This is a genomic window from Pseudomonas sp. ASL4, from assembly GCF_056680395.1.
Genome location: NZ_CM155280.1, coordinates 6,662,563 through 7,115,157, shown reverse-complemented (window position 1 = coordinate 7,115,157; position 452,595 = coordinate 6,662,563). Strand labels below are relative to the sequence as shown.

419 protein-coding genes, 2 tRNA genes and 8 pseudogenes (1 of these 429 only partly in view) are annotated in these 452,595 nt (G+C 59.4%); 247 read left to right on the top strand and 182 right to left on the bottom strand.

Annotated features, from left to right (window positions below; genetic code table 11):
* Positions 1-274, top strand: partial view of a histidinol-phosphate transaminase gene (hisC, locus tag AC1MEW_RS32595; RefSeq protein ID WP_201256724.1) — the end only. It extends 779 nt beyond the left edge of the window; only the last 274 of its 1,053 coding nucleotides appear in the window; its start codon lies beyond the left edge, outside the window; its stop codon occupies positions 272-274.
* Positions 275-414: 140 nt separating this feature from the next.
* Here the strand turns inward: hisC and algW are convergent, their stop codons facing one another.
* On the bottom strand, positions 415-1,569 hold the full coding sequence (algW, locus tag AC1MEW_RS32590; RefSeq protein WP_201200607.1) for a Do family serine endopeptidase AlgW: 1,155 nt from the start codon (positions 1,567-1,569) through the stop codon (positions 415-417).
* 102 nt (positions 1,570-1,671) lie between these two features.
* Between algW and AC1MEW_RS32585 the strand changes: the two genes are divergently transcribed.
* From AC1MEW_RS32585 to cysN, 3 genes are all read left to right on the top strand, one after another.
* Positions 1,672-2,430 carry a Nif3-like dinuclear metal center hexameric protein gene (locus AC1MEW_RS32585; RefSeq protein WP_480424909.1) on the top strand — a complete coding sequence of 253 codons (759 nt, stop codon included), beginning with the start codon at positions 1,672-1,674 and terminating at the stop codon, positions 2,428-2,430.
* 256 nt (positions 2,431-2,686) lie between these two features.
* Positions 2,687-3,604: a sulfate adenylyltransferase subunit CysD gene (gene cysD, locus AC1MEW_RS32580; protein WP_201114859.1), complete on the top strand. Its 918-nt coding sequence runs from the start codon at positions 2,687-2,689 to the stop codon at positions 3,602-3,604.
* A gap of 9 nt (positions 3,605-3,613) precedes the next feature.
* A complete protein-coding gene (cysN, locus tag AC1MEW_RS32575) occupies positions 3,614-5,512 on the top strand; it encodes a sulfate adenylyltransferase subunit CysN (RefSeq protein WP_480424907.1) in 1,899 nt (632 codons plus the stop codon).
* Between the two features lie 168 nt (positions 5,513-5,680).
* Here the strand turns inward: cysN and AC1MEW_RS32570 are convergent, their stop codons facing one another.
* The 3 genes from AC1MEW_RS32570 to AC1MEW_RS32560 are packed head-to-tail and all read right to left on the bottom strand — an operon-like array spanning position 5,681 to position 9,085.
* Positions 5,681-6,586: an acyltransferase gene (locus tag AC1MEW_RS32570; RefSeq protein ID WP_201255360.1), complete on the bottom strand. Its 906-nt coding sequence runs from the start codon at positions 6,584-6,586 to the stop codon at positions 5,681-5,683.
* A complete protein-coding gene (pta, locus tag AC1MEW_RS32565) occupies positions 6,587-8,686 on the bottom strand; it encodes a phosphate acetyltransferase (protein WP_201200613.1) in 2,100 nt (699 codons plus the stop codon).
* A gap of 60 nt (positions 8,687-8,746) precedes the next feature.
* Positions 8,747-9,085, bottom strand: a complete 339-nt coding sequence (locus AC1MEW_RS32560; RefSeq protein ID WP_480424904.1) for a DUF3565 domain-containing protein — start codon at positions 9,083-9,085, stop codon at positions 8,747-8,749.
* Here AC1MEW_RS32560 and AC1MEW_RS32555 point away from each other — a divergent pair.
* From AC1MEW_RS32555 to AC1MEW_RS32545, 3 genes are all read left to right on the top strand, one after another.
* The gene (locus AC1MEW_RS32555) at positions 9,054-9,539 is read left to right on the top strand and encodes an FKBP-type peptidyl-prolyl cis-trans isomerase (RefSeq protein ID WP_201195774.1); all 486 of its coding nucleotides are present in this window, start codon (positions 9,054-9,056) and stop codon (positions 9,537-9,539) included. The two genes, AC1MEW_RS32560 and AC1MEW_RS32555, sit on opposite strands and share 32 nt — an antisense overlap.
* 123 nt (positions 9,540-9,662) lie before the next feature.
* A complete protein-coding gene (locus AC1MEW_RS32550; RefSeq protein ID WP_201200615.1) occupies positions 9,663-10,145 on the top strand; it encodes a glutathione peroxidase in 483 nt (160 codons plus the stop codon).
* A gap of 188 nt (positions 10,146-10,333) precedes the next feature.
* Entirely contained in the window at positions 10,334-11,437 is a 1,104-nt protein-coding gene (locus tag AC1MEW_RS32545; RefSeq protein ID WP_201200616.1) for an NADH:flavin oxidoreductase, read from the top strand.
* A 104-nt stretch (positions 11,438-11,541) separates the two neighbouring features.
* Here the strand turns inward: AC1MEW_RS32545 and AC1MEW_RS32540 are convergent, their stop codons facing one another.
* Both AC1MEW_RS32540 and cysZ read right to left on the bottom strand, forming a co-directional pair.
* A complete protein-coding gene (locus tag AC1MEW_RS32540) occupies positions 11,542-12,741 on the bottom strand; it encodes a glycosyltransferase family 4 protein (protein ID WP_201255359.1) in 1,200 nt (399 codons plus the stop codon).
* 40 nt (positions 12,742-12,781) lie between these two features.
* Positions 12,782-13,534, bottom strand: a complete 753-nt coding sequence (cysZ, locus tag AC1MEW_RS32535) for a sulfate transporter CysZ (protein ID WP_201200618.1) — start codon at positions 13,532-13,534, stop codon at positions 12,782-12,784.
* 314 nt (positions 13,535-13,848) lie between these two features.
* Here cysZ and trxB point away from each other — a divergent pair, with 314 nt between their 5' ends.
* A complete protein-coding gene (gene trxB, locus AC1MEW_RS32530; RefSeq protein ID WP_201200649.1) occupies positions 13,849-14,811 on the top strand; it encodes a thioredoxin-disulfide reductase in 963 nt (320 codons plus the stop codon).
* Positions 14,812-15,008: 197 nt separating this feature from the next.
* Here the strand turns inward: trxB and AC1MEW_RS32525 are convergent, their stop codons facing one another.
* From AC1MEW_RS32525 to AC1MEW_RS32495, 7 genes are all read right to left on the bottom strand, one after another.
* Positions 15,009-16,259, bottom strand: a complete 1,251-nt coding sequence (locus AC1MEW_RS32525; RefSeq protein WP_480424901.1) for a 2-aminoadipate transaminase — start codon at positions 16,257-16,259, stop codon at positions 15,009-15,011.
* A 214-nt stretch (positions 16,260-16,473) separates the two neighbouring features.
* Positions 16,474-16,812: a HopJ type III effector protein gene (locus AC1MEW_RS32520; protein ID WP_201195763.1), complete on the bottom strand. Its 339-nt coding sequence runs from the start codon at positions 16,810-16,812 to the stop codon at positions 16,474-16,476.
* Positions 16,805-17,101, bottom strand: coding sequence for a DUF1244 domain-containing protein (locus tag AC1MEW_RS32515; RefSeq protein WP_017336573.1), 297 nt, complete (start codon positions 17,099-17,101; stop codon positions 16,805-16,807). Before AC1MEW_RS32515 ends, AC1MEW_RS32520 begins: the two co-directional genes overlap by 8 nt.
* 68 nt (positions 17,102-17,169) lie before the next feature.
* Positions 17,170-17,541 (bottom strand): dihydroneopterin triphosphate 2'-epimerase, encoded by a 372-nt coding sequence (folX, locus tag AC1MEW_RS32510; protein WP_201195761.1) that lies wholly within the window; start codon positions 17,539-17,541, stop codon positions 17,170-17,172.
* Between the two features lie 2 nt (positions 17,542-17,543).
* The gene (gene folE / locus AC1MEW_RS32505; protein ID WP_201200651.1) at positions 17,544-18,119 is read right to left on the bottom strand and encodes a GTP cyclohydrolase I FolE; all 576 of its coding nucleotides are present in this window, start codon (positions 18,117-18,119) and stop codon (positions 17,544-17,546) included.
* A gap of 21 nt (positions 18,120-18,140) precedes the next feature.
* Positions 18,141-18,851, bottom strand: coding sequence for a dihydromonapterin reductase (gene folM, locus AC1MEW_RS32500; protein ID WP_201200653.1), 711 nt, complete (start codon positions 18,849-18,851; stop codon positions 18,141-18,143).
* A gap of 156 nt (positions 18,852-19,007) precedes the next feature.
* Positions 19,008-19,577, bottom strand: coding sequence for an antibiotic biosynthesis monooxygenase (locus tag AC1MEW_RS32495; RefSeq protein WP_201200655.1), 570 nt, complete (start codon positions 19,575-19,577; stop codon positions 19,008-19,010).
* A 234-nt stretch (positions 19,578-19,811) separates the two neighbouring features.
* Between AC1MEW_RS32495 and AC1MEW_RS32490 the strand changes: the two genes are divergently transcribed.
* Entirely contained in the window at positions 19,812-20,771 is a 960-nt protein-coding gene (locus AC1MEW_RS32490; RefSeq protein ID WP_322270563.1) for a MerR family transcriptional regulator, read from the top strand.
* Positions 20,772-20,774: 3 nt separating this feature from the next.
* Here AC1MEW_RS32490 and AC1MEW_RS32485 read toward each other — a convergent pair whose 3' ends face one another.
* Both AC1MEW_RS32485 and AC1MEW_RS32480 read right to left on the bottom strand, forming a co-directional pair.
* Positions 20,775-21,380, bottom strand: coding sequence for a hypothetical protein (locus tag AC1MEW_RS32485; RefSeq protein WP_054616118.1), 606 nt, complete (start codon positions 21,378-21,380; stop codon positions 20,775-20,777).
* 54 nt (positions 21,381-21,434) lie between these two features.
* The gene (locus AC1MEW_RS32480) at positions 21,435-21,911 is read right to left on the bottom strand and encodes a PAS domain-containing protein (RefSeq protein WP_201200659.1); all 477 of its coding nucleotides are present in this window, start codon (positions 21,909-21,911) and stop codon (positions 21,435-21,437) included.
* 152 nt (positions 21,912-22,063) lie between these two features.
* On the opposite strand from AC1MEW_RS32480, the gene AC1MEW_RS32475 reads away from it, so the two are divergent.
* Entirely contained in the window at positions 22,064-22,519 is a 456-nt protein-coding gene (locus AC1MEW_RS32475) for a flavodoxin (RefSeq protein ID WP_201200661.1), read from the top strand.
* Here the strand turns inward: AC1MEW_RS32475 and AC1MEW_RS32470 are convergent.
* On the bottom strand, positions 22,500-23,396 hold the full coding sequence (locus AC1MEW_RS32470; protein ID WP_480424896.1) for a LysR family transcriptional regulator: 897 nt from the start codon (positions 23,394-23,396) through the stop codon (positions 22,500-22,502). The genes AC1MEW_RS32475 and AC1MEW_RS32470 overlap by 20 nt on opposite strands.
* Positions 23,397-23,492: 96 nt before the next feature.
* Between AC1MEW_RS32470 and AC1MEW_RS32465 the strand changes: the two genes are divergently transcribed.
* The 5 genes from AC1MEW_RS32465 to AC1MEW_RS32445 all read left to right on the top strand — a co-directional run bounded on the left by AC1MEW_RS32465 (position 23,493) and on the right by AC1MEW_RS32445 (position 27,486).
* Positions 23,493-23,894, top strand: a complete 402-nt coding sequence (locus AC1MEW_RS32465; RefSeq protein WP_416195308.1) for a CidA/LrgA family protein — start codon at positions 23,493-23,495, stop codon at positions 23,892-23,894.
* Complete coding sequence (locus tag AC1MEW_RS32460) at positions 23,884-24,570, top strand: LrgB family protein (protein ID WP_201200663.1); 687 nt, start codon at positions 23,884-23,886, stop codon at positions 24,568-24,570. The genes AC1MEW_RS32465 and AC1MEW_RS32460 overlap by 11 nt, the downstream gene beginning before the upstream one ends.
* 139 nt (positions 24,571-24,709) lie before the next feature.
* Positions 24,710-25,486 carry a class II aldolase/adducin family protein gene (locus tag AC1MEW_RS32455; protein ID WP_480427377.1) on the top strand — a complete coding sequence of 259 codons (777 nt, stop codon included), beginning with the start codon at positions 24,710-24,712 and terminating at the stop codon, positions 25,484-25,486.
* Positions 25,486-26,388, top strand: a complete 903-nt coding sequence (locus AC1MEW_RS32450; protein ID WP_201200666.1) for an alpha/beta fold hydrolase — start codon at positions 25,486-25,488, stop codon at positions 26,386-26,388. Before AC1MEW_RS32455 ends, AC1MEW_RS32450 begins: the two co-directional genes overlap by 1 nt.
* 186 nt (positions 26,389-26,574) lie before the next feature.
* Positions 26,575-27,486 (top strand): SDR family oxidoreductase, encoded by a 912-nt coding sequence (locus AC1MEW_RS32445; RefSeq protein ID WP_201200667.1) that lies wholly within the window; start codon positions 26,575-26,577, stop codon positions 27,484-27,486.
* Positions 27,487-27,888: 402 nt separating this feature from the next.
* Here the strand turns inward: AC1MEW_RS32445 and AC1MEW_RS32440 are convergent, their stop codons facing one another.
* On the bottom strand, positions 27,889-28,683 hold the full coding sequence (locus AC1MEW_RS32440; protein ID WP_201255357.1) for an IclR family transcriptional regulator: 795 nt from the start codon (positions 28,681-28,683) through the stop codon (positions 27,889-27,891).
* A 165-nt stretch (positions 28,684-28,848) separates the two neighbouring features.
* Between AC1MEW_RS32440 and hmgA the strand changes: the two genes are divergently transcribed.
* The 4 genes from hmgA to AC1MEW_RS32420 all read left to right on the top strand — a co-directional run bounded on the left by hmgA (position 28,849) and on the right by AC1MEW_RS32420 (position 33,689).
* A complete protein-coding gene (gene hmgA / locus AC1MEW_RS32435) occupies positions 28,849-30,153 on the top strand; it encodes a homogentisate 1,2-dioxygenase (protein WP_480424893.1) in 1,305 nt (434 codons plus the stop codon).
* A gap of 3 nt (positions 30,154-30,156) precedes the next feature.
* The gene (gene fahA, locus AC1MEW_RS32430) at positions 30,157-31,461 is read left to right on the top strand and encodes a fumarylacetoacetase (protein ID WP_480424891.1); all 1,305 of its coding nucleotides are present in this window, start codon (positions 30,157-30,159) and stop codon (positions 31,459-31,461) included.
* Positions 31,462-31,473: 12 nt separating this feature from the next.
* Positions 31,474-32,109, top strand: a complete 636-nt coding sequence (maiA, locus tag AC1MEW_RS32425) for a maleylacetoacetate isomerase (protein WP_322270566.1) — start codon at positions 31,474-31,476, stop codon at positions 32,107-32,109.
* 224 nt (positions 32,110-32,333) lie between these two features.
* The gene (locus AC1MEW_RS32420; RefSeq protein WP_480424889.1) at positions 32,334-33,689 is read left to right on the top strand and encodes an MFS transporter; all 1,356 of its coding nucleotides are present in this window, start codon (positions 32,334-32,336) and stop codon (positions 33,687-33,689) included.
* 87 nt (positions 33,690-33,776) lie between these two features.
* On the opposite strand, the gene AC1MEW_RS32415 is transcribed toward AC1MEW_RS32420, so the two are convergent.
* Positions 33,777-34,580: a SirB1 family protein gene (locus AC1MEW_RS32415; RefSeq protein WP_480424887.1), complete on the bottom strand. Its 804-nt coding sequence runs from the start codon at positions 34,578-34,580 to the stop codon at positions 33,777-33,779.
* Between the two features lie 183 nt (positions 34,581-34,763).
* On the opposite strand from AC1MEW_RS32415, the gene AC1MEW_RS32410 reads away from it, so the two are divergent.
* Positions 34,764-35,783 (top strand): Glu/Leu/Phe/Val dehydrogenase family protein, encoded by a 1,020-nt coding sequence (locus AC1MEW_RS32410; protein WP_201200684.1) that lies wholly within the window; start codon positions 34,764-34,766, stop codon positions 35,781-35,783.
* A gap of 249 nt (positions 35,784-36,032) precedes the next feature.
* On the opposite strand, the pseudogene AC1MEW_RS32405 reads toward AC1MEW_RS32410, so the two are convergent.
* Positions 36,033-36,287 (bottom strand): annotated as a pseudogene (locus AC1MEW_RS32405) (YebG family protein); the annotation flags it as partial.
* A 356-nt stretch (positions 36,288-36,643) separates the two neighbouring features.
* On the opposite strand from AC1MEW_RS32405, the gene AC1MEW_RS32400 reads away from it, so the two are divergent.
* Positions 36,644-37,144: a phosphate-starvation-inducible protein PsiE gene (locus tag AC1MEW_RS32400; protein ID WP_201195733.1), complete on the top strand. Its 501-nt coding sequence runs from the start codon at positions 36,644-36,646 to the stop codon at positions 37,142-37,144.
* On the opposite strand, the gene AC1MEW_RS32395 is transcribed toward AC1MEW_RS32400, so the two are convergent.
* The 3 genes from AC1MEW_RS32395 to AC1MEW_RS32385 all read right to left on the bottom strand — a co-directional run bounded on the left by AC1MEW_RS32395 (position 37,141) and on the right by AC1MEW_RS32385 (position 40,410).
* A complete protein-coding gene (locus tag AC1MEW_RS32395; protein WP_201200688.1) occupies positions 37,141-37,458 on the bottom strand; it encodes a DUF3509 domain-containing protein in 318 nt (105 codons plus the stop codon). The genes AC1MEW_RS32400 and AC1MEW_RS32395 overlap by 4 nt on opposite strands.
* 211 nt (positions 37,459-37,669) lie before the next feature.
* The gene (locus AC1MEW_RS32390; protein ID WP_201200689.1) at positions 37,670-38,971 is read right to left on the bottom strand and encodes a serine/threonine transporter; all 1,302 of its coding nucleotides are present in this window, start codon (positions 38,969-38,971) and stop codon (positions 37,670-37,672) included.
* A gap of 62 nt (positions 38,972-39,033) precedes the next feature.
* A complete protein-coding gene (locus tag AC1MEW_RS32385) occupies positions 39,034-40,410 on the bottom strand; it encodes an L-serine ammonia-lyase (protein WP_201200693.1) in 1,377 nt (458 codons plus the stop codon).
* A gap of 135 nt (positions 40,411-40,545) precedes the next feature.
* Here AC1MEW_RS32385 and AC1MEW_RS32380 point away from each other — a divergent pair, with 135 nt between their 5' ends.
* The 6 genes and pseudogenes from AC1MEW_RS32380 (at position 40,546) to AC1MEW_RS32355 (ending at position 46,611) form a co-directional block, all read left to right on the top strand.
* Positions 40,546-41,493, top strand: a complete 948-nt coding sequence (locus AC1MEW_RS32380; protein ID WP_480424880.1) for a LysR substrate-binding domain-containing protein — start codon at positions 40,546-40,548, stop codon at positions 41,491-41,493.
* Between the two features lie 213 nt (positions 41,494-41,706).
* On the top strand, positions 41,707-42,117 hold the full coding sequence (locus AC1MEW_RS32375) for an HPF/RaiA family ribosome-associated protein (RefSeq protein WP_149418217.1): 411 nt from the start codon (positions 41,707-41,709) through the stop codon (positions 42,115-42,117).
* A gap of 199 nt (positions 42,118-42,316) precedes the next feature.
* Positions 42,317-42,418, top strand: a pseudogene (locus AC1MEW_RS32370) (DUF3649 domain-containing protein); the annotation flags it as partial.
* Positions 42,419-42,431: 13 nt separating this feature from the next.
* On the top strand, positions 42,432-42,995 hold the full coding sequence (locus AC1MEW_RS32365; RefSeq protein ID WP_201255863.1) for an RNA polymerase sigma factor: 564 nt from the start codon (positions 42,432-42,434) through the stop codon (positions 42,993-42,995).
* Positions 42,992-43,981, top strand: a complete 990-nt coding sequence (locus AC1MEW_RS32360) for a FecR family protein (protein ID WP_480424878.1) — start codon at positions 42,992-42,994, stop codon at positions 43,979-43,981. The genes AC1MEW_RS32365 and AC1MEW_RS32360 overlap by 4 nt, the downstream gene beginning before the upstream one ends.
* A gap of 200 nt (positions 43,982-44,181) precedes the next feature.
* A complete protein-coding gene (locus tag AC1MEW_RS32355; RefSeq protein ID WP_201200723.1) occupies positions 44,182-46,611 on the top strand; it encodes a TonB-dependent siderophore receptor in 2,430 nt (809 codons plus the stop codon).
* A gap of 135 nt (positions 46,612-46,746) precedes the next feature.
* On the opposite strand, the gene AC1MEW_RS32350 is transcribed toward AC1MEW_RS32355, so the two are convergent.
* A complete protein-coding gene (locus AC1MEW_RS32350; RefSeq protein ID WP_480424875.1) occupies positions 46,747-47,622 on the bottom strand; it encodes a helix-turn-helix transcriptional regulator in 876 nt (291 codons plus the stop codon).
* A 369-nt stretch (positions 47,623-47,991) separates the two neighbouring features.
* Between AC1MEW_RS32350 and AC1MEW_RS32345 the strand changes: the two genes are divergently transcribed.
* Positions 47,992-48,894 (top strand): DMT family transporter, encoded by a 903-nt coding sequence (locus tag AC1MEW_RS32345; RefSeq protein ID WP_201255861.1) that lies wholly within the window; start codon positions 47,992-47,994, stop codon positions 48,892-48,894.
* Positions 48,895-48,923: 29 nt separating this feature from the next.
* Here AC1MEW_RS32345 and AC1MEW_RS32340 read toward each other — a convergent pair whose 3' ends face one another.
* The 4 genes from AC1MEW_RS32340 to AC1MEW_RS32325 form a co-directional block, all read right to left on the bottom strand.
* On the bottom strand, positions 48,924-49,433 hold the full coding sequence (locus AC1MEW_RS32340) for a DUF2165 domain-containing protein (RefSeq protein WP_322270572.1): 510 nt from the start codon (positions 49,431-49,433) through the stop codon (positions 48,924-48,926).
* A gap of 164 nt (positions 49,434-49,597) precedes the next feature.
* Positions 49,598-50,572: a 2-hydroxyacid dehydrogenase gene (locus AC1MEW_RS32335; protein WP_480424873.1), complete on the bottom strand. Its 975-nt coding sequence runs from the start codon at positions 50,570-50,572 to the stop codon at positions 49,598-49,600.
* Between the two features lie 193 nt (positions 50,573-50,765).
* The gene (locus AC1MEW_RS32330; RefSeq protein WP_201255859.1) at positions 50,766-51,014 is read right to left on the bottom strand and encodes a DUF6124 family protein; all 249 of its coding nucleotides are present in this window, start codon (positions 51,012-51,014) and stop codon (positions 50,766-50,768) included.
* 332 nt (positions 51,015-51,346) lie between these two features.
* Complete coding sequence (locus tag AC1MEW_RS32325; RefSeq protein ID WP_201200738.1) at positions 51,347-52,315, bottom strand: LysR family transcriptional regulator; 969 nt, start codon at positions 52,313-52,315, stop codon at positions 51,347-51,349.
* A 321-nt stretch (positions 52,316-52,636) separates the two neighbouring features.
* On the opposite strand from AC1MEW_RS32325, the gene AC1MEW_RS32320 reads away from it, so the two are divergent.
* The 4 genes from AC1MEW_RS32320 to AC1MEW_RS32305 all read left to right on the top strand — a co-directional run bounded on the left by AC1MEW_RS32320 (position 52,637) and on the right by AC1MEW_RS32305 (position 57,663).
* A complete protein-coding gene (locus AC1MEW_RS32320) occupies positions 52,637-54,148 on the top strand; it encodes an efflux transporter outer membrane subunit (RefSeq protein ID WP_480424871.1) in 1,512 nt (503 codons plus the stop codon).
* A 243-nt stretch (positions 54,149-54,391) separates the two neighbouring features.
* On the top strand, positions 54,392-56,596 hold the full coding sequence (locus tag AC1MEW_RS32315) for an FUSC family protein (protein WP_201200742.1): 2,205 nt from the start codon (positions 54,392-54,394) through the stop codon (positions 56,594-56,596).
* Complete coding sequence (locus AC1MEW_RS32310) at positions 56,586-56,786, top strand: DUF1656 domain-containing protein (protein ID WP_201200743.1); 201 nt, start codon at positions 56,586-56,588, stop codon at positions 56,784-56,786. The genes AC1MEW_RS32315 and AC1MEW_RS32310 overlap by 11 nt, the downstream gene beginning before the upstream one ends.
* A gap of 10 nt (positions 56,787-56,796) precedes the next feature.
* Entirely contained in the window at positions 56,797-57,663 is an 867-nt protein-coding gene (locus tag AC1MEW_RS32305) for an efflux RND transporter periplasmic adaptor subunit (protein ID WP_201200745.1), read from the top strand.
* 105 nt (positions 57,664-57,768) lie between these two features.
* On the opposite strand, the gene AC1MEW_RS32300 is transcribed toward AC1MEW_RS32305, so the two are convergent.
* Both AC1MEW_RS32300 and AC1MEW_RS32295 read right to left on the bottom strand, forming a co-directional pair.
* Positions 57,769-58,764, bottom strand: coding sequence for an SEL1-like repeat protein (locus tag AC1MEW_RS32300; RefSeq protein WP_480424868.1), 996 nt, complete (start codon positions 58,762-58,764; stop codon positions 57,769-57,771).
* A gap of 78 nt (positions 58,765-58,842) precedes the next feature.
* Positions 58,843-59,865 (bottom strand): SEL1-like repeat protein, encoded by a 1,023-nt coding sequence (locus AC1MEW_RS32295; RefSeq protein ID WP_201255856.1) that lies wholly within the window; start codon positions 59,863-59,865, stop codon positions 58,843-58,845.
* Positions 59,866-60,140: 275 nt separating this feature from the next.
* Between AC1MEW_RS32295 and AC1MEW_RS32290 the strand changes: the two genes are divergently transcribed.
* Positions 60,141-60,542: a DUF3592 domain-containing protein gene (locus AC1MEW_RS32290; protein WP_201255855.1), complete on the top strand. Its 402-nt coding sequence runs from the start codon at positions 60,141-60,143 to the stop codon at positions 60,540-60,542.
* A 15-nt stretch (positions 60,543-60,557) separates the two neighbouring features.
* Here AC1MEW_RS32290 and AC1MEW_RS32285 read toward each other — a convergent pair whose 3' ends face one another.
* Positions 60,558-61,382, bottom strand: a complete 825-nt coding sequence (locus AC1MEW_RS32285) for an SDR family oxidoreductase (RefSeq protein ID WP_480424866.1) — start codon at positions 61,380-61,382, stop codon at positions 60,558-60,560.
* A gap of 33 nt (positions 61,383-61,415) precedes the next feature.
* A complete protein-coding gene (locus AC1MEW_RS32280) occupies positions 61,416-61,880 on the bottom strand; it encodes a multidrug transporter (protein ID WP_201200753.1) in 465 nt (154 codons plus the stop codon).
* Positions 61,881-62,013: 133 nt separating this feature from the next.
* Between AC1MEW_RS32280 and AC1MEW_RS32275 the strand changes: the two genes are divergently transcribed.
* Both AC1MEW_RS32275 and AC1MEW_RS32270 read left to right on the top strand, forming a co-directional pair.
* Complete coding sequence (locus AC1MEW_RS32275; RefSeq protein WP_480424864.1) at positions 62,014-64,698, top strand: RHS repeat domain-containing protein; 2,685 nt, start codon at positions 62,014-62,016, stop codon at positions 64,696-64,698.
* A gap of 133 nt (positions 64,699-64,831) precedes the next feature.
* Entirely contained in the window at positions 64,832-67,513 is a 2,682-nt protein-coding gene (locus AC1MEW_RS32270) for an RHS repeat domain-containing protein (RefSeq protein WP_480424862.1), read from the top strand.
* A 74-nt stretch (positions 67,514-67,587) separates the two neighbouring features.
* Here AC1MEW_RS32270 and AC1MEW_RS32265 read toward each other — a convergent pair whose 3' ends face one another.
* From AC1MEW_RS32265 to yaaA, 13 genes are all read right to left on the bottom strand, one after another.
* Positions 67,588-69,039, bottom strand: coding sequence for a mannose-1-phosphate guanylyltransferase/mannose-6-phosphate isomerase (locus AC1MEW_RS32265; protein WP_201200763.1), 1,452 nt, complete (start codon positions 69,037-69,039; stop codon positions 67,588-67,590).
* Positions 69,040-69,249: 210 nt separating this feature from the next.
* Entirely contained in the window at positions 69,250-69,903 is a 654-nt protein-coding gene (locus AC1MEW_RS32260; RefSeq protein WP_322270582.1) for an alginate O-acetyltransferase AlgF, read from the bottom strand.
* Between the two features lie 15 nt (positions 69,904-69,918).
* Entirely contained in the window at positions 69,919-71,094 is a 1,176-nt protein-coding gene (locus AC1MEW_RS32255) for an alginate O-acetyltransferase (protein ID WP_322270583.1), read from the bottom strand.
* 11 nt (positions 71,095-71,105) lie between these two features.
* On the bottom strand, positions 71,106-72,671 hold the full coding sequence (locus AC1MEW_RS32250) for an MBOAT family O-acyltransferase (protein WP_201200769.1): 1,566 nt from the start codon (positions 72,669-72,671) through the stop codon (positions 71,106-71,108).
* A 257-nt stretch (positions 72,672-72,928) separates the two neighbouring features.
* Positions 72,929-74,062 carry a mannuronate-specific alginate lyase gene (locus AC1MEW_RS32245; RefSeq protein WP_480424858.1) on the bottom strand — a complete coding sequence of 378 codons (1,134 nt, stop codon included), beginning with the start codon at positions 74,060-74,062 and terminating at the stop codon, positions 72,929-72,931.
* A gap of 11 nt (positions 74,063-74,073) precedes the next feature.
* Entirely contained in the window at positions 74,074-75,537 is a 1,464-nt protein-coding gene (locus AC1MEW_RS32240; protein ID WP_322270584.1) for an alginate O-acetyltransferase, read from the bottom strand.
* Positions 75,538-75,547: 10 nt separating this feature from the next.
* Positions 75,548-77,134: a mannuronan 5-epimerase AlgG gene (gene algG, locus AC1MEW_RS32235; protein WP_480424856.1), complete on the bottom strand. Its 1,587-nt coding sequence runs from the start codon at positions 77,132-77,134 to the stop codon at positions 75,548-75,550.
* Between the two features lie 26 nt (positions 77,135-77,160).
* Positions 77,161-78,645, bottom strand: a complete 1,485-nt coding sequence (locus tag AC1MEW_RS32230; protein WP_201200777.1) for an alginate export family protein — start codon at positions 78,643-78,645, stop codon at positions 77,161-77,163.
* Positions 78,642-80,144: an alginate biosynthesis TPR repeat lipoprotein AlgK gene (algK, locus tag AC1MEW_RS32225; RefSeq protein ID WP_201200784.1), complete on the bottom strand. Its 1,503-nt coding sequence runs from the start codon at positions 80,142-80,144 to the stop codon at positions 78,642-78,644. The genes AC1MEW_RS32230 and algK overlap by 4 nt, the downstream gene beginning before the upstream one ends.
* A gap of 15 nt (positions 80,145-80,159) precedes the next feature.
* Positions 80,160-81,332: a PilZ domain-containing protein gene (locus AC1MEW_RS32220; RefSeq protein ID WP_480424853.1), complete on the bottom strand. Its 1,173-nt coding sequence runs from the start codon at positions 81,330-81,332 to the stop codon at positions 80,160-80,162.
* A gap of 36 nt (positions 81,333-81,368) precedes the next feature.
* On the bottom strand, positions 81,369-82,850 hold the full coding sequence (gene alg8 / locus AC1MEW_RS32215; protein ID WP_416350750.1) for a mannuronan synthase: 1,482 nt from the start codon (positions 82,848-82,850) through the stop codon (positions 81,369-81,371).
* A gap of 183 nt (positions 82,851-83,033) precedes the next feature.
* On the bottom strand, positions 83,034-84,350 hold the full coding sequence (locus AC1MEW_RS32210) for a nucleotide sugar dehydrogenase (protein ID WP_201255853.1): 1,317 nt from the start codon (positions 84,348-84,350) through the stop codon (positions 83,034-83,036).
* Positions 84,351-85,167: 817 nt separating this feature from the next.
* Positions 85,168-85,947: a peroxide stress protein YaaA gene (yaaA, locus tag AC1MEW_RS32205; RefSeq protein WP_322270587.1), complete on the bottom strand. Its 780-nt coding sequence runs from the start codon at positions 85,945-85,947 to the stop codon at positions 85,168-85,170.
* A 312-nt stretch (positions 85,948-86,259) separates the two neighbouring features.
* On the opposite strand from yaaA, the gene AC1MEW_RS32200 reads away from it, so the two are divergent.
* From AC1MEW_RS32200 to AC1MEW_RS32175, 6 genes are all read left to right on the top strand, one after another.
* Positions 86,260-87,384 (top strand): polysaccharide deacetylase family protein, encoded by a 1,125-nt coding sequence (locus AC1MEW_RS32200; protein ID WP_480424849.1) that lies wholly within the window; start codon positions 86,260-86,262, stop codon positions 87,382-87,384.
* Positions 87,385-87,731: 347 nt separating this feature from the next.
* The gene (locus AC1MEW_RS32195) at positions 87,732-89,126 is read left to right on the top strand and encodes a PhoH family protein (protein ID WP_054049712.1); all 1,395 of its coding nucleotides are present in this window, start codon (positions 87,732-87,734) and stop codon (positions 89,124-89,126) included.
* Between the two features lie 240 nt (positions 89,127-89,366).
* Positions 89,367-89,840, top strand: a complete 474-nt coding sequence (moaC, locus tag AC1MEW_RS32190; protein WP_077430837.1) for a cyclic pyranopterin monophosphate synthase MoaC — start codon at positions 89,367-89,369, stop codon at positions 89,838-89,840.
* On the top strand, positions 89,837-90,079 hold the full coding sequence (locus AC1MEW_RS32185) for a MoaD/ThiS family protein (RefSeq protein ID WP_201200801.1): 243 nt from the start codon (positions 89,837-89,839) through the stop codon (positions 90,077-90,079). Before moaC ends, AC1MEW_RS32185 begins: the two co-directional genes overlap by 4 nt.
* A 2-nt stretch (positions 90,080-90,081) precedes the next feature.
* Positions 90,082-90,534, top strand: coding sequence for a molybdopterin synthase catalytic subunit MoaE (gene moaE, locus AC1MEW_RS32180; protein WP_201200803.1), 453 nt, complete (start codon positions 90,082-90,084; stop codon positions 90,532-90,534).
* 292 nt (positions 90,535-90,826) lie between these two features.
* The gene (locus AC1MEW_RS32175; RefSeq protein WP_201200804.1) at positions 90,827-91,603 is read left to right on the top strand and encodes an ABC transporter substrate-binding protein; all 777 of its coding nucleotides are present in this window, start codon (positions 90,827-90,829) and stop codon (positions 91,601-91,603) included.
* Between the two features lie 105 nt (positions 91,604-91,708).
* On the opposite strand, the gene AC1MEW_RS32170 is transcribed toward AC1MEW_RS32175, so the two are convergent.
* The 5 genes from AC1MEW_RS32170 to AC1MEW_RS32150 form a co-directional block, all read right to left on the bottom strand.
* Positions 91,709-92,335: a helix-turn-helix transcriptional regulator gene (locus AC1MEW_RS32170; protein WP_201200805.1), complete on the bottom strand. Its 627-nt coding sequence runs from the start codon at positions 92,333-92,335 to the stop codon at positions 91,709-91,711.
* 90 nt (positions 92,336-92,425) lie between these two features.
* Positions 92,426-93,553: an NAD(P)/FAD-dependent oxidoreductase gene (locus AC1MEW_RS32165; RefSeq protein ID WP_201200807.1), complete on the bottom strand. Its 1,128-nt coding sequence runs from the start codon at positions 93,551-93,553 to the stop codon at positions 92,426-92,428.
* A gap of 96 nt (positions 93,554-93,649) precedes the next feature.
* The gene (locus AC1MEW_RS32160) at positions 93,650-94,597 is read right to left on the bottom strand and encodes an ornithine cyclodeaminase family protein (RefSeq protein ID WP_480424845.1); all 948 of its coding nucleotides are present in this window, start codon (positions 94,595-94,597) and stop codon (positions 93,650-93,652) included.
* Positions 94,598-94,737: 140 nt separating this feature from the next.
* Positions 94,738-96,225, bottom strand: a complete 1,488-nt coding sequence (rhlB, locus tag AC1MEW_RS32155) for an ATP-dependent RNA helicase RhlB (RefSeq protein WP_201200811.1) — start codon at positions 96,223-96,225, stop codon at positions 94,738-94,740.
* Positions 96,226-96,333: 108 nt separating this feature from the next.
* Complete coding sequence (locus tag AC1MEW_RS32150; protein ID WP_201200813.1) at positions 96,334-96,990, bottom strand: alpha/beta hydrolase; 657 nt, start codon at positions 96,988-96,990, stop codon at positions 96,334-96,336.
* Between the two features lie 468 nt (positions 96,991-97,458).
* Between AC1MEW_RS32150 and AC1MEW_RS32145 the strand changes: the two genes are divergently transcribed.
* The 4 genes from AC1MEW_RS32145 (at position 97,459) to AC1MEW_RS32130 (ending at position 101,621) form a co-directional block, all read left to right on the top strand.
* Complete coding sequence (locus AC1MEW_RS32145; RefSeq protein WP_201200815.1) at positions 97,459-98,490, top strand: amino acid ABC transporter substrate-binding protein; 1,032 nt, start codon at positions 97,459-97,461, stop codon at positions 98,488-98,490.
* Positions 98,491-98,555: 65 nt separating this feature from the next.
* Positions 98,556-99,737 carry an amino acid ABC transporter permease gene (locus tag AC1MEW_RS32140; RefSeq protein WP_201200817.1) on the top strand — a complete coding sequence of 394 codons (1,182 nt, stop codon included), beginning with the start codon at positions 98,556-98,558 and terminating at the stop codon, positions 99,735-99,737.
* A 10-nt stretch (positions 99,738-99,747) separates the two neighbouring features.
* A complete protein-coding gene (locus AC1MEW_RS32135) occupies positions 99,748-100,845 on the top strand; it encodes an amino acid ABC transporter permease (protein ID WP_201200819.1) in 1,098 nt (365 codons plus the stop codon).
* An 11-nt stretch (positions 100,846-100,856) separates the two neighbouring features.
* A complete protein-coding gene (locus AC1MEW_RS32130) occupies positions 100,857-101,621 on the top strand; it encodes an amino acid ABC transporter ATP-binding protein (RefSeq protein ID WP_003171943.1) in 765 nt (254 codons plus the stop codon).
* A gap of 78 nt (positions 101,622-101,699) precedes the next feature.
* Here AC1MEW_RS32130 and AC1MEW_RS32125 read toward each other — a convergent pair whose 3' ends face one another.
* Entirely contained in the window at positions 101,700-102,170 is a 471-nt protein-coding gene (locus AC1MEW_RS32125) for a type II toxin-antitoxin system MqsA family antitoxin (protein ID WP_322270592.1), read from the bottom strand.
* Complete coding sequence (locus AC1MEW_RS32120; RefSeq protein WP_201255851.1) at positions 102,167-102,478, bottom strand: type II toxin-antitoxin system MqsR family toxin; 312 nt, start codon at positions 102,476-102,478, stop codon at positions 102,167-102,169. The genes AC1MEW_RS32125 and AC1MEW_RS32120 overlap by 4 nt, the downstream gene beginning before the upstream one ends.
* A 165-nt stretch (positions 102,479-102,643) precedes the next feature.
* Between AC1MEW_RS32120 and AC1MEW_RS32115 the strand changes: the two genes are divergently transcribed.
* The 5 genes from AC1MEW_RS32115 to AC1MEW_RS32095 all read left to right on the top strand — a co-directional run bounded on the left by AC1MEW_RS32115 (position 102,644) and on the right by AC1MEW_RS32095 (position 106,536).
* Positions 102,644-103,303 carry a FadR/GntR family transcriptional regulator gene (locus AC1MEW_RS32115; RefSeq protein ID WP_322270593.1) on the top strand — a complete coding sequence of 220 codons (660 nt, stop codon included), beginning with the start codon at positions 102,644-102,646 and terminating at the stop codon, positions 103,301-103,303.
* Positions 103,293-104,600: a CynX/NimT family MFS transporter gene (locus AC1MEW_RS32110; protein WP_480424843.1), complete on the top strand. Its 1,308-nt coding sequence runs from the start codon at positions 103,293-103,295 to the stop codon at positions 104,598-104,600. The genes AC1MEW_RS32115 and AC1MEW_RS32110 overlap by 11 nt, the downstream gene beginning before the upstream one ends.
* Before the next feature lie 108 nt (positions 104,601-104,708).
* On the top strand, positions 104,709-105,179 hold the full coding sequence (locus tag AC1MEW_RS32105; RefSeq protein WP_322270594.1) for a nuclear transport factor 2 family protein: 471 nt from the start codon (positions 104,709-104,711) through the stop codon (positions 105,177-105,179).
* Between the two features lie 40 nt (positions 105,180-105,219).
* Entirely contained in the window at positions 105,220-105,516 is a 297-nt protein-coding gene (locus AC1MEW_RS32100; RefSeq protein ID WP_322270595.1) for a GIY-YIG nuclease family protein, read from the top strand.
* A gap of 84 nt (positions 105,517-105,600) precedes the next feature.
* Positions 105,601-106,536, top strand: a complete 936-nt coding sequence (locus AC1MEW_RS32095; RefSeq protein ID WP_480424842.1) for a glutathione S-transferase family protein — start codon at positions 105,601-105,603, stop codon at positions 106,534-106,536.
* A gap of 99 nt (positions 106,537-106,635) precedes the next feature.
* Here the strand turns inward: AC1MEW_RS32095 and AC1MEW_RS32090 are convergent, their stop codons facing one another.
* Both AC1MEW_RS32090 and yejK read right to left on the bottom strand, forming a co-directional pair.
* Positions 106,636-106,986, bottom strand: coding sequence for a glutaredoxin family protein (locus tag AC1MEW_RS32090; protein ID WP_201200831.1), 351 nt, complete (start codon positions 106,984-106,986; stop codon positions 106,636-106,638).
* Entirely contained in the window at positions 106,986-107,990 is a 1,005-nt protein-coding gene (gene yejK, locus AC1MEW_RS32085) for a nucleoid-associated protein YejK (RefSeq protein ID WP_201200832.1), read from the bottom strand. Before yejK ends, AC1MEW_RS32090 begins: the two co-directional genes overlap by 1 nt.
* 486 nt (positions 107,991-108,476) lie before the next feature.
* Between yejK and AC1MEW_RS32080 the strand changes: the two genes are divergently transcribed.
* A complete protein-coding gene (locus tag AC1MEW_RS32080; protein ID WP_007905514.1) occupies positions 108,477-108,758 on the top strand; it encodes an HU family DNA-binding protein in 282 nt (93 codons plus the stop codon).
* Positions 108,759-108,958: 200 nt separating this feature from the next.
* Here the strand turns inward: AC1MEW_RS32080 and rlmF are convergent, their stop codons facing one another.
* The 5 genes from rlmF to AC1MEW_RS32055 all read right to left on the bottom strand — a co-directional run bounded on the left by rlmF (position 108,959) and on the right by AC1MEW_RS32055 (position 115,648).
* Positions 108,959-109,981, bottom strand: coding sequence for a 23S rRNA (adenine(1618)-N(6))-methyltransferase RlmF (gene rlmF / locus AC1MEW_RS32075; RefSeq protein WP_322270596.1), 1,023 nt, complete (start codon positions 109,979-109,981; stop codon positions 108,959-108,961).
* A gap of 235 nt (positions 109,982-110,216) precedes the next feature.
* Positions 110,217-113,063, bottom strand: coding sequence for a valine--tRNA ligase (locus tag AC1MEW_RS32070; RefSeq protein WP_201200839.1), 2,847 nt, complete (start codon positions 113,061-113,063; stop codon positions 110,217-110,219).
* A 213-nt stretch (positions 113,064-113,276) separates the two neighbouring features.
* Positions 113,277-113,660 carry a DNA polymerase III subunit chi gene (locus tag AC1MEW_RS32065; RefSeq protein WP_322270598.1) on the bottom strand — a complete coding sequence of 128 codons (384 nt, stop codon included), beginning with the start codon at positions 113,658-113,660 and terminating at the stop codon, positions 113,277-113,279.
* 8 nt (positions 113,661-113,668) lie between these two features.
* Positions 113,669-114,097 (bottom strand): DNA polymerase III subunit chi, encoded by a 429-nt coding sequence (locus tag AC1MEW_RS32060; RefSeq protein WP_201200843.1) that lies wholly within the window; start codon positions 114,095-114,097, stop codon positions 113,669-113,671.
* 60 nt (positions 114,098-114,157) lie between these two features.
* On the bottom strand, positions 114,158-115,648 hold the full coding sequence (locus AC1MEW_RS32055) for a leucyl aminopeptidase (protein ID WP_480424839.1): 1,491 nt from the start codon (positions 115,646-115,648) through the stop codon (positions 114,158-114,160).
* A 307-nt stretch (positions 115,649-115,955) separates the two neighbouring features.
* On the opposite strand from AC1MEW_RS32055, the gene lptF (AC1MEW_RS32050) reads away from it, so the two are divergent.
* From lptF (AC1MEW_RS32050) to pdxJ, 8 genes are all read left to right on the top strand, one after another.
* Positions 115,956-117,074, top strand: a complete 1,119-nt coding sequence (gene lptF, locus AC1MEW_RS32050; RefSeq protein ID WP_201200847.1) for an LPS export ABC transporter permease LptF — start codon at positions 115,956-115,958, stop codon at positions 117,072-117,074.
* The gene (lptG, locus tag AC1MEW_RS32045) at positions 117,067-118,134 is read left to right on the top strand and encodes an LPS export ABC transporter permease LptG (protein ID WP_201200849.1); all 1,068 of its coding nucleotides are present in this window, start codon (positions 117,067-117,069) and stop codon (positions 118,132-118,134) included. Before lptF (AC1MEW_RS32050) ends, lptG begins: the two co-directional genes overlap by 8 nt.
* Positions 118,135-118,305: 171 nt before the next feature.
* Positions 118,306-120,105: a translation elongation factor 4 gene (gene lepA / locus AC1MEW_RS32040; protein WP_201200850.1), complete on the top strand. Its 1,800-nt coding sequence runs from the start codon at positions 118,306-118,308 to the stop codon at positions 120,103-120,105.
* Between the two features lie 5 nt (positions 120,106-120,110).
* Positions 120,111-120,965, top strand: a complete 855-nt coding sequence (lepB, locus tag AC1MEW_RS32035; protein ID WP_480424836.1) for a signal peptidase I — start codon at positions 120,111-120,113, stop codon at positions 120,963-120,965.
* Positions 120,966-121,149: 184 nt separating this feature from the next.
* Positions 121,150-121,839 (top strand): ribonuclease III, encoded by a 690-nt coding sequence (rnc, locus tag AC1MEW_RS32030; RefSeq protein WP_201200852.1) that lies wholly within the window; start codon positions 121,150-121,152, stop codon positions 121,837-121,839.
* Positions 121,832-122,734, top strand: a complete 903-nt coding sequence (era, locus tag AC1MEW_RS32025; protein WP_123405550.1) for a GTPase Era — start codon at positions 121,832-121,834, stop codon at positions 122,732-122,734. Before rnc ends, era begins: the two co-directional genes overlap by 8 nt.
* A gap of 175 nt (positions 122,735-122,909) precedes the next feature.
* Complete coding sequence (gene recO / locus AC1MEW_RS32020; RefSeq protein ID WP_322270600.1) at positions 122,910-123,599, top strand: DNA repair protein RecO; 690 nt, start codon at positions 122,910-122,912, stop codon at positions 123,597-123,599.
* A 49-nt stretch (positions 123,600-123,648) separates the two neighbouring features.
* A complete protein-coding gene (pdxJ, locus tag AC1MEW_RS32015) occupies positions 123,649-124,395 on the top strand; it encodes a pyridoxine 5'-phosphate synthase (protein WP_201200854.1) in 747 nt (248 codons plus the stop codon).
* Between the two features lie 357 nt (positions 124,396-124,752).
* On the opposite strand, the gene AC1MEW_RS32010 is transcribed toward pdxJ, so the two are convergent.
* Both AC1MEW_RS32010 and mltF read right to left on the bottom strand, forming a co-directional pair.
* Complete coding sequence (locus AC1MEW_RS32010) at positions 124,753-125,778, bottom strand: IS110 family RNA-guided transposase (RefSeq protein WP_322267881.1); 1,026 nt, start codon at positions 125,776-125,778, stop codon at positions 124,753-124,755.
* Between the two features lie 95 nt (positions 125,779-125,873).
* Entirely contained in the window at positions 125,874-127,334 is a 1,461-nt protein-coding gene (gene mltF / locus AC1MEW_RS32005) for a membrane-bound lytic murein transglycosylase MltF (protein ID WP_201200855.1), read from the bottom strand.
* A gap of 274 nt (positions 127,335-127,608) precedes the next feature.
* Between mltF and purL the strand changes: the two genes are divergently transcribed.
* Together purL and AC1MEW_RS31995 are read left to right on the top strand one after the other, a co-directional pair.
* Entirely contained in the window at positions 127,609-131,505 is a 3,897-nt protein-coding gene (purL, locus tag AC1MEW_RS32000) for a phosphoribosylformylglycinamidine synthase (protein ID WP_480424831.1), read from the top strand.
* A 5-nt stretch (positions 131,506-131,510) separates the two neighbouring features.
* Positions 131,511-131,822: a YqfO family protein gene (locus tag AC1MEW_RS31995; protein WP_201200858.1), complete on the top strand. Its 312-nt coding sequence runs from the start codon at positions 131,511-131,513 to the stop codon at positions 131,820-131,822.
* A 103-nt stretch (positions 131,823-131,925) separates the two neighbouring features.
* Here the strand turns inward: AC1MEW_RS31995 and AC1MEW_RS31990 are convergent, their stop codons facing one another.
* The 8 genes from AC1MEW_RS31990 to AC1MEW_RS31955 form a co-directional block, all read right to left on the bottom strand.
* A complete protein-coding gene (locus AC1MEW_RS31990) occupies positions 131,926-137,679 on the bottom strand; it encodes a membrane-targeted effector domain-containing toxin (RefSeq protein WP_480424828.1) in 5,754 nt (1,917 codons plus the stop codon).
* A 654-nt stretch (positions 137,680-138,333) separates the two neighbouring features.
* Positions 138,334-140,043, bottom strand: coding sequence for an N-acetylglucosamine-specific PTS transporter subunit IIBC (gene nagE, locus AC1MEW_RS31985; protein ID WP_201200861.1), 1,710 nt, complete (start codon positions 140,041-140,043; stop codon positions 138,334-138,336).
* Between the two features lie 43 nt (positions 140,044-140,086).
* Positions 140,087-142,603: a phosphoenolpyruvate--protein phosphotransferase gene (gene ptsP / locus AC1MEW_RS31980; protein ID WP_480424826.1), complete on the bottom strand. Its 2,517-nt coding sequence runs from the start codon at positions 142,601-142,603 to the stop codon at positions 140,087-140,089.
* Between the two features lie 38 nt (positions 142,604-142,641).
* Positions 142,642-143,664, bottom strand: coding sequence for an SIS domain-containing protein (locus tag AC1MEW_RS31975; RefSeq protein ID WP_201200863.1), 1,023 nt, complete (start codon positions 143,662-143,664; stop codon positions 142,642-142,644).
* The gene (gene nagA / locus AC1MEW_RS31970) at positions 143,645-144,751 is read right to left on the bottom strand and encodes an N-acetylglucosamine-6-phosphate deacetylase (protein ID WP_201200866.1); all 1,107 of its coding nucleotides are present in this window, start codon (positions 144,749-144,751) and stop codon (positions 143,645-143,647) included. The genes AC1MEW_RS31975 and nagA overlap by 20 nt, the downstream gene beginning before the upstream one ends.
* Before the next feature lie 37 nt (positions 144,752-144,788).
* The gene (locus tag AC1MEW_RS31965; RefSeq protein ID WP_092272830.1) at positions 144,789-145,520 is read right to left on the bottom strand and encodes a GntR family transcriptional regulator; all 732 of its coding nucleotides are present in this window, start codon (positions 145,518-145,520) and stop codon (positions 144,789-144,791) included.
* A 404-nt stretch (positions 145,521-145,924) separates the two neighbouring features.
* Entirely contained in the window at positions 145,925-146,428 is a 504-nt protein-coding gene (locus AC1MEW_RS31960) for a L,D-transpeptidase family protein (protein ID WP_201200870.1), read from the bottom strand.
* A 52-nt stretch (positions 146,429-146,480) separates the two neighbouring features.
* A complete protein-coding gene (locus tag AC1MEW_RS31955) occupies positions 146,481-147,032 on the bottom strand; it encodes an NUDIX hydrolase (RefSeq protein ID WP_201200872.1) in 552 nt (183 codons plus the stop codon).
* A 303-nt stretch (positions 147,033-147,335) separates the two neighbouring features.
* Here AC1MEW_RS31955 and AC1MEW_RS31950 point away from each other — a divergent pair, with 303 nt between their 5' ends.
* The 5 genes from AC1MEW_RS31950 to purT all read left to right on the top strand — a co-directional run bounded on the left by AC1MEW_RS31950 (position 147,336) and on the right by purT (position 150,653).
* Positions 147,336-147,935: a CoA pyrophosphatase gene (locus AC1MEW_RS31950; protein WP_201195620.1), complete on the top strand. Its 600-nt coding sequence runs from the start codon at positions 147,336-147,338 to the stop codon at positions 147,933-147,935.
* Positions 147,936-147,990: 55 nt separating this feature from the next.
* Positions 147,991-148,515, top strand: coding sequence for a gamma carbonic anhydrase family protein (locus tag AC1MEW_RS31945; RefSeq protein WP_201200874.1), 525 nt, complete (start codon positions 147,991-147,993; stop codon positions 148,513-148,515).
* On the top strand, positions 148,512-148,727 hold the full coding sequence (locus AC1MEW_RS31940) for a DUF1289 domain-containing protein (RefSeq protein ID WP_201200876.1): 216 nt from the start codon (positions 148,512-148,514) through the stop codon (positions 148,725-148,727). The genes AC1MEW_RS31945 and AC1MEW_RS31940 overlap by 4 nt, the downstream gene beginning before the upstream one ends.
* Before the next feature lie 177 nt (positions 148,728-148,904).
* A complete protein-coding gene (locus tag AC1MEW_RS31935; protein WP_201200880.1) occupies positions 148,905-149,372 on the top strand; it encodes a VUT family protein in 468 nt (155 codons plus the stop codon).
* 99 nt (positions 149,373-149,471) lie between these two features.
* A complete protein-coding gene (purT, locus tag AC1MEW_RS31930; protein WP_201195614.1) occupies positions 149,472-150,653 on the top strand; it encodes a formate-dependent phosphoribosylglycinamide formyltransferase in 1,182 nt (393 codons plus the stop codon).
* Positions 150,654-150,769: 116 nt separating this feature from the next.
* Here the strand turns inward: purT and AC1MEW_RS31925 are convergent, their stop codons facing one another.
* From AC1MEW_RS31925 to AC1MEW_RS31915, 3 genes are all read right to left on the bottom strand, one after another.
* Positions 150,770-152,086 (bottom strand): MFS transporter, encoded by a 1,317-nt coding sequence (locus AC1MEW_RS31925; protein WP_201256226.1) that lies wholly within the window; start codon positions 152,084-152,086, stop codon positions 150,770-150,772.
* A 344-nt stretch (positions 152,087-152,430) separates the two neighbouring features.
* On the bottom strand, positions 152,431-153,672 hold the full coding sequence (locus AC1MEW_RS31920; RefSeq protein WP_201256225.1) for a transporter associated domain-containing protein: 1,242 nt from the start codon (positions 153,670-153,672) through the stop codon (positions 152,431-152,433).
* A gap of 12 nt (positions 153,673-153,684) precedes the next feature.
* On the bottom strand, positions 153,685-154,497 hold the full coding sequence (locus AC1MEW_RS31915) for a cytochrome C assembly family protein (protein WP_201200891.1): 813 nt from the start codon (positions 154,495-154,497) through the stop codon (positions 153,685-153,687).
* 210 nt (positions 154,498-154,707) lie between these two features.
* On the opposite strand from AC1MEW_RS31915, the gene ffh reads away from it, so the two are divergent.
* The 12 genes from ffh to AC1MEW_RS31855 all read left to right on the top strand — a co-directional run bounded on the left by ffh (position 154,708) and on the right by AC1MEW_RS31855 (position 165,812).
* Positions 154,708-156,084, top strand: a complete 1,377-nt coding sequence (gene ffh, locus AC1MEW_RS31910) for a signal recognition particle protein (protein WP_201195608.1) — start codon at positions 154,708-154,710, stop codon at positions 156,082-156,084.
* 250 nt (positions 156,085-156,334) lie between these two features.
* The gene (rpsP, locus tag AC1MEW_RS31905) at positions 156,335-156,586 is read left to right on the top strand and encodes a 30S ribosomal protein S16 (protein WP_201195607.1); all 252 of its coding nucleotides are present in this window, start codon (positions 156,335-156,337) and stop codon (positions 156,584-156,586) included.
* Between the two features lie 5 nt (positions 156,587-156,591).
* Positions 156,592-157,128 (top strand): ribosome maturation factor RimM, encoded by a 537-nt coding sequence (gene rimM, locus AC1MEW_RS31900; RefSeq protein WP_201195606.1) that lies wholly within the window; start codon positions 156,592-156,594, stop codon positions 157,126-157,128.
* A complete protein-coding gene (gene trmD, locus AC1MEW_RS31895; protein WP_201200902.1) occupies positions 157,110-157,883 on the top strand; it encodes a tRNA (guanosine(37)-N1)-methyltransferase TrmD in 774 nt (257 codons plus the stop codon). The genes rimM and trmD overlap by 19 nt, the downstream gene beginning before the upstream one ends.
* A 45-nt stretch (positions 157,884-157,928) precedes the next feature.
* Positions 157,929-158,279, top strand: a complete 351-nt coding sequence (gene rplS / locus AC1MEW_RS31890; RefSeq protein ID WP_003175895.1) for a 50S ribosomal protein L19 — start codon at positions 157,929-157,931, stop codon at positions 158,277-158,279.
* A gap of 193 nt (positions 158,280-158,472) precedes the next feature.
* The gene (gene xerD, locus AC1MEW_RS31885; protein WP_323570311.1) at positions 158,473-159,369 is read left to right on the top strand and encodes a site-specific tyrosine recombinase XerD; all 897 of its coding nucleotides are present in this window, start codon (positions 158,473-158,475) and stop codon (positions 159,367-159,369) included.
* Positions 159,370-159,694: 325 nt separating this feature from the next.
* On the top strand, positions 159,695-160,426 hold the full coding sequence (gene dsbC / locus AC1MEW_RS31880; protein WP_480424820.1) for a bifunctional protein-disulfide isomerase/oxidoreductase DsbC: 732 nt from the start codon (positions 159,695-159,697) through the stop codon (positions 160,424-160,426).
* A 131-nt stretch (positions 160,427-160,557) separates the two neighbouring features.
* A complete protein-coding gene (locus AC1MEW_RS31875) occupies positions 160,558-161,862 on the top strand; it encodes a homoserine dehydrogenase (RefSeq protein ID WP_092281511.1) in 1,305 nt (434 codons plus the stop codon).
* A gap of 66 nt (positions 161,863-161,928) precedes the next feature.
* Positions 161,929-163,338 (top strand): threonine synthase, encoded by a 1,410-nt coding sequence (gene thrC / locus AC1MEW_RS31870; RefSeq protein WP_480424819.1) that lies wholly within the window; start codon positions 161,929-161,931, stop codon positions 163,336-163,338.
* A 120-nt stretch (positions 163,339-163,458) separates the two neighbouring features.
* Positions 163,459-164,838 (top strand): transporter substrate-binding domain-containing protein, encoded by a 1,380-nt coding sequence (locus AC1MEW_RS31865; protein ID WP_480424817.1) that lies wholly within the window; start codon positions 163,459-163,461, stop codon positions 164,836-164,838.
* A 111-nt stretch (positions 164,839-164,949) separates the two neighbouring features.
* Positions 164,950-165,357: a response regulator gene (locus AC1MEW_RS31860; protein ID WP_201256223.1), complete on the top strand. Its 408-nt coding sequence runs from the start codon at positions 164,950-164,952 to the stop codon at positions 165,355-165,357.
* 167 nt (positions 165,358-165,524) lie between these two features.
* On the top strand, positions 165,525-165,812 hold the full coding sequence (locus AC1MEW_RS31855) for a DUF3509 domain-containing protein (RefSeq protein ID WP_480424815.1): 288 nt from the start codon (positions 165,525-165,527) through the stop codon (positions 165,810-165,812).
* 170 nt (positions 165,813-165,982) lie between these two features.
* On the opposite strand, the gene AC1MEW_RS31850 is transcribed toward AC1MEW_RS31855, so the two are convergent.
* Together AC1MEW_RS31850 and AC1MEW_RS31845 are read right to left on the bottom strand one after the other, a co-directional pair.
* Positions 165,983-166,936 carry a TIGR02285 family protein gene (locus tag AC1MEW_RS31850; protein ID WP_480427375.1) on the bottom strand — a complete coding sequence of 318 codons (954 nt, stop codon included), beginning with the start codon at positions 166,934-166,936 and terminating at the stop codon, positions 165,983-165,985.
* Positions 166,890-168,089 (bottom strand): CaiB/BaiF CoA transferase family protein, encoded by a 1,200-nt coding sequence (locus tag AC1MEW_RS31845; protein WP_201200928.1) that lies wholly within the window; start codon positions 168,087-168,089, stop codon positions 166,890-166,892. Before AC1MEW_RS31845 ends, AC1MEW_RS31850 begins: the two co-directional genes overlap by 47 nt.
* Before the next feature lie 146 nt (positions 168,090-168,235).
* Here AC1MEW_RS31845 and AC1MEW_RS31840 point away from each other — a divergent pair, with 146 nt between their 5' ends.
* From AC1MEW_RS31840 to AC1MEW_RS31830, 3 genes are all read left to right on the top strand, one after another.
* The gene (locus tag AC1MEW_RS31840; RefSeq protein ID WP_008151638.1) at positions 168,236-168,778 is read left to right on the top strand and encodes a YaeQ family protein; all 543 of its coding nucleotides are present in this window, start codon (positions 168,236-168,238) and stop codon (positions 168,776-168,778) included.
* A gap of 66 nt (positions 168,779-168,844) precedes the next feature.
* Entirely contained in the window at positions 168,845-170,554 is a 1,710-nt protein-coding gene (gene recJ / locus AC1MEW_RS31835; protein ID WP_201256221.1) for a single-stranded-DNA-specific exonuclease RecJ, read from the top strand.
* 356 nt (positions 170,555-170,910) lie between these two features.
* Positions 170,911-172,017, top strand: a complete 1,107-nt coding sequence (locus AC1MEW_RS31830; protein ID WP_322270604.1) for an NADH:flavin oxidoreductase/NADH oxidase — start codon at positions 170,911-170,913, stop codon at positions 172,015-172,017.
* Positions 172,018-172,210: 193 nt separating this feature from the next.
* Here AC1MEW_RS31830 and AC1MEW_RS31825 read toward each other — a convergent pair whose 3' ends face one another.
* Positions 172,211-173,836, bottom strand: coding sequence for a glucan biosynthesis protein D (locus AC1MEW_RS31825; protein WP_201200934.1), 1,626 nt, complete (start codon positions 173,834-173,836; stop codon positions 172,211-172,213).
* Between the two features lie 412 nt (positions 173,837-174,248).
* Between AC1MEW_RS31825 and AC1MEW_RS31820 the strand changes: the two genes are divergently transcribed.
* Entirely contained in the window at positions 174,249-174,434 is a 186-nt protein-coding gene (locus tag AC1MEW_RS31820; protein ID WP_154850916.1) for a hypothetical protein, read from the top strand.
* 178 nt (positions 174,435-174,612) lie between these two features.
* Here AC1MEW_RS31820 and AC1MEW_RS31815 read toward each other — a convergent pair.
* Positions 174,613-175,115 (bottom strand): annotated as a pseudogene (locus AC1MEW_RS31815) (BRO-N domain-containing protein).
* Between the two features lie 439 nt (positions 175,116-175,554).
* On the opposite strand from AC1MEW_RS31815, the gene AC1MEW_RS31810 reads away from it, so the two are divergent.
* On the top strand, positions 175,555-176,808 hold the full coding sequence (locus AC1MEW_RS31810) for an AAA family ATPase (protein WP_322270607.1): 1,254 nt from the start codon (positions 175,555-175,557) through the stop codon (positions 176,806-176,808).
* A 2-nt stretch (positions 176,809-176,810) separates the two neighbouring features.
* Positions 176,811-177,437 carry an RloB family protein gene (locus AC1MEW_RS31805; protein ID WP_480424813.1) on the top strand — a complete coding sequence of 209 codons (627 nt, stop codon included), beginning with the start codon at positions 176,811-176,813 and terminating at the stop codon, positions 177,435-177,437.
* A gap of 37 nt (positions 177,438-177,474) precedes the next feature.
* On the opposite strand, the gene AC1MEW_RS31800 is transcribed toward AC1MEW_RS31805, so the two are convergent.
* From AC1MEW_RS31800 to AC1MEW_RS31765, 8 genes are all read right to left on the bottom strand, one after another.
* On the bottom strand, positions 177,475-178,959 hold the full coding sequence (locus AC1MEW_RS31800) for an APC family permease (RefSeq protein WP_201200939.1): 1,485 nt from the start codon (positions 178,957-178,959) through the stop codon (positions 177,475-177,477).
* Between the two features lie 235 nt (positions 178,960-179,194).
* Entirely contained in the window at positions 179,195-180,619 is a 1,425-nt protein-coding gene (locus AC1MEW_RS31795) for a gamma-aminobutyraldehyde dehydrogenase (protein WP_201200940.1), read from the bottom strand.
* 174 nt (positions 180,620-180,793) lie between these two features.
* A complete protein-coding gene (locus AC1MEW_RS31790; protein ID WP_108574865.1) occupies positions 180,794-181,621 on the bottom strand; it encodes an ABC transporter permease in 828 nt (275 codons plus the stop codon).
* A complete protein-coding gene (locus tag AC1MEW_RS31785) occupies positions 181,611-182,558 on the bottom strand; it encodes an ABC transporter permease (RefSeq protein WP_480424811.1) in 948 nt (315 codons plus the stop codon). Before AC1MEW_RS31785 ends, AC1MEW_RS31790 begins: the two co-directional genes overlap by 11 nt.
* A 1-nt stretch (position 182,559) precedes the next feature.
* Positions 182,560-183,597 (bottom strand): ABC transporter ATP-binding protein, encoded by a 1,038-nt coding sequence (locus tag AC1MEW_RS31780; RefSeq protein WP_201200942.1) that lies wholly within the window; start codon positions 183,595-183,597, stop codon positions 182,560-182,562.
* Positions 183,598-183,841: 244 nt separating this feature from the next.
* The gene (ydcS, locus tag AC1MEW_RS31775) at positions 183,842-184,993 is read right to left on the bottom strand and encodes a putative ABC transporter substrate-binding protein YdcS (RefSeq protein WP_201200944.1); all 1,152 of its coding nucleotides are present in this window, start codon (positions 184,991-184,993) and stop codon (positions 183,842-183,844) included.
* 82 nt (positions 184,994-185,075) lie between these two features.
* Positions 185,076-186,533 carry a gamma-aminobutyraldehyde dehydrogenase gene (locus tag AC1MEW_RS31770; protein WP_201205146.1) on the bottom strand — a complete coding sequence of 486 codons (1,458 nt, stop codon included), beginning with the start codon at positions 186,531-186,533 and terminating at the stop codon, positions 185,076-185,078.
* Positions 186,534-186,665: 132 nt separating this feature from the next.
* Positions 186,666-187,580 (bottom strand): LysR family transcriptional regulator, encoded by a 915-nt coding sequence (locus tag AC1MEW_RS31765; protein ID WP_201195580.1) that lies wholly within the window; start codon positions 187,578-187,580, stop codon positions 186,666-186,668.
* 198 nt (positions 187,581-187,778) lie between these two features.
* On the opposite strand from AC1MEW_RS31765, the gene AC1MEW_RS31760 reads away from it, so the two are divergent.
* From AC1MEW_RS31760 to AC1MEW_RS31690, 15 genes are all read left to right on the top strand, one after another.
* Positions 187,779-188,501, top strand: coding sequence for a tellurite resistance TerB family protein (locus AC1MEW_RS31760; RefSeq protein WP_201256217.1), 723 nt, complete (start codon positions 187,779-187,781; stop codon positions 188,499-188,501).
* A gap of 316 nt (positions 188,502-188,817) precedes the next feature.
* Entirely contained in the window at positions 188,818-190,440 is a 1,623-nt protein-coding gene (locus AC1MEW_RS31755) for a methyl-accepting chemotaxis protein (protein WP_480424808.1), read from the top strand.
* Complete coding sequence (locus AC1MEW_RS31750; RefSeq protein ID WP_201200963.1) at positions 190,440-190,970, top strand: chemotaxis protein CheW; 531 nt, start codon at positions 190,440-190,442, stop codon at positions 190,968-190,970. Before AC1MEW_RS31755 ends, AC1MEW_RS31750 begins: the two co-directional genes overlap by 1 nt.
* Complete coding sequence (locus AC1MEW_RS31745; RefSeq protein WP_201200964.1) at positions 190,967-192,238, top strand: CheR family methyltransferase; 1,272 nt, start codon at positions 190,967-190,969, stop codon at positions 192,236-192,238. The genes AC1MEW_RS31750 and AC1MEW_RS31745 overlap by 4 nt, the downstream gene beginning before the upstream one ends.
* On the top strand, positions 192,235-192,918 hold the full coding sequence (locus tag AC1MEW_RS31740) for a chemotaxis protein CheW (protein WP_322270612.1): 684 nt from the start codon (positions 192,235-192,237) through the stop codon (positions 192,916-192,918). The genes AC1MEW_RS31745 and AC1MEW_RS31740 overlap by 4 nt, the downstream gene beginning before the upstream one ends.
* Positions 192,915-195,206: a hybrid sensor histidine kinase/response regulator gene (locus AC1MEW_RS31735; RefSeq protein WP_201200966.1), complete on the top strand. Its 2,292-nt coding sequence runs from the start codon at positions 192,915-192,917 to the stop codon at positions 195,204-195,206. Before AC1MEW_RS31740 ends, AC1MEW_RS31735 begins: the two co-directional genes overlap by 4 nt.
* Entirely contained in the window at positions 195,203-196,213 is a 1,011-nt protein-coding gene (gene cheB / locus AC1MEW_RS31730) for a chemotaxis-specific protein-glutamate methyltransferase CheB (RefSeq protein WP_480424805.1), read from the top strand. The genes AC1MEW_RS31735 and cheB overlap by 4 nt, the downstream gene beginning before the upstream one ends.
* 48 nt (positions 196,214-196,261) lie before the next feature.
* Entirely contained in the window at positions 196,262-197,263 is a 1,002-nt protein-coding gene (locus AC1MEW_RS31725; protein WP_480424804.1) for a diguanylate cyclase domain-containing protein, read from the top strand.
* Positions 197,264-197,559: 296 nt separating this feature from the next.
* A protein-coding gene (gene prfB, locus AC1MEW_RS31720; RefSeq protein WP_201195569.1) for a peptide chain release factor 2 occupies positions 197,560-198,655 on the top strand; the annotation gives its coding sequence in 2 pieces (ribosomal slippage) (positions 197,560-197,631 and positions 197,633-198,655; 1,095 coding nt in all).
* 103 nt (positions 198,656-198,758) lie between these two features.
* Entirely contained in the window at positions 198,759-200,261 is a 1,503-nt protein-coding gene (gene lysS / locus AC1MEW_RS31715; RefSeq protein WP_201200969.1) for a lysine--tRNA ligase, read from the top strand.
* 102 nt (positions 200,262-200,363) lie between these two features.
* The gene (locus tag AC1MEW_RS31710; RefSeq protein WP_480424802.1) at positions 200,364-201,080 is read left to right on the top strand and encodes a TetR/AcrR family transcriptional regulator; all 717 of its coding nucleotides are present in this window, start codon (positions 200,364-200,366) and stop codon (positions 201,078-201,080) included.
* A 161-nt stretch (positions 201,081-201,241) separates the two neighbouring features.
* Positions 201,242-201,802: a hypothetical protein gene (locus AC1MEW_RS31705; protein WP_201200972.1), complete on the top strand. Its 561-nt coding sequence runs from the start codon at positions 201,242-201,244 to the stop codon at positions 201,800-201,802.
* Between the two features lie 36 nt (positions 201,803-201,838).
* Positions 201,839-203,116 (top strand): flavohemoglobin expression-modulating QEGLA motif protein, encoded by a 1,278-nt coding sequence (locus tag AC1MEW_RS31700; protein ID WP_201195562.1) that lies wholly within the window; start codon positions 201,839-201,841, stop codon positions 203,114-203,116.
* Positions 203,117-203,328: 212 nt separating this feature from the next.
* Entirely contained in the window at positions 203,329-204,243 is a 915-nt protein-coding gene (locus AC1MEW_RS31695; RefSeq protein ID WP_201200973.1) for an alpha/beta hydrolase, read from the top strand.
* Complete coding sequence (locus AC1MEW_RS31690; RefSeq protein WP_201200974.1) at positions 204,240-204,569, top strand: PA3694 family proteiin; 330 nt, start codon at positions 204,240-204,242, stop codon at positions 204,567-204,569. Before AC1MEW_RS31695 ends, AC1MEW_RS31690 begins: the two co-directional genes overlap by 4 nt.
* Positions 204,570-204,815: 246 nt before the next feature.
* Here AC1MEW_RS31690 and lptF (AC1MEW_RS31685) read toward each other — a convergent pair whose 3' ends face one another.
* The 3 genes from lptF (AC1MEW_RS31685) to AC1MEW_RS31675 all read right to left on the bottom strand — a co-directional run bounded on the left by lptF (AC1MEW_RS31685) (position 204,816) and on the right by AC1MEW_RS31675 (position 206,794).
* Entirely contained in the window at positions 204,816-205,604 is a 789-nt protein-coding gene (gene lptF / locus AC1MEW_RS31685; protein WP_201200976.1) for a lipotoxin F family OmpA-related lipoprotein LptF, read from the bottom strand.
* Positions 205,605-205,659: 55 nt separating this feature from the next.
* Positions 205,660-206,073 (bottom strand): DUF4398 domain-containing protein, encoded by a 414-nt coding sequence (locus AC1MEW_RS31680; RefSeq protein WP_201200977.1) that lies wholly within the window; start codon positions 206,071-206,073, stop codon positions 205,660-205,662.
* Positions 206,074-206,449: 376 nt separating this feature from the next.
* Positions 206,450-206,794 (bottom strand): pilin assembly protein, encoded by a 345-nt coding sequence (locus AC1MEW_RS31675; RefSeq protein ID WP_201195553.1) that lies wholly within the window; start codon positions 206,792-206,794, stop codon positions 206,450-206,452.
* Between the two features lie 200 nt (positions 206,795-206,994).
* Between AC1MEW_RS31675 and ppc the strand changes: the two genes are divergently transcribed.
* The 7 genes from ppc (at position 206,995) to AC1MEW_RS31640 (ending at position 214,328) form a co-directional block, all read left to right on the top strand.
* Positions 206,995-209,625, top strand: a complete 2,631-nt coding sequence (gene ppc / locus AC1MEW_RS31670; protein WP_322270615.1) for a phosphoenolpyruvate carboxylase — start codon at positions 206,995-206,997, stop codon at positions 209,623-209,625.
* Between the two features lie 288 nt (positions 209,626-209,913).
* A complete protein-coding gene (adk, locus tag AC1MEW_RS31665) occupies positions 209,914-210,561 on the top strand; it encodes an adenylate kinase (protein WP_054047246.1) in 648 nt (215 codons plus the stop codon).
* 93 nt (positions 210,562-210,654) lie between these two features.
* Positions 210,655-211,329, top strand: coding sequence for a tRNA (adenosine(37)-N6)-threonylcarbamoyltransferase complex dimerization subunit type 1 TsaB (gene tsaB, locus AC1MEW_RS31660; RefSeq protein WP_201200984.1), 675 nt, complete (start codon positions 210,655-210,657; stop codon positions 211,327-211,329).
* 278 nt (positions 211,330-211,607) lie between these two features.
* A complete protein-coding gene (locus tag AC1MEW_RS31655; protein ID WP_201200986.1) occupies positions 211,608-211,916 on the top strand; it encodes a hypothetical protein in 309 nt (102 codons plus the stop codon).
* The gene (locus tag AC1MEW_RS31650; protein ID WP_322270617.1) at positions 211,916-212,776 is read left to right on the top strand and encodes a DUF72 domain-containing protein; all 861 of its coding nucleotides are present in this window, start codon (positions 211,916-211,918) and stop codon (positions 212,774-212,776) included. The genes AC1MEW_RS31655 and AC1MEW_RS31650 overlap by 1 nt, the downstream gene beginning before the upstream one ends.
* Positions 212,777-212,808: 32 nt before the next feature.
* The gene (locus AC1MEW_RS31645) at positions 212,809-213,630 is read left to right on the top strand and encodes an isocitrate lyase/PEP mutase family protein (RefSeq protein WP_323570500.1); all 822 of its coding nucleotides are present in this window, start codon (positions 212,809-212,811) and stop codon (positions 213,628-213,630) included.
* A 2-nt stretch (positions 213,631-213,632) separates the two neighbouring features.
* A complete protein-coding gene (locus AC1MEW_RS31640; RefSeq protein ID WP_201256214.1) occupies positions 213,633-214,328 on the top strand; it encodes an extensin-like domain-containing protein in 696 nt (231 codons plus the stop codon).
* A gap of 4 nt (positions 214,329-214,332) precedes the next feature.
* Here the strand turns inward: AC1MEW_RS31640 and AC1MEW_RS31635 are convergent, their stop codons facing one another.
* Entirely contained in the window at positions 214,333-214,953 is a 621-nt protein-coding gene (locus tag AC1MEW_RS31635) for an energy transducer TonB (RefSeq protein WP_201256213.1), read from the bottom strand.
* A 93-nt stretch (positions 214,954-215,046) separates the two neighbouring features.
* Here AC1MEW_RS31635 and AC1MEW_RS31630 point away from each other — a divergent pair, with 93 nt between their 5' ends.
* A complete protein-coding gene (locus AC1MEW_RS31630; RefSeq protein WP_207200186.1) occupies positions 215,047-215,829 on the top strand; it encodes a class I SAM-dependent methyltransferase in 783 nt (260 codons plus the stop codon).
* Between the two features lie 118 nt (positions 215,830-215,947).
* Here AC1MEW_RS31630 and AC1MEW_RS31625 read toward each other — a convergent pair whose 3' ends face one another.
* Positions 215,948-216,592 carry a TetR/AcrR family transcriptional regulator gene (locus AC1MEW_RS31625; protein WP_480424798.1) on the bottom strand — a complete coding sequence of 215 codons (645 nt, stop codon included), beginning with the start codon at positions 216,590-216,592 and terminating at the stop codon, positions 215,948-215,950.
* A gap of 94 nt (positions 216,593-216,686) precedes the next feature.
* On the opposite strand from AC1MEW_RS31625, the gene AC1MEW_RS31620 reads away from it, so the two are divergent.
* Together AC1MEW_RS31620 and AC1MEW_RS31615 are read left to right on the top strand one after the other, a co-directional pair.
* Positions 216,687-217,787, top strand: a complete 1,101-nt coding sequence (locus AC1MEW_RS31620; protein ID WP_201201005.1) for an efflux RND transporter periplasmic adaptor subunit — start codon at positions 216,687-216,689, stop codon at positions 217,785-217,787.
* Positions 217,788-217,793: 6 nt separating this feature from the next.
* A complete protein-coding gene (locus AC1MEW_RS31615) occupies positions 217,794-220,865 on the top strand; it encodes an efflux RND transporter permease subunit (RefSeq protein WP_201256212.1) in 3,072 nt (1,023 codons plus the stop codon).
* A 48-nt stretch (positions 220,866-220,913) separates the two neighbouring features.
* Here the strand turns inward: AC1MEW_RS31615 and AC1MEW_RS31610 are convergent, their stop codons facing one another.
* The 3 genes from AC1MEW_RS31610 to plsB all read right to left on the bottom strand — a co-directional run bounded on the left by AC1MEW_RS31610 (position 220,914) and on the right by plsB (position 224,647).
* On the bottom strand, positions 220,914-221,603 hold the full coding sequence (locus tag AC1MEW_RS31610) for a DUF4197 domain-containing protein (protein WP_201256211.1): 690 nt from the start codon (positions 221,601-221,603) through the stop codon (positions 220,914-220,916).
* Between the two features lie 27 nt (positions 221,604-221,630).
* Entirely contained in the window at positions 221,631-222,029 is a 399-nt protein-coding gene (locus AC1MEW_RS31605; RefSeq protein ID WP_480424796.1) for a YbaY family lipoprotein, read from the bottom strand.
* A gap of 116 nt (positions 222,030-222,145) precedes the next feature.
* Positions 222,146-224,647 carry a glycerol-3-phosphate 1-O-acyltransferase PlsB gene (gene plsB / locus AC1MEW_RS31600; RefSeq protein ID WP_201201022.1) on the bottom strand — a complete coding sequence of 834 codons (2,502 nt, stop codon included), beginning with the start codon at positions 224,645-224,647 and terminating at the stop codon, positions 222,146-222,148.
* A gap of 166 nt (positions 224,648-224,813) precedes the next feature.
* Here plsB and AC1MEW_RS31595 point away from each other — a divergent pair, with 166 nt between their 5' ends.
* Positions 224,814-225,023: a cold-shock protein gene (locus AC1MEW_RS31595; protein WP_010462862.1), complete on the top strand. Its 210-nt coding sequence runs from the start codon at positions 224,814-224,816 to the stop codon at positions 225,021-225,023.
* 92 nt (positions 225,024-225,115) lie between these two features.
* On the opposite strand, the gene AC1MEW_RS31590 is transcribed toward AC1MEW_RS31595, so the two are convergent.
* The 4 genes from AC1MEW_RS31590 to AC1MEW_RS31575 form a co-directional block, all read right to left on the bottom strand.
* The gene (locus AC1MEW_RS31590; protein WP_201201024.1) at positions 225,116-225,493 is read right to left on the bottom strand and encodes a hypothetical protein; all 378 of its coding nucleotides are present in this window, start codon (positions 225,491-225,493) and stop codon (positions 225,116-225,118) included.
* Positions 225,494-225,577: 84 nt separating this feature from the next.
* On the bottom strand, positions 225,578-226,387 hold the full coding sequence (locus AC1MEW_RS31585; protein ID WP_201201025.1) for a putative RNA methyltransferase: 810 nt from the start codon (positions 226,385-226,387) through the stop codon (positions 225,578-225,580).
* Positions 226,387-227,538, bottom strand: a complete 1,152-nt coding sequence (dapE, locus tag AC1MEW_RS31580; RefSeq protein WP_480424794.1) for a succinyl-diaminopimelate desuccinylase — start codon at positions 227,536-227,538, stop codon at positions 226,387-226,389. Before dapE ends, AC1MEW_RS31585 begins: the two co-directional genes overlap by 1 nt.
* Positions 227,539-227,758: 220 nt before the next feature.
* Positions 227,759-230,350, bottom strand: a complete 2,592-nt coding sequence (locus AC1MEW_RS31575) for a glycosyltransferase (protein ID WP_201201037.1) — start codon at positions 230,348-230,350, stop codon at positions 227,759-227,761.
* 228 nt (positions 230,351-230,578) lie between these two features.
* On the opposite strand from AC1MEW_RS31575, the gene tcdA reads away from it, so the two are divergent.
* Positions 230,579-231,391, top strand: coding sequence for a tRNA cyclic N6-threonylcarbamoyladenosine(37) synthase TcdA (gene tcdA, locus AC1MEW_RS31570; RefSeq protein ID WP_201256210.1), 813 nt, complete (start codon positions 230,579-230,581; stop codon positions 231,389-231,391).
* Between the two features lie 127 nt (positions 231,392-231,518).
* On the opposite strand, the gene AC1MEW_RS31565 is transcribed toward tcdA, so the two are convergent.
* From AC1MEW_RS31565 to AC1MEW_RS31545, 5 genes are all read right to left on the bottom strand, one after another.
* A complete protein-coding gene (locus AC1MEW_RS31565) occupies positions 231,519-231,929 on the bottom strand; it encodes a SufE family protein (protein ID WP_201256209.1) in 411 nt (136 codons plus the stop codon).
* Positions 231,926-233,131, bottom strand: a complete 1,206-nt coding sequence (locus AC1MEW_RS31560; protein ID WP_201201040.1) for an aminotransferase class V-fold PLP-dependent enzyme — start codon at positions 233,129-233,131, stop codon at positions 231,926-231,928. The genes AC1MEW_RS31565 and AC1MEW_RS31560 overlap by 4 nt, the downstream gene beginning before the upstream one ends.
* A 154-nt stretch (positions 233,132-233,285) precedes the next feature.
* The gene (dapD, locus tag AC1MEW_RS31555) at positions 233,286-234,320 is read right to left on the bottom strand and encodes a 2,3,4,5-tetrahydropyridine-2,6-dicarboxylate N-succinyltransferase (RefSeq protein ID WP_201201041.1); all 1,035 of its coding nucleotides are present in this window, start codon (positions 234,318-234,320) and stop codon (positions 233,286-233,288) included.
* Positions 234,321-234,353: 33 nt separating this feature from the next.
* Positions 234,354-234,662: an arsenate reductase gene (locus AC1MEW_RS31550; RefSeq protein ID WP_242486321.1), complete on the bottom strand. Its 309-nt coding sequence runs from the start codon at positions 234,660-234,662 to the stop codon at positions 234,354-234,356.
* A gap of 430 nt (positions 234,663-235,092) precedes the next feature.
* On the bottom strand, positions 235,093-235,287 hold the full coding sequence (locus AC1MEW_RS31545; protein WP_322270621.1) for a hypothetical protein: 195 nt from the start codon (positions 235,285-235,287) through the stop codon (positions 235,093-235,095).
* Between the two features lie 293 nt (positions 235,288-235,580).
* Here AC1MEW_RS31545 and AC1MEW_RS31540 point away from each other — a divergent pair, with 293 nt between their 5' ends.
* Entirely contained in the window at positions 235,581-237,212 is a 1,632-nt protein-coding gene (locus tag AC1MEW_RS31540) for a Na+/H+ antiporter (protein WP_201201043.1), read from the top strand.
* On the opposite strand, the gene AC1MEW_RS31535 is transcribed toward AC1MEW_RS31540, so the two are convergent.
* The 4 genes from AC1MEW_RS31535 to map form a co-directional block, all read right to left on the bottom strand.
* Positions 237,205-237,963: a zinc metalloprotease gene (locus AC1MEW_RS31535; protein WP_480424792.1), complete on the bottom strand. Its 759-nt coding sequence runs from the start codon at positions 237,961-237,963 to the stop codon at positions 237,205-237,207. The genes AC1MEW_RS31540 and AC1MEW_RS31535 overlap by 8 nt on opposite strands.
* 175 nt (positions 237,964-238,138) lie before the next feature.
* Positions 238,139-239,338 (bottom strand): succinyldiaminopimelate transaminase, encoded by a 1,200-nt coding sequence (dapC, locus tag AC1MEW_RS31530; RefSeq protein ID WP_480424790.1) that lies wholly within the window; start codon positions 239,336-239,338, stop codon positions 238,139-238,141.
* Between the two features lie 196 nt (positions 239,339-239,534).
* Entirely contained in the window at positions 239,535-242,237 is a 2,703-nt protein-coding gene (locus AC1MEW_RS31525; RefSeq protein WP_201201053.1) for a [protein-PII] uridylyltransferase, read from the bottom strand.
* 44 nt (positions 242,238-242,281) lie between these two features.
* A complete protein-coding gene (gene map, locus AC1MEW_RS31520) occupies positions 242,282-243,064 on the bottom strand; it encodes a type I methionyl aminopeptidase (protein WP_201201055.1) in 783 nt (260 codons plus the stop codon).
* 373 nt (positions 243,065-243,437) lie between these two features.
* On the opposite strand from map, the gene rpsB reads away from it, so the two are divergent.
* From rpsB to ispD, 23 genes are all read left to right on the top strand, one after another.
* A complete protein-coding gene (gene rpsB, locus AC1MEW_RS31515; protein ID WP_003219330.1) occupies positions 243,438-244,175 on the top strand; it encodes a 30S ribosomal protein S2 in 738 nt (245 codons plus the stop codon).
* 189 nt (positions 244,176-244,364) lie between these two features.
* Positions 244,365-245,228: a translation elongation factor Ts gene (gene tsf / locus AC1MEW_RS31510; RefSeq protein ID WP_201201057.1), complete on the top strand. Its 864-nt coding sequence runs from the start codon at positions 244,365-244,367 to the stop codon at positions 245,226-245,228.
* A 212-nt stretch (positions 245,229-245,440) separates the two neighbouring features.
* Complete coding sequence (gene pyrH, locus AC1MEW_RS31505) at positions 245,441-246,184, top strand: UMP kinase (protein WP_003172271.1); 744 nt, start codon at positions 245,441-245,443, stop codon at positions 246,182-246,184.
* Positions 246,181-246,738, top strand: coding sequence for a ribosome recycling factor (gene frr, locus AC1MEW_RS31500; RefSeq protein ID WP_201201059.1), 558 nt, complete (start codon positions 246,181-246,183; stop codon positions 246,736-246,738). The genes pyrH and frr overlap by 4 nt, the downstream gene beginning before the upstream one ends.
* 13 nt (positions 246,739-246,751) lie before the next feature.
* Positions 246,752-247,507 carry a polyprenyl diphosphate synthase gene (gene uppS / locus AC1MEW_RS31495; protein WP_201201068.1) on the top strand — a complete coding sequence of 252 codons (756 nt, stop codon included), beginning with the start codon at positions 246,752-246,754 and terminating at the stop codon, positions 247,505-247,507.
* Positions 247,507-248,313 (top strand): phosphatidate cytidylyltransferase, encoded by an 807-nt coding sequence (locus AC1MEW_RS31490; RefSeq protein ID WP_201201070.1) that lies wholly within the window; start codon positions 247,507-247,509, stop codon positions 248,311-248,313. Before uppS ends, AC1MEW_RS31490 begins: the two co-directional genes overlap by 1 nt.
* Positions 248,310-249,500 carry a 1-deoxy-D-xylulose-5-phosphate reductoisomerase gene (gene ispC / locus AC1MEW_RS31485; RefSeq protein WP_201201072.1) on the top strand — a complete coding sequence of 397 codons (1,191 nt, stop codon included), beginning with the start codon at positions 248,310-248,312 and terminating at the stop codon, positions 249,498-249,500. The genes AC1MEW_RS31490 and ispC overlap by 4 nt, the downstream gene beginning before the upstream one ends.
* A 54-nt stretch (positions 249,501-249,554) precedes the next feature.
* Complete coding sequence (rseP, locus tag AC1MEW_RS31480; RefSeq protein WP_201201074.1) at positions 249,555-250,907, top strand: sigma E protease regulator RseP; 1,353 nt, start codon at positions 249,555-249,557, stop codon at positions 250,905-250,907.
* 74 nt (positions 250,908-250,981) lie between these two features.
* Complete coding sequence (gene bamA / locus AC1MEW_RS31475) at positions 250,982-253,372, top strand: outer membrane protein assembly factor BamA (RefSeq protein WP_201201075.1); 2,391 nt, start codon at positions 250,982-250,984, stop codon at positions 253,370-253,372.
* A gap of 45 nt (positions 253,373-253,417) precedes the next feature.
* Positions 253,418-253,921 carry an OmpH/Skp family outer membrane protein gene (locus AC1MEW_RS31470; RefSeq protein ID WP_054047181.1) on the top strand — a complete coding sequence of 168 codons (504 nt, stop codon included), beginning with the start codon at positions 253,418-253,420 and terminating at the stop codon, positions 253,919-253,921.
* Between the two features lie 3 nt (positions 253,922-253,924).
* On the top strand, positions 253,925-254,980 hold the full coding sequence (gene lpxD, locus AC1MEW_RS31465; RefSeq protein ID WP_201201077.1) for a UDP-3-O-(3-hydroxymyristoyl)glucosamine N-acyltransferase: 1,056 nt from the start codon (positions 253,925-253,927) through the stop codon (positions 254,978-254,980).
* Between the two features lie 109 nt (positions 254,981-255,089).
* A complete protein-coding gene (gene fabZ, locus AC1MEW_RS31460; RefSeq protein WP_201195505.1) occupies positions 255,090-255,530 on the top strand; it encodes a 3-hydroxyacyl-ACP dehydratase FabZ in 441 nt (146 codons plus the stop codon).
* Positions 255,527-256,303: an acyl-ACP--UDP-N-acetylglucosamine O-acyltransferase gene (lpxA, locus tag AC1MEW_RS31455; protein WP_201201079.1), complete on the top strand. Its 777-nt coding sequence runs from the start codon at positions 255,527-255,529 to the stop codon at positions 256,301-256,303. Before fabZ ends, lpxA begins: the two co-directional genes overlap by 4 nt.
* A gap of 2 nt (positions 256,304-256,305) precedes the next feature.
* Positions 256,306-257,436: a lipid-A-disaccharide synthase gene (lpxB, locus tag AC1MEW_RS31450; protein ID WP_322270624.1), complete on the top strand. Its 1,131-nt coding sequence runs from the start codon at positions 256,306-256,308 to the stop codon at positions 257,434-257,436.
* A gap of 8 nt (positions 257,437-257,444) precedes the next feature.
* On the top strand, positions 257,445-258,071 hold the full coding sequence (rnhB, locus tag AC1MEW_RS31445) for a ribonuclease HII (RefSeq protein ID WP_201205153.1): 627 nt from the start codon (positions 257,445-257,447) through the stop codon (positions 258,069-258,071).
* Positions 258,072-258,287: 216 nt separating this feature from the next.
* Positions 258,288-261,809 carry a DNA polymerase III subunit alpha gene (gene dnaE / locus AC1MEW_RS31440; RefSeq protein WP_201201083.1) on the top strand — a complete coding sequence of 1,174 codons (3,522 nt, stop codon included), beginning with the start codon at positions 258,288-258,290 and terminating at the stop codon, positions 261,807-261,809.
* A 152-nt stretch (positions 261,810-261,961) separates the two neighbouring features.
* The gene (locus AC1MEW_RS31435) at positions 261,962-262,909 is read left to right on the top strand and encodes an acetyl-CoA carboxylase carboxyltransferase subunit alpha (protein WP_201201085.1); all 948 of its coding nucleotides are present in this window, start codon (positions 261,962-261,964) and stop codon (positions 262,907-262,909) included.
* A gap of 131 nt (positions 262,910-263,040) precedes the next feature.
* Entirely contained in the window at positions 263,041-264,369 is a 1,329-nt protein-coding gene (gene tilS / locus AC1MEW_RS31430; RefSeq protein ID WP_480424784.1) for a tRNA lysidine(34) synthetase TilS, read from the top strand.
* Positions 264,370-264,643: 274 nt separating this feature from the next.
* Complete coding sequence (locus tag AC1MEW_RS31425; protein ID WP_201201093.1) at positions 264,644-266,275, top strand: CTP synthase; 1,632 nt, start codon at positions 264,644-264,646, stop codon at positions 266,273-266,275.
* A 5-nt stretch (positions 266,276-266,280) separates the two neighbouring features.
* Positions 266,281-267,126 carry a 3-deoxy-8-phosphooctulonate synthase gene (gene kdsA, locus AC1MEW_RS31420; RefSeq protein ID WP_092272409.1) on the top strand — a complete coding sequence of 282 codons (846 nt, stop codon included), beginning with the start codon at positions 266,281-266,283 and terminating at the stop codon, positions 267,124-267,126.
* A 156-nt stretch (positions 267,127-267,282) separates the two neighbouring features.
* Positions 267,283-268,572, top strand: coding sequence for a phosphopyruvate hydratase (eno, locus tag AC1MEW_RS31415; protein ID WP_201201094.1), 1,290 nt, complete (start codon positions 267,283-267,285; stop codon positions 268,570-268,572).
* Positions 268,573-268,742: 170 nt separating this feature from the next.
* Complete coding sequence (gene ftsB / locus AC1MEW_RS31410) at positions 268,743-269,021, top strand: cell division protein FtsB (RefSeq protein WP_201195494.1); 279 nt, start codon at positions 268,743-268,745, stop codon at positions 269,019-269,021.
* Complete coding sequence (gene ispD, locus AC1MEW_RS31405) at positions 269,018-269,725, top strand: 2-C-methyl-D-erythritol 4-phosphate cytidylyltransferase (protein WP_322270626.1); 708 nt, start codon at positions 269,018-269,020, stop codon at positions 269,723-269,725. The genes ftsB and ispD overlap by 4 nt, the downstream gene beginning before the upstream one ends.
* A gap of 166 nt (positions 269,726-269,891) precedes the next feature.
* Here the strand turns inward: ispD and AC1MEW_RS31400 are convergent, their stop codons facing one another.
* A complete protein-coding gene (locus tag AC1MEW_RS31400; RefSeq protein WP_201201103.1) occupies positions 269,892-270,788 on the bottom strand; it encodes a LysR family transcriptional regulator in 897 nt (298 codons plus the stop codon).
* Positions 270,789-270,895: 107 nt separating this feature from the next.
* Between AC1MEW_RS31400 and AC1MEW_RS31395 the strand changes: the two genes are divergently transcribed.
* The 8 genes from AC1MEW_RS31395 (at position 270,896) to rpoS (ending at position 278,040) form a co-directional block, all read left to right on the top strand.
* On the top strand, positions 270,896-272,008 hold the full coding sequence (locus tag AC1MEW_RS31395; RefSeq protein ID WP_201256060.1) for an S-(hydroxymethyl)glutathione dehydrogenase/class III alcohol dehydrogenase: 1,113 nt from the start codon (positions 270,896-270,898) through the stop codon (positions 272,006-272,008).
* An 8-nt stretch (positions 272,009-272,016) separates the two neighbouring features.
* Complete coding sequence (gene fghA, locus AC1MEW_RS31390; RefSeq protein WP_201201107.1) at positions 272,017-272,862, top strand: S-formylglutathione hydrolase; 846 nt, start codon at positions 272,017-272,019, stop codon at positions 272,860-272,862.
* A 53-nt stretch (positions 272,863-272,915) separates the two neighbouring features.
* Positions 272,916-273,389 carry a 2-C-methyl-D-erythritol 2,4-cyclodiphosphate synthase gene (gene ispF / locus AC1MEW_RS31385; protein WP_480424782.1) on the top strand — a complete coding sequence of 158 codons (474 nt, stop codon included), beginning with the start codon at positions 272,916-272,918 and terminating at the stop codon, positions 273,387-273,389.
* Entirely contained in the window at positions 273,386-274,444 is a 1,059-nt protein-coding gene (truD, locus tag AC1MEW_RS31380) for a tRNA pseudouridine(13) synthase TruD (RefSeq protein ID WP_201201109.1), read from the top strand. Before ispF ends, truD begins: the two co-directional genes overlap by 4 nt.
* A complete protein-coding gene (gene surE, locus AC1MEW_RS31375; RefSeq protein ID WP_201201111.1) occupies positions 274,432-275,181 on the top strand; it encodes a 5'/3'-nucleotidase SurE in 750 nt (249 codons plus the stop codon). Before truD ends, surE begins: the two co-directional genes overlap by 13 nt.
* A gap of 41 nt (positions 275,182-275,222) precedes the next feature.
* The gene (locus AC1MEW_RS31370; RefSeq protein WP_201195881.1) at positions 275,223-275,858 is read left to right on the top strand and encodes a protein-L-isoaspartate(D-aspartate) O-methyltransferase; all 636 of its coding nucleotides are present in this window, start codon (positions 275,223-275,225) and stop codon (positions 275,856-275,858) included.
* Between the two features lie 211 nt (positions 275,859-276,069).
* Complete coding sequence (locus AC1MEW_RS31365) at positions 276,070-276,927, top strand: peptidoglycan DD-metalloendopeptidase family protein (RefSeq protein WP_201201113.1); 858 nt, start codon at positions 276,070-276,072, stop codon at positions 276,925-276,927.
* Positions 276,928-277,032: 105 nt separating this feature from the next.
* A complete protein-coding gene (gene rpoS, locus AC1MEW_RS31360) occupies positions 277,033-278,040 on the top strand; it encodes an RNA polymerase sigma factor RpoS (RefSeq protein WP_201201115.1) in 1,008 nt (335 codons plus the stop codon).
* A 563-nt stretch (positions 278,041-278,603) separates the two neighbouring features.
* Here the strand turns inward: rpoS and fdxA are convergent.
* Both fdxA and mutS read right to left on the bottom strand, forming a co-directional pair.
* Positions 278,604-278,942, bottom strand: coding sequence for a ferredoxin FdxA (gene fdxA, locus AC1MEW_RS31355; protein ID WP_201201117.1), 339 nt, complete (start codon positions 278,940-278,942; stop codon positions 278,604-278,606).
* A 142-nt stretch (positions 278,943-279,084) separates the two neighbouring features.
* Positions 279,085-281,652 carry a DNA mismatch repair protein MutS gene (mutS, locus tag AC1MEW_RS31350; RefSeq protein ID WP_201205155.1) on the bottom strand — a complete coding sequence of 856 codons (2,568 nt, stop codon included), beginning with the start codon at positions 281,650-281,652 and terminating at the stop codon, positions 279,085-279,087.
* Between the two features lie 220 nt (positions 281,653-281,872).
* On the opposite strand from mutS, the gene AC1MEW_RS31345 reads away from it, so the two are divergent.
* The 40 genes from AC1MEW_RS31345 (at position 281,873) to recX (ending at position 312,647) form a co-directional block, all read left to right on the top strand.
* Positions 281,873-282,607 carry a LexA family transcriptional regulator gene (locus AC1MEW_RS31345; RefSeq protein WP_480424780.1) on the top strand — a complete coding sequence of 245 codons (735 nt, stop codon included), beginning with the start codon at positions 281,873-281,875 and terminating at the stop codon, positions 282,605-282,607.
* Between the two features lie 522 nt (positions 282,608-283,129).
* Positions 283,130-283,471, top strand: coding sequence for a phage holin family protein (locus AC1MEW_RS31340; protein WP_201195483.1), 342 nt, complete (start codon positions 283,130-283,132; stop codon positions 283,469-283,471).
* Between the two features lie 23 nt (positions 283,472-283,494).
* Complete coding sequence (locus AC1MEW_RS31335) at positions 283,495-284,007, top strand: hypothetical protein (RefSeq protein WP_322270671.1); 513 nt, start codon at positions 283,495-283,497, stop codon at positions 284,005-284,007.
* Between the two features lie 2 nt (positions 284,008-284,009).
* Positions 284,010-284,621, top strand: a complete 612-nt coding sequence (locus AC1MEW_RS31330; RefSeq protein ID WP_480424778.1) for a phage baseplate assembly protein V — start codon at positions 284,010-284,012, stop codon at positions 284,619-284,621.
* 11 nt (positions 284,622-284,632) lie between these two features.
* A complete protein-coding gene (locus AC1MEW_RS31325) occupies positions 284,633-284,965 on the top strand; it encodes a phage baseplate protein (RefSeq protein ID WP_480424777.1) in 333 nt (110 codons plus the stop codon).
* Positions 284,962-285,957, top strand: coding sequence for a baseplate J/gp47 family protein (locus AC1MEW_RS31320; protein WP_480424775.1), 996 nt, complete (start codon positions 284,962-284,964; stop codon positions 285,955-285,957). The genes AC1MEW_RS31325 and AC1MEW_RS31320 overlap by 4 nt, the downstream gene beginning before the upstream one ends.
* The gene (locus AC1MEW_RS31315; protein ID WP_322270675.1) at positions 285,954-286,589 is read left to right on the top strand and encodes a phage tail protein I; all 636 of its coding nucleotides are present in this window, start codon (positions 285,954-285,956) and stop codon (positions 286,587-286,589) included. The genes AC1MEW_RS31320 and AC1MEW_RS31315 overlap by 4 nt, the downstream gene beginning before the upstream one ends.
* Positions 286,590-288,116, top strand: coding sequence for a phage tail protein (locus AC1MEW_RS31310; RefSeq protein WP_480424773.1), 1,527 nt, complete (start codon positions 286,590-286,592; stop codon positions 288,114-288,116).
* A 10-nt stretch (positions 288,117-288,126) separates the two neighbouring features.
* Positions 288,127-288,552 (top strand): tail fiber assembly protein, encoded by a 426-nt coding sequence (locus tag AC1MEW_RS31305; protein WP_480424771.1) that lies wholly within the window; start codon positions 288,127-288,129, stop codon positions 288,550-288,552.
* Positions 288,553-288,649: 97 nt separating this feature from the next.
* Positions 288,650-288,835: a hypothetical protein gene (locus AC1MEW_RS31300; protein ID WP_322270680.1), complete on the top strand. Its 186-nt coding sequence runs from the start codon at positions 288,650-288,652 to the stop codon at positions 288,833-288,835.
* Between the two features lies 1 nt (position 288,836).
* Positions 288,837-290,003: a phage tail sheath protein gene (locus tag AC1MEW_RS31295; protein ID WP_322270681.1), complete on the top strand. Its 1,167-nt coding sequence runs from the start codon at positions 288,837-288,839 to the stop codon at positions 290,001-290,003.
* Positions 290,003-290,509, top strand: a complete 507-nt coding sequence (locus AC1MEW_RS31290) for a phage major tail tube protein (protein ID WP_480424769.1) — start codon at positions 290,003-290,005, stop codon at positions 290,507-290,509. The genes AC1MEW_RS31295 and AC1MEW_RS31290 overlap by 1 nt, the downstream gene beginning before the upstream one ends.
* Positions 290,510-290,717: 208 nt before the next feature.
* Positions 290,718-291,299, top strand: coding sequence for a phage tail assembly protein (locus AC1MEW_RS31285; protein ID WP_322270683.1), 582 nt, complete (start codon positions 290,718-290,720; stop codon positions 291,297-291,299).
* Between the two features lie 128 nt (positions 291,300-291,427).
* Positions 291,428-293,578, top strand: a complete 2,151-nt coding sequence (locus tag AC1MEW_RS31280) for a phage tail tape measure protein (RefSeq protein WP_322270684.1) — start codon at positions 291,428-291,430, stop codon at positions 293,576-293,578.
* Positions 293,578-293,961: a phage tail protein gene (locus AC1MEW_RS31275; RefSeq protein ID WP_480424767.1), complete on the top strand. Its 384-nt coding sequence runs from the start codon at positions 293,578-293,580 to the stop codon at positions 293,959-293,961. Before AC1MEW_RS31280 ends, AC1MEW_RS31275 begins: the two co-directional genes overlap by 1 nt.
* Positions 293,954-294,166: a tail protein X gene (locus AC1MEW_RS31270; protein ID WP_480424765.1), complete on the top strand. Its 213-nt coding sequence runs from the start codon at positions 293,954-293,956 to the stop codon at positions 294,164-294,166. Before AC1MEW_RS31275 ends, AC1MEW_RS31270 begins: the two co-directional genes overlap by 8 nt.
* Positions 294,167-294,175: 9 nt before the next feature.
* Positions 294,176-295,204 carry a phage late control D family protein gene (locus tag AC1MEW_RS31265; protein WP_480424763.1) on the top strand — a complete coding sequence of 343 codons (1,029 nt, stop codon included), beginning with the start codon at positions 294,176-294,178 and terminating at the stop codon, positions 295,202-295,204.
* Between the two features lie 156 nt (positions 295,205-295,360).
* A complete protein-coding gene (locus AC1MEW_RS31260) occupies positions 295,361-295,945 on the top strand; it encodes a phage tail terminator protein (RefSeq protein ID WP_322270688.1) in 585 nt (194 codons plus the stop codon).
* A complete protein-coding gene (locus AC1MEW_RS31255; protein WP_201201140.1) occupies positions 295,942-296,124 on the top strand; it encodes a DUF2635 domain-containing protein in 183 nt (60 codons plus the stop codon). Before AC1MEW_RS31260 ends, AC1MEW_RS31255 begins: the two co-directional genes overlap by 4 nt.
* Complete coding sequence (locus tag AC1MEW_RS31250) at positions 296,124-297,620, top strand: phage tail sheath subtilisin-like domain-containing protein (protein WP_480424762.1); 1,497 nt, start codon at positions 296,124-296,126, stop codon at positions 297,618-297,620. Before AC1MEW_RS31255 ends, AC1MEW_RS31250 begins: the two co-directional genes overlap by 1 nt.
* 67 nt (positions 297,621-297,687) lie before the next feature.
* Entirely contained in the window at positions 297,688-298,035 is a 348-nt protein-coding gene (locus AC1MEW_RS31245; protein ID WP_201195460.1) for a phage tail tube protein, read from the top strand.
* Positions 298,032-298,328: a phage tail assembly protein gene (locus AC1MEW_RS31240; RefSeq protein ID WP_054047093.1), complete on the top strand. Its 297-nt coding sequence runs from the start codon at positions 298,032-298,034 to the stop codon at positions 298,326-298,328. The genes AC1MEW_RS31245 and AC1MEW_RS31240 overlap by 4 nt, the downstream gene beginning before the upstream one ends.
* Before the next feature lie 130 nt (positions 298,329-298,458).
* Positions 298,459-300,231, top strand: a complete 1,773-nt coding sequence (locus AC1MEW_RS31235; RefSeq protein WP_480424761.1) for a phage tail protein — start codon at positions 298,459-298,461, stop codon at positions 300,229-300,231.
* Positions 300,218-301,453 carry a DNA circularization protein gene (locus AC1MEW_RS31230; protein ID WP_201256042.1) on the top strand — a complete coding sequence of 412 codons (1,236 nt, stop codon included), beginning with the start codon at positions 300,218-300,220 and terminating at the stop codon, positions 301,451-301,453. The genes AC1MEW_RS31235 and AC1MEW_RS31230 overlap by 14 nt, the downstream gene beginning before the upstream one ends.
* Before the next feature lie 3 nt (positions 301,454-301,456).
* Positions 301,457-302,500 carry a phage baseplate assembly protein gene (locus tag AC1MEW_RS31225; protein ID WP_480424760.1) on the top strand — a complete coding sequence of 348 codons (1,044 nt, stop codon included), beginning with the start codon at positions 301,457-301,459 and terminating at the stop codon, positions 302,498-302,500.
* Between the two features lie 318 nt (positions 302,501-302,818).
* Positions 302,819-303,328, top strand: a complete 510-nt coding sequence (locus AC1MEW_RS31220; RefSeq protein WP_201201151.1) for a phage baseplate assembly protein V — start codon at positions 302,819-302,821, stop codon at positions 303,326-303,328.
* Positions 303,328-303,726 carry a phage GP46 family protein gene (locus tag AC1MEW_RS31215; RefSeq protein ID WP_201201153.1) on the top strand — a complete coding sequence of 133 codons (399 nt, stop codon included), beginning with the start codon at positions 303,328-303,330 and terminating at the stop codon, positions 303,724-303,726. The genes AC1MEW_RS31220 and AC1MEW_RS31215 overlap by 1 nt, the downstream gene beginning before the upstream one ends.
* On the top strand, positions 303,716-304,759 hold the full coding sequence (locus AC1MEW_RS31210; protein ID WP_480424759.1) for a baseplate J/gp47 family protein: 1,044 nt from the start codon (positions 303,716-303,718) through the stop codon (positions 304,757-304,759). Before AC1MEW_RS31215 ends, AC1MEW_RS31210 begins: the two co-directional genes overlap by 11 nt.
* Positions 304,747-305,346, top strand: coding sequence for a YmfQ family protein (locus tag AC1MEW_RS31205; RefSeq protein WP_480424757.1), 600 nt, complete (start codon positions 304,747-304,749; stop codon positions 305,344-305,346). Before AC1MEW_RS31210 ends, AC1MEW_RS31205 begins: the two co-directional genes overlap by 13 nt.
* A gap of 11 nt (positions 305,347-305,357) precedes the next feature.
* Positions 305,358-306,089 (top strand): hypothetical protein, encoded by a 732-nt coding sequence (locus tag AC1MEW_RS31200; RefSeq protein ID WP_480424756.1) that lies wholly within the window; start codon positions 305,358-305,360, stop codon positions 306,087-306,089.
* Between the two features lies 1 nt (position 306,090).
* Positions 306,091-306,516: a phage tail assembly chaperone gene (locus AC1MEW_RS31195; protein WP_201256037.1), complete on the top strand. Its 426-nt coding sequence runs from the start codon at positions 306,091-306,093 to the stop codon at positions 306,514-306,516.
* Between the two features lie 78 nt (positions 306,517-306,594).
* Positions 306,595-307,488, top strand: a complete 894-nt coding sequence (locus AC1MEW_RS31190; protein WP_480424755.1) for a gp53-like domain-containing protein — start codon at positions 306,595-306,597, stop codon at positions 307,486-307,488.
* Entirely contained in the window at positions 307,489-307,935 is a 447-nt protein-coding gene (locus AC1MEW_RS31185; RefSeq protein WP_201256035.1) for a tail fiber assembly protein, read from the top strand.
* 19 nt (positions 307,936-307,954) lie between these two features.
* Positions 307,955-309,163: a carbohydrate-binding protein CenC gene (locus tag AC1MEW_RS31180; RefSeq protein WP_480424753.1), complete on the top strand. Its 1,209-nt coding sequence runs from the start codon at positions 307,955-307,957 to the stop codon at positions 309,161-309,163.
* Between the two features lie 12 nt (positions 309,164-309,175).
* A complete protein-coding gene (locus tag AC1MEW_RS31175; RefSeq protein WP_201256033.1) occupies positions 309,176-309,373 on the top strand; it encodes a hypothetical protein in 198 nt (65 codons plus the stop codon).
* Between the two features lie 19 nt (positions 309,374-309,392).
* Positions 309,393-309,956, top strand: coding sequence for a glycoside hydrolase family 19 protein (locus AC1MEW_RS31170; protein ID WP_480424752.1), 564 nt, complete (start codon positions 309,393-309,395; stop codon positions 309,954-309,956).
* Positions 309,938-310,456 (top strand): lysis system i-spanin subunit Rz, encoded by a 519-nt coding sequence (locus tag AC1MEW_RS31165; RefSeq protein ID WP_480424751.1) that lies wholly within the window; start codon positions 309,938-309,940, stop codon positions 310,454-310,456. Before AC1MEW_RS31170 ends, AC1MEW_RS31165 begins: the two co-directional genes overlap by 19 nt.
* Before the next feature lie 78 nt (positions 310,457-310,534).
* Positions 310,535-311,035: a CinA family protein gene (locus tag AC1MEW_RS31160; RefSeq protein ID WP_201201181.1), complete on the top strand. Its 501-nt coding sequence runs from the start codon at positions 310,535-310,537 to the stop codon at positions 311,033-311,035.
* Positions 311,036-311,118: 83 nt separating this feature from the next.
* On the top strand, positions 311,119-312,171 hold the full coding sequence (gene recA / locus AC1MEW_RS31155) for a recombinase RecA (RefSeq protein ID WP_007907270.1): 1,053 nt from the start codon (positions 311,119-311,121) through the stop codon (positions 312,169-312,171).
* A gap of 8 nt (positions 312,172-312,179) precedes the next feature.
* Entirely contained in the window at positions 312,180-312,647 is a 468-nt protein-coding gene (recX, locus tag AC1MEW_RS31150) for a recombination regulator RecX (protein WP_480424749.1), read from the top strand.
* 50 nt (positions 312,648-312,697) lie between these two features.
* Here the strand turns inward: recX and AC1MEW_RS31145 are convergent, their stop codons facing one another.
* Complete coding sequence (locus AC1MEW_RS31145; protein ID WP_480424748.1) at positions 312,698-313,816, bottom strand: LOG family protein; 1,119 nt, start codon at positions 313,814-313,816, stop codon at positions 312,698-312,700.
* A gap of 464 nt (positions 313,817-314,280) precedes the next feature.
* Between AC1MEW_RS31145 and AC1MEW_RS31140 the strand changes: the two genes are divergently transcribed.
* On the top strand, positions 314,281-314,475 hold the full coding sequence (locus AC1MEW_RS31140; protein ID WP_480424746.1) for a hypothetical protein: 195 nt from the start codon (positions 314,281-314,283) through the stop codon (positions 314,473-314,475).
* Here the strand turns inward: AC1MEW_RS31140 and AC1MEW_RS31135 are convergent, their stop codons facing one another.
* Positions 314,476-314,901, bottom strand: a complete 426-nt coding sequence (locus tag AC1MEW_RS31135; protein WP_201201189.1) for a PA3611 family quorum-sensing-regulated virulence factor — start codon at positions 314,899-314,901, stop codon at positions 314,476-314,478.
* 191 nt (positions 314,902-315,092) lie between these two features.
* On the opposite strand from AC1MEW_RS31135, the gene AC1MEW_RS31130 reads away from it, so the two are divergent.
* From AC1MEW_RS31130 to AC1MEW_RS31120, 3 genes are all read left to right on the top strand, one after another.
* Positions 315,093-315,851: a tRNA-uridine aminocarboxypropyltransferase gene (locus AC1MEW_RS31130; protein ID WP_322270699.1), complete on the top strand. Its 759-nt coding sequence runs from the start codon at positions 315,093-315,095 to the stop codon at positions 315,849-315,851.
* Between the two features lie 240 nt (positions 315,852-316,091).
* Positions 316,092-316,742: a response regulator transcription factor ErdR gene (gene erdR / locus AC1MEW_RS31125; protein ID WP_201201191.1), complete on the top strand. Its 651-nt coding sequence runs from the start codon at positions 316,092-316,094 to the stop codon at positions 316,740-316,742.
* A 76-nt stretch (positions 316,743-316,818) separates the two neighbouring features.
* Positions 316,819-317,181 (top strand): diacylglycerol kinase, encoded by a 363-nt coding sequence (locus AC1MEW_RS31120; protein ID WP_046029258.1) that lies wholly within the window; start codon positions 316,819-316,821, stop codon positions 317,179-317,181.
* Here AC1MEW_RS31120 and AC1MEW_RS31115 read toward each other — a convergent pair.
* Complete coding sequence (locus AC1MEW_RS31115) at positions 317,178-318,104, bottom strand: LysR family transcriptional regulator (protein ID WP_201195435.1); 927 nt, start codon at positions 318,102-318,104, stop codon at positions 317,178-317,180. The two genes, AC1MEW_RS31120 and AC1MEW_RS31115, sit on opposite strands and share 4 nt — an antisense overlap.
* Before the next feature lie 148 nt (positions 318,105-318,252).
* Between AC1MEW_RS31115 and fpr the strand changes: the two genes are divergently transcribed.
* A complete protein-coding gene (gene fpr, locus AC1MEW_RS31110) occupies positions 318,253-319,032 on the top strand; it encodes a ferredoxin-NADP reductase (RefSeq protein ID WP_003443014.1) in 780 nt (259 codons plus the stop codon).
* A gap of 106 nt (positions 319,033-319,138) precedes the next feature.
* Here the strand turns inward: fpr and tsaA are convergent, their stop codons facing one another.
* The 6 genes from tsaA to rimO all read right to left on the bottom strand — a co-directional run bounded on the left by tsaA (position 319,139) and on the right by rimO (position 324,393).
* Complete coding sequence (tsaA, locus tag AC1MEW_RS31105; RefSeq protein WP_201201192.1) at positions 319,139-319,840, bottom strand: tRNA (N6-threonylcarbamoyladenosine(37)-N6)-methyltransferase TrmO; 702 nt, start codon at positions 319,838-319,840, stop codon at positions 319,139-319,141.
* Positions 319,841-320,027: 187 nt separating this feature from the next.
* Entirely contained in the window at positions 320,028-320,798 is a 771-nt protein-coding gene (locus AC1MEW_RS31100) for an SDR family oxidoreductase (RefSeq protein ID WP_201201193.1), read from the bottom strand.
* A gap of 215 nt (positions 320,799-321,013) precedes the next feature.
* The gene (locus AC1MEW_RS31095) at positions 321,014-321,484 is read right to left on the bottom strand and encodes a YehS family protein (protein ID WP_201256031.1); all 471 of its coding nucleotides are present in this window, start codon (positions 321,482-321,484) and stop codon (positions 321,014-321,016) included.
* A gap of 75 nt (positions 321,485-321,559) precedes the next feature.
* On the bottom strand, positions 321,560-322,270 hold the full coding sequence (locus AC1MEW_RS31090) for an rRNA pseudouridine synthase (RefSeq protein WP_201201197.1): 711 nt from the start codon (positions 322,268-322,270) through the stop codon (positions 321,560-321,562).
* A gap of 199 nt (positions 322,271-322,469) precedes the next feature.
* Positions 322,470-322,943: an acetyltransferase gene (locus AC1MEW_RS31085; RefSeq protein ID WP_201256030.1), complete on the bottom strand. Its 474-nt coding sequence runs from the start codon at positions 322,941-322,943 to the stop codon at positions 322,470-322,472.
* A 112-nt stretch (positions 322,944-323,055) separates the two neighbouring features.
* Positions 323,056-324,393: a 30S ribosomal protein S12 methylthiotransferase RimO gene (gene rimO / locus AC1MEW_RS31080; protein ID WP_201201202.1), complete on the bottom strand. Its 1,338-nt coding sequence runs from the start codon at positions 324,391-324,393 to the stop codon at positions 323,056-323,058.
* Between the two features lie 359 nt (positions 324,394-324,752).
* On the opposite strand from rimO, the gene AC1MEW_RS31075 reads away from it, so the two are divergent.
* Positions 324,753-326,654 carry a potassium transporter Kup gene (locus AC1MEW_RS31075; protein WP_201201203.1) on the top strand — a complete coding sequence of 634 codons (1,902 nt, stop codon included), beginning with the start codon at positions 324,753-324,755 and terminating at the stop codon, positions 326,652-326,654.
* A 205-nt stretch (positions 326,655-326,859) separates the two neighbouring features.
* On the opposite strand, the pseudogene AC1MEW_RS31070 reads toward AC1MEW_RS31075, so the two are convergent.
* A pseudogene (locus AC1MEW_RS31070) lies at positions 326,860-327,184 on the bottom strand (DUF3077 domain-containing protein).
* Between the two features lie 705 nt (positions 327,185-327,889).
* On the opposite strand from AC1MEW_RS31070, the gene AC1MEW_RS31065 reads away from it, so the two are divergent.
* Positions 327,890-328,180: a type II toxin-antitoxin system Phd/YefM family antitoxin gene (locus AC1MEW_RS31065; protein ID WP_201256029.1), complete on the top strand. Its 291-nt coding sequence runs from the start codon at positions 327,890-327,892 to the stop codon at positions 328,178-328,180.
* Positions 328,181-328,191: 11 nt separating this feature from the next.
* Entirely contained in the window at positions 328,192-328,479 is a 288-nt protein-coding gene (locus tag AC1MEW_RS31060) for a type II toxin-antitoxin system RelE family toxin (protein WP_201256028.1), read from the top strand.
* A gap of 151 nt (positions 328,480-328,630) precedes the next feature.
* Here the strand turns inward: AC1MEW_RS31060 and AC1MEW_RS31055 are convergent, their stop codons facing one another.
* The 4 genes from AC1MEW_RS31055 to AC1MEW_RS31040 form a co-directional block, all read right to left on the bottom strand.
* The gene (locus AC1MEW_RS31055) at positions 328,631-329,944 is read right to left on the bottom strand and encodes a virulence factor family protein (RefSeq protein ID WP_201256027.1); all 1,314 of its coding nucleotides are present in this window, start codon (positions 329,942-329,944) and stop codon (positions 328,631-328,633) included.
* Positions 329,944-332,586: a bifunctional lysylphosphatidylglycerol flippase/synthetase MprF gene (gene mprF, locus AC1MEW_RS31050; RefSeq protein WP_201201206.1), complete on the bottom strand. Its 2,643-nt coding sequence runs from the start codon at positions 332,584-332,586 to the stop codon at positions 329,944-329,946. The genes AC1MEW_RS31055 and mprF overlap by 1 nt, the downstream gene beginning before the upstream one ends.
* Positions 332,587-332,863: 277 nt before the next feature.
* A tRNA-Met gene (locus AC1MEW_RS31045) sits at positions 332,864-332,940 on the bottom strand.
* Between the two features lie 233 nt (positions 332,941-333,173).
* A tRNA-Met gene (locus tag AC1MEW_RS31040) sits at positions 333,174-333,250 on the bottom strand.
* Between the two features lie 300 nt (positions 333,251-333,550).
* Here AC1MEW_RS31040 and dinB point away from each other — a divergent pair.
* Positions 333,551-334,612, top strand: a complete 1,062-nt coding sequence (gene dinB / locus AC1MEW_RS31035) for a DNA polymerase IV (RefSeq protein WP_201256026.1) — start codon at positions 333,551-333,553, stop codon at positions 334,610-334,612.
* 105 nt (positions 334,613-334,717) lie between these two features.
* Here dinB and AC1MEW_RS31030 read toward each other — a convergent pair whose 3' ends face one another.
* From AC1MEW_RS31030 to AC1MEW_RS31015, 4 genes are all read right to left on the bottom strand, one after another.
* Positions 334,718-335,671 (bottom strand): hypothetical protein, encoded by a 954-nt coding sequence (locus tag AC1MEW_RS31030; RefSeq protein ID WP_201201211.1) that lies wholly within the window; start codon positions 335,669-335,671, stop codon positions 334,718-334,720.
* A 17-nt stretch (positions 335,672-335,688) separates the two neighbouring features.
* Positions 335,689-337,404, bottom strand: coding sequence for a proline--tRNA ligase (locus AC1MEW_RS31025; RefSeq protein ID WP_323570572.1), 1,716 nt, complete (start codon positions 337,402-337,404; stop codon positions 335,689-335,691).
* Between the two features lie 130 nt (positions 337,405-337,534).
* Complete coding sequence (locus AC1MEW_RS31020; RefSeq protein WP_201201213.1) at positions 337,535-339,094, bottom strand: AmpG family muropeptide MFS transporter; 1,560 nt, start codon at positions 339,092-339,094, stop codon at positions 337,535-337,537.
* Between the two features lie 43 nt (positions 339,095-339,137).
* The gene (locus AC1MEW_RS31015) at positions 339,138-339,491 is read right to left on the bottom strand and encodes an MGMT family protein (protein WP_201201215.1); all 354 of its coding nucleotides are present in this window, start codon (positions 339,489-339,491) and stop codon (positions 339,138-339,140) included.
* Positions 339,492-339,655: 164 nt separating this feature from the next.
* Here AC1MEW_RS31015 and AC1MEW_RS31010 point away from each other — a divergent pair, with 164 nt between their 5' ends.
* The gene (locus AC1MEW_RS31010) at positions 339,656-340,663 is read left to right on the top strand and encodes a DUF481 domain-containing protein (RefSeq protein WP_201201217.1); all 1,008 of its coding nucleotides are present in this window, start codon (positions 339,656-339,658) and stop codon (positions 340,661-340,663) included.
* A 67-nt stretch (positions 340,664-340,730) separates the two neighbouring features.
* Here AC1MEW_RS31010 and AC1MEW_RS31005 read toward each other — a convergent pair whose 3' ends face one another.
* Together AC1MEW_RS31005 and AC1MEW_RS31000 are read right to left on the bottom strand one after the other, a co-directional pair.
* The gene (locus AC1MEW_RS31005) at positions 340,731-342,191 is read right to left on the bottom strand and encodes a toxin-antitoxin system YwqK family antitoxin (RefSeq protein WP_201255551.1); all 1,461 of its coding nucleotides are present in this window, start codon (positions 342,189-342,191) and stop codon (positions 340,731-340,733) included.
* A gap of 132 nt (positions 342,192-342,323) precedes the next feature.
* Complete coding sequence (locus AC1MEW_RS31000; RefSeq protein ID WP_002554837.1) at positions 342,324-342,533, bottom strand: cold-shock protein; 210 nt, start codon at positions 342,531-342,533, stop codon at positions 342,324-342,326.
* 355 nt (positions 342,534-342,888) lie between these two features.
* Between AC1MEW_RS31000 and dcd the strand changes: the two genes are divergently transcribed.
* Together dcd and AC1MEW_RS30990 are read left to right on the top strand one after the other, a co-directional pair.
* Positions 342,889-343,455, top strand: a complete 567-nt coding sequence (gene dcd, locus AC1MEW_RS30995) for a dCTP deaminase (protein ID WP_054047011.1) — start codon at positions 342,889-342,891, stop codon at positions 343,453-343,455.
* A 106-nt stretch (positions 343,456-343,561) separates the two neighbouring features.
* Positions 343,562-343,771 (top strand): hypothetical protein, encoded by a 210-nt coding sequence (locus AC1MEW_RS30990; protein ID WP_201201219.1) that lies wholly within the window; start codon positions 343,562-343,564, stop codon positions 343,769-343,771.
* Between the two features lie 248 nt (positions 343,772-344,019).
* Here AC1MEW_RS30990 and AC1MEW_RS30985 read toward each other — a convergent pair.
* Positions 344,020-344,223: pseudogene (locus AC1MEW_RS30985) on the bottom strand (hypothetical protein); the annotation flags it as partial.
* A 373-nt stretch (positions 344,224-344,596) separates the two neighbouring features.
* Between AC1MEW_RS30985 and AC1MEW_RS30980 the strand changes: the two are divergent.
* Positions 344,597-345,007: a hypothetical protein gene (locus AC1MEW_RS30980; protein WP_201255550.1), complete on the top strand. Its 411-nt coding sequence runs from the start codon at positions 344,597-344,599 to the stop codon at positions 345,005-345,007.
* Between the two features lie 61 nt (positions 345,008-345,068).
* Here AC1MEW_RS30980 and AC1MEW_RS30975 read toward each other — a convergent pair whose 3' ends face one another.
* From AC1MEW_RS30975 to AC1MEW_RS30935, 9 genes are all read right to left on the bottom strand, one after another.
* Positions 345,069-345,833: an ABC transporter ATP-binding protein gene (locus tag AC1MEW_RS30975; protein WP_201201224.1), complete on the bottom strand. Its 765-nt coding sequence runs from the start codon at positions 345,831-345,833 to the stop codon at positions 345,069-345,071.
* A 13-nt stretch (positions 345,834-345,846) separates the two neighbouring features.
* Positions 345,847-346,965, bottom strand: a complete 1,119-nt coding sequence (locus AC1MEW_RS30970) for a succinylglutamate desuccinylase/aspartoacylase family protein (protein WP_201201226.1) — start codon at positions 346,963-346,965, stop codon at positions 345,847-345,849.
* An 11-nt stretch (positions 346,966-346,976) separates the two neighbouring features.
* Positions 346,977-347,687, bottom strand: coding sequence for an ABC transporter permease (locus AC1MEW_RS30965; RefSeq protein ID WP_480424740.1), 711 nt, complete (start codon positions 347,685-347,687; stop codon positions 346,977-346,979).
* A complete protein-coding gene (locus tag AC1MEW_RS30960; protein ID WP_201201230.1) occupies positions 347,684-348,412 on the bottom strand; it encodes an ABC transporter permease in 729 nt (242 codons plus the stop codon). The genes AC1MEW_RS30965 and AC1MEW_RS30960 overlap by 4 nt, the downstream gene beginning before the upstream one ends.
* 56 nt (positions 348,413-348,468) lie before the next feature.
* Positions 348,469-349,251, bottom strand: coding sequence for a transporter substrate-binding domain-containing protein (locus AC1MEW_RS30955; protein WP_201201232.1), 783 nt, complete (start codon positions 349,249-349,251; stop codon positions 348,469-348,471).
* Positions 349,252-349,564: 313 nt separating this feature from the next.
* Positions 349,565-351,253 carry an ATP-dependent DNA ligase gene (locus tag AC1MEW_RS30950; RefSeq protein ID WP_201255549.1) on the bottom strand — a complete coding sequence of 563 codons (1,689 nt, stop codon included), beginning with the start codon at positions 351,251-351,253 and terminating at the stop codon, positions 349,565-349,567.
* Positions 351,250-352,272, bottom strand: a complete 1,023-nt coding sequence (locus AC1MEW_RS30945; RefSeq protein ID WP_480424738.1) for a ligase-associated DNA damage response exonuclease — start codon at positions 352,270-352,272, stop codon at positions 351,250-351,252. Before AC1MEW_RS30945 ends, AC1MEW_RS30950 begins: the two co-directional genes overlap by 4 nt.
* Before the next feature lie 197 nt (positions 352,273-352,469).
* Positions 352,470-354,920 (bottom strand): penicillin acylase family protein, encoded by a 2,451-nt coding sequence (locus AC1MEW_RS30940; RefSeq protein ID WP_201201236.1) that lies wholly within the window; start codon positions 354,918-354,920, stop codon positions 352,470-352,472.
* Between the two features lie 297 nt (positions 354,921-355,217).
* Positions 355,218-355,862, bottom strand: a complete 645-nt coding sequence (locus AC1MEW_RS30935; protein ID WP_201255547.1) for a glutathione S-transferase N-terminal domain-containing protein — start codon at positions 355,860-355,862, stop codon at positions 355,218-355,220.
* 145 nt (positions 355,863-356,007) lie between these two features.
* On the opposite strand from AC1MEW_RS30935, the gene AC1MEW_RS30930 reads away from it, so the two are divergent.
* The gene (locus tag AC1MEW_RS30930; protein WP_480424736.1) at positions 356,008-356,565 is read left to right on the top strand and encodes a cysteine hydrolase family protein; all 558 of its coding nucleotides are present in this window, start codon (positions 356,008-356,010) and stop codon (positions 356,563-356,565) included.
* A 209-nt stretch (positions 356,566-356,774) separates the two neighbouring features.
* Here the strand turns inward: AC1MEW_RS30930 and AC1MEW_RS30925 are convergent, their stop codons facing one another.
* The 4 genes from AC1MEW_RS30925 to AC1MEW_RS30910 all read right to left on the bottom strand — a co-directional run bounded on the left by AC1MEW_RS30925 (position 356,775) and on the right by AC1MEW_RS30910 (position 358,657).
* A complete protein-coding gene (locus tag AC1MEW_RS30925; RefSeq protein WP_201195404.1) occupies positions 356,775-356,990 on the bottom strand; it encodes an SEC-C metal-binding domain-containing protein in 216 nt (71 codons plus the stop codon).
* Positions 356,991-356,995: 5 nt separating this feature from the next.
* Positions 356,996-357,481 carry an LEA/WHy family protein gene (locus AC1MEW_RS30920; protein ID WP_322270706.1) on the bottom strand — a complete coding sequence of 162 codons (486 nt, stop codon included), beginning with the start codon at positions 357,479-357,481 and terminating at the stop codon, positions 356,996-356,998.
* A 197-nt stretch (positions 357,482-357,678) separates the two neighbouring features.
* Positions 357,679-358,155: a YchJ family protein gene (locus AC1MEW_RS30915; protein WP_201201245.1), complete on the bottom strand. Its 477-nt coding sequence runs from the start codon at positions 358,153-358,155 to the stop codon at positions 357,679-357,681.
* A 4-nt stretch (positions 358,156-358,159) separates the two neighbouring features.
* On the bottom strand, positions 358,160-358,657 hold the full coding sequence (locus tag AC1MEW_RS30910; RefSeq protein ID WP_201201247.1) for a DUF6231 family protein: 498 nt from the start codon (positions 358,655-358,657) through the stop codon (positions 358,160-358,162).
* 191 nt (positions 358,658-358,848) lie between these two features.
* Between AC1MEW_RS30910 and AC1MEW_RS30905 the strand changes: the two genes are divergently transcribed.
* The 4 genes and pseudogenes from AC1MEW_RS30905 (at position 358,849) to AC1MEW_RS30890 (ending at position 361,057) form a co-directional block, all read left to right on the top strand.
* Positions 358,849-359,517, top strand: coding sequence for a PA1041 family peptidoglycan-binding anchor lipoprotein (locus tag AC1MEW_RS30905; protein WP_201201249.1), 669 nt, complete (start codon positions 358,849-358,851; stop codon positions 359,515-359,517).
* Between the two features lie 91 nt (positions 359,518-359,608).
* Positions 359,609-359,776, top strand: a pseudogene (locus tag AC1MEW_RS30900) (OmpA family protein); the annotation flags it as partial.
* Positions 359,777-360,027: 251 nt separating this feature from the next.
* Positions 360,028-360,306, top strand: coding sequence for a DUF1145 domain-containing protein (locus tag AC1MEW_RS30895; protein WP_201255546.1), 279 nt, complete (start codon positions 360,028-360,030; stop codon positions 360,304-360,306).
* Positions 360,299-361,057, top strand: a complete 759-nt coding sequence (locus tag AC1MEW_RS30890) for a collagen-like protein (RefSeq protein ID WP_201255545.1) — start codon at positions 360,299-360,301, stop codon at positions 361,055-361,057. Before AC1MEW_RS30895 ends, AC1MEW_RS30890 begins: the two co-directional genes overlap by 8 nt.
* Positions 361,058-361,219: 162 nt before the next feature.
* On the opposite strand, the gene AC1MEW_RS30885 is transcribed toward AC1MEW_RS30890, so the two are convergent.
* Positions 361,220-361,684 carry a CopD family protein gene (locus tag AC1MEW_RS30885; RefSeq protein ID WP_201255544.1) on the bottom strand — a complete coding sequence of 155 codons (465 nt, stop codon included), beginning with the start codon at positions 361,682-361,684 and terminating at the stop codon, positions 361,220-361,222.
* A gap of 99 nt (positions 361,685-361,783) precedes the next feature.
* On the opposite strand from AC1MEW_RS30885, the gene dinG reads away from it, so the two are divergent.
* From dinG to pdxH, 5 genes are all read left to right on the top strand, one after another.
* Positions 361,784-363,928, top strand: a complete 2,145-nt coding sequence (gene dinG / locus AC1MEW_RS30880) for an ATP-dependent DNA helicase DinG (RefSeq protein WP_201201257.1) — start codon at positions 361,784-361,786, stop codon at positions 363,926-363,928.
* A 95-nt stretch (positions 363,929-364,023) separates the two neighbouring features.
* Positions 364,024-366,537 carry a beta-agarase gene (locus AC1MEW_RS30875; protein ID WP_480424734.1) on the top strand — a complete coding sequence of 838 codons (2,514 nt, stop codon included), beginning with the start codon at positions 364,024-364,026 and terminating at the stop codon, positions 366,535-366,537.
* Positions 366,538-366,825: 288 nt separating this feature from the next.
* Positions 366,826-367,971 (top strand): serine hydrolase domain-containing protein, encoded by a 1,146-nt coding sequence (locus tag AC1MEW_RS30870; protein WP_201201261.1) that lies wholly within the window; start codon positions 366,826-366,828, stop codon positions 367,969-367,971.
* A gap of 112 nt (positions 367,972-368,083) precedes the next feature.
* On the top strand, positions 368,084-369,235 hold the full coding sequence (locus AC1MEW_RS30865; protein WP_201201263.1) for an OmpA family protein: 1,152 nt from the start codon (positions 368,084-368,086) through the stop codon (positions 369,233-369,235).
* 24 nt (positions 369,236-369,259) lie between these two features.
* Positions 369,260-369,907, top strand: a complete 648-nt coding sequence (gene pdxH / locus AC1MEW_RS30860) for a pyridoxamine 5'-phosphate oxidase (protein WP_201201265.1) — start codon at positions 369,260-369,262, stop codon at positions 369,905-369,907.
* Between the two features lie 5 nt (positions 369,908-369,912).
* On the opposite strand, the gene AC1MEW_RS30855 is transcribed toward pdxH, so the two are convergent.
* Positions 369,913-370,149, bottom strand: coding sequence for a hypothetical protein (locus AC1MEW_RS30855; RefSeq protein ID WP_201201266.1), 237 nt, complete (start codon positions 370,147-370,149; stop codon positions 369,913-369,915).
* A gap of 166 nt (positions 370,150-370,315) precedes the next feature.
* On the opposite strand from AC1MEW_RS30855, the gene AC1MEW_RS30850 reads away from it, so the two are divergent.
* Positions 370,316-370,780: an outer membrane lipoprotein gene (locus tag AC1MEW_RS30850; protein WP_201195394.1), complete on the top strand. Its 465-nt coding sequence runs from the start codon at positions 370,316-370,318 to the stop codon at positions 370,778-370,780.
* Here the strand turns inward: AC1MEW_RS30850 and AC1MEW_RS30845 are convergent.
* Together AC1MEW_RS30845 and AC1MEW_RS30840 are read right to left on the bottom strand one after the other, a co-directional pair.
* Positions 370,777-371,082, bottom strand: a complete 306-nt coding sequence (locus AC1MEW_RS30845; protein WP_480424732.1) for a DUF7683 domain-containing protein — start codon at positions 371,080-371,082, stop codon at positions 370,777-370,779. The two genes, AC1MEW_RS30850 and AC1MEW_RS30845, sit on opposite strands and share 4 nt — an antisense overlap.
* An 87-nt stretch (positions 371,083-371,169) precedes the next feature.
* Positions 371,170-371,394 (bottom strand): hypothetical protein, encoded by a 225-nt coding sequence (locus AC1MEW_RS30840; protein ID WP_201255542.1) that lies wholly within the window; start codon positions 371,392-371,394, stop codon positions 371,170-371,172.
* Between the two features lie 65 nt (positions 371,395-371,459).
* Between AC1MEW_RS30840 and AC1MEW_RS30835 the strand changes: the two are divergent.
* Positions 371,460-371,588, top strand: a pseudogene (locus AC1MEW_RS30835) (hypothetical protein); the annotation flags it as partial.
* A 67-nt stretch (positions 371,589-371,655) separates the two neighbouring features.
* Here the strand turns inward: AC1MEW_RS30835 and AC1MEW_RS30830 are convergent.
* The 4 genes from AC1MEW_RS30830 to nhaA form a co-directional block, all read right to left on the bottom strand.
* Positions 371,656-371,913 (bottom strand): DUF7683 domain-containing protein, encoded by a 258-nt coding sequence (locus AC1MEW_RS30830; protein WP_201255541.1) that lies wholly within the window; start codon positions 371,911-371,913, stop codon positions 371,656-371,658.
* Positions 371,910-372,140, bottom strand: coding sequence for a DUF7683 domain-containing protein (locus tag AC1MEW_RS30825; RefSeq protein ID WP_201255540.1), 231 nt, complete (start codon positions 372,138-372,140; stop codon positions 371,910-371,912). Before AC1MEW_RS30825 ends, AC1MEW_RS30830 begins: the two co-directional genes overlap by 4 nt.
* The gene (locus tag AC1MEW_RS30820) at positions 372,137-373,321 is read right to left on the bottom strand and encodes a colicin E3/pyocin S6 family cytotoxin (protein ID WP_480424730.1); all 1,185 of its coding nucleotides are present in this window, start codon (positions 373,319-373,321) and stop codon (positions 372,137-372,139) included. Before AC1MEW_RS30820 ends, AC1MEW_RS30825 begins: the two co-directional genes overlap by 4 nt.
* A gap of 120 nt (positions 373,322-373,441) precedes the next feature.
* A complete protein-coding gene (gene nhaA / locus AC1MEW_RS30815; RefSeq protein WP_322270709.1) occupies positions 373,442-374,629 on the bottom strand; it encodes a Na+/H+ antiporter NhaA in 1,188 nt (395 codons plus the stop codon).
* A 250-nt stretch (positions 374,630-374,879) separates the two neighbouring features.
* Here nhaA and AC1MEW_RS30810 point away from each other — a divergent pair, with 250 nt between their 5' ends.
* Positions 374,880-375,974: a PLP-dependent cysteine synthase family protein gene (locus AC1MEW_RS30810; RefSeq protein WP_201201271.1), complete on the top strand. Its 1,095-nt coding sequence runs from the start codon at positions 374,880-374,882 to the stop codon at positions 375,972-375,974.
* A gap of 253 nt (positions 375,975-376,227) precedes the next feature.
* Here the strand turns inward: AC1MEW_RS30810 and AC1MEW_RS30805 are convergent, their stop codons facing one another.
* The 3 genes from AC1MEW_RS30805 to AC1MEW_RS30795 all read right to left on the bottom strand — a co-directional run bounded on the left by AC1MEW_RS30805 (position 376,228) and on the right by AC1MEW_RS30795 (position 379,393).
* Positions 376,228-377,841 (bottom strand): NAD(P)/FAD-dependent oxidoreductase, encoded by a 1,614-nt coding sequence (locus AC1MEW_RS30805; protein WP_201255538.1) that lies wholly within the window; start codon positions 377,839-377,841, stop codon positions 376,228-376,230.
* Between the two features lie 94 nt (positions 377,842-377,935).
* Positions 377,936-378,589, bottom strand: a complete 654-nt coding sequence (locus tag AC1MEW_RS30800; RefSeq protein WP_201201275.1) for a COG3650 family protein — start codon at positions 378,587-378,589, stop codon at positions 377,936-377,938.
* A 204-nt stretch (positions 378,590-378,793) separates the two neighbouring features.
* On the bottom strand, positions 378,794-379,393 hold the full coding sequence (locus AC1MEW_RS30795; RefSeq protein WP_201201277.1) for a short chain dehydrogenase: 600 nt from the start codon (positions 379,391-379,393) through the stop codon (positions 378,794-378,796).
* 105 nt (positions 379,394-379,498) lie between these two features.
* Between AC1MEW_RS30795 and AC1MEW_RS30790 the strand changes: the two genes are divergently transcribed.
* The 3 genes from AC1MEW_RS30790 to acpP all read left to right on the top strand — a co-directional run bounded on the left by AC1MEW_RS30790 (position 379,499) and on the right by acpP (position 381,189).
* Positions 379,499-380,413, top strand: a complete 915-nt coding sequence (locus tag AC1MEW_RS30790; protein ID WP_201201279.1) for a LysR family transcriptional regulator — start codon at positions 379,499-379,501, stop codon at positions 380,411-380,413.
* Between the two features lie 266 nt (positions 380,414-380,679).
* Positions 380,680-380,931 carry a hypothetical protein gene (locus AC1MEW_RS30785; protein ID WP_201255536.1) on the top strand — a complete coding sequence of 84 codons (252 nt, stop codon included), beginning with the start codon at positions 380,680-380,682 and terminating at the stop codon, positions 380,929-380,931.
* Positions 380,932-380,949: 18 nt separating this feature from the next.
* Positions 380,950-381,189, top strand: coding sequence for an acyl carrier protein (acpP, locus tag AC1MEW_RS30780; protein WP_201255535.1), 240 nt, complete (start codon positions 380,950-380,952; stop codon positions 381,187-381,189).
* 82 nt (positions 381,190-381,271) lie between these two features.
* Here the strand turns inward: acpP and AC1MEW_RS30775 are convergent, their stop codons facing one another.
* From AC1MEW_RS30775 to AC1MEW_RS30755, 5 genes are all read right to left on the bottom strand, one after another.
* Positions 381,272-381,973 carry an ABC transporter ATP-binding protein gene (locus AC1MEW_RS30775; RefSeq protein WP_201201292.1) on the bottom strand — a complete coding sequence of 234 codons (702 nt, stop codon included), beginning with the start codon at positions 381,971-381,973 and terminating at the stop codon, positions 381,272-381,274.
* The gene (gene livG, locus AC1MEW_RS30770) at positions 381,974-382,741 is read right to left on the bottom strand and encodes a high-affinity branched-chain amino acid ABC transporter ATP-binding protein LivG (protein ID WP_201201295.1); all 768 of its coding nucleotides are present in this window, start codon (positions 382,739-382,741) and stop codon (positions 381,974-381,976) included.
* Positions 382,738-383,994: a high-affinity branched-chain amino acid ABC transporter permease LivM gene (locus tag AC1MEW_RS30765; RefSeq protein ID WP_201201296.1), complete on the bottom strand. Its 1,257-nt coding sequence runs from the start codon at positions 383,992-383,994 to the stop codon at positions 382,738-382,740. Before AC1MEW_RS30765 ends, livG begins: the two co-directional genes overlap by 4 nt.
* On the bottom strand, positions 383,991-384,914 hold the full coding sequence (gene livH, locus AC1MEW_RS30760) for a high-affinity branched-chain amino acid ABC transporter permease LivH (protein ID WP_201201299.1): 924 nt from the start codon (positions 384,912-384,914) through the stop codon (positions 383,991-383,993). Before livH ends, AC1MEW_RS30765 begins: the two co-directional genes overlap by 4 nt.
* Before the next feature lie 231 nt (positions 384,915-385,145).
* Complete coding sequence (locus tag AC1MEW_RS30755; protein WP_201195380.1) at positions 385,146-386,273, bottom strand: branched-chain amino acid ABC transporter substrate-binding protein; 1,128 nt, start codon at positions 386,271-386,273, stop codon at positions 385,146-385,148.
* Positions 386,274-386,623: 350 nt separating this feature from the next.
* Here AC1MEW_RS30755 and AC1MEW_RS30750 point away from each other — a divergent pair, with 350 nt between their 5' ends.
* Entirely contained in the window at positions 386,624-386,929 is a 306-nt protein-coding gene (locus AC1MEW_RS30750; RefSeq protein ID WP_201201301.1) for a DUF2288 domain-containing protein, read from the top strand.
* A 307-nt stretch (positions 386,930-387,236) separates the two neighbouring features.
* Here AC1MEW_RS30750 and AC1MEW_RS30745 read toward each other — a convergent pair whose 3' ends face one another.
* The gene (locus AC1MEW_RS30745; RefSeq protein ID WP_201201302.1) at positions 387,237-389,438 is read right to left on the bottom strand and encodes a hypothetical protein; all 2,202 of its coding nucleotides are present in this window, start codon (positions 389,436-389,438) and stop codon (positions 387,237-387,239) included.
* Positions 389,439-389,633: 195 nt separating this feature from the next.
* Here AC1MEW_RS30745 and AC1MEW_RS30740 point away from each other — a divergent pair, with 195 nt between their 5' ends.
* The gene (locus AC1MEW_RS30740) at positions 389,634-390,530 is read left to right on the top strand and encodes an NAD(P)-dependent oxidoreductase (protein ID WP_201201303.1); all 897 of its coding nucleotides are present in this window, start codon (positions 389,634-389,636) and stop codon (positions 390,528-390,530) included.
* Here the strand turns inward: AC1MEW_RS30740 and AC1MEW_RS30735 are convergent.
* Both AC1MEW_RS30735 and AC1MEW_RS30730 read right to left on the bottom strand, forming a co-directional pair.
* Entirely contained in the window at positions 390,421-392,703 is a 2,283-nt protein-coding gene (locus AC1MEW_RS30735) for a putative bifunctional diguanylate cyclase/phosphodiesterase (RefSeq protein WP_201201304.1), read from the bottom strand. The genes AC1MEW_RS30740 and AC1MEW_RS30735 overlap by 110 nt on opposite strands.
* 147 nt (positions 392,704-392,850) lie before the next feature.
* Positions 392,851-393,204, bottom strand: coding sequence for a YkgJ family cysteine cluster protein (locus AC1MEW_RS30730; RefSeq protein ID WP_201255534.1), 354 nt, complete (start codon positions 393,202-393,204; stop codon positions 392,851-392,853).
* Positions 393,205-393,573: 369 nt separating this feature from the next.
* Between AC1MEW_RS30730 and AC1MEW_RS30725 the strand changes: the two genes are divergently transcribed.
* Positions 393,574-394,923 (top strand): spinster family MFS transporter, encoded by a 1,350-nt coding sequence (locus tag AC1MEW_RS30725; RefSeq protein ID WP_480424724.1) that lies wholly within the window; start codon positions 393,574-393,576, stop codon positions 394,921-394,923.
* A gap of 107 nt (positions 394,924-395,030) precedes the next feature.
* Here the strand turns inward: AC1MEW_RS30725 and rapA are convergent, their stop codons facing one another.
* Entirely contained in the window at positions 395,031-397,877 is a 2,847-nt protein-coding gene (gene rapA, locus AC1MEW_RS30720) for an RNA polymerase-associated protein RapA (RefSeq protein WP_323570378.1), read from the bottom strand.
* A 240-nt stretch (positions 397,878-398,117) separates the two neighbouring features.
* Between rapA and AC1MEW_RS30715 the strand changes: the two genes are divergently transcribed.
* Entirely contained in the window at positions 398,118-398,459 is a 342-nt protein-coding gene (locus tag AC1MEW_RS30715; RefSeq protein ID WP_201201309.1) for an aspartate-semialdehyde dehydrogenase, read from the top strand.
* 46 nt (positions 398,460-398,505) lie between these two features.
* Here AC1MEW_RS30715 and AC1MEW_RS30710 read toward each other — a convergent pair whose 3' ends face one another.
* The 3 genes from AC1MEW_RS30710 to AC1MEW_RS30700 form a co-directional block, all read right to left on the bottom strand.
* Positions 398,506-399,696: an aminotransferase class V-fold PLP-dependent enzyme gene (locus AC1MEW_RS30710; RefSeq protein ID WP_480424722.1), complete on the bottom strand. Its 1,191-nt coding sequence runs from the start codon at positions 399,694-399,696 to the stop codon at positions 398,506-398,508.
* A complete protein-coding gene (locus AC1MEW_RS30705) occupies positions 399,693-400,163 on the bottom strand; it encodes a RidA family protein (RefSeq protein WP_201255530.1) in 471 nt (156 codons plus the stop codon). Before AC1MEW_RS30705 ends, AC1MEW_RS30710 begins: the two co-directional genes overlap by 4 nt.
* A gap of 88 nt (positions 400,164-400,251) precedes the next feature.
* A complete protein-coding gene (locus tag AC1MEW_RS30700) occupies positions 400,252-401,124 on the bottom strand; it encodes a LysR substrate-binding domain-containing protein (protein WP_322270716.1) in 873 nt (290 codons plus the stop codon).
* An 89-nt stretch (positions 401,125-401,213) separates the two neighbouring features.
* Between AC1MEW_RS30700 and AC1MEW_RS30695 the strand changes: the two genes are divergently transcribed.
* Both AC1MEW_RS30695 and ccoM read left to right on the top strand, forming a co-directional pair.
* The gene (locus AC1MEW_RS30695) at positions 401,214-401,456 is read left to right on the top strand and encodes a hypothetical protein (RefSeq protein ID WP_201255552.1); all 243 of its coding nucleotides are present in this window, start codon (positions 401,214-401,216) and stop codon (positions 401,454-401,456) included.
* A 144-nt stretch (positions 401,457-401,600) separates the two neighbouring features.
* Positions 401,601-401,714: a cytochrome c oxidase subunit CcoM gene (gene ccoM, locus AC1MEW_RS30690; RefSeq protein ID WP_054046898.1), complete on the top strand. Its 114-nt coding sequence runs from the start codon at positions 401,601-401,603 to the stop codon at positions 401,712-401,714.
* Positions 401,715-401,983: 269 nt separating this feature from the next.
* On the opposite strand, the gene AC1MEW_RS30685 is transcribed toward ccoM, so the two are convergent.
* Both AC1MEW_RS30685 and AC1MEW_RS30680 read right to left on the bottom strand, forming a co-directional pair.
* Entirely contained in the window at positions 401,984-403,459 is a 1,476-nt protein-coding gene (locus tag AC1MEW_RS30685) for an inorganic phosphate transporter (protein ID WP_201201311.1), read from the bottom strand.
* 376 nt (positions 403,460-403,835) lie between these two features.
* Positions 403,836-404,036, bottom strand: coding sequence for a hypothetical protein (locus AC1MEW_RS30680; RefSeq protein WP_007935837.1), 201 nt, complete (start codon positions 404,034-404,036; stop codon positions 403,836-403,838).
* A gap of 684 nt (positions 404,037-404,720) precedes the next feature.
* Between AC1MEW_RS30680 and pcaR the strand changes: the two genes are divergently transcribed.
* From pcaR to pcaC, 11 genes are all read left to right on the top strand, one after another.
* The gene (pcaR, locus tag AC1MEW_RS30675; protein WP_201201313.1) at positions 404,721-405,563 is read left to right on the top strand and encodes a pca regulon transcriptional regulator PcaR; all 843 of its coding nucleotides are present in this window, start codon (positions 404,721-404,723) and stop codon (positions 405,561-405,563) included.
* Positions 405,564-405,871: 308 nt separating this feature from the next.
* Positions 405,872-407,218 carry a 4-hydroxybenzoate transporter PcaK gene (pcaK, locus tag AC1MEW_RS30670; RefSeq protein WP_480424720.1) on the top strand — a complete coding sequence of 449 codons (1,347 nt, stop codon included), beginning with the start codon at positions 405,872-405,874 and terminating at the stop codon, positions 407,216-407,218.
* Between the two features lie 274 nt (positions 407,219-407,492).
* A complete protein-coding gene (locus AC1MEW_RS30665) occupies positions 407,493-408,350 on the top strand; it encodes a CoA transferase subunit A (protein WP_054046891.1) in 858 nt (285 codons plus the stop codon).
* Positions 408,350-409,129, top strand: coding sequence for a CoA-transferase subunit beta (locus tag AC1MEW_RS30660; RefSeq protein ID WP_480424718.1), 780 nt, complete (start codon positions 408,350-408,352; stop codon positions 409,127-409,129). The genes AC1MEW_RS30665 and AC1MEW_RS30660 overlap by 1 nt, the downstream gene beginning before the upstream one ends.
* Positions 409,126-410,331, top strand: a complete 1,206-nt coding sequence (pcaF, locus tag AC1MEW_RS30655) for a 3-oxoadipyl-CoA thiolase (protein WP_480427371.1) — start codon at positions 409,126-409,128, stop codon at positions 410,329-410,331. The genes AC1MEW_RS30660 and pcaF overlap by 4 nt, the downstream gene beginning before the upstream one ends.
* Before the next feature lie 36 nt (positions 410,332-410,367).
* Entirely contained in the window at positions 410,368-411,072 is a 705-nt protein-coding gene (pcaH, locus tag AC1MEW_RS30650; protein WP_201201318.1) for a protocatechuate 3,4-dioxygenase subunit beta, read from the top strand.
* A gap of 1 nt (position 411,073) precedes the next feature.
* Positions 411,074-411,640, top strand: a complete 567-nt coding sequence (gene pcaG, locus AC1MEW_RS30645; RefSeq protein WP_201201319.1) for a protocatechuate 3,4-dioxygenase subunit alpha — start codon at positions 411,074-411,076, stop codon at positions 411,638-411,640.
* A gap of 193 nt (positions 411,641-411,833) precedes the next feature.
* The gene (locus tag AC1MEW_RS30640) at positions 411,834-413,138 is read left to right on the top strand and encodes an MFS family transporter (RefSeq protein WP_480424717.1); all 1,305 of its coding nucleotides are present in this window, start codon (positions 411,834-411,836) and stop codon (positions 413,136-413,138) included.
* Between the two features lie 45 nt (positions 413,139-413,183).
* A complete protein-coding gene (locus AC1MEW_RS30635) occupies positions 413,184-414,548 on the top strand; it encodes a 3-carboxy-cis,cis-muconate cycloisomerase (protein ID WP_201201323.1) in 1,365 nt (454 codons plus the stop codon).
* Between the two features lie 11 nt (positions 414,549-414,559).
* Positions 414,560-415,366, top strand: a complete 807-nt coding sequence (gene pcaD / locus AC1MEW_RS30630) for a 3-oxoadipate enol-lactonase (RefSeq protein WP_480424715.1) — start codon at positions 414,560-414,562, stop codon at positions 415,364-415,366.
* Between the two features lie 10 nt (positions 415,367-415,376).
* Entirely contained in the window at positions 415,377-415,769 is a 393-nt protein-coding gene (gene pcaC / locus AC1MEW_RS30625; RefSeq protein WP_201195354.1) for a 4-carboxymuconolactone decarboxylase, read from the top strand.
* Positions 415,770-415,945: 176 nt separating this feature from the next.
* On the opposite strand, the gene AC1MEW_RS30620 is transcribed toward pcaC, so the two are convergent.
* The 4 genes from AC1MEW_RS30620 to emhA all read right to left on the bottom strand — a co-directional run bounded on the left by AC1MEW_RS30620 (position 415,946) and on the right by emhA (position 423,406).
* Entirely contained in the window at positions 415,946-417,205 is a 1,260-nt protein-coding gene (locus tag AC1MEW_RS30620) for an OprD family porin (RefSeq protein WP_201255962.1), read from the bottom strand.
* A gap of 433 nt (positions 417,206-417,638) precedes the next feature.
* Positions 417,639-419,099, bottom strand: a complete 1,461-nt coding sequence (emhC, locus tag AC1MEW_RS30615; RefSeq protein WP_201201328.1) for an efflux RND transporter outer membrane subunit EmhC — start codon at positions 419,097-419,099, stop codon at positions 417,639-417,641.
* On the bottom strand, positions 419,096-422,245 hold the full coding sequence (gene emhB, locus AC1MEW_RS30610) for an efflux RND transporter permease subunit EmhB (protein ID WP_201201336.1): 3,150 nt from the start codon (positions 422,243-422,245) through the stop codon (positions 419,096-419,098). Before emhB ends, emhC begins: the two co-directional genes overlap by 4 nt.
* Before the next feature lie 3 nt (positions 422,246-422,248).
* Positions 422,249-423,406, bottom strand: a complete 1,158-nt coding sequence (emhA, locus tag AC1MEW_RS30605) for an efflux RND transporter periplasmic adaptor subunit EmhA (RefSeq protein ID WP_201201337.1) — start codon at positions 423,404-423,406, stop codon at positions 422,249-422,251.
* 266 nt (positions 423,407-423,672) lie between these two features.
* Here emhA and emhR point away from each other — a divergent pair, with 266 nt between their 5' ends.
* Positions 423,673-424,305: an efflux system transcriptional repressor EmhR gene (emhR, locus tag AC1MEW_RS30600; RefSeq protein WP_201201340.1), complete on the top strand. Its 633-nt coding sequence runs from the start codon at positions 423,673-423,675 to the stop codon at positions 424,303-424,305.
* A 282-nt stretch (positions 424,306-424,587) separates the two neighbouring features.
* On the opposite strand, the gene AC1MEW_RS30595 is transcribed toward emhR, so the two are convergent.
* The 3 genes from AC1MEW_RS30595 to AC1MEW_RS30585 are packed head-to-tail and all read right to left on the bottom strand — an operon-like array spanning position 424,588 to position 427,156.
* On the bottom strand, positions 424,588-425,637 hold the full coding sequence (locus AC1MEW_RS30595; protein WP_201201342.1) for an alkene reductase: 1,050 nt from the start codon (positions 425,635-425,637) through the stop codon (positions 424,588-424,590).
* Positions 425,638-425,666: 29 nt separating this feature from the next.
* Entirely contained in the window at positions 425,667-426,833 is a 1,167-nt protein-coding gene (locus tag AC1MEW_RS30590; RefSeq protein ID WP_201201344.1) for an MFS transporter, read from the bottom strand.
* A 2-nt stretch (positions 426,834-426,835) separates the two neighbouring features.
* Positions 426,836-427,156 (bottom strand): ArsR/SmtB family transcription factor, encoded by a 321-nt coding sequence (locus AC1MEW_RS30585; RefSeq protein WP_201195345.1) that lies wholly within the window; start codon positions 427,154-427,156, stop codon positions 426,836-426,838.
* Between the two features lie 170 nt (positions 427,157-427,326).
* Here AC1MEW_RS30585 and AC1MEW_RS30580 point away from each other — a divergent pair, with 170 nt between their 5' ends.
* Positions 427,327-427,905, top strand: coding sequence for an acyl carrier protein phosphodiesterase (locus AC1MEW_RS30580; RefSeq protein ID WP_201255963.1), 579 nt, complete (start codon positions 427,327-427,329; stop codon positions 427,903-427,905).
* Positions 427,906-428,031: 126 nt separating this feature from the next.
* On the opposite strand, the gene AC1MEW_RS30575 is transcribed toward AC1MEW_RS30580, so the two are convergent.
* Both AC1MEW_RS30575 and olsB read right to left on the bottom strand, forming a co-directional pair.
* Complete coding sequence (locus tag AC1MEW_RS30575) at positions 428,032-428,823, bottom strand: lysophospholipid acyltransferase family protein (protein WP_201255964.1); 792 nt, start codon at positions 428,821-428,823, stop codon at positions 428,032-428,034.
* Positions 428,823-429,578 (bottom strand): L-ornithine N(alpha)-acyltransferase, encoded by a 756-nt coding sequence (gene olsB / locus AC1MEW_RS30570; protein WP_201201352.1) that lies wholly within the window; start codon positions 429,576-429,578, stop codon positions 428,823-428,825. The genes AC1MEW_RS30575 and olsB overlap by 1 nt, the downstream gene beginning before the upstream one ends.
* A 154-nt stretch (positions 429,579-429,732) precedes the next feature.
* On the opposite strand from olsB, the gene AC1MEW_RS30565 reads away from it, so the two are divergent.
* From AC1MEW_RS30565 to AC1MEW_RS30545, 5 genes are all read left to right on the top strand, one after another.
* Complete coding sequence (locus tag AC1MEW_RS30565) at positions 429,733-430,620, top strand: acyl-CoA dehydrogenase middle domain-containing protein (protein ID WP_480424711.1); 888 nt, start codon at positions 429,733-429,735, stop codon at positions 430,618-430,620.
* A 185-nt stretch (positions 430,621-430,805) separates the two neighbouring features.
* Entirely contained in the window at positions 430,806-431,900 is a 1,095-nt protein-coding gene (locus AC1MEW_RS30560) for a serine hydrolase domain-containing protein (protein WP_480424709.1), read from the top strand.
* Positions 431,897-432,217: an amidase gene (locus AC1MEW_RS30555; protein WP_201255966.1), complete on the top strand. Its 321-nt coding sequence runs from the start codon at positions 431,897-431,899 to the stop codon at positions 432,215-432,217. The genes AC1MEW_RS30560 and AC1MEW_RS30555 overlap by 4 nt, the downstream gene beginning before the upstream one ends.
* A 233-nt stretch (positions 432,218-432,450) precedes the next feature.
* Positions 432,451-433,041, top strand: coding sequence for a YceI family protein (locus tag AC1MEW_RS30550; RefSeq protein WP_201201356.1), 591 nt, complete (start codon positions 432,451-432,453; stop codon positions 433,039-433,041).
* Position 433,042: 1 nt separating this feature from the next.
* The gene (locus tag AC1MEW_RS30545; protein ID WP_480424707.1) at positions 433,043-434,200 is read left to right on the top strand and encodes a phospholipase D-like domain-containing protein; all 1,158 of its coding nucleotides are present in this window, start codon (positions 433,043-433,045) and stop codon (positions 434,198-434,200) included.
* 266 nt (positions 434,201-434,466) lie between these two features.
* Here AC1MEW_RS30545 and bglX read toward each other — a convergent pair whose 3' ends face one another.
* Positions 434,467-436,758 carry a beta-glucosidase BglX gene (gene bglX, locus AC1MEW_RS30540; RefSeq protein WP_201201359.1) on the bottom strand — a complete coding sequence of 764 codons (2,292 nt, stop codon included), beginning with the start codon at positions 436,756-436,758 and terminating at the stop codon, positions 434,467-434,469.
* A gap of 238 nt (positions 436,759-436,996) precedes the next feature.
* On the opposite strand from bglX, the gene AC1MEW_RS30535 reads away from it, so the two are divergent.
* The 5 genes and pseudogenes from AC1MEW_RS30535 to AC1MEW_RS30515 form a co-directional block, all read left to right on the top strand.
* On the top strand, positions 436,997-437,605 hold the full coding sequence (locus tag AC1MEW_RS30535; RefSeq protein ID WP_201255968.1) for a LemA family protein: 609 nt from the start codon (positions 436,997-436,999) through the stop codon (positions 437,603-437,605).
* Positions 437,605-438,552 carry a TPM domain-containing protein gene (locus AC1MEW_RS30530; protein ID WP_480424705.1) on the top strand — a complete coding sequence of 316 codons (948 nt, stop codon included), beginning with the start codon at positions 437,605-437,607 and terminating at the stop codon, positions 438,550-438,552. Before AC1MEW_RS30535 ends, AC1MEW_RS30530 begins: the two co-directional genes overlap by 1 nt.
* A 64-nt stretch (positions 438,553-438,616) precedes the next feature.
* Positions 438,617-439,372 carry a TPM domain-containing protein gene (locus AC1MEW_RS30525; protein ID WP_201255970.1) on the top strand — a complete coding sequence of 252 codons (756 nt, stop codon included), beginning with the start codon at positions 438,617-438,619 and terminating at the stop codon, positions 439,370-439,372.
* A gap of 43 nt (positions 439,373-439,415) precedes the next feature.
* The gene (locus AC1MEW_RS30520) at positions 439,416-440,033 is read left to right on the top strand and encodes a TPM domain-containing protein (protein ID WP_322270721.1); all 618 of its coding nucleotides are present in this window, start codon (positions 439,416-439,418) and stop codon (positions 440,031-440,033) included.
* 266 nt (positions 440,034-440,299) lie between these two features.
* Positions 440,300-441,505, top strand: a pseudogene (locus AC1MEW_RS30515) (class I SAM-dependent methyltransferase); the annotation flags it as partial.
* A gap of 19 nt (positions 441,506-441,524) precedes the next feature.
* Here the strand turns inward: AC1MEW_RS30515 and AC1MEW_RS30510 are convergent.
* The gene (locus AC1MEW_RS30510; protein ID WP_480424703.1) at positions 441,525-442,703 is read right to left on the bottom strand and encodes an integrase core domain-containing protein; all 1,179 of its coding nucleotides are present in this window, start codon (positions 442,701-442,703) and stop codon (positions 441,525-441,527) included.
* 156 nt (positions 442,704-442,859) lie between these two features.
* Positions 442,860-443,765 carry a DMT family transporter gene (locus tag AC1MEW_RS30505; protein WP_201201373.1) on the bottom strand — a complete coding sequence of 302 codons (906 nt, stop codon included), beginning with the start codon at positions 443,763-443,765 and terminating at the stop codon, positions 442,860-442,862.
* A 335-nt stretch (positions 443,766-444,100) separates the two neighbouring features.
* Here AC1MEW_RS30505 and AC1MEW_RS30500 point away from each other — a divergent pair, with 335 nt between their 5' ends.
* From AC1MEW_RS30500 to AC1MEW_RS30490, 3 genes are all read left to right on the top strand, one after another.
* On the top strand, positions 444,101-444,682 hold the full coding sequence (locus AC1MEW_RS30500; protein WP_201255973.1) for a DJ-1/PfpI family protein: 582 nt from the start codon (positions 444,101-444,103) through the stop codon (positions 444,680-444,682).
* Positions 444,683-444,697: 15 nt separating this feature from the next.
* On the top strand, positions 444,698-445,003 hold the full coding sequence (locus AC1MEW_RS30495) for a ribbon-helix-helix domain-containing protein (RefSeq protein ID WP_201195320.1): 306 nt from the start codon (positions 444,698-444,700) through the stop codon (positions 445,001-445,003).
* Between the two features lie 167 nt (positions 445,004-445,170).
* The gene (locus tag AC1MEW_RS30490; RefSeq protein WP_201201375.1) at positions 445,171-445,515 is read left to right on the top strand and encodes a YegP family protein; all 345 of its coding nucleotides are present in this window, start codon (positions 445,171-445,173) and stop codon (positions 445,513-445,515) included.
* A gap of 132 nt (positions 445,516-445,647) precedes the next feature.
* On the opposite strand, the gene AC1MEW_RS30485 is transcribed toward AC1MEW_RS30490, so the two are convergent.
* Both AC1MEW_RS30485 and AC1MEW_RS30480 read right to left on the bottom strand, forming a co-directional pair.
* Complete coding sequence (locus AC1MEW_RS30485; protein ID WP_201255974.1) at positions 445,648-446,535, bottom strand: dihydrodipicolinate synthase family protein; 888 nt, start codon at positions 446,533-446,535, stop codon at positions 445,648-445,650.
* 29 nt (positions 446,536-446,564) lie between these two features.
* Positions 446,565-447,347, bottom strand: a complete 783-nt coding sequence (locus AC1MEW_RS30480) for an aldolase (RefSeq protein ID WP_480424701.1) — start codon at positions 447,345-447,347, stop codon at positions 446,565-446,567.
* Between the two features lie 159 nt (positions 447,348-447,506).
* On the opposite strand from AC1MEW_RS30480, the gene AC1MEW_RS30475 reads away from it, so the two are divergent.
* The gene (locus AC1MEW_RS30475; protein WP_201201381.1) at positions 447,507-448,049 is read left to right on the top strand and encodes a helix-turn-helix domain-containing protein; all 543 of its coding nucleotides are present in this window, start codon (positions 447,507-447,509) and stop codon (positions 448,047-448,049) included.
* Positions 448,050-448,158: 109 nt separating this feature from the next.
* Here AC1MEW_RS30475 and AC1MEW_RS30470 read toward each other — a convergent pair whose 3' ends face one another.
* The gene (locus tag AC1MEW_RS30470; RefSeq protein WP_201201383.1) at positions 448,159-449,178 is read right to left on the bottom strand and encodes a DUF4917 family protein; all 1,020 of its coding nucleotides are present in this window, start codon (positions 449,176-449,178) and stop codon (positions 448,159-448,161) included.
* A 159-nt stretch (positions 449,179-449,337) separates the two neighbouring features.
* On the opposite strand from AC1MEW_RS30470, the gene yiaY reads away from it, so the two are divergent.
* Positions 449,338-450,486, top strand: coding sequence for an L-threonine dehydrogenase (gene yiaY / locus AC1MEW_RS30465; RefSeq protein WP_201201385.1), 1,149 nt, complete (start codon positions 449,338-449,340; stop codon positions 450,484-450,486).
* Between the two features lie 144 nt (positions 450,487-450,630).
* Here the strand turns inward: yiaY and AC1MEW_RS30460 are convergent, their stop codons facing one another.
* Positions 450,631-451,119, bottom strand: coding sequence for a DMT family transporter (locus AC1MEW_RS30460; RefSeq protein ID WP_322270724.1), 489 nt, complete (start codon positions 451,117-451,119; stop codon positions 450,631-450,633).
* Between the two features lie 78 nt (positions 451,120-451,197).
* Here AC1MEW_RS30460 and AC1MEW_RS30455 point away from each other — a divergent pair, with 78 nt between their 5' ends.
* A complete protein-coding gene (locus AC1MEW_RS30455; RefSeq protein ID WP_201255977.1) occupies positions 451,198-452,109 on the top strand; it encodes a LysR family transcriptional regulator in 912 nt (303 codons plus the stop codon).
* The last annotated feature ends 486 nt before the right edge of the window (positions 452,110-452,595 follow it).

The following is a 452,595-nucleotide window of genomic DNA, read 5'->3' as shown; positions in this document are numbered from 1 at the left end:
GTACTTCGACAAGACTTGCCGGTTGGTCATCGACAATCGCGAGAAGGTTGTCGCGCAGTTGGAGGCCAAGGGCTTTGAAGTACTGCCGTCGGCGGCCAACTTCATCTTCGCCCGGCACCCGCAGCACGATGCGGCGGCTCTGGCAGCGAAGTTGCGTGAGCAGGGCGTGATCGTTCGGCACTTCAAGCAGGAACGGATTGCCCAGTTCCTGCGGATCTCCATCGGCACGCCGGAGCAGAATCAGGCGTTGATCGACGGCCTCGGCGATCTGTAATCACCGCTGACCCTTGTAGGAGCGAGCGGTGCGGCGATCCGACTTGCCCGCGAAGGCGGTCGGTCAGTCGACATCATCGCTGACTGACCTGATGCCTTCGCGGGCAAGCCTCGCTCCCACAGTAGTTTTGTGGTGTCTGTTTACTCTTCTTCTTTGACCGGTGCCGGCGGCGGACGCAAACCAATCTCCGCGCTCAGCTTCAATTCCTTGCCGTTACGCATCACCTGAATCGAGACCTTGTCGGTCGGTTTGATCCGCGCCACCTGGTTCATCGAGCGGCGACCATCGCCGGCCGGTTCGCCGTCGATGCTGAGGATCACGTCACCCAGTTGCAGGCCGGCCTTCTGCGCCGGGCCGTCACGGAAAATCCCCGCCACCACAATCCCCGGACGCCCGGACAGGCCGAACGACTCCGCCAGTTCCTGAGTCAACGGCTGCACTTCAATCCCCAGCCAGCCACGAATTACCTGGCCGTGTTCGATGATCGACTTCATCACTTCCATCGCCAGTTTCACCGGAATCGCAAAACCGATGCCTTGCGAGCCGCCGGACTTGGAGAAAATAGCCGTGTTGATGCCGGTCAGGTTGCCGTTGGCATCCACCAGCGCACCTCCAGAGTTGCCGGGGTTGATCGCGGCGTCGGTCTGGATGAAGTCTTCGTAGTTGTTCAGGCCCAGTTGATTGCGGCCAGTGGCGCTGATGATGCCCATGGTCACGGTCTGGCCGACACCGAACGGGTTGCCGATGGCCAGCGCGACGTCACCGATGCGGATGTTGTCGGAACGCCCGATCGTGATCGACGGCAGGGTTTTCAGGTCGATCTTCAATACCGCGAGATCGGTTTCCGGGTCGCTGCCGATGACCCGGGCCAGGGTCTCACGGCCATCCTTGAGCGCCACGACAATCTGGTCGGCGCCGGTGGTCACGTGGTTATTGGTCAGGATGTAGCCTTCCGGGCTCATGATCACGCCGGAACCCAGGCTTGACTCCATGCGCTTCTGCTTGGGCGAGTTGTCGCCGAAGAAGCGGCGGAACTGCGGATCTTCGAACAGCGGGTGATTGGGTTTGTTGATGACTTTGGTGGTGTACAGGTTGACCACCGCCGGCGCGGCAATGACCACGGCATCGGCATAGGACACGGGCCCCTGTTGCACGCTGGTGGTTTGCGGAGCTTGCTGCAGGTTGACGTCGAGGCTCGGAAGCCCGACCCATTGCGGGTAACGCTGAATGATCAACAGAGCGATAAGCACGCCGGCCAACAACGGCCAGCCGGAAAAACGCAGCGCCTTAAGCATTAAACAAGTCCTACAGAGGTTGCAGGTGGTATGAGACCGCCCATAATGTCGCGCATTATAGAGGTCGCGCGTGCCTCTGAACGGGATATTTAGGAGTCTTTTATGGCCGTCGCCCTGAGCACCCTGGTCGAAGAAGCCGACCGTTACCTGAACAGTTCAAAGATTGCCGACTACTGCCCCAACGGGTTGCAGGTCGAAGGCCGCCCGCAAGTGATGCGCATCGTCAGCGGCGTCACCGCCAGCCAGGCGCTGCTGGACGCTGCGGTGGAAGCCAAGGCCGATCTGGTGTTGGTGCATCACGGCTATTTCTGGAAGGGCGAGAACCCGTGCATCACCGGCATGAAGCAACGCCGGTTGAAAACCCTGCTCAAGCACGACATCAGTTTGCTGTCGTATCACTTGCCTCTGGACCTGCACCCGGACGTCGGCAACAACGTGCAGCTTGCGCGTCAGTTGGACATCACCGTCGAGGGCCCGCTGGACCCCGATAACCTGAACGTCGTCGGTCTGGTCGGCTCGCTGAGCGAACCGATGAGCCCGCGTGACTTCGCCCGTCGTGTGCAGGAAGTCATGGGTCGTGAGCCGTTGCTGATTGAAGGCAGCGAGATGATCCGTCGGGTCGGCTGGTGCACCGGTGGCGGTCAGGGTTACATTGATCAGGCGGTTCTGGCGGGTGTCGATCTGTACCTCAGCGGCGAAGCGTCCGAACAGACCTTCCACAGTGCCCGGGAAAACGACATCAGTTTCATCGCCGCGGGCCACCACGCCACTGAGCGCTATGGCGTTCAGGCGCTGGGGGATTACCTGGCACGCCGGTTTGCCCTGGAACACATCTTCATCGATTGCCCGAACCCGATCTGAGATCGACCACTGATCAAAATGTGGGAGCGGGCTTGCTCGCGAAGGCGGCGTATCAGTCGACATCAATGTTGAATGTGAGTCAGCATTCGCGAGCAAGCCCGCTCCCACATGAGATCTGTGGTGGCCAAACGAGGGGGTATATTCATATACCCTTTCGATCTAGTTGGCGTCCTGATTAGAAGGGGGCCGCTGTGCTAGGATTCCCCGCTCGAACACGGCCCGCTGGCCGTCCATAAGATCGTTTTCGTGAGTAGCCATGGTCGACAAACTGACGCATCTGAAACAGCTGGAGGCCGAAAGCATCCACATCATCCGCGAGGTCGCCGCCGAGTTCGATAACCCGGTGATGCTGTACTCCGTCGGTAAAGACTCCGCCGTGATGCTGCACCTTGCGCGCAAGGCATTCTTCCCGGGCAAGCTGCCGTTCCCGGTAATGCACGTCGACACCCAGTGGAAGTTCAAGGAGATGTACACGTTCCGCGACCGCATGGTCGAAGAACTGGGCCTGGACCTGCTGGTGCACGTCAACCCCGATGGCGTTGCGCAGGGTATCAACCCGCTGACCCACGGCAGTGCCAAACACACTGACATCATGAAAACCGAAGGCCTCAAGCAGGCCCTCGACAAGTACGGCTTCGACGCCGCATTTGGTGGTGCCCGCCGTGACGAAGAGAAATCCCGCGCCAAAGAGCGCGTGTATTCCTTCCGCGATACCAAGCACCGCTGGGACCCGAAGAACCAGCGCCCGGAGCTGTGGAACGTCTACAACGGTAACGTCAACAAGGGCGAATCCATTCGTGTGTTCCCATTGTCGAACTGGACCGAACTGGACATCTGGCAGTACATCTACCTCGAAGGCATCCCGATTGTGCCGCTGTATTTCGCCGCCGAGCGCGACGTTATCGAGATGAACGGCACCTGGATCATGATCGACGACGAACGCCTGCTCAATCACCTGAGCGACGAAGACAAGGCGCGCATCGTCAAGAAAAAGGTCCGTTTCCGTACGCTGGGCGACTACCCGTTGACCGGTGCGGTCGAGTCCGAGGCCACCAGCCTGACCGACATCATTCAGGAAATGCTCCTGACGCGAACTTCCGAACGCCAGGGCCGGGTCATCGATCACGATGGCGCAGGCTCGATGGAAGAAAAGAAACGTCAGGGTTATTTCTAAGGGGTTGTCATGTCGCACGTATCTGATTTGATCAGCGAGGACATCCTCGCCTACCTGGGCCAGCACGAACGCAAGGAAATGCTGCGCTTTCTGACCTGTGGCAACGTCGACGACGGCAAGAGCACCCTGATCGGGCGCCTGCTGCACGACTCCAAAATGATCTACGAAGATCACCTGGAAGCCATCACCCGCGACTCGAAAAAAGTCGGCACCACCGGCGAAGACATCGACCTGGCATTGCTGGTCGACGGCTTGCAGGCTGAGCGTGAGCAGGGAATCACCATCGATGTCGCTTACCGCTACTTCTCCACCGCCAAGCGCAAATTCATCATCGCCGATACCCCTGGCCATGAGCAGTACACCCGCAACATGGCCACCGGTGCGTCCACCTGTGACCTGGCGATCATCCTGGTCGATGCCCGTTACGGCGTGCAGACCCAGACCCGTCGCCACAGCTTCATTGCCTCGTTGCTCGGCATCAAGCACATCGTGGTCGCCATCAACAAGATGGACCTCAATGGCTTCGACGAAAGCGTGTTCGAGTCGATCAAGGCCGATTACCTGAAGTTCGCCGAAGGCATCGCGTTCAAGCCGACCACCATGGCCTTCGTGCCGATGTCCGCTCTGAAGGGCGACAACGTGGTGAACAAGTCCGAGCGCTCGCCGTGGTACACCGGCCAGTCGCTGATGGAAATCCTTGAAACCGTCGAAATCGCCAACGACCGCAACTACACCGACCTGCGTTTCCCGGTGCAGTACGTCAACCGTCCGAACCTGAACTTCCGTGGTTTCGCCGGCACCCTGGCCAGCGGCATCGTGCACAAGGGCGACGAAGTCGTGGTGCTGCCGTCGGGCAAGAGTAGCCGCGTGAAATCCATCGTCACCTTCGAAGGTGAACTGGAGCACGCAGGTCCAGGTCAAGCGGTCACGCTGACCATGGAAGACGAGATCGACATCTCTCGCGGTGACTTGCTGGTGCACGCCGACAACCAGCCGCAAGTGACTGACGCCTTCGACGCCATGCTGGTGTGGATGGCTGAAGAACCGATGCTGCCGGGCAAGAAATACGACATCAAACGCGCCACGTCCTACGTGCCGGGTTCGATCACCAGCATCGTCAACCGCGTTGACGTGAACACCCTGGAAGAAGGTCCGGCCAGTTCGTTGAACCTGAACGAGATCGGTCGGGTCAAGGTCAGCCTCGACGCCGCCATCGCGCTGGACGGTTACTCGAGCAACCGCACCACCGGTTCGTTCATCGTCATCGATCGCTTGACCAACGGCACCGTCGCCGCTGGCATGATCATCGCCCAGCCGTTGAGCCATGAAAGCGGCACTCATCATGGCAAATCGGCCCATGTAGCCACCGAGGAGCGTGCCCAACGCTTCGGCCAGCAACCGACCACCGTGTTGTTCAGCGGCTTGTCGGGCGCAGGCAAAAGCACGCTGGCCTATGCGGTTGAACGCAAGTTGTTCGACTTGGGCCGTGCGGTGTTCGTGCTCGACGGTCAGAACCTGCGTCATGACCTGAACAAAGGTCTGCCACTGGATCGCGCCGGCCGTATCGAGAACTGGCGTCGTGCGGCGCACGTAGCGCGTCAGTTCAACGAAGCCGGTTTGCTGACCCTGGCGGCATTTGTTGCTCCAAGCGCCGAAGGTCGTGAGCAGGCCAAGGACCTGATCGGCAAGGAGCGTTTGCTGACGGTTTACGTCCAGGCCTCGCCGACGGTTTGCGCCGAGCGTGATCCGCAAGGGCTGTATACCGCCGCTGGCGATAACATCCCGGGCGACTCCTTCCCGTACGACGTGCCACTGGACGCTGACCTTGTAGTCGACACCCAGTCGCTGTCGCTGGAAGAAAGCGTCAAGCAAGTGCTGGATCTGCTGCGTAGCCGCGGCGCGATCTAAGCGTTAGCCGCTCATAAAAAACCCGCCGATGAGTGATCATCGGCGGGTTTTTTTGTGTCTTGCGATATCCAAATGTGGGAGCGGGCTTGCTCGCGAAAGCGGACTGACATTCAACATTGATGTCGACTGATACACCGCTTTCGCGAGCAAGCCCGCTCCCACAGGGGATCAGTGTTTGGTTGGATACTCGCGATGCATCTGTGCCAGCTGCGCATCCTTGTCTTCCCACAACTTATTGATCCAACCCTGAAACTCCAGTCGGTATTCCCCATCCTGGTCGTAATTCTTGCCAATGAACTGCGGCGGAATCTTCAACTCTTCAAAATTCACCACTACATCTTTCACGTTCCCGCAGAGCAAATCCCAATAACCCGGACGCCCGCCCGGATAGTGAATGGTCACATTGACGATGGATTCCAGCTGCTCACCCATCGCATCCAGCACAAACGCAATGCCGCCAGCCTTGGGTTTCAGCAGATAGCGAAACGGTGATTTTTGCTGGGCATGCTTGCCCTCGGTGAAGCGTGTGCCTTCGACGAAATTGAAAATCCCCACCGGGCTATTGCGGAACTTGTCGCAGGTCTTGCGGGTGGTTTCCAGGTCTTTGCCTTTCTTCTCCGGGTGTTTTTCCAGGTAGGCCTTGGAGTAGCGCTTCATGAACGGAAAGCCCAGGGTCCACCAGGCCAGACCAATCACTGGCACCCAGATCAGTTCTTGTTTGAGAAAGAACTTCAGCGGCTGGATACGGCGGTTGAGTACGTATTGCAGCACCATGATGTCGACCCAGCTCTGGTGGTTACTGGTGATCAGGTACGAGTGTTCGTAGTCCAGCCCTTCAAGGCCCGTGAGGTGCCAGCGGGTACGGCAGACCAGGTTCATCCAGGCCTTGTTGTTGCTGATCCAGGCTTCATGGGTGTGGCCCATCAACCAACGCGTGAAGCGCTGGGTGAGGGCGAACGGCAACACCTTGAAAATCGCTACGCAGAACAGAAACGAGCACAGCAAAATGGTATTCAGTGCCAACAGCAGCGAGGCGATCACGCCGCGCACGGGTGCAGGTAGGAATTGCAGCATTTAAAGATCCAAAGGTCGGTTGGCAGCTTGAATCGCGGTCAACGCGATGGTGTAGACGATGTCGTCGACTTGCGCGCCGCGCGGCAGGTCGTTCACCGGTTTGCGCAGGCCTTGCAGCATCGGCCCGAGGCTGACGCAGTCGGCGCTGCGTTGCACGGCTTTGTGGGTGGTGTTGCCGGTGTTCAGGTCGGGGAACACGAAGACCGTGGCGCGACCGGCCACCTGACTGTTCGGCGCCAGTTGCCGGGCCACGGTTTCGTTGGCGGCGGCGTCGTACTGCAACGGGCCGTCGATCAGCAACGAGTTTTGTTGTTCGTGGGCGAGCAACGTTGCTTCGCGGACCTTCTCGACTTCTTCACCGCTGGCTGACTCACCGCTGGAATAGCTGATCATCGCCACCCGTGGGGTGATGCCAAACGCGGCGGCCGAGTCGGCGCTTTGCAACGCGATCTCGGCCAATTCGCTGGCGCTCGGGTGTGGGTTCATCACGCAGTCACCGTAAACCAGCACTTCCTCGGGAAACAGCATAAAGAACACCGATGACACCAGCGTGCAGCCCGGCGCGGTCTTGATCAGTTGCAGGGCCGGGCGGATGGTGTTGGCGGTGGAGTGGATGACCCCGGAGACGAGGCCGTCGACTTCATCCAGCGCGAGCATCATGGTGCCGATCACCACGGTGTCTTCCAGTTGCTGCTCGGCCATCGGTGCGTTGAGGCTTTTGGTCTTGCGCAGGGCAACCATCGGTTCGATGTAGTTACCGCGAATCAGGTCCGGATCAAGAATCTCCAGGCCGGGCGGCAACTCGATACCTTGGGCGCGGGCCACGGCTTCGACGTCCGCCGGTTTGGCCAGCAACACGCAACGGGCGATCCCGCGCGCCTGGCAGATCGCGGCGGCTTGCACGGTCAGCGGCTCGCTGCCTTCAGGCAACACAATGCGCTTGTTGGCAGCCTGGGCACGCTGGATCAGTTGATAGCGGAACACTGCGGGCGACAAGCGCATTTCCCGTGGCGTACCGCAACGCTGGTGCAGCCATTTGGCGTCGAGGTGGCTGGCGACGAAATCGGTGATGATCTCCGCGCGCTCGCGGTCGTCGATCGGGATTTCCTTGTTCAGGCCGTTTAACAGGTTGGCGGTTTCGTAGGACCCGGTGCTCACCGACAACACCGGCAGGCCAGCCTGCAAGGCACCACGGCACAGGTCCATGATTCGCGGGTCGGGCAGGGTGTCGCTGGTCAGCAACAGGCCGGCCAGCGGCACGCCGTTCATGGCGGCGAGGCTGACGGCGAGAATGATGTCGTCACGATCGCCGGGGGTCACCACCAGCACGCCGGGCTTGAGTAGCTCCACGGTATTGCGCATGGTGCGGGCGCAGATGATGATTTTGGTCATGCGCCGGGTTTCGTAGTCACCGGCATTGAGAATTTGCGCGCCCATCAGGTCGGCGACGTCACGGGTGCGCGGGGCGTTCAGTTCCGGCTGGAACGGAATGCAGCCGAGCAACCGGAAGTCGCCGCTGCGCAGCAAAGGCGAGTGCTCTTTCAGGCGCGAGGCGAAGGCCTCCATGCTTTCGTCGGTCTTTACCTTGTTCAGGATCACGCCGAGGACCTTCGGGTCTTTCGGGCCGCCGAACAACTGCGCCTGCAATTCCACCCGGCCGGAGAGTTCGGTCAGCACTTCGTTTTCCGGTGCCGAGACCAGAATCACTTCGGCATCGAGGCTCTTGGCCAAGTGCAGATTGACCCGTGCGGCGTAGCTGGCGCTGCGGGTCGGAACCATGCCTTCGACGATCAGCACGTCTTTGCCGATGGCCGCCTGCTGATACAGGGTGATGATTTCTTCGAGTAATTCGTCCAGCTGACCGTCGCCGAGCATGCGCTCGACATGGGCCAGGCCCAGTGGTTGCGGCGGCTTGAGGCCGTGGGTGCGCGCCACCAGTTCAGTGGAGCGCTCAGGGCCGGTGTCACCCGGATGCGGCTGGGCAATCGGTTTGAAAAAGCCGACTTTCAGCCCGGCTCGCTCAAGGGTACGCACCAGCCCGAGGCTGATGGAGGTCAGACCCACACCAAAATCGGTGGGCGCGATAAAAAAAGTTTGCATGCGGATTCCCTGGAGGTGCATGGCAATGGTGAACGCCTATGACTGGCCTTCTACCGAAATTCAGTCGCCAAGGTTATCGCTAACCGAGCCTTGTGCGCACCAACCGCAGTCAAAGGGTTGGCCTATTTTTTCAATACGTTGCGCCGGGTCCAGGACCCAGGCCCGGGATTGCCAGGGCGGCTGGTGGCGCAGGTGCTGGGTATGACCGCAGGAAAGCTCGACCACCCAGTGCCCGTCCTCGTCCTGATGAAAGCCTGTGACCGTCGAGAACTGCGCCGCAATCCGTCTGTCCGGGTTGTGTTCGCTTTCGGGCGATTGCTTCGCTAAACTTGGTCTTTCTATATTCTTCTGCAAAAGGTCTCGCCCCATGCTGATCGCCGCCAATAAGGCTGTCTCCATCGACTATACCCTGACCAACGACGCTGGTGAGGTCATCGACAGCTCCGCCGGCGGCGCGCCGCTGGTCTACCTGCAAGGCGCAGGTAACATCATTCCGGGCCTGGAAAAGGCGCTGGAAGGCAAGAAAGTCGGTGACGAACTGACTGTCGCCGTAGAACCTGAAGATGCTTACGGCGAATACGCTGCCGAACTGGTCAGCACCCTGAGCCGCAGCATGTTCGAAGGCGTCGACGAACTGGAAGTGGGCATGCAGTTCCACGCTTCCGCGCCGGACGGCCAGATGCAAATCGTCACTATCCGTGACCTGGACGGCGACGATGTCACCGTCGACGGCAACCACCCGTTGGCCGGTCAGCGCCTGAATTTCCAGGTCAAGATCATCGACATCCGTGACGCCAGCCAGGAAGAAATCGCTCATGGTCACGTCCATGGCGAAGGTGGCCATCACCACTGATTTCTGCGCTAAGCTCAGAGAACTGGAGAGGCGCCCGAGGGGCGCCTTTTTTAGTCCGCGGCTGTCCCAGGCGGCGCCGCCAAGTGGCTGTTTCGAGAAGAATATGGGAATTTGGAGTTCGTCATGAGTGCTTTCCACGACCTTAAATTGACAGCCCTGGATGGTCAGGAGCTACCTCTGGCGCCCTTCAAAGGGCACGTCGTGCTGGTGGTCAACGTTGCCTCCAAATGTGGTTTGACCCCACAGTACGCGGCGCTGGAAAACCTCTATCAGCAATTCAAGGGCCAGGGCTTCAGCGTGCTGGGTTTGCCGTGCAACCAGTTTGCGGGACAAGAGCCAGGCACCGAGAAAGAGATCCAGGAATTCTGCAGCCTCAACTATGGCGTGACCTTTCCGTTGTCCAGCAAGCTGGAAGTCAACGGTCACGAACGTCATCAGTTGTACCGTTTGCTGGCGGGCGAGGGCGCGGAGTTTCCGGGCGATATCACCTGGAACTTCGAAAAATTCCTGCTGGGTAAAGACGGGCGGGTGCTGGCGCGTTTCTCGCCGCGGACGGCGCCGGATGATCCGACGATTGTTCATGCAATCGAAAAAGCACTGAGCTGATTCCGCAAGATCAAAAGATCGCAGCCTTCGGCAGCTCCTACGGTTGTTCACATTCCCGCGTAGGAGCTGCCGAACGCTGCGATCTTTTCGTTTCTAATCCTTAATCACTTAAATCAATAGTGCTGTTCAAGGCTTACGACTCTCCATATTATCGCCGTCATAAAGTCTATATTCCCGTGGAGCGTCCCATGCCTGTCAAAGCCCTGTTCAAACCGTTCCACCTCGGCACCCTCGAACTGCCGTCCCGCGTCGTCATGGCGCCGATGACCCGCTCCTTTTCCCCAGGCGGCGTGCCTAATTCCAAGGTGATCGAATACTACCGTCGCCGCGCCGCCGCCGGTGTTGGCCTGATCATCACCGAAGGCACCACCGTCGGCCACAAGGCCTCCAACGGCTACCCGAATGTGCCGCATTTCTACGGCGAAGCAGCGCTGGCGGGCTGGAAAAAAGTCGTCGATGCAGTGCACGCCGAGGGCGGCAAGATCGTTCCGCAGCTGTGGCACGTGGGCAGTGTGCGTCGCATTGGCACCGAGCCGGATGCCAGCGTTCCGGGCTATGGCCCGTCTGAAAAATTGAAGGACGGTCAGGTCGTGGTTCACGGCATGACCAAGCAGGATATCCAGGACGTGATTGCTGCGTTTGCCCAGTCTGCCAAGGACGCGCAAAGCATCGGTATGGACGGCGTGGAAATCCACGGTGCTCACGGCTATCTGGTCGACCAGTTCTTCTGGGAAGGCACTAACCAGCGCACCGATGAATACGGCGGCAGCCTGGCCAATCGTTCGCGGTTCGCCATCGAGTTGATTCAGGCGGTACGCGCTGCGGTAGGCGAAGGTTTCCCGATCATCTTCCGTTTCTCCCAGTGGAAGCAGCAGGACTACACCGCGCGCCTGGTGCAAACCCCGGAAGCCTTGGGCGAATTCCTCAAGCCGTTATCCGACGCTGGCGTGGATATTTTCCACTGCTCGACGCGGCGTTTCTGGGAACCAGAGTTCGACGGTTCCGACCTGAACCTGGCCGGCTGGACTCGCAAGCTCACCGGCAAACCGACTATCACCGTGGGCAGCGTCGGCCTGGATGGCGAGTTCCTGCAGTTCATGGTCAACACTGACAAAATCGCCCAACCGGCCAGCCTGGAAAATCTGCTGGAGCGTTTGAATAACGAAGAGTTCGATTTGGTAGCGGTTGGCCGTGCGCTGCTGGTGGACCCGGACTGGGCGCAGAAAGTGCGCGATGGCCGTGAAGAAGACATCCTGCCGTTCAGCCGTGAGGCGTTGATGACGCTGGTTTAAGCGGCGATTGGTAGGGCCTATTCGCGGGCAAGCCTCGCTCCTACAGGTCAGTGGCGATCAAACTGACGCATACCCTGTAGGAGCGAGGCTTGCCCGCGAAGCTTTTAAGGCAACAACGCCGCATCAGGCAGGGCCTGTCCCAGTACGCACGCCCCCCGCAACTGCCCCTCGAACTGTTCGATAATAGCGCCCCAGCCCTGACGACTCGCATGCTGGCGCGCATTGAGCCGCACGCAACGCAAGGTCTCGTCTTCCTCCAGCAACCAGCGCGCCGCCTCGCAGAACGCCGCTTCATCCCCCGGCATTGCCAGTACGCCGTTGTAGCCGTGGCGAATGTGCTGACCGGCAGCCGCCAGATCGTAGGCCACCACGCCCAGCCCCGAGGCCAGCGCTTCAAGCACCACATTGCCAAAGGTCTCGGTCATGCTCGGAAACAGAAACACATCCCCCGACGCATAGTGACTGGCCAGAGCTTCGCCGCGCTGCGAACCGCAGAAAATGGCCTCGGGTAATTCCTTCTCCAAAGCCATGCGCAACGGACCATCGCCAATCACGATCAACTTCAGGTTTCGCTGTGGGAAAGAGCTCTTCAGCGCGTCGAAACTGCGCTTGAGCAACCCCAGGTTTTTCTCGTGAGCCAGGCGTCCTACATGGATAACGGCAATGTCATCTTCGCTCAATCCCCATTGCTCACGCAGCGCGTTCAGACGCTTGCTGGGGTGAAACAACTGGCTGTCGACGCCGCGGGACAGCAGCGCCAAGCGCTCGAAATGCCGACGCTCCAGTTCCAGCCGCTGACTGACGCTGGGCACCAGGGTCAAGGTCGAGCGGTTGTGAAACCAGCGCAGATAGTGGGTCAGCATTCGCGTCAGCAGACCGAGCCCATACTGGCTCGAGTACTGCTGGAAGTTGGTGTGAAAGCCGCTGACCACCGAAATCCCCAGCCGCCGCGCGGCGCGCAACGCCGACAAACCCAGCGGGCCTTCAGTGGCGATGTACAGCACGTCAGGGCGATGGCGTTTCCAGCGCCGCAGCAGTTTGTGCATCGACGACTGACCCCACTGCAATCCGGGATAACCGGGCAACGGCCAGCCGCGACAGAGCAACAACTCATCGTCGCTGCCCAGTTGCCGATCACAACCCTGGCGCGGTCGCACCAGTTCCACTTGATGCCCGCGCGCGCGCAAACCGTCGCACAAGCGGCCAAGGGTATTGGCCACGCCGTTGATTTCCGGGGGGAAGGTTTCGGTGATCAGAGTGATATGCAGAGCTGTCGTCATGACCTCAGTGTCGGCTGAGGCCATGTCGCCATTGTGGCGTTTCGATGATGGATTTGTGACCGACTCAGCGTTGGGGCACCAGGTTCTCTGCGCCTCGTTCGCGCACCCAGAACAAGGTCGCCCCGGCCACGGCCGCCGGCATCATCAAAATGTTGACCACCGGAATCAGCAGTACGAGGTAAACAATCCCGCCAAAACTCATGCTCTGCCAGCGTTTCTGGCGCAGCCAGGCGAGCATCTCGTTCCAGCCGAGTTTGTGGTTGTCGGCCGGGTAGTCGATGTACTGGATTGCCATCATCCACACCCCGAACAGCAGCCACAGCGGCGCGGCGATGATGTTCACCACCGGGATGAACGACAGGATGAACAGGCCAATGGCCCGCGGCAGGAAGTAGCCGAGTTTGCGCATTTCCCGGGCCAGGGTGCGGGGGATCATTTCGATCAGTTCGCCCCAGCTGAAGGACGGGAAGTCGTCGGTGCCACGCACCACCACTTCGACTTTCTCCGCCAGGAAGCCGTTGAACGGCGCGGCGATGACGTTGGCCAGCATGGTGAAGGTGAAAAACACCATCAGCGCCACCAGCACCACAAAAATCGGCCAAAGGATGTAACTGAGGAAACTCAGCCAGTCGGGCAGGGACGGCATCAACGTGTCGACCCACATACTGAATTGATGGCCAGCGAGGTAAATCAATCCGACGAACAGCACGAGGTTGATCGCCAGCGGCAACAACACGAACAAACGCAGGCCCGGGCTCAGGACCAGCTTGAGGCCTTCGCGCAGGTATTGCGGGCCGGACAGAACAGGGGCGGGCATAACGTGCTCCGAGCAGAAGGGAAACGCGCCGACCTTACCGACTTTGCCTCAAGGGTGAAAGCGCGGTCGCAGCATCGACATTCACTGTAACAAAGGCGTCTATAAAATCGCTGCCATGGGATAGAGACCGCCTATGAGCTGGATTGTTAAACCGTATTTCCTTAATCTTCGCCCCCTCGATACGCTGCACCCATTCTTTTACAGGACTGTCGAGCTCAAGCCTTCCCCAAGTGCTTTCAACAGTCCTTTTTTATTCCCGCCGGCAAACCGGCGTTCCGCGCCAGGTGTTTCGGGCCGGTTAACAGGAGCAGGTCATGTCTGAAGTCCGTCATTCGCGAGTGATTATTCTCGGTTCCGGCCCTGCCGGTTACAGCGCCGCGGTCTATGCCGCCCGTGCCAACCTCAAGCCGCTGCTGATCACCGGCATGCAGGCCGGCGGTCAACTGACCACCACTACTGAAGTCGACAACTGGCCGGGCGACGTCCATGGCCTGACCGGCCCGGCGCTGATGGAACGGATGAAAGAGCACGCCGAACGCTTTGAAACCGAGATCGTGTTCGATCACATCAATGCCGTGGACTTCGCTGCCAAGCCGTACACCCTGACTGGCGACAGCGCGACTTACACCTGTGATGCACTGATCATCGCCACCGGCGCTAGCGCTCGCTACCTGGGCCTGCCGTCGGAAGAAGCGTTCATGGGCAAAGGCGTTTCGGCCTGCGCAACCTGCGACGGTTTCTTCTATCGCAACAAGCCAGTGGCTGTGGTCGGTGGCGGTAACACCGCTGTCGAAGAAGCGCTGTACCTGGCCAACATCGCCAGCACGGTGACCCTGATCCACCGTCGCGAAACCTTCCGCGCCGAGAAGATCCTGATCGACAAGCTCAATGCCCGGGTTGCCGAAGGCAAGATCATCCTCAAGCTCAACTCGAACCTGGACGAAGTCCTGGGCGACAAGATGGGCGTGACCGGTGCTCGCCTGAAGAACAACGACGGCAGCTTCGACGAGCTGACAGTCGACGGCGTGTTCATAGCCATCGGCCACACACCGAACACCTCGTTGTTCGAAGGTCAGCTAACGTTGAAGGACGGCTACCTGGTCGTGCACGGCGGCCGTGAAGGCAACGCTACTGCGACCAACCTCGAAGGCATCTTCGCCGCCGGTGACGTCGCTGACCACGTTTACCGCCAAGCCATCACCTCGGCTGGCGCTGGCTGCATGGCGGCACTGGACGCTGAGCGTTACCTCGATGATCTGCAGAACGCCAAGTTCTGAGAACGTTGAAATAAAAAAAAACCGGCCTCGGCCGGTTTTTTTGTGCCCACGATTTCACTGGCGATAAAGCTCAAATGCGGGAGCGGGCTTGCTCGCGAAAGCGGTGTATCAGTGGATAACAATGTTGACTGTTACACCGCTTTCGCGAGCAAGCCCGCTCCCACAGGTTGAATGGTGTTCTGGATTCAGGTTGTTTTTCAGGTCAGCTTTGCGAGGCACACCTCAAGAATATCCAGCCCTTCCTCCAATACCCCTGATTCAGTGGTCAACGGCGCCAGCAGGCGAATGATGTGTCGCGACTTGCCGCTGGGCATCAGCAGCAAACCCGCGTCGCGGGCCAGGGCCAGCAACTGCGTCAACTGCGCCGCTGCCGGTGTGCCGTCGGGATTGCTCAGTTCGATGCCGCGCATGGCGCCGACGCCGGTCAAGCGCCCCAGATACGGTGAAAGCTTGCGAGTACGCCAGGCTTCGTAACGGCTGACAATCGCCTCTTCCTGTTGCGAGCCCCAGGCGTGAAGATTCGCGTCGGTTATCTCATCCAGCGTCGCCAGTGCCGCAGCGCAGGCGATCGGGTTGCCCGAATAGGTGCCGCCCAGTCCGCCCTTGGGCAACGTGTCTAGCAACGCTTTGCGCCCGACGACTGCCCCTAGCGGTACGCCGCCGGCGATGCTTTTACCGAGCAGGATCAGGTCCGGCTCGATGCCCAGTCGCGAGAACGCAAAACGCTGGCCGGTACGACCGAAACCCGACTGGATTTCATCGGCAATCAGCAGGATGTTTTTCTCATCACAGAAGCGCCGCAGTGCTTGGGCGAACTCCATGTCCATTGCGAGGAAACCGGCTTCGCCTTGCACCGGTTCGACGATAAAGCAGGCCACGTCATCGACGTCGATCTCGACGCTGAACAACCGATCCATCGCCTTCAGCGCCTCGGCACAGGTCACGCCGTTGTCCTTGCTCGGGAAGGGCAAGTGAAACACCGGGCCCGGTAGCACGCCGACTTTCTGCTTGTACGGGGCGACTTTGCCGTTGAGGTTGAGGGTGGCGAGCGTGCGACCGTGAAAGGCGCCGTCAAACGCGATGACGGCCGTACGCCCGGTAGCGCCACGGACGATCTTCAAGGCGTTTTCCGCGGCTTCCGCGCCGCTGTTGGTGAGCATGCCGCTGACCGGGTAGTCCACCGGAATAAACGCTGTCAGGCGATCCATCAGTTCGATGTAGGGCGCGTGCGGGGCGGCGTTGAACGCGTAGTGGGTCAGCCGGGTGGCTTGTTCTCGAATGGCGTCGACGATGTGCGGATGGCAATGGCCGAGGTTCAGCACGCCGATGCCACCGACAAAGTCGATGTAGCGTTTGCCATCGGTATCCCAGACCTCGGCATTTTTGCCGTGGCTGAGCGTGACGGGATGAACGATGTTGATCGACCGACTGATGTTTTCGCTGCTCATGGATGCCTGACTCAGAAGAAGGGTTGCTTCTTTTTATCTAAGCCGCGAGCAGCGGTGCCCGGCAAACGAAATAAAGTCGCCGGGTCAATCTTAAAAGTCGGGATGTGCCGTAGAAGCGAAAAGATCGCAGCCTTCGGCAGCTCCTACATGGGAATGGGGACGCCCTGTAGGAGCTGCCGAAGGCTGCGATCTTTTGATTTTGATCTTTCGTGAATCAGCGGCGATTCAGCGGTTGCTGCGAGAACTTCACGCCGGCCAGACCATGGGCAATCAACGCGCGGATATTGCCGTGATCGCTGCCTTCAGGTGTCGCCACTACCGAACGGTAATGTTCGCCAAACGCCAACAGCGCTTCTTCATCGCTCAAGCCTTCCAGCAGCGCCAGGCCCAGGGTCTTGCACGAACCTTCGTTTTGCCCGGCGGCGTTTTCCACGCCACCGTTGTTGAAGGCCTGTGGTTGATAGTCGTAACCGGCGGCAATGAATGCCAGGGTGTCGGCGAAAACGTGTTCGCCGCTGTTGAGGCTGGCGCGCAGGGTGTTCAAATCACTCATTGGGTTTTCCTTTGGCGAACGCCGCTTGTTGTTCGGCGCTGGCTTCTTGCTGGTATTGGGCTTTCCATTCAGCGTACGGCATGCCGTAGACCACTTCGCGGGCGTCGTCGAGGCTGACCTCGATCTGGCGTTCGTCGGCAGCGGCCTTGTACCACTTGGACAGGCAGTTGCGGCAGAAACCCGAGAGGTTCATCAGGTCGATGTTCTGCACGTCTTTGCGGCTGTCCAGGTGGGCGACCAGTCGGCGGAAGGCGGCGGCTTCAAGTTCCAGGCGTTGTTGATCGTTCATGGCGGGCTCTGTGCAATCAAATCGTGGCGCGGATGATAAAAGCCTGACGAACAATGCGCCAGACGCGCTTAGCGGCTCGCCGCGAGGGTGATCGACACCGACTCGGCAAAACGCAGGGCGTGGGGTTTGTCGACTTCGACTTCGGCGTATAGCACTGATTCGTTGGCCATGACCAGGTCCAGCAATTCCTGGGTCAGGCGTTCGAGCAGGGCAAAGCGATTGCCCTCCACGTGGGCGATGATCGCCTTGGTGATGGTGCGGTAGTTCAGCGCGTGATCGATGTCGTTGTCGCGCACGGCTTCTTGCGCCGCGTACAGGATGGTCAGGTTGATCAGCACATCCTGCTTGTTGAGGATTTCGTCCTCGTTGATCCCGATAAAGGTGCGCAGGCACAGGTCCTTGACCCGGATGCGCGCCATTCCTGGTTGAAGTTGTGGCATTGCTACTTGCTCCGTCCAATCAATTGCAGGAACTCCTGGCGGGTGTTGCTCGACTCGCGGAAGGCGCCGAGCATCACCGAGGTGTTCATGGTCGAATTCTGTTTCTCGACACCGCGCATCATCATGCACATGTGCTTGGCCTCGATCACCACGGCGACACCAGCGGCGTCGGTGACTTGCTGTACCGCGTCGGCGATCTGCCGGGTGAGGTTTTCCTGAATTTGCAGGCGCCGGGCGAACATGTCCACCAGGCGTGCAATCTTCGACAGGCCCAACACCTTGCCGGTCGGAATATAAGCTACATGCGCCTTGCCGATGAAGGGCAGCATGTGGTGCTCGCACAACGAATAGAGCTCGATGTCGGCAACGATGATCATCTCGTCGGTGTCCGACGAAAACAACGCACCGTTGACGATCTCTTCGACACTTTGCTCGTAGCCGTGACACAGGTACTGCATGGCCTTGGCCGCACGCACCGGGGTGTCTAGCAGTCCTTCGCGGTCAGGGTTTTCACCGAGACCGATGAGAACCTCGCGATAGCTCTCGGACAGGGCGTTTTGGGGCAGGGATAACGTCATGAAATATCCTCGCGGGGCGGCTTACTTGACGTGCCGTCCGCCGTTGACGGTCAGGGTCGTGCCGGTGACATAAGGGTTGTCGAGCAGATAGCGCAGGCTCTGGTAAATCACTTCGCTGCCGGGTTCGATGCCCAGCGCGGACTTGGCCAGGGCCTTTGCGCGGTACGCCGCGTCGTCGTCGGGATTGAACAATAGCAGGGCTGGCGCGATGCCGTTGACCTTGATCGTTGGCGCATATTTCGCGGCGAACGACAGGGTCAGGCTGTCGAGCCCGGCTTTGCTGGCGCAGTAGCCGATGTGCTGGCTGCTGCCCTTGCGGGTCACGTCGTCGCTGATGTGCACGATGTCGGCGGGGCTCGAGCGTTCGAGCAAGTCGACGCAGTGCAGGTTGATCAGGTAGGGCGCGAGCATGTGCACAGTGAACATTTGGGTAAATGCCTGTGCGTCGGTGTCCGGTGTTTCGGCCAGCCATTCGGAGGCGTTATGGACTATCGCCCGCAGGCTGTCGGTGTGGGTTTTGAGTTCGGTGATGAACGCGAGGATGCCGGCTTCGCTGGAGAAATCCGCGAACACCGCCGTCGCCCCCAGATCGCGCAATGTTTGTACGCCGGGGCGTTCGCTGCGGTAGCTGAAGATCACTCGCTGGCCGTCTTCGAGCAAACGCTGCGCACAGTGCAGGCCGACACGCTGGCCGGCACCGGTGATGAGGATAGGGGCTGCGGAAGAGGTCATGAATGGCTCGCGTCGCGGTTAGAGCAAAACTATACCAGCGACGAAGCGTGAGGTGGTTTTTGTAGGAGCGAGGCTTGCCCGCGAAGGCGGTGTGTCAGGCAACATTGATGTCGACTGTTTCACCGCCTTCGCGGGCAAGCCTCGCTCCTACAGAGATCAGCGGTTTTGGGTGGTGGGGGCGGCGGGCAACGGCCGCGTCGGTGTGGTGTGCAGCCAGTTCGCCAACAGATGGGTCGACAACGGAATAAAGAAATAAACCATCAAGGGCGTCAGGCACAGGGTGCTGATGAACACCCGAGGCAACAGGCTCATTTCGCCGAGCAACGGCCCCAGCACAAAATTGAACAACAGCGAGACCGGGAAGAATGCCAGCCAGATCGCCACAGCCTGTTTCCAGCGTGGCGGGCGTTGGCCAACCGCTCCGAACCAGCCTTCGATGCCACTGACCCGATGTTCTGTCGGGTGGGCGAACAAGTCGCTGCCGCGTCCCAGCCAGGCGGTACGCGAAGCGGAGTGCTCCCAGGCGTGCAGGGTCTGCTCGTCGGCGAAGCGGAAGATAATCTGGAATTCGTTATCATCGGGCGGCGGAGCGAGCACGCCAGACCCGAGATAGCCGGGGAAGTCGGTGGCCAGCTGTTCGCCTTCACGCAACCAGGCGATCAGGTCCTGATAACGTCCATCGGCAACGCGGCGCGCCACCATCAGCGTGACGGGTGAGGTAGACATTGTGTATCTCCGTAAGGCAATCGCGTCGCTCCGGGTAGGAGTTTCGCCAGACGCAACGCCGGGGTGGTGGGCTGCGTCTTTGAACAAGCAAGGATTATTCCCGAATATGAAAATTACGCCAGTGGCATTCGTCGTCCATCAATATCTTGTGTGTTATCCATCAATGTCTTGAATGATTGCGGGAGATAGGCGCTAGAATGGGATCCAACTTGCCCGTGGACGATCACCCCCCAAATGCCTGTCCTGACTGACGTTGTCCACGGCTTGTTGCCAGCTGCCTCCCTCGAGCGGGAAGAACTTTTTCCGATTCGAGAAGTGTCACGCCTGACCGGTATCAACCCGGTCACTTTGCGGGCATGGGAACGTCGTTACGGTCTGATTCAACCCACGCGCACCGAAAGTGGGCATCGACTGTATTCAATGGTCGATATCGAGACGGTTCGCAGCATTCTCGGCTGGATCGAGCGCGGTGTGGCGGTGAGCAAGGTCGGCAAGATCCTGGCAAAGACCGAACCGTTCAAAGCGCTCTCGCACATCATTCCCAATGAACTGGTGCTGGCGGATTATGCTCAATGGCAGCAGCAGGTTCAGACCGCTGTCAGTGCCTTTGACGATCTCCAGCTGGAACGGGTCTATGGGCAGATTTTTTCCAGCTACTCACTGCCTGTGGTGTTCCAGGACATTCTGATGCCGCTCTGGAAGCTGCTGTTGCAGCGACAGGATATGTTCGGCCAGACCAGCGAGTGGTTATTCTTCGATGCATTCTTGCGATCACGGGTGTCGCAGCGCTTGTTGCTGATACGTGATACATCGCCGCGCCGGGTCGTTATCAGCGCCCTGCCCGGTCAGTGCCGTGAATTTGAACTGCTGGTGGCAGCGCTGTTTCTGAGTGGGGCCGATTCAGGCGTGCGTGTGCTCACGATCGGCCAGCCATTCGATGAACTGACGCTGGTCTGCGAAAGAATCAAACCCGAGGCGCTTGTGCTGTTTTCCAATCACGCGCCTTCACCGGAGCTGCCGAGGCGCCTGAACCGCTTGGCCATGAGCCTGGATTGTCAGCTGATGCTTGCCGGTGATGCGTCTGACCTGGCGCAGGAAAGCCTGGCCGGATCATCGATTGGTTGTCTGGGTAACGAGGGTTTGTTGATGCGTCAGCGCCTGAAGCAGTTCCTGGCGGGCAACCTGGATACTTGAAATTCAGACGTGCAGGGCAGGATGGGTCAGACGATGTTGCTGAAGAATGAACTGACGCAGACGTTCGGTTTCGTCCTTGTCGCTCTGGCTGAGCTGATAAGCGAAGAAGCCTTGCTCGGTTTCCCGTTCGAATGTGCCGCGCAACGCGATTCGCTCATAGCCTGACGGGCTGAACCACAACGCGAAATGCTTCGGTGGCTTGGTTTTGTTGCGAACTTCCAGCAAAACCCCTTTGAACGACACTTCGTGGACCCACATCGTGCCGGGCTGCCCCTTGGCATTCTCCAGCGCAACCGGTTCCTCAAGTGTCAGGCGCCACGGTCGCACCATTGGCCCATCTTCAAAAATGCTCGGCACGCCCAGGCGCAAATGCAACGCGTGAAACTCGTCCTCGACCAGGTGCAGCGGGAAGGTCATTTGCTGATTTTCAAAGTTGGCCTGGATGGTGACTTGCTCATGGGCTGCCAGGCGAGTGAGCAGGTCACGGATCTGCGATCCACCGTTGACGAGCAGGCTCGACGTTGCATCCCGCACATTGAGTTGCGGGTTGTGCTGCATGGTCTGGATAAAATCCAGCTCATCCTGGGTCAGGAGTGCGTCGCGTTGCATGGCTTGCTCGAAAGAAATAGTTACAAAGTCATTGGTGATTGTAGTTAATGACACTTAGTTCGCTGGTTTGTTTGCGCCGTTCGTCGCTTTGAGTGCAGCCAGTTCAGTCTGCAATTCAGCCACTTGCGCCTCTAGTTGCGTAACCCGCTGCTGTGCCTTGACCTGAGCGGTCACGTCTTTTTGTACACCGACAAAATACGTTTGTCCGTCGCTTTCGTTTCTAACCGTCGAAAGGGACAGTTCGTTCCAGAACGGCTTGCCGTCCTTGCGGTAGTTACGCAGCACCTCCCGACACGAGCCGCCGCTGTCCAGGGCCTTACGAATCAACCCCAGCGCTTCTTGATCCCGATCCCCGGCTTGCAGGAAGCGGCAGTCCTGATAGAGGATTTCTTCGCTGGTGTAACCGGTCAGGCGTTCGAACGCCGGGTTGACGTAAATCAGGATGTTATCCAGCTCGCCTTCCTTTTCGGCAATCACGATGCCGTCATTGGAAGCATTGATCACCATTTGCAGCAGTTGAGCGTTGATCATCAGAGAATCCTTTCTGAGTTGATTAAGCGCTGCATTCTAGAAGAACAATAAGGGCTGTCTACTGGCCATCAGCACTTATTGAGAGGCAATCGCAGGTTTTTTGCCGGTGCTGTTAATATCGCCAGTCTTTTTCCCGCTTCAGGATCAGATTGATGAAAGTCGCCATCCTTTCCGGCTCGGTGTACGGCACGGCTGAAGAAGTCGCCCGGCACGCTGCGAATATTTTGAAAGCCGCCGGTTTCGAGACCTGGCACAACCCGCGCGCCAGCCTTGCCGATGTTCAGGCGTTCGGCCCTGAAGCCTTTCTGGCCGTGACCTCGACCACGGGCATGGGCGAATTGCCGGACAACCTGCAACCGTTGTACTCGATGATTCGCGACCAGTTGCCTGCCGCCTGGCGTGGTTTGCCGGGGGCCGTGATTGGCCTGGGCGATGCGAGCTATGGCGACACCTTCTGCGGTGGTGGTGAGCAGATGCGCGAATTGTTCGGCGAACTGGGTCTGCGCGAGGTCCTGCCGATGTTGCGCCTGGATGCCAGCGAAAGTGTTACCCCGGAAAGCGACGCCGAGCCTTGGCTGGCCGAGCTGGTCAGTGCTCTGCGGGGCTGACCGGATGCTCGCGCAATAGTGCGAGCCAGGCTTGGGCGGCTTTTGACAGGTACGCGCCCTGGCGCCAGATAAAGGCAATGTCCCAACGCAGATACGCCGGCGCGTTCAAGGTCAGGCGCACCACGCCTGGCCGCACCAGCCCGCGCGCCACCACGCGGGGCAACAGCACTACGCCTTGCCCGGCGGCCACCAGCGCCGCGAGAAAATCCGCCTGACCGCTGCGTCCACCTTCCTTGGGCGTAAATCCCAGCTGTTGGCAGGCCTGAAGCAATCGGTCGTTGAGCACAAAACTGCGCTGGTACAGCAGGAACGGCGTGTCGGCCAATTCCTCCAGACCAATCACTGTCTTCGTCGCCAATGGATGATCGGCCGGCAACAGGGCGTCCAGCGGTTCGTCGCAGAACGGCTGAAAAGCGAATTGAGGATCCTTCGTCAGCAGGCTGCCACCCAGTTCCAGTTCTCCACTTAATACGGCTTGCTCTATGTTCAGGCTGCCGCCTTCGAGCAATTGAATGCTGATGTTCGGGTGGCGCCGCCGGTACTCGGCGAACAGTCCGGCGAACAACGCGTCACTGCCCAGCAGTGGCAAACCCAGACGCAACTCCCCACGGGCCAGTTGGCTCAAATCGTCCAGCTCGCTGAGCAATTCATTGCGCAACCGCAGCATGCCTTCGGCCCGTTGTAACACCACGCTGCCGGCGGCGGTCAGTCGCAACTGCGAGCCCAGGCGTTCGAGCAGCGGGGTACCCAGGCTTTGCTCAAGTTGTGCGACCTGCTTGCTCACCGCCGATTGACTGATGTGCAAGGTCTTGGCGGCTTGGGTGAATCCGCCTTGATGCATCACTTCGATGAAGCTGCGTAGCTGTTTGAATTCCATGGGCCTGATTCCATATTGGAATGGCTTTGAGTCTAACAATTCGCTTCGGGGATAGCAGCCCGCTCCGTAAAATGAGCGCCTGTGAGGACCGAAACCATGAACGCATCAATCCTGAACTCTCCAACGCTGAGAAAGCTTTCCCGACTGGTCGCTGAATTAGCCGTGCTGCTGGCGATCTACCTGCTCGGCTGCCAGTTGGCCGCGTGGTTTGCCTGGCCGATTCCGGGCGGGGTGATCGGCATGGCGTTGTTGTTGCTGGCGTTCGCGTTCGGTTGGGTGAAACCTGCCGCGTTGCAGATGGGGGCCGGGTTGTTGATGGCCGAGATGCTGCTGTTCTTTATTCCTGCGCTGATGAGTCTGCTCGATTACGGCGGCCTGCTGCGCGACGACGGCTGGCGGATTCTGTTGGTGATCGGCGTCAGCACGTTGATGGTGATGCTGGTGACGGCGTTTACCGTGGAATTGGTCGTGCGGTTGAGGAGGTCCCATGAAGCTTGAACTGATGCCGATGTTCTGGCTGGCGTTCACCTTGCTGGCCTATTTGTTCAGCCGCTGGATCTATCGGCGCACCGGTCGATACTTGCTGTCGCCGCTGATTCTGGTCCCGGCCTTGCTGCTGGCGCTCGCCGTGCCGCTGCATACGGCCTACGCTGAATATTCAAGTAACACCCATTGGCTGATGGCGGTGCTGGGGCCGGTCACCGTGGCCTTCGCGGTGCCGATCTGGCAGCAGCGGCAGATGCTGGCGCGGCATTGGTCGGCGTTGCTGCTGGGGATGCTGGCGGGCAGCGCGGCGTCCATCGGCAGTTCATTCGGTCTGGCCAAGGCGTTGGCGCTGGACAGCTCAGTGACGATGTCGCTGGTGCCCCGTTCGATTACCACCCCCTTTGCCATGCCGTTGGCCCACGACCTCGGGGGCGTACCGGAATTGACGGCGGTGTTTGTGATGTTCACTGGTGTGTTCGGGGCGATGCTCGGCGGCATCCTGCTCAAGTGGTTACCGTTGCGCAGTGCCTTGGCGCGAGGCGCATTGTTTGGTGTCGGTGCTCACGGTGCCGGGGTCAGCCGGGCCCATGAAGTGGGCGGTGAAGAAGGCTCGGTGGCGGGTCTGGTCATGGTTCTGACTGGGTTGCTGAATCTGTTCGCAGCACCCTTGTTGGCGTCGGTGCTTTGACATGGATCCAAGCCCGGTGCCGCACTGACTCGCTAGGCCATCAAGCTGGCTGCTAATGCAACTACACGAAGTCCGGGGGCTGACTAGACTGCTGACACGTCAGTAAAACAATAAAAAAAGAGAGGTCCTTGCCGTGAGTGTGACCCACGTTCAATCGCCCCACAGTGTCAAAGACCAGGTCAGTGCCGCCGAGTGGCAGACCCGCGTCGATCTGGCCGCCTGTTATCGCCTGGTAGCCCTGCATGGCTGGGATGATCTGATCTTTACGCACATCTCGGCGAAGGTGCCGGGTACCGAAGACTTCCTGATCAACCCGTTCGGTTTGATGTTTCACGAAATCACCGCGTCAAGCCTGGTCAAGGTCGATCAGGCCGGCAACAAGCTGATGGACAGCCCTTACGAGATCAACCCGGCGGGCTACACCATCCACAGCGCCGTGCATGAAGTGCGTCACGACGTCGTCTGCGTGCTGCATACCCACACCGCTGCGGGTGTTGCGGTATCGGCGCAGAAACAAGGCGTCCTGCCGATCAGCCAGCAATCGTTGTTCGTCCTGTCCAGCCTGGCTTATCACGCCTACGAAGGTGTTGCGCTGAACCACGAAGAGAAGGCGCGGCTGCAAGCCGACCTCGGCGAAAACAATTTCCTGATGCTGCACAACCACGGTCTGCTGACCTGTGGCGGCACCATCGCTGACACCTTCTTGATGATGTTCACCTTCCAGCGTGCCTGCGATATCCAGGTGCTGGCGCAAAACGGTGGCGCCGAGTTGATCGCCATCGAACCGCAGATTCTGGCAGGCGCCAAGGCGATGATCGCTGGCGTCACCAAAAGTGCTCAAGGGATGGGCGGCGCACTGGCCTGGCCAGCGCTGCTGCGCAAACTCGATCAACAAGCCCCGGGTTATAAACTCTAATGCCACTCGCCGAGATTCCCCTGTGTGTCTGGCGCAAACGCGGCCAGACGTTTGTCTTCCGTGGCCAGGCCATCCGCTACTGGACGGCCGGGCAGGGTGAGCCGCTGTTGCTGATCCATGGCTTCCCGACCGCCAGTTGGGACTGGCATTACCTGTGGCAGCCGCTTGCACAGCGCTATCGGGTGATTGCCTGCGACATGCTCGGCTTCGGCGATTCGGCCAAACCGGTGAATCACGACTACAGCCTGCTGGAGCAAGCCGATTTGCAACAGGCCTTGCTGACGCATCTGAACATCGAGCAGCCGGTGCACCTATTGGCCCACGATTACGGCGACAGCGTGGCCCAGGAACTGCTGGCCCGGCATCACGAGGCCCGGGTGAACATCGCCAGTTGCGTGTTCCTCAATGGCGGCCTGTTCCCCGAAACCCATCGCCCGGTATTGATGCAAAAGCTCTTGCTCAGCCCGTTGGGCTGGATGATCGGCCGCGCCTTTACCCGCGACGGCCTGGTGAAAAGTTTCCGGCAGATTTTCGGTCCCCAGACCCGGCCCACTGAAAGCGAAATGGATGATTTCTGGAGCCTGATCGACAGCAATCACGGGCCGCGGGTCATGCATAAACTCATTGGTTACATTCCGCAGCGACGGGTTCAACGGGAACGCTGGGTGAGCGCCATGCAGCGCGGCGACGTGCCGTTGCGGGTGATCGATGGCGAGGTCGATCCGATTTCCGGAGCACACATGGTCGCGCGCTATCGCGAGCTGATCCCCGACCCCGACACGGTGCTGCTGAACGGTATCGGCCACTACCCCCAGACCGAGGCACCGGTGCAGGTGCTCAAGCACTATCTGGCGTTCCGCGACCGGCTGGTTTCAGCGCCGCTGAAGCGGGCGTGTTCCTGAAAAGATCGCAGCCTTCGGCGGCGCCCACAGGCGCGTAGGAGCTGCCGAAGGCTGCGATCTTTTCAACATTCACCTCATCATCCCCCTGCCTTATCGCACACCATTCAGCCCCCTCGTCTTGATTGTGACCCGCCGCCCGGTGCCTGACACTCGAGGTCATCGTCCCCTGGCCTGCTGGAGTTCCCCATGAATGAGTCTGTGCGCTTCGAAGATAAAGTCGTGATCATCACCGGCGCCGGTGGCGGCCTCGGTCGGGCGCATGCGCTGCTGTTCGCCAAACAGGGCGCCAAAGTGCTGGTCAACGACCTCGGCGGCTCGACTCAGGGTGAAGGTGCCAACGCATCGGCAGCGGACCGTGTGGTCGCTGAAATTCGCGAGGCGGGCGGCACGGCCGAGGCCAACCACGACTCCGTCACCGACGGCGACAAACTGGTGCAAAACGCCCTCGACGTGTTTGGCCGCGTCGACGTGGTGGTCAACAACGCTGGCATCCTGCGGGACAAGACCTTCCACAAAATGGACGACGCCGACTGGGACCTGGTTTACCGCGTCCACGTCGAAGGCGCCTACAAAGTCACCCGCGCTGCCTGGCCGCATATGCGTGAGCAAAATTACGGTCGAGTGATTTTCACGGCTTCGACGTCAGGCATCTACGGCAACTTCGGCCAGTCCAACTACGGCATGGCCAAACTCGGCCTCTACGGCCTGACCCGCACCCTGGCCATCGAAGGCCGCAAGAACAACATCCTGGTCAACGCCATCGCGCCAACCGGCGGCACCCGCATGACCGAAGGCCTGATCCCGCCACAAGTGTTCGAACAACTGAAGCCGGAACTGGTCAGCCCGTTGGTGGTGTACCTGGCCAGCGAGAATTGTCAGGAAACATCAGGACTGTTTGAAGTGGGTGGCGGCTGGATGGGCAAGGTGCGTTGGGAGCGCAGCCTCGGTGCCGGGTTTGATCCGCGGGTGGGGTTCTCGCCGGAAGATGTGGCGGCGCATTGGCAGCAGATTTGCGATTTCGAAGGGGCGGCGCATCCGAAGGATAATATTGAGGCGTTGAAGGAAATGATGGGGAATTTGCAAAAATATGCCCTCTGACAATGCTCTTTCGCGGGGCTTGCCTGAGTCCTGCGATCCCCTCCGGGACACCCTCGCTCAAAACCATCGCCCATAAAAAAGGCCGCTGCAAACGCAGCGGCCAAAGTAAGACGTTTGATCAAGGAGCAATAAATCAACGTCAGTGAACACGGAGTGATGAGTCGAAGAACGCTTCAATCCATCTGAGATCTTCGCGAATGACGTGGGCTGATCACAGGCCTTCGCTTCGTGCTTTGCGCCGGTTTCCCGTGAAAGCCCGGCAAGAATAAGGCCTTGAGCCCAAAGGAAAAATAGCGAATCCGGACATGCACTGTTACGGGGCATGTAACAGTCAATATTTGTGGGGTGCTCCTTCTCCCTGTAGCAGCTGCCTTCGCCAGCTGCTACAGATCGCGTGACGGTTTAACTGACGTCGGCTGCCGGGTGATAACCCATCCGCCAGCTCACGGCCCGGGTCGCCGCCAGCAACCGCTGCGCCGCCGGGCCATCTTCATCTGCGTGGAACAGCGAAGTCGGACCAACGATGGTCAATACCGCTGCCACGTTGCCGACTGCATTAAAGACCGGGGCGGACAACGCGTCCACGCCGGGCATCAGCAAGCCATGAACATGGTGCAAGCCGCGTTCGCGGATCTGCTCGCACAAGGTCGCATAGACCTGATCGTCAGCCAAAGCATGCGCCGCGCTGGCCTGGATTTCCCGCTCGCGCAATTCCACGGTTTCCCGATTCGGCAAAAAGGCACTGAACACCAGCCCTGTCGAAGAACTCAGCAGTGGTAGCACCGACCCCAGTTGCGTCACCACCGTCACTGCGCGCACCGCCGGTTCGATGTGCACCACGGTCGCGCCCTGATTGCCCCACACCGCCAGAAAGCAGGTTTCGTTCAAGTCATCGCGCAACTCGGCCAGGGGCAGGGCGGCGACTTTCAGCACGTCCATGCTGTTGAGTGCAGCGAGGCCCACGCGCAGGGCTTCACGGCCGAGGCCGTAGTGGTTGGTGGTGGTGTTCTGTTCGGCAAAGCCGCTGGCGATCAGCGCCTGCAAATAGCGGTGAACCTTGCTCGCCGGCATCTGCACGTGTTCGGCCAGGCGCGACAACGAGGTCGAGGGTGACAGTTCGGCCAAGGCCTTGAGGATGTCGGTGCCGACCTCGGCCGAGCGGACTTTTTGTTTATCGTTGTTGCGCGGCTTTTCCATGGAGGCGGTGTGATCCCGGGACGAATGGGCGTCTTTATAGCTTGACGGTCAATACCAATCAAATTACGTTAAGCGTAATTGGATTACGATAAAAATAACCCGGGCGTGCCAAGACCTCTGCAACAGAGCGACAGGCCATTGCCTACTCCCTGTTCAGGAGGCTCCATGAACCTCGATTCAACGGCGCCGGCGCTGGCTTACCAGTCAGGCTTCGGCAACGAATTCAGCAGCGAAGCGTTGCCCGGCGCACTGCCCGTCGGCCAGAACTCCCCGCAAAAAGTCCCGTACGGCCTCTACACCGAGCTGTTCTCCGGCACCGCGTTCACCATGGTCCGCAGCGAATCACGGCGTACCTGGATGTACCGCATCACGCCGTCGGCCAACCACCCGGCATTCGTCAAACTGGAGCGGCAACTGGCCGGCGGCCCCTTGGGTGACGTGACCCCTAACCGCCTGCGCTGGAACCCGCTGGACATTCCGAGCGAACCGACCGACTTCATCGACGGGCTGGTGAGCATGGCCGCCAACTCCGGCGCGGAAAAACCGTCCGGGATCAGCATCTACAGCTACCGCGCCAACCGCTCCATGGAGCGTGTGTTCTTCAACGCTGACGGCGAACTGCTGTTGGTGCCGGAGTTGGGCCGTCTGCGCATCGCCACAGAGCTCGGTGTGCTGGACCTGGAACCACTGGAAATTGCCGTACTGCCGCGCGGACTGAAATTTCGCGTCGAATTGCTCGACCCGCAAGCCCGCGGCTACATCGCCGAAAACCACGGTGCGCCGCTACGCCTGCCGGACCTCGGGCCGATTGGCAGCAACGGCTTGGCCAACCCACGGGACTTCCTGACCCCGGTGGCGCATTACGAAGACCTCAAGCAACCGACCACCCTGGTGCAGAAATTCCTTGGTCAGTTGTGGGGCTGCGGACTCGATCATTCGCCGTTGAACGTGGTGGCCTGGCACGGCAACAACGTGCCGTACAAATATGACCTGCGCCGTTTCAATACCATAGGCACCGTGAGTTTTGATCACCCGGATCCGTCGATTTTCACCGTCCTGACCTCGCCAACCAGCGTGCAGGGTTTGGCGAATCTGGACTTCGTGATCTTCCCGCCGCGATGGATGGTGGCCGAGAACACCTTCCGTCCGCCGTGGTTCCACCGCAACCTGATGAACGAATTCATGGGCCTGATCAAGGGCGAATACGACGCCAAGGCCGAGGGTTTCGTGCCCGGCGGCGCGTCCTTGCACAGCTGCATGAGCGCTCACGGCCCGGATGGCGAGAGCTGCACCAAGGCGATCAATGCCGAACTGGCCCCGGCGAAAATCGACAACACCATGGCCTTCATGTTCGAGACCAGCCAAGTGTTGCGCCCGAGTCAGTTCGCCCTCGATTGTCCGCAACTGCAAACCAACTACGATGCTTGCTGGGCCACGCTGCCCGTCACCTTCGACCCGACCCGGAGATAACCCATGACTCAGACTTCCATCACTCGTAGCTGGGTTGCCTCCGCCAACGGCCACACGGATTTCCCATTGCAAAACCTGCCTCTGGGTGTGTTCAGCGTGAATGGCTCTGCACCACGTAGTGGCGTGGCCATCGGAGAACATATTTTCGATCTGGAAGCGGCCCTCGACGCCGGCCTGTTTGACGGCGTGGCGCGCACGGCGGTTGAAGCGACCCGTGGCGGTCAGCTCAATGCCTTCTTCGAACTGGGCCGCGAAGCCCGCGTTGCCCTGCGCGAACGCCTGTTGGAGCTGTTCGCCGAAGGCAGCACTCTGCATGGCAAGATCGAAGCCCAAGGCGCCAAACTGCTGCCACTGGCGGTGAATTGCGTGATGCACCTGCCGGCGAAAATCAACGACTACACCGACTTCTACGTCGGCATCGAGCATGCGCAAAACGTCGGCAAACTGTTCCGTCCCGACAACCCGCTGCTGCCGAACTACAAGTACGTGCCCATCGGTTATCACGGTCGCGCCTCGACCATCCGTCCGTCCGGCACTGACGTGCGCCGTCCGAAGGGCCAGACCCTGCCGGCCGGTCAGACCGAACCGACGTTTGGTCCGTGTGCACGCCTGGACTACGAACTGGAACTGGGTATCTGGATCGGCCAGGGCAACGACATGGGCGACTCCATCGCCATTGGCGACGCCGCCGATCACATCGCCGGTTTCTGCCTGCTCAACGACTGGTCCGCGCGGGACATCCAGGCCTGGGAATACCAGCCACTGGGGCCGTTCCTGTCGAAGAGTTTTATCACCAGCATCTCCCCTTGGGTTGTCACCGCCGAAGCGCTGCAGCCATTCCGTCGCGCGCAACCTGCGCGTCCTGAAGGTGATCCGCAACCGCTACCATACCTGTTCGACAAGCGCGATCAGGCGGGCGGTGCTTTCGACATCGAGTTGGAAGTACTGCTGCTCACTGAAACCATGCGCGAGCAAAACCTGCCGGCCCATCGCTTGACCCTGAGCAACACAAAACACATGTACTGGACCGTGGCGCAAATGGTCGCGCACCACAGCGTCAACGGCTGCCAATTGCAAGCGGGTGATCTGTTCGGTTCTGGCACGTTGTCGGGCCCGGAAAACGGTCAGTTCGGCAGCCTGTTGGAAATCACTGAGGGCGGTAAAAAGCCGATCGAACTGGCGTCGGGCGAGGTGCGAAAATTCCTTGAAGATGGCGACGAAATCGTCCTGCGCGCCCGTTGCAGCCGTGACGGGTTTGCCTCCATTGGTTTCGGCGAATGCCGTGGCAAAGTTGTGTCGGCACGTTAAGAGGATTGGGTCATGGAACTCTTTACCTACTACCGTTCGACCTCGTCTTACCGGGTGCGCATCGCGTTGGCGCTGAAGGGGCTGGATTACCAGGCGCTGCCGGTCAACCTGATCGCACCTTCCGGTGGCGAGCACCGACAGCCGGCGTATCTGGCGGTCAACCCGCAAGGTCGGGTGCCGGCCTTGCGTACCGATGAAGGTGAACTGTTGATCCAGTCACCGGCAATCATCGAGTACCTGGAGGAACGTTATCCACAGGTGCCTCTGCTGTCCAAAGACCTCGCTGCCCGCGCTCACGAGCGCGGCGTGGCGGCGGTGATCGGCTGCGATGTGCATCCGCTGCACAACGTCAGCGTGCTCAATAAACTGCGTCAGTTGGGGCACGATGAACCGCAAGTGGTGGAGTGGATCGGTCACTGGATCAGCCAAGGCCTGGCGACGGTGGAGCAGTTGATTGGAGATGCCGGTTACTGCTTCGGCGATCAACCGGGGCTGGCGGATGTTTACCTGATCCCGCAGCTGTACGCGGCTGAGCGTTTCAACATTTCACTTGAGGCCTATCCGCGGATTCGCCGGGTTGCGGCGCTGGCCGCGACACACCCGGCCTTCATCAAGGCCCATCCGGCGAATCAGCCGGACACCCCGTAAATCAGGTACGGACGCAGGCTGCTTTTGTGGCGAGGGGGCTTGCCCCCGTTGGGCTGCGAAGCGGCTCTAATCCCGGCAACCGTATTCGTTCAGGCTCTCCGCGTCAGCCAGTTTTGCGACTGCTGCGCAGCCGAACGGGGGCAAGCCCCCTCGCCACAAGTGATCATTTGAGACACGGGCGCCACGAATTCACAAAACCATAAAAACAAAACAGGTACCTTGCGATGCACAACCAGATTGCCAGCTTCCGGGCGGCACTCGACGCCCGTCCTGTGTCCCGTTATCAATGGTTGCTCCTTTTGCTGTTGGCATTGCTGCTGGTGACCGACGGTTACGACGCGCAAGTCCTCGGTTACGTAGTCCCGGCCCTGGCCCAGGATTGGGGCCTGGAAAAAGCCGCGTTCGGCCCCGTGTTCAGCGCCAACCTGTTGGGCCTGACCCTGGGTTCACTGGCTGTCACTCCGCTGGCGGATCGCTTTGGCGTGCGTCGTATTCTGCTGTGTTGCGTGCTGATCTACGCCACGCTCACGGTGTTGATGGTGTTCGCCAATTCCCTGAATACCCTGATGGCCGCGCGGTTCATTTGCGGGATCGGCATGGGCGGGGCGATGCCGAGCGCGATGGCGCTGATGTCGGAGTATTCGCCACCGCGACTGCGCACCTTGATGGTGACGTTGGCCGCTTGCGGGTTTTCATTCGGCGGTGCGGCGGGTGGGTTTGTCGCGGCGGGTTTCATCGACAGTTTCGGCTGGCAAGCGGTGTTCCTCGCCGGCGGCGTCACGCCCTTGCTGCTGTTTCCGTTCCTGGCCTGGTTCCTTCCTGAATCCCTGCCGCGTTTACTTCGCGATGCACCGCCCTACGCACGCTTGCGCAAAGTCACCGCGCGGATGCTGCCGGACTGGCAACCGCCCGCCGCCTCGGTTGAACAAAACGAGCAAGAGCAGGGCAGCAAACTCACGGTGCTGGAGTTGTTCCGCAACGGTTATGCGCGCCCGACGTTGCTGATCTGGGCAACCTTTTTCGTCAGCCTGATCCTGCTGTACTTCATGATCAGTTGGCTGCCGACGCTGTTGCTGGAAAGTGGCTTGAAACTTAATGAAGCCAACCTGGTGACGTCGATGTTCCTGTTCGCCGGCACCATCGGTGCGATCTGCATGGCCTGGTTTGCCGACCGTCTCAAAAGCAAAGTACGTCTGCTGTCCTGCGTGCTGGCTGCGGCGGCGCTGTGCACGATTTTGCTGGGCCTCAATCACGACAATCCGCGTTATCTGGTGGCCAGCGTATTTGCCGCCGGGTTCTGCATCATCGGCGGGCAACTGACCCTCAACGCCTTCGCGAGTAACTTCTACCCGGCGCAGGTGCGCGCCACCGGCACCGGTTGGGCGCTGGGCGTGGGACGTTTCGGTTCGATCCTCGGGCCGCTGTTTGGCAGCATGCTGCTGGCGATGCACGTTCCGGTGCAGCAGATTTTCTTCTTCTGTGCGATACCGGCGGTGATTGCGGCGTTGTTCATCATCCAGGTGCGCTCACCGGTTGATGCAACATCGGGTGATCCGGCGGGGGTGGTGGTTAAACCTTGAAGATCAAAAGATCGCAGCCTTCGGCAGCACCTACATTGGGACGGCGTACACCCTGTAGGAGCTGCCGAAGGCTGCGATCTTTTGCGTTTAATGAACCACAGAATTTGGTGGCAGGTGGCCCAAACGTTCGGTCAGGCGAATCCGCTGGATCGGGTCATCGCTGAGCAGCAGCGCGTGCTCCAGGTCGAAACGCTCGGCGTTCGGGCAGTCGAGGCGTTGATAGAGGCTGGCCCGGGCCAGGTAGTCGGCGGCGTTGCCATTGCCCAGTTCCAGCACTCGCTCAGCGTCAATCAACGCGCCGATGTAGTCATCGTTGGAAAGGTGCAACTGGCGCAGGTTGCGTGACAGGCGCTGGAGCATGTGCGCCGGCTCCGCCGTCAGTAAATGCTCGGCGCTGAGTTTGATGTTCGGGCCGTACTGACGTTGCAGCAAGTCGCGGCAGTCGTTGGGGTACAACCGGCGCCCACCGCAGGGATCCAGCAGGTGATCGGCGCCTTGCACCCGCAGCAGGAAATGCCCGGGAAAGTTGACCCCGACCAGAGGGATCTCCAGTCTTCTGGCCAGCTCCAGTGCAATCAGCCCCAACGCCAGCGGTTGGCCTCGACGACGTTCCAGCACCTTGTGAATCAACGCCACTTGCGGGCGCAATGGAGTGAAGTCGTCCTGGGCGAACCCCAGGTCATTCATGCGGCGCAACAACGGCTGGGCCAGTTCGCTCACCGGTAGCATCGGCAGGCCTGAGCTGACCCGTTGTTGCAGGTCCTTGAAGTCCGCCAGACCGTCCTCGGGGTTCATCTCGGCATCATGTTCGGCCGCAATCCACAACGCCGCCTCGAACAGGGCGGGCGGTGAGCGTTGCAGGCAGGCGAAAAAACGTTGGCGCGGGGTCATCAAAATCTCCGGGGCATGCCTCGTTTTAGCCCCGCCACAGGTTTTCGTCCAGTGTCGTAAACAGGCGGTTACAGGTTATGTCCTAAAGCCCTGAAAGGCTCGTTGCTTATTCCGGTGCGCTTCAGCAATTTTCAGGCGCAAGCCTATACTGGCGACTACAAGAAGTGATTCGGGAGCCCGACGATGTTCGCTCTCATGCAAAGCACTCGCCTTGAATCGCTGCACCTTAGCGTAGACCCGGTCACCGGGTTGAAGGCGGTGATTGCCATTCATAACAGCCGCCTGGGGCCTGCCCTGGGCGGATGTCGTTACCTTGCCTATCCCAGCGACGAATCCGCAGTCGAGGACGCCATGCGCCTCGCCCAAGGCATGAGCTACAAGGCGGCCTTGGCCGGTCTTGCCCAGGGCGGCGGCGTGGCGGTGATTGTTCGCCCGGTCCATGTCGAAAACCGCGCGGCGTTGTTTGAAGCCTTCGGGCGTTGCATCAATCAGCTCGACGGTCGCTACATCACCGCCATCGACAGCGGCACCTCGGTGGCGGACATGGATTGCATCGCCCAACAGACCCAGCACGTCACCAGCACCACTTCGGCGGGAGACCCGGCACCACACGCCGCAATGGGCGTGTTCACCGGCATTCGCGCCACCGCCATGGCCCGGCTCGGCAGCGATAACCTCGAAGGTTTACGCGTTGCCATCCAGGGCCTGGGCAACGTCGGTTATGCGCTGGCTGAACAACTGCACGCCGCCGGCGCCGAACTGTTGGTCAGCGACATCGATCACGGCAAAGTGCAACTGGCGATGGAGCAGCTCGGCGCGCATCCGATCGCCAACGAAGCATTGCTCAGTACCCCGTGCGACATCCTTGCGCCTTGTGGCCTGGGCGGTGTACTCAACAGTCATAGCGTGACGCAACTGCGCTGCTCGGCGGTGGCCGGGTCGGCGAATAATCAACTGACGCATCTGGATGTCGCCGATCAGCTTGAACGGCGCGGGATTCTGTATGCGCCGGATTACGTGATCAATTCCGGCGGGCTGATCTACGTTTCGCTCAAACACCGCGGCGAAGAGCTGTCGACGATCACCGCCCACCTGTCGAAAATCGCTTCGCGGCTGACTGAAGTGTTTGCCCATGCGCAGGCGGAAAAGCGCTCGCCGGCGAGAGTGGCGGATGAGTTGGCGGAGAAGGTTTTGTATCGGTGATTTGCAGAGCAAGATCAAGATCAAAAGGTCGCAGCCTTCGGCAGCTTCTACGGTGTTTTGTGTACACCTGTAGGAGCTGCCGAAGGCTGCGATCTTTTGATCTTCAGCCATTAAAAAGGCCCGGAGTCCAATGACTCAGAGCCTATTCAATTCGGGCGTTGCTTATTTTGCAGGCTTGGCTGCTTTCGCTGGCTTGACTGGCTCGGCGGCTTCAGCCACCTCGACAGGTTTAGCAACTTCAACGACTTCAGCCGGCGCGCTCAGCAACTCGGACAGTGCGTCCGGCTGGCTCTTGAACGCCTTGGCGAACACATCGCGGTTCTTCGCCATGTAAATCCCGGCTTCTTCGACTTGCTGCTCGCTCAGGGACGGAACGGCTTTTTGCAACACTTCAGCCAGCAATTCGGCCAGTTCGAGCATTTTGTCATGACGGTCAGCTTCGGCTTTATCCATGAACAAGCGCTCCAGATCTCGGCTGCTGCGGTATACCACTTCGACGGCCATTCACCACCTCACATGCCTTCACATTAAGTTGTCTTTGCGACTACTGTATCTATATACAGCGAAAAGGATAAGCGAATCCCTGCGCTTTGGGTAGTGGCTTTTTAATGTAGACCGAATTTGGCGTTTGTCAGGTGGACCGTGTTGTTCCATTCGCGGGTAAGCCTCGCTCCTACAGGTCGGTGTGATCCGTAGGAGCGAGGCTTGCCCGCGAAGGCGTCCGTCCCGACAGCACAAAAGTGTCCAGTGGCAGCCTATCGCCATCTCACTCAACAGCCTCTGGCCTTTTTTCTGCATGCAGAACAACCGTCACGTCCAACCCGCATCATCCGCTCGAACCGAGCTAAGGAAGAACCATCGTGAAAATCAATTGGGCCGAGAACCTGCGGCAGAACGTGCATCAACTCGCCGAGTCCCTGGGCAACCTGTTCGTCGAGACCTTCCATTACGCGGCGTTGTTCGCCATCGGTGCGGTGACCGCGTGGGCGGCGGTGATGGAGTTTTTGCAGATGATCGAGGCGGGGCACATCAAGATCGATGACATCTTGCTGCTGTTCATCTACCTCGAACTGGGGGCGATGGTCGGGATTTACTTCAAGACCAACCACATGCCGGTGCGCTTCCTGATTTACGTGGCGATCACTGCGCTGACGCGGCTGCTGATCTCCAACGTCTCGCACCACAACCCGCCAGACATCGGCATCATCTACCTGTGCGGCGGGATTCTGCTGTTGGCGTTTTCGATTCTGGTGGTGCGATACGCCTCGTCGCAATTTCCCTCGGTGAAGATCGAACACCCGCAGCGCAAGATCGGCGCGGGTTCCGGTGAACATCCCGAAGTGGAGAAGGGCGAGCTTTAAAGCCCGAACGCTACGCGAGGCTGGCCTTTGATTTGTGGCGGCGGGAGGTTGCGATTGTCGCCGTCGGTCATCGCTTCGAGGATCGCCACGGCGCTGTGGCCCTGTTCGATGGCGATGCCGAACTGAATGCTTTGCACCAGGCGCTTCAGGCGCTTGGGATCATTGCGCTGCTCGGCGCTGATCATCCGTTTGGCGACCACGCGGCCGCTGTTGGACAGGGTCAGCATGATGCTGCCGTCCAGACCCTGAATGCTCAGGTTGATCTGATAATCCGGTGCAAAGGCATCGGTAATGAGCTGAAAAGGGTTGTCCATGATGCGTCACCGCCTGATTGAACGTGCAGTTGTTGACCGGCCATGATCGGGTTGGTTCGCAATACCGGACCATCGGCATTCCATGTTCATGTACTTTCATCCGTGTCGTGTAGGAGGGCATAGCAAGGGCCATGCCGGGAAAACTGTCGAACAATGATCACGGCAAAAAGCAGGCGGGCACCATGGCCCGCCTTCTTTTTGCCTGCCCGATTCAGGGCAGGAATGAATAGATGATCGCTGACAGTGCAATCAAACCGATCAACACCACGAACACGTTCGAGGCCTGGCCGCAGTACTGGCGCAAAGCCGGCACGCGGCGGATGGCGTACATCGGCATCAGGAACAACAGGCACGCGATGATCGGCCCACCGAGGGTTTCGATCATGCCGAGGATGCTTGGGTTAAAGGTCGCCACGGCCCAGCAGCAGAGAATCATGAACAGTGCGGTCGCGCGGTTCAGCCAGCTCGATGACATCACTCGGCCACGGCCGCGCAAACTCTTCACGATCAGGCCCTGAAAGCCTTCGCTGGCGCCGATGTAATGGCCGAGGAAGGATTTGGTGATCGCCACCAGCGCGATCAACGGCGCGGCGTAAGCGATGACCGGGGTCTGGAAGTGGTTGGCCAGGTACGACAGGATCGAGATGTTCTGCGCCTTGGCAGCCGCCAAATCCGCTGGGGACAGCGCGAGCACACAGCTGAAGCAGAAGAACATCACCGTCACCACCATCATCCCGTGGGCGATAGCGAGGATGCCGCTGCTTTTGCGCTCGGCCTGCTCGCCGTAACGCTGCTTCTGATCGACGGCGAACGCAGAAATGATCGGCGAATGGTTGAACGAGAACACCATCACCGGGATCGCCAGCCACAGCGTCTTGAAGAACAGCGGCAGCGGCATGCCTTCGCTGGCGCTGGCGAAGAACGCGCCGTTCCAGTTCGGGATCAGGCTGAGACCGAGCAGCAGCAATGCCGCGACGAACGGGTAAACCAGCACGCTCATGCATTTGACGATCACGCCTTGACCGCAACGCACGATGGCCATCAAACCGAGGATCAGCACTAGCGACAGAATCGCCCGGGGCGGCGGCGCGATGTGCAACTGGTGCTCCATGAAGCTGCTCAAGGTGTTGGTCAACGCGACGCTGTACACCAGCAGAATCGGGAAGATCGCGAAGAAATACAGCAGCGTGATCAGTTTGCCGGCACCGATGCCGAAGTGTTCTTCCACCACTTCCGTGATGTCCCCCGAACGGCCGGACAGCACGAAGCGCGTCAGGCCGCGGTGGGCGAAGAAGGTCATCGGGAACGCCAGAACCGCCAACACCAACAGCGGCCAAAAACCACCGACGCCGGCGTTGATCGGCAGGAACAACGTGCCGGCACCAATTGCCGTGCCGTAGAGGCCGAGCATCCAGGTGGTGTCTTGTTTGCTCCAGCCCTTGGTGACTGTCGCGGTGTCGCGTTGCAGGTCTACAGCAGGATTATCGGCAGCAGGTGTACGTACATCGGTCATCGTTTTGGCCTCGTTATTATTGTTGCTCGGGCTCACGTGTTACGGACGGTCGGGAATGCTCCTCAGCACTCCACCCAGCTCACCGCCAGGCCGCCCCGTGAAGTCTCTTTGTATTTGTCATGCATGTCGGCGCCGGTATCGCGCATGGTGCGGATCACCCGGTCCAGGGAAATGAAGTGTTTGCCGTCGCCGCGCAGGGCCATTTGCGTGGCGTTGATCGCCTTCACCGCGGCGATGGCGTTGCGCTCGATGCACGGCACCTGCACCAGGCCGCCGACCGGGTCGCAGGTCAGGCCGAGGTTGTGTTCCAGGCCGATTTCTGCGGCGTTTTCCAGTTGCTCCGGGGTGGCGCCGAGCACATCGGCCAAACCGGCAGCGGCCATCGCGCAAGCCGATCCAACTTCACCCTGACAGCCGACTTCGGCACCGGAGATCGACGCGTTTTTCTTGCAGAGAATGCCGACCGCCGCCGCGCCCAAAAAGAACGCGACCACGTCATCGTCCGACGCGTCCGGGTTGAATTTCATGTAGTAGCTCAGCACTGCGGGAATGATCCCGGCCGCACCGTTTGTAGGTGCGGTGACCATACGTCCGCCGGCGGCGTTTTCTTCGTTCACGGCGAGGGCGAACAGGTTGACCCACTCCATCGCCGACAGCGTCGAGGTGATGACATTCGGTTTGCCGATTTCCAACAGGCTGCGGTGCAATTTCGCCGCGCGACGCGGAACATTCAGACCGCCAGGCAGGATGCCTTCGTGACGCAGGCCTTGCTCGACGCATTCGCGCATCACCGACCAGATATGCAGCAGGCCCTGACGAATCTCGGCGTCGCTGCGCCAGGCCCGTTCGTTGGCCATCATCAGTTCGGAAACCCGCAACCCGTGCTGGTTGCAGAGCTTGAGCAATTCGGCGGCGCTGGAGAAATCGTATGGCAGTACCACGTCGCTGCTCGGCGCAATGCCGGACTCGGCTTCGGCCGCTTCGATGATGAAACCGCCGCCCACCGAGTAGTACGTTTGCTCATACAGTTCGCCGGTTTCGCCGAAGGCTGTCAGAGACATCGCATTGGGGTGGTAGGGCAAGCTCTCGTCGAGCAGCAGGAGATCGCGTTGCCAGTTGAAGGCGATGGTCGATTTGCCTGCCAGCGACAATTCGCCGGTCTCGCGCAGCGTGTGGATTCTGCTTTCGATGGTGGTCGGATCAATGCTGTCCGGCCATTCGCCCATCAGGCCCATGACGCAGGCGCGGTCAGTCGCGTGACCGACGCCGGTCGCCGACAGGGAGCCGTAAAGTCGGATTTCTACTCGCCGTACGTCAGCCAGTAAATGTTGGTCAATCAGGGTTTGGGCGAAGGTCGCGGCGGCGCGCATCGGGCCGACGGTGTGGGAACTGGACGGACCGATGCCGACTTTGAAGAGATCGAAAACACTGATAGCCATGCTAAAGCCTATACAAGCAATGGAAGAGAAATCGCTGCCATTTTTGTAGGACAAGCGCAATGTCGGCGATACTGCCCACCTCGGTCCACCATGACCAACGAAACTTCCTAAGACAGCCTTTAGCAGGACTAAACGATGAGTCGTCAATTGCACGCCCAGACCTACGTCTGGCTGCACGTGTTTTCCTGTGCCGCGCGGCACTTGTCGTTCACCCGTTGTGCCGAAGAACTGCACATCACGCCGGGTGCGGTGAGCCAGCAAATCCGACAGCTGGAAGAGCGCCTCGGCTTTCGTCTGTTTCACCGGCGTGCGCGGGGTGTGGAATTGAGTGCCGAAGGCCAGCGACTGGCCATCACCGTCAACGAGGCGTACGGCAGCATCGATGCCGAATTGCGACGACTGGACGCCGGAATGATCAGTGGGATTCTACGGTTGCGCTCGATTCCGTCGTTCCTGAGCAAGTGGCTGACCCCGCGCCTGCCGCGTTTGCAGCAGCGCTTTCCGGATATTCAGTTGCGGCTGGTGGCTGAGGACAGCAGCGTCCCGCTGCACGAGGGCGACTTCGACCTGGCCATCGACCTGAACGACGGCAGTTACCCCGGATTGTTATCCACAGCCTTGCTCGACGAGCAGATTTTCCCGGTGTGCGCCCCGAGCCTGTTGCGCGGCCGCCCACCGCTGCACGGCCCGGCCGACCTGGTGCATTTTCCGTTGCTGCACGACATCACTGCCTGGCGTGGCAGTTACGAGTACGCGGAGTGGGAGTTCTACCTCAATGCCATCGGCTTCGAAGGCGCCGACGTACGGCGCGGGCACACCTTCAATCGCAATCACCTGACCATTGAGGCGGCGATTGCCGGGATGGGCGTGGCGATTGCGCGGCGAACATTGCTGAACGATGAACTGGAGCGGGGCACGCTGATTGTGCCGTTCGGGTTGGCGGTGCCGAATCACAAACGCTACGTGCTGCTCTATGCGCCGGGGGCGTTGAGCCATCCGGGCGTGCGTGCGGTGCATGATTGGCTGGTAGAAGAGGCGGGGATTTTTCGCAGTCTGCACCCGTCGGCGGAGCAGCAGATGTGAGCAATTGTGACAAAGAAGTGAAGCGACCGAACTCCCGACCTTAACAGCGCTTTTGCTCCTTGTCCGGCTTTTTTTGCGTCTGAAAAATTATCTTTTTTTAGGGGTTGAAATGTTCTGCGCACAGACCGATTGTGTAAGTAAGAGGTCACGGTGATGACGCCCAAGGGCTAGCCGACCGGCCTCTCGCGAGCTAGCTGAAATAAGGGATGAACTATGCAAATCCAAGTCAACAGCGATAACCATATTCAAAGCAGCATCCGACTGGAGGAGTGGGTACGTACTACCATTGAGAGCACGCTCGAACGTTATGAAGAGGACCTGACCCGCGTCGAGGTTCACCTGCGGGACGAAAACGGCGACAAGCCCGGACCGCATGACATGCGCTGCCAGCTGGAAGCGCGGCCTAAAGGCCATCAACCAATTTCTGTGACCCATAAAGCCGATACCCTTGAACAAGCGATCGACGGGGCGGCCACCAAACTGGAACATGCGCTGGATCACCTGTTCGGCAAACTGCGGGGCAAGCCACGTGCCGCTGTAGTCCCATTTGAAAGGGGTGCACATGCTGACGTGCTGCTGGAAGAAGAGTTTCTCGAGAACGAACAGGCTGCTCAAAACGGCTGAGGCCTGATTCACTTTTTACCTTTCCACTGACAAACGGGTCTGCTTATGCAGGCCCGTTTTTGTTTCCGGTGTTCGCCGGTCGCTACGGCGAAGGCGATCTCACCGGGCACCTTTGCGTGTGAGAATTTTTATCATTAGTATTGCGACCTTGTCGGTTCCGTGACGTTCACTGGACCTCACCCGGTTTCAAGGTCGAAACATGAAAGGCAAAATCAGCACGCTCCCCGTTTCCTGCAGGCTGGCGGTCACTTCGTGGGTGCTGGCTGCCGTGCCGGGCGGTTACGTTGCCGCCGCTGTTGCGCAGGGCTGAGCGGATGATCGCCCATCCTCCGGAATCCCATGACGATGAACACCGTGGTGCCCGCGCACATTTTCTTCAGGTGTTCCTATCCCAGCGTTCGCAGATGGAAGCGTTGGTGAATCGTCGTGTCGGCTGCCGGGCGACGGCGGCGGACCTGGTGCAGGATTTGTTCCTGCGGTTCTGGCGCCGGCCACTGGTGCAGGTCGAAGAACTCAGCACCTATCTTCTGCGTTGCGCCGGCAACATCGCCATCGACCACTTGCGCAGCGAAGGCACGCGGGTTCGGGTCAACGAAGGCTGGATGCCGGACGAACCGGACAGCCAGGGCAGTGAACCGCAAGCTGCGCTGGAGGCGGGCAACGATTTGCGCCACGTCGAAGCGGCCCTGCGAGCATTGCCCGAGCGTACGCGGCAGATTTTCCTGCTCAACCGCATTCACGGTCGCAAGTACGCCGAAATCGCCAGGGCCATGGGCTTGTCCCAAAGCGCCGTGGAAAAACATATGATGCGCGCCCTCGACGCCTGCAAGGCCAGCCTGCGAGAGCCCGAACCGCGCACGCCAAGGAAAGCACCGTGAACCACGCCGAACGCGTCATCCCGACGCCCGCCCAGGAACAGGCCGCTTTCGCCTGGCTGAGTTTGCTGCACGATCAGCCCGGCAGTGGCGATCAGCTCACCTTCAGTCATTGGCTGCAGGCCGATCCCGCCCACGCCGAGGCGTATGCCCAGGCGCAAGTGGTGTGGGAATTGAGTGAAGTGCCGGCGCGGACCTTGGCCGACGAACAGGCGTTTGCCCTACAGGGTTACCTCAATGCGATGAACCGTTCGCGGCGCACCAGCGTGCGACGTTGGTCCGGTGCGTTGGTGATGGCTGCGTGCCTGTTGCTGATGGTTGGCCTCGGTGCGGGTTGGCAGCCGTTGCGTTGGGCTGATGATCTGGGCGCGGATTATGTTTCGGCACCGGGGCAAATTCGCACCGTCACCCTGGCCGATCAATCCCAAGTCACCCTCGATGCCGACAGCGCGATTGCCGTGGATTTCAGCCGTGGCGAGCGGCACGTGCAGTTGCGTCGAGGCGCCGGTTTTTTCAGCGTGACCCATACCGGCGAGCCGTTTGTGGTCGAGGCCGAAAAAGGTCAGGCGCGGGTGCTGGGCACGCAGTTTGAAGTACGCCTGCAACCCCGTGGCGCGCAGGTGACGGTGTTGTCCGGGCGGGTTGGCGTGATGGCGGACCGCAATGCCGAGCAGCAAATTCTCACCGCCGGCCAGCAAGTGGCATATGGCGAGGGCTCGGCGGAAAAACTGCATGCCGTGGACAGCGAGGCGCAACTGGCTTGGCGCCAGGGCTGGCTCAATTACTACAAGGCGAGCCTGGCGGATGTGGTGCAAGACCTGCGGCGCTACTACCCGGGGCGGATTCTGCTGCTCAACGATGAACTGGCGGCGCGGCGGGTCAGCGGGAGTTTTCCGAGCAAGGACCCGCAAGCGGTGTTGAATTCGTTGCAAGGGGTGTTGGGGTTTGAGCAGCACAGCGTGATGGGGCATTTGATTATTTTGCGGTGAAGCAAAGTCAAAAGATCGCAGCCTTCGGCAGCTCCTACATGAGTACGCATTCCCCTGTAGGAGCTGCCGAAGGCTGCGATCTTTTGATTTTCTAAAAATATTTTCAAAATATTAGTGAGGTAAACCCAACCCAGATCCGTGTAGTGACTGAAACTGCGAGTCATTCGCATTCCGTAGCGGTTCTACACAGGTCACTAGCAATGAAGTCCAGGGCAAAATCGGGTTCGGTCAAACAGTGGTTCGGCGCATCTGCACTGAGTTTTTCGGCATTGGCGCTGCTGCCGCTCAGCGTGGCATTGGCCGCTGAAGCCAGCAGCACGCAACAGCGCACGCCGTTCAACTTTGCCATGGCCGCCAAACCGCTGCCCCAGGCCCTGAGCGACTTCAGCCGCATCACCGGCACCAGCGTGGTCTATACCGACGAAGCGCCCTACGGCCTCAATGCCCCGGCAATCAGCGGGCAGATGAGCGCCGAACAGGCGATGCAGCGTTTGCTCAGTGGCTCGGGCTTCACCTTCCGTCGCACCGACGCGCACACCCTGGCGCTGGAGCCCATCCCCACTGCCGGCACCCTGAACCTCGGCGCGACCACCATCACCTCGGCGATGGACGAAACCCAGAGCTACCAGCCACCGCCGACCAGCAACGTGATGCGCAGCTCGGCATTGATTCAAGAAATCCCGCAGACCATCAACGTGATCCCGGCCCAGGTCATTCGCGACCAGGCCCCGCGCAATCTCGATGACGCCTTGGCCAACGTCAGCGGCATCACCCAGGGCAACACCCTGGCCAGCACTCAGGATTCGGTGATGACCCGCGGCTTCGGCGATAACCGCAACGGCTCGATCATGCGCGACAGCATGCCGATCGTGCAGGGTCGCGGCATGAACGCCACTGTCGACCGGGTCGAAGTGCTCAAGGGCCCGGCGTCCTTGCTCTACGGCATCCAGGACCCGGGCGGCGTGGTCAATATGGTCAGCAAAAAACCGGAACTGACCCCATACAACGCGCTGACCCTGCGCGGTTCGAGCTACGGCGACGGCAAGAACGGCAGTGGCGGAGGCCTCGACAGTACCGGCGCACTCGGTGATTCCGGGTTGGCCTACCGCATGGTTCTGGACCACGAGGACGAAGACTACTGGCGCAACTTCGGCACCCGCCGCGAAACCCTGGTGGCGCCGTCCCTGGCCTGGTTCGGCGAAAGCACCAAGCTGTTGTTCTCCTACGAACACCGTGAGTTTTTGACCCCGTTCGACCGTGGCACCGTGATCGATCCACGCACCAACCACCCGTTGGACATCTCGCGCAATGAGCGTCTCGACGAGCCGTTCAACAACATGGAAGGACGTTCGGACCTTTACCACTTCGAGGCCGATCACGAGCTCAACGACAACTGGAAGGCCCACTTTGGCTACAGCTGGAACCGCGAAACCTACGACGCCAGCCAGGTGCGCATCACCGCCATCGACACCAAGAATGGCACGCTGACCCGCAGCATGGACGGCACGCAGAACGCCATTAGCACCGACCGTTTCACCACCGCCAGCCTCGAAGGCAAAGTGAACGTGCTGGGCATGCAGCACGACCTGGTGTTCGGCGTCGACGACGAGTACCGCAAGATCTACCGCGAAGACCTGATCCGCCAGAAAAGCCTGAGCACCTTCAGCTACGTCAACCCGGTCTACGGCCGCGAAGTCGCCGGCACCACCGTCAGCCCGGCCGACAGCGCCCAGACCGATTTGCTGCGCAGCGATTCGATCTTCATGCAGGACTCGATTCACCTCACCGACCAGTGGATCCTGGTGGCCGGCGGGCGCTTCCAGGAATACGACCAGTACGCCGGCAAAGGCGTGCCGTTCCACGCCAACACCGACAGCAACGGCCAGAAATTTGTGCCGCGCGCCGGTCTGGTCTATCGCTACACCGATGAACTGTCGTTCTACGGCAGCTACACCGAATCGTTCAAACCCAACTCGACCATCGCACCGTTGAGCGGCAGCAGCGTCGTGCTCGACGGCAGCGTTGCGCCGGAAGAAGCCAAGTCCTGGGAAATCGGCGCCAAGCTCGACATGCCGGGGCGCATCACCGGTAACGTCGCACTGTTCGACATCAAGAAACGCAACGTACTGATCGCCAACTCCGAAGGCCCGACGACCATTTATAGCGCCGCCGGCGAAGTACGTTCCCGGGGGCTGGAAGTGGACCTGACCGGTCAGCTCAGCGACCGCTGGAGCATGATCGGCAGCTACGCCTACACCGATGCCGAAGTCACCGAAGACCCGGACTACAAGGGCAAGAGACTGCAAAACGTCGCCAAGAACACCGGCTCGCTGTCGGCGGTCTACGACTTCGGCACCATCGTTGGCGGCGATCAACTGCGGGTCGGCGCCGGAGCGCGTTATGTCGGTGAGCGGGCGGGTAACGCGGTCAACGATTTCGACCTGCCGGGCTACACCGTGGCCGATGCCTTCGCTACCTACGACACCAAAGTCGAAGGGCAGAAGGTCAAGTTTCAACTCAACGTGAAGAACCTGTTTGACCGCACCTACTACACCTCGGCGGCGAGCCGGTTCTTTGTGTCCATGGGCGATTCGCGGCAGGTGTCGCTCTCCAGCACTCTGGAGTTCTGACAGTAGACCGCGTCATCGTTCTTCGCGAGCAAGCCCGCTCCCACATTTGATCGCATTCGCGTGGACGAACGCGGTCACCTGTGGGAGCGAGCCTGCTCGCGAAGACGGCCTCAAAGCCACCAGCAATCTTCGGGATTACCGCAAAAACGCCTGGCGATATTCGCCAGGCGTTCCACCCAACACCTGCCGAAACCGATTGGTGAAATGACTCGCACTGGCAAACCCACAGGCCAATGCAATTTCCCCCAACGGCTGCGATGTTGAACGCAATAATTCCCGCGCCCGGCTCATGCGTCGTGCCAACACATACTGATGGGGCGGTAAGCCAAAGCTCTCCCGGAACATCCGCGCAAAGTGATATTCCGACAGCGCACACAACCCCGCCAACTGCCCCAGGCTGATCGCTTCGGCCAACTGACTGTCGATGAACTCCACCAACTGCCGCCGCTGATGCGCGGCCAGTCCGCCCTTCAATCGCAAACCCTGTCGCATGCCGACCTGATGGAGCAGCGCATGGCTGAGCATTTCGTGGGCCAGACTGCTGGTGAGCACGCGCTCGCCGGGTTCATCCCAATTGAGCGTGAGCATCTGCCGAAAGCGCCGGGCTTGTTGTGGGTCGTCGAGAAAGGTCGCTTCGCGCAATTGCAGCTCACGCGGTTCGCGGTCCAGCAGCGTGACGCAGCCGAGGGCGAATTGTTCGGGGCTGAAATACAGGTGGGCCAGGCGAATGTCGCCGTTGATCACCCAGCCGGACTGGTGCTCGGCCGGCAGGATGCACAGTTTGTCCGGGCCACCCTTGTTGCCGGGCTGGTCACGGCGAAAGGTCCCGGTGCCGCCGGCGATGTAGCAAGAGAGGGTGTGGTGAGTCGGCGCTTCGTAGTCCTGGGCGTCGTGATGGTTGCTCCACAAGGCTGCAGCCATGCCGTCACCGAGCTCGGCACTGTGCTCGAGGCGAGCATTGGGCGAGCGGTTGAGGGCTTGAAAGACTTGCAGCGTTTCCAGTGCGGGCATGATCGTTTTCTCTCCAACGCCTTGCATCCTACTCCGTAGACCTTGGCCTGCCAGCCTGTCGGCCGACAAAAGCGCAAGTTTATGCAAGTGCGTTCACCCAGGGCGCAGCACACTGGATCCTTAATCAAGCAGTGCTGACGAGCATAGTATTTGTGACAAGTGAGCTTTTGTGGCGAGGGAGCTTGCTCCCGCTTGAGTGCGCAGCGCTCACAAGATTGGCGATAGTTATCGAGATTTTGGGGCCGCTTCGCTGCCCAGCGCGAGCAAGCTCGCTCGCCACAAGAGCCCTTCTTGCCACAAACGTGCCTTTGCCACAAAAGATTGCTCGCCACAAAAGCGCGCCGCGTTGCCCCATCCAGGAGTTTTACCATGAACCTGTCGTTGTATTTGTTGACCGTGCTGATCTGGGGCACCACCTGGATTGCCTTGAAATGGCAACTGGGGGTGGTGGCGATTCCGGTGTCGATTGTCTATCGCTTCGGCCTCGCCGCGCTGGTGTTGTTCGTGATGTTGCTGCTCAGCCGGCGCCTGCAAGTGATGAACCGCCGCGGGCATTTGATCTGCCTGGCGCAAGGGTTGTGCCTGTTCTGCGTCAACTTCATGTGTTTCCTGACGGCCAGCCAATGGATCCCCAGCGGTCTGGTGGCCGTGGTGTTTTCCACGGCTACGTTGTGGAACGCCCTGAATGCGCGGGTGTTCTTCGGCCAGAAAATCGCTCGTAATGTTTTGATGGGCGGCGCACTGGGTTTGTTCGGACTGGGGTTGCTGTTCTGGCCAGAGCTGGCCGGCCACACCGCCAGCCCGCAAACCCTGCTCGGCCTGGGCCTGGCCCTGTGCGGCACGTTGTGTTTCTCGGCCGGCAACATGCTGTCGAGCCTGCAACAGAAGGCCGGGCTCAAACCCCTGACCACCAACGCCTGGGGCATGGCTTATGGTGCGGCGATGCTGTCGGTGTGGTGCCTGGTCAAAGGTATTCCGTTCGACATTGAATGGAATGCGCGCTACATCGGCTCGCTGATGTACCTGGTAATCCCCGGTTCGGTGATCGGCTTCACCGCTTACCTGACACTGGTCGGGCGCATGGGCCCGGAGCGCGCGGCGTATTGCACGGTGTTGTTTCCGGTGGTGGCGCTGAACGTCTCGGCGTATGCCGAAGGCTATCAATGGACCGCGCCGGCGCTGATGGGGTTGGTGCTGGTGATGCTGGGTAACGTGCTGGTGTTTCGCAAGCCCAAGGCGCCGGTGGTGCAGGGCAACGGCAAACTGGCCTGAAGCGATAGAAAGATCGAGCGCCGAGTTTCTTAGCGCTCGATCTTCAGTGTCAGGTAAATCAATAAAGGAAGAATAAAGTCGACAACATGCCGGGCCCAGTCCTTGGCATTCCAGACTTGTGATTCGTCCATGTTGAACCATTCAACGCCGATAACTTGCAGGCACACGTAGTAGACGAAGATGGCAATCAATAAACCGACAATCGATAACTTCTTGGATTCGTGAAAAACGTCAGCGGTTGCATGTCTGTTTTTAAACAGTTGGTAGGTGCCCATCAAGCAGTAGGTGGTGTACATGACTTCCAATGTAATGATGATCCAGTAAATACGGTGATGGAGCATCGGCGAAGTAATCGCCCGGTAGCTGATGTTGGTGTTTTCCCGGGTGGTGTCCATGCTCAGGATATGGCCGACGTACTCATAGTTGGTGCTGTAGTCGATGAAGTTGCTATACATCACCAACAGTCCGAAAAAACTTAAAAATGCCATGAGTATGACTTTGCTGTTTCTGATGAGTTGGTCTGTGGTCAGGTCATTCAATGCAGGGGCTCTCCGTAGCCTGAACTCGTGATAGTCGAGTTAATGGCGCGGAGTTTATAGGGCGAATGGAGGTTCTGGTGGTGGACTGAATTTCAAGGTGTGTATCGAACTTAAAGGTTGGAAGTTAATAAAGCGGGCAGGTGTTTATACACCTGCCCGTTTTTTTAGCCGTTCCAGACCTGCGGGTTAACCAGGTCCTGCGGTCGTTCGCCCAGCAGGGCGCTGCGCAAATTGGTCAAGGCACGATTGGCCATGGCTTCGCGGGTTTCGTGTGTAGCAGAGCCGATGTGCGGCAACGTCACGGCGTTTTTCAATTGGAACAATGGCGACTCGGCCAGCGGTTCTTTCTCGTAGACATCGAGGCCTGCGCCGCGAATCTGGTTGTTCTGCAGCGCTTCGATCAGAGCGGGCTCATCCACCACCGGACCGCGAGCGATGTTCACCAGGATTGCACTTGGCTTCATCAACGCCAGTTCGCGGTGGCTGATCAGGTGTTTGGTTTTCTCGCTGAGCGGCACCACAAGGCAGACGAAATCGGCTTCGGCCAGCAACTGGTCGAGGCTGCGGAACTGCGCGCCGAGTTGCTGTTCCAGTTCAGTCTTGCGGCTATTACCGCTGTAGATAATCGGCATGTTGAAACCCAACCGACCACGACGGGCGATGGCCGCGCCGATGTTGCCCATGCCGACGATGCCCAACGTTTTGCCGTGCACATCGCAGCCAAACAATGGCGCGCCGACGGTCGCTTGCCACTGGCCGGCCTTGGTCCAGGCGTCCAGTTCGGCGACGCGGCGGGCACTGCTCATGAGCAAGGCGAAGGCCAGGTCGGCGGTGCTTTCGGTGAGCACGTCGGGCGTGTTGGTGAGCATGATCCCGCGTTCGTTGAAGTAGGCGACGTCATAGTTGTCGTAGCCGACCGAGACGCTGGAGACCACTTCCAGTTTGGCGGCGTTTTCCAGCTGCGCGCGGCCAAGTTTGCGACCGACGCCGATCAGCCCGTGGGCGTGGGGCAGGGCTTCGTTGAACTGGGCGTTGATGTCACCGTTTTTTGGGTTCGGCACGATCACGTCGAAATCCTGTTTCAGGCGTTCGATCATTTCCGGGGTGACACGGCTGAAGGCGAGGACGGTTTTTTTCATGGTCGCGGGGCTCGGCGAGTCTGGAGAATGCCAAGCACGCTAACATTCTTCCCTGGTTTTGCGCGAGTGCCCGGATGTACACGATCCAACTGTGGGAGCGGGTTTGCTCGCGAAAGCGGTCGGTCATCCAACATCAATATCGCCTGACACACCGCCTTCGCGAGCAAGCCCGCTCCCACAGGGGGATGTTTGGTCAGTTTTGTGGATCGAGGTTGTCCAGTGCGCGATTCACCACCAGTTCACCCAGCATGATGACCTGCTGGATTCCCTGCATTGTGTTGCGGTGGGTGCCTTCGAGAAATCCGGCGAGGTCACTGGCCATGACGCTGGCCGAGGCGAGGGATTCGCAGGCGTAGACCAATAAGGTTTCGGTGGTGGCGTTGGGGGCAACCTGGAACAGGTGGCTGGGGGTGTGAGGGGGATTCGGTGTTGGCTTGAACATAAGGGCGTTACTCCATGCGGGCATAATGGAGCTGCCACTTTCGTTTTCCAGACGAAGGTGGCAGCCGTGCGCGGACTGGAAAAACCGGTAACGCCCAACAAAACCCGGCAGACCCGAAGGTCTCCCGCGCACAGCCGCCATAACATTGCATGCAGAAAAAAGCGCCGCAGTATGCCATGTGCAGAGGTCAAACGTTGATACGGGTTTTCCAGACCCGGTCACTGATGCGTCAGCGACCCCCAAAGCCTACCCATCTCCCGTCCCACACACCAACCGTCAAAACGCGTCGGAAACGTCCTCAAATATTCGAGATTTGTAGGACCGTCTGTAGCTCAATTCGCCACCCGAACCCCACCCAAACTCCCGCTCAATTCATACGCCGCCAATTCCGCCTGATGCGCCGCCAATATCTCCGGCAACGACCCGCGCAAATACTCGACCCAGGTCTTGATCTTCGCATCCAGGTACTGCCGCGACGGGTAGATCGCGTACAGGTTCAATTCCTGCGAGCGGTAGTTCGGCATCACCCGCACCAGCGTGCCATTGCGCAGCCCTTCAATCGCCGCGTACACCGGCAACACGCCAACGCCCATGCCGCTGGTGATCGCGGTTTTCATCGCATCGGCGGAGTTGACCAAAAACGGTGAGCTATTAATGGTGACCATTTCCTGGCCTTCGGGGCCGTCGAAGGTCCATTTCTCCAGCGGGATCACCGGGCTGACCAGGCGCAGGCAGGCGTGGTTGAGCAGGTCGCTGGGTTTGTGCGCGCAGCCGTTGGCTTTTACATAGGCCGGCGAGGCGCAAACGATGCTGTAGGTGATGCCCAAGCGTTGGGAGACGAAGCCCGAGTCCGGCAGTTCGCTGGCGAGCACGATGGACACGTCGTAGCCCTCGTCCAGCAGGTCCGGTACGCGGTTGGCCATGGTCAGGTCGAACGTCACGTCCGGGTGGGTCTTGCGGTAGCGGGCGATCGCGTCGATCACGAAGTGCTGGCCGATGCCGGTCATGGTGTGCACTTTGAGCTGCCCGGCCGGGCGGGCGTGGGCGTCGCTGGCCTCGGCTTCGGCTTCTTCGACGTAGGCCAGGATCTGCTCGCAGCGCAATAGATAGCGCTTGCCGGCCTCGGTCAGGGCGATGCGGCGTGTCGTTCGGTTGAGCAGACGGGTTTGCAGGTGGGCTTCCAGGGTGGAGACCGCGCGCGAGACATTGGCTGTCGTGGTGTCCAGCTGCACGGCGGCGGCGGTGAAGCTGCCGGCCTGGGCCACGTAACTGAAGGCGCGCATGTTTTGCAAAGTGTCCATGGGGTGCTCTCGGGTTCGATGGCAAATTGTGACACGAAGTTTCGTGGTCTGAGACCCCGACCAAGGGATTATCGCGTTAACGGTAACAAAGATTCACAGGAATCCCAGCTTATCGCCGTTCGGGTCGCCCCATAGAATTGCGCCACCGCAGGAACTGGCGTACGGCACAAACCCTGTGGGAGCGAGCTTGCTCGCGAAAGCGGTGGGTCATTCAACAATGATGTCGACTGACAGGGCCTCTTCGCGAGCAAGCCCGCTCCCACAGGGGGCAGTGTCCGTTCCCCAAAATCTCATGCCTCCCTCACTCAGGAATTTGCAGCAGTGCCGCGTCGCATCAACAGAGCGCTCAAGACGTTCAGTGTTTTGGCTTTAACCCTGGCAATCAGCGGCTGCGTCGGTACCGGAGGTATTGCCCCACAGGGCAAGGCGCTGGAGGCCGATTCACTGGCCACCGACGAAGCCATCCAGAACGCTGCACAGGACGCTCACTGGCCCACCGCGCAATGGTGGCAGGCCTATGGCGACCCGCAACTGAATCGCTGGATCGACCTCGCCGTGCAAGGCAGCCCGACCATGGCCATGGCTACCGCCCGGGTGCGTCAGGCCAAGTCCATGGCCGGTATCGCTGAGGCCGCGGAGTCGGTGCAGATCAATGGCGAGGCGACCCTCAAGCGCCACAACTGGGCGACCGATCAGTTCTACGGCCCCGGCGAGTTGGCGAATACGACCACCTGGGACAACAACGCCTCGCTGGGCTTCAGTTATGCCCTGGACCTCTGGGGCCGCGAAAGCAACGCCACCGAACGCGCCGTGGACATGGCACACATGACGGCCGCCGAAGCGCGGCTGGCCCAGCTCGAATTGCAGAACAACATCGTGCGCGCCTACATCGAGCTCTCGCTGCATTACGCGCAGCGGGACATCGTCGCCGCGACGTTGAAGCAGCAACAGCAAATCCTCGATCTGGCGCAAAAGCGCCTGAACGGCGGGATCGGCACCCATTTCGAAGTCAGCCAGGCTGAAACGCCGCTGCCGGAAACCCATCGGCAGATCGATGCCCTGGACGAAGAAATCGCCCTGAGCCGCAATCAACTCGCCGCACTCGCCGGCAAAGGTCCGGGCGAGGGCGCGCAGTTACAGCGGCCGACCCTGGCGTTGGGCGCCGCGCTGAAATTGCCGTCATCGTTGCCCGCGCAATTGCTCGGCCAACGCCCGGATGTGGTCGCCAGTCGCTGGCAAGTCGCGGCTCAGGCCCGAGGCATTGATGTGGCGCACGCCGGTTTCTACCCCAACGTTGACCTGGTCGGCAGCCTCGGCTACATGGCCACCGGCGGCGGGGCGCTGGAGTTTTTGACCGGCAAGAAGCTCAACTACAGTGTCGGCCCGGCGATCTCGCTGCCGATTTTCGACGGCGGCCGTTTGCGCTCGGAGCTGGGCGAAGCCTCAGCCGGGTATGACATCGCGGTGGCCAAGTACAACCAGACGCTGGTCAATGCGCTGAAGAACATCTCCGATCAGTTGATCCGCCGTGAGTCGATGGACAAGCAACAGGTGTTCGCCGCCGAGTCGGTGGCCACGGCGCAGAAGACTTACGACATCGCGATGATTGCCTACCAGCGTGGGCTCACTGATTACCTCAATGTGCTGAATGCCCAGACGTTGTTGTTCAAGCAGCAGCAGGTTCAGCAGCAGGTTCAGGCGGCGCGACTCAGTGCTCATGCTGAGTTGGTAACAGCGCTCGGCGGCGGATTAGGCGCCGGCAACGACGTGCCGACAGCCAGCCAGACCGCCGCACCGCAAACCCCGGCGCTGCTGAAGACCCTCACAAATTGAACACAAATTTTCAGGCTCACACTCATCTGTGGCGAGGGAGCTTGCCTGTGGCGAGGGGGCTTGCCCCCGTTGGGTTGCGAAGCAGCCCCAAGACCTGCCAACGCGGTTTTTCAGGCACACCGCATTTACCGATTTGGCGGCTGCTTCGCAGCCGAACGGGGGCAAGCCCCCTCGCCACAAATTTTCGGGAGTGCCTGAAGTGAGTGTTCATCCTTCAAGCCCTCGACCACTGAGCAGGATTTAATGACTCCCTTGCCCGCACCTCTGCGCTGGCTACATTCCCTTGAATGGCGCCGGGGTTTCTATGACTGGGCGCGCAGCGATGGCGTGACCTGGGTCTACATTTTCAAGGTGCTGATCGCAGCATTCCTGACCCTGTGGCTGGCCATGCGCCTGGAGTTGCCGCAACCGCGCACAGCGATGATCACCGTATTCATCGTCATGCAACCGCAAAGCGGCCACGTGTTGGCCAAGAGTTTCTATCGCTTCCTCGGCACGCTCGCCGGGTCGACGGTGATGGTCGCGCTGATCGCATTGTTTGCGCAAAACACCGAACTGTTCCTCGGCTCGCTGGCGATTTGGGTCGGGATCTGCACGGCCGGTGCCGCCCGTTATCGCAACTTCCGCGCCTACGGTTTTGTGCTCGCCGGCTACACCGCCGCAATGGTCGGTTTGCCGGCATTGGCTCACCCGGACGGCGCGTTTATGGCGGCGGTCTGGCGGGTGCTGGAAATCTCCCTCGGGATTATTTGCTCGACCCTGATCAGCGCCGCGATCCTGCCGCAAACCGCCAGCGCCGCGATGCGCAACGCCTTGTATCAGCGCTTCGGCGTGTTCGCGTTGTTCGTCACCGACGGCTTGCGCGGTCGCAGCCAACGCGAAGCTTTTGAGGCGAGCAACGTGCGTTTCATCGCCGAAGCGGTGGGCATCGAAGGCTTGCGCAGCGTGACGGTGTTCGAAGACCCGCACATGCGTCGACGCAACGGTCGACTCAGTCGCTTGAACAGCGAGTTCATGAGCATCACCACCCGCTTCAACGCCTTGCACCAATTGCTCGAACGCTTGCGCAGCAGCGACGCGGACCACGTGGTGGCAGCGATCAAACCGGGTCTGCAGGACCTCGCCGAATTGCTCGACGGCTTCAGTGGCCGGGCGCTCACCAACGCCGATGCCGCGCGTCTGGTCGCGGCGTTGACCGCTTACAAGGAGGGCTTGCCGGCGCGGGTTCGCGGTCTTCGGACGATCTTCCAGGAGACCGACCCGAGCGACGCCGAGCAGCTGGATTTCCACACCGCATACGAGTTGCTCTATCGCTTCGTCGATGACCTGCACAGTTATGCACAGACCCACGCCTCACTGGCCGATCACACCCACGCCCGTGAGCAATGGGATGAACCGTTCACCCCGCAAACCAACTGGCTGGCGTCGGCAGCGTCGGGGATTCGCGCGACATTCATTCTGGTGGTGCTCGGCAGTTACTGGGTGGCCACTGCATGGCCGAGCGGGGCGACGATGACGATGATTGCTGCCGCCACCGTCGGCCTGTCCGCCGCGACGCCGAACCCGAAACGCATGGCGTTTCAAATGGCTTGCGGCACGTTGCTCGGGGCGTTGATCGGCTTCGTCGAGATGTTTTTCATCTTTCCGTGGATCGATGGTTTTCCGCTGCTCTGCATGATGCTCGCGCCGGTGATCGTGCTCGGCTCATTCCTGACCTCACGCCCGCAATACGCCGGGGTCGGCCTCGGTTTGTTGATCTTTTTCAGCACCGGTTCGGTGCCGGACAACCTGACCATTTACAACCCCTACACCTTTATCAACGACTACATCGCCATGGTGCTCGGCATGTTGGTGTGCGCCGCCGCCGGGGCAATCATCCTGCCGCCCAACAGTCGCTGGTTATGGCGTCGGTTGGAGCAGGATTTGCGCGGGCAAGTGGTCTACGCCATCAGCGGCAAACTCAAGGGCTTGGGTTCGAGTTTCGAAAGCCGCACCCGGGATTTGCTGCACCAGGCTTACGGCTTGGCGGTGGGCCAGCCGCAAGTGCAACGGGACTTGCTGCGCTGGATGTTCGTGGTGCTGGAAGTCGGTCACGCAATCATCGAGTTGCGCAAGGAACAGGCGATTCTGCCGGTGCACCCGGCGTATGCCGAATCCCAACCGTGGCGCCAGGCGATCCGCGTCATGGGCCGTTCGCTGGTGCGGCTGTTCCTGCAACCGAGCCAGAGCAATCTGGAGCGCGGCTTGATCGCCGTCGACCATGCGATCAGCCGCGTACAAGCCACTGACGAACCGTTCGCCCCGCACTTCGACACCTCGGCGTTGCGTCGGGTGAAGAGCTATCTGCACTTCATCCGCACCTCGTTGCTCGACCCGCAATCACCGCTTGCAGGCTTCATAAACGTGGCCGCAAAGACCAAGCCCCAAGGAGTTGAACATGCCGCGTGAAATCGCCTTCCACGGCGTGTACATGCCGACCATGACGCTGATGTTTTTCATCGCCGCAGCGCTGGCCTGGGCGCTGGACCGGTTTTTGTCCGGGTTCGATTTGTACCGCTTCTTCTGGCACCCGGCACTGCTGCGCCTGAGTCTGTTTACCTGTCTGTTCGGCGCCTTGTCGCTGACTGTCTACCGTTGAGAACGTTCTGATGAAAAAGCTCTTCAGCCTGCTCGCCACCCTGTTGGTGCTGGCCCTCGCGATATGGATCGGCCGGACCCTGTGGGTGCATTACATGGACACGCCGTGGACCCGCGACGGCCGCGTGCGCGCCGACATCATCAACGTCGCCGCCGACGTCACCGGCGAAGTGGTGGACGTGCCGGTGCGTGACAACCAACTGGTGAAGAAGGGCGACCTGCTGATGCAGATCGACCCCGAGCACTACCGCATCGCGGTCAAACAGGCGCAATCGATGGTGGCGTCGCGCAAGGCCACATGGGAGATGCGCAAGGTCAACGCCCACCGCCGCGCCGACATGGACGCGCTGGTGATCTCCAAGGAAAACCGCGACGACGCCAGCAACATCGCCGACTCGGCCCTGGCCGACTACCAACACGCCCAGGCGCAACTGGAAGCTGCTGAGCTGAACCTCAAACGCACCGAAGTGCGCGCGGCGGTGGACGGCTACGTCACCAACCTGAACGTCCATCGCGGGGATTACGCACGCATCGGCGAAGCGAAAATGGCCGTGGTCGATATGAACTCGTTCTGGGTCTACGGTTTCTTCGAAGAGACAAAATTGCCCCACGTGCGAGTGGGCGATAAGGCTGACATGCAACTGATGAGCGGCGAAGTGCTGAAGGGGCATGTGGAGAGTATTTCCCGCGGGATCTACGACCGCGACAACCCGGAGAGTCGCGAGCTGATTGCTGACGTGAACCCAACGTTCAACTGGGTGCGGTTGGCTCAGCGGGTGCCGGTGCGGATTCACATTGATGAAGTGCCGGAGGGGGTGCTGTTGGCGGCGGGGATTACGTGTACGGTGGTGGTGAAGCAGGACGTTGTGGATAACTAGGTAGACCGAGTCGCTGCCATCGTAGGCAAGCCCGCTCCCACAGGTTTTGTGTTTGCTGAGAAGAGGCCTGGGCTGCACCCCGGGCCTCTTCGTTGGTAAGGCGCCTTACTGTTGCGCCTGTCTGAGACTGACTTCGGCCTTCTTCACTGCATCAGCCACGTCCAGTTCTTTGTCACTGAGCAGCGCCATGACCTGCGGATTCTGCAGGACGTCGGCATTGGTGCTGTGCAACTGAGCCTGTCGTGAAATGATCACATACGCGTAAAGCTGATCACGGGTGCTGAACTCGGGACGAGCACTCACCGTGGCCACTGCGTTCTCCATAAAGGCATGGCGATCTTTCGGCGACAATCCCTTGAAGGTGTCGGGGAACTGCATATGGATGTTCGCCGAGTACACCGCGATGTTTTCCTCTCGCGCCTCCTTGCGCACCTCGTCCTTGCTGGTCACGTTCTTGCTCAGTTGCTCGTAACCTTTTTCTCCTTCGCTGAGTTGCTGCGGGTTCATTCGTTGTTTCAGCGAGTCGATCTGTGCCGTATCGTCGAGGACTCTGGCCCAACTGTAAGCCACGGGCAGATTGGCTTTGTTGGTATGCATACGAATCAGGGTTTGCTGGGAGTCCGGATCGCCATGGCGTGCCGAGCGTTCCAGCCAACGTAAACCGAGCTCGGTGTCCGGCGTCTGTCCGCGCATGCCATAGGCAAAGTTCTGGAACATGCCGAACTCGGCGCACGAGTCATTTCTGACCGCGGAATACGCCATATAGCTGAAGGCTTCTCGGTCGCGCTGGGCGCTGTCCTTGCTCGTGTCCTGTTCCGCGATGCTTGCCAGATAACACAAGGCCCGGTCATGGGTGGGCGCGGCCATGATCAGGCAACTGCGGGCTTGCTCGGGCTTTTCGTCGTTGTACAACTGGTAGCCGATGCCGTAGAGCAGATCGCTGTCCATGTAGAGGTTGCAATACTCGTTGGCGACGGCTTGCGGTAACAGCTCCCTGAGGCTGAGCTTGGGCAGGGTGGCGTTCAGCGTCTCATCCGGTGAAGCCCCGCAGCCGACCAACAGGCTGGCCATGATCCATGGCAGTACGTTTAGCAATTTCAATGAGAATTTCCTGATCGCAATGATGTAACAGCGAGCATGGAACGAGGGAGCAAACTCCCTCGCCACCGCTGTGTCGGTTTACCTGTAGAACTTGTTGACCACCAGCAGGCCATGCTCGATGGTTTCAGCGACCGACAACTCGTCATCTTCCATGAGGGCGACGATCCGCTGGTCATTCGCGATATTCGCATCAGGTTTTTTCAGCTGAGCGGCGCGATTGATCACGATATAGCTCAGCACGTGACCACGGCTCTTGGTGAACGGCAGGTCAATGGCTTTGTACATCGACTGCTTCACGTAGTCGTAGCGCTCGGCAGACGACAGGCCTTTGAAGGTGTCCGGATAGTCTTGATAGATTTCGGCGGAGTAACGGCCGACGTCTTCTTCCCGCGCTTCGGCGTACATGGCTTTTTTGCTGGTGACCTGGCCAGCGAGCTCGGTATAACGCTTTTCACCGTCGACGATTTGCGCGGCGGTCATCTTCGTTTTCAGGGTATCGGCAGCAGTCGAGTCATCGTCCTTGGCCATGATCTTTGTCCAGGCGTAGGCGGCGACCAGGTTGCCTTGCTCTTCGTACTGCTCGATCAGTTCCTTCTGAGCCTCGGGGTAACCATGCACCGAAGAACGCTCAAGCCAACGGCTGGCCAGCGCAGGATCTTGCCTGGCTCCGCTGCTGCCGTATTGGTAGACCTGATACAGACCGTATTCTGCGCACCAGTCATTCTGCATCGCCGAATAGGCCATGTAATTGAAGGCCTCGCTGTTGCGTTGATCCGGGGTTTTGCTTTCGTCCTGGCCGGCGATCATCGACAGATAGCAGAAGGCGCGAGGGTGTTTCGGCGCGGCCAGTTCCAGGCAGCTTTTGGCGGTGTCCCATTCCTGATCGCCGTACAGTTGAAAACCGAGGCCGAACAGAATGTCGCTGTCCATTTGCGCGTTGCACTGTTCATTACTGGACGGTGACGGCAGCACACTTTGCAAGGTCAGCTTGGGCAGCGTGTCGTTGAGGGAGGACTCTTTGCTGGTGGTCTGTTCAGAGTTGGCGCTGCAGCCGGCCAACAAGGCAACAAAGGCCAGTGGCAGCACGTTGAAAACGTTCAATGGATATTCCCTGATCTGCGATTGAATAAAGGTCGCATGGAACGGGCAGGGAAGAGTTGGAAGGCAAAGCAATCCGTGCTTCAGTTTTAATGCCAGCGATTCCATGCTGCTTGAGTCGGCGTAAACGCGTCGAATGTCTCAAGTGCGCGCATTCTACTGAAAGCACCCGGGCATACAAACCTGTATGGATGGAGCACCGGCGGTGTGATCGAGTTGTTGTTGCGATGTCGGGTCGCTATATTGCCGCCCCTTCCAAACCGGCAAGGAGCGCGTGGATGAAGTACATCGCAGGCTTGTTCTTCGGTCTGATGCTGCTGAGCACGGCCGGTGCCGTTTATCAGGGTTACGATTTCTTTGATCTCAGAATCAGAGGCGTCAAGGTACACGCTGAAGTCGTGAGCACATCAAGCTCTCGAATGATCGGCGTGCAGAGCGGCCACAGCTATACCTCCGTCAGAAAAGTTGCCTTTGTCACGGCCGACGGCACACCGTTCATTCATGAGTTCAGAGACGAGTTTTCCGGCGTTGAGGCTGGGGACAAGGTGACCGTGTTCTACAACCCGGCCGATCCCCGTGAAGTGATACCCGGCACTTTTTTCACTCTGGGCCTGAGCCTCGCCATGGGCACCATGGCGCTGCTCAGTTTGATGATGATCGTGACGGTCTGGCGCGATTAGACCGGTTTGCCACACTCAGAGTTGGCGATTCAAACCGAAGCGCTTCATCAAGGTCGACTCCAGCAACCCCTTGGGCAGCAGCGTCGCCAGCAGTGGCAGCGCCCGGCTGCCATTGCCGATGCGGATCAGCCGTGGCGGTTTTTCCTGCTGCACAGCCTTCAACAACACAGCGGCAAAGCCACGGGTTGGCGTTGGTTTGTCTTGCGAGGCCTTGGCCCGTGCGCGAATGCCCTCACGCAATGGAAACCACGGAGATTGTTCGGTAATCAATTGTTCGGCTTCCTGGCCGGCATTCTTGGCGAAGCTGGACGCGATGGCGCCGGGCTGGACTTCCATCACGCGGATACCGAACGGCGCCAGTTCCATGCGCAACGCATCGCTCAAGGCATGCACCGCCGCTTTCGAGGCGCAATAAGCGCCGGCGAACGGCGTGACCAGAACCCCAGACACGCTTCCGATGTTCACCACCAATCCCTTCGCCCGGCGCAACACCGGGAACAGTGCGCGGGTCACGCCGACCACGGCAAACACGTTGGTTTCAAACTGGCGCTGCATGGCCGGCACGCCGCCATCGAGCAGCGGTCCCATGGCGCCGTAACCGGCATTGTTGATCAGCACGTCGAGGCCACCATGTTGCTGGTTGATCCGCTCGCTCAACGCGTCGAGCGCCGGCCCATCGTTGACGTCGAGTTGTACGGCGATAAACCCGGCGGCCTCCAGCGCTGCCACATCGTCAGCCTTGCGGGCACTGGCCCAGACTTTGTAACCGGCCGCTTTGAACACATCAGCCAGGGCGCGGCCAATGCCGCTGGAACAACCGGTAATCAACGCAACGGGCATGGCGCGGTCCTTGTGCAATGTGAAGAGAGGGGATTAGTCGGAGAAACTACCCTGCAAACGCTCGGCGCGAAACTCCAGGGTTTGCGCGCGGTAACCGGGGCGCAATGGCGGCATCGGCAAACAGTCTTCCCAATTGGCGCCAGCCTGCAATTCGCCGGGGCCGCGATAGCGCGGGGCGGCGTATTGATTGTCGGCCAGGTTGACCGTATCGCCCGGCGCGTAGGCTGCGATGCGCCAGCGCAGTTCGGTCAGCGGCACGTCGTTGCCGTTGTTCATTTTCAGTTGCAGCGGCCGATCTGCCGGGCACTGGTCCGGGGCATAACTGATGCGCAACTCAAGGCGCGCCAGTTGCTTGACCTCGCGGTTGTCCAGCCAGATCACCCACGTGGCGACCAGGCCCAGGCCAACGGCGGCGGCCACGGACACTGGCAAGGCTTTGGCGGGGTAGCGCAACAACAGGATCAGCCAGGTGATGATCAGCAGGATGCCGATGAACATGTCGCACAACCTCGGGAGAAGAGAAGGCCATCCTACCTAAGCGTAGACGTGGTTGGCGATGGGCAAGCGCGGCGTACCGTCCGTCCGCCCTGTAATTTCTGACAGTAGCCAGCGATTCAATCGCGGGTATTAGATGGGCGCACTGTTCAAGGAAGATCCGTCAATGCTGACGCTATCGCCTGTCCACCGCCAAACCCCAACCCTGACGGCGCTGGACCCGCGCGGGCTGACGGTTCGCGCCGTCGGTTACTGGCGTGACGACGGCGACCAGTCTGCCCAGGCGCGGATCAATCGCATGGCCCATGATCCGCAGGGGCGCTCGGTTGCGCAGTGGGATTCGCGTTTGTGGCGGATGACGCAGGCCAATCTGGCGACTGCCTATTCGTTGTCTTCCATCGTGCTCAGTACCGTCAGTGTCGACGCCGGATGGCGGGTTGGTTTGGTGGGGGAGGGCGCGCAGTTGCTGGAACAGTGGGATGGGCGCGGCACGTTGCGCCAGACTCGTTACGACGACCAGTTGCGGCCCGTGGCGGTGTTTGAGAACGGTGATTCCACGGAGCAGCTTGCTTATGGTGACGAGACGCTCAGCGGCGGCAACCAGTGCGGGCGATTGATTCGTCATGATGATTCGGCAGGTGTTTTGCTGTTCAACGGCTATGGGTTGAGTGGTGCGCTGCAGGAGCAAGAACGGCGTTTTACCAGCGAATCGAGTCCGGGATTTGTCAGCCAATCACGATTGACCCCGTTGGGCGACATGCAGTCCCGAATAGATGCGCAAGGGAACGAACAGCGATTCCGGCACACCGTTGATGGCCAGTTACACACGGTGGACTTGCGCCTGAGCAACACAACGCAATGGCTGCCGATGGTCAGCGCCATCCGTTACAACGTCTTTGGTCAGGTTGAAAAGGAAGTGGCGGGGAATGGCGTGGTTACGCGCCTTGAATACACCGCTGAAGACGGGCGACTGAACCGTTTACTGTCCCAGCTCGGGCAGGAAGATCCATTGCAGGATCTGCATTACGCCTACGATCCAATCGGCAATGTGTTGAGCATCGAAGACGCGACGCTGCCGGTCCGCTACTTCGCCAATCAACGCATCGAACCGATCAACCGCTACACCTACGACAGCCTGTCACAGTTGATCGAAGCCACCGGTTGGGAGGCTGGCACGGTCAAACAGGGGCCGTTATCCGAGCCAACGGAAATCCTCGCCAATTACCGCCAGATCTATCGCTACGATGACGGCAACAACTTGCTCGAATTGACCCATGTGGGCGCGCAGAACCCCGGCCACCGATTGGTCGCCGCCGCTCACAGCAATCGCTGTTTGCCGGTGCGCGATAGCGTGGGGCCGGGCGAAGAGGATTTTCGCCATGGTTTCGATGCCAACGGTAATTTGCTGAATCTGCAACCGGGGCAGGCGTTGAGTTGGGATTTGCGTAATCAGCTAAAGGAAGTAATACCGGTCGAACGCGATACTGGGCCCGACGACAGCGAACGTTATATCTACGGCGCCGACGGCATGCGCGTACGCAAGATCCGCTCGCTACAAACCAACGCCAAAATCAACCTCATCGAAACTATTTACCTGCCAGGCCTGGAAATTCGTACCCACAGTGGCACTGGTGAAGAGTTGCACGTTATCGAGGTAAAAACCGGGCGCGGCAGTGTGCGGGTGTTGCATTGGGAGGCGAGACCACCTTCGCAAATCGCCAACAATCAACAACGCTATAGCCTTAGCGATCATCTCGGCTCCACCACCCTTGAGCTGGATCAGCACGCCAACCTCATCACGCAGGAACACTATTACCCGTTCGGCGGTACAGCCTGGTCGAACGGTGAGGCCATACAAGTCAGTTACAAGACAGTGAGGTATTCGGGGAAGGAGCGGGATGCGACTGGGCTTTATTACTATGGGTTCAGGTATTACGCGCCGCAGTGGCAGCGCTGGTTGAATCCGGATCCGGCGGGTGATGTGGACGGGTTGAATTTTTTTGGCATGGTCCGAAACAACCCAATGCTCTTGACGGATGCCGACGGTGGGCAAAGTAACTTCAAGGAGTTGTTCAAGCCTGAACAAGGGGATTTGATTTTCGGTTTAGCGAAGGTACTGGAAAAGGGCTATTTGAGTTGGTGGGGGGCTCTGAGCAACCGCGGAGATTACTTGGCCAAGTATTTGAACGGAGATGATATCGCTCAACTGGAAGAAGATCTGGACGCCAAACGTCAAAGCTACAGCTCTATTCGTGACGCCAGTCGGTGGATGAACCTAAGTCAAACCGGGGGCGCAACGAGCGGTAGTCAAGCATTCTGGACAGGGCAGTATTCGTCTATTGCCCAATTGGTTTTCAAGCGAGAAGAGCGGTATTACATGCAAATAAAGGCGAGGTATGCGGGGGTGACTGCGACGGCGGCTAACAAGAACTTTTCAGAGCGCTACGCCACTGAGCTTGCTGGCGGTCGTTACTCTGTGCGCAAGACGTTTGAAAAGTATGTTGATGCTGACGATAAATTTGGTCAAAAGTTGATCAGTCGAGCCAGTAAAACCGGGTTGGCAACGATATTGAATTCGGGTCTTACGGATGTCATTCATTTCATGCTTGATGATCTGGATATGGATCAAGTCGTGATGAAAACGCGACCCTCTGCCACTTCCTCGGAGTTGCGTTATCTCTTCCGTAATCGCGAAAAACTCGCAGACAAAGTGTTGTTTTATCAAAACAACATGCTTGTAGACGCCCCTTGGCGAACGGATCGAGCAGGATGGAGTCGTTACAAACCCACCCAGGTACAGCAAGCGACGCGGGCTGCTTAGTTATTTCAATCTCGACAATCGGGGTGCAGGTCGACTGATCTTGCCCCCCTTTATGGCCAGAACTGTAATTTCTGACAGTAGCCATATCCGAGCTATCGGTGTTTGCTCTGTTGAAAGGAATTGGATCAGTGCGATGCACGTTCAACAGCAGACCACGCATAGCCACACCCCGACATTGGCGGTCATTGATCCACGCAGGTTGACGGTGCGTTCAGTGGGCTATTACCGCCCCGAACCCAGCGAAACGGCGCAAGCGCGGGTCAACCGAACGGCGTATGACGTAGCCGGACGGGCGACGGCCCAGTGGGACCCACGGCTATTCCAGAACCTTTCGGCCCCGGCCAACCTGCGCACGATTACGGGTATGAGCGGCGCAGTTTTGTGCTCTGTTAGTGTGGATGGCGGATTACGAGTCAGTCTGTTGGGGGAGGCGGGGCAGCCAGTCCACACTTGGGACGGTCGGGATTCTCGGCGCCGGATGCACTATGACGATCTATTGCGACTGAGTGCATTGTTCGAACAGGTGGAGGACGGCGAGGAAGTTTGCGCGGAGTGTTTGAGTTACGGGGCAATCGATCCGGCATTTGCCGATCACAACCAGTGCGGTCAACTCATCCAGCATGACGATCCAGCGGGTACGCTGCTGTTCAATCACTATGGTCTGAACGGCGCCGTGCTTGAGCAAGTTCGGCGTTTTACCCATGACTCGCCCACGGGTTTGACCACGTATTCATGGGTAAACCCGCTCGGTGACGTGATCGCCAAAACGGATGCCAAAGGCAATGAACAGCGACTCCGGCACACCGTCTATGGCCAGTTAAACGCGGTGGATTTGCGCCTGACCAAAACAACGGAATGGCTGCCGATGGTCAGCGCCATCCGTTACAACGTCTACGGCCAGGTTGAACAGGAAGTGGCGGGTAATGGCGTGGTTACGCTGCTTGAGTACACCACTGAAGAGGGGAGGCTCAAACGTCTACTGTCCCGGCTCGGACTGGAAGAGCCATTGCAGGATCTGCATTACGCCTACGATCCGGTCGGCAATGTGCTGAGCATCGAAGACGCGGCGCTGCCGGTCCGCTACTTCGCCAATCAACGTATCGAACCGATCAGCCGCTACACCTACGACAGCCTTTCACAGTTGATCGAAGCCACCGGGTGGGAAGCTGGCACGGTCAAACAGGGCCCCTCATCCGAGCCAACGGAAAGCCTCGCCAATTATCGCCAGACCTATCGCTACGACGACGGCAACAACCTGCTCGAATTGACCCATGTGGGCGCGAAAAACCCCGGCCATCGACTGGTCGCTGCCGCTCATAGCAATCGTTGTTTGCCGGTGCGCGATGGGGTGGAACCGGGCGAAGAGGATTTTCGCCATGGTTTCGACGCCAACGGTAATTTGCTGAACCTGCAACCGGGGCAGGCGTTGAGTTGGGACTTGCGCAATCAGCTAAAGGAAGTAAGACCGGTCGAACGCGATTCTGGCCCCGATGACAGCGAACACTACGTCTATGGCGCCGATGGCATGCGCGTACGCAAGATCCGCTCACTGCAAACCAACGCCCAAATCAACCTCATCGAAACTATTTACCTGCCAGGCCTGGAAGTCCGTACCCACAGCGGCACCGGCGAAGAACTGCACGTAATCAACGTCCAGACCGGGCGCGGCAACGTGCGGGTGTTGCATTGGGAGGCGGAACGCCCGCCGCAAATCGCCAACAATCAACAGCGCTACAGCCTGACTGATCATCTGGGTTCCAGCACCCTGGAACTGGATCAACACGCCAACATCATTACTCAGGAGCGCTATTACCCGTTCGGCGGCACGGCTTGGTCCAACGGCGAAGCGGTGCAGGTCAGTTACAAGACCGTGTGTTATTCAGGCAAGGAACGGGATGCGACGGGGCTGTATTACTACGGGTTCAGGTATTACGCGCCGGAGCGCCAGCGATGGTTGAATCCCGATCCGGGCGGCGTGATTGATGGCCTGAATCTCTATGGTTTTGTAAAGAACCGACCCATTAGCTTGTCCGATCAAAACGGCTTGTTCAGGCAGTCACGTTATCACCGCAGCGACTCGACTCAGGCAGTTGCTGAACTGATTGAAATTTTTAATCGCCCAACTGAAGGCCAATCTCGAGTCTATCGCGGTAACGAGCGCGAGGTGCTGGGTAGGAGGATTGAAGGGCTGGCGGCGCTAAGCCAAAACTTACCCGGGCTCATGGAGTATGCCGAAGGTGGAAACGGAGTCTCTGACCAAATTAATTTCCATCTTCGTGGTTTAAGTACTTCAGAAACAGAAATCAAAAGTATCGTGGAAAATTTCAAGGCTGAGGTGAAAACCCTACCTGATTACCAAGGAGTGGCTTATCGGGCATTGAGAGTCAATGCAGGCGTTTTTGGTGGCACGGTAAAGATTGGAAGTATTGTGGCAGATCGAGGATTCATGTCGGCCAGTGTAGTGCCTCATAGTGTGATTGGTTGGTTAGAAAACTGGGCCGATCACAAGGCGGAATCAACGCCCGGCCAGCAAAGGGTTATCTTGGTATTTGATGAACAGACGCCGAAGAAAGTCGCCGCTACTGGCTTTCTTGCCGATCATCTGCTGATTGAGCCGCTGGCCCAGTTCAAGGTCAGTGAGATTCACCACACTGGGGCAGTCGAGGCGGGTAATCGATTGACTGTCGTCGGCCTCCAGAGTGCGAAAGACACAAGTCGCCATAAAATTAGAGACCTGAGATCCGGAGAGGTTTTACTACCGGCAATCAATCCAGGATGGTTATCAAGAGTTCGAAGCAGACTGTCTCCGGTGTAAAAAAAGCCCCCACCCAACCCACTGCGGATAGGGACGCAGCGGGCTGGACGAGGGCTTCTTGTGTTACCGGTTAATCACTGCGCGATGGTTTTCACCGACACGCCGCGTTCGATCGGGGTGGAGCGACCGTAGATATCTTCAAACCGCTCGATATCGTCTTCGCCCAAATAGCTGCCCGATTGCACTTCGATGATCTCGAGTGGAATCTTGCCCGGGTTGCGCAGGCGGTGGACCGAAGCAATCGGAATGTAGGTCGACTGGTTTTCACAGAGCAGGAACACGTTTTCGTCGCAGGTCACTTCAGCGGTGCCGCTGACCACGATCCAGTGTTCGGCGCGGTGGTGGTGCATTTGCAGCGACAGGCATGCGCCCGGCTTGACCGAGATGTGCTTGACCTGGAAACGCCCGCCCATGTCCACCGAGTCGTAGGAGCCCCACGGACGATAGACTTCGCAGTGGTTCTGGGTTTCGCTGCGGCCCTGTTCGTTGAGAGTGTTGACCATTTGTTTCACGCCTTGGACCGAGTCCTTGTGGGCGATCATCATGGCGTCCTTGGTTTCGACGACCACGATGTTTTCCAGGCCGATCACCGACACCAGTTTACCGTTGCCGTGGATCATGCAGTTTCTGCTGTCCTGGATAACCACGTCACCTTTGGAGACGTTGCCGTTGGCGTCTTTTTCATTCACTTCCCACAGCGACGCCCAGCACCCGACATCACTCCAGCCGGCGGTCAGCGGCACGACGCAGGCACGCTGGGTTTTTTCCATCACTGCGTAATCGATGGAGTTGTCCGGGCAGCAGGCGAAGGTGGCTTCGTCGAAGGTGATGGTGTCGGCATCTTGCTCGCTGCGCTCAAGGGTCAGCAGGCAGGTGTCGTAGATGTCCGGGTCGTGCTTTTTCAGCTCTTCGAGGAAGCGGCTGGCGCGGAACAGGAACATGCCGCTGTTCCAGAAATAACCGCCGGACTCAACGTATTCGGTGGCGCGTTTGACGTCGGGTTTTTCAACGAAATGCGACACGCGGCTGACGCCTTCGGGCAGCAGCGAATCATTGGTCGACTTGATGTAGCCGTAACCGGTTTCCGGTTTGGTAGCCGGTACGCCGAACAGCACCATTTCGCCGTTTTCGGCAGCGACGGTGGCCAGGGCCAACGCACGTTGCAGGGCTTTCTGGTCTTCCAGCACGTGGTCGGCCGGGAGCACCAGCATCAACTCGTCGCGACCTTCATTGACCAGCATCATCGCGGTCAGGGCTACCGCCGGTGCGGTGTTGCGACCGAACGGTTCCATCAGGATGCGCTGCACTTGCAGCTTACGGGTACTCAGTTGCTCGTTGACGATAAAGCGGTGGTCCTTGTTACAGACCACGATCGGGGTGTCCATGCCCTCGAACACCAGGCGCTCCAGGGTTTGCTGGAACAGCGTGTGCTCGCCGGTCAAGGCCAGGAACTGTTTGGGGAACTGTTTACGCGAAAGCGGCCAAAGACGTGAGCCGCTACCACCTGACAAGATTACCGGAATCATGTTGTTACTCCTTAAAATCGATTGGTTAGAGCTACTGCGTTCTGTCGTTTCACTCTTGTTCTTATTCCGCATCTGGATTGGCACCTCGGTCCTGGGTGGGAGCGGGCTTGCTCGCGAAAGCGGTGTGTCAGGCAACATCAACGTCGACTGACACGCCCTCTTCGCGAGCAAGCCCGCTCCCACAGGGGAATGGGCCAATCCGAAAAATCTTTAGCGCGTCGAAACCGGGCGTTTTACCCAGACTGGCGACAGGCTGCTGCCGCTGCCGGTGACGTACAGCACGGCCGCTTCACCGCGTTCCAGGGCAACCGGTTTTACGTCGCCGACTTTGGTCGCGCCGTCATACAGGGCCAGGCTGACTTTCACCGGGTTGATTTCACGCTCGCCACGCCCCTTGGCCGCGACCGACGGAACCACTTCAGTCTTGCCGTCGGCGGTTTTCAGGGTCAGGGCCTTGTCGCTCAGGTTCTGCACGCGAACCAGGGATTTTTGCTTGTTCTTGAACGGCGGCTCTTCGATCAGTTGTGGCGCGCCGCTGGCGTTGTTGACCAGGGTGTAATAGTGGTCACCGGCGAGTTTCACCGGCAGGCTCTGACTGCCGACCTTGGCGCTGTAATCGCCGCCCGGCATGAAGCTGAAATCGCTGCTGGCCAGTGGTGCCACATCGTTGAGCGCAGTGGTGCCGACGGTGGCGCTGACTTCAGCGTTACTGGCGTTGTAGATCCGCACGAAGGTCGAACCTTTCGGTGCGGTCGGGCCGTAGAGTGCGGCGTCGCCAGCGAAGGCGGACATCGACAACACGCTCATGCCAGCGACGAGAGCAAAGGTCTTGGCGAGACGGCGAGGAGTAGTAGTGAAAGTCATGGGTGTACCTCTCTTTCAGTTTTGCGCCCGGTCGGGCGTCTCGGATTTAGTGGTTGCAGCTACGTTTTGTTGGCGAACGCCGGCTTCTTTAAGCTCTGCGACCCACTGCGGGTCGGCGTCACCGATTTCGTTGTTCACAGGCAGATAACGTTCAGGAAACTCCCAGATCAGCACCTGTGGCGGGCTGTTCTTGAAAGCATCGCTTTCCAGGTAGGTGAGCATCGGCAGGATCGGGCCGTGGCCGTCTTCGGAGTAATTGACCACGTCGCTGTGCAGCGCTTGTTTCAGCGCACCGACGAAGTTCCAGTTCGGGTTGGCGCTGTAGCTGGTGCCGATCAGGGCCACCGGCACTTCGTTGTTGGCGAACAGGGCGTCATCACCGGCAGGCGGGTTGTCAGCGGCCACGGTGTTGCGCTTCTGCAACGGCTCGGTGGCCGGCATCAGGTTTTCGAACAGCGGGTCCAGCGGCAGGAACAGTCGCAGGTCGCCTTTGTGGGTGACTTTTTCCGCAGGTGTGGTGACGAACTTTTGCGGTTCGCCGCTGAGCGGGGTTTTCGCGGAAATAGTCTTGGCCAGGGTTTCGGCGGCGATTTGCGCGCCTTCCGGGGTCCAGTGAGTGTCGGTGCGCAGGAACACTTGCTGACCGCTTTGCTTGGCCTGTTGGAACGGGCCGAGCAGGTCGGGGGCGAGGATCTTGTCGGCCGCCACACGCGCATGGAAGTCCTGGTAGAGATTGGCGTGGATGCTCGCCGGTTTCACTTCACCCAGGTGTTCCGGGTACAGGCGAACCTTGGCCGGGACAATCGCCATCACCAGTTTTATGCCTTTGGCTTTCAGGGTTTGGCGCACGCCTTCGACCAGCGCGTAGTTGCCTTGCAGGTTCAGCTCTTCGTTGACGATCGGGTTGAACTCTTCATCGCTGTACAACCATTGATCGCGACCGAGCACCACGCCCGGACGACCTTCATTGAACAGTTTGAAATCCAGCGCAGCCCAGAGGTTGGTGCCCAGGCGCTTGATCGGGAACTCGGCGTCGTAGTGCGTCTCCACGGCTTTGGTCCAGCGACCGTTGAGCACCGTGGTTTCGGCACTGGTGTTGAAGCCGAAGAAGCTGCGCGTCGACCAAACGCCCAAGGCGAACAGCGTCAACAGGAACAGGGCGATGTAGAGGATGCGTAATGAGCGGGTCATGGTCAGATCCCTCAGAACTGGAAGTAAAGGAACGGCGAGAAGCTTTGCGCCGAGAGTTTGAAAATCGAGGCGATGAACAACACCAGTACCAGCGTGCGCATCACGTAGCGCGACCAGTCAGCGGTCCAGTAAGCCGGTTGCACGGTGGCTTCAACGCCGACGGTGTAGCCCGGTTCGTGGATGCTGGCCGGGTTGTCGCCCGGTACGGCTTTGATCATTCCAGGCGTGGCGCTCGCCGGGCCATCGGCCTCGACATTCACGGCAGGCTTGGTCTTTTCCGGCGGACGATTGGTGTAGAAGTCACGAATGCCGAAGAACGCCAGGGTCATGTAAGCCACGATCAGCGTCGCGACTTGCAGGCCGGTGAGGCTGGCCTGGTTGAGTTCCGACAGTGACCATTCGCCGAAGCTGAACATCGCGCCGTACATGCGACCGGCGACGTGCAGGTTTTCCGAGCGGAAGATCACCCAGCCCATCACCACCAGCAGGAAAGTCAGCGCCCAGCGGATCGGGTTGATGCTGCGCGGCGAGGTGTTCAGGCCCAGGGCCTTTTCAATCGCCAGCCACATGCCGTGCCAGGCACCCCAGACGATGTAGGTGATGTTCGCGCCGTGCCACAGACCACCGAGGAGCATGGTCAGGAACAGGTTGCGATAGGTCATCAACGTACCTTTACGGTTACCGCCGAGGGTGATGTACAAGTAGTCACGCAGCCAGGTGGACAGGCTGATGTGCCAGCGCCGCCAGAACTCGGTGATCGACTGGCTGATGTATGGCTGCTTGAAGTTTTCCATGAAGCGGAAACCCATCATCAAGCCCAGGCCGATGGCCATGTCGCTGTAGCCGGAGAAGTCGAAATACAGTTGCGCGGTGTAGGCCAGGGCGCCGAGCCAGGCATCACCCGTGGTCGGGGCTTGCAAGGCGAAGCAATGGTCGGCCACCACCGCGAGGGTGTCGGCGATAAAGACCTTTTTGATGAAACCCTGCATGAACCGCGTGCAACCCTCGGAGAACTTGTCGAGGGTGTGGGTGCGGTTGTTGAACTGGTCGGCGAGGTCGCGGAAACGCAATACCGGGCCGGCAATCAAGTGCGGGAAGATCGCCACGAACGCCGCGAAGTCGATCAGGTTACGGGTCGCCGGGGTGTCACCACGGTAGACGTCGATGATGTAGCTGATGGACTCGAAGATGTAGAACGAGATCCCGATCGGCAACAGCACGTGGGTCAGGATGAACGGCGATAGCCCAACCGAGGTCATCATCGCGTTGATGCTGTCGACGCCGAAGTTGGCGTACTTGAAGTAGCCAAGAATGCACAAGTCGACGGCCACGCCCAGGAGCAACCAGCGCTGGGCCGGTTTGGTCCGCACGCCAGCGGCACCGACCTTGAGGCCGATCCAGTAATTCCATAGCGTGACGGCGGCGAACAACGCGAGGAAGTCCACGCGCCACCAGGCATAGAACACGTAGCTGGCGATCAGCAGCAGCAAGTTGCGATAGCGAATCCCGCTTAGGTAGTACAAGCCGAGAAAGATCGGCAAGAACAAAAACAGGAACACATTGGACGAAAATACCATCCCGATCTCTCCATGTTTAACCAACAGTCAAGGGCCAACGGCCCCCCCAAACCCCCCACCAAAAGCCGGGGGACACATCACACAAAAAACTGGGCCTCACACTTACCCTGTGGCGAGGGGGCTTGCCCCCGTTCGGCTGCGAAGCAGTCGTAAACCGGCCAACGCGTTTTGCCTGTTTCACCGCGTTGTCGGGTTTTGGGGGCGCTGCGCACCCCAACGGGGGCAAGCCCCCTCGCCACAGTGGATAGTGCTAAGGCTTATGAGCCCTTGTTACCTTTTTCATTGGCCGGGTCGTAGACCTTGGTCAAATCCCCACCCAAACGGAACGTCTTGAACGGCTGCATCTTGTGCTTCTGTGCCAGCACATCCGGCGAGCAGGTGTAGAGCGAGCAGAACGGTTCGAGCCAGGCGAATTTCGAGTCGACCTTGAGGTCTTTCATGTCCTGTTCCTTGCCGTTCTTTTTCTCGAACTCTTGCGGATCTTTCACACCGGAAAGCACGCGATCCCCCAGGCGTTTAAGCGCGCCGTTGTTTTCCTGACGCAAATCCACCCCGTTGACCAAGGCAAAACTGGCGATCATCGACAGCGGCGGCAGGGCGTAGTTGTGATAGGAGAGGGCGCGTTGCTGGCGCTTGAGTTCGTTCGGCAGGAAGCCATCGGCGTCGATCTGATTGGCGCCGATTTTGTATTCCTTCACCGACCAGTCGAACAGGTCGCGGCGGTTGGTGGCGATGGACGTTGCCATCACCGACCAGGCGGACCAGTACGAATGGTTGTTGGTTTTGTCGAGCGGCAGGTTGTCCCAATCGCTGACCACCTGGTCGGCCATTTTGCTGAACCAGGCTTCGATCAACTGCGACTCTTGCTGGTGGTTGGCCAACGGATGCGAGTCGGAGAACTTCAAGCGAATGTACGAAGAGGCCATGCTGCCCAACGCCCATTTGCGCATCGACTTGCCGGTGTGGTTGAAGTCCTTGGACATCAACGCATCAGCCTTGGCCCAGGCGGTCAACCAGTTGAGCGTGCACTCGAGTTGTTCCGGGCGACCGTCACGCATGAACTGCATCACGCGCTTGCTGGTGCCGCGTTCCAGTTTGGTGATGTCGGACGTGGTGTCACGGAAGGCTTTTTCCGACTGCACGTTCAGTGTCGAACGGGCCTTGTCGGAACCTTCGTATTTGCTGCGAAATTGCAGCGGGCCGGTGTACGGCGTCGGCATCGGATCGCAGCCTTCGCTGTTGTCGCCGGTCTTCATCTTTTCAATCGGCGCGAAGTAACCCTGTGGCGGGCGCAATGGCGCGGCGGCCTGGGTGGCGCCGGCGAACATCGCCAGCGTCAGCAGGGATGGGGCGAGTAACTTTTTCAGCGTTCGGGTTTGCATGCATGTCATAAGAGGTAGCCTCATTGTCCGGCTTGAGCGGTGTGTTGCTCAGCGCCAGGGAACACGTTGCGTTTGCAGATTTTCGCTTCGACTTTTTGCGGCGCGGCACCCGGTTCTTCAGGGCCTTGGACTTCGACGGCCAGCAAGTTCTGCGTGGCCCAGTCTTCGTCGGTGCGCAACTCAAAGGCGAAACGCCCGTCAGTGTCGGAGGTTTCCGGTTTTTCGATTTTGATGTCCTCGTGGCGACCGTTCATGTACCAGAGGGTGGCGTGCAGGACTTTCACCGACGCGTCGGCAAACTGGATGTCGACCTGATGCCCGCTGTTTTGCAGGTTCAGGTTCTTGCTGTTGACCATCAATTCATTTTTGCCCGGCTTCAGTGTGGTGCTGCCGGTCATCTGGGTTTCCTTGCCTTCGCAACCGTTGTCCAGCAGCGCCATCATCTGGCGGTAGATGGTTTGCTGGTCGAGGCGATAGAGCGGCGAGAATTCCCAGATCAGGATTTTCGGCGGTTTTTTCTGGAACTCTTCGCTGCCCAGGTACTGCAGCATCGAACCTTCCAGACCGCCGCCAGGGAACGCCACGTTGAGGATGTCGGCGCCGATGGCCTCTTCGAGGAAACCGGCGAAGTTGTAGTTCTTGCCACTGTGGCTGGTGCCGACCAGGGTGATCTCCGGATTGCCGGAGTCACCGAACAGATCGCCATCCGCCGCTTCGCCCTTCGGCTCCGTGGTGAACTGATCCATGTACTGGATCGCGTAGCTGGTGCCACAGAGTTGACCGGCCATGTTGTGCAATGTTCCGGTCTTACCCATGCGACCCGACTTATGGCTCTCGAATTCGCGTTTCGGCACGTCAGCGAAGGCCGGCATTTTCTTGATTTGCTCACCGACGATTTTCGCCGTGCGCTGGGCGCCATACGGCGTCCAGTGTTGGTCGCCGCGGAAGTAGAAATCGTGGGCCGGCAGGGTGTCGGGCAGCGTTTCGTTGGTCAGTGGCGACAGGTCCGGCACGGTATAGCCCATGGCGGCGAAACGGCCGAGCATGGTCTTGTAATTCTTCAGGGCCTTGTCGAAATCGTACTTGGCCTTGTCTTCCGGATTGAGTTTGTTGCGGTTCACCAGGCCTCGGGTCGGCTGGTAGACGACCACCAGTTCCACGCCTTTGCTCTTGAACGCATCGTGCAGTTCTTTCATGCGTTTGTAGCCGGCCGGGGAGGTGTCGAACTCGGTGCGCAAGTCTTCTTGCGTACGGAACAACCAGTCGCCCTGGGCCTGCACCAGCGTGGTGAAGTTCTGCTGATAACGGGTGGTGTAGTTCTTCGCGTCGTGGGCTTCCGGGCACAGGTTGCAGCACGGGTCGGCGGTGAACTTCGGCGCCGTTGCGCTGGCGGCGGCATCGTCGGCACGGGCGCCGGCGCTGGCCGCGAGAATGCCGGCGGTCAGGGCCGACAGGCTGAGTAATTTGATCAAGTGTGGGTGCATAAAATTATCCTCAGTCCCGCATTTCGGTCTGGCGTTCGACAGGGTCGATCAGCACGGCTTTCTGCTGGCGCACCAGCAGGTCGAGAATTTCATCCTGACGGTCGCCAAGAATCCCGTTGAAGCTGATGCCGCTGGATTTGGTCGGCGCGAGCATGGACACGCGATACAACTCGACGCTCAGCGGCGAGTCGATGGACAGCGGTCCACTGCCATTACCGGCCAGTTCGCCGCCGACCACGATCAGCGACACTTGCGCGTCGAACGGGTCGAGCTTGATGTCCCGGTCGGTGTCGCTCAGGTCCTTGATGTGGCCGTAGACACCGGTCAGGCCGTTGGCCAGGGCGAGGTTTTCGTAGAGGCGAATGTTCACGCTGTTACGAATCCGGATGCCGTGGCGCTTGTTGCTGATCACCTTGTTGCCCCACAACAGGTTGTCGCCACTCTCGTAGAGGGTGATGCCGTCGGTGTGGTTCTTGTAGATCTCGTTGTAGGCGATCAGGTTGTTCACGCTGTTACGGTCGATCACCAGCCCCGAAAGGTGGTTGTCGTAGCTGCGGTTGTTGAAGATGAAGCTGTTGTTGACCTCGCGGGAAATGATGATCCCGTGCTTCTTCTTGGTCCCGTGAACGGTGTTGTCGGCAATGATCAAACCGTGGGAACGGTCATGCGGGTCAATGCCGTAGACGATGTTGTCTTTGTAGGTGTTGCCCTTGACCACGAAGTCGCGGGTTTCGTAGCAGTAGAAGCCGTACCACATGTCCGAGAACTCGGAGCCGACGATCCAGCCAGTCGGTTCAGGACGCTTGAGCACCTTGGCCATGTTCGGCGTGTATTGGGAAATACTCACGCCGTAGGACTTACTGTTGGCGTAGCCGAAACTGGCGATCTTGCTGTTGGCGATGTAGGTTTCGGTGCCGCCCCAGGACAGCAGGAACGGACGGAATTCCTTCGGCGTCTTGAAAAGCGCCGGGCCATTGTTTTTCTCGCTCCACCCAGTGATTTTGGTATCACGCACAAACAACTGGCCGTCGTTGACCAGGAACGAACCGGCCTCTTGGGACAGGCGCAATTCCTGGGTTTGCTTATCGATTTCGAGGATGCCCTTGCGGCCGACCACGATCGGTAACTTCGCCAGGAACACACCCGGCGAGGTTTCGCTGAAATACTTCGGCTCTTTCTTGGCCAGGTCCTTGAGGTTCATGTAACCGTCGTCGACGAAGATCGCCTGCGGGATGCCGTGCTGACGCACCACCCACTCGGCCATCTTGTTGTCGCCGCCGATGAAGTCCTTCAAGGCGTCTTCTTGCATCATCCGGCGCACGCTGATCTTGCCCGGTTTGGTGCGGACGATTTTTGCGGCAATGGCCTCCGCGGTGTAGCCGGACAGGTCTGGCAGTTTCGGTGCGGCCAGGTCCAGCGGCGCGGTCGGTGCGCTGCTGACGGTGTAGGTCTTGGCTTGCTGCAAGCCCTTGGCCAGGGTCGCCGGTTGGCCTTTTTGCACAGGCGCAGCCGGTTCCGCATTGGCGAAGGCCACCGAGCTGGCCAGCAACATCGCGCCGGCCAGCAAGGTGATCGAGCCTCTCTTCGGATGGGTCATGTCGGGGACTCCCTTCGCGGTTCGCATCAGAAGCGCCAGATCACGTCGATGAACGCGCGGTGCATGTACGAATCAACTTGTTTGCCATAGGCATCGCCGGGCTTGAACACGCCGCCGCGGAAACGCACCAGGGCCGAAGGCTCATCGATCGACTGGCTCAAAGCGGCGGGCAACAGCCCTTGCTTGAAGTACTTGGTGACCACCAGGTCCATTTCCTGACCGAGGTCTTTGTTGCCATCTTCCAAAGGCAGCGAGGTGCTGGAGAGGATCGCTCCGGTGGCGTCGTCGGTGTTGTTCTGGACGGCGTTGATGCCGTTGCTGCCCACCGGTTTGTTGCCGTCCACGCGCCAGAATTTGTGGTAGATCAGGCTGGCGTCGTATTCGTCGTTGAGCATCCACGAGCCGAACAGGGTCGCGGTTTGCATGTTGTTCATTTCGCCACGGAAGGCTTCGCCGAAACGGTGAACCCGCGAGCGAGTACCGGTGTAGTTCGAGCGGTTGCTTTCCAGGCCGTTCTGTTCGTAATCGGCGCTGGCGCGGGCATACGCTGCACCGACTTGCCATTGCGGATCGAGGCGCAGGCGCACGCCGATATCGGTGGCCCAGCCATTGAGGTCTTCACCACGCTTGGCTTCGGCCGGGCGGGTGCCATCGGCGTTGAGCGCGTTGACCGTGTCGGTGTCGCCGCTCATGCCGGTGATGCTGCCCCAGTAATTAACCGTATTGGTGTTGCGCCAGTTGTAGGCGTCGCTGTCGGCGGTGAGGCCAAGCCAGGTGAGGTCGCCGTTCTGTTTCTTGTCCAGCGAGTCGCCGGCCACGCCCGGTTCCGGGTAGTCGAGCTTGCCGTCATCGTGGGTGTGATGACCGCGAATGCCGACCCAGTTGCCCGGCGTCCACTGGTACGCCGCATCGGCGTAGGTGTGCAGGCGATCCTTGTCTTTTGGTGCCAGCTCTTTCAAGTCGGTGCGGTATTCGCTGAAGCGTTCGGCGACACCGGCGTTGGCGCGCAACAGGGTGGTGTCGAAGGTCCAGTTCAGGGCTTCGATGTTGGTGTCGCGCCATTGGCCGTCGTCATTGCGCAGGCGTTGGCGACCGAACTTGAGCATCTCGCCGGGGTAAGGCGTGAGGCCGCTGTAGCCGACCCAGAACTCGCGCATGGCCAGGTAGTTTCTCTTCGACGTGCGATCACCGCTGTTGGTGGTCTGGTTGACGTCGTCGGCCTGTTGCAGGGTGTCGGTTTCGATGATGTCGGTGGACGTCACGGCTTGACCCATGGCGTAGGCGCTCCACGCACCGCGTTCACCGTAGACCCATGGACGCAGGTCGAGGCCGATGCCATTGACGTCGCCGCCGGGCGCGGTGCCGAGGTCGGCGTCATCTTCGGACTGGCCGGTGATCTTCACTTCCAGGCCGTAGTTCTTGGCTTCGGTCATGGCTGCCAGGGTCGGACACGACCACAGCAGGGCGAATGTCAGGCCAATACCGGCCTGTACAAATGGATTCAACTTCATAGGGATTCCTCGCCGTCTTCTTCTTGCAGGGCATGCAAATCCAGCTTGTTCTGGCTCGAGGCACCCCGAACGGCCTGTTCTTGTTTCAACAGGCGTTGGGCCTCGGCGAGCTGGGCAGGCGGCAGTTGGGCTTCTAATGTTGTCGCGAGCTCATTGGCTTGCGGGGTGTCCTGAGCCTTGGCCAACTGGCTGAAGACGTAAGCGTTGAGCGGGTTGGGCTTGGTGCCCTTGCCTTGGGAAAACAGTTGGGCGATGGCGAAGTCGGCGCTGTTCTGGCCGTTGCGCGCAGCGGTCAGCAGGTGGTCCAGGGCTTTCTGCGAATAGACTTTGCCCAGGTAACCACGGCGGTAAATCTGGCCGAGGTAGTAATCGGCGGCGACTTCGCGGCCGACGGCTTTCTGGAAATGTTCTTCGGCGACCTTGGCGTCCGCCGGCACCCATTTGCCTTCGTAGTAGAGCTTGCCCAGCAATAGTTCGGCGCGGGGTTGATCCGCCGCGCGACCGTTGTCCAGGTACTTCATCATCGTGTCGATGTCACCGAGTTCCGGGAAGTCGTAGAGCAACTGCGCCAGGCTGACCCAGGACGCGGGGTAGCCAGGCGCGATGCCTTCGAGCAGCGACTGCGCGGTTTTCTCGTCGGTCTTGCCGAGGGTCGCATCGCCCAGTACGCGGGCCACGCTGTCCACTCGCTGAGCGGAAACCGTGCCACGCGCATGAGCGGCTTGCATCTGCTTGATCAGCTCGGCTTGTTTTTCTGGCTCGGCTTTTTTCTGATAAACCGTGGCCAGTTCGACGTAGCAGACATCGGTGGTGTTCAACGCGGCTTTGCAGATGGATTCGACTTCATCCAGGTGCTGGTCGTAAGTGCCTTGGGTGCGATAGAGCAGCACCTGGGCCAGGCCCGCTTCCGGTTTGCCTTCGGCGCGCCACTTGCTGATTTGCTGCTGGGCGTTGATGTTCGGGAAACTGTGGGGATATTGCAGGTACAACATCGCCAGCGGGATCAGGGTGTTGCCTTCGCCATTGGCCGAGGCTTTTTTCAACAGGCCTTCGGCTTCGTGCTGTTCGGCTTCGGTCGAGCCGGGCTTGGCCACCAGCAGACGACCCAGGCGAGCCTGGGCGCGGGGCGAGGTGTCGGCCGCGGCACGGTACGTCGCCTCGGCCAGTTTCATTTGGGCCGGGTCACGGCTGTCGACCTGAATATCCGCTAGCCCGACCTGGGCTTCGGTGTAACCCATGGCCGCCAGTTGCTGGTAATTCTGCTGCGCCAGCGCGGTGTCGCCGCGCTTGAGGGCTTCGTTGGCCAGACGCTGGTCGGGCAGGCCGGCGCAACCGGCCAGACTCACGGCCAATGCCACGGCACACAGAGAGCCCATGTGGGAGCGGGCTTGCTCGCGAAGCAGGCGCTGCGGTGTATCAGACAAACCGAGTTGACCCTTTCGCGAGCAAGCCCGCTCCCACAGGGACTGCGGTGTGTTCAGGATTTTTTGGATGGTCACAGGCATGTCCTCGACTTAAAGACCGGCGGCCATGGCTTTGTCGATCAGCCAGTTCAGGTTCGGGCCACGATCGCTGTTCACTTCCACCGGGCGACCGGCGAGGGTGGTGTCCAGCGGCTCGTCAGGCTTGATCTGTACGCGGATGTCGGAGGACAGGTCGGCGCTTTTCAGGCTGGTGCTGCTGACGATTTTGCCAGTGCGGGTTTTGTCTTCGCCGGCGATTTCGAAGGTCACTGGCGCACCTGGACGCACGTCGGCGAACTGGCGATAGGTGAAGCGCGCGTCGATGTTGGCTTCGCTGTTGCGCGGCACCAGGTTGAAGATCACGTCGCCCTTGCTGGCGTACTGACCGTTGGCGACCAGTTGCTGGGCGACGGTGCAATCGCACGGCGACGTCAGGGTGCCGGTCATTTGCTTGCCGAACAGTTCTTCAACCTTGGCCGGTTGCAACTGCTCTTCGTCCAGATGGCCCTTGAGGACATCGAGCATGCTGGTGCTGAAGGTCGCCAGTGGGGCGCCTTTGGCGGCGACGCCGTCGGCTTTGATCAGGCTTTGCACAGTGCCGTCGCGCGGCATGGTGATGTTCATGCCCGGTACGCTGACGATGCCGGCCTGGGCGTGGCTGACGAAGTACATGCCGTACACCGACTTGAAGATAAAACCGAACGCCGCGAGACCCACGAGGAAGATCGCGAAGCTGAAGGTCACCGCACGCAGACGCCCGAACGGGGTCATGCCGTGGCCGCCATCCTTGACCTTGCGCGCCTTGGTGAAGTTGTCGCGCTGCAGCGTTGCCAGCACTTCACCCATGCTGACGATGTCGCCGGCCAGGTGAGAGGTGATCAGGTGGCGCAGGGTCGAGATGTCCTGGGTTTCCAGGTTCTGGAACTGGCAACCGGTACGGCCGGTCTGGCGATCGTAGGAGCGGATCTGCAATTCCACGTCCATCGCCAGGCCCAGGTTATCGATGACGAACTGCAAGCGAGCCTTGTGCACTTCACCGACGGTCAGGGCTTTCTGGGTACCGGCGTTAAAGCACAGGCCGCCAGCGGAAAGGTCTTCGACCCGCGCTTCGAGCGGTACACCGGTGGTCCCGAAAAAGCGCAGCTTGGCCGGGATTTTCACGCGGGCGTGTTGGCGCTGGGCTTCGGATTCATGCACTACGTTGGTGTTCACGGCGGTATTCATATGGGCTATTTCCTGGCTAATTCAATAAGGGGGCGGTCAGACCATCATCAGCAGCACGGCGACAAAAATGCTGCCGGCGGAGAAGGTCATGGTCCGAGACGACCAGGTGTTGAACCAACGTTGAAAGCTGGCGAGATCACGGGTCAATTTGGTGTCCTGGCGAGTCCAGGATTGTTGGTCGAGGCGGAAGAAAACGTAGATCTTCACCAGCGCGCCGACGATCTGGTTGTAATAGAGAATGATCGGGTAGGCCGGGCCGATCCGGTGACCGGAGCACGACAGCAGCAGGGTCAGGATCAGGCGGGTGATACCAATCCACAGCAGGTAAGCGAGGATGAACGCGCCGCCGTACTTGAAGCTGGCGATGATCGCCACGGTCAGTCCCAGCAAGGACGTCCACATCGATACGCGTTGGTCAAACAGCACCACCGAAGTGAACAGACCGAGGCGTTTCATCCCCAGGCCCAGGGCGCGGGAGTTCTGGCGCAGGTTGTTGCCGTACCAGCGGAACATCAGTTTGCGGCTGGCCTTGATGAAGCTTTTTTCCGGCGGGTGTTCCACGGTGTGGATCGCGGCGTCCGGTACGTAGAAAGTGTCGTAGCCCAGGCGCATCAGGCTGAACCAGCTCGACTTGTCATCACCAGTCAGGAACTTGAAGCGGCCCAGGCGCCAGTGTTGCAGCGAGTCGCTTTCCACGTCGGCGATAAAGTCCGGGTCGGTGACCACGGTGGCGCGGAATACCGACATCCGGCCGGTCATGGTCAGGACGCGCTTGGACAGGGCCATCGAGCACATGTTGATGTGGCGCTGGGCGAACCGCAGTTTGTGCCATTCAGCCATGACGTAGCCGCCGCGCACTTCGCAGAACTCGTTGGTGGTCAGGCCGCCGACATTGCCGAACAGCTGGAACCACGGCACGGTCTTGAGCACGACGCCTGGGGCGAGCACGGTGTCGCCATCGATCACTGCAACCACTGCGCGGTCGTCCGGCAGGTGGCGGGAGATGGCGCGGAAACCGTAGGCCAGGCCATCGCGCTTGCCGGTGCCGGGAATACGCACGAAGTCGAGCTTGACCCGATCCGGCGGGTTCATCCGGGCCCAAAGACTTTTCACCAGCAACTCATCGGACATTTCGACGATTGAGCAGACCATGGTGGCGGGCAGGCCGCAGTCGATCGCTTCGCGAATCACCGAGCTGTAGACCTGGGCGGTGGTCAGTGCATCGATACGAAAACTGGTGACCATCAGGTACACATGGGACGGGTCTGCCGCTTTACCCAGCTTGCGCACTTTGCGCCGCAGGTGCGGGTAGACGATGTACAGAAAAATCATGCCGCGCACAAAATGCGTGGCACCCATCGAGTAACGCCAGATCCCGATGAAACCAATCAGGAAGATGAAGTCCTTCGACTCGGAGTCGAACGTGGACGCAGGCAACGCCATGGCGATGCCCATCAATAAACTTAGGTAAAACAGCCAACCGGCGGCCTGAAGTAGGCCGTGCTTTAGCCTGTGCATAATCTGCATCCGTCTCTATCTCGGGCGAGCCTGTTGGGTGGCCCGATGGGGTTAAGGCAGGCGAAAAAGCCAGATCAGTTCCCTCGGACCTGTAGGCGCGAGGCTTGCCCGCGAAGGCGGCGAACCTGACACATCACGTCGTCTGGTTCGCCGGCAAGCCTGGCTCCTACAAAGGGCGGTTTGTTACCAGCAGATGCCTTCGGTGCGATCGGTGACGCTGGTGGCTTGAGACATGAAACCGACCAGGTCGACCACTTGCTTGCCGTGTGGAGCCTTTTCCGCCAGGGCGCGGAATTTCTCGTCACGGTTGCCGAGGATGATCACGTCGGAGTTGCTGATCACTTCGTCGAAGTCGGAATTGAGCAGGGACGAGACGTGCGGGATCTTCGACTCGATGTAGTCCTTGTTCGCGCCGTGGACACGGGCGTATTCGACGTTGCTGTCGTAGATGCTCAGGTCGTAACCCTTGCCGATCAGCATTTCCGCCAGATCCACCAATGGGCTTTCGCGCAGGTCATCGGTGCCGGCCTTGAAGCTCAGGCCCAGCAGGGCGACTTTGCGTTTGTCGTGGCTGGAAACGATGTCGAAGGCGTTCTGCACTTGCGACACGTTGCTGCGCATCAGCGAATTGAGCAGCGGCGCGTCAACGTCCAGGGAACTGGCGCGGAAGGTCAGGGCACGCACGTCTTTGGGCAGGCAAGAGCCGCCGAACGCGAAGCCCGGACGCATGTAGTACTGCGACAGGTTCAGGGTTTTGTCCTGGCAGACCACTTCCATCACTTCACGACCATCGACGCCGACAGCCTTGGCGATGTTGCCGATCTCGTTGGCGAAGGTCACCTTGGTGGCGTGCCACACGTTGCAGGTGTACTTGATCATCTCGGCGACAGCGATGTCCTTGCGGATGATCGGCGCGTCGAGCTCTTCGTACAGGGCTTGCAGCACGTCGCCGCTGGCGGTGTCGAACTCGCCGATGACGGTCATTGGTGGCAGGTCGTAGTCGGCAATCGCGGTGCTTTCACGCAGGAACTCAGGGTTGACCGCCACACCGAAATCGACGCCTGCTTTCTTGCCGGAGCAGTCTTCGAGAATCGGGATCACTACGTTGGCTACGGTGCCTGGCAGTACGGTGCTACGAACCACGATGGTGTGGCGGGAGGTCTTGTCACGCAGGACAAAACCGATCTCGCGGCACACGGCTTCGATGTAGTTCAGTTCCAGATCACCATTTTTCTTGCTCGGCGTACCAACGCAGATCATCGACACGTCGGTGTCGCGAATCGCTTCTGCGAAGTTGGTGGTGCCGCGCAGACGGCCGGTCTCGATACCTTTGGTCAGAAGCTCGCCCAAACCCGGTTCAACGATCGGCGACTTGCCGGCGTTGATCATATCGATCTTGTCTTTGGCGACATCTACGCCAATGACGTCATGGCCACGTGCAGACAGGCAACCGGCACATACTGCACCGACGTAACCCAAACCAAATATGCTGATGCGCATCGCATTTACCTCTGTAATGATCAAGCCATTAGATGGCAGGAGTTAATGGTGTTCAGCGGTGATAGTGCACTCGAAAGTGCGGCTTACAGGCGCCACAGTGCCGCATGCAGGCATACTAAGTTCTGAGTGACTCGCTCTAATGAATAGAGAGGTGCACTCAAAATGTGCGCAACGTGGCCTTATTATTATGGTGTGCCCTGTAATGCCGCCCATCCCCTGTTCAGAAGATGTTCGTGCAAAGGTCTTTCGCACTCGATACCTGGCGCTTAGCCAGTGAAATCAAGCGTTTCAATGCTCAAATGAGCATTTTTATTGGGGCGCAGCCTTGGCCTTGTAGGGGATAGTAATGGTGCATATCTCCTGTCCTTTATGTGTTGCCCAAATAAAAGACTCGGCGGCGGAAGTTAATATGACAACTTCGCTACATGAGTCTCGTCTCTGCGTAAGTTATCTCTTACAAGCTCGGTGAGAATAGTTACCGGTGGTATGAGCTACGCATTTGGACATAGTTCCAGCCCGCCCATCGCGAATTCTGAAATTTCTTGAAATATTGAAAAAGATGGCACTGCTTTCATATTGATAGCACTTACCATTTGGGCCTTTATATAAAGGGTTATTATCGAATTAGATGGGTAAGTGCCACTATCGATAAAAATATTTGGTGCCACTACTGAAAAAAATGGCAATTGTCGAGTGAAATAAAATTTAAGAAAGGGTGCGGTGTTTTTCTGGCGCCAATAAATCGGCGAAAGGAGGGGGAAATTGTTGGACTATCAGACGGCGGCGCACGACGAGCGTCGTGCGCCGAATAAGTGCATTACTCCGGCGCGTGATCGCGCAGGAATACCAGATTGTCCGGTTTGGACTGTTCGGCGTTGTAGCGGTAGCCCTGGACATCGAACTGCTTGAGGGCGGCCGGGTCGTTGATGCGCTCTTCGATGACAAAACGGCTCATCATCCCGCGGGCCTTCTTGGCGTAGAAGCTGATGATCTTGTACTGGCCGTTTTTCAGGTCCTTGAACTCGGTATTAATGATGCGTGCGTTCAAGGCGCTGCGTTTGACCGCCGAGAAGTACTCGTTGGACGCCAGATTCAGCAGCACGTCGTCGCCCTGGTCGGCCAGCGCTTCGTTCAACCATTCACTGATCCGTGTGCCCCAGAAGGCGTATAGGTCCTTGCCACGGGCATTCGCCAGTTTGGTACCCATCTCCAGCCGATAGGGCATCATCAGGTCCAGCGGGCGCAGCAGGCCGTACAGGCCGGACAGCATGCGCAAATGTTGCTGGGCGTAATCGAAGTCGGCTTCGCTGAAGGTCTGGGCGTTCAGGCCGGTGTATACGTCGCCCTTGAAGGCCAGCAGTGCCTGCTTGGCATTTTCCGCGGTGAACGCCGGGGTCCAGCTGCCGAAACGCGCGGCATTGAGGCCGCCGATCTTGTCGGAGACGTGCATCAGCTCGCTGATCTGCGCTGGTGTGAGATCACGCAGTTGCAGGATCAGTTCCTGGGAGTGGTCCAGGTATTGCGGCTGGGTAAAGCGCTGGGTGGCCGGCGGTGTTTCGTAATCGAGGGTCTTGGCGGGGGAAATCACCATCAGCATGAAGTCGTCTCCTTTAATCGTGGGGGCGATTCTAGGGGGTTGTCCGTGTTGACTCCAGCTATCAAGTCCATAGGTGATCGGTGGTTTGGCCATAAGGACTTTTGTGGCGAGGGAGCTTGCTCCCGCTCGAGCGCGAAGCGGTCGCAAAATCCATGTGCAGGTTCTATCTGGAAAGATGGGGCTGCAGCCTTTAGGGCCGCTTCGCAGCCCAGCGGGAGCAAGCTCCCTCGCCACAATGAGTTCCGCGCCGCTGCGGGAGTTGGGTCTGGATCAGCTATAGTGCCGCGCGGGTTTTGTTATGGAGACATCCCATTGCGTATCGTTTTTTTATTCTCGGCCTGGCTATTGAGCTTTGGTGCCATGGCGGCGCCGGGCGATGTGGCGACCCTTGATCGCAGCACCTGGCCAGAACAACTCAACAGCCCGACCTTGTTCGACGTCGCGTCACGGGCTGAAATCCTCATGTTCGCCCGCGTCCTGCTGGCCAGCGAATCCCTGGACGAGGCGGGCCTGGCCCAGCGCCTGGGCCTGCGCACGGTCAATCTGGACTCGGTCAACAGCCTGCGTGAACGTATGTGGCAGCGTCTGCTGGCCAACTACAACTTCGCCCAGCAGAGCTGTGATCAGGATGCATCGTTCTGTTTCCTGGTCGAGGACATACCGACCCTGCGCGAGCAAGCTGCCAAGTTCCAGGTCAGCGATGACAGCTATTACACCAAGTGGGCCGAGCCGAGCCGACTGTTCCATGCCCAGTACCTGGACGAGCAATTGCGCAAGGCCGCGCTGTTTCCGCAAACCAGCAGTGAAGTCGATCGTTTTGGCGACTATGAGCGCAACGGCGACGAGATGCATGACCGGTTGTTTTTGCTGACCTTCGACAGCGCGGCCAACGCCGTCCCGGACAATACGGCCTGGGCGACCGAGTACCTGCGCAAGTCGAACATGAACGGCACCTTCTTCGTCCTCGGCAAGGACATTCAGGCCCGTTTGGCCGAGCGTTCGGTGTCTGGCCTGCAAGCGCTGTATTCACAGCAATGCATTGGCGTGCAGGGCTGGGAGTTCCGTTCCCATAGCCATTGGCAAGACTGGCAGGACTCGGTGAAGCGCAGTGTCGAACTGGTGAAAAACAAACTGCCGGAGAATTACGTGCCGCTGTTTCGTCCGCCCGACGGTCAGCGTCGCTCCGATGCGCAGGGCTTTTTCGAGTCGCAGGGTTTGCAGGTGGCGCTGTGGGACATCGATCCCCAGGACGGTGCCGGCAAGCTCAAGGGCAGCCAGAGTGCTCAGCGGTTGCTGACTTTGATGTTGCTGTGGCGCCACGGCGTGATCAATTTCAACGTGAAGCAGGATGCCGTGAAAACGTCGATGCCCTGGCTCATCACGCAAACGGCGCAAAGCGGGATCGGTTGGGAAGACTGTCAGGGTGCGTTTCGCTGAAAACTGAAAAAGCCCGCAAACATTGGGGCAGAGGGCAGGGCGGGGTGATTTTCGAGAAGATTTCGATGCAGGCGGACTTCCGACTTTAACGGCACAATGCCTGCACGCCAAGGGCTATTCGTCACTCTGAAAAATAAACTTCAAAAAAACGTCAAAGTGCTTTTTCCTGTCACAGGTTTTGGAGTATTACGAAGACAGACCGCCGAAACCTGCAACACAGGTGGCGTCTTCCAAGACCCTACTTGTTTGCAGTTCACTTGAGTCCCAACAGGTGAATTCGGTGGCCACTTCGAGGCGCAGCACTGTCACGGTATTGCGTCGACTGGCTCCCACAAAGGTGACCGAGTATGGATGATCACGGACGTAGTTCTTCCTCCAACCAGCCAATCCTTTATGTACTCGATACCAACGTACTGATTCACGATCCAAACGCCCTGCTTAACTTCGAAGAACACCACGTTGCGATCCCGATGACCGTGCTTGAAGAGCTGGACAAGCTCAAGAGCGGGCATCACAGCGTTGCGGCCGAATGCCGTCAGGCAATTCGCCTGATCGACAAGACCTTGGGCGATGCCAGCCCCGAGGATGTCGAACTCGGTGTGCCGATCCAGCGCGGCAAGAGTGGGCCCAAGGGTTTGCTGTCAATTCTGATGAGCAAGCGCGCTGAGCCGAACATCATTCTGCCCGAGCACCTGAACGACAACATCATCATCAACCAGTTGATTGACCTGCACGCGCGCGAACCCAAGCTGCCTGTGGTGCTGGTCACCAAAGACATCAACATGCGCCTCAAGGCCCGGGCCTGCGGGATTGCGGCCGAGGACTACAGCACCGATCAACTGGTTGACGACGTATCGCTGCTGCCCAATGGTTACCACAACATGACCGGCTCCTTTTGGGACCTCGTGAGCAAGGTCGAGACCCGTCAGGATCATGGACGCACCTGGCACCAGGTGAAGCTGATCGACAACCTGCCGGCCGTGCACATCAATGAATTCATCATCGACGAACAAGGGTTTGTCGGCTGGATCAAGGAGATTGAAGAAGACCGTCTGCTGATTCTCGACCTGCATCAGGAACCCCTATTGCACCAGGAGGCCTGGGGCCTGAAACCGCGCGACATCTATCAAAGCCTGGCGCTGTACGCCTTGCTCGATCCGGATATCCATCTGGTCAATCTATCCGGCGCGGCCGGTTCCGGTAAAACCATCCTGGCCCTGGCCGCTGCGATCGAGCAGACCATGGTCAGCAAACGCTATCGCCGGATCATCGCCACCCGCAGCGTGCAGGGCCTGGACCAGGAGATCGGTTTCCTGCCCGGCACCGAAGCGGAAAAAATGGAGCCTTGGCTGGGCGCCATCACCGACAACCTCGAAGCCTTGCACATGGATGACGAAAACACCCATGGCAGCGTCGACTACATCCTCAGCAAAGTGCCGTTGCAGTTCAAATCCCTCAACTACATTCGGGGCCGCAGCTTCCAGCAGAGTCTGATTTTGATCGATGAATGTCAGAACCTGACACCGCACCAGATGAAAACCATCATCACCCGTGCCGGTGCCGGTTCCAAAGTGGTGTGCCTGGGCAACCTGGCACAGATCGACACCCCTTACCTGTCCGCGACCAGCTCCGGGCTTACGTACCTGACTGAACGCTTCAAGGATTTCCCTAACGGTGTACACATCACCCTGCAAGGGGTGCCACGTTCGATCCTGGCCGAATACGCCGAAACGCATTTGTAACCGCTTCACCCGAACCGGGCGGCCTTCACGGGTCGCCCGGTTTTTTGTGCCCGACACAAAACCCAATGTGGGAGCGGGCTTGCTCGCGAAAGCGGTGTGTCAGTCACATTGATATTGGCTGACACGACGCCTTCGCGAGCAAGCCCGCTCCCACAGGAGGATTGCGGTGGTCCAATAATCAAGCGTGCGAAAATTTGACCCGCAGGTTTACAATCGACGCTCCTGATCAGGAGTAACCCTGTGCTGACTCATCTCGATTCCCAAGGTCGCGCCAACATGGTCGACGTCACTGAAAAAGCCGTGACGTTCCGTGAAGCGACGGCCCAAGCGCTGGTGCGCATGCTGCCCGAAACCCTGCAAATGATCGTCAGCGGTGGTCACCCAAAAGGTGATGTGTTCGCCGTGGCGCGCATTGCCGGCATTCAGGCGGCGAAGAAAACCAGCGACCTGATTCCCCTGTGCCATCCGTTGATGCTGACCGGCGTCAAGGTCGAACTCAGTGCCGAAGGCGACGACACCGTGCGCATCGTTGCGCGTTGCAAGTTGTCCGGGCAGACCGGCGTCGAGATGGAAGCCCTGACCGCTGCCAGTGTCGCGGCACTGACCATCTATGACATGTGCAAGGCTGTGGACCGCGGCATGACCATTGAAAGCGTGCGGTTGCTGGAGAAGGTCGGCGGCAAGAGCGGCCATTTCCAGGCAGACCCGTCATGAAGCTTACGGTGAAGTTTTTCGCCCGATACCGTGAAGCGCTGGGCGTGGACTTGGTCGAGGTTGAAGGCGATTTCGCCACGGTGGATGACGTGCGTGCGTTGCTGGTCCAGCGCGACGGTGCCGAGGTACTGAGCGAGCAAAACCTGATGTGCGCCCGCAACGAAGACCTCTGTCAGCTCGACGAGCCGGTGGTCGAGGGTGATGAAGTGGCGTTCTTTCCGACCGTGACCGGGGGCTGATCATGGCGATTCGCGTGCAGTCCACGGCGTTCGATCCGGGCGCTGAAGTCAACGCCATGCACGCCGCCAATGTCGGCGTCGGCGCGGTGGTGAGTTTTGTCGGCTACGTGCGCGACTTCAATGACGGGCTCGACGTTGCCGGGATGTTTCTCGAGCACTATCCGGGCATGACCGAAAAGGCCTTGGGCAAAATTGCCGTCGAGGCCGAGCAGCGCTGGCCGCTGCTCAAGCTTGAAGTGCTGCACCGCATCGGCGCCCTGGAACCGGGTGAGCCGATCGTCTTCGTTGGAGCCGCCAGTGCCCATCGTCAGGCTGCATTCGATGCCTGCGCGTTCGTGATGGACTACCTGAAAACCCGCGCGCCATTCTGGAAGAAAGAAAACACCAGCGACGGCCCGCGTTGGGTGGAAGGGCGGGACAGCGATCATGCGGCGGCGGATCGCTGGAAGAATTAAGCGGTCAGTTGTTTCTTTGTTGGCTGTCAGTCCGCCTTCGCGAGCAAGCCCGCTCCCACAGGGAAACGCATTCCAATGTGGGAGCGGGCTTGCTCGCGAAGAGGCCATCAGCAACCCCCAAATCCCCCAGGCTCACCTCCCGATCAAAGGCGCGGCCGATCTGAGCGCACCCGATTGACGATTTATACATAAAAGTCCAGTATGGAATTATAAGTACAAAAAAAGGCGTTTCCCCCGTTTCTGCTCTTTCTTCTGTCTTGCCAAACCAACAACAACCCGCGAGAGAACGAACATGAAGAAATTCCCCCTCATCACCGGTCTGGCCCTGAGCCTGTTGGCGTGCAGCACTGTGTTCGCCGCCGAGAAAACCCTGCGCATCGGCATTGAAGCGGCGTATCCACCGTTCGCGTCCAAAACCGACAAAGGCGAAATCGTCGGTTTCGACTACGACATCGGCAATGCCCTGTGCGCGCAGATGAAGGTCAAGTGCACCTGGGTCGAGGGTGAATTCGACGGTCTGATTCCTTCCCTGAAGGTGAAGAAAATCGACATGGCGCTGTCGTCGATGACCATCAATGAAGACCGCAAGAAGTCCGTGGACTTCACCCACAAGTACTACTTCACTTCATCGCGCCTGGTGATGAAGGATGGCGCGGTGGTCGATGACCAGTACGCGAGCCTGAAGGGCAAGACTATTGGTGTGCAGCGCGCCACCACCACCGACCGTTACGCCACTGAGGTGTTCGAGCCGAAGGGCATTAACGTCAAGCGCTACGGTAACAACGAAGAAATCTACATGGACCTGGCGGCCGGTCGTCTTGATGCGATTTTTGCCGACACCATCCCGCTGAGTGACTTCCTGTCGATGCCGCGTGGTAAAGGCTATGCGTTTGTCGGGCCGGAGTTGAAGGATCCGAAGTACGTGGGCGAAGGCGCCGGGATTGCGGTGCGCAAGGGTAATGCCGAGTTGGTCAGTGAGCTGAACACTGCCATCGATGGGATTCGCGCGAGTGGTGAATATCAGAAGATTTCTGACAAGTACTTCAAGTCCGATATCTACGGCGACTGATCAGCCGGCTTCGCGAGCAAGCCCGCTCCCACAGGGAAATGCATTCCAATGTGGGCGCGGGCTTGCTCGCGAAGAGGCCCGATCAAACAACACACATCCAAATGCCTAACCCTTCAATTCCTTCAAATGCTTGTACACAGTCGCCCGCCCCATGTTCAGCACATTGGCCACATAGTTGGAGGCGCTTTTGCCCTTGAAAGCCCCTTCGGCGTGCAGCGCCAGTACCAGCTCGCGTTTGTGGTCGCGGCTCAGCACATTCAGGCTCAACTGACGTTCGCGTAGCCAGGCATGCAGGAAGGTGTTGATCCGTTCCTGCCAGTCATCGCGAAACAGTGAGTCCGGTTGCGGAATCAACTTGGTCGGCGACAGGAACAAATCCAGCGCAGCCTTGGCATTCTCGAACAGCGAAATATTCAGATTGATGCACAGCACTGCCAGCGGATGACCTTCGCTGTCGCGCAGTACACTGCTGAGGCTGCGAATCTTCTGGCCATCCCAATTGAGTTTTTCGTACGGCCCGATGTTTCGTTCGCTGACATCCTCGCTGAGCATGTCCTCCAGCGCCGCGTCATCGCCGATTTCCCGTTTCGACAGGTTGTTGGCGATGTAGTCGATTTTTTGCGTGCGCAGATCGTGCAGTACGACCTCGGCGTGCGGAAAGAACAGGGTGGCGATCGCGTCGGCAATCGCCCGGTAGTTGTCCAGGGCCGGGTCTTTTTCGGGGGCGTTCATACAGGGAGCTCCAGGCAACGTCAGCGCCCTATCAAAAAGGGCGCTGGAAGTTTGCCGCAATCGCGTCGACACGTCACCCAAGTCCGAAACTCAACCCAGGCGCGCAGGGGAGAGCATCGCGGCGTCCAGGCCGAAACGGCTGAGTTGCTCGGGCAAGTCTTCACCGCGAACAAGTGCAGCGCTGGCCTGGCCCATGGCCGGCGAGGTCTGGATGCCATAGCCGCCCTGCGCGGCGACCCAGAACAGTCCTGGCACCTTGGGATCGAAGCCAGACAACAAATCCCCATCACGCACGAAACTGCGCAGACCAGCCCAAGTGCGGGTCGGACGGCGGATGGTCAGGGTGGTGGCTTCTTCGATTTGGTAGATACCCATGGCGATGTCCAGCTCTTCGGGCTGTACGTCATGCGGTTCCACCGGGTCGGCGTTGGCGGGCGAGCCGAGGAACATGCCGGCATCGGGCTTCATATAGAAGGATTCGTCGAGGGCCACCAGCATTGGCCAATGGTGGATGTCCACACCTTCGGGGCCGGCGAAGATAAACGCCGCACGGCGCTTCGGTTGCAAACCCAGCGACGTGGCGCCGGCCAGCGTGCCGATTTTATCGGCCCAGGCGCCCGCGGCATTGATGATGATAGGTGCACTGAAGGTCTGACCGTTGGTTTGCACGTGCCACAGCCCTTCAGCATCACGGGTCAGGCGCAGCACTTCGCTGTCGGTGTGGACTTCACTTTTGTTGCGGCGAATGCCACGCAGGTATCCCTGATGCAAGGCGTCGGTATCAATGTCGCTGGCGGTCGGGTCGTAGATCGCGCCATGGACTTTTTCCCGGCGCAGGATTGGCAGACGCGCGCAAGCTTCATCGGCGCTGAGCAGTTGCATCTCCGGCACCGTGGCTTTGGCGCTCAAGTATTGATTGTTCAGTTCGGCCGGGTCGCCGGTAAAGTCCACGGTCATCTCGCCGCGCGGGGTCAGCAGCGGGTGCTCGCAGAAACCTGCAGGCGGGGCGTCGAAGAAGTCGCGGCTGGCCTGGGTCAGCGCGCGCACTTGGGGCGTGCCGTAAGCGGCGGTGTACAGCGCCGCGGAGCGTCCGGTGGAGTGATAGGCCGGATGGGATTCACGTTCCAGCACGATGACTCGCCCGTGCTGCGACAGCCAGAAACCGGTGGAAGCGCCGGCGATCCCGCCGCCGATAATGATGAAATCTGCCTGGCTCATGAACCTCTCCTGAAAGGGCGTAAATGCTGAAATTGTGGTGATCCCTATGTAGGAGCTGACGAGTGAAACGAGGCTGCTCCTACATGGAGCGGGGGGTTAGCGGTTTAGTTGGTAGATCGCATTGGCCAGCGCGATGTCTTCCAGGCCCAGACCGATGGAGCGGAAGAACACATGACGGTCATAGCCTGGGCGCAGGACCCTGTCGCTGAGCAGCTCGGGCAGGTCGCCAACAATCGCGCTTTTGTCCCAGCCATGTTGTTCGCCGGCTATCAGCATTTCACCGGCCGAGCCCGGGGTGGTCTGACGATAGTCGCAGAACACCTGCATGTCATTGAGGCTCTGGGGCGGTACTTCGTGGGCGCGGGGGGCGTTGGTGCTGATCGAGGTGATCAGCGCCGGTTTGGTCAGTGTCGACGGATCAATCACCGGGCCGGCGGAGGAGGTGCAGAGCATGATCACATCGGCGTCATGAATGGCCGCTTCACGACTGTCGACCAGGGTCAGGCGCGAGTCGAGTCCTTTGAGTTGTGCCAAGGCTTCGGGAGCCAGTTCGTTCAGGCCGGGTGAGTACAGGCTAATGCTCTGCCAGTCGCGCAGGTCCTTGACGTAGTGCAAGTGCGCCTGGGCCACCTTGCCGCTGCCGATAATGGCCAGGCGTTGGGCCTTCAGCGGGGCGAGGGCATCGACCGCCACGGCCGTGGTCGCGGCGGTGCGGGCGGTGGTCAGCTCGGCGGCATTGCAAAGCATCAATGGTTGGCCGGTTTGCATCGACATCAACAACGTCCACGCCGTTACCAGTGGCCCTTGTTCGCGCACGATGTAAGGCGAAGTCTTGACCCCGTAGACCCCATCCTCTGCCAGCACGCCCAGGTAATTGATGAAGTCGCCGGCACCTTTAGGAAATTCCACGAGTTGCTGCGCCGGTTGTACGGCTTGCCCTGCGGCCAGGTCGCGGAACAGCTTGCGCAGGATCTTCGGCACGTCGACCTGCGCCAATAGCTCACGGGCCTGGGGTTGGGTGATCACATAAGGCGTACTGGGCATGGTCGGCTCCGGGAGCGATAAGTAAACTAATTTGTCCATTATGGACTTTTAGTCGTCTCGAGCAAGCTCCTGTTGAAAAAAGCCAGGCGAAAAAAAAGCGCAGTCCGTTGCCGGCTGCGCCTCTTTCACTACGTTCCGATTTACGGACGTTTGCGCTCAACCGCCCGCAGTAGATGCGTCGGTGGCGTTTCACAGCTGATTTTTTTACCCAGCAGCGCCTCGATGGACGGTAGCTGGTAGGAGTCGTCTTCACCGGCGAAGCTGATGGATACACCATCGGCACCCGCGCGACCGGTACGACCGATGCGGTGCACGTAGTCGTCCGGGACTTCCGGAAGGGTGAAGTTGATCACGTGACTGATGCCGTCGATGTGGATGCCGCGACCGGCAACATCGGTGGCTACCAGTACGCGGATCTTGCCTTCGCGGAAACCTTCCAGGGTCTTGATCCGTTTGTGCTGTGGCACATCGCCCGACAGTTGCGCGGCGTTGACGCCATCGCGCACCAGGCGTTCTTCGATGCGCCGCACTTCATCCTTGCGATTGGCGAAGACCATCACCCGCTCCCAACCGTTGTCGGTGACCAGGTTGTAGAGCAGCTTGTACTTGTCGGCACCGGCTACGGCGTAGATGTGTTGCTCGACGTTTTCGCTGGCCACGTTCTGCGCTTCGATCTCGACGATCGACGGCTCGGTGGTCCATTGCTTGGCCAGGTTCATCACGTCTTCGGTGAAGGTCGCGGAGAACAGCAGTGTCTGACGCTCGTTCTTCGGCGGGGTCTGGCGAATGATCTGACGCACTTGTGGGATGAAACCCATGTCGAGCATCCGGTCGGCTTCGTCCAGGACCATGACTTCGACCATGTCCAGGTGCACGTCGCCGCGCTGGTTAAAGTCCAGCAGACGGCCCGGCGTAGCCACGAGGATGTCGCAGTGACGGGCTTCGAGGTGCTTGAGCTGCTTGTCGAAGTCCATGCCGCCAACAAACGTCATGACGTTGAGGCCGGTGTACTTGGTCAGGTCGGCGGCGTCCTTGGCGATCTGCACCACCAGTTCGCGGGTCGGCGCGATGATCAGCGCCCGCGGTTCACCCATGTAGCGTTCTTTGGGCGGCGGGGTTTCCAGCAGTTGCGTGATGATCGAAATCAGGAACGCGGCGGTTTTGCCGGTGCCGGTCTGGGCGCGACCGATGGCGTCTTTGCCGGCCAGGGTGAAGCCGAGGACTTGCGCCTGGATCGGCGTGCAGTACGGGAACCCGAGGTCCTGGATGGCGTGCATCAGTTCAGGAGCGAGTTTGAAATCGTGGAAGCGGGTTTTGCCTTCCATGGGCTCGACGGCGAAGTCTTCGAGTTTCCAGGGAATAACCGGTGCCTTGGGCTTCGGTTCGCGACGCGGTTTAACAGGTTTCGGGGCTTCGATGAGCGGTTGCTCTACGGCGATGGCCTCGACAGGTGGGGCGGTCGGTGTGGTCACCGGCTCGTGTTTCGGTGCCGCTGCGGCTGCGGTCCTGCCAGGCTGATGACCGTCGGTGCGGTGGCTGGGTGTGTGAGACGGAGCGCTGGCGACTGGCGCGAGCTGCTCAGCCTCGCTCTTACCGAACATTTTTTTGAGTGCTTTGAGCACGGTCATCTCATCAATTGGTTAAGGAATATACGCCGGCCAGTGTAATGCAAGAACCGGGCGCGGCGTAGCAGGATGATCAATGGAGGCTAAAGGAGGTTCTTTTCATATAAAGAGTTAACGCAAACGCTCGGCCAGCCAGACGCCAATGTCGCGAATTTCTTCGGGTAACACTTCGTGACCCATTGGGTATTCTTGCCATGTCACGGTGACACCACGCAGCTTTAAATGCTCATAAGCACTGCGACCCATGGCGTTCTGAACCACGTCATCGTACTGGCCGTGCAAGCAAAGAACGGGAATGCGCTGCTGGCTGGCTGAAAGCTCCAGTTCATCACTGAATGTCGGTGCATAAGTAGAGAGGGCGAGTACGCCACCCAGGGCTCCCTGCCATTTCAGGAAAGCGCTGTGCAAGACCACGGCGCCACCTTGGGAAAAACCGGCCAGGAAGATCCGCGAGGCGTCTATTCCGCTGGCTCGCTGCTCTTCAATCAGTTCAATCACCATTTTTGCCGACTCGTCCAACTGCTCAAGACTGATGGCGCGCGCCGGGTTCATGGCCAATATGTCGTACCAGCTCGGCATCTCGTAGCCGCCGTTGATAGTGACAGCGCGAGTCGGTGCTTGTGGCAGAACGAAACGAGTGGTCAACAAGCTTTCCTGCAGGGCTTCGGCCACTGGCAGAAAGTCATAGCGATCGGCGCCCAGGCCGTGCAGCCAGATAACGCAGGCGTCTACGGGCTTGCCGGGCTGAAGAATCAAGGGCTGGGTCATGGTTGCTCCAATAATGTGCGGGCGCTCTCATTAAGTGCGTGATGTGAGTGCGTACCGTGTTGATCAGTTAAGAAGATGTCGCAAGGCTACAAGTTTTGCTATTGACCTGTCGCTGAATCGCTTAAGCGTCCGGTGTGGTACGGGCTTTGCTATGGAAAAACCTGTGCAACCAATCTCGTGCCTGGCGGTAACACTATCAGTGTACTGCTGACGACGGGATAGCAAAGAATCCGGTGATGGATGTTCGCCAGTGGCCGTTACGGGCTTAGCGAACGTGAAAGGGCTACAGCCCGTTCGGCCGATTGGTGAGAAGTGAGTAATCCATGATGTGGATTTTCTCCTACTAGACTCATAGCTAAAGTCTTACGTCGGTTGACCCCAAAAAAAGCCAACACGGGTCAACAACGCCTCAAAAGGGTGCGACGGGACTCACGCTCCGACACAACAAGAGCAAAACTGGAGGTTTGAATGAAAATGTTGAAATCCACCCTGGCTATCGTGACTGCTGCTGCAGTGCTCGGTGTCAGCGGGTTCGCTCAGGCGGGTGCAACCCTGGATGCAGTGCAGAAGAAAGGTTTCGTACAGTGCGGCGTGAGTGACGGTTTGCCGGGCTTCTCGGTTCCGGACTCCACCGGCAAGATCCTCGGGATCGACGCTGACGTCTGCCGCGCTGTGGCAGCTGCCGTTTTCGGCGACGCTACCAAGGTTAAATTCAGCCAGTTGAACGCCAAGGAGCGCTTCACCGCGTTGCAGTCCGGCGAAATCGACATCCTTTCGCGTAACACCACCATGACTAGCTCCCGTGACGCGGGCATGGGCTTGAAATTCCCTGGCTTCATTACCTATTACGACGGCGTTGGCTTCCTGGCCAACAGCAAGCTGGGCGTGAAAAGTGCCAAGGAACTGGATGGCGCAACCATCTGTATTCAAGCCGGTACCACCACCGAGCTGAACGTGTCCGACTACTTCCGCGCCAACAACCTGAAGTACACCCCGATCACTTTCGACACCTCCGATGAAAGCGCCAAGTCGCTGGAGTCCGGTCGTTGCGACGTGCTGACCTCCGACAAGTCGCAGCTGTACGCACAGCGCAGCAAACTGGCTTCGCCAAAAGACTACGTCGTACTGCCGGAAACCATCTCCAAAGAACCGCTGGGCCCTGTCGTGCGTAATGGCGATGACGAGTGGCTGGCGATCGTTCGCTGGGTTGGCTACGCAATGCTGAACGCCGAAGAAGCCGGTATCACTTCGAAAAACGTTCTGGAAGAAGCCAAGTCCACCAAGAACCCGGATGTTGCTCGTCTGCTGGGTGGCGACGGTGAATACGGCAAAGACCTGAAACTGCCGAAGGACTGGGTCGTCAAGATCGTTTCCCAAGTCGGTAACTACGGCGAAATCTTCGAGAAAAACCTCGGCAAGAGCACTCCGCTGGAAATCGACCGTGGCCTGAACGCGCTGTGGACCAACGGCGGCATTCAATACGCACCACCAGTGCGCTGATGGTTCTATCACCCGGTGGGCCAACCACCGGGTGATGTTCTGTTCCATTCTTTGCGGGGCACTTCATGCAAAAATCAATCGGCGCACCAAAGCAGAGGTTCAGCCTCAGCGATCCAAAAGTGCGTGCGTGGCTCTTCCAGATCATCACGATTGTCGCGGTCGTCGCGATGGGCTGGTATCTGTTCAACAATACGCAAACCAACCTTCAACACCGGGGCATTACCTCCGGCTTCAGCTTTCTGGATCGCAGTGCCGGGTTCGGCATCGCACAACACCTGATCGACTACACCGAATCGGACACGTATGCCCGGGTGTTTGTCATTGGTCTGCTTAACACGTTGCTGGTGACCGTCATTGGTGTGGTTCTGGCGACCCTCCTCGGTTTCATCGTTGGCGTTGCACGGCTGTCACCGAACTGGATCGTCAGCAAGCTGGCGACGGTTTACGTGGAAGTCTTCCGTAACATTCCGCCGCTGCTGCAAATCCTGTTCTGGTACTTCGCGGTGTTCCTGACCATGCCGGGGCCGCGTGCCAGTCACAACTTTGGCGACACCTTCTTCGTCAGCAGTCGTGGCCTGAACATGCCGGCCGCGCAAATGTCGAGCGGGTTCTGGGCATTCGCGATCAGCGTGGTGATAGCCATCGTTGCCATCGTGATGATGTGCCGCTGGGCCAACAAGCGTTTCGAAGCCACAGGCGTGCCGTTCCACAAGTTCTGGGTGGGCCTGGCGATCATCGTGGTGATCCCGGCTTTGTGCGCGCTGATCTTCGGTGCCCCGTTGCACTGGGAAATGCCGAAGCTGCAAGGCTTCAACTTCGTTGGTGGCTGGGTATTGATCCCGGAACTGCTGGCGCTGACCTTGGCCCTGACCGTGTACACCGCGGCGTTCATCGCCGAGATCGTGCGTTCGGGCATCAAGTCGGTCAGCCACGGCCAGACCGAAGCGGCACGCTCCCTCGGGCTGCGCAACGGTCCGACCCTGCGCAAGGTGATCATCCCGCAAGCTCTGCGCGTGATCATCCCGCCACTGACCAGCCAATACCTGAACCTGGCGAAGAACTCCTCGCTGGCGGCCGGTATCGGTTATCCGGAAATGGTGTCGTTGTTTGCCGGTACGGTGCTGAACCAGACCGGGCAGGCGATCGAGGTTATTGCCATCACCATGAGCGTGTACCTGGCGATCAGTATCAGCATTTCCCTGCTGATGAACTGGTACAACAAGCGCATTGCGCTGATCGAACGGTGAGGAAACGCGCATGACATCCCATACTTTCAAACCTGACATGCCACCACCGAGCCGTAGCATCGGTGTGGTGGCGTGGATGCGCGCCAACATGTTCTCCAGCTGGATCAACACCCTGCTGACTCTGTTCGCGTTCTACCTGATTTACCTGATCGTTCCACCGCTGCTGCATTGGGCGATCCTGGACGCCAATTGGGTCGGTACTACCCGCGCCGACTGCACCAAGGAAGGCGCTTGCTGGGTGTTTATCCAGCAGCGTTTCGGCCAGTTCATGTACGGCTACTACCCGCCGGAACTGCGCTGGCGCGTCGACCTGACCGTGTGGCTGGCGGTTATCGGCGTGGCACCACTGTTTATCTCGCGTTTTCACCGTAAAGCGGTGTACGGCCTGAGTTTTCTGGTGGCGTTCCCGATCATTTCCTACTTCCTGTTGCATGGTGGGATCTTTGGCCTGACCAATGTCGCGACCAGTCAGTGGGGCGGCCTGATGCTGACCCTGGTGATCGCTACCGTCGGTATCGCCGGTGCGCTGCCGCTGGGGATCATCCTGGCGTTGGGGCGTCGTTCGAACATGCCGGCGATTCGAGTGGTCTGCGTGACCTTCATCGAGTTCTGGCGCGGCGTGCCGTTGATCACGGTGCTGTTCATGTCCTCTGTGATGCTGCCGTTGTTCCTGCCTGAAGGCATGAACTTCGACAAACTGCTGCGGGCGCTGATCGGCGTGATCCTGTTCCAGTCGGCCTACGTGGCCGAAGTGGTGCGCGGTGGTCTGCAAGCGATCCCTAAAGGTCAGTACGAAGCGGCTGCGGCGATGGGCCTCGGTTACTGGCGCAGCATGGGCCTGGTGATTCTGCCGCAAGCCCTTAAGCTGGTAATCCCTGGCATCGTCAACACCTTCATTGCGCTGTTCAAGGACACAAGCCTGGTGATCATCATCGGCCTGTTCGACCTGCTCAACAGCGTCAAGCAAGCCGCCGCCGACCCGAAATGGTTGGGCATGGCCACCGAAGGTTATGTGTTCGCGGCCCTGGTGTTCTGGATTTTCTGTTTTGGTATGTCCCGCTACTCCATGCATTTGGAACGTAAGCTGGACACTGGCCACAAGCGTTAGGAGCGTAGTTTATGAGTGAAGCGATCAAACAGCCTGTGAGCCCTGAAGGCATTATTCAGATGCAGGGCGTTAACAAGTGGTACGGCCAGTTCCACGTGTTGAAAGACATCAACCTGAACGTCAAGCAGGGCGAGCGTATCGTCCTGTGCGGCCCTTCGGGTTCCGGCAAGTCGACCACCATTCGTTGCCTCAATCGCCTGGAAGAACACCAGCAGGGCCGCATCGTGGTCGATGGCGTGGAACTGACCAACGACCTCAAGCAGATCGAAGCGATCCGCCGCGAAGTCGGCATGGTGTTCCAGCACTTCAACCTGTTCCCGCATCTGACCATCCTGCAGAACTGCACCCTGGCACCGATGTGGGTGCGCAAGATGCCGAAACGCAAGGCCGAAGAAATCGCCATGCACTACCTGGAACGCGTCCGCATTCCGGAGCAGGCGCATAAATTCCCGGGGCAACTGTCCGGCGGCCAGCAACAGCGTGTGGCGATTGCCCGTGCCCTGTGCATGAAACCGAAAATCATGCTGTTCGACGAACCAACGTCGGCACTCGACCCGGAAATGGTGAAAGAGGTTCTCGACACCATGATCGGCCTGGCCGAAGACGGCATGACCATGCTCTGCGTAACCCACGAAATGGGCTTCGCCCGCACCGTGGCCAACCGCGTGATCTTCATGGACAAGGGCGAAATCGTCGAACAGGCTGCGCCGAACGACTTCTTCGATAATCCACAGAATGATCGTACCAAGCTGTTCCTGAGCCAGATCCTGCATTGATCCTGCACAGGCGTTGAAATAAACCCGGACGTGTTCCGGGTTTATTTTTGCCTGGGATTTATCGCCGAACACATCCCCCTACGAAGCGGGTGCTGTGTCGCGCTTGGCGAGTAACTGACGCAAATCCTCACCATCACTCAGCGCATGCACTTCGGCCATCAGGTGCGGATGCCGATCAAGCAGGCGCATCAGCGTAAACAGCGGCTGAGGCGGGGCAAGTTCGCCACGCTCGTAGCGGGAAAATGCATTGTGCCCGCCGCCAGACAGCAACTTCACCGCGTCTTTTTGCGTGAGGTGCAGTTTGCGCCGTATGCGTTTCATCTCGTTTGCCAGGAGCTGACGGCAGTCCATCAGCAACTGATCGCTAGCGTCCGAGTAGCGCTCGGCACTGCCGTCATCGAATTCGATTTCACCGCAAACCCTGCATTCCCAGCCTGAAATATCCTCAACCTGACGGGTCATTTGTTTGAAGTCGATGGTAATGCTGCGCGGCTCGAAATGTTGCAGCCCGTCATGGGTGCCGCAGCTGAAGCATTGCTTTGTATTCATGCGTCTTTCTCCTTGAAGGAGATAATCGGTGGCCCACCACCCGGGCGATAAGTCACTTTGATGCGGATCTCCAGACCGTGAGTCTTGATGTGGTACACGTCCTGCCAGATGCGATGGTCGGCGCAGGTGGTCATCGATTTGTGCAACATCCTGTACTCCAGCGAGTAAACGATTCGCAGCATTTGAGAAAGACTCAAGTCCATTCTGCGACCGCCTTCGCGGGCGGTGCCCGTAAATGCCCTGGTTCCCAGTCTGATCGCTTGCGCCTTCACCACTGACAAGTCGTAATGAGGTGTGTTCTTTTCCATAAGACACTTCAACCTTGAACATAAAATTACCCTTTAAGGGTAATTTTGACAATCGAGAATCCCGCTCCATTTCCTGCCCTTTAACCCTAGGCGCTTGTCCTCTCGGAAGATGCTGACTAACATGTCAGAAAATTCATCCTATGATTGGATGAAAGGGCGAATCCTATGTCAGACATTTCTCCACTCGTTAAGCGATCCTTGGTCGATCAGGCCTTGGACCTGTTACGTCAGCGCATCACCGAAGGTGTTTGGGTGGTTGGTCAGCGCCTACCCACAGAGCCCGAGCTGTCCGCCGAGCTGGGCATCAGCCGTAACACCGTGCGCGAAGCCATGCGGGTGTTGGCGTTTTCCGGGTTGATCGAAATCCGCCAGGGCGACGGTAGTTACCTGCGGGCCGTATTCGATCCGTTGGACACGATGAAAGCGCTGTCCCGCTGCACCCACGAACAAGCCCGGGAAACCCGGCACATTCTGGAAGTCGAAGCCATCGGCCTGGCGGCATTGCGCCGTACCGACGAAGACCTGGCGGCGCTGCGCGAAGCCTTGGGCGTCAGCGGTAGTCATTACCACGGCGATCTCGACAGCTACATCGCCTGCGACCTGGTGTTCCACCGCCGTCTGGTGGACGCCGCACACAACCCGACCCTCAGCGAGTTGTATCGCTACTTCTCCAGCATCATCGGCGCGCAACTGCGCAAGACCCTGAATATTTCCCCGCGACGCCAAGAGGTGTTCGATCTGCATATCGAACTGCTGGATGCCGTCGAGCAACGTGACCCGGAACGGGCCAAAGCCCTGTCGAGGCAGTTGATCAATGAACCTTGAAACCGAGAAAACCATGCCTGCCAATCACAGCAACATCACGCAGCCCAAGCGCACGGCAGAGCTCGAAGAGCTGCTGATCGACGCCGAGGCCGATGACGAACAGGTCCAGCAAAGTCACCCGATCCTGCGTCGGCCGTGGCTGTTGTTACTGGGGCTGATCCTGGTGGCGCTGAACCTGCGCCCGGCGCTGTCGAGCATGGCGCCGATGCTCAGTGAAGTGTCGAAGACGCTTGGTTTGTCGGCTGCTCAGGCCGGTTTGCTGACCACATTACCGGTACTCTGCCTCGGCTTGTTCGCACCGCTAGCGCCGATTTTGGCGCGACGTTTTGGTGCCGAGCGAGTGGTGCTCGGGATTCTGCTGGTGCTGGCCGGCGGGATCATCCTGCGCAGCTCCTTCGGTGAAGTCGGGCTGTTTGCCGGCAGCGTTCTGGCCGGGGCCAGCATCGGTGTGATTGGCGTATTGCTGCCGGGGATCGTCAAGCGCGACTTCCCGAAACAGGCCGGGACCATGACCGGTGTCTACACCATGGCCCTGTGTCTGGGCGCGGCGATGGCGGCGGGCGCGACCGTGCCGTTGAGCGAACATTTCGACAAGAGCTGGGCATTGGGCCTGGGGTTTTGGGTGGTGCCGGCGCTGGTCGCGGCGATTTTCTGGTTGCCGCAAGTGGGTCAAAAACATGGCTCGCACAACGTTGCCTACCGCGTCCGCGGTCTGCTGCGTGATCCGTTGGCCTGGCAAGTAACGCTTTACATGGGCCTGCAATCGTCGCTGGCCTACATCGTGTTCGGCTGGTTGCCGTCGATCCTGATTGGGCGTGGACTGACGCCGACTCAGGCCGGTCTGGTGCTGTCGGGTTCGGTGATCATTCAATTGGCCAGCTCCCTCGCCGCACCGTGGTTGGCAACACGCGGCAAGGACCAGCGACTGGCGATCGTCGTGGTCATGCTGCTGACCCTCGGCGGTTTGTTCGGTTGCCTCTACGCGCCGATCGAAGGTCTGTGGGGTTGGGCGATCCTGCTGGGTCTGGGGCAGGGCGGTACGTTCAGCCTCGCACTGACGCTGATCGTGCTGCGCTCACGTGACGCGCATGTCGCCGCCAACCTGTCGAGCATGGCCCAGGGCTTCGGTTACACCCTGGCGTCCATGGGCCCGTTCGCCGTCGGCATCGTGCACGACTGGACCGGCGGCTGGAACGCGCTGGGCTGGATCTTCGGCATCATCGGTTTGGGCGCGATCATCGCCGGGCTCGGTGCCGGGCGTTCGCTGTACGTTCAGGTAATCAGCGAAAAAGTCTGAATCCGCGCACTACTGGCATTCGGCCCACGAATGCCGGTGGTTTTGCGATCATTTGCAGACTATCGTGCAGGCAATCTTTTGAAGCCATTTTGCGAACGGAGCCTGCCCATGAGTGATGTCCACAACGCCCTGATCACCCGGTTCTACCAGGCCTTCCAGCGGTTGGATGCCGATGCCATGGCTGCCTGCTACACCGACGACGTGGTGTTTAGTGATCCGGCGTTCGGCGAGTTGCGCGGCCGTGACGCCGGCGACATGTGGCGCATGCTCACCACTCGGGCCAAAGATTTTTCCCTGATTTTCGATAACGTGCGCAGCGACGAGCGCACGGGCGGTGCTCACTGGGTGGCGACGTATTTGTTCAGCCAGACCGGCAACATCGTGATCAACGACATCCAGGCGCGTTTCGTGTTTCGCGATGGCAAGATTTGCGAGCATCACGACAACTTCGATCTGTGGCGTTGGTCGCGTCAGGCACTGGGCACAAAAGGCTTGTTGTTGGGCTGGACGCCACTGGTGCGCAACGCCGTTCGCGCCCAGGCCTTGAAGGGGCTGAAGGCATTCCAGGCCAGTCGCTGATAAGATCGCGGCTTGTTTCCTTTCAAGCCTTGATCGCCACGTGAACACCCTCAGCGAAATCCCCGCCGACACCCCGGTGAGCAAACCCTGGTTCGTCTACCTCGTGCGCGCGGCCAATGGTTCGCTCTACTGCGGGATCAGCGACGATCCGGTGCGCCGTTTTGCCAAGCACCAAAGCGGCAAGGGCGCGCGGTTTTTCCTCTCCAGCCCCGCCATGGCACTGGTCTACACCGAAGTCTGTCGCGATAAAAGCGAAGCGCTGCGTCAGGAACGGCTGATCAAAAAACTCAAAAAAAGCGCCAAAGAGTGCCTGGTGGGCACTTATCAACCTGACTGATCAGTTCCCATAAAGCAGATCTGTAGGCCGCTCACCGATTGAGCGCTAAGCTGCGAACTCCTTATCCGTGGGTTGGAGCCGAGCATGTCAGAGTTGATTCTTCACAATTACCCGACGTCCCCTTTTGCAGAAAAGGCTCGCCTGCTGCTGGGCTTCAAGGGCTTGTCCTGGCGCTCGGTGAAGATCTCGCCGGTGATGCCAAAACCCGATCTGACCGCGCTCACGGGCGGCTACCGCAAGACGCCGGTGTTGCAGATCGGCGCCGATATTTATTGCGACACCGCACTGATCGCCCGTCGCCTGGAGCAAGAGAAAGCTCTGCCGGCGTTCTTCCCGGAAGGTCAGGAGATGATCGCCGCGACCTTCGCTGCCTGGGCGGATTCGGTGGTGTTCCAGCATGCGGTCAGTCTGGTGTTCCAGCCGGAATCGGTGGCCGTGCGTTTCGGTAAGTTGGCGCCGGAAGCGATCAAGGCGTTCCTGGCCGATCGTGCCGGGTTGTTCAGCGGTGGCAGCGCTACGCGGTTGTCGGCGGAGCAGGCTCGGCACCAGTGGCCGACGATCATCGGGCGCCTCGAACAACAGCTTCAGCGCGAGCAGGGCGACTTCCTGTTTGGCGAGCCGTCGATTGCCGACTTTTCCCTGGCTCACTGCCTGTGGTTCCTCAAGGCGACGCCCGTGACTTCACCGTTGGTTGACGCCTATCCGGCGGTTTCGGCGTGGTTGGGTCGGGTGATGGGTTTTGGTCACGGTGCGTTTAGCGAGATGACGGCCGAGGAGGCGCTGGAGGTGTCGCGCAATGCCACGCCGGCTGCGTTGCCGGGCGAGTCGTTCGATGAGCCTAACGGGTTTGAGGTGGGCCAGCAGGTGGTGATCGCGGCCACTGACTATGGTGTTGATCCGGTGGCGGGTGAGCTGGTGTTTGCGGGGCGTGAGGAATTGATTTTGCGCCGTGAAGACGAACGTGCGGGTGTGGTGCATGTGCACTTTCCGCGGTTCGGATTTCGGATCGAAAAACACTGAACCCTGTAGGAGCGAGGCTTGCCCGCGAAGGCGTCATCACTGGCGCTAAAAGCTTCGCGGGCAAGCCTCGCTCCTACGGGTTTTGTGTGAGGCATTGATTTACTTCAGGGCGGCGAGAATTTCGTCAGGGTCATACCCGCGAATCAATGTGCCGTTGACGTCGATCAACGGTATCCCACGCCCACCCAGCGCTTCATAGGCCTTGCGCGCCTCGGCGTCCTTCTCGATATCGAATTCCTTGTATGGAATCCCCTTCTGGTCGAGAAAGCGCTTGGTCAGCTTGCAGTAGCCGCACCAGTCGGTGGCGTAGAGCACGACGTTGGCCTTGGCCTGCGTTTGCTCGGACACCACTTGCGCCGGGTGGATGTACCGCTCGATCTTGCCCCAGTTCTGGTAAACCACGACCACCAGCAAGATCAGCAGGAATTTCTTCAGGATGCCGTTCAGCATCAGTTGCGCCGCTTGAGCTGGTCAGTCAGTTGGGTCGGCAAGCCCTTGATGATCAGCGTGCCGGCTTCTTCGTCGTATTCGATCTTCGAGCCCAGCAGGTGCGCTTCAAAGCTGATGGACAGCCCTTCAGCGCGCCCGGTGAAGCGGCGGAACTGGTTCAGGGTGCGCTTATCCGCCGGAATCTCCGGGGACAGGCCGTAATCCTTGTTGCGGATGTGATCGTAGAAGGCTTTCGGGCGTTCTTCGTCGATCAGCTCCGAGAGTTCTTCCAGGCCCATCGGCTCGCCGAGTTTGGCTTGGCTGCTGGCGTAATCAACCAGGGTTTTGGTTTTCTCGCGGGCGGACTCTTCCGGCAAGTCTTCGCTTTCGACGAAGTCACTGAAGGCTTTGAGCAAGGTGCGGGTTTCGCCGGGGCCGTCGACGCCTTCCTGGCAGCCGATGAAGTCGCGGAAATACTCCGAAACCTTTTTGCCGTTCTTGCCTTTGATAAACGAAATGTACTGCTTGGATTGCTTGTTGTTCTGCCACTCGGAGATGTTGATCCGCGCCGCCAGGTGCAACTGGCCCAGATCAAGGTGGCGGGACGCGGTGACGTCCAGCGCTTCGGTCACGGCAACGCCTTCGCTGTGGTGCAACAGGGCGATGGCCAGGTAATCGGTCATGCCTTGCTGGTAGTGCGCAAACAGCACGTGGCCGCCCACCGACAGGTTCGACTCCTCCATCAGCTTTTGCAGGTGTTCCACCGCCACCCGGCTGAACGCCGTGAAATCCTTGCCGCCGTCGAGGTATTCCTTCAGCCAGCCGCTGAACGGATGCGCCCCGGACTCGGCATGGAAGAAACCCCAGGCCTTGCCTTGTTTGGCGTTGTAGCTCTCGTTGAGGTCGGCGAGCATGTTCTCGATGGCGGTGGACTCTGCAAGTTCCGAGTCGCGAGCGTGAAGAACTGCAGGTGTGCCGTCGGGTTTTTTGTCGATCAGGTGGACGATGCAATGACGGATCGGCATGGGCTTCTCGGCTGATTGAAGAGAGGAGGGCGTGCTCCCCCAAAAAGTGCCAAGTGTACCGCAAACAGGCCAGCACGCCCCCTTTGTAGGAGCTGCCGAAGGCTGCGATCTTTTGATCTTGTTTTTTAAAATCAAAGTCCAAAGATCGCAGCCTTCGGCAGCTCCTACAGGGGCGGGAAGGCAAAATCGCCGGTGCGCGATGGCCCTTATGCAGTTTTTTACCGGTTTAGAGCAATAAAGCTGACCAAATGGGTAGCAAGAGGCGGATATTTCCCCGTCTCTGTGCTAGTTTTGCCCCGTCTTACGCGAAGTCACTGCGTTAAGCGTGCATTCAGCATTTGTCAGGTCGAACCAAACCCTGATTTCGGTATCTATAACCCCGACTCGTCGCGGTTATGGCCGAGGGTGCCAGATCCAGAAGATCGGGCTCGATGGCTGACACTGCACTCTGCAATCCATATGAATTTGATAGGGAAGGAACACTACATGGCTCTTACTAAAGACCAACTGATCGCCGACATCGCTGAAGCTATCGACGCGCCAAAAACCACCGCGCGTAACGCTCTGGACCAACTGGGCCAAATCGTTGCCGATCAGCTGGAAAACGGCGGCGAAATCACTCTGCCGGGTATCGGCAAACTGAAAGTGACCGAGCGTCCTGCCCGCACTGGCCGTAACCCTTCGACTGGCGCGGCCATCGAAATCGCTGCCAAGAAAGTTATCAAGCTGGTTGTGGCCAAAGGCCTGACCGACGCTGTTAACAAGTAAGACGCAGTAAAAAAAGCCGTGCACCGGAGTGATCCGGGCACGGCTTTTTTGTGTCTGCGATTCGGCCCTTAAAACACCTCGAAACCAATGTGGGAGCGGGCTTGCTCGCGAAGGGGCCTTAACATTCAGCATCAATGTTGAATGTTAGACCGTATTCGCGAGCAAGCCCGCTCCCACAGTTGATCTGCGTCGCTAGTGACTCAGCCCTTGCGAACCCAGCGCTCGCGCCAGACTTGCTGCTCGGATTTGGTCTGGAAGGTCCAGGCAACGAAGCGACTTTGCTTCTGCCCTTGGGACATTTCCACGACCTGGCTTTCCAGGACGCCGGCCTTTTTCAGCGCGGTCTGGATCGCTGGCAGGTTCGAGGCTTTCGACACCAGCGTGCTGAACCACAGCACTTTGTGTTGGAAGCTCGCGCTTTCGGCGATCAGTTGGGTCACAAAGCGTGCTTCGCCACCTTCACACCACAATTCGGCGGATTGACCGCCAAAGTTCAGCACCGGCAGTTTGCGTTTCGGGTCGGCACGGCCCAGGGCGCGCCATTTACGCTCGCTGCCCTTGGTGGCCTCGTCCATCGACGCGTGGAACGGCGGGTTGCACATGGTCAGGTCGAAGCGTTCGCCGGGCTCGAGCAGGCCCAGCAGAATGTGCTTGGGATTGCTTTGCAGTCGCAGCTGGATGGCTTTGTTCAGCCCGTTGGACTGGACGATGGCTTTGGCGGCGGCCACGGCCGTAGGGTCAATTTCCGAACCGAGGAAGTGCCAGCGGTAGTCGCTGTAGCCGATCAGCGGATAAACGCAGTTGGCGCCCATGCCGATATCGAGCACTTTGACCGGAGCGCCACGCGGGATCTCGCCGTCGTTGACGCTGGCCAGCAGGTCGGCCAGGAAGTGCACGTAGTCGGCACGCCCCGGAACCGGTGGGCATAGGTAGTCAGCCGGGATGTCCCAGTGGGCCACGCCGTAGAACGACTTGAGCAGCGCCCGGTTGAACACCCGCACCGCGTCAGGGCTGGCGAAGTCGATGCTTTCCTTGCCATACGGGTTGAGGATCACGAACTTCGCCAGTTCCGGCGTGCTCTTGATCAGCTCCGGGAAGTCGTAACGACCCTGGTGACGGTTGCGCGGGTGCAGGCTGGCCTTCGGACGTGGTTCCACGGCGTTGGCCGGGGTGGCGGAGTCAGGCTTCTTGCGCGCAGGGCGGGGTGTGCGGGGGGCGTTCATGGGTGTGGTCGATTCGGGTATGGCTGAAAGTGGGGGGCATTGTCCCACAGACGATGGCCGCGCGGGGATCCTGTAGGAGCGAGGCTTGCCCGCGAAGGCCGCGACACGGTCAATAAGATACACCGCGTTATCGTTCTTCGCGGGCAAGCCTCGCTCCTGCGGACAGCATGGGAGAATGTGGCGGGCATAAAAAAGGGAGGCCACAAGGCCTCCCTCCTTCATTGCGATTTAGCAGTTACAAACTGGCAATCCGCGCATGTTGCTCCGCCAACTTGCCCAAGGCCTGTTCAGCTTCGGCCAATTTGGCGCGTTCCTTGTCGATGACTTCAGCCGGGGCCTTGTCAACGAAACCAGCGTTGGACAGTTTGCCGCCCACGCGCTGGACTTCGCCCTGCAAACGCAGGATTTCCTTGTCCAGACGCGCCAGTTCGGCGTCCTTGTCGATCAGGCCGGCCATCGGCACCAGCACTTCCATCTCGCCAACCAGAGCGGTAGCGGACAGCGGTGCTTCTTCGCCAGCAGCCAACACCGTGATCGACTCCAGACGCGCCAGCTTCTTCAGCAGCGCTTCGTTCTCGGTGAGACGACGCTGGTCTTCGGCACTGACGTTTTTCAGAAACAGGTTCAGCGGCTTGCCTGGACCGATGTTCATCTCGGCGCGAATGTTGCGCGTGCCGAGCATCAGCGTCTTCAGCCACTCGATGTCATCTTCGGCGCCCTGATCGATGCGTGCTTCGTTGGCCACAGGCCAAGGTTGCAGCATGATCGTCTTGCCTTCGATACCGGCCAGCGGCGCGATGCGCTGCCAGATTTCTTCGGTGATGAATGGCATGAACGGGTGCGCCAGACGCAATGCGACTTCCAGCACCCGAACCAGGGTGCGGCGGGTGCCGCGCTGGCGTTCAACCGGGGCGTTTTCGTCCCACAGCACAGGCTTGGAGAGTTCCAGGTACCAGTCGCAATACTGGTTCCAGATGAACTCGTACAAGGCTTGTGCCGCCAGGTCGAAGCGGAACTGGTCGAGTTGACGGGTCACTTCGGCTTCGGTGCGTTGCAGTTGCGAGATGATCCAGCGATCCGCCAGGGACAGTTCGTAGGCTTCGCCGTTCTGGCCGCAGTCTTCGCCCTTGTCCAGAACATAACGCGCAGCGTTCCAGATCTTGTTGCAGAAGTTGCGATAGCCTTCGACGCGGCCCATGTCGAACTTGATGTCACGACCGGTGGACGCCAGCGAGCAGAAAGTGAAGCGCAGAGCGTCGGTGCCGTAGCTGGCGATGCCGTCGGCGAACTCGTCGCGGGTCTGCTTCTCGATCTTCTTCGCCAGTTTCGGCTGCATCAGGCCGTTGATGCGTTTGTGCACCAGGTCTTCCAGCTCAATACCGTCGATGATGTCCAGCGGGTCCAGGACGTTGCCCTTGGACTTGGACATCTTCTGGCCCAGGCCATCGCGTACCAGACCGTGAACATAAACGGTCTTGAACGGAACCTGCGGCGTGCCGTCTTCGTTCTTCACCAAGTGCATGGTCATCATGATCATCCGGGCAACCCAGAAGAAAATGATGTCGAAACCGGTCACCAGCACGTCGGTGGAGTGGAATTTCTTCAGGAACTCGGTTTGCTCAGGCCAGCCGAGCGTGGAGAAGGTCCACAGGCCCGAACTGAACCAGGTGTCGAGAACGTCGTTGTCCTGCTGCAACGCAACGTCCGGGCCGAGGTTGTGCTTGGCACGTACTTCGGCTTCGTCGCGACCGACGTAGACTTTGCCCGACTCGTCGTACCAGGCCGGAATCCGGTGGCCCCACCACAGCTGACGACTGATGCACCAATCCTGGATGTCGCGCATCCACGAGAAGTACATGTTTTCGTATTGCTTTGGCACGAACTGGATGCGGCCGTCTTCAACGGCAGCAATCGCAGGCTCGGCCAATGGCTTGGTCGACACGTACCACTGGTCGGTCAGCCACGGCTCGATGATGGTGCCGGAGCGATCGCCTTTCGGCACTTTCAGGTTGTGATCGTCGACGCTGACCAGCAGGCCGGCCGCATCGAACGCAGCAACGATCTGCTTGCGCGCTTCGAAGCGGTCGAGGCCAGCGTATTCTGCCGGGATCTTGCCGTCGATGCTTTCGTTCAGCGTGCCGTCGAGGTTAAACACCTGACAGGCCGGCAGGACGGCGGCGTTCTTGTCGAAGATGTTCAGCAGCGGCAGGTTGTGGCGCTTGCCGACTTCATAGTCATTGAAGTCGTGGGCCGGGGTGATTTTCACGCAGCCGGTGCCGAATTCAGGGTCGCAGTAATCGTCGGCGATGATCGGGATGCGGCGGCCAACCAGTGGCAGCTCGACAAACTTGCCGATCAGGGCTTTATAGCGCTCATCGTTCGGGTTAACCGCGACGGCGGAGTCGCCGAGCATGGTTTCCGGGCGAGTGGTCGCGACGATCAGGTAATCGTTGCCTTCAGCAGTCTTGGCGCCGTCGGCCAGCGGGTACTTCAGGTTCCACAGGAAACCTTTCTCGTCGTGGTTTTCCACTTCGAGGTCGGAAATCGCCGTGTGCAACTTAGTGTCCCAGTTGACCAGGCGCTTGCCGCGGTAGATCAGGCCGTCTTCATGCAGGCGCACGAAGGCTTCTTTAACGGATTCCGAGAGGCCGTCATCCATGGTGAAGCGCTCACGGCTCCAGTCTACGGACGAGCCAAGGCGACGGATCTGACGGCTGATGTTGCCGCCGGATTCATCTTTCCATTCCCAGATTTTCTCAAGAAATTTCTCGCGGCCCAGGTCGTGGCGGCTCTGGCCTTTGGCTTCGAGCTGACGCTCCACCAGCATTTGCGTGGCGATACCGGCGTGGTCGGTGCCCGGCTGCCACAGGGTGTTGCGACCCTGCATGCGACGGAAACGGATCAGGGCATCCATGATCGCGTTGTTGAAGCCGTGACCCATGTGCAGGCTGCCGGTGACGTTCGGCGGCGGGATCATGATGGTGTAGGACTCGCCCGCGCCTTGCGGGGCGAAGTAATTCTCGGACTCCCAGGTGTTGTACCAGGAAGTTTCAATGGCGTGCGGCTGGTAGGTCTTATCCATGCGCGGCGGGACCCTATTGGCATTTATTCAGGAAAAGCCGGCAAGTATAGCGGGGCATGGGGCATAGGGCGAGCAGGGGCGGACAGCACGCATTTTCTGTCAGTGGCGCAAATCAATGTGGGAACGAGCCTGCTCGCGATGCAGGCGCCTCGGTCTTTCATGAGACCGAGGTTATGCAATCGCGAGCAGGCTCGCTCCCACAGGGATAGATGCTTATTCGTACTGGCTGAGCAACCGCTCCATCCGCGCATCCAGCCGACGTTTGATCTCGGTTTCAATATGCGGAGCGAAGTCGTCGATCACGTCTTGCATGATCAATTGCGCGGCGGCGCGCAGTTCGCTGTCCAGGTGCAGCAGGGCGTCGGGGCCTTTGCTGGCGGCCGCTGCCGGTTGGGCGGCAGGGGCGGGAGGCGGTTCGACGGCTTGCGGCGCGGCGCTAACGTTATCGAACAACATCGGAATCTGTTCCTGATCACCGTCATGGACCGTGTCGGTCAGCAACGGCGGTTGCAGGTTGTCATCACCGAGCAGTTGGCGGATCGACTCAAGGTCATCCAGCAGGTGCGCGGACTTTTGCTGCGGTTTTGGAGTGTCCATCGGAATGCTCAGAGTCGCTGTAAACGGTGATCTTGCAGAGGATAGCCCTGTTCGCGGTAGAAACGGAAACTCTCCCGCGCAGCCGCACGAATCGTCGGATCTTCCACCACCACTTCCGCCACTCGGGCGAATTTGTTGGCAAAGGCCGGGACTTTCAGGTCGAGATTGACCAGCAGATCCTGATGCGCACCGCAGTCATCGCCAAGTCCCAGGACAATCAAACTGTCCGGTTCGCTTTCAGCGGGACCGTGAGGTACGAAGGTTTCACCTTTGAACGTCCACAGGCGTGCATCGAGGTCGTCACGCTGGGCGGCATCGCTGCAATGCAGGTAGATGCGGTGCCCCATGCGCCAGGCTTTTTCGGTGAGCTTGCAGGCAAAGTCCAGCCGCGCTGATGGATCGGCGCTGGGCAGGATATAGAAGTCGACTTTGGTCATTGCGGTTCCTGAGCCTTGTACGGCGTCACTCGAAAGTGACGCCGTACAAGTTCATTGGTTTCAGGCTTTGGCGCGGTCCAGCAGGTATTGGGTCAGCAGAGGAACCGGACGGCCAGTGGCGCCCTTGTCCTTGCCACCGCTGGTCCACGCGGTGCCGGCGATGTCCAGGTGCGCCCAGTTCAGGTTCTTGGTGAAGCGCGACAGGAAGCAGGCCGCAGTGATGGTGCCGCCCTTCGGGCCGCCGATGTTGGCGATGTCGGCGAACGGGCTGTCCAGCTGCTCTTGATACTCATCGAACAGCGGCAGTTGCCAGGCGCGATCGTCAGCCGCTTGGCCGGCGCTCAGCAGTTGACCGATCAGTTCGTCGTTGTTGCCCAGCAGGCCCGAGGTGTGGGCGCCCAGTGCAACGACGCAAGCGCCGGTCAGGGTTGCGATGTCGATCACGGCTTGTGGCTTGAAGCGCTCGGAGTAGGTCAGTGCATCGCACAGCACCAGACGGCCTTCGGCGTCGGTGTTGAGGATTTCCACGGTCTGGCCGCTCATGGTGGTGACGATGTCGCCAGGACGCGAAGCGTTGCCGCTCGGCATATTCTCGGCGCAGGCCAGGATGCACACCAGGTTGATCGGCAGTTTCAGCTCGAGCACAGCACGCAGGGTGCCGAACACGCTGGCCGCGCCGCCCATGTCGTACTTCATCTCATCCATGCCGGCGCCCGGCTTCAGGCTGATGCCGCCGGTGTCGAACGTGATGCCCTTGCCAACCAATGCGTACGGCTTCTCGGATTTCTTGCCGCCGTTGTATTGCATGACGATCAGGCGCGGTGGCTGGGCGCTGCCCTGGCCAACGGCGTAGAACGAGCCCATGCCCAGGTCCTTGATCTTCTTCTCATCGAGGACTTCGACTTTCAGGGTTTTGAATTCTTTGCCCAGGTTCTTGGCTTGTTCACCAAGGAACGTCGGGTGGCAGATGTTCGGCGGCAGGTTGCCCAGGTCGCGGGTGAATGCCATGCCGTTGGCGATAGCGGTGGCGTGGGCCACGGCGCGCTCGACTTCAGCCTGGGCAGCCTTGATGGTCACCAGGGTGATTTTCTTCAGGGCGCGAGGTTCGGCTTTCTGGCTCTTGAACTGGTCGAAGGTGTATTCGCCGTCCACCAGGGTCTCGGCCAGCAGGCGGGTCTTGCCGTAGCTATCGCGGCCCTTGACCACCACTTCATCCAGCGCCAGCACAGCGTCAGTGCCGCCCAGACCTTTCAGGGTGTTGAGGACGCCGGCGATGATTTTGCGGAATGGACGGTCGCCCAGTTCTTCATCCTTGCCCACGCCAACCAGCAGCACGCGCTCGGTTTTGAGGTTTGGCAGGCTGTGCAGCAACAGGCTCTGGCCGACTTTGCCGGCCAGGTCGCCGCGCTTCAAAACGGCGCTGATGGCGCCGCCAGTCAGTTCGTCGAGTTGTTTGGCGACGGCGCCGAGCTTGCGGTTTTCGCCGACGGCGACCACCAGAGTGGCGGTTTTCAACGTTTCTGGGCTAACGCTTTTTACAACCAGTTCCATGTCCGGGTCCCTGAATTAATGGTCAACACGCAGCGTTCGGCAGTGTGCACAAACGCCTGCTTATATAGATAGAAAGACGCAGGTCACGGCCCGCGACAAAGGCCGCAGTTTGAACCCCGCTACCGGCGCCTGACAACCCTCGGTTGTACGATCTTCGGTGCTTTGACCACCTGCTTGAGCATGCGCAGTGACAGGCGCACCCAATCACAGGATAATGCGCCATCTTTTTCGGTGGCTCTGCCCTGCGGGCCACCCGATACGTTTGCTTGTTTGGCCGCCTTAGCCTGACAACCCTGGAGTGTCTGGTTTGATTGTCTTCCGTTATCTATCCCGCGAAGTCCTGTTGACCTTGAGCGCCGTCAGCGCCGTGCTGCTGGTCATCATCATGAGCGGTCGCTTCATTAAATACCTCGCGCAGGCGGCTTCGGGCCAATTGGACCCGAGTTCACTGTTCCTGATCATGGGCTTTCGCCTGCCGGGCTTCTTGCAGCTGATCCTGCCATTGGGTCTGTTCCTGGGCATTCTGCTGTCGTATGGCCGGCTGTACCTGGAAAGCGAAATGACCGTGCTGTCGGCCACCGGCATGAGCCAGCAGCGTCTGCTTCGCATCACCCTGTTTCCCGCCACCCTGGTGGCGCTGGTCGTGGCCTGGCTGAGCCTGAGCCTGGCACCGCAAGGGGCTAATCAGTTCCAGTTGTTGCTGAACAAGCAGGACGCCCTGACCGAGTTCGATACCCTTGAACCGGGTCGCTTCCAGGCCTTGCGTGACGGTACGCGGGTGACCTACACCGAGCAGCTGTCGGCGGATCGCGTCAATCTGGCCGGCGTGTTCATTTCGCAGAAGAATATTTCCTCCGACCAAAAGGACCGCGGGATTTCCGTGCTGGTGGCCGAGAAGGGTCGTCAGGAAATCCGTCCCGATGGCAACCGCTACCTGATTCTCGACAACGGCTATCGCTACGACGGTAATCCGGGGCAGGCCGACTACCGGGCCATCAAATATGACGAGTACGGCGTTTTGCTGGCCAAGCCGGACGTCAGCGACGAAGTCACGGACCGTGATGCAATGACCACCAACTCCTTGCTGGCCAGTGACGATGTGCGTTCGCGCGCCGAGCTGGAGTGGCGCCTGTCCTTGCCATTGCTGGTGTTTATCGTGACCCTCATGGCTGTTCCGTTGTCGCGGGTCAATCCGCGCCAGGGCCGATTCCTCAAGCTGCTGCCGGCGATTCTTCTATATATGGCTTACCTGACCATCCTGATTGCCGCGCGCGGTGCCCTCGAGAAGGGCAAGATCCCGACAGCACTTGGCCTGTGGTGGGTGCATGCGATCTTCCTGGTCATCGGTCTGGGGTTGCTCTACTGGGAGCCCATGCGCTTGAAGATGGCGAGTCGCCGCGCTGCGCTGGAGGTGGCTCGTGGTTAAGCTCGATCGCTACATTGGTGGCAGCGTTCTCATGGCGATCCTGGCGGTGCTGGGGATCATTCTCGGTCTGGCGACGCTGTTCGCCTTCATCGATGAAATGAGTGACGCCAGCGATACCTACACCTTGATGGATGTCTTGAGCTACGTGCTGCTCACGGCGCCGCGACGTCTTTACGACATGTTGCCGATGGCGGCGCTGATCGGTTGCCTGATTGGTCTCGGCAGCCTGGCCAGCAACAGCGAACTGACCATCATGCGCGCCGCCGGTGTATCCATCGGCCGGATCGTCTGGGCGGTGATGAAGCCGATGCTGGTCCTGATGATCGTGGGTGTGTTGATCGGCGAATACGTGGCGCCCGCCACCGAGAATGTCGCTCAGGCCAATCGCTCCCTGGCACAGGGCAGTGGTGATGCACAAAGTGCAAAGCACGGTTTGTGGCATCGCCAGGGTGATGAGTTCATTCACATCAACTCCGTGCAGCCCAATGGGGTGCTGTATGGCGTGACTCGTTATCGCTTCGACAAAGAGCGTCACATGTTGTCGGCCAGCTTCTCCAAGCGTGCGGAGTTCGACAAGGATCACTGGACGTTGAGCGACGTCACTACCACGCTGTTCCATGAACAGGAAAAGCGCACTGAAGTGGTGAGCGCCCCGGTCGAACGCTGGGATGTGGCCTTGAGCCCGCAATTGCTCAATACCGTGGTAATGACCCCTGAGACGCTGTCGATCAGCGGTTTGTGGAGTTACATCCACTATCTGGCTGACCAGGGCCTGAACAATGGCCGTTACTGGCTGGCATTTTGGGTCAAGGTATTGCAGCCGTTGGTCACTGCCGCGCTGGTGCTGATGGCCATTTCCTTCATCTTTGGTCCGCTGCGTTCGGTGACCCTGGGTCAGCGGGTGTTTACCGGCGTACTGGTCGGCTTCACCTTCCGCATCGTTCAGGATTTGCTCGGGCCTTCGAGCCTGGTGTTCGGTTTCTCGCCGCTATTTGCGGTGCTGGTGCCGGCCACTGTCTGTGCCTTGGCCGGGGTCCTGTTGTTGCGTCGGGCCGGGTGATTCCGGGTCTTTCCTGACTTTTCCGGTTGCTCGAAACGCCCTTGTCGCAAGACCGGGGCGTTTTTGTATTCTCCGTCTGACCTGCGAACGTGACGCTTGCGCCGTGGATCAGGTACAATTCCCGGCTATTTTTCGGCGGGCTATGCCTGCAGCCTTTTTGAGTGTTGATCCGTGAGTGATTTGAGTCATATCCGCAATTTCTCCATCATCGCCCACATTGACCATGGCAAGTCGACGCTGGCCGATCGCTTCATCCAGATGTGCGGCGGCCTTGCCGAGCGCGAAATGGAAGCCCAGGTTCTGGACTCCATGGACCTGGAACGTGAACGCGGGATCACCATCAAGGCCCACAGCGTTACCCTTTATTACACCGCCAAAGATGGCATCAAATACCAGCTGAACTTCATTGACACCCCGGGCCACGTCGACTTCACCTATGAAGTCAGCCGGTCGCTGGCAGCGTGTGAAGGTGCATTGCTGGTGGTCGATGCCGGTCAGGGCGTCGAAGCGCAGTCGGTTGCCAACTGCTACACGGCGATCGAGCAGGGCCTGGAAGTCATGCCGGTCCTGAACAAGATCGACCTGCCACAGGCCGATCCGGACCGCGTCAAAGAAGAAATCGAAAAAATCATCGGCATCGATGCCACCGATGCGGTCGAGTGCAGCGCCAAGACTGGCCTGGGCGTCGACGAGGTGCTCGAGCGTCTGGTCAAGACCATTCCTGCGCCAACCGGCAACTACGAAGATCCGCTGCAAGCGTTGATCATCGACTCCTGGTTCGACAACTACTTGGGCGTTGTCTCCCTGGTTCGCGTGCGCCACGGCCGTGTGAAGAAAGGCGACAAGATCCTCGTCAAATCCACCGGCAAGATCCACCTGGTGGACAGCGTCGGTGTCTTCAACCCGAAACACACCGCCACTGTCGACCTGAAGGCCGGCGAAGTGGGCTTCATCATCGCCGGTATCAAGGACATTCACGGTGCGCCGGTCGGTGACACCCTGACCTTGAACACCACCCCCGACGTTGACGTGCTGCCCGGCTTCAAACGCATTCAGCCGCAGGTTTACGCCGGCCTGTTCCCGGTCAGCTCCGACGACTTCGAAGATTTCCGTGAAGCCCTGCAAAAGCTCACGCTCAACGACTCGTCCCTGCAGTACACCCCGGAAAGCTCCGACGCTCTGGGCTTCGGCTTCCGTTGCGGGTTCCTCGGCATGCTGCACATGGAAATCATCCAGGAGCGCCTTGAGCGCGAGTACGACCTGGACCTGATCACCACGGCGCCGACGGTTATTTTCGAGCTGTTGCTGAAAACCGGTGAAACGATTTACGTCGACAACCCGTCCAAGCTCCCGGACGTGTCTTCGATCGAAGACATGCGTGAGCCGATCGTGCGGGCCAATATTCTTGTACCGCAAGAGCACTTGGGCAACGTCATTACCCTGTGCATCGAGAAGCGTGGCGTGCAGCACGACATGCTGTTCCTCGGGACCCAGGTCCAGGTGACCTACGATATTCCGATGAACGAAGTGGTCCTGGACTTCTTTGACCGTCTGAAATCCACCAGTCGCGGCTATGCTTCGCTGGATTACCATTTCGATCGTTACCAATCGGCTAGTCTGGTGAAGCTGGATGTGCTGATCAACGGTGACAAGGTCGACGCCCTGGCGTTGATCGTGCACCGAGATAACGCGCACTACAAAGGTCGCCAGTTGACCGAGAAGATGAAAGAACTGATTCCGCGCCAGATGTTCGACGTCGCGATCCAGGCCGCCATTGGCGGGCAGATCATTGCGCGAACCTCCGTCAAGGCACTCAGAAAGAACGTATTGGCCAAATGCTACGGTGGTGACGTTAGCCGTAAGCGCAAGCTGTTGGAAAAGCAGAAGGCCGGTAAAAAACGCATGAAGCAAGTCGGTAACGTGGAAATTCCACAAGAAGCCTTCCTTGCAGTGCTCAGGTTGGATAGTTAGGTCCTATGTCACTAAATTTCCCGCTGTTGCTGGTCATCGCCGTATTCGTTTGCGGCCTGTTGGCGTTGCTCGATCTGGTTTTCCTGGCACCGCGTCGGCGTGCTGCCATTGCCTCCTATCAGGGCAGCGTCAGCCAGCCCGATGTGGTGGTGGTCGAGAAACTGAACAAAGAGCCGCTGCTGGTCGAATACGGCAAGTCGTTCTTCCCGGTGTTGTTCATCGTGCTGGTGCTGCGTTCGTTCCTGGTGGAACCGTTCCAGATTCCTTCCGGCTCGATGAAACCGACCCTGGACGTTGGCGACTTCATTCTGGTGAACAAGTTTTCTTACGGGATCCGCCTGCCGGTGATCGACCAGAAAGTCATCGAAGTCGGTGATCCACAGCGTGGCGATGTGATGGTGTTCCGCTATCCAAGCGATCCGAACGTCAACTACATCAAGCGTGTCGTCGGCTTGTCGGGTGACCAGATTCGCTACACCGCTGACAAGCGTCTGTTCGTCAATGGCGAATCGATCGCCGAGCAGCTGGTCGGCTCCGAGCCGGGCACGTTGGGCAGCGCCGAGCTCTACAAGGAAAAACTCGGCGCAGCCGAGCACTTGATCCGCAAGGAAATGAGCCGTTACCGCGCAACGCCGGACCATACCTGGACCGTGCCTGCCGGGCACTACTTCATGATGGGCGACAACCGCGACAACTCGAACGACAGTCGCTATTGGGATGATCCGACTATTCCCAAGGATCTGCTGGGCATGGTTCCCGACAAGAATATCGTCGGCAAGGCCTTCGCAGTCTGGATGAGCTGGCCGGAACCCAAACTCAGTCACCTGCCGAATTTCTCGCGGGTTGGCCTGATCAAGTAATCACCCACGGCGCTGTTGAACACAGCGCCGAATGCATTTCTGGATCCGACACAATCGACCACGAAAGCATGAAGCCAACGATATTCAGGACGTTATTTTTGAACACAGCGTTAATTGTCCCAAGCCTGCGCCGCATCACGGCGATGGCGGTGGAAACCAGCCACGAACTCAGCGTGGGTAAACCGTGAGCGTCTCCTTAAGCCGTCTAGAGCGTCAGCTCGGCTACACCTTCAAGGATCAGGAACTGATGATCCTGGCCCTGACTCACCGCAGCTTTGCCGGGCGCAACAACGAACGCCTGGAATTCCTCGGTGATGCCATCCTTAACTTCGTCGCTGGCGAGGCGCTGTTCGATCGCTTCCCGCTGGCCCGCGAAGGCCAGTTGTCGCGTTTACGCGCACGCCTGGTGAAAGGTGAGACCCTGGCCGTATTGGCCCGTGGTTTCGATCTGGGCGACTACCTGCGTCTGGGTTCCGGCGAATTGAAGAGCGGCGGTTTCCGTCGCGAGTCGATTCTGGCCGATGCCCTGGAAGCGCTGATTGGTGCGATCTACCTCGACGCCGGCATGGACATGGCGCGCGAACGCGTGCTGGCCTGGCTGGCCGGGGAGTTCGAGGGCCTGACCCTGGTCGACACCAACAAAGATCCAAAAACCCGCCTGCAGGAATTCCTGCAGTCGCGCGGTTGTGAGCTGCCACGTTATGAAGTGGTGGATATCCAGGGTGAGCCGCATTGCCGAGTCTTCTTCGTCGAATGCGAAATCACCTTACTGAATGAAAAAAGCCGAGGTCAGGGTGTGAGTCGTCGTATTGCCGAACAGGTAGCGGCCGCCGCAGCACTGATTGCCCTGGGCGTGGAGAATGGCCATGACTGATTCAACTGCAACTCGCTGTGGCTATGTCGCCATCGTCGGCCGTCCTAACGTGGGCAAGTCCACGCTGCTGAACCACATTCTGGGTCAGAAGCTGGCGATCACCTCGCGCAAGCCGCAAACCACCCGTCACAACATGCTGGGCATCAAGACTGAAGGCGCCATTCAGGCGGTTTACGTCGATACCCCGGGCATGCACAAAGGTGGCGAGAAGGCCCTGAACCGCTACATGAACAAGACCGCTTCAGCGGCGTTGAAAGACGTCGACGTGGTGATCTTCGTGGTTGACCGCACCAAGTGGACCGACGAAGACCAAATGGTCCTCGAGCGCGTCCAGTACGTGACCGGCCCGCTGATCGTGGCGCTGAACAAGACCGACCGCATCGAAGACAAAGCCGAGCTGATGCCGCACCTGAGCTGGTTGCAGGAACAGCTGCCGAACGCGCAGATCATGCCGATCTCGGCCCAGCACGGGCACAACCTCGAAGCGCTGGAGCGAGTGATCGCTGGCTACCTGCCGGAAAACGAGCACTTCTTCCCGGAAGACCAGATCACCGACCGCAGCAGCCGTTTCCTCGCCGCTGAACTGGTGCGTGAAAAAATCATGCGCCAGATGGGCGCCGAGCTGCCGTACCAGATCACCGTCGAAATCGAAGAGTTCAAGCAGCAGGGCAAAACCCTGCACATCCACGCCTTGATCCTCGTCGAGCGCGATGGCCAGAAGAAGATCATCATTGGCGACAAGGGCGAGCGCATCAAGCGCATCGGCACCGAGGCGCGCAAGGATATGGAGTTGCTGTTCGACTCCAAGATCATGCTCAACCTCTGGGTGAAAGTGAAAGGCGGCTGGTCCGACGACGAACGCGCCCTGCGTTCGCTGGGTTATGGCGACCTGTAACACCCAGATTTCTGCTACACCGATGAACCCCTGTGGGAGCGAGCTTGCTCGCGATGAGGCCCTGAAATTCAACATCCGTGTTGACTGACAGACCGCAATCGCGAGCAAGCTCGCTCCCACATTGGTTTCTGGTTGTTCATAAGATCGCGTTCCACTATTGAGAACCCTGACTTCCATGTCCCCAACCCCACCCATCGGCCAACTCGCCTACGTGCTCCACTCCCGCGCCTACCGCGAAAGCAGTGCGCTGGTGGATTTCCTCACGCCGCAAGGTCGGCTGCGGGCGGTGTTGCGCAGTGCGCGGGGCAAGGCTGGAACCTTGGCGCGGCCATTCGTGCCGCTGGAAGTCGAGTTTCGCGGGCGCGGTGAGCTGAAGAATGTCGGGCGCATGGAAAGTGCGGGTACTTCGACATGGCTCATCGGTGAGGCGCTGTTCAGCGGTCTTTACCTCAACGAACTGCTGATTCGCCTGTTGCCGTCAGAAGATCCCCATCCCGGGGTGTTCGATCACTACGCCGCGACCCTGATCGCCTTGGCCGAAGGCCGTCCGCTGGAGCCGTTGCTGCGCTCCTTCGAATGGCGACTGCTGGACGATCTCGGGTACGGCTTTGCGCTGAACACTGACATCCACGGCGAGCCTATCGCGCCGGATGGGCTCTACCGTTTGCAGGTGGATGCGGGTCTGGAGCGGGTCTACCTGCTGCAACCCGGGCTGTTCAACGGCACTGAATTATTGGCCATGGCCGAAGCCGACTGGTCTGCGCCCGGTGCGTTGTCTGCTGCCAAGCGTTTGATGCGCCAAGCGTTGGCCGTGCATCTCGGCGGTCGTCCTCTCGTTAGTCGCGAGTTGTTTCGCAAGCCCTGATCACCCCGTATGCTGTGCACCGAACTTTCCCCTCTTCAGGAGCGCTTCCGTGACCACCAGCAATCGCATTCTTCTTGGCGTGAACATCGACCACGTTGCCACCCTGCGTCAGGCCCGGGGCACGCGTTACCCGGATCCGGTCAAGGCAGCACTGGACGCGGAAGAGGCGGGCGCCGATGGCATCACCGTGCACCTGCGCGAAGACCGCCGGCACATCCAGGAGCGCGACGTGCTGTTGCTCAAGGACGTGCTGCAAACCCGCATGAATTTCGAAATGGGCGTCACCGAAGAAATGATGGCGTTCGCCGAGCGCATCCGCCCGGCGCACATTTGCCTGGTGCCGGAAACCCGTCAGGAGCTGACCACCGAGGGTGGCCTGGACGTGGCTGGGCAGGAAGCGCGGATCAAGGCTGCCGTGGAGCGCCTGTCGAAGATCGGTTGCGAAGTGTCGCTGTTCATTGATGCTGACGAGCGGCAGATCGAGGCATCCCGTCGTGTCGGTGCGCCGGCCATCGAGTTGCACACCGGCCGTTACGCCGATGCCGAGACGCCGACTGACGTGGCTGAAGAGCTGAAGCGCGTGGCGGATGGCGTGGCGTTTGGTTTGACTCAAGGGTTGATCGTCAACGCCGGTCACGGCTTGCACTATCACAACGTCGAAGCGGTAGCGGCGATCAAAGGCATCAACGAACTGAACATCGGCCATGCGCTGGTGGCACATGCGTTGTTCGTCGGGTTCAAGTCGGCCGTGTCTGAAATGAAAGCGCTGATCCTGGCCGCCGCTGCAAAAGCTTAAGCATCAACGCATAACCCCTGTGGGAGCGAGCTTGCTCGCGATTAGGCCCTAACATTCAGCAGAGATGTTGACTGGCAGGCCGCCATCGCGAGCAAGCTCGCTCCCACATCTATGGTTCCCCCCTTTTCTGCAATACTGTTTTTGATGATGTGTTTGGCTTGCTTTCATCTATCCGGCGTCTGAGTGGAGGTTGGTCCATTCGCGCCTTGATGAGAATCGATGCCCGGCGATCCTAATTACTTGGACGGCCTTTCAGCCGTGTGGGAGCTCAGGGTTTTCGTCAGGCCGGTTGGCCGTTCACGTCATCTGTTATCCAGCATCGCAAACCAGGTGGGTGGTGCTCGGGTGACAGCGGGGTCAGGCGTTCATCGCGCCTGGCCCCGCATCGAATTCGGTGTGGTGTGCTGCAATCGCCCAGGCGATTCTCGCCAGTTTGTTGGCCAGTGCGCAGACCACATGATTGGAGTGATGGTTGTCCCATAGCCGTCGGACCCAGTCCGCCAGCGCTCCTTTCTGTCGATCCAACTGCATCAGATAGACGCGGGCACACTGGATCAGCAGACGTCTCTGGTTTCGGTCACCCCGCTTGCTGATGCCTAAAAGTACGGTTTTTCCGCCCGTGGAGTGTTGTTTGGGCACTAGCCCGATCGAGGCCGAATAGCCTCGGCCGCACTTGAACTGTTTGCCATCGCCCAACTCGGCAGCCAGGACGCTGGAGGTGATCGGGCCGACACACGGCATCGTCATCAAGCGAACAGCCAGATCATCTTCAGCGGCTTGGCACTCCACTTCCTTATCCAAAGCTTTGACCTGCTCGTGCAAGTAATTGAAGTGCTCACGCAGCCTGGTCAGTAGTTTTTTGATGGAATCGGGAAGTGGATGTGCTTCAAGCAGCGCTGGAAGATCTTTGATGGACTTGAAGCCTGGGGCCAAGCTGATTCCGACTTCCAGGAGGGCTGCGTGAATCCGATTGACGGTAGCAGTACGTTCTTTGATGAACGAATCACGTGTCGAGTTGAGCATGGCCAGCGCCTGCTGAGCCTGATTCTTAGGCGGCACAAAGCGCATTGTTGGACGAGTTGCAGCCTCGCAGATCGCTTCGGCATCAGCGAAGTCGTTCTTGTTGCTTTTCACATACGGACGCACGAGATGCGGAGCAATGAGTTTGGGTATATGCCCCAGTCTTGAGACTTCCTGCGCCATGAAGTGGGCTCCGCCGCAAGCTTCCATCGCAACGGTGCAGGGGTCGAGATTGGCCAGATGCTGGATGAGCGCCGCCCGATTAAACTTTTTGCGGTAAAGCTCATGACCACGATCATCTTGTGCATGCAGATGAAAGGTGTGTTTTCCCAGATCGATGGCGACAACAGCTACTTTGTTCATGGCAACGGTCTCCGATGAGCCCCCTGTGAAAGCTTAGTGGGTGATCACAGGGGGCGGCGGGGGGAGCCATTTCATTATTTGATTGGTGGTGACTGTTAAAGCGGCGGGTTTTCCTGACTTGGCTTGGTCTTGTCGATTCCCGGCACATGCAGGTTGCCTTCGGCCACTTGATCGCCTTCAAGCTGCGGCTGCGTGACCCACGTCAGGATGTCGTAGTAGCGACGGATGTTCGCCACGAAGTGCACGGGTTCGCCGCCCCGGGCGTAGCCGTAGCGGGTTTTGCTGTACCACTTCTTCTCGGACAGGCGCGGCAGGATTTTCTTCACGTCCAGCCACCTGTTGGGGTCGAGCCCTTCCTTGGCCGTCAACTTGCGTGCGTCATCCAGGTGACCACTGCCGACGTTGTAGGCCGCCAGCGCAAACCAGGTGCGATCCGGTTCCTTGATCGAGTCGTCCAACTGATCCTTCATGTAGGCCAGGTACTTCGCGCCGCCCATGATGCTCTGCTTGGGGTCGAGGCGATTGGACACGCCCATGGCTTGCGCGGTGTTCTGGGTCAGCATCATCAGGCCGCGCACGCCGGTCTTGGACGTGACTGCCGCTTGCCATAGCGATTCCTGATAACCAATTGCCGCCAGCAGGCGCCAGTCAACTTTCTCTTTCTTGGCGTAGGCCTTGAAGTGCTGTTCGTATTTCGGCAGCCGCTGCTGCAAGTGCTGGGCGAAGGTGGTGGCGCCCATGTAGCCGAGGACGTCGACGTGGCCGTAGTAACGGTCTTTCAGGCGTTGCAGGGTGCCGTTCTTCTGCACCTTGTCGAGGTAGGCGTTGATCTCGTTGAGCAGGCTGTTGTCTTCGCCGGCGGCCACGGCCCAGCTCTGGTTACTGGCATCGCCGAGGTCGAAGGCGACCTGGATGTTGGGGAAGTAGACCTGGTTCATCGCCACTTCGTTGGAATCGACCAGGGTCAGGTCGATCTGACCTTCATCCACCATCCGCAACAGATCGACGACTTCAACCGCGTCGGACTCTTCGTATTCAATGCCGGGGTATTTCTTTTTCAGCTCGGCCAATTGCTCGGCGTGGGTGCTGCCCTTGAGCACCATGATCTTCTTGCCGACCAGATCGCGGGCCTCCGTCGGCCGTGACTGGCCGTTGCGGTAGATGACCTGTGGGGTGACTTCCAGGTAGGAGTGGGAAAACCGGACCTGCTTTTTGCGTTCCTCGCTGCTGACCAGGCCGGCAGCAGCCAGCACCGGGCCGTTAGGCTTGCCCACCTGATTGAACAGGTCGTCGAGGTTGTCCGCGGTTTCGATTTTGAGCTTGACCCCCAGATCTTCGGCAAAGCGCTTCACCAGCTCGTATTCGAAGCCGGTTTCGCCGTTACGATCCTGGAAGTAGGTGGCAGGGCTGTTTCGGGTGATCACCCGCAGCACGCCATCCTCCTTTACGCGCTCAAGCGTGTTGGGTTTATCAACACAGCCACTGAGCATCAGGAAGAGTCCGGTTGCGATCAGCCATTTGGCGTACCGCGGACGCAAAGCCGTTGGGGAAAACATCTGCGCAGTATACGCAAAGGACCGCGAGCGCCATATCTCGACAGCGAAGGGCTTGTCTGCTAGGCAACCAAAAACCTGTCTGGAGCCCGCAGGAATGGGCTCGAGCGGAAATTTATGACAGTAAAAATAACCCCCGGACAGGGGCTGTTTGAGGCCTGAATACCCCGCCCGACGCCCGGGTGACACCGCCCGTACCGTTTCGAGTGATGTCGCGGGCGGTTTAGGCTAGAATGCACGGCCTCAAAGCACACCCCTTCCCGAGGCTGTCCCGAAGATGTTGATCCTGCGCGGCGCTCCTGCCCTTTCTGCCTTTCGCCACAGCAAACTCCTTGAGCAACTGAGCCAGAAGGTATCGGCTGTCAGCGGCTTGTATGCTGAATTCGCTCACTTCGCCGAAGTCACCGGCGTCCTGACCGGCGACGAACAGCAGGTGCTTGCGCGCCTTCTGAAGTACGGCCCAAGTGTCCCGGTGCAAGAACCGACCGGTCGTCTGTTCCTGGTGTTGCCGCGTTTCGGCACCATCTCGCCGTGGTCGAGCAAGGCCAGCGACATCGCTCGCAACTGCGGCCTGGCAAAAATCCAGCGCCTGGAGCGCGGCATCGCGTTCTACGTGGCCGGCCAGTTCAGCGAAGCGCAAGCCCAGCTGATTGCTGATGTGCTGCACGACCGCATGACCCAGATCGTATTGGGCAACCTCGAACAGGCCGCCGGCCTGTTCAGCCATGCCGAGCCCAAGCCCCTGACCGCCATCGACGTGTTGGGTGGCGGCCGCGCCGCGCTGGAAAAAGCCAACACCGAGCTGGGCCTGGCCCTGGCCGAAGACGAGATCGACTACCTGGTCAATGCCTTCGTCGGTTTGAAGCGCAACCCGCACGACATCGAATTGATGATGTTCGCCCAGGCGAACTCCGAGCACTGCCGTCACAAGATCTTCAACGCCAGTTGGGACATCGACGGCCAGAGCCAGGAAAAAAGCCTGTTCGGCATGATCAAGAACACCTACGTGATGCACAGCGAAGGCGTTCTGTCGGCTTATAAGGACAACGCTTCGGTCATCGTCGGCAACGTCGCCGGCCGTTTCTTCCCGGACCCTGAAACCCGCCAGTACGGCGCGGTGCAGGAGCCGGTGCACATCCTGATGAAAGTCGAGACGCACAACCACCCGACTGCGATTGCCCCGTTCCCGGGTGCAGCCACCGGTAGTGGCGGCGAGATTCGCGACGAAGGCGCAACCGGTCGTGGCGCCAAGCCAAAGGCTGGCCTGACCGGTTTCACCGTATCCAACCTGCAAATCCCGGGCTTCGAACAGCCGTGGGAAGTGCCGTACGGCAAGCCTGAGCGCATCGTTACTGCGCTGGACATCATGATCGAAGGCCCACTGGGTGGCGCCGCGTTCAACAACGAATTTGGCCGTCCAGCCCTGACCGGTTACTTCCGTACCTTCGAACAGTCGATCACCACCCCGCGTGGCGACGAAGTTCGCGGTTACCACAAGCCGATCATGCTGGCCGGCGGCATGGGTAACATCCGTGCCGAACACGTACAGAAAGCCGAAATCACCGTTGGCTCCAAGCTGATCGTCCTCGGCGGCCCGGCCATGTTGATCGGTCTGGGCGGCGGCGCAGCTTCCTCCATGGCCACCGGCACCAGCTCGGCCGACCTGGACTTCGCTTCGGTACAGCGCGAAAACCCGGAAATGGAACGTCGCTGCCAGGAAGTCATCGACCGTTGCTGGCAATTGGGTGACAAAAACCCGATCAGCTTCATCCACGATGTTGGCGCGGGCGGTCTGTCCAACGCCTTCCCGGAACTGGTCAACGACGGCGACCGTGGTGGCCGTTTCGAGCTGCGCAACATTCCAAACGACGAGCCGGGCATGGCCCCGCACGAAATCTGGAGTAACGAATCCCAGGAACGCTACGTTCTGGCAGTCGGCCCGGCCGACTTCGAACGCTTCCAGGCGATCTGCGAACGTGAGCGTTGCCCGTTTGCCGTGGTCGGCGAAGCCACTGCCGAGCCGCAACTGACGGTCACCGACAGCCACTTCGGCAACGATCCGGTCGACATGCCACTCGAAGTGCTGCTGGGCAAAGCCCCGCGCATGCACCGTTCGGCCGTTCGTGAAAACGAACTGGGCGACGACTTCGATCCAAGCACCCTGGAAATTGCCGACTGCGTCGAACGCGTTCTGCATCACCCGGCCGTGGCCAGCAAAAGCTTCCTGATCACCATCGGCGACCGCACCATCACCGGCCTCGTGGCCCGTGACCAAATGGTTGGCCCGTGGCAGGTTCCGGTGGCCGACGTTGCCGTCACCGCCACCAGCTTCGACGTCTACACCGGTGAAGCCATGGCCATGGGCGAGCGCACTCCGCTGGCCCTGCTGGACGCTCCGGCGTCGGGCCGCATGGCCATCGGCGAAACCCTGACGAACATCGTCGCTTCGCGCATCAACAAGATCTCCGACATCAAACTGTCGGCGAACTGGATGTCGGCTGCCGGTCACCCGGGTGAAGACGCGCGTCTGTACGACACCGTGAAAGCGGTCGGCATGGAGCTGTGCCCGGACCTGGGTATCACCATTCCGGTAGGCAAGGACTCCATGTCCATGGCCACACGCTGGAACGATGAAGGCGTCGACAAGACCGTTACTTCGCCGATGTCCTTGATCGTGACCGGTTTCGCACCAGTGGCTGACATCCGTCAGACCCTGACGCCGGAACTGCGCATGAATAAAGGCACCACCGACCTGATCCTGATCGATCTGGGCCGTGGCCAGAACCGCATGGGCGCCTCGATCCTGGCCCAGGTTCACGGCAAGCTCGGCTCGCAAGCGCCGGACGTCGATGATGCCGAAGACCTCAAAGCCTTCTTCGCGGTGATCCAGGGCCTCAACGCCGACGGTCACCTGCTGGCTTACCACGACCGTTCCGACGGTGGTCTGCTGACCAGCGTGGTGGAAATGGCCTTCGCTGGTCACTGTGGCCTGAGCCTGAACCTCGACGGTCTGGCTGAAACCTCCGCCGACATCGCCGCGATCCTGTTCAACGAAGAATTGGGCGCTGTGATCCAGGTTCGCCAGGACGCCACCCCGGACATCCTCGCGCAGTTCAGCGCGGCCGGTCTGGGCGACTGCGTGTCGGTGATCGGTCAGCCGATGAACAACGGCCAGATCAACATCACCTTCAATGGTGAAACCGTATTCGAAGGTCAACGTCGTCTGCTGCAACGTCAGTGGGCTGAAACCAGCTATCAGATCCAGCGTCTGCGCGATAACGTCGACTGCGCCGAGCAAGAGTTCGACGTGCTGCTGGAAGAAGACAACCCTGGCCTGAGCGTCAAGCTGAGCTACGACGTCAACCAGGACGTCGCTGCGCCTTACATCAAGAAAAACATCCGCCCACAAGTTGCCGTACTGCGTGAGCAGGGCGTCAACGGTCAGGTGGAAATGGCTGCCGCGTTCGACCGCGCCGGTTTCAACGCGATTGACGTGCACATGAGCGACATTCTGGCCGGCCGTGTCGACCTGAACGACTTCAAGGGTATGGTCGCTTGCGGCGGTTTCTCTTACGGCGACGTACTGGGTGCCGGTGAAGGCTGGGCCAAGTCCGCGCTGTTCAACAGCCGTGCTCGCGATGCGTTCCAGGGTTTCTTCGAACGTAACGACAGCTTCACCCTCGGCGTGTGCAACGGTTGCCAGATGATGTCCAACCTGCACGAACTCATCCCGGGCAGCGAGTTCTGGCCGCACTTCGTGCGTAACCGTTCCGAGCAGTTCGAAGCCCGCGTGGCGATGGTTCAGGTCCAGGAATCGAACTCGATCTTCCTGCAAGGCATGGCCGGCTCGCGCATGCCAATCGCCATCGCTCACGGTGAAGGTCATGCCGAGTTCGAAAGCGAAGAAGCGTTGCTGGAAGCCGATCTGTCGGGTTGCGTAGCGATGCGTTTCGTCGACAACCACGGCAAGGTCACCGAGAAATACCCGGCCAACCCGAACGGCTCGCCGCGCGGGATCACCGGTTTGACCAGCCGTGACGGTCGCGTAACCATCATGATGCCGCACCCGGAACGCGTGTTCCGCGCCGTGCAGAACTCGTGGCGTTCGGAAGACTGGAACGAAGACGCACCTTGGATGCGTATGTTCCGTAATGCGCGCGTCTGGGTGAACTAAGGGCTGTGTATAAGCTCAGCTTTTTTGTTCCGGCCAGTCATGTGGAGCAGGTCAAAAACGCCGTATTCGCCGCCGGTGGCGGGCGGATCGGTGCTTACGACCACTGCGCGTGGCAGGTGCTGGGTCTGGGTCAGTTTCGACCTTTGGATGGCAGTCAGCCGTTTATTGGTGAAGCGGGGCAGGTCGAGCAGGTTGAGGAATGGAAGGTTGAGCTGGTGGTCAGCGACGAGTTGATTCGGGCGGTGGTGGTGGCTTTGAAAGAAAGCCATCCCTATGAGACGCCGGCTTATGAAGTGTGGCGGTTGGAGGATTTCTGATTCGCCGACCGCTGTACAAAAAACCCGCTGGGCCATCACGGCCAGCGGGTTTTTTGTTGGGCCTGATATTTACGCGCCGGCACTTGATGAGTGCCGGCTCTGTTCAGGGGACAGGGGTCAAATTTACCTCTCTTTCAAGCATGCCGACCAGGGTGTGCAGGTACTTGAACCGCTGTTCCTTCTTGCCCCAGCGATCAATAAAGAACAGCCCGCTGTCGTCCACCTGAATCGGCGTAGCGATAATTTCTCCGGTGGTAGAACGGTGCACCAGTAGCGTCTCCGCAGCGGATGGGCGTTCGATCAAGAAGTACCCGGGCCTGGTCAACCTTGATCTATCGATAGGAACAAAAGGCGAAGGTGCGGGCATCCCGGCAGTACCGACTTCCAGTTTGAAGTCGCTGCGCAGTGCTATCGACGAAGGATTCCTGATATCCGTTTCCCAAGTGCCAAGATGAATGCCTCTGGATAACGTTGGGGCCGTATCCCTGACGTGCAGACTGACCGCCCCCAGCATCTCCGCCAGCCCCGGTACCCCCAGGTTGTTGTTGGTATGCCTGCTGCCGACGAAAGCTATCCATTTATGCGGGCCCTGTGCCGCCTGATCGGCCTGAATGACCTGGGCGGCAAAGTAGCTGAACATCTGATTTCGCGCCGTGTCTGTCGGTGTCGGCAACCCTTTCAGGTGATAGCTGGCGGTACAGTCAAGCGCCCGGACGCGGATGCTATATTTGCCTGCGGCCTGGACCACTTCCGAATAAGTATTGGGGCCGCTGTACAAAGGCATATGGCCTCGGTCCTGTCTTCTGAGATAGGCCTTGAGCTTGCGGGGAAGTTGCTGGGTGCGATGGAATATATCCAGTTCGGCCTGATGCAGGTCCGTGAGCAGGTGTTCAACGTAGAGTGTCTTGAAACCCGCCTCCTGGATTTGTTTCATATGCTTTCTCAGCAGGGCCTTGCTCGACTCATGAATGTGACCTTCACCGATCACCAGCCCCGCCAGGTCGCTATCGCCAATCTGTTTCAGGAACGATTGCGGCGTGGTGCTGGAGGTGATCGCCGGGAGTGTCGGCCTGGAAGGCGGCACGTAATCGGCAAAGAAGCTTTCGGCCTTGGTCTTCAGGCTTGAGCGTGTCTCGACGAATGTGCGAAACGCTTCATGGCGAGCCGGATTGAATGGTGCATAGCGGGTGTCCAGGCCATGTGGATCATCAGCCAGATGGACAATATCGTCTCTGAGCGACGGAGCAATGTCGAAGTCGCTGAAATGCTGCACATCGGAAGTGGACGCAACGGCTACCGGTGCCGCGGGTTCGGGCGCCTTGTATGGCGTTTGCAGTGTCATGCGGTAGTCGCCTCTGGCCAGCGCGTCGCCGGGTATCGCGCCCGGCGTGTCCGTCCAGACGCCCACGGGCTGATTCGGGCCCACATCTTCAATGCGCAGTGCCACGGCTTTTTGCAGTTCATCCAGGCCGAGGGCCTGATTGAACGTGGTCATGCGCGACTGATCGACCAGGGCAATCCAGCGTTCGCCCGGTGCGTCTGCCGCATCGGCTTCAATCACTTTGTGGGAATAGAAGTTTCTCAGGCGGTTGTCCCGTGTCGTCGTCGGCGGGGTCTCGCCCATGACCAGGGCATCGTCCAGTTGATAAGAAGTCGAGGCGTCGAGCGCCATGACTTTCACGCCCTTTTCCCGAGCCTGGCGCACAAGCGCGAGGTATGAGTATTCAGCGTCCGGGGCGAAGCCGAAAGATGTGTCGATAGCCTTCAAATGCTGCTCGATGTGTTGCCACGATTGGCCGTTGTTGAGCTTTACAAGTTTTGGTCTGAACACGTCGCCCGGCAGGTATTCCACATACAGGCGCTTAAAGCCTTGTTCGACCAGAGTGTCCATGTTCGTGATCAGTGCCTGCTTGCTGGCGATGGAACCCGGTACGGCGCCGACGATCAGGTTTTTGTTTTCGCCAAGGGCGTCGCTGGCAATCAGTTGTGCAAATGAAGCACTGGCCTCCACGGGCGGAACGTCAGCACGGGCCGGCAGGGGAGCGAGGGTTTCGAAAAAGCTCTGTGCGTCCTTTTTCAGGCGCTCGACCTGTTGCAGGTAAACAACGCGCAAATTTTGCAGCTGCTCGGCAGCTGATTCCAAAATGACGTGTGGACTGTTAAAGAGGTTTTCGCTGTTACTCATCAGGCTGGCCCGCAGTTGCGGATCCAGGACAGACTCAAGCCGGCCCCAATATTTCGGTGGCATCCCGTAGTCTTTATGTGGCCCGGGTGTTTCAGGCATGGATTCATACTTGGGTGCTCCTCCGGACATTCCGCTGCGAACCAGAATACCTTCCGAATTCGGCGTGACCAGCCGACCGGTCGAGACCCACGTGCCATTGACCGGGTGAAGGCGATACAGCAAGTAGCGGCCGATGGCATCCGGCGTCTTTGGCGCCCAAAGGCGTCGCCCTTCGAAGAACACCGGGCGCATGTTCGTCGAATCCAGCGTAACGGGTTCCAACTGACTGATGAGTTTCATGGCCTGGCTCTCTTCAGCGCTTGCCGCAGCCAGACGCAATGATTTGCCGACGGGTTTGAGCGAGCGCAGTGCCGGACGCAGATCGGTAAACAATGCGCCGGCACTGTTAAACAAATAACCGATGAAGTGCTCAAGCGCCGCCGAGGTATCGCCCTGGTTGTAGGCATGCAGCGCGAGCATGGCGTCCTTGAAAGCCAGCAACAGGCCGGTACTCAGACTCAGGATGGGGAACGGGGCCGTGGCAATGGCGGCCACCCATTCCACGCAAGTCCAAAGAATGCCGGCAATCATTTGTGTGCGGTTGAGGGTGGTTGCAGCAACGTTGTCGATCTTGCGTTGCATCTTCATGTCATACAGCGCCCGGCGCAGGTCCAGCACCGGTGCTGTTGAGCGGATCGAGTCGTAACGCGCAGGGCTGACGCTGGTTTTATCAAGCTGTTCAGGCAGCCCTCTTTTTGCTTCTTCCAGAAAAGCCTGGACCCTGACCTGGGACTGGACGCCGACCCGGCCGGTGAAGTAAGCGATCATGCCGGGTTGTTTTTTTAGCAGGTAATTGAACAGCCGGGCTTCACGAAAGCTGATGCCGTCCGGTGCCTGTGGGGTGTAGAGCAGGACGGGGTTGTTGCCGTGGCTGAACAGCCAAGTGTCGATAACCCATTCGCCATCGATCAACAGGCGATGGATGGCGTAATTGTTACGCGCCTGCACCGAGGTTTCGCCCATGCTGGCGATGCTTTGTTTAAGCCATTGCAGGTCAACCCCTGCAATATGCCCCTGCAGGTGGCACTCAAGTGCGGCGCTTTGCAGTTGCCGCTGGGTGATGGCCAGGATCGCATTGCGCCTGAAGGAGTAGTTCGGACTGTCGGCATTGAGCTGTTCGGTCTTGAGTTTGTCGATATAGCGCTGGCCGATCCAGACGCCAGTGACCGAGCGCGCGACTTTTTCGGCAGTCAGGGGGCTCAGATCGATACCTGGCGGGCCTTTGAAGCGTGCCGAGCGCGAGAATTTTTCATCGAGAATGCCCACGCCGTCAGCGTACCCGTCGCGATACAACTGGGTATACGTCAGCGGCGGCGGTGTCCAGACGCCGACCAGCGCGGGCGGCGAGTAGGCCCATACAGAGTCCGGGTCAACATCGTTGCGGGTGCGGCCCAGCAGTTCGTTCAAGCTTTTCCTGGCCTGTTCATGCAGGTAGGTGGCAAAGGCGGGAAAACGGCTTTCAGACGCGGGATGGTCGGTGTAGGTCCGCAGTGTGCCGTCGGCGTCTTCGGCCAGTGTCGTGAGTTTCCTGCGGACCTGGGCGGAGGCCGAGCGATACCAGTTTGGCGTGCTGAATTCATAGTCATCAGCCCGTGTGGCCAGCACATGTTCTGCCATCGCTTGCAGGCACTGACTATGGCTGCCGGCATTGTTCAACGTCAGCTCTTTATAGTCCTGGGCATGAGGCTTGAGGCTCAGCCCGGTCAGGACATTCTTCATGCTGTTGCGATAACGCAGAGGGGCCCGGCTGATCAAGTAGTCGGTCATGCTGCCGGGAACGGCCTTGAGACCATTGTCCTGAGTCCAGCCAAGGATGTGTTGCTGGCACGCGAGCTCATTGTCGAAGACCTGAAAGTGCTGATCGCCGGGTGCTTGCGGCGTGCAGAGCAATACGCGTTTGACCGTACCGCGAGCGTCAGTCTGGCGCAGTATCCAGATGTCGAGGAGTTGCGCGCCGTGGAGCGACAGTGCGTTGGCGCTGAGTGTTGCTGCGCTCAACTGCGTATCGGCGCCCGCCCGCAGACGCTGGATCAATTCAAAGTCATCTTCGCGCAGGTGACCTTGCAGTACGGCAGTCCAGGCCAGTGCGTTGATGCGCTGATCGAGCATGTGTTCTATGGTGAGTCTGACTTCAGCCCGGCCGTGGGCTTGTTGCTGCACTTCGGCAAAATCGACCCTGGGTTGCAAGGTGAGCAACTGCTGCGCGAGCCACGCGGATGTCAGGTCCTTGTACGACTCGGCCAGGGGCGTCCCGTTGTAAGTGAGCAGAGTTCTTGTGAGGAAGTCCGAGCCGGGCAATTCGTCGCCGGTGTGCAGGCCCCGCAAGGCCAGGTCAATCAGGTTTTGCTGATGCCCGTAGAAACCAAAACCGGCGACATGGCGGCGGGTACTGACTTGCAGGTGTTCCGGGTTCAGGTCATCAATTTCCAGTTCATCGCTCAGCCGTTCAAGCCATTGATAACGAGCCAAGGTTTCGGGGGTCGCGGCAGGGCCGAGCAGACCCAGCAAGCTCTGGCGGGCCTGGTTGTAGCGGCCCAGGTGTTCGGCCAGCGTGGCCCGCCGAGCCTCGCTGGCGCTGCGATACCAATCCGGAGCGCTATTGCGCAGGCACCGTTCGAACAGGGCCTGGGCACGCAGTTCGAGGCGGGCGGTAAGGTCGGGCAGTGCGGCGCCGATGGCACGGTCCAAGGCGCTGATCAAACGGGCGGAGTCTTGCGCCGGGTTGTCCGCGAGGCTCAAGGCTTGCTCGATATCCTGTGTGCGTTTGTCAATCAGTGCGCCATAGGTGTGTTCAAACAACGGTTCGGCGTCGATGGGCGAAAGTTCCAGGGGCCAGATCCCCGCAGTACTCAAGGGGTGATAGCGGGTGGGCAGCATCGCCTTGAATTCGTTGCTCCCTGCTGCGTGCTCCATGTTTCGCAACAAATGAGCGTTGAGTTCTGCCAGGGAATCGAAGGATTCGATGCCCCGTGACGGCGTGAACAGCAAGACCTGACCAACCTCTTCGGTGGACATCAGATCCTTGACCACGGGGTTGTTTTTTTCCGTGGCGACAAAGGCGCCGGCCAGTTCAACAGACTTCTGCTGATAACTGAATTTCACGGCATACAGGCCCGGACGCAGCGTAGGTCCCAACGTAAGGTTGTCTATTAGCGTGCCGGTCTGAGGGTGTAACAGACGGTCCTGAATACCCATCCTGGCTTCATGGCCGATGGCGGTGAATCCCGCTTCATAAGTCATGAAGGCTTTGCGACCCATGCCGTCGATCTGCTCGCGCAGGTCCATGTCCAGCAATTGTGCGTTTAGCGCGGCCTTCAGGGTTACGAGCAGACTCAGGCCTGCCTGGCTTCGCAGATCGTTGTGTTCCAGTGCTTGATAGTGCGCACGGCTTTTGCGCAGGAATTGCTCGCGGTCGTTCTTCAGGATGCCGTTCAGGCGCTTCAGGTAGAGCTGTTCGGTGGAGGGCTTTTGTTCAGGCAGCAGCGAAGTATCGGTCCTGAACAGATGATGGCCGATCTGATTGAGATAGCCTTTGATCTCGTCAAAGGAAGGGGAGGTAGCAGGGGGGCTCATTGGCACAGGCTCCATACGGGTGGCGGAAACCATCAGCATGGGGTGGGCGGCTGGGGTGGTGGCGGTACATATTTACCGCATTTCGTGGTGTGGGATGTGCATGTCAGATCACTAAACAGCGCTGGAGGGTGCTCGTTTAAAACACCCTCTGAGTAACTTCCTGAGAGCTACAAGATCTTGCGTCGTTGCCTACGGCTACGCCAGAATCCGCCGGCTTGTGCGCCTTGGGGCTGCTCGGTAACTTGATTCCTGTCACTGACCATCAGTGATCGGGTTTAGCAGCCCGGGGTATCTAGTGAGTTGCACAAGCTCCGTCAGTCAGGCATGCCCATGCCTGCACTCGATGGTAGCTGTGCGCAGGGCGCCTTCGGGCGCGCCGGCTTTGCTAGATCCCCGGTCTGCTAACCTGCGTACAGCTGCCTCCCACGCGAGTAGAGCCGGGCCGCCTGACACACCGCCTTCGCGAGCAAGCCCGCTCCCACATTGGATCTAGGTACACCGAACCATTGTGGCGAGGGAGCTTGCTCCCGTTGGGCTGCGAAGCGGCCCGAAAACCATCCGCCCGGTTCTGTCAGGTGAACCGCCTCTGACCGATTGACGACTGCGGCGCAGCCGAGCGGGAGCAAGCTCCCTCGCCACAGGTTTTTTGTGGGCTCAGACTTTGGCACTCACCTCACTGCTATTCACCAGCGCCTCCAACGCCCCACTCAAACTCGGCGCTTTATCGCCAACCAGCAAATGCCAGACACCGCCCTCAAGTTGGCTGACGCCATGGCATCCCAGTTCCTTCAACTGACACTCCGACAACGCCTTGCCATCCGCCAGTTGCAGCCGAATCCGGGTCATGGCGATGCAATCCATCTGCAACACATTCTCCCCCCCTCCCAGCGCATTCAGCCACTGCTGCGCTTCGGGCAGAGCGACAGGTTTTGCCACTTCAACAACCAAAGCGGGGTTAGCAATAACCGTGCGACCCAAAGCAGGCATCGCCAACCGAATCTCATCGGCAATGCTGTCGGCCATCGGCCCAACGACCACCTGCAAGCTCCCGCCCTTGCCCGGACGCACCACCGCCATCGCCCCGAGTGCTTTCAACTGCGCATCGTCTGCCTTGTTGCGATCCACCATGTCCAGACGCAACCGGGTGGTACACGCACCCACGGTGATCAGATTCTCTGCACCGCCCAACGCCTTGATATACGCCCCGGCCCGTTCGTTTTCAGCGAACACCACTTTGTCGCCAGTCGGCACATCTTCACGTCCCGGCGTCTTCAGGTTGAAGCGGCGAATACAGAAATCAAATACCACGTAGTAGATCGCCGCATACGCCAGCCCTACCGGCACCACCAGCCAGCCATTGGTGGATTTACCCCAGCCCAACACCATGTCGATGAAGCCGCCAGAGAAGGTGAAGCCCAAATGGATGTTCAAGGCGTTGGTGATGGCCATCGACAATCCCGTCAACAGCGCATGCACCAGGTACAACATCGGTGCGAGGAACATGAATGCGAACTCGATCGGCTCGGTCACCCCGGTCAAAAATGAGGTCAGTGCCATCGACAGGAAGATCCCGCCCATGACTTTGCGGCGTTCCGGCAGGGCGTTGCGGTACATCGCCAGGCACGCGGCGGGCAGGCCGAAGATCATCATCGGGAACATGCCGGTCATGAACTGGCCACCTTTCGGGTCGCCGGCAAAGTAGCGCGACAGGTCGCCGGTGACGATGGCGCCAGTGGTCGGGTCGGTGAAGTTGCCGAACACGAACCACGCCATGTTGTTGAGGATGTGGTGCAGGCCAGTGACGATCAGCAAGCGGTTGAACACGCCGAAAACGAACGCGCCGAAACTGCCACTCTCCATCATCAACGCGCCGAAGCTGTTGATGCCTTGCTGGATCGGCGGCCAGATCAGGCCGAAAACCAGCCCGAGGCCAACAGCGGCGAACCCGGTGACGATGGGCACAAAGCGCCGGCCACCGAAGAATGCCAGGTACTCCGGCAGCTTGATGTCCTTGAAGCGGTTGTACAGCGCGCCGGCCATCAAGCCGCTGACGATCCCGGCGAGCATGCCCATGTTGATGCTCGCATCGAGCACCTTGAGCGTGGAGATCATCACCAGGTAACCAATGACCCCGGCGAGGCCTGCAGTGCCGTTGTTGTCCTTGGCGAAGCCGACTGCGATGCCGATGGCGAAGATCATCGCCAGGTTGGCGAAGATCACCTGACCGGCGTCGTGGATGATCGCGATGTTCAGCAGGTCGGTGTCGCCCAGGCGCAGCAACAGGCCGGCGATAGGCAGGATCGCGATCGGCAGCATCAGCGCGCGGCCGAGGCGTTGCAGGCCTTCGATGAAGTATTGGTACATGGCGTTTCTCCCTGATTCTTTTTTGTTATAGAGCTTTTGTTGTTCAGCTCAGAGGCCAATGTTGGTGACAGGCATGACGCACAGCGGCGGCGCTGCTCAACTTGAGCAAGCCCTGGCTGATGCGTCGGCATTCGCTCGCGTCCAGATGGCGCACGCGGTCCTTGATTTCACCGATCTGCACCGGGCTTACAGACAACTCGCTGATACCCAAACCGATCAGTACCGGCGTGGCCAGCGGATCGGAGGCCAGCGCACCGCACACCCCGACCCAACGGTTATGCACCGCCGCACCCGCGCAGGTCTGGGCGATCAATCGCAGCAGCGCCGGGTGCAACGCGTCGACTCGTGAAGCGAGGCCGGCGTGGTCGCGGTCCATGGCCAGGGTGTACTGGGACAAATCGTTGGTGCCGATGGACAGGAAGTCCGCATGCTCTGCAAGCTGCTCGGCCAGTAGCGCGGCGGCCGGGACTTCGATCATCACGCCCAGCTCCGGGCGCTGCGTCAGTTCCAGCTCGGTGCACAAGGCGTCGAGGCGTTGGCGGATGTGCAGCAGCTCATCGACTTCGGTGACCATCGGCAACAGGATCCGGCAGCGCGATAACGGGCTGACGTGCAGCAGCGCGCGCAGTTGTTGATCGAGCAGTTCCGGCCGTACCTGAGCCAGGCGAATACCGCGCAGACCGAGTACCGGGTTCGCTTCGACCGGCAGCGGTAGATAGTCGAGTTGCTTGTCGCCGCCGACGTCGATGGTGCGGATGATCACCGACTTGTCGCCCATGGCGTCGAGCACGGCTTGGTAGGCGAGGCGCTGCTCCTGTTCGTCCGGCGCGGTGTTGCGATCAACGAAGAGAAACTCGGTGCGCAACAGACCGACGCCATCGGCGCCATTGGCCAGCGCATCGGCTGCTTCAGAACTTGATGCCACGTTGGCTGCGATTTCAATGTGCACGCCGTCGAGGGTTCGCGCCGGGGTGTGCGCCTGGGCCTGTTGCTCGGCGCGACGTTGTTGGTGATCGAGCTGTGCCTGACGCACCTCGGCCAAGCGCTCGGCGGTCGGCGTCAGTTCGAGGCGACCGCCGTCGGCATCCAGCACCACCGCTTGGCCTTGCTTCTGATCCAGCAGCGCCGAACCCAGCGCAACCATGCACGGCAGACCTTTGCCGCGAGCCAGAATCGCCACGTGGGACGTCGCGCCGCCCGCCGCCATGCACAAGCCAGCGACACCTTGCTGGCTCAGTTGCAGCAAGTCCGAAGGCGTTAATTCGTGGGTGACGACGATGGCAGCGGCCGGCACGTCGTAGTGCCAGGCTTCACCCAGCAAGGCACGCAATACCCGTTGTTTGAGGTCGCGCAGATCGTTGCCGCGTTCGGCTAGCAATGCGCTGCCGAGTTGCTGAAGGACGTCGCATTGCACGTCGATCGCTTGGCTCCAGGCGTGGGTTGCGGCCATGCCTTGGCCTATTGATTGCGCCGCCGCATCCAGCAACGCCGGGTCTTCGAGCAACGCCACGTGCGCGGCGAAGATCGCTTCTTCGTCGGTGTTTTTGTGCTTTCTGGCCTGGGTCAGGGTGTGATCGATTTCGCTGCGCACGACGTTCAGCGCAGTGTCGAGGGCGCGCAGTTGTTGCTCGGGATCGTGGCCGCCGGCGTCCACAGGCAGACTGATCGCGTTCAACTGAAACAGTGGCCCAGCGACCAGACCGGGCGCCGCGCAAACACCGTGCAACACACCCACTTCAGCCGCGCGATGACGCTGGGCAATCGATACTGGCGCCGCAGCGTGACTGTCTTCGACCAGGGCTGTGGATAACGCGCTCAACAACGCCTGCAACGCCGCTTTAGCATCCGGGCCCTGAGTGCTGACTTGAACTTCTTCCTGCTCGCCGATGGCCAGGCTCATGAGCCCGATCAAACTGTCGCAAGACGCCGACTTACCGGCGAAATGCAGCAGCGACTTGCTCTTGAAGCCTTGCGCTGTCTGACGAATCAGCGCGGCTGGCCGTGCATGTAACCCACCGCGATGAGCGATGCGCACATGGCCGTGAACTTCAATACCGGACACTTCGACTTCAGCCTGGGCACCATTGGCCAGTCGTCGAACGATGTGCAGGAGCGGATCACCAACCTTCACCGATTTCAATGTAATCGGCCGCGCCTGAAAGTCCTGGCTGTTGGTCAGGATCATCAGGCTGACCAGGCTTTTGCACTGCTGTGCGACCTTGTCCAGGTCATAGCGCAGCAACGGCTGGCCATTGCTGACCCGCGCGCCTTCCTTGACCAGCACCGAGAAGCCTTCGCCCTGCAACTCGACGGTGTCGAGGCCCAGGTGCAGGAGCAATTCGGCGCCGTTGTCGGCGCGCAAGGTGATGGCGTGGCCGGTGCGGGCGACGTGCACCACGACACCGGCGCAGGGTGCATGCAGCGTGTCGTTCAGCGGGTCGATGGCGATCCCGTCACCCATGGCGCCACTGGCGAACACCGGGTCCGGGACTTTGGCGAGCGTGAGCACCGGGCCGCTGAGCGGGGCGCTTAAGGTCAGCTCTTTATTATTGTTGTGCATGGCTCGGTACTCATCAGGAATGCAGTCAAAGTTCAGGCTTAGTGCGTGCGCGTCACTTTACTCAAGTGCCGCGGCTGGTCCGGGTCCATGCCGCGGGCGACGGCCAAACCGGCGGCCATCACGTAGAAACTCTGGATCGCCAGAATCGGGTCGAGGGCCGGGTGCTCGGCGCGGGTCAGGGTCAGGTCGCGCTCAGTGACGTCATCCGGCGCAGCCAGCAATACGCGGGCGCCGCGCTGGCGCATGTCGGCGGCCAGACTCAGCAAACCGGCCTGCTCGGCACCGCGCGGGGCGAACACCAGCAGCGGGTATTGCTCGCCGATCAACGCCATCGGGCCGTGACGGACTTCGGCGCTGCTGAAGGCTTCGGCCTGGATCGCCGAGGTTTCCTTGAATTTCAGCGCGGCTTCCTGAGCGATGGCAAAACCGGCGCCACGGCCGATCACCATCAGGCGCTGGCAATCGCGTAAGGCGTCGATGGCCAGGCTCCAATCCTGCTGCGCTGCATCGCGCAGACCTTGCGGCAGGGCGTTGCCGGCCTCCAGCAATTCCACGTCGTCTTTCCAGTGCGCAATCAGCCGCGCGCTGGCGCTGAGGGTGGCGATAAAGCTCTTGGTTGCGGCGACGCTGCTTTCGGTGCCGGCCAACAGCGGCAAGCTGAACTCACACGCCGCTTCCAGCGGTGAACCTTCAGCGTTGACCATCGAAATGCTCAGGGCGCCACGTTTGCGCAGCAGACGCAGGCTGTTCACCAGGTCCGGACTTTGCCCCGATTGCGAGAAGGCGAACGCGACCTGGCCGCTGACCTTCAACGGCGCCTGTTGCATGGTCACCACCGACATTGGCAACGACGCCACCGGAATGCCCAGTTGCTGCATGGTCAGGTAGGCAAAGTAACTCGCCGCGTGGTCGGAGCTGCCACGGGCAATGGTCATCGCCACTTGCGGTGGCTGACGGCGCAGGCGTCCGGCGATCTCGATCATCTGTGGGTCGAGTTGTTGCAATTGGGCTTGCACGGCCTCGAACGAGGACAGCGCCTCTTCAAGCATTTTTGAAGTCAATGTCTTCTCCTTCGACCATGACGGCGGTCAGTGTGAGTGAGCGATCCAGGCGCACGCAGTCGGCCCAGCTGCCGGGTTGCAGGCGGCCGCGTTCGGTGATGCCGAGGTAGTCGGCGGGGAATTGCGAAAGACGTTGCGAGGCCTCGGCGATTGGCAAACCGATCTTCACCAGGTTGCGCAACGCCTGATCCATGGTCAGGGTGCTGCCGGCCAGGGTGCCGTCGGCCAGGCGCACACCGCCCAGGCATTTGGTCACGGTGTGGCTGCCGAGCTTGTATTCACCGTCCGGCATGCCAGCGGCGGCGGTGGAATCGGTGACGCAATACAGGCACGGGATCGAGCGCAGTGCGACGCGCATCGCGCCGGGGTGAACGTGCAGCAAGTCTGGAATCAGTTCGGCGTATTTGGCGTGGGCCAATGCCGCGCCGACGATGCCCGGCTCGCGGTGATGCAGCGGGCTCATGGCGTTATAGAGGTGGGTGAAACTGGTGGCGCCGGCATCCAGTGCGGCCACGCCTTCCTCGTAACTGCCGAGCGTATGGCCGATTTGCATGCGCACGCCGCGAGCGCTGAGGGCCCGGATCAAACCGTCGTGGCCGGCGATTTCCGGGGCGATGGTGATCACACGGATCGGCGCCAGCGCCAGGTATTCTTCGACTTCGGTCATCAACGCGGTGTGGGCGAAATTCGGTTGCGCGCCGAGTTTGCCGGGGTTGATGTACGGGCCTTCAAGGTGCACGCCGAGCACCCGGGCGCTGCCTTTCGGCCGCTGCTCGCAGTATTCGCCGACGGCTTTGAGCACGCTGGAAATCTCTTCCGATGGCGCGGTCATGGTGGTCGCCAGCAGCGAGGTGGTACCGAAACGCACGTGGGTTTTGGTGATGGTTTCGAAGGCTGTGGCGCCTTCCATGATGTCTTTGCCGCCGCCACCGTGAACGTGCAGGTCGATGAAACCTGGCAGCAGGTAAGGCAGGTCGTTGTCGGCCGGATCGCAGGGCACGCCTTCGATGGACACGACTTTGCCGTGTTGGTGAATCAGCCGGCCGCGAACCCAGCCGTGGGCGGTGAGGATGTTGTCTTCGGACATGATCGGTTCTCGGTTGCGTATTTATCGACGACGCTCTTTATCTACGGAGCTCTGCGACAAAGTCGTAGTAGTCGTTGCGGCAATAGGTGTCGGTGACTTCGATCGGGGTGTTGTCTTCCAGATAGCCGACCCGGGTCATCAGCAACATGGCAGTGCCGGGGGCGATGCCGACCAGCGCGGCGAATTCGTCCGAGGCGTTGATCGCCTGAATGTGCTGCAAGGCGCGGACGATCGGTTTGCCGATGCCGTCGAGGAATTCGTAGAGGGAATCGCCCACCGCTTGCGGCTTGGGAATGATCGAGGCGGGCAGGGTGCTCATCTCGATCGCCATCACCGTGTCATCGGCTTTGCGCAGGCGTTTGAGCCGCGCGACCTTGTCGTTGGGCGAGAGGCCGAGGCGGATCAGTTCTTCGTGGGTTGGCGGGGTGATTTCCCGCTCCAGCCACTGCGAGCCGGGGACGAAGCCTTTGAGACGGAGCATTTCGCTGAAGCCGGAGAGGCGCGACAGCGGTTGTTCCAGGCGTGGGGTGATGAAGGTGCCGGAACCCTGGTTGCGGCGGATCAGGCCTTGATCGAACAAGACTTCCAGCGCCTTGCGCGCGGTGACGCGGGAGATGCCCAGCAATTCACTGAGGCTGCGCTCCGACGGCATGGCTTGTTCGGCTTTCCATTGGCCAGCGTGGATCGCCGCTTCCAGGTTGCGCGCCAGTTGCAGGTACAGCGGCGTCGGCTGGGAGTCGTCAGGACGTAGGGCCTGGATGTCATTCATGTAGGTTGTTTCCGATGCGGATATTGGATTGTTGTCGCCCGGTTGTAGGACGAAACGTAATACCACTTAAATACCATGTCAATGAGACCACTTTGCTCGGAGCGCAGGAAAACCGGGCCTGTTGGGCTGGTTTAGTAGGGGTTGGCTTTAAGTGGTATTACGGGCGGGGATTACAGAAGCAAATATCGCAGCCTGCGGCAGCTCCTACAGTGGGAATTGGTATCTCCACCGTGGGAGCTGCCGAAGGCTGCGATCTTTTGATTTATTTTTTCGGAGGGCGACAGAAGGTAGCGGTCGAGAGAGGGGATTTGCGGCGACGCGATGCTTTTGTGACGAGGGAGCTTGCTCCCTCGCCACAAAAAGCCCCCTGGCCGCAAAGGCTCGGCGCAATTGCAGAAGAGGGGTTAAGGCCGAATCTCGATCATCGTGCCATCCGGCACAAGTCCCCAGACCTCGCGCATGTCCATGTTGCGCATGGCGATGCAGCCGTCGGTCCAGTCCAGGGTGTGGAACAGGTTTTCCGGGTAGTCGTAGGTGTCGGGGGTGCCGTGGATCATGATCATGCCGCCGGGATCGACGCCTTCGCGCCGGGAGCGAGCGGAATCGGCAATGTTCGGGTAGGAGATGTGCATCGCCAGGTTGAAACGGTCACTGACCTTGCGCCAATCCACCCAGTAAAAACCCTCTGGCGTGCGCTTGTCGCCTTCCATCAGCTTCGCGCCCCGGGGTTGTTTGCCCAAGGAGATACGGTAGGTTCGTAGCGGCTTGCCGTCGGCGATCAATTGCAATTGATGGGCGGATTTGAGTATCAGCACTTTTTCGATGGGCTTGCCATCCAGAGTGACCACGGTGGAGGCCTGGGACACGACAACGAATGACAGGCAAAACAGGGCAAGCAACCAGCGCATTGAAACGATATCCCTAGAGGTGTCGCGACTATTTATAAGTACTGATAAGAGCTTAGATGATGGCTGGCTGAGTCAGTGGCGGAATCGACTCGGAACGCACCGGGTAGACCTCCGTCTGCCGGTCAGCGAAGAAGCATTCTAAAGTACGGCCCACCGTGCGGAAAGCCAGCTCGGACCAAGGGATATCGGCTTCTTCGAAAAGCTGCACTTCCAGGCTCTCGGGGCCGGCGCAAAAGTCCAGGTCCACCAGCTCGGCGCGGAAGAATACATGCACCTGACTGATGTGCGGCACATCAATCAGCGTATAGATGCTCAGGTTGCGGACCCGGGCGCAGGCTTCTTCGGCGGTCTCGCGCACGGCGGCCTGCTCGACAGTCTCGCCGTTTTCCATGAAGCCGGCAGGCAGCGTCCAGTAGCCGAGTCGTGGCTCGATGGCTCGCCGGCACAGCAACACCTTCGAGCCCCAGGTCGCGACGCAACCGGCGACGATATTGGGGTTCTGATAGTGAATGGTCTGACAGCTGTCACAGACAAATCGCAGGCGCGAATCGCCTTCGGGAATGCGCTGGGTGACCGGGTTGCCGCACTGGCTGCAAAATTTCATGCTTGGGTTCCTGAATGCTGCGCCTATCTTGGCGTGCGGCAGTGTCTGTCGGCAAGTTGTCGTTTCGCGACATGCGGTGGTTCGGGGGTTGGGCGGTCGGTGTGATTGGTGCATGATGCATAGGGTCTGTTGACGTTTGCTGGCGAACCGCGTTGCAGTGCCAACGCGTGCGAGGCAAGGCGCGGGATGCAGCTAATGTCTGTTCCCTTGGCAAATCCCGCAACGCAGCATCGCGCGCGTTGGCGCGCAACGCGGTCGTCAGCAAACGTCAACAGACCCTACAGGCACAGATCGAGAACACTCATGCTGGACGAGCTACTGCATCGGGTAAGCAACCACACGCCACGCACCCTGGAAACCGACAAGCGTTTCCCCGAGGCGGCGGTACTCGTGCCGATCACCCGCAGTGACGAACCGGAACTGGTTCTGACCCTGCGCGCCAGCGGGCTCTCGACCCATGGCGGCGAAGTCGCCTTCCCCGGCGGGCGACGCGACCCCGAAGACCCTGACCTTATTTTCACTGCCTTACGCGAAGCCGAAGAAGAAATCGGCCTGCCGCCGGGGCTGGTGGAAGTGATCGGCCCGCTCAGTCCGCTGATCTCCCTGCACGGCATCAAGGTCACGCCCTATGTCGGCGTCATTCCTGATTACGTCGAATACCTGGCCAACGATGCCGAAATTGCGGCTGTGTTCAGCGTGCCTCTGGAGTTCTTTCGAGAAGACCCGCGCGAACACACGCATCGCATCGATTACCAGGGTCGCAGTTGGTATGTGCCGAGCTATCGTTATGGTGAATACAAGATCTGGGGTTTGACCGCGATCATGATCGTCGAGTTGATCAACCTGCTTTATGACGCCGACATCAGCCTGCACCACCCACCCAAAAGCTTTATCAATATTTGAAGCCATCTTTCGTATGGCAAGACAGCGCGGCTGCCTGAGCCTTGAGGATAATAAGATGAAATATCGCCTGGGCGACGCCCGCGTCGAAACCCATCCACAGAGCTGGGTTGCCCCCAATGCTGTGCTGGTGGGCAAGGTCAAGCTGGAAGAGGGCGCCAATGTCTGGTTCAACGCCGTGTTGCGTGGCGACAATGAACTGATCCTGATCGGCAAGAACAGCAACGTCCAGGACGGCACGGTGATGCACACCGACATGGGCTACCCGCTGATCATCGGCACCGGCGTGACCATCGGCCACAACGCCATGCTCCACGGGTGCACGGTGGGCGACTACAGCCTGATCGGCATCAACGCGGTGATCCTCAACGGCGCGAAAATCGGCAAGAACTGCATCATCGGCGCCAACTCGCTGATCGGTGAAGGCAAGGAGATCCCGGACGGTTCGCTGGTCATGGGCTCGCCGGGCAAGGTGGTGCGCGAACTCACCGAGCCACAGAAGAAAATGCTCGAAGCCAGCGCCGCCCACTATGTGCATAACTCGCAGCGCTACGCCCGCGATCTGGTCGAGCAGGAAGAATGAACGCCACTGAACGACCGGTGCTATCCCCCTGCGTAAACATTTGCGCACTGGATGAGCAGGATATTTGCACCGGGTGCCAGCGCACGGTGGAAGAGATTACCCGTTGGAGCCGGATGGACAATGCGGAGCGGCGCAAGGTGTTGGGTTTGTGTCATGAGCGGGCCAAGTCGAGCGGGTTGCTTTGGATGATCGGGGTCAAATCCGATAATTGAGGTGCGGCCTTCGCGAGCAAGCCCGCTCCCACAGTAGACCGAGTTGTCTTGGCGGGCGCGGTCCAATGTGGGAGCGGGCTTGCTCGCGAAGAGGCCATCACCCTCACTACCTCTCTTGGCCCAATTCACCTGTCTGAAGTACCCTGTCCACCAAACTGACAGGTATCCCCACGCCCCATGCTCTTCCTGATCTCCTACATCAGCAGCGTCGTGCTGATCAACTACGCCTTTTCCACCGCCCCGCACCTGGACATCATCTGGTCGGCCTGGGGCGGGCTGGTGTTTGTGCTGCGCGACATGGTGCAAACCCGCTTCGGCCACGGCGCCATCGCCGCGATGCTGGCGGCGCTGGTGCTGTCTTACGTGACGTCCGATCCATCCATCGCCCTGGCCAGTGCCACGGCATTCGCAGTGTCCGAGTGCATCGACTGGCTGGTGTTCAGCATCACCAAGCGCCCGTTGCACGATCGCCTGTGGATAAGTTCGGCCCTGAGCATTCCCCTCGATACCTTCATCTTCTTTGGCATGATCGGCGCGTTCACCCCGGCCGTCATCCTCACCGCCATGGGCTCGAAGTTCGTCGGGGTGACGGCCGTCTGGCTGATCATGGCCTGGCGCCTGCGCAAACAGGCCGTCGCCAGCTAAAGCCAAACCCTCAGGTTCATGTAAAATGCCGCGCTTTCTCCCCATGGGAAGCGCGCCAAGCGTTGTTCCCTCGATGATCCGCTTCTTTGAGGACCTGAGATGACCCGTATCGGAACTCCATTGTCGCCAACCGCGACCCGCGTATTGCTGTGTGGCTGTGGCGAGTTGGGCAAGGAAGTGGTGATCGAGCTGCAACGCCTGGGCGTTGAAGTGATTGCCGTCGATCGTTACGCCAACGCGCCGGCCATGCAAGTCGCCCATCGCAGCCATGTGATCAACATGCTCGACGGCGCCGCCCTGCGTGCCGTAATCGAAGCCGAGAAGCCGCACTTCATCGTGCCGGAAATCGAAGCCATCGCCACCGCGACCCTGGTCGAGCTGGAAGCCGAAGGCTTCACCGTGATCCCGACCGCGCGCGCCGCGCTGCTGACCATGAACCGCGAAGGCATCCGTCGCCTGGCCGCTGAAGAGCTGGACCTGCCGACCTCGCCGTACCACTTCGCCGACACCTTTGAGGATTACAGCAAAGCTGTCGAAGACCTCGGTTTCCCATGCGTGGTCAAACCGGTGATGAGTTCCTCGGGCAAAGGCCAGAGCCTGCTGCGCAGCGCCGCTGACGTGAAAACCGCGTGGGACTACGCCCAGGAAGGGGGGCGTGCCGGTAAAGGTCGGGTGATCATCGAAGGCTTCATCGACTTCGACTACGAAATCACCTTGCTGACTGTGCGTCACGTCGGCGGCACCACGTTCTGCGCGCCGGTCGGTCACCGTCAGGAGAAGGGCGACTACCAGGAATCCTGGCAGCCACAAGCCATGAGCCCGATTGCCCTGGCTGAATCCGAGCGCGTCGCCAAAGCCGTGACCGAAGCCTTGGGTGGTCGTGGTCTGTTTGGCGTCGAGTTGTTCATCAAAGGTGATCAGGTGTGGTTCAGCGAAGTGTCGCCGCGCCCGCATGACACTGGCTTGGTGACCCTGATTTCCCAGGACCTGTCGCAGTTCGCGCTGCATGCTCGGGCGATTCTGGGGCTGCCGATTCCGTTGATCCGTCAGTTCGGGCCTTCGGCTTCGGCGGTGATTCTGGTGGAAGGGCAGTCGACTCAGACCGCTTTCTCCAACCTCGGTGCGGCATTGAGCGAACCGGATACGGCGTTGCGTCTGTTCGGTAAGCCTGAAGTTAACGGTCAGCGCCGGATGGGCGTGGCGTTGGCACGGGATGAATCGATTGAAGCGGCTCGTGCTAAAGCGACCCGTGCATCTCAGGCTGTTGTAGTAGAGCTGTAAACCGAGGCGCGGCTATCGCGAGCAAGCTCGCTCCCACAGGGTTCTTGGTTGTCCACAGATTGTGTGTACACCCCCGATTCCCATGTGGGAGCGAGCTTGCTCGCGATGGCGGTCTATCAGGCCACCCGATTCAAATCGTTGTGACGCGTCTCTTTCAGGCACAGCACCGCTATCAAGCTGAGCACCGCCGCCCCCGACACATACCCGCCGACATAACTCAAACCCCCCATCGCCACCAGTTTCTGCGCAAAGAACGGCGCCGCTGAGGCCCCGACTATGCCGCCGAGGTTGTAGGCTGCCGACGCACCGGTATAGCGCACGTGAGTCGGAAACAGCTCCGGCAACAACGCGCCCATCGGCGCAAATGTCACGCCCATCAGAAACAGCTCGATGCACAAGAACAGCGCCACGCCCCAGGTCGTGCCGTGGGTCAGCAGCGGTTCCATCAAGAACCCGGACAGAATCGCCAGCACGCCACCGATGATCAGCACTGGTTTGCGCCCGTAACGGTCACTGGCCCACGCCGATAAAGGCGTAGCGGCGGCCATGAACAGTACGGCAAAGCACAGCAGCGCGAGGAAGGTTTCGCGGGTGTAGCCCAACGTCGATACGCCATAACTCAGGGAAAACACCGTCGAGATATAGAACAGCGCGTAGCAGACCACCATCGACCCGGCACCCAGCAACATCGGCGCCCAGTATTGGCTGAACAACTCGACCAGCGGGATCTTCACCCGTTCCTGACGGGCCATGGCATTGGCGAACACCGGGGTTTCGTGGAGTTTGAGGCGCACGTACAGGCCGACCATCACCAGTAAGGCGCTCAACAGGAACGGAATCCGCCAGCCCCAGGCGCGGAACTGTTCGTCGTTCAGGGTCATGGCCAGCGTCAGGAACAAACCGTTGGCCGCCAGGAAGCCGATCGAAGGGCCGAGCTGCGGGAACATGCCGAACCAGGCACGTTTGCCCTTGGGCGCATTCTCCGTCGCCAGCAGTGCCGCGCCGCCCCATTCGCCGCCCAATCCCAGGCCTTGGCCGAAGCGCAGCACACAGAGCAGGATCGGCGCCCAAGCCCCGATGCTGTCGTAACCCGGCAGCACACCAATCAGCGTGGTGCAGACGCCCATCAGCAGCAACGACGCGACCAGTGTCGATTTGCGCCCAATGCGGTCGCCGAAGTGGCCAAACAGTGCTGAACCCAATGGTCGTGCAAGGAAGGCAATGCCGAACGTGAGAAACGCCGAGAGCATCTGGGCAGTGCCGGAGGTCTGCGGAAAGAACACCGGCCCGATCACCAGCGCGGCGGCGGTGGCATAGACGTAAAAATCGTAGAACTCGATGGCAGTGCCGATGAAGCTCGCGGTGGCCACGCGGGTGGCGGAGTTCGTCGGTTGGACAGGCGCGGTGTCGCTGTAAACGGTGCTGGTCGTCATGCGGTGATCCCTGACAGTCATGCTCCAGTGGAGCGAATTATTATGGTCGAACACCCAGGGATGTGGGTTTAACGCAGCGTGCGGGTAGCACTGGGGTAGGGCGGGGCTTGGGTAAGCGGCTCGATTATAGGAAGGCGGCTAATGATTCAACAAGGGGCTTAGAGTTTGCGGGGGCTTAGTGGTTATGGGGGCAACCCCAATGCCAGTCAGTCAGGTGAATTCCATGTGGGAGCGGGCTTGCTCGCGAAAGCGGGCTATCAGTCAACATCTCTGCTGAATATGAAATCGCCTTCGCGAGCAAGCCCGCTCCCACTGGGTTCTGCGCCTTAAGCAAAAGGACCGCGTCAGATTTTGGAAAGCACCGGAACCGAACTGGTATGCCACACCATCACCCGAGTAACCCGGTTGTCTTCGGTCTCGAGAATCTCCAACCGATAACGCCCGATCTTCAGGCAAACCGCGCTTTCGGGAATGGTTTCCAGCGCCTCGGTCACCAAGCCGTTCAGGGTTTTTGGCCCATCGCTGGGCAGGTGCCAGCCCAGGCTCTTGTTCAGTTCGCGAATCGACGCCGCGCCCTCAATCACCAGTCGACCATCGGCCTGCGGGTGGACATGTGGGTTGTCCAGGCTGTGCTCGCTTTCGAACTCGCCGACGATTTCCTCGAGGATATCTTCCAGGGTGACGATGCCAAGCACTTCGCCGTACTCGTCCACCACCATGCCCAAACGCCGCTGTTGCTTGTGGAAGTTCAGCAGTTGCAGTTGCAGCGGAGTGCTTTCCGGGACGAAGTACGGTTCGTGGCTGGCCGCCAGCAACGCTTCGACCGTCAGGCTTGCGTCCGGCAGCAGATGGCGGATCTGCCGGGTGTTGAGCACGGCTTCGACCTGGTTGATGTCGCTATGGAACACCGGCAGGCGCGTGCGGCGGTTTTTGCGCAACTGTTCGATGATCTCTTCGATGGAGTCGTCGAGGTTGATCCCGTCGACCTCACTGCGCGGCACCAGGATGTCGTTGACCGTGATGTTGTCCAGGGCGTGAATGCCCGACAGCGCGTGCGGGCGGCAGTTGGCGTGTTCCTGATCGTCGTGGCGCTCCGCCGGCGCCTCGTCTTCGCTCTGTTGCACCACGTTGACCTTGCGGGCGAACGGTCGCATCAGCAATTGACTGAAGCCATTGAGCAGCCAGGCGATGGGATAGATGATTTTCAGCGGCGCGCCGAGCAAGGTGTTGCCCAGGCTCAGAATCGCGTCCGGATAGCGTACGGCGAGGGTGCGAGGCAGGTAGTCGGCGAGCACCAACAAGATGGCGCCGGCTCCGAGGCAGGCGGCCCATGGGCCCTTTTCCGCCCAGGCGAAAATCGCCAGCAATGTGGCGATGACCATGACCAGTGCACGGCACAGGGTGTTGCAGAGGATCAGGCTGTTGAGCGGGAAGTTCAGCTTCGCCACAGGTTTGTCACTGGCGCGCGACGCCGTGCGTTGGGCCAGCAGGTGCTGTTGCGCGACTTCGATGGCGGTAAACAGCCCCGACCACAGAATCAGCAGAACCATCACTGCGAGCATCGGCCCTATGGGCAAGTCGTCCATTATTGCCGCCCGTCAGATGTGCAGAATGTATTCACGAACCAGCTTGCTGCCGAAATAGGCCAGCATCAGCAGGCAGAAACCGGCGAGGGTCCAGCGGATCGCCTTGTGCCCGCGCCAGCCGAGGCGATTACGGCCCCAGAGCAATACGCTGAAGACGATCCAGGCCAGGCAGGCCAGCAGGGTCTTGTGTACCAGATGTTGGGCAAACAGGTTCTCGACGAACAGCCAGCCTGAGATCAGCGACAGCGACAGCAGCGTCCAGCCGGCCCAGAGGAAGCCGAACAGCAGGCTTTCCATGGTTTGCAGCGGCGGGAAGTTCTTGATCAGCCCGGACGGATGCTTGTTTTTGAGCTGGTGGTCTTGCACCAGCAACAGCAAGGCCTGGAACACCGCGATGGTGAACATGCCGTAGGCGAGGATCGACAACAGAATGTGGGCGAGGATGCCTGGCTCCTCATCGATGATCTGCACCGTGCCGGCCGGGGCGAACTGTGCCAGCAGCACGGTTGCGGCCCCGAGTGGGAACAGCAACACCAGCAGGTTCTCGACCGGAATCCGCGAGCAGGCCAGCAGGGTCAGGGCGATAACCGCCGCGGCAATCAGGCTGGCGGCGCTGAAGAAGTCCAGGCCCAGGCCGATCGGCGTCAGCAAATGAGTGAACAGACTGGCGCTGTGGGCCAGCACGGCCAATACGCCGAGCGTGACCAACAGGCGCTTGTTCGCCTTGGCGCCACTGGCCAGACGAGTGCCCTGATAGAGGGTCGCAGCGGCATATAAGCAGGCGGCGGCGAGGGTAGTAAGCAAACTCGGTGACAAGGGGAGCATAAATCCTGTTAGGCAAGCCCGAAAGGCGCTGAGTTTGGCATAGAACCCTCATTGCACGAAAGACCATACAACCTGACAGCGAGGTGTCCGCCGGACGCAGTCTTCGCTATAATCCGCGACCTGCCCACGCCGCAGGCTCGCCGAGCACATGTTTATTCCGGTCTGGGCCGCCATTATCCCGGTCTACACAGGGCCTGAAAGGATCGCGCAATGTTTGAAAACTTAACCGACCGTCTCTCGCAGACGCTGCGCCATGTCACCGGCAAGGCCAAGCTGACCGAGGACAACATCAAAGACACCCTGCGCGAAGTGCGCATGGCGTTGCTCGAAGCCGACGTCGCCCTGCCGGTGGTCAAGGACTTCGTCAATTCGGTCAAGGAACGCGCCGTCGGCACCGAGGTGTCGCGCAGCCTGACGCCGGGCCAGGCCTTCGTGAAGATCGTCCAGGCCGAACTCGAAAGCCTGATGGGCGCGGCCAACGAAGACCTGAACCTGAGCGCCGTTCCGCCAGCCGTCGTGCTGATGGCCGGTTTGCAGGGCGCTGGTAAAACCACCACCGCCGGTAAACTCGCGCGCTTCCTTAAAGAGCGCAAAAAGAAATCGGTCATGGTCGTGTCCGCGGACGTTTACCGTCCGGCCGCGATCAAACAGCTGGAAATGCTTGCCGCTGAAGTGGGTGTTACCTTCTTCCCGTCCGACCTGAGCCAGAAGCCGGTCGACATCGCGCAAGCAGCTATTAAAGAAGCAAAACTGAAATTCATCGACGTGGTGATCGTCGATACCGCCGGTCGTCTGCACATCGACGAAGAGATGATGGGCGAGATCAAGGCGCTGCATGCCGCGATCAACCCGGTCGAAACCCTGTTCGTGGTCGACGCCATGACCGGCCAGGACGCCGCCAACACGGCCAAGGCCTTCGGTGATGCGCTGCCGCTGACCGGTGTGATCCTGACCAAGGTCGACGGCGACGCTCGGGGCGGTGCCGCCCTGTCGGTCCGCGCTATCACTGGCAAGCCGATCAAGTTCATCGGTATGGGCGAGAAGAGCGAAGCGCTCGAACCGTTCCACCCTGAGCGTATTGCTTCGCGCATCCTCGGCATGGGCGACGTGCTCAGCCTGATCGAACAGGCCGAAGCGACCCTCGACAAGGACAAGGCCGACAAACTGGCCAAGAAGCTGAAGAAGGGCAAGGGCTTCGACCTCGAAGACTTCCGCGATCAGCTGCAACAGATGAAGAATATGGGCGGCCTCGGCGGCCTCATGGACAAGCTGCCGAACATCGGCGGCGTGAACCTGGCGCAAATGGGCAATGCCCAGGGCGCGGCAGAGAAACAGTTCAAGCAGATGGAAGCCATCATCAATTCCATGACCCCGGCCGAACGCCGCGACCCTGACCTGATCAGCGGTTCGCGTAAACGTCGGATTTCGTTGGGTTCCGGCACCCAGGTGCAGGACATCGGTCGCTTGATCAAGCAGCACAAGCAGATGCAGAAGATGATGAAGAAATTCTCCGCAAAAGGCGGAATGGCCAAAATGATGCGCGGCATGGGCGGTATGTTGCCCGGCGGCGGCATGCCGAAAATGTAAAGAATTCGCGCCGGCAGTCATGTCGGCGCAGTACCACAGAAATGTGGGAACTCCAGCAAACCCGCACTTGGCGGGAGCTGACTGGCCGTTTTCAACGACGGCTCTATAGCAAATCTGGATGACGACCGAAAGGCCGTCGGAAAAAGACATTTGCAAAAGTCCGGATATTCCTTAGAATATGCGGCCTTTCGGGCACCTATGCCCGCTGTGCCTTTAGATTTGCAGCACCGACTACAGGAACGATGTTCACATGCTAACAATCCGTCTTGCCCTTGGCGGCTCCAAAAAGCGCCCGTTTTACCACTTGACCGTAACCGACAGCCGCAACCCGCGCGACGGTTCGCACAAAGAACAGGTTGGTTTCTTCAACCCTGTTGCTCGTGGTCAAGAAATCCGTCTGTCCGTGAACCAAGAGCGCGTAGCCTACTGGCTGAGCGTTGGTGCACAACCTTCTGAGCGTGTTGCTCAGTTGTTGAAGGATGCATCTAAGGCTGCGGCCTGAGCAATATGAACGCGACGCCAGCCATTGCTGATGATTTGATCGTTATCGGCAAGATCTATTCTGTTCATGGCGTTCGCGGCGAAGTGAAGGTTTACTCCTTTACTGATCCGACTGAAAACCTGTTGCAATACAAAACCTGGACGCTCAAGCGCGAAGGCAGCGTCAAACAGGTTGAGCTGGTCAGCGGACGAGGGAACGACAAGTTCCTGGTCGCAAAGCTCAAGGATCTTGATGACCGTGAAGAAGCTCGTCTTCTGGCCGGTTATGAGATCTGCGTGCCGCGCAACCTGTTCCCTGAATTGACCGACGGCGAGTACTACTGGTACCAGCTGGAAGGTCTGAAGGTTATTGACCAACTCGGGCAATTGCTCGGGAAGATCGATCATCTTCTGGAAACCGGCGCCAATGATGTAATGGTGGTCAAGCCTTGCGCTGGCAGCCTGGATGATCGCGAACGCCTGTTGCCCTATACGGAGCAATGCGTGTTGGTTGTCGACCTTGCCGCAGGCGAGATGAAGGTGGAATGGGATGCGGACTTCTAAGCGTGGCTAACTTGCGCGTAGAAGTGATCAGTTTGTTTCCCGAGATGTTCTCCGCCATCAGCGAGTATGGCATCACCAGTCGTGCGGTGAAACAGGGGCTGTTGCAGCTCACCTGTTGGAATCCGCGAGACTACACGACGGATCGACATCACACTGTGGACGATCGCCCATTTGGCGGTGGCCCGGGCATGGTGATGAAGATCAAGCCCCTGGAAGATGCTCTGGTTCAGGCCAAAGCAGCAGCCGGGGAGGCGGCGAAGGTAATTTACCTGTCCCCCCAAGGCCGTCAACTGACTCAGTCGGCGGTACGCGAGTTGGCGAATTCGGATGCATTGATCCTGATTGCCGGCCGCTATGAAGGCATTGACGAGCGTTTTATTGATGCTCATGTCGATGAAGAGTGGTCGATTGGCGACTATGTACTGTCTGGCGGCGAGCTGCCGGCGATGGTCCTGATCGATGCGGTTACACGACTGCTGCCTGGAGCTTTAGGGCATGCAGACTCCGCCGAGGAAGATTCCTTTACGGATGGTCTGCTGGATTGCCCGCACTACACCCGACCGGAGGTGTATGCGGATCAGCGTGTTCCCGACGTGTTGCTAAGTGGCAATCACGCGCATATCCGGCGATGGCGTTTACAGCAGTCCCTTGGTAGGACCTTTGAACGACGCGCCGATCTTCTGGAAAGCCGCTCGCTTTCTGGAGAAGAGAAGAAGCTGCTCGAGGAATACATCCGCGAGCGGGACGATAGTTAACAACGTATCGATGGTAGATCCGACGATTTACCTTAGGAGCACAGCATGACTAACAAAATCATCCTTGCACTCGAAGCAGAGCAGATGACCAAAGAGATCCCTACCTTTGCCCCGGGCGACACTATTGTCGTTCAGGTGAAAGTGAAGGAAGGCGACCGTTCGCGTCTGCAAGCGTTCGAAGGTGTTGTTATCGCCAAGCGTAACCGCGGCGTAAACAGTGCATTCACCGTTCGTAAAATCTCCAACGGTGTTGGCGTAGAGCGTACTTTCCAGACCTACAGCCCGCAAATCGACAGCATGGCCGTTAAACGTCGCGGTGACGTACGTAAAGCCAAGCTGTACTACCTGCGTGACCTGTCCGGTAAAGCAGCTCGCATCAAGGAAAAACTGGCTTAAGTCCAGCTTCCGATGCAGAAAAAAGCAGCCTACGGGCTGCTTTTTTGTTGCCTGCGATTTACCTCGGATAAGCCTGTGGGAGCGTGGCTTGCCCGCGAATCGATCCATTAAACGCCACAATGACAACAGGCCCTGTAAAGCCACAGCAGGCTATGAAAGACTTGCCGTCAGTTTTCCAGTTGCCTGAGCCTCTATGCCCGCCATCGACCATCCCCTCATAGACCAATTCCTCGACGCCCTGTGGCTGGAGAAAGGCCTTTCCGACAACACCCGCGATGCCTATCGCAGTGACCTGGCGCTGTTCAACGGTTGGTTGCAAGAAAAGAACCTGGAGCTGATCAACGCCGGCCGCGAGCTGATCCTCGACCACTTGGCCTGGCGCCTTGAGCAAAACTACAAACCCCGCTCCACCGCGCGTTTTCTTTCTGGCGTGCGTGGCTTCTATCGCTATCTGTTGCGGGAAAAGCTGATCGGCGTCGATCCGACTTTGCGCGTCGATATGCCGCAACTCGGCAGGCCGCTGCCAAAATCCTTGTCGGAAGCGGATGTGGAGGCTCTGTTAAAAGCCCCGGACTTGAGCGAAGCCATCGGCCAACGTGACCGCGCCATGCTTGAAGTGCTGTACGCCTGCGGCTTGCGGGTGACCGAATTGATCAGCCTGACTCTGGAGCAGGTCAACCTGCGTCAGGGTGTGTTGCGGGTGATGGGCAAGGGCAGCAAGGAGCGTCTGGTGCCAATGGGCGAGGAAGCGATTGTCTGGGTCGAGCGCTATATGCGCGACGGCCGTGGCGAACTGCTCGGTGGGCGCCCCAGCGATGTGATGTTCCCGAGCCAGCGCGGCGAACAGATGACCCGCCAGACCTTCTGGCATCGCATCAAGCACCAGGCCAAGGTCGCCGGGATCGGCAAGTCGCTGTCGCCGCATACCTTGCGCCATGCCTTCGCCACGCACCTGCTCAACCACGGCGCTGACCTGCGGGTGGTGCAAATGCTGCTCGGCCACAGCGACCTGTCGACCACCCAGATCTACACTCATGTCGCTCGAGCGCGCCTGCAAGACCTGCACGCCAAACACCACCCGCGCGGCTGACATAATTCCTGAAATTGAAATGCTGACCTGTGGCGAGGGGGGTTTACCCCCGTTGGGTTGCGAAGCAGCCCAAAAAATTGTTACTCGGTTTAACTAAAGACACCGGGAGTATCGGTTTGCGACTGCTGCGCAGTCGAAAGGGAGCAAGCTCCCTCGCCACAATGAGTATTGCCAATCGTGCATCGTGTTTTCTCTTGCATCACCCGCATTCGGCCACGCCAGCCTTATGTGGTAGGCTTTGCCGGTTTGCACGATGGGCGTTTATGACCCGGTGTTTCGGCACGGGCGTTCTGATCGTCCCATTTGTCCGCCTTCAGGAGTTCTCATGCGTCTGACCCATATTTTCGCCGCCGCAGCCATTGCGTTGGTCAGCACCTTTGCCGTCGCCGATGACGCGGCAGACAAAGCCATTCGTAAAAGCCTGGAAAACCTCCAGCTGGATACACCGATCGACAGCATCAGCGCGAGCCCGCTGGCCGGTCTGTACGAAGTCAAACTCAAGGGCAGTCGTGTGCTCTACGCCAGCGCCGACGGCCAGTACGTGGTTCAGGGCTATCTGTTCCAGCTCAAGGACGGCAAGCCGGTCAACCTGACCGAGAAAACCGAGCGCCTGGGCATTTCCAAACTGATCAACGACATTCCGGTCGCAGAAACCGTGGTCTACCCGGCCATCGGCGAAACCAAGTCGCACATCACCGTGTTCACCGACACCACCTGCCCGTACTGCCACAAACTGCACGCCGAAGTGCCTGAGCTGAACAAGCGCGGCATCGAAGTGCGTTACGTGGCGTTCCCGCGCCAGGGCCTGGGCTCGCCGGGTGACGAACAGCTGCAAGCTGTGTGGTGCTCGAAAGACAAGAAATCCGCCATGGATAAAATGGTCGATGGCAAGGAAATCAAGGCCGCCAAGTGCGATAACCCGGTTTCCAAGCAGTTCGCCCTTGGTCAGTCGATCGGTGTGAACGGCACGCCGGCCATCGTTTTGGCCGACGGTCAGGTCATTCCGGGCTACCAGCCTGCGCCACAAGTCGCCAAACTGGCGCTGGACGCGAAATAATTCGCATCGTCACGGTCAGCCTTTGACGATCATGGTTCGGCGGTAACTTCGCCGGACCATTAATAGAGAGCCGCAGCATGCGGCTGTTTTCACGGCCGACCTTGCGTCGGCCGTTTTATGGGGAGTTCACAGTGAAACCGGTCAAAGTAGGCATCTGTGGGTTAGGGACCGTCGGTGGCGGTACCTTCAACGTACTTCAGCGCAACGCCGAGGAAATTGCTCGTCGTGCCGGGCGTGGAATCGAAGTGGCACAAATTGCCATGCGCACGCCAAAGCCTCAGTTCCAAACGACCGGTATTGCGATTACCAACGATGTCTTCGAAGTGGCCACGAACCCTGAGATCGACATCGTTATAGAGCTGATGGGTGGCTACACCGTTGCCCGTGAGCTGGTACTCAAGGCCATCGAGAATGGCAAGCATGTGGTCACCGCGAACAAGGCACTGATCGCCGTTCACGGTAATGAAATTTTCGCCAAGGCTCGTGAGAAGGGCGTAATCGTTGCGTTCGAAGCGGCGGTTGCCGGTGGCATTCCGGTGATCAAGGCAATCCGTGAAGGTTTGTCCGCCAACCGCATCAACTGGGTCGCCGGCATCATCAACGGCACCGGCAACTTCATCCTCACCGAAATGCGTGAGAAGGGTCGCACCTTCGAAGACGTACTTGCCGAGGCGCAAGCCCTGGGTTACGCCGAAGCTGATCCGACCTTCGACGTTGAAGGCATCGACGCAGCTCACAAGCTGACAATCCTGGCGTCCATCGCGTTCGGCATTCCGCTGCAATTCGACAAGGCCTACACCGAAGGCATCACCAAGCTGACCACTGCTGACGTGAACTACGCCGAAGCGCTGGGCTACCGCATCAAGCACTTGGGCGTGGCCCGCAGCACTGCGGCCGGTATCGAACTGCGTGTGCACCCGACGCTGATCCCGGCTGATCGCCTGATCGCCAACGTCAACGGCGTGATGAACGCGGTAATGGTCAACGGTGACGCTGCCGGTTCGACCCTGTTCTACGGCGCTGGCGCCGGCATGGAGCCGACCGCTTCGTCGGTGATCGCCGACCTGGTGGACGTGGTTCGCGCCATGACCTCGGACCCGGAAAACCGTGTGCCGCATCTGGCCTTCCAGCCGGACTCGCTGTCGGCGCACCCGATCCTGCCGATCGAAGCTTGCGAAAGCGCTTACTACCTGCGGATTCAGGCCAAGGACCATCCAGGCGTGCTGGCCCAAGTGGCGAGCATCCTGTCGGAACGCGGCATCAACATCGAATCGATCATGCAGAAGGAAGTCGAGGAACACGACGGCCTGGTGCCGATGATCCTGCTGACCCACCGTGTGCTGGAACAGCACATGAACGACGCGATCGCCGCCCTCGAAGCGCTGGCGGGCGTGGTCGGTCCAGTTGTGCGGATCCGCGTCGAGCACCTGAACTAAGCCGTTATCGTTCACCGGGCTCGCGTGCGGGCCCGGGTTTGCGAACACTGTCTATTGGAGCCAGTCATGCGTTATATCAGTACCCGCGGCCAGGCACCGGCCCTGAATTTCGAAGACGTTTTGCTGGCCGGTCTGGCCACTGACGGCGGCCTGTACGTGCCGGAATGCCTGCCACGTTTCACCCAGGAAGAAATCGCTTCCTGGGCCGGCCTGCCGTATCACGAGCTGGCCTTCCGGGTGATGCGCCCGTTCGTTGCCGGCAGCATTCCTGATGCCGATTTCAAAAAGATTCTTGAAGAAACCTACGGTGTGTTTTCCCACAGCGCCGTTGCACCGCTGCGTCAGCTGAACGGCAACGAGTGGGTCCTGGAGCTGTTCCACGGCCCGACCCTGGCGTTCAAAGACTTCGCCCTGCAACTGCTCGGTCGTTTGCTCGACTACGTGCTGGAAAAACGCGGCGAGCGCGTGGTGATCGTCGGTGCGACCTCCGGTGATACCGGTTCGGCCGCCATCGAAGGCTGCAAGCACTGCGAAAACGTCGACATCTTCATCCTGCACCCGCACAACCGTGTGTCTGAAGTGCAGCGTCGCCAGATGACCACCATCTTCGGCGAGAACATCCACAACATCGCCATCGAAGGCAACTTCGATGACTGCCAGGAAATGGTCAAGAACAGCTTCGCCGACCAGAGCTTCCTGAAAGGCACGCGCCTGGTAGCCGTGAACTCGATCAACTGGGCGCGGATCATGGCCCAGATCGTTTACTACTTCCACGCAGCCCTGCAACTGGGTGGCCCGGCGCGTTCGGTGTCGTTCTCGGTACCGACCGGTAACTTCGGCGACATCTTCGCCGGTTACCTGGCGCGCAATATGGGCCTGCCGATCAACCAGTTGATCGTCGCCACCAACCGCAACGACATCCTGCACCGTTTCATGAGCGGCAATCAGTACGTCAAGGAAACCCTGCACGCCACGCTGTCGCCGTCGATGGACATCATGGTGTCGTCGAACTTCGAACGTCTGCTGTTCGACCTGCACGGTCGCAATGGCGCTGCAATTGCCGGTTTGATGGACAGCTTCAAGCAAGGTGGCGGTTTTAGCGTCGAACAGGAACGCTGGACCGAAGCCCGCAAACTGTTCGATTCCCTGGCCGTGGATGACGCGCAAACCTGCGAAACCATCGCCGAGGTCTTCGAACAGACGGGCGAGTTGCTGGACCCGCATACCGCCATCGGCGTCAAAGCCGCACGCGAGTGCCGCCGTAGCCTGGATATCCCGATGGTGATCCTGGGCACCGCTCATCCGGTCAAATTCCCGGATGCAGTGGAAAAAGCCGGTGTAGGAAAAGCTCTCGAACTACCTGCACATCTTTCTGATTTGTTTGAGAGAGAAGAGCGTTGCACGGTGTTGCCGAACGACTTGAAAGCCGTGCAGGCCTTTGTCAGTCAGCATGGTAACCGCGGCAAGCGTCTCTAAACCCGCAAAGCTGTCACATTTTGAAGCCCGTCTCCTGACGGGCTTTCTTGTTTCTGCGTGCCACACTTGTCGCGTTTTCGCCCCTGAAGGACGGGCGAGTTGATCACGAAGGAAGTGGTAATGCGGTTTTTGAGAGGGTTCAGACCAGCCATGTGCTGGATTTTTTTGTTGGGCACCCTGGGCTTTGGCCCATGTGGATTGGCCGCGCAGTTGGCGACTTATGAGTCCCGGGAATCAGTCGTCGGTACAGCCATCGGGCTGGACGCTCTGGAGCGGCAATGGGTTCGCGAGCACCCGAAGGTGATCGTCGCGTCTATGCAGTACCCGCTTTACCTGTTCAAGGATGAACATGGCCACTGGGTTGGTTTGAACAACGATGTGCTCAATCAGATCAGTGCCATGACAGGGCTGCTGTTTATCCATGAAGAGTCGTTTTCCACCGATCAATTGCTTGGGCGCCTGGAAAGCGGCGAGGCGGATATGAGCACTACGCTGGCGATGAATGACCCACGCAAAGTGTTTCTGGATTTCAGTCATGCGTTTGGCGGTTCTGGCTGGGCGTTGGTCGGACGCTCGGGGGCGCCGCTGTTGCAGTCGTTGGAGCAGTTGTCGGAAAGGATTCTGGTATTACCTGCCAGGCATGCACTGGAAGAGACTATTCGTCGTGACTATCCGGACATCCATCTGCGTACGGTCAAGACCTACGCCGAAGCTCGTGCGCTGGTTGAAAGTGGCGAAGCCTACGCCACCATCGAGAACGAAACCGGGGCGCAGCTGTATCCATTGGGGCTGCTGAAGGTAGGACATACGGTGGAAGGTATGTGGGAAGCCGACCATCTGTCCGTGCGCAAGGGGCAACCAGAACTGCTGAGCATCCTCAACAAGGCCCTTGAAGCCTTTCCGCCGGCCGAGCTGCGGGCCATTCGCCTGAAATGGCTCGAAGGTATTGCCCCCAAGCCTGCGCTCCCACTCTGGCGGCGTGTGACCCAATGGGGTTGCTGGGGAATGTTTATCGTCAGTATGTTCGGCGTGCTTTCCCTGTTCTGGAACCGACGACTGGCCGCACTGATCAAGCAGCGCCTGGACGCCGAGAAAGACCTCAGCGACCAGCTCGCTTTTCAGCATGCGTTGATCGATGCGATGCCCGATCCAATGTTTGTTCGTGATTTGGAGGGGCGTTTGATCATGTGCAACAAAAGCTATGAGGAAGGATTGTCGACCCGTTTCGACCAGGTTCAGGGGCGGCAGTTGATCGAAGTCGATGTCATGCCCAAGGAGACCGCCGAAATGTTGCATGCCGAGTTCATCTCCCAGCTCAATACACGCAAGACCCGGTTCAGTCATCGTCAGTTGCGGTTCAACAACGGTGTGAGGGACATCTACCAATGGACCGTGCCGTTTTACAGTGCAGACGGGCAGTTGCGCGGGCTGCTGGGAGGATGGACCGATATAGGCCAGCGCAGAGGCTCGGGTCAGTGTCGGTGTTCCTCGCGAGTTTAGGAATTGTCCTATGGGGCGCGACTACTTTTCCGATGGGAGCCTGAAGGAGGCTCCCCTAGAGTGGTTGGCAACTGCGGTGAGAGTCCGCGAGTGTCGTTCCAGAGGTCGCTTATGCGCTCGCTCAAAATTCTGATTCTTGAACACAACCCTTTCCAGATGATGGCGTTGCACCAGATGCTCAACGCCGTGGGTATCTATGACGTGCTCACGGCGCCGTCAATGGCGGCGGCGCTGCGTTCCCTGGGTCGCAGGGGCGCGGTCGATATCGCGTTGTGCGATCCGCAACTCAAGGGCGGCGACGGGTTGGCATTGGTGCGACATCTGGTGGAGCACCACGAGGCACGCGCACTGATTCTGCTCGGGAGTGTGGTGTCGAGTGTCATGCCGGACTTGAAGGCGTTGCTAGCCACCAGCGACGTCAAACTCCTGGGGCACCTGCATACCCCCGTTTCTGCGGTGTTGATGCGAAGGCTGCTGGATGCCTATCTGCAGCAGGCAGCACTTCAAGTCAGGGCCTGAAGCCGGCTGTTTTATCCCTGTCATCTTTGCGGTGCATGCTCTATTTCCCGCAGATGCAGGTACCGTTCGCGGTCGGTATCCAGAACTTTCTTCTCGGGGCAGTGGTCATTTACTGTAGACACGCCCTCCCAGGCACTTTGTTTTCGGACTATTGAGTGGTGATCGAGATGGAAAGTATCAGTCTATTGCTCGGTGAGGCTCTGAGCCCGTATCAGGTTACGTTGACCCCGTCGAGTGCCCATGGCGAATGCCTGGTGACATTAAAAAGTGCAGCCGGTGCCATTGTCGTGGAACGTGCGTTCAATCAGGCGCAGTTGACCGATAAGTGGCTGCTGACGGATGTCGTTGATGGATTGCACCGCGATGTGCTGATCGCCGAAGGACGTCTGGAGCCCTGCGTAATCGCGGCGTTGCGCAATGCGGCCCAGGACAAGATCCTGGCCAATCGTAATTGAATTGTTTTTTGTGGGAACCTTCCTGCGCCAAGGTCAGTCAGACCTTGTAACAGCAGGATCAAGCATTGTGCTCCGGTGCTTGTAGCTTGCTGCTACTGGTCTTTATGTAGGCCACGTTTAACCCCGAGTCGTCTCCCCACTTCTCGGGGTTTCTTTTTGCCCGAAATTCGTTACTGATTGGCCTGATGTTCGAAAAAGGCCTTGGCTTCTTGCAGGTAGTCGCTGCGCCGTTCCGGGTCGAGCCAGTCGGCATATGACTGGTTGAGCCGGTCGTGGGGCAGGGTGCGCAGCAGTTGATTGATCTCGCTGATCGCTTGCCGGCCCTGAGGTGTTGCCGAGCAACCGATGTAGCCAGGCAGGTACTTGCCCGCACCCTTGACCGGATAGAACGCTAGCTCGTCGTCGGCAATGTGTTCAATGCTGGCCCGGTAGCGGATTTCCGGCCAATAGCCCAGTACCATCTGCAGTCGGCCCAGGCGCTGCATCTGCAACAGACTGCCGAGCGCATCGTTTCCGTAGTGGGGCGTCAAAGCGCCGTCCGGCGCCTTTTGCAGCAGGGCGTCCAGGTAGGGGCCGTAACTGCGTTCGGCAATTATTCCCACTCTGTTGTTGTCGCTGCTCAGCAGTGCGGGCAGATCGACTTCGCCGTCGACTAGATAAGGCGCCAGCGTTGATCGGAACTCCTGGCGGACCACAAGGCCATTAGTCACCGCCAGAAAAACCGGGGTGGAAAACACGATCCACTTTTCCCGTTCTTTGGTCCAGATCAGCGAGGGATCGCATGTAAACGATTCTTCGTGGAGCATCTGCATGCCGCGCGCCCGGTTCACCCGCATCAGGGTGTGGTCGTATTGCGGCATACCCGCGATCAAAAGCGGCATCAGTTGGTCGATGACCCCCTGACTTTTTTTCGGGCCTTCGAAGATCGTCATTGGCGGCAAGTCGCGCAACAGCCAGATCAAGTTCTCTTTTGGTTGTGCCCACGTGAATGACGCATGGCCTGCCAATAGTCCGATAAGCCCCACTGCACACCGGCGACGGGTGTGATGAAGGATGGATGAAATCAGGCGCTTCAGCTTAGATAGCCCCGTCTTCACGAAGTTTTGCGATCTGTCCCTCGTCATACCCAAGATCGTGAAGTACCTGCGCATTGTGTTCACCCAGCTGCGGTCCGACCCATTCGGAAGTGCCGGGTGTCTCAGAGAGTTTCGGCACAATCCCTGGCATCTTGAAGTCCTTGCCGTCTGGCAGTTTGGCTTGGAGGAACATTTCCCGGGCCAGGTACTGCGGATCGCTGAACATGTCTTCGGCACTGAAAATCCGGCTGGCCGGTACCTCGGCCTGTTTCAATTGCCCGATCACGCTGTCGAGCGGCAGTGAATTGACCCAGCGATCAATGACCCCGTAAATCTCGTCGCGACGGCTGTCTCGGCCATCATTGCTGGCCAGCAACGGGTCGTTGGCCAAATCTTCGCGGCCGATAATCAGCATGAAACGTTTGAAAATCGCATCGCCATTGGCGCCGATCTGCACGTGTTTGCCATCAGCGCTGGTGTGAATGGAGGAGGGCGTGATGCCGGGCATGATGTTGCCGGTGCGTTCGCGGATGAAACCGAACACATCGAACTCCGGCACCATGCTTTCCATCATGGCGAAAATCGCTTCATACAGCGCCACATCCACCACTTGGCCCAGACCGCCGTTCACCTCGCGATGACGCAAGGCCATCAACGCGCCGATTACGCCCCAGAGCGCGGCAATCGAATCGCCGATAGAAATCCCGGTGCGCACCGGTGGCCGGTCTTCGAACCCGGTGATATAGCGCAGGCCGCCCATGGATTCACCGACCGCGCCAAACCCAGGTTGGTCTTTCATCGGCCCGGTCTGGCCGAAACCCGAGAGGCGCACCATCACCAGTTTCGGGTTCAGCGCGTGCAGGACCTCCCAGCCCAACCCGAGTTTTTCCAGCACGCCAGGGCGGAAATTCTCGATCAGGATGTCGGCTTCGCTGAGCAGTTTTTTCAGAATGGCCAGGCCATCGGGGTGCTTGAGGTTCAGGGTCAGGGACTTCTTGTTTCGTGCCTGGACGAACCACCACAGCGAAGTGCCTTCATACAATTTGCGCCATTTGCGCAACGGATCACCGCCGTCCGGGGATTCGATCTTGATCACTTCGGCGCCGAACTCACCGCAAATGCGCGAGGCAAACGGCCCGGCAATCAACGTACCCAATTCGATGACTTTCAGACCTGAGAGCGGTTTACCGGTGAATGGCATGACGGATCCTGTAGGACAAAGGGCGATCGATAGAGCGTTTTAACATAGCCGCGTGTCAGTCGCCCAAGGTTGATGGTCGTCAATTCGTTGATTGCCTACCGCATCGGTTAGACTTGCCGCCTTTCCTCGTATCAAGAAGCCCGTTCATGGCCCAGCCGTCCACGACCTACAAGTTTGAACTGAACCTTACCGACCTCGACCGCAGCGTCTACGAGAGCGTGAAGCAGACCATCGCCCGTCACCCTTCGGAAACCGAAGAGCGCATGACCGTGCGCCTGCTGGCCTACGCCTTCTGGTACAACGAGCAACTGTCGTTTGGTCGCGGTCTGTCAGACGTGGATGAACCGGCCCTGTGGGAAAAGAGCCTGGATGACCGTGTCCTGCACTGGATCGAAGTCGGCCAGCCGGATGCCGATCGCCTGACCTGGTGTTCGCGTCGCACCGAACGCACCAGCCTGCTGGCCTACGGCAGCCTGCGTGTCTGGGAAACCAAAGTGATCCCGGCGATCAAGAACCTGAAAAACGTGCACATCGCCGCCGTGCCGCAAGACGTGCTGGAAACCCTGGCCAAGGACATGCCCCGCGTTATCAAGTGGGACGTGATGATCAGCGAAGGGACGATTTTCGTCACCGATGACCGTGGTCAGCACGAAGTCCAGTTGCAGTGGCTGAGCGGCGAGCGCGGCTGATTTTTCGCCGCCCGTTCGCGTTATCCGGTTTTATCCTACGTATTCAAGAGAAGCACCTGTCACCCCATGCGCATCGAACCTCGCCTGTTGCCCGACACCCTGCCATTCCTCGGTGATCTGCCGCCACTGCTGACCCGCCTGTACGCGGCGCGTGGCGTGCAGAACGAGGCTGAACTGGACAAGAGCCTGGCGCGGCTGATTCCGTTCCAGCAGCTCAAAGGCATCGACGCGGCGGTGGATCTGCTGGTGACGGCACTGGAACAGCGTCAGCGGATTCTGATCGTCGGCGACTTCGACGCCGATGGCGCCACGGCCAGTACCGTCGGTGTGCTTGGCCTGCGACTGTTGGGCGCGGCTCACGTCGATTATCTGGTGCCGAACCGTTTCGAGTACGGCTACGGCCTGACCCCGGAAATCGTCGAAGTGGCGCTGACCCGCACGCCGCAACTGCTGATCACCGTGGACAACGGCATCTCCAGCGTCGAAGGAGTGGCCGCGGCGAAAAAGGCCGGGCTCAAGGTATTGGTCACCGACCACCACTTGCCCGGCGATGAACTGCCGCTGGCCGATGCAATCGTTAACCCGAACCAGCCCGGTTGCGAGTTTCCGAGCAAGGCGCTGGCCGGTGTCGGGGTGATTTTCTACGTGCTGATGGCCCTGCGCGCGCGCTTGCGCAATCTGGGCTGGTACGAGAGCAAGCCGCAGCCGAACATCGGCGAGTTGCTGGACCTGGTGGCACTGGGCAGCGTCGCCGACGTGGTGCCGCTGGATGCGAACAACCGCATCCTGGTGCACCAAGGCCTGGAACGGATTCGCGCCGGCCGCGCTCGGCCGGGGATCAAAGCGATCCTCGAAGTCGCCAAGCGTGACCATGCACGCATCACTTCAACAGATTTGGGTTTTATCGTCGGCCCACGCCTGAACGCGGCGGGACGCCTGGATGACATGAGCCTGGGCATCGAATGCCTGCTCACCGAAGACGCTGCGGGTGCCCGAGAAATGGCGGCCCAGCTCGACGGCATGAATCAGGACCGCAAATCCATCGAGCAGGGCATGCAGCGTGAGGCGCTGGCCCAGCTCAAGGATTTGCCGGTGGAATCGATGCCGTTCGGCTTGTGCCTGTTCGATCCCGAGTGGCACCAAGGTGTCATCGGCATCCTCGCCTCGCGTATGAAAGAACGCTATTTCCGTCCGACGATTGCCTTTGCCGATGCCGGCGATGGCTTGCTCAAGGGCTCGGGACGTTCGGTTCAGGGCTTCCATATTCGCGACGCCTTGAGCGTGGTGGCGGCGCAGCATCCGAATCTGATCAGCAAATACGGCGGCCACGCGATGGCGGCGGGTTTGACGTTGCCGGAAGCGAATTTTCCGCTGTTCGCCGAGGCCTTTGACGCTGAAGTGCGTAGGCAACTTCGCGAAGAAGACCTGACCGGTCGCCTGCTGTCGGACGGCACGTTGGCGGTCGAAGAGTTTCACCTGGAACTGGCCCGCGCCCTGCGCCACGCCGGACCTTGGGGGCAGCACTTCCCTGAACCGCTGTTTCACGGGGTGTTCCAATTAGTCGAGCAGCGGGTGGTCGGCGAGCGGCACCTCAAAGTGGTGCTGAAAAGTGAGTGTGGCTCGGTGAAGCTGGATGGCATTGCCTTCGGGATTGACCGCGATATCTGGCCGAATCCGACCATCAAATGGGTGGAATTGGCCTACAAGCTCGACCTCAACGAGTTTCGTGGGAACGAGACGGTGCAGTTGATGATTGCCCACATCGAACCTCGCTAGTCGCTGACAGCTATTGTGGCGAGGGAGCTTGCTCCCGCCGGGCTGCGCAGCAGCCCCAAAACCTGCAATCGAATTTCGCCAGACACACCACGCAGGATGGTTTAAGACTGCTGCGCAGCCGAGCGGGAGCAAGCTCCCTCGCCACAGGTTCGCGTTGACCTCGAATTTGGGGTGTTTCATTTCTTGAACCCTCCCTCATCCCCCGTTGTCGACTAGGCTCTAAGCACTGCTTGATTGGCCTTGTGACGTCTTGTCGAATTTTTTGCCCGCGGGGGCGGGTGCTGCACCTTTTCCTGTCACTCGTCGACTTTTCAAACAGAACCCTGGAGCCTGCCCACTGATTCGAGAGGTGCCCCATGAGTCTGCTGCTTGAACCCTATACCCTTCGCCAATTGACCCTGCTCAATCGCATTGCCGTATCGCCGATGTGTCAGTACTCCAGCGTTGATGGCCTGGCGAATGACTGGCACCTGGTCCACCTTGGCAGCCGCGCGGTTGGCGGGGCCGGTCTGATTTTTACCGAGGCCACGGCGGTGACTGCCGAGGGTCGCATCACCGCCGAGGACCTCGGCCTGTGGAATGACGAACAGATCGAACCGCTGCAACGCATCACCCGCTTTATTGCGGCCCAAGGTGCGATAGCTGGCATTCAACTGGCCCACGCCGGGCGCAAGGCCAGCACTCATCGGCCGTGGCTTGGCAAGCATGGCAGCCTCAAACCGGATGATGGCGGCTGGACTCCGGTCGGTCCTTCGCCGATTGCATTCGATCCACAACACACCGCGCCTAAACAACTGGATGAAGGGCAGATCGCTGAAGTCATTCAGGCGTTCGTCGAGGCGGCAAAACGCTCACTGACCGCCGGTTTCAAAGTGGTCGAGATCCACGCTGCTCACGGTTATCTGCTGCATCAATTTCTGTCGCCCCTGAGTAATCAGCGCCGTGATCAGTACGGTGGCTCGTTCGAAAATCGCATCCGGCTGGTGCTGCAAGTCACCGAAGCGGTGCGCGCGATCTGGCCTGAAGAGTTGCCGTTGTTTGTGCGGGTATCAGCCACCGATTGGGTGGAAGATGGTTGGAATCCGGATGAAACCGTGGAGTTGGCGCGACGCCTCAAGGACTTGGGCGTGGACTTGATCGACGTGTCGTCGGGCGGTACGGCGGCCAACGCGGAAATTCCGATAGGGCCGGGTTACCAAACCCGCTTCGCCGAACGGGTGCGCAAGGAGTCAGGTATCGCCACGGGCACGGTAGGAATGATTACCGAGCCGGCGCAGGCTGAGCACATTCTGCGGACCTGTCAGGCCGACATTATCTTCCTGGCTCGGGAGCTGCTGCGTGATCCGTACTGGCCGCTGCACGCCGATGATGATCTGGGCGGGCGCAAGGCTGTTTGGCCGGCGCAGTATCAGCGGGCGACGCATCGGGATCAGCCGATTCATGAGTCGGATTTGCGCGACTGAGTGAAGCTGTAGAAACAAAAAAAAGCTCCGGTCAGGTTGATCGGGGCTTTTGAGTTTCTATGCGGGGATTTTGGTTGTCTGTAAGGCCGTCTTCGCGAGCAAGCCCGCTCCCACAGTGGATTTGTGGTGTACACACAACCAATGTGGGAGCGGGCTTGCTCGCGAAGGGGCCGGATCAGCCGACCCTTTACCCTCAGGTGTACTTACGCTTATCCGGCGCCGGCGGGAAATACTGGTACAACCAGGTTTCACTCAACGTCCGGTCATGGGTGCGAATAAACAACCGCAGTTCCACCGGTGCGACGCTGTCATTAGTCGGGTACCAGTCAAACGTAATCCGGTAACCCTTGATGTCATCGAGCACCAGCACGTTGAAGTCCTTTACCTCGCCATTCGAGCAAGTGACCACCGGTTCGATCGCTGCACCCTCCGGCAAGCGGTCCAGACCGCCGCCAGTGAAGTCCACGGCAAACCGGCGGGCCCAGACTTCCGGGTAGTGCTCGCCCGGCGCCCAGCCTTCAACGAAGCCGCCCATGCCCGAACGAGTCGCGTTGACCCGCGCCAGCGGCGTGCCGACCGGCGGCAGGGCGCTCCAGTAGAGCTTGTAGCCGTAATTCAGCGAATCACCGGCCGCTACAGGCTTCTTCGGCGTCCAGAACGCGACGATGTTATCCAGGGTCTCGCCGGTCGTAGGAATTTCCAGCAGATCGATAGAGCCTTCGCCCCACGCGGTTGTAGGTTCTACCCACAGGCTCGGGCGTTTGCTGTACCAGTCGACGGTGTCTTGATAGCTGGCGAACTCGTGATCGGTCTGCACCAGGCCGAAACCTTTCGGGTCGGTGTCGGCGAAGGCGTTGAACTGCAAGGTCGCCGGGTTGTTCAGCGGACGGCAGATCCACTCGCCGTTACCGCGCCACATGGCCAGTCGATCGGAGTCGTGGATTTGCGGGTGAATGGTGTCGCACATGCGCCGCTCGTGGGTGCCGCAGCTGAACATGCTGGTCATCGGCGCGATGCCCAGTTGTTCGATGGCCGTGCGGGCATTGATGTGCGCGTCGATGGCCATGACCACCTGATTGGCCTGGCAATCGATGTCGAAACGGTAGGCGCCGGTAGCGCTCGGCGAATCGAGCAGGGCGTAGACCACGAAGCGGGTGCTGTCCTTGTCCGGCGTCTCGAACCAGAATTTGGTGAAGTCCGGGAATTCCTCACGTTTCTTGGCATAGGTATCGATTGCCAGACCGCGAGCCGACAGACCGTACTGGCCAGAGGCGTCTACAGCGCGGAAATAGCTGGCGCCGAGGAAGGACAGCACATCGTGCTTGTCCAGTTCCGGGGCCTTGAACAGCTTGAACCCGGAGAAGCCCAGGTCGCCGGTGAGCTGCTTGGTGTCGACCGTGGTTTTTTCATAGTTGAAGAGCGACGGGCGGAAATGCACTTCCCGCGCCTGACGTGTCTTGGGGTCGACGCTGTACATGCGCACGGGTTGCTTAAAGCCCATGCCGACATGGAAAAACTGCACATCCAGCTGACCGTTCAACTCGTTCCACAGCGAGTGCTTGCCGTCGTACTGAATCGCATTGAAGTTCTGCGGCGTCATGGTCGCCAGTGTCGGCGGCAGCACCTGCTTGGTGTCCTGATAGCGACTGGTGGCGAGCTGTTTGGCCTGGATCTTCAGTGCTTCGAAGTCGAACGCCTGCGCGTCGCCGTCAGCCGCGCCATTCCCGGCCCAGGCGCGTGCGGCCAAAAGGCCGGAGGCCGACAGACCAGTGTAGGCAGCGATGGCCATGGATGCTTTGAGCAAATTCCTGCGGTGCATAAGTACAACCTGTCGTGAACAATCCCGCGCCGTTCCTGGCACTGCTGGATCAAAAATGGAGGTTCGGACATGCCTTCGGCCAAACGCAACGGACTTTAAACAGATGCCAAATAGCTTAAACCGTTCGGTTACAGAGAAAAAATGATTGATAGCACAACGATGTTGCAGCAATGAAACTAGAAGTCTCGGTTAGCGTTTCCCACAGTACTTTCTGATTTATAGGGCATTTCTGCTTTTTTCGACTAATTACTCTAAAAACCACTTTTCAGCGCCGATTAAGTTCCTATTCTATGGACATGACCGGTTTCGGCCCTTCAGGCCGGTGGGTTCAGCAGGCACAAAGCGCCTGCTGAAAGTAGCAGGGCGATGCGGTTTTCTGGAGTTTTTTTTGACGTATAGAAGGACATCGTCCATGTCGAAAGTACAAGGCATCACCGAACTGTTAGGAATCTTCCCGTGCCTGGCGTCCGGGCGGCGTAGGCGGCGGCTCAATTCGGAGGAAATGAAGTTGGTGGAACGGTATCGAGAGTTGTCGGAGAGCGACCGGATTGCGATGCGGTATCTGGTGGATGCGATGAGGAGTGTTTCGCGGTTTTGAGCGGCATACCAAGGGGCGGACTATGAAGTCTGCCCCTTTTACATTTTTTCAGACACACCAGAATCCCTGTGGGAGCGGGCTTGCTCGCGAAGAGGGCGTGTCAGTCGACATTGATAGTGATTGACCCACCGCATTCGCGAGCAAGCCCGCTCCCACAGGTTTTGCATTTACCTGACCCTCAACTGCAAGTGCCCATGATCTTGAATGGTCTCTGTACCTGCATCAGATCTGGCATGTCGCGCCATTGATCCAGGCTTGATGCTGCCAGTGCAGTAGCGGCACCGAGATGCCGGCCCACTGCAATGAGGTCAGGCTCGGAATGTTATCCACAGACGCCGCGTTTGAATCGCGCAGCATGGGGATGACTTCGTTGCTCAACCACTGGCGCAGGTTTCGGTTTTCCGGGATGAAATGGTGGACCAGCAAGGCATACATTCCTGATTCGCTTACCATCAGTGATTCTACGGTGTTGCCGCTTTTGAGTAGCCGGACAGTCCGGCGCTGATCAGGATCGAGTTTCAGGGTAAGGCGTTCGTCCATCGGGCGACCCATCAGGCGACCGAGGTCATGCACGCAGAACCAGGCTTGGTTGTCTTGCATGAGTGCGTGGAGGAAGCGGTTGTGGCGGGCGAAGACGGTTGGGGTGAAATGAGGCGGTATTTCAGGTGTTTGATTACGCATATTCGACTCCATGTTGAAAAGGGAGCCGCCACTAATCCTTCGACAGATTATGGGTGGCGGACCGTGCGGCGTTCGAAGTCGGAACATTCTCGATCAACACGGAAAAGCCGAGAGGCCCGCGCCACACGGCCCACCATAAAGTGAAGCTGAAAGGCAAAAATTGCCCCAGTTCATATGGGGGCGCGGATACGCCATGTTGATAGTGCTTCGGCTTCGACCCCGGGTCGCTGATTTGGCAGCGACGAGGTAAAGCCTATCGTTCAGGCGCTCGCGGCGCCAAGTCTACTCTGGCGCCGCGTGTTGTAGGAATTGGAGCTTTTACCGGAAGGCTCGGTCTGTAGGAATTTCCTGTTTTTGCATGAGCTGCAGCGCCGCTGCACCAAGCCCCTGTTTTTTGCTTTATTTTTTGGCTTTCAGGAATGAACGGCGGGTTCGCTGCATGTTGATCGAATTTTCCGTTTCCAACTATCGCTCCTTCCGGGACAAGCAAACCCTGTCCATGGCGGCGGCGCCGCGCTTAAGCAAAAAACGCAACCTGCTGATGCCATCCGTCAGTGGAGAAAGGCTCCCGGATTTGTTAAAAGTGGCTGCGATCTACGGGCCAAACGCATCGGGTAAATCTTCGCTTATCCGGGCGATGGGGATCATGGGCCAGTTGATTGCAGCGCCTCCGACCTCAAATGAAGAGCTGCTACCGGTCTCTCCATTTCGTTTTGACCCGCACCTCCAAAACGACCCCAGTTGTTTTGAGTACAACTTCATTCAACACGGGCTCCGATATCGGTTTGTCCTGCGTCTGACGGCGCAGCGGGTCATTGAGGAGGAACTGGTTTCATATCCCAAAGGCAAAGAAACGCTGCTGTATCAGCGTCGTTTTACGCAGGAGGGAGAGCAGTACGTTTTCGGGGAAAACCTTCAGGGAGGCAAAGAAGTACACAATGCCTGGCGACGTCTGACGAACCCCAAGACACTCTTTATTTCGCAAGCTGTTGCGAACAGCAGCGAAGAGTTGGCCCAGTTGCGAAGTCCATTTAGCTGGTTTCAAACCGGTCTACTCGTTATTGAGCAGAACAACATGCTGGGGTTGTCAGCAGCGTCCATCAGATTTCTTCGGATGGCATCAGACTGCACACTAAATTTACGAGACTTTCTAAGGTCCGTGGATATTCCTGTATCTGCTATCCAGCTCAATACCGAAGACGCGGCGTCTGTTCAGATCACTAAAAAACTTACCTTGAAAGAGTTCTTCGCAGCTGCGCAGAAAGACAAAGTAACGCTGACCCATACGAGCCTTTTAGGCAAAGCCGAGTTTGATTTTTCAGAGGAGTCCGGCGGCACAAAAAACCTGATTGGGTTCTGGCTGCCCTGGTTCATGATCAATCATGCCGACGGGAGCGGGATCCTTTCTGTCGACGAGTTGGACAGCAGCCTTCACCCCTCAATAGTCGATGATCTCATTGCGAAACATCTGGACAGTGGGCTGAACACTCAGTTGATCTTTACCTCCCACGATACTCATCTCATGAACGCCAAAGTACTTCGGCGCGATCAGTTCTGGATTACCGAACGCGACGCTAACGGCGCAACGAGTCTTTTTTCCGTTCATGATTTTGAAGGGCGAGAGAGTGAGGATGTCGAGAAGCGTTACTTTGAAGGCCGTTATCGCGGGTTACCGCTGATAAGGCAGGGTTGATCATGGCGCGCTCAATACGGCTATTTGACCGAAAGGCACCACGGTTCAAGCCTCAACCCAGCGTGCTGATCCTCTGTGAAGACAGCAAGTCAGGAAAACGATATTTGGAGGAGGCTGCCTTTCACTTCCGTGCCAACGCTCAAGTGGAAATAGCCCACTGCGGCGTCACACACCCAAGTGGCATTGTCGAAATAGCCATTGCCCGCCAGAAAGGCTTCGACAAGGTGTTTTGTGCATTGGATCGCGATACGCACCTATGTTTTGACCGTGCATTAAATCTGGCTAAGCCTCACTCGAAAATCAGAGTCATTGCTTCGTATCCCTGTTTTGAGTTTTGGCCACTTCTGCACTTTGGTTTCAATAGAAAGCCATTTCGAGCGGTTGGGAAGTATTCTCCAGGTGACTTGGTGACCAAAAGCCACAGAGAAAAACCGAGCATGGATAAATACGAGAAAGGCGAAGGCTCTAACTATTTCTCCCATCTGTTGGGTGAGCCATTCCAAAAGGCTAGAGCTTTAGCGCCCAAGATCATCGAGGACGTCGCCATCAGCGGCGAACCCAACCCCAGCACCGAAATCCATCTGCTGATGGACGAGTTCGAGACCCTCTCCAAACCTCAACCGATCTAACAACCCAGCCCGCATCGCGCGGGCTGGGCAACATCATTTACCGACTAACCTTCCAGGCATCCCCAGCAGGCGCAGTCCCATGGTCATAAGGCTTGGCCAGCCACATGTAGAGCAACCCCAACCCAATCACGATCGCCGTACTCAGCACCATCGCGTAGTTGATGTACCAAGCCGCATCCGGCGTACGCGGCCAGGCCATGTTGATGATCGCGCCGACACCGTAGATCAACGCACCAATGTTCACCGGCAAACCCCACGCGCCGAGGGTGAATTTGCCGCTTGGTTTCCAGCCTTTCATCCGTGCGTACAGCGCTGCCAGGACGATCATCTGGAATGCCAGATAGATGCCGATGGCCGCGAAGCTGACGATGGTCGCTACGGCGTCTTGCAGGAAAAATCCGAGGGCGATGATTACCGCTGGCAGGACGCCGGACACAAACAGCGCCGCAACCGGCACCTGGGTTGTAGGGGAAATCTTCTTCAGCAGTGTGCTGCCGATGACCATTTCATCCCGAGCGTAGGAATACAGCAGACGACTCGCTGCCGCTTGCAGGCTGATGACGCAGGAGATGAAGGAAATCATCACCACGCCCATCACTACTTTCGAACCCACCGGACCGAAAGCGTTGTTGAGGATGGTGGTGACCGGGTCTTTGTCGGTGCCGTTGATCACCGCTTGCATGTCCGGCACGGCGAGGATCAGCGCCAGGCAAGCGAACATCGCCGAGATGCCGCCGATGTAGATGGTCATGCGCATGGCAATCGGGATTTGCTTGCTCGGGTTCGGGGTTTCTTCGGCGACATCGCCGCAGGCCTCGAAGCCGTAGTACAGGAACATCCCGGCCAGCGAGGCGGTGAGGAAGGCCGGCAGGTATGAGCCGTCGATGCGGATGTCGAAGGTGTTGAATAACACGCTGATCGGTTGATGACGCTCGAAGACCAGCAGGTAGACGCCGACGATGACCGCGCCGATCAGCTCACAGAGGAAACCGAACATGGCGATCCGCGCCAGCACTTTGGTGCCGCTGAGGTTGACCAGGGTGGCGAACAGCGTCAGGAACAACGCGATGATGATGTTGGTGTTGTTGCTCGGTTCAAAACCCATCATCGCGGCCAGGTACGGACCGGCACCGACCGCCACGGCGGCGATGGTGACGCACAGGGCGATGGAGTAGATCCAGCCGACCATCCACGCCCATTTTTTGCCGACCAAGCGGCGCGCCCACGGGTAGACGCCGCCGGAAATCGGGAATTGCGAAACCACTTCACCGAAGATCAGGCACACCAGCAACTGGCCGCAACCGACCAGCAAATAGGCCCAGAACATCGGCGGCCCGCCTGCGGCCAGGCACAGGCCGAACAGGGTATAAACCCCTACAACCGGCGAGAGGTAAGTGAAGCCCAGGGCGAAGTTTTCCCACAGGCTCATGCTGCGATTGAAATTCGAGGTGTAGCCCAGCTTGCGTAGCTGCTCGGCATCGCTGTCGGCAACGGCTGCGGAGAGATCGGGTGATGCACTCATGGTCTGTTAGCTCCGGAAAATCGGCAGATTTCGGATGTCCGAAACCGTGACGGGGCCTTGGAGGCGCCGCCCGGGTCGGTGGTTATTGTTTTGGCTTGGTTGGGGTGGAACCTGGGTGGTGCTTAGTGCCGGTTTCTTCCCTGAGATTGCGGTGACGCCTTCGCGAGCAAGCCCGCTCCCACAGGGGAATGCGGTTGAATGTGGGAGCGGGCTTGCTCGCGAAGCTTTTAAGCTTTTAATGCTTGAACATCACATGCCGCACGGTGGTGTAGTCCTCAAGCCCGTACATGGACATGTCCTTCCCGTAGCCGGACAATTTCTGACCGCCATGGGGCATTTCGCTGACCAGCATGAAGTGCGTGTTCACCCAGGTGCAGCCGTATTGCAAGCGTGCAGCGAGGCGATGGGCGCGACCGACATCGGCGGTCCAGACTGACGATGCGAGGCCGTAGTCCGAATCGTTGGCCCAGCCCAGCACCTGCGCTTCATCGGTGAATTTGGTCACTGACACCACCGGCCCGAACACTTCACGACGGACGATTTCATCGTCCTGCTGCGCATCGGCTAATACGGTCGGTTCAAAGAAGAAACCATTGCCTTCCACAGCCTTGCCGCCCGTGACCAAACGGATGTGCGACTGCGCCACGGCACGCTCGACAAACCCGGCCACGCGGTCGCGATGTTGCGCGGTGATCAGCGGCCCCAACTCGGTCGCCGGGTCATCCTGCAAACCGTACTTGATGGTGCTGACCGCCGCGCCAAGCTTCTCGACGAATTTTTCGTAGATGCCGGCCTGGGCGTAGATACGGCATGCGGCGGTGCAGTCTTGCCCTGCGTTGTAGAAGCCGAAGGTACGAATACCTTCCACCGCGGCGTCGATATCAGCGTCGTCAAAGATGATCACCGGGGCCTTGCCGCCCAGTTCCATGTGCATGCGTTTAACGCTGTCGGCGGTGCTGGAAATGATGTTCGCGCCGGTGGCGATGGAGCCGGTCAGCGACACCATGCGCACTTTCGGATGCGTAACCAGCGGACTGCCGACGGTAGGACCACGACCGAACACCAGATTGAGCACGCCCGCCGGGAAGATTTCCGACGCCAGTTGCGCCAGACGCAATGCGGTCAGCGGGGTTTGTTCCGACGGTTTGAGCACCACGGTATTACCGGCGGCCAGGGCCGGGGCGATTTTCCAGGCGACCATCATCAGCGGGTAGTTCCACGGCGCGATAGAGGCGATCACGCCGACCGGATCGCGGCGGATCATCGAGGTGTGACCGGCCAGGTATTCACCGCCGGCCGAACCACTCATGCAGCGGCTGGCGCCAGCGAAGAAACGAAACACGTCGGCAATCGCCGGGATCTCATCGTTCAGCGCGGCACTGTAGGGTTTGCCGCAGTTGTCCGATTCCAGTTTGGCCAGCTCTTCGCCATGGGCTTCGATGGCGTCGGCGAGTTTGAGCAGCAGCAGCGAGCGGTCTTTCGGCGGGGTTTGCGACCAGCCTTCGAAGGCGTTGTCGGCGGCGCGCACGGCGGCGTCGACCTGGGCTTCGGTGGCTTCATTGATTTCGACCAGTACTCGGCCGAGCGCCGGGTTGAACACCTGCTGGGCGGGGCCTTCGCCGTCGATCAGTTGGCCGTTGATCAAGAGTTTGGTTTGCATCTCTATGTCCTCATCGAAACTATATTTTTCCTGCCGAAACCGAATCAATGTGGGAGCGGGCTTGCTCGCGAAGAGGCCATCACATTCAACATTGATGTTGGCTGAAACACCGCTTTCGCGAGCAAGCCCGCTCCCACAGTAAATTCGGTTCCCACAGTGAGTAATTGTTGTCAGTTATTTCCCGCCACTGCCCGCAACACTCTCGCCGCCACGGGTCAGGTAATAGGCGCCGAGGATCGGCAGCATGGTCACCATCATCACCAGCATCGCGACGACGTTGGTCACCGGCACGTCCCGTGGGCGGCTGAGCTGGTTGAGCAACCACAGCGGCAGGGTGCGTTCATGGCCGGCGGTGAAGGTGGTGACGATGATCTCGTCGAACGACAGCGCAAACGCGAGCATGCCGCCGGCCAGCAGCGCCGAACCTAGACTCGGCAGGACGATGTAGCGGAAGGTCTGCCAGCCGTCGGCGCCGAGGTCCATCGAGGCTTCGATCAGGCTGTGCGAGGTGCGGCGCAAACGGGCGATGACGTTGTTGTAGACGATCACCACACAGAAGGTCGCGTGGCCGACGATGATGGTGAACATCCCCGGCTCGATCCCCAGCGTCTTAAACGTCGCCAGCAACGCGATCCCGGTGATGATCCCCGGCAGCGCAATCGGCAGGATCAGCATCAGCGAGATGCCTTGTTTTCCGAAGAATTCGCGGCGGTACAACGCCGCCGACGCGAGGGTGCCGAGGACCATGGCAATCAACGTCGCGATGGCGGCGATTTGCGCCGAGAGCTTGATCGCTTCCAGCACGTCGGGGCGCGAAAACGCCACGCTGAACCAGTGCAGGGTGAAGCCTTTGGGCGGAAAGCTGAACGCAGCTTCTTCGGTATTGAAGGCGTACAGGAAGATGATCAAGATCGGGAAGTGCAGAAACACCAACCCGCCCCACGCGGCGATTTTCAGGCCCAGAGAGGCTTGATCGCCCTGTTTGATTGGCTTAGAGCGCATCGAAGGCCCCCATGCGTTTAACGATGGTCAGGTAAACGGCGATCAACACAATCGGCACCAGGGTGAACGCGGCTGCCATCGGCATATTGCCGATCGCGCCTTGCTGGGCGTAGACCATGCTGCCGACGAAGTAGCCCGGCGGGCCCACCAGTTGCGGCACGATGAAGTCGCCGAGGGTCAGGGAAAAGGTGAAGATCGAACCGGCGGCGATGCCCGGAATCGACAGCGGCAAAATCACCTGCATAAACGTTTGGCGCGGTTTGGCGCCGAGGTCCGCGGAGGCTTGCAGCAGCGACGGCGGCAGGCGTTCCAGCGAGGCCTGGATCGGCAAGATCATGAACGGCAGCCAGATGTAGACGAACACCATGAACCGGCCCAGGTGCGAGGTCGACAAGGTGCTGCCGCCAACGCCGGGAATGCCGAGCACGAATTGCAGCACCGGCTCCAGCCCCAAGTGCTGAACGAACCACTGCGCCACGCCGCCCTTGGCCAGCAGCAAGGTCCAGGCGTAGGCCTTGACGATGTAACTGGCCCACATCGGCATCATCACCGCGATGTAGAAAAACGCCTTGGTCTTACCGGTGGTGTAGCGCGCCATGTAATAGGCGATCGGGAACGCGACGATGGCGCTGGCAATCGACACGACAATCGCCATGCTCAAGGTGCGCAGGATGATGTCGAAGTTCGACGGCTGGAACAGTGCAGCGAAGTTCGCCAGGGTCAGGTCGGGGGTGACCGCCATGGTGAAGTCATCGAAGGTGTAGAAACCTTGCCACAACAGCACCAGCAGCGAGCCGAGGTAGATCGCGCCGAACCACAGCAGCGGCGGCACCAGCAGCAGCGACAGATAGAAGTTGGGCCGGCGATACAGCAGATTGGAAAACCTGCGCAACGGCGAACCGCTGGCCGACGTTTGAGGGAGAGCCACGCTGTTCATCTCACACCCCGCCCACAACATTGTCGTGCAGCGGGATCATCGCCTCGCGTGCCCAGCGCGCGCTGATGCGTTGCCCGGTCTGGTGCTGGGCGCTGGTGTCCAGCCACTGGACGTTGGCCTGGCTGATGTTCAGGGTCTGGCCGTTTTCCAGTTTCACTTCATAGCGGGTGGCGCTGCCTTGGTACTGGATGTCGTGCAGCAAGCCGCTGACTTCAATCTCATGGCTGGCCAGCGGGCCTTCGGCGAAACGCACGTGTTCCGGGCGAATCGAAAACGGCTGCGGATTGCCGCTCAACTGCTTCGCCAGATCGCCGCGAATCACGTTGGAGGTGCCGACGAATTCAGCGACGAACGTGGTGGCCGGTTTCATGTAGAGGTTGCGCGGGGTGTCGACCTGCTCGATGCGACCCTTGTTGAAAACGGCCACGCGGTCGGACATCGACAGCGCTTCGGTCTGATCGTGGGTGACGAAGATGAAGGTGATGCCGAGCTGGCGTTGCAGCTTCTTCAGCTCGCTTTGCATTTGTTCGCGCAGCTTCAGGTCGAGAGCGCCGAGCGGTTCGTCGAGCAGCAACACGCGCGGACGATTGACCAAGGCGCGGGCCAGGGCCACACGCTGTCGCTGACCGCCAGACAGTTGCACCGGTTTGCGCTCGCCGTAGCCACCGAGGGCGACCATATCGAGGGCTTCTTCGGCGCGCTTCTGGCGTTCGGCTTTACCGACGCCTTTGACTTTCAAACCGTAGGCGACGTTGTCGCGAACGTTCATGTGCGGGAACAGCGCGTAATCCTGGAACACGGTGTTCACGTCACGCTGGTACGGCGGCAGCCCGGCGGCCTCTTCGCCGTGAATACGGATCGAGCCTGCGCTCGGTTGTTCAAAACCGGCGATCAGGCGCAGACAAGTGGTTTTGCCCGAGCCGGAAGGGCCGAGCATGGAAAAGAACTCGCCGTCCTGAATATCGATGGAAACCCGGTCAACGGCCTTCACTTCGCCGAACTGACGGGAAACGTTGGTGAACTGGACTGCAAGCGTCATGGTGCGGTGCTCCAAAAAGGCGAAGGCCGTCGCAGCGGCCCTGCCTGGACTTCTGAAAAATCTGAATCAAGATCGCGTATCCGCGACTGGAATACTGATTGTGGTGAGGGGGCTTGCCCCCGTTGGGCTGCGCAGCAGCCCTGAAATGGAGAATGCGGTTTATCTGCTAGATCGCGGTGGCTGTTGCTGGGGCGGCTTCGCCACCCAACGGGGGCAAGCCCCCTCGCCACAGGTGATCGGTGTGTCAGCGACCGCCCATAATCGCGATGTAATCCTGGGTCCAGCGGCTGTACGGTACGAACTTGCCGCCTTCAGCCTGCGGGGTTGTCCAGAAGGCGATTTTCTCGAACTGGTCGAAACCGTTGGTCTTGCAACCCTCGGCGCCCAACAGTTCGCTGCCCTGGCAAGCCGCCGGCACCGCTGGCAACGAGCCGAACCACGCGGCGACGTCACCCTGGACTTTCGGTTGCAGCGACCAGTCCATCCACTTGTAGGCGCAGTTCGGGTGTTTGGCCTCGGCGTGCAGCATGGTGGTGTCGGCCCAGCCGGTGGCGCCTTCTTTCGGGATGGTCGAAGCGATCGGCTGCTTCTCGTTCATCAGGCCGTTGACCTGATACGGCCAGGCGCTGGACGCGACCACGCCTTCGTTTTTGAAGTCACTCATCTGCACGGTGGTGTCGTGCCAGTAGCGGTGGATCAGCGGCTGCTGGGCGCGCAACAGATCGAGCACGGCTTTGTACTGGGTTTCGGTCAGCTCGTACGGGCTCTGGATGCCCAGTTCCGGCTTGGTGCTTTTCAGGTACAGCGCGGCGTCGGCGATGTAGATCGGGCCGTCATAGGCCTGCACACGACCTTTGTTCGGCTTGCCGTCCGGCAGGTTTTGCGCGTCGAACACTACGTTCCAACTGGTCGGCGCAGTCTTGAACACGTTGGTGTTGTACATCAGCACGTTCGGGCCCCACTGGTATGGAGTGCCATAAGTCTGCTTGTTGACCACGTACCACGGCGCATCTTTGAGGCGCGGGTCGAGGCCTTTCCAGTTCGGGATCAACGCCGTGTTGATCGGTTGCACACGCTTGCCGACGATCAATCGCAGCGACGCATCGCCGGACGCGGTGACCAGGTCGTAACCACCCTTGGCCATCAAGCTGACCATTTCATCGGAGGTGGCGGCGGTCTTGACGTTGACCTTGCAGCCGGTTTCCTTTTCGAAACCGGTCACCCAGTCGTAGGCCTTGTCGCTCTCGCCACGTTCGATGTAGCCGGGCCAGGCGACGATATCCAACTGACCTTCGCCGGCACCGACGGCTTTCAGCGGTTCGGCGGCCTGGATACTGGCACTGGCCAGCAGTGCGGTGGTGATTGCACTGAGCAGTGCGGTCTTGTGCACGAACATGGGGTTTCCCTCTTCTTTAATTATGGTCGGGGCAGTTGTGAACGTGGTGAAGCGTGCCGTTTTCGGCTTGTTGTTAGCGTAGTCAGAGATGCTGGCCGTGGCGGGCCATGATGTGCCGCACCACGCTGTAGTCCTGAAGCGAATCGCTGGATAAGTCTTTGCCGTAGCCCGAACGTTTCAGGCCGCCATGGGGCATTTCGCTGACCAGCATGAAATGGCTGTTGATCCAGGTGCAGCCGTACTGAAGGCGCGCCGCGACCTGCATGGCTTTGTCGAGGTTCTGGGTCCAGACCGAAGAGGCGAGGCCGTATTCCGAGTCGTTAGCCCAGTCCACGGCTTGTGCCAGTTCATCAAAACGGGTCACGGTGACCACCGGCCCGAACACTTCGCGCTGGACGATTTCATCGCTCTGTTTGCAGCCGGCCAGCAGCGTCGGCTGGTAATAGAAGCCGGCGCCGGAATGCACGGCCGCGCCAGTAACGCGTTCGATGTGCGGCTGGCCGAGGGCGCGCTCGACGAAACTGGCCACGCGGTCGCGCTGGCGGGTGCTGATCAGCGGGCCGATTTCATTGTCGGCGTCGCGTTTACCGGCGAAGCGCAGGCTGCTGACGGCTGCGCCGAGTTCGGCTACCAAGCGGTCATGAATCCCGGCTTGTGCATAAATCCGGCACGCGGCGGTGCAGTCCTGGCCGGCGTTGTAATAGCCGTAGGTGCGCACACCGTCGACTACCGCTTGAATGTCCGCGTCGTTGCAGACGATCACCGGGGCTTTTCCGCCGAGTTCGAGGTGCGTGCGTTTGAGGGTTTTCGCCGCGGCCTGGAGGATTTTTTGCCCGGTGACGATATCGCCGGTCAGCGAGACCATGCGCACTTTCGGGTGGCTGACCAAATGGCTGCCAACGCCTTCACCTCCACCGCAGATGATGTTGATCACCCCGCGCGGCAGGATTTCGGCCAGCGCTGGCGCCAGGGCGAGGATCGACAGCGGCGTATGTTCGGAGGGCTTGAATACCAGGGTGTTGCCGGCGGCCAGGGCCGGGGCGATTTTCCACGCGGCCATCATGATCGGGTAGTTCCACGGTGCGATGGACGCGACGACCCCGATAGGATCGCGGCGGACCATGCTGGTGTAACCCGGCAGGTATTCGCCGCTGAGCTGACCGGTCTGGCAGCGCACGGCGCCAGCGAAGAAACGGAACACATCGACTGTGGCGCTCAGGTCGTCCTGACGGGCCAAGTGCAACGGCTTGCCGCAGTTCAGGGATTCGAGGCGGGCGAGCAGGTCGGCGTTTTTTTCGATGGCGTTGGCGATGTCCAGCAACAGATTCGAACGTTGCTGCGGCGTGGTGCGCGACCAACTGGCGAAGGCGCGGTGGGCGGCGAGGATCGCAGCTTCGACTTGCTCGGTGCTGGCTTCGGCGATGTGGGTCAGTACTTCGCCGGTGGCCGGGTTGAGGATCGGTTCGACAAAGCCCTGGCCTGCGACCAATTCGCCATCGATCAACAACGCGGTGAACAACGGGGTCTGCGCGCCAGCCATTTTTCGGGTTCTCTTTTCTTGTGTGGCCATGGTGCTCCCAGCGACTGGGGCACGGCCGTCTTATGTCGATGTAACAAGACTAGTGCGCGGGCCCGAGGTCGACAAATACTAAATACTGAAGGTGGCGTTCGATTAAATAGATGGCTTGCGCCCGCCGTGGGGTTGTTCCCGGGCGACGGTCAGGAACGGGTCGACCAGCGCCGGCCGGGCGGTGCCGCGACGCCAGGCCAGGCCGACGTCGAGGGTCTGGCTGAGGTCGGCAATCGGCCGGGCTTCGATGATGTCGCCCTCCAGTGACCATGGGCGGTAAGTCATGTCCGGTTGGATCGACACACCCAAGCCCGCCGCCACCAGGCTTCGCACGGCTTCCGTCGACGCGGTTTTGAGGGTGATGCGCGGTTGCAGCGAGGCTGCTGACCACATGCGCTGGGCGTTGCGGTCCATTTCATCGACGTTCAACTGAATCAGCGGTTCGCGGGCCACGTCAGCGAGGTTGATGCTGTCGTGTTCCAGCAACGGATGCTGCGCCGGCAGCCACAAGCGGTGGGGCGAGTGGGTCAGCACTTCGGTCTGCAAGGCGTGGCGGTCTTCGAGATTGGAAAGGATCAGCACGCCGACATCAATCTCGCCGCTGACCAGCAAATGCTCGATGTAAGGGCGCTCGTCCTCCATCACCCGAATCTCGACGTTGGGGTAGGCGCGCTGGAATCGGGTGAGCAGATCCGCCAGGTAATAACCGGCAACGAGGCTGGTCACGCCGACGATCAACTGCCCGGCCACTTGGTCGGTGCTTTGCTGAAGGCTGCGCTTGGCGTTGTCCACCGTCGCCAGAATCAAGTGCGCCTGGCGCAGGAATTGATGGCCCTGGTGGGTCAGGGTCATGCCCTTGGCGTGGCGGTTGAACAGGCTGACGCCGATTTCCTGCTCCAGTTGCTGGATCGCCAGAGTCAGGGTGGACTGGGAAATAAACGCGGTTTGCGCGGCGGCGGAGATCGAACCGGTCTCGGCCACAGCGATGAAATGACGGATCTGACGCAAAGTCATCATGGGAACAGTACCCGGTGGGCGGTTTTTATAGATTTGTTCGAGTGTATATCTTTTTAATCGATGGCCCAGCCTGACGCCTCGGCGAGTCGCAAGGGCCGAGCAACATCTGGAAGCACTCTCGCGGGCAGGCACCGGGCACTTTCGATCTAGGCTGAGGGCCTGAATCATCCGGTTATCCCGAATTCGTGGAGGCAGCAAATGAACACCCGTGGATTGCTCGATCAGCTACTCAAATCCGGCCAGGACCTGTTGAAGGACAAGGCCGGCGGTCATCAGAACAAGTCATCCGGCGGTGGATTGGGTGGTTTGCTTGGCGGCAGCGGTGGTTCGGGCGGCCTCGGCAGCTTGCTCTCGGGGGCGGGGGGCGGTGCTTTGGCGGCCGGTGCAATGGGCCTGTTGCTCGGTAGCAAGAAGGGTCGCAGTGTCGGCGGCAAGGTCCTGACCTATGGCGGTCTCGCGGCGTTGGGCGTGATTGCCTACAAGGCTTTTGGCAACTGGCAAGCCCAGCAGGGCACGGCACCGAAGGCTGAGCCGCAAACCATCGACCGCTTGCCGGCGGCGCAGGTTGAACAACACAGCCAGGCGATTCTCAAGGCGCTGGTAGCCGCGGCCAAAGCCGATGGCCACGTCGATGAGCGTGAGCGCGCATTGATCGAAGGTGAATTCACCAAGCTCGATAACGACCAGGAACTGCAGCACTGGCTGCACACCGAACTCAACAAGCCCCTCGACCCAAGCGACGTCGCCCGCGCCGCCAGCACTCCGGAAATGGCCGCCGAGATGTATATCGCCAGTGTGATGCTGGTGGATGAGGAGAGCTTCATGGAAAAGTCCTACCTCGATGAACTGGCACGGCAGTTGAAGCTGGAGCCGGGGTTGAAGGCTGAGCTGGAGAAACAGGTGCGCCAGGCTTCGATGTAAGCCTCCACGCCGCCATCGCGAGCAGGCTCGCTCCCACAGGGATTTGCTGCGTACACAGCCTCTGCGTACGACCCGATCAAATGTGGGAGCGAGCCTGCTCGCGATAGCTTCTTCACATCACCTAATGACCAATCCACGGTCCATTTCTGCCAAATCACCACTGGCAAGCCTCACCTCATCTAGCGGAAAGTCCCATTCCAGAGCCCGTCCCTGCTTTTTGCCATCGGGACGTGGGGCGGCGGGCATCCGTCTTATAAATGAAACACCGCCCTCAGCTATACTCCCCAGCATTTGAAAATGGCCCCGAGGACATACTGTGAAGAACTGGACGTTGCGCCAACGCATCTTGGCGAGCTTTGCGGTCATTATTGCCATCATGCTGCTGATGGTCATGGTCTCGTTCTCCAGTCTGCTGAAGATTGAGTCCAGCGAGGAAACGGTCCGAACGGATGCAGCGCCGGGGGTGTATTACAGTTCGATGATTCGCAGCGCCTGGGTCGACAGCTACGTCCTGACCCAGCGGATCGTTGGCCTCTCTGAACATCGAGACATGACTGCCGCTGACCTGGAACTGTACAAGAGCTACGAAGCGCGCCTGGAAGCGGAGATGGAAAACTATCGGAAAACCATCTTCGATGCCGGGGATCAAGCCGATTACGACGCATTCGAAGTTCACCATAAAGCGTTCAATCAGGTGTTGAATAAAGTCGTCGATCTGTATCAGCACAAACAGTACGAACAGGCCCGCGTTGCGCTGGAGCAGGAGTTGACACCCGCGTGGGGCGATGGCCGCAAGCAGTTGAATGTTGTGATTGATCGAAATCGTGATCAGACCGCTGGCGCCACCGAGGCAATCCGCCAAGCGGTCACCGCGGCAAAAATCAGCATGGGCCTCTCTTTGCTGGTCGCGATTCTCGCCGCCGGTCTCTGTGGCCTGCTACTGATGCGCGCGATCACGGCACCAATGAGCCGCATCGTGCAGATCCTCGAAATCATGCGTACCGGTGACCTCAGCAGCCGCCTGAACCTCGATCGCAAGGACGAGTTCGGCGCGGTGCAAACCGGCTTCAACGACATGATGACCGATCTGACCTCGCTGGTGTCCCAGGCTCAGCGTTCGTCGGTGCAGGTCACCACCTCGGTCACTGAAATCGCCGCCACCTCCAAGCAACAACAAGCCACCGCCACCGAAACTGCCGCCACCACCACTGAAATCGGTGCGACGTCCCGTGAAATCGCCGCCACGTCCCGTGACCTGGTGCGCACCATGACAGAAGTCTCCACGGCCGCCGATCAGGCCTCGGTGCTGGCCGGTTCCGGGCAGCAAGGCCTGGCGCGGATGGAAGACACCATGCACTCGGTGATGGGCGCGGCCGATCTGGTCAACGCCAAACTGGCGATCCTCAACGAGAAGGCCGGCAACATCAACCAAGTGGTCGTGACCATCGTCAAGGTCGCCGACCAGACCAACCTGCTGTCGCTGAACGCGGCCATCGAGGCCGAGAAGGCCGGTGAGTACGGTCGCGGTTTTGCCGTGGTCGCCACCGAAGTGCGACGTCTGGCGGACCAGACCGCCGTCGCCACGTATGACATCGAGCAGATGGTCCGCGAGATTCAGTCGGCGGTGTCGGCCGGGGTTATGGGTATGGACAAGTTCTCCGAAGAAGTGCGTCGCGGCATGTCCGAAGTGCAGCAGGTCGGTGAGCAGCTGTCGCAGATCATCCATCAGGTTCAGGCGCTGGCGCCGCGAGTGTTGATGGTCAATGAGGGCATGCAGGCCCAGGCCACCGGCGCCGAACAGATCAACCATGCGCTGGTGCAATTGGGCGATGCCAGCAGCCAGACCGTCGAGTCCTTGCGCCAGGCCAGTTTCGCCATTGACGAACTGAGCCAGGTGGCCGTCGGGCTGCGTGGTGGCGTCTCGCGATTCAAAGTCTGATGAGCGAACTCACGGCCAAACGCACTGCCGTGGCACCGGCCAGACAGGCGCTTTTCCTGGTGTTTCGCGTCGGTAACGAGCGTTACGCACTGCAAGCCATTGAGGTAGCCGAAGTGCTGCCGCGCCTGCCGTTGAAGCCGATTGCCCAGGCCCCGGCCTGGGTCGCCGGAGTATTCGCCTATCGCGGTGCAGTGGTGCCGGTGATCGACCTCAGTGCACTGACCTTCGGCCAACCGGCGCAGGCCCGCACCAGCACGCGGCTGGTGCTGGTGCACTACCGACCGGATGAAACCACGCCTGCGCGATTGCTCGGTCTGATCCTGGAACAGGCTACCGATACCGTGCGCTGCAACCCGGCGGATTTTCAGCCTTATGGCCTGGACAACCGCCAGGCGCCGTACCTCGGTCCGGTGCGCAAGGATGCTCAAGGCTTGCTGCAATGGGTCAGGGTTGCCGATCTGCTCGATGATCAAGTCCGGGCGCTGCTGTTTCCGTCGCAGCCTCTGGACCTCCTTGAGGAGCGGCCATGAGCAGCGATCAGCGGTTTTTCGATTTTCTCAAGGATCGCATCGGCCTCGATGTCGCCTCAGTGGGGCCGGCCATCATTGAGCGTGCCGTGCGTCAGCGCATGACGGCAGCCTATGCGCTGACGGCCGACGAGTACTGGCAGACTTTGCAAGGCTCGCGGGACGAGCAACAGGCGCTGATCGAAGGGGTGATCGTCCCGGAGACCTGGTTTTTCCGTTACCCGGAATCCTTCGCCACCCTGGCGAAACTGGCGGCCAAACGTCTGGCCGACCTCAACAATATGCGCGCCCTGCGGATTCTCAGTCTGCCGTGCTCCACCGGCGAAGAGCCGTACTCGATTGCCATGGCGCTGCTGGATGCAGGCCTCAAACCTCATCAATTCAAGGTCGAAGGCATGGATGTCAGTCCGCTTTCGGTGGAGAAGGCCAAGCGCGCGTTGTATTTCAAGAACTCCTTTCGTGGTCAGGACATCGCGTATCGCGAGCGGCATTTCAGCGCCGAAGACGAAGGCTATCGACTCAGCGAGCGGGTGCTGGAACAAGTCCGCTTGCAGGTCGGCAATCTGCTCGATCCGGCCTTGCTGGCCAGCGAACCGCCCTATGATTTTGTGTTCTGTCGCAACCTGCTGATCTATTTCGACCAGCCGACCCAGCAACAAGTCTTCGAAGTGCTCAAACGCCTGACCCATGTGGACGGCGTGCTGTTTATCGGCCCGGCCGAAGGCAGCTTGCTCGGACGTTTCGGCATGCGCTCGATCGGCATCCCGCAGTCGTTTGCCTTCAGCCGCCAAAGCGCGCCGGAGCCCGAGCCTTTTCCGGCCTTCGCTCCAACTGCGCTGCCGGTGCGTCAACCGGTGCGCAGCGTGATCCCGCCACCGGTACGCAGCCGTCCGTTCGCTAATGTCGCACCGCTGCCCAATACCGTGAAAACGGCCAATCCCGACGCCGCGACGCTGCTGGCGAACATCGCCGCCCTGGCCAACGAAGGCAAAAGTGCCGAGGCCCGTGCCGCGTGTGAAAGTTATCTGCGCAGCCACGAACCGGTCGCCCAAGTATTTTATTGGCTGGGACTGCTCAGCGATGTTGCCGGCCGTGCGCTTGAAGCCCAGGGTTTCTATCGCAAGGCGTTGTACCTCGAACCGCAACACCCCGATGCCTTGATGCACCTGGCTGCCTTGCTGCAATCGCTGGGCGACACCGCGGGCGCCAGACGATTGCAGGAACGTGCCGCCCGCAGCGAGCGTGCCGCCGACAGTGAGCGTAAACGATGAGCGTCTCCGACACCTTGAGCGTCACCCATGAAGATGCCCAGGCCATCGACGACTGCTGGAACCGCATCGGTATCCACGGCGACAAGTCCTGCCCGCTGCTGAGCGAGCATATTCACTGCCGAAATTGCGCGGTGTATTCGGCCGCCGCCACCCGCTTGCTCGACCGTTACGCCTTGCAGCAGGAAGATCGCGAGCAGGTGTTGACGGTGGTCGAAACCGACGTCAAAACCCGTTCGCTGCTGATGTTCCGCCTCGGCGAAGAATGGCTGGGCCTGGCCACTCGCAGTCTGGTTGAAGTGGCGCCGCTGCAAACCATTCACTCCTTGCCGCACCAGCGCTCCCGGGCTTTGCTCGGCGTGGCGAATGTGCGCGGGGCTTTGGTGGCGTGCCTGTCGCTGGTGGAATTGCTGGGGCTCGACGCCACCAACAATGTGTCTTCCGGTGCGCGGGTAATGCCGCGGATGTTGATCATCGCCGCCCGGGGTGGCCCGGTGGTGGTGCCGGTCGACGAAGTGGACGGGATTCACGCCATCGACGAACGCATCCTCGATGCCGCGTCGCAATCCGGGACCCAGGCCAGCGCCAAGTACACCCGTGGCGTGTTGCAATTCAAAGGTCGCAGCCTGCGTTGGCTGGATGAAGAACAGCTGCTGTCCGCCGTGACCCGGAGCCTCACATGACCCCCGAGCAAATGCGCGACGCCTCTTTGCTGGAACTGTTCAGCCTCGAAGCCGAGGCCCAGACCCAAGTGCTGAGCGCCGGCCTGTTGGCCCTGGAGCGCGATCCGACCCAGGCCGATCACCTGGAATCGTGCATGCGCGCGGCCCACTCGCTCAAGGGCGCGGCGCGGATTGTCGGCGTGGATGCCGGGGTCAGCGTGTCTCACGTGATGGAGGATTGCCTGGTCAGCGCTCAGGAAGGGCGCCTCTATCTGCGGCCCGAGCATATCGACGCGTTGTTGCAGGGCACTGACCTGTTGATGCGTATCGCGACGCCGAGCAATACACCGTCGGCGGTGGAAATTGATGCCTATGTAGCGCTGATGGGGCGATTGCTCGACCCGATGGCACTGGCGCCGCCGATCAGCACGCCGATTGCGCCGTTTATGGCCGAGCTTCAGTTGGAGCCACCAACCGTCGAGCCGATCGCCCCGGTCGTCGAACCGCTGGCCGTCGCGCCCGCCGAGCCGCCACGCAAGGCCAAACGCACCACCGAAAACGGTGAGCGCGTGCTGCGGGTCACCGCCGAACGGCTGAACAGCCTGCTCGACCTGTCGAGCAAATCCCTGGTGGAAACCCTGCGGCTCAAACCGCACCTGGCCACCATGCAGCGCCTCAAACGCATGCAGAGCAACGGCTTGCGGGCCTTGGAAAACCTCAATGTCCACCTCAAGGACCATGCCTTGAGCCTGGAAGCCCAAGAGGCTCTTGAGGATGCGCGCCGACTGCTGACTGAATCCCAGCAACTGCTGGTGGAAAAAAACGCCGAACTCGATGAATTCGCCTGGCACGCCAGTCAACGCGCCCAAGTGTTGTACGACACGGCGCTGGCCTGTCGCATGCGACCGTTTGCCGACGTGCTGACCGGGCAGGTGCGGATGGTCCGAGACCTCGGTCGCGACCTGGGCAAACAGGTTCGCCTGGAGATCGAAGGCGAGAAGACTCAGGTCGACCGCGACGTCCTGGAAAAACTCGAAGCGCCGTTGACGCACTTGCTGCGCAACGCTGTGGACCATGGCATCGAAACCCCGGAACAACGGCTGCTGGCGGGGAAGCCGGCGGAGGGTTTGATCCGTCTGCGTGCCTCCCATCAGGCCGGTCTGCTGGTGCTGGAGCTGAGTGACGACGGCAATGGCGTTGACCTGGAAAAAGTCCGTCGCAGCATCATTGAGCGGCAGTTGTCCCCGACCGAAACCGCTGCGCAGTTAAGCGAAGAGGAGCTGCTGACGTTCCTGTTCCTGCCGGGTTTCAGCCTGCGGGACAAGGTCAGCGAAGTCTCCGGGCGCGGCGTCGGGCTGGACGCGGTTCAGCACATGGTTCGGCAGTTGCGCGGCGCGGTGGTGCTGGAGCAGACGGCGGGCGAGGGCAGCCGCTTCCATCTGGAAGTGCCGCTGACCCTGTCGGTGGTCCGCAGCCTGGTGGTCGAAGTCGGCGACGAGGCCTATGCCTTCCCGTTGGCGCACATCGAGCGGATGTGCGACCTGGAACCCGAAGACATCGTCCAGCTCGAAGGCCGCCAGCACTTCTGGTACGAAGGCCGGCATGTCGGGCTGGTCGCGGCCAGTCAGTTGTTGCAGCGCCCGGCGAGCCAGAACAGCCAGCAAACCCTCAAGGTCGTGGTGATTCGCGAGCGTGATGCGATCTATGGCGTGGCGGTCGAACGCTTTATTGGCGAGCGGACCTTGGTCGTATTGCCGCTGGATGAGCGGCTGGGCAAGATTCAGGACATTTCCGCCGGGGCGTTGCTCGACGACGGTTCGGTGGTGTTGATCGTTGATGTCGAAGACATGCTGCGCTCGGTGGACAAACTGCTCAACACCGGGCGTCTGGAACGCATTGCCCGGCACAGCAACCAGGTCGCAGAAGTGGCGCGCAAGCGGATTCTGGTGGTGGACGATTCCCTGACCGTTCGCGAGTTGCAGCGCAAGCTGCTGCTCAATCGCGGCTACGACGTGGCCGTGGCGGTGGACGGTATGGATGGCTGGAACGCCCTGCGTTCGGAGGATTTCGATCTGTTGATCACCGACATCGATATGCCGCGCATGGACGGCATCGAACTGGTGTCTTTATTGCGCCGGGACAACCGTTTGCAATCGTTGCCGGTTATGGTGGTGTCCTACAAGGATCGTGAAGAAGACCGTCGTCGTGGACTGGACGCCGGAGCCGACTATTATTTAGCCAAAGCCAGTTTTCATGACGATGCCCTGCTTGATGCAGTGGTTGAGCTCATCGGAGGAGCACGGGCATGAAAATCGCTATCGTCAACGACATGCCCCTGGCGGTAGAGGCCCTGCGCCGGGCCTTGGCATTTGAACCGGCGCATCAGGTGATCTGGGTCGCCAGCAACGGGGCCGAGGCGGTGCAACGTTGCGCCGAGTACACCCCGGACCTGATCCTGATGGACCTGATCATGCCGGTGATGGATGGCGTGGAGGCGACCCGGCGAATCATGGCCGAAACCCCGTGCGCGATCGTGATTGTCACCATCGACCGCCAGCAGAACGTGCACCGGGTATTCGAAGCCATGGGCCACGGCGCGCTGGACGTGGTCGATACGCCGGCCATCGGTGCCGGCAATGCCGCAGAGGCGGCGGCGCCGTTGCTGCGCAAGATTTTGAACATTGGCTGGCTGATCGGCGACAAGGGTAACCGGGTGCGCTCGGCGCCGAGCCCGTTGCGCCACTCGGGCTCCCGGCAAAAACTGGTCGCCATCGGTTCGTCTGCGGGCGGGCCGGCGGCGCTGGAAATCTTGCTCAAGGGCCTGCCGCGGGATTTTTCGGCGGCCATCGTGTTGGTGCAGCACGTGGACCAGGTGTTCGCCGCTGGCATGGCCGAATGGCTCAGCAGTGCCAGCGGCCTCAACGTGCGCCTGGCTCAGGAAGGCGAGTCGCCGCAGGCCGGCACGGTGTTGCTGGCCGGCACCAACCACCATATTCGCTTGTTGAAAAACGGGACGCTGGCCTACACCGCCGAACCGGTCAACGAGATTTACCGGCCCTCGATCGATGTGTTTTTCGAGAGTGTGGCCAGTTACTGGAACGGCGACGCCGTGGGCGTTTTGCTGACCGGCATGGGCCGCGATGGTGCGCAGGGGCTTAAACTCATGCGCCAACAGGGCTACCTGACCATCGCTCAGGACCAGAACAGCAGTGCGGTGTACGGCATGCCGAAAGCGGCTGCGGCCATCGACGCCGCCGTGGAAATTCGCCCACTGGACAAGATAGCGCCACGATTGCTGGAGATTTTCCCAAAATGAAGGCTTTTCACAGCAATCCTGGCCCAAGTAGTACTCAGGTGACCGCACATGAATGACTTACAGCTCGACGACTTCAAAACCGACGAAAACGCCGCGATGGTGTTGTTGGTGGACGATCAGGCGATGATCGGCGAGGCCGTTCGGCGCGGTCTGGCGAATCAGGAAAACATCGACTTCCACTTCTGCGCCGACCCGCACCAGGCCATCGCCCAGGCGATTCGGATCAAGCCGACGGTGATCCTTCAGGATCTGGTGATGCCCGGCCTCGACGGCTTGAGCCTGGTGCGCGAATACCGAAATCACCCGGCGACCAAGGACATTCCGATCATCGTCCTGTCGACCAAGGAAGACCCGCTGATCAAAAGCGCGGCGTTCGCGGCCGGGGCCAACGATTACCTGGTGAAGCTGCCGGACAACATTGAACTGGTGGCGCGCATCCGCTATCACTCACGCTCCTACATGACTTTGTTGCAGCGCGACGCGGCTTACCGCGCATTGCGTGTCAGCCAGCAGCAGTTGCTCGACACCAACCTGGTGCTGCAACGCCTGATGAACTCCGACGGCCTGACCGGCCTGTCGAACCGCCGGCACTTCGACGAATACCTGGAACTGGAGTGGCGCCGTTCCCTGCGAGACCAGACTCAACTGTCGCTGTTGATGATCGATGTGGACTACTTCAAGTCCTTCAACGACAGCTTTGGCCACCTGGAAGGCGACGAAGCCCTGCGCAAAGTCGCCACGGCGATTCGCGACGCCAGCGCCCGGCCTTCGGACCTGCCGGCCCGTTATGGTGGCGAAGAATTTGTGCTGGTGTTGCCCAACACCTCGCCGGGCGGCGCGCGGCTGGTGGCGGAAAAACTCCGTCAGACGGTCGCGGCGCTGAAGATTCCGCATGTGTTCCCGGTGGAAGGGTCGAACCTGACCATCAGCATTGGCCTGTCGACCATCACCCCGCAACAGGGCAGCGATTGCCGGCAATTGATCTCGGCGGCGGACAAGGGGCTGTATCTGGCGAAGAACAATGGGCGTAATCAGGTGGGGATTGAGTAGCGGGTGGCTTGAGCGAAGTTCTCCAGCCTAGCGCATCCTGTGGCGAGGGGGCTTGCCCCCGTTCGGCTGCGAAGCAGTCGTGAAACCTGATTGCAGGGTATGACTGGAAGAATGCAGGGGGCCGCTTCGCGACCTAACGGGGGCAAGCCCCCTCGCCACAGCAAGCTCCCTCGCCACAGATTTACTCGGCGTTCGCTTTAATCATTCACCCCTAAAGCGCCAGGCGGGCTGCCGTGACAGCTTGATTACGTTATACTCGCCGGCTTTCAAAAGTTCGCCAACGAGTGCTGCCCGCCATGGAAATCAACCCGATCCTTAACAGTATCAAGGACCTGTCCGAGCGCTCCGAAACTATTCGGGGGTATCTTTGACTACGATCAAAAGCATGAGCGTCTGACTGAAGTCAATCGCGAGCTTGAAGATCCGGCTGTCTGGAACAACCCGTCGTACGCACAGGAACTGGGTCGCGAGCGCTCGCTGCTGGCTCAGATCGTCGAAACCCTCGACGAAATGCACACCGGTCTGGCCGATGCCAAAGACCTGCTGCTGATGTCCGCCGAAGAAGAAGACCAGGCCGCCGTCGATGACGTCGCTGCCGAAGTCGAACGTCTGCGCGAATCCCTGGAAAAACTCGAATTCCGTCGCATGTTCAGCGGTGAAATGGACGCCAACAACGCCTACCTGGACATCCAGGCCGGCTCTGGCGGTACCGAGGCTCAGGACTGGGCCAACATCCTGCTGCGCATGTACCTGCGCTGGGCTGACAAACGCGGTTTCGACGCGACCATCATGGAATTGTCGGCCGGTGAAGTCGCCGGTATCAAAGGCGCCACGATCCACATCAAGGGCGAATACGCCTTTGGCTGGTTGCGTACCGAAATCGGCGTGCACCGTCTGGTGCGCAAGAGCCCGTACGATTCCGGCAACCGCCGCCATACCTCGTTCTCGGCTGTGTTCGTCTCGCCGGAAATCGATGACAACATCGAAATCGACATCAACCCGTCGGACCTGCGCATCGACACCTACCGCTCCTCGGGTGCCGGTGGTCAGCACGTAAACACCACCGACTCGGCCGTACGTATCACCCACGTACCGTCCAACACCGTGGTCAGCTGCCAGAACGAACGCTCCCAGCACGCCAACAAAGACACCGCGATGAAAATGTTGCGGGCGCGCTTGTACGAGCAGGAAGTGCAGAAACGCAACGCCGCCTCCCAGGCCCTGGAAGACACCAAGTCCGACATCGGCTGGGGTCACCAGATTCGCTCTTACGTGCTCGATGCCTCGCGAATCAAGGATTTGCGCACTAACATCGAACGCAGTGACTGCGACAAGGTGCTCGACGGCGACATCGACGAATACCTGGTAGCCAGCTTGAAACAAGGGCTCTAAGGCACGCCCTACAGAATCTGCGGATACCTGTAGGAGCGAGGCTTGCCCGCGAACCCCGGCTCACAGCCGGGGGCAACGAACCTGTGATGGAATTTTTAAAGACATGAGCGACCTAGAACTCGACCCGCAAGCCCTGCAACAGGAAGAAAACTCCCTGATCGCCCTGCGCAAGGAAAAGCTGGCTGCCGAGCGCGCCAAGGGCAATGCCTTCCCGAACGACTTCCGCCGTGAAAACTACTGCGAAGACTTGCAGAAGCAGTACGCGGACAAGACCAAGGAAGAGTTGGCAGAGGCTGCAATCCCGGTCAAGGTTGCCGGTCGCATCATGCTCAACCGTGGCTCGTTCATGGTGATCCAGGACATGACCGGTCGCATCCAGGTTTACGTCAACCGTAAAACCCTGTCCGAAGACACCCTGGCCTCGGTGAAAACCTGGGACATGGGCGACATCATCGCAGCCGTTGGCACCCTGGCCCGTTCCGGCAAGGGTGACCTGTACGTCGAAATGACCGACGTGCGCCTGCTGACCAAGTCCCTGCGTCCGCTGCCAGACAAGCACCACGGCCTGACCGACACCGAGCAGCGCTACCGCCAGCGCTACGTTGACCTGATCGTCAACGAAGACGTGCGCAAGACCTTCCGCGTGCGTTCGCAAGTGATTGCGCACACCCGCAGCTTCCTGATGCAGCGTGACTTCCTCGAAGTCGAAACGCCGATGCTGCAAACCATTCCGGGCGGCGCGGCGGCCAAGCCGTTCGAAACGCACCACAACGCCCTGGACATGGGCATGTACCTGCGGATCGCCCCTGAGTTGTACCTCAAACGCCTGGTTGTCGGCGGTTTCGAGAAAGTCTTCGAGATCAACCGCAACTTCCGTAACGAAGGCGTTTCGACTCGTCACAACCCAGAATTTACCATGTTGGAGTTCTACCAGGCTTACGCCGACTATGAAGACAACATGGACCTGACCGAAGAGCTGTTCCGCGAACTGGCTCAGCTGGTTCTGGGCAGCACCGACGTCCCTTACGGCGACAAAGTGTTCCACTTCGGCGAGCCGTTCGTGCGCCTGTCGGTGTTCGACTCGATCCTCAAGTACAACCCTGAGCTGACCGCTGACGACCTGACCGACATCGACAAGGCTCGCGCCATTGCCAAGAAGGCCGGCGCCAAGGTGCTGGGCTTTGAAGGTCTGGGCAAGCTGCAGGTGATGATTTTCGAAGAGCTGGTCGAGCACAAGCTGGAACAGCCGCACTTCATTACCCAGTACCCGTTCGAAGTGTCGCCGCTGGCCCGTCGCAACGATGACAACCCGAACGTCACTGACCGTTTCGAACTGTTCATCGGTGGTCGCGAAATCGCCAACGCCTACTCCGAGTTGAACGACGCGGAAGACCAGGCCGAGCGCTTCATGGCTCAAGTGGCCGACAAGGACGCTGGTGACGACGAAGCCATGCACTACGACGCCGACTTTGTTCGCGCGCTGGAGTACGGCATGCCGCCAACGGCCGGCGAAGGTATCGGCATCGATCGCCTGGTGATGTTGTTGACCAACTCACCGTCGATTCGCGATGTGATCCTGTTCCCGCACATGCGGCCGCAAGCGTAAGCGTTTCAGTAAAAAAGCCGCCTAAAACAGGCGGCTTTTTATTGCCTGTCTGGTACAAACGTATCAACTGGTTACTTTTGGCGTGAGAGAGGAATACCTGTCGTGAATCGTGCAATGGCTCAAGAAGGTGCAGCGGGTATCGCCACTGCGGTCGCTGAAAGCGTTCAGTACCAGGGCCGCAAGGCCAGCCGACAGGGCAGCGAACAGCGTCGACAGGATATTCTCGATGCGGCGATGCGCATTGTCGTGCGTGATGGCGTACGGGCGGTGCGTCACCGTGCCGTGGCGGCCGAGGCCGGTGTGCCGTTGTCGGCCACCACTTACTATTTCAAGGACATCGATGACTTGCTCACCGATACCTTCGCTCAATACGTGGAACGCAGTGCGGCCTACATGGGCAAACTGTGGGCCAGCAATGAAGGGCTGTTGCGCGAGATGGTCGTCAGCGGCGATGGCACGCCGGAGTCGCGCTCGCAGTTGGCAGACGATATTGCACAGCTGATGGCCGACTATGTTCACCGGCAATTGATCAACCGCCGCGAGCACTTGATGGCCGAGCAAGCCTTCCGCCAGGAAGCGTTGCTTAACCCGCGCCTGGCGCTGTTGGTGCGCTCCCATCAGCAAATTTTGCTGCAGGGCACCTGCCAGCTTTTTGAAGTGCTGGGTTCCCGTGAACCCCAACAAGATGCCAAGGTGTTGACGGCGATTATCGGACGGATGGAATATCAGGGCCTTCTCAACGAAGCCGAGCCTGAGGCCGAAGCGGAAATGCTCGGTATCCTCACGCGGTATATGCATTTGGTACTCGCGTCGGTGTAACCCCTGGGGAAACACCAAACCCTGTGGGAGCGGGCTTGCTCGCGAATGCGGTTTAACATTCGACATCTATGTTGTCTGGCATACCTCATTCGCGAGCAAGCCCGCTCCCACATGGGTTCGGTGGCCACTTCAGGTCGGCGTGTGTTCATAGGGAGTGTTGAATGAAAGCCTGGCGCGTCGTAGTGATCGCCTTGTCGTTCCTGCTGCTCAGTGGCTGTCTGGTGACCTTCAAGGAACCGCTGGCTTCGAGCGAACCCGCGCCCAAAGGACTGCTCGGCAAATGGACCAGCACCAACGCCTGGGGTGAACCGATGAACCTTGAGCTGACGCGCATCGGCGACAACCGTTATCAGGCTGTCAGCTACTTCAAGGCCAAGCCGCACGAGCGTGAAGCCTATCCTTTCACTGTGTCGCGCCACGGCAATCGCTGGTACCTGTCTGCTGCAGTGCCGGCCCAATTCGGCGGGCATTTCACGATTGCCGGTTTCGAGCTCAACGAACAGCATGAACTGGTGGTCTACAACCTCGACCTCGAGCAGATCAACCAGGCCGTGGGGCAAAAAGCCCTCAGTGGCGAAGGCTTCCAGACGGACGACGGCGACGGTGTGTTGATCAACAACAGCCTGGACCGAGTCTTCGCTTACCTCGACGACCCGGCCAATTCCGATGTATTCGTTGAAGCGGTGCGCTATCAGCGCCTGGCCAAAGCAAAAGTCAAATAAATCCAGCACGTTACGGTTTTTCTACAGGAGTTTCGGGTGGACGATTACCAGCAGACGATACGCATTTTGTCCGATCGCATAGTGCTGGCGCAGACGCCGATTCGCGTTCTGGATGCGGTCAAATGGGACGAAAACATCCGCAAGGGTTTCCTCAAGGCCAAGGGCAAGGAAATGCCGGCCGTGGACCGCGACTATTACCTGAACCGGCCGCTGTCCTTTGACTCCAGCAAGGTGAAGCTGGAATTCCAGAACATCGAGCGCGACATCACCCGTCAACTCGGCCAGTTCAACCCGGTCGGCCAGATCATGCGTCGCATGTGCAAGGAATACCGGATGGTGGTGCGCATGCTCGAAGCGCGCGGCACCGAGGATTTCGGGCTGATTTCCCAGGAATTGTATGGCGCCGCGTCCGACGCGTTCCACGCCGGCGACCCGACCCTGGCTGACCTGGGCCTGATGATGTCCGACTACCTGAACAACATCGACGGCCGTGGCGACCTGAAGGACGAACCGAAAATCCTCACCGCCAAGGACGCCGTTCACTTGCTGCAAACCCGTTTGAACAAGGTGTTTGGCGAGGCTGAGGAAACCATTCGGGTGTTCGAGTCCGACGGGATCGTCGCTGATGCGGCGGCGGGCGCCGACTACATCAAGATTCGCGCCGATGCGATGTTCAACGACCGTGATGTGCGGGCGCTGGAAGTCCACGAAGGCCTGGTGCATGTGGGCACGACCCTCAACGGTTTGAACCAGCCGATCTGCACCTTCCTGTCTAAGGGCCCGCCGTCGTCCACCGTGACTCAGGAAGGCCTGGCGATCCTGATGGAAATCATCACTTTTGCCTCGTACCCGAGCCGACTGCGCAAACTGACTAACCGTACCCGCGCCATTCACATGGTCGAGGAGGGCGCGGACTTCTTGCAGGTGTTCGAGTTCTTCCGCGAGCAAGGCTTCGAAATGGCCGAAAGCTACGGTAACGCCAGCCGGGTTTTCCGTGGTTCGGTGCCCAATGGGCTGCCATTTACCAAAGACTTGTCCTACCTCAAGGGCTTTATCATGGTTTACAACTACATTCAGTTGGCCGTGCGTAAAGGCAAGCTTGAGCAGATACCGCTGCTGTTTTGCGGCAAGACGACGCTGGAAGACATGCGGACCTTGCGCCAGCTGGTGGACGAAGGCCTAGTGGTGCCGCCCAAGTATTTGCCGGATCAGTTCCGCGACTTGAACGCACTGTCGGCGTGGATGTGCTTCTCCAACTTCCTCAATCACCTGAGCCTGGACCGGATCGAAGCGGATTACTCCAACATCCTGTGATCACACCAGATGAATGTGGAGGGTTACTGTGGTGAGGGGCTTGTCGGAATGCCGCACCACCCCGTTGGGCCGCGAAGCGGCCCCCAACATTTGTTTCGTCACACCGCGTAATCAGGTTTCACGACTGCTTCGCAGCCGAACGGGGGCAAGCCCCCTCGCCACAATGATGTGTCAGGTTACGAACTCCAACATTCACTGCGAGGTTTCAACGGATGAGAATCCTCGGCATCTTCTGCCTGCTCCTGGCCCTCGGCGGTTGCAGCTCGCTGCTGTTTTACCCCGAGCCCGGCCAGCCATTCACCCCGGACAAAGCCAAGCTCGAATTTCGCGACGTCACCCTGACCACCGCCGATGGCCTGAAGCTGCACGGTTGGTGGCTACCGGCGGCAAAAGGCGTCGAAGTCAAAGGTACGGTGCTGCACCTGCATGGCAATGGCGGCAACCTTTCTTACCACTTGGGCGGCAGTTGGTGGTTACCGAAAGAGGGTTACCAAGTGTTGCTGGTGGACTACCGCGGTTATGGCTTGTCCGAAGGCAAACCGTCGCTGCCGGAGATCTATCAGGACATCGACGCCGCGTTCAAATGGCTCGACCAGGCGCCCGAGGTCAAGGGCAAGCCGTTGATCGTTCTGGGTCAGAGCCTCGGCGGCTCGATGGCCGTGCATTACCTGGTCCAACACCCGGAACGTCAGCCCCAGCTCAAGGCCTTGGTCCTCGATGGCGCGCCCGCCAGCTACCGGGATGTCGGTCGATTTGCCCTGACTACCTCGTGGCTGACCTGGCCATTTCAGGTGCCGTTGTCGTGGCTGGTGCCGGACGGCGACAGCGCGATCAACTCCATGGCGCAGCTCAAGGGCGTGCCGAAACTGATCTACCACAGCATCGACGACAACCTCGTGCCCCTTTCCAACGGCATTCGTCTGTATCAAGCTGCGCCGCCACCGCGGGTGCTGCAACTGACCCGTGGCGGTCATGTGCAGACCTTCGCCGACCCGGTCTGGCGTCAGGTGATGCTGCGCTACCTCGAAGACCCGCAGCATTTCAACGGTCTGCGCCGCCTGGGTGAAATCCCGAATTACCCGGTGCCCCTGAATTCAAAAGATGAACCACCAGAGAGTCCGCAATGAGTGAAGAACGTAACGCCATCCCGCTGATCATCACCGGTATCTGCACCATTCTCGGCACTGTCGGGGTGCTGTGGTACTACGGCTACCTGCATTTCGCCAAGCCTGAGGATGCGTTGCTGCTCAACGAATTCACCATGCTCAAGACCGTGCCGGGCGAAGACTACAAAATAGCCCTGGAACCGGCCGCGCAAGTCGCTCAGTGCGTCGATGGCGTACTGGTGCTGTTCGACACCGAACAGAAAGGCCTGAGTGGAGTGTTGATCAACGGCCAGAAAAAAGCCGTGCGCTGCATGGGGCAGGAAACGCCGCAGAAACTTGAGCCGTAACCCCCGATTCCGGTGTGGCGCTGATCCACTGTGGCGAGGGAGCTTGCTCCCGCTCGGCTGCGTAGCAGCCGCCAACCCATTAATGCCGTTTGCCTGAAGGAATACGGTGCGAGGTTTAGGGTCTGCAGCGCAGCCCAGCGGGAGTAAGCTCCCTCGCCACAAAAACAGTGGCAGCCATCAAGTCACCAGCAACAAAAAGCCCCGCCTGATCAGATCAGGCGGGGCTTTTACGTTACCGCGTGAAGCTTAGTTCGAACTGACTGCCGAACGTGGCACCACTGGCTGGTTGTCGTTGGAAATGGTCACTTCCACCCGACGGTTCATCGCACGGCCCGAAACGCTGCCGTTTTCGGCAACCGGGTATTCCTTGCCATACCCCTGAACGACGATGCGCGCTGGATCAACGCCCATTTTCACCAGCGCTGTGCGTACCGAATCGGCACGACGCTCGGACAGCGACTGGTTATGGCTCGCGGTGCCGGTGCTGTCGGTGTAACCCTCGACAATCACTTTACGGTCCGGGTTTTCCTGAAGGAACTGCGACAGTTTGTTGATGTTCACCAGACCGCTGGACTTCAGGTCAGCACGGTCGGTAGCGAACAGCACATCACCGAAGGTGACCAAGGTGCCGCGATCGGTTTGCTTGGCGTTCAGGCTGTCTTGCAACTGCTTGATCTGCTGATCACGGGCATCCAGACGAGCCTGGGCACGTTGGGCTGCGGCGTTTTTCAGGTTGTTTTCAGCGGTGCGCAGGGCGATGGTCTGCTTGGCGACTTCCACGCGCTGGTTGGTCAGGTACGCCAGTTGGTCGACCTTGGCCTGGTTTTCCTTGTCCTGGTAGGCCTTGTCAGCCTTGTCCAGGTAATCGCTGGCGTCTTTGGTCTCAAGGGCCGCGACTTTGCTCGCTTGCGGGTTGGCTTGCAGGCCGGAGTAGTTCACGCGGGCCTGTTCCAGGTTCGCGTTCGGCGGGGTGGAGCAAGCTGCCAGGGCAACGCTTGCGGCCAGGAGAGCGGGGATCATCAATTGTTTACGCATAATGGTTCGTCCTTTCTATCGATAAGAGCTTCAGGCGTGTGGTCCGGATGCGCGCTTACTGCACAGTGCGCTGACTTTCCTGACGCAGTTCCTGAACACCTTTCTGGGAATCCTTCAGAGCCTGTTCGGCTTTCATCGCCTGAGCCTTGCGTTCCGCGACGCGAGCGTCCCATTCGGCTTGCTCGGCGAGGGTCCGGGCTTCGTCATACTTTTTGTCGTGCATGGCGATTTCGGCTTGTTTGAGCTTGTCCTGCGCAGACTTCATTTCCACGGCTGCGAACTCGGTACCGCCGGCGCTGACTGCGCTGTTAACGGCCGATTGGGTCACGGCGTATTGCTCGGTCGGCGGATTGCCAGCGCAACCGGCGAGTACGAAGGTGCTGCCGATCGCCAAGGCAGCCAGTTTCAGACCGCGCAGGTGGGTGAACGAGGATTTGGCAGTGCTGGTCTTCATGGTCTTCAACTCCATTGGATAACTCCTGAAAAACATCAAATTCCATCCTGGTTTAAGGAGCCGTCACCGAACATTCAAAGCGTGAAATGAAACGGCCGTACCAGGCGTGGTTAATGGGTACGACCCGAGGCGTTTTTCAAAAGTTCAGAGAAGATGGCCTATCGCCTGAAAAAACTTTGACCGAATGGACAAGGCTCTAAACCGGGAACTTTGGCGATGCGCAGCGGTATTGCCGGTCTTTTCGAGACTCGGGAACACGCCATTTTTGAAGGGGAATGCAAGTCAATGTGGGAGCGGGCTTGCTCGCGAAAACGGTCTGATATTCATCATCTTTGTTGCCTGAAACACCGCTTTCGCGAGCAAGCCCGCACCCACAGGTTCTGCGACGGGATCAATGTTTTTGCTTGTCGCTACCAGCCGATAAATCGTGCAAATGACGGCGGGACAATGCGAGAAAACGCGGGGTCGGACCGACGTCTTCGTACAGTGGGTCACCTTCTTCGTCGGTCGCCACCACGGTCTGGCCTCTCACGTAGGGGAAACTCGCCTCGAGCTCCTCAAGCGCCGCGCCGATCAACTCGCCCAGCAGTTCTTCGGGATGCCGTTTGGGGTACATCTCGGTAATCGCTGCCAGCCGGGCGGCGGCTTCCACGTCCAGGTGAATCGTGTAGCCAGTGTCGGTCAGGCGACCCTTGGCGTTTTCTTCCCAATGCTGGGCTAGCTCGCGAATTTTCATAATGACCTCATGGCACACCTGCTCGTGGCAGGCAGGGTGAGTGTCCGGCTTTGGCCGGCGGCAGCCGTTGTACGGCTTACTGTTGAGACTAGCTTTAACGCCTAAGGTTTAAAGTCCCTTCGTCGTTTGCTTGTAAGAACCGCTTTACGGCGGCACTCTTAACGTTCATAGCCGCCCGGATTTTTGCTGGAGAACTGCTGATGACCGATATTGATGCACGCTTGCGCGAGGACGTTCACCTGTTGGGTGAACTGTTGGGCAACACCATTCGTGAACAGTACGGGGATGGTTTTCTCGACAAGATCGAGCAGATCCGCAAGGGCGCCAAGGCCGACCGTCGCGGTTCGATGGACGCCGAACTCAGCGCCAGCCTCAACCAATTGAGCGAAGACGAGTTGCTGCCGGTGGCGCGGGCGTTCAACCAGTTCCTCAACCTGGCCAATATCGCCGAGCAATATCAGCTGATTCACCGCCGCGAAGAGTCGCAGCCCGCGCCGTTCGAAGCCCGGGTGCTGCCGGAACTGCTCGCCCGTCTGCGTGCTGAAGGCCACAGCGCCGAATCCCTTGCGCGGCAGCTCGGTCGACTGGAAATCGAGTTGGTGTTAACCGCTCACCCGACCGAAGTGGCCCGCCGCACGCTGATCCAGAAATACGATGCCATCGCCGCGCAACTGGCGGCCCAGGACCATCGTGACCTGACCAGCGCCGAGCGCGAGCAGATCCAGGCGAAATTGCAGCGTCTGATCGCCGAAGCCTGGCACACCGAAGAAATCCGCCGCACCCGCCCAACGCCTGTCGACGAAGCCAAATGGGGCTTTGCGGTGATCGAACATTCGCTGTGGCAAGCGATTCCCAACTATTTGCGCAAGGCCGATCTAGCGCTGCACGCCGCCACCGGCCTGCGTTTGCCACTGGAGGCGGCGCCGATCCGCTTTGCTTCGTGGATGGGCGGCGATCGCGACGGCAACCCGAATGTCACGGCGTCCGTCACCCGCGAAGTGCTGTTGCTGGCGCGCTGGATGGCGGCTGATTTGTACCTGCGTGATGTCGATCATCTGGCCGCCGAGTTGTCGATGCAGCAGGCCAGTGAAGCCCTGAAAGCCAAGGCCGGCGACAGCGCCGAACCTTACCGCGCGGTGCTCAAGCAATTGCGCGAACGTCTGCGGGCAACTCGCAATTGGGCCCAGGCATCCTTGAAAGTGAGCACGCCAGCAACCGCCGATGTGCTGCAAAACAACCGCGACCTGCTTGATCCGCTGGAACTGTGTTTCAACTCGCTGCATGAATGCGGCATGGGCGTGATTGCCGACGGTCCGCTGCTCGATTGCCTGCGTCGTGCGGTGACCTTTGGCTTGTTCCTGGTCCGTCTCGACGTGCGTCAGGATTCGTCGCGGCACACCGCTGCCATGACTGAAATCACCGATTACCTGGGCCTCGGTCGCTACGAAGACTGGAGCGAGGAAGAGCGCATCGCCTTCCTGATGCGCGAGCAGAACAATCGTCGGCCATTGTTGCCGGCGTATTTCAAGCCGTCCGCTGACACCGCCGAAGTGCTGGCGACCTGCCGGGAAATCGCCGCTGCACCGGGCGCGTCCCTCGGCTCTTATGTGATCTCCATGGCCGGCGCCGCTTCCGATGTGCTGGCGGTGCAACTGTTGCTCAAAGAGGCCGGCGTATTGCGGCCGATGCGCGTGGTGCCGCTGTTTGAAACCCTCGCCGACCTCGATAACGCCGGCCCGGTGATCGAAAAGCTGTTGCTGCTGCCGGGCTATCGCGCGCGCCTGCAAGGGCCGCAGGAAGTGATGATCGGTTACTCCGATTCGGCCAAGGACGCCGGCACCACGGCGGCGGCCTGGGCGCAGTATCGGGCGCAGGAACGTTTGGTGGATATCTGCCGCGAGCAGCAAGTGGAGTTGCTGTTGTTCCACGGTCGCGGTGGCACCGTGGGCCGTGGTGGCGGCCCGGCGCACGCGGCAATTCTGTCGCAGCCGCCGGGTTCGGTGGCGGGGCGTTTCCGCACCACTGAGCAGGGGGAAATGATCCGTTTCAAATTCGGTTTGCCGGACATCGCCGAGCAGAACCTCAATCTGTATCTGGCCGCGGTGCTCGAAGCGACCTTGCTGCCGCCACCGCCGCCGGAGCCTGCCTGGCGTCATCTGATGGACGAATTGGCGGCGGATGGTGTCAGTGCTTACCGCGCCGTGGTGCGCGAGAATCCACAATTCGTCGAGTACTTCCGTCAGTCCACGCCGGAACAGGAACTCGGACGGTTGCCGTTGGGCAGTCGCCCGGCCAAGCGCCGCGCTGGCGGGATTGAAAGCCTGCGAGCGATTCCGTGGATCTTCGGCTGGACCCAGACACGCCTGATGCTGCCGGCCTGGCTCGGTTGGGAGGCTGCCCTGAGCAAGGCACTGGAACGTGGTGAAGGTGAGTTGCTGGGGCAGATGCGCGAGCAGTGGCCGTTCTTCCGCACGCGCATCGATATGCTGGAAATGGTGCTGGCCAAGGCTGACGCGGACATCGCGCTGTCTTACGATGAGCGGCTGGTGGAGCCGGATCTTCTACCTTTGGGCGCGCACTTACGCGACCTATTGTCGCAGGCCTGTGCGGTGGTCCTTGGCCTGACTGGCCAGTCGCAGCTACTGGCACATAGCCCAGACACCCTCGAATTCATTCGCCTGCGTAACACTTACCTCGACCCCCTTCATCTATTGCAGGCCGAGCTGTTGGCCCGTTCGCGGCAACAGGAAGTGGCGCAGGGCAGCCCGGTAGAACAGGCGCTGCTGGTGTCTGTGGCGGGGATTGCCGCCGGTTTGCGAAATACCGGCTAAGGTTTTCCTCTTGGGTCCGGGCGCTCGGCACGCAGGCCGGGTGCCCTTGGGCGAAGGCCGGAAAAGGTCTGGCAGGCGACAGTTAATGATGGGGGTGCGACTTGGGGTACCCCGTCCCAAGGTCACGATGGGCGCGGGTTTCTCCGACTTTCGGCGGCTTGTGTGGGCAGGGCCTGCTGTGTATCTTGATCAGCCTTTGGCCGTTTGGGCGGCCACGACCCTATTTTTGAGATTGGCCCCACGAGGCGAATCTGACGTTATCTATATAAAAAATTGAGGAGCACATCGATGCGCGTCATTCTGCTGGGAGCTCCCGGGGCCGGTAAAGGTACTCAGGCTAAGTTCATCACCGAAAAATTCGGCATTCCGCAAATCTCCACTGGCGACATGCTGCGTGCAGCGGTCAAGGCCGGCACCGAGCTGGGCCTGATCGCCAAGAGCGTCATGGACAGCGGTGGTCTGGTCTCCGATGACCTGATCATTAACTTGGTCAAGGAACGCATCAGCCAGGCCGATTGTGCCAACGGTTTCCTGTTCGACGGTTTCCCGCGCACCATTCCCCAGGCTGAAGCCCTGGTGAAGGCCGGTGTCGAACTGGACCACGTGGTCGAAATCGACGTCAAAGACGAAGACATCGTCCAGCGTATCGCCGGTCGTCGTGTTCACGAGGCTTCCGGCCGCGTGTACCACATCGTCTACAACCCGCCGAAAATTGCCGGTAAAGACGACATCACCGGTGACGAACTGGTGCAGCGCAAAGACGATACCGAAGAAACCGTGCGTCATCGTCTCTCGGTTTACCACGCTCAGACCGAGCCTCTGGTGAAGTTTTACCAGGAGCTGTCCACCGCTCAGGGCAAACCGAAGTACAGCCACATCGAAGGTGTTGGCTCGGTTGAAGCGATCACCGGCAAGGTGCTTGAAGCGCTGAACTGAAAAGTCTGAATCGCTTCATCTTCTACGGCCCGCTTGCGGGCCGTAGTTGTTTATACTGGCGCACTTTTTCTGACCTCTCTTACGGAAACATCGATGAGCACCTTGCTGGCCCTGGACACCGCGACTGAAGCTTGCTCCGTTGCCTTGCTGCATGACGGCAAGGTCACGAGCCATTACGAGGTGATCCCGCGCCTGCATGCGCAGAAGCTTCTGCCGATGATCCAGCAATTGCTGGCCGACGCCGGTACCACCCTGCAAGCGGTGGATGCCATCGCGTTCGGCCGTGGGCCCGGCGCTTTCACCGGTGTGCGGATCGCCATTGGCGTGGTGCAGGGTTTGGCGTTTGCGCTGGAGCGTCCGGTGTTGCCGGTGTCTGATCTGGCCGTACTGGCCCAGCGTGCCTATCGCGAACACGGCGTAAGCCAAGTCGCAGCGGCCATCGATGCGCGGATGGATGAAGTGTATTGGGGCTGCTACCGCGAAACGGCGGGGGAGATGCGGCTTGTCGGTAACGAAGCCGTGTTGCCGCCGGAAGTCGCAGCATTGCCGGCCGATGCCAGCGGCGAGTGGTTCGGCGCGGGCACCGGTTGGGGGTATGCCGAGCGTATCGGCGTTAACCTGATCGGGCAGGATGCGGGAATGTTGCCCCATGCTGAAGACCTGCTGACGCTGGCGCGGTTTGCCTGGGCGCGAGGGGAGGCGATTGTGGCGGATGAGGCGCAGCCGGTTTATCTGCGCGACAAGGTCGCCACGCCCAAGGCCCGTTGACCGAGGGACTTTTGTGGCGAGGGGGCTTGCCCCCGTTGGGCTGCGAAGCGGCCCCATATTTCATCAGGCACACCGCGTGTGCAGGTTTTACGACTGCTTCGCAGCCGAACGGGGGCGAGCCCCCTCGCCACAATTGGTATTCCAGCATTAGCCAATCGTCAGTTTCTACCCGCCCGCTTTAAACCTTTTTCCTTTTATGTGTTCTAGTTATCACTCGACAGTTTGCGAAGTGGGTAATGCGCCACTAAACTGCCATCACTGATACCGAGCATGCACTTATGCGTATAGACGGCCTTTCCTCTCAGTCCTACCCCATCAAGCGCAAGCCTCGCAAAGGCAATGTCGCGCTGGATGAATCCGTCGATGACATCGACGGCGAGCTGGAATTTCCGACTGAAGAGCAACTGGCCGCCCGCGCTGCCAAAGCCTCCGCACAACGCTTGAGCAATCTCCCCGCCCGTCAGCAAGACATGATTTATCACCGCGCCATGAGCAAAAGCGTAGCGATGGCCCTGGCCAGCTACCTGAGCACCGCCGGTTTTGTCGATTGGGATGCTGATGTGCTGGGCCTCGACCTGTACATCTGATGCTGCTGCCTTACTACCTCGGCTGCCCGTCCTGGAGTGAAAACGCCTGGCGCGATTACCTCTATCCGCAAGACGCCAAACCCGCCGAATTCCTGAATCTCTATTCCCAAGTGTTCAACGCCGTCGAAGGCAACACGACCTTCTACGCGAGCCCGTCTGCCGCCACCGTGCAGCGCTGGGCCGAGATCATGCCCGAACACTTTCGCTTCACCGCCAAATTCCCCGGCGACATCAGCCACAGCGGTGACCTGCGTGAACAACTGACCGCTGCCGAAACCTTCCTTCAACTGCTCAGCCCACTGGGCGAGCGGGTTTCCCCGGTCTGGCTGCAATTATCCAAAAGCTTCACCCCGCAACGACTCTCCGAGCTGGCCGGTTTTATCGACGCCGTCGACCGACCGCTGGCGGTCGAAGTGCGGCATGACGCATTCTTTGCCAAGGGCGATGCCGAACGCATGCTCAATCGCCTGCTGCTGGACCGCGGTGTCGAGCGTATCTGCCTCGATCCACGCGCATTGTTCAGCTGTATTTCTACCGACCCTTCGGTGCTCCACGCCCAATCGAAAAAGCCCAAAGTGCCAGTGCGCCCGGCGGCATTCACGCAATTTCCGCAGGTGCGTTTTATCGGCCATCCGCAGCTTGAGGCCAACGATCCATTCCTGGTGCCGTGGGTCGAGAAAATTGCCGTGTGGATCGAAGAGGGTCGTACGCCCTATATCTTCCTGCACACCGCCGACAACCTGCTGGCGGCGAAACTGGCGCAACGTTTTCACGCCAAGCTGATGACGCGTTTGCCTGGCTTGCTGCCGCTGCCTGAGCTATACAGAGAACCCGCCGCGGAGCAACTTGGTCTGCTCTGAGGTGGATTCTTCCTCTTCTCAGGAGCCTGCCAATGGATGCGCAAACCCTTCGAGCCCAGGCGTTCAAAGCACTGCATGAACGCGCGGGGGCTTTTGTCATTCCCAACCCTTGGGACGCCGGCTCGGCGAAAATGCTCGCCAGCCTTGGCTTCGAGGCGCTGGCGACCACCAGTGCCGGTTATGCTTTTTCTAACGGTCGTGCCGATGGTGCGTTGACCCTCGACGACACCCTGCTGAACGTCCAGGCGATTGTTGCGGCCACGGATCTGCCGGTGGCGGTCGATCTGGAAAACGGCTTCGCAGACGACCCGGCCGAATGTGCGCAGAGTATTTTGCGCGCAGCGGCGGCGGGCGCTGTCGGCGGCTCGATCGAAGATGCAACTGGCCGTGAAGAGGCGCCGATCTACTGCTTCGAACATGCCGTGGCGCGTATCGAAGCGGCGGTCGCGGCGGCGCGTAGCCTGCCTTTCCCATTCATGTTGACGGCCCGGGCCGAGAATTTTCTGCACGGCAATCCTGATCTCGCCGACACCATCCGCCGCTTGCAGGCGTTCGCCGAAGCGGGCGCCGACGTGTTGTATGCGCCGGGTCTGCGCAGTGCCGAAGAGGTGTTGGCGGTGGTCCGTGCCGTGGCGCCGAAACCGGTCAATGTGTTGATGTCCGGCGGGCTCAAGTTGACGGTCGAGGAACTGAGCGATATGGGCGTCAAGCGCATCAGCGTCGGCTCGGCGCTAGCCCTTGCGGCGTATGGCGAGTTCTTCCGCGCGGCTGAAGAGATCAAGACGTCGGGCACGTTCAGCTTTACGTCGCGCTCCATGCCGTACGCGCAGGCCAATAAGTTTTTCAAAGGCTGAAGATGCGGTTAGCAAAGGGATTGCTGCTGGTGTTGTTGCTCATCGGTGCGGCGGGGCTGAGTGTCTGGCGCGGCTGGATTCCTGTGCCGGCGCAGTGGAATCCTTGGGCGCCGCTGGACGTGAACGCGGCGCCGAACCTGCTGACCCGTTTCAAACTGATGCGCCTGCGCGATGATCCGCAATTGTGCGATCAGGTCCTCAGCAGTTCAGGTCTGCGCGTCACCCGTCAGGCCGACAGCCCGGGCGGGGACTGCCCGTTGACCAACACTCTGCGCGTTCAGGGCGGCGAGGTGGCCCTGAGCAGCAGTTTCCTCGCCAGTTGCCCGTTGGCGGTAGCGTTTGCCCTGTTCGAGCGCCACGCCTTGCAGCCAGCATCTCAGGCGGTTTACGGCCAGGCCGTGACGCGGGTCGATCACCTCGGCAGTTTCGCCTGCCGCAACATGTACAACCGCGAGCACGGCGCCCGCAGCCAGCACGCCAGCGCCAACGCGCTGGACATCGCCGGTTTTCGCCTGGCCGACGGCCGAACGATCAGCGTGCTCAAGGATTGGCCCAAGGATAATCAGGACGCGCGGTTCCTGCGGCAAGTGCGTGACGGCGCCTGCGACATGTTCAGTGTGGTGTTGAGCCCGGACTACAACGCCGCCCATCGTAATCACTTTCATCTGGATGTCGGGCCGTGGTGGGTGTGTCGCTGAAAGCTTAAGCGGCGATGCGCAGGTTCTGCAGAACGATCGGGCGAGCCCAGCCGTTATCGAAATCGAGTTGTTTCTGTTGCTCCACCAGCTCTGCGGGCGAGAACGGCGGGAACGGCTTGTCCAGCAGGTGCAGTTCGAACTCGGCGATTGGCAGGTGCAGCGGACGCGGCTGCGGTGCCGGGCCGGCTTCGGGCACAGGCTGGCCGGCGGTGAGCACGATCGGGCGCACCCAGCCGCTTTCGAAGTTCTGCTGTTGCTGTTGGGCGACGATTTCTTCCGGCGGGAACGGTGGGAAAGGTTTGTCGGCCAGGTCCATTTCGAACTCGGCAATCGGCAGGAACAGCGGCTCTGGCGGTTTGACTTCGGTTTCTTTCACATCGCATTCACGTTGGGAAACGATGTGCGCCAACAGCTCGCTGCCGACGGTCGGCTCGACCGGGCTTTCCAGATCAACCGGTGGAAAGGTACCGCACGCAGGCACAACATCGCTCGACTGTTCGGACAGGGCCTGGGCAAAAAAATCTTGCCACAGGTGACTGACGCCGCTCAGTGCCTGGGAGTTTCGCAGGCCATAATCGCCATGACGCGATATGTAGCCTACGGATGTGCGTTGAATGTCTGACATTTCTCTCGGTCGACGCTCAGGTCTGGCAAAATGCTCGATAGTTTTGTTATCGGCCGTTTTTGCCGATCATTAATTTTTTGAGCGTTTTTTCCCATGATTGAGCAACCCGCGGCCTGCCGCATCCATGTCGAGGCTTCGGCCCCGGCGTTTCAGCCACAGGCCGAGCAATGGGCCGAACGCCTGGGCCTGCCTATGCAAGTGGATGACGGCGAGTTTGCCCTGCAGGTCGGCGAGCAGGGCTTGCAGCTCCAGCAACTGGGGCCTGACGCGCCGGGGCCGGTGCGGGTGGACTTCGTCGAGGGTGGCGCGGCGCATCGTCGGTTGTTCGGTGGCGGCACCGGGCAGATGATCGCCAAAGCGGTCGGCATCGCCCAAGGCGTGCGCCCACGGGTGCTGGATGCCACGGCGGGGTTGGGTAAGGATGCGTTCGTGCTGGCGAGCCTGGGTTGCGAAATGAGCCTGATCGAGCGCCAGCCGCTGATCGGCGCGTTGCTTGAGGATGGCCTGGCCCGTGGCGCGGAAGATTTCGACGTGGCGCCCATCGTGGCGCGGATGCGTTTGCTCAAGGGCAATTCAATTGAAGTGATGCGCAATTGGGAAGGTGAGCCGCCGCAGGTGATCTACCTCGACCCGATGTTCCCGCATCGTGAGAAAACGGCATTGGTGAAGAAGGAAATGCGTCTGTTCCGCCCGCTGGTGGGCGATGACCCGGATGCGCCGGCATTGCTCGAAGCGGCATTGGCATTGGCCAGCCACCGGGTGGTGGTCAAGCGCCCGCGCAAGGCGCCATGCATTGAAGGGCCGAAGCCGAGTCATGCGCTGGACGGGAAATCCAGCCGGTATGACATTTATCCGAAGAAAGCGCTCAAGCCTTAAGACCGAGTCGCCCCCCATCGCGAGCAAGCTCGCTCCCACATTGGATTTGTAGCGTTCACAAATCCCCTGTGGGAGCGAGCTTGCTCGCGATAGCGTCCTTCAAAACACTACAAAATGATCAGGCTGTCCCAGGCCGATAAGCCCGCATAAATAACCCCACCACTTCCCGCACATGGCTCTCGGCCGCGTCCCCTTCCAGCGGTTCGCCGCAGCCATACAGCAAGCGAAAATTCCCCGCGCCCTTGAGCAGGCAAAAGAAATGCTCGGCCGCATTGCGCGGTTTATCGATGCTCAGTGCACCGGTCTGATCAATTTTGCTCAGCAACCGCTCCATCCCACTCAACATGCGCTCTGGCCCGGCTTCGAAGAAGATCAGCGAAAGCTTCGGGTCCTGGCTGCCCAGCGTCATCATCAAACGATGCAGGTTCACCGATTCATCGCTGTTGATCAGTTGATGAAAGCCGCGGGCGATGTTCAGCAGCACCGTTTCCACCGCGATGCCGTCGGGCAATTCGAAAAACAGCGGTGGCAGTTGCTCTTCGCACTTGGCCACCACGGCAGCGGAGAACAGCGTCTCCTTATCGTTGAAGTGGCTGTAGACCGTCAGCTTCGACACCCCGGCCTCGGCGGCCACGGCATCCATGCTGGTGCTCGCGTAACCCTTCGTCAGAAACAGAATTTTCGCCGCGTCGAGGATGGCCTGGCGCTTGGCCAGATCCTTGGGGCGGCCCGGACCGTTAGGTGCTGAAAGATTGTTCGACATTATTCGCTTTTAATACTGGACTGGTGAGTTTGCTATTAATAACATACCGGCCAGTATAATTATTCCAAGCACCATTAGCGAAAGGTCCTTCACCATGTTCCGCTATGCCTTGCCCCTCGCATTGCCAGTCAGCCTGGCTTTTTTATTGTCGGCGTGCGGTCACGACGAGGCGCCGCAAGTCAGCGTGCGCCCGGCCATGGTGGTTCAGCCAGAGCCTTCGGCCCAGGCGATGGAAAGCTATCCCGGTGAAGTTCGCGCCCGTTACGAGCCGGATCTGGCGTTCCGCATTGGTGGCAAAGTCAGCCGACGACTGGTCGAGGAAGGCCAGCGGGTCAAGGCCGATCAGCCGTTGGCCGAGCTCGATCCCCAGGACGTACGGCTGCAACTGGAAGCCACTCGCGCCCAGGTGACCGCCGCCGAGGCCAACCTGAGCCTGGTCCGCGCCGAACGCGATCGCTACAAGACGCTGATGGACCGTCAGATGGTGAGCCGCTCTGCGTACGACAATTCTGAAAACCTCTACCGATCCGGCGAAGCACGCCTCAAGCAGATCAAAGCCGAGTTCAACGTCTCGACCAATCAGGCCAGCTACGCCGTGCTCCGCGCGCCTCAGGACGGTGTGGTCGCCAAACGCGCGGTCGAAGTCGGCCAAGTGGTGGCCGCCGGGCAAACCGTGTTCACGCTCGCCACCGATGGCGAGCGTGAAGTGTTGATCAGCTTGCCGGAGCAAAGCTTTGGGCGCTTCAAGGTTGATCAGCCGGTGACGGTGGAGCTCTGGACCCAACCCGATCAACGTTTTACCGGGCGCATTCGTGAACTGTCGCCGGCGGCCGATCCCAAATCGCGGACCTTCGCCGCGCGTATTTCCTTCACCTCCGGCAAAGTCCCCGCCGAACTTGGCCAGAGTGCCCGAGTGTTTATCCAGACCGCCCAGGTCGTGCCGCTGTCTGTGCCGCTGTCAGCCGTCACCGCCGAAAACGGAGCGACCTACGTGTGGATCGTTGGCGCCAACAACACCTTGAAAAAAGCCCCGGTGCGGATCGGTGCCTTCGGTGAGAAAACCGTACCGGTACTCGAAGGCCTGAACGCCAGTGACTGGGTGGTGGCCGCCGGCGTTCATGTGCTTCACGACGGGCAGCAAGTGCGCCCGGTGGATCGCTCCAACCGCGTGGTTAATCTGGCGGCCAAGGAGTAATCCCCGATGGGTTTCAATCTTTCCGAATGGGCGCTGCGTAATCGCCAGATCGTACTGTTCCTGATGCTCTTGCTGGCAATTGTCGGCGCGCTTTCCTACACCAAACTCGGCCAAAGCGAAGACCCGCCTTTCACCTTCAAGGCTATGGTGGTTCGTACCAGCTGGCCTGGGGCGACGGCCCAGGAAGTGTCGCGCCAGGTGACCGAGCGCATTGAAAAGAAGCTGATGGAAACCGGCGAGTACGAGCGCATCGTTTCGTTCTCACGCCCCGGCGAGTCCCAGGTGACCTTCATTGCTCGCGACTCCATGCATTCGGCGCAGATCCCGGATCTCTGGTATCAGGTTCGCAAAAAGATCAGCGACATCCGCCAGACTCTGCCACCGGGCATTCAAGGCCCGTTTTTCAACGATGAGTTCGGCACCACCTTCGGCAATATCTACGCCCTGACCGGCGACGGGTTTGACTACGCGGTGCTCAAGGATTACGCCGACCGGGTGCAGATTCAACTGCAACGGGTCAAGGATGTGGGCAAGGTCGACCTGCTTGGCTTGCAGGACGAGAAGATCTGGATCGAACTGTCCAACGTCAAGCTCGCCACCCTCGGGCTGCCACTGGCGGCAGTACAGCAAGCGCTTGAAGAGCAGAACACGGTGTCCACCGCCGGGTTCTTCGAAACCAGCAGCGAGCGATTGCAGCTACGGGTCACCGGGAATTTTCAGACGGTCGACCAGATCAAGAACTTCCCGATCCGGGTCGGTGATCGTACATTCCGTATCGCCGATGTCGCCGACGTGCGTCGCGGCTTCAACGATCCACCGGCGCCGCGCATGCGCTTCATGGGCGAAGACGCCATCGGTCTGGCCGTGGCCATGAAGGACGGTGGCGACATTCTGGTGCTCGGCAAGGCTCTGGAAGGCGAGTTCGACCGCATCCAGAAAAACCTCCCCGCCGGTATGCAACTGCGCAAGGTCTCGGACCAGCCGGCCGCGGTAAAAACCAGTGTCGGCGAATTCGTTCAGGTGCTGGTCGAAGCCCTGACGATTGTGTTGCTGGTGAGCTTTTTCTCCCTCGGCGTGCGCACCGGGATGGTGGTGGCATTGACCATTCCACTGGTGCTGGCGATGACCTTCGCCTGCATGTATTACCTTGGTATCGGCCTGCACAAGATTTCCCTCGGCGCACTGGTACTGGCCTTGGGGTTGCTGGTGGATGACGCGATTATCGCCGTGGAAATGATGGCGATCAAAATGGAACAGGGCTTCGACCGGATCAAAGCCGCCAGCTATGCCTGGACCAGCACCGCGTTCCCGATGCTCACCGGCACGTTGATCACCGCCGCCGGGTTCCTGCCGATTGCCACTGCGCAATCGGGCACTGGTGAATACACCCGCTCGATCTTCCAGGTGGTGACCATCGCACTGCTGGCGTCGTGGGTGGCCGCCGTGGTGTTCGTGCCGTACCTGGGGGAAAAACTCCTGCCGGACCTGGCGAAAATTCATGCCGCCAAACACGGCACCGGCGACGGTCAACCCGACCCTTATGGCACGCCGTTCTATCAGCGCGTCCGGCGCTTGGTCGAGTGGTGTGTGCGCTGGCGCAAAACCGTGATCCTGCTGACCGTGGTGTTGTTCATCGGCTCCATCGTGCTGTTCCGTTTCGTGCCGCAGCAGTTCTTCCCGGCTTCGAGTCGTCTGGAGTTAATGGTCGATCTGAAACTGGCGGAAGGCGCGTCCCTGAGCAACACCACCGAGAAGGTTAAACGCCTTGAAGGCCTGCTGAAGGAACACGCTGGCATCGACAATTACGTGGCTTACGTCGGCACCGGTTCACCGCGCTTTTACCTGCCGCTGGATCAGCAACTGCCGGCGGCGAGCTTCGCCCAGTTTGTCGTCCTGGCGAAAACCATCGAGGAGCGCGAAGCCCTGCGCACCTGGCTGATCGAAACCCTCGACGAACAATTCCCGGAACTGCGTTCGCGAGTCACGCGGCTGGAAAACGGTCCACCAGTGGGTTATCCGGTGCAGTTTCGCGTTACCGGCGAGCACATCGAAGAAGTCCGTGCGCTGGCGCGCAAAGTCGCGGCCAAGGTTCGCGAGAACCCGCACGTGGTCAACGTCCATCTGGACTGGGAAGAGCCGAGCAAAGTGGTTTACCTGAACGTCGATCAAGACCGCGCCCGGGCACTCGGCGTGAGCACCGCCAACCTGTCGAGGTTTTTGCAAAGCTCGCTGACCGGTTCCAGCGTCAGTCAGTACCGCGAAGACAACGAATTGATCGAAATCCTGCTGCGCGGCACCGTGCATGAGCGTACCGAATTGTCGTTGCTGCCGAGCCTGGCGGTGCCGACGGACAACGGAAAAAGCGTTGCCCTGTCGCAGATCGCGACCCTGGAATACGGCTTCGAAGAGGGCATCATCTGGCACCGCAATCGCTTGCCCAACGTGACGATTCGCGCCGACATCTACGGCAAGGAACAACCGGCGACCCTGGTTCAGCAGATCATGCCGACCCTCGACCCGATCCGCGCCGAACTGCCCGACGGCTACTTGCTGGATGTCGGCGGTACGGTGGAAGACTCGGAGCGCGGGCAGAACTCGGTGAAGGCCGGTGTGCCGCTGTTTATCGTGGTGGTGCTGACCTTGCTGATGTTGCAACTGCGCAGCTTCTCACGCACGGCGATGGTGTTTCTGACCGCGCCATTGGGGTTGATTGGCGTGACGTTGTTCCTGTTGGTGTTCGGTCAGCCGTTCGGCTTCGTCGCCATGCTCGGGACCATCGCGTTGTCCGGGATGATCATGCGTAACTCGGTGATCCTGGTGGATCAGATCGAGCAAGACATCACCGCCGGGCTCAAGCCTTGGCAAGCGATCATCGAGGCGACAGTAAGGCGGTTCAGGCCGATTGTGCTGACGGCACTTGCCGCGGTGCTGGCGATGATCCCGCTGTCCCGCAGCGTGTTCTTCGGGCCGATGGCGGTGGCGATCATGGGCGGGTTGATTGTGGCGACGGCGTTGACGCTGTTGTTCCTGCCGGCGCTGTATGCGGCGTGGTTCAGGATCAAGAAAGACCCGGCGTGAACCTGTGGGAGCGAGCCTGCTCGCTCCCACAGGGTTTTGTGTACTGAGTTAAAGCGTGCCGAAGACTTTCTTGGCCAAACTGGTCGCCGCCGCCGCCGGGTTCTGGCGAATGGTTTCTTCCTGTTTGCCGATCATCTCGAACAAGCCATTCAACGCCTGTTCAGTCACGTAGTTTTCGATATTGGCATTCTTCGCATCCAGCACACCCAAGGTCGCTGCCTGACCGGCGAACGAGTTGTACTGCTTGGCCAAACCGACCTGGTCGGTGGCTTGTTTAACGATCGGCAAGAACTTGGTGCGGATCTGCTCGCGGCTGGATTTGTCCAGGTACTGGGTGGCCGAGTCCTTGCCGCCGCTGAGAATGCCCTTGGCATCGGCCACGCTCATCTTTTTCACCGCATCCACGAGGATCGGCTGGGCCTGCGTCACGGCGGTTTCAGCCGCTTTGTTCATGCTGGTTTCCAGCTGATCGACCTGGTCGCCCATCCCGAACTGCTTCATTTTTTTCGCGACTTTGCCCAGCTTGCCCGGCAGTTCGATCTTCACGTCCGGGTTGTTGCTGAAACCGCCAGGGGCGCCCAGTTGCTTGACAGCGATTTGCGCGCCTTGGGTCAGCGCGTCCTTGAGGCCGCCAGTGGCATCGTTTTGCGACAGGTCACTGAGGGACAGCGCCAGGGCGTTGGCGGAAATCATCAAGCCTGCGCACAGGCCGGCAAAGCGAAGGGTAGGGCGGAACATGGCAGCTTCCTTGATCTTGAGCGGAATTTAACGAACGGCGTCGACGCGGATTTTCAGCGGTTGCGGATCGTTGCCGTCGAGTTTTACGGCGTGGTTTTCGGTGGTGATGAACATCAGTTCGCCGTTGACTTCGATCCGCGCACTGACCGAGTAACGATGGCCAAGTTTGACCTGCGACGGATCGTAGCTCAGATGAAACGGTAGCGGCACCTGGCCTTTGACCGGGCCTTTCTGTTCGTCGATGACTACGGCTGGCGCGTCGGCCAGGGACACGTCCTGCAGGCTGACACTCAACGTGGCGCTTGGCGGCAAAGCGATGCGTTGCAGATAGAACACTTCGCCATCGAGGCTGGTTTTAGCGGCGGGGTGCATGGATTGGCAGGCTCCCAGTAGCGCGGTCATGGCCAATAGAGAGAGTTTTTTCATCGAATATCTCCAATTAATGTGGGAGCGGGCTTGCTCGCGAAAGCGGTGCGCCAGACAACACAGATGTTGAATGTTGAACCGCCTTCGCGAGCAAGCCCGCTCCCACAGGGATTTCATCAAGTCTCGGGTTGTGTGGCGACCTGGTCCGCCGCATCTTCACTGCGATGCAACGCCACCTGACGGATCGACAAGCGAATCTCCGCCGGCAATACGCGTTTGGCCGCGCCTTCAGCCAGTTCGCCGAGCTGCGCGTGATAGCTCAGCTTCCCGGCTTCGTCGCGACGCAGCACGTCGAGGTCGAGCAAGGTCTGGATAAAGTGACGGAACAGGCTCTTGTCGAAAAACTCCGGGGCGTTCAAACCGTGGAGGATCGACAGGCGCTGGGCCATGACGGTGCACAGGTCTTCCAGTTCTTCGGCGCTAATACTGTTCTGGCCGCTGTTGAGCAGCAAGGAAACAGTCATGTAAAAACGTTGCAGGGTCTGGGCGATGCTTTTCGACAGCAGCGTCAGCAGTACGAAATGCCGCGAACTCGGTGCCGGACGCAGGTACACATCGTTCTCGAAACGCAGCAAGCCTTGCTCGACGAAGGCTTCGAGCCACTGATCGACCACGCCATCCAGCTCATCCATGGACCAGCGAATGAAAAGCTCTGATTGCAGGTACGGATACAGCGCGCGGGTGTAGCGCAGGATCTGTTCGCGGCTCATGCGCGACGCACTCTGGAAGAAACTCGCCAACAGCGCTGGCAAGGCGAAGATGTGCAGCACGTTGTTGCGGTAGTAGGTCATCAGGACAGCGTTCTGCTCGTCCAGGTACAAAATCTTGCCCAAGGCATCACTCTGTTCGGACAGCAGGTCCATGTCCTTCACGTGCTCGATTAGCGCCCGACCATCGCCTTCCGGCAACGTGGTGTGCGGCGAGTACGGGACCTTGCGCAACAGCGCCAGATACAGATCAAGCACCCGCGCCATGGCGCGATCATCCAGGGCCAAACGGCTGGTGGACAGCAATGCCAGCGCCACCAGGTTCACCGGGTTGATCGCCGCCGCTTCGTTCAGATGCTGCGCGACTTTCTCGCCGAGGCGGTTGGTGGTTTCGTTGAGCCAGGCCGGTTTGAACTGCGGGCCAAGCTCTTGGGAGCGCCAGTCGGGTTGTTCGCTGTCGAGGAACTCCGCCAGTTTGATCGGTTCGCCGAAGTTCACCGCCACTTGGCCGAAGCGCTGCTTGAGCGCGCCGATGACTTTGAAGATGTCGAAGATCGATTCTTTCTTCTTGGTCGCGCCACGCAGTTCGCCGAGGTAGGTCCGGCCTTCCAGAACCCGCTCGTAACCGATGTACACCGGGATGAACACGATCGGCATCCGCGACGAACGCAGGAAGCTGCGCAGGGTGATCGCCAGCATCCCGGTTTTCGGTTGCAGCATGCGCCCGGTGCGCGACCGGCCGCCCTCGACGAAGTACTCGACCGGGAAGCCTTTGGTGAACAGAGTGTGCAGGTATTCGTTGAACACCGAGGTGTAGAGCGGGTTGCCCTTGAACGTGCGGCGCATGAAGAACGCACCGCCGCGACGCAGCAGGCTGCCGATCACCGGCATGTTCAGGTTGATCCCGGCGGCAACGTGCGGCGGAGTCAGGCCATTGCGGAACAACAGATACGAAAGCAACAAGTAGTCGATGTGGCTGCGGTGGCAAGGCACATAGATCACTTCGTGACCCTGGGCGACTTTCTGCACACCTTCGATGTGGTTGACCTTCACCCCGTCGTAAATCTTGTTCCAGAACCAGCTCAACACTACTTCCAGAAAACGGATCGCGGTGTAGGTGTAGTCCGAGGCGATCTCGTTGCCGTAGCGCAGGGCCTGGGCCTTGGCTTTCTCCGGGGAGATGTTTTCACGCTCGGCTTCATCGAGGATCGCTTGTTTGACCAAGGGCTGATTGAGCAAGCCTTTGACCAGGTTTCGGCGGTGGGAAATGTCCGGACCGATCACCGCGGCTTTCAGGTTGCGGAAGTGCACCCGCAGGATCCGCTGAGCCATGCGCACGGTGCGTTCGTGGCCCTTATTGTGGTCGATCAGTTCGCGCAGATGGATCGGCGCCGAGAACTGCACGCGGGTCTTGCGCCCCAGCACGATGATGCTGAGCAAGCGGCGCAGACGCCCGGTGACCGCCCAACTGTCGGCGAACAACAGCTTCCACGGGCTGGATTCGCTGTCCGGCGACTGGCCCCAGAACACGCTGACCGGGATGATCTGCGCGTCTTCGGCGGCGTTCTGGCTCAGGGCGCTGACCAGGCGGGTCAGGGTCGGCGGCGCGCCGCGTTTGTCCTGGCGGCCGAGCCAGTCGGGCTCGGGTGTCAGGTAAAAGAACGCGGCGGGCTCCAACAGATTACCCACCGACACCGGCAGCACCGGGCGCGGCAGGCCGGCTTTGGTGCACTCGGTGTCGACCACAGCGAGGTCGGTCAGCGAAGGGTTTTGCAGGACGTAGAACACCGGACGGCTGCGGTCGAGGTTGAGGGTAAGGGACGACTGGTTGATCGTCTCCGAGCGAACCCAGAGGTACAACAGTCGGCGCAGGGTGCCAAACACAAGACGGCGAAACGGGGAACGGGTCATACGGCTTCTGCGTGAGTGAATAAAACCGAGCGTTTGCTCGGGAGGCCGATAGTGTGCCGGATTCATCGAAAATCGGCAAAAAAGCGGCTAAGTAAACTTGAGTTGAGAGTTTTGGCGGCTGTCATATACTCGACCGCTCAAAATAAAAAGAAGGGGGTAACGAGACATGGCTACGCGCGAAACCGGCAATGTAAAGTGGTTCAACGATGCCAAGGGCTACGGCTTCATTCAACGCGAGGACGGGGTGGACGTGTTCGTGCACTACCGTGCGATCCGCGGTGAAGGCCACCGCTCGCTGGCTGAAGGTCAGCAGGTTGAGTATGCCGTGGTGACAGGCGAGAAGGGGTTGCAGGCTGAGGATGTGGTGGGGCTGTAAGCTTTAAGATCAAAAGATCGCAGCCTTCGGCAGCTCCTACAGGTGTACACATGACCCTGTAGGAGCTGCCGAAGGCTGCGATCTTTTTGGTTTTACACGGTTTTCCAGGTGATCTCTTCTTCACCGTCAACGCTGATTCGCATCCAGCGATCGGCCAATTCTTCACCTTCTTCCTCGACCCACGTACCCGGCGCGCAACGCACTTCGACGTTCAGCGCGGCAAAGGCTGCGCGGGCGCAGGCGATATCGTCTTCCCATGGGGTCTGGTCGCTGTCCAGAAACAGGCTGTTCCATTTGCCGACGGCTTTTGGCAGCCAGGTCACTGGCACGTTACCGGCCTTGCATTTGTAGGTCTGGCCTTTCTGTACCCAGTCGGTGCACGGGCCCAGAGCGGCGCCCAGCCAGGCGGCGACGGCTTTGTAGTCGACGTCGGCGTCTTTCAGGTAAATCTCGATATCGGGTTGGCGCATGGATGTCCTCACTGCGGTCTTGAAAAATCCATTCGCGGATTTAGCCGGTCCACGGCAAATGCCGTAGACCCAGAAATTGAAAAGTTACTGAAGAATAAAGTAATCGTAGCGCATCGAAACCGTGGTTTCGAACGGCTCGACCTGCTCGATGACTGCCGCTCGGCGTTCAGCGCTGGCGCGCCAGCCGTGGGGCGTCATGGCCAACAGGTTGGCGCGGTCCTGACCACTTTCCAGCGTCAGTTTGAATTCCAGGGTTTCGCTGTGCGCCAGCGCCATGCCTTCCGGCACCAGAGCCAGGTGCTTGTCGTCGGTGTATTCACGCACTTCGTCGTACAGGCTTTCGCGCAATTCCATCAGGTGGCCGCTGGTCGGGCCGACCTTCATCAAGCCGCCGCCAGGGCTGAGCAAGCGTTTGGCTTCTTCCCAGTCCAATGGGCTGAAGACGCTGGCCAGAAACTGGCAACTGCCGGACGCCAACGGCACCCGCGCCATGCTGGCGATCAACCAGGTCAGCGCCGGGTTGCGTTTACAGGCGCGTTTGACCGCTTCCCGGGAGATGTCCAGCGCGTAACCGTCAGTATTCGGTAAGGCCTCGGCGATTTGCGCGGTGTAGTAACCCTCGCCACAACCGATGTCGAGCCAGCGCTGCGGCGCGTACTGCGCCGCCAGTTCCGCCAGACGCTTGGCGACCGGCGCGTAATGACCAGCGTTCAAGAAATCGCGGCGGGCCTCGACCATCGCCAGGTTATCCCCAGGGTCGCGGCTGTTCTTATGCTGCACCGGCAGCAGGTTCAGATACCCCTGGCGCGCGCGGTCGAAACGATGCCCGGCGGGGCAGGCCACGCCGTTGTCCACCGCGTTCAGCGGTTCACTGCAGATCGGGCAGGCCAGCATCAGGCGAGCAACTTGATCAAGGTCTGGTAGTAGATTTCGGTCAGCACATCGAGGTCGGCGGCCAGCACGCGCTCGTTGACCTGGTGAATCGTCGCGTTGACCGGCCCCAGCTCAACCACTTGGGTGCCCATGGTTGCGATGAAGCGCCCGTCCGAGGTGCCACCACTGGTGGAAGCCTTGGTCTCGCGACCGGTGATGTCCTTGATGCTCGATGCCACCGCATCCAGCAGCGCGCCCGGTTCGGTGAGGAACGGCAGGCCCGACAGCGCCCAATCCACGTGCCAGTCCAGGCCATGCTTGTCGAGGATATCGGCCACCCGCTTTTGCAGGCCTTCGACGGTGGATTCGGTGGAGAAGCGGAAGTTGAACACCGCCACCAGATCCCCCGGAATCACGTTGGTCGCGCCAGTGCCGGAGTTGACGTTGGAAATCTGGAAACTGGTCGGCGGGAAGAAGTCGTTGCCGTGGTCCCAATACTCGGCGGCGAGTTCCGCGAGTGCCGGGGCGGCGAGGTGGATCGGGTTCTTCGCCAGGTGCGGATAGGCCACGTGGCCCTGAATACCGCGTACGGTCAGCTTGGCACCGAGGGAACCGCGACGGCCATTCTTGACCACGTCACCGACCAGGGTGGTGCTCGACGGTTCGCCGACGATGCACCAGTCCAGACGTTCTTTACGGGCGGCGAGGCGTTCGATCACAGCCTTGGTGCCGTGGTGCGCCGGGCCTTCTTCGTCGCTGGTGATCAGGAAAGCGACCTTGCCCTTGTGATCCGGGTAGTCGGTGACGAAACGCTCGGCGGCGACGGTCATGGAGGCGAGACTGCCTTTCATGTCTGCCGCGCCACGGCCGCAGAGCATGCCGTGTTCGTCGATCACCGCGTTGAACGGGTCGATCTGCCAAGCGGTTACCGGACCGGTCGGGACAACGTCGGTGTGACCGGCGAAGCACAGCACCGGACCGTCGTGTTTACCGTGGGTGGCCCAGAAGTTATCCACATCTTCGATGCGCATCGGTTCCAGTTTGAAACCGGCATCGCCCAGGCGCTGCATCATCTGCTTCTGGCAATCGGCGTCGACCGGCGTCACGGAGGGACGGCGGATCAGGTCGATGGCGAGTTGGAGGGTCGGCGAAAGGTCGGCGTGGGCCGTCATGGAAAACTCCGAAAAACATGAATTTGGGCGCGGACTAAAATGTGGGAGCGGGCTTGCTCGCGAAGGGGCCATCACTGGCGCCAAAAGCTTCGCGAGCAAGCCCGCTCCCACAGGTAAGGCGTTCGGCCGTTAAACCGGGCCCGGCCAAGGCCTGCAAAATGGCGGTTATCTTAAAGCAAAACGGCGGCCATTGGCCGCCGTTTAGTGCATCTGTACTGATTTAGACAGCCGGTGCAGGCTCAGGCTCGGCAACCGGTTTGGGCAGCGAAGACAGGAACGCCATGATCAGCGCCGCCAGGTACGGCAGCGACTGCACCAGCAACATGATCACCCAGAAGCGCATGTCGTTGCTCGGCAAGCCGTTCACCAGGAAGATCCCCAGCGCAGCGCCCCACAACAGCAGCATGATGAACATCTCTTCGCGAGCTTCCGAAATCGCCACCCAGAAGCCGTGGTTATCGGCGTTTTTCGGCGTGCGGAAGAACGGAATGCTGCTGGTGAAGAAGCCGTACAGCACCGCTTTGGCGATGGTGTGCGACAACGCCAACCCGGCCAGTGCCGCGCAGAACGCATCTTTCAGGTTGACCCCGACCGCACGACGGTACAGGAAGATGATCTTGCCAACCTTGAACACGAACAACGCCAATGGCGGGATTGCAAAAATCAACAGCGGTGGATCGACCCGTTGCGGCACGATGATCATCGCTGCCGACCACAACAGGGCGCCGACGGTGAAGAAGATGTTCATGCCATCGGCAACCCAGGGCAACCAGCCCGCGAGGAAGTGGTAGCGCTGGCCACGGGTCAGCTCGGTGCCCTTGCCGCGCAGCAAACTGGCGGTGTGACGCTTGATGATCTGAATCGCGCCATAGGCCCAGCGGAAACGCTGTTTCTTGAAGTCGATAAAGGTATCGGGCATCAAGCCTTTGCCGTAGCTGGTGTGGTAATACGCCGCCGACAAGCCTTTTTCGAATACGCGCAGGCCCAACTCGGCGTCTTCACAGATGCACCAGTCGGCCCAGCCGAGTTCCTCGAGCACCGAGCGACGGGTCATGGTCATGGTGCCGTGCTGGATGATCGCGTCACGGTCGTTACGGGTGACCATGCCGATGTGGAAGAAACCTTTGTATTCCGCGTAGCAGAGCTTCTTGAAGGTGCTTTCGTTCTGGTCGCGATAGTCCTGTGGCGACTGCACCACGGCGATTTTCGGATCGGCGAAGTGGGGCACCATGTGCTTGAGCCAGTTCGGGTCGACGCAGTAGTCCGAGTCGATCACCGCAATGACTTCGGCATCCTTGGCGGTGTGCGGAATCAGGTAGTTCAGCGCGCCACCCTTGAAACCGGCCAACGGGGCGACGTGGAAGAACTTGAAGCGCGGGCCGAGGGTTTCGCAGTAATCGCGCACCGGTTCCCAGACCGCCGGGTCCTTGGTGTTGTTGTCGATGATCAGGACTTCGAAATCCGGATAGTCGAGGTTGGCCAGGGCGTTGAGGGTCTGTTTGACCATCTCCGGCGGTTCGTTGTAGCACGGTACGTGAATCGAGACTTTTGGTCGGTAGTCCGAATCACCTTCGACCGGCAGGAATTCTCGCCGGCGCTTGTGGGTCCAGACCGCTTCGGCCAGTTCGTGGGCCTCGGTCAGCAGCACGATAAACACCCCGAGCGCACCGAGGGCGAGCAAGAAGCCCACCGTCAGGCTGAACCAGGTGCTGTATTGCTGGCTGTAGTCGTAGCCGATCCACACCAGAACCGAACCGCACAGGAAGGCGATAAAGGTCAGGAAGGTCCGGCCACGCTGGCGCAGGGCCGAGCCGTCGATCATCAGCAAGGTCAGGGACAGCAACGCCAGTACGGCCGAGCCGATCGCCAGCACGCGCCATTGCGGAATCGCGACCACCGGGCCTTCGAAGTTGAATTTCTGTTGGCGCGCGGCGTTGAACACGCCCCAATACGCGCCCACCGAGCCTTCGTCGCTGGCTTTCCACGGCTGGTCAAACGCTTCGATCACGAAGTAGTTGAAGCCCTGGCGGTTCAGCTTGTTGACCAAAGTCCGCAGGTAGATCGCCTGATCCGCCGGGCTCGCATCGGTGCCGCCACGCATCCGGCCGTTGCTCGGCCAGCCAACCTCCGAAAGCAGCAGTGGTTTTTTCGGGAACATCTTTTTCAGGTCCCGGGCGCGGTCGAGGACGAACTGACCGGCCTTGTCCACCGGGATGAATTCCCAGTAGGGCAGAACGTGCGCGGCGATCAGGTCGACGTGCTTGGCCAGTTCCGGGTGTTCTTCCCAGACGTGCCATTGTTCGGACGTGGTCACCGGCACTTTCACGGCGGCGCGGACGCGATCGAGGATCACGCTCAGGTCCTTGGCGGTGATTTCCTTACGGAAGATCGCCTCGTTACCGACCACCACGCGAACCACACTGCGGGAGGTGTTGGCCAGTTCGATGGCGCGCAGGATCTCGCGCTCGTTGCGTTCCTGGTCCGGGCTGATCCAGATCCCCAGGGTCACCCGCAGGCCGAACTCTTCCGCCAGTTTGGGGATGTCCTCCAGCGTGCCGTCGACCGAGTAGGTACGGATGTTGTCCGTCAGCTTGCTCATGATCTCCAGGTCGCGACGCATTTCATCGTCGGTCGGGTACTGGTCTTTCTGTGGGTACTGGTCTTGTTGAAACGGCGAGTACGAAAAACCGGAGATCTGTTCAGGCCAGTTGGGGGCGGAGACCGGGCGGTTAATCAGCGCCCAGAAGCCGGTAAACAAGGCTGCGATGGCGAGCACCACGACCAGGTTGAGTCCAAATTTACGCGATGACATAGTTTTTTTCGGGTTCCAAAGGCTGTGGAACGAAGGAACGGTTGGCGGCTGGCTGCCGGGGGGCAGGGCGCGCATCCTACACTGGAGGTTCTCTGACCGTACAGCGAACAGGGAAATGCCCGGCATTGGGCACTGCGGTTTCACATAAGTTCTTACACTTATAGCCGGAAGGTTAAAAGTTCTCGCGCTGTGGCCCTATAATGCGCGCCGGTTTTTGGGGTAATGGTCATGAGTACAGAAGATCCGCGGTTTGCTGGCATCGCTCGTTTGTATGGCATTGAAGGCCTGGAGCGCTTGCGCGCGGCCCATGTGGCGATCGTCGGTGTCGGCGGCGTTGGTTCCTGGGCGGCGGAAGCCGTTGCCCGCTGTGGCGTGGGCGAGATTTCGCTGTTCGACCTGGACGACGTCTGCGTCAGCAACGCCAACCGTCAGTTGCATGCGCTGGACAGCACCGTCGGCAAACCCAAGGTCGAAGTGATGGCCGAGCGTCTGCGCGGGATCAACCCGGATTGCACGGTGCACGCGGTGGCGGACTTCGTGACGCGCGAAACCATGGCCGAGTACATCACGCCGAACATCGACTGCGTGATCGATTGCATCGACAGCGTCAACGCCAAGGCTGCGCTGATTGCCTGGTGTAAACGCCGCAAGATCCAGATCATCACGACCGGCGGTGCGGGCGGGCAGATTGATCCGACGCTAATCCAGGTCTGCGACCTCAACCGTACCTTCAACGACCCGTTGGCCTCGAAAGTGCGCTCGACGTTGCGCCGCGACTACAACTTCTCCCGCACCGTGACCCGCCATTACAGCGTGCCGTGCGTGTTCTCGACCGAGCAGCTGCGCTACCCGAAACCGGATGGCAGCATTTGCCTGCAGAAGAGTTTTGTCGGTGATGGCGTGAAACTCGATTGCGCCGGCGGGTTTGGCGCCGTGATGATGGTGACGGCGACGTTCGGCATGGTCGCGGCGACCAAAGCTGTGGATAAGATTGTGGCGGGCGTGCGGCGGCCTGCGGATCGCGTTAAGCCTGCGGCTTAAGGCTGCTGCTGATGGCCCCTTCGCGAGCAGGCTCGCTCCCACAAGGAAATGCATTCCCCTGTAGGAGCGAGGCTTGCCCGCGAAGGCGTCGTACCTGACACACCGCTTTCGCGGGCAAGCCTTGCTCCTACAGGGGCGCGGCCAACTCATTCATTCGCTGTAACACGGCATTGAGGCCATTACTGCGCGACGGCGACAGTTGGCGGCTGAGCCCGAGCTGATTAAACCACTCCGGCAAATCCACCTGCTGCAACTCGGCCGCCGACAACCCGTTGACCCGCGCCAGCAACAACGCCACCAACCCGCGAATCAATCGCGCATCGCTGCTCGCGGCAAACTGCCAGTGCCCAGCCTGCAACGCGCCCACCAACCAGACCTGGCTTTCACAGCCATGCACCCGGTTCGCGTCGACTTTATCCACAGCGCTCAACGCTGGCAGGCGGTCGCCCCATTGCATCAACAGGCGCGCCCGTTGTTCCCAGCCAGCGGCATTCTGAAAAGTCTCCAGCGCTGTAACGGCTTCGGCGGGCAAGCTCATCGCAATAACTCCAGCGCCTGATCCAGCGCTTCAAAGAAGCGTTCCAGATCTTCGGAATCGTTGTACAGCGCCAGCGACACCCGAATCGCCCCGGCCAGCTCGAAGCTTTTGAGTAGGGGCATGGCGCAGTGATGACCGGCGCGCACGGCGATCCCTTGCTCGGTCAGCAAATGCGCCAGGTCCGAGTTATGCACACCCTCGACGACAAAACTGGCCAGTGCCAAGTGCGGTTTACCCAGCAGTCGAATGCCATTGCGCGCCTCTAGACCTTTGAGCAAATAGTCATGTAGCGCCGCTTCGTGAGCAGAAACCGCTTCCTGATCCAGTCCGCCGAGATAATCCAGGGTCGCCCCCAGACCAATTACGCTGGCGATTGGCGGCGTACCCGCCTCGAAACCCAGCGGTGCCGGGCGAAAGCGCGCGTCGTGGTAGTTGGCGTCCAGCACCATCTCACCGCCGAATTGCCACGCACGCACTTGTTCAAGGGCTTCGTTACGCCCGAACAGCACACCCAGGCCATCGGGGCCATAGAGCTTGTGGCTGGAAAACACATAAAAGTCGCAACCCAGCGCCTGAACGTCGTGCCGGCCATGGACCACGCCCTGCGCGCCATCGACGACGGTCAGCGCGTTGTGGGCCTTGGCCAGCGCCAGCAACTCGGGCAGCGGCTGCCAGGCGCCAAGTACGTTGGACAACTGGCTGACCGCCAGCAATCGGGTGCGTGGGCCGATCAACTGCGCGGCAGCCTCAAGGTCGATCACACCGTCGGCATCCAGCGGCAAAATCACCAGTTTCAGCGCGCGGCGCAGGGCCAGTTGCTGCCAGGGCAATAGATTGGCGTGGTGCTCCAGGGCGCTGATGACAATCTCATCGCCTGGATTGAATAGATGTTCCAGGCCATAGGCCAGGAGGTTCAGCGCCGAGGTAGCGCCGTGGGTGAAGATGATCTGCCCGCAATCGCCAGCGTTAAGCCATTGGGCGACCTTGCTGCGGCTGTCCTCGAACGCCTGGGTGGCGTGGGCGCCGGGCAAGTGTTGCGCCCGATGCACGTTAGCCGCGCCATTAGCGTAGTAATGCGCCAGGGCATCCAGCAGGGCTTGAGGTTTTTGTGTGGTGGCGGCGTTGTCCAGATACGTCTGGTCTTGCCGTTGCAATGCGGCGATCGCCGGAAAATCGGCGCGCCAGGGAGAAGGAATCATCATGTTGTTCGGCCCTGGTGAACATGGGCGGGGTGTACGCCTGACCTCCCTGACCTTGTAGGAGCGAAGCTTGCTCGCGAAGCTTTTGGCGTCAGTGAAGACGCCTTCGCGGGCAAGCCTCGCTCCTACGAGGACAGGTGATCGTGTGACGCTCTGCTTAGTTGTGAGCGTGCAGCGCTTCGTTCAGTTCGATGGCCGATTTGTGGGTTTTGCATTCCACGGCACCGGTCTCCGAATTGCGGCGGAACAGCAGGTCAGGTTGACCGGCCAGTTCACGGGCCTTCACGACTTTGACCAGTTTGTTGTTTTCGTCCAGCAGCGCGACCTTGGTGCCAGCGGTCACGTACAGGCCCGATTCAACGGTGTTGCGGTCGCCCAACGGGATACCGATACCGGCGTTGGCGCCGATCAGGCAGCCTTCGCCCACCTTGATCACCATGTTGCCGCCACCCGACAGGGTGCCCATGGTCGAGCAACCGCCGCCCAGGTCCGAACCCTTGCCGACGAACACGCCAGCCGACACGCGACCTTCGATCATGCCCGGGCCTTCGGTGCCGGCGTTGAAGTTGACGAAACCTTCGTGCATTACGGTGGTGCCTTCGCCCACGTAGGCGCCCAGGCGGATACGCGCTGCGTCAGCAATACGCACGCCGGCCGGAACCACGTAGTCGGTCATTTTCGGGAACTTGTCCACCGAGAACACTTCCAGCAGCTCGCCGCGCAGACGGGCTTCCAGTTGATGCTCGGCCAGTTCGGTCAGGTCGATAGCGCCTTGGCTGGTCCAGGCAACGTTCGGCAGCAGCGGGAACACGCCGGCCAGGTTCAGGCCGTGCGGCTTGACCAGACGATGGGACAGCAGGTGCAGCTTGAGGTAGGCCTCCGGCGTGGAAGTCAGTTGCACGTCTTCGGCCAAAATGGTCGCGACCAGCGGCTTGTGGCTCTCGGCCAGACGGGTCAGCAATGCGGCCTGGCCGGCGTCGACGCTTTTCAGCGCTTCAGCCAGTTGCGAGGCCTGTGCAGTGCTGAACGCGATGGCCTGGTTGCCTTCGGTGTAGCCCAGAACCGGAGCAATAGCGGCGATCAGTTCGGCCGACGGGTTGAGCAGTGGCTGTGCGTAAAACACTTCCAGCCATGCGCCTTGACGGTTTTGAGTGCCGACACCAAAGGCCAGGCTGAACAGAGTATTGGACATGTTGATACCTCTAACAAAAAGGAACGGGCTGCCTTACTTGAGTGCGGCCGCGTAGATATCTGGCTTGAAGCCAATCAGGGTTCGGTCACCGAGATCAAGCACCGGGCGCTTGATCATCGAGGGTTGTGCGAGCATCAATTCGATGGCTTTCGCTTGGTCGAGATCGGCTTTGCGTTCGTCTTCGAGTTTGCGAAAGGTCGTGCCTGCACGGTTCAACACCACTTGCCAGCCGTGCTCGTCGCACCATTGGGTCAGGTGTTCACGGTCGATTCCGGCCGTTTTGTAATCATGGAAGTCATAGCTGGCAGCGTGTTCATCGAGCCAGGTGCGCGCCTTTTTCATGGTGTCGCAGGCTTTGATGCCGAAAAGGTGCAACGTTTTACTTGAAACGGTCAAGGAATTGCCCCCTTTACAGGTGCTGGAAAAAAAAGGTGACGGATTATGCCATGGCCTTCCAGTTAAAACGCAAAACCTGTAGGAGCTGAGCTTGCTCGCGATAGCGCCAGGTCAGTCAACATTGATTTCGACTGACACGCCCCTATCGCGAGCAAGCTCAGCTCCTACAGGTTTTGCGGTGTTTGCGGGCGATGCGACATTGGTGCAACGGCCAGCCGTCAGTCTAAGCGGCTAATATGACATCAGCTATCTGCGTCGCAACGGTGCTTTGCGAGGTAGCCAGGCAATTTGATGAAAGAGTGGGAAACCTGGCGGACTACGCTAACCAAAGCCGCGTCTGAGGAATGACATGTGAGCAGGTTTTTGACGGGCCTGGTTACCAAGCGTTTATTTTTGAGCGCTCATACTCGACCCAGTTGACCCAGTCTTCCTGCATGGCTGGATTGCTATACCCTGCGCCGATGCGTGAAATATCTACTTCTTTGTCAAGCGCAATCTTGCTCGCTTCAAATCCTTTGCGAAATTTATCGTCGCTGTCTTCACCTAACAGCATTCTTAACCAAGCAAGCATCTTCGTTCCTTGAGTGGGGTATATGCCCTGCACTCTATAGCGATGATTACTGACTGGATGTAGGGCGTTTCCTAAACATTCCCCGCACATTGAAAAACCGCTTCAAGACCGGGTTTTTGTAGTGATCCCTCGTCTTGAATGAGGTTTACACCGTCTTGTCTCCTTGCAGGAAGGGCAATGGATTCTGGCGCAAAACACAGTCAGCGCGATTACACGCTGACTTTTAAATGGTCGTCAGTCCAAGCGGCTAATATGGCACTTCAATGCTGTCGATAGCCTGGGAAAAGCGCTTTATGCAAACCGCCTACACCGTCCTGATCATGCTGATGTTGGTCGGCGTTTCACGCCTGATCGGGCGAGTGATCCCGCTGCCGTTGCCGTTGGTGCAGATCGGTGCGGGCGCTTTGCTGGCTTGGCCGACGTTGGGGCTGCATGTGGCGCTTGATCCGGAACTGTTCCTCTTTCTGTTTCTGCCGCCGTTGTTGTTTTCCGATGGCTGGCGCATGCCCAAGCGTGAGTTGTGGCGCTTGCGCGGGCCGATCCTGACCCTGGCCGTGGGGTTGGTGCTGTTCACCGTGGTCGGCGCCGGGTATTTCATTCATTGGCTATTGCCGAGTATTGCGCTGCCGGTGGCGTTCGCATTGGCGGCGGTGTTGTCGCCGACCGACGCCGTGGCGGTCTCGGCGATTTCCCAGAACCGCTTGCCGACACCGTTGATGCACATGCTCCAGGGCGAGGCTTTGATGAACGACGCCTCGGGCCTGGTGACCTTCAAGTTTGCCTTGGCGGCGGCCATAACCGGGGTGTTTTCCCTGGCCAATGCCAGTCTGACGTTCGTGTTGGTGGCAGTGGGTGGTCTGGCCACCGGTGTGGCGCTGAGTTGGCTGGTCGGTCGCTTGCGCTCGTGGATGATCGCCCGAGGCTGGGATGACCCGGCGACTCACGTGGTGTTCATGCTGTTGCTGCCGTTCGCCGCTTACGTACTGGCCGAACGGCTCGGTGCCTCGGGCATTTTGTCGGCAGTGGCAGCGGGGATGATGCAGAGCTGGCTCGACCTGCTGCCGCGTCAGACCAGCACGCGTTTGCTCAATCGCAGCGTCTGGTCATTGCTGGAATTCGCCTTCAACGGCTTGATCTTCCTGCTGCTGGGCTTGCAGCTGCCGGACATCATCAAGGCGGTGGCCAGCCAGGAAGCGTCAATGTGGCCGACGTTGCTCTACCGTTGCCTGGACGTTGTGGCGGTTTTTATGGTGTTACTGGTGTTGCGGTTTATCTGGGTGCAGAGCATTTGGCGGGTGTCGGGGCTGCTGCGGCGATGGCGCGGTAAGGGCGAGCTGACGCTGGTGCCCACGGCGCGGTCCTGCTGGTTGCTGACGGTCGGTGGCGTACGCGGCGCGGTGACCCTGGCGGGTGTGCTGTCGGTGCCGCTGTTGATGGGGAACGACGCGTTTCCCGAGCGTGACCTGCTGATTTTCATCGCCGCCGGGGTGATTCTGCTGTCGCTGATTGCCGCGTGCATCGCCTTGCCGCTGTTGTTGCGTGGTATCGAGAAAAGCCCAGACGACAAGCGCCGCAATGAAGTGCGCGACGCCTGGCGAAAAACCGCTGAAGCGGCGATCCATGCGCTGGAAGTCGAAGAGGCCAAGCCTGTAGATGCGGCAGAGGCGGCGTTGGCGGCGGAGCTCAAGGCGCGAATCATGTCCGAGTATCGTCATCAACTGGAAGTCTTTAACGATTCCGCCGAAGCCCAGGCCTTGGCGTTTCAGATGGATTTGCTGGAGCGCCGCTTGCGTTTGAAAGCGCTGCGGGCGCAACGCCTGGAGTTGTACAGCCTCAGTCGTCATCACCAAATTGGTGATGACGTACTGCGTGAAGTATTGGGGGAGCTGGATTTAAGTGAGGCTAATCTGGGGCAGGTCAAATAGGTTCACTTTGCACGTCAGGGTAAGGGTAGGCCTCGGCCATGAACGCCTTGTCCTTTTCACTGAGCACCAGATTCAGGTCAATCTTGAAGCCATCGTCGGTCCATTCCTCACGGATGGCGTAGTGCATGATGGACTTCGGATCATAGGCTGAGTGCCTGACTTCATTGGCATCCAGGCGCTTGAGGTAGCGTTCGTCGAGCATCGTGCGCATGTAGTGATCTTCATCCGCGTGTTCATCCGCGCCAAAGGCCTCATACAACTTTCGCCTGTTCCACGGAATGGTCATTTCGGGATGTTGGTGTTCATGTTGGGCGCCCAGTACATGGCCAAACTCGTGCATCACATTGGCGGCAAAAAACGCCGGCATGCGCATGTCCGGTGACAGTCCCATGGTCGGGCCTTCTTCATGTAGCAAGGCATCTGTACCGACCGTCGACCAGTAAGTGCCCGGCGCGACAATAATGCGGATATCACCTTCTTCACCGCCGACGAAGTCGAACTTCAGATTGATGTGCGGTAACCAATTGTTTGCGGCGGCTTTGGTTGCATCCTTGAATACTTGATCACCGCTTAGAAAGGCAATGCGCAATGTGCGGCCCGGTGCCCAGAAGTGAGTGTGCTTGACGGCTGCACGCTTTCGGCGTCCGGGTGTAGACGCGCCGCGATTCGCAGGGTTTTCGGCGATGGCGACTTCATAAGAAGCATTGATGTCGTCGGCTACTTTAATTTGGCAGGGTAGTGCGTTGTTCATTGTGGACTTCCATGTACATTAAAACTTATGCCTGAGTCATTTCGGGCATTTGGTATGTAATGAAAGGCTAAGCGAGATGCGCCAAGTTGTTAAGTTTAAAAATGAGTGAGGCTGTTACTTTATAAGAACAAACCCGCGCGGCATTGCACCGGGCGGGTTATATAGTGGCGACTGCTTATGACTTGTTGGTAATAAACGCGCGAATTCGTTCGGCCGCTTCGACACACTCCGCCAGCGGCGCAACCAATGCCATACGCACGCGCCCGGCGCCCGGATTGAAACCATCAACGTCGCGGGACAGATAAGACCCCGGCACTACAGTCACATGTTCTTGCACAAACAAATCCCGGCAGAACGCCTCGTCATCGCCTTCAACGCTTGGCCAGAGGTAGAAACCACCGTCCGGACGCTGCACATCCATCACCGGGCTGAGGATTTCCAGCACCGCATCGTACTTCTCGCGATACAGCGCCCGGTTGGCGCGTACATGCACTTCGTCGTTCCATGCAGCGACACTGGCCAGTTGGGTTTGAACCGGCATCGCGCAGCCGTGGTAGGTGCGATAGAGCAGGAAGCCCTTGAGGATGTCGGCATCACCGGCCACAAAACCCGAACGCAGGCCCGGCAGGTTGGAGCGCTTGGACAGGCTGTGGAAGACCACGCAGCGCTTGAAGTCCTTGCGGCCCAGTTCGACGCAGGCGCTGAGCAGGCCGGCTGGCGGGGTTTGTTCGTCGAAGTACAGCTCGCTGTAGCACTCGTCGGCGGCGATCACGAAGTCGTATTCGTCGGCCAAGGCGATCAGCTTTTTCAGGGTTTCAACCGGGATCAACGCGCCGGTCGGGTTGCCCGGCGAGCACAGGAACAGGATCTGGCAGCGTTTCCAGATGTCTGGCGAGACGGCGTCGAAATCCGGGTTGAAGCCGTTTTCGTCCAGGCATGGCAGGTAATGCGGCTTGGCACCGGCGAGGAACGCGGCGCCTTCGTAGATCTGATAGAACGGGTTCGGGCTGACCACCAGCGCGTCTTCGCCACGATTGACAACGGTTTGGGTGAAGGCAAACAGCGCTTCACGGGTGCCGTTGACCGGCAGTACATTGCGCGCCGGGTCGAGCCAGCCGCTTGGGACGTTGAAACGACGTTCACACCAGGCGGCGATGGCTTCACGCAGAGCCGGGATACCGAGGGTGGTCGGGTACACGGCCATCTGATCCAGGTTGTTGGCCAGGGCTTCGGCGACAAAGCTTGGCGAACGGTGCTTCGGTTCACCGATGGACAACGCGATAGGGCGCTTGTCCGGGTTTGGCGTGACGCTGCCGAGCAGGGCGCGGAGCTTCTCGAACGGGTAGGGTTGCAGCTGGTTCAGAGCGTTGTTCATCGATAGATCTCATGCAATGTGGGCGCTGGCTTTTGTGGCGAGGGGGCTTGCCCCCGTTCGGCTGCGCAGCTGTCGTAAACATTGTATGCGGTGTACCTGATACACCGCGGTTGCAGATTTTTGGGCCGCTTCGCAGCCCAACGGGGGCAAGCCCCCTCGCCACACAAGCCCGCTCCAACAGGGGAAATTTGTTAGTTCAAATGCTGATGCGCGACAGTTTGATATCCGGTTCGTGGCTGACGCTCAACTGTTCAACGATTGCATCCTGCAAGCGGCTGCACAGCAGCGGGTCGGACAAGGGCTGGTTGTGTGCGTCGGTGATAAAGAACACGTCTTCCACGCGCTCGCCGAGGGTGGCAATCTTGGCGTTCTGCAACGACAGGTCGAACTCGAGGAAGATCGTGCCGATCCGCGCCAGCAGGCCCGGGCGGTCGGGTGCGCTCAGCTCCAGTACTGTGACCGGGCGCTGGGCGTCGTTGTGGATCGTCACCTGTGGTGCAAACGCGAAATGCTTGAGCTGGCGCGGTACCCGGCGCTGGATGATCGTCGGGTAGTCGTCCGGGTTACGCAGGGCTTCGGTCAGGCCCTCGCGGATCTGCTTGACCCGCGTTGGATTGTCACCGATTGAGTCGCCGTCGGTGTCGAGCACGATGTAGGTGTCGAGGGTGAACTGACTGCTGGAGGTGATAACCCGGGCGTCATGAATGTTCAGGTTGAGCTGGTCCATCGCGGCCACGGTCACGGCGAAGAAGTCATGCTGGTCCGGCGCGTAGATGAAGATCTGCGTGCCGCCTTCGAATTCGCGCTGGGTGGTTTCCTTGATCAGCACCAGCGGGCCGCCGTCGGCCGGTTGCTGGAGGATCGCGTCACTGTGCCAGGCCACATCGCCAGCGGTATGACGCAGGAAATAGTCATCGCCCAATTGCGCCCACAACTGCTCGACATCGTCCGGGTCGGTGCCGCCGCGCACCAGGATGTCCAGGGCAGCGCTCTGGGTCTGGCGGATTTGCTCTTCGCGGTCCACCGGGTTTTCCAGGCCGCGGCGCAAGGCACGCTTGGTCTCGGTGTAGAGCTGGCGCAACAGGCTGGCGCGCCAGGAGTTCCACAGCGTCGGGTTGGTGGCGTTGATGTCGGCGACGGTCAGCACGTACAGATAATCGAGATGGGTTTCATCGCCGACAATCTGCGCGAAGTCGTGAATGACCTGCGGGTCGGACAAGTCCTTGCGCTGGGCGGTGGTCGACATCACCAGATGGTTTTGCACCAGCCAGACGATCAGCCGGCTATCCCATACCGGCAACTGATGGCGCTGGCAAAAGGCTTCGGCATCCACGGCGCCAATGTCCGAATGGTCGCCGTGCCGGCCCTTGCCGATGTCGTGGTACAGGCCGGCCAGGTAGATCAGTTCGGGCTTGGGCAGTTTGCCCATGAGCTTGCTGGCCAGCGGGAATTTTTCCGACACCTGGGTGTACTGCAACTTACGCAGATGCTTGATCAGGTTCAGGGTGTGAGCGTCGACCGTATAGATGTGAAACAGGTCGTGCTGCATCTGCCCGACGATAAAGCCGAACTCCGGCAAATAGCGCCCAAGGATGCCGTAACGGTTCATCCGTCGCAGGTTGCGGTGAATGCCGATCTTGCACTTGAACAGCTCGATGAACAGGCTGGTGTTGCGGATGTCGTTGCGGAAGTCGTCGTCGATCAAGTGACGGTGTTCGCGCAGCAGACGGATGGTATCGGCGCGAACGCCTTTGATCTCCGGTTGCTGGGCCATCAGCACGAAGATCTCGAGCATGGCGAACGGCGTGCGGCGGAACACGTTGTTGTTGCGTGCCTCGATGTAGCCATCGTGCAGCTGGAATCGCGAGTTGATCGGCTGCGGCGGCGCTTCGTCTTCCGGCGCGAGGATGACTTCCTCGAAATGCTGGATGATCAGGTCGCTGAGCTGGGCAATGCTCATGACCACCCGGTAATACTGCTGCATGAAGTTTTCGATGGTTTGCTTGGCGTCATCGCCTTTGAAGCCCAGCAGCCCGGCGATGGAGCGCTGGTGGTCGAACAGCAAGCGGTCCTCGGAGCGCCCGGCGAGCATGTGTAGGGCGTAACGGACCTTCCACAAGAACTCCTGGGACGAGGCCAGCAGGGCGTTTTCGCTCTCTACCAAAAAGCCTTCGCCGGCCAGGGCCCGCAAGTTGAGGGTGCCGTACTCGCGACGGGCGACCCAGAGAATCGTCTGAATATCCCGCAAGCCGCCAGGCGAGCCTTTGACGTTGGGTTCCAGGTTGTATTCGGTGTCGTTGTACTTGTGGTGACGGGCCTTCTGCTCGGCACGTTTGGCCAGGAAGAAGTCCTTGCTCGGCCACATGTGCGCGGTGCTGGTAACGTCCAGCATGCGCTGGCGCAAGCGCTCGGGGCCGCAGATGGTGCGGCTTTCCATCAGATTGGTGACGACCGTCAGGTCGGCGCGGGCCTCGACGGCGCATTCGTCCACCGAGCGAACGCTCTGACCGACTTCCAGGCCGATGTCCCACAACAGGGTCAGAAAACGCTCGATGGAATCGCGGAAGACTTCGTGGTCAGCGCTGTCCAGCAGGATCAGCAGATCAATGTCGGAATAGGGGTGCAACTCGCCGCGACCGTAGCCGCCGACCGCGACCAGCGCGATGTCGGCGTCTTCGCTCCAGTTGAACTGCTCCCAAGCCTTTTGCAGGATGTTATCGACGAACCAGGCGCGATCCTCGATCAGCCGGCGAATGTCCCGGCCGCTGCGAAAGCGCCCGTCGAGCACCTCGCGGGCCTGGCGAATCGCCTTCTTGAAGGCCGCGATCGGGCTTGCCTTCAGGGCTAGTTCAGCCTGGAACTGGCCACGGTCGAAGAGTTCGGGATCCACCTGCGGCATCGATTGGCTTTCCTTTCTATAAGGCTATGGGCAGAACGGGTCGATCAGGCCGAAACGCGCGCGATAGTGTCATCGGCGCGCAGGGTGAAGATCTCATAACCGGTGTCGGTCACCAGCAGGGTGTGTTCCCACTGGGCGGAAAGTTTGCGGTCCTTGGTGATCGCGGTCCAGCCGTCGCCCAGTACCTTGGTATCGGCCTTGCCCTGGTTGATCATCGGCTCGATGGTGAAGGTCATGCCCGCCTTGAGTTCCATGCCGGTGCCGGCGCGGCCGTAGTGCAGGATCTGCGGCTCTTCGTGGAACACCTTGCCGATGCCGTGGCCGCAGAACTCGCGAACCACCGAGAAACCGTTCTTCTCGGCGTGTTTCTGGATCACTTCACCAATGTCGCCCAGGCGGCAGCCGGGTTTGACCAGTTCAATGGCTTTGTACATGCATTCCTGAGTGATCTGCGACAGGCGCTCGGCCCAGACCGGCACGGTACCGACGTGGAACATACGGCTGGTGTCGCCGTGGTAGCCATCCTTGATCACCGTGACGTCGATGTTCAGCGTGTCGCCATCCTTCAGCGCTTTCTCGTTCGGGATACCGTGGCAGACCACGTGGTTGATCGAGGTGCAGATCGACTTCGGGAAGCCTTTGTAGTTGAGCGGGGCAGGGATGGCTTGCTGCTCGTTGACGATGTAGTCGTGGCAGATGCGGTCCAGTTCTTCGGTGGTGATGCCCGGTTTGACATGTTCGGCAATCATTTCCAGCACATCGGCGGCCAGTTTGCCGGCGATCCGCATTTTTGCGATGTCCTCTGGGGTTTTGAGGGTGACGGTCATACAGGCTCTCTCTGCGCTCAATGGCGCTTTCTAATTCGGAATGGGCGTTGCGCGGTTGATATTCGCGGCCCTGAAAAACGCGATTCTAACAGACGATCAGCGCAAATCTGAGCCTCTGTGCATCGCTTCTCTCTATAGATAGGCGCATTCTTGAGCGATTCCAAGGGCGCGATTGAAGGCGCGCGCCAGGAATTGAGAATCCGGGTTCCGTTTTTTACAGCCTTGTGATATAAAATGCGCCGCTTTCCGGGTATACCCCGAAAGGCTTAAATCCACACACGTGTCGACACGATGACCTGGGTGCCTTCAGCTGATGCTGCTGGTTGGTCATTGGGATACGTGGAGGCCAAACCCGACTTATTAAGGAACTATCATGTCCCAAGTCAACATGCGCGATATGCTGAAGGCCGGTGTGCACTTCGGTCACCAAACCCGTTACTGGAACCCGAAAATGGGTAAATACATTTTCGGCGCGCGTAACAAGATCCACATCATCAACCTTGAAAAAACCCTGCCAATGTTCAACGAAGCTCTGACTTTCGTAGAGCGTCTGGCCCAGGGCAAAAACAAGATTCTGTTCGTCGGCACCAAGCGTTCCGCTGGCAAGATCGTTGCTGAAGAAGCAGCACGTTGCGGTTCGCCGTACGTCGATCACCGCTGGTTGGGCGGCATGCTGACCAACTTCAAAACCATCCGTGCTTCCATCAAGCGTCTGCGTGACCTTGAAGTGCAAGCCGAAGACGGTACTTTCGCCAAGCTGACCAAGAAAGAAGCGCTGATGCGCACTCGCGATCTTGAGAAGCTCGATCGTTCCCTGGGTGGTATCAAGGACATGGGCGGTCTGCCAGACGCACTGTTCGTTATCGACGTTGATCACGAGCGCATCGCGATCACCGAAGCCAACAAGCTGGGCATCCCGGTTATCGGCGTAGTCGATACCAACAGCAGCCCGGAAGGCGTTGACTACATCATCCCAGGCAACGATGACGCAATCCGCGCTATCCAGTTGTACATGGGTTCGATGGCTGACGCTGTAATCCGCGGTCGCAACCACGTTGCTGGCGGCACCGAGCAGTTCGTTGAAGAAGCTCCGGTAGCAGCAGCTGAGTAATTGACGCCTTGGCGTTAACTCAGTAAGCAAAAAGGGGGCTTGGCCCCCTTTTTGCCACCTCGAAAACCGTTTGTCGGCAGCGCAGCTACAGCTTTGTAACGTGCAGCGGCTACAAGAAGGTTCGGGAAGAATTGAACGCCCGTTTGATCGGGTGGAATGGTTGATAACCTATCCAAGAGGATTTTTGAAATGGCAGAGATTACTGCAGCGTTGGTTAAAGAACTGCGTGAGCGTACTGGCGAAGGCATGATGGATTGCAAAAAGGCCTTGACCAAGGCCGGCGGCGACATCGAAAAAGCCATTGATGACATGCGTGCTTCTGGCGCTATCAAGGCTGCCAAGAAAGCAGGCAACGTGGCTGCTGAAGGCGCAATCTCTCTGAAGGAAGACGGTAAATCCGCCGTTCTGCTGGAAGTGAACTCGCAGACCGACTTCCTGGCTTTGCAGGATGACTTCAAGGCATTTGTCGCTTCCAGCGTTGAAAAAGCGTTCGCTGACAAACTGACTGACGTTGCTCCGCTGATCGCCGCTCAAGAAGCCGATCGCCTGGTTCTGGTCGGCAAGGTTGGCGAAAACGTCAACATCCGTCGCCTGGCTCGCGTTGAAGGTGATGTTGTTGGTGGTTACCTGCACGGCAACAAGATCGGTGTTGTGGTTGCCCTTAAAGGCGGCAGCGTTGAGCTGGCCAAAGACATCGCCATGCACGTAGCGGCGACCAACCCTGAATTCCTGCTGCCATCGGAAGTTTCCGCTGAAGCGGTTGAGCGTGAGAAGGGCGTGTTCCTGACCCTCAACGCTGACAAGATCGCCGGCAAGCCAGAAAACATTGTTGAAAACATGGTCAAAGGCCGTATCAGCAAGTTCCTGGCTGAAGCGAGCCTGGTTGAGCAGGCGTTCGTCAAGAACCCTGAAATCAAGGTTGGCGAACTGGCCAAGAAAGCCGGTGCTGAAATCGTTTCCTTCACCTACTTCAAAGTAGGCGATGGCATCGAGAAGCCGGTCGACAACTTCGCTGAAGAAGTTGCTGCCCAGCTGGCTGCCGCCAAGCAATAAGACGGTTTTTTAAACTGTCGCCCTGAAGAGGCTGCCCGCTTACGCGCGCAGCCTCTTTTCAGATGGGGTATCAATTTTTTAATTGGTTTCCCTTTGGAACTGGCTTACAAAGCCATGTTCCGATGGCGCTGAAGCAGCGCCAAGCTAGAGTGAACGCCAGCTGTAAACAGCTCGCAAAGAATTTTTAAAATACGCCGCAGGAGAGATTCGCAATGGCTCAGCAGGGCAGTGGTTATCAGGCTCGCTATAAACGCATTCTACTCAAGCTTAGCGGCGAGGCCCTGATGGGCTCGGAAGAGTTCGGGATTGATCCGAAAGTTCTGGATCGCATGGCGCTGGAAGTTGGCCAACTGGTCGGCATCGGTGTACAGGTCGGTCTGGTGATCGGCGGCGGCAACCTGTTCCGCGGTGCAGCGCTGAGCGCGGCCGGTATGGATCGGGTAACGGGTGACCACATGGGCATGCTGGCCACTGTGATGAACGCCCTGGCCATGCGTGATGCGCTGGAGCGTGCCAATATCTCGGCCATCGTGATGTCGGCCATTTCCATGGTTGGCGTGACCGATCACTACGATCGTCGCAAGGCCATGCGCCACCTGAACGCCAAGGAAGTCGTGATTTTCGCGGCCGGTACTGGCAACCCGTTCTTCACCACGGATTCGGCCGCTTGCCTGCGTGCAATCGAAATCGATGCCGATGTCGTGCTCAAGGCGACCAAGGTCGATGGCGTCTACACCGCCGATCCATTCAAAGACCCGCATGCCGAGAAGTTCGATCATCTGACTTACGATGAAGTGCTGGATCGCAAGCTGGGCGTGATGGATCTGACGGCCATTTGCCTGTGCCGCGACCACAAGATGCCGTTGCGCGTTTTTAACATGAACAAACCTGGCGCCCTGCTGAATATCGTGCATGGCGGCGCTGAAGGGACCCTGATCGAGGAAGGCCAACAATGATCAACGAAATCAAGAAAGACGCTCAAGAGCGTATGCAGAAATCCCTGGAGTCTCTGTCCCATGCATTTGGTCAGATTCGTACCGGCAAGGCGCACCCGAGCATCCTCGGTAGCGTGATGGTTCCTTACTACGGCGCTGACACCCCATTGAGCGGCGTTGCCAACGTTACCGTGAAAGATTCCCGGACCCTGCAGGTCGTGGCGTTTGAGCGCAACATGCTCGCGGCCGTCGACAAGGCAATCCAGAGTGCTGGCCTGAACCTCAACCCGACCAACCTGGGCGAGTTGCTGCTGATCTCCATGCCTGCCCTGACTGAAGAAACCCGCAAGGGCTTCACCAAACAGGCGCGTAGCGCAGCTGAAGATGCTCGCGTTGCCGTGCGCAACATTCGCCGCGACGCACTGGGTGAGCTTAAGAAACTGGTCAAGGACAAGGAAATCAGCGAAGACGAAGAGCGTCGTGGCGCTGCCGATATCCAGAAGCTGACCGACAAGGCTGAGGCTGACATCGATGCAGCCACCAAGCAAAAAGAAGCGGACCTGATGGCCGTATAAGGGTCCCGTTTTCATGGATAAGACCAAGCAGACTGCGCCGTCCGCGGTGCCGCGCCATGTCGCGATCATCATGGATGGTAACAATCGCTGGGCGAAAAAACGCTTTATGCCGGGTGTTGCCGGGCATAAAGCGGGTGTGGATGCCGTTCGTGCAGTGATCGAGGTGTGCGCCGAGGCCAAGGTCGAGGTGCTGACCCTGTTCGCCTTCTCCAGTGAAAACTGGCAGCGTCCGGCCGATGAAGTCAGCGCCTTGATGGACCTGTTCTTCAAGGCGTTGCGTCGTGAGGCCAAGCGCCTCAACGACAACAACATCAGCCTGCGCATCATTGGCGACCGTTCGCGTTTTCACCCCGAGCTTCAAGCTGCCATGCGCGAAGCCGAGGCGATTACTGCCGGTACCAATCGCTTTATCCTGCAGATCGCCGCCAACTACGGTGGTCAGTGGGATATCGCACAAGCCGCACAGCGTCTGGCGCGCGAAGTCCAGGCCGGGCATCTGCGTCCGGAAGACATCACCCCGGAATTGCTGCAAACCTGTCTGGTGACTGGCGATCTGCCTATGCCGGACTTGTGCATTCGTACCGGTGGCGAGCACCGCATCAGCAATTTCCTGCTGTGGCAGCTGGCTTACACCGAACTGTACTTCTCCGACCTGTTCTGGCCGGACTTCAAACACGACGCCATGCGCACTGCGCTGGCCGATTTCGCTTCTCGGCAGCGCCGCTTCGGTAAGACGAGCGAGCAGGTCGAGGCTGGAGCCCGGGTTTAATGCTTAAACAACGAATCATCACTGCGCTGATCCTTCTACCGATTGCCTTGTGCGGGTTTTTCCTGCTCGAAGGCTCCGGTTTTGCGCTGTTCATCGGGCTGGTCGTGACCCTGGGTGCATGGGAGTGGGCTCGTCTGGCAGGTTTCACTGCTCAGCCGATTCGTGTTGCCTATGCCGCTGTGGTCGCGCTGATGCTGTTTGTCATGCATATCCTTCCCGGGCTCGCGCCTTGGGTGTTGGGCGCCTCTGTGCTGTGGTGGGCGGTGGCAACCTATCTGGTGCTGACGTATCCACGCTCCAGCGAACACTGGGCCAGCGCGGCCTGCAAACTGGTGATCGGCCTGTTGATCCTGTTGCCGGCCTGGCAAGGTCTGGTGCAGATCAAGCAAGAGCCTTTGGGCAACTGGCTGATCATGGCGGTCATGGTGCTGGTCTGGGGTGCCGATATCGGTGCGTACTTTTCCGGTCGGGCTTTCGGCAAGCGCAAGCTCGCGCCGCAGGTCAGTCCTGGCAAAAGCTGGGAAGGCGTCTACGGTGGCCTGGCGCTGAGCCTGGTTATCACGTTGATTGTCGGCCTGGTTCGCGACTGGACGGTGGCGGAGCTGTTTAAAGGTCTGATCGGCGCAGCATTGATCGTGTTCATTTCGGTGGTGGGCGACCTCACCGAAAGCATGTTCAAGCGCCAGTCCGGGATCAAGGACAGCAGCAATCTGCTGCCGGGTCACGGCGGTATTCTGGACCGTATCGATAGCCTGACGGCGGCGATCCCTGTGTTTGCGGTGCTGTTGTGGATGGCGGCACCGTGAGCCGCCCACAGCAGATTACCGTTCTGGGGGCGACCGGTTCGATTGGCCTGAGCACCCTGGATGTCATTGCTCGTCATCCCGAGCGCTATCAGGTTTTCGCGCTGAGTGGTTTCACTCGACTGAGTGAGCTGCTGGCCTTGTGTGTACGGCACACTCCACGTTATGCAGTCGTGCCTGAAGCGGGCGCTGCCCGTGGTTTGCAGGACGACTTGCACGCGGCCGGTCTGTCGACTCGTGTTCTGGTGGGGGAGGAGGGCCTTTGCCAGGTCGCTGCCGATCCTGAGGTCGACGCGGTCATGGCGGCCATCGTTGGCGCGGCGGGCTTGCGCCCGACCCTGGCGGCAGTCGAGGCGGGCAAGAAAATCCTGCTGGCCAACAAGGAAGCGCTGGTGATGTCCGGTGCGCTGTTCATGCAGGCTGTGCGCAAAAGCGGATCGGTACTGCTGCCGATCGACAGCGAGCACAACGCGATTTTCCAGTGCATGCCACAGGATTTTGCTCGTGGTCTGGGGGCAGTCGGTGTGCGTCGGATTTTGCTGACAGCCTCTGGCGGTCCGTTCCGACAGACGCCGATGGCTGAGTTGGCGCATGTTACTCCCGAGCAGGCATGTGCCCATCCGAACTGGTCCATGGGTCGCAAGATCTCGGTCGATTCGGCCAGCATGATGAACAAAGGGCTCGAGCTGATCGAAGCCTGCTGGCTGTTCGATGCCAAGCCCTCCCAGGTCGAAGTGGTGATTCACCCGCAGAGCGTTATTCATTCGCTGGTCGATTATGTCGATGGTTCGGTATTGGCGCAGTTGGGCAATCCGGACATGCGTACGCCAATTGCCAACGCCCTAGCCTGGCCAGAACGCATCGACTCGGGGGTCGCACCGCTGGATCTGTTTGCCATCGCACGTCTGGATTTCCAGGCGCCCGATGAAGAGCGTTTTCCATGTCTGCGCCTGGCTCGACAGGCGGCAGAGGCTGGCAATAGCGCGCCGGCGGTGCTCAATGCGGCAAATGAAGTGGCTGTTGCAGCCTTTCTCGATGGACGGGTTCGTTACCCGGAAATCGCGAGTATCATCGAGGAAGTCTTGAATCTTGAACCTGTGGTTGCGGTAAACGATCTCGAGGCGGTGTTCACGGCAGACGCCAAGGCGCGTGTGCTGGCCGAGCAGTGGTTGAGTCGTCACGGGCGATAAGTGCTGCAGTACGCTGGCCCAATGCAGCACCGGATAGGATTGCGGAGAAAGTAGATGAGCGCGCTCTATATGATTGTCGGCACCCTGGTAGCCTTGGGCGTGCTGGTCACCTTCCACGAATTCGGCCACTTTTGGGTCGCGCGTCGCTGTGGGGTCAAAGTGCTGCGCTTTTCCGTGGGCTTTGGCATGCCGTTGTTGCGCTGGCATGACAAGCAAGGCACTGAGTTCGTGCTGGCGGCCATCCCGCTGGGCGGCTACGTGAAGATGCTCGACGAGCGCGAAGGCGAAGTACCCGCCGATCAGCTCGATCAATCCTTCAATCGCAAATCTGTCCGCCAACGCATTGCCATCGTTGCTGCGGGTCCAATCGCCAACTTTCTGCTGGCGATGGTTTTTTTCTGGGTATTGGCCATGCTCGGCAGCGAGCAGGTACGCCCGATTATCGGCGCCGTCGAGTCGGGCAGCATCGCTGCCAAGGCCGGCTTGAGCCCGAATCAGGAAATCGTTGCCATCGATGGCGAGCCGACTACCGGGTGGGCGGCCGTTAATTTGCAATTGGTCCGTCGCCTTGGCGAGAGCGGTGCCTTGCAGTTGCTGGTGCGTGAGCAGGGTTCAACCACCGATTCACCTCGAGAGCTGATGCTGGATCACTGGCTCAAGGGCGCCGATGAGCCGGACCCGATTCGTTCGCTTGGCATTCGCCCATGGCGTCCGGCGTTACCGCCGATCCTGGCTGAACTCGATTCGAAAGGGCCGGCGCAAGCGGCGGGTCTGAAGACCGGTGATCGTCTGTTGACCCTTGATGGCCAGTCGCTCAATGACTGGCAGCAGGTGGTTGATACCGTCCGTATGCATCCGGATACCAAAATCATGCTGCGCGTTGAGCGCGATGGTGCTCAAATCGACGTCCCTGTGACGCTGGCCGCTCGCGGCGAGAGCAAGGCACCCACGGGTTATCTGGGTGCCGGGGTGAAAGCAGTCGATTGGCCACCAGAGATGATTCGTGAGGTCAGCTACGGTCCGCTGGCCGCGATTGGGGAGGGTGCCCGACGCACCTGGACCATGAGTGTACTGACCCTCGATTCGCTCAAGAAAATGTTGTTCGGCGAGCTCTCGGTAAAAAACTTGAGTGGACCGATAACCATTGCTAAAGTGGCGGGCGCTTCTGCCCAGTCGGGTGTCGCTGATTTCCTGAATTTCCTTGCTTATCTGAGTATTAGCCTGGGAGTTCTGAATTTGTTGCCCATTCCTGTATTGGATGGGGGACATTTGTTGTTTTATCTGATCGAGTGGGTGCGTGGTCGCCCCTTGTCAGATCGGGTGCAGGGTTGGGGGATACAGATCGGCATCAGTTTGGTGGTCGGGGTGATGTTGCTTGCTCTGGTCAATGATCTGGGTCGACTGTAACGCTTCGCTGAATTGCGAATCTGCCGCATTTTGCGGCAGTTTGTTTATTGCCAGTTGGAATAAGAAAGGACTTCATGAAACGTCTGCTGCTAACTGCGGTTCTCACCGTATTGATGATCGCCGAAGTTCACGCCGAGTCCTTCACTATCTCTGATATTCGCGTCAATGGCCTCCAGCGGGTCTCCGCGGGTAGTGTCTTTGGTGCCTTGCCGTTGAACGTCGGCGAACAGGCGGATGATCGTCGCCTGGTGGAATCCACTCGTGCGTTGTTCAAAACCGGTTTCTTTCAAGATATCCAGCTGGGTCGCGAAGGCAATGTCCTCGTTATCACGGTAGTCGAGCGTCCTTCGGTCGCGAGTATCGAGATCGACGGTAACAAGGCCATCTCCACTGAAGACCTGATGAAGGGCCTCAAGCAATCTGGCCTGGCCGAAGGCGAGATCTTCCAGCGTGCCACCCTCGAAGGTGTGCGTAACGAGCTGCAGCGCCAGTACGTCGCTCAGGGTCGCTACTCGGCAACTGTCGACACCGAAGTGGTGGCGCAGCCGCGTAACCGCGTCGCGTTGAAGGTCAATATCAATGAAGGCACCGTCGCTGCTATCCAGCACATCAACGTGGTGGGTAACACGGTCTTTCCTGATGAAGACCTGATCGACCTGTTCGAACTCAAGACCACCAACTGGCTGTCGTTCTTCAAGAACGACGACAAGTATGCTCGTGAAAAACTTTCCGGTGACCTGGAGCGTCTGCGCTCCTACTACCTGGACCGCGGCTATATCAATATGGATATCGCTTCGACCCAGGTGTCCATCACCCCGGACAAGAAACACGTCTACATCACGGTCAATGTCAACGAAGGCGAGAAGTACACCGTTCGTGACGTGAAGCTCAGCGGCGACCTGAAAGTGCCTGAAGACCAGGTCAAGTCCCTGCTGCTGGTTCAGAAAGGCCAGGTGTTCTCGCGCAAGCTGATGACCACTACCTCGGAACTGATCACTCGTCGTCTCGGTAACGAGGGTTACACCTTCGCCAACGTCAACGGCGTTCCTCAGCCGCACGATGATGACCACACGGTAGACATCACTTTCGCTGTTGATCCAGGCAAGCGTGCTTACGTAAACCGTATCAACTTCCGCGGCAACACCAAGTCTGAGGACGAAGTGTTGCGTCGTGAAATGCGCCAGATGGAAGGCGGCTGGGCTTCGACCTACCTGATCGACCAATCCAAGACGCGTCTTGAACGTCTGGGCTTCTTCAAGGAAGTTAACGTTGAAACGCCTGCCGTACCGGGCGTGGATGACCAGGTTGATGTGAACTACAGCGTTGAAGAGCAGGCTTCCGGTTCGATTACCGCCAGTGTCGGTTTCGCCCAGAGCGCCGGTCTGATCCTCGGTGGTTCGATCACCCAGAACAACTTCCTGGGTACCGGTAACAAGGTCAGCATCGGCCTGACCAAAAGCCAATACCAGACCCGCTATAACTTCGGTTATGTCGACCCGTACTGGACTGCTGATGGTGTGAGCCTGGGTTACAACGCGTTCTATCGCACCACTGACTACAAAGACCTCGACGTCAACGTTGCAAGCTACGCGGTAGATAGCCTGGGTGCTGGCGTAAGCGTCGGTTATCCGATCAGCGAGACGTCGCGCCTGACCTTCGGCCTGACTGCGCAACAAGACAAGATCAAGACAGGTCAGTACACCGTCGACGAAATCTTCGACTTCGTTAACCGCGAAGGCGATAGCTACCTGAACTTCAAGGCTTCGGCCGGCTGGTCCGAGTCCACCCTGAACAAAGGTGTACTGGCGACCCGTGGTCATTCCCAGAGCTTGACACTGGAAGCCACCACGCCGGGCAGCGACCTGTCGTTCTTCAAACTCGACTACCGTGGCCAGTTGTTCCAGCCTCTGAGCGAAAACTACACCGTACGCCTGCACACTGAATTGGGTTATGGCGATGGTTATGGTTCGACAGATGGCTTGCCATTCTATGAAAACTACTATGCTGGTGGTTTCAACTCGGTTCGTGGTTTCAAGGACAGCACCCTGGGTCCGCGCAGTACTCCAAGCCGTGGTCAAACTGCCACGGGCAACAACGGAACATTAGCGGACCCGGATCAAGATCCACTGCCATTCGGTGGCAACGTTCTGATTCAAGGTGGTGCAGAGCTTCTGTTCCCGCTGCCATTCGTCAAGGACCAGCGCTCCCTGCGTACGTCGGTATTCTGGGATGTGGGTAACGTGTTCGATTCCAAGTGCCAACAAGCTACAAACTCTAACGGGGTAACACCGTCCAACACGCAGTGCAACGACATCAGCCTGAGCAATATGGCCAGTTCCGTTGGTGTTGGTCTGACTTGGGTCACCGCGCTGGGGCCTTTGAGTTTCGCGTTGGCCATGCCGGTCAAGAAACCGGATAACGCTGAAACCCAGATTTTCCAATTCTCCCTCGGCCAGACGTTCTAAGCGTCTGACCCAAGATAACGACAATGGATTTTGTAGGAGTGCATCGTGCGTAAGTTGACTCAATTGGTTCTCCTGGCGACCGTACTGGTAGCAGGTCCGGCTTTTGCCGACATGAAAATCGCTGTACTGAACTATCAGATGGCCCTGCTGGAATCCGACGCGGCCAAGAAGTACGCCGTGGATGCCGAGAAAAAGTTCGGTCCGCAGCTGACCAAGCTCAAGACGCTGGAAAGCAGTGCCAAAGGTATCCAGGACCGTCTGGTAGCCGGTGGCGACAAGATGCAGCAAGGCGAGCGTGAGCGTCTGGAGCTTGAATTCAAGCAAAAGGCTCGTGACTTCCAGTTCCAGTCCAAGGAATTGAACGAAGCCAAAGCCGTTGCTGACCGTGAAATGCTGAAGCAGCTCAAGCCGAAACTGGACAGCGCTGTGGAAGAAGTCATCAAAAAAGGTGCTTTTGACCTGGTCTTCGAGCGTGGCGCAGTGATTGATGTCAAACCTCAGTACGACATCACTCGCCAGGTTATCGAGCGCATGAATCAGCTGAAGTAATCCATGACAGCGACTATAAAGCTTGGCCAATTGGCCGAGTTCCTCGGCGCCACCCTGAGTGGCGACCCGGAGAAAGAAATTACTGGGCTAGCCACTTTGCAAGAGGCTGGCCCAGCTCAGTTGAGCTTTCTGGCAAACCCTCAATACCGTAAATACCTGGCGGACAGTCAGGCCGCAGCCCTGTTGCTGAAGGCCGCTGACGCTGAAGGTTTTGTCGGTAATGCGCTGATCGTGCCTGATCCGTACTTGGCTTACGCGCGAATTTCCCACCTGTTCGATCCCAAGCCAAAGGCGGCTGCCGGTATTCATCCGACAGCGGTGGTGGCAGCGGACGCGGTGGTTGATCCGGCGGCGAGCATCGGTGCCTTTGCGGTGATTGAAAGTGCGGCGCGAATTGCTGCGGGTGTGACCGTCGGGGCTCATTGCTTCATCGGCGCTCGCTGCGAGATCGGTGAGGGCGGCTGGCTGGCTCCACGGGTCACGCTGTATCACGATGTGCGTATCGGCAAGCGTGTAGTGATTCAGTCGGGTGCCGTACTCGGTGGCGAAGGTTTCGGTTTTGCCAACGAGAAAGGTGTCTGGCAGAAAATTGCCCAGATCGGTGGCGTGCTGGTGGGTGACGACGTGGAGATTGGCGTGAATACCGCCGTCGACCGTGGCGCACTGGCTGATACCATCCTCGGCAACGGTGTGAAGCTCGACAATCAGATTCAGATTGCTCACAACGTCCAGGTTGGAGATCACACCGCCATGGCGGCGTGCGTAGGTATCTCCGGCAGCACCAAGATAGGCAAGCATTGCATGCTGGCCGGTGGCGTCGGGCTGGTGGGGCATATCGAAGTTTGTGACAACGTTTTCCTGACCGGGATGACCATGGTGACCCATTCGATTACCGAGCCGGGTTCCTATTCTTCCGGTACAGCCATGCAACCGGCTGCCGAGTGGCGCAAAAGCGCGGCACGCATCCGTCAGCTCGATGACATCGCGCGGCGTCTGCGACAGCTGGAAAAGCGTGTAGGGGAAGTGACCCCTGACGGTAATGCTTCATCAGATGGCTGATACCATTTTCCATATCAAGTAAGCACAGCCGCTAGACTGCCTCCTTGATTTGCTAGAGGGGCGCGCTTCAGTCGCGCGCTTCCAATCTTTACATAGGCTTCCCCCCGAAATGATGGACATCAACGAGATTCGCGAATACCTGCCTCACCGTTACCCGTTCCTGCTGGTGGACCGGGTTGTGGATCTGGATGTGGAAGGCAAGCGCATTCGCGCCTACAAGAATGTCAGCATCAACGAGCCGTTCTTCAATGGTCACTTCCCTGCGCATCCAATCATGCCAGGCGTGCTGATCATCGAAGCGATGGCTCAGGCTGCCGGGATCCTTGGTTTCAAGATGCTGGACCTGAAACCGGCCGATGGCACCCTGTACTACTTCGTAGGCTCGGACAAACTGCGTTTCCGTCAGCCGGTCAAGCCAGGCGACCAGTTGATCCTTGAAGCCACGTTCATCAGCTGCAAGCGCAAGATCTGGAAGTTTGAATGCCAGGCATCGGTGGACGGCAAGCCGGTATGCTCGGCCGAGATCATCTGTGCGGAACAAAAAGTATGAGTTTGATTGACCCTCGCGCAATCATCGATCCGACGGCCATCCTGGCCGACGGCGTCGAGGTCGGCCCTTGGTCGATCGTCGGCGCAGGTGTGGAAATCGGCGAGGGAACAGTGATCGGGCCGCATGTGATTCTCAAGGGCCCGACCCGAATCGGTAAGCACAACCGCATCTACCAGTTTTCCTCGGTAGGTGAGGACACGCCCGATCTGAAATACAAAGGCGAAGAAACCCGCCTGGTCATCGGTGATCACAACGTCATCCGCGAAGGCGTAACGATTCACCGCGGCACCGTGCAGGACCGTTCGGAAACCACTCTGGGCGATCACAACCTGATCATGGCCTATGCCCACATTGGCCATGACAGCGTTATTGGCAACAATTGCATCCTGGTCAATAACACTGCGTTGGCTGGCCACGTGCACGTTGAAGACTGGGCGATCCTTTCCGGTTTCACTCTGGTTCACCAGTATTGCCATATTGGCGCCCACAGCTTTTCCGGCATGGGCACCGCCATCGGCAAGGACGTCCCGGCGTACGTCACGGTATTCGGTAACCCTGCCGAAGCCCGTAGCATGAACTTTGAAGGGATGCGTCGTCGCGGTTTCAGCGAAGACGCCATCCACGCCCTGCGTCGTGCCTACAAGGTGGTTTACCGCCAGGGCCTGACGGTCGAACAGGCGCTCGCCGAACTGGCCGAACCCTCGGCACAGTTTCCGGAAGTCGCGGTATTCCGTGATTCCATCCAGTCTTCGACTCGCGGCATCACTCGTTAATCATGGCTAATCTGCGTATTGCGCTGGTAGCGGGTGAGGCTTCCGGTGACATTCTGGGCGCCGGTCTGATGCGTGCACTCAAGGCGCAGCACCCGGCGGTGGAGTTCATTGGTGTCGGCGGTCCGCTGATGCAGGCCGAAGGTCTGACCTCGTACTTCCCTATGGAACGCCTTTCGGTCATGGGCCTGGTGGAAGTGCTGGGTCGATTGCGTGAGCTGCTGGCTCGGCGCAAGAAGCTGGTCGCGGACCTGATCGCCGAGAAACCGGACGTGTTCATCGGCATCGATGCCCCGGACTTCAACCTCAATATCGAACTCAAGCTGCGTCAGGCCGGGATCAAGACTGTGCATTACGTCAGCCCGTCGGTCTGGGCCTGGCGGCAGAAGCGGGTGCTGAAGATTCGCGAAGGCTGCGACCTGATGCTGACGCTGTTCCCGTTCGAAGCCAAATTCTACGAAGAGAAGGGCGTGCCGGTGCGGTTTGTCGGGCATTCCCTGGCTGATGCGATTCCGCTTGAAGCCGATCGCGCGGCGGCGCGGGCCGAACTGGGTTTGCCAGACGGTCCGTTAGTCGCGCTGATGCCTGGCAGCCGTGGTGGTGAAGTGGGCCGTCTCGGTGCGTTGTTCCTTGATACCGCCGAGCGCCTGCAGGTCCTGCGTCCCGGCATTCGGTTCGTCATGCCATGCGCGAGCCCCGAACGCCGTGCCCAGCTCGAAGAGCTGCTGGCCGGGCGCGATCTGCCGCTGACCCTGCTCGATGGCAAGTCTCATCTGGCCCTGGCAGCCTGCGATGCGGTGTTGATCGCCTCCGGAACGGCGACGCTTGAAGCGTTGTTGTACAAACGCCCGATGGTGGTTGCCTATCGCCTGGCGCCGCTGACGTTCTGGATTCTCAAGCGCATGGTCAAAAGCCCCTACGTCTCGTTGCCGAACTTGCTGGCCCAGCGCCTGTTGGTGCCTGAGTTGTTGCAGGACGATGCGACCGTGGAAGCCCTGGCCCAGACCTTGTCTCCGTTGATCGAGGGTGGCGAAGAGCAGACTCGCGGCTTCGATGAAATTCACCGGACCCTGCGTCTGGATGCCTCCAACCAGGCGGCAGATGCCGTACTGAACCTGATCGGCAAAATACAATGAGCAAAACTATGCAGATGGGCCTCGACTTCACACTGGTCGCCGAACTGGAAGAGCTGGTTGCCGGTGTCGACGAAGTCGGTCGCGGCCCGCTCTGCGGCGCCGTGGTCACCGCTGCGGTGATCCTCGACCCGAACCGGCCGATCCTGGGGCTGAACGACTCGAAGAAGCTCACCGAAGCCCGCCGCGAAAAGCTCTACGACGAAATCTGCGAAAAGGCCTTGAGCTGGTGCATCGCTCGGGCCGAAGTCGAAGAAATCGACGAACTGAACATCCTGCATGCCACGATGTTGGCCATGCAGCGCGCCATCGAAGGCCTGCACATTCAGCCGAAACTGGCGATGATCGACGGCAACCGCTGCCCGAAACTGTCCATGCGCTCCGAAGCCGTGGTCAAGGGCGATAGCAAGGTGCCGGCCATCGCCGCCGCGTCGATCCTGGCCAAGGTCAGTCGCGACCGTGAAATGGCCGCATTCGAATTGATTTACCCGGGTTACGGGATCGGTGGCCACAAAGGCTACCCGACGCCCGTTCATCTGGAAGCCTTGGCACGTTTGGGGCCTACCCCGATTCACCGCCGCTCGTTCGCCCCGGTCCGCCTGGCTTACGAGGCGCGGGAAAGTCTGATCGAGAGTTAGTCGCGAGGCTGATGTTTTTTCCAAGGCCCGGTACAATCCGGCGATTTAAAGCGTCACGAGCGCAGGTAAGACAAGGCGAACGGCAGCGAGAAAGCGGAGTTGACGTTAGTCAATGAGCATTTCGAGTTGCCGTTCAACGCTGGATTACCAAGCGCAGTAGCTTTAAACGCCGGATTTCCGGGCCTTGTTGTTTTCACGTTTACAGACAGGATCACTATGCCGGCTTCATTCGTTCATCTACGCCTGCACACTGAATACTCCCTGGTCGACGGTCTGGTGCGGATCAAACCGCTGGTCAAGACCCTGGTCGGCATGAACATGCCTGCCGTGGCGGTCACTGACCAGAACAACATGTGTTCCCTGGTCAAATTCTATAAAGCTTCGATGGGCGCGGGCATCAAGCCTATCTGCGGCGCCGACCTGTGGCTGTCGAACAAGGATCCGGATAATGCCCTGAGCCGGATCAGCCTGCTGGCGATGAACGCCGTGGGTTATCGCAACCTCACCGAACTGATTTCCCGCGGCTTCATCGACGGCCAGCGCAACGGCTCGATCATCATCGAGCGCGAGTGGGTGGCCGAAGCCAGCGAAGGCTTGATCATGCTGTCGGCGGCGAAGGAAGGCGAAATCGGCCTGGCCATGCTTAGCGGCAATCCGGTTGAAGCGGAAACCCTCGCTCGCGAATGGATGACGGTATTCCCGGATCGCTTTTATCTGGAAATCCAGCGCACCAACCGCCCCAACGATGAAGAGCAACTGCACGGCGCCGTGGCCCTGGCCGAGAAAATCGGCGCTCCGCTGGTCGCAACCAACGATGTGCGCTTCATCAAACAGGAAGACTTCGCGGCCCACGAAACCCGCGTTTGCATCGGTGAGGGTCGGGCCCTCGACGACCCGCGGCGTTCGAAGAACTACAGCGATCAGCAGTACCTCAAAAGCGCCGAGGAAATGGCCGAGCTGTTCAGCGATATTCCCGAGGCGCTGGAAAACACCGTCGAGATCGCCAAGCGCTGCAACATCGAAGTGAAGCTGGGCAAGCACTTCCTGCCCAACTTCCCGATCCCCGATGGCATGACCATCGACGAGTATTTCCGCAAGGTGTCCTTCGATGGCCTGGAAGAACGCCTGAGCGTTCTGCTGCCCAAGGACACCACCGAAGACTACGAAGCCAAGCGTCAGGTCTACGTTGATCGGCTGAATTTCGAACTGGATATCATCATCCAGATGGGCTTCCCCGGTTACTTCCTGATCGTGATGGACTTTATCCAGTGGGCCAAGAGCAACGGCGTGCCGGTAGGTCCGGGTCGGGGGTCGGGTGCCGGGTCGCTGGTGGCCTATGTACAGAAGATCACCGACCTCGATCCACTGGAATATGACCTGCTGTTCGAACGTTTCCTTAACCCGGAACGGGTATCGATGCCCGACTTCGACGTCGACTTCTGCATGGACGGGCGTGACCGGGTTATTGAATACGTGGCCGAGAAATACGGCCGCAACGCGGTAAGCCAGATCATCACCTTCGGTTCCATGGCCGCCAAAGCGGTGGTGCGTGACGTTGCGCGGGTGCAGGGCAAGTCCTACGGCCTGGCGGATCGTCTGTCGAAGATGATTCCGTTCGAAGTCGGCATGACCCTGGAAAAAGCCTACGAGCAGGAAGAGATCCTGCGTGACTTCATCAAGGTCGATGAAGAGGCTGCCGAAATCTGGGAAATGGCCCGCAAGCTCGAAGGCGTTGTACGTAACGTCGGTAAGCACGCCGGTGGTGTTGTCATCGCGCCGACCAAGCTGACCGACTTTTCGCCGATCTATTGCGACGAGGCCGGTGATGGCCTGGTAACCCAGTTCGACAAGGACGACGTTGAGGCTGCCGGTCTGGTGAAGTTCGACTTCCTCGGTCTGCGGACCCTGACGGTCATCGACTGGGCGCTGAAAACCATCAACCGCGATCGCGCCAAGGTTGATGAGCCGCCACTGGACATCGCGTTCATCCCGCTGGACGACAAACCGACCTACACGCTGCTGCAAAAAGCCGAAACCACGGCGGTGTTCCAGCTCGAGTCCCGGGGCATGAAAGAGCTGATCAAAAAGCTCAAGCCCGACTGCCTGGAAGACTTGATCGCACTCGTGGCCCTGTTCCGTCCGGGCCCGCTGCAATCGGGCATGGTTGACGACTTCATTAACCGTAAGCACGGTCGCGCTGAACTGGCGTACCCGCACTCGGACTACCAGTACGAAGGCCTCAAGCCGGTATTGGCGCCGACTTACGGCATCATCCTGTATCAGGAACAGGTGATGCAGATTGCCCAGGTCATGGCCGGTTACACCCTCGGTGGTGCGGACATGCTGCGTCGGGCCATGGGTAAGAAAAAACCCGAAGAAATGGCCAAGCAACGCGGTGGTTTCATTGAAGGCTGCACCGCTAACAACATCGATCCGGACCTGTCCGGTAACATTTTCGACCTGGTGGAAAAATTCGCCGGTTACGGTTTCAACAAATCTCACTCGGCTGCTTATGGCCTGGTGTCATACCAAACGGCGTGGCTGAAAACCCACTACCCGGCGCCGTTCATGGCCGCGGTACTGTCGGCGGATATGCACAACACCGACAAGGTCGTGACCTTGATCGAAGAAATTCGCACCATGAAGCTGCGTCTCGACGCGCCGGATGTGAATACTTCGGAATTCAAGTTCACGGTGAACGACGAAGGCCGGATCATTTACGGCCTCGGCGCGATCAAAGGTGTGGGTGAAGGTCCGGTGGAGGCGATCACTGAGGCGCGTCAAGCGGGTCCGTTCAAGGATCTGTTCGACTTCTGCGCCCGTGTCGACCTCAAGCGTATCAACAAGCGGACCCTGGACGGTTTGATCCGCAGCGGTGCGCTGGATCGTCTCGGTCCTTACTTCCATGACGAGCAGAAAGCCTACCAGGCCAACATCGACCGTAACCGGGCGGTCTTGCTGAATGCCATGGAAGGGGCGATCAAGGCAGCCGAACAAACCGCGCGTACCAAAGACAGCGGTCACGTCGATCTGTTTGGCGGCTTGTTCGTCGAAGAAGACGCCGATGTCTACGCCAATCACCGCAAGGCCAAGGAACTGACCCTCAAGGAACGCCTGAAGGGCGAGAAAGACACCTTGGGCCTGTACCTGACCGGTCACCCGATCGACGAATACGAAGGCGAGATCCGCCGTTTCGCCCGCCAGCGCATCATCGACCTGAAACCGGCGCGCGATACCCAGACTGTCGCGGGGATGATCATCGCCCTGCGGGTCATGAAGAACAAAAAGGGCGACAAGATGGGTTTCATTACCCTCGACGACCGCTCGGGCCGGATCGAGGCGTCGTTGTTCGCCGAGGCATTCCATTCCGCGCAGTCGCTGTTGCAGACCGATGCGATGGTGGTGGTCGAAGGCGAAGTCAGCAACGACGACTTCTCTGGCGGCCTGCGGCTGCGGGTCAAGCGGGTGATGAGCATGGAAGATGCGCGCACCAACCTGGCCGAAAGCCTGCGCTTGAAGCTGCAGACCCAGGATTTGAAGGGCGATCAGCTACGCTGGCTCGGTGAGCTGTTCAAGCGTCACCGCGGTGCGTGTCCGATCACCATGGAATACACCAGTCCCGATGCGAAGGCCTTGCTGCAGTTCGGCGAGACCTGGCGAATCGACCCGGCGGATGCCTTGATTCAAGCTCTGCGTGACCAGTTCGGGCGAGACAACGTCTTCCTCCAATACCGTTGACGGTCAGGTGGCATTCTTTACCATTAAGAGCATGGCCTGATCTCGACTCAATTTTTAATCTCGACCTGAACGCGCCTCTCCCTTAAGGTAGGGCGCGAATAGACAACCGGCCGGCCCAAGCTCTCTTGGATGTCGACCCAAGACGGACGCCTATGAACCCGAATTTTCTAGATTTCGAACAGCCGATCGCCGACCTGCAAGCCAAGATCGAAGAGTTGCGCTTGGTCGGTAATGACAATTCGCTGAATATCGGCGATGAGATTTCCCGCCTGCAGGACAAAAGCAGCACGCTGACCGAAGACATCTTCGGCAAGCTGACCAGCTGGCAGATCGCGCGTCTGGCGCGTCACCCGCGCCGCCCGTACACCCTGGACTACATCGAACACATCTTCACCGAGTTCGACGAACTGCACGGCGATCGTCACTTCTCTGACGACGCTGCCATCGTTGGCGGTATCGCCCGTCTGGACGACCAGCCAGTAATGATCATCGGTCACCAGAAAGGCCGTGAAGTGCGCGAGAAGGTTCGCCGCAACTTCGGCATGCCGCGTCCGGAAGGCTACCGCAAGGCCTGCCGCCTGATGGAAATGGCCGAGCGCTTCAAAATGCCGATCCTGACCTTCATCGACACCCCGGGTGCTTACCCTGGTATCGACGCCGAAGAGCGCAACCAGAGCGAAGCGATTGCCTGGAACCTGCGTGTCATGGCACGCCTGAAAACCCCAATCATCGCCACCGTGATCGGTGAAGGTGGTTCGGGTGGTGCGTTGGCGATCGGCGTTTGTGATCAACTGAACATGCTGCAGTACTCGACCTACGCGGTGATTTCGCCGGAAGGTTGCGCTTCGATTCTGTGGAAAACCGCCGAGAAAGCACCGGATGCCGCTGAAGCCATGGGCATCACCGCCGAGCGCCTGAAAGGCCTGGGCATCGTCGACAAAGTGATCGGCGAGCCTTTGGGCGGCGCCCACCGCGACCCGGCTGCTGCCGCTGCATCGATCCGCGCCGAGCTGAGCTCGCAACTGGCGATGCTGAAGAAGTTCGACAACGAAGCGCTGCTCAAGCGTCGTTACGAGCGACTGATGAGCTACGGTCTCTGATCTGACCTCGGCTTCAATGTGGGAGCGGGATTTCTCGCGAAAGCGGTATAACAGGCAACCAATGTGTTGAATGTTGAGCCGCTTTCGCGAGCAAGCCCGCTCCCACATTTGATTTGCGTGAAGTGATCGATATGAGTCAGTCCATGATTGATCTTCCTGCCAGGCTCCTGCTGAATCTCAAACCTTGGCGCAACGCCAAAACCTGGCGCATCGCTTTCTCCGGTGGCCTCGACTCCACCGTCCTGTTGCACCTTCTCGCTTATCTCGCAAAAACCGAATCCCTGCCGACGCTCAAAGCCATCCATGTCCATCACGGTCTTCAGGCTGTGGCTGATGCGTGGCCGGAACACTGTCAGTCGATGTGTGATGCGCTGGGAGTGCCGCTTAAGGTTGTTCGCGTCCAGGTTCAACCCGGCGCCAGCCTTGAGCGTGCCGCCCGGGAGGCGCGTTATGGCGCCTTCATCGAGGCGACCCAAACCAATGAAGTACTGCTGACTGCCCAGCACCGTGACGATCAGGCGGAAACCCTGTTGTTTCGCTTGTTGCGCGGGGCCGGGGTCAAAGGGTTAGCGGGGATGCCTTCTGAGCGAGCGTTGGGGCCTGGGCATTTGCTTCGACCGCTGCTGGATGTCACTCGGGCCGAGCTTGAAACGTATGCCGCCGAGCATCAATTGAGCTGGATCGAGGACCCCTCGAACCAGGATCGGCAGTTCTCGCGCAATTATCTGCGACATCAGGTGTTCCCGGTCTTGGCCGTACGTTGGCCGCAAGCGGTGGCGACCATGGCTCGTAGCGCCGCACATTTACGCGAGGCCCAAGGGTTACTTGATGAGTTGGCGCAGATCGATCTGGCCGAGGCCGGCAGCAGCTGTGAGTTCGATTGGCTGGGAGTGCCTTCCCTCGCGCTGGCTCCATTGGAAAAGCTGTCCAGCCCGCGTCAACGCAATGCCTTGAGTCATTGGCTGACGACGCGGACACGTCTGCCGGACAGTGACCATTGGTCGGGTTGGCAAAATCTTCGTGATGCCACTGGCGATGCCTGTCCCATCTGGCGACTGGCGGACGGTGAATTACACCGGGCGAGCGGGCGTATCTGGTGGTTGTCCGGTGTCTGGCTGCGTACGCCACCGGTTGCTGGTAAATGGGCCGACCCCACGTTGCCACTTTTTTTGCCGGAAAATGGCCGGCTCACGCTGAACGGCCAAATCCCCTATGGCCCGTTGCATATCCGCTATCGTGAGGGAGGCGAGGTCATGGATCTGGCCGATCGCGGGCACCGCGACCTCAAGCGTTTGCTCAATGAACGCGGTGTTCCGCCGTTTGCCCGTGGCAGATTGCCGCTGCTCTATCGAGGTGATCATTTGCTGGCGGTGGCGGGGCTGCGGGGGTTAAACGGCAGTGCGCGGGACGGCTGGGATTTACAGTGGCAGCCACCGAACGAAGATCAAGGTTTGAGCTGAAAGGGGCTTTCCGGTAGACTACGCTCCCTTCTTGATACAACTTCTGTGGATTCGCCTGAATTGCAGGAGTTGCCGATTACCAAGCAGTCTTTGCTGGGCGATTCCAAAAAATGTGTAGCGAGCAACGCACCGGTGTTTCATCTCCCGGTCTGTCCCAACGCGGCGGTTTTTTTGAAAGATGCACTGTGATTAATGCAGGTGATCGGGGGCTTCGGCCTTCCTTCGCTTTCCCCGGCGGCTCGGACCGCTTTAACGCAGACTTCTAGGGTTTTTCATGACGCGCTACATATTCGTCACGGGCGGTGTTGTTTCTTCATTGGGGAAAGGCATTGCCTCGGCTTCATTGGCGGCCATCCTGGAGGCGCGGGGACTTAAGGTCACCATGCTGAAGCTGGACCCGTACATCAACGTTGACCCGGGCACCATGAGCCCGTTCCAGCACGGTGAAGTGTTCGTCACTCACGACGGCGCCGAGACCGACCTGGACCTGGGTCACTACGAGCGGTTCATCCGCACGACCATGACCCAGAACAACAACTTCACCACCGGCCGTGTCTACGAACACGTCCTGCGCAAAGAGCGCCGTGGTGATTACCTGGGCGCAACCATCCAGGTGATTCCGCACATCACCGACGAAATCAAGCGCCGGATCATCAAGGGCGCCGGCGATGCCGACGTGGCCATGGTCGAGATCGGTGGCACCGTCGGCGACATCGAGTCGCAACCGTTCCTCGAAGCGATCCGTCAATTGCGCTTCGAAGTCGGCGCCAAGCGCGCGATGCTGATGCACCTGACGCTGGTGCCGTACATCGCCACTGCCGGCGAAACCAAAACCAAGCCTACCCAACACTCGGTCAAGGAACTGCGTTCCATCGGCCTGCAACCAGACGTGCTGGTCTGCCGCTCCGATCACCCGATCGACATCTCCTCGCGTCGCAAGATCGCGCAATTCACCAACGTTGAAGAGCGTGCGGTGATCGCGCTGGAAGACGCCGACACCATCTACAAGATCCCGGGCATTCTGCACTCCCAGGGCCTGGATGATTTCGTTGTCGAGCGTTTCGGCCTGCAATGTGGCGGCGCTGATCTGTCCGAGTGGGAAGCCGTGGTCGACGCCAAGCTCAACCCTGAGCACGAAGTCACCATCGCCATGGTCGGCAAGTACATGGAACTGCTGGACGCCTACAAATCGCTGATCGAAGCGATGAGTCACGCCGGCATCAGCAACCGCACCAAGGTCAACCTGCGCTACATCGATTCCGAAGACATCGAAAACCAGGGCACCGCGCTGCTGGAAGGTGTCGACGCGATCCTCGTACCGGGCGGATTCGGTCTGCGCGGCGTGGAAGGCAAGATCACTGCCGTTCAATTCGCTCGCGAAAACAAGGTTCCGTACCTGGGCATCTGCCTGGGCATGCAAGTGGCCGTGATCGAATTCGCTCGTAACGTGATGGGCTGGAAGGACGCCAACTCCACCGAATTTGATCGCGCCAGCGGTCACCCGGTCGTGGGTCTGATCACCGAGTGGGAAGATGCCACCGGCGCTGTCGAAACCCGTACCGAAACGTCCGACCTGGGCGGCACCATGCGCCTTGGCGCACAGGACTGCCTGCTGGAGCCGGGTTCGCTGGTTCACGATTGCTACGCCAAGGACGTGATCGTCGAGCGTCACCGTCATCGCTACGAAGTGAACAACAATCTGCTGCCGCAAATCATGGCGGCCGGCCTGAAAGTCTCCGGTCGTTCCGGTGATGGCGCGCTGGTAGAAGTGGTTGAAGCCCCGGATCATCCATGGTTCGTCGCTTGCCAGTTCCACCCTGAGTTCACCTCGACACCGCGCGACGGTCACCCGTTGTTCACCGGCTTCGTCAAAGCAGCGCTGACTCAACACCAGAAGAAGGCATAAATCCGATGGCGCAGAAGATCATCCGTGTAGGCGATATCGAGATTGCCAACGACAAGCCAATGGTGCTTTTCGGTGGCATGAACGTGCTGGAAAGCCGCGACATGGCGATGCAGGTCTGCGAAGAATACGTAAAGGTCACCGAGAAACTCGGTATCCCTTACGTGTTCAAGGCCAGTTTCGACAAGGCTAACCGTTCCTCCGTGACCTCTTACCGTGGCCCCGGCCTGGAAGAGGGCATGCGGATCTTCCAGGACATCAAGCAAGCCTTCGGCGTGCCGATCATCACCGACGTCCACGAGCCTGAACAGGCTGCGGTCGTCGCTGAAGTCTGCGACATCATCCAGCTGCCAGCCTTCCTGTCGCGCCAGACCGACCTCGTGGTCGCGATGGCCAAGACCGGCGCGGTGATCAACATCAAGAAAGCCCAGTTCCTCGCACCGCACGAGATGAAACATATCCTGAGCAAGTGCGTGGAAGCGGGTAACGATCAGTTGATCCTCTGCGAACGTGGTTCGAGCTTCGGCTACAACAACCTGGTCGTCGACATGCTCGGCTTCGGCATCATGAAGCAGTTCGAATACCCGGTGTTCTTCGACGTGACTCACGCGCTGCAAATGCCCGGCGGTCGCTCCGATTCCGCTGGCGGTCGTCGCGCCCAGGTCACCGACCTGGCCAAGGCCGGCATCAGCCAGTCGTTGGCGGGCCTGTTCCTTGAAGCCCACCCTGACCCGGACAACGCCAAATGCGACGGCCCTTGTGCCTTGCGTCTGGACAAACTGGAGCCATTCCTGGCCCAGCTCAAAGCTTTGGACGAACTGGTTAAGAGTTTTCCGACGGTAGAAACCGCGTAATCCTCAATTCTCCGGTAAAGTACCGCACGAATTAATGTTCAGGCCCCCGGGCCTGAGCCTTATCGTCCGCAAGCCTGCCCGCTGCACATCACTTGCCGACGGTAAAAGATTTCCTCTAGCTGCGTCGTTTTCGTCAACTTTGGAGTGTTTACAACAATGGCAAAAATCGTCGACATCAAAGGTCGTGAAGTTCTCGACTCCCGTGGCAATCCCACCGTCGAAGCGGACGTGCTTCTCGATAACGGCATCATCGGTAGTGCTTGCGCGCCGTCCGGTGCTTCCACTGGCTCGCGTGAAGCGCTCGAGCTGCGTGATGGCGACAAGAGCCGTTACCTGGGCAAGGGCGTACTCAAAGCCGTAGGCAACATCAACGGTCCGATCCGCGACCTGCTGCTGGGTAAAGACCCAAGCGACCAGAAAGCGCTCGATCACGCGATGATCAAGCTCGACGGTACTGAAAACAAAGGTTCCCTGGGCGCCAACGCGATCCTCGCCGTTTCCCTGGCTGCGGCCAAGGCAGCAGCACAGGACCAGGACCTGCCGCTGTACGCTCACATCGCCAACCTGAACGGCACCCCGGGTGTTTACTCGATGCCGGTTCCGATGATGAACATCATCAACGGTGGCGAGCACGCCGATAACAACGTCGACATCCAGGAATTCATGGTTCAGCCAGTTGGCGCCAAGTCTTTCTCGGAAGGTCTGCGCATGGGCACCGAGATTTTCCATCACCTCAAAGCTGTGCTGAAGGCCCGTGGCCTGAGCACTGCTGTTGGTGACGAAGGTGGTTTCGCGCCGAACCTGGCTTCCAACGAAGACGCTTTGAAAGTGATCTCCGAAGCTGTGGCCAACGCCGGTTACAAGCTGGGCACCGACGTGACCCTGGCACTGGACTGCGCCGCCAGCGAATTCTACGAAGACGGTAAATACAACCTGTCCGGCGAAGGCCAGGTGTTTACCGCTGAAGGTTTCGCGGACTACCTGAAAGGCCTGACCGAGCGTTATCCGATCATCTCCATTGAAGATGGCCTTGACGAGTCCGACTGGGCTGGCTGGAAAATCCTCACCGACAAGATCGGCGAGAAAATCCAACTGGTAGGCGACGACCTGTTCGTAACCAACACCAAGATCCTGAAAGAAGGCATCGATAAAAAGATCGCCAACTCGATCCTGATCAAGTTCAACCAGATCGGCACCCTGACCGAAACCCTGGAAGCCATCCAGATGGCCAAGGCCGCTGGTTACACCGCCGTCATCTCGCACCGCTCCGGCGAAACCGAAGATTCGACCATTGCCGACCTGGCTGTGGGCACCGCGGCTGGCCAGATCAAGACCGGCTCCCTGTGCCGTTCCGATCGCGTTTCCAAGTACAACCAGCTGCTGCGTATCGAAGAGCAGTTGAATGGCAAAGCCAAGTACAACGGCCGCAGCGAGTTCCGCGGCTGAGTGGTAAATAGTAAAAAGACACCGGATTGTGTCGAAAAAATCGCGACAGCGACGGTTTTGCCACTAATCTGATGCCTTATAAGCACAAGCCTGGGTCTTCCAGGCTTCGTGCTATCAGAAGCTTCATAGTTTTGGCATGGCTGTCTTTTTTCACTGGATACCTGATTTCGATGCGCAGTCCCAATTGGTTGTTCCTCATCTTGCTTCTGCTGCTGGCTGGCCTGCAGTACCGCCTGTGGGTGGGAAATGGCAGTCTGGCGCAAGTGGCCGAGCTGACTCAGCAGATCGCGGATCAACACGCTGAGAATGAAGGGTTGCTGGAACGCAATCGGGTCATGGACGCCGAAGTCAGTGAGTTGAAAAAAGGCATGGAGACCGTTGAAGAGCGGGCTCGTCATGAGTTGGGCATGGTCAAGGATGGTGAAACCCTTTACCAGTTGGCTCAATGATCCAGTCGTTACCGGCCTTCTGGGCCGTGATTCCTGCCGCGGGCGTTGGTGCCCGTATGGCCGCGGACCGTCCCAAGCAATACTTGCAACTGGGCGGGCGCACTATTCTCGAACACAGCCTCGGCTGTTTCCTTGATCATCCTGCCCTGAAGGGGTTGGTGGTCAGTCTTGCAATTGATGATCCTTATTGGCCGAACCTGGCCTGTGCCTCTGACCCTCGTATTCAGCGGGTTGAGGGTGGCGCAGAGCGTTCCGGGTCGGTGCTCAATGCGTTGCTGCATTTGCACGCGCTGGGCGCTGATGATGAGGATTGGGTGTTGGTGCATGACGCCGCACGGCCGAACCTGGCGCGTGATGATCTCGATAAGTTACTGAGTGAACTGGCGGATGATCCGGTCGGCGGACTGCTGGCGGTCCCGGCGCGCGATACCTTGAAGCGGGTCGATAAGCACGGTCGTGTTGTTGAAACCGTGGATCGTAGCGTGATCTGGCAAGCCTATACGCCGCAGATGTTTCGCCTCGGCGCGTTGCATCGGGCATTGGCCGACAGTCTGGTGGCCGATGCGGTGATCACTGATGAAGCTTCGGCGATGGAGTGGGCGGGTTTGGCTCCGCGTCTGATCGAAGGGCGGTCCGACAACCTCAAAGTCACGCGCCCCGAAGATCTGGAGTGGTTGCGCCAGCGTTGGGCCAATCGCCGCTGAGTGCTGTGGTGTCTATCAGATTGCTTTCGCGAGCAAGCCCGCTCCCACATTGAAATAGCGTCGGTCCCAGAACCCGCATCCACCCGAGATCAAATGTGGGAGCGGGCTTGCTCGCGAAGGCGGTCGTCTGTTCAACAAACCTGTCACTGACAATACGCGAGCGTATCTAGCCCCGATACTCCGGCCGCTCGGCCAACCCTTCCTTCAAATAATCCACCAACTTGCGCACCTTCGGCGACAGATGCCGTTGCTGTGGATAAAGCGCCCACACCGCCGTGTTCGGCGGTTGATGTGCCTCCAGCAGCGAAATCAACGCGCCGCTGTTCAAATGCTCCAGCACGTAATAGTCCGGCAACTGACACAACCCCACCCCTTGTAGCGCCGCATCCAGTACCGCTTGCCCACTGTTGCAACGCCAATTTCCCTGCACCCGCTGGGAAAATTCCCGGCCGTTCTGTTCCAGTTGCCAGAGGTCCGAGCTGCCGATGAGGCAGTTATGCCGGCTCAGTTCCGACAAACTGTGTGGCCGACCATACCGTTCCAGGTAGGACGGTGACGCGCATAGGTACATGCGTCGTGGTGCCAGACGTGTCGCCACCAGCCGCGAATCTTGCAGGCGGCCGAGGCGGATCGCCAGGTCAAGGCCTTCATGAACCAGGTCGAGTTGGCGATTGCTCAGCTCAATGTCGATTCGAAGCTGCGGATAGAGCCCCATGAACCGGGTCACCAACGGCACGATGAACCGCTCGCCGTACGCCACGGCGCAGGTCATGCGCAGCATGCCCTTGGGTTCACTGGTCAGGTCGCCGACCGCGCGCAACGCTTCTTCGCGTCCATCCTGCAAACGCTGGCAATGTTGCAGGAAGGTTTGTCCGGCTTCGGTCAGCGTAACCCGACGGGTGCTGCGGTACAGCAGCCGCGTCTGAAGACGCTCTTCCAAGCGTACGATTTGTCGACTGACATGGGAGGAAGAAACCCCAAGACGTTCAGCCGCCGCGGTGAATTGGCTGCACTCGGCAACGGCGACGAACTCGTCGATCCCTTCCCAGCGGTTGTCTGACATTTAGGATTATCCCTATACGGCAATAATATTTTGCATTTGCCCCGATTATTCATCGTAAGGCTGTGTATTACACTCCTTGTCTCGTTTTTATTCACTGGAGAGTCAGCATGATCAAGTCGCGCGCCGCCGTTGCCTTCGAGGCCAAGAAACCCCTTGAGATCGTTGAAGTCGATGTCGCCATGCCCAAGGCCGGTGAAGTCCTGCTGCGCGTCGTGGCTTCCGGTGTTTGCCACACGGACGCCTACACCTTGTCCGGAGCGGATCCGGAAGGCATCTTCCCGTCGATCCTCGGTCACGAAGGTGGCGCTGTGGTTGAAGCCATCGGCGAGGGCGTAACGTCGGTCGCTGTCGGTGATCATGTGATCCCGCTGTACACCCCGGAATGCCGCCAGTGCAAATTCTGCCTGTCGGGCAAAACCAACCTCTGCCAGGCGATTCGCGCCACTCAAGGCAAAGGCCTGATGCCGGATGGCACTTCGCGCTTTTCCTACAAGGGGCAGCCGATTTTCCACTACATGGGCACCTCGACCTTCTCCGAGTACACCGTGCTGCCGGAAATCTCCGTGGCTAAAATTGCGAAAGAAGCGCCACTGGAAAAAGTCTGCCTGCTGGGCTGCGGTGTTACCACCGGCATCGGCGCGGTGCTCAACACTGCCAAGGTGAAACCGGGTGATACCGTCGCCATTTTCGGCCTCGGCGGCATCGGTCTGTCGGCGGTGATCGGCGCGGTTAAAGCCAAGGCTGCGCGGATCATTGCCATCGACATCAACCCGGCCAAATTCGAGATCGCCAAGCAACTGGGTGCAACCGATTGCGTGAACCCGAAAGACTTCGACCGTCCGATCCAGGAAGTCATCGTCGACATGACCGATGGCGGCGTCGACTTTTCCTTCGAGTGCATCGGCAACGTCCAATTGATGCGTGCCGCACTTGAGTGCTGCCACAAGGGTTGGGGCGAGTCGGTCATCATCGGTGTGGCCGGTGCCGGCCAGGAAATCTCGACCCGTCCGTTCCAGCTGGTCACCGGTCGCGTCTGGCGCGGTTCGGCGTTCGGCGGCGTGCGCGGTCGTACCGAGCTGCCAAGCTACGTGGAAATGGCCGCGACCGGCGAGATCCCGCTGGATACCTTCATCACCCACACCATGGGCCTGGAAGATATCAACAAGGCGTTTGACCTGATGCATGAAGGCGAGAGCATCCGTTCCGTCATCCATTTCTGAGGTCGGTCATGAGCCTGGAAAATATCTCCTGCCAGAAGAGCTTCGGCGGCTGGCATAAACGCTACCGGCACCGCTCAGACGTGCTCGGCTGCGACATGGTGTTCGCCGTGTACCTGCCGCCGCAAGCGGAGCAGGGCGGCAAACTGCCGGTGCTGTACTGGTTGTCCGGCCTGACCTGCACCGACGAAAACTTCATGCACAAGGCTGGTGCCATGCGCATGGCCGCCGAGCTGGGGTTGATCATCGTCGCACCGGACACCAGCCCGCGCGGCGCCGATGTGCCGGGTGATCCGGATGGCGCCTGGGACTTTGGCCTGGGTGCCGGTTTCTATCTGAATGCCACGCAGGAACCGTGGTCGCGACACTATCGGATGCATGACTATGTCGTGCAGGAATTGCCGGCATTGGTCGAGGCGCATTTCCCGGCGTCTGACAAACGCGGCATCAGCGGCCACTCCATGGGTGGCCACGGTGCGCTGGTCTGCGCGCTGCGTAATCCGGGGCGTTATCAGTCGGTGTCGGCGTTTTCGCCGATCAACAATCCGATGGATTGCCCGTGGGGCCAAAAGGCCTTCTCCCGCTACCTGGGTGAAGACCGTTCCAAGTGGCGCGAATGGGATGCGTGCGCCCTGATCGCAGAGGCTGCCGAGAAGCTACCGTTGCTGGTCGACCAAGGTGATCGCGACGATTTCCTCGCCAACCAGCTCAAGCCTGAAGCCCTGCAACAGGCGGCCAAACTGGCCGGTCATCCGCTGACGTTGCGCCTGCAACCGGGCTACGACCACAGCTATTTCTTCATCGCCAGTTTCATCGACGATCACTTACAGCATCATGCGCGCGCTCTAGGCGCCTAATGTCCGACAAAGCAGGTAGAATCACGCCCTGACAAAAATCGGGGCGTTTTTTTATGCGTATTGGCCACGGCTGTGATGTGCACCGTTTCGCTGAAGGCGATTTCATTACTCTGGGCGGCGTGCGCATTGCACACGGCTTCGGGCTGCTCGCTCACTCCGACGGTGACGTCCTGCTGCACGCCTTGAGCGATGCCTTGCTCGGCGCGGCTGCGTTGGGTGATATCGGCAAGCACTTCCCGGACACCGACCCAAAATTCAAAGGCGCGGATAGCCGCGTGCTGTTGCGTCACGTCGTCGCACTGATCCACGCCAAGGGCTGGAAAGTCGGCAATGTGGATAACACCATCGTCGCCCAGGCGCCGAAAATGGCCCCGCATATCGAATCGATGCGCGCTCTGATTGCCGCGGATCTTCAAGTTGAGTTGGATCAAGTGAACGTGAAAGCTACCACCACCGAAAAGCTTGGCTTTGTCGGTCGCGAAGAAGGCATTGCCGTGCATTCCGTTGCCTTGTTGCTGCGCGCATGAACGAATTGCAATTGCTCGGCCCGCGAGCCTATGGCGAAGCCCTCGGCACGGCGGTACTGAAAGCCACTGCGGAAGATTTCCAGGTCGATGAAGTGCTCAATATCCCGCTCAGCGGCGATGGCGAACACCTGTGGATCTGGGTTGAAAAGCGCGGTCTGAACACCGAAGAAGCCGCACGACGGATTGCCAAGGCGGCCGGCGTGCCGTTGCGCACCGTCAGTTATGCGGGCCTGAAGGATCGTCAGGCGCTGACTCGCCAGTGGTTCAGTGTGCAACTGCCGGGCAAGGCCGATCCGGATCTGTCGGCAGCAGAAAACGACACGCTGAAGATCCTCAAGACCGGCCGGCACAAGCGCAAGCTGCAACGCGGTGCTCACTCGGCCAATGGCTTCACCTTGCGCCTGACCCAGTTTGCTGGTGACAAGGCTGCGATCGAAGAACGCCTGCAATTGATTGCCAAGCAAGGTATTCCAAATTATTTCGGCTCCCAGCGCTTTGGGTTTGACGGCGGTAACGTCGTTGACGCGCGCGGCTGGGCTGCACGCAAGGCGTTGCCGGAGCAGCGCAACGTTCGCTCGCGCCTGCTCTCCACCGCTCGCAGTTTCCTGTTTAACCAAGTGCTGGCGGCGCGTGTGGCGGATGGCACCTGGCAGCGTGCGTTGGTGGGTGATTTGCTGGCCTTCACCGACAGTCGCAGCTTCTTTCCGGCCGGTGAAGCTGAATGCAGCGATCCGCGCCTGGCGATTCTTGACCTGCATCCGACCGGCCCTCAGTGGGGCGAAGGTGACTCGCCGGCCACGGGCGCTGTCCATGAACTGGAGCAGGAAATCGCCAGCCGCGAAGCAGACTTGCGCGATTGGTTGATTAACGCCGGTATGAGCCACGAACGTCGCATCCTGCGGCTGCCCATTGGTGGGTTGACGTGGCATTATCCCGAGCCTGACATTCTGCAACTGGAATTCGTCCTCCCGGCCGGATGCTTCGCCACCGTATTGGTGCGCGAACTCGTCGATCTGGTGCCGGTGGGGCAGACGGACAGCCCATGCGTATTCTGATATCTAACGACGATGGGGTAACCGCACCCGGTCTCGCCGCGCTTTATGCTGCGCTGGCGGATTACACCGAGTGCGTGGTTATCGCCCCGGACCAGGACAAAAGTGGCGCCAGCAGTTCGCTGACGCTCGACCGTCCGTTGCACCCGCAAACCCTGGCCAATGGCTTTATCAGCCTCAACGGCACACCCACCGATTGCGTGCACCTGGGCCTTAACGGCTTGCTGGAGCGCGAACCGGACATGGTGGTTTCCGGTATTAACCTGGGCGCTAACCTGGGGGACGACGTTTTGTACTCCGGTACCGTGGCGGCGGCCCTTGAAGGTCGCTTCCTGGAACGGCCTTCGTTTGCCTTTTCGTTGGTCTCACGACAAGTAGAGAACCTTCCCACAGCTGCCTACTTTGCGCGCAAACTGGTCGAAGCCCATGCTGACCTCCAGTTGCCACCGCGCACGGTGCTGAACGTGAATATTCCCAACCTGCCGCTGGACCACATCCGCGGTATACAGTTGACCCGCCTCGGGCATCGCGCCCGCGCTGCGGCGCCATTGAAAGTCGTCGACCCGCGAGGCAAGTCCGGTTACTGGATTGCTGCCGCAGGTGACGCCGAAGACGGCGGCCCGGGCACCGATTTCCATGCAGTGATGCAGGGCTATGTTTCGATCACTCCATTACAACTGGATCGCACCTTCAACGATGCCTTCAGAAGTCTCGATGGCTGGCTGGAGGGGCTGCGCTAATGGGCCGTGAACAAGACGATATGCTGCGTCGCGGCATCGGGATGACCTCTCAGCGGACCCGCGAGCGCCTCATTCAGCGGCTGTATGAAGAGGGGATTTCCAACGCCAAGGTGCTGGAGGTCATCCGCCGTACACCGCGTCACCTGTTCGTCGATGAGGCACTGGCTCACCGCGCCTACGAGGACACGGCGCTGCCGATCGGCAATAACCAGACCATCTCCCAGCCTTATATGGTGGCCCGCATGAGCGAGCTGCTGCTGGAGGCAGGTCCTCTGGACAAGGTGATGGAGATCGGCACCGGTTCGGGTTACCAGACCGCCGTGCTGTCGCAACTGGTGGAACGGGTGTTTTCCGTGGAGCGCATCAAGGTCCTGCAGGACCGGGCCAAGGAGCGCTTGGTCGAACTGAACCTGCGCAACGTGGTATTCCGTTGGGGCGATGGCTGGGAAGGCTGGCCGGCACTGGCACCCTATAACGGCATTATCGTCACCGCTGTCGCCACCGACGTGCCCCAGGCACTGCTCGATCAGTTGGCGCCGGGTGGGCGACTGGTAATTCCGGTCGGCTCCGGTGAGGTCCAGCAATTGATGCTGATCATCCGTGAAGAACAGGGCTTTTCCAGGCGTGTTCTGGGGGCTGTGCGCTTCGTGCCGTTGCTCCATGGGCCACTGGCCTGAGCATTTGTTTTTGCGCGCTGAATTCTATTCGATTGTTCGGGTCTTACTCCGGCATCGATTGGTTAAACGGGATTTATCGGCGGGTAGCAAACGTGTGCGTGAAGCAATTTCGCTTCATTAAAGGTAAAGCCTGTACGGCCCGTTATACTTGCGACATTTCGTGCCGGAACACGGCAATCCACAATTTCAGCCACCACAAAGGGAGCGGCGGGTGAGTCTCACAGTCATTGCGCAGCGTATGGGTACAACAAGCTTTCAGCGCCTGGTGACTGGCCTTGTCTTGAGCACGTTGCTGGTCGGTTGCTCCAGTACCAAATCGAGTTCCGTAGGCGTGGTGGATCGCAACAAAGCCGTCGCTCAGCGACCGGCCGTGACCACGGGTCAGTACGTCGTTCGGCCGAAAGACACCCTGTTCTCGATCGCTTTTCGCTACGGTTGGGACTACAAAGCCCTCGCAGCACGGAACAATATTCCTACGCCCTATACGATCCATCCGGGTCAGACAATTCGCTTCGATGGTCGTACCGGTTCAACGCCGACGGAGGTGGCCAGTTCGTCCGATTCAACGCCTTCGTCGTCGCTGAAAACCACGGTAATCCGACGTCAGGCAAATGGCACAACCACCAGCACAGCAGTGGTTGCACCGTCCGTCGCCAACAAGCCGGCACCTGCACCGCTGCCTCCCGCGGGCCCGGCCCCAACCGGCTGGGGATGGCCATCTAATGGCATATTAATTGGAAAATTCTCTTCAAACGGTAGTTTGAATAAAGGAATTGATATCGCCGGGGATTTGGGACAGCCTGTTTTAGCTGCGTCTGATGGGACGGTGGTATACGCCGGGAGTGGCTTAAGGGGCTACGGCGAATTAGTCATCATCAAACACAGCGATACCTACGTCAGTGCCTACGGACATAACCGCAGGCTGTTGGTTCGGGAGGGGCAGCAGGTCAAAGTCGGACAGACAATTGCCGAAATGGGGTCAACGGGTACAGACCGGGTGAAACTGCATTTTGAGATTCGCCGACAAGGTAAACCTGTAGATCCGCTGCAATTCCTGCCACGTCGTTGATTTGTTGTCAGCCTGTTCCGTCACGTAGAGGGAACAGGCTCCAGCGTTGCCAAGGATAAAGGCGCCGCTTGAGCTTGAGGTCGAACTCACCAAAGGACTATAACAATGGCTCTCAGTAAAGAAGTGCCGGAGTTTGACATCGACGATGAGGTTCTCCTTATGGAGACCGGCATCGCTACGGATTCGATGTCGAATGATGAAGGGGCTACTCCACCTTCCGTTCGCGCCAAATCCAAACACTCCGCTTCGCTAAAACAACACAAGTACATCGACTACACGCGGGCACTCGATGCCACGCAGCTGTACCTCAATGAAATCGGCTTTTCCCCGCTGCTCTCTCCGGAAGAAGAAGTTCATTTTGCGCGCCTGTCGCAAAGTGGCGATCCGGCCGGGCGCAAACGCATGATTGAAAGCAACCTGCGGCTGGTGGTGAAAATCGCCCGGCGTTACGTCAATCGTGGTTTGTCGCTGCTGGACCTGATCGAAGAGGGCAACCTCGGCCTGATCCGGGCAGTGGAAAAGTTCGACCCCGAGCGCGGCTTCCGCTTTTCGACCTACGCAACCTGGTGGATTCGTCAGACCATCGAGCGCGCGATCATGAATCAGACCCGGACCATCCGGTTGCCGATCCATGTGGTCAAAGAGCTCAACGTGTACCTGCGGGCTGCACGGGAGTTGACGCAAAAGCTCGATCACGAACCTTCACCCGAAGAAATCGCCAACCTGCTGGAAAAACCGGTAGGCGAGGTCAAGCGCATGCTGGGCCTGAACGAGCGGGTTTCTTCGGTCGACGTCTCGCTGGGTCCGGATTCGGATAAAACCCTGCTGGACACCCTAACCGACGATCGTCCAACCGATCCATGCGAACTGTTGCAGGACGATGACCTGTCCCAGAGCATCGATCAGTGGCTCTCGGAGTTGACCGACAAGCAGCGTGAGGTGGTGATTCGCCGCTTCGGCCTGCGTGGTCACGAGAGCAGCACGCTTGAAGATGTAGGCCTGGAAATCGGCCTTACCCGGGAGCGGGTCAGGCAAATCCAGGTGGAAGGGCTTAAACGCCTTCGGGAGATTCTCGAGAAGAACGGCCTGTCGAGCGAGTCGCTGTTTCAATAAGGCATTCACTCAACGGCACCAAAAAGCCCCGACTGGTTCGGGGCTTTTTGTTGCCTGGGAGAACGGCAGGACGCCAGCTCAGGTTTGTAGTCTAGCGTTGTAAGACTTGGCTTACTCTTTCGTAAGTGTTCGGTATTTTTAGAGGTTGGTAGTCGTCTATTTGAATTGTGAGCTGAATTTAAATAGCTGATTTATATAGGTATTTAATTTTATTAACGGCATATGACAGTGAGTTTCAGCGTCAGCGGTCGATTGCTCTTGCCGGGGAATTCTCTAGTATCTGGGTTGTGTCGACGGATAGACACGCCCTTCAAGGAAGAGGGGAAAGGACATCGCAGGACGCGGTTCATCAGGACGATGAAAAGGAATACAAGGAATAGGGAAAAAATGTGGGCGGGTCAAACCGCCCCTTTTTTTGCCTGTAGAAAAGCAAGATCAAAAGATCGCAGCCTTCGGCGGCGCCCACAGGCGCGTAGGAGCTGCCGAAGGCTGCGATCTTTTGATCTTTCAATCCCGGAAAAGCAAAAAGGCCCACAAGGGGCCTTTTCAAGAACGCGGGGTAATCAGCGTTCGAGGTCTTTCAGCTTGCTGCCTACAGATTTGTTAAGCACGCGATCAAACGCTTCCGCATCAGGCATCGATTCTTTCTTCTCGGTGATGTTCGGCCAGATTTCGGCCAGATCAACGTTCAGCTGAATGAATTCCTGCATCTCTTCCGGGACTTCATCCTCGGAGAAGATGGCCACGGCCGGGCATTCTGGTTCGCACAGTGCGCAGTCGATGCACTCATCCGGGTGAATCACCAGGAAGTTCGGGCCTTCGTAAAAGCAGTCCACCGGACAGACTTCTACGCAGTCGGTGTACTTGCACTTGATGCAGTTGTCGGTGACGACGAAGGTCATTTCTAATTTTCTCCTCAGGCGGCGGCAGCGGAGCCCCTTCACGTTGGGGTCGCCAGGTTCGGGAGCGATAGTCTGCTGGCCAGGCTATTAGCCAGCAGCATCCCAAACCGCGCGAGATTCTAACAGCTTGCACGCAAGTGCGTTAGATCCGTGTCTTTAGTGTATAGAGCATTTCTAACGCACGACGTGGACTCATATCGTCCAGATCCAGTTTGGCCAGCTCATCCAGCACTGGATGCGGCAGACTGGCGAACATGTCGCTCTGCTGCGGCGCAGCCGGTTTACCTTTGACGGCCTTGGGCACCTCGTGCGGCAGGGCGGTGGCTTCCAGGCGACCCAAATGCTCGCGGGCACGCACGATCACTTCGCTCGGCACGCCGGCCAATTGCGCAACCGCCAGGCCGTAGCTCTGGCTGGCAGGCCCCGGTAACACGTGGTGCAGGAACACGATGCGTTCGTTGTGCTCGGTCGCGTTGAGGTGCACGTTAGCCACCAGCGGCTGGGCTTCCGGCAACACGGTCAATTCGAAGTAGTGGGTGGCGAACAGCGTGTAGGCGCGTAGATACGCCAGACGCTCCGCGGCGGCCCATGCCAGCGACAGACCGTCGAAGGTGCTCGTACCGCGTCCGACTTCATCCATCAGCACCAGGCTGCGTTCGGTGGCGTTGTGCAGGATGTTTGCGGTTTCACTCATCTCGACCATGAAGGTCGAACGGCCACCGGCCAAGTCATCACTGGAACCGATCCGGGTAAAGATCCGGTCCACCAAGGACAATTCACAACTGGCCGCCGGAACGAAGCTGCCGATGTGCGCCAACAACACGATCAACGCGGTCTGGCGCATGTAGGTGGATTTACCGCCCATGTTCGGACCAGTGATCACCAGCATGCGGGTGTTGTCATCAAGGCTCAGGTCGTTGGCCACGAACGGCGTGCTCAGCACCTGCTCGACCACCGGGTGACGACCCTGGCTGATGCGCATGCACGGCTCGCTGACGAAGCGCGGGCAGTTCAGGTCGAGGTTCAGCGCTCGCTCGGCGAGGTTGCTCAGCACGTCCAGCTCGGCCAGTGCGGCGGCGGTGTCTTGCAACGGCGGCAGTTGCGAAATCAGGTCTTCGAGCAGCGCTTCATAGAGCATCTTCTCGCGGGCCAGCGCGCGGCTCTTGGCCGACAACGCCTTGTCTTCGAACGCCTTCAGCTCCGGCGTGATGAAACGCTCGGCGCCTTTGAGCGTCTGGCGACGGATGTAGTCCGCTGGCGCCGACTCGGCCTGCTTGCTTGGCAACTCGATGAAGTAACCGTGAATGCGGTTGTAGCCGACTTTCAGGTGCGACAGGCCAGTGCGGGCCTTCTCGCGGGCTTCGAGGTCGATCAGGAACTGCCCGGCGTTTTCGCTGAGCGATTGCAGGTCGTCCAGCTCGGCGTCGTAACCGGTTTTCAACACGCCGCCGTCACGGATGACGGCCGGCGGGTTGTCAATAATGGCTTTTTCCAGCAACGCCGCCAGTTCCGGGTAGGTGCTGGTAGTCGCGGCCAGTTGAATAATGTGCGGGGCTTCCAACTCGGTCATCGCCACTTGCAGCTCGGGCAGTGCACCGAGGGCGTCGCGCAGACGCGCCAAGTCACGAGGACGGGCATTGCGCAGACCGATCCGCGCCAGAATCCGCTCGATGTCGCCGATTTCCTTGAGCTGTGGTTGCAGCTTCTCGAAGCGGTAGCCGTCGAGCAGGCAGGTGATCGAAGTCTGACGCGCGAGCAACACGGTCAAGTCCCGCAGTGGACGGTTCAACCAACGGGTCAGCAAACGGCTGCCCATGGCGGTCTGGCAGCGATCGACCACCGATTGCAGGGTGTTCTCGCGACCCCCGGCCAGGTTGGTGTCGAGCTCCAGGTTGCGACGGCTCGCGCCGTCCAGCACCACGGTGTCGTCCAGGCGTTCATGACGCAGGCTACGCAAGTGCGGCAGGGCGGTGCGCTGGGTTTCCTTGGCGTAGCTGAGCAGGCAACCGGCGGCGCCGATGGCCAGGGTCAGGTTCTCGCAACCGAAGCCTTTAAGGTCCTGGGTGGAAAACTGCTGGCAGAGACTTTTCAGCGCCGTATCACGCTCGAAATCCCACGGTGCACGACGACGAACCCCACGGCGTTTTTCCGCCGGCAGATCCTTTGGCCAGTCATCCGGGATCATCAGCTCTACCGGGTTGACCCGCTCCAGTTCCGCCAGCAGGTTTTCCCAGCCTTTGATTTCCAGCACGCTGAAGTTGCCGCTGGTGATGTCCAGCACCGCCAGCCCGAACAGACGCTCGTCACCCAGCACCGCTGCGATCAGGTTGTCCCGACGCTCATCCAGCAGCGCTTCATCACTGACCGTACCCGGCGTGATGATCCGCACCACCTGACGATCCACCGGCCCTTTGCTGGTGGCCGGGTCGCCGACCTGCTCACAGATCACTACCGACTCGCCGAGCTTGACCAGTTTCGCCAGGTAGCCTTCGGCGGCGTGGTAAGGAATCCCACACATCGGAATCGCCTGGCCGGCCGACTGCCCACGGGCGGTCAGGGTGATGTCCAGCAACTTGGCGGCCTTCTTCGCGTCTTCATAGAAGATCTCGTAGAAGTCACCCATGCGGTAGAACATCAGCTGGTCGGGGTGCTGGTTCTTCAGGCGCCAGTATTGCTGCATCATCGGCGTGTGCGAGGACAGATCGGAGATAGCTTTATTCATCGGAAATCAGGAAAACTCGTTGAAAGGTGTAGGGCAAAGGAGGGGCATCGGCCCGGCTTTTCCGCGATGGGCGCAAGGTTAACATGAGCGGTCTGCCAGACGCAGGCATCAAAGGCTTGTGGCACATTTCTGCATTTATTCACATTTCATGCGTTTTTATGCATATCAGCATTTGTTTTCCGGAAAAAGATCAAGCACTATTCGCGTTATGCAAAAACGCAACGTATCTACTGTCTTAAGAGCACTGCTCGATCAGCACGGGATCTCCCCCACGGAGCTTCACCGTCGCACCGGCGTGCCTCAATCCACTCTCTCGCGGATTCTCAGTGGGAAGATCGTCGATCCTTCGGATAAACATATCTCGAAGATTGCCGAGTACTTCTCTGTGAGCACCGATCAGTTGCGCGGGCGCGCGGATGTCGCGCCGGTCGCCGCTGCTGCGCGCGATCAACTACATTCCGAACTCAAGGACATAAGCTTGTGGGACGACGATACCCCTGTCGATGATGACGAGGTGTCGGTCCCCTTTCTTCGCGAGGTTGAATTGGCTGCAGGATCAGGAAGATTCGTCATCGAAGAAAGCGAGCGCTCTAGCTTGCGCTTCGGCAAGCGCAGTCTGCGTCACAACGGCGTGCAGTTCGACCAGGCCAAATGCGTGACAGTGCGCGGCAACAGCATGTTGCCGGTGCTGCGCGATGGCGCCACCGTCGGCGTGAACGCCGGTAAATGCGGGATTGGCGACATCGTCGATGGCGACTTGTACGCCATCAACCATAACGGTCAGTTGCGGGTGAAACAGCTCTATCGTCTGCCGACCGGTATCCGTCTGCGCAGCTTCAATCGCGATGAGCATCCGGATGAGGACTACACCTTCCAGGAAATCCAGGAAGAGCAGATTGTCATCCTCGGTCACGTCTTCTGGTGGGGCATGTACGCCCGCTAACCTCATAGCTGTCCGCTAAAACCCGCCCCTCGGCGGGTTTTTTTTCGCCTGCATAAAACCACCAGCGCCTTTGTTTTTGGGGCTTCCATGCGCTTGTGCATTTTATGTGCATAAATAAATGCATTTACGCATTGACTGTATATGCATCAATGCATATTCTGTGTCCCAAGCCGCTCAACAAAGCGGCTCGAAACGAAGCTCTTTAGTTCCACCACAAAGGCAGCGATGAACCGGCCTCAACGGTTCAGAGGGTTGGCAACTGACCCGGGTGTGCAGCGTAAAGCACCAGAAGCAGTTATCCGGCGGGCAGGGACCGCGGTCGGAAAAACAATTTGAATGGACTCGTACCGCGCCAGTAGCGCCGAAAAGTCAGCTTCCTTTTTGTACACAGGATTAAAGGAAGGCGAAGGACCGCATTACTGAAAAGCCCGGCCCAGCGCCGGGCTTTTTGGAATGCCTACCTCAAGAGACAGCGTTTGAATCCAATACATACCACTCATCAATCACCCCAGGAGGCGTGACATGACAAACGAGCAACAAGCGTTAGCGGACATGCCGATCTGGCTGGTCATCGTCCTCGCCCTGGTGGGCGGGGTATCCGGCGAAATGTGGCGCGCCGACAAGGAAGGCGCCCGAGGCTGGGCGCTGTTGCGGCGCCTGGCGTTGCGCTCCGGGGCCTGTGTGATCTGCGGGGTCTCGGCAATCATGTTGCTGTACGCCGCTGGCGTGTCGATCTGGACCGCGTGTGCGTTTGGCTGTCTTACGGCGATGGCTGGAGCGGATGTGGCCATCGGACTTTACGAACGCTGGGCTGCAAAGCGCATCGGCGTCTGTGACGTCCCGCCGCGTCCGGATCAACAATAAAACGGCGGCACAGGAGGCCACTAATGCCCGTTGTCATCGAAAAACCTTCGCAGCTTGTTTCCGCTATTGCCGAAGCGTTGCGCGTCGCCATCCCGAGCGTGAAGGTCGGCAGTCCTCAAGACTTCGACAGCACCGGCGATCCGACCTGGGTTCTGATCACGATCGAACACGATGCGCCGGGCGAGCGCGCCAATAGTGGACGCATCGCCCATGTCCTGACGGTTTCGCTACAAGCCGTGCTGCCCGCTTCAGGACTGGCTGCTTGCGACCTTGCGAGCGAGTTGAAAAACCTGGTCACCGACAACCGCTGGAAGCTGCCGGGTGATCAATGCGACCTGCCGATGAACATCGATGGCATCGCATCCACATTCATCCGCGATACACGGCAATACAACGCCTGGACTGTTTCATTCACCCAGACGCTGTACCTCGGGCCGCTGCTGCTGGAGGACCCGACCGGCATCCCGAAATTTGCCCGCACCTGGGAGGTGTCGAACATCGACGACCCGGATCAATACACCGCACTCGAGGGCTAGCCATGTTTGATGCGCTACTACGTATGCAATTGGGCCCGATCATCGAACGACTGGCGCAGATGGAAACCGAGCTTGAAGACCTGTATCGGCGCGCCGACAGCTTTTGTCGCATCGGCGTGTGCCAGGAGGTCGACGCGGCCAGCAACACCTGCAAGGTCAGCCATGGTGAGTTGCTCTCCCCGGCGATCCGGTTTTTCAACCCCAGCGCCGGGGCCCAAAGCGAGTCGCGGATTCCTTCCGTGGGCGAGCAATGCCTGTTGCTGAATCATGGCGGCGGCGAGGGCGGCGGGCAGTCGGTCGCACTGTTCGGCCTTAACGGCGGTCAATTTCCGCCGGTCTCGACACAGGCTTCGCTGACGCGTCGCCTCTATCAGGACGGCACCGAAAGCGGCTACGACGATGCCAGCCACGTCCTGCACTGGAAGAACGGCCCGGCAACATTCACGGGATCACGCGAGTCGCTCGAGTTGAGCATCGGCCCGGCCCGACTAGTGATGACACCCCAGGCGATCACCTTGCAACTGGGCGCGGTCGGCTTATTGATTGACGCGTCCGGTGTGCACCTGAGCGGCCCGGTGGTGGATCACCAGGGCCGCGTCATCAGTCCGGCATAAAGAGTTTTCCCATGATCGGAATCGATAGAGACACCGGAGTAACGGTCGACGACTGGCTGCAGTTTGTGCAGCGCGCGACCCGGGCGCTGACGACGCCTTTGGGCACTCGTCAGAAGCGTCCTTTGTATGGCTGCCAACTCACTGAGTTGCTGGGGCAAAACCTCGGCGACGATCTGTTGATTCTTGCGCAAAGCCACGCCGCCCAAGCGTTTTACAACAAGTACAACGGCATCGACGATTTCGAGCCGCAAGTCATTGTGGCCAGTCGGCACGGCGCTGGTTTGTTGTTGCGTTTCGCCGGCATCTGGAAAAACCGCCAACAAACCTTTGAGGTGGTGGCATGAGTATGTTGATACCTGGCCAGAATCAATTGGCCGAACCTTCGATTGTCACCGTCGAGGCGTTTGAAGATCTGCTCGCAGAGTTCAAGACCTTCGTCGTTGAATACGTCGGCGCCCGCTCTCCCGAGAGCGCGGCAAAGCTTGTGGTCAGCCTGGAAAACGAAAGCGAGTTGCTGACCTTGGCGCTCGAAGCGTTTTGTGTGCGGCTACAAACCCACGAACGCAAATACAACGCCCGCATCAAGCAGATGCTGGCGTGGTGGGCGACGGGCAGCAACCTCGATGCTCGCTTGGCGGACATGGGTCTTGAGCGTCAGTTGCTGGACCCGGGCGACTCGGCGGCGTTCCCATCCATCCCACCGGTTTACGAAAGCGACGACGACGCCCGGTTGCGTTATTACCTGGCGCCGCATGCACCGGCAGCCGGTTCACGGATGCAGTATCGCCGGGAGGTTTTTACCCTCGGCGAACGGCCGGCGGTAAAGGTGGAAGCGGCGACTGCCGGCGTGGTGACGGTCACTTACACCTTTGATCCGGACGGCTTTGCGGCACAGGTCAAGGATGGCAATGGGCGTCGCACCGCCCCCGGCGAAGTGATGGTTACCGTGCTGGCCCGCGAGGGCGATGGCACCCCGACCGCAGCGTTGCTCGACGGTGTTCGCCAGCACTTTGCCCGACCGGATGTATGCCCGGAAACCGACCACGTCACCGTGCAGGGCGCGCAAATCAAGAACTACAAAATCCGCGTCGTGGCGAAGATTAACGCCGGCCCGGATTCGGGTCTGACCAAGGTCGCCGCGCAACAGCAGTTGCAGGCGTATGCGGATGCTTGTCATCGGCTGGAAGGGCGGGTCGACCCGAGTTGGATCGACTACACGCTGCACAGCGCCGGCGCGGTTCAACTGCAAATCCTTGAGCCGCTGGCGCCGATTGTGACGACGGCTTTCCAGGCCCCGTATTGCACGGGCGTCGAGGTCGAGGTGGATACGTTATGAGTGACGACACACCTCGTCCAAGCCTGTTGCCGGCCAACAGTTCGTCGCTGGAAAGGGCGCTTGATCTTGGTTTCGGTCGCTTGCTTGATCGCATCGATCCGCCGTTTCCGGAGTTGATGAGTCCCGCCGTGACGCCTTCTGCATTCCTGCCGTACCTCGGTGCGGATCGCGGGGTCAGCGAGTGGAGCAGCGAAGCGCCCGAGTCGGAAAAGCGTTTGACGGTCGAACTCGCCTGGCCCACCGCACGGCAAGCCGGCACTCGAAAGGCTCTGGAAAACGCCGCCAAAGGCTTGCAGCTGCAACCCGAAGTGAGCGCCTGGTACGAGCAAACACCGCCCGGCCAGCCTTACAGTTTTTCCGTCAGGGCCTTCACCGAACAGCCTTACAGCGAAGACATCGATGCGCGTCTTGACCGGCGCTTGGCCGACGCTAAAAGCGAACGCGACACCTTGACCGTGTCCGTGGGCCTGAGCGCCTTCGGTAGTCACGTCATCGGCGCCGCCACCGTGTGCGGCGAGCTGACCACGGTGTACCCGATTGTCATCGAAGGGCTTGAAGCCTCGGGCCAGGTCTTCATGGCCGCCGGGCTCTACGCCGTCGAAACTTCCACTATTTATCCTCAGGGGTCCTAAATGGCCGACTATTACACCCTGCTTACCAACGCGGGGATTGCCTACGAAACTGCCTGTAAAGCGGCGGGGCAGCCAATCAAGTTGTCACAGATTTCTGTTGGTGACGGCGGCGGTGCGGTTTACAACCCAGCGGCGACTGACACTGCGCTCAAGCGCGAAGTATGGCGCGGGCCACTCAATGCACTGTTCCAGGATGAGAAAAACCCGAGCTGGTTGCTGGCTGAAGTGACCATTCCGCCGGATGTTGGCGGCTGGTATGTGCGTGAGGCCGGGCTCTGGACGGATACCGGGATTTTGTACGCCATCGTTAAATATCCGGAGTCGTTTAAACCGGTATTGGCGACGTCGGGGTCGGGGAAAGAGTTTTACATTCGCTCGATTTTTGAGACCAGTAATGCGGCGTTGGTGACGTTGTTGATTGACGACACCGTGGTTAAAGCGACCCGTGCGTGGGTAGCTTCCTATGTCGCTGACGAACTCGCCAAACTTGACAGTAAGCAATCGGTGCGGGTAGCAACTACCGCCAACATCACGTTGGTCGGGCCTCAAACAATTGATGGCGTGGCTGTTGTTGCAGGTGATCGCGTTCTCGTTAAAAACCAGACGGCGGCGAAAGATAACGGCATCTATGTTGCGGCGGTCGCGGCCTGGGTTCGGGCGATAGACGCGGACATAAGCGCAGAGGTGACGTCGGCCTTGGCCGTCTCCGTAGAGCAGGGGGCGACGCAGGCCGACACTCGCTGGCAACTGGTCACGGATGGGGCGATTGTCCTGGGTACCACGGCGCTGACGTTCCAGAACGTGACGCAAGGTTTTGCGCCGCTCAATTCTCCGGCGCTGATTAGTCCCACAGCGAATACGCCAACGCAGTTCGATAATTCCAAAGCAGTCGCTACGACGGAGTTTGTGCAGCGTGCGCAAGGAAATTTTAGTGGGCAAACGAGCATTACGACGCTTCCCGCTGCGCTGATGCCTACGATGGCGGGGCGCCGTATTGTTGTCACCGGGCCGGGGGTGCTGACAATGCCGGCACTGGCTGCGAGTCCTGTCGGGTCCAAGTTTTACATTCTCAACATTGGGGTTAGCGACATAACTGTAAGTCGCCAAGGTGGCGACATGATTGTGGCGCTCGCCAAGACGCTCACGAGCATTACGATTCAGAGCGGCTCTAACGCTGTGTTTACTTGTGGGGATATCAACTATGTCGTTGAGGAAGGTGTTTCTTCACTGAAGTATTCCAATGAATTTTCGGCGTTACTGACACAAAACGGATATCAGAAAAACCCATCGGGCTTGATCGAGCAATGGGGAATCATTCCAGCGATCCCTGCTAACGGTTCGATTTTAGTTAACTTCCCCATCATCTTCCCTGTCGCCGCTGCTGGGTTCTCAATAGCCGGGGGCGCGTCTGGTCCGGGGATACCTGGGGTCAACTGCTACAACATCTCAAATAATCAAGTTCGGTTCTGGAATCAATCCACCACAGTAGCCACACAGGCTGGTGGGTATCGAGTTGTCGGCTTCTAAGGGGGATTTTATGTTTGCTTCAAAATTTGCTCGCGGTTTTTACGATGCGTCTATTCATACATCGATGCAGGATGACGTGATTGAAATCTCTGCCGAGTACCACGCTGAACTGTTGGCGGGTCAGGCTGAAGGTCAGGTTATTAGCTGGGGGGATGATGGCTATCCGCTGCTGATTGATCCGCCTCCGCCATCCTCTGCCGAAGTTGCGTTTGCTGAGCGTACCTGGCGAGATGGCCAACTTGCAGCGACTGACGGCGTTGTAACTCGTCACCGAGACGAAGTGGAGGAAGGTTCGCCAACAACGCTAACCCAAACCCAATACACCGAGTTGCAAGCGTATCGTCGCTTGTTGCGTAACTGGCCAGAATCTAGCGAGTTTCCCTTGCTTCAACATCGGCCATCCACACCGGAATGGCTCTCAACCCTACCCCAATAAACGCCCCGCACCGCCGGGGCGTTTTCTTATCCGCTAATCAACACCCAACAGCCCCTTCCTCAAAAAAAGGGGCTTTTTCGTCTCTGGAGAAACCCAAATGGCAGAACGCCAAACCTACACCGTCCTCGTCCCGTTCCCTGTCGGGCGTGGTCACTGGTCGACCGCGGGCCAGGAACTCGACCTGCTCGATGTCGAAGCCAACGCATTGCTCAGCGCCGGTCGCCTGGCGCTGAAATCTACATCCACCCCGGCCGAACAGGCCGTTGCCAAGAAGGCTGAATAACATGGCTGAGGTTTTGAACTTCGAGCACAACGGCATCACCGTCAATGCCACTGAATCCCCCGAGGCCATGGGTGGTCTGGGCGACAACGTCATTGGCCTGGTCGGCACCGCGCCGAAAGCCGATCTGCTGATCCCGCGCAATTCGCCGTTCCGCATCAACAGCTTCACCACTCAGGGGCTGCTCGATCCGACCGGCGCCGAGTCGGGCACGCTGTACCAAGCGGTGTACCAGATCCTGAAAGTGGTGAAGGTCCCGGTTTACGTGGTTATCGTCGAAGAGGGCACGACCCCGGCGGACACCGCGAACAACGTGATCGGCGGCGTCGAGCCGGTGACCGGCCGCAAACTGGGCCTGGCCGCGCTGAGCGGTGTGCCGGAAGACCTGACCATCATCGGTGCACCGGGCTTCACCGGCACCAAGGCAGTGGCCAGTGAATTCGCCTCCTTCGGCAAGCGCATCAAGGCGCGCGTTGTGCTCGACGGCAAGGACGCCGCGGTCGCTGATCAAGTGACGTACAGCAAGGATCTGGGCGGCGATGACCTCGGTTTCGACCGCTGCCTGCTGGTGCACAACATGCCGGCCGTTTACTCCAAAGCGGCGAAGAAAAACGTGTTCCTGGCGCCGTCGAGCCTGGCCATCGCTGCGCTGGCCAAGGTCAAGCAGTGGGAGAGCCCGGGCAACCAGGTGACCTACGCCGAGGACGTTTCGCGGGTCGTGGAATACAACATCCTCGACACTTCCACCGAAGGCGATCTGCTCAACCGCTACGGCATCAGCTACTACGCCCGGACCGTCCTCGGCGGCTTCTCGCTGTTGGGTAACCGTTCCATCACCGGCAAGTTCATCAGCTACGTCGGCCTGGAAGATGCCATCAGCCGCAAGCTGGTGAAAGCCGGCCAGAAAGCCATGGCCAAGAACCTGACCAAGTCCTTCATGGATCAGGAGGTCAAGCGCATCAACGACTGGCTGCAAACCCTGGTCGCCGACGAAACCATCCCCGGCGGCAGCGTTTACCTGCACCCGGAATTGAACAGTGTCGAGAAGTACAAAAACGGCACCTGGTTCATCGTCATCGACTACGGCCGCTACGCGCCGAACGAACACATGGTTTACCAACTCAACGCCCGTGATGAAATCATCGAGCAGTTCCTGGAGGATGTTCTCTAATGTTTACTAACCGCGTAAGACAGGCCATCGCGGCCACCCTGCAAGGCTTGCCGTTGTCGGCGACTGTGGAAGATTTCATGCCGCCGAAGATCGACTTCGTCATGGAACCGATGACGGGCGGGCGCTTTATCGCCGAGGACATGGCCAAAAGCGCCAATGTGCTGACGGCTACGCTGACCCTGCAAGGCATGGGGCCGGAAATCATGCTGGCGCTGGGTGTGAAACTGGGCGAGGACATTCTGCTGAACGTCCGCGAAGCCGGTCAGGATCAGGACGGTAACACCTGGTTCACCTACCACACCGTGGGTGGCAAGCTGAAATCCCTGGCCGAGACCAAGATGAAGATGGGCGATAAACCCACCACCGCACTGGAACTCACCTGCCGCACCTACAACCGTATCGAAAACGGCATTCCGGTGATCGACATCGACGTGCGCACCCAGAAGTTCATGCTCAACGGCGTCGACATCCTCGGCGACGCCCGCCGCGCTGTACTGCTGCCGTAACCCCCCCAACACCCGCCAGTTAAAACGCAATCCCTGTGGGAGCGGGCTTGCTCGCGAAGAGGCCATCAGCTTCAACATCAATGTTGACTGAATCATCGCTTTCGCGAGCAAGCCCGCTCCCACAGGGGAGGCTCACAAGCCTTGAAATCTGCGTTAATCGGTAGGCATTTGCGCAACACCTCCCCACGACCCACCAAGGAATTCATTCATGTCCTGGACGCCTCCTGTTCACGTCTTGCTGTCGCCGATCACCGCCGACAACCAGTCGCAGATCGAACAGATTCAGCTTAAACCCTTGTTTTACGCCGCGCAGAAAGAGGCCCTGGTCCGTGCCGGCGATGATGAGGACGATCAGTTCTTCGAACTGGCGAAATTGGCCACCGGCCTGTCGGTCAAGGAACTCGACCAACTCAAACGCCCGGACTACGTGAGCATCGCCCAGTACGTGCACGAGATGTCGACCCGTCCGGCTTCGTACTTTCTGGAGCAGGACGAGCAAGGCGACCCATCGGCAGACCCCGATCAAGTGCAACTGCTGCAACCACTCAACGCAGCGGGCCGCAGCACAACCTCGCTGACCCTGGAAATGCCGGTACTGCGCGCCACCAAAGCGATGAAGAAACTGAAAACCGCCAAGGAACGCGCCGAGTTCATCACCGCCCATTGCACCGGGCTGATGCTGCCCGATCTGGACCTGCTGACCGTGCCCGACTGGACACAGCTTCAGGTACGCATCGACGATTTTTTAAACAAACCGGCGGACTTCTTTCGGAGCGCGACATCGAAGTAATCCTCGATGTCGTCCCGCTCATTTACCCGGTAAGTGAAGCGGAAATTCTGGAATGGGACGCCGGCAAGGCATTACGCCGCTACGACATCGCGATCACTCGCCTTGGCGTGAAACAGGAGTAGAGCGCGATGGCAGAGAGTGACTATTCGCTGCACGGTGCGGACATCAATCGCATCGAGCTGCCGCAACTCGGCAGCGCATCTGAAACGCCGGGGCTTGTCGGTTTCGAGGACCCGTTGTCGGGGCTGAACCAGGCACTGACCACGGCCAGCCTCGATATCCGCCTGTTGGTGGTGGAGCAAGGCAAGCTCCGTGAAATCCTGGCGTCGTTGAACGGAGCACTGTCGTCGCAGCAGTCGTTGCTCAAGGCGAATGCATCGGCGCCGGCACCAGCCAGTGAGGCAAAGTCAAAGCTCAAGGCTGAAGTTGACCAGCGTGCGCCGCCAGAGGAATTGAAGGCTGCAATGGCGGTGCAGTCGGCCCTCGTCGACCTGAATCAGAAATTGCAGCTGGCCCCTGATCCGCTTCAGGAGCTGGCCAATGACACCCAGAAGATAGCGGGTGAAAAACGCACCGCCCCCAGCGGCGCAACAGCGGTGCAACTGTTGCAGGTGCAACAGGCGGCGGTTGATTCTCGGGTCCTCAAGGACGTCCAACCGCAGGACCGAAAGCAGACGCTGACGGATCTCGCACGCGACAGCGCCGTCATGGCCTCGGCGTACAAGATCGATATCAAGGAAGCCGGCGCGCTCATGACTGGCTGGCGCACTTCGTTGCACCTTGATCGAGCGAAAAGTCTCGACTTGGGCGATGCGGCTAACCGCCTCGGTGCCACTCTCGATTTGAAAGCGTCAGCGGCAGATATTGGTTCGGTCGTATTGCGCGGCGGCGAGCCAGGTTTGGCCGCCGGCATCGCGCCTGAGCAAGCGGCGGCCATCGCAGCTGCCCTGCTCAGCGCTTCCTTGGGCAAGGAAGAAGCCGGCGCCTCGTTGAAAAACTTCGGCACTGCGCTCGGCAAGGGTGACAAGGCCACGCCAGAGCAGCGAGCCGCCTGGACGCAACTTGATATCAAACCGGAAGACCTCTCCAGCAGAATTCGCACGGACGCACCGGGGGCGATCAGCGATGTGCTGGCGGCCCTGAAGAGCAAGCCGGCCGAGCAACAGACTTCGTTGATCAAGACGCTGTTTGAGGGCGACGAGGGCATCGGCAAATTGCTGAAGTCGCCCCAGGATCTGAAGACGGCTTTGGCGGTAGCGGCCGACAAGGGTGACGGTAACAAGGGTTCGATGGCGCAAACTGCCGAAGCCCGAGGGAACACCTCGCAAGGGCGCTGGAATGCGCTGGATGCGAGTTTGACCCGACTTGATACTGCGGTCGAAACCGCAGTGGCGCCATTTACTGACCTCGCGATGCTCAGCGCCGACATGGTGGTCAGCGGCGTGAGTTCTGTGGTTGAAACCTTGCCGAAAGTCACGGCTGCATTGACCTTGCTCGGTGTTGCGGCCTCGACTCCGTTGCGCGGGCCCATCCTGAACAAGCTGGCGTCGGTTGTGTCCACCACCGCCACAGAGCTTTTCAAACCGGACGCTGCCATTCAGCCGCCGGGAGGTGATGAGGGCGGTGCTCAGGACAAGAAAAAAGCCAACGACGGTACGCAAGAAAAGGGTGGTAACCCGAAACAACCCGGGGCCGCTGAGACCAAATCTCCGCGTCCTACGGTACGTAACCGACTGGTCACCAGCATGACGAGGGCCAAGACTTTCACAGGCCGGTTAGGTGGGCCTCTGGCGCTGGCCAATGCGGGTTATAACGGGGTCAAGGCACTGATGGCCGGCGATTACAAAGCCGCTGCCGGCGCTGTCGGATCGGGCATTGGCGGAGCGGCCGGAGGTTATGCCGGCGCTGCTACCGGCGCGTTGATTGGCAGCTTCATTCCCGTTCCAGTCCTGGGCACTGCAGTGGGTGCCTTGGTGGGTGGCCTGGTCGGTTCCTACTTCGGCAGCAAGGGCGGTGAAGCGCTGGGTGAGTCTATTTACACCGGGGCTGATCGCCTCTTGTCACCGGACCAGGTCAGCAAAGACCTGACCAACGCCCAGACGAACAATCAGCAAAACACGGTTAACGCCAACATCTACATCAACGCCCAGGACTCACCCAATACCACTGAACTGGCCAACCTGGTGGTGCAACACATTTCCAACCAGTTCGGAATGATAACAACGACCAATCAACTCGCCGTGCGACGTGACACGGCCCTGACCGACGGGGTGGCTTGATGAGGCAGCAAATGGCACTCGGCACGTTCATTTTTGGCTTGTCGAGCAACTTCGCCTACGGCGGTCTGGTGCGCAAGTCGGACGGTGGCTGGGTGAAGGTGGATATTTTGACCAGCAAGCCCAAGTCCAGCCAGACCGGTCAGGGCCTGCAAACCATGACGATCACAGGCAAGGCGATGTATGCGGTGGCCATGGACCGGCTCGATGAGTTACGCGCCTTACAAGCGCTGCGCGTACCGCTGCCGTTGGTTGATGGCATTGGTCGCAACTGGGGTTTGTGGCGGGTCGACGATGTGACGGAAACCCAAAGCGATGTGATCGATGACGGCACGGCGATGTTGATCAGTTGGTCGATTTCCTTGGGGGAATACGTCAATGCGTAAGGTACGAACCATCACCGGTGACTCGGTGAATCTGTTGCTCTACCGCGAAATCGAGCGTTGTGACGACGCGGCCGAAGAGGCGCTGTGGCGCCTCAACCCCACACTGGCCGAGCAAGGCCCGGTACTGCCCGCGGGTGTCTGGGTGGTGTTGCCGGAACTTGAATCCAGACCCGCAGCGAAAACGCCGGTAACGGCTTGGGATTAAGGAGGCTACATGGCAATCGGGTTCACGCCAGCGATAGAAATCTACGGGGCCAATGCGACCCTGATCAATCAGCGCCTGATCAGTTGGGAGCACATCGATGCCGCCGGGATCGAGTCCGATCAACTGACCCTGGTACTCGATCTGGAAGGCCTTGAAGGGTTGCCGAGCCTGGGCGGAAAAGTCGGTTTGTGCGTGGGGTATCTGGAATCCGGGCTGGTGGATAAAGGCCAGTTCCTGGTGACCCGACGTACGCCGACGCTGTTCCCGTTTCGCGTGTCGCTGGTGGCGACCTCCGCACCGTTCAGTGCGGCGGACGAGAGCGGATTCCAGCAGCGTCGCTCGGCCAGTCATGGCCCGACGACCCTCGGCGCACTGTTTCGCGAACTGACATCCAAATACGGTTTTTCGCCGAGGGTGGACCCGTCATTGTCACTGAAAAAGATCGTGCATATCGACCAGTCGAATGAAACCGACATGGGCTTCATCACACGCTTGGCGACCAGGTACGGCGCCATCGCCAAACCCTTTAATGAGCTGTATGTGCTGGCCCTGCCGGGTCAACTCAAATCGTTGTCGGGCAAGGTGTTGGCGGACGTGCGACTGTCGGTCACCCGCAACAATCGGCCTGGCGACCATGGGTTTATCACCGCGACCCTTGATGACAGCGCCAAGGCCAAGACCCAAGGTTGCAAGATCAACTGGTGGGACGCCGCAGCCGGTTTGCTGCAGGTGGTTGAAACCGGGCTCGCGCCGTTCAAGACCGTGCGCCTGAGCTGCCAGAATGCGGAAGAAGCGCAAGCGGTCGGCGAAGGTGAAGTACGCAAAATGGCCCGTGAAAAGCTCAAGGTAAAAATCAGTTGCCCGGGCAACCCTGACTTCTCGGCTGAAGGCCTTGTTCTCCTGGACGACACCTGGCCGGACTTCATGCGCGGTCGCTGGTCGATCGACAAAGTCACCGCCAGCGGCGATCGCGCCAACAGCTATCGCTGCATGATCGACGCGACGTGCCTCGACCCTGACGCTGAGGCCTTTGCCTGATCCGGATGAGAGCCAACACGCAGACCCCCTGTGGGAGCGGGCCTGCTCGCGAAGACGGCTGCACATTCAACATCACAGTCGACTGACCCACCGCTTTCGCAAGCAAGCTCAGCTCCTACACGAGCAGTGCCTTCCATAAAACTCTGGAGCACCTCCATGAAGATCACTCCGATCCTCACGCAGTTGCGTGAGCAATGCCCAACCCTGGCCAATCGAATCGCCGCCGGCATCGACCTCGCCACTTTGCAAACCAACACCCCGCTCACCACCCCCTGCGCCTACGTCGTCCCCATCAGCGATGTGGCGAGCAAAAGCCTGGCGCAAAACCTGGCCCTGCAGCCGATTCGCGACCGCTTCGAAGTGACCCTGGTGCTCGACACCACCGACGCTACAAAAGCGCTGGATCTGTTGCACGACCTGCGTGCCGAACTGTGGCGCGCACTGGTGGGTTTCAAGCCTGGTGCGGGCTACGACGCCATCGAATACGAAAGCGGCGAACTGCTTTCCATCAGCAGCAGCCGCGCGTTGTACCGCTTGCGCTTTTTCACCGAATTTCAGCTTGGCCGCAATCTGCCGGGGCAGCCCGCAGAGAGTTGGCACGAGCGTGAACTGGACGGTTTGTCGTCCTTTACCGGGGTCACCGTGCGGGTCGATGCGATCGATCCGGCCGACCCCAATCTGAAACGCCCAGGGCCCGACGGGCGCCTGGAACTGACTTTCTCTGGAGATGTAACCCCATGAGCGAACGCATCACCGTGCTGCCGGCCCCAGGCCGTGTCGTGCCGGACCCGGAAGCGGGCGATCTGTTGCCCCTCGAGGGCCGTGAAGTGCCGGACAACGCCTGGTGGCGTCGACGTTTGGCCGATGGCGATATCACTACCAAAGCCGTGAAAGCGGCAAAACCACAGGGAGCCAAATAATGGCGATCGGATTCAGCAACATCCCCGCGGACATTCGTGTTCCGCTGTTCTACGCCGAGATGGACAATTCGGCAGCCAATAGCGCGTCGTCGGCCATGCGTCGTTTGATCGTCGCTCAGGTCAACGACAACATCGCACCGGCCGATGTCGGCAAACTGGTGCTGGTGTCCAGCGTCGCGCTGGCCAAAAGCATTGGCGGCCAAGGTTCGATGCTGGCCTCGATGTACGAAACCTGGCGCAAGACTGACCCTATCGGCGAGATCTGGTGCCTGCCGCTGCACAACACCACCGGCAGCATTGCCAAAGGTGTGGTGACCCTGACCGGCGCAGCGACTCAAAGCGGTGTGCTCAACCTGTACGTCGGCGGCGTTCGCGTTCAAGCGGCCATCGTCAGCGGTTTCACTGCGGCTCAAGCGGCCACCGCGCTGGCGCTGAAAATCAATGCGTCGGCCGACCTGCCGGTGTCCGCTGTTGCGGTCGAAGGCGTCGTGACCCTGAGCGCCAAATGGACCGGCGACAGCGGCAACGACATCAGCCTGCAATTCAATCGCCTGGGTAAGAGCAATGGCGAAGAAACCCCGGTCGGCCTGACCTCCGCCGTCACTGCCATGACCGGCGGCGTCGGTGTGCCGGATCAAGTGGATGCCGTGGCAGCGCTGGGCGATGAGCCGTTCGAGTTCATCTGCATGCCGTTCTCGGACCTGTCGACCCTCAACACCTGGCAAGCCGTCATGGATGACAGCACCGGTCGTTGGTCCTGGGCCAAGCAATTGTTCGGTCACGTCTACAGCGCCAAGCGCGGCACCATCGGTACCTTGGTTGCTGCAGGCCAGGTGCGCAACGATCAGCACATGACCATTCAGGCGCTGGAGCCGGGCGTTCCACAACCGTTCTGGGTTCAGGCTGCGGCACTGGCTGCACGCACTTCAGTGTTCATCTCCGCCGACGCCAGCCGTCCGACGCAAAGCGGCAGCCTGCCAGGTCTCGACCCGGCGCCGGCCAGCGAACGTTTCACCCTGAGCGAGCGTCAGTCGCTGCTCAACTACGGCATCGCCACCGCGTACTACGAAGGTGGCTACGTGCGCATTCAACGCTCGATCACCACCTATCAGAAGAACGCTTACGGCCAAGCCGACAACTCCTATCTGGATAGCGAAACCATGCACCAGTCGGCGTTTATCGTACGTCGCCTGCAAAGCGTGATCACCAGCAAATACGGTCGCCACAAACTGGCTTCCGACGGCACCCGTTTCGGCGCCGGCCAGCCCATCGTCACCCCGAGCACCATTCGCGGTGAACTGATTGCCCAGTACGCCAAGCTCGAACTGGAAGGCCACGTGGAAAACGCCGAGCTGTTCGCCGAGCACCTGATTGTCGAGCGCGACGTGCAGGACCCGAGCCGGGTCAACGTGCTGTTCCCGCCGGATTACATCAACGGTCTGCGCGTGTTCGCACTGCTCAACCAATTCCGCCTGCAGTACGACGACGCCGCTTAATAACCGCGTTTGAGTATGTGATTTCAGCCCACCCCGTGTGGGCTTTTTATTTGAAGGGAGAAACACCATGGGTCAACTGATTGCGGGCACCTGCTACGTCAAAGTGGACGGCGCTCAACTGACCATCAATGGCGGCTGCGAAGCCCCACTGATGTCCACCAAACGCGAAACCGTCGTACCGGGTTTCTACAAGGAAACCGACGTCGCACCGTCGTTCAAAGTGACGGCGCTGCACACCGCGGACTTCCCGCTCAAGCAACTGATTGCTGGCACCGACATGACCGTCACCTGCGAATTCAGCAACGGCAAAGTCTACGTGCTGGCTGGCGCCTATCTGATCGAAGAGCCGGTTTCCAAAGGCGATGACGCCACCATCGAACTGAAGTTCGAAGGCATCAAGGGGACCTGGCAATGAGCGGCGCCGTGAAGCTTCAGGTTGCGATCGAAGCTCACGGCGAGCCGTTGACCGAACTCAACCTGCGCCGTCCGACGGTGCAGGAGGTACGGGCAATCAAGGCGCTGCCGTACAAGATCGACAAGAGCGAAGAGGTCAGCCTCGACATGGACGTCGCGGCCAAATACATCGCGGTCTGCGCCGGTATTCCGCCGTCGTCGGTCAACCAGTTGGACCTGGCTGACCTCAACGCATTGAGCTGGGCTGTCGCGAGTTTTTTCATGAGTGCGGCGTCGGAGCCATCACCGACCTGATCGCAGTCGCCTATGACCTGGCCTGGTTCTGGAAGGTTGACCCCGAACAGATGATGGCCAGGCCACTGGATGTGCTCCGCGAATCGCTGGAGCACGCGCAACGGATCAATGCGATGCAGCAGGTGCAGTGATGGCAGACGAAAACACGATAAAAAAATCGGTGCTGTTGACCGGCATCGATGAACTGTCACCCAAGCTCAAAGCCCTCGTTTCGAAGGTCGACAGCTTCAAAAACAACCTTGAACGGGCCGGCCTCGGCAAACTGGATATCAGCGGTCTGTTCAAGGGCGGTAGTGTGATCACGCCGTTCGTGGACGGGATCAAGGCGTCCGACGCGTTCAAGGGCAAGCTGGCCGAGGTCGGTGAGGCTGCAAAAGGCGTCGATATGCCGAATGCTCCCCAAAGCGCTGCGCAATCGATGAATGTCTTCAGCGATTCGATGAGCAAGGTTTCCGCCTCCATTGACGCGGCATTGGCCCCTGCTGTTGGCGCGTTGGTGGTGGGGCTGGAGCCATTGTTGACGGGGGTAGGGCGCCTGGTTGCCGACAATCCGAAACTGGTCGAGACGCTGGCGACTGCCGCCATCGCGTTCTCGGCAATGCAAACGGCGGTCACCGGGGCGACCCAGGTTTTTGATCTGATGAGCTCGGTGCTCAAGGTCAATCCGATCATGCTGATTGCCATGGGTGTTGCCCTGGCCGCCGGTTTGATCATTGCCAACTGGACGCCGATTTCTGCGTTCTTCGTCAACCTTTGGGGCGGCATCAAAAATGTCGCCGCGAGCACGATGGCGGTGCTCGGCAAGGTGTTCAGCTGGACGCCGCTGGGCATGATGATCGCCAATTGGGGGCCGATTACCGGGTTCTTTTCCAGTATCTGGGAGGGCATCGAAGCCGTGACCTCGACGGTGGTGGACTACCTGAAAACGGCTTTTTCCTGGACACCTTACGGGATGATCATCGACAACTGGGCCGGGTTGACCGGTCTGTTCTCGGCGATCTGGGAATTGCTCAAGGCCCTGACGGTGCCGGTGATTGATTTCCTCAAAGGCCTGTTCGACTGGACGCCGTTGGGCATGATCATCAACAACTGGGGCGCCATCACTGGTTTCTTCAGTTCGACCTGGACGACCCTTCAGCCGGCGGCCCAGGTCATCAAGGATTTCTTCGGCACGCTGTTCGACTACTCGCCGCTTGGGATGATCATCAACAACTGGGGCGCCATCAGTGCGTTCTTCGATCCGCTGTGGGCCGCTCTGCAAGCCTCTGCGCAAGTGGTCAAGGATTTCTTCAGCGGCGTGTTCGAGTGGTCGCCGATGACGCAAATTGCGGCCAACTGGCAGCCGATCAGTGAAGTGTTTTCGGCGCTGTGGGGCGTGTTGCAAGCGCTGGCCGCACCGGTGCTGGCGTTTCTGCATGGCATGTTCGAGTGGACACCGCTTGGGCAGATCATCAAGAACTGGGGACCGATCACCGAGTGGTTCGGCGAGCTGTGGCAGAAGCTGCAAACCGTGATCGCACCGATCAAGGAGCTTTTCGACGGCGGCTTCGCCGGGCTGGTGGCGAAGGTCACCGGCAAAGTCGAAGGCCTGACCGAAGCACAGCGTCAGACCAATGCCGAAGGCAAAGGTGAACTGGCGCCGGCGTTCTTTGGTGCGAGCCCGACGCCGGCGGCGAACGGTGCATTGCAGGCCGGCTCCCTGACTCAAAACTCCAGTGCGCTGATCCAGCAAAGTGCCGCGAACAACCGTACGCAACTCGAGGGCGGCCTGACCGTGCGCTTCGAAAATGCGCCGGCCGGCCTGCGCACCGATCAACCGCAAACCAATCAACCGGGGCTGGCGCTCTCTTCGCGCATCGGCTATCGCTCGCTCTCTGCAGGAGGTTCCAATGAACTGGCGTGACCGCTTGTTGCCGGCATCCTTTCGCGGTGTCGGTTTCTGGATCGACCAGGCGAAAACCCCGGTGGGTCGTAAAGGTCAGTTGCACGAATATCCGCAACGCGACCTGCCGTTTTTCGAAGACCTGGGCCAGCAGGCCAAGACCCATGATCTGACGGCGTTCATTGTCGGCCCCGATTGCCTGGAGCAGCGCGACAAGCTGCTCAAGGCCCTGGAGCAGGGCAGTGGTGAACTGGTGCATCCGTGGCTGGGGCGGTTGCAGGTCAAGGTCGGCGAGTGCGACATGACCCACACCCGCCAGGACGGCGGGTTGGTGACCTTCGCCCTGAAGTTCTACCCCGATCAGCCGCTACCGTTCCCGACCGCGACCGTCAGCACACAAAAAGTCCTGTTGGCCAAAGCCGATACGTTGCTGGGTTCGGCGGTGGCGCGCTTTGAACAGGCGATGACCCTGATCAAGGCGGCGCGGATCGGCATCGCCAATCTGCGCAACAGCCTCACCGAGGTGTATGGCGTGATCAAGGAACAGCTCAAACCGCTGATCGAGCAGTACCGGCAGATCACCGATCTGGTCAAAGCGGTCAAGGAGTTGCCCAAGGAAGTAGCGGCGGAATTCAAAGGCTTGCTGGGCGATATCAAGTCGCTCAAGGACTTCGCGAAGGAGGGCTATCGTGGCTTGATTGCCGACGTCTCCCAACAACTCGAAGACATCCGCAAGGCCGATGCGCCGAAGCTCACCACCGGCAAGGACACCACCGCCGCCGCGCAAGCCGTGGCCGATCTGGTGCAGGACACGCTGTTGGTCAAAGTGGCGCAATTTGTCGCGTCGATGCCGGTGGCCACCAAACCGGTGAAGACACCGTCGACACCGTCACTGGAGCAACAGGCGACGCAACCGGTCGTTCGTAACGAAGTGCCGGTCATCAACGATCTGCAAGTGCTGCAAAAGGCACTGGCCGCAGCGATCAACCCGATGCTGGACAAGGCCGGTCCCGCGCATTACCAAGCCATCGACGATGTGAAGCAGGCGTTGATCGCGCACCTCAAAGCCGTGGCTTCGTCCGGTGTGCGCCAGGTCAACAAGTCTTTCCAGGACAGCCTTCCGGCGCTGGTCGTGGCCTACAAGCAATTTGCCGATGCAACCCGGGTCGATGAAGTGACCCAGAGCAACGGTATTGCCCATCCGGGGTTCTTGCCGAACGCAGTGAAAGTCTCCGGGGAGTGAGTCATGAACGAGATGGACAACCGCGTCACGCTGACGGTCGGCGGGATGGAATACGGCGGCTGGAAAAGCGTGGAAATCAGCGCGGATCTGGAGCGTCAGTTCCGTACGTTCAAACTCAACATCACCTGGCAATGGCCGGGGCAGACCGTGGATCAGCGGATCAAGCCCGGCGACGCCTGCGAAGTGCGGATCGGCAAGGATCTGGTGCTCACCGGTTACGTATTCAAGGCCCCGATCAGCTATGACGGGCGGCAGATCAGCCTGAGCATCGAAGGCAGTTCTAACACTCAGGATCTGGTGAATTGCGCCGCGACCAATCGTCCGAATCAGTGGCACGGCCAGTCGTTGTTGAGCATCGTCGAAGCGCTGGCGATGAACTACGGCCTGTACGTGGTCAGCGAAATTCCCGAGACCGCCCGGCTCAGCAGTCACACGATTGTGCCGGGGGAAACGGTGTTTCAATCCATCGACCGCTTGCTGTCGTTGTTCCGGGTGTTTTCCACCGACGACGCCCAGGGGCGGCTGGTGCTGGCCAAGCCAGGCAGCAGTGGCCGGGCCAGCGATGCGCTGGAGCTGGGCAAGAATATTCTGTCGGCCAACGCGCCGATGGATTACAGCCAGGTGTTCTCTGAATATCGGGTGATCGGTCAGCACAAAGGGACAGACACCAAGAGCGGGGCAGCGGTCAGCGAAATTGAATCGGTGGCGACGGATCTGAGCTTCAAGCGTCGGCGCACCACGGTGATCAATGAAGGCACGCAGCTGACGTTCGAACTGGCGCAGCAACGGGCCAACTGGGAAAGTGCCACCCGGATGGGCCGGGCGCTGAGCACCACTTATCAGGTGCAGGGCTGGCGGCAATCCAACGGTGATTTGTGGCGTCACAACACATTGGTGCGGGTCAAGGATCCGGTGCTCGGTTTTGATGACGACATGCTGATCTCCAAAGTGACGTATTCGCTGTCGGCGCAAGGCTCGGTTACCACCCTGCACGTCGCCCCGCCGCACACCTTCGACGCCAACCCCGAACCCCCGAAGGAAACCTGAGCCCGACCCCAACCCTCAAGGCATATGGGATGCCAATGCTGCGAACAGCGCCTAACCCTGTGGGAGCGAGCTTGCTCGCGATAGCGGTTGAGCATTCAACACTGTAGTCGCCTGACCCGCCGCCTTCGCGAGCAAGCTCGCTCCCACACGGGATCTCCTGCGTATGCCAATGCTGCGAACAACGCCGATCAACTGTGGGAGCGGGCTTGCTCGCGAAAGCGGTTGAGCATTCAACACTGTAGTCGCCTGACCCGCCGCCTTCGCGAGCAAGCCCGCTCCCACAGTGGTCTGCGTCGGTCCTGATTTAAAGGAAACCCAATGAGCCTACTGACACGCCTCCTGGCGCGCGGCACTGTCGTGCTCGCCAACTCGGCATCCAAGCTGCAATCGCTGCAAATGCGCCTTACCGCCGGCGAAGTGAACGACGACATGGAACACTTCGAGCCCTACGGTTTCACCAGCAATCCGCTGGCCGGCGCCGAGGGTATCGCCACTTTTCTGGGCGGTGATCGCTCCCACGCCATCGTCCTGGTGGTCGCCGACCGCCGCTATCGCCTCCAGTCCCTGGCCGCCGGCGAAGTGGCGATTTACACCGACGAAGGCGACAGGATTCACTTCAAGCGTGGGCGGATCATCGACATCCAGACCGCCACGCTAAACATTCGCGCCAGCACCGCCGTGAATATCGACACACCGACCCTGACCCAGACCGGCAAGATCGTTTCCCAGGGCGACCAGGTCGCGGGCGGCATCAGCCAGATCAAACACGTGCACGTCGGCGTCCAGGCAGGCAGTGGCCAGACCGGCGTGCCGGCGGGAGGTCAGTAATGTTCATCAGCCAGAACCTCCACGCAGCACTGACCCGATCGGTGCTGATCAGCCTGTTCACCTGGCGCCGTGCCGCCGATGACGATGCCCTCGATGACGAGGAACGTTTCGGCTGGTGGGGCGACACTTTCCCCTCCGTGGCCGACGACCGCATCGGCTCGCGACTGTGGCTGCTGCGCCGGGTCAAGTTGACCCGGCAAACCCAGATGGACGCCGAGTTTTATGCCCGCGAGGCCCTGCAATGGCTGATCGATGACGGCCATTGCAGCGCCATCGACATCATCAGCGAACGCCTCGACGCCCAGCGCCTGAACCTGCGCACGGTCCTGACCCTGGCCGACGGCGAGCGCCTGGACATCAACCCCGATAACAGTTGGCAGGTGATCTATGCCGTTTGAAACCCCTTCGCTGCCGGTGCTGATCAAACGCACCCAAAGCGACCTGGCCAGCGATTCGCTGCGCCAGTCCGATGCGCAAGTGCTGGCCCGAACCCTCGGTGGTGCCGCCTATGGCCTGTATGGCTACCTGGACTGGATCGCCGAGCAGATCCTCCCGGACAAGGCCGACGAATCGACCCTGGAACGGATCGCCGCACTGCGTCTGAACCAGCCGCGCAAAGTCGCCCAAACGGCCAGCGGTAGCGTCAGCTTCACCGCCAGCGCTGGCGCGGTGCTGGACGTCGACACGCTGCTGCAATCGAGCGACGGTCGCACCTACAAAGTCACCGCCGCGCGCACTACCAGCAACGGCCTCAACAGCACCACCATCGCCGCGCTTGACGCCGGCAGCCTGGGCAATGCCGATGCCGGATTGGCTTTGACGCCGGTGCAACCGATTGCCGGCATCGTCGGCAGCAGCTTCATCGTGCTGGCGCCGGGACTCAGCGGCGGCGTGGCGCGCGAAAGTCTCGAGTCGCTGCGCTCGCGGGTGATCCGTTCCTATCGGGTCATCCCCCACGGCGGTTCGGCGCAGGACTATGAAACCTGGGCGCTGGAATGCCCCGGCGTCACTCGTGCGTGGTGCCGTGGCGGCCTGTTGGGGCCGGGTACGGTCAGTGTGTTCATCATGCGTGACGACGATCCGCAACCGGTGCCTAACGACGAGCAACTGGCGCAGGTTCAGGCCTACATCGAGCCGCTGCGCCCGGTCACCGCCGAGGTGCATGTGCAGCGGCCGATTCAGGTGCCGGTGGTCTATAGCCTCAGCGTGAACCCGGACACCACGGCGGTGCGCGCGGCGGTAGAAGCGCAGCTGCGTGATCTGCATAACCGTGAAGCTGATCTGGGCGTTGCGTTGCTGATCAGTCATATCCGCGAGGCGATCAGCAGCGCCAGCGGTGAATACGATCACACGCTCAAGTCACCCCTGGCCGATGTACCGGCCAACAAAAGCGAACTGCTGACCTTCGGAGGTTGCGTATGGGGGGCATAAGAACCGCCGCGCAATACCACGGGCAACTGCGCAGCCTGCTGCCGAGCGGCCCGGCGTGGGACCCGGAACAGGTGCCGGAACTGGAGGAGGTCCTCGAAGGCATTGCCCTGGAACTGGCCCGACTCGACGCCCGCGCCGCCGATCTGCTCAACGAGATGGACCCGGCCGGCGTCAGTGAGTTGGTGCCGGATTGGGAGCGGGTAATGAACTTGCCTGACCCCTGTCTGGGCGCCACGCCGCTGTTCGATGACCGTCGCCTGGCCGTGCGCCGCCGCTTGCTGGCGGTCGGCAGCCAAGCGGTTGGCTACTACCTCGAGATCGCCAGAACCCAGGGCTACCCGAACGCCACCATCACCGAACTCGAAGCCCCGCGCATGGGCCGCTCGCGTTTCGGTGCGGCGCACTGGGGCACCTGGGAAGCGCAGTTCATGTGGACGCTCAACACCGGCGGCCGCTTGCTGCTGGGTCGGCGTTTCGGCGCGAGTTACTGGGGCGAACGCTTCGGCGTCAACCCGGGCTCGGCGCTGGAGTGCCTGATCCACCGCAGCGCCCCGGCGCATACCAAGGTGCACATTAATTATGACTAGGGAGTAGGGGGATGGATTATCCGAAAAGTGTGCCCAGTGCCGGGTTGGTGAATGGGACGTTTGTTGATGAAAACCCGTTGATGGGGACGCCGGGGTCGTTGATTCCGGCGAGTTGGGGCAACAGCGTCACCGATGAAATTGTGAATGCGATTACCGCCGCCGGCCTAGTACCTGAAGAAGGTGATAGTACTCAGCTCAGGACAGCGATTGCAGCGATTGTCGAGAAGAATAAGACCGACTCTTTCGCGAGCAAGGATGAGGCCGAAGCAGGTGCAAGCAACAGTCGATTGATGACTCCGCTGCGGGTATTTCAGGCAATCGAAAAGAAAGTGGTTCAAGCGACAGAGTCATTGTTCGGTTGGGCACGCATTGCCACGCAGGCCCAGGTCAATTCCGCGGCTGATGACGCCACGATCGTGACGCCGAAAAAACTCTGTCTGGGCGTCTCTTACAGTTTTGCGGAGAACGGATACATCGTGTTTCCAGCCTGGCTGGGCGGCTTCATGATTCAGTGGACGCAGGTCACTATCAACGTCAATGGCGGTTATGTATCCAAGCCTTGGCCGCTGGGTTTTAAAAACCAATGCCGGGGTGCATGGGCAAGTTACTCGCACTCGGGGAACGCTCCGTTCGTTGATATCACCACTCCGCCTCTGGTGACTTACTTTGACGCCAGTCAAGTTCAGGTCATGAGCAATTCTGGTGGTAATGGCTGGGTCTGTGTCTTGAGCGTGGGTAACTGAAATGAAGCGATTTTATAGTCGCCGCACCGGCAATACCTACCTGGCGGGTTATCACACCCATCTTCCCGAAGACGCCGTTGAAATTGACGATCAGCGTTATGAAACGGTGATCGCTAATCCAAAAGCGGGCACAGATAGATCCCATGACGATCAAGGCCTGCCGGTGTTGGTTGAGCTTGCGCCGCTCTCGGATGAACAACTTTTGCAGGAGGCTAAGGCTTGGCGCGATAAAGAGTTTGATCGTGTGGTCTGGCTACGTGATCGGCATCGGGATGAGTTGGAACTGATGAAGTCCACCACACTTTCCGACGCTGATTATCAGGCCCTGCTTGTTTATCTACAGGCACTGCGCAAGTGGCCTCAAGCGAAGAAATTCCCCGCCAAACGCTCTCGACCGAAAAAGCCTGCCTGGATGACTGCCGAGTGAACGGATGCCGCTGATAGCGCCTGTTTCGGGTGCACTGTCGGCATCGCTAAAGAATTTTCCAGGTAAAGGAATGAAATTATGGATTATCCAAAAAACGTCCCTAGTGTCGGACTTGTCAATGGCAGGTTTGTGGATGAAAACCCGCTTTCCGGAACGCCGGGTTCGTTGATTCCTGCGACGTGGGGGAACGGTGTTACACAGGAAATCCTGGGCGTCGTCCAGGCGGCAGGTTTAACACCTGACGAAACCTCCAACAATCAATTGCTCGCTGCACTGCGCAGCCCGGCGCTATTTTTGACTGCGCCGCAGTTTGATGCGGGGCGATCAGCGGCCACCACTGAGTTTGTTCAACGGGCGTTGGGTAATTACGCGAATGCGCGTGGAATATCTGCCGCGACTCAGTTGACCGTCGCGGATGTGGGGTATGCGATTGGGCTGGGCGGTAACGCGGCTTATACGGTGACGCTGCCGGATGCCTCGACGGTAGCAAATGGCGCCACCATCAGCCTGCATTGCCGCAACAGTGCTGCCGTTACAGTCGCCAGTAAAACGGGCTCACAGATTAGCCCCCAGGGTGCCTACCTCAGCTCAATGGTGATGAACACGGGTGAAAGTGCAAACTTTGTCCGGGAGTCAGGTATCTGGACAGTTTACGGTACAGCCAGTCTTAAATATGCCTCTTCGTTCTCCGGCGTTGTGGGCACTCCCGGTTACCAGAAATACCCCAGCGGCAACATTGATCAATGGGGCTACGGTACGACAGATGCCAATGGTGAGATATATGTGACGTTTCTCATTGCGTTTCCAACGGCGTTTTCTTCCATTGTTGCCAACCATGTGGGTAGTGAAGGCGCCGCGGTCATCCTTTACGGTGGCAGCGCCTCCAAAACGGGTTGCCGCTTGAGAGTGCGAGACATGAACGGTGCGTCTGCGGCCGGATGGGGCGTCTATTATTTTGCCAAGGGTTATTGAATGAACGAGTTCAATGTTTTGTTTAGTGCCAGTACCTGTGGTGTGTATGTACCCGGGATCAATACGTCGGATATTCCTGCGGATGTTATAGAAATCCCCCGAGCGTACTGGGTGTCCCTTCTTCAGGAATTGGCCGTCACCGCGAAGATGATTTCCGTACGGGCCGATAACGGTTATCCCGTTCTTGTCGACACACCGCCCCTTGCCCCGGAAGAAGCGGCGAACGTCGAACGCTTCTGGCGTGAGAAACAACTTTCGACCACGGACAGCCTGGTGGCTCGCGACCGTGATGAGCTGGAGGACGGGGGAGGTACGACGTTGACCAGCGATCAGTACGCCGAATTACAGACTTGGCGGCGCGCGCTTCGGGATTGGCCGCAAGCTTCGTTCTTCCCATTCAGTGAACATCGGCCCACGGCCCCAAGCTGGTTGGCCGCAGCGCTTTAATCGTTAGAGGCTATTCAAATTGGACTATCCAAAAAGCATTCCCAGTGCAGGCTTGGTGAACGGTAAGTTCGTCGATGAAGACCTGATTGCGGGAAAGCCGGGATCGTTGATCCCGGCCAGTTGGGGCAACAGCGTTACTCAAGAAATTCTCAGTGCCATTACCGAGGCCGGTTTGAAACCGGATGAAGAGCAGACCAATCAACTGGCCCAGGCGATCCGGCAATTGTCGAAGCCGGACCCGATGCAGAGCTTCCCATCACAGGTTTATCGAAAGAATGTGTTGATCAACGGGGGATTTGATATCTGGCAACGCGGCCCCTCCAATATAGCGCCTAACACCGGGGGATATATCGCTGATCGTTTTCGTTGTGACTGGAACGGCAATGCGGGTGTGAACATTACCCAGCAGAGTTTTACGTTAGGTCAAACTGAAGTTCCCAATGAGCCTCGATACTTTCTTCGGTGGCAACAAGTAACTGCGGGTTCGGGAGCAACGATTCACAAAGTATCTCAAAATATTGAATCGGTCAGAACATTGGCTGGTAAAGTTGCCACTGTTACGTTTTGGGCCAAGTCTGATGCCGCACGTCAGCTCAAAGTGTCTATCCTGCAATACTTCGGGCCGGCCGGCTCGGCGTCCGTCGAGAATATGGTTAGTAGCTTTCAGCTCACTACATCGTGGGCTCGGTATACCGCAACTTTTCAGGTTCCATCATTGTCCGGGAAGATGCTGGGAGGTGTGAGTAATGATTGTCTTCGACTGGCATTCGATTTGCCGTTAAACGTTGTCCAAACTGTAGATCTTGCGCAAATTCAACTTGAAGAAGGTGCTGTTTCTACACCCTTTGAGTACCTGCCTATTTCCCAGCAGCTGATTAATTGCCAGCGTTATTACGAAAAATCATTCGGTACCGGTATTTCGATTCAAGCGAATAATGGCACAAATACTTGTCAGGCAACCTTCAGTCAGGTTCCGGTCGCAAATAGTGGGCAATATGGGATGAATATCCCGTTTTTGGTTCAGAAACGAGGCCAGGCAACGGTTGTAATGTTTTCTCCTGGAGATAACAGTAATCAGGTCTGGAACCAGGCAGTTGGCAAAGCCTGTACAGGGACCATCTTGCAGGGGCTTACAAGTCGGAGTATGTCCTTTGCCACAGTAACTGCAGTGGGCAGTGTGCCAGGGAACACATTGCAACTTGAATGGACCGCCGATGCAGAATTATAGGAGACCTAAAACATGAGTTACCAATTAACGGTTAATGGCGTTTTTCGCCTTGCGGACTCGGCTTTTATTCCTCAAGACCCTGCCAATCGCGACTGGCTGGAATATTTGGAATGGATGGCGTCGGGTGGTGAAGCGTTGCCAATAGATTCGCTACTGGAAACCAAAGTATCCGATCAAGGCGTCTTCGCTTTTTTGAAGCGCATCGTTTAATGAATAAAGCGACGATTGTATGAATGTCACCACGCAACAACTCCAAAACATCATGCCCAACGCCCGCTCCCAAGCGGGCGTTTTCATTTCCGCCCTCAATACCGCCATGAACCACCGCAACATCAACACCCCCAAACGCATCGCCGCTTTCCTCGCGCAAGTTGGCCATGAGTCCGGGCAGTTGCAGTACGTGCGAGAACTGGGCAACAACCAATACCTGAGCAAATACGACACCGGCACGCTGGCTCTACGTTTAGGCAACACGCCAGAAGCCGACGGTGACGGCCAGAAATACCGGGGCCGTGGGTTAATCCAGATCACCGGGCGTAACAACTACCAGCAATGCAGCCTCGGCCTGTTCGGCGATGAGCGCCTGCTGTCGCTGCCTGAACTGCTGGAACAACCGCAATGGGCCGCTGAATCGGCAGCGTGGTTCTGGGAACAGAACGGCTTGAACGAGTTGGCCGACCGTGACCAGTTCAACAACATCACTCGCCGGATCAACGGCGGCTTGAACGGGCTCGAGGATCGTCTGCAACTCTGGGCACGGGCGAGGGCGTTGCTATGCCAGCCTTCGGTCTGATTTCCTGGCGGGTGATTGGCATCGTTGTGTTGGCCGGTTTCTCGGCGGCGCTGGCCTGGCACTTTCAGGACTGGCGCTATGGTCGGCAACTGGCGGAACAGGCCAGGTTGCAGGCCGAGACGCTGAACCAGCTAACCCAGGCGGCCGCCACGCAACAACAAGCGGTTCAGGACAAACGCCAAGCCCTGGAGCAACAGCTGTCGGCCAGTGAACAAACCCATTATCGAGCGCTTAGCGATGCCCAACGTGATCAAGGTCGCCTGCGCGATCGTCTTGCCACTTCTGATGTGCGGTTGTCAGTCCTCCTCGATGCCCGTGACGTTGCCTCAGGCAGTGCAGTGCCAGCCGCCTCCGGCGCCAGCGGCGTGGATCATGGCGCCCCGCGAGCCCGACTTGACCCGGCGCATGCTCAACGAATTGTCGCCATCACCGACGCCGGAGATAACGGATTGATTGCGTTGCAGGCTTGTCAGGCCTATATCAGAGCCATCGTTCGCTAACATTTTGATCGGTTCTGCGTCTTGCAAGCGCGGTTTGCTCGTGTACGGTGGTTCCATTCAGCTGATCAGGAGTGGACCGTGAAAGAAATCACCCAGCTCGCCGCGGAACTTGGCAGACGCCTGCAGGTTCTCAATGCCCACGTCACCACCGCCGAGTCTTGCACCGGCGGCGGCATCGCCGAGGCGATCACTCGCATCCCCGGGAGTTCGGCGTGGTTCGAGGCCGGTTACGTGACGTACTCCAACCGCCAGAAAACCCTGCAACTGAATGTGCCCGAGGCGTTGTTTACGACGGCGGGGGCGGTCAGTCGCGAGGTGGTCGAGGCCATGGTGCTGGGCGCGCAGGACAAAAGCCATGCGCGATTTGCCGTGGCAGTCAGCGGTATCGCGGGGCCGGACGGCGGTTCTGCGAGCAAACCCGTAGGCACGGTCTGGCTGGCCTGGGGCGTCGGCGAACAGGTGTTCAGCGAGGTCCAGCACTTCCCCGGCAACCGCGACGAGGTCCGCCGACAAACGGTGAAGGCCGCGCTAGAGGGGCTGCTGCGCCATGCCGCTGGAGAAATCTCAAATCAGGGGTAGGCGATCCTGAAACGCTGTGGAATAATACTGGCTACTTATACAGGTGTTGGCCGTCAGGCCTTATTGATTACGTGAGGACTTTAATGGACGACAACAAGAAGAAAGCCTTGGCTGCGGCCCTGGGTCAGATCGAACGTCAATTCGGCAAGGGTGCCGTAATGCGTATGGGCGATCAGGACCGTCAGGCGATCCCGGCTATTTCCACTGGCTCTCTGGGTCTGGACATCGCGCTCGGCATTGGCGGCTTGCCAAAAGGCCGTATCGTTGAAATCTACGGTCCTGAATCCTCCGGTAAAACCACGCTGACATTGTCCGTGATCGCCCAGGCTCAAAAAGCCGGCGCGACCTGCGCATTCGTCGACGCCGAACACGCCCTCGACCCTGAGTACGCCGGCAAGCTGGGCGTCAACGTCGACGACCTGCTGGTTTCCCAGCCGGACACCGGCGAGCAGGCACTGGAAATCACCGACATGCTGGTGCGTTCCAACGCGGTTGACGTGATCATCGTCGACTCCGTAGCCGCTCTGGTGCCAAAGGCCGAGATCGAAGGCGAAATGGGCGACATGCACGTGGGCCTGCAAGCCCGTCTGATGTCCCAGGCGCTGCGTAAGATCACCGGTAACATCAAGAACGCCAACTGCCTGGTTATCTTCATCAACCAGATCCGTATGAAAATCGGCGTGATGTTCGGCAGCCCGGAAACCACCACCGGTGGTAACGCGCTGAAGTTCTACGCTTCGGTTCGTCTGGACATCCGCCGTACTGGTGCGGTGAAAGAAGGTGACGAGGTTGTTGGTAGCGAAACCCGCGTCAAGGTTGTGAAGAACAAGGTGGCTTCGCCGTTCCGTCAGGCCGAGTTCCAGATTCTTTACGGCAAAGGCATCTACCTCAACGGTGAGATGATCGACCTGGGTGTTCTGCACGGTTTCGTCGAGAAATCCGGTGCCTGGTATGCCTATGAAGGCACTAAGATCGGTCAAGGCAAGGCCAACTCGGCCAAGTTCCTGGCAGACAATCCGGAAATCGCCGCGAAGCTCGAGAAGCAATTGCGCGACAAACTGCTGACTCCAGCGCCGGACGTCAAAGCATCGCCAGTCAAAGAGACTGCTGATGACCTGGCTGACGCTGATATCTGATTGATCCGATGACCGCCGTACTCGATACACTCGTCGCGGTGCGGCGAACCGCAATGGACCTGCTCGCACGACGCGAGCACGGTCGAGTCGAGCTGACGCGTAAACTGCGTCAGCGCGGCGCTCTCCCTGAAATGATCGACACAGCACTCGACCGGCTGACGGAAGAAGGGCTGCTGTCCGAATCCCGTTACCTCGAAAGCTTCGTTTCCTACCGTGCCCGTTCCGGTTACGGCCCTTTGCGCATTCGTGAAGAGCTGGGCCAGCACGGCCTGCAACGTACCGATATCGAGCTTGCCTTGCGCGAAAGCGGTATCAACTGGCACGAACAACTGGAAGACACCTGGCGGCGCAAGTTTGCCGGGCACTTACCGATAGACATGCGCGAGCGTGCCAAGCAAGGGCGCTTCCTGGCTTATCGGGGTTTTTCCATGGAGATGATCAACCGCTTGTTCAGCGGTCGAGGAATGGACGATTAAATAAAAACGGCCCGCTATTTCGATAGCGGGCCGTTTTTTTTGCCTTTTATTTAGGTCACTTTGGACGGTTCCCGAGTGCGCTGCTGCGCCTGGGGTTTGGGCTGCGCCCAGTTTTCCGGCAGGTTGATAAAGTCCACCAACTCCCGCAAGCGCCCATGATCACGGGCGTTGAAGGTGAAGGCCAGTCGCACTAGATGGCTGAACTGCGGCTCATCGTGCTCCTCACCGGCGTAGGTATGCTGATGGAAGTGGTCGCTCAGGCACAGGTCGGCGAATGCCGTCTGCATGTGTTCGAGCGCTCCGTCGCTGAGCTTGTGATTCATGCGAATCACAAATTGATGCTTGAGCCAGCGGCTGGAGTGGAAGTTGCTGTAGAACTGGTTGATCTGCTCCACCGCCTCTTCGGCGCTGTAGACCAGGCTCACCAGCTTCATGTCGGTGGGCAGGATGTAGCGATTCTCCTCCAGTTGATGGTGGATGAAGTCCAGTGCGCCTTGCCAGAACTTGCCACCCGGCGTATCCAGCAACACCACTGGTACTAGTGGGCTTTTGCCGGTCTGGATCAGGGTCAGCACTTCCAGTGCTTCGTCCAGCGTACCGAAACCGCCCGGGCACAGGACCAGCGCGTCGGCTTCCTTGACGAAGAACAGCTTGCGGGTAAAAAAGAAGTGGAAGGACAGCAGGTTGGTGGTGCCCTGGACAGTAGGGTTGGCATGCTGCTCGAAGGGCAGCGTGATGTTGAACCCCAGGCTGTGTTCCAGGCCGGCGCCTTCATGGGCTGCCGCCATGATGCCGCCGCCGGCACCGGTAATGACCATCAGGTCCGAGCGCGCCAACGCGGCGCCGAGCTCTCGGGCCATGCCATACAACGGGTGTTCGATCGGTGTGCGGGCAGAGCCGAACACAGTGACTTTGCGCCGCCCTTTGAACTGTTCCAGCACACGGAAAGCATGCTCCAGTTCGCGCAGGGCTTGCAGGGTGATCTTGGCGTTCCAGCGGTTGTGATCTTCCTGGGCCATGCGCAGCACGGTCAGGATCATGTCGCGGTAAATCGGGATGTTGGGGCTGTTGGGTGAAACCAGGTTGAGTTGCTCTTCGACCTTGCTGGTGAGGTCGTGGCCGCTTTCTTCGAAATGACGGCTGAGGAGGTCATTCGGTTGGTAAGGCATTCAACTTCTCCTTATGCACAGAACCCTTGGCTCCGACAAAACAGTCGTCGCCGCGACACTCCGTGTGTCGCTGTCTGCCCAAGCCCTTGCCTGGGCGTTCCACCTGACCCGAGTTGCAATCGAGTCATCCATACAGGCTCTGTTTTTCCCTTGGATGAAAGAAACATTCGCACAACAAGACGCGTAATGGGCGGCCCCTTTGCGGCCCTGAAAAGTGAACATGACTATCTGAATCTAGACCTTCGCGGTGATTTGCGCTGACTTGATCATTGCGCCGCAAAGTCTTTCCTGGCAACCGCTTATTGACGATTCGCAACGTAGTTTCACCGCTCGTCTGAAGGCAAGCCCGGTAGCTGCGGCTCTGATTTACTAAGTTACAGGCGTGACACGACAACTTTGCGTCAATGGCAGTACGCAAGGTTCGCGCAGTTCAGGGATTTGAGTGTGCAGGGAGGCGGGAAATCATGGCCAGAGTGACTCTGGATATCGATGCGCAACTGTATCGATTGTTGAAATCGTCAGCCGAGGCCAATCATTTGAGTCTTGAGGAGGAGTGCTGCCGGCGTCTGGGCGGCGGCGAGCGCCGTTCGCGGTATTTGCAGGCCTTGCTGGCAGAACTGCGCGCCGAAGATGAACAGCGGCGCGCTAATGCTCGATAGTTACTTCTTCTTCGCAGGTGTGGCTTTCGGGCAATCAGATTCCTGATAGCTGGCGGAGCCGACCGAGCGGTTGGTCTTCACCTCGGTGAAGTCGTAACGCATGACCGCGCCTTTGGCCATCAGTTTGCGGAACGATGGGTTATTGCAGACAGAGGCACCCAGCTGGAAATACACAGCTTTTGGATCGGCACGCATCTGGTCGGCATGGCTGCTTTGCACGCTCAAGTGGTTGATCAGTACATTGCCTTCGACGGTGTAGCCCTGATCAAGAATGTCTTCGTTGATCGCCCGTGGCGTGCCGGCGCTGCTTTGTGCGGCGACGTTTCGCAGCTCTCTGTTGAGATTCTGCTCACTTAAGGAAGCAGCCTGAGCGCTGAAGGACGACGCCAGCAAAATGGCAGCGGTGGGAACGATAAGGCGCAGCATGAAACTCTCCTGGTTCAGTGACTGGTGGTTTCGACCAGCCACATGACTGTGCGTTCAGTGGCGGCGAATTATAGGGGAGCAGGCCCGGACGGTACAGGCTTGCACCGGCCGCTCTGGTAAACTGCCTGCACTTTTCTGCCTTGCCGAGTGCTTTTTGTGTCGATTTTTCTTACCTGTCGGCGTTGCCTGCGATGAATTCCGTCCCTGCTGAGTTTGCGGTAAACGCCGTCGCCCGTTTGCGCGATGAGCGTGAAGAGGCCGGCATCAAGCCGATTCAGGCCCGTGGCTGGCGCGCCACCCGTTGCCGCGCCTGCCGGGTGATCGAGAGCCATTGCCTGTGCGCCTGGCGTCCGCAGGTTGAAACCCGCTCCGGCGTGTGCCTGATCATGACCAACAAGGAAGTGTTCAAACCGAGCAACACCGGCTGGCTGATCGCTGATGTGGTGCGCGACAACCATGCGTTCATCTGGTCGCGTACCGAAGTCGATCAGCAACTGTTGGATCTGCTCGCCGACCCGCAATGGCAGCCTTACCTGGTGTTTCCGGGCGAATATGTCGAGCCTGAGCGGGTAACGAATACGGTCGACACCGATAGCGCCAAGCGGCCGCTGTTTATTCTGCTGGACGCGACGTGGACTGAAGCGCGGAAGATCTTCCGCAAGAGCCCTTACTTTGACCGGTTGCCGATCCTCAGCCTGCTGCCCGAAAAACTCTCCCGCTACCGCTTGCGTCGCTCGACCCGCAGCGAGCATCTGTGCACCGCCGAAGTGGCGGCGCTGTGCCTGGATCTGGCGGGGGATAACGACGCGGCATCGGCACTGGACGCTTACTTCGATGTGTTCAGCCAACATTACCTGGACGCCAAGCGTCAGCTGGATATGAACGTTTCAACCCCGGCCCACGCGGAACTGATGCCCTTCGTTCAAGGCGCGGCGCCGGTGATGTGCTGAGAGTCGCCCATACTGCAAACAGCGGGGCGGGCCACGCAACTTGACCACCCCGGCTTCGCTGGGCATGCTTGGCGCCGATTAGGGCGCGGCCAAGGTTTGATACGCCGTATTCTTTACGTGATAGCCACGTGATTGGCGTTGAACGTGCCCTGTTGGTGCAGCTCCGTGGCTGTACCTCGAGTTGTTTTGGCGAGGCCTGAATGCATCAGGCGTCCCATAAAAAACAGGATCATTTGAAAAATGGCCACATACGAAATCCTGATTGCCGATGACCATCCTCTTTTTCGTAGTGCCCTGCATCAAGCGTTGACCCTGGGCCTGGGCCCGGATGTCCGTCTGGTGGAAGTGGCGAGCATTGCCGAGCTGGAAACCCGCCTGGACGAAAAGGCCGACTGGGACCTGGTGCTACTGGACCTGAACATGCCGGGGGCCTACGGTTTTTCCGGGCTGGTGCTGTTGCGCGGTCAGTACCCGCAGATTCCGGTGGTGATGGTCTCGGCCCAGGAAGAAGCCTCGATCATGGTCAAGTCTCGTGAGTTTGGCGCCAGCGGTTTCATTCCCAAGTCGAGCGACCTGAGCGTTATTCAAAAAGCCGTGCGTGCGGTACTGGATGGCGATGTCTTCTGGCCGCCCCAGGCGTTCGAAGCCGTCATCGTCTCGGCGGAGGCAAAGGCTGCCAGCGAAGGGCTTGCGAGCCTGACGCCCCAACAGTTCCGGGTGTTGACCATGGTCTGTGAAGGCTTGCTGAACAAACAGATTGCCTACGAGCTGAGCGTTTCCGAAGCGACGATCAAGGCTCACGTGACGGCGATTTTCCGCAAGTTGAATGTGCGGACCCGGACCCAGGCAGCGTTACTCTTGCAACAACTTGAGTCAATTTCGAGTCACTAAGACGTGGCCTATTCACGCTTTTTTGACTTTCGTTACTCTAGCTTTCCCACTCCTTTTTGGTTCAGTTGCCCACGATATGTCACCTTTTAAAGGCCAGACCGGCCTAAAACGCATCCTTAACGCCTCCGGTTACTCGCTGGATGGCCTGCGCGCCGCCTTCACTGGCGAAGCGGCTTTTCGTCAGTTGGTGTTGCTCAACGTCATCCTGATTCCGATTTCGTTCTTCCTGAACGTCAGCCGCGTCGAACAGGCGTTGTTGATCGCCGTCTGTCTGCTGGCCCTGATCGTCGAGTTGCTCAATTCGGCGGTAGAAGCGGCCATCGACCGCATTTCCCTTGAATTGCACCCACTGTCCAAGAACGCCAAGGACATGGGCAGCGCCGCGCAATTCGTGGCGTTGAGCATGATTGCGCTGGTGTGGGCGGTGATTCTGCTTTAAGCGATGGTGGGCAGCACGATCTCGTCGCTGCGCTGAACCCCGGCGGTGAAGGCGCGGCACAGATCGAGGAATTCGCGCATCGCCGATGTCTGATATTTCTGTTTGTGCCAGATGAAATAGAACTGCCGCGCCAGGTCGAGATCCGGTGTCTCCACCGCGACCAAACTGCCGCGTCGAAAGGCATCCCGCAGCGCCAGCCGCGAAATACAGCCAATCCCCAAGCCTGACTCCACCGCGCGTTTGATCGCTTCGGTGTGTTCTAGCTCCAGGCGAATGTTCAGCGCGCTGCGATGGTGACGCATGGCCTGGTCAAAAGTCAGTCGCGTCCCCGAGCCTTGTTCGCGCAGGATCCAGGCCTCATGGGTCAGCTCTTCCATGCTCGCCGTGCCGCGTTTGGCCAGCGGATGCTGGGGGGCGCAGAACACCACCAACTCATCTTCGACCCAGCTTTGCACTTCGATGTCGGGGTGGCTGCAGTCGCCTTCGATTAGACCCAGATCAATTTCATAGTGGGCGACTTGTTGCACGATGTTGGCAGTGTTCTGCACATGCAGCTTCACTTGGCTTTCCGGATGGCGCTGCATGAAGCTGCCGATCAGCAACGTCGCCAGGTAATTGCCGATCGTCAGGGTCGCGCCGACCGCTAGCGAGCCGAAACCGGACTTGCCGTTAAGCAGGTCTTCGATTTCCTTGGCCTGGTCGAGCAGGGCCACCGCTTGGGGCAGCAGCTGTTTGCCGAGGGCGTTGAGGCTCAGCCGTTTGCCGGCGCGGTCGAACAACTGACAGCTGCACTGGCGCTCTAGCTCGGTGATCGAGGTGCTTGCCGCCGACTGCGAGAGGTTGAGCAGGCCCGCAGCACGGGACACGCTTTCCTGCTGAGCGACGGCGACGAAGACTTGAAGTTGACGCAGAGTAAATCGCATATCGATATAACCGATAACCCTTATCTTAATAATCCAGTTAACAGATATTGTGGCTGCCATTAGAATGCGATGCAATTGCGCGCAGCCGCTCTTTTTTGTGGAGCAGGCGCAGAGCACGCGCAGACCAATCTCCAGGAGTCCGACGTACATGAGCAACATGAACCACGAGCGTGTCCTCAGTGTTCATCACTGGAACGACACTCTGTTCAGCTTCAAGTGCACCCGCGACCCGGGCCTGCGCTTCGAGAACGGTCAGTTCGTGATGATCGGCCTGCAACAGCCCAACGGCCGCCCGCTTATGCGCGCTTACTCGATTGCCAGCCCGAACTGGGAAGAGCATCTCGAGTTCTTCAGCATCAAGGTGCCTGATGGTCCGCTGACTTCGCAGTTGCAGCATCTGAAGGAAGGCGACGAGATCATCATCAGCAAGAAGCCTACCGGCACGCTGGTGCTGGATGACTTGAAGCCTGGCAAACATTTGTACCTGCTCAGCACCGGTACTGGTCTGGCGCCGTTCATGAGCGTCATTCAGGACCCGGAAACCTACGAGCGTTTCGAAAAAGTGATCCTGTGCCACGGCGTACGTTACGTCAACGAAGTCGCTTACCGCGAATTCATCACCGAGCACCTGCCGCAGAACGAATTCTTCGGCGAAGCCCTGCGTGACAAGTTGATCTACTACCCAACCGTGACCCGCGAGCCGTTTGAGAACGAAGGTCGCCTGACCGACCTGATGCGCAGCGGCAAGCTGTTCAGCGATATCGGTCTGCCACCGATCAACCCGCAGGACGACCGCGCCATGCTGTGCGGCAGCCCGAGCATGCTCGACGAAACCAGCGAAGTGCTGAACAGCTTCGGCCTGAAAGTTTCGCCGCGGATGCGCGAGCCGGGTGACTACCTGATCGAGCGTGCGTTCGTCGAGAAGTAAGCACACCGCATCACTGAAAAGCCCCCATTGCCTGTGCAGGCGATGGGGGCTTTTTTATGCCTGACACAATCCTCCGTAGGAGCTGACGAGTGAAACGAGGCTGCTCCTACGTGTTGGGAACCGGGATGACTTCGAGGACTCGGATCACCCCGGCCTCCGGGTAATGCCAGCGCACATCCAGATCCCAGAACTGTGCGCCATATTCCCTTTCCGGCGTAGGAATCTGGTACGCCGGACGTGGGTCTTGTGCCAGGCATTGCTCAATCAGCGCCACTAACGGCTCGTCAAGGCGCTGAGCATGTGCGTGAGCCTGTTGCAGCGCCGAATCCGTCCACTGCACGGGAATCAGCTGCGGCGCGGCGCTGGCGATGCTATTGGACGCCGTGTCGATGATGTCGGCGTAAGGCACGTAGGGTTTGATGTCGAGAATCGGCGTGCCGTCGAGCAAGTCGATCCCGGAAATCCACAGCCGATTGGCTTCAACCTTGTCCAGTTTGACCACTGACTGGCCGATCCCGTTGGGCCGATGCGTCGCACGAGTGGCGAACACGCCCATGGATTTATTACCGCCGAGGCGAGGAGGGCGGACTTTGAGTCGTGGCTTTTCTTCCAGGGCCTGATGGAACAGGAACAGCAGCCAGACATGGCTGACCTGCTCCAGCCCTTGCACCGCATCGCCTTGATCGAACGGCGCCACCAGCTCCAACACACCGCGAGCGGCCGGGGCCAGTTGCGGTTGGCGCGGGATGGCGAATTTCTCCTTGAAGCAGGAGCGCACGAAGCCGATGGGGGAAACGCTGTAGGTCATGGTCTGGGGTCGAAGCGGGGTAGGAGGCGGGCATGATAACCCGATCGCCCTCAGGTTCGGTGGCGCCTGTCAGTCCGTCATCGCGAGCAAGCTCGCTCCCACAGGGGACCTGCTGGGTTCACAAAATTTGTGACCACCCCGGATCAATTGTGGGAGCGAGCTTGCTCGCGAAGGCCGCGCCGCCGATCTAGAGACTAAACCCACCATCCAGCGGAATAATATTCCCGGTCATATACGCCCCAGCCGTACTCGCCAAACTGATCGCCAGCGCCGCCATCTCTTCCTCCCGGCCCCAGCGCTTCATCGGAATCAACGCCGTATCCTCCGCCAATGCTTTCTCATCACTGCCAATGTGCTGGGTCATCTTGCTCGGGAAACGTCCCGGCGCGATCACGTTGACGTTGATGTGCTGGCTGACCAGTTCCCGCGCCAGAATCCTCGACAGTTGATGCAGGGCCGCCTTGCTCGGCCCGTAGGCATAAGCCTGTTCACCGAAGGAAGAAATCCCTGCCACCGACCCAATGTTGATGATCCGCGCCGGATTCGCCGCCGATCCGCCCTTGCGCAGCAGCGGCAGAAACTGCTGGATGCAGTTGAACACCGAGGTCACATTCAGTTGCATGACCTTCTCCCAACCCTTGATCGGGTAGCTTTCCAGCGGCGCGCCCCACGTGGTGCCGGCGTTGTTGACCAGAATGTCGAGATGGGTGATCTGCTCGCCCAGCCGCGTAGCCAGTTGCAGCACGCCTTCTTCGGTGGCCAGGTTGGCCGCCAAGCCGTGGCAGCGACCAAACGCGCTCAGCTCCTCGGCCGTTTGCAGGCAGGCCTCGGCATCCCGCGCGCAGACGTACACCGTGGCGCCGGCCTCGACATAAGCCTTGGCGATCATTTTGCCGATACCACGGGTGCCGCCGGTCACCAGGGCGGTGCGGCCTTGCAGGGAAAAGTAGGGGTGCATGGCGAATCCTGAGTGCGGAGGGTCAATACACCCTAGCCGTCAGCCGCCAAAAGCGGAGCCACTATTTTTGCGAGGAATGGGGGGCCATACGGCTAAGCCCTGAACCGCCACCATCCGTGTAGGAGCTGCCGCAGGCTGCGATCTTTTGACTTTGATTTTTAAGGTCCAGATCAAAAGATCGCAGCCTGCGGCAGCTCCTACAGGGGCCGCGCCGATTACTGCGGACGAACGCGCAGGGTCAGGCCCTTGAGGAAGTTGCGCAGCAACTGGTCGCCACAGGTGCGGTAGTTGGTGTGGCCAAATTTGCGGAACAGCGCGCTCAGCTCAGGCTTGGACACCGGGAACTCGGAGGCCTTGAGGATCGCGTGCATGTCGTCTTCTTTCAGTTCGAAGGCCACGCGCAGTTTCTTCAGGATGATGTTGTTGGTCACCGGCGTTTCGATCGGCTGCGGCGGACGGCTTTCGTCCTTGCCACGCTTGAAGATCACCAAACCATCGAGGAAATGCGCCATGACGTCGTCCGGGCAGCGTACGAAGCCTTCCTCGTCTTCCTCTTTTTTATCGAGGTAGGTCAGCAGGTCTTCCATGGACACGTCCATGCCGCCGGTCTTGATGATCTCGATGACTTTCTTGTCGCTGATGTCGAGCATGTAGCGCACGCTGCGCAGTACGTCGTTGTGAATCATGGTGTGCAATCCTGATATTCGGCAGTGGGCGCCGCATAAACAGCGGCGCCGAGATGTAGGGCGGCGGGGAAAGTCTTAGAACTTCTCTTTGCCGGACAGGTAGCGCCATTGCCCCAGCGGCACTTTGCCGATGGACACGCCGCCGATGCGGATGCGGCGGATGGCGACGACCTTCAGACCAACGGCCTGGCAGAACAGGGCAATGACGCCCGGTTGTGGGTTCTTCATCGCAAAGCGCAGACGGTTTTCGTTCTGCCAACTGGCCTTGACCGGCGGCAGTTCCTTGCCCTTGTAAGTCAGGCCATGGTTCAGGCGATTGAGGCCGTGAGCCACCATCTCGCCTTCAACTTCGACCACATACTCTTGTTCGATTTTCGCGGAATCGGCGGTGAGCTTGCGCAGGATCTTCCAGTCCTGGGTGAACACCAGAAGACCGCTGGCGTTGGCCTGCAGGTCGGTGCTGGCGGTCAGGCGCAGGAAGTGGCCCTTGAGCGGACGTTTGCTGAAGCGGTGTTCTTCGCTCAGGGTCTCGGCGCTGATGGTTGCCATCGCCGTTTCCGCATCCACGCCCACGGGCACGTTCAGCAGAATCGTCACCGGCTCCGGCGCAGTGGCCTGGGCCTGCGGATCGAGCTCGACTTTCTGGTTCTCGACCTTGAACTGCGGCTCGTCGATGACTTCGCCGTCCACGGTGACCCAGCCGCCCTCGATGAACAGCTCAGCCTCCCGACGGGAACAGCCGACGAGTTCGATGAGGCGTTTGGAGAGACGAATCGGGTCAGTCATGACAGGGCCGTAACAAAAAGGGGGTGGGCATTGTACCTGCTGGGCGCCGGTTAATCCCGGCTCCATTTGCGCCATATGGCTTTTTGTGGGAGCGGGCTTGCTCGCGAAAGCGGTAGATCAGTCAAAACATCTGTTGAATGACACACCGCATTCGTCGGAACGCCGCCCGGAGCAAGCTCGCTCCCACACTGTTTTGTGTTCAGCCATTGCGCGCCAGTTGTTGATTTTGGCGCATACGCATGTGCAACAGCGGATAAGGCTGGCCCATACCATCGACTTCCGAGCGGCCAATCACCTCGAAACCCTGCTTGAAGTAAAACCCCAGGGCTTGCGGGTTCTGTTCGTTGACGTCCAGTTCATCGGCGTTCAGGTGTTCCAGGGCATAGCGCAGCAGTTGCTTGCCCAGCCCTTGGCCGCGATGGGCCGGATCAATGAAGAGCATTTCGACCTTGCCCGCTGCGACACCCGCGAACCCGGTGATGCGCTGGCGCGAATCTTTGGTGCAGACCAGCATCACCGCGTCGAGGTAGCGGGTCAGCACCATGTTCTTCAGCAGTTCGATGTAGCTGTCCGGCAAAAAGTCGTGGGTGGCGCGCACCGAGGCCTCCCAGACCCGGGTGAGTTCTTCGTAGTCGCTCTGTTTCGGTGTGTGGATGACCGAATGTCGGCGCATGGCCCGATGCCCCTCGTTTTGTGAATGATGCGAGTCCTTTCTCCACAAAACGATAGACGTAAAAAAGCCCCGCATCTCGTCAAGAGAGCGGGGCTTTTCGTATTTTTTGCGTTTAGATCTGTTCAGCCCACAGGTCGTATTCGTCGGCGTCGGTCACTTTGCACCAGACTTTGTCGCCAGGCTTCAAGTTGCTGCCGTTGTCGATGAACACGTTGCCGTCGATTTCCGGGGCGTCGAAGAAGCAGCGGCCGACTGCGCCTTGCTCGTCGACTTCGTCCACCAGCACTTCGATTTCACGGCCGACACGCAGTTGCAGGCGCGCCGAGCTGATGGCTTGTTGGTGCGCCATGAAGCGGTCCCAACGGTCTTGCTTGACGTCGTCCGGCACGATAGCCGCGTCCAGCAGGTTGGCCGGTGCGCCTTCGACCGGCGAGTACTGGAAGCAGCCGACGCGATCGAGTTGCGCTTCGGTCAGCCAGTCCAGCAGGTACTGGAAGTCTTCTTCGGTTTCGCCGGGGAAGCCGACGATGAAGGTCGAACGGATGATCAGGTCCGGGCAGATCACGCGCCAGTTCTTGATTCGTGCCAGGGTCTTGTCTTCGAAGGCCGGGCGTTTCATGGCTTTCAGGACTTTCGGGCTGGCGTGCTGGAACGGGATGTCCAGGTACGGCAGGATCTTGCCGGCGGCCATCAACGGGATCAGCTCGTCAACGTGCGGGTACGGGTAAACGTAGTGCAAGCGAACCCAGACGCCAAGGCTGCTCAGGGCTTCGCAGAGTTCGGTCATGCGGGTTTTGACCGGCGCGCCGTTCCAGAAACCGGTGCGGTACTTCACGTCGACGCCATAGGCACTGGTGTCTTGCGAGATCACCAACAGCTCTTTGACGCCGGCCTTGACCAGGCGCTGGGCCTCGTCGAGCACATCACCGACCGGACGGCTGACCAGTTTGCCGCGCATCGACGGGATGATGCAGAAGCTGCAGCTGTGGTTGCAGCCTTCGGAAATCTTCAGGTACGCGTAATGGCGCGGGGTCAGCTTGATGCCTTGCGGCGGCACCAGGTCGATCAGCGGGTTGTGATCCTGGCGCGGCGGCACGGCGTCGTGCACGGCGTTGACCACTTGCTCGTACTGCTGCGGACCGGTCACGGCCAGCACGCTTGGGTGTACTTTGCGAATGTTGCCTTCTTCGACGCCCATGCAGCCGGTCACGATGACCTTGCCGTTTTCCTTGATGGCTTCGCCGATTACTTCCAGGGATTCAGCCTTGGCCGAGTCGATGAAGCCGCAGGTGTTGACCACCACGACGTCGGCGTCCTCGTAAGTGGACACAACGTCATAGCCTTCCATGCGCAACTGGGTAAGGATGCGCTCGGAGTCGACCAGTGCTTTGGGGCAACCCAGGGATACGAAGCCAACCTTTGGATTGGCCGGCGCAGGAGTGGTGGACATGTCTAACCTCGGTATTTGTGACGCCTCCAGCCGTGATCGGCAAGGCGACGAACGGGCGCTTACGTCCTGTCTCGTGAATACGCTGTTTTTGACGTCGTCAAAAAGCAGCAGTGAGTCGCGAGACAGGACGTTTTGTGCGCCTCTGATCAAAAAGTGCGCAATTCTAGCGATGAGACGCGCACTTGACCAGCATTATGAGGGAAATGCGACGAGTGCTGCGCTATGCTTCGCGCCGTTACGCTTTACCGAATTTTTACAGTCAACAAATCGTCTGTAACCTTACGTAAAACAGCGCATGCTGCACGGCAAAGCATAGTGCTTCTTATAAGAAGTCCGGGTCTGAGTAGTAGGAGTTTTGGATGGGGCAGGCAAGTAGTCAGGCAGCGGGCGGCGAGCATTCGACAGCAAAACCGATCGGCATGCTGGTTGCGGCGGTCGGGGTGGTTTACGGCGATATCGGCACAAGCCCGCTGTACACCCTTAAAGAGGTTTTCTCTGGGCATTACGGTGTGCCGGTCAACCATGACGGGGTCTTCGGCATTCTGGCGCTGATCTTCTGGTCGTTGATCTGGGTCGTTTCGATCAAGTACGTGCTCTTTATTCTGCGCGCCGACAACCAGGGGGAAGGCGGGATTATGGCGCTGACCGCTCTGGCTCGTCGTGCGGCTTCGCCTTATCCGAGACTGCGTGCGGTGTTGGTGATTCTGGGGCTGATCGGCGCAGCGCTGTTTTATGGCGACAGCATGATCACCCCGGCGATCTCCGTGTTGTCGGCGGTGGAAGGTCTCGAATTGGCGTTCGATGGACTGGAACGCTGGGTCGTGCCGTTATCGCTGGTGGTGCTGGTGGCACTGTTCCTGATCCAGAAGCACGGTACAGATCGCATCGGCAAGTTGTTCGGCCCGGTCATGGTGTTGTGGTTTGTGGTGCTGGGCGGGCTCGGTGTCAGCGGCATCCTGAAGCATCCAGAAGTCCTCAATGCACTGAATCCAGTCTGGGGCGTGCGGTTCTTCACGGTGCATCCAGGCATGGGTTTGGCGATTCTCGGCGCCGTGGTGCTGGCGCTGACCGGTGCCGAGGCCTTGTACGCAGACATGGGCCACTTCGGTCGTAAACCGATCGCCCGTGCCTGGTTCGCCTTGGTGCTGCCGGCGCTGGTGCTGAACTACTTCGGTCAGGGCGCCTTGCTGCTGGGTGATCCGGAAGCGGCGCGTAACCCGTTCTACCTGTTGGCGCCGAACTGGGCGTTGATTCCGCTGGTGGTGTTGTCGACGCTGGCCACGGTGATCGCTTCGCAAGCGGTGATTTCCGGCGCGTTCTCGCTGACCCGCCAGGCGATCCAGTTGGGTTACATCCCGCGCATGCACATTCAGCACACTTCCAGTGCCGAGCAGGGGCAGATTTACATTGGCGCGGTGAACTGGGCGCTGATGGTCGGGGTGATCCTGCTGGTCATTGGCTTTGAATCTTCAAGCGCCCTGGCTTCGGCCTACGGTGTAGCAGTGACCGGGACCATGTTGATCACCAGTATTCTGGTGTCGGCGGTGATGTTGCTGCTATGGAAATGGCCACCGATACTGGCGGTGCCGATTCTGATTGGCTTCGTGCTGGTGGACGGGCTGTACTTCGCCGCCAACGTGCCGAAAATCATTCAGGGCGGTGCCTTTCCGGTGCTGGCGGGGATCGTGCTGTTTATCCTCATGACCACCTGGAAGCGCGGTAAAGAGTTGCTGGTGGATCGACTGGACGAGGGCGGCCTGCCGCTGCCGATCTTCATCAGCAGTATCCGTGTGCAGCCGCCGCATCGGGTCCAGGGCACTGCCGTGTTCCTGACCGCGCGCCCGGACGCTGTGCCCCACGCCTTGTTGCACAACCTGCTGCATAACCAGGTGTTGCATGAGCAAGTGGTGCTGCTGACCGTGGTGTACGAAGACATCCCGCGGGTACCGGCGCAACGACGCTTTGAAGTCGATTCCTACGGCGAAGGGTTCTTCCGGGTGATCCTGCACTTCGGCTTCACCGACGAGCCGGACGTGCCGCAAGCCCTGAAACTGTGCCACCTCGACGAGCTGGATTTCAGCCCGATGCGCACCACCTACTTCCTCAGCCGCGAGACGGTCATCGCCTCCAAGCTCGAAGGCATGGCGCGCTGGCGTGAGGCGCTGTTCGCCTTCATGCTGAAGAACGCCAACGGCAACCTGCGCTTCTTCAAGCTGCCGGTGAACCGGGTGATTGAGCTGGGTACTCAGGTCGAGATGTAAGCCCCATCAAAAAAGCCCCCGTTGCCGTTGAGGTAGCGGGGGCTTTTTTGTGTCTGGCGTCTCGTCCCGGAGGCAATGAAGATCCCCTGTGGGAGCGAGCTTGCTCGAGATGGCGGCCTATCAGTCAACATCAATGGTGAAGGTTAGTCCCTCATCGCGAGCAAGCTCGCTCCCACAGGAGGGCGGTGTATTCGTCTCGGTGCGTCTAGTTGCTTTCAGGCCGCTCTGCTTCGGATTCGGTCTTTGTCCGGGCAGGTCGCGGTGTCAGCACTTTCACCACATCATCGATCACAGCCTTGCTCATGGCCGTCAGGTAATGCGCAGCCCAGGCGTGACGGTCTGTCTTTGGCGTAGGCGGCATCTTCGGTAAATGATTTGGCGAGGGACAGCAGGTCGGAGGCTTGTGCCAATGCGTCGCCAATCGGGACGCCGGCGCTGACGTGGAACAGAGGTTTGTCTGGGCAGTAGATCAATGGCGTGAAGCCAATGGTTTTCAGGTCCGAAGGCGTGGACGGATTTGTTTTGGTCATGGTTTAACTCCTGGGTTCAAGGCTAGGAGCTGCCGCTTTCGTTACCACACGAAAGGGTGGCAGCTGTACGCAGGGTGGTAAACCGGGAACCAAGGAAACCGGCACGTCCGAAGACGTCCCACGCACAGCCGCCATATCGTGATGACAAACACAAGAAACTGCCTGTATTCGTAATGACTGCGCTGTTGCGCTGGTTTCGCCGGGTTACCACACCCGATCGCTGCATTTGCAGCGACGTCCGGAGAGTATCCCGTCGAAGAGAAAGCCAACAAGGCAGCAAAGTGCCCAAACGCACCCACTACGCAATTCTCGGAGTTTGCCTACAAGCTCGGCTGGCGTCATCTGATATTGCGACAGCTTTCAGCGAACGAAACTGAGTGGCGAGAGATTTTATAGGTTGGCGGAGTTCCTAAACAGTTGAGCTTGCCTGTTCCAGGCAGATCAGTTTGAACAGCAAAAGTACCGCTTGATTCTTCATTGGGCCTCGGTTCGCAACTGTCCTTTGTCCTGGGACTGAGGACAGTTGCAGCTTTTTTGTATGGCGCGTGTCAATTGGCTGACTCGTAAGGCTGTGTTGCTATTTTTTCGCATAAGTACGCTGTTCAGTAGATTCGCGTTTTTGTAGCTTGCTGTACGTCAAATTCGACGCAATACTCTGCGTAGAACTGTGTGTTCGAATTTGCATGATCGTGTAGAGAGGTAAGTATGACGGCATTATTAGAGCGTGCTGACCAGGCGATATCGGTGACCGCTATGGTCAGGGGATTCAGTGCGAGGCTTAAAGAAATCTCTAGCCGCGCTACCGAGAGGCTGGTCATCTTTAAGGACAATCAACCGGCAGCGGTCATTATCAACGTCGATGCGTACCAGGAAATGCTCGACGAGCTTGATAACTTACGAATTGAAGCTGCTGCCCGAGAGCGACTGAGCGGTTTTAATCAGTCGAAGGCAGTCAGTCACGACGATATGCGGGCTCGGTACGCGAAGAAAGACTAAAGGAGCTGTGGATGGTTTGGGGCGTTATCTATCATCCAGAGGTCCAGAAGGATCTGGACCTACTGGGGGCTGTAGCAGCAAACCGTATTCTTGATGTCATCGAAGAGCGGATTATCAACGGCGAGCCGGACAAGAGCGGTAAGCCGCTAAGAGTCAGCCTTGCAGGATGTAGAAGGATTCGGACAGGCGACACGCGTATCGTTTATCGGGTCGATGGCAAAGCTATCCAGGTGTTAATCGTCGCAGTCGGTGCCCGGCGTGACGAAGAGGTATACGACGCTGCAGAGCGCCGGCTCTAAATAAAGAGCCCTCGTTGCCTTATGGTGGCGGGGGCTTTTTTTTTCGGTCACATCACCGGAATGCACAGGGGATTGGTGGTGTCTCTGCCGGAATGAAAAAAGCCCCCGCAACCATAAGGCTGCGGGGGCTTTTTGTTACGCGTCGCTCAGATCACTCTTGAGCGGCGGTATCAGGCGTCGCCGCGTCCTTGGCCTGACGCTTGACGATGATGTCCACCAAGCGCTGTGCCAGCGCCGGGTAGTTCTCGTCGAAGTGGTGGCCGCCAGGCAGCTTCACTGCTTCGCCCACGGCGGTCTTGTCGGTGCAGCCGCTCTCGTCGACTTCTTCTGCGCCGTAGATGCACACCACTTTTTCCGGTGGCAGCTTGGCCATTTCCGGGCCGGTGGCGGCTTCTTTGCCGGCGTTGCCGAGCCAGCCTTCGACTTCAATTTCGAAGCTGCCGGTGCGGGCGAAGGCCAGCAGGATGATCGCATCAACCCGCTGCTGTTCCGACTCTGCCAGACGGTTGTAGATCGCCGGCAGTACGTCAGCGCCGAACGAGTAACCGGTCAGGATGAAGCGTTTGGTGCCCCACTTCTGGCGGTAGTGCTGCATCAGTTCGGCCAGGTCCAGAGCGCTTTGCTCCGGGCTCTTGTGCTGCCAGTAGTAGCGCAGGGTGTCGATGCCGACCACCGGGTAGCCGATTTTGGCCATCTCGCCCGCAACGTCGCGGTCCAGGTCGCGCCAGCCGCCGTCACCGGACAGGAACAGGGTGACGGTGTCCTTGGCCTGACCGGCCGGGACTTCAACCACTGGAATTTGCAGGCCGCCGTTGCCCTTGTCGGTGCCGACGAGGATTTTGCGCAGTTCGTTGTTCAGCACTTGCGGCAGGTTGATGTCGTAGTCGCTGATGCTGGTTTCGGCATTCGGTTGGTCGCGCACGAAACCGGCGCTGGTGTCGTCCGGGTTGTCGTTCCAGGCTACCAGCCAGTGGCCGTGAGCCGCTTTCTTCGGCATCAGCTTATTGGTGCAGGTGGCCTTTTCCAGCGCCAGGTCCACCGAGATGGCCTGGGCCTTGTCGTCCTTCTGCTCGGCCAGCCAGCGCCAGGCCAGCACGGCGCCAGGGCCGATGCCGCTGACCAGGGTCGCCGGAGCTTTGAGCTCGCGCTCGGCCGCTTGCAGGGCGCGGTCTTGCAGCAGGCAGTCCTTGGGCAGAATCACCTGGACGATGTGTGCCGAAGCACTGCGGCTCAATGCCTTGAGTTGCTGGTCACTGAGCTTTTGTTCGTCGGCGACAGCCACGATCACCTGGGCCTTTGCCTTGGTGCCGGGTGTCACTCGGGTCAGCGTGATGCCGTCAGCCGGCGTCAGCAGTTCGAGGGTCGGTTCTGGTAACGGGCGTTTCATGTACCAGTAACCGCCACCGACAATCAGGGCCAGCACTACCAGTGTGGCCAGTACGTACCGCAAGGAGCGTTGAATCATCAGCGTTTCACCAATCCAGTCAAGCCGCCCGCAATCAGGGCAGCAGTATCGGCCAGGGCAACCAGCGGATCGAGTCCGGCGGGCACGGCCATATAACGGGGTTCCCAGTCAGGCTGGAACTTGTCTTTAAAGCGGCGTAAGCCTTGGAAGTTGTAGAGCTGCTCACCACGGCGGAAAACCATCGAGCCCAGACGCTGGGTCAGCGGTGCGCCACGACGGGGTTGTAGACCCGACAGCGGCACCATGCCCAGGCTGAAGCGCGCGTATCCATGATTTTTATAATGTTGAATCAGGCCGACCATCATGTATTCCATGGTCAGTTTGGGGGCATCAGGGTGCGCGCGCATCAGGTCGAGGCTGGCCAAATCATGGCTGTAGGTCTCGAGCAGGTTGGCGAACGCCACTGGGCGCCCTTCGAAACGAATCACCGCGACGCGGAAATGCTTGATGTAATCATCACTGAAGCGGCCGAGGGAGAAGCCTTTCTCGCGGACATTCTTGCCGGTCAGCCAGGCATCGGAAATCACCCGCAGCTCGTCCATCGGTGCCTGCCCCGGCTCATGGATCTCCAGCGACAGGCCATCGCGGGTGCCACGGTTCCAGGTGTAGCGCAGGTCTTTCATCTCTTTGCCTTTGGCTTCGAGATCAAAGCGATGCAGATCCACCCGGGCTTCTTCGCCGAGTTTGATCGCCGTCAGGCCGATGTCCATATAGTACGGCAGGTTCTCGGCGCGCACTTGATAGAACACGGGGCGGGCGTGGTGGAGGTCGCAGAGGTCGCGGAACTGCCAGATCATTTCCGCCCGTTGCTGGGTCGGGCCGATCGGGTCGTACAGCGCCACCAGGCTGCGGCCACGGCGGGCGTACATCAGAAACGCCTCATCGTTGGGGTGGAACAGCAACGCCTTGTCACCGGTCAGCGCGAGGCCGCCATCGGGTTGCGACGAGGCCATCAGGATCTTTACCGCGCGATCCAGTTCGTCCGGTGTCGGCAGATGGATGATCGGGCGCGCAGTACGCAGCAACCAGGTCAGCGATACCACCACCAACAGCACGGCGGCACCCAGCAGCGAACGCAAGCCGCGGGGCGCGTCAGCGTCGAGGGTGAACTGCCACCAGAGTTGATGGCTGTACGGAACGTCCTGATAAGCAAACAGCAGCAGCCACATCGAAGCGCCGAGTACGCACAGGCTTGAGACCAGATACAGCGGCGAGAACGGCAGTTCGGTCAGGCGACTGGCACGATAGAACGAGCGCCGGAACACCCCGAGCAGGCTCGCGGTCAGGGTCATGAGGCAGGCTTCTTCCCAATCGAAACCCTTGAGCAGCGAAAGCACGGCGCCGACCAGCAACAGAATGGTGGTCAGCATCCACGCTGCCGACAATCGACGACGCAGGCCCTGCGCCAGCAACAGGCACAGTACGCCGACCAGGCTGGCGCCGAAGTGGGAGGCGTCCACTAGCCGATGCGGAATCAGAAAGCCGATGTGTTCCAGGCGAGTGTCGATTTCCGGGGTTGCGCCGGAGAACAGCAGCACCACGCCGGACATGAACACCAGCAACGCCAGGATCGGCGCCGCCAGACCCGAGGCCGCCCGAAGTGATTGGCGGGACTGGAACAGGCGCTGGCCTTCGTTGATCAACAAGAGCAGGCAGGCGACCAGCAATGGCAGCACCACATAAATCAGTCGATACAGCAGCAGGGCGGCGGCCAAGGGTGCAGCGCCGAGCTTGTCGGCGAACGCGGCCAGCAGAATCGCTTCGAATACCCCGACACCGCCGGGCACATGACTGAGTACGCCGGCGGCCAGGGCCAGCAGATAGATCAGCATGAAGGCGCCAAACGGTGGGGCTTCCGGCAGCAACAGGTAGAGCACGGTCGCGGCAGCGGCCACATCCAGAGCGGTGATCACCAGTTGCAGGAACGTCAGGCGACGACCTGGCAGGCGCAGCGTGCGACGTCCGGCCTTGACCAGCAGGTTGTCCGGGTAAGGTTGCTCCGGCAGGCGCCGGCGATAAATGCCGATCGCCAGCACGGTCGCCAGCAGCAGGACGCCAGCGGCGATCACACCCAGCAAGGTCTCTGAGAGGCCAAGGGCGGCAGACGCGGCGGGCAGGTTGCTCAGGGTTGCCAATGCCGCCAGCGGGGGCAGGGCGCAACCGAGGGAGAGGCTGGCGAACAGCGTCATGTGGGCGACATCGGAAGCCCCCAGACCGTGACGTGCATATAAACGGTAGCGAACCGAGCCGCCCGACAGCATCGACAGACCGATGGCGTTGCCAATGGCGAATGCGGTGAAGCCGCCCAGGGCCAGCGTGCGTGGCGCCAATGTGACGCCGGCATAGCGGCTGGCGGACCATTCGTAGCCGAGCAAAATGATGAAGCCGACGACGGTCGCGCCCAATGCGCCGATCAATGCCGGTTTAGGGACTTCCAGAATAGAGTCGTGGAGCGCATACAGATCGAGTTCGCTTAATAGATGGCGACAGGCAATCAGCGCGATAGCGAACAATAGCAAAGTGACCGCAAGCCCGATGGGCTGACGGTATTTGCTGACCAGATCAAGCAGGCGCAAACGCTCGGCCTTGATAGGTTGTGTCGCTGTGACGGTGTCTTGTGGATCAGACGAGTTGGCGCGCATCAATCACCTCTTGGATTGTGCGCGACAGGATGGAGGTATCGAGCCAAGTTACCAATCCCTGTAGAAAAAAATAATCACAAATATTAACGCCTCTCACCGGTTTAGGGTGATGGCACGTCATCGGTCGTAGAGGGCCTGTCTGGCACAGAGCATAGTCTGAACTCAGACTGTAGGTGATCCCAAACGGTTCACTGCACAGTGACAGATCATTGTTGCGAAAGGACTTTTTCAACAGATACAAAAAAGGCCACTCTTTCGAGCAGCCTTTTTTGATGTTTGGTTGCGGGAGCCGGATTTGAACCGACGACCTTCGGGTTATGAGCCCGACGAGCTACCAGACTGCTCCATCCCGCGTCTGTGTGGCGGCATTCTACAGCGGAACGCCGGGGTGTCAACGGTTAATCTTGAATCAGGTCAAATAAGCGTGAATTAGTGTCGAACGGTGGTGGGGGAGCGATAAGTTTCGGAATCTGAACGATTTCTTGTTTTTGCCTGGCGCGTGGATGAACGGTCTGTTTCTGCGTTCGATCGTACAAAACGAGCACGCACAAAAAAGGCCACTCTTTCGAGTAGCCTTTTTTGATGTTTGGTTGCGGGAGCCGGATTTGAACCGACGACCTTCGGGTTATGAGCCCGACGAGCTACCAGACTGCTCCATCCCGCGTCTGTGTGTCGGCATTCTACAGCGCAGCGCTGGTGTGTCAACCTTCAATTTAGATAAAACCTCTTCCTGTTCAATCGCTTAGCTGCAAAAAGGGAGGGGTGACTGCGCTGTAAGGCACGCGTGGCAAGGCTTGCAGCTCTATCGGCGAGTGCTTTTCGATTGAGAAAATAAATTCATGTGGCCTTTTCTTACGGGAGGATAAGAAGATTCAGAGTACTGGTGCTATATACAGGTGTCAGTGAGATACTGCCGGTCCGGCTCGTCATTACGTCTTTTCCTTGCCATGAACACTGCCTTTATATGACTCAGCGCAAAATCATCCACGTCGATTGTGACTGCTTCTACGCCGCCATCGAGATGCGTGATGACCCGCGCCTGGCGGGTAAGCCATTGGCGGTGGGCGGGTCGGCAGATCGGCGCGGGGTGATTGCCACCTGCAATTACGAAGCACGGGCCTATGGTGTGCGTTCGGCAATGTCTTCCGGGCATGCCTTGAAGCTGTGTCCGGACCTGACCATCGTCAAGCCGCGGATGGATGCCTATAGAGAAGCGTCGAAGGAAATTCATACGATCTTCAGCGATTACACCGACTTGATCGAGCCGCTTTCCCTCGATGAGGCTTACCTGGACGTGTCGGACTGCGCACACTTTGGCGGCAGCGCCACGCGAATTGCCCAGGACATCCGGCGCCGGGTCTCCAATCAATTGCACATCACCGTCTCGGCAGGGGTGGCACCGAACAAATTTCTCGCCAAGATCGCCAGTGACTGGAAGAAGCCCAACGGCTTGTTCGTGATCACACCGGATCAGGTGGACGACTTCGTCAGCGGTTTACCCGTGAGCAAGCTGCATGGTGTGGGCAAGGTGACGGCCGACAAGCTCAGTAAGCTCGGCATCAATGACTGCGCGCAGTTGCGTGAGTGGAACAAGTTGGCGCTGGTGCGCGAATTCGGCAGTTTCGGTGAGCGACTCTGGAGCCTGGCCCGTGGGATCGATGAGCGGCTGGTGCATAACGACAACCGTCGGCAGTCCATCAGCGTCGAAAATACCTATGACGTGGATCTGCCGGATCTGGTGAGCTGCCTGGATAAGCTGCCCGAGTTGCTGGAAACCCTAAAAGGACGGATGGCGCGTATCGACAACAGCTACCGGCCGGGCAAGCCGTTCGTCAAAGTGAAATTCCATGACTTTACCCAAACCACACTGGAGCAGGCCGGGGCAGGGCGGGATTTGGGGAGCTATCAGTTGTTGCTGACCCAGGCGTTCAATCGCGGCGGTAAACCGGTGCGGTTGTTGGGGGTCGGGGTGCGGCTGGAGGATTTGCGGGGCGGGTTTGAGCAGATGGAGTTGTTTGAGCGTTAGCTTTGCAGTGGTTTTAGGGCCTCTTCGCGGGCAAGCCTCGCGCCTACAGGTACAGATCGTGCGCGATACCTGTAGGCGCGAGGCTTGCCCGCGAAGTTTTTGACTTTAATTCGGCCCCGGATCCGCCACCAATCGTCCCGCATCCCTGGTCAAGGACTTGAGGAATTCGGTCTGCAATTCAGGATCGTTGCGCGTCAGTTCGATCAGGCTCTGTTCCAGCTCGCTGGCTTCTTCTTCCAACCCGAGTTCCGACAAGCGTTTGACCCGGTGTACCCACTGGCTCACTTCGTCGTCTTCGAGATCGTCGTAAATCAGCCCGTGCGCTTCGAGCAGCTTGCTGCGCAAGGTACTGCTGATCGCCAGGGACGAATCGGTGTGCACATCGTCCTGGCCATCTTCGACCGTGATCAACAGCCGGGTCAGATGATTGATGTCATGTTCGGCGAACGGGCTGTCCAACAGGTTCAGGCGCAATACGCCGTTCTTGTCGGTGGTCAGTTCGAAGGTGTCCTTGCCGGCCTTGACCTGCACCGGGCGCTCGCTCCAAGGCAGGCTCGAGTATTCCGTGCGTTTATCACGCTGGACTTCGTCGATGCCAGCCAGGTTTTGCTGCGCGCGACCGTGGGACTGCACGTTCATGAACGGGTTGATCCCGGCGAAACCGTAGCTGAGCCAGTCCTTCGTCACACTGTCCGGCAAGGTGCCGAAGGCAAACACGTTGACCACGTTCGCGCCGACGCCTGCCACTATCGCCACCATGCCCAGCGGGATCTCGTAGATCTCCCGCCAGGGTTGGTACGGCGTGTAGCGGTCATAGCGACGGGTCACTTCGTATTCAGTGACTTCGAAGGTTTTTTGCTCGTGGATTTTCACCCGTCGTTGCGGCAGCTCAAGTGTCTTGGGCTCGCCGACATCGATCAGCAGGCTGTGATCGAGCAATTTGCGCTCGACCCGTTCCTCGTGCTCGCTGCGTTGTGACATCTGATTGGCACAGCCGCTGACCAACAGGGTGCCGCAAAGTGCGGCACCACCGAGGCCTAAGGTGTTTCGCTTGAACATGACTTCTCTATCTGGTGTCAGCGGCGGATACGGGCCTGGAGGAAGGACAGCACGTCAGCGACCGGCAGCGCTTGCGCCTCGGCCTCGGTGCGGCTCTTGTATTCCAGATTGCCATCGGCGAGGCCGCGGTCACTGACCACGATCCGGTGAGGAATGCCGATCAGCTCCATGTCCGCGAACTTGATGCCTGGGCTGGTTTTCTTGTCGCGGTCGTCCAGCAGCACTTCGAAACCGGCCGCAGTCAGTTCTGCGTACAGCTTGTCGGTGGCTTCGCGAACCTGTTCGTTGTCGTAGCGCAGTGGCACCAAAGCGATCTGGAATGGTGCGAGGGTGTCGCTCCAGATGATCCCTTTGTCGTCGTTGTTCTGCTCGATGGCCGCAGCCACCACGCGGGACACGCCGATACCGTAGCAACCCATTTCCAGGGTGACCGGCTTGCCGTTCTCGCCCAGTACTTCGCACTTCATCGCTTTGCTGTACTTGTTGCCCAGCTGGAAGATGTGCCCGACTTCGATGCCGCGCTTGATTTCCAGGGTGCCCTTGCCGTCCGGGCTTGGGTCGCCGGCGACAACGTTACGCAGGTCAGCGACGGTTGGAACCGGCAGATCACGCTCCCAGTTCACGCCGAAGTAGTGCTTGTCGTCGATGTTGGCGCCAATCCCGAAGTCGCTCATCAGCTCGACCGAACGGTCGATGATGATTGGCAGCGGCAGGTTCAACGGGCCGAGCGAGCCGGCACCAGCGCCAATGGCGTCGCGCAGTTCGGATTCGGAAGCCATGACCAGTGGGCTGGCAACGCCTGGCTGTTGGGCGGCCTTGATTTCGTTCAACTCGTGGTCGCCACGGATGATCAGGGCAATCAGCTTGCCTGCTTCTTCGGCGTGAACCACGAGGGTCTTGATGGTTTTTTCGATCGGCAGGCCAAAGCCTTCGACCAGTTGCGCAATGGTCTTGGCGTTCGGGGTGTCGACCAGGCGCAGCTCTTCGGCAGGCGCAGCGCGGGAAGTTTCGCGCGGTACGGCTTCGGCTTTCTCGATGTTCGCGGCGTAGTCGGAGCCATTGCTGAACACGATATCGTCTTCGCCGGACTCGGCCAGTACGTGGAACTCGTGGGAGCCGGCACCGCCGATGGAGCCGTTGTCGGCTTCAACAGGGCGGAACTTCAGGCCCAAGCGAGTGAATACGTTGCAATAAGCCTGGTGCATGCGGTCATAGGTGACCTGCAGCGATGGCTGATCGGCGTGGAAGGAGTAGGCGTCCTTCATGATGAATTCGCGACCGCGCATCAAGCCGAAGCGTGGACGGATTTCGTCACGGAACTTGGTCTGGATCTGATACAGATTGATCGGCAGCTGTTTGTAGCTGCTCAACTCGTTGCGCATCAGGTCGGTGATCACTTCTTCATGGGTCGGGCCGGCGCAGAAATCGCGACCGTGACGATCCTTGAAGCGCAGCAATTCCGGGCCGTATTCTTCCCAGCGACCGGATTCCTGCCACAGCTCAGCCGGTTGAGTGCTCGGCATCAACACTTCAAGCGAGCCGGCGGCGTTCATTTCTTCACGAACGACGGCTTCGACCTTGCGCATTACTCGCAAGCCCATCGGCAGCCAGGTGTACAGGCCCGAGGCGAGTTTGCGGATCATGCCGGCGCGCAGCATCAGCTGGTGGCTGATCACGACCGCGTCGGAAGGTGTTTCTTTCTGTGTGGCGAGCAAAAATTGACTGGTGCGCATGGTTGGCCGTTGTCGGTTGCTGATGACGAGAAATGACGGAGCATTGTACGGGCGAGATCTGCTGACGTACAGAAGTGCGGCCGGCGGTGAGGCCGCAAGGGCGGATTTCTCCAGCCCTTCGGGACGTTTCCTACGACTCTTCCGCGATCGGGGTTTGTACCCGTTCGGGTGTTGGCGTGGGGCCGGCGCGGCGGTTTTCCTGATACCAGTGCAGCGCGATCAGCAGCAGTGTCGGCACGCCGAGCAGCGCGGTGATGATGAAGAAGTTGTGGTAGCCGAACTTCTCCACCATGACTCCGGAGTAACCACCGATCAGGCGCGGCAGCAAGAGCATGATCGAGCTGAGCAGGGCGTATTGGGTGGCCGAGAACTTGAGGTTGGTCAGGCTCGACAGGTAGGCAACGAACGCCGAGGTCGCCATGCCCGAACTGAAGTTGTCCAGGGAAATGGTGACAATCAGCATCTGCAGGTTGGCGCCCATGTCGGCGAGCATCACGAACAACAGGTTGGTGGCGGCCGAGGCGACACCGCCGATGAACAGGATCGGCAGGATGCCGAAACGTACGATCAGCAGGCCGCCCATGCCGGCGCCGAGCAGCGTCATGATCAGGCCGAAAATTTTGCTGACGCCGGCAATCTGATCCTTGGTGAAGCCCTGGTCGATATAGAACACGTTGGCCATTACGCCCATGACCGTGTCGGACATTCGATAGGTAGCAATCAGCCCCAGCAGCAGGAAGGCCTGCCAGCGGTAGCGCAGGATAAAGTCGTTGACCGGCGTCAGCACCGGCGCCAGGCCGCGGCGACCCATGGTCGAAAGGCACAGGGCGGTGAGCAGGGTGTAAAGGATCGCGCGCAGGAAGGCGCGGTCTTCGAGCAGCAGGTCGAGCAGGCTTACGCCGCCGAACAGCACACTCGCAAAGTCGGTGTTATAGAGCTGGGTGAACATGGCGGGCACGGATACCAGCAACACGATCAGCACGAACACCGACATCAGTTGATGCGCAAAGCTGTAGCGCCCGGCCTGAAGCTGCGTGCGCAGTGGCACCGGCGGTTCGCGCATAAAAAAGGTGGTGAGCAGCGCCGGGATCATCAAGGCGCCAAACAGCACATAGGTGCCGGTCCAGGCCGAGTGCTGGTAGTTGAAGCCGGTAGAGCCGAAGCCTTCCGCGAAGAACAGCGCACCGGCGGTAGCCAGCAACGCCGCGATCCGATAGCCGGACATATAACTGGCGGCCAGCGCAGCCTGGCGACTGTCTTCCGCGATTTCCAGGCGATAGGCGTCCACCGCGATGTCTTGTGTCGCGGAGGCGAAAGCGACGACCACGGCAATGGCGATCAGCCAGGACAGGTGCTTCTGCGGGTCGCAGAAGCCCATGCCGATCAGGCCTAGGATTACCAGCGATTGGGCCAGCACCAGCCAGGAACGTCGGCGGCCGAGTTTTCCGAGTAATGGCAGGCGCCATTGATCGAGCAGGGGGGACCACACCCATTTAAAGGCGTAGGCCAAACCGATCAGGCTTGCATAGCCGATGGTTTCGCGGGCCACACCGGCCTCACGCAACCAGACCGACAGCGTCGAAAACACCAACATGTAGGGCAGGCCGGCGGCGAAACCAAGCAGCAACAGCACGAGTGTTGAAGGGCTGGCATAGGCGGCGAGCGCGGCGCGCCAGGTTTTACGGGGCATGGGCTGAAGTCTGCCTCAAGATTACGGAAACAAAGCGCGCACTCTAACCGCTGTGCTCTACCGGGCGCCAGCCATGACGCTGAATATCAACACGATTGTTCAGGATACTGATGCCCTCGGTGCGTAAACGCGCGCGTTGCTCGTCCCCGGAAGGGCTGCCGACAGGCAGGCTGATCCGACCGCCGGCACCCAGCACGCGGTGCCAGGGCAGCTTGGTGTCGCCGGGCAATTGGCTCAATGTACGTCCGACCCAGCGAGCGGCGCGGCCCAGGCCGGCCAGTTCGGCCAGTTGTCCGTAACTCACGACTTTACCCTCAGGCACTTGGGCCAGCGTCAGGTAGAGCGCCGTGCGTCGGATTTGGGCTGGGCTTTCGGTTTCGGTGGTCGTGTCTGTCACGTCCGCGGTTCCTGAAGAAATTTACTTTGCTGTCAGTAGATTAAGTCCTGGAGTGTCAATTGAGAAATGAACTCAATAGAAATAGTCGGGTCAGTCCTTGCTAGCGCTTTATTCCTACGGATAATGCCGACTTTTTTTCGCAAACCAGAGCCTTTGATTCGCTTATGTTGTCCAGAACCTTGCTGTGCCTCGCTGTTTTCAGTGCTTCCACGCCTTTGCTCGCCGACACCGTGTGGTTGAAAAACGGTGACAAGTTGAGTGGCAAGATCACCCTGTTCGATGGCGGCAAACTGTTGATCCAGACGGCCTATGCCGGTGCTGTTCCGATTGACTGGAAACAGGTCAAAACCCTGGAAAGCGATCAGGAATTGCTGGTCAAGCAGGATGCCTATAACGGCGAGAAAGCCAAATCATTAAAAGCGGCCGAAGACGGCAAGGTCACCTTGGCCAATGGCGAAGCGCCGAAAACGGTCGAGCTGGCGAGTATCCAGCAGATCCTCAAGCCCAAGCCTGTGGTCGAAGACCTGGTGTGGAAGGGCAATGTCGACATGGCGCTGGATTACCAGCGCGCAGAGAAAGACACTGACGACTACGACATCGGCTTCAAAACCTCGGCCCGGCATGGTCGCTGGCGCCATACGGCGGAGGGCGAGTACAACCGGGAATTCCAGGATGGCGAGGTCACTACCGACAACTGGCGTGCCGAATACTCCCTTGACCGATTCCTGACGGATAACTGGTTCTGGCAAGGTCGAATCAATTACAAAAGCGACCACGTTGAAGAGTTGGCCCGTCAGCGCGTAGTGGGTACAGGTCCGGGGTATCAATTCTGGGACAACGAACTCGGCGCATTCTCGCTCGGCTCGCTGCTCAACCGCACCGATTACGAATACCGGGATGGCAGCAAGGACAACTTCTATTCCGTGGCCATGAAATGGGACTATAACCGCTACCTGATTGGCAAAAAGGTCGAGTTCTTTACCAATGGCGAGCTAGGCAAGCCGCTGTCCGGCGTGGCCGACTACGCGCTCGACGCCGAGATGGGGTTGCGCTACAAGGTGACGGATTGGGCTTCGCTTAACCTGAAGGCCGAGCGGGACATCATCAGCGGAACCAATGATGCGGATTTGAACAAGACGCGCTATACCGCAGGGTTTGGCGTGGCTTGGTAAGTGTCGTAATTGCACAAAAAAAAGCCCCGCAACCGTAAGGTTGCGGGGCTTTTTCTTGGAAGGGCGATTAGCTGGCTGTAGGCGCCGGTGATTCGGGTCGGGTGCATTCACCCAGGCGGACCCCTGCCTCGTATCGGCATTCGCCGTTCGGGCTACCATCCTGTTTCCACATGCGCATGACGCCTTGCTCGCGTCCTTCGACGTAATGGACAGACGTATTCATCTGGCCGTTTTGCCACCAGGTGATGGACGGGCCTTCAAGTTTTCCGTCCTTGTAAGTTTTTTGTTCCTTGATCTGGCCGTTGGCGTACCACTCTTTGAAGTCGCCTTGTTCGCGGTGCTGTTCATCCCACTGCCATTGCACGGTTTGTACGCCCTGGTCGTTCCAGCTGGCATGACTGCGCTGCACAGAGTGCTCGTCGACAAAGACTTTCTGTTTCACCGTTGCGTTGGGGTGATACTCGATTTGCCAGCCCTTCGGTGCGTTGTCGACGTAGTCCGTGCTGCTTTGCAGCGAACCGTCCGGAAAGTAGGAAAGGTTGGGGCCGACCATTTTGCCGTTGACGTACTGAGCGCGTGACTTGACCTTGCCGTCGGGGTAATAGCCGAGAATAGGGCCGTCCAGAACATCATTGTGATAAGTGAGGCGGCCGATCACGGCGCCGTCTTCGTCGTACTCCAGATACTCGCCATCCACGTGTTTGCCAGCGTGCCAGTTGTAGGACTCTGCTTTTTTTCCGTTATCGTGGTAGGTGGTCTCCCAGCCTTCCCGCTCGTCATTTAGGTAATGGGCGCGCTTGGTGACAATCCCGCTTTCTGAATAAGTGATTACCTCGCCCTGGATTTGGCCTTTGGCATCGTTCTGATAGCTTTGTCCGAGTTTTCCACTTGAATAGTAGGTCTTTGATGCAAGGACGGGCTTACCTGACACGAAGTCCTTGGCGTCGACGTAATAGTCGCGGCGCACGGTGCCTGATTCGACGTAAAAGACTTTGGCGTGCCAGGCTTTGCGTTTGCTGTCGTGCGCCAGAGGCATCGGCAGGAAAAAAGTGGCCTGACCCTTTGTGGTAGGTGCGTACTCTTCATCCAGATACAGCTTGCCGTCCACGAGTGATGCCGTCAGTTCACCGCATTCTTCGGGCGTGCAGGCGCGTACCTTTTCGAAAAAAGCCCGTTTGCCGTCGCACGCCGAGAGCGTTAGCAAGAGCGGTGTTTCGTCGTCGATCAGTTGCTGGACTTCTTCGAGCAGGCGGCCAAACGATTCGTTGGGTACGCCCACCGATTCCGGTGTGAGGTAGACCTCGTTGCTACCACAGGCGTGTGCCGTGGAAAGTTCCAGTAATGCTGCCGCCCGCAGTTCTGCCTGAGGGACGCCTTGAATGGCTGGGCCCTTGGCGACATAGGTGGCGTGGGTATCCATGCCGACAATGATGGTCGGATGGTCGGGGCGGGGATTGGCGTGAGTGGAGAAGGGGAGTGCGAGTGTGATCAGCGCTGCGCCCAGGGCTTTCCTTTGGTTGAACGGCATCCTGCTGTTTCCATGTGATTTTCCAGGTGGCGAATCATATAGAAGGACGGGTGGCTGGCGTAAGGCAAAAACAAGCGCTCACAAAAAAGCCCCGCTTTTAAGGGCGGGGCTTTTTACTAAAGCAAGTACAAGTTAGATAACTTGAACTTCTTCAGCTTGCATGCCTTTCTGACCGCGGGTAGCGATGAAAGAAACCTGTTGGCCTTCTTTCAGGCTTTTGAAGCCGTCGGATTGGATAGCTTTGAAGTGAACGAACAGGTCGTCACCGGATTGTGGAGTGATGAAGCCGAAGCCTTTTTCATCGTTGAACCACTTAACGGTACCAGTTTGGCGATTAGACATGGTGTAACTCCTTGAACAAAGATAACTGCGACGCAGGAAGAACCCTGGCCGAGACTGAGTGCAAAGAGCAGGAAAAATTCTTGTAGATGGTTGGATCGAAATTCAACATATCGTGTAGAGATTCTCAGTGACACAAGCAGCACAGTGGCGCCACCTTAACCCTTTTTCCGGGACGTGCCAATGCTTCCTGCGAAGGTTTCTCTGTTTTCGTGACTGACGGTGCATCGGATCGGCCCAAAGGCCCGGGAATCAGGGGGGATTGCCGAGAATTATGCCTCGCACTTTGAACCCGAGGCGCGCGCCTAGTAAGATGCCGGACAGAATTTTTCCACCTCGCTATTCAGGACACCCCGCCATGAGCATCAAATCGGACAAGTGGATTCGCCGCATGGCGCAAGAGCACGGCATGATCGAACCGTTCGTCGAGCGCCAGATGCGCGGCGAAGGTGCCGAGCGGCTGATTTCCTACGGCGTGTCGAGCTACGGCTACGACGTGCGCTGCGCCGGTGAATTCAAGGTGTTCACCAACATCAACTCGGCGATCGTCGACCCGAAGAACTTCGATGAAAAGAGCTTCGTCGACGTGACCAGCGATGTCTGCATCATCCCGCCGAACTCCTTCGCCCTGGCCCGCACCGTGGAATTCTTCCGCATTCCGCGCAACGTGCTGACCATCTGCCTGGGTAAAAGCACCTACGCGCGCTGCGGCATTATCGTCAACGTGACGCCGCTCGAGCCTGAGTGGGAAGGCCACGTGACCCTGGAATTCTCCAACACCACCACCTTGCCGGCGAAAATTTACGCCAACGAGGGCGTGGCTCAGATGCTGTTCTTCGAATCCGACGAAGAGTGCGAAGTCTCCTACAAGGACCGTGGCGGCAAGTACCAGGGCCAGCGCGGCGTCACCTTGCCGCGCACCTGATCCATTCATCTGGCAGTTCGCGGGAATTCTTGGGCGGGTAGACACTCTACTGGGTGTACTGCCCGGTTCGCGTACAGCGGACGGGGCCATCGCTCAGGAGTGCTCTATGAAGATCGATCCCCGAATAAGTGCCGAACTGGCAAGGCTTGAGCCCAATCAGATTGGCGTTTTGGCCTGGTCCTTGTTGGCACATCCGTCCGTCAGCATGGCCGGGGGCATCCCCGGCCAGCCTGATCCCGATACCCCCAACGAACAACCCACCGAGCCCGGCGAACCCACCCTGCCGGACGAGCCGCCTCCGGCGCCGGTTGCTTGATACCTGTTTCTGCCCTTTTAGGAGCGAAGCTTGCTCGCGAAGACGGCGGTACATTCACCTCAGATGTGAAGTGAAAACCGCTTTCGCGAGCAAGCTTCGCTCCTACACTGGTCATATTTCTTTGTCGCCAATGACAAAGATCCGACAGCTTTCATCACGGTCGACCTGATACCCGCCGGTAAAGCCGCCGAAAGCAGACAACAGCCAGAGTTTCTAACCCGCCAGGCGAACCGGATAGGGCGTGCCCATCAGGTTTTTCCGGTTTCAGCGGTTTTTTTCAGATCACCGACCATTCGCTTGATTCGGTCCGCCAGTTTCTCGGAACTCATGCTCTCGCGCATCCACTCCACCAACAGCGGAAAGACCAGCGGAGTAGGGCGTTTGATCTGATGCAGGTCGAATCCCAAGCGGTTGATGCGGGCCAAGGTCTGCTCCAGTCGCCGAATATCCAATTAGAAACCCGTCGCCGGGCTTGAACCGGGCAACTAAGTCCTTCTCGATACTTCCCCGTTGCTTGCCGCGGTCCTGTAGGAGCTGCCGAAGGCTGCGATTTTTTGAACTTCAGCACTCTGGAAAAAGATCAAGATCAAAAGATCGCAGCCTTCGGCGGCTCCTACTGGGGATGGCGGGTTATTTCAGGTTGCCGCTGAGCAGCGGCACTATTGACTCAATCGAATTTGGTTCTTTATTCCTGAAATTTTAACTTGTCAACTGTCAGTGCTGACAGTTGTTGGATAGGTGCGTACATGATTTCCTTGTTTGGTCGGCGGTCGGTCTGAGAGCAATTCGCCGATCGTTATTCATTAATCAATTGGAGATGTTGAAATGACGGATGCTAAAGCAGCAACTCTGGTGGAAGTTCCCGGGAGCCTGAGGGCCACGGCCACTCATGGCGGGCAACAGGAGGAGTTTAAGGAAGAAGGTACCGTTTCCTACCGCTATGTCAGTGACGCAGGCCTGCGGTTCCTGGATTCCCGTCCTGTGAACGGTTTTCGGATGAATATTGGGGTGAGTGTGGATACAGGCACTGGCGTACACGTCATCAACAATGTGACCACTGATGCACTGGTTATTTTCAGGGGAAGTCGAACTAATACAGTGGCGGGCGTTATGCGAGTGGATCAGAACGATGCAGATGGCTTGTCAGGTGCTTTTAATGGGACAACGACGCTTAATGGTATTGAATTTGAGATTAGCTGTACTGAGTTCAAGATTGATACAACAGGCAATAAGTAACCGCGGTGAACAATAGCGGGTCGAGATTACGACCCGCCAAGTTATTAGTACGAGATGAATATTATTTGAGGTTGCCGCTGAGGAACTGCTTCAACCGCTCACTCTTCGGACTCCCCAACACATCCTCCGGCGCCCCTTCTTCCTCCACCAACCCTTGGTGCAGAAACAACACCTGGCTCGACACTTTGCGGGCGAAGCTCATTTCGTGGGTCACCATGATCATGGTCCGGCCTTCTTCAGCCAAACCCTGAATCACTCGCAGTACTTCACCCACCAGCTCCGGGTCGAGTGCCGAGGTCGGTTCGTCGAACAGCATGACTTCCGGTTCCATCGCCAAGGCGCGAGCAATCGCAACCCGTTGTTGCTGGCCACCCGAGAGAAACGCCGGGTATTGGTCGGCTACGCGTGCTGCCAGGCCAACTTTGTCGAGATAACGCCGAGCACGGTCTTCGGCTTCTTCCTTGCTGCAACCCAGCACCCGGCGCGGGGCCATGGTGATGTTTTCCAGGACCGTCATGTGGCTCCACAGGTTGAAGTGCTGGAACACCATCGCCAGGCGAGTGCGGATCCGTTGCAGTTCATCGGGATCGGCCACGTGCATGCCGTGGCGATCGCTGATCATGCGGATGTTCTGGCCGTCCAGGCTCATGGCGCCGTCGTTCGGCTGTTCGAGGAAGTTGATGCAGCGCAGGAAGGTGCTTTTGCCCGAGCCGCTGGCGCCGATCAGGCTGATGACGTCGCCGGTCTTGGCCTTGAGCGAAACGCCTTTGAGCACCTGGTGATCGCCGTAGCTTTTATGCAGGCCTTCGATGGTCAGTTTGTACATGGGGCATGCATCCTCAAGGCGAAAGTAGGTAGCCGCTGCGATAGGCTTCGGTGCCCGCGACATGGGCGATCACCATGCCGGCAGTGGCCATGCGTCGCAGCGAACGGGCGTACATCAGCCCGGCGGCGGTGCAATGGATAGGGGTGACACGATCATGGATCGGGTCGATGACTTCGGCGATCAGTTGCCCGGCTTCCAGGTATTGCCCTGGCACCGCAGTGAACACCAGCAACCCGCCCACCGGCGTGGCCACCGGCTCCACTCCGGCCAGCGGCGTGGCCGGGTAGGGCAGTTCGGGCAATGACGTGGGTTCGCCGGCAATGGCGCCGAAGTGAATCAGGTAATCGATCAACGCCTGGCAATCGGCGCTGGCCAGCGGGTGATAGACGTCGCCCTGGCCACGCAACTCGACGGTGACCGATAAGCTGCCCAGCGGAATATCGAAGTGCTCGCCGAAGCGTTCCTTCAACTGCCACCAGAGCAGGGTGAAGCATTCATCAAACGACTGACCGCCAGAGTCGGTGGCCAGCAAACTCGCCTCGGCACCGATGTAGCGCGCCAGCGGCTCAACCTGCGGCCAGGCCTCGGGCGTGGTGTAAAGGTGCGTGACGGCTTCGAAATCGCAATGCAGGTCGAGCACCATGTCCGCGTCACAGGCCAGCCGTTGCAGGGTCAGGCGCTGGGATTGCAGTTGAGTGCCAGCCGTTTGGCGGGCGAGAGCATTGCGCAGGCTGGTACGAATCAGTGTGAGGTTGTGCTGCGGATCGTCGCCGAGTTGGCCTTCGATCTCATTGCCGACTTCTTCGCTCAAATCGACGAACCAGCGGTTGAAGTTCTGGCCGCTTTCCAGTTCGTAGCGGCCCAGAGGCACATCCATCAACACCTGTTCCAGGCCGACCGGGTTGGCCACGGGCACCAACACGATTTCGCTGCGCAGGCGGCCGGCGGCTTCCAGCTCCGCCAGACGCTGCTTGAGGTGCCAGGCCACCAGCATGCCGGGCATTTCATCGGCGTGCAGGGACGACTGGATGTAGATCTTGCCCGCGACGTTGGCCGGGCCGAAATGAAAGCTGTGGATCTGTCGTGCGGTCCCAGGCAGTGGGGCCAGCAAGTCATGTTTCTGGTGGCGCATCTGAAAAAATCCTAGTGAGTCGGCCCGAGGAAGGCCAGCCATCGGCGTTCAGCGAGGCGGAACAGGCCGACCAGCGCAAAGGTCACGCATAGGTAGATCAGCGCGGCGATACCGAACGACTGGAAGGTCAGGAAGGTCGCCGAGTTGGCGTCCCTTGCGACTTTCAGGATGTCCGGGATGGTCGCGGTGAAGGCGACAGTGGTCGAGTGCAGCATCAGAATCACTTCGTTGCTGTAGTACGGCAACGAACGACGCAGGGCTGAGGGCATGATCACGTAGGCATAAAGCTTCCAGCCAGTCAGACCGTAAGCCTTGGCCGCTTCGACTTCACCGTGGTTCATGCTGCGGATCGCCCCGGCGAAAATCTCCGTGGTGTAAGCGCAGGTGTTCAGGGCGAAGGCCAGGATGGTGCAGTTCATCGCATCACGGAAAAACGCGTCCAGCACCGGTTGCGCACGGATCGCGGCCAGGCTGTAGATCCCGGTGTAACAAATCAGCAGCTGGATATACAGCGGCGTACCACGGAACAGGTAGGTGTAGAACTGCACCGGCAAGCGGATGTAGAAGTGCGGCGACACCCGGGCGATGGACAGCGGGATCGACACCAGGAACCCGATGAAGATCGAGGCGCTGAGCAGCCACATGGTCATGGCCAGGCCGGTGATGTGGTAACCGTCGGTATAAAGGAAGGGTTTCCAGTAGTCCTGCAAGAGTTCGATCATCGTACGGCCTCCCGGGAGCCGGCGGCGTAGCGGCGTTCAAGCCAGCGCAGGACGAAGTTGGAAGCACTGGTGATCAGCAGGTAAATCAGCGCTGCCAGCACCAGGAAATAGAACAGTTGATAGGTGCTTTTACCGGCGTCCTGCGCAGCCTTGACCAGATCGGCAAGGCCGATGATCGAGACCAGGGCAGTGGCTTTGAGTATCACCATCCAGTTGTTGCCGATGCCCGGTAGGGCAAAACGCATCATTTGCGGGAACACCACAAGACGAAAACGTTGGCCGCGTTTCAGGCCATAGGCGGTGGCGGCTTCAACCTGGCCCCGTGGCACGGCGAGAATCGCCCCGCGGAAGGTTTCAGTGAAGTACGCGCCGTAAATGAAGCCCAGGGTGATGACGCCGGCGCTGAACGGGTTGATCTCGATGTATTCCCAATCCATGTACTCGGTGAACGTCGTCAGCCAGGTTTGCAGGCTGTAGAAAATCAGCAGCATCAACACCAGATCCGGCACGCCGCGAATCAGCGTGGTGTAGACCTGCGCGGGTACGCGCAGCAGTTTGACTTTGGACAGTTTGGCACTGGCGCCCAGCAGTCCGAGCAAAACGGACACTAAAAGCGACAAGACCGATAATTTGATGGTCATCCAGGTGCCTTCCAACAGCAAAGGACCGAAGCCCTTGAGGCTGAAGGCTGAGAGCCCCAGGTTTTGTAAGAGGTTTTCGAACATAAATCAGCAACCTGATCGAGTAAAAAAAGCGCCCATCGCGAGATGGGCGCCGGGCATTATTTGCCGCTGTACAGATTCAGATCGCCAAAGTGTTTTTTCTGAATGGTGGCGTAGGTGCCATCGTCGTGTAACGCTTTGATACCTTTATCCAGAAGTGCCTTCAGGTCTTTGTTACCTTTCGAGATACCGACAGCTGTTTTGGCTGGCAGCAGTGGGTCATTAAATGGCTTGCTGACTTCGTAATCGGCGCCTTGTGGCGACTTCAAAAAGCCCAGTTCGGCTTGCAGCATGTCCTGAATCGAAGCATCCAGACGACCGGAAGTCAGGTCCGCATAGACCTGGTCCTGGTTGGCGTAGGCCTGAGTGGTCACGCCAGCCTTGTCCAGCACGGCTTTGGCGTAGGCTTCCTGGATGGTGCCCTGCTCGTAACCGACCTTTTTACCCTTCAGCGAAGCGATGTCGGTGGTGACGCCGGAACCTTTCTTGTAGACAAGGGAAGTCGGGCCGGAGAACAGCTCGCTGGAGAAGTCGATGACTTTTTCGCGGGCTTCGGTGACGGTCATCGAAGAGATCACACCGTCGAATTTATTGGCCTTGAGGCCTGGAATCATGCCGTCGAAATCGCTTTCGACCCATTTGCACTTGACCTTCAGCTCGGCGCAGATCGCGTTACCCAGATCGATATCGAAGCCAACCAGGCTGCCATCCGCCGCTTTGGACTCGAACGGTGCGTAGGAAGGGTCAACGCCAAAACGCAGCTCTTTGTATTCCTTGGCCAGCGCGGAGCCAGCAGCCATGCACAACGCCAGTGCAGAAAGGGTCAGCAATGCTTTTTTCATTATTCAATCCCTAAGAACCAATATGAGCGCTTGTGGCGCAGAATTATTGTTACTGGAAAGCGTAAGACCTAATGAAAGTAGCAATTTCCGAACCAGAGTCCCGAACAAGCGTTTTAAAAGGTGATTAAAGAAAAGGTTATGACGCATTTGTGCACGAAAGTGGGCGTCGGGAAATTGGTGCACTAGAATGGTGCGATCAGGCGCAAAAACCATGTGCGAGCGGGCTTGCTCGCGAAAGCGGTGTGTCAGTCAAATAATCGTTGCCTGACACACCGCTTTCGCGAGCAAGCCCGCTCCCACATTTTTGATTCAGTCAGGTCAGTAAGTCTCGTAGCGTTGCCAGGTTATCGGCCTCTTCGACCGTCTTATCCTGGCGCCACCGCAACATCCTTGGAAACCGCACCGCAATCCCACTCTTGTGCCGCCGCGACCGGGCGATCCCCTCAAACCCCAGCTCAAACACCAGGCTTGGCGTCACGCTGCTCACCGGCCCGAACTTCTCTACCGTGGTTTGGCGGACGATGCCGTCGACCTTGCGCATTTCCTCATCGGTCAGTCCTGAATACGCCTTGGCGAACGGCACCAGCGTCCGCTCGCTCGCCTCGGGCGGCCCGTCCCACACGGCGAACGTGTAGTCGCTGTAGAGACTCGCTCGACGACCATGACCCTGTTGCGCATAGATCAACACCGCATCGACGCTGAATGGCTCGACTTTCCATTTCCACCAGACGCCCATGTCCTTGGTCCGACCCACGCCATATAGCGAATCCCGGGCCTTGAGCATCATGCCTTCGACACCGAGCCGGCGAGAGGCTTCCCGTTGCCCGGCGAGGTCGAACCAGTCTTCGCCGGTCAGTACTGGCGACGCCAGCAGCACCGGGCTGTTGCAGGTGGCGATGACTTGCTCCAATTGGGTGCGACGCTTTGCCTGAGTCTGGTTGCGCCAGTCTTCGCCTTGCCATTCCAGCAGGTCGTAGGCGAGTAACACCACCGGCACTTCATCGAGGATTTTCCTGCCCAGGGTTTTACGGCCGATGCGTTGTTGCAGCAAGGCGAAGGGTTGCACCGCCGGGGGCTTTGAGGATTGCGGGTCGAAGGCATCCTCGGTGGTGGGGTGTGCAGACTTCCAGGCGACGATTTCGCCATCGATCACCGTGCCGTCCGGTAAACCATGGGTCAGCGTTTCCAGTTCGGGAAATCGCTCGCTGACCAGTTCTTCGCCCCGGGACCAGATCCACAGTCGCCCCTCGCGCTTGACCACTTGGGCACGGATGCCGTCCCACTTCCATTCCACCTGCCATTGGCTGGCGGGACCGAGCAGGGCTTCGAACTGCTCGACCGGTTGCGACAAGGCATGGGCGAGGAAAAACGGATAAGGCTGGCCACCGCGTTGGGCATATTCATCGTCGGAGGGCGGCGCGATGAGTTTCAGGTAATGGGCGGCCGTCGGGCGTTTGGACAGATCGGTATACCCCACGAGGCGCTGCGCCACGCGTTTGCTGTCGAGCCCGGCCATGGCTGCCAGCGCTCGCGTAACCAGTAATTTGGAGACGCCGACGCGAAAACTGCCGGTGATCAGTTTGATGCACAGCATCAGGCTGGCGCGGTCCAGTTGCGCCCACAGGGCGGGCAATCGCCTGGCCAGGAACTCCGGGTTTTCACCTCGCAGCGGCAGCAGCTTGTCTTCGATCCAGACGGCCAGCCCGTCGGTAGAACTGTGGGTGGCTTCGGGTAGCACCAGCGAGATGGTTTCCGCCAGATCGCCAACCGCTTGATAACTCTCTTCGAACAACCATGTCGATAACCCGGAAATCTCCACCGCCAATTCCCGCAGCGCACGCACCGGCACTAACTGCCGAGGGCGGCCGCCAGACAAAAAGTACACGGCCCACGCCGCATCTTCTGGTGCGGCTTGGGCAAAGTAAGCCTGCATCGCCGCCAGTTTGTCGTTGCTCGAGGTGGTGGCGTCGAGTTCGGCATACAACCGGGCGAAGGCTTTCATGGCAGCACCTCGGCAGCGTCCACGTGTTCTACCTCATCGTCACCGTATTCGGTGCTGAACGCCTGGGCATCGAGGCCTTGTTCACTCAGATGACGAACCAGCACGCCCACCGAACCGTGAGTGACCATCACCCGCTCGGCCCCGGTCTGTTCGATGGCCCAGAGCAGTCCCGGCCAGTCGGCGTGGTCCGAGAGCACGAAACCGCGATCCACACCGCGCCGCCGCCGGGTGCCGCGCAAACGCATCCAGCCACTGGCAAAACCATCGCTGTAATCGCCGAACCGACGCATCCAACTGCTGCCACCTGCGGATGGCGGGGCAAGCACCAAGGCCCTGCGCATGATCGGGTCGTTCTTTTGTACCTCACCGGCATAAATCGTTGGCGGCAAGTAAATCCCACCGTCGCGATAAACCCGGTTGAGCGGCTCAACGGCGCCATGCACCAGAATGGGGCCGATGCTGGCCTCGATGCCGTGGAGAATCCGTTGCGCCTTGCCGAAGGAATAGCAGAACAGCACGCTGGCTTTCCCGGCCACGACGTTGGCCTGCCACCACTGATTGATTTCGGCAAAGACCTGCGCCTGAGGTTGCCAGCGATAGATCGGCAAACCGAAGGTCGATTCAGTGATGAAAGTGTGGCAACGCACCGGTTCGAAGGGCGCGCAGGTGCCGTCGGGCTCGATCTTGTAATCCCCCGAGGCAACCCAGACTTCACCACCGTATTCCAGGCGCACCTGGGCCGAGCCGAGCACATGGCCGGCCGGATGAAAACTCAGGGTGACGCCGTGATGCAGCAAGCGCTCGCCGTAGGGCAGGGTTTGCAGGTTGAGGTCTTGGCCAAGCCGTGCGCGCAGGATGCCTTCACCGGGGGCGGCCGCCAGGTAGTGTTGATTGCCGGCGCGGGCATGATCACCGTGCGCGTGGGTGATCACCGCACGCTCCACCGGGCGCCACGGGTCGATATAGAAATCCCCGGCGGGGCAGTACAAACCTTCGGGACGAGCGATAACAAGATCCATGTTGTTACCAAAATGGAGGGACTTGTTAGCTATGAGGTTTGCGCGGGGCGAGAAGTTCTATCGGGCTTTCGGGTCTAGCGACATTCCCATGTGGGAGCGGGCTTGCTCGCGAAGGCGTCGTGTCAGTCAACATCATCGTTGCCTGACACACCGCTTTCGCGAGCAAGCCCGCTCCCACATGGGGTTGGTGGTGATGCTTACTTACCGGGGATTAGCGTCAACCGCACCTTGCCATACACCTTGTCAAAGTTCTGCGGCTGCATTGGCAGGCTCATGTACTGGCCCTTGAGCCACGGATCGATGCTGTCGAGGTAGTTCGGGCTCGCCGGGTTGCCGGACTGGCCCGTACCGTTCTGGCCCATCAGCGGTTCGACCTGGCCGAAGTCGACGATAAAGCGCATGGACGGCACCAGCGTGGTGTTGAAGTCCTGACCCCAAGCGAACGCCGCAGTGTTCAGCGTGGTGTGATCGCCACCGGCCGCCAACGGACCGCGCACGGTCTGGCCACTGGCATTTTTCCACTCGTAGCGGTGCAGTTTGCCCCACTGCCAGGCTTTGTGATCGCCGCCCAACTGACTGTCCCCCGCAGTGATCGCTGCCGCCAGGCTACGGGCGAGGATCGCCGGTTTATCTTCTTTCTGCGGCGTGCGGACGTCATCCCAGAACGGGCTGTCCTCGCGACCGAGCAGGTGATCGGCCTGAGCGGCGTAGGACAACTTACCGTTGGCGACAAAGGCTTTCCACGCCGGGCTGGTTTCCGGGCCCAGTTCGTCAAGGAAGATTTGCTTCATGCTTTCTTGCAGGAACAGCTCATAAATCGCTGCATCGGCGGAGGTCGGGCTGAGCTTGCCGTCGAACGCCATCAAACGCGTCAACGCCTCGCGCGCCTTGCCACGATCGGCCACCGGCAGCGCTTCGATCGCCTGTTTCAGCGGCTGGGACATGCCCGGCGCCTCAAACATTTTCTTCAATTTGGCGGCGAAAGTGGTGGTCTGGTCGTATTGCATGGCGATCAGGCTGCGGGTGTCGTGCTTGCCGACGCCGGCCAGTTCCGCCAGACGTTCGCCACGTTCCGGGGCTGCCCAGGAGTTGGACAACTGCATGCCGTAACCATGGGGAATGACACGCTGGTTGGCGGTGCCGAGCCAGCCTTGGGCCGGGTCCTGATCGTACGGGTGCAGCATCGGGTCGGCGTAACCGTCCCAATCGTAGCGACCGTCCCAGCCCGGCGATGGCAGCAAGCCTTCGCCTTCACGGCGGTTCGGGTAACGACCGGTGACCTGCCAGCCAATGCTGCTGGCGTCGGCAAACACCAGGTTCAGGGCGATGGCGCGTATTTCACGGCTTGCATCCGAGGCTTTCTCGACGGTCTGCGCACGGGACAGGTCGAAAAATGCATCCAGGGTTTTGTCGTCGGTGAAGCTCGGGGTCTGCAAGGCCAGGCCGAAACCATTGGCCATCGTCAGGCCTTGGGCACTGTTGAGCAGCGGCCCGTGGCGGGTTTCGTACACCGCTTCGCGAATCGGCCGCTGGCCTTTGACGAAGTAGGTTTCGTTACGCACGCCCACCGGCTGCCATTTGCCGTTCACTTCGTATGACAGGCCATTGCCCTGACGTTTGATTTTTTCCAGGAACAGGTCCTGGTTGTCGCCCATGACCGTGGTCATGCTCCATGCCACTTTGCCGTTGAAACCACCCAGTACCATAGGCAGGCCGGCGATGCTGACGCCTGCAGCCTGATATTTCGGCGCGCGGATCTGCACGTAGCTGTACAGCGACGGCACGCCCATTGGCCCGTGGCTGTCGCTGGCCAGCAGGCTTTTGCCGCTGCGGCTGCGTTGCGGGCCGATCGCCCAGTTGTTCGACGAGGTGGCGCCCAGCAGGTTCAGGTCGGACAGTTGCCCGGTGGCTTTGGTGATTTCGGCCAGGCCCGGGATCGCGCCGTTGAGCTTGATGCCCTGGAGTTTTTCCGCTTCAGCCAACGGCAGTTTTTCGTCGGGAGCGGAGGGCGTCAGCCACGGGAGCTTATCGGTGCTGACGGTTTGGGCGATGACCAGCGAAGAGATTTCTTCCGGCAGGTTGGCCGACTGGCTGAAATTCAACAGGCAGAAAATCAGCGCCGAATCTTCCGGCTGCCAGTATTCAGGTTTGTAGCCGGTGGCAGCGAGGTCCGCCGGGAGCTTGTCGCGATAGCGGAACAGATAGGCGTTGACGCCCCGGGCATAGACTTCAAAGAAGCGCTTGAGCCGTGGCGAAGACGCCTTGTACAGCTCGCCGGCGCTTTTCTTTAGATTGACGGCGCGCATGTAGCGGTCGGCGTCGAGCAGGTCCGGACCGGACATTTCTGCCAGACGGCCTTCAGCCAACAGGCGCATGGTCACCATTTGGGTGATGCGGTCGCTGGCGTGCACGTAACCGAGGGTGAACAGCGCGTCGTGGAAGCTGTTGCTTTCGATCAACGGCATGCCCATTGCATTGCGCCGAACCGAAACGTTCTGCGCCAGGCCTTTGAGCGGCTGCACGCCGGAGGTCGGCGGGAGGGTGTCCTGGGTGTTCCAGGTCTGACAACCGGTCAGGCTCAAAACACCGGCCACTGCTGCGGCAACGCCGAACCGGGGAAGAAAATGTGTAAGGGCTGGCGAGGCCATGGCAAAGCTCCTGCGGGGGTAGTAACGCAATAAAGGCGCTACGTTAGTGAGCAGGAGGTGGCCGCGCAAGCGGGGCGCAGGGTTATTTCAGGATTTGTCGGATAAACCACAATCCCGGAGGCGCGCAAGTCCCTTGTGGCGAGGGGGCTTGCCCCCGTTCGGCTGCGAAGCAGTCGCCAATCCGTCACCGCGCGCGCTCTGCAAGAACACCGTTGCCGGTTTTGGGACCGCTGCGCGCTCCAACGGGGGCAAGCCCCCTCACCACAGAAGCCCCTCACCACAGGGGTTGTGCAGGTCTCAGGACTTGGGCGGGTTGACCTTTGCCGCAATCGCATACGCCTTCACCGTCGCCGGGCGGTTCTGGATGTGGGTGAACCAGCGCAGCACGTTGGGGAAGTCTTCCAGGTTCTGGCTCTGCCACTTGTGGGAAACGATCCACGGGTAAATCGCCATGTCAGCAATGCTGTACTCGCTGCCGGCGACGAATTCATTGCTCGCCAGTTGCTTGTCGAGCACGCCATAGAGGCGGGCGGTTTCGTCGATGTAGCGTTTGATCGCGTAAGGGATTTTTTCCGGCGCGAACTGACTGAAGTGGTGATTCTGCCCGGCCATCGGCCCCAGACCGCCCATCTGCCAGAACAGCCATTGCAGCGCTTGCTGACGCCCGCGCAGGTCCTTGGGCAGGAACTTCCCGGTTTTCTCCGCCAGGTACAACAGAATCGCCCCGGATTCGAACAGCGATAAAGGCGCGCCGCCATCAGCCGGCTCATGATCGACGATGGCCGGAATTTTGTTGTTCGGCGAGATCTTCAGGAACTCAGGTTTGAATTGATCGTTCTGGCTGATGTTGATCGGGTACACGTCGTACTTGAGGCCAGCCTCTTCGAGGAAAATCGAGATTTTGTGACCGTTGGGGGTGGTCCAGTAATACAGGTCGATCATGGAATGCTCCAAAAAATAGACGTCGTTAGATACGGACAGCAACCGCTCGCATTAGGTCGTCCTGTTTGCACTGGAGAGCTTGCCTGTAGGAAGAGGTGATGCTGAAGTGCGTGAAATTCAATGACCCGACACGAGAAAAGTCAGCATGGAGCTCAAGACCAACGCGGCACTGGTCATCATCGACCAGCAAAAAGGCATCCTGCATCCAAAACTGGGGCGTCGAAATAATCCTCAGGCCGAGCAGCGAACCCTCGATTTGCTGACGTTTTGGCGTCGAACCGGGCGGCCAGTGATTCACGTGCAGCACCTGTCTCGCTCACCGGAGTCGGTGTTCTGGCCGCAACAATCCGGCGTGGAGTTTCAGGAACGATTTCAGCCAAAGGCCGGTGAGCAACTGATTCAGAAGCAGGTGCCGGATGCGTTTTGTGCGACGGGGCTGGAGGCGGGTTTGCGCGAGGCGGGGATTGATCAACTGATCATCGTTGGCGTGGCGACCAACAACTCGGTGGAGTCCACGGCGCGAACGGCCGGCAATCTGGGGTTTGATGCGTGGGTGGCGGAGGATGCGTGCTTTACCTTCGACAAGGCTGACTTTTTCGGCACGGCCCGTTCAGCCGAGGAGGTGCATGCCATGTCGTTGGGGAATTTGCATGGCGAGTACGCCACCGTCGTCAGCACCGCAGAGATCCTGAAGGCTGACTGAAATCTGAAATCCCTGTGGGAGCGAGCTTGCTCGCGATAGCGGTGTATCAGTCGACATAAATGTTGAATGTCAGTCCGTCATCGCGAGCAAGCTCGCTCCCACAGCGGATGTGTGGTGACCGCAGAATCGGGTCTCACGTAGATCAAATGTGGGAGCGAGCCTGCTCGCGATGGCGATTCAGCGGGCGAAGACGATCTTCGCCCGACGCATCAAGCGCCGTGGCACTTCTTGAATTTCTTGCCGTTGCCGCATGGGCAAGGGTCGTTGCGGCCGACGTCTTTCAAGGCGTTGCGCACCGGTTCCTGGTGAGCGTGGCCGCAGTTTGGGCCGTGGACATGGCCATGGTCGTGATCATGCTGGTCGTGGGCGTGATCGTCATGATCGTGGTTGCAGTCTGGGCCATGGACATGGGGTTGTTGGGTCATCGGGGTTACTCCGGAATTAAATCGGCGGGGATTATCACGCCATTGCGCGCCAGGTGCACGTAGTGCGCGATGAATAAACCGGTTTCCAATTCACCTTCCAGACGATAGGGCACGGGTTGCCTGGGGTTTTTCAGCATTTTCACCACGTCCCGGACCTTGGGCCACAGGTTGGTGCGGATCGGCACTTTGAAATAGGCGCTGTGCTTGGGGCCGACTGTGAACCAGTGCTCGTGTTCGCCTTCGGTCAGCAGCATGTCGCCCAGATGAATGCGGTATTCGATGCTGCGAACGGTCAAGTCACTGTCGTTCGGGTTGTCGACACGAAAGTGCAGCAGGAATTTCTGCTCCAGCAGTTTGGCCCGCACCACCTCTACCTTGACCAGATGCACCTGAGGATCCGGTTCGTCGTCGCTAAACCAGGACGCGCAGCCGCTGAGGCTCAGGAAAGTGAGCAAGGTGACAAGGTATAAGGCGCGACGTTGACTGAGCATGATGGTGTTTCTCCCTTGAGGCCCAGTCTAGTCCTAAAAGATCTCAATCTTTGTAGGAGCGAGCGGTGCGGCGATCCGACTTGCCCGCGAAAAACGATAACGCGGACTTTCAGAAAGACCGCATCAGCTTCTTCGCGGGCAAGTCGGATCGCCGCACCGCTCGCTCCTACGAAAAGCTGCGATCTTTTGCCTTTATCTCAAACCCCGAAATACCCCGCACAACACTTCTTGAATTTCTGCCCGCTCGCGCATGGGCACGCATCATTTCGTCCGGCCTTGAGCTGCACGGTCGGGTCGATGAAGTACCAGCGCCCGGTGTTCTGCACAAACGAAGAACGCTCGCGATGGCTATGTTCACCGGTGCTGTCGTGCCAGCGCGCCGTGAAGGTGACGAAGGCGTGTTCCGGTTGGCCGCCGAGCACCTCGGAGCTTTCCACCTCAAGGCCCAGCCAGGTGCTTTGCGCGCTCCAGTCACCGATGGATTGACGATCCAGCCCTGTCTGTTGCGCGGGCAGGGTAGTCGCCACCAGATAGTCAATCAGCCCCAACACATAGGCGCTGTAGCGCGAACGCATCAGGGCTTCGGCGCAGGGGGCCGGATGACCGGCATGGTAATGACCGCAACAGGCATCGAGCAGGGTGCCGCTGCCACACGGGCAAATGGATGTACTCATTGCGTTACCACCAGTATTTCCCGAAGTTTTCCGGATTGGCCCAGAACCGTGAGTTGAGCCAGTCGGGCACCTGTTTATAGTCAAGCAAATCATAGGTGAACAACGTCAACACCTGATCGTCGCGCTGGAAGCGTTCGCTGGCTTGCAGGGCCAGGGAAAAAAAGTCTGTTTCCTGCCAGCCACTGGCCGGTAAATCCGCCAGCACTGCGATACGACTGGCGTTGAGGTTGCGGATCCCGCCCAGCAGATTCAGACCGTCGCGTTTGGGCAGGTGCTCCAGGCAATCGACCACCAGCGCCAGATCAAAGCGTTGCGCCGCCAGTTCCGCAGGCAAGGCGCCGGGGGCGGCGTGAGCGACACAACTGTCCGGGTGCGCGAGCTTGAACGCCTCAAGTGCCGGGAACTGGCTGGCGCCTATCAGCAACAGGCGCATGGGTGCATAGCGGTCAAGCAAAGCGGCCAGCGCTTGCTGGGGCGTGCGCGAAGAAATACCTGCAATCATCAAAGATCCTCAATCAGAGTCTGCCAAGACTAGCCTGCCCCAACGTTCGGGCCTAGAGCCATGGTGTGCCAAAAGTGCTGATCTGCCGTGAACACGGGGAAAAACAGCAATGGCCTATTGCTGGCGGAGATTAAAACTCCGGTCTTTACTACCTGAATCGGTTCTAAGCCGATCCCTCAGGAGAAAACTAGATGAGCATAGTTCGGACAGCATTACCCTTGGTTCTGCTAACCAGTGTGTTGACTGGTTGCGCAGGTTTGCAGAAAACCGACTGGCCGACCTGTGCGGCGGTCGGCGGTGTCGTCGGTGCCGGTATCGGCGCGACCGAGAGTTCGGCGTGGGCGGGGTATGGCGCGCTGCTGATCGGCGGCACGGCAGCCGCTTATTGCTGGGTGCACGGCGCAGTACCCGAGAAGTGCCCGGGCACACCCAAAGGCGTACCGGTCGATGCTGACGGTTGCCCTGTCGCCGCACCTCCTGCACCAGTGGTTGAAGAAGTCGTGGTGGTCAAGGAAGAAACCATCGTCATCCGCGATGTTCACTTCCAGTTCGACAAAGCCACGCTCACACCTTCTGACAAACAGGTCCTCGATAAAGTCGCTACTCGCCTGAAACAGGAGTCCTCTACCGCACGCCTGACCGTGACCGGTCATACCGACAGCGTCGGCCACGCTGCCTACAACCAGAAGCTGTCGGACAGACGCGCGCATTCGGTGGTGGAGTACCTGATCCATGATGGCGTACCGCGCAGCAGCTTCGTGTCTGTCACCGGTAAAGGCGCAAGCCAGCCAGTAGCCGACAACAAAACTGCGGATGGCCGCGCATTGAACCGTCGTACCGAAATCAAAATCGACCGTTAAACCCCTTCCGCGCCGCGGCTTGTGCAGTCGCGGATGCGGCTCTTTCACTCCTGTGTGACCGGTATGGGCCGGTCACACAGGAGCATTCACCATGAGTGTTCTCGCAAGGACTGTCCTGCCGGCTCTGCTGCTTGGCAGCCTCTTGACCGCTTGCGCTACTCACAGCGATGGCACTGCCCCTCTGAATCAACGTACCTGACCGATCTGCAGCGTTATCGGCGGCCTGGTCGGTGGTGGCCAGGGCGCTATCGAAAGTGGCGAGGCAAGGGCGAAAGTCAGCCGTTGGCCGATAACGAGACGAAAGCAGGGCGGGCACAAAACCGTCGCGTGGAATTGCATATCAATCGCTGACACTTGGTGTAGAGCCTCGTTCTAGAGCCGCCGGACGACATATTTCGTCGAGCCGGCGGTCATTCGGCGGCTCGCAGAAGATTTTTGTGTCGCCCTCTGGCTTATCTCGCGTGGAAGCCGTTACTGTGCGCGCAAAGAATAATGCTGCAAGGGGGCTGTATGAAGGTGTTTTGGGGGCTGGGGAAGGTGCTCACCTGTCTGTTTTGGTTGGTGGTGCTGGTCAATGTTCTGATTCCGTTTATCAAACCGCTGCACCTGTTGGTCAATCTGGCCGGCAGCCTGCTGCTGCTCACCCACCTGCTTGAGTTGTTGCTGTTGAACGGCAGCCTCAAAGGTCGCGCCCACCCTTGGCGTGATCGCCTGCAAATCCTCTTCGTCGGCATTTTCCATCTGCAAACCATTCCGGCCCCGGCCGTCCCAGGGGCATCCCATGCGTAAACTCTGTCTGCTCGCCGCACTCATCAGTCCATTGGCCTGCGCCCAAGTGGTAAGCGTCGAAACCAACTCGCTGATGCGCCTGCCCAACACGGCCAGTACGTTGCAGCTGGAACGGCTGGAAGTGGCTGACTACGGCACGTTGCTGATCCCCTCGAACGTGACCGAAGTGACGGTCGGCGAATTGCGCCTGGGGCGAGAAGCGCGCATCGCCATCGTGCCGGGTGAACAGGCGCTGGAATTGAAAGTCAGCCGTGCGAACTTGTCTGAAGGCAGCCTGATCACCTCGCGTGGTGCGCCGGGGACTTACCTCAAGGCTGCCCGCTCCGGGCGAAACCTGAACTTGCTGATCAAGTCGCTGAACGCACCGGTATTAACGGTGGATGCGCGCGGTGGTGCAGGCGCGCCGGGTTTTGTCGGTCTGGATGGCGGCAACGGTGAAGATCCGGGTTGCACCTGGGGTCAGGCCGGGCACGGGTTCGACGGCAGCAATGGCAGCGACGGTCAGCCAGGGGCGGCCGGTGCACTGGTGCGCCTGCAAGTGCCTCGCGAATATCCGGCAGAGCAAATCAAGGTTCAGGTTGCTGGTGGTGCCGGTGGTTTGGCCGGGCCTGGTGGCAAACCGGGCGCGGGTGGCAAGGCCAAGGGTTGCCTGGTTTACACAACGGATGGCGGCAAGAGCGGCCGCGCAGGGGCTGATGGCCAGCCAGGGCCGGTCGGTGCAGCGGGTGCTGTGACGCTTCAGCGGTTATAAACCCGTCGAGTAACCCTGTGGCGAGGGAGCTTGCTCCCGTTGGGCTGCGAAGCAGCCCCAAAACCATTCAACACGATTTCTCAGGGTTAGCGCGTTGGATGGATTACGACTGCTGCGCAGCCGAGCGGGAGCAAGCTCCCTCGCCACAAGAGTTCGATGTTTCTAGAACATAGGCCTCGCCGCAGCAATCGCCACCAACACCAACCCGACAATCAGATTAATCCCCACCAACCGCCGAATCTTCCCAAGCGTCGCTGCGCCAGTCGGCCAATCCTGCGCCGCCACCGCTGTACGCAACTCCGGCAGCAACAACGCCTGAATCCGGATAAACAGCGCGGTCATCACCACATACAGCCCCATCATCACCTGCACATAGCGCGGCGCCGCTTCAAAGCCTGCGAACTGCAAATGAATCATGCCCACACCGCTGATCGGCAAAAGCACCACCGCCACCCAGACCCAGCGGAAAAAACCTTGAAACACTTCTACCCACAGCTTCAATCGGCCGGGGCCTTCCAGGGCCTTCATCGCCGCCGGGCGCAGGACCATCCAGGCGAAAAACATGCCGCCCACCCACACCAGGGCGGACAGGACATGCAGGGTATAAACGAGGCTAAAAGCGGTCATTGAGGTACTCCGTTCTGCGCGGGATTAATTAGCGCGGTATGATAGCTGCCCATCCGAACCACTGAAAATTTATCCAGCGTTTTTTGCGCCCGACAATCCATGATCAGTACCGAACTCAAAACCACGATCCAGGGCGCCTACTCGCGTTTTCTTGAAGCCAAGAGCCTCAAACCGCGCTACGGCCAACGCCTGATGATCGCCGAAATTGCCAAAGTCCTCGGTGACATCGACACCGACGACGAAGGCCGGCGCAGTGGCGACCCCGCGATTGTCGCGGTGGAAGCCGGCACCGGTACCGGCAAAACAGTGGCCTACAGCCTGGCGGCGATCCCGACGGCGAAGGCGGCGGGCAAACGCCTGGTGATCGCCACGGCCACCGTGGCCCTGCAAGAGCAGATCGTCTACAAGGATTTGCCTGACCTGATGCGCAACAGCGGGCTGAATTTCAGCTTCGCGCTGGCCAAGGGCCGTGGGCGCTACATGTGCCTGTCCAAGCTCGACATGTTGCTGCAGGAAGGTCACGCGCAAACCGCCACTGCGCAGCTGTTCGAAGAAGAAGGCTTCAAGATCGAGGTCGATGAGGCCAGCCAGAAGCTCTTCACCAGCATGATTGAAAAGCTTGCCGGCAATAAATGGGACGGCGACCGCGACAGTTGGTCCACCGCCCTGGAAGATGCCGACTGGGCGCGCCTGACCACCGATCACAGCCAGTGCACCAACCGTCATTGCCCGAACTTTGGCCAGTGCGCCTTCTACAAGGCCCGCGAAGGCATGGGCAAGGTCGACGTGATCGTCACCAACCACGACATGGTCCTGGCCGACCTGGCCCTGGGTGGCGGCGCCGTGTTGCCGGACCCGCGCGACACCATCTACGTGTTCGACGAAGGCCATCACCTGCCGGACAAGGCGATCGGTCACTTCGCTCACTACACACGCCTGCGTTCCACTGCCGACTGGCTGGAAGCCACCGCCAAGAACCTCACCAAATTGCTCGCCCAGCACCCGTTGCCGGGCGATTTGGGCAAGTTGATCGAGCAGGTGCCGGAGCTGGCTCGCGAGATCAAGACTCAGCAGCAGTTTATGTTCACTGCGTGCGAGCAGGTCGCCGATTTCAAACCCGGCGAAGACGTCGAAGGCCGTGAGCGGCCGCGTCACCGCTTCGTCGCTGGAGTGATCCCCGAGCACATGCGCGAGATGGGCGTCGAGCTGAAGAAAGCCTTCGCCCGCCTGACCGATTTGTTCACCCGCCTCACCGAGTTGCTCAAGGAAGGCATGGATGGCGAGGTCAACATCGGCATCGCCAGCAACCAGGCTGAAGAGTGGTATCCGTTGTTCGGCAGCTTGTTGTCGCGCTCTTCGGGCAACTGGGAGTTGTGGACCGCGTTCACCGCCGAAGACCCGGAAGACAACCCGCCGATGGCCCGTTGGCTGACCCTGGCCGAAAGCGGTTCGCTGTTCGACATCGAGGTCAACGCCAGCCCGATCCTCGCGGCAGAAATGCTGCGCCGCAATCTGTGGAACGTGGCCTACGGCGCATTGGTGACCTCGGCGACACTGACCGCACTCGGCACGTTCGACCGCTTCCGCATGCGCGCCGGCCTGCCGAAAAAAGCCGTGACGGCGGTAGTGCCGAGTCCGTTCCATCACGCCGATGCCGGTGTGCTGCGGGTGCCGGACCTGAAAGCCGATCCGCGTGACGCGCCGGCCCACACCGCCGCGATCATTCGCGATCTGCCGGCACTGGTCGAAGGCTCGCGCGGCACCCTGGTGCTGTTCTCCTCGCGCAAACAGATGCAGGACGTGTTCGACGGCCTCGACCGCGATTGGCGCAAACAAGTGTTCATTCAAGGCAACCTGTCGAAACAGGAAACCCTGAACAAGCACAAGGCGCGGGTCGATGGCGGGGATTCCAGCGTGCTCTTCGGCCTCGCAAGTTTTGCCGAAGGCGTGGACTTGCCCGGTGCGTATTGCGAGCACGTGGTGATCGCCAAGATTCCATTCTCGGTGCCCGACGATCCGGTGGAAGCCGCGTTGGCCGAATGGATCGAAGCCCGGGGCGGCAATCCGTTCATGGAAATCTCCGTGCCGGACGCCTCGCTGAAACTGGTCCAGGCTTGCGGTCGCTTGCTGCGGACTGAAGAAGACCGCGGCACCATCACTTTGCTGGATCGGCGTCTGGTCACCCAACGCTATGGCAAAGCGATCCTCAATGCGTTGCCACCCTTCCGACGTGAAATTTCCTGATACACGGGTGGGCAGTTTTGCCCAACCCGTTGTCTATTTCTCCGCCATCGCTTTTCCACTGGCCCATTGAGGTCGTTAGGGAGAATTTCGTTCTCATGATTCGTCGTTCGCTGCCTGCTGTATTTGCCCTGTTGTTCGCAACGCCCTTGCTGGCCGCTCCCGCAGGCCAACAGACGCTGTTTAACTTTGTGCGCCCCGCTGATGTGGTTTCGGTGGCGACCCAGGACGCCAGCCTGCCGCAATCCAACGCCGAACAAACGGCCGAAGGCGAAGTCTTGCGCCGGGTCACGTTCAACCCAGTGGCCCGGCCAACCTTGCGCCTGACCCCGCAAACGGGTGCCTGGGACTGGTCGCAGTCGGGTGTCATGAGCTTGCGGGTCCAGAGCGCGATGAACTGGGCCTTGACCCTCTACGTGACGATCCAGAGCAACGATGGCAAGACCCTGGTCAGCCGCGTCGATCTGCCGGCCGGCCCGGCGCAAACCCTGCTGGTGCCCTTGGTCGCCAGTTCGCCGTTGAGCCAAGGCATGAAGGCCGGTCCGCCGATGCCGATGACCTTTGACGGTCAGCGCGTGTTGCTGGCCAGCAGCGCCGGTGAGCTGGATCGCAGCCAGATCGTGTCGGTGACCTTGTCGATGGATCAGCCGAAAGTCGCCCAAAGCATCTTGCTGGAACGCTTCGGCGTGCAGGACGGCGCGGACGTGACCAAAGCCGCCTATGGCGGTTTGGTCGACGCTTACGGTCAATCGACCCGAGCCAAATGGCCAGAGAAAGTCAGCAGCGACGAGCAGCTGAAATCCGCTGCCGCGAAAGAACATCTACAGCTGAAAACCTGGCTGGCCGAGCGCGAGAAATCGTCCCTGGACCAATACGGTGGCTGGAACAAAGGCCCGGCGTTCAAGGCCAGCGGCTTTTTCCGGACCGAGAAACGCGATGGTCGCTGGTATCTGGTAACGCCTGAAGGACACCCGTTCTACTCACTGGGCGTGAACACCGTCGCCCCGGACGTCAATCAAACCTACATCGCCGGTCGCGAGTGGATGTTTGAAAACCTGCCAAAACCCGGCGAGCCGCTAGCCAGTCAATATGGCGAAGGCGACAACCGTGGCGGCAACGGCGCCGATCAGGGCCGTGCCTACAACGCCGGCCGTTGGTATGACTTTTACGGCGCTAACCTGCAGCGCCTCTATGGCGAACCTTGCGCACCGGGCAGCGACACCAAGGCCGGTGTTGCCGAAGCCGCCAAGGCCGACGCGGTTGCGGCGACAGTTGAGAAAGCCGCTGAACCGCCGGTCGTTCCTTCGGCTACCGAATCCGGTGTCGCCGAAGCTGCCAAGAACGGCGCCGTAGAAGCGACTGTCGCGAAAGCAGCCGAGCCAAAAACCACCGAGCCCTGCAAAGCAGTGGTTGATGAAAAACGCTGGGCCAGTCATACCCTGGATCGCCTGCAAGCCTGGGGCTTCAACACCATCGGCAACTGGAGCGCCCCGGCACTGGGCAATGCTGACCGCGTGCCGTACACCTTGCCGCTGTCGATCGTCGGCGATTACGCCAGCATCAGCACCGGAACTGACTGGTGGGGCGGCATGCCCGACCCGTTCGACCCGCGTTTCGCCATGGCCACCGAGCGTGCCGTGGCCATCGCGGCTCGGGATCACCGTGACGACCCGTGGCTGATCGGTTACTTCGCAGACAACGAACTGGCTTGGGCCGGTCCCGGCGATGATCCGAAATCCCGTTACGCCCTGGCCTACGGCACGTTGAAAATGACCACCGACGTGCCGGCCAAACGCGCATTTCTCAAGCAATTGCGCGACAAGTACCGCAACCAGGCGGGCCTGTCGAAAGCGTGGGGCATTGATCTGCCGGCCTGGGAATTGATGGAAGACCCGGGCTTCGAAGCGCCGCTGCCAAGCGCCGATCACCCGGAAATCGAAGCTGACTTCAAATACTTCCAGAAGGTCTTTGCGGACACCTACTTCAAGACCATTTCCGATTCGCTCAAGTGGCACGCGCCGAACCAGTTGTTGTTGGGTGGTCGTTTCGCCATCAGCACCCCAGAGGCCGTCGAGTCCTGCGCGCAGTATTGCGATGTGCTCAGTTTCAACATGTACACCCTGCAACCGCAGGACGGTTACGACTTCGCCAAGCTGCGTAGCCTCGACAAACCGGTGCTGATCACCGAGTTCAACTTTGGCTCGGCGGATCGCGGCCCGTTCTGGGGCGGCGTGACGCAACTGGCGAAGGAAGAAGATCGTGGCCCGGCTTACGCCAACTTCCTCAAACAGGCGATGAGTGAACCGTCGATTGTCGGTGTGCACTGGTTCCAGTACCTCGACCAACCGGTGACCGGTCGTCTGCTGGATGGCGAAAACGGGCACTTTGGTCTGGTGGGCATCACTGATCTGCCATTCCAGGGTTTCGTCGACAGCGTGCGCAAAAGCAATTTGCTGGCCGTCGATCAACTGGGCAAAGAGGCCGAGAAGGCCAAGGCTGAAGCGGATAAGGCCAGCCACGCCGCAACAGAAGGCGGCCGAAAAGGCGAGGCCGGCAAAGGTCCGGGGCAGGGCGCTGGCCATGCGGGTGGGCATTCCGGGAATGGTCATTAAGCACTGAGACCTGTGGCGAGGGAGCTTGCCCCCGTAGGACTGCGCAGCAGTCCCGTTCTTTTTAGGGCGAAATGGGGCCGCTTCGCAGCCCAGCGGGAGCAAGCTCCCTCGCTACAGGTACAGTGTTCATCCCTAAATATGGGTGTGAGGGCTTGCCCTCTGGCTACTCACTATTTCTGAATAAATCTATGGGCGGGTACACCGCCCAGCCCGCACCTGTTCCCAAAACCCTCCGGGGCTGGAACAATGCGGACCACTTTGTAGAGCGTTAATCCGGGGGAGTTGCGGGTGCAGATTCAGGGTCATTACGAGCTTAAGTTCGAAGCGGTGCGCGAAGCCTTCGCCGCGCTGTTCGACGATCCCCAGGAACGTGGCGCGGCGCTGTGCATCCAGGTCGGCGGTGAAACCGTTCTCGATCTCTGGGCCGGTACCGCCGACAAGGACGGCACCGAAGCCTGGCACAGCGATACCATCGCCAACTTGTTCTCCTGCACCAAGACCTTCACCGCCGTCACCGCGCTGCAACTGGTGGCCGAAGGCAAGCTGCAACTCGATGCTCCGGTTGCGCGCTACTGGCCCGAATTTGCCGCCGCCGGTAAAGAATCCGTGACGTTGCGCCAATTGCTCTGCCATCAGGCCGGTCTGCCGGCCCTGCGCGAGCTGCTGGCCCCTGAAGCGCTTTATGACTGGCAAACCATGGTTGACGCGTTGGCCGCCGAAGCCCCGTGGTGGACGCCGGGCCAGGGCCACGGCTATGCCGCGATCACTTACGGTTGGCTGGTGGGCGAGTTACTGCGTCGTGCCGACGGTCGTGGGCCGGGGGAGTCGATTGTGGCGCGGGTCGCCAAGCCGTTGGGCCTGGACTTCCACGTCGGCCTGGCTGACGAAGAGTTTCATCGCGTGGCGCATATCGCACGGGGCAAGGGTAACGTCGGCGATGCCGCGGCCCAGCGCCTGCTACAAGTGACAATGCGCGAGCCAACGGCCATGACCACCCGGGCGTTCACCAACCCGCCGTCGATCATGACCAGCACCAACAAACCGGAATGGCGGCGCATGCAACAACCCGCCGCCAATGGCCACGGCAATGCCCGCAGCCTGGCCGGTTTCTACGCCGGTCTTCTGGACGGTAGCCTGCTGGAAAGCGAAATGCTCGATGAGCTGACCCGCGAACACAGCCTCGGTGAGGACAAGACTTTACTGACCCAGACCCGTTTCGGCCTGGGTTGCATGCTCGATCAACCAGATGTCCCGAACGCTACCTACGGCCTCGGCCCACGGGCGTTCGGTCATCCGGGCGCGGGCGGCTCCATCGGTTTTGCTGACCCAGAACATGATGTGGCCTTCGGCTTTGTGACAAATACCTTGGGGCCGTACGTGTTGATGGATCCACGCGCACAAAAGCTCGTACGGGTACTTGCCGCTTGTCTGTAAAGCGATGCTGAAAGGTCCTGCACAGGAACCTCGTTACCTTTTTTGATTCAAAGCGTCTGTTTATGCGGTCCGTTGTGGGCGTGCATTTATTACTTCATTTTGTGGATATCCAATGTCATCTAATAAAACTCTCGCTTTGGCAGTGTGCTTCGCCATCACCGGTTGCGCACAAACTCCGCAAAATGACGCCGCGGGCGACAGCCACTGGTGGCAGTTCGGTTCCTCCGACAAAGTGGCGACCAAGGATTCGGCGCCAGCCGCCAAGCCTGCTGCGACACCTGCCGCTGCTCCGGCTCCAGTGAAAGCGGCCGCCGCCGCGCCGGTTGCCAAGGCTGAAAGCGCCAGCCATTGGTACTGGCCGTTCGGTTCCGATGACGGTGCCGCCAAGCCTGCCGCCACGCCTGACGTAAAAGCTGAAGTCAAACCCCAAGCCACGCCTGCCGTTGTGGCCAAGGCCGATGCCGACACCGGTAGCAAGTGGTGGTGGCCGTTCGGCGGCAAAGACCAACCTACCGCCAAAGTCGTGCCGATGCCGGACCCGAAAGTCACCCAGGCCTGGCTTGATGACTACGAACCGCGTCTGCGTGAAGCGATCAAGGACAGCAACCTGCAACTCGAACGCCGTGAAAACGTATTGGTCGTGATCGCGCCGATTGACAGCTCGTTCAACCCGAAGCGTCCGGGCATGCTGCTGCCGGTAACCCTTGGCCCGTTCACTCGCGTGGCGAAGATTCTCGAAGTCGATCCGAAAACCGCCGTGCTGGTCCTCGGTCACAGTGATACTACGGGCGTCGCCACGGATAACGTGAAACTGAGCCAGGAGCGTGCGCAATCGGTTGCAGCGATCTTCCGCCTCAGTGGTTTGCAGCGTGATCGCCTGATGTTGCGTGGCATGGGCGGTGACGCACCGCGTGCCGCCAACGACAGCCAGGAAGGTCGAGCCATGAACCGTCGTGTGGAACTGCTGGTGACCCCGCAAAACACCATGGTAGCGTTGCTGAGCAAGTACAACATGCCAGCTCCGGCGCCGATGACCATGATCGCTGCTCAGACCGTCAAGCCTGTGGCCGCGCCAGTCACACCTGCACCTGCCGCGACGAAAGCTGCTGTGCCCGCCACGAAAAAGGCTTCAGCCAAGAAAGCGGCGGCCAAGGCTCCAGCGAAGAAGGCCCCGGCCAAGAAGGCTGCAACCCCAGCCAAGAAAACGGCCCCGGTCAAAGACGCGTCTGACGACGGCAAAGTCGCTGACGCCAGCAAAAAGTAATTCGTTAACCAGAAGGAATGCGCCATGACCCAGGCCCTGGCTGATATGCGTCGCGACTACACCCGCGACGGCTTGACCGAGGCGCAAGCCCCGGCCGAGCCGTTCGCGCTGTTCCATCAGTGGTTCGCCGATGCGGTGAAAACCGAGCAGGTGCCGGTCGAGGCCAATGCAATGACCCTGGCCACCGTCGATCCGGACGGTCGACCGCATTGCCGCATTCTGCTGCTCAAGGGCCTGGATGCTCAGGGCTTTACCTTCTTCACTAACTACGAAAGCGCCAAGGGCGAGCAGTTGGCGGCGAACCCGTTCGCCGCCATGACGTTTTTTTGGCCGACCCTGGAGCGTCAGGTGCGCATAGAGGGCCGCGTGGTGAAGGTTACGCCGCAAGAGTCCGACGCCTACTATCAGGTTCGGCCACTGGGCAGCCGCCTCGGTGCCTGGGCTTCGCCCCAGAGCCGCGTGATCGCCGGTCGTGGCGAGTTGGAAGACTTGCTCAAGGCTACCGAGCAGCGTTTCAGCGACACTCAACCTGACTGCCCGGAACATTGGGGCGGTTATCGTTTGCTACCCGAGCGCATCGAGTTCTGGCAAGGCCGTCCGAGCCGCCTGCACGATCGCCTCAACTACCGCTTACAGGGCGCTGACTGGATTCTTGAACGTCTGGCACCCTAAGCACTCTATCGACCGGGATAGCCTGCTGCAGCGGCTTCAAGCCACTGCGGCAGGTCTCGACGCTTGATTCTCTGCGCTTGAGCGTTCGCCAGTTGCTGGAGCATGAAGGCTTTTTTCTGCTCGTCCTTCCCGGCCAAGGCTAACGCCAGATCGCGGTCCATCCAGCGTTTGATCCGTATGTACAGCCACCCGTGGAAGTACAAACCGGCCAGCGTCGTGACCACAATGATGAAATAATCCATGAAAATCCTTGGCTCAACGGCGCAGTTTTAGTCATTTGACGCTACTGTGTTGTCAGTTCAGAGGCGCCTGTACCGGGCCTGAATGAAAACAATTTTATCCGGGCGATGCCGTGACAGGCGTCAAGCTGCGGAGTTTAATGAATACCTGTCCTTTGGAGTTGATGCTATGCGTAAGTCTGTTCTGCTGGTTGCTTCCTTTTCCACGATGGCGATGTTGCTCACCGGCTGCCAATCGAGCCTGACCGGTGACTCCTACTCCCGTGACGAAGCGCGTCGCGTGCAGACGATTCGTATGGGTACCATCGAATCCCTGCGCCCAGTGAAAATTGAAGGCACCAAGACCCCAATCGGCGGCGTAGCCGGTGCCGTGGTCGGTGGTGTTGGCGGCAGCGCCATCGGTGGCGGTCGCGGCAGCATCGTGGCAGCGGTAATCGGTGCCGTTGCTGGCGGTCTGGTCGGTTCGGCTGCTGAAGAAGGCCTGACCCGCACCCAAGGTGTGGAAATCACCGTTCGTGAAGACGACGGCAGCATGCGTGCCTACGTCCAGGAAGTTCAGCCAAACGAAGTGTTCCGTGTGGGTGAGCGCGTGCGCATCTCCACGGTTGGTGGGACTAGCCGCGTTTCGCACTAAGCGGGAGCGAGTAACAAGACGAAACCCCGATCAGGTGACTGGTCGGGGTTTTTTGTGTTTGAAAGATAGCTAGGCGTTGCAGCTAAGTGGAAGAGATAAGCCGAGTCGTAAATGTCCTTTCCCAATATTTCTTCTAACGCAGAAAGTTGAGCGCGCGTCAGGTTGTGTCCCTCCCAGCCCTGCTGGGATGATGTCCATCCCATGATTGCTTTCAACTGTTCATCGTACCCATTGGGTAACTCTTCTTCGAATGCAAGAAACTCGGTTTCTTTATCGAAGGCTTCAATGACATAAAAAATCATGGTTCTACATTCCTTGTCTTATCTGCAGGTTTGGTCTGCTCTCCGTTTACCGATCAACGTTGTACGAAAATCGTTTTTGATAACTCGTTAGTCGTGTGAAGTCAAAAACAGCTCCAGATCTTTAGGGAGCTCTAGAGAGCATGCTTTTTCTATCCTCATGATTTGATGCTCGGTTAGGCGATAGTCATGTAATGAGTCTTCGTCATTCTCCCATCCCATAATCGATTTGAGCTCCGAGGTGGTAATAGGAGTCTGCATCTCAAATGAAGGAAAATCCTCACCCTTCGGAACCCCCATAATTAGATGTTTCATGGCTCTACCTTTAAGTGGAAAGTGACGTGATGCCCGGTCACCCGCCGGTGCGCTTGCGACTCGCAATCACAGCCCGTGAAGATGACGGCAGCATGCGCGCCTATGTGCAACATGTTCAGGAGAATGAACTGTTTCGTGTTGGCGAGCGGGTACGGATTTCCACTGTTGGTGGGACTAGCCGCGTTTCGCACTAAGCTGGAACGAGTAACAAAACCAAACCCCGATCAGGTGACTGGTCGGGTTTTTTGTGTGAGTAAAAAATTACTTGCTTGCATGACTTCCGATCTGAAAATCGTAATTCGGGTCGTAGAACGTAAGCCCGAGCAAAGCTTCCAACTGCGTAATCTGCGCACCATCAAGGTCGTAATCGTAGATTTCGTCTTCTGGTTTGCTCCAGTTCATTATTATTCTGAGTTGCTCAATATTCTTCTTTGGTATGGGCACTTTAAACACTAAAAATTCTGTTTGTTTATCAAAAGCCTCAACCGAATGACGTACCTTTGGGTAGCGGCCGTTCATTCTGTGCACACCAGTTGTACGATGTGATTTGCACCCATGAGGGTTTTTCCGGTCCAGTCTTCTAGTACCCTCACTTGCTCAGGAGACAAGTCGTAACCGTCGAACTCGTCGTCGGGTTGTTTCCAGTTCATCAGAGTTTTTAATGCATCGTGTCGACTCTCGGGGACTTCAACGCTAATAACCAGATCTTCAGTCTGACGGTCGAAAACCTCTATGACATGTTTCATTTTTCTACTCTCCTTGCCGGGTCGGCAGGCTTTGTCTGCTCTCCGGTTTCCGGGTCGTACTCGCCAATATGTTTTCCTTGTTTCGTATACAGCTCAACTTTGCCATGTTGTGAGTCCCATTCATAAATTTTCCATGAGGGATCCTTCCAGCGCCTGCGTTTTTTTCCGCCGCCACGTACGGAAGTTTTCAATGGTGCAGGTTTTATATCTGGAAAAGCTGGAAGTGTTGTTGGCGCTGGGTGGTACTTCAGGCCTCCCGGGACGCTCAGAACTATGTAAACCGGCCGGACCCCCGACCCCACCGGAAACACAAGAATGAAATCCTTGTACTCAGGCGGATAAACCGGATTCACGATGATGCTGTCCGCCGCTTTCGTCGGCGGGTAAACCCAGATGTGCGGGGCCTGCGGTGCGGCTTCTAAAGCGGGAATACCGAGGATGTCAGAACCATCCACCGCCGGGGTCCAGATCAGCTCAACGCCATCCCCGAGATCAGCCACCCGCTGACTGTTGCGCAACGCGAACTGCACGACATCAACCATTTCCCATTCCCGGTTCTTGCCGGTGTAGAAGCCATAACCCTTGAGGCTGCCATCGGGCTGTTGCTCGATCCTTAGGCGAACACGGGTGCGGGCCTGTTTCAGGGCGCGAAGCTGATCTTCGGTGTAGAGCGCGCTATCACCCAGGCTGGGTGTCCAGAACAGCGCAACCAATCCGGCCAGTACGGTGGCCCCGGCCACGCCGAGTGCTGGCGCTGCGGATATGGCCGGGAGCCGCAATGCGATGTGTCCGATACCGAGCGGGAGGGCAGTGCTGCTGATCGTTTCAAGATTCAGCAACCCGGCATCGTCTACTTCGCGAGCACCGAGCCAGGCGACTTCCCCGTAATCCTTGAGGCTGTCGGTCGGCACCATTCCCGAAGGGTTGGAATAATCGATGATCGCGTCCGGCAAGTTGCAGGATTTGGCGAAGACGCAGCCGGCCCGAACGGTTTCGTCCTTTGACGAGACGACCGTAAGACTGCGTTCGAAGGCGTCTTGCCTGGCAAGCATGGCGTCGTAGGCGCTTTGCCTGGCGTCCCGCGCGGCCAGCTCGGCGGCAGTCATGAAGCGATGGGTGACGTGATGGCCGTCACCCGACGGTGAATTTTTAACCCGGGGAATGTCCTTGTTGCCAGCCACTGATTATCCTTTCATTCGTCCATCGGCAGCCCCCTTAAAGGGACTGCACGACGTTAACGAACGTGGCTAACCGTGGCTGTAGGACGAGTCTTCAATGTCCTGAGGAGTATTCTCTGTTTCTCAGGATTGCAGCGCGGCACTCTTTCGACTCGCCGCCGCCGTCACCGCATAACCGATCAACGCAGCCAGAATCGAACCGGTCAGAATCCCCATCCGGTCCATCCCAGCGTATTCACTGGCGCCCGGCACAAACGCCAGGGAACCGACAAACAGGCTCATGGTGAAACCAATCCCGCAGAGGATCGCCACACCCAACACCTGGCCCCAGTTGGCGCCTTGGGGCAGGGAGGCGATGCCGATTTTCACCGACAGCCAGGTCAGGCCGAACACGCCGACGGTCTTGCCCAGCAGCAGGCCGGCGGCGATGCCCATCGGTACATGGTGGGTGAAGCTTTCCACGGTCACGCCACTGAGGGACAGGCCGGCATTGGCAAAGGCAAACAGCGGCAGAATGCCGTAGGCCACCCACGGATGCAGGGCGTGCTCCAGCGTCATCAACGGCGAAGGCTCGGCGTTTTTGGTGCGCAGTGGAATGCAGAAGGCCAGGGTTACGCCGGCCAGTGTCGCGTGGACACCACTCTTGAGCACGCAGACCCACAGGATCAGACCAATGATCATGTACGGCCCGAGCTTGACCACGCCGAGCCGGTTCATCGCGATCAGCGCGACGATACAGGCGCCGGCCAGTGCCAGGGACAGGGTCGACAGCGTGCCGGAATAGAAGATCGCGATGACGATGATCGCACCCAGGTCGTCAATGATCGCCAGGGTCATGAGGAACAACTTCAGCGACACCGGCACGCGCTTGCCCAGCAGGGCGAGTACGCCAAGGGCGAAGGCAATGTCAGTAGCCATCGGAATCGCCCAGCCACCCAACGCCACCGGGTCGTCGCGGTTGAGGAACCAGTAGACCAATGCTGGCACGACCATGCCGCCAATCGCCGCCGCGCCGGGCAGAACGATCTGCGACGGTTTCGACAGTTGGCCGTCGAGGACTTCGCGCTTCACTTCCAGGCCGATCAGCAGGAAGAACATCGCCATCAGGCCGTCATTGATCCACAGCAGCAAAGGCTTGGCGATTTTCAGCGCGCCGATCTGGGCCACCACGGGGGTGTCCAGCAGGCCGTTATAGAGCCACGACAGCGACGAGTTGTTGATGATTAAAGCCAGGGCTGCAGCGGCGATCAGTAACAGACCGCTGGCAGCTTCCAACTGAAAGAAACGCGTGAAAGTGCTACGCAGAGGCAAGGTCGCTCTCCATCGATAAATTCAAAAGGTGGCACACCCTAACCCGTACCGTTAGTTGTTAAAACAAAAGTTATATTCTTTTTTGTTATATGCCGTTACAGCGCAAGCGGTGGGCACGATCCTGAGCCTAGCAGTTGTCCGGCGTATTGGACCTCAGCTGTATCTGTGCGTGATGCAGGAATTTTCCTAAGCTTGTGGGCTGAGCCTTGAAACAAGGCCGACTCTTGCCTGATTCAACGAGATCACCACCATGAGCGACAATCGACAGTGGGCCCGCGAAGCCATCCGGATCATCGAAGCTGACTTCCAGCGCAGCGCCGACACCCACCTGATCCCCTTGCCGCTGCCGGGCTTGCCGGGCATCGAGTTGTACTTCAAGGATGAGTCCAGCCACCCCACCGGCAGCCTGAAACATCGGCTGGCCCGTTCGCTGTTCCTCTATGCGCTGTGTAATGGCTGGCTCAAGCCCGGCGCGCCGGTGATTGAGGCGTCCAGCGGTTCGACGGCGATTTCCGAGGCGTATTTCGCTCGTTTGCTCGGTTTGCCGTTTATTGCGGTGATGCCGGCGACCACCTCCAAAGAGAAGATCGCGCAGATTGCTTTTTACGGCGGCAAGAGCCATCTGGTGGACGATCCGACTCAGATCTACGCCGAATCCGAGCGCCTGGCGCGCGAAAACGATGGCCACTTCATTGACCAGTTCACCTACGCCGAACGTGCGACCGACTGGCGGGCGAACAACAACATCGCCGAATCGATTTTTCAGCAGATGCGCTTCGAGCAGCACCCGGAGCCGAGCTGGCTGATTTCCAGCCCTGGCACCGGCGGCACCACTGCAACCCTGGGCCGTTACGTGCGTTATCGTCAGCATTGCACTCGAGTCCTGTGCGCCGATGCCGAGCGCTCGGTGTTCTTTGATTACTACCTGACCGGCGACGCCAGTCTGCGCCTGGACTGCGGTTCGCGGATTGAAGGGATTGGTCGGCCACGGGTGGAAGCGTCGTTCCTGCCCAAAGTGATCGATGCGATGGTCAAGGTGCCGGACGCGCTGTCCCTGGCAGCCATGCATTACCTGGCGCAGCGCTTGGGCCGGCGAGTGGGCGGGTCGAGCGGGACCAACCTGATCGGCGCCTTGATGGCGGCCCAGCAGATGGTTGCGGCGGGGGAGTCGGGGTCGATCGTGGCGATTCTGTGCGACGGCGGCGAACGCTACGCCACCACCTATTACGATCAGGATTGGCTCAAGGGCCAAGGGTATGAACTGAGTGGCTTGATCGATGCGGTGGCGGCGAGTGTCGAGCGCGGCGAGCCGCTGCCGGCCAGCGTGCTGCGCGCCAATATCTGACACATCGAAGATCAAAAATGTGGGAGCGGGCTCGCTCGCGAATACGGTTTTCCATTCAGCAGAGATGTTGGCTGGTCCACCGCTTTCGCGAGCAAGCCCGCTCCCACAGGGATTGGCGTGCTGACATGGATAGCATGCACTCCTAGAAACCAATGTGGGAGCGAGCTTGCTCGCGATGACGGCTGAGCATTCAACAGAGATGTTGGCTGATCTACCGCTATCGCGAGCAAGCTCGCTCCCACAGGGTTTTGTGTCAGGCCTCCAGGCCGAGGATGTCGCGAGCCACGGCTTCGGCAATCCGAATCCCGTCAACACCCGCCGACAAAATCCCGCCCGCATAACCCGCGCCTTCACCGGCCGGGAACAAGCCTTTGATGTTCAAGCTCTGCATCGACTCGTTGCGGGTAATCCGCAGTGGCGACGAGGTGCGTGTCTCGATACCGGTCAACACTGCGTCGTGCAGCGAGTAGCCACGAATCTGCTTCTCGAACGCTGGCAATGCTTCACGAATGGCTTCGATGGCAAACGCCGGCAAGGCCAAGGCCAGATCACCGAAGGCAACGCCTGGTTTGTAGGACGGTTCGACGCTGCCCACCTCGGTGGACGGTTTGCCGGCAATGAAGTCCCCGACCAGTTGCGCCGGGGCTTCGTAGTTGCTGCCACCGAGCACAAAGGCGTGGGATTCCAGGCGTTCCTGTAGCTCGATGCCGGCCAGCGGGCCGCCCGGGTAATCGACTTCCGGGGTGATCCCGACGACGATCCCGGAGTTGGCGTTGCGCTCGTTACGCGAGTATTGGCTCATGCCGTTGGTGACTACGCGACCCGGCTCGGACGTCGCCGCTACCACGGTGCCACCCGGGCACATGCAGAAGCTGTAGACCGAACGACCGTTCTTGGCGTGGTGCACCAGTTTGTAGTCGGCAGCACCGAGTTTCGGGTGGCCGGCGTATTTTCCCAGGCGCGCGCGGTCGATCAGCGACTGCGGATGCTCGATGCGGAAACCCACCGAGAACGGCTTGGCTTCCATGAACACGCCACGGCCGTGGAGCATGCGGAAGGTGTCGCGGGCACTGTGGCCGAGGGCCAGAATCACGTGTTTCGAATGGATCTGCTCACCGCCATTGAGCTCGACGCCGACCAGTTGGCCGTCCTCGATCAATACATCGGTGACCCGCTGCTGGAAGCGTACTTCGCCGCCCAATGCGCGGATCTGCTCACGCATGTTTTCCACCACGCCGGTCAGACGGAACGTACCGATATGCGGTTTGCTGACGTAGAGGATTTCTTCCGGCGCGCCGGCTTTTACGAATTCATGCAGGACTTTGCGACCGATGAACTTCGGGTCCTTGATCTGGCTGTAGAGCTTGCCGTCGGAGAACGTCCCAGCGCCACCTTCACCAAACTGCACGTTGGATTCAGGGTCGAGCACGCCTTTACGCCACAGGCCCCACGTGTCCTTGGTGCGCTGACGCACTTCGGTGCCGCGCTCGAGGATGATCGGCTTGAAGCCCATCTGCGCCAGCAGCAGCCCGGCGAAGATCCCGCACGGGCCAAAACCGACGACGATCGGGCGTTGCGCAAGATCGGCCGGTGCCTGGCCGACCACTTTGTAACTGACATCCGGCGCCACGTTGACGTTACGGTCATCGGCGAACTTGTGCAGCAGCGCCGCCTCATCCTTGGCGGTGAGGTCGATGGTGTAGATGAAGCACAGTTCGGAGGATTTTTTGCGCGCATCGTAGCTGCGCTTGAACAAGGTGAAATCGAGCAGGTCATCACTGGCGATGCCCAGGCGCTGCACGATGGCAGGGCGCAGGTCTTCTTCGGGATGGTCGATCGGCAGCTTGAGTTCGGTGATTCGTAACATGACAGGATCCGGTTCGCGGGGCGCACAACTGCGCCAAGGCGTTTGAAGGCGGCGATTATAAGCCCCAAACGCCGGTCTCGTGAGGCAAAAACGATCAGTCGTTGCGCGAGCCGCCGAAATACCCGCAGCCGCGCTGCACCTGGCCGTCGATCCGCAGTTCAGAGCTCATGTGCTGGACACTGCCGGTGCTGCTGTCGACGCAGCGTTTGGGCGCAACCCACAGTTCAATGTGCTTGCCGTTGGCTTCGCTGCTGAGGTTGAAACGACCATCGCCCAGTTGCTCCTCAACATACGGCACCGCCAATGGAGGTTCGCCGGCGCGGTCGATAACCATGCCTTTGCCGCTGACTTTGACGTTCCACTCTGGTCCGTGACCGGCGGCCCGCAGGATCAGCAGTTTGAAGTTGGGATCGTCGCACGCTGTGCCCGAGCGCTCGACGCGGTACAGCTGCTCCAGGTCGAGACGGCTGCCATCGATCCGGCCACGCACATCGGCGAACAGCTTGCCCTGATCATCGGCCAGGGTCGCGGCTTCTTGCAGGATGCTGGTGCCACCGGTGTCGTTGACCACAAAGCTGCGCGATTCATTGCATGGCTGAAACACCAGTTTGCCGTCGGCCGCCGTCAACTGACCCTGCATACGGGTTTGCCCGACGTGAGAGGCGCTTTGCCGTGGACCATCAAACAACTGGCACGCGGCGAACAATGGAAGCAGGGCAACGAGGACGAGGGAACGGGCAACACGCATCTTTGGTTCTCCAGACAAGTGCCGCCACGTTACGCAGCCTGACCGTCCATCACAACCCCACCGATTTCAATGTCGCCCGTCGATCCCCCGTAGGCGCTGCCGAAGGCTGCGATCTTTTGATCTTGATCCTCTCAATAACACTGAAAATCAAAAGCCAGATCAAAAGATCGCAGCCTGCGGCAGCTCCTACGGATCGGGGTGTTCTTAACCGACGTGGAATGTCTGACCAGTCTGCAAGCCTTCCACACTTTTGGCGTAGGCCAATGCCACATCCACTGCCGGAACCGGCTTGTAGCCGCGGAAGTACGGCGCGTAGCTGCCCATGGCTTCGAGCAGCACGGTCGGGCTGATCGAGTTCACGCGCAGGCCACGAGGCAATTCGATGGCGGCCGCACGGACGAAGCTGTCCAGCGCACCGTTGACCAACGCTGCCGAGGCGCCGCTGCGAATCGGGTCGTGGCTGAGCACGCCGGTGGTGAAGGTGAACGAGGCGCCGTCATTGGCGAATTCGCGGCCAATCAGCAGCAGGTTGACCTGGCCCATTAACTTGTCTTTCAGGCCCAGGGCAAAGCTGTCAGCGGTCATTTCGTCCAGCGGGGCGAAGGTCACGTTACCGGCGGCGCAGACCAGCGCATCGAACTTTCCGGTCTTTTCGAACAGGGCGCGGATCGAGGCGCTGTCGCTGATATCCACATGCAAATCACCGCTGTTGCGGCCGATGCGGATGACTTCGTGACGTTGCGACAACTCTTTGTCGACCGCCGAACCGATGGTGCCGCCTGCGCCTATCAAAAGAATCTTCATCGTGCTGTTCCTCGAAGTGGTTGAACGAGGCCTAAGTCTAGAGTGGATTTTCCCGTTGATAAGCGTGCTAATAGGCAACCTTTGGTTTTCAAATGGAAACAATCCATGAGCGAAATGGATGACCTGGCGGCGTTCGCGGTGCTGATCGAAGCCGGGAGTTTTACCCTGGCGGCCCAGCAATTGGGTTGCAGCAAGGGCCAACTCTCCAAACGCATCAGCCTGCTGGAGTCGCGGTTTTCCGTGGTCCTGCTGCAACGCACCACTCGCCGCCTGAGTTTGACGGCAGCAGGTGCGGCGCTGCTGCCGCAAGCCCAGGCGCTGGTAGTCCAAGTGGAGCGAGCGCGTCAGGCATTGGCGCGGTTGAAGGACGACATGGCCGGACCGGTGCGTATGACAGTTCCGGTGTCGTTGGGGGAAACCTTCTTCGATGGCTTGCTGCTGGAGTTCTCCAGCAAGTACCCCGAGGTGCAGATCGAACTCGACCTGAGCAACAACTACCGTGATTTGTCCCGCGACGGTTTTGATCTGGCGGTTCGCTCCGAGGTGAACAATGACGAGCGCCTGGTGGCCCGGCCGCTATTGGCTTGGCACGAAATGACCTGCGCCAGCCCGGCCTACCTAGAGCAATACGGCGAACCGCTGACGCCTCAATCCCTCGCCGAACACCGTTGTTTACTCAACAGCCATTACAGCGGCCGCGAAGAATGGCTGTATCACCAGCAACACGAGTTGTTGCGAGTTCGTGTCTCGGGACCGTTCGCCAGCAATCATTACAGCCTGCTGAAGAAAGCGGCGTTGGCCGGCGCCGGTATCGCGCGGTTGCCGTCGTACCTGCTGCAAGCGGAATTGGCTGACGGACGATTGCGCTGGCTCCTGCGTGATTATCAGACTCGGCGTATGCCGATGTACCTGGTGCATCCGTATCAGGGCGGTTTGCCGAAGCGCACCCAAGTGTTGGCGGATTATTTGATTGGTTGGTTCAAGCGCAGTGGTGAGGCCCTCGACCGACTTCAGCGTTAACCTCTGGCACCGCACAGACCCTGTGGGAGCGGGCTTGCTCGCGAATGCAGTTTCACATCCAACAGAGATATTGACTGACCAACCGCCTTCGCGAGCAAGCCCGCTCCCACATTTGGATTTGTGAACATTTTCGATGGTTGCGTTTGGAATAAACCCAAGCTGCTGATAGCGATTAGTTATCTATACCTGTTATTTCTGACAGTAGAAAACTGCCCAGCCGGCGAATACATTGAACGCCAGGCAGGTTACTGAGCAGGAGTAATGCCATGAACAAAGTCGATTTGACTGACTATCTGGAAACCATGATCCACGTAAAGTCGAAAGCCATCGTCGAGCGGAGAATGCTGGATGGCAGCGCGGCGCTGGGCGAATTGACTATCTATTACTGTCTTCGCCGGATTTTGAACAACAAGGCAACGCTTCAGGACATCGGCGTCCTGCATGCCGTTAATCACCTGATGCAGGTAGTTGGGCTTCTTGATCCCAAAGAGACACTTGGTTCAACCCTTGAAAAATGATGCTCAGGGAGCAAGAAAATGTCAGACGTAGAAGAGCGTGTAAGAACGATCATTTGTGACCAACTGGGCGTGAAACCCGAAGAGCTTAAGAACTTCAACAGTTTTGTTGACGATCTGGGGGCGGATTCCCTGGATACAGTTGAACTGGTCATGGCTTTGGAAGAAGAGTTCGAGATGGAAATCCCGGACGAAGAAGCCGAGAAAATCACCACCGTCCAACAGGCAATAGACTACGCAACCGTTCATAAGGGCGACTAACCCTGTTGCTCTCCGCTGTCAGTGAAGGTTCACAATGCATAAAAAAACGGCCCGAAGGCCGTTTTTTGTTTAGCGAAATGACTCAACCCCCCAGATACGCCTCGCGCACTTTCGGATCAGTCAGCAGCGCTTCACCAGTGCCTTGCATCACCACCCGGCCGTTCTCCAGAACGTACGCGCGGTCAGCAATTTTCAGCGCCTGGTTGGCGTTCTGCTCCACCAGGAACACCGTCACACCGTCCTTGCGCAGTTGTTCGATGATGTCGAAGATCTGCTGGATGATGATCGGCGCCAGACCCAGCGAAGGCTCGTCGAGCAGTAGTAGCTTGGGCTTGCTCATCAGCGCACGGCCGATGGCGAGCATTTGCTGTTCGCCGCCGGACATGGTGCCGCCGCGTTGGGCAAAGCGCTCTTTCAGGCGTGGGAAAAGTCCGAGAACCTTGTCCATCTGTTCCTGATAATCGCCCTTGTCGGTGAAGAAGCCGCCCATGGCGAGGTTTTCTTCCACGGTCAGGCGGGCAAACACCCGACGACCTTCCGGCACCACGGCAATGCTCTTGCGCATGATCTGCGCCGAGGTTTGCCCCACGAGCTCTTCACCCATGTACTTGATGCTACCGCTGTGGGCTTGCGGCGAACCGCACAGCGTCATCAGCAGGGTGGATTTACCCGCGCCGTTGGCGCCGATCAGGGTGACGATTTCGCCCTGGCGGATTTCCACGTTGACGCCGTGTAGGGCCTGGATCTTGCCGTAGAAGGTGGAAACGTTTTCGAATTGCAGCATTTACGCTTCCCCCAGGTAGGCTTTGATCACTTCAGGATTGTCGCGGATCTGTTCCGGCGTGCCGTTGGCCAGGGGCGTGCCCTGGTTGATCACGACGATGTGGTCGGAAATGCTCATGACCAGCTTCATGTCGTGTTCGATCAACAGCACGGTCACGTCGTGCTCTTCGCGGAGCACGCTGATCAGCGCCTTGAGGTCTTCGGTTTCCTTCGGGTTCAGGCCGGCGGCCGGCTCGTCGAGCATGAGGATCCGCGGGCGGGTCATCATGCAGCGAGCGATTTCCAGGCGACGTTGCTGACCGTAGGCCAGGGTGCCGGCCGGACGGTTGGCGAAGGCCTTGAGGTTGACCTTGTCCAGCCAGTACTCGGCGAACTCCATGGCTTCGCGTTCGCTTTTACGGAACGCCGGAGTCTTGAACAGACCGGCCAGGAAGTTGGTATTCAAGTGACGGTGCTGGGCGATCAAGAGGTTCTCGACCGCGGTCATGTCCTTGAACAACCGCACGTTCTGGAAGGTCCGCACTACGCCTTTGCGGGCGATCTCGTGGCCGGGCAGGCCTTCGATGGCCTGTCCGTCGAGCAGGATGCTGCCGCCACTTGGCTTGTAGAAACCGGTCAGGCAGTTGAACACGGTGGTCTTGCCGGCGCCGTTAGGGCCGATCAGCGCCACGACCTGTTTTTCCATCACGGTCAGGGCCACGCCGTTAACCGCGAGCAAACCGCCGAAGCGCATGCTCAGATTGTCGACTTTGAGGATCTCGCGGCTCATTTTCGCAGCTCCATGTGAGGACGTTGCATGGGCAGCAGACCCTGAGGACGCCAGATCATCATCAGCACCATCAAGGCGCCGAACATCAACATGCGGTATTCACTGAATTCACGCATCATTTCCGGCAACAGGATCATCACTGTAGCGGCGAGTACGACGCCCAGTTGCGAGCCCATGCCGCCCAGCACCACGATGGCGAGGATGGTCGCCGACTCGATGAAGGTGAAGGACTCCGGTGTCACCAACCCTTGGCGCGCGGCGAAGAAGCTGCCGGCAAAACCGGCGAAGCAGGCACCCAGGGTAAACGCCGAAAGCTTGATCATGGTCGGGTTCAGACCCAGCGCACGGCAGGCGATTTCGTCTTCACGCAGCGCTTCCCAGGCACGACCCAACGGCATGCGCAGCAAGCGGTTGATGACGAACAGTGCGAACAACGACAGCACCACCGCAATCAGGTAAAGGAAGATCACCTTGTTGACCGGGTTGTAGGTCAGACCGAAGTATTCGTGGAACGTCTGCAGGCCCTCGGCAGCAGTTTTATCGAAGGTCAGTCCGAAAAGCGTTGGCTTGGGAATGTTACTGATGCCGTTCGGGCCACCGGTAATGTCGGTCAGGTTACGCAGGAACAGACGGATGATTTCACCGAAGCCCAGGGTCACGATCGCCAGGTAGTCACCACGAAGGCGCAAGACCGGGAAGCCGAGCAGGAAGCCGAAGGTGGCCGCCATCATCCCGGCGATGGGCAGGCAGATCCAGAAGCTCAGACCGTAGTAGTGCGACAGCAGCGCATAGCTGTAGGCGCCGACGGCATAGAAACCGACGTAACCGAGGTCGAGCAGGCCGGCCAGGCCGACCACGATGTTCAAGCCGAGGCCGAGCATTACGTAGATCAATACCAGCGTCGCGATGTCCACCGCGCCACGGGAGCCGAAGAACGGCCACACCAGTGCACCGATGATCAGCGCAATGATGATCCAGCGCTGGGTGGTCGGCAGAGTCAGGAAGGTGCTGACCTTGGCCGGCATCACCGGCATGCTTGGCGAGGATTTCCACGTCGCGCTGATCTTCTGGTCGAACATTACCCGCAGGAACATCAGCACCGAACAGACGGCGATGGTGATCAGCGTGGCGTTGCTGGTGCCATGAACTTCGAGGTTGATGCCGACGATGGTCAGCTTCAGACCGAGTACCGGATAGGCAACAGCCCACACCAGCAAGGCGCTGAACAACGCCTGTTTAAGATTCCTAGTCATACTTTTTCAACCTCCGGACGGCCCAGCAGGCCGGTAGGCCGGAACAACAACACCAGAACCAATAGACCGAACGCCACGACGTCCTTGTATTGGTCGCCGAAGATATCGGCACCGAAGGCTTCCGCCACCCCGAGCACCAGCCCGCCGAGCATGGCTCCGGGGATGCTGCCGATACCGCCCAGTACTGCGGCGGTGAAGGCCTTGAGGCCGACGAGGAAACCGGCGTTGGGGTTGATCACGCCGTATTGCATGCTCAGCAGCACGGCCGCAATGGCCGCCAGCGCAGCACCGATGACGAAGGTCAGGGCGATGATGTTGTTGGTGTTGATACCCAGCAGGTTGGCCATCTTGATGTCTTCGGCACAGGCGCGGCAGGCGCGACCCAGGCGAGAGCGGGAGATGAACAGCGTCAAGCCGAGCATGGCGACCAGGGTCACCACGAACACCACGATTTGCATGTAGGAAATCAGCACTTCATGTGCGCCACCTGGCCCGATGGATAAGTTGCCGGGGATCAGGTTGGGGATGGATTTGTCCTTGGAGTCTTGCGCCAGCAGAACCGTGTTCTGCAGGAAGATCGACATGCCGATGGCGGAAATCAGCGGGATCAGACGGTTGCTGCCGCGAAGAGGGCGGTAGGCGATCCGTTCGATGCTGTAACCGTAGGCACTGGTAACAACGATGGTTGCGATGAAGGCGGCGGTCATCAACAGCGGAACACTGTCGAGTCCCATCATGGACAGGCCCGCGATGGCGATGAACGCCACGTAGGAGCCAATCATGTACACCTCGCCGTGGGCGAAGTTGATCATTCCAATGATGCCGTAAACCATCGTATAGCCGATGGCGATCAGGGCATATGTGCTGCCAACGGTCAGGCCGTTAACCAGCTGCTGGAAGAAGTGATAGATGTCAGGCATTACTGCGCTCCTAAAAACCTGATACGCATTTCACTGGTGGAGTCATTTTCCCGCTCGAGCCCCGTGGATCTGCATCCACTTCGAATTCGAGGTTTGCCAGCGAACCGCTGATGACGGTTTTGAGATTTTCAGGTGGGGAGACTGGCGGATCACGCCAGCGCGGCCCAATACGTTCGTAAAACAAAGCCCACGGCACGCCGTGGGCTTTATTGGCAGTCAGTCGGCTACGCCTTACTGAGGCGAAACTTCGGTTTTAGGTTTGCCGAAGTGCCACTCGTAAACCACGAACTTGAAGTCTTTCAGGTCGCCCTTGGCGTCGAAGCTCAGGTCGCCAGTCGGGGTCTTGAAGGAACCTGCGTGGATGGCTGCAGCCACTTTTGCAGGGTCTTCGCTCTTGGCGGCAGTGATACCACCGGCGATGACTTCAACAGCCGAGTAGGAAGGGAACACGAACGGACCGCTCGGATCTTCTTTCTTGGCTTTGAACGCGTCAGCCAGGGCGACGTTGGCCGGATCCTGGTCGAAGGATTTCGGCAGGGTCACCAGCAGGCCTTCGGAAGCGTCCTTGGCGATCTGCGAAATGGAGTCGTTACCCACGCCTTCCGGACCCATGAACTTGGCTTTCAGGCCTTTTTCCTGGGATTGACGCAGGATCAGACCCAGCTCCGGGTGGTAGCCGCCGTAGTAGACGAAGTCGACGTTGGCTTGCTTGAGCTTGGAGATGATCGAGGAGAAGTCTTTGTCGCCGGCGTTGATGCCTTCGAACACGGCAACTTTCACGCCTTTGCTTTCGAGGGTTTTCTTGACGGCAGTCGCGATGCCTTCACCGTATTGCTGTTTGTCGTGCAGAACAGCAACGATTTTCGGTTTGACGTGATCCGCGATGTAGTTACCGGCGGCAGGGCCCTGGGCGCTGTCCAGACCGATCGTACGGAAGATCATTTTGTAACCACGGGCGGTGATGTCCGGGCTGGTGGCAGCCGGGGTGATCATGACCACGCCTTCGTCTTCGTAAATGTCGGACGCGGGTTGAGTGGAGCTGGAGCACAGGTGACCGACCACGAACTTGACGCCGTCGTTGACGACTTTGTTCGCTACAGCAACCGCTTGTTTCGGATCACAGGCATCGTCGTATTCAACGGCTTCGAGCTTCTTGCCGTCGACACCGCCCTTGGCGTTGATTTGTTCGATGGCCATTTTGGCACCACTGAACTGCATGTCGCCGTATTGGGCTACCGGGCCGGTTTTAGGGCCGGCGATACCGATCTTGATGGTGTCAGCTGCGAACGAATGGCTGGCAACCCCGGCCAGAACCATAGCGGCAAACAGTTTGGAAATCTGCTTAGTAGCCTTAGTCATAGTGCTCCACTCTTACTGTTGTAGTTTTTATAGTCCTGGCGCCGTAGCAGCAGAACCGGGTCAGATATCTTGGATATCCTCCGGAAAATGCCCCCGGCAACTGTACCGGTACAGTGTAGAGCGCCGATTGTTAGCCTGGGAAGGCAGCGCCGGGGGGCAAAACCTGAGGGTGTCGCTATTTTGAAAGAAAAAGACAGAATTGCGGCGGGATGTTAGCTGGCTAATCGCTTGATTCATCAGCATTCCTTGGCGTTCCTGCGAATTTCATTCGGTAACTCAATTGCATCCGGGTTTTTCTGCCAGACCACCGACGTTATCATTCACGCCGATTTCTTTTCCGGACAGGACCCATGACTCAAGAACCTAGCACCCTCTATGCCAAGCTGCTTGGTGAGACCGCATCTATTACCTGGAAGGAACTGGAACCGTTCTTTGCCAAGGGTGCCCTATTGTGGGTCGACCCAAGCCTGGATTTGATCGCTGCCGCCGAAGCCGTGGCCACGGATGAAGGCGAGAAAGTGGCTGCCTGGCTGGCCGCCGACACCCTCGCCAAGCTCTCTGAAACGCGGGCGCTGGATCTTTTCGAGCGCGACCCTCAGTTGTGGGCGGTAGTGGTTTCGCCGTGGATTCTGATCCAGGAAAGGGCGACGAACTGAAGGCTTGCACCAATTAAGTGCGCTACTTGGCCGGGCAAAAGTGTGTAGGCGAGTAGCGTGATGGCATGTTGCCGTAGAGAAAGGCCACAGAAGGGTCTTGGCGAGAGTGACGTGCACGTAACGGGAACAGTTTTATGAGCAGCCTGAGGGCTGCTTAATTGTTTCTGAGTGTGAGTAAAAAGTGAAAGATGTGGCGAATTTAAAGCCGCTTCCGCGAGCAAGCCCGCTCCCACAGGTGACCGCGTTTTTCCTGAAGGAACGCGGTCGAATGTGGGAGCGGGCTTGCTCGCGAAGGGCCCATCACTGACTAAGCGGTTTTACCCGTGTGGTTATTAAGGGAAATAACCTTGGTCTTGCCAATCCGGTGACGGTAAATCTCACGCAGGTACTTGATAGCCTTCTTCACGCAATCGCGCGACAAGCGAATGTCATTGATCGAGACGAACTTGTCTTTGTCGTTGATCAGCTCGCGGTACTTCTTCTCGTACATCGGCTTGATCGCGTACCAGTTGGTGTCGAGGATCTTCGCCGGGTTTTCGAATTCGTTGAGCAGGTCGTCGATCCGGTCTTCGTCGAAGTCTTCATGGATGATGAAGTCCAGGATCGAGTTGTCCAGTGTCTCGTCGAAGCGGTACGGGTTTTTCGCGAAGCAGCGCTTGATGAAGGCCACGATCAACGTCAGGAAATCGTCCGACAGGCACGGGCTCTTGGCGATCAGGGTGGTCAGCGACAGGTTGGCCGAGGCACCGATCACCAGCGCATAACGCTTGAGCGTGGTGTTCGGGAACAGGCTGTTGAGATGCGTCTTCAACCGGTTCAGGTCCATGTAGGACAGTTTGTAGTCTTTCGGCAACGAAACGATCGACACCACCGACGAGCAATTCTTGAAGAAATGCAGGTCGTGCAACGCGGCCGCGTCGTAACCGGAATTCTTGTACTGCTCAAGCGAGGCGCGATAGCGCTTGGACTCGATCGGCAACAGGCTGATGCCTTCGATGGCCTGGGTGACCTTGTTGAAGTGCGGCAGGTCGATGGAGCGGAAGAACAGGTCGTCGATGTTCAGGCGCTGCGGCTCTTTGTCGAACACCTTGAACTTGTCGCTGCTTGGCGGCGGGGTTTCCGGCACCACGGATTCGGCGTAGGCAATCGCCACCGGGCCGGCCAGGCTCATGAACAGGTCGTTGGCGTCCAGGCGAATGGTTTCGCCGATGTCGATGCCTGCACGACGGAAATAGTTCTGGTCGTAGTCAGTCGTGACCGCCTGCGCCGTCAGAATGTTGAAGATCTGTTGCGAGATGTATTGGTTGGCGTGCTTTTCCATCGCATTGACATCAATGTTCTGGATGTTGCCGTCATCGCTCTCTTCGGCGTAACGCATGATGTCGTTGGAGATCAGCATCATCGCGTTCCATGGGCGGATACGGCCCATGACGCTGGCTTCGCTGCTGTCTTCATTGTCGAAGTTGTACGAGAAGTCCCATTCTTCCGACAGGTATTTGCACAGCAGGCGACCGGCGTTGATGTGCAGCGCCTCGGACATTTCGCTGCGGTGGTCGGAGATATTCGGCAGCACACAGATGCCACTGGTGAAGATCGGCTCGAAAACGAAAGCGTGGCCGCTTTTGCTGTCGTGCTCGTCCATTGGCTTGGTGTCGAACGTCTTGTTCATGTACGAGTGCTGCTGGGCCAGGCCGAATTCCGAGGCCATGCCAGAACCGGTACCGCCGCCAGCGCTGAAGATCGAGAAATACAGGCGCGACTGGTTGGCCTTGATCCCGCAGCTGTCGATCAGGTACGAGTGAATCATCTTCCAGTCGGGGCTGGAGAAGCGCTGGGTGTCCTTGTTCAGGATGATCTTGGCCAAGTACTGGCCGAGGATCGGCGCGTTACCGGCGCCGCCGGCGTGGACTTCCGACAAGTCCATGATCTTCATTTTGCTGTAGTCGCGCAGGAAGCCGCTTTTTTCGCCTTTGCGCGAAAAACGGATACGCCCGGCGATGTCTTTGTCCAGGTCGCCAAGCATTACCAGCGGTTCGACCAGGAACACCGGTTTGGTGGCCTTGTTCGACCCCAGGCGCAAATTGTTGCGAATCCACTGGGCCGGGCCGTAGCCTTTTTCGGCGTAGCGTTTGTCCGGCGAAAGACGGTCTTCGTTGTTGAATTCGTTGAGGTAGAACTTGCGCGCGTTGTACACCAGTTCGGCAACGTCCAGCGCGATGTTCGAACCGCAGCGACCGAGGCCGATCAGGCACACCGACGGGAATTCCTGTTCGCTGTGCTGTTCGCCGTCGCCTTCCAGATGTGGTGGGCGCGGGAACACCATGTCGCGCAGGCCGTCGAGGTTGTCGAGGATGCGGTCGGTATTGGTTTCGGTGAAGTACAGGTACTGCTGGGTCGCCAATGGGCGCGACGGAATCAATGGCTTCGACGGCGACGGCGATGGGCTGTTCGCCGCTGGGCTCAGAGTCAGATCGGATACCGCAGTGGCCGGATTGTTTTTAGAAGTCATTGTGCGCCATGTACCTGGACTGGTTGACTCGACGACACGCTGTCATCGAACCTCACGGAATGGGATCTCGCGTCTTGTTGCGCGTGTATTGCCCAGGCGACAGGGCCAAAGCCTGCGTATCGCTCGGGGGGAATCCTTTCCTGAGTCATGATGAATCGGCCAGTATTCGGCGATCTTTAATCAAAAGGAGGCTAAATGATGGCAGCGTTACCTTCACTGGGGTTCGCCGGGATCGGCTTGATGGGCTTGCCGATGTGCCGGCGTCTGCTGGCGGTGGGCTATCCGCTGACGGTGTGGAACCGCAATCCGGACAAGTGCGCGCCGCTGGTCGAGGCTGGTGCACGGCAGGTCGCGACGCCCGCTGAGCTGTGCGAACACGCGGATGTGGTGATGCTGTGCCTGGCGGACACGGCGGTGGTGCGTGAGGTGGTGTTCGGCCCGACAGGCGTTGCCGAGCGTGGGAAAAACGGCCAATTGCTGGTGGATTTTTCCAGCCTTGAGCCCACGGCCACGCGGGAAATGGCGACAGAACTTGCCAGAAAAACCGGCATGGGTTGGCTGGATGCGCCAGTGTCGGGCGGAGTAGTCGGTGCCGAGGCGGGCAGCCTGGCGATCATGGTCGGTGGCGCAGCGACGGATCTTGAGCGGGTGCGGCCGGTGCTGCTGAGTCTGGGAAAACGCGTGACGCACATGGGCGCCATCGGTGCCGGCCAGGTGACCAAGGCCTGCAATCAGATGATCGTCGCCTGCAATGCGCTGGTGATTGCCGAAGTCGTGGCGCTGGCCGAACGTTCCGGCGTTGACGCCAGTCTGATCGCCGAAGCGCTGGCCGGCGGTTTCGCTGATTCAAAACCCTTGCAGATCCTCGCCCCGCAAATGGCCGAGAGCCGTTTCGAACCGGTGAAATGGCACGTGCGCACGCTGCTCAAGGATCTGGACACCGCAGTGAAATTCTCGCGCGAACAAGGTTCGGCCACGCCGATCAGCGGATTGGCCGCACAACTGATGCGCCTGCATGGGGGCCAGGGCTTTTTGGAAAAGGATCCGTCAACGTTAGTGCAGCTATACCGCGAGCCAGACTCAGCGGATTGACCGTGTGCGTGTGCTTGCGCTGGTTGATTTCGTCCAGCACCGGGCGTAATTCCTCCAGCGGCACCGGACGGCTGAGCAGGTAACCCTGGACGAAATCGCAGCCGTGGCGTTCAAGAAATTCGTATTGCTCGAAGGTCTCGACGCCTTCGGTGACCACCTGCAAATGCAGGGTATGCGCCATGACGATGATTGCCTGGACGATTTCCATGTCCTGGGACGCCTTGGGGATGTCCTGGATGAATGAGCGATCAATCTTCAGCGTGTTCAGCGGCAGGCGCTTGAGGTAAGCCAGGGAAGAGTAACCGGTGCCGAAATCGTCGATCGACAGTGACACGCCGAGGGCGCGAATCTGCCGCAGCAGCACCAGGGTGTTGGCGATATTGCCCATCAGCGCGTTTTCCGTGACTTCCAGCTCCAGGCGCTGGGGCTCCACTCCGGTTACGCGCAGGACGTGCTCGATTTCGTCAGCCAGTTCTTCGCGTGCCAGGTTAATCGGTGAGCAGTTCACTGCAATTTTCAACTCTTCACAGCCGTGGCGGGACAATTCGCCCAAGTCTTCACAGGCCTTGCGCAGCACCCAGTTGTCCAGCTCTGCGATCAATCCGTTGGCTTCGGCAATGGCGATGAACCGGTCCGGCGTGAGCAAACCGTGAGTCGGGTGTTGCCAGCGAATCAGTGCTTCAAGCTTGGTGACCTGGCCGGTTTTCAGGTCGTAGATCGGTTGGTAATACAGCATCAGCCCGGCGTCTTCGCGCAGTGCGTGGCGCAGTTCTTCTTCCAGTTGCAGCTCCATGGTGGCCCGGGTTCTGAGGTTCGAGCTGAAGAAGTGCAGGCTATTGCGACCGCCGCCCTTGGATTGATACAGCGCCAGGTCGGCGTTTTTCAGCAGGTCCTCGCAGGTCGTGCCGTCTTCGGGGAACAGGCTGATGCCGATGCTGGTGGTCATGACCATGCGCCGTCCCGACAGCTCGATGGGGTCCTTCATTTTCAGCATGATGCGCTGGGCCATGTGCCGGGCTTCTTCGCGGTCGTGCAGGCCGATGAGGATGCAGAACTCGTCGCCGCCGAAACGCGCCACCACATCGTCGTGGCTGCGGACCGAACCCTTGATGTGCCCGGCCAGCACTTTGAGCAACTCGTCGCCGGCGTCGTGGCCGAGGCTATCGTTGATGCGTTTGAAGTGGTCGATGTCGAGGAACATCACCGCGAGCATGCCGCCCTCGTTGGTTTTCTCGATCAGCTTCTCGGCAAAGATCTGATTGAAACCACGGCGGTTGATCAGGTTGGTCAGGGCGTCGTAGTGCGCCACCTGTTGCAGCGACATGCGCGCCTGGTCCAGTTGGCTGAGCAGGGCGTTGACCCGGCGCAGGTCGTGTTCCTTGTTTTGCAGTTTCTTGTCGGCCAATGCCGCGCTGATGCAGCTGCCGATGATCAGCAGGGTCATGATCGCCACCGTCAGCCCCAGTTGCAGATGGCTGTTTTCAGTGGGTAGCGTTGGCAGGCTGTTGACGGGCAGCGTCAGACTTAACGCCGCCATGCCGGTGAAATGCATGCTGACGATACCGGCGCCAAGCACCAGGCTGGCGGTGAATTTGAGCAGTTGATGAAACGTGCCGTTGCCATCGCGCAGGCGACTGGAAATCAACAGTGCGGCGAGGCTGGCGCCAATCGCGATCACGATGGAAAGCGCAAACAGGGCTGGGTGGTAATAAGCCGTCGCCACCGAACGCATGGCGGCCATCCCCACATAGTGCATCGTTGCGATGCCCAATCCGATCCAGATCGCGGCGCGCAGGTATTGCCAGAAATTGAGGTCAGGATGACTGAGCGTGTGCATGGCCAGCCACGATGCGGTCAGGGCGAATAACAGCGAGAGCAGGGTGATGGGCAGTTGGTAGTGAATCTCGATCGGCGCCTGGAACGCCAGCATGCTGATGAAATGCATGGCCCAGATCCCGCCCGCCAGGCACCCGGCACCGACCCAGCGCCAGAGCCGCTGGGAACCGGACTTTTCCACGTGGCCGACCCGTTCGGTCATGTCCAGTGTGGCGAAACCGGCCGCACAGGCCACTACGTAGGCCAACAGCACCAGAAAGGGGTTGTACGTACAGTTGAGGATGACCTGCCCGTTCTGCGGCAGCTCGGTAACGAACTGCAAACCAAGCCACTCCATAGCATGCCCCGTCTCTGCGCCATGAGCGCTGGCGAATGCTCTGGAGTATAGAGGTCATCGGCAGAGCGCAAGGCGTGATGGCACGGTGACTCTAATGATTTTGGCATGGGGTCGATAGCGATTGGCGCTAAGCCTCAAGCACTCAGTTCATACCGCTATTTCGAACTCGGGTTGCAGCGCCGGCAGGCCGAATGCAGCCCGCGCCGCATCGCAATCCACGTTCGCTTCGCCATTGGCCCAGGACGCATCGAACTCCCGGCAAGTGCTGGAACGCTGATCGTAAATCGAGCACTGCACGGTACTGCCGACCTCGCCGACCAACCCGACGCAGCGGGTGGGTTTGCAGTCGGTGCCGAGCATGGCGACCCTGCTGGGGCTGATCGGCGCGACCAGATCGTCGGGCACCGTACCCCCGGCCGAGGTGCATTCACCCCAGAAAAAAGACACGCGAAAATGAGAACAGCAGGCACCGCAATTCAGACACGGACTGGCTTCGGACATGGGCGATAGTCAAAGAGGGATGGGGGACACGGTGGGGCAGACAAGGCCGCTATTCTAGGCTTCGCCTTGGGGTTTGGAAGGGGGGTGCAGAGGTATATTTTTCACACGTTTTGTCGGCGCCAGGCTTGAGATTTCATAAGATCTGTAGGAGCGAAGCTTGCTCGCGAAAGCGGTCTGTCTCCCAACGAAGATATCGACTGAACGACCGCTTTCGCGAGCAAGCTTCGCTCCTACAGGATTTATGTCTGGCTGGGATTCGATGGGCTGATATCAGGCTGGCGAATGATCACAGACATGCCGCGCGAGCCTGACTAGATTGCAGATTCCGGGGGCAGCGAAGCCTTCATAACAATAAAAGAGACGGACCCCATGCAGAACTCGACCCAAGCGGCGAATGCCTGGCGCATTCTGTTCCTGCTGTTCCTGGCCAACCTGTTCAACTTCTTCGACCGCACCATCCCCGCCATCATTATTGAGCCCATCCGTAAGGAATGGCACCTCAGCGACTTTCAGCTTGGGATCATCGGCACCGCGTTCACCATCGTCTACGCGATTGCCGGCCTGCCGCTGGGGCGAATGGCCGATACCGGTTCGCGCAGCAAGTTAATGGGCTGGGGCCTCGCGGTGTGGAGCGGGTTGACGGCGGTCAATGGCCTGGTCGGCAGTTTCTGGGGCTTCCTGCTGGTGCGCATGGGCATCGGCATCGGTGAAGCCAGTTACGCGCCAGCGGCCAACTCGCTGATTGGCGACCTGTTCCCGGCCCACCGTCGGGCGCGAGCCATGGGGATTTTCATGCTCGGGCTGCCGCTGGGCCTGCTGTTGGCGTTCTTCACCATCGGCGCGATGGTCAAGGCTTTCGATAGCTGGCGCGCACCGTTCTTTATCGCGGCGGTGCCGGGGTTGATCCTGGCGATCTTCATGTTCTTCATTAAAGAACCGAAACGCGGCGCAGCGGAAAGCGTGCAAGTGTCCCAGGAACGTGTGGACCGGCCGATCCGTCGCGTACTGGCCGTGCCGACGTTCCTCTGGCTGGTGCTGGCAGGGCTGTGCTTCAACTTCGCGACCTATGCCTGCAACTCGTTCCTGGTGCCGATGCTGCAGCGCTATTTCCTGATGCCGTTGCAGGAAGCGGCGGTGGCGACCGGGGTGATCGTCGGCGTGACCGGGCTGTTCGGCTTGACCCTGGGCGGCTGGATCGCCGACAAGATTCACCAGCGTGTGGCCAATGGGCGACTGTTGTTTGCCGCGTTCAGTTTGATCATCTCGACGGTGTGCACCGCGTGGGCGCTGCATGCCGGGCGCATTGAAATCGGGGTGTTTGTCGCGGTGTTCAGTCTGGGCTGGCTGTTTGCCTACAACTTCTACACCTGCGTTTATACGGCGATTCAGGACGTGGTCGAACCGCGCCTGCGGGCAACGGCCATGGCGTTGTTCTTTGCCGGGTTGTATTTGTTGGGCGGTGGATTGGGGCCGGTGGTGGTCGGTGGGTTATCCGATCACTTTGCGCATTCGGCGATGCTGACGGAGGGTGCCGAGCAGATGACCGAAGCGTTCAAGGCTATCGGTCTGCATGACGCGATGTACTTGATCCCGGTGGCGCTGTTTTTCACCATGGTGTTTCTATTTATGGCGTCGCGGTGTTTTGTGCGTGATGCCAAGCGGATGAAGGACGGGTTGGTGGCTGTCGTTGAGCCTGAAGGTGCTGCGGTGACTGCGTAACCGCCATCGCGAGCAAGCCATCAACCACACCCCATCATTCCGGCAGACAAAAAAAGGCCCGCATCACTGCGGGCCTTTTTTTGTTTCTACGGAGTAGGAGAGGGCGATTAACCCGCTACCAACACCCGAATTGCTTCCAGTCGCAGCGCAGCCTTGTCGAGCATGGCCAGGCCTTGCTCGCGCTGATTGCGCAGGGCAACCAGTTCGCTATCGCGTACGGTCGGGTTGACCGCTTGCAACGCGGTCAGGCGTGCCAGTTCTTCGTCAGTGTCGGCAGCCAGGCGACGTTGCGCCTCAGCCACACGCTCGGCGTGACGCGGGGCGATCTTCTCTTCGCCGGCGTTGATCCGTGGCGTCAGCTGATCGCGCTGAGCCTGGACGAACTTGTTGGCGCTGGCGCGAGGCACGCTTTCCAGTTGATCGTTCAGGGTTTCGAACGACACCCGGCCCGACAGGTCGTTGCCATTGGCATCGAGCAGGCAGCGCAGGGCGGCCGGCGGCAGGTAACGGCCCAGTTGCAAGGAGCGCGGGGCAACCACTTCGCTGACGTAGAGCAGTTCCAGCAACACGGTGCCAGGTTTCAGCGCCTTGTTCTTGATCAGCGCTACGGCGGTGTTGCCCATCGAACCGGACAACACCAGGTCCATACCACCCTGGACCATCGGGTGTTCCCAGGTGATGAACTGCATGTCTTCGCGAGACAGCGCCTGGTTGCGGTCGTAGGTGATGGTCACGCCTTCGTCGTCGCCCAGCGGGAAGCTGGCGTCGAGCATTTTTTCGCTCGGCTTGAGGATCAGCGCATTTTCCGAATGGTCTTCGCTGTCGATGCCGAACGCGTCGAACAGGGTTTCCATATAGATCGGCAGGGCGAACTGATCGTCTTGCTCAAGGATGTCCTCGACCAACTGATCGCCTTCGCCCGAACCGCCGGAGTTGAGTTCCAGCAAGCGGTCGCGACCGGTGTGCAGCTCGGCTTCCAGACGCTCACGCTCGCCGCGGGCCTCGTCGATCAGGGCTTGCCACTCGCCATCGTCGGCGTTTTCCAGCAGCGGCAGCAGGCGCGGGCCGAACTGATGCTGCAAGGCGTTGCCGGTCGGGCAAGTGTTGAGGAACGCGTTCAGCGCTTCGTGGTACCACTGGAACAGCCGCTCTTGCGGGCTGGTTTCCAGATACGGCACGTGCAGCTCGATGATGTGTTTCTGGCCGATCCGGTCCAGACGACCGATACGCTGCTCGAGCAGGTCCGGGTGCGCTGGCAGATCGAACAGCACCAAGTGGTGCGAGAACTGGAAGTTGCGACCTTCACTGCCGATTTCCGAGCAGATCAGCACTTGCGCGCCGAACTCTTCATCCGCGAAGTAGGCGGCGGCGCGGTCACGCTCGAGGATGTTCATGCCTTCGTGGAAGACCGTGGCCGGAATGCCGGAACGTACGCGCAGGGCGTCTTCCAGGTCCATGGCGGTTTCGGCGTGGGCGCAAATAACCAGCACTTTGGTGCGCTTGAGCATTTTCAGCTGATCGATCAGCCACTCGACGCGTGGGTCGAATTTCCACCAGCGTTCTTCTTCGTTGGCGTCCGGCTGGGCCTGGAAGCTGACTTCCGGGTACAGCTCGGCGTGATCGCCCAGCGGCAGTTCGAGGTATTCGTCCGGGCACGGCAGCGGGTACGGGTGCAGTTTGCGCTCCGGGAAACCCTGCACGGCGGCGCGGGTGTTACGGAACAGCACGCGGCCGGTGCCGTGGCGATCGAGCAACTCGCGCACCAGACGGGCGCTGGCTTCGGCGTCGCCATCGTTGACCGCGGTCAGCAGCGCTTCGCCTTCGTTGCCGAGGAAACCGTGAATAGTCTTGTGCGCTTCAGGCGACAGGCGCCCTTTGTCCAGCAGCTCCTGAACGGCTTCGGCCACCGGGCGATAGTTTTCGCTCTCGGCGCGGAAGGCGTGCAGGTCATGAAAACGGTTCGGGTCGAGCAGGCGCAGACGCGCGAAGTGGCTGTCCTGGCCCAGTTGTTCCGGGGTCGCGGTCAGCAGCAGCACACCAGGAATGACTTCTGCCAGTTGTTCAACCAGCGAGTATTCCGGGCTGGCCTTTTCTTCGTGCCACACCAAGTGGTGGGCTTCGTCGACGACCAGCAAGTCCCAACCGGCGGCGAATAGCGCGTCCTGGGCCTTCTCGTCGTCCACCAGCCATTCCAGTGCAACCAGCGCGAGCTGGGTGTCTTCGAACGGGTTGGCGGCATCGCTTTCGATAAAGCGTTCTTCGTCGAACAGCGCGACTTGCAGGTTGAAGCGGCGGCGCATCTCGACCAGCCACTGGTGTTGCAGGTTCTCAGGAACCAGGATCAACACGCGGTTGGCGCGACCCGAGAGCAGTTGGCGATGGATGACCAGGCCGGCTTCGATGGTTTTACCCAGGCCTACTTCGTCCGCCAGCAGAACCCGAGGCGCGATACGGTCGGCGACTTCACGGGCGATGTGCAATTGGTGCGCGATTGGCTGCGCACGCACGCCGCCCAGGCCCCAGAGGGCAGACTGCAACTGACGGCTGGTGTGTTCCAGCGTGTGATAACGCAGGGAGAACCAGGCCAACGGGTCGATCTGCCCGGCGAACAGACGATCGCTGGCCAGACGGAACTGAATGAAGTTCGACAGTTGGGTTTCCGGCAGGGTGACCGCTTCGTTCTGCGCGTTGAGGCCGTGGTAGACCAGCAGGCCATCGACGTCGTCGACTTCCTGTACGGTCAGTTTCCAGCCTTCGAAGTGAGTGATCGAGTCACCCGGCGAAAACCGCACACGTGTGAGGGGCGCATTCCGTAGCGCGTACTGACGAGTGTCGCCAGTGGCCGGATAGAGCACGGTCAACAAGCGGCCGTCCTGTGCCAGAACGGTGCCCAAACCCAGCTCGGCTTCGCTGTCACTAATCCAGCGTTGCCCCGGTTGATACTGCTGCGCCATGCTGCCTGACTCCCACCTTGAAAAAGCGGGCTATCTTAACGGAATGAGCCTTCAGGGCCAAAGGATTACTCATGTAGGAGCTGCCGAAGGCTGCGATCTTTTGATCTTGGGGAACGCTTGAGTTCTGTGCTGTCGGATAAAACATAGCGGCCCGCACGTGTGCTGGTTCACAACTTTGCGACCGATGGCTCAAGTCGCAACCTGCGCAGCCGACAGCCTGAAGACAGGAGACTAATAATTATGCTGCAACCGATGCTGCCCTTGAGTGCCGTGCCGATCACCTCACAGCAGGACCCGATCCGCCAGCGCCCGGACATTCCGCCGGTAGTGCCTGTGCAGGAAAGCTCCAGCGACAGCACGATCGACATGCAAAAACGCGACCCGGAAGAGGCCGCCCTGCAACTGCGCGAAGAACAGCGCCGAAAGCAGGAGCAAGATCGCCGCCGTCGCGAGGCCGATGAGGACCCGGAAGAACACCTGGCGATTCCCGGTGACGAACTCAATGCCGACAACACTGTGCCGGTCGCACCGTTGATAGACGATCAGCCGCGCCAAGGGCTTTGGGTCGATATCCAGATCTAAGATCTGACTTCGCCCCCCGTAGGAGCTACCGAAGGCTGCGATCTTTTCAGACGCCGTCGTCTCTGGCCATTTCCCCCAGATTCCCCAACAACACATCAATCTCCTCCTCGGTGTTCAAATAACTCACTGCAATCCGCGCAATGCTCTCCAGTCTTCTGGCCTGCATATCCAACGGTGTATAGGCCACACCATTGGCGCCGATGTTGATCCCATGCTGTGCCAACCGTTGCTTGAGCTCGACGCTGTCCCAACCCTTGAGCGTGAACGCGATCAGCCCGGATTGATGATCGGCCAGGCCGAGGTTGTGCAGTGTCAGGCCGGGGATCGTTATGAGCTGTTCGCGCAAGCGCCGACTGAGCGAATCGATCCGCTGACGGATGTTTGAAACGCCCCAACCGTTGCATTCTTCCAGCGCATTCGCCAACCCGGCCAGCAAGGCCACAGACACTTCGCTGCTTTCAAAGCGCCGGGCATCGTTGCGCAGGGCAAAGCCTTCGCCGTCCCACGGAGCTGAAAGCACATCGAGTTGAGTCGGTTTTAGCCGCTCCACAAATCCCGGCCTTATGTAAAGCAGTGCCGTTCCTCGAGGCCCTCGGAGGAATTTGCGCCCGGCGCCCTTGAGCACATCGCAGTTCAGCGCCTGGACATCACAGGGCAATTGCCCTAGCGCCTGGCCGGCGTCGATGAAATAAGCGATGCCGTGTTGTTGCGCCACCACGCCAATCGCCTCGGCGGGATTGATCAGGCCACCGTTGGCGGGCAGCCACGTCAGGGCGATCAACTTCACTTTTGGGTCGATCATTTGCACCAGGGCACTTACGGACACCGCGCCCGTTTCGTCGCAGGGGATTATCTCCAGTTGCGCGCCAGCGCTGACAGCCCGGGCGATGCACGCCAGATTGCCGCCCCATTCGTGGCGGCCGACCAGAATCCGGTCGCCGGTTTGCCAAGGTCCAAGCGCGTTGAACGCCATGCCCCAGGCCGCCGAGCCGCTGCTGGCGAAGGCGATGGTTTCGGGCACGGTGTTCAGCAGGGTGGCCGCCGCCGTTCGGGCGCGGGCCTGGATGCTTTGATCGGCGGCCTCCATCGGACCGCCGAGGGCTTCGCGTTGCAATTGCTCGCGGATCGCGTCGAGGGTCGCCTGGCTTGGCAGCGAGGCGCCCGCATGGTTGAAGTGAATCACGCGGGCGCAACCCGGAGTGGCCGCCCGCAAACGCTCCACTTCGGCAAGGTTCATGGTTTGAGCTCGAAAATCGCGTCGATTTCCACGGCTACACCGCCCGGCAGGCTGGAAACACCAACTGCCGTACGTACATGCCGCCCTTTCTCGCCGAGAGCATTGACCAGCAGGTTCGACGCGCCGTTGGCCACCGCGCCCTGGCGCTGGAATTCTGCGGAGCTGGCGATAAATACGCCGAGACGGATGATGCGCACCAGTTTTGAGAGGTCATCGCCCAACGCATCGCTCAGTTGCGCGAGTAAGCCCAATGCCGCCAGTTCAGCGGCGTTGGCACCTTCTTCTTCGGAGATTGCGTCGCCGAGTCGTCCGACGAAGGCTGGTTTGCCGTCGAGCATCGGAATCTGCCCCGAAATGTAGAGCTGGTTCTGACTGACCACATGGTTGACGTAGTTGGCGATCGGCTGGCTTGGGGTTGGCAGCTTCAGGCCGAGTTGCTGGACGCGTTGGGCGAGTGAATCGGTCATGGTGAATCCTCCTGAATGAAGGGCTCAGCATGTTGGCGTCGCGGCCGCGCGACAAACGCATAGATTTAATCCGACGTATTCATTTGGTTCATGTGTCGACGATTTCATTCAACCATTGGGCGAAGCATTCGGCCGCATGGCTGGGCGGGCGATCCGGGGTGACCAGCCAATAGCCGATCTCGCCAAGGAATGGCGGGGTATCGAAGGCTTCTACCAGCGCGCCTTCCTTGAGCCGGCGTTCGATCAAGTGTTGGCGGCCCATGGCGATGCCTTGGCCGGCCACGGCGGCTTCGACGACGATGTTGTAGTCGTGGAGCATCACGCTGGGGTAATGGCTGAGGTCGACGGCGTTACGGGCGCTCCAGTCTGTCCACTCGAACGGCTGGTAGGACTTGGCCATGAGCAACGGGCCTTTGTCGACGCCTTGCGCCTTGAACGCTGGGCTGCACACTGGGGTGAGCGTTTCCAGCATGAATCGCCGGGCCTGGACCTTGGGCCAGCCGCCCTTGCCGTAGCGGATCGCGAGGTCTACTTCGCCGCCGCTGACGTCGGCCAATTGCACCGAGGGCAGCAGTTCCACATGAATCTGGGGATAGCGCGCGTTAAAACCGGCCAGTCGCGGTGCCAGCCACAGGGTGGCGAACGAAGCGAGCAGGCCGATGCGTAGGGTGGCTTCCTGTTGTTCATTACCGCGTAGTTCACGGGTGGCCGAGGCGATGGATTCCAGCGCAGGTTGAATCTTGCGGTAATAGCTTTCGCCGGCCGGTGTCAGATCGATGGCCCGGGTGCGGCGAATAAACAGCCGCTGGTTGAGGAATTGCTCGAGTTTCTGCACCTGATGGCTGATTGCACTTTGGGTCACCGACAGCTCATCGGCAGCCTTGATGAAACTCAAATGGCGGGCCACGGCCTCGAAGGCGCGCAGGGCCATCAAGGGCGGCAGGTCCTGGTGCAATTCCACAGTCGGGTCCTTTGGGTCCATCGCAAAGCACCGATTGTGCGGTGAAACATCGCCTTGAGCACATATTTTGTTAAGCCCTCGTTGCGCAGGTGACTGGTCAGCGCGGGCGCCAGACCGCATTATTGGCGCAATCCCGACTGAACTTCCTTTCCAGCGATGCACTGAACACCATGAGCCAAGACGACAAACTGATCGACCTTAATGCCGAACGCGCCAAGCGGGTTCATGACCTCAACGATAAGCGCCTGAACGAAGTCCGCCAGGCGTTCGAGCAGGCCATGCCGTTGGGTAAAGCGAAGAAAAAGCCGAAAAACAAACCGAAAAAGCGTTGAAACCCCCTGCATCGATTGATGCAGGTCAGTTATTTCCCCTCCTTTACGCCCAGTCTCGGGCGGCATTGATCCCGGTCAATTTTCTCTCCTGCCCGATTGGTTAACTTAGCCCCATCGCAACAGGGCAAGTGCAGGAGGCCAGTCATGTTTTTCGATAACGTGGTGATCGCCGGAGTGCTGACAGTCGGCCTCATGGTTCTGTTTTTTGCAGGGTTTGGATATTTCATCTGGAAGGATTCCCATAAGCGCAAACCGTAGGTCTTTCCGGACGCAATGAGCACGCAAGGCATTTTGGGCAACTTCGGTTGCCCTTTTTTTTGTCCACGATTTAACGGGCAGTACACCGAACTCCTGTGGAAGCGGGCTTGCTCGCGAAGGCGGTGTGCCAGGCGATATTGAATTCGACTGATACACCACTTTCGCGAGCAAGCCCGCTCCCACAGGGATCTACAGTGTTTGGAAGAAAGCAGCAGGTATGAAAAAGGCGCGAACCTCACGGAACGCGCCTTTTTCGTTGCAGCGATGTATCAGCTACCCAGCGCCTTCGACGCCAGCCAGAACAGGCCGGCCGACAGGGCTACAGTGGCTGGCAGGGTCAGGATCCAGGCCAGCAGGATGGTTTTGACGGTGCCACCTTGCAGGCCGCTTTTGTTGGCGATCATGGTGCCGGCCACGCCCGAGGACAGGACGTGGGTGGTGGACACCGGCAGGCTGAAGATGTTGGCCAGGCCGATCATGCCGGCGGTGGTGATTTGTGCCGACATGCCTTGTGCGTAGGTCATGCCTTGCTTGCCGATCTTCTCGCCGATGGTCAGTACCACGCGTTTCCAGCCAACCATGGTGCCCAGGCCCAGGGCCAGGGCAACCGCCAGAATCACCCAGAACGGGGCGTACTCAGTGGTGGTGGTCAGGTCTTTGCGCAGTTTGTCCAGGTCAGCCTTTTCACGGGCTTGCAGGCCTGGGAGCTTGGCGACTTTGCGTGCTGTGTCATCCAGGCAGAGCAGGTAGCGACGCACTTCGATGCGGCTTTCCGACGGCAGCGAATGGTAGTCGGCTACACCCTTGAGGGTGTCGAGCAGGGCGCTGATGGTCGGTTCGGTCTGTTGCGGGTTGCAACGGAATTTCTCCGGCAAGTCGCCTTCCACGCTTTTGCCCAGCGCCAGGAATTCACCCAGGGTGTCGGCATTGCGCTTGTAGAACTGGCTCAAGTGCAGGGTCGCATCGCGGGTACGTTCGATCTGGTAAGTGGTGCTGCTCAGGTCGAGTACGAACTGCGCCGGCACGATACCGATCAACACCAGCATGATCAGGCCGATACCTTTCTGGCCATCGTTGGAACCGTGCACGAAGCTCACGGCCATGGCCGAGATCACCAGTACCAGACGGTTCCAGAACGGTGGGTGCTTCTTGTCGTCGAGCTTGCGACGCTGGTCCGGCGTCTTGTGCATCTTCGACAGCGGGCGCCACCATTTAAGGCCGATCAACACCAGCGCGGCAACGATGAAGCCGGCTATTGGCGAGAACACCAGGGACGCGCCGATATCGATCGCCTTCTGCCAGTTCACGCCATCGGCCAACGGAATGTCGTTGATCAACGCGTTGGCCAGGCCGACACCGAGGATCGAACCGATCAGGGTGTGGGAGCTGGAGGCAGGGATACCGAAGTACCAGGTGCCCAGGTTCCAGGTGATGGCGGCGGCAAGCAACGAGAACACCATGGCCAGTCCGTGTCCGGTGTTCACATTGATCAGCAGCTCTACCGGCAGCAAGTGAACGATGGCATACGCCACGCCCACACCGCCCAGCAGCACGCCGAGAAAGTTGAACACACCGGAAAAGAACACCGCCAGATGAGGCGGCATGGCTTTGGTGTAGATAACAGTGGCCACCGCGTTGGCAGTGTCATGAAAGCCGTTGATGAACTCGAAGGCGAGGACAAAGGCCAGGGCGAGCAAGAGGCTCACAAGCACCCAAGCATCTAGTCCGCTGAATAAATCGATCATGAAGGTTTTCTGACCCGGTCGTAAGGGGGCGCGATTATGCCAGAAAAGACTGGAAATCGATGCACTAGCTGCTCGTCGGTAACATTCTTCAACGAATTAGTTTGTAGCGAAGCCCAAAGCCCCAGCTTTTTACTGGGGTTTGCAACTCTTTGATTTTCTTTGAAAAGCTAGCAGCCACAAGGGTTTCTCTCGAGGGCGCGAGAGGCTAAACCGCTTGTATGAAATATCTGAGAAGAGGGTCGGACATGCGCCATTTGCCTCATCCGGTGGGTGAGGTGGCCGCCGCCCGCTTGTAGCGGGCGCGAAAGGCATGGTCGATACACCGCGCTTTTAGCGGGAGCAGACGCAGACCCTTGAAGGATTCAAGCCGCAGCGGTCAAGGCTCTTCGGCTTTGAGTTCCTTTTCCATCTTCTGTAGTTCTTGGGTGAAAGCCTGATCTTGAACGGTGGCGCGTTTACGCCAGGGCTTGCGTTCCGGTTCGGGCTGGGCGGCGTAGGTGGTGACTTCCCCGCCGTAAACTTCCTTGTAACGTTGTTCCTGGCGCTCAAGTTCCGCGCGCAGTTCGTCTTTCGTCACAGTGCTACCTGATTGAGTTGAGATAAATTCTGGTGAAACGCGCTGCATCGAATTTACTGACCACGTTCGTTGAAAGGACAATGCCTGAAAGGGCATCGGCTTTTTAACGACAGAGTGATCAACAGTTCCATATTGCAGGCGGCCACGGCACCAGAGAAAACAGCTGACGTAGCTTCAGTATCCTGTTTCAGCGAGCGCATTGGCGGTGTCTATCACATGAGCGTCAGGTGCTTGCTGCGGGCGGCGGCGATGGGACATCGCGCTCCGGGTGGCACAATCGGCAAGTAAGAAACCGGCGGGCCACTGATGTGCATTATAGCGGTCGATTCGAAGAACACTATCTCTTGAGAGTTAAAAGTGGTTCCTGGTGTGTGATGTTTTTTTTACTCGTAACTTTTAAGGGGAATTAGAGTTTCGCATTGCCACTTTCAGCGACCTGTTTCTGGCGCCAACAACTCGGACAAGTTCGGTCTCATACATTGCCCCTTAAGTCGGCGATCACTCAACAGTAACCTTATTTCACAGCATTACTGAATAGGAAACTGAGGGGCCTGGTGGTGGCGGCCGTCGATTGCGATTATCGGTCGATGGTTCGATAATCGCCCAATCTTGTCGCCGGCGACTTGTGTACTGGCCAGGAGCCGCTTGTAATAGCCACTGATCCGTGTAGGAAAAGGACCTGATATGAACGATCAACTGCGCAACTCCTTCGCTTCAGTGGCGCCGCCGATCGTCGCCTCGCCGGCCAAACGAATCCAGGCCATGACCGGCGACCCCGACTTTATGACCTCCCTGGCCCGTGGCCTGGCGGTGGTGCAAGCCTTTCAGGAGCGCAAGCGCCACCTGACCATCGCCCAGATCAGCCATCGGACGGAAATCCCCCGCGCCGCCGTGCGACGTTGCCTGCACACCCTGATCAAACTCGGCTACGCCACCACCGACGGTCGCACCTATTCGCTGCTGCCCAAAGTCCTGACCCTCGGCCATGCCTACGTGTCCTCGACCCCACTGGCGGTCTCCGCCCAGCCGTACCTGGACCGCATGAGCGAGCAACTCCATGAGGCGTGCAACATGGCGACGCTGGAAGGCGATGACATTCTTTACATCGCTCGCTCGGCGACCACCCAGCGGCTGATTTCCGTGGACTTGTCGGTGGGCGGGCGTCTGCCGGCCTATTGCACGTCCATGGGCCGGATTCTGCTCGCCGCGCTGGACGACACGACGCTGGGCGAATACCTCGAACATGCGGATTTTCAGGCCAAGACCAGCCGAACCCTGCACACCCCCGAAGCCTTGCTTGAATGCCTGCAAGAGGTGCGACAGCAAGGCTGGTGCATCGTTGATCAGGAACTGGAACAAGGCCTGCGCTCGATTGCCGTTCCGGTTTACGACGCTTCCGGCCAGGTGGTGGCGGCTTTAAACGTCAGTACCCACGCAGGACGCGTCAGTCGCAACGAACTGGAGCAGCGCTTCTTGCCCGGTTTGCTAAGTGCCAGCCGCGACCTCAGCGCACAACTTTTTGCATAAGCAGTCTTCGCCTAAGCTGTTCGATAAACGCACAGAGTTGCGTTTATCGAATTGACGCTCTTTCCCTCGGATCATTAATGTCGCGGCAGCGTCATCCGGCGCTGTTGACCCTCGGTCAGCCGCCGGACGACGACCCCAATAATAATGAGAAGAGGCCACCCCCCATGCGTACGTTTCCCGACTGTCGCTGCTTCCACCGGTTTTCCTGCCAAACCCAGGTCGCCTGATCCCGACACCTTCCTTTTTTTGACAGCGCCAGCCGTTGGCCGGTACCTGTTCGACTGCGTTCTTTGCGTGGAATAAAAATAATGAACCAGCCTCAGTCTGCTGTAGGAAACTGCCTCGACGTGCAGTCCTTCATCAATGCCCAACCCATTTCGCGCTACCAGTGGCGGGTGGTGATCCTGTGTTTCCTGATTGTCTTCCTCGATGGCCTCGACACCGCTGCCATGGGTTTTATCGCGCCGGCCCTTTCCCAGGACTGGGGCATCGACCGCGCCAGCCTCGGCCCGGTGATGAGTGCCGCGCTGATTGGCATGGTCTTCGGTGCACTGGGTTCCGGCCCGTTGGCTGACCGCTTCGGGCGAAAAGTCGTACTGGTAGGCGCGGTGTTTCTGTTCGGCACCTTCAGCCTGGCTTCGGCCTACAGCAGCAACGTTGATCAATTGCTGGTGCTGCGTTTCCTGACCGGCCTGGGTTTGGGCGCTGGGATGCCGAATGCCACCACGCTGTTGTCGGAATACACCCCGGAGCGCAAAAAGTCCCTGCTGGTGACCAGCATGTTCTGCGGCTTCAACCTCGGCATGGCTGGCGGCGGGTTCATCTCGGCCAAGCTGATCCCGGCGTTCGGCTGGCACAGCCTGTTGCTGATCGGTGGGATTCTGCCGCTGATCCTCGCGGTGGTTTTGCTGTTCTGGCTGCCGGAATCGGCGCGTTACCTTGTGGTCCGTAACCGTGGCACCGACAAAGTGCGCAAAACCCTGGCACCCATCGACCCGACAGTGGTGGCCCAGGCGTCCAGCTTCAGCGTGCCGGAACAGAAAACCGTGAAGGCCCGCAACGTGTTTGCGGTGATTTTCTCCGGTACCTACAGCACCGGCACCTTGCTGCTGTGGCTGACCTACTTCATGGGCCTGGTGATCGTTTACCTGCTGACCAGTTGGCTGCCGACGCTGATGCGTGACAGCGGCGCGAGCATGGAGCAGGCGGCGTTCATTGGCGCGTTGTTCCAGTTCGGCGGGGTGTTGAGCGCGGTCGGTGTCGGTTGGGCGATGGACCGGTTCAATCCGCACAAGGTCATCGGCATTTTCTACCTGTTGGCCGGGGTGTTTGCCTACGCGGTAGGGCAGAGCCTGGGCCACATCACGCTACTGGCGACGTTGGTGCTGGTGGCTGGGATGTGCGTCAACGGCGCGCAATCGGCGATGCCGTCACTGGCGGCGCGGTTTTATCCGACCCAGGGGCGGGCGACTGGTGTGTCGTGGATGCTCGGGATTGGTCGCTTCGGCGCGATCCTCGGTGCGTGGATGGGCGCGACCCTGCTGGGCCTGGGCTGGAACTTCGAGCAGGTGCTGACGGCGTTGGTGATACCGGCGGCATTGGCGACCACGGCGGTAGTGATCAAAGGCATGGTCAGTCATGCGGATGCGACCTGATTCCAGGTTGAGATAGCGGTGTTGTGGGAAAAGATCGCAGCCTTCGGCAGCTCCTACAGGCGTACACATTCCACTGTAGGAGCTGCCGAAGGCTGCGATCTTTTTGGGGCAACACAGAATGATAGCCAGACAACAATCTGTTCGATAAACGAACACTCAGTCGATTATCGGATTGTTTGGCATTTTTAGCGGGCTTAATCTTCAGGGACTTCGGCGCTGAACCTCGCGCCTTTTTCTTCCACTGTCGGTTCACAACAAAACGGGAGCCTGCCCCATGGCTGAAATCCTTTCGCTGCATGACGCGGTGAAGCAATTCGTCAACGACGGCGATACCGTCGCGCTTGAAGGCTTCACTCATCTGATTCCGACGGCGGCGGGTCATGAAATCATTCGCCAGGGCAAGAAAGATCTGACCCTGGTGCGGATGACGCCTGACTTGATCTATGACCAGTTGATCGGTGCCGGTTGTGCTCGCAAACTGATTTTCTCCTGGGGCGGCAACCCCGGTGTGGGGTCGCTGCACCGTCTGCGTGACGCCGTTGAGAAGCAGTGGCCGCATCCGCTGGAAATCGAAGAACACAGCCACGCCGACCTGGCGAATGCCTACGTTGCTGGCGCCTCCGGCCTGCCGTTCGCGGTGTTGCGGGCCTACGCCGGTTCTGACCTGCCAAAGGTCAACCCGCTGATCAAGACTGTTACCTGCCCGTTCACCGGCGAAGTGCTGGCGGCGGTGCCTTCGGTGCGTCCGGACATCACCGTGATTCACGCGCAAAAGGCTGACCGCAAGGGCAACGTGCTGCTGTGGGGCATTCTCGGCGTGCAGAAAGAAGCGGCGCTGGCGGCCAAGCGTTGCATCGTCACCGTCGAAGAAATTGTCGACGACCTCAATGCGCCGATGAACTCCTGTGTGCTGCCGACCTGGGCCTTGAGCGCGGTTTGCCATGTGCCGGGCGGTGCGCATCCGTCCTACGCTCACGGCTACAACGAGCGTGATAACCGTTTCTATCAGGCTTGGGACCCGATTGCCCGGGACCGCGACACCTTCACCGCGTGGATCAACGAGTACATCCACGGCTGCGCTGACTTCAGCGAGTTCCAGGCCAAGCTGGCCGCTGCTTCGGAGGCCAAGTAATGACTTACACCACCAATGAAATGATGACTGTCGCCGCCGCCCGCCGTTTGAAGAACGGTTCGGTGTGCTTCGTCGGCATCGGCCTGCCGTCGAAAGCCGCCAATCTGGCGCGGCTGACTTCCTCACCTGATGTAGTCCTGATCTACGAATCGGGTCCGATTGGTGCCAAGCCGAGCGTGTTGCCGCTGTCGATTGGTGACGGTGAACTGGCGGAAACCGCTGACACTGTTGTGCCGACCGGTGAGATTTTTCGCTACTGGTTGCAGGGCGGGCGCATCGACGTCGGTTTTCTCGGTGCGGCGCAGGTCGACCGTTTCGGCAACATCAATACCACGGTCGTTGGTGATTATCACCAGCCAAAAGTCCGCCTGCCGGGTGCCGGTGGTGCGCCGGAGATTGCTGGTTCGGCCAAAAGCGTGTTGATCATCCTTAAACAGTCGTCGCGTTCGTTTGTGGAAAAACTCGACTTCATTACCTCGGTCGGCCATGGCGAGGGCGGTGATTCGCGCAAGCGTCTCGGCCTGCCGGGCGCCGGGCCGGTCGGCATCATTACCGACCTGTGCATCATGGAACCGGAAGCCGAGACTCATGAATTCGTGGTTACCGCACTGCATCCGGGCGTGACCCGCGAGCAAGTCACGGCGGCCACCGGTTGGGCGATTCGCTTCGCCGAACAGGTTGAAAACATCGCCGAGCCCACCGATGTCGAGCTGACGGCGCTGAGGGATCTGGAAGCCCGCACCGCTGCGGCCCACGGCCAAGCACCCGGAGAAGCCTGATGCGCGACGTTTATATCTGCGATGCGATCCGCACCCCCATCGGCCGCTTCGGCGGTGGCTTGTCGGCGGTTCGCGCCGACGATCTGGCCGCCGTGCCGATCAAGGCGCTGATGGAGCGCAACCCGTCGGTGGACTGGAACGCGGTGGACGAGGTGTTCCTCGGCTGCGCCAACCAGGCCGGCGAAGACAACCGCAACGTGGCGCGCATGGCGCTGCTGCTGGCCGGACTGCCGGAAAGCATTCCGGGCGTTACGCTCAATCGCCTTTGCGCGTCGGGTATGGACGCCATCGGCACCGCGTTCCGCGCGATTGCCAGCGGCGAAATGGAGCTGGCGATTGCCGGCGGCGTCGAGTCGATGTCCCGCGCGCCATTCGTGATGGGCAAGGCCGATGCGGCGTTTTCGCGCAACATGAAGCTGGAAGACACCACCATCGGCTGGCGTTTCATCAACCCGTTGATGAAAGCCCGGTACGGCGTCGATGCGATGCCGCAGACTGCCGACAATGTGGCCGACGATTACGAAATTTCCCGCGAGGACCAGGACGCTTTCGCCCTGCGCAGTCAGCAACGGACAGCCGCCGCGCAAGCTGCAGGATTTTTCGCTGAAGAAATCGTTGAAGTGCGGATTGCCCACAAGAAGGGTGAAACGGTCGTCACGCAGGATGAGCATCCTCGCGCCGACACCACGCTGGAAACACTGGCCAAACTCAAACCGGTCAACGGCCCCGACAAAACCGTCACTGCTGGCAATGCTTCCGGTGTGAACGACGGCGCGGCGGCGTTGATTCTGGCTTCGGCCGACGCCGTGAAGAAACACGGCCTGACGGCCCGCGCCAAAGTGCTCGGCATGGCGAGCGCCGGTGTCGCCCCTCGAGTCATGGGCATCGGCCCGGTGCCGGCGGTGCGAAAACTCACTGAGCGCCTCGGCTTGGCCGTCAACGATTTCGACGTGATCGAACTCAACGAAGCGTTCGCCAGCCAGGGCTTGGCGGTGTTGCGTGAACTGGGGCTGGCGGACGACGCCGCCCAGGTCAACCCGAACGGCGGCGCCATTGCCTTGGGTCATCCGTTGGGCATGAGCGGTGCACGTTTGGTGCTGACCGCGCTGCATCACCTGGAAAAGACCGGTGGCAAGAAAGGTCTGGCGACCATGTGCGTCGGCGTCGGCCAAGGTCTGGCACTCGCGATCGAACGCGTCTGACACGCCGCCGCGACTATAAGAACAGAGGAAAGCGAAATGACTGACAAGCCTGGTTACCGTCGCCCGCAAGAAGGCACCCAGCCGGAATACCTGCACCCGACGTATCAATCCACCAACCGGCGCGCGCCGTCGAAGCCGTTGGTGTTTTTGCCCCATTCGCTGTCGGAAATTACCGGCCCGACCATCGGCGCCGAGCGCATCAACCCGCAGGACAATGACCTGACTGCACAGCACACGGGCGAACCACAGGGCGAGCGCATCATCATCCACGGCCGCGTGCTGGATGAAGACGGCTTGCCGGTGCCGGGGATTCTGGTGGAGATCTGGCAGGCCAACGCCGCCGGCCGCTACAACCATGCCCGCGACCTGCACGACGCGCCGCTGGACCCGAACTTCACCGGCACCGGCCGCACCGTGACCGACGCCGATGGCTGGTATCAGTTCCAGACCATCAAGCCTGGCGCCTACCCGTGGGGCAACCACCATAACGCCTGGCGCCCGGCGCACATCCATTTCTCACTGTTCGGGCCGAGTATCCTGACGCGGCTGGTGACTCAGATGTATTTCCCAGGCGATCCGTTGCTGGCCTATGACCCGATCTACAACTGCGTGCCGGATACCCGCGCCAAAGAACGTTTGATCGCCAGTTTCGACCTGGAAAAAACCATCCCTTCCTACGCCCTCGGTTACCGTTGGGACATCGTCTTGCGCGGCCGCGAAGCCACGCCGATGGAGAAATAAGATGACGCTGAACGCGACCACGTCCCACACCGTCGGGCCGTATTACCACATTGGCCTGACCTGGCTGAACCGCGAAGACCTGACCGTCGAACAAACCCTCGGCCAGCGCGTGGCGATCACCGGGCAAGTGGTGGATGGCAACGGTGATGTCGTCAACGACGCCATGCTGGAAGTCTGGCAGGCCAACGCCGCCGGCAAGTATGACCACCCCGAAGACGAGCAGGACAAACCCCTGGACCCGAACTTCGAAGGTTTTGGCCGGGTGCCGGTGGATGCCGAAGGGCGCTTTCGTTTCACCACGATCAAGCCTGGGACGGTTGAAGGTTTGAACGGTTCGACCCAGGCACCGCATCTGGTAGTGCTGGTGTTTGCCCGTGGGTTGGTGAAGCACTTGCTGACGCGGATCTACTTTGATGGCGAGCCGGCCAACGTGGCGGACCCGCTGCTCGAATGTGTCCCGGCGGAGCGTCGCAGTACGTTGCTGGCGAAGGCCGATGCATCGGGTGTTTATCAGTGGAACGTGATTTTGCAGGGGACAGATGAGGAGACGGTGTTCTTCGATTATTGAATGAACACCGCAACCTCTGTGGGAGCGGGCTTGCTCGCGAAAGCGGCGTGTCAGTCGATGTAAATGTTGCCTGATACACCGCTTTCGCGAGCAAGCCCGCTCCCACAGGGATATGTGTTGCCAAAGCATCTGTGGAACAGGACTGTTGCGAAGTATGTCTAGACTCTCACTGTCCCCATTGAGTAGAAAAACAATGACAACGACTACCGCTTCAACCGAACACTACACCGGCGAGGAGCGCAATAAGCGGATCTTCGCGATTGTCGGCGCCTCGTCCGGCAACCTGGTCGAGTGGTTCGACTTTTACGTCTATGCCTTTTGTGCGATCTATTTCGCGCCTGCCTTTTTTCCGTCCGACAACCCCACGGTGCAACTGGTTAACACCGCTGGCGTGTTCGCCGCCGGGTTCCTGATGCGGCCCATTGGCGGCTGGATTTTTGGCCGTGTTGCGGACAAGCACGGGCGCAAGAATTCGATGATGATTTCGGTGCTGATGATGTGCTTCGGCTCATTGCTCATCGCTTGTCTACCGACTTACAACAGCATCGGCGTCTGGGCGCCGATCATGTTGCTGTTCGCGCGTCTGCTTCAGGGGTTGTCGGTGGGTGGCGAGTACGGCACCACCGCGACCTACATGAGCGAAGTTGCGCTCAAGGGCCAGCGCGGTTTTTTCGCCTCGTTCCAGTACGTGACACTGATTGGCGGGCAGTTGCTGGCGGTGTTGCTGGTGGTGATCCTGCAGCAGTTCCTCACTGAAGATGATTTACGTGCCTACGGCTGGCGGATTCCGTTTGTGGTCGGCGCGGTGGCGGCAGTGATTTCGCTGTTCCTGCGGCGTTCGCTCAAGGAAACCAGCAGCAAGGAAATGCGCGAAAACAAGGACGCCGGCAGCATCCTTGCGCTGTTCCGCAACCACACGGCTGCGTTCATCACCGTGCTCGGCTACACCGCCGGTGGCTCGCTGATTTTCTACACCTTCACTACGTACATGCAGAAATACCTGGTGAATACCGCCGGCATGCACGCCAAGACCGCCAGCTACATCATGACCGGCGCGCTCTTCCTTTATATGTGCATGCAGCCGTTGTTCGGGATGCTGGCGGACAAGATCGGTCGACGTAACTCGATGCTCTGGTTCGGCGCCCTTGGAACATTGTTCACCGTGCCTATTCTGTTGAGTCTGAAAAGTGTCAGCAGTCCATTTCTGGCCTTCGTGCTGATTACCGTGGCGCTGGCGATTGTCAGTTTCTACACCTCGATCAGTGGCCTGGTAAAAGCCGAAATGTTCCCGCCGGAAGTGCGCGCACTGGGCGTCGGCCTGGCGTACGCCGTGGCGAATGCGATCTTCGGTGGCTCTGCCGAATACGTGGCTTTGAGCCTTAAAGCCGCGGGCATGGAAAACTCCTTCTACTGGTACGTCACGGTGATGATGGCGGTGGCGTTCCTGTTCAGCCTGCGCCTGCCCAAACAAGCGAAGTATTTGCACCACGACCTTTGATCTTCATCCGTGGGCCGCACCGGCCCACGCTTCCAGGGACTGTTTATGAACCAGCGACCGAACAATCAATTGTTCGATGCCTATTTCACTGCCCGCGATATGCGCGAAGTGTTCTGCGATCAGGGCCGGGTTCAGGCCATGCTCGATTTCGAAGCCGCACTGGCCCGGGCCGAGGCGCGCGTCGGGTTGATTCCTCAAACGGCTGTCGCCGCAATCGAAGCCGCTTGTCAGGCCGGGCATTACGATTTTGGCGCCCTCGGTGAAGCGATTGCCACGGCCGGCAATTCGGCGATCCCGCTGGTCAAGGCCTTGGGTAAACAGATTGCCGCGAACGACGCCGAAGCCGAGCGTTACGTGCACTTGGGCGCCACCAGTCAGGACGTGATGGACTCGGGTCTGGTGTTGCAACTGCGTCGTGCACTGGCGCTGATCGAAAACGATTTGGCGCAGTTGGGGGAAACCCTCGCGACCCAGGCTCAACGTTACGCCGCCACAACCCTGGCCGGACGCACCTGGTTGCAACACGCGACGCCGGTCACCCTCGGGATGAAAATCGCCGGTTGGCTCGGTGCCGTGACCCGTAGTCGCCAGCGTCTGCGCGAACTGAAACCACGCTTGCTGGTGCTGCAATTCGGCGGCGCCTCCGGAACCCTGGCGGCCCTCGGCGAACAGGCGATGCCGATTGCCACAGCCTTGGCCGAAGAGCTGCAACTGGCGCTGCCGGAGCAACCCTGGCACACCCAGAGAGATCGGTTGGTGGAGTTCGGTTCGGTGCTCGGTTTGATCGCTGGCAGCCTCGGCAAGTTCGGTCGCGACATCAGCCTGTTGATGCAGACCGAAGCGGCTGAAGCCTTCGAACCCTCGGCGCCGGGCAAGGGCGGTTCCTCGACCATGCCGCACAAACGCAACCCGGTGGGCGCGGCGGTGTTGATCGGTGCGGCGACGCGGGTGCCGGGTTTGCTCTCGACCTTATTCAGCGCCATGCCGCAAGAACACGAGCGCAGCCTCGGCCTGTGGCATGCCGAGTGGGAAACCCTGCCGGAGATTTGCTGCCTGGTGTCCGGCAGTTTGCAGCAGGCACTGCTGGTCGCCGAAGGCCTGGAAGTGGACGCGATGCGCATGGCCCGCAACCTCGACTTGACCCAAGGTCTGGTGCTGGCCGAAGCGGTGAGCATCGTTCTCGCGCAACGAGTCGGCCGCGATACCGCGCACCATCTGCTGGAACAATGCTGCAAACGCGCAGTGGCCGAACAGCGTCATCTACGCGCGGTCCTCGGCGATGAGCCGCAAGTGACCGCTGAGCTTTCACCTGCTGAACTGGATCGACTGCTGGACCCTGCCCACTACCTCGGCCAGGCCCATACCTGGGTCGAGCGCGCGGTGGCTGAACATTTTGCGTTGACTGCCTGAAGGAGACTGCTGTGGCATTCGTACAACTCGCCGAGGGCGAACTGCACTACCAAATTCAAGGGCCGCAACTCGATGGCCCGGTCGATGCGCCGGTGCTGGTGTTGTCCAACTCGTTGGGCACCGACCTGCACATGTGGGACGCGCAGATTTCAGCGTTCACCGAGCATTTCCGGGTGCTGCGTTTCGACACTCGTGGCCATGGTCAATCGCTGGTCACACCGGGGCCTTACAGCATCGAGCAATTGGGCCGTGACGTGCTGGCGCTGCTGGATGCGTTGCACATCGAACGTGCGCATTTCTGTGGCTTGTCCATGGGCGGCTTGATCGGCCAGTGGCTGGGGATCAATGCCGGTCATCGATTGAACAAACTGGTGGTGTGCAACACCGCCGCGAAAATCGGCGACCCGTCGGTGTGGAACCCGCGAATCGAAACCGTGCTGCGTGACGGCCCGGCAGCGATGGTCGCGTTGCGTGATGCGTCGATTGCGCGCTGGTTTACGGCTGATTTTTCCGAGGCCAATCCGGCGGCGGCGAAGAAGATCACCGACATGCTCGCCGCCACTTCACCTGAAGGTTACGCAGCCAATTGCGCCGCCGTGCGCGATGCTGATTTTCGTGATCAGTTGTCCTCGATCAAGGTGCCGCTGCTGGTGATCGCGGGTACCGAAGACGCGGTCACGCCGCCGTCCGGTGGGCACTTTATTCAGGAACACGTGCAGGGCGCCGAGTACGCCGAGTTCTACGCCGCGCACCTGTCCAACGTCCAGGCCGGCGCCGCGTTCAGCGAGCGGGTGCTGGCGTTTTTGTCGAACCATTGAGGGTTTTTTTGTGGACGAGAAACAACGTTACGACGAGGGCTTGAAAGTCCGCCGCGCGGTCCTCGGCGATGCTCACGTCGACCGCAGCCTGAACGCGCTGACCGAGTTCAACTCGGAGTTCCAGGAGATGATCACCCGTCACGCCTGGGGCGATATCTGGACCCGCCCGGGCCTGGAGCGCCACACCCGCAGCCTGATCACCATCGCCATGCTGATCGGCATGAATCGCAACGAAGAGCTCAAGTTGCACCTGCGCGCCGCCGCCAATAACGGCGTGACCCGTGGCGAGATCAAGGAGGTGATCATGCAGAGCGCGATTTATTGCGGGATTCCGGCGGCGAATGCGACGTTCCATCTGGCGGAATCGGTTTGGGATGAGTTGGGGGTTGAGTCTCGGGAGTGATCTTCGGGATTTGTAGCGTTTGGGCTGACGCTATCGCGAGCAAGCCTCGCTCCTACAGGGGAATGCGACTTCCTGTAGGAGCGAGGCTTGCCCGCGAAGGCGTTGTGTCAGTCGATATCAATGTTGCCTGACACACCGCTTTCGCGAGCAAGCTCGCTCCCACATTTCGTCCGTGTTTACAGCAGGCTGATCGGGTAACTGACGATCAACCGGTTCTCATCAAACTCGTTGTTGTTGAAGTCCCGACGCAAGCTCGAGTTGCGCCATTTGACGTTCAGGTTCTTGAGCGTGCCGCTTTGCACGGTGTAGCCCAGTTCACTTTCGCGGCCCCATTCCTTGCCGTCGGTGGTGGTGGCGGTGTGCACGTTGTCACCGCTGATATAGCGGTTCATCAGGGTCAGGCCCGGCACGCCCAGAGCGGCGAAGTTGTAGTCGTGGCGCAGTTGCCAGGATCGCTCTTGGGCGTTGTCATAGCTGTTGTTGTAACTGTCGTTGGCCAGGGTTCCGCCGCTGGTACCGTTGACGCGCATCCAGGCGCTGTCGCCGGTGAGTTTTTGCAGGCCGACGTAGAAGGTGCTGCCGCCGTATCTGGCCGAGAACAGGCCGGACCAGGTCTTGTTGTCCAGTTCGCCAGCCAGGGCGCTGCCGTCGTCCTTCCCATAGAAGAACCCGATGTTGGCGCCCAACGTCCAGTCGCCGATGGGTTGCGTATGGGTCAGGTTTACGAATTGCTGGCTGTAGATGTCCTTGAGTTCTGCATTCCACAGGCCGATTTGGGTGTGCTTGTCGTTGAACGTGTATTCGCCGCCCTGGAAGTTGAAACGGTCCGAGGTGATCGCGGCTTTTCCGACCATCGACATGTCGGTCATGCTGCTGTCGTCCCGTGGACTGTTGGCGCGGAACTGGCCGCCGTAGAGCGTCAGGCCGTCGATTTCCTTCGAGGTGATCTGCCCGCCACGGAAGGTTTGCGGCAGGGAGCGGCCGTCATCCGAACGCAGAATCGGCAACACCGGCATCCACTCGCCAACCTTCACTTCGGTCTGGGACAGCTTGGCCTTGAACGCCACGTTGGTACGGCCAAAGGTGTCCGCCGGGCGCCCGTCGTGATCAAGCGGCAGCAACTGGGTGCCGCCGGTGCCTTTGCCGCCGTCGAGTTTCACCGAGTACAACCCCAGCACGTCCATACCGAACCCGACGGTGCCCTGAGTGAACCCGGACTTGGCGTCGAGGATAAAACTTTGCGTCCACTCCTGAGCCAAGCCCTGGGCCTTGGTCGGGTTGGTGAAATTGCGGTTGATGAAGAAGTTGCGCAGGTTCAGGTCGACCTTGGCCCCATCGACAAAACCCGACTCATCGGCCACGGCGGGCAGGGCGCTGCCGGCCAGTGTGGCGGCGATGAGGCTGGGAAACAGGTACTGCGCGGTAGAAGGCTTCATGGGCTCGGGTCTCTCTAATTGTTAGGGGTGAAACGGGGCGCTGCCGCAACCTGGGGGTGCAGACACAAGATTCGAAATCGGGGGAAGAGCGGGCGAAATCAGCCGGACAGGGCAGGGCGCGGGGGCATGGTGTCGAACCTGTTGTTATTGGTTTTGTGGAGCGAATGGTGCGGGGGATGGGCGGAGGGATTCAATTGGGGAAAGCGGGTTTTGGGCGATTATCGAACGTAAGATGGTTTGGGTTTTTGGGTGAGGTTCAGGGCCTCTTCGCGAGCAAGCCCGCTCCCACATTCGACCGAGTTCCTCCAGGATGAATACGGTTAAATGTGGGAGCGGGCTTGCTCGCGAAGGGGTCATGAGTGTCGACACAACTTTTTCCTGCAGCCAACAAAAAGCCCACCAATCGGTGGGCTTCTTGTTTTTCAAAGCGCTATCAGAACAACTTCAACTTCGGCGCTTCTTCTTTCAACGGCTCGTTCTTCGCCGTTTGTTCGTTCCAGCCACCACCCAGCGCCTTGTACAGATTGACTGCGCTGTTCAACTGCGCCAAACGGTCGGTGATCAGCGCCTGTTGGGCACTGAACAGCTGACGCTGGGCGTCGAGGAAGGTCAGGTTGCTGTCGACACCAATGCGGTAGCGACGCTCGGCCAGACGGTAGTAGTCCTGGTTCGCGGTAACGAAATCACGCTGAGCCTGCAACTGATCGGTGTAGGTCTGGCGGGCAGCCAGGCCGTCGGCGACTTCCTGGAAGGCCGTTTGAATGGACTTCTCGTAGTTCGCCACGCCGATGTCTTTCTGGATTTTCGAGTAATCCAGGCTGGCGCGCAGGCTGCCGGCGTTGAAGATCGGCAGGTTGATCTGCGGCGAGAACAGCCAGGTGCCCGAACCACCCTTGAACAGACCGGACAGGTCCGGGCTCAGGGTCCCGGCATTGGCGGTCAGGCTGATGCTCGGGAAGAACGCCGCTCGCGCCGCGCCGATGTTGGCGTTGGCGGCTTTCAGGTTGTATTCGGCCTGGAGGATATCCGGACGACGTTGCAGCAAGTCCGACGGCAAGCCCGGCGGAACATCGCTCAGCAGGTCATCAGACAGTGGCTTGGCGGCTTGCAGATTGGCCGGGACGCCGGTGCCGAGCAGCAGCACCAGGCTGTTTTCATCCTGGGCGACCTGACGGGTGTACTTGGCCAGTTGCGCCCGGGCGTTTTCCACCGAGGTACGCGACTGCGCCAGGTCCAGGGCCGAAGCGACACCAACTTCGTTGCTGCGCGCGGTGAGCTTGTAGCTCTGCTCGAACGCACCGAGGGTGTCCTGGGTCAGTTTCAGCAGTTCCTTGTCGGCCTGCCAGGTCATGTAGGCGTTGGCCACACTGGCCACCAGGCTGATCTGGGTACTGCGCCGTGCTTCTTCGGTGGCGAAGTACTTCTGCAGGGCTTCTTCGCTCAGGCTGCGAACCCGACCAAACAGGTCGAGCTCATAGGCGCTGATGCCGACCGTGGCCGAGTACGAGCTGCTGATACCCGCTTTACCGCTCGTCGAGGCGTCCGCCGGGAGCCGCTGACGGCTGCCGGTGCCATTGGCCGAGATGGCCGGGTACAGATCGGCACGCTGGATGCGGTACTGAGCGGAGAACGCGTCGATGTTCAGGGCCGCGACACGCAGGTCACGGTTGTTTTCCAGGGCTACCTGAATCATCTGTTGCAGTGCCGGGTCATGGAAAAACTGCTTCCAGCCCTGTTCGGCGGCAGCCTGGCTAGGCGCCTGGGCCGGCGAATACGCCGGGCCTTGCGGGTATTGGTTTGCCACCGGAGCTGCAGGCTGCTGATAGTCAGGAATCAGCGAGCAGCCGCCAAGCACGAAAGCGGCGACGGCTAGGGAGAGTAGCGACTTGCTCATTGGCCAGCCTCTTTAGGAGTTTCAATGGCGTCATCCTGGTCAGTTTTCTTGCGCTGGCCAATGGACGACACGGTAACGAAGAACAGTGGGACCCAGAAGATCGCCAGGATCGTGGCCGTGATCATACCGCCAATTACCCCGGTACCGATCGCATGCTGGCTACCCGAACCGGCGCCAGTGGAGATCGCCAACGGAACCACACCCAGAACGAAGGCCAGCGAGGTCATGATGATCGGTCGCAGACGCATCCGGCAGGCTTCAATAGCCGCCTCGCGCAGGCTGCGTCCTTGCTCGTGCAAGTCCTTGGCGAATTCGACGATCAGAATGGCGTTTTTCGATGCCAGACCGATGGTTGTCAACAGGCCCACCTGGAAGTACACGTCATTGGATAGACCGCGCAGGCTGGTGGCCATCAATGCACCGATGATCCCCAGTGGCACCACGAGCATAACCGCGATCGGAATCGACCAGCTCTCATACAGCGCCGCCAGACACAGGAACACCATCAGCAGCGACAGCGCGTACAACGCTGGCGCTTGCGAGCCGGACAGCCGCTCCTCGTAGGACAAACCGGTCCAGGAAATGCCGACACCGGCCGGTAGTTTCTTGGCGATGGCTTCGACTTCGGCCATGGCTTCACCGGTGGAGTAGCCCGGCGCCGGGGCACCGAGGATTTCCATCGCTTCCACGCCGTTGTAACGGGCCAGTTTCGGCGAGCCGTACACCCACTCACCTTTGGCGAACGCGGAGAACGGCACCATGGTGCCCGCGCTGTTGCGCACGTACCATTTCTTCAGGTCTTCAGGGCTCATGCGAGCGCCTGCCTGACCTTGCACGTAAACCTTCTTCACCCGACCACGGTCGATAAAGTCGTTGACGTAGCTACTACCGAAGGAAATCGAGAGCGTGCTGTTGATGTCAGCGAGTGTCAGGCCGAGGGCGCTGGCTTTCTCGTCGTCGATTTCCAGTTGGTATTGCGGCTCATCGTTCAGGCCGTTCGGACGCACCTGATACAACACTTTGCTCTGCGCAGCCATACCGAGGAACTGGTTACGGGCCGCCATCAGCTTGTCGTGACCGATACCGGCGCGATCCTGCAGGAACACGTCGAAACCGGTGGCGTTACCCAACTCCAGTACCGCCGGCGGTGCGAAGGCGAACACCATCGCATCACGGAAGGTAAAGAAGTGCTGCTGGGCGCGGCCTGCCAGGGCAAACACGCTGTTGCTCGCGTCACGCTCGCCCCACGGTTTGAGCATGATGAACGCCAGGCCGGAGCTCTGCCCGCGACCGGCGAAGTTGAAGCCGTTCACGGTAAACACCGAAGCCACCGAACCGGACTCTTTCTCCAGCAGGTAGGAACGCATCTCGTCGATCACCACTTGCGTGCGTTCGGCGCTGGAACCGGCCGGGGTTTGCACCTGGGCGAACAGTACGCCCTGGTCTTCTTCCGGAAGGAACGCAGTCGGAATGCGGGTGAACAGCCAGATCATGCCAACGATGATGATCAAGTAGGCCAGCAGATACGGTGCCTTGTGCGTGAGCATGTTGCCGACACCGCGCTCGTAGCTTTTGACGCCACGGTCGAAGTTACGGTTGAACCAGCCGAAGAAACCGCGTTTCGGCGTGCCGTGCTCGCCTTTCGGAATCGCCTTGAGCATGGTGGCGCAAAGCGCCGGGGTGAAGATCAGGGCAACCAATACCGACAAGGCCATGGCCGAGACGATGGTGATGGAGAACTGTTTGTAGATCACACCGGTAGAACCGCTGAAGAACGCCATCGGCAGCAGTACCGCCGACAGCACCAGAGCGATACCGACCAGTGCACCCTGGATCTGCCCCATGGATTTCTTGGTGGCCTCCTTGGGTGACAGGCCTTCCTCGCTCATCACCCGCTCGACGTTTTCCACCACGACAATGGCATCGTCCACCAGCAAGCCGATGGCCAGCACCATACCGAACATGGTCAGGGTGTTGATGCTGAAACCGAATGCCGCGAGGATCCCGAAGGTACCCAGCAGTACTACCGGCACGGTCATCGTGGTGATGATGGTGGCGCGGAAGTTTTGCAGGAACAGGAACATCACCAGGAACACCAGCACGATCGCTTCGACCAGGGTTTCAACCACACCCTTGATCGACTCGGTGACTACTGGCGTGGTGTCGTACGGGAATACCACTTCCATCCCTTGCGGGAAGAACGGCTTCAGGTCGTCGATGGTTTTGCGCAGGGCCTTGGCCGTGTCGAGGGCGTTGGCGCCGTTGGCCAGTTTCACCGCCAGACCGGAAGCCGGCTTGCCGTTGAACTGTGCCGCGATGCTGGAGTTTTCGCCACCCAGACCGACATCGGCGACATCACCGATACGCACTTGCGAACCATCTTTGTTGACCTTCAACAAAATCGCCTTGAACTGCTCGGCAGTCTGCAGGCGGGTCTTGCCGATGATCGTGGCGTTCAGTTGCTGGCCAGGCAGTGCTGGCAAGCCACCGAGTTGACCGGAAGACACTTGAACGTTCTGTGCCGAAATGGCGGCACTGACATCGGCCGGGGTCAGGTTGAAGTTGTTCAGCTTGGCCGGGTCGACCCAGATCCGCATCGCGTACTGGGCACCGAAGACCTGGAAGTCACCGACACCGGCGGTCCGCGAGATCGGGTCCTGCATGTTCGACACGATGTAGTTGGACAAGTCGTCCTTGGACATGCTGCCGTCTTGCGACACCACGCCGATCACCAGCAGGAAGTTTTTCACTGCCTTGGTCACGCGGATACCCTGTTGCTGCACTTCTTGCGGCAGCAGCGGGGTGGCCAGGTTCAGTTTGTTCTGGACCTGAACCTGCGCGGTATCGGAGTTGGTGCCCTGCTCGAAGGTGGCGGTAATGGTCATGCTGCCGTCGGAGTTACTTTCCGACGACACATAACGCAGGTTATCGATACCGTTGAGCTGTTGTTCGATGACCTGCACCACGGTGTCCTGCACGGTTTGTGCAGAAGCGCCTGGGTAGGTCACGGAGATGGCAATGGCCGGTGGTGCAATGCTTGGATACTGGTTAATCGGTAGCTTGAGGATCGATAGAGCCCCGACCAACATGATCACCAGGGCAATTACCCAAGCGAAAATCGGACGGTCGATAAAAAATTTCGACATGGTTTACTCCCCTTTGCCGCTATAAGCCTTGTCAGCTGTCTGTGCGGCGGCCGGGTTTTTCGCAGTTACGTTGGTCGCTTCAGTCGGTTTCACTTCAACACCCGGTTTGACGAATTGCAGCCCTTCGGTGATCAGGCGATCGCCGGCTTTCAGGCCGTCTTCGATCAGCCATTGGCTGCCGACGGTGCGGCTGGCCTTGAGCTGACGCAGTTCGACCTTGTTGTCCGGGCCGACGACCAGTGCGGTCGGCGTGCCTTTGAGGTCACGGGTCACGCCTTGTTGCGGCGCAAGGATGGCGGCAGCGTTAACCCCGGACTGCAATTTGGCGTGAACGAACATGCCTGGCAGCAGGGTGTGATCAGGGTTCGGGAACACCGCACGCAGGGTCACGGAACCGGTGGTCTGGTCGACCGACACTTCGGAGAATTCCAGCTTACCGTCCTGTTTGTACTCGCTGCCGTCTTCCATGGTCAGTTTGACTGCCGCGGAGTTCTCACCGGCCTTTTGCAGGCGGCCGCTTTCCAGTTCGCGACGCAGCTCAAGCAGCTCCACCGAAGACTGGGTCACGTCGACGTAAATCGGGTCCAGTTGCTGAATCACCGCCATGGCATCGGCCTGGCCATTGCTGACCAGTGCGCCTTCGGTCACGTTGGAGCGACCGATACGGCCGGTCAGTGGCGCGTAAACCTTGGTGTAGCGCACGTTGATCTGGGCGGTCTGAAGCGTTGCTTCGGACTGCAAACGGTTGGCTACAGCGGTGTCGTATTCCTGACGGCTGACGGCTTGCTCGTTGACCAGTTGCTTGTAGCGATCAGAAATCGATTTGGTCTGTTGCAGGCTGGCTTCGGCGCTTTTCAGCGTCGCTTCATAGACCGACGGATCGATCTGATAAAGCTGCTGGCCGGCTTTGACATCGCTGCCTTCTTTGAACAGGCGCTTGAGAATGATGCCGTTGACCTGTGGGCGGACTTCCGCGATGCGGTACGCACTCGTACGGCCCGGAAGCTCGGATGTCAGGGTAAAGGCTTGAGGTTGCAGGGTGACGACGCCGACCTGAGGGGCGGGAGGGGCAGGAGGTGCCTCTTCCTTTTTGCATCCGCTGAGCAGTGATGCCAGGGCGACGGCAGTGACCAGAGCGGTAACAGCTGGCTTGAATTGCATGAAAATCCTCGGGTCAGGCGCGCAAAATGCGCACTCGAAAGGTGGAAGGGTAAAAATTAGGCGCTGAGTGGATAAGTAGCTTGCTAAGGAATATACTTACGTTCATGGTTGTTTGTAAATACCTAGGTCGCGTACCCATACCGTTACAAATGCCGCTCAAAGGTTTGAATTGTAGGCCGTAGACGGACCCCAAGAGAGTTCGCTGCACATTTACTCAGCGCGTATTCAGACAGCGCTGAAGCATCCTGATCTGAGGTTGTACTGCCATGGTCCGTCGTACCAAAGAGGAAGCTCAAGAAACCCGAAGCCAGATACTCGAAGCGGCAGAGAAAGCCTTTTATGAAAGGGGCGTGGCGCGCACGACGCTGGCGGATATCGCCACACTGGCCGGGGTTACTCGCGGGGCCATCTACTGGCATTTCAGCAACAAGGCGGATCTGGTGCAGGCCATGCTCGACACCTTGCATGAGCCGCTGGATGAGATGGCCAAGGCCAGTGAGAGCGAGGACGAGCTCGATCCGTTGGGCTGCATGCGCAAATTGCTGACTCATTTGTTTCATCAAGTTGCCCTGGACCCGAAAACCCGACGTATCAACGAGATTCTGTTTCATAAGTGCGAATTCACCGATGAAATGTGTGACCTGCGCCAGCAGCGCCGGACGGTCAGCCTCGACTGCAACGTGCGAATTGCCCTGGCCCTGAGTAATGCGGTGAATCGGGGGCAGTTGCCGAACGATCTCGATACGGCCCGTGCTGCGATCAGTCTGCACGCCTACATCGACGGCATCCTGTACCAGTGGTTGCTGGCGCCCGACAGTTTCGAGTTGCACACCGAGGCCGAGCGCTGGGTCGATATAGGGCTGGATATGCTGCGTTTGAGCCCCAGCCTGCGCAAATGAAACAAAATGCGTAATTGGATCCAGTCGTGTCAATGCTTCATGTAGCAGAAAATCCGTTTTGCTCGCCTTGACTCCGTCGAGTGCTTTTATATACGGACTAGTAGCAGGTTGATAGGTAGTGAACTATGTATTTTGTAGGGATTTTGTTTCGGCCGTGTGAATAATCCCGCTCAAGCGGCCCCAGTCTGCAATCTGTTGAACGCAATACGCAAAAAGCCCCGGCTCTTTCGAGTCGGGGCTTTTGCGTTTCTGTAGGAGCAGCGCTTGCTCCCATGGACATTTTTACAGCGTTGGGTAGTCGATATAGCCCACTGGCCCCTTGCCATAGAACAACTCTGGACGTGCTTCATTCAGCGGCGCATCCGCCTTCAAGCGCGCCGGCAGATCCGGGTTGGCAATGAATGGCACACCGAACGCGACGGCGTCAGCCTTGCCAGCCGCGAGCCAGGCATTGGCGCTGTCCTTGGTGAAACGCTCGTTGGCGATGTACGGGCCGCCGAAGGCTTCTTTCAATTGTGGGCCCAGGCTGTCGCCAGCTTCTTTCTCGCGGGAGCAAATGAAGGCGATGCCGCGTTTGCCCAGCTCACGTGCTACGTAAGTGAACGTCTCGGCCAGGTTGTCGTCGCCCATGTCATGGGAGTCGGCGCGTGGTGACAGGTGCACACCCACGCGGCCAGCGCCCCAGACTTCGATTGCTGCGTCGGTCACTTCCAGCAATAGGCGCGCACGGTTTTCCAGGGAGCCGCCGTAATTGTCGGTGCGCTGGTTGGTGCTGCTTTGCAGGAACTGGTCGAGCAGGTAACCGTTAGCGCCGTGGATTTCCACGCCGTCAAAACCGGCAGCCTTGGCGTTCTCGGCACCGACGCGGTAAGCGTCCACGACGTCGGCGATTTCGGCGATTTCCAGAGCACGTGGCGTTGGGTAGTCGGACAACGGACGAACCAGGCTGACGTGACCCTTAGGCTGGATGGCGCTCGGTGCAACCGGTGCTTCGCCGTTCAGGTACGACGGGTGGGAAACCCGGCCCACGTGCCACAGTTGCAGGAAGATCTTGCCGCCCGCGCCGTGGATCGCTTTGGTCACGTTGGACCAGCCGCGAACCTGGTCGTTGGACCAGATGCCCGGGGTGTCCGGGTAGCCGACGCCCATTGGCGTGACCGACGTCGCTTCGCTGAGGATCAGGCCGGCGGAGGCACGTTGTACGTAGTACTCGGCCATCAGCGCGTTCGGCACACGGCCTTCGTCGGCGCGGCAGCGGGTCAGTGGCGCCATGATGATGCGGTTGGCCAGCTCGACGTCGCCCAGTTTGATCGGATCGAAAATAGTCGTCATGAATACAACCCTCGTGAGGTAGTGGTTAGTTAGTTGGTAGCAGGAGCCAGGTCGGGATTGCCGCTCTGACGGAAAGTAATCAGGGTTACCAGCAGGGCGAGTACCGCCAGTGCGGCTGCCGCGAGGGGCACGCTGGTCAGGCCGAAACCGTGGGCGATGACGCTGCCGCCGACCCAGGCACCGAGTGCGTTGCCGACGTTGAATGCGCCGATGTTCAGGGTCGACACCAGGTTCGGTGCCGCTTTGCCGAAGGTCACCACGTTGATTTGCAGCGCAGGGACGGCGGCAAACGATGCGGTGGCCCAGAGGAACAGGGTGATTTCAGTCGGGATAACCGCGACGCTCGTCCAGGTCAGGATGGTGGAGACCACGGCCATCGAAGCGAACACGCCGATCAGCGTGGCGGCCAGGCGCTTGTCCGCCAGTTTGCCGCCGATGATGTTGCCGACCGTCAGGCCGAGGCCGATTAGCAGCAGCGTCCAGGTCACGCCTTTGGGCGAGACACCGGTGACATCGCCAAGCAGCGGGGCGACGTAGGTGAACAGAGTGAACATCGAGGCGGCGAACAACGCAGTCATGCTCAGCGACAACCAAATCCCGGCGCCTTTAAGGGCGCGCAGTTCGGCGCGCATATCGAGTTTTTCTTCATCGCGCTTGGCCGGCAGGAAACGGATCAGGCCGATCAGTGCAATAACACCGATCACGGTCACCGCCCAGAACGTCGAACGCCAGCCGTATTGTTGACCGAGGGCTGTGCCCAGCGGCACGCCGAGGACGTTGGCCAGGGTCAGGCCGGTGAACATCAACGCCACCGCCGACGCGCGTTTGTTGGCCGGGACCAGTCCTGCCGCCACCACCGAACCAATGCCGAAGAATGCACCGTGGCAGAGGGCGGTGACGACACGGGCAAACATCAGCACGTTGTAGTCACTGGCCAGAGCGCAGAGCAGGTTGCCGACAATAAAAATCCCCATCAACGCTACCAGGGCGGCCTTGCGCGGGAGCCGGGCGGTGGCCAGTGCCATGAACGGCGCACCGATGGCCACGCCCAGGGCGTAACCGGTCACCAGCCAGCCGGCGCCGGGAATCGACACACCAAGGTCCGCCGCCACATCGGGCAGCAAGCCCATGATGACGAACTCGGTGGTGCCGATGGCGAAGGCGCTCAGGGCCAGAATGAGTAGCGAGAGGGGCATTGTTAAGTCCTTGTCGGAGCACTGAGCTCTTTGACGATGGCGTCGAGGGCCGCTTGAATCACGTCCTCGTTGCGTTTGAAGAAGTGCCATTGACCGGCTTTCTGGCTGCTGATCAGACCCGCACGTTGCAACGTCGCCAAATGTGCGGACACGGTCGACTGCGACAGGCCGCAGCGTTGGTCGATTTGCCCGGCGCAAATGCCGTACTCGTGGTTGTGGATCTGTTCCGGGAACTGAACCTTGGGGTCTTTCAGCCAGATGAGGATGTCTCGGCGTACTGGGTGTGCCAGGGCTTTTATTATTTCGTCGAGGTCGAGGGTCATGGTGGGGGCTCGTGATGAGTAAAACGCTATATCGCGATGAGGCGAACTTTAAATCGTTGAATCGCGATATACCAATATGATTTCGGTCTGACGAACGCATAAATCGGTATATCGGGTTATAACGATATGTTGGTTGTAACGATACCAATGCGCGGTGCTAAGCTGCGCCCATGAATTATCTCGCACATCTGCACCTCGGTGGCCAGCGCCCCGGTCAATGGCTCGGCAGCCTGTATGGCGATTTCGTCAAAGGACGGCTGCAAGGGCAGTTTGACCCGGAGATCGAAGCGGCCATCCAGTTGCATCGCAGCATCGACGTGTTTACCGACCGCCATCCGTTGGTGGACATCGCGTTGTCGCGGTTTTCCATCACCCGCCGGCGTTATGCCGGGATCGTGGTCGACGTGTTTTTCGACCATTGCCTGGCCCGGGACTGGACGCTCTACTCCGACCAGCCGTTGGCGCAGTTCACCTCGGATGTCTATCGCGTGCTCTCTCGCGAGCCGCAGCTGCCGGAACGGCTGGCGCAGATCGCGCCGCACATGGTGGCCAATGACTGGTTGGGTTCTTATGAGGATTTCGAGGTGCTGTCGCAGGTGCTGCGGGGGATTTCCCGGCGGCTGAGCAAACCTGAGGAATTGGCCGGGGCGATGCAGGAGTTACGGGTGTTGTATGAGCCGTTGAGCGAGGATTTTCGGTTGTTCTATCCGCAGCTTCAGGACTTTGCGCAGAACTACTCAACACCATAAAACCAATATGGGAGCGGGCTTGCTCGCGAATGCGATGGGTCAGTCAGTGATGATGTCGACTGAACCACCGCATTCGCGAGCAAGCCCGCTCCCACAGGGGATATGTGTTCCTTCAGGAGATTTGCATCAAGCCGCGATAGCGGGACGCATCGGCACTTGCTGTTTTTCGGGAATCGCCCCGAACAACGCCTTTTGCACCGCCTGCTGCGCTTCGAACGCCAGCGCTGCACGTTCGCGGCCCTGGCACTCGATCGGCTTGAGCACGTGGATTTCCACCTCCCCCCGATCATTGGCAAACAAACGCATCAGGTGCGAGAGCAAATCATCGTCACCAATAAACGGCGCCAGCGTATCGATTTCCCCGTCGCGCAAATAACGAATCGCCACCGGTTGCATCGCCACTTGCGCGTCAATCGCCGCTGACAGCAGGCGACCGTGAAAGGTGCGCAACGAACGGCCATCGGTGGTGGTGCCTTCCGGGAACATCAGCAACGGATGCGCTTGCTCCAGGTGACGGGTCATCTGTTTGCGGATCAACTGGCTGTCGCCCGAACCGCGGCGGATAAACAAGCTGCCGGCCTTGGCCGCCAACCAGCCGGCCACCGGCCAGGTGCGCACTTCGGCCTTGGACAGGAACGACAGCGGCGTGATCATGCCCAGCAGCGGGATGTCGGTCCAGGACACGTGGTTGCTGACCCAGAGCATCGGTTGTTTGGGCAGTTCACCGTGAACGGTCACGCGAAAGGGCAGGGCGTTGCTCAATCGCGCCATGAAAAACCGCGACCAGCGCTGGCGACGGACCATCGAATGGGCAATCCCTGCGCGCTCGAACAACCCGAACACACTGGCCATGGTCAACCCCAGCGCTACCACCACCAGCACTCGCGCAATTCGCGCGTACACCCGGAGGCGACTCATTACATAGCCGCCTTAAAGTGTTTGGCGTAACGCGGGCAGAGTTCGTCGCGCTTGAGCAGGATGAACACGTCGGCGACCTGAAAGTCTTCGTCCCAGCACGGCTCGCCGCAGATCTTCGCGCCCAGGCGCATGTAGGCCTTGAGCAGCGGCGGCATTTCGGCGATCACGTTCGAGGGGATATCCAGTGTCGGCAGCGGCTTTTTCGGCTCGGCCCGCAGGTGTTCGGTGCACAGGTAACGTTCGCGCAGGCGCTGCATGATTGCGTGGGCCTGAATCCCGCCGTCCTGCATCGGAATGCTCGCGCAGCCCATCAAATAGCTGTAGCCGCCCTGGTTGAGGACTTCGGCCAACTCGCCCCACAGCACGGCGATGGTGCCGCCGTTGCGGTAGGCCGGGTCGACGCAGGTGCGGCCGATTTCCAGGATCGGGCCTTTGAGCGCAACCAGGCCGTGCAAGCTGAATTCTTCTTCGCTGTAAAACTTGCCCAGGCTGCTGGCGGCGGTGTGGTCGAGCAAACGGGTGGTCGCGACCAGACGCCCGGTGTTCAAGTCACGCACGCCGATGTGGGCGCAGTGAACATCATAGTCATCCATGTCCAGGCCCAGCTCCGCGCCTTTCAGCTTGGCGTTGAATTCGCCGCTGAAAACGTTGAAGCGCAAGGCCTGCGCTTCTTGCAAGGCCTCGGTGCCGATCAGGCGTTCGGCTTGCAGGCGGCGTTCATTGCCGGTGTCGCTGATGCGGGCGATCTGAGTCATTGCGAATCTCCGTACGGGCCGTTCACCCGTCGTGGGTTGCAGCCGATCGACTTTCTTTATGCAGCCGTGTTGTGCAAAGTCAGGCTATGTAGCCCCGGTGTCATCGCCGTTAAGCTTTGGTGATGCTTATATGACAGCCCACAAGGAGCCTCTTATGCCCTGGCAAACCCTGTTGAATCGCCGCGAACGTCTGCCCGCCAATCCTGACCTGGCCGAAGGCTTTGCGACCTTGTTGCATCAGTTGGGCACGGTCACGCCGTTCGAACTGGCGGTGGCCGGCGCACGCCTGATGGCGACGCCGGGTCTGGCGTTTTTGGTGGGTTATCAGGCGGCGTTGCGTGTGCTGTGGCCGAGCGCGCCGTTGAGCCTCGGCGCCTTGTGCGCGACCGAACAGCGCAGCCTGCGCCCGGCAGACATACAGACCCGGCTCCAGGACCTGCGCCTGAACGGGCGCAAGGATTTCGTCACCGCCGGCGATGCCGCCGACTGGCTGCTGATCGCCGTCCGCTGCGAAGCACTCGGCGAAGACCCGCGACTGAGTCTGGCGGTGGTGTATCCCGGTGAGCCGGGCGTGCGCCTGGAAAAACTCCCGGCCATCGCGTTGATGCCGGACATCAGCCACGGCCGGGTGTTTCTCGACAACGCCTTTTGCGAATTGCTGGCAGGCGACGGCTGGGACGCTTACGTCAAACCGTTCCGCACCCTGGAAGACATCTATGTGTTGAGCGCCATGACCGCGTGGCTGTACGGCGTCGGACAGGACAGCAACTGGCCGCAAACCTTGCAACTGCGGTTGCTGGCGCTATTGGCCGGGTGTGCGGAAGCCAGTCGTCAGGCGCCGAATAACCCAGCTGGGCATGTGCTGTTGGGTGGGTTGTTTGCGCAGTTTGATGGGCTTAAGCCTGAGGTGGATCAAGCCATGGCCGACGGGCTGCCGTTGTGGGCGGCGATGTGGCAGCGCGATCAAGCGGTGATGGAGTTGGCGGCGGGGGCGCGGGGGAAGCGATTGGCCAAGGCACTTGCTGGATCTTCGCTGGATTGACCGGCCTCTTCGCGGGCAAGCCTCGCTCCTACAGGGGACTTGTGTAGGTCACCAATAATGTGCCTCCATAAAACCCCTGTAGGAGCGAGGCTTGCCCGCGAAGACGTAGCCATGGCCGACACAAACTCCAAAACTGTCATCAACCTCGTCTAGGCTCAGCAGATTCTTCCCCCCGAGCCCTCACCATGTTCAAAGGCTTGTCCCTGCTTTTCATGCTGCTGCTCAGCGCCACGGCCCACGCCGAAAACTGGCCCGGCGAGCAGTGGTCACAAGGCTCGAAAGTCACTGGTCCGGCACTCGAAGCCCTGGAAACCTACGCCTTCCCAAGCCGCGATGACAGCACCCGAAAAGGCATCCGCACCGACGCCTTGCTGGTCATTCGCGACGGTCAACTGATCTACGAACGCTACGCCGGCCCAACCACCGCCGACACCCCGCACCTGACCTGGTCCATCAGCAAAAGCCTGATGTCCACGGTCTTCGGCGTGGCCTATGGCGAAGGCTTGTTCACGTTGCAGGACCCGGCGGTGAAGTTCTATCCGGCGTTGGAGAATCACCCGGCGATCACCCTGGCCGACCTGCTGCATTGGGCCTCGGGCCTGGACTGGCAGGAAGACTACGAATACGCGCCGCTGAAATCCTCGGTGGTGGCGATGCTCTACACCCGTGGCCACGCGAACATGGCCGCGTTCACTGCCGGGCACGATGAATACGCCGTGCCAGGCCAGGCGTTTCGTTATTCCAGCGGCGACAGCAATCTGCTTTCGGCCGCATTGAAAAACATCGTCGGCCCGAGTCGTTATCCGGACTATCCATGGACCGCGTTGTTCGAACCGCTGGGAATTCGCCAAGCCGTCTGGGAAACCGACGCCAGCGGGACGTTCGTCGCCTCGTCCTATGCCTACCTCACCGCCCGGGATCTGGCGCGGGTCGGGCTGTTGATGGCCCGCGATGGTCGTTGGCAGGATCGACAATTGCTGCCCAAGGACTGGGTCGCCTTCAACCGCGAGCCTTTCGCCGGTTATCGCGCCCATCAGGACGACGCCGTGCCCGGCGGCCAGTGGTGGCTCAATCGCGCGGTGGATGGCGCGACGCAACCATGGCCCGACGCACCGGCCGACACCTTTGCGGCGTTGGGGCACTGGGGGCAGGCGCTATATGTGATTCCTGGCGAAAAACTGGTGATCGTCCGCTATGCCGATGATCGCGATGATACTTATCGGCACAACGAACTGCTCAAACTCGCGCTCAAGGCATTTGCCGAGAAGGTGCAGCCATGAGTTTTATTCGCCGCCGCCCCTTCAGCACGCTGTTACTGCTGCTGTTGTTCGCCTTGCTCGGCTGGATCTGGCAGGAGCGGGTCGCGCTGTGGGCATTTCCGGACATCATCAGCGCCTACACCGCCAAGGAATATTGCTCGTGCCGGTATGTGATGAACAACGACGTCGAGTACTGCCGTGGCTACGTGAAGCAGTGGTTGCCCTTCAGCGGGTTTATCGATGACGAAGCCGGAAAACGCGTGACAGTCAGTGGTATGGGACGCAGCAATAACGCGAAGTGGATCAGCGAGCGCCAAGGCTGTCGCCTGCAACCCTGATCTTTGCGAGGCTCTTGTGGTGAGGGGGCTCGCCCCCGTTGGAGTGCGAAGCACTCCCAAGTCCATACGATGAATTCCCTCAGGTAGATCACCTTCGCGGGTTTACGTCTGCTTCGCAGCCGAACGGGAGCAAGCCCCCTCACCACAAAAAGCAGGGTGTCAGTGACTGACAGTTTGCAACCCGCCTCAGGCCAGTTAAGGTTCGTGCAGGTTTATCTGCCCCACGAGTGTTTATGTTCAACCGCTTCCTCTCCAAAACCTTCGCCCTCCTGCTGCTGGCCGGTGCCACGCTGTCGGCCCATGCCGATTGGTACCTGGACGGTGAGTCGTCGCGGCTGTCGTTCATCAGCACCAAAAACGCCAACGTCTCCGAGGTGCAGCGCTTTTTGGTCTTGCACGGTAAGGTCGACCCTACCGGGCTGGCGCAGGTCGAAGTCGAGATGGACTCGGTGAACAGCGGTATCCCGCTGCGTGACGAGCGGATGCGCAAGGATCTGTTCGAGATCCAGACCTTCCCCGAAGCGTTGATCACCGCGCAGATTGATCTGCGTCCGATCAACGACCTCGCCCCCGGCGCACAGCTGGAATTGCGTTTGCCGCTGACTGTCAGCCTTCATGGTAAACAACATCAATACAACGCCGAACTGCTGGCGACCCGGCTCGATGACCGGCGCTTTCAAGTGGTGACTCTGGAGCCGCTGGTGATCAACGCTGAAGATTTCGACCTGGCCCCCGGCCTGGAAAGTTTGCGCAAGGTTGCCGGTTTGTCGGCCATCAGTCTGTCGGTGCCGGTGGGTGCGGTACTGATTTTCACGGCGCGCTGACATGGCCGGTGCCGTATTTCCGTGGCGTGAAGGCAACAGCTTTGAATTGCTGATCGACGGTCCGCAGTTCTTTCCGCGGATGTTGGTGGCGATTGCCCGCGCTGAAGAGCAGGTCGAACTGGAGCTGTATCTGGTGGAGGCGGGCGCCTGCGCCGAGGCCATGGTCCAGGCATTGGTTCAAGCCGCCGAACGTGGTGTGCGAGTGCGTTGCCTGTTCGATGACTACGGCAGCCTGGCGTTCACGTTAAACCTGCGCCGACGATTGACGGCTGCCGGGGTGGAGTTGCGTTTTTACAATCGCCTGAGCTGGCGGCGTTGGGTCGGCAACTTCTATCGCGATCACCGCAAGCTGTTGCTGGTGGATCAGAACATGGCAGTGGTCGGCGGCACCGGGGTCACCGACGAATTCTGGACGCCGGGCGAAGACACCAGCGAATGGCATGAAGTGATGGTGGAAATCACTGGCCCGCTGGTGCTCGACTGGCAATTGCTGTTCGACCGCCAATGGATCGCCAACCGTCACCGCCGCGCCTGGCGACCGGCCTCGCACTTCGGCCTGCCGCGTTTGCCGCGCGTACCGTCCGTGGGCGAGGGTATGGGCCGGGTTGCCTATGCCGATGCCCGTCAACACCGGGACATTTTGCAGTCGCTGTTCCGCGCATTGAACAGTGGGCAGTGGCGAATCTGGCTGGCCACGCCGTATTTCCTGCCGACCTGGAAAGTTCGCCGCTCGTTGCGCAAGGCTGCCGCGCGCGGCATCGACGTGCGCCTGCTGCTGACCGGGCCGCGCACCGATCACCCGTCGGTACGCTACGCCGGGCATCGCTACTACCCGCGACTGCTCAAGGCCGGGGTGAAAATCTTCGAGTACCAGCCGTGTTTCCTGCACCTGAAAATGGTGCTGGTGGACGACTGGGTGAGCATCGGTTCGTGCAACTTCGACCACTGGAACTTGCGCTTCAACCTGGAAGCCAACCTCGAAGCGCTGGACCCCGGATTGACGGCGGCGGTGACGGCGAGTTTCGAGAAGGACTTTGCCCAGAGCCAGGAAGTCAGCCTCGAGGCATGGCAACGCCGACCGCTGTGGCGGCGGGTCAAGCAACGGATTTGGGGATGGGTGGATCGGGTGGTGGTGAACATTCTGGATCGACGCGGATAGTCGCTTACACCGAATACCAATGTGGGAGCGGGCTTGCTCGCGAAGACGGCTTAACGGTCGACAAATTTGCTGACTGACAGACCGCTATCGCGAGCAGGCTCGCTCCCACACTGGATTGGCGTCGAACACAAAATTTGATCGCAACTCGAAACAACTGTGGGAGCGAGCTTGCTCGCGATGGCGGTTTAACAGTCAACGTAGATGTTGGATGTTATGACCTCATCGCGAGCAAGCTCGCTCCCACAGGTTTTGTGGCGTCTGGATAATTACAGCAATTCAAAGCTCTGCTGCGTCACGTCCTGGGAGTCCAGGCCGATCTGCACGTTGAACTTGCCCGGTTCCGCAGCGTATTTGAGCTGGGCGTTGTAGAACTTCAGGTCGTCCTCGGTAATGGTGAAGTGCACGACTTTCTGTTCGCCGGCCTTGAGCATTATTTTCTGGAAGTTCTTCAGTTCCTTGACCGGGCGAATCATCGAGCCGGTCACGTCCTGGATGTACAACTGCACCACGGTTTCGCCGTCACGCTTGCCGGTGTTTTTCACCGTGACACTGGCGTCGAGTTTGCCGGTCTTGTTCAGGGTGGTCGACGACAGGGCCATGTCGTCCACGCTGAAACTGGTGTAGCTCAAGCCGAAACCAAACGGGAACAGCGGCCCGGTGGTGTCATCGAAATACTGCGAGGTGTAGTTGCCCGGTTTGCCCGGCGTGAACGGCCGGCCAATGCTCAGGTGGTTGTAGTAGGTAGGAATCTGACCCACCGAACGCGGGAAGGTGATCGGCAGTTTGCCCGACGGGTTGTAGTCGCCGAACAGCACATCAGCGATGGCGTTGCCGCCTTCGGTGCCGCTGAACCAGGTTTCCAGGATTGCGTCAGCCTGGTCTTTCTCTTCGACAATCGACAGCGGACGGCCGTTCATCAATACCAGCACCAGTGGCTTGCCGGTGGCTTTCAACGCCTTGATCAGCTCACGCTGATTGGCCGGGATGTTCAGGTCGGTACGGCTCGACGACTCGTGGGACATGCCACGGGATTCGCCGACGGCTGCCACAATCACGTCAGCATCCCTGGCGGCTTTCACCGCTTCGTCGATCAGCACTTGGGCCGGGCGTGGATCATCCACCACTTCCGGGGCATCGAAGTTCAGGAAGTTGAGGTAATCGAGGACTTTCTTGTCGCTGGTGATGTTGGCACCGCGCGCATAGATCAGCGTCGCTTTGTCGGCCATGGCGGCGTTCATGCCGTCGAACAGCGTGACTGATTGCGCCGGTTTACCAGCAGCGGCCCAACTGCCCATCATGTCGATTGGCGCTTTGGCCAGTGGACCGACCAAGGCAATTTTCGCGGTTTTCTTCAGCGGCAGGGTTTCGTTCTGGTTTTTCAGCAACACCTGGCTGCGGCGTGCAACGTCACGGGCTTGCGGGCGGTGCAGACGACTTTCAGCGTAAGTGTCGGCCGGGTCATCTTCAGCCTTGCCGATGCGCAGGTACGGGTCCTTGAACAGGCCCATGTCGTACTTGGCGCCGAGCACTTCGCGCACGGCGTTGTCGATGTCTTTCTGTTCGATTTCGCCAGCCTTCAACAGCCCGGGCAGCTCTTTGCCGTACAGGGTGTCGTTCATGCTCATGTCGATGCCGGCCTTGATTGCCAGCTTCGCCGCTTCACGACCGTCAGCTGCAACGCCGTGCTTGATCAGCTCGAAAATCGCCCCGTGGTCGCTGACTGCCAGGCCCTTGAAGCCCCATTCCTTGCGCAGCAGGTCGTTCATCAGCCAGGTGTTGGCGGTGGCCGGCACGCCGTTGATCGAGTTCAGCGCAACCATGACCCCGCCAGCACCGGCGTCGATGGCGGCGCGGTAGGGCGGCAGGTAGTCCTGGTACATTTTGACCGGGCTCATGTCGACGACGTTGTAGTCGCGACCGCCCTCGACCGCGCCGTACAAGGCAAAGTGTTTGACGCTAGCCATGATGCTGTCGGCGGCGTTGGCGCCCTGGCCCTGAAAGGCCTTGACCATTACGCCGGCAATCCGCGACACCAGATAAGTGTCTTCACCGAAACCTTCGGACGTGCGGCCCCAGCGCGGGTCGCGGGAAATGTCGACCATCGGCGCGAAGGTGATGTCGAGGCTGTCGGCGGAGGCTTCCTGGGCGGCAATGCGCCCGGAGCGGGCGATGGCGTCCATGTCCCAGCTTGAGGCCAGGGCGAGGCTGATCGGGAAAATGGTCCGGTGGCCGTGGATCACGTCATAGGCGAAGAACATCGGGATCTTCAACCGACTGCGCATGGCCGCGTCCTGCATCGGACGGTTTTCCGGGCGGGTAATGGAGTTGAACGTACCGCCGATGTTGCCGGCTGCGATTTCCTTGCGGATCAGCTCGCGCGGCATTTCCGGGCCGATGCTGATCAGGCGCAACTGGCCGATTTTTTCATCGAGGGTCATCTGCTTCATCAAATTGCTGATGAAAGCGTCCTTGTTCTCTAGAGGTGCGGGGGTCGTGGCGGCCAATACGTTATGACTGGCCAGGCTGACGAACAGGCCCAGCAAACACAGCTTCTTCATGAATAGTTTTCTCAAAGGCCTAAACGGCAGTGAATACGCGCCGGTCAGCCAAAATTTAGGGAGCGACTATTGTTGTTCAAGTAAATGCAGCACACTTCTGACGCGTTTTAGTACTGGGGGCATCTTTTAGCCCATTGGCACGCTGCAATCCAGTGGCGGCGGCAGATTTTGCCCCAAGAGCCCGATTCAAAGGTTACAGGCAGTTTTTCAACGGATTGTGCACGGGAGCATCACTTACATGAATGTACGACTCAACTATCGCCCGGCCCTGCGAGTCGCAGCGCTGATGCTGCTGACCACGCTGCTGGCCGGCTGCGGCATCAACAACATCCCGACCCTCGACGAACAGGCCAAAGCCGCTTGGGGCCAGGTGCAGAACCAGTATCAGCGCCGCGCCGACCTGATTCCCAACCTGGTGGAGACCGTCAAGGGCTACGCCAAGCACGAAGAAGAAACCCTGACCGCGGTGATCGAAGCCCGGGCCAAGGCGACGTCGATCCAGGTTGATGCCAAGACGCTGGATAACCCGGAAAAACTCAAACAGTTCCAGCAGGCCCAGGATCAGTTGACCGGTGCCTTGAGTCGTTTGATGGTGGTGTCCGAGCGCTACCCGGACCTTAAGGCCAACCAGAATTTCCTGGCGCTGCAATCGCAACTTGAAGGCACCGAGAACCGCATCGCCGTGGCCCGCCGCGACTTCATCCTCGCGGTGCAGAAATACAACACCGAAATTCGCACCTTTCCCGGTCGCCTTTGGCACAGCGTGATGTACAGCGATTTGCCGATCCGCGAAACCTTCGAAGCCACCAGCCCGGACGCCGAAAAAGCGCCGCAAGTTAAATTTTGATGGGCGGCGTACAGCGCGTGCTGCAGAGCACGCTGCTGTCGCTGTGGCTGGTTAGCAGTTGCGCCGTGATGGCGCAGCAACAGGCTCCAACACCCACGGACGGGTTAGCGTTGCGCCAGGCGCAACCCGTTTCGCAGGTCGAGCCCAAACCGGTCGCCGCGACGGCAGAGCCCCTGGAAAGTCTGTTTCCCCAACTCACCGGACGAGTCGTCGATACCGCTCAACTCTTGACGCCTTCGGCGGTGCTTTACCTTCAGCAGATGCTTGAACGCCTGGAACAGTCCACGAGCGATCAAGTGGTGGTGGTCACGGTCCCGAGCCTGGGTGGCTACAGCATCGAGGAGTTCGGTGTGCAACTGGTCCGGCACTGGGGCATCGGGCAGAAGGACAAAAATAACGGCGTCCTGCTGCTGGTGGCGCGCGATGAGCGAAAGGTGCGGATCGAAGTCGGGTCCGGACTGGAGGGGCAGATCAATAAGATGTGGGCCGGATATATCATCAATGAATCGATCGTTCCTTATTTCAAGGATGATCTGTATTCATCAGGGATCATTGCCGGGACGACCTCAATCGTAAGAATGCTTGTGCCCACCGATGTACCAAGGGTGGTCAGTCGTTCGGTGGAAAGAAGTTGGCTAGAGTTGATTGACTGGGTTTGGTGGGTAAAGGCGGTGTTCTTTATTGTCTTTCTGGGGATTCTAGTCGCGGCGTTTCTCGGCTCGTGGCGAGAGAAGGAGTACTTCCCGTCCGAGACTGACAAATACACGCCTGACGATGAAGACGATGACAGTCTGCTTCGACGGGAATCGAAGGCTGATCAGGAATCGAGTTGGAGCTGGAGCTGGAGCAGCAGTTCCAGTGACGTTGACGATTCCAGCAGCAGTTCGAGTTCCGATTCGAGTTCTGATTCGGACTCGAACAGATCCTCGAGCAGCGATGACAGCTAATAGCAGTGGCGGGGCTTCCGGCAGTTGGTAGTGCGCCGGGTGAATGATTAAGGAAGAGGTGCTGATGGGAATCTTCAAATCCGGCCTGGTGCTGTTGCTCTGGGTGTTTGCAGTCACGGCTCAGGCCGAGTTGAAGTTCCCGCCACTGACCGGTCGGGTGGTGGATGACGCCCAACTGATTGAGCCAGCGGTGCGCGAGCAACTGACCCAGCAACTCCAGGCCCACGAAGCCGCCACCGGCGAGCAATTGGTGGTGGTGACGTTGCCGGACTTGCAGGGCACCGACATCGCCGACTTCGGCTATCAACTCGGTCGCGCCTGGGGCATCGGCCAGAAAGACAAGAACAACGGCGCGCTGCTGATTGTCGCCCGCGATGAGCGCAAGCTGCGGATCGAAGTCGGTTATGGTCTGGAAGACAGGCTGACCGATGCCCAGAGTTCGGTGATCATCAACCAGGTGATCACCCCGGCGTTCAAGACCGGTAACTTCAGCAAAGGTATCAGCGACGGGGTCGCGGCGATGCTGGTGGTGTTGGGCGGCAGTCCGCTGGATGAGCCGTCGACGGTGTATGACTCTGGCGGCAATCAGGAAAGCGATTTTGTTTCGCGTCATCCGGGCGTTTTCGTGTTCCTGGTGATGCTGTTCATCCTGACGATTTTCATCCTGCAGATGCTCGGTATCCTGCCCGTCGGCCGAGGCGGTTCAGGTGGTTCGAGTGGCGGTTTTGGCGGCGGTGGTTTTGGTGGCGGCGGTGGAGGCGGGGGCTTCAGCGGCGGCGGGGGCAGTTTTGGGGGCGGCGGTTCGTCGGGCGGCTGGTGATAACACTGCCAATAAAAACAACAGCAAACAGGCACTTAAAAACATGGCATTACTGACTGAACACGAACAACGCAAAGTCGCCGAGGCGATTGCCCGGGTCGAGCGCGAGACTGACGCCGAACTGGTGACGGTACTCGCGGCCCGCGCCGACGACTACGCGTACATACCGCTGCTGTGGGCCAGTTTGCTGGCGCTGGTGGTGCCGGGTGTCGTGCATTACCTGACTGGCGCGCTGACCATGCACAGCCTGTTGCTGGTGCAGTGGGCCAGTTTTATCGTGCTGTGCCTGGTCTTCCGGATTCCGAAAGTCACCACCCATCTGATCCCGCGTCGAGTTCGCCACTGGCGCGCCTCGAACCTGGCGCGGCGGCAGTTTCTGGAACAGAACCTGCACCACACCATCGGCGGCACCGGAATGTTGATCTTTGTCTGCGAGGCCGAGCGCTATGTGGAGATTCTGGTGGATGAAGGGATTTCCAAGCGGCTGGATGACAAGAGCTGGGACGCGATTGTCGCGGCGTTTACCCAGCAGGTGAAACAGGGTCAGACGCTGCAAGGGTTTGTGACGTGTATCGAGGCGTGCGGCGAATTGCTCAAGGTGCATGTGCCGGTGACGCAGGTGAGGAATGAGTTGCCGAATCGGCTGGTGGTGTTGGGCTGATTTAACCTACCGAATTGACACACATTATTGTGGCAAGGGGGCTTGCCCCCGTTCGGCTGCGAAGCAGTCGCAAACCGGTTTGCACCGTCTAACTGAAAGAATGCCGGGGCCGCTGCGCAGCCCAACGGGGGCAAGCCCCCTCGCCACAGGGATCTCACTTCGACTCAGGATTCGCACCGTTCGGGAAATTACCCGTGCCCTCAATCCCCATCCCCCCTAAAATACCCGCCATTCCCCGATTCGCACCGCCCGAGGCCGTTTTCTCCATGTCTGTCACCGCCACTCCCGCCAGCCTCGCGCCGGATCACCACGCCCAGTTCATCGACCTGTTGCAAACCAGCCTCGACGCCAACGCCTTCATCAAACTGGTGCTGGCCAAGTACGTCGGCAGCGAAGTGGACTTGCAGCGGCTGATCATCAAGCAACTGACGGTTAAGGATCAGCCTTGCCTATCCTTCGTCTACCGCTACAAGACCCGCGACATCACCAAGAACTTCCCGGTGGCCGAAGGCGTGGCGACCATTGCCGCGCTGCTGCCAGAAGCGTTTAAAAATGCGCATTTGCTGTCCCTGACCGACGAAGCCCAGCTCGAATACAGCAAAAAGGGCAAATCTTCGCTGTTCAAGAGCAAACCTCAGCAATTGCGCGAAGTACCATCCGCCGAACACAACCGTGAGAAAAACCGCTTCCTCGACCTGAGCCGGCCGTTCCTCAAGGACCTGGGCGTGACCAATGCGCAGCAGGAACTGATCCCGGCGATGTCGCGCAAGTGGAAGCAGATCAACAAGTTCATCGAAGTCTTCAGCCATGCCCTGACCACCTCGCCGCTGGCGCTGGACAAACCGGTGCGGGTGGCGGATTTCGGTTCGGGCAAGGGTTACCTGACGTTCGCGATCCACGACTATCTGCGCAACACCTTGAAGGCTGAAGGCGAAGTCACCGGCGTCGAGCTGCGTGAAGAAATGGTCAATCTGTGCAACACCGCCGCCGCGAAGCTCGAGCATCCGGGGCTGGTGTTCAAGTGCGGGGACGTGCGCAGCGTGGCGCCGAGCGAACTGGACGTGATGATCGCCCTGCATGCCTGCGATATCGCCACCGACTACGCGATTCACACCGGCATTCGTTCCGGCGCCTCGATCATCATGTGCTCGCCGTGCTGCCACAAACAGATCCGCCTGCAAATCCAGAGCCCGGCGCTGCTCAAGCCGATGCTGCAATACGGTTTGCACCTGGGCCAGCAGGCGGAAATGGTTACCGACAGTTTGCGCGCGTTGTTCCTTGAGGCCTGCGGCTACGAGACCAAGGTGTTCGAGTTCATCTCACTGGACCACACCAACAAGAACAAGATGATCCTGGCGGTCAAACGCGCCGAGCCGGTAGACCCGGCCCAGCTGTTGGTGAAGATTCAGGAACTGAAGGATTTCTACCAGATCACGGAACATTGTCTGGAAACCTTGCTGCGGGCTGACGGTGTAGAAACGGACACATCCTTTACGATTGAAACCGGGGACATCCTTTACGTTTCTGTTGGCTTGAAAGGCGGCTTTCGCCGCTTTTCAGCCTGCCTAAAAGGTAGTTGCAGAGGTAAATATCCCAAACATCATCGTCTACTTCCTTGAGTCCTAGCGCCTCACCTGCCAAGGATTCACTGACGAAAATCATCTTGCCTTTCCATTTCATCGACCCATTCTGCCTGACCATGCGGATCGTCATGTCCGAAGCGTAATCGGCCTCAGGCACGCGTCCGTCGTACTGCCGTTTTGACGGCTCATAGAGGTCCGCAGGAACTTTCATCTCTAAAGCCTTGTGAGGCCGTACGTAATTGAACTCTTGTCGAAACTGTTCGAATGCCAACTGTTGTTCCACCAGGTTACGTTCAGGTGCATGAAGCAATGCAGCCTTGAGCGTTCGATGCATGCGTTCATGACGGCCATTCTGGTCAGGTCGCCCCGGCTGAATTCGTTCTGGGTAGATCCCTAAACGTATCCACCACGCCGCCAGACTGGAGATGCGTGAAATGCCGGTGGAGGCAAAGGGGGAGCCGTTATCCGTGCGGATCACGTCAGGCAAGCCGTACTCCCGAAACGCCCAGTCAAAACCCTCGCGGGCGCCGGCAACACTGCTTTGCGCTCTGCACAGCAATAGAAATCGACTGACGTGATCAGTAATTGTCAGTGGGTAACAACGTTGGCCGTTCTGAAGCGCGAAGTCACCTTTAAAATCCGCTGCCCATGTCTGATTAGGCGAAGTGGCGTCGCGCAGCGGATTTTTTCCTGCTGGTGGGCGATTGAGGAAGCGCCGTTTTTGCACCAGGCCTGCTCGCTTAAGCCACTCGCCTGCCGTGCTGACCGTTGGCCAAGACAACTCTGGATGATCGATTTTAAGGTTATGCACCAGTTTTTCAGGTCCCCAGCTGTGATGCTCGCGCTTGTACGCGATTAGCAACTCAAGCACCTCGTCGCTGATTTTGAAAGGGCTCGTATGCGGGCGCCGTGACAGCTCCTTTAGCCCATCAATGCCATGTGCCTCGTAGCGTGCAAGCCATTTGTCCAAAGTGGGTCGGCTGAGCCCGTAGTGATGGGCCAGCTCGCTTTTGGAATGGCTGCCTTGCAGCCAGTCGCCTATGAGTTTGATTCGTTGATCCATTGGAGACTCTTGATTCCAGGGCATGGTCAGGTACCTCCTGACCGTATTTCACACCTGTAAAGGATGTCTCCGGTTTAAAACGTAAAGGATGTCTCCGGTTTCTACCCGGCCTGCTCTGATCCCCTGTGGGAGCGGGCTTGCTCGCGAAGGGGCCGTCACATCCAACGTTTTCGTTGGCTGTTAGTCCGCTTTCGCGAGCAAGCCCGCTCCCACATTGGGTTTGATGGCGGTCTTGCGCCCCAACATCACCGTCACAATCACCCCGGCGGCAAACAGCCAGGTAATCGGCTCGATGTGTTCGCCAAAGAACAACGCTGAAAACGCAATCGTGAAGAAGATCTGCAACAACTGGATCTGACTGACCCGCGCAATCCCGCCCATCGCCAACCCGGCGTACCAGGCGAAGAAACCGATGAACTGTGAAAACAGCGAAACGTAGCCAAACGCCCACCAGGTCTTGGCCGAAATCTCGCCCTGATGCTGCAACGCCAGGTACACCACCGGTCCGATCAGCAGCGGCGTCGACAGCACCAGCGCCCAGCAGATCACCTGCCAACCGCCCATCTCCTTGGCCAACCGACCGCCCTCGGCGTAACCCAAACCACCCACGGCAATCGCCCCGAGCATCAGCAAATCACCCGCCTGAATACTGCCGGCGCCGCTGATCAGCGCATAACCGAGCACCAGCGCACTGCCCAACGCCGCGCAGGCCCAGAAGGCTTTCGACGGGCGTTCGTGGGACAGCCACGCGGCATACAGCGCCACACACAGCGGTTGCAAGCCGTTGACCAGCGCACCGTGGGACGCCGGCAAGGTTTGCATGGCCCAGGCCGAGAGCACCGGGAAACCGAGGATCACCCCGGCGATCACCAGGGTCAGGCCTTTGACCTGTTTCCAGGTCGGCCACTTTTCCCGCCGCCACAGCAACAGCAACGCCGCCGGCACCGCCGCAAACAGCGCACGGCCCAGGCCGTTGAGCAGCGGATGGAGTTCCTGCACGACGATCCGTGTGAAGGGCAGGGTGAGGCTGAAGATGACGACGCCGAGCAGGCCGAGGGCCATGCCGGTGTTTTCGCGCGAGGACATGATGGGGACCAGAATTCAGGGTGATTGGACGTGGCTTTATCTAGCCATAAACCTTTGATTTTGGCGCTTACAGCTAGGCACAGAAATATCCGTACAGTTGCGCGCGGTCCCTGTGGCGAGGGAGCTTGCTCCCGTTCGGCTGCGCAGCAGTCGCAAAACCTGTTTGCACAGTTTGGATGGACATAATGCAAGGGGCCGCTTCGCAGCCCAGCGGGAGCAAGCGCCCTCGCCACAAATGCTCATTGTCCGTAGTAGCTGGTTATTACCTGCCCCGCCGATTAAGGACTACCTTGAATACTCCTGCACGCCCACGTTTTCCCAGAGGAGTCCTCCCCATGGCTGCGAAAAAAATTCTGATGCTGGTCGGTGATTACGTCGAAGACTACGAAGTGATGGTGCCGTTCCAGGCGCTGTTGATGGTCGGTCACACCGTGCACGCCGTGTGCCCGGACAAAACCGCCGGCCAGACCGTGCGCACCGCGATCCATGACTTCGAAGGTGACCAGACCTACAGCGAAAAACCCGGTCACCTGTTTGCGCTGAACTTCGACTTCGCCAAGGTTGCTGAAGCTGACTACGATGCGCTGCTGATCCCGGGCGGTCGTGCGCCGGAGTACCTGCGCCTGAACGAAAAAGTCCTGGAACTGGTGCGTGCCTTCGACAAGGCCGGTAAGCCGATCGCCGCTGTGTGTCATGGCGCGCAGTTGCTCGCGGCGGCGGGGATTCTCGAAGGTCGGGAGTGCAGCGCCTACCCGGCCTGCGCCCCGGAAGTCCGTCTGGCCGGCGGTACGTTCATCGATATCCCGGTGACGGAAGGTCACGTTCAAGGCAATCTGGCCACAGCACCTGCCTGGCCGGCGCACCCGAGCTGGCTCGCCGGTTTCCTCGGGTTGCTGGGCACCAAAATCACGCTGTAACAAGGGGCGTTTCCCATGTGCGAGCTCTACGTCAAAGCCGACCCGATCCTCTACGAATCGCGCTCCCGCTCGCTGCGCATCTGCGGGGTGGTCACCACCCTGCGGCTGGAGAACCAGTTCTGGGACATCCTCAGCGAAATCGCCGAGGTCGACGGCATGACCACCAATCAGTTGATCGCCAAGCTGTATGAAGAGGTGATGGACTACCGCGGGGAAGTGGTGAATTTCGCGTCGTTCTTGCGGGTGAGTTGCATGCGGTATTTGAGTCAGCGGCGGGTGGCGGCACCGGAATTGTCGGTGGTGCGCACGGCGGTGAAATAGCGCAGGCCGCGTCGACCGCTTTCGCGGGCAAGCCTCGTTCCTACAGGGGAACGCATACCCTCGTAGGAGCGAGGCTTGCCCGCGAAGGGGCCGGCCCAGGCGACAGAAACAGCCGGGTGGTCTTTACTCTTTGGCGCGAACCCTCTCAATTGCCAAGGAGAACGAGCATGTCCGGATGGTACGAATTGAGCAAAACCAGCAGCGGCCAGTTTCGGTTTGTGCTGAAAGCGGCCAATGCCGAAACCATTCTGGTCAGCGAGCACTACACCACCCGCAGCGCCGCCGATAACGGCATTGCCTCGGTGCAGACCAACAGCCCGCTGGACGAACGCTACGAGAAAAAGACCACCAAGGATGGCCATCCTTACTTCAACCTCACGGCCGCTAACCACGAGATCATTGGCAGCAGCGAAGCTTATTCCTCCGAGGCTGCGCTTGAGAAAGGCATCGCCAGCGTCAAGGCCATTGGGCCGACCAAGGTGATCAAGGACAAGACGTTGCCGGTGCTTTGAGTGCAACCTTCAAATCCACTGTGGGAGCGGGCTTGCTCGCGAAAGCGGTGTGTCAGACAACATTTTTGTCGGCTGACACTCCCTCTTCGCGAGCAAGCCCGCTCCCACATGGGTTTTGGGTATGGCTGAAGTTCAGCGCAGCGCTTTCAACAATCCCTGCAACTGACCACAACCCGCCTCACTCAACGCAAACACCGGCAACCGTGGATCACCGACTTCCAGCCCGGTCGCCCGCAACCCGGCCTTGATCGTCGCCGGCAAGCCGCCCTTGAGGATGAAGTCCAGCAACGGCAACTGGCGATAGAACAACTCACGCGCCTTGCCCAGGTCGTTGGCCAGCACCGCTTCATACAAATCAAGATTGAGCTGCGGGATCAGGTTCGGCGCCGCCGTACACCAACCTTTTGCACCTGCGGCGAACGCTTCCAGCGCCAACGGATTACAACCGTTGTAGAACGGCACCTGACCTTCGCCGAGCAGTTGCAGTTTGTGCATGCGCTGGATGTCGCCAGTGCTTTCCTTGACCATCGTGACGTTTTCGACAGCGTTGAAAATCCGCAGGATCAGTTCCACCGACATGTCCGTGCCGCTGGTGGCCGGATTGTTGTAGAGCATGACCGGCACGCCGATGCTCTCGCCGATGGCGCGGTAGTGGGCGAGGATTTCCGCTTCGCTGAGTTTCCAGTAGGACGCCGGCAGCACCATCACCACATCGGCACCGTGGGCTTCGGCGAAACGCGCGCGGCGTACGGCTTTGGCGGTGGTCAGGTCGGACACGCTGACGATGGTCGGGACTCGTTTGGCCACGTGCTTGATGCTGAATTCGCTGACCTGATCCCACTCCGCGTCGCTCAAATAAGCGCCTTCGCCGGTACTGCCCAGTGGCGCGATAGCGTGGACGCCGCTGTCGATCAGCCGATCGATGGAACGCCCGAGCGCGTCCAGATCGACACCTTCGCCGTTGGCGGTAAACGGGGTGATGGTGTAACCGATGATGCCGTGAATCGATGGGTTCGACATGCTGTCGCTCCTCTTGAAAATGAGTGGGGTCAGTTCAGGCAATCGGCGTGTTGGCGCAGGTTCTGCCGAGCGTAGTAGTTGAAGGCGGCGGCGTGGCGTTTCGGTTTGGAAATCCAGTCATGGGCTTCGCGGCCCAGCTCCGGCAAGATCGGTTTGATCGTCCCGGCGCTCATAGCCAGCAACTGCAACTTCGCCGCGCGTTCGATCAGTTGCGCAATGACGCAGGCTTCTTCGATGCTCGTGCCAGTGGACAGTTGGCCGTGGTGGGAAAGCAGGATCGCGCGTTTGTCGCCGAGTGCGCCGGCAATGATTTCGCCTTCTTCATTGCCCACCGGCACCCCCGGCCAGGCTTCGAGAAACGCACAATCTTCGTAGAGCGGGCACAGGTCCATGTGCGATACCTGCAGCGGGACTTCGAGCATCGACAGCGCGGCCACATGGGTCGGATGCGTATGAATGATGCAGTTCACATCAGGCCGGGCGCGATACACCCAACTGTGGAACCGGTTGGCCGGGTTCGGCATGCCGTGGCCTTCGAGCACTTCCAGGTCTTCGTTGACCAGCAGCAGACTACCGGCGGTGATTTCATCGAAACCCAGGCCCAGTTGCTGGGTGTAATAGGTGCCAGGCTGCGGGCCGCGAGCGGTGATTTGCCCGGCCAGGCCGGAATCGTGGCCGTTCTCGAACAGAATGCGGCAGGTCAGGGCCAGCTTTTGCCGGTCGGTCCACGTATTATCCGCCAGGGTGTTTTGCATCTGGATCAGCGCTTGCTTGACCAGTTGGTCTTTGGGTAGTGCTAAGGTCTTGGCCATATCGGTGTCCTTTGGGTGGTTCAATGGACGTCGGGTTTGCCGTTCACTCGTTGCTTGCAAGGTCATGGGTGAGTGCGAATGACACTAAAGAGGCTATATGACACATTGTGTCATTGGCAAGGACAAATCGTCGGCTCCTTGATGGATTAATCGCTCTACATGTCTATCCGTTTGAAATTACTCAGAAAAAAACTCGGCGTGACGCTGGAAGCCCTGGCCGAAAAGTCCGGCATGACCAAGAGTTATCTGTCGAAAGTCGAGCGCGGGCTGAACACCCCGTCGATTGCTGCTGCACTGAAACTGGCCAAGGCGCTGAACGTAAAGGTCGAGGAGTTGTTCTCCGAAGACAGCATCAGCCTCGACAGCTACAGCCTGGTGCGCAGCGACGAACGCCAGTCACTGGCCGCTAACGACCACAGCCCCGGCTACGCGGTGCTGGCCCATCAGGTCAGTGAACGCAGCCTGTTGCCGTTCATCATTTACCCGCCGAGCGAATTCACCGACAAGACCTTCAAGGAGCATTTGGGGGAAGAGTTTCTGTTCGTTCACGAAGGGCAGGTGGAGGTCGACTTCATGAACGAGCGGGTGCTGCTCAATCGTGGGGATGCGCTGCATTTCAATGCGCAGAAGCCGCATCGGATACGGTCAGTGGGGGAGGTTCAGGCGCAGTTGCTGGTGGTGGTGCATAGCACCGAAGAATGAATCAACAGCAAAAGCTTCGCGAGCAAGCCCGCTCCCACATTGGACCTGTAGCGTTCACAAATCCCCTGTGGGAGCGGGCTTGCTCGCGAAGGCGTCCGCCCAGTCGCCGCTAAACCTCGACGGGAACCCGAAGCTTCGTGCTACCTAACGCATGCGTCTTGGAATCAAAAAACCGCAACTCAACCCCCGTCCCCTCAAACACCTTCGCGTAGTGCCGCTTCTGATGCTGAATGAACGCCTTGCTACGCGGATAAACCGACACCGCGACCACCTTCGGTTTCGCCTGGCGCAACGCGTGGATGATGTGGCTGTCCTGCTCGCCCAGCGCATGACCAAAAATGCACAACCCGTCGCCATGCCCCAGTAACTGGTCATAGCAAAACGACAAATAGTCCGAGCTGCGAATGGTCTTGAGCTTGTCCTGGGCCGGGCCTTCGTTGACGAACAGCGGCACATCATCCAGCGTCTTGATCGTGTTGTTGATGGCAAAACTGCCGAGCAACGTGCCTTCGGTTGACATCAGTTTGCGAGCCGTACCGTCCTGATTGCGCACCAGATGCAGACCACCATGCAGGTACAGCAAACACGGCTTGTCGGTCGCGCTGGCGCTCAGATCGAAGCTCGGCTCAGAGCCGTGGAACAGGTCAGTGACGACATCAGGCGTGTGCTGGATCGCCCAGTTGCTCAGCAAGTCGTAGTTGGTGGTGAACACCGTCCGATAGTTGCCCAGTTCCTGATTGATCGTCGCCAGGGTCGCAGGCACCACCAGCCGCCACGGGATGTGCACCGCGTGCACGGTGTTGATCAGCGCTTCCTTGATCGCGTAGTAGCGATTGCGCGGCGCAGCGGAGCTGACGGCCAGGGCCTTGTTGACGCGGCTGGTGATTTTCAACGCGCTGAGGACCTGTTCGAAGCTGCGGGTTTGCAGGGCCTCGAACACGCTTAGTTCGGACTGGCTCAGGGGCTTTTCTTCGACGGTGCGCGCGTTGTCGAACAGCGAGTCGTAACCGAAGTCGTCCCACACCGCGCGGCTGGCGCCGTTGCCCAGCAGCAGGCCGCTGAACGAAGCGCTGGTACGCAAGGCGTTCCAGTCTTCAAGTTGGGCGTCGACATCCAGGAAATCGGTCATTGCGTTGGTCGTCTCAAAAAGCAAAAGGTCTGATGGGCGGCGACTTTATCACGACCGGGGGTTGAGCCAGATCAACATGCGCCGTGACTGTTCGGTCGATCCTGTGGGCATCCGCTGAATCGGAGCTGTCGATTCGGCCCCCTTGCAGGAGATTCGCTCATGAGCAGCACGTTTTTCATCCCCGCCGTCAACATCATGGGCAACGGTTGCCTCGACGAAGCGATGGACGCGATTCGCAAGTACGGTTTTCGCAAGGCGCTGATCGTCACCGATGTCGGGTTGGCCAGGGCCGGCGTGGCGGCGATGATTGCCGAGAAACTGGCGATGCAGGACATCGACTCGGTGATCTTCGACGGCGCCAAGCCGAACCCGAGCATCGCTAACGTCGAGCGCGGCCTGGGCCTGCTCAAGGAAAGTCGCTGTGATTTCGTGGTATCCCTGGGCGGCGGCTCGCCCCACGACTGCGCCAAAGGCATTGCCCTATGCGCGACCAACGGCGGGCAGATTCGTGACTATGAAGGCGTCGATCAATCGGAGAAGCCGCAACTGCCGCTGATCGCCATCAATACCACCGCCGGCACCGCCAGCGAGATGACCCGCTTCTGCATCATCACCGACGAGTCGCGCCACGTGAAAATGGCCATCGTCGACCGCAACGTCACGCCGCTGCTATCGGTCAACGACCCGGCGCTGATGGTCGCCATGCCCAAGGGTCTGACCGCCGCCACCGGCATGGACGCGTTGACCCACGCCATCGAAGCCTACGTCTCCACCGCTGCGAATCCGATCACCGACGCCTGTGCGTTGAAGGCCATCACCCTGGTCAGCAACAACCTGCGCCTGGCCGTGCGCGATGGCAGCGACATGGCCGCCCGGGAAAACATGGCGTATGCGCAGTTTCTCGCCGGCATGGCGTTCAACAATGCGTCGCTGGGTTTTGTCCACGCGATGGCCCACCAGTTGGGTGGTTTCTACGACCTGCCACATGGTGTGTGCAACGCCGTGCTGCTGCCTCACGTGCAGAGCTTCAACGCGTTGGTCTGCGCCGATCGCCTGACCGATGTGGCCCACGCCATGGGCGCCGACATTCGCGGTTTCAGCCCGGAAGAGGGCGCGCAAGCGGCCATCGCGGCGATTCGGAGCCTGGCCAAAGACGTGGAAATCCCCGGCGGTTTGCGTGACCTCGGCGCCAAGCTCAACGACATCCCGGTGCTCGCCTCCAATGCCTTGAAAGACGCCTGTGGCTTGACCAACCCGCGAGCGGCGGATCAACGCCAGATCGAGGAGATTTTCCGCAGCGCGTTTTAGGCGAAGGACCGCTATCGCGAGCAAGCTCGCTCCCACAGTGGATCAGTGTCGGACACATCCTGTGTATCCACCGCAAATCCCCTGTGGGAGCGAGCTTGCTCGCGATGACTGACTGAAACTCACCATCGCACTACCAGTTATCCCTCAACCCGCCGCAGCCAAAACCTTGGCCGGCGCCGCACTGAACTGAATCAACGCAACGCCACCCATCAACAACACCGCCCCAAACACCCGCGGCAATGTCATCTGCCGCTCCACCAACCCAAACAACCCAAAGTGATCCAGCACCAACGACGCCACCACTTGCCCGGCTAACGCCAACGCAATAAACCCCGAAGCCCCAAGCTTGGGCAGCAACATCAACGCCAGCGAAATAAAACACACTCCGAACGCCCCGCCAGCCCACATCCACAGCGGCGCCTTAGTGATGAACGCCAGTGACGGTAACGGCAAACGCAGCGCCAACATCACCGGCAGCAACACCACAATACTCACCAGCAACGACGCCAGCGTCGCCCACAACGGATGCCCCAGCCCGCGCCCGAGGTTGGCGTTGATCGCGCTCTGAAACGGCACGACCGCCCCGGCAATCACCGCCAGCACTATCAGGCCGGCCCAATGCAACGTACTCATGATCTTTTCTCCAACAGGTTTTGCTGGACTCTAGGGTATTCGCCGCGCAAATTTAAATTCCAAATAGCTATGTTGGACATGCATCAGATGAATGAACTTCGGCGCATTGACCTCAACCTGCTGGTGATCCTCGACGCCTTGCTCAGCGAGCAACACGTGACCCGCGCCGCCGAGCGCCTGCACCTGAGTCAGCCGGCGGTCAGTCATGCGTTGGCGCGATTACGCGACTTGCTCAGTGATCCATTGCTGGTGCGCGCTGGCGCCAGCCTTGTACCGACCCCGCGTGCGATGGAATTGATCGCGCCACTGACCGAAGCCCTGGCCCAGGTGCAATCACTGTTGGCTCCGAACACCTTCGATCCGGCGACCGCCAAGCGCACGTTTCGCCTGGCGATGTCCGACTACGGCGCCGCCATCGTTCTGCCGGGGCTGATTCGCACCTTGCGCCGGGAAGCGCCGGGCATCGACCTGCAAATCAGCCACGCCAGCCGCGAAGGCATGCTCGATGGCGTGCTCAACGGCGATATCGACGTCGCGGCAGGGGTGTTTCCGGAACTGCCAAACGAGCTGCGCAGCACGCCGCTGTTCGACGAGCACTACGCCTGCCTGCTCGACCGCAACAGCCTGCCCGCCGACGGCGTACTCGACCTGCCAACCTACCTGGCTCGCCCCCATGTCCTGCTGGAAATGCGCGGCAGCGGCACCCCGGAAATCGAACGGGCGCTGACGTCCCTGCGCGAACGCCGTCGCGTGGCCATCAGCCTGCCGCACTGGAGCGTTGCGCCGGAGTTTATTAGCGGTACGGATTTGATTCTGACGGTGGCGTCGCGTGGGTTGCGCAGCGTTGATGAGCAGTCGCTGATTGTTGTTCCGCCGCCATTTCATATTCCATCGTTTACGTTTGTGTTGGCGTGGCATAAGCGGCGGGGTGGGGATCAGGCGTTGAACTGGCTCAATGGGCGGATTGGGGAGGGGATAGTGCACGGCTGAATTCGTCCGATGACATTGACGTCTGGACGGGTGAGTTGTGCGGTGCGACTTGTTGATAACGATGCAGACGTTATCCGCGAGCCGCTTCATTGATTTTGCTGAACCAGCGCTGAATGGAGTTGATGTTACCGGAGTTGGTTCTCAGGGAAATCGAGGTGTTTCTTGCCTGAAGGATGTTTTTATTGATGCATGGAGTCGGTGCTGAAACGGCAATTGTACGGTTTGTGTTACTTAGTTGTGCAATTGAACATTAAGTCGATGACCCGTGAACGGCTCGATTTATAGGGTCTGTAACGTTCGCTCCAGGCGTGCCTTTTCATTTTATTATTTCTTTTTTGATACATGTTCGAGCACTGACATTGCCCGCGTAGCCGGCCGTGAGTGAGTTTTTTCGGACATAAACCGCCGCTTTTTCTGGTTGGGCATAGATGCTAGCCTCTAATGGCTCTTTGATATTTCATGTATCTAATTATCAAGTTTTGAATG

Coding starts and splice junctions, on each gene's coding strand:
- algW (WP_201200607.1), bottom strand. CDS start 1,569: ATGCTTAAGGCGCTGCGTTTTTCCGGCTGGCCGTTGTTGGCCGGCGTG.
- AC1MEW_RS32585 (WP_480424909.1), top strand. CDS start 1,672: ATGGCCGTCGCCCTGAGCACCCTGGTCGAAGAAGCCGACCGTTACCTG.
- cysD (WP_201114859.1), top strand. CDS start 2,687: ATGGTCGACAAACTGACGCATCTGAAACAGCTGGAGGCCGAAAGCATC.
- cysN (WP_480424907.1), top strand. CDS start 3,614: ATGTCGCACGTATCTGATTTGATCAGCGAGGACATCCTCGCCTACCTG.
- AC1MEW_RS32570 (WP_201255360.1), bottom strand. CDS start 6,586: ATGCTGCAATTCCTACCTGCACCCGTGCGCGGCGTGATCGCCTCGCTG.
- pta (WP_201200613.1), bottom strand. CDS start 8,686: ATGCAAACTTTTTTTATCGCGCCCACCGATTTTGGTGTGGGTCTGACC.
- AC1MEW_RS32555 (WP_201195774.1), top strand. CDS start 9,054: ATGCTGATCGCCGCCAATAAGGCTGTCTCCATCGACTATACCCTGACC.
- AC1MEW_RS32560 (WP_480424904.1), bottom strand. CDS start 9,085: ATGGAGACAGCCTTATTGGCGGCGATCAGCATGGGGCGAGACCTTTTG.
- AC1MEW_RS32550 (WP_201200615.1), top strand. CDS start 9,663: ATGAGTGCTTTCCACGACCTTAAATTGACAGCCCTGGATGGTCAGGAG.
- AC1MEW_RS32545 (WP_201200616.1), top strand. CDS start 10,334: ATGCCTGTCAAAGCCCTGTTCAAACCGTTCCACCTCGGCACCCTCGAA.
- AC1MEW_RS32540 (WP_201255359.1), bottom strand. CDS start 12,741: ATGGCCTCAGCCGACACTGAGGTCATGACGACAGCTCTGCATATCACT.
- cysZ (WP_201200618.1), bottom strand. CDS start 13,534: ATGCCCGCCCCTGTTCTGTCCGGCCCGCAATACCTGCGCGAAGGCCTC.
- trxB (WP_201200649.1), top strand. CDS start 13,849: ATGTCTGAAGTCCGTCATTCGCGAGTGATTATTCTCGGTTCCGGCCCT.
- AC1MEW_RS32525 (WP_480424901.1), bottom strand. CDS start 16,259: ATGAGCAGCGAAAACATCAGTCGGTCGATCAACATCGTTCATCCCGTC.
- AC1MEW_RS32520 (WP_201195763.1), bottom strand. CDS start 16,812: ATGAGTGATTTGAACACCCTGCGCGCCAGCCTCAACAGCGGCGAACAC.
- AC1MEW_RS32515 (WP_017336573.1), bottom strand. CDS start 17,101: ATGAACGATCAACAACGCCTGGAACTTGAAGCCGCCGCCTTCCGCCGA.
- folX (WP_201195761.1), bottom strand. CDS start 17,541: ATGCCACAACTTCAACCAGGAATGGCGCGCATCCGGGTCAAGGACCTG.
- folE (WP_201200651.1), bottom strand. CDS start 18,119: ATGACGTTATCCCTGCCCCAAAACGCCCTGTCCGAGAGCTATCGCGAG.
- folM (WP_201200653.1), bottom strand. CDS start 18,851: ATGACCTCTTCCGCAGCCCCTATCCTCATCACCGGTGCCGGCCAGCGT.
- AC1MEW_RS32495 (WP_201200655.1), bottom strand. CDS start 19,577: ATGTCTACCTCACCCGTCACGCTGATGGTGGCGCGCCGCGTTGCCGAT.
- AC1MEW_RS32490 (WP_322270563.1), top strand. CDS start 19,812: ATGCCTGTCCTGACTGACGTTGTCCACGGCTTGTTGCCAGCTGCCTCC.
- AC1MEW_RS32485 (WP_054616118.1), bottom strand. CDS start 21,380: ATGCAACGCGACGCACTCCTGACCCAGGATGAGCTGGATTTTATCCAG.
- AC1MEW_RS32480 (WP_201200659.1), bottom strand. CDS start 21,911: ATGATCAACGCTCAACTGCTGCAAATGGTGATCAATGCTTCCAATGAC.
- AC1MEW_RS32475 (WP_201200661.1), top strand. CDS start 22,064: ATGAAAGTCGCCATCCTTTCCGGCTCGGTGTACGGCACGGCTGAAGAA.
- AC1MEW_RS32470 (WP_480424896.1), bottom strand. CDS start 23,396: ATGGAATTCAAACAGCTACGCAGCTTCATCGAAGTGATGCATCAAGGC.
- AC1MEW_RS32465 (WP_416195308.1), top strand. CDS start 23,493: ATGAACGCATCAATCCTGAACTCTCCAACGCTGAGAAAGCTTTCCCGA.
- AC1MEW_RS32460 (WP_201200663.1), top strand. CDS start 23,884: ATGAAGCTTGAACTGATGCCGATGTTCTGGCTGGCGTTCACCTTGCTG.
- AC1MEW_RS32450 (WP_201200666.1), top strand. CDS start 25,486: ATGCCACTCGCCGAGATTCCCCTGTGTGTCTGGCGCAAACGCGGCCAG.
- AC1MEW_RS32445 (WP_201200667.1), top strand. CDS start 26,575: ATGAATGAGTCTGTGCGCTTCGAAGATAAAGTCGTGATCATCACCGGC.
- AC1MEW_RS32440 (WP_201255357.1), bottom strand. CDS start 28,683: ATGGAAAAGCCGCGCAACAACGATAAACAAAAAGTCCGCTCGGCCGAG.
- hmgA (WP_480424893.1), top strand. CDS start 28,849: ATGAACCTCGATTCAACGGCGCCGGCGCTGGCTTACCAGTCAGGCTTC.
- fahA (WP_480424891.1), top strand. CDS start 30,157: ATGACTCAGACTTCCATCACTCGTAGCTGGGTTGCCTCCGCCAACGGC.
- maiA (WP_322270566.1), top strand. CDS start 31,474: ATGGAACTCTTTACCTACTACCGTTCGACCTCGTCTTACCGGGTGCGC.
- AC1MEW_RS32420 (WP_480424889.1), top strand. CDS start 32,334: ATGCACAACCAGATTGCCAGCTTCCGGGCGGCACTCGACGCCCGTCCT.
- AC1MEW_RS32415 (WP_480424887.1), bottom strand. CDS start 34,580: ATGACCCCGCGCCAACGTTTTTTCGCCTGCCTGCAACGCTCACCGCCC.
- AC1MEW_RS32410 (WP_201200684.1), top strand. CDS start 34,764: ATGTTCGCTCTCATGCAAAGCACTCGCCTTGAATCGCTGCACCTTAGC.
- AC1MEW_RS32395 (WP_201200688.1), bottom strand. CDS start 37,458: ATGGACAACCCTTTTCAGCTCATTACCGATGCCTTTGCACCGGATTAT.
- AC1MEW_RS32390 (WP_201200689.1), bottom strand. CDS start 38,971: ATGACCGATGTACGTACACCTGCTGCCGATAATCCTGCTGTAGACCTG.
- AC1MEW_RS32385 (WP_201200693.1), bottom strand. CDS start 40,410: ATGGCTATCAGTGTTTTCGATCTCTTCAAAGTCGGCATCGGTCCGTCC.
- AC1MEW_RS32380 (WP_480424880.1), top strand. CDS start 40,546: ATGAGTCGTCAATTGCACGCCCAGACCTACGTCTGGCTGCACGTGTTT.
- AC1MEW_RS32375 (WP_149418217.1), top strand. CDS start 41,707: ATGCAAATCCAAGTCAACAGCGATAACCATATTCAAAGCAGCATCCGA.
- AC1MEW_RS32365 (WP_201255863.1), top strand. CDS start 42,432: ATGATCGCCCATCCTCCGGAATCCCATGACGATGAACACCGTGGTGCC.
- AC1MEW_RS32355 (WP_201200723.1), top strand. CDS start 44,182: ATGAAGTCCAGGGCAAAATCGGGTTCGGTCAAACAGTGGTTCGGCGCA.
- AC1MEW_RS32350 (WP_480424875.1), bottom strand. CDS start 47,622: ATGCCCGCACTGGAAACGCTGCAAGTCTTTCAAGCCCTCAACCGCTCG.
- AC1MEW_RS32345 (WP_201255861.1), top strand. CDS start 47,992: ATGAACCTGTCGTTGTATTTGTTGACCGTGCTGATCTGGGGCACCACC.
- AC1MEW_RS32335 (WP_480424873.1), bottom strand. CDS start 50,572: ATGAAAAAAACCGTCCTCGCCTTCAGCCGTGTCACCCCGGAAATGATC.
- AC1MEW_RS32330 (WP_201255859.1), bottom strand. CDS start 51,014: ATGTTCAAGCCAACACCGAATCCCCCTCACACCCCCAGCCACCTGTTC.
- AC1MEW_RS32325 (WP_201200738.1), bottom strand. CDS start 52,315: ATGGACACTTTGCAAAACATGCGCGCCTTCAGTTACGTGGCCCAGGCC.
- AC1MEW_RS32315 (WP_201200742.1), top strand. CDS start 54,392: ATGACTCCCTTGCCCGCACCTCTGCGCTGGCTACATTCCCTTGAATGG.
- AC1MEW_RS32310 (WP_201200743.1), top strand. CDS start 56,586: ATGCCGCGTGAAATCGCCTTCCACGGCGTGTACATGCCGACCATGACG.
- AC1MEW_RS32305 (WP_201200745.1), top strand. CDS start 56,797: ATGAAAAAGCTCTTCAGCCTGCTCGCCACCCTGTTGGTGCTGGCCCTC.
- AC1MEW_RS32290 (WP_201255855.1), top strand. CDS start 60,141: ATGAAGTACATCGCAGGCTTGTTCTTCGGTCTGATGCTGCTGAGCACG.
- AC1MEW_RS32285 (WP_480424866.1), bottom strand. CDS start 61,382: ATGCCCGTTGCGTTGATTACCGGTTGTTCCAGCGGCATTGGCCGCGCC.
- AC1MEW_RS32280 (WP_201200753.1), bottom strand. CDS start 61,880: ATGTTCATCGGCATCCTGCTGATCATCACCTGGCTGATCCTGTTGTTG.
- AC1MEW_RS32275 (WP_480424864.1), top strand. CDS start 62,014: ATGGGCGCACTGTTCAAGGAAGATCCGTCAATGCTGACGCTATCGCCT.
- AC1MEW_RS32270 (WP_480424862.1), top strand. CDS start 64,832: ATGCACGTTCAACAGCAGACCACGCATAGCCACACCCCGACATTGGCG.
- AC1MEW_RS32265 (WP_201200763.1), bottom strand. CDS start 69,039: ATGATTCCGGTAATCTTGTCAGGTGGTAGCGGCTCACGTCTTTGGCCG.
- AC1MEW_RS32260 (WP_322270582.1), bottom strand. CDS start 69,903: ATGACTTTCACTACTACTCCTCGCCGTCTCGCCAAGACCTTTGCTCTC.
- AC1MEW_RS32255 (WP_322270583.1), bottom strand. CDS start 71,094: ATGACCCGCTCATTACGCATCCTCTACATCGCCCTGTTCCTGTTGACG.
- AC1MEW_RS32250 (WP_201200769.1), bottom strand. CDS start 72,671: ATGGTATTTTCGTCCAATGTGTTCCTGTTTTTGTTCTTGCCGATCTTT.
- AC1MEW_RS32245 (WP_480424858.1), bottom strand. CDS start 74,062: ATGACATGCATGCAAACCCGAACGCTGAAAAAGTTACTCGCCCCATCC.
- AC1MEW_RS32240 (WP_322270584.1), bottom strand. CDS start 75,537: ATGCACCCACACTTGATCAAATTACTCAGCCTGTCGGCCCTGACCGCC.
- algG (WP_480424856.1), bottom strand. CDS start 77,134: ATGACCCATCCGAAGAGAGGCTCGATCACCTTGCTGGCCGGCGCGATG.
- AC1MEW_RS32230 (WP_201200777.1), bottom strand. CDS start 78,645: ATGAAGTTGAATCCATTTGTACAGGCCGGTATTGGCCTGACATTCGCC.
- AC1MEW_RS32220 (WP_480424853.1), bottom strand. CDS start 81,332: ATGAATACCGCCGTGAACACCAACGTAGTGCATGAATCCGAAGCCCAG.
- alg8 (WP_416350750.1), bottom strand. CDS start 82,850: ATGCACAGGCTAAAGCACGGCCTACTTCAGGCCGCCGGTTGGCTGTTT.
- AC1MEW_RS32210 (WP_201255853.1), bottom strand. CDS start 84,350: ATGCGCATCAGCATATTTGGTTTGGGTTACGTCGGTGCAGTATGTGCC.
- yaaA (WP_322270587.1), bottom strand. CDS start 85,947: ATGCTGATGGTGATTTCCCCCGCCAAGACCCTCGATTACGAAACACCG.
- AC1MEW_RS32195 (WP_054049712.1), top strand. CDS start 87,732: ATGGATGATCACGGACGTAGTTCTTCCTCCAACCAGCCAATCCTTTAT.
- AC1MEW_RS32185 (WP_201200801.1), top strand. CDS start 89,837: ATGAAGCTTACGGTGAAGTTTTTCGCCCGATACCGTGAAGCGCTGGGC.
- moaE (WP_201200803.1), top strand. CDS start 90,082: ATGGCGATTCGCGTGCAGTCCACGGCGTTCGATCCGGGCGCTGAAGTC.
- AC1MEW_RS32175 (WP_201200804.1), top strand. CDS start 90,827: ATGAAGAAATTCCCCCTCATCACCGGTCTGGCCCTGAGCCTGTTGGCG.
- AC1MEW_RS32170 (WP_201200805.1), bottom strand. CDS start 92,335: ATGAACGCCCCCGAAAAAGACCCGGCCCTGGACAACTACCGGGCGATT.
- AC1MEW_RS32165 (WP_201200807.1), bottom strand. CDS start 93,553: ATGAGCCAGGCAGATTTCATCATTATCGGCGGCGGGATCGCCGGCGCT.
- AC1MEW_RS32160 (WP_480424845.1), bottom strand. CDS start 94,597: ATGCCCAGTACGCCTTATGTGATCACCCAACCCCAGGCCCGTGAGCTA.
- rhlB (WP_201200811.1), bottom strand. CDS start 96,225: ATGACCGTGCTCAAAGCACTCAAAAAAATGTTCGGTAAGAGCGAGGCT.
- AC1MEW_RS32150 (WP_201200813.1), bottom strand. CDS start 96,990: ATGACCCAGCCCTTGATTCTTCAGCCCGGCAAGCCCGTAGACGCCTGC.
- AC1MEW_RS32145 (WP_201200815.1), top strand. CDS start 97,459: ATGAAAATGTTGAAATCCACCCTGGCTATCGTGACTGCTGCTGCAGTG.
- AC1MEW_RS32140 (WP_201200817.1), top strand. CDS start 98,556: ATGCAAAAATCAATCGGCGCACCAAAGCAGAGGTTCAGCCTCAGCGAT.
- AC1MEW_RS32135 (WP_201200819.1), top strand. CDS start 99,748: ATGACATCCCATACTTTCAAACCTGACATGCCACCACCGAGCCGTAGC.
- AC1MEW_RS32130 (WP_003171943.1), top strand. CDS start 100,857: ATGAGTGAAGCGATCAAACAGCCTGTGAGCCCTGAAGGCATTATTCAG.
- AC1MEW_RS32125 (WP_322270592.1), bottom strand. CDS start 102,170: ATGAATACAAAGCAATGCTTCAGCTGCGGCACCCATGACGGGCTGCAA.
- AC1MEW_RS32120 (WP_201255851.1), bottom strand. CDS start 102,478: ATGGAAAAGAACACACCTCATTACGACTTGTCAGTGGTGAAGGCGCAA.
- AC1MEW_RS32115 (WP_322270593.1), top strand. CDS start 102,644: ATGTCAGACATTTCTCCACTCGTTAAGCGATCCTTGGTCGATCAGGCC.
- AC1MEW_RS32110 (WP_480424843.1), top strand. CDS start 103,293: ATGAACCTTGAAACCGAGAAAACCATGCCTGCCAATCACAGCAACATC.
- AC1MEW_RS32105 (WP_322270594.1), top strand. CDS start 104,709: ATGAGTGATGTCCACAACGCCCTGATCACCCGGTTCTACCAGGCCTTC.
- AC1MEW_RS32095 (WP_480424842.1), top strand. CDS start 105,601: ATGTCAGAGTTGATTCTTCACAATTACCCGACGTCCCCTTTTGCAGAA.
- AC1MEW_RS32090 (WP_201200831.1), bottom strand. CDS start 106,986: ATGCTGAACGGCATCCTGAAGAAATTCCTGCTGATCTTGCTGGTGGTC.
- yejK (WP_201200832.1), bottom strand. CDS start 107,990: ATGCCGATCCGTCATTGCATCGTCCACCTGATCGACAAAAAACCCGAC.
- AC1MEW_RS32080 (WP_007905514.1), top strand. CDS start 108,477: ATGGCTCTTACTAAAGACCAACTGATCGCCGACATCGCTGAAGCTATC.
- rlmF (WP_322270596.1), bottom strand. CDS start 109,981: ATGAACGCCCCCCGCACACCCCGCCCTGCGCGCAAGAAGCCTGACTCC.
- AC1MEW_RS32070 (WP_201200839.1), bottom strand. CDS start 113,063: ATGGATAAGACCTACCAGCCGCACGCCATTGAAACTTCCTGGTACAAC.
- AC1MEW_RS32065 (WP_322270598.1), bottom strand. CDS start 113,660: ATGGACACTCCAAAACCGCAGCAAAAGTCCGCGCACCTGCTGGATGAC.
- AC1MEW_RS32060 (WP_201200843.1), bottom strand. CDS start 114,097: ATGACCAAAGTCGACTTCTATATCCTGCCCAGCGCCGATCCATCAGCG.
- AC1MEW_RS32055 (WP_480424839.1), bottom strand. CDS start 115,648: ATGGAACTGGTTGTAAAAAGCGTTAGCCCAGAAACGTTGAAAACCGCC.
- lepB (WP_480424836.1), top strand. CDS start 120,111: ATGTCACTAAATTTCCCGCTGTTGCTGGTCATCGCCGTATTCGTTTGC.
- era (WP_123405550.1), top strand. CDS start 121,832: ATGACTGATTCAACTGCAACTCGCTGTGGCTATGTCGCCATCGTCGGC.
- recO (WP_322270600.1), top strand. CDS start 122,910: ATGTCCCCAACCCCACCCATCGGCCAACTCGCCTACGTGCTCCACTCC.
- AC1MEW_RS32010 (WP_322267881.1), bottom strand. CDS start 125,778: ATGAACAAAGTAGCTGTTGTCGCCATCGATCTGGGAAAACACACCTTT.
- mltF (WP_201200855.1), bottom strand. CDS start 127,334: ATGTTTTCCCCAACGGCTTTGCGTCCGCGGTACGCCAAATGGCTGATC.
- purL (WP_480424831.1), top strand. CDS start 127,609: ATGTTGATCCTGCGCGGCGCTCCTGCCCTTTCTGCCTTTCGCCACAGC.
- AC1MEW_RS31990 (WP_480424828.1), bottom strand. CDS start 137,679: ATGAGCCCCCCTGCTACCTCCCCTTCCTTTGACGAGATCAAAGGCTAT.
- nagE (WP_201200861.1), bottom strand. CDS start 140,043: ATGTACCAATACTTCATCGAAGGCCTGCAACGCCTCGGCCGCGCGCTG.
- ptsP (WP_480424826.1), bottom strand. CDS start 142,603: ATGCACAACAATAATAAAGAGCTGACCTTAAGCGCCCCGCTCAGCGGC.
- nagA (WP_201200866.1), bottom strand. CDS start 144,751: ATGTCCGAAGACAACATCCTCACCGCCCACGGCTGGGTTCGCGGCCGG.
- AC1MEW_RS31965 (WP_092272830.1), bottom strand. CDS start 145,520: ATGAATGACATCCAGGCCCTACGTCCTGACGACTCCCAGCCGACGCCG.
- AC1MEW_RS31960 (WP_201200870.1), bottom strand. CDS start 146,428: ATGCGCTGGTTGCTTGCCCTGTTTTGCCTGTCATTCGTTGTCGTGTCC.
- AC1MEW_RS31955 (WP_201200872.1), bottom strand. CDS start 147,032: ATGAAATTTTGCAGCCAGTGCGGCAACCCGGTCACCCAGCGCATTCCC.
- AC1MEW_RS31950 (WP_201195620.1), top strand. CDS start 147,336: ATGCTGGACGAGCTACTGCATCGGGTAAGCAACCACACGCCACGCACC.
- AC1MEW_RS31945 (WP_201200874.1), top strand. CDS start 147,991: ATGAAATATCGCCTGGGCGACGCCCGCGTCGAAACCCATCCACAGAGC.
- AC1MEW_RS31940 (WP_201200876.1), top strand. CDS start 148,512: ATGAACGCCACTGAACGACCGGTGCTATCCCCCTGCGTAAACATTTGC.
- AC1MEW_RS31935 (WP_201200880.1), top strand. CDS start 148,905: ATGCTCTTCCTGATCTCCTACATCAGCAGCGTCGTGCTGATCAACTAC.
- purT (WP_201195614.1), top strand. CDS start 149,472: ATGACCCGTATCGGAACTCCATTGTCGCCAACCGCGACCCGCGTATTG.
- AC1MEW_RS31925 (WP_201256226.1), bottom strand. CDS start 152,086: ATGACGACCAGCACCGTTTACAGCGACACCGCGCCTGTCCAACCGACG.
- AC1MEW_RS31920 (WP_201256225.1), bottom strand. CDS start 153,672: ATGGACGACTTGCCCATAGGGCCGATGCTCGCAGTGATGGTTCTGCTG.
- AC1MEW_RS31915 (WP_201200891.1), bottom strand. CDS start 154,497: ATGCTCCCCTTGTCACCGAGTTTGCTTACTACCCTCGCCGCCGCCTGC.
- ffh (WP_201195608.1), top strand. CDS start 154,708: ATGTTTGAAAACTTAACCGACCGTCTCTCGCAGACGCTGCGCCATGTC.
- rpsP (WP_201195607.1), top strand. CDS start 156,335: ATGCTAACAATCCGTCTTGCCCTTGGCGGCTCCAAAAAGCGCCCGTTT.
- rimM (WP_201195606.1), top strand. CDS start 156,592: ATGAACGCGACGCCAGCCATTGCTGATGATTTGATCGTTATCGGCAAG.
- trmD (WP_201200902.1), top strand. CDS start 157,110: ATGGGATGCGGACTTCTAAGCGTGGCTAACTTGCGCGTAGAAGTGATC.
- rplS (WP_003175895.1), top strand. CDS start 157,929: ATGACTAACAAAATCATCCTTGCACTCGAAGCAGAGCAGATGACCAAA.
- xerD (WP_323570311.1), top strand. CDS start 158,473: ATGCCCGCCATCGACCATCCCCTCATAGACCAATTCCTCGACGCCCTG.
- dsbC (WP_480424820.1), top strand. CDS start 159,695: ATGCGTCTGACCCATATTTTCGCCGCCGCAGCCATTGCGTTGGTCAGC.
- thrC (WP_480424819.1), top strand. CDS start 161,929: ATGCGTTATATCAGTACCCGCGGCCAGGCACCGGCCCTGAATTTCGAA.
- AC1MEW_RS31865 (WP_480424817.1), top strand. CDS start 163,459: ATGCGGTTTTTGAGAGGGTTCAGACCAGCCATGTGCTGGATTTTTTTG.
- AC1MEW_RS31860 (WP_201256223.1), top strand. CDS start 164,950: ATGCGCTCGCTCAAAATTCTGATTCTTGAACACAACCCTTTCCAGATG.
- AC1MEW_RS31855 (WP_480424815.1), top strand. CDS start 165,525: ATGGAAAGTATCAGTCTATTGCTCGGTGAGGCTCTGAGCCCGTATCAG.
- AC1MEW_RS31850 (WP_480427375.1), bottom strand. CDS start 166,936: ATGACGAGGGACAGATCGCAAAACTTCGTGAAGACGGGGCTATCTAAG.
- AC1MEW_RS31845 (WP_201200928.1), bottom strand. CDS start 168,089: ATGCCATTCACCGGTAAACCGCTCTCAGGTCTGAAAGTCATCGAATTG.
- AC1MEW_RS31840 (WP_008151638.1), top strand. CDS start 168,236: ATGGCCCAGCCGTCCACGACCTACAAGTTTGAACTGAACCTTACCGAC.
- recJ (WP_201256221.1), top strand. CDS start 168,845: ATGCGCATCGAACCTCGCCTGTTGCCCGACACCCTGCCATTCCTCGGT.
- AC1MEW_RS31830 (WP_322270604.1), top strand. CDS start 170,911: ATGAGTCTGCTGCTTGAACCCTATACCCTTCGCCAATTGACCCTGCTC.
- AC1MEW_RS31825 (WP_201200934.1), bottom strand. CDS start 173,836: ATGCACCGCAGGAATTTGCTCAAAGCATCCATGGCCATCGCTGCCTAC.
- AC1MEW_RS31820 (WP_154850916.1), top strand. CDS start 174,249: ATGTCGAAAGTACAAGGCATCACCGAACTGTTAGGAATCTTCCCGTGC.
- AC1MEW_RS31810 (WP_322270607.1), top strand. CDS start 175,555: ATGTTGATCGAATTTTCCGTTTCCAACTATCGCTCCTTCCGGGACAAG.
- AC1MEW_RS31805 (WP_480424813.1), top strand. CDS start 176,811: ATGGCGCGCTCAATACGGCTATTTGACCGAAAGGCACCACGGTTCAAG.
- AC1MEW_RS31800 (WP_201200939.1), bottom strand. CDS start 178,959: ATGAGTGCATCACCCGATCTCTCCGCAGCCGTTGCCGACAGCGATGCC.
- AC1MEW_RS31795 (WP_201200940.1), bottom strand. CDS start 180,619: ATGCAAACCAAACTCTTGATCAACGGCCAACTGATCGACGGCGAAGGC.
- AC1MEW_RS31790 (WP_108574865.1), bottom strand. CDS start 181,621: ATGCGCTCTAAGCCAATCAAACAGGGCGATCAAGCCTCTCTGGGCCTG.
- AC1MEW_RS31785 (WP_480424811.1), bottom strand. CDS start 182,558: ATGAACAGCGTGGCTCTCCCTCAAACGTCGGCCAGCGGTTCGCCGTTG.
- AC1MEW_RS31780 (WP_201200942.1), bottom strand. CDS start 183,597: ATGACGCTTGCAGTCCAGTTCACCAACGTTTCCCGTCAGTTCGGCGAA.
- ydcS (WP_201200944.1), bottom strand. CDS start 184,993: ATGTTCGTGCACAAGACCGCACTGCTCAGTGCAATCACCACCGCACTG.
- AC1MEW_RS31770 (WP_201205146.1), bottom strand. CDS start 186,533: ATGGCTGGCGCGCAGACCCCGTTGTTCACCGCGTTGTTGATCGATGGC.
- AC1MEW_RS31765 (WP_201195580.1), bottom strand. CDS start 187,580: ATGATGACTTTGCGTCAGATCCGTCATTTCATCGCTGTGGCCGAGACC.
- AC1MEW_RS31760 (WP_201256217.1), top strand. CDS start 187,779: ATGAACACCCGTGGATTGCTCGATCAGCTACTCAAATCCGGCCAGGAC.
- AC1MEW_RS31750 (WP_201200963.1), top strand. CDS start 190,440: ATGAGCGAACTCACGGCCAAACGCACTGCCGTGGCACCGGCCAGACAG.
- AC1MEW_RS31745 (WP_201200964.1), top strand. CDS start 190,967: ATGAGCAGCGATCAGCGGTTTTTCGATTTTCTCAAGGATCGCATCGGC.
- AC1MEW_RS31740 (WP_322270612.1), top strand. CDS start 192,235: ATGAGCGTCTCCGACACCTTGAGCGTCACCCATGAAGATGCCCAGGCC.
- AC1MEW_RS31735 (WP_201200966.1), top strand. CDS start 192,915: ATGACCCCCGAGCAAATGCGCGACGCCTCTTTGCTGGAACTGTTCAGC.
- cheB (WP_480424805.1), top strand. CDS start 195,203: ATGAAAATCGCTATCGTCAACGACATGCCCCTGGCGGTAGAGGCCCTG.
- AC1MEW_RS31725 (WP_480424804.1), top strand. CDS start 196,262: ATGAATGACTTACAGCTCGACGACTTCAAAACCGACGAAAACGCCGCG.
- lysS (WP_201200969.1), top strand. CDS start 198,759: ATGAGCGACCTAGAACTCGACCCGCAAGCCCTGCAACAGGAAGAAAAC.
- AC1MEW_RS31705 (WP_201200972.1), top strand. CDS start 201,242: ATGAAAGCCTGGCGCGTCGTAGTGATCGCCTTGTCGTTCCTGCTGCTC.
- AC1MEW_RS31695 (WP_201200973.1), top strand. CDS start 203,329: ATGAGAATCCTCGGCATCTTCTGCCTGCTCCTGGCCCTCGGCGGTTGC.
- AC1MEW_RS31690 (WP_201200974.1), top strand. CDS start 204,240: ATGAGTGAAGAACGTAACGCCATCCCGCTGATCATCACCGGTATCTGC.
- lptF (WP_201200976.1), bottom strand. CDS start 205,604: ATGCGTAAACAATTGATGATCCCCGCTCTCCTGGCCGCAAGCGTTGCC.
- AC1MEW_RS31680 (WP_201200977.1), bottom strand. CDS start 206,073: ATGGAGTTGAAGACCATGAAGACCAGCACTGCCAAATCCTCGTTCACC.
- AC1MEW_RS31675 (WP_201195553.1), bottom strand. CDS start 206,794: ATGAAAATTCGCGAGCTAGCCCAGCATTGGGAAGAAAACGCCAAGGGT.
- ppc (WP_322270615.1), top strand. CDS start 206,995: ATGACCGATATTGATGCACGCTTGCGCGAGGACGTTCACCTGTTGGGT.
- adk (WP_054047246.1), top strand. CDS start 209,914: ATGCGCGTCATTCTGCTGGGAGCTCCCGGGGCCGGTAAAGGTACTCAG.
- tsaB (WP_201200984.1), top strand. CDS start 210,655: ATGAGCACCTTGCTGGCCCTGGACACCGCGACTGAAGCTTGCTCCGTT.
- AC1MEW_RS31655 (WP_201200986.1), top strand. CDS start 211,608: ATGCGTATAGACGGCCTTTCCTCTCAGTCCTACCCCATCAAGCGCAAG.
- AC1MEW_RS31650 (WP_322270617.1), top strand. CDS start 211,916: ATGCTGCTGCCTTACTACCTCGGCTGCCCGTCCTGGAGTGAAAACGCC.
- AC1MEW_RS31645 (WP_323570500.1), top strand. CDS start 212,809: ATGGATGCGCAAACCCTTCGAGCCCAGGCGTTCAAAGCACTGCATGAA.
- AC1MEW_RS31640 (WP_201256214.1), top strand. CDS start 213,633: ATGCGGTTAGCAAAGGGATTGCTGCTGGTGTTGTTGCTCATCGGTGCG.
- AC1MEW_RS31635 (WP_201256213.1), bottom strand. CDS start 214,953: ATGTCAGACATTCAACGCACATCCGTAGGCTACATATCGCGTCATGGC.
- AC1MEW_RS31630 (WP_207200186.1), top strand. CDS start 215,047: ATGATTGAGCAACCCGCGGCCTGCCGCATCCATGTCGAGGCTTCGGCC.
- AC1MEW_RS31625 (WP_480424798.1), bottom strand. CDS start 216,592: ATGTCGAACAATCTTTCAGCACCTAACGGTCCGGGCCGCCCCAAGGAT.
- AC1MEW_RS31620 (WP_201201005.1), top strand. CDS start 216,687: ATGTTCCGCTATGCCTTGCCCCTCGCATTGCCAGTCAGCCTGGCTTTT.
- AC1MEW_RS31615 (WP_201256212.1), top strand. CDS start 217,794: ATGGGTTTCAATCTTTCCGAATGGGCGCTGCGTAATCGCCAGATCGTA.
- AC1MEW_RS31610 (WP_201256211.1), bottom strand. CDS start 221,603: ATGTTCCGCCCTACCCTTCGCTTTGCCGGCCTGTGCGCAGGCTTGATG.
- AC1MEW_RS31605 (WP_480424796.1), bottom strand. CDS start 222,029: ATGAAAAAACTCTCTCTATTGGCCATGACCGCGCTACTGGGAGCCTGC.
- plsB (WP_201201022.1), bottom strand. CDS start 224,647: ATGACCCGTTCCCCGTTTCGCCGTCTTGTGTTTGGCACCCTGCGCCGA.
- AC1MEW_RS31595 (WP_010462862.1), top strand. CDS start 224,814: ATGGCTACGCGCGAAACCGGCAATGTAAAGTGGTTCAACGATGCCAAG.
- AC1MEW_RS31590 (WP_201201024.1), bottom strand. CDS start 225,493: ATGCGCCAACCCGATATCGAGATTTACCTGAAAGACGCCGACGTCGAC.
- AC1MEW_RS31585 (WP_201201025.1), bottom strand. CDS start 226,387: ATGCTGGCCTGCCCGATCTGCAGTGAACCGCTGAACGCGGTGGACAAC.
- dapE (WP_480424794.1), bottom strand. CDS start 227,538: ATGACGGCCCACGCCGACCTTTCGCCGACCCTCCAACTCGCCATCGAC.
- AC1MEW_RS31575 (WP_201201037.1), bottom strand. CDS start 230,350: ATGTCATCGCGTAAATTTGGACTCAACCTGGTCGTGGTGCTCGCCATC.
- tcdA (WP_201256210.1), top strand. CDS start 230,579: ATGAGTACAGAAGATCCGCGGTTTGCTGGCATCGCTCGTTTGTATGGC.
- AC1MEW_RS31565 (WP_201256209.1), bottom strand. CDS start 231,929: ATGAGCTTGCCCGCCGAAGCCGTTACAGCGCTGGAGACTTTTCAGAAT.
- AC1MEW_RS31560 (WP_201201040.1), bottom strand. CDS start 233,131: ATGATGATTCCTTCTCCCTGGCGCGCCGATTTTCCGGCGATCGCCGCA.
- dapD (WP_201201041.1), bottom strand. CDS start 234,320: ATGTCCAATACTCTGTTCAGCCTGGCCTTTGGTGTCGGCACTCAAAAC.
- AC1MEW_RS31550 (WP_242486321.1), bottom strand. CDS start 234,662: ATGAAAAAGGCGCGCACCTGGCTCGATGAACACGCTGCCAGCTATGAC.
- AC1MEW_RS31545 (WP_322270621.1), bottom strand. CDS start 235,287: ATGCTTGCTTGGTTAAGAATGCTGTTAGGTGAAGACAGCGACGATAAA.
- AC1MEW_RS31540 (WP_201201043.1), top strand. CDS start 235,581: ATGCAAACCGCCTACACCGTCCTGATCATGCTGATGTTGGTCGGCGTT.
- AC1MEW_RS31535 (WP_480424792.1), bottom strand. CDS start 237,963: ATGAACAACGCACTACCCTGCCAAATTAAAGTAGCCGACGACATCAAT.
- dapC (WP_480424790.1), bottom strand. CDS start 239,338: ATGAACAACGCTCTGAACCAGCTGCAACCCTACCCGTTCGAGAAGCTC.
- AC1MEW_RS31525 (WP_201201053.1), bottom strand. CDS start 242,237: ATGCCGCAGGTGGATCCCGAACTCTTCGACCGTGGCCAGTTCCAGGCT.
- map (WP_201201055.1), bottom strand. CDS start 243,064: ATGACCGTCACCCTCAAAACCCCAGAGGACATCGCAAAAATGCGGATC.
- rpsB (WP_003219330.1), top strand. CDS start 243,438: ATGTCCCAAGTCAACATGCGCGATATGCTGAAGGCCGGTGTGCACTTC.
- tsf (WP_201201057.1), top strand. CDS start 244,365: ATGGCAGAGATTACTGCAGCGTTGGTTAAAGAACTGCGTGAGCGTACT.
- pyrH (WP_003172271.1), top strand. CDS start 245,441: ATGGCTCAGCAGGGCAGTGGTTATCAGGCTCGCTATAAACGCATTCTA.
- frr (WP_201201059.1), top strand. CDS start 246,181: ATGATCAACGAAATCAAGAAAGACGCTCAAGAGCGTATGCAGAAATCC.
- uppS (WP_201201068.1), top strand. CDS start 246,752: ATGGATAAGACCAAGCAGACTGCGCCGTCCGCGGTGCCGCGCCATGTC.
- AC1MEW_RS31490 (WP_201201070.1), top strand. CDS start 247,507: ATGCTTAAACAACGAATCATCACTGCGCTGATCCTTCTACCGATTGCC.
- rseP (WP_201201074.1), top strand. CDS start 249,555: ATGAGCGCGCTCTATATGATTGTCGGCACCCTGGTAGCCTTGGGCGTG.
- bamA (WP_201201075.1), top strand. CDS start 250,982: ATGAAACGTCTGCTGCTAACTGCGGTTCTCACCGTATTGATGATCGCC.
- lpxD (WP_201201077.1), top strand. CDS start 253,925: ATGACAGCGACTATAAAGCTTGGCCAATTGGCCGAGTTCCTCGGCGCC.
- fabZ (WP_201195505.1), top strand. CDS start 255,090: ATGATGGACATCAACGAGATTCGCGAATACCTGCCTCACCGTTACCCG.
- lpxA (WP_201201079.1), top strand. CDS start 255,527: ATGAGTTTGATTGACCCTCGCGCAATCATCGATCCGACGGCCATCCTG.
- lpxB (WP_322270624.1), top strand. CDS start 256,306: ATGGCTAATCTGCGTATTGCGCTGGTAGCGGGTGAGGCTTCCGGTGAC.
- rnhB (WP_201205153.1), top strand. CDS start 257,445: ATGCAGATGGGCCTCGACTTCACACTGGTCGCCGAACTGGAAGAGCTG.
- dnaE (WP_201201083.1), top strand. CDS start 258,288: ATGCCGGCTTCATTCGTTCATCTACGCCTGCACACTGAATACTCCCTG.
- AC1MEW_RS31435 (WP_201201085.1), top strand. CDS start 261,962: ATGAACCCGAATTTTCTAGATTTCGAACAGCCGATCGCCGACCTGCAA.
- tilS (WP_480424784.1), top strand. CDS start 263,041: ATGAGTCAGTCCATGATTGATCTTCCTGCCAGGCTCCTGCTGAATCTC.
- AC1MEW_RS31425 (WP_201201093.1), top strand. CDS start 264,644: ATGACGCGCTACATATTCGTCACGGGCGGTGTTGTTTCTTCATTGGGG.
- kdsA (WP_092272409.1), top strand. CDS start 266,281: ATGGCGCAGAAGATCATCCGTGTAGGCGATATCGAGATTGCCAACGAC.
- eno (WP_201201094.1), top strand. CDS start 267,283: ATGGCAAAAATCGTCGACATCAAAGGTCGTGAAGTTCTCGACTCCCGT.
- ftsB (WP_201195494.1), top strand. CDS start 268,743: ATGCGCAGTCCCAATTGGTTGTTCCTCATCTTGCTTCTGCTGCTGGCT.
- ispD (WP_322270626.1), top strand. CDS start 269,018: ATGATCCAGTCGTTACCGGCCTTCTGGGCCGTGATTCCTGCCGCGGGC.
- AC1MEW_RS31400 (WP_201201103.1), bottom strand. CDS start 270,788: ATGTCAGACAACCGCTGGGAAGGGATCGACGAGTTCGTCGCCGTTGCC.
- AC1MEW_RS31395 (WP_201256060.1), top strand. CDS start 270,896: ATGATCAAGTCGCGCGCCGCCGTTGCCTTCGAGGCCAAGAAACCCCTT.
- fghA (WP_201201107.1), top strand. CDS start 272,017: ATGAGCCTGGAAAATATCTCCTGCCAGAAGAGCTTCGGCGGCTGGCAT.
- ispF (WP_480424782.1), top strand. CDS start 272,916: ATGCGTATTGGCCACGGCTGTGATGTGCACCGTTTCGCTGAAGGCGAT.
- truD (WP_201201109.1), top strand. CDS start 273,386: ATGAACGAATTGCAATTGCTCGGCCCGCGAGCCTATGGCGAAGCCCTC.
- surE (WP_201201111.1), top strand. CDS start 274,432: ATGCGTATTCTGATATCTAACGACGATGGGGTAACCGCACCCGGTCTC.
- AC1MEW_RS31370 (WP_201195881.1), top strand. CDS start 275,223: ATGACCTCTCAGCGGACCCGCGAGCGCCTCATTCAGCGGCTGTATGAA.
- rpoS (WP_201201115.1), top strand. CDS start 277,033: ATGGCTCTCAGTAAAGAAGTGCCGGAGTTTGACATCGACGATGAGGTT.
- fdxA (WP_201201117.1), bottom strand. CDS start 278,942: ATGACCTTCGTCGTCACCGACAACTGCATCAAGTGCAAGTACACCGAC.
- AC1MEW_RS31345 (WP_480424780.1), top strand. CDS start 281,873: ATGCAAAAACGCAACGTATCTACTGTCTTAAGAGCACTGCTCGATCAG.
- AC1MEW_RS31340 (WP_201195483.1), top strand. CDS start 283,130: ATGACAAACGAGCAACAAGCGTTAGCGGACATGCCGATCTGGCTGGTC.
- AC1MEW_RS31335 (WP_322270671.1), top strand. CDS start 283,495: ATGCCCGTTGTCATCGAAAAACCTTCGCAGCTTGTTTCCGCTATTGCC.
- AC1MEW_RS31330 (WP_480424778.1), top strand. CDS start 284,010: ATGTTTGATGCGCTACTACGTATGCAATTGGGCCCGATCATCGAACGA.
- AC1MEW_RS31325 (WP_480424777.1), top strand. CDS start 284,633: ATGATCGGAATCGATAGAGACACCGGAGTAACGGTCGACGACTGGCTG.
- AC1MEW_RS31320 (WP_480424775.1), top strand. CDS start 284,962: ATGAGTATGTTGATACCTGGCCAGAATCAATTGGCCGAACCTTCGATT.
- AC1MEW_RS31315 (WP_322270675.1), top strand. CDS start 285,954: ATGAGTGACGACACACCTCGTCCAAGCCTGTTGCCGGCCAACAGTTCG.
- AC1MEW_RS31310 (WP_480424773.1), top strand. CDS start 286,590: ATGGCCGACTATTACACCCTGCTTACCAACGCGGGGATTGCCTACGAA.
- AC1MEW_RS31305 (WP_480424771.1), top strand. CDS start 288,127: ATGTTTGCTTCAAAATTTGCTCGCGGTTTTTACGATGCGTCTATTCAT.
- AC1MEW_RS31300 (WP_322270680.1), top strand. CDS start 288,650: ATGGCAGAACGCCAAACCTACACCGTCCTCGTCCCGTTCCCTGTCGGG.
- AC1MEW_RS31295 (WP_322270681.1), top strand. CDS start 288,837: ATGGCTGAGGTTTTGAACTTCGAGCACAACGGCATCACCGTCAATGCC.
- AC1MEW_RS31290 (WP_480424769.1), top strand. CDS start 290,003: ATGTTTACTAACCGCGTAAGACAGGCCATCGCGGCCACCCTGCAAGGC.
- AC1MEW_RS31285 (WP_322270683.1), top strand. CDS start 290,718: ATGTCCTGGACGCCTCCTGTTCACGTCTTGCTGTCGCCGATCACCGCC.
- AC1MEW_RS31280 (WP_322270684.1), top strand. CDS start 291,428: ATGGCAGAGAGTGACTATTCGCTGCACGGTGCGGACATCAATCGCATC.
- AC1MEW_RS31275 (WP_480424767.1), top strand. CDS start 293,578: ATGAGGCAGCAAATGGCACTCGGCACGTTCATTTTTGGCTTGTCGAGC.
- AC1MEW_RS31270 (WP_480424765.1), top strand. CDS start 293,954: ATGCGTAAGGTACGAACCATCACCGGTGACTCGGTGAATCTGTTGCTC.
- AC1MEW_RS31265 (WP_480424763.1), top strand. CDS start 294,176: ATGGCAATCGGGTTCACGCCAGCGATAGAAATCTACGGGGCCAATGCG.
- AC1MEW_RS31260 (WP_322270688.1), top strand. CDS start 295,361: ATGAAGATCACTCCGATCCTCACGCAGTTGCGTGAGCAATGCCCAACC.
- AC1MEW_RS31255 (WP_201201140.1), top strand. CDS start 295,942: ATGAGCGAACGCATCACCGTGCTGCCGGCCCCAGGCCGTGTCGTGCCG.
- AC1MEW_RS31250 (WP_480424762.1), top strand. CDS start 296,124: ATGGCGATCGGATTCAGCAACATCCCCGCGGACATTCGTGTTCCGCTG.
- AC1MEW_RS31245 (WP_201195460.1), top strand. CDS start 297,688: ATGGGTCAACTGATTGCGGGCACCTGCTACGTCAAAGTGGACGGCGCT.
- AC1MEW_RS31240 (WP_054047093.1), top strand. CDS start 298,032: ATGAGCGGCGCCGTGAAGCTTCAGGTTGCGATCGAAGCTCACGGCGAG.
- AC1MEW_RS31235 (WP_480424761.1), top strand. CDS start 298,459: ATGGCAGACGAAAACACGATAAAAAAATCGGTGCTGTTGACCGGCATC.
- AC1MEW_RS31230 (WP_201256042.1), top strand. CDS start 300,218: ATGAACTGGCGTGACCGCTTGTTGCCGGCATCCTTTCGCGGTGTCGGT.
- AC1MEW_RS31225 (WP_480424760.1), top strand. CDS start 301,457: ATGAACGAGATGGACAACCGCGTCACGCTGACGGTCGGCGGGATGGAA.
- AC1MEW_RS31220 (WP_201201151.1), top strand. CDS start 302,819: ATGAGCCTACTGACACGCCTCCTGGCGCGCGGCACTGTCGTGCTCGCC.
- AC1MEW_RS31215 (WP_201201153.1), top strand. CDS start 303,328: ATGTTCATCAGCCAGAACCTCCACGCAGCACTGACCCGATCGGTGCTG.
- AC1MEW_RS31210 (WP_480424759.1), top strand. CDS start 303,716: ATGCCGTTTGAAACCCCTTCGCTGCCGGTGCTGATCAAACGCACCCAA.
- AC1MEW_RS31205 (WP_480424757.1), top strand. CDS start 304,747: ATGGGGGGCATAAGAACCGCCGCGCAATACCACGGGCAACTGCGCAGC.
- AC1MEW_RS31200 (WP_480424756.1), top strand. CDS start 305,358: ATGGATTATCCGAAAAGTGTGCCCAGTGCCGGGTTGGTGAATGGGACG.
- AC1MEW_RS31195 (WP_201256037.1), top strand. CDS start 306,091: ATGAAGCGATTTTATAGTCGCCGCACCGGCAATACCTACCTGGCGGGT.
- AC1MEW_RS31190 (WP_480424755.1), top strand. CDS start 306,595: ATGGATTATCCAAAAAACGTCCCTAGTGTCGGACTTGTCAATGGCAGG.
- AC1MEW_RS31185 (WP_201256035.1), top strand. CDS start 307,489: ATGAACGAGTTCAATGTTTTGTTTAGTGCCAGTACCTGTGGTGTGTAT.
- AC1MEW_RS31175 (WP_201256033.1), top strand. CDS start 309,176: ATGAGTTACCAATTAACGGTTAATGGCGTTTTTCGCCTTGCGGACTCG.
- AC1MEW_RS31170 (WP_480424752.1), top strand. CDS start 309,393: ATGAATGTCACCACGCAACAACTCCAAAACATCATGCCCAACGCCCGC.
- AC1MEW_RS31165 (WP_480424751.1), top strand. CDS start 309,938: ATGCCAGCCTTCGGTCTGATTTCCTGGCGGGTGATTGGCATCGTTGTG.
- recA (WP_007907270.1), top strand. CDS start 311,119: ATGGACGACAACAAGAAGAAAGCCTTGGCTGCGGCCCTGGGTCAGATC.
- recX (WP_480424749.1), top strand. CDS start 312,180: ATGACCGCCGTACTCGATACACTCGTCGCGGTGCGGCGAACCGCAATG.
- AC1MEW_RS31145 (WP_480424748.1), bottom strand. CDS start 313,816: ATGCCTTACCAACCGAATGACCTCCTCAGCCGTCATTTCGAAGAAAGC.
- AC1MEW_RS31140 (WP_480424746.1), top strand. CDS start 314,281: ATGGCCAGAGTGACTCTGGATATCGATGCGCAACTGTATCGATTGTTG.
- AC1MEW_RS31135 (WP_201201189.1), bottom strand. CDS start 314,901: ATGCTGCGCCTTATCGTTCCCACCGCTGCCATTTTGCTGGCGTCGTCC.
- AC1MEW_RS31130 (WP_322270699.1), top strand. CDS start 315,093: ATGAATTCCGTCCCTGCTGAGTTTGCGGTAAACGCCGTCGCCCGTTTG.
- erdR (WP_201201191.1), top strand. CDS start 316,092: ATGGCCACATACGAAATCCTGATTGCCGATGACCATCCTCTTTTTCGT.
- AC1MEW_RS31120 (WP_046029258.1), top strand. CDS start 316,819: ATGTCACCTTTTAAAGGCCAGACCGGCCTAAAACGCATCCTTAACGCC.
- AC1MEW_RS31115 (WP_201195435.1), bottom strand. CDS start 318,104: ATGCGATTTACTCTGCGTCAACTTCAAGTCTTCGTCGCCGTCGCTCAG.
- fpr (WP_003443014.1), top strand. CDS start 318,253: ATGAGCAACATGAACCACGAGCGTGTCCTCAGTGTTCATCACTGGAAC.
- tsaA (WP_201201192.1), bottom strand. CDS start 319,840: ATGACCTACAGCGTTTCCCCCATCGGCTTCGTGCGCTCCTGCTTCAAG.
- AC1MEW_RS31100 (WP_201201193.1), bottom strand. CDS start 320,798: ATGCACCCCTACTTTTCCCTGCAAGGCCGCACCGCCCTGGTGACCGGC.
- AC1MEW_RS31095 (WP_201256031.1), bottom strand. CDS start 321,484: ATGATTCACAACGACGTACTGCGCAGCGTGCGCTACATGCTCGACATC.
- AC1MEW_RS31090 (WP_201201197.1), bottom strand. CDS start 322,270: ATGACTGACCCGATTCGTCTCTCCAAACGCCTCATCGAACTCGTCGGC.
- AC1MEW_RS31085 (WP_201256030.1), bottom strand. CDS start 322,943: ATGCGCCGACATTCGGTCATCCACACACCGAAACAGAGCGACTACGAA.
- rimO (WP_201201202.1), bottom strand. CDS start 324,393: ATGTCCACCACTCCTGCGCCGGCCAATCCAAAGGTTGGCTTCGTATCC.
- AC1MEW_RS31075 (WP_201201203.1), top strand. CDS start 324,753: ATGGGGCAGGCAAGTAGTCAGGCAGCGGGCGGCGAGCATTCGACAGCA.
- AC1MEW_RS31065 (WP_201256029.1), top strand. CDS start 327,890: ATGACGGCATTATTAGAGCGTGCTGACCAGGCGATATCGGTGACCGCT.
- AC1MEW_RS31060 (WP_201256028.1), top strand. CDS start 328,192: ATGGTTTGGGGCGTTATCTATCATCCAGAGGTCCAGAAGGATCTGGAC.
- AC1MEW_RS31055 (WP_201256027.1), bottom strand. CDS start 329,944: ATGATTCAACGCTCCTTGCGGTACGTACTGGCCACACTGGTAGTGCTG.
- mprF (WP_201201206.1), bottom strand. CDS start 332,586: ATGCGCGCCAACTCGTCTGATCCACAAGACACCGTCACAGCGACACAA.
- dinB (WP_201256026.1), top strand. CDS start 333,551: ATGACTCAGCGCAAAATCATCCACGTCGATTGTGACTGCTTCTACGCC.
- AC1MEW_RS31030 (WP_201201211.1), bottom strand. CDS start 335,671: ATGTTCAAGCGAAACACCTTAGGCCTCGGTGGTGCCGCACTTTGCGGC.
- AC1MEW_RS31025 (WP_323570572.1), bottom strand. CDS start 337,404: ATGCGCACCAGTCAATTTTTGCTCGCCACACAGAAAGAAACACCTTCC.
- AC1MEW_RS31020 (WP_201201213.1), bottom strand. CDS start 339,094: ATGCCCCGTAAAACCTGGCGCGCCGCGCTCGCCGCCTATGCCAGCCCT.
- AC1MEW_RS31010 (WP_201201217.1), top strand. CDS start 339,656: ATGTTGTCCAGAACCTTGCTGTGCCTCGCTGTTTTCAGTGCTTCCACG.
- AC1MEW_RS31005 (WP_201255551.1), bottom strand. CDS start 342,191: ATGCCGTTCAACCAAAGGAAAGCCCTGGGCGCAGCGCTGATCACACTC.
- AC1MEW_RS31000 (WP_002554837.1), bottom strand. CDS start 342,533: ATGTCTAATCGCCAAACTGGTACCGTTAAGTGGTTCAACGATGAAAAA.
- dcd (WP_054047011.1), top strand. CDS start 342,889: ATGAGCATCAAATCGGACAAGTGGATTCGCCGCATGGCGCAAGAGCAC.
- AC1MEW_RS30990 (WP_201201219.1), top strand. CDS start 343,562: ATGAAGATCGATCCCCGAATAAGTGCCGAACTGGCAAGGCTTGAGCCC.
- AC1MEW_RS30980 (WP_201255550.1), top strand. CDS start 344,597: ATGACGGATGCTAAAGCAGCAACTCTGGTGGAAGTTCCCGGGAGCCTG.
- AC1MEW_RS30975 (WP_201201224.1), bottom strand. CDS start 345,833: ATGTACAAACTGACCATCGAAGGCCTGCATAAAAGCTACGGCGATCAC.
- AC1MEW_RS30970 (WP_201201226.1), bottom strand. CDS start 346,965: ATGCGCCACCAGAAACATGACTTGCTGGCCCCACTGCCTGGGACCGCA.
- AC1MEW_RS30965 (WP_480424740.1), bottom strand. CDS start 347,687: ATGATCGAACTCTTGCAGGACTACTGGAAACCCTTCCTTTATACCGAC.
- AC1MEW_RS30960 (WP_201201230.1), bottom strand. CDS start 348,412: ATGTTCGAAAACCTCTTACAAAACCTGGGGCTCTCAGCCTTCAGCCTC.
- AC1MEW_RS30955 (WP_201201232.1), bottom strand. CDS start 349,251: ATGAAAAAAGCATTGCTGACCCTTTCTGCACTGGCGTTGTGCATGGCT.
- AC1MEW_RS30950 (WP_201255549.1), bottom strand. CDS start 351,253: ATGAAAGCCTTCGCCCGGTTGTATGCCGAACTCGACGCCACCACCTCG.
- AC1MEW_RS30945 (WP_480424738.1), bottom strand. CDS start 352,272: ATGGATCTTGTTATCGCTCGTCCCGAAGGTTTGTACTGCCCCGCCGGG.
- AC1MEW_RS30940 (WP_201201236.1), bottom strand. CDS start 354,920: ATGGCCTCGCCAGCCCTTACACATTTTCTTCCCCGGTTCGGCGTTGCC.
- AC1MEW_RS30935 (WP_201255547.1), bottom strand. CDS start 355,862: ATGATCGACCTGTATTACTGGACCACCCCCAACGGTCACAAAATCTCG.
- AC1MEW_RS30930 (WP_480424736.1), top strand. CDS start 356,008: ATGGAGCTCAAGACCAACGCGGCACTGGTCATCATCGACCAGCAAAAA.
- AC1MEW_RS30925 (WP_201195404.1), bottom strand. CDS start 356,990: ATGACCCAACAACCCCATGTCCATGGCCCAGACTGCAACCACGATCAT.
- AC1MEW_RS30920 (WP_322270706.1), bottom strand. CDS start 357,481: ATGCTCAGTCAACGTCGCGCCTTATACCTTGTCACCTTGCTCACTTTC.
- AC1MEW_RS30915 (WP_201201245.1), bottom strand. CDS start 358,155: ATGAGTACATCCATTTGCCCGTGTGGCAGCGGCACCCTGCTCGATGCC.
- AC1MEW_RS30910 (WP_201201247.1), bottom strand. CDS start 358,657: ATGATTGCAGGTATTTCTTCGCGCACGCCCCAGCAAGCGCTGGCCGCT.
- AC1MEW_RS30905 (WP_201201249.1), top strand. CDS start 358,849: ATGAGCATAGTTCGGACAGCATTACCCTTGGTTCTGCTAACCAGTGTG.
- AC1MEW_RS30895 (WP_201255546.1), top strand. CDS start 360,028: ATGAAGGTGTTTTGGGGGCTGGGGAAGGTGCTCACCTGTCTGTTTTGG.
- AC1MEW_RS30890 (WP_201255545.1), top strand. CDS start 360,299: ATGCGTAAACTCTGTCTGCTCGCCGCACTCATCAGTCCATTGGCCTGC.
- AC1MEW_RS30885 (WP_201255544.1), bottom strand. CDS start 361,684: ATGACCGCTTTTAGCCTCGTTTATACCCTGCATGTCCTGTCCGCCCTG.
- dinG (WP_201201257.1), top strand. CDS start 361,784: ATGATCAGTACCGAACTCAAAACCACGATCCAGGGCGCCTACTCGCGT.
- AC1MEW_RS30875 (WP_480424734.1), top strand. CDS start 364,024: ATGATTCGTCGTTCGCTGCCTGCTGTATTTGCCCTGTTGTTCGCAACG.
- AC1MEW_RS30865 (WP_201201263.1), top strand. CDS start 368,084: ATGTCATCTAATAAAACTCTCGCTTTGGCAGTGTGCTTCGCCATCACC.
- pdxH (WP_201201265.1), top strand. CDS start 369,260: ATGACCCAGGCCCTGGCTGATATGCGTCGCGACTACACCCGCGACGGC.
- AC1MEW_RS30855 (WP_201201266.1), bottom strand. CDS start 370,149: ATGGATTATTTCATCATTGTGGTCACGACGCTGGCCGGTTTGTACTTC.
- AC1MEW_RS30850 (WP_201195394.1), top strand. CDS start 370,316: ATGCGTAAGTCTGTTCTGCTGGTTGCTTCCTTTTCCACGATGGCGATG.
- AC1MEW_RS30845 (WP_480424732.1), bottom strand. CDS start 371,082: ATGATTTTTTATGTCATTGAAGCCTTCGATAAAGAAACCGAGTTTCTT.
- AC1MEW_RS30840 (WP_201255542.1), bottom strand. CDS start 371,394: ATGAAACATCTAATTATGGGGGTTCCGAAGGGTGAGGATTTTCCTTCA.
- AC1MEW_RS30830 (WP_201255541.1), bottom strand. CDS start 371,913: ATGAACGGCCGCTACCCAAAGGTACGTCATTCGGTTGAGGCTTTTGAT.
- AC1MEW_RS30825 (WP_201255540.1), bottom strand. CDS start 372,140: ATGAAACATGTCATAGAGGTTTTCGACCGTCAGACTGAAGATCTGGTT.
- AC1MEW_RS30810 (WP_201201271.1), top strand. CDS start 374,880: ATGAGCGACAATCGACAGTGGGCCCGCGAAGCCATCCGGATCATCGAA.
- AC1MEW_RS30805 (WP_201255538.1), bottom strand. CDS start 377,841: ATGTTACGAATCACCGAACTCAAGCTGCCGATCGACCATCCCGAAGAA.
- AC1MEW_RS30800 (WP_201201275.1), bottom strand. CDS start 378,589: ATGCGTGTTGCCCGTTCCCTCGTCCTCGTTGCCCTGCTTCCATTGTTC.
- AC1MEW_RS30795 (WP_201201277.1), bottom strand. CDS start 379,393: ATGAAGATTCTTTTGATAGGCGCAGGCGGCACCATCGGTTCGGCGGTC.
- AC1MEW_RS30790 (WP_201201279.1), top strand. CDS start 379,499: ATGAGCGAAATGGATGACCTGGCGGCGTTCGCGGTGCTGATCGAAGCC.
- AC1MEW_RS30785 (WP_201255536.1), top strand. CDS start 380,680: ATGAACAAAGTCGATTTGACTGACTATCTGGAAACCATGATCCACGTA.
- acpP (WP_201255535.1), top strand. CDS start 380,950: ATGTCAGACGTAGAAGAGCGTGTAAGAACGATCATTTGTGACCAACTG.
- AC1MEW_RS30775 (WP_201201292.1), bottom strand. CDS start 381,973: ATGCTGCAATTCGAAAACGTTTCCACCTTCTACGGCAAGATCCAGGCC.
- livG (WP_201201295.1), bottom strand. CDS start 382,741: ATGAGCCGCGAGATCCTCAAAGTCGACAATCTGAGCATGCGCTTCGGC.
- AC1MEW_RS30765 (WP_201201296.1), bottom strand. CDS start 383,994: ATGACTAGGAATCTTAAACAGGCGTTGTTCAGCGCCTTGCTGGTGTGG.
- livH (WP_201201299.1), bottom strand. CDS start 384,914: ATGCCTGACATCTATCACTTCTTCCAGCAGCTGGTTAACGGCCTGACC.
- AC1MEW_RS30755 (WP_201195380.1), bottom strand. CDS start 386,273: ATGACTAAGGCTACTAAGCAGATTTCCAAACTGTTTGCCGCTATGGTT.
- AC1MEW_RS30750 (WP_201201301.1), top strand. CDS start 386,624: ATGACTCAAGAACCTAGCACCCTCTATGCCAAGCTGCTTGGTGAGACC.
- AC1MEW_RS30745 (WP_201201302.1), bottom strand. CDS start 389,438: ATGACTTCTAAAAACAATCCGGCCACTGCGGTATCCGATCTGACTCTG.
- AC1MEW_RS30740 (WP_201201303.1), top strand. CDS start 389,634: ATGATGGCAGCGTTACCTTCACTGGGGTTCGCCGGGATCGGCTTGATG.
- AC1MEW_RS30735 (WP_201201304.1), bottom strand. CDS start 392,703: ATGGAGTGGCTTGGTTTGCAGTTCGTTACCGAGCTGCCGCAGAACGGG.
- AC1MEW_RS30730 (WP_201255534.1), bottom strand. CDS start 393,204: ATGTCCGAAGCCAGTCCGTGTCTGAATTGCGGTGCCTGCTGTTCTCAT.
- AC1MEW_RS30725 (WP_480424724.1), top strand. CDS start 393,574: ATGCAGAACTCGACCCAAGCGGCGAATGCCTGGCGCATTCTGTTCCTG.
- rapA (WP_323570378.1), bottom strand. CDS start 397,877: ATGGCGCAGCAGTATCAACCGGGGCAACGCTGGATTAGTGACAGCGAA.
- AC1MEW_RS30715 (WP_201201309.1), top strand. CDS start 398,118: ATGCTGCAACCGATGCTGCCCTTGAGTGCCGTGCCGATCACCTCACAG.
- AC1MEW_RS30710 (WP_480424722.1), bottom strand. CDS start 399,696: ATGAACCTTGCCGAAGTGGAGCGTTTGCGGGCGGCCACTCCGGGTTGC.
- AC1MEW_RS30705 (WP_201255530.1), bottom strand. CDS start 400,163: ATGACCGATTCACTCGCCCAACGCGTCCAGCAACTCGGCCTGAAGCTG.
- ccoM (WP_054046898.1), top strand. CDS start 401,601: ATGTTTTTCGATAACGTGGTGATCGCCGGAGTGCTGACAGTCGGCCTC.
- AC1MEW_RS30685 (WP_201201311.1), bottom strand. CDS start 403,459: ATGATCGATTTATTCAGCGGACTAGATGCTTGGGTGCTTGTGAGCCTC.
- pcaR (WP_201201313.1), top strand. CDS start 404,721: ATGAACGATCAACTGCGCAACTCCTTCGCTTCAGTGGCGCCGCCGATC.
- pcaK (WP_480424720.1), top strand. CDS start 405,872: ATGAACCAGCCTCAGTCTGCTGTAGGAAACTGCCTCGACGTGCAGTCC.
- AC1MEW_RS30665 (WP_054046891.1), top strand. CDS start 407,493: ATGGCTGAAATCCTTTCGCTGCATGACGCGGTGAAGCAATTCGTCAAC.
- AC1MEW_RS30660 (WP_480424718.1), top strand. CDS start 408,350: ATGACTTACACCACCAATGAAATGATGACTGTCGCCGCCGCCCGCCGT.
- pcaH (WP_201201318.1), top strand. CDS start 410,368: ATGACTGACAAGCCTGGTTACCGTCGCCCGCAAGAAGGCACCCAGCCG.
- pcaG (WP_201201319.1), top strand. CDS start 411,074: ATGACGCTGAACGCGACCACGTCCCACACCGTCGGGCCGTATTACCAC.
- AC1MEW_RS30640 (WP_480424717.1), top strand. CDS start 411,834: ATGACAACGACTACCGCTTCAACCGAACACTACACCGGCGAGGAGCGC.
- AC1MEW_RS30635 (WP_201201323.1), top strand. CDS start 413,184: ATGAACCAGCGACCGAACAATCAATTGTTCGATGCCTATTTCACTGCC.
- AC1MEW_RS30620 (WP_201255962.1), bottom strand. CDS start 417,205: ATGAAGCCTTCTACCGCGCAGTACCTGTTTCCCAGCCTCATCGCCGCC.
- emhC (WP_201201328.1), bottom strand. CDS start 419,099: ATGAGCAAGTCGCTACTCTCCCTAGCCGTCGCCGCTTTCGTGCTTGGC.
- emhB (WP_201201336.1), bottom strand. CDS start 422,245: ATGTCGAAATTTTTTATCGACCGTCCGATTTTCGCTTGGGTAATTGCC.
- emhA (WP_201201337.1), bottom strand. CDS start 423,406: ATGCAATTCAAGCCAGCTGTTACCGCTCTGGTCACTGCCGTCGCCCTG.
- emhR (WP_201201340.1), top strand. CDS start 423,673: ATGGTCCGTCGTACCAAAGAGGAAGCTCAAGAAACCCGAAGCCAGATA.
- AC1MEW_RS30595 (WP_201201342.1), bottom strand. CDS start 425,637: ATGACGACTATTTTCGATCCGATCAAACTGGGCGACGTCGAGCTGGCC.
- AC1MEW_RS30590 (WP_201201344.1), bottom strand. CDS start 426,833: ATGCCCCTCTCGCTACTCATTCTGGCCCTGAGCGCCTTCGCCATCGGC.
- AC1MEW_RS30585 (WP_201195345.1), bottom strand. CDS start 427,156: ATGACCCTCGACCTCGACGAAATAATAAAAGCCCTGGCACACCCAGTA.
- AC1MEW_RS30580 (WP_201255963.1), top strand. CDS start 427,327: ATGAATTATCTCGCACATCTGCACCTCGGTGGCCAGCGCCCCGGTCAA.
- AC1MEW_RS30575 (WP_201255964.1), bottom strand. CDS start 428,823: ATGAGTCGCCTCCGGGTGTACGCGCGAATTGCGCGAGTGCTGGTGGTG.
- olsB (WP_201201352.1), bottom strand. CDS start 429,578: ATGACTCAGATCGCCCGCATCAGCGACACCGGCAATGAACGCCGCCTG.
- AC1MEW_RS30565 (WP_480424711.1), top strand. CDS start 429,733: ATGCCCTGGCAAACCCTGTTGAATCGCCGCGAACGTCTGCCCGCCAAT.
- AC1MEW_RS30560 (WP_480424709.1), top strand. CDS start 430,806: ATGTTCAAAGGCTTGTCCCTGCTTTTCATGCTGCTGCTCAGCGCCACG.
- AC1MEW_RS30555 (WP_201255966.1), top strand. CDS start 431,897: ATGAGTTTTATTCGCCGCCGCCCCTTCAGCACGCTGTTACTGCTGCTG.
- AC1MEW_RS30550 (WP_201201356.1), top strand. CDS start 432,451: ATGTTCAACCGCTTCCTCTCCAAAACCTTCGCCCTCCTGCTGCTGGCC.
- AC1MEW_RS30545 (WP_480424707.1), top strand. CDS start 433,043: ATGGCCGGTGCCGTATTTCCGTGGCGTGAAGGCAACAGCTTTGAATTG.
- bglX (WP_201201359.1), bottom strand. CDS start 436,758: ATGAAGAAGCTGTGTTTGCTGGGCCTGTTCGTCAGCCTGGCCAGTCAT.
- AC1MEW_RS30535 (WP_201255968.1), top strand. CDS start 436,997: ATGAATGTACGACTCAACTATCGCCCGGCCCTGCGAGTCGCAGCGCTG.
- AC1MEW_RS30530 (WP_480424705.1), top strand. CDS start 437,605: ATGGGCGGCGTACAGCGCGTGCTGCAGAGCACGCTGCTGTCGCTGTGG.
- AC1MEW_RS30525 (WP_201255970.1), top strand. CDS start 438,617: ATGGGAATCTTCAAATCCGGCCTGGTGCTGTTGCTCTGGGTGTTTGCA.
- AC1MEW_RS30520 (WP_322270721.1), top strand. CDS start 439,416: ATGGCATTACTGACTGAACACGAACAACGCAAAGTCGCCGAGGCGATT.
- AC1MEW_RS30510 (WP_480424703.1), bottom strand. CDS start 442,703: ATGCCCTGGAATCAAGAGTCTCCAATGGATCAACGAATCAAACTCATA.
- AC1MEW_RS30505 (WP_201201373.1), bottom strand. CDS start 443,765: ATGTCCTCGCGCGAAAACACCGGCATGGCCCTCGGCCTGCTCGGCGTC.
- AC1MEW_RS30500 (WP_201255973.1), top strand. CDS start 444,101: ATGGCTGCGAAAAAAATTCTGATGCTGGTCGGTGATTACGTCGAAGAC.
- AC1MEW_RS30495 (WP_201195320.1), top strand. CDS start 444,698: ATGTGCGAGCTCTACGTCAAAGCCGACCCGATCCTCTACGAATCGCGC.
- AC1MEW_RS30490 (WP_201201375.1), top strand. CDS start 445,171: ATGTCCGGATGGTACGAATTGAGCAAAACCAGCAGCGGCCAGTTTCGG.
- AC1MEW_RS30485 (WP_201255974.1), bottom strand. CDS start 446,535: ATGTCGAACCCATCGATTCACGGCATCATCGGTTACACCATCACCCCG.
- AC1MEW_RS30480 (WP_480424701.1), bottom strand. CDS start 447,347: ATGGCCAAGACCTTAGCACTACCCAAAGACCAACTGGTCAAGCAAGCG.
- AC1MEW_RS30475 (WP_201201381.1), top strand. CDS start 447,507: ATGTCTATCCGTTTGAAATTACTCAGAAAAAAACTCGGCGTGACGCTG.
- AC1MEW_RS30470 (WP_201201383.1), bottom strand. CDS start 449,178: ATGACCGATTTCCTGGATGTCGACGCCCAACTTGAAGACTGGAACGCC.
- yiaY (WP_201201385.1), top strand. CDS start 449,338: ATGAGCAGCACGTTTTTCATCCCCGCCGTCAACATCATGGGCAACGGT.
- AC1MEW_RS30460 (WP_322270724.1), bottom strand. CDS start 451,119: ATGAGTACGTTGCATTGGGCCGGCCTGATAGTGCTGGCGGTGATTGCC.
- AC1MEW_RS30455 (WP_201255977.1), top strand. CDS start 451,198: ATGCATCAGATGAATGAACTTCGGCGCATTGACCTCAACCTGCTGGTG.